The following is a 415533-nucleotide window of genomic DNA, read 5'->3' as shown; positions in this document are numbered from 1 at the left end:
GGAAGATGACCACGTTGATAGGCTACAGATGTAAAGGCAGTAATGTCATAGTCGAGTAGTACTAATAATCCGTAAGCTTATGCACAAACTTTTCCCCGCCTCGGCGGGGAGAGAACTTTCTAAAAAATCATATTTGTTTCTTTATCTCAGTATGTTAAGATATTGTTTAATCGATAATGGCCAATTTATAATGGCAATTAATGATTAAAAGCTGCTTGCAGCGAATAGCCTTAAGGTGGTTATTGCGGCGGGGCTCACCTCTTCCCATCCCGAACAGAGAAGTTAAGCCCGCCTGCGCAGATGGTACTGCAGTTATGTGGGAGAGTATGTCGTCGCCTTTCTTTTGAAAACCCTATCCAAATCGGATGGGGTTTTCTGTTTTTTAAATGTTTTGGTAAGGCTGCGAAAGGAGTCTCGCCTTAAGAATCCCTGCCGATCTATCGGGAGGGATTTTTTGCTTTTTGGAAGTTTTGATCTGACCGAACATGATGGAATAATGGCTTCAGATTAATCAGGTGCCGCGTTAGTGATGGGAGCGGCATCCTTTTGCGGGGCGCGGAGGGCTTCTTTTTCCCCTAAACATCCATCCGCAAAAGATACAGCGGACAGCACGGCCCGCAGGGAAACGCCATTGTCATTAGAAAGCTTGAGCTTATAAGTGTTAAATTATAGACAATTGTTGGCTGTTAAATATTGATACTTTAGACTTTTTGGATTTGAATGAGTATTTTTGCTGTTTAAATTACTTTTTAAACATGAAGAAAAATATTTTATTGTTAGCGCTTCTTGCTGTAACAGGCTTAAGTGCACAACAACGTCCAAAGTTAGTCGTCGGTATAGTTGTCGATCAAATGAAAATGGAATATTTATATCGTTTTTCAGATGATTTTTCTCCAAATGGCTTTAAAAGACTAATGAATGATGGATTTACTTTCCAGAATATGCATTACAATTATATGCCAACTTATACTGCTCCCGGACACGCTTCAATCTACACAGGTACAACTCCAGCAACTCACGGAATTGTAGGTAACGAATGGTTTAGCAGAACTCTTGGTAAAGAAACGTACTGTACTGATGATGCTGGTGTTAAAACGGTAGGTGATGGTACGGCAGAGGAAGGTGCTATGTCTCCAAAAAACCTTCAAAGTACTACAATTACTGACGAAGTTAGAATGGCTACCAATTTTACTGGAAAAGTTATCGGAATGAGTTTAAAGGATCGTGGAGCTATATTACCAGCAGGTCATTTTGCAAACTGGGCATTTTGGTACAGTAAGACTGGTTCTTTTATTTCTAGTACTTTTTATGGGGAGCAATTACCTAACTGGGTTAATGAATTCAATAATGAAAAAAACTACTTAAAATATATTAATAAAGGTTGGGATTTATATAAACCAGCCTCTGTTTATAATGAAAGTCTTCCAGATAATAATCCGTATGAAGGGAAATTATATGGAAGTGCTGCACCAGTTTTTCCATACGATTTAAAATCAATGTATGAGAAAAATGACGCTGGTGTTATTAGAGCTACGCCTTTCGGAAATGATTTATTAGCTGAATTTGCAAAAAGAGCTATTGAGAAAGAAGAATTGGGGAAAGACAATGTTACAGACTTTTTAACTGTAAGTTTTTCTTCTACAGACTATGTTGGGCACTTGTTAGGGCCAAGATCTATGGAACTTCAGGATACTTATTTGAGATTGGATCAAACAATTGCTGATTTTTTAGCTTATCTTGATAAAACGGTTGGTAAAGGGAATTATTTGCTTTTTCTAACAGCTGACCACGCTGGTGCAGAAAATGTAATCTATCTTAAAGATCGTAAGTATAATGTAGATAATTATCCATCGAAAGAGGTTAGAAAAAGTCTGCAAGATTTTTCAGTTAAGACTTTTGGAGTAGATTTAGTTCAAAATTATTCAAACTTTAATGTGTTCTTCAATAAGCAAATCATTAAGGACAAAAAATTAGAGCTTGATAAAGTAAAAGATGCTTTTAAAAAGTTTTTAATTACTCAGCCTCAAGTTAAAAAGGTTTATACGGAAGAGGAAATTTTAGCTAATGCTGGAAATGATTATGCTCTTAATTTTGTAGCAAAAGGGTATGATGTAACACAAAATGGTGATTTGGTTATTGTAGATAAACCTGGAATGATTGAATACACTCCAACAGGGACATCGCATGGGACAATTTATAGCTATGATACACATGTACCTGCTATTTTCTACGGTTGGCATATTAAAAAAGGAGAATCTTATGATAAGAAAGCTATTACAGAGATTGCTCCAACAATAGCGCAGAAAATTAAAGTTACGTTTCCAAATGGAACAGAAGCGAAAGTTATGACTGAAGTTCTGGATAGTAAAAAATAAAGAAAAGTATAATACTTTGAAAACCTGTCTTGATGACAGGTTTTTTTATGGCATAAAAAAAAGGCTTTTCAATTAAGAAAAGCCTTTTGTAATAGTGACTTAGTAAGCACTTGTTTAAGTATTAGCCTATGCGTTTGCTAATACTATTTCTTCGTTAAAAGGTAAATTCCAAGCTTCTGCAACTCCTTTGTAAAGGATTTTTCCATTTGCTACGTTTAATCCTTTATTTAATTCTTCATTTTCAGCACAAGCTTTTTCCCATCCTTTGTTTGCTAATTGTACAGCATATGGTAAAGTTGCATTTGTTAAAGCTAAAGTAGAAGTGTAAGGTACGGCTCCTGGCATATTAGCTACACAATAGTGAACGATATCGTCGATAATGAAAGTTGGGTTTTCGTGAGTTGTTGGAGTACAAGTTTCAATACATCCTCCTTGGTCTACCGCTACGTCAACAACAACAGTTCCTGGACGCATTAATTTAAGCATATCACGAGTAATTAAGTGAGGTGCTTTTGCTCCTGGAATTAAAACTGCTCCCACAATTAAGTCAGCATCTTTAATTGCTCTTGTGATATTGTAGTGATTAGACATTTCTGTGTTTACGTTTGCTGGCATGATGTCATCTAATTGACGTAAACGTGGTAAGCTTAAGTCCATAATAGTAACTTGAGCACCTAATCCGGCAGCCATTTTAGCAGCTTGAGTTCCTACGATTCCTCCACCTAAAACTAATACTTTTGCTGGCGGAACACCTGGAACACCTCCTAAAAGAATTCCTCTTCCTTTTAATGGTTTTTCAAGGTATTTTGCTCCTTGTTGGATTGCCATACGACCAGCAACTTCAGACATTGGAACTAATAATGGTAAGCTTCTGTCTGTTTTTTCTACAGTTTCATAAGCTAAACATACAGCTCCTTTTTCTAACATTGCATGCGTCAATTCTTCAGAAGAAGCAAAGTGGAAGTAAGTAAATAATAATTGATCTTTTTTGATCAATGGATATTCAGAAGCAATTGGCTCTTTTACTTTGATGATCATTTCAGCGATAGCGTAAACTTCTTCAATAGTTGGTAAAACAATTGCACCAGCTTCAGCATATTCTGCATCAGCGAAACCGCTTCCTAATCCAGCAGTAGATTGAACATAAACTGTATGTCCGTGTTTTTTCATTTCAGAAACACCTGCAGGAGTTAAGGCAACTCTGTTTTCATTATTTTTTATTTCTTTAGGAACACCTATTATCATTTTGTTATATTTTTTTGTTTTTATTGAAATTGTTTTACAAATCTACAGATAGAGAATAAATTATGGTTTAATGCATAATAAATAAGAAAATATTATTTTATTTTTTACTTTTACAGAAAAATATTCTGTTCAGGGGGAGATTTTATTCTTTAAAAAGAAAAAAAGACTAAATCGGACTAATTTTAATAAAACGTTTTCGTTATGGCTTTAGATGAAATTGACAAAAAAATCCTACGTCTGTTACAAGAAGATGCGCACTACACTTTAAAAGATATCGCAAACAAAATAAATTTGTCTTTAACGCCTGTTCATGATCGGGTGAAACGTCTTGAAAAAGATGGAATTATAGAAAAATATGTAACCCTTTTAGATAAGAAAAAACTAGGAAATAATTTAACGGTTTACTGTCAAGTTACACTGACAAAACAGACTTATGATACTTCGGAAGGATTTAATCAATCGATTTTGAACCTGCCTGAAGTTGTCGAATGCAATTACGTTTCAGGAAACTTTGATTATATGTTAAAAATCATAATTCCAGACATGGAAAGTTACCATCATTTTCACCAGAAAAAATTATCAATACTGCCTGAGGTTTCACTAATAAATACCGTTTTTGTAATTTCAGAAGTAAAGAGTACTACTGTTCTTCCTATTTAAACTAAAACAAAAAACCATCAAGAAAATCCTGATGGTTTTAAGAAAAAAAGTTAGTTTGGTTGAATTAATAATAAGTATAACGTCTTACTTTGGCAATATATTTTGCTAAACGAATTACTTGATGACTGTAACCATATTCGTTATCATACCAAATATACAGTACAATGTTTTTTCCATCTTTTGAAACAATTGTTGCATTACTGTCATAAATAGATGGGGCAGAAGTTCCTACTATGTCAGACGAAACCAATTCGTTATTTAGAGAATATTTAATTTGCTCTACCAATTCTCCTTCGAGAGCATATTTTTTCATTATTTTATTGATTGCCGTAATAGAGGTAGGTTTCTTAACTTCTAAATTTAAAACAACAAGCGATCCATTAGGAACAGGAACACGAATCGCATTTGAAGTTAATTTGCCTTCCAAAGACGGTAAAGCTTTTGCCACAGCGCTTCCTGCACCAGTTTCGGTAATTACCATGTTTAAAGCTGCAGCTCTTCCGCGACGGTATTTTCTATGCATATTATCAACCAGATTCTGGTCGTTGGTGTAGGCATGAATGGTTTCTAAATGTCCTTTTACAACTCCAAGAGTTTCTTCAACTACTTTTAAAATTGGAGTTATGGCATTTGTTGTGCAAGAAGCGGCAGAGAAAATATTTACTTCATCAGGATTAAAATCGTTATGATTCACACCATGTACAATATTAGGAACACCTTTTCCTGGAGCAGTTAACAAAACTTTATTTGCTCCGTTTGAGGTTAAATGTCTTTTTAATGCTTCTTCTGTTGTAAATGCACCAGTATTATCAATAACTAAAGCGTCATTAATTCCGTATGTAGTATAATCAATTTCTTCAGGTGAGTTGGCAGTAATGATATGAACGGTTGTTCCGTTTATAATTAAGGCATTATTTTTAGTGTCGGCTATTACTGATCCTTGAAAATCGCCGTGAATTGAGTCGTATCGTAATAGAGAAGCTCGTTTCTCTAAACTTGATGCGTCATTTTTATCACGGGTAACAATTGCTCTTAATCGCAACTGATTTCCTTTTCCTGTTTTCGACATTAGCTCTCTTGCCAATAAACGTCCAATTCTTCCAAAACCGTATAAAACAACATCTTTTGGTTTGATTTCTTTTGAAGATTTTGCTTTTTTCAGCTTATCAATAACAAAATATCTTGCATCGGGATATTTTTCATCTTCTAAACGATACTCGTAAGTTAGTTTTCCGAGATCTATTTTTGCTGGCGGAAGATCTAATGATAAAACCACTTTTGCGATCTCGACAGAATCGAATATTGTAATTGGTTTGCCTACAAATTCTCCAGCATATTGGTGAAGATTGATAATATCGCTAACGTTTTTATCCAATAATTGATTTTTGAATAAAACCATCTCGATTGATTTGTCATACCATAAATCGCTTATGACTTTAATTAATTCGACACCTGCTTTTCTTCGGTCGACTTGTAAGGATACCTCTTTTTGGTACAATGATTTGTTACTCATAATTGAAAAAATAAAATGCTCACTATTTTAAAATTTGGCGCAAAAATATCCATTTCAATCGATTTCGTAAACTATTTTAGCATTTATTTTTGAAAATAAAAAAGCCACCTTAATTTTCTTAAGATGGCTTTTTGAAGTTTTCAGTCGCAGTCACAGTTTGCAGTTTTTAGTAGCCGAAAACTGTGACCGAAAACAGAGACTTAAATTATAATTCTGAAAATCTCTCCGTTTCTGTTGATCATTTCAATTCGTACGCTTTGTCCTTCGTCTTTTTTACTTAAAAGTTTTGAAACAGTTTCAACATTGGTTGCTTTTACATTATCAATACTTAGAATAATATTTCCTAGTAGTTCGTTTTGATATTGCATTAGATTCTCGTTGCTGATGTTTTTAATTTTAACACCATAATCAATTCTGAATTTTTTCTTATCAGCAGCATCAATGTTTTCTAATTCAATTCCTTTGAATTCAGCACTGTAAAACTCATTTTTGCTTAAAGTTACAGGAACAGTTTTGGTTTTTCCTTCTTTAATATAAGTTACTTTTACAACATCGTTTGGACGTTTTGTATTGATATAGCCAGATAAATCTGCATAAGTTGCAATATTTTGATCATCCAGCTTTACAATGATATCGCCTTTGGTTAAACCAGCTTTTTCTGCACCAGAGTTTTTAGAAACTCTATTAATATAGAATCCTTGCGTTTCTGTTACACCCAATTCTTTAGAAGCCGTTGCATTTAATTCACCTCCTTCAACTCCAAGAATACCTCTTTGAACATTTCCATATTCCATGATGTCCTCAATAATTTTGCGAGCAATATTAGAAGGAACAGCAAAAGAATATCCAACATAAGAACCTGTCATAGAAGAAATCATAGTATTAATTCCGATTAATTCTCCTCTCGCATTTACTAACGCTCCACCACTATTACCTGGGTTTACAGCAGCGTCAGTTTGTATGAAAGATTGAATGCCGCTTTGGTCTAAATTTCTGGCTTTCGCCGAAACAATTCCAGCAGTTACTGTTGAAGTTAAATTATACGGGTTTCCAACTGCCAATACCCATTCTCCAACTTTCACATTATCAGAATTGGCAAAAGCAGTGTATGGAAGTTTCACATCGGCATTGATTTTTAAAAGAGCAATATCCATTTTAGAATCAGTACCAATTAACTTCGCTTTGTATGATTTTTTATTGTTTAAAGTAATTTCAATTTCTGTAGCGTCTTTAATTACGTGATTATTAGTCACAATGTACCCGTCTTCAGAAATAATTACACCAGAACCAGTTCCTACTTGTTCTTGTTGTTGCTGTCCGCCGTATCCGTAGAAAAACTCAAGCATCGGATTGCTTACGGTTCTTCTCGAAACATTTTTTACGTGAACAACAGTGTGGACAGTTTTGTCTGCGGCTTCGGTAAAATCTAGTATTTCAGCACCTAAACCGACATTTTTTCCATAAGAGTTAGGGGCAAGAGTTACAACAGAATTTCCTTTTCCAAAAAAAGAATTGTTGCTTTCAAATAATAACTTGTAAGCACCAAGAGTAATAGCACCACTTAATAATGATACTAAAAATAAGGCTGAAAATCTTTTCATATTAGAATTTGTAATTAAGTTATTAGAATTTAAGTTTCATGTTTTATTTAACGTAAAATTACTTCAAAAAATTATTTGGAAAAACGGTTTAACGCTCTTTAACAATGATTAACATTTCATTAATTAATAGTTCGTACTTTTGTATTTCTAACAACTAAAAAATGCAAGTAGAATTTTATAAATATCAAGGCACAGGAAATGATTTTGTAATGATTGATAACCGTTCTAATTTCTTTCCAAAAGATGATGTTAAACTTATTGAGCGTCTGTGTGACAGACGTTTCGGAATTGGAGCTGATGGATTAATTCTTTTAGAAAATGATACCGAAACCGATTTTAGAATGGTCTATTACAACTCGGATGGAAACCAAAGTTCGATGTGCGGAAATGGAGGTCGTTGTCTTGTTGCTTTCGCTAATCAATTGGGAGTAATTGATGATAAAACGACTTTTATCGCGACAGATGGTTTGCATCATGCTTCAGTAAATAATGATTCGATTGTTTCCTTACAAATGATCGATGTTAATGAAATCCAGAAAAAAGATTCTTATACGTTCCTAAATACAGGTTCTCCTCATCATGTTCAAATTGTAGATGATTTGGAACATTATAATGTAAAGGGGAACGGAGCCGCGATTCGTTATGGTGAATTGTACGGAGAAAAAGGCAGTAATGTCAATTTTGTAAAAAAGGTAGATAACGATACTTTTTCTTTAAGAACATACGAAAGAGGCGTTGAAGACGAAACTCTTGCTTGCGGAACTGGCGCTACAGCCGTTGCAATTGCTATGAATGCAATTGGCGAAACAGATAAAACTTCAATAAACTTAAATGTTGAAGGCGGAAAACTTGTCGTTTCTTTTGATAAAGATAATGATGGTTATACAAATGTTTTCTTAACAGGACCTGCAAAATTTGTATTCAAAGGCACAATTGAGATTTAATTTATAAATACCAACTTTATAAATACCAAAATCCAATTGAGATTTTAAAATCTAAAATATCGAAATGATAACATTAAAAGGCGATTCCATTTATCTACGTGCTCTTGAACCTCAAGATCTCGAGTTTATTTACTCTATAGAAAATGATGAGAATATCTGGGAAGTTAGCAATACGCAAAGTCCTTACAGCCGTTTTTTGATTAAACAATATTTAGAAAATGCCCATCAAGATATTTATGAGGCAAAACAGCTTCGTTTGGCAATCTGTCAAGACGAAGATTTTCCTGCTATCGGATTGATTGATTTGTTCGATTTTGATCCTAGAAATAATAGGGCAGGTATAGGTATTGTGATTCAGAAAGAAGAAAATCAAGGAAAAAACATTGGTTCTGAGGCTTTAGAGCTTTTAATTAAGTATTCTTTTTACAATTTAAATCTCCATCAATTGTATGCAAATATTGGCGTGCAAAATGTAGCCAGTCTTGCACTTTTTACTAAATTTGGTTTTAAGAAAATAGGAATTAAAAAAGACTGGATTTTGTATCATAATCACTATCATGATGAAGCAATTTATCAGTTAATTAATAAACAAATTTAAATTTTAAGCTTTGAGTCTAAAGAAAATAATCACAATAAGTGCCGTAGCCATTATTTCAGTTCTATTGATATATGGTTTTATTTTAGTAAATAAAATTTTTAGTTCTAATACTAAATTTGAAGAGAAAGAAGTATATGTTTATGTGCCTACAGACGCTAGTTATGCGGATGTAAAGAAAATTTTGGCACCTTATGTAAAGAATTTTGACAACTTTGAAATGGTTGCTGAAAAAAGAGATTATCCGCAAAATGTAAAATCGGGTCGTTTTCTTTTAAAGAAAGATATGAACAACATCGATCTAGTTCGTGCAATGCGTTCTAATATTCCGGTTAAGTTAGTTTTTAATAACCAAGAGCGTTTAGAAAATTTTGCTGGAAGAATCGGAAAAGAAATCGAAGCAGACAGTTTATCCTTAATGAAAGCTATAAAAGATTCTACATTTTTAGCCGCAAACGGATTTAATGAAGAAAACGTCTTTGCAATGTTTATTCCAAATACGTATGAAATTTATTGGAATACATCGGCAGAGAAGTTCCGTGATAAGATGATTAAAGAATATAATAATTTCTGGACAGCTGATAGAATCGCTAAAGCAAAAGCGCAAGGATTAACTCCGGTTCAAGCCACAATTTTAGCATCAATTGTACATAAAGAGTCCGTTAAAAAAGACGAAAGACCTCGTATTGCTGGTGTTTATTTAAACCGTTTGCGTTTAGAAATGCCATTACAAGCGGATCCAACAGTTATTTATGCTTTAAAATTGAGAGACAACGATTTTGATCAAGTTATAAAAAGAGTTTTTTATAATGATTTAGTTATGAGATCTCCATATAATACTTACGTAAACAAAGGACTTCCTCCAGGACCGATCGCAATGCCAGATATTACAGCTTTAGAAGCAGTTTTAAACCCAGAAAAGAACGATTATATTTATTTCTGTGCAAGTGTTGACCGTTTCGGATATCACGAATTTGCGGCGACATTGGCAGAACATAATGTGAACGCAAAAAAATATTCAGACTGGATCGCTAGTCAGGGCGTAACAAGATAATTTTGTTTGTCTAAATAATATTAAAAAACCGAAGTCAATTTTGCTTCGGTTTTTTTGTTTCTTTTTGAGGCGAAAATGTCCTTTAGAACTAAAATTTATCAAATTGCTATTTTGACGATTTTATAGCTTATCATAATAAAAAAATAAACATTTATTAATGATAATTTTTATAAAATTCGAAAATTGCTTTTCAAGATTTGCATAAAAAAGCATATTTAAGCGTAGGATAATTCTTTCTTTTTGATGAAAAAAGCTTAAAATTTATATAAAATGCGATTTTTTTTGATCTTATTTTTCAGTTTTTAAGGCAAAAAAAATAAGCTTCAAATCTTTCGGAAACCATTATCATAACTGGGATGATCGCGATTTACGTTTTTACGTAAAAAACGCTAAAGCATTGGTTTTTAGTATATTTTTGAAATAACTTATCTTTGCACCGTAGAAATTTCAAGAGGGTGACAGCGTCTTGAAGAAAAACAATTTATGATAAAGAAATGGTATTTTTATGCGAGTTTAGTCGTTATTATTACATTTTTAAGTTTGGGATTTATTCCCTCAGAAAAAGAAACCAAACCTTGGTTTTTAATTGAAAAAACAGATGGATCAGAATATATTTTTCCATCAAAAGAAAAGGATGATTATCCGAACACCAACGTCCCATACACAGGAAATCATCTAATAGGATTTAAAGAGGCAGTAGCTTTTAAAGAATCACAAGGGCAATACAGACTAGTAAATTCTCTTGGGTATATGGGTAAATATCAATTTGGTTCTAAAGCTTTAAGAGCAATCGGAATTAATGATAATAAAGCCTTTTTAAAAGATCCTGCTCTACAAGAAAAAGCTTTTATAGCTTTGTTAGCCAAAAACAAATGGATTTTACGTTACGAAATCGAAAAGTATCAAGGTAAAATCATCAGTGGTATTGAAATTACCGAATCTGGAATTTTAGCTGCAGCGCATTTAGGTGGTGCAGGTTCTGTAAAGAATTTTTTCAAGAACAAAGGAAGCAGACATTTTAGAGATGCTTTCGGGACTTCTTTGAAAAGCTACATGAGAGATTTTGCAGGTTACGATCTTTCTTTTATAGAGGCAGATAGTAACGCAACAGTAAACGACTAAATTAAAAGAGGTTGTTTCACAAATGTGAAACAACCTCTTTTTCTATTTTTTATGTTCTTTCATGAGCTAAAACGCTATCTCAAGAACTTTATTTATTTCCGTATCGCTAATAACTGAAAACTGCGACTGTAAACTTAATCTATTAGAGCTTCTAAGATTTTTATAGCTGCTTCGCTTATTTTAGTTCCAGGCCCAAAAACGGCCGATGCCCCAGCATCGAACAAGAATTGATAGTCCTGAGACGGAATTACACCGCCTACAATTACCATTATATCTTCGCGTCCATGTTTTTTTAGTTCTTCTATTACTTGTGGAACCAAAGTTTTGTGTCCAGCAGCAAGTGATGAAACGCCTAAGATGTGAACATCATTTTCCACAGCTTGTTTTGCGGCTTCTGCAGGAGTTTGAAATAATGGGCCAATATCTACATCAAAACCTACATCGGCATAACCTGTTGCAACTACTTTTGCACCTCGGTCGTGACCGTCTTGTCCCATTTTGGCAATCATAATTCTAGGACGTCTACCTTCTTGTTTAGCAAAAAGATCCGCTAGTTGTTTTGCTCGCTCAAAATTTTCGTCATTTTTTATTGCTGCACTATACACTCCGCTAAAAGATTTGATTTGTGCTTTAAAACGGCCAAAAATAGTTTCCAATGCATTACTAATTTCGCCTAATGTTGCTCTGTTTCTCGCAGCTTCAACGGCAATTTCCAGTAAGTTGCCTTGTCCATTTTGTGCACAAAGGATTAATTTTTCTAGTGATTGATTTACTTTTTCAGAATCTCTGGTTCTTTTTATTTCTTCCAGACGTTCAATTTGCTGTTTACGAACCAATTGATTGTCTACATCTAGGATATCTAATGGATCTTCTTTTTCTAAACGATATTTATTTACGCCGACAATAATATCTTGTCCGCTGTCAATTCTTGCTTGTTTTCTCGCTGCGGCTTCTTCAATTCGAAGTTTCGGAATTCCAGCTTCAATTGCTTTGGTCATTCCACCAAGTTCTTCAACTTCTTCAATTAACTTCCACGTTTTTTCAACAATATCGTTTGTCAGACTTTCAACATAATAACTTCCAGCCCAAGGATCTACTGTTTTGGTAATTTTGGTTTCTTCTTGAAGAAATATTTGAGTATTTCTAGCAATTCTCGCAGAAAAATCTGTTGGAAGCGCGATAGCTTCATCTAAAGCATTGGTATGCAAAGATTGTGTTCCTCCAAAAACGGCTGCAGAAGCTTCTATACAAGTTCTCGCCACATTATTAAACGGATCTTGTTCTGTTAAGCTCCATCCGCTAGTTTGGCAGTGTGTTCTTAAGGCTAAAGATTTATCGCTTTTAGGATTGAACTGTTTTAATAATTTAGCCCAGATCATGCGGCCGGCTCTCATTTTGGCAATTTCCATAAAATGATTCATCCCGATTGCCCAGAAGAAAGATAATCTTGGTGCAAAATCGTCAATGGTCATTCCTGTAGATAATCCGGTTCTGATATATTCTAAACCATCGGCCAAAGTATAAGCCAATTCAATATCTGCCGTTGCACCAGCTTCTTGCATGTGGTAGCCAGAAATAGAAATAGAATTGAATTTTGGCATTTTCTTGCTCGTAAATTCAAAAATATCTGCGATTATTTTCATTGAAGGAGTTGGAGGATAGATATAGGTATTTCGTACCATAAACTCTTTCAAAATATCATTTTGGATCGTTCCTGCTAATTTTTCTGGACTAACGCCTTGTTCTTCGGCAGCAACGATATAAAAAGCCATAATAGGTAAAACAGCCCCGTTCATGGTCATAGAAACCGACATTTCGTCTAACGGAATCTGATCGAAAAGCACTTTCATGTCTTCAACAGAATCAATTGCAACACCTGCTTTTCCAACATCACCAACCACTCTTTCGTGATCAGAATCGTAACCGCGATGCGTTGGCAAGTCAAAAGCGATTGAAAGTCCTTTCTGGCCCGCAGCTAAATTTTTTCTATAAAAAGCATTGCTTTCTTCTGCTGTAGAAAATCCGGCATATTGTCGAATGGTCCACGGACGTCTCACATACATGGTAGCGTATGGTCCGCGTAAATTGGGTGCAAAACCAGCTCCGAAATCAAGAAATTCTAAATCTTCGATATCTTTCTCCGAATAGTTTTTTTTGATTTCGATTCCTTCGGCAGTCGTAAAGTTGTCAGAACTAGAATTAACTTCTGGTTCCTGACTTTTAACTTCTAGCTTTATATTTTTAAGGTCTTTTCTAATCATTGAGACACTTGTTTTTTGAATTTGTAATTAATTACGGTTGAGATTATTATTCAAGCTCCAATCTTTCTTGCTCCATTTTCTCAGCCAATCTTTTTTCAATAATTGGCGTAATTAATGTTTTTCTTGGTTTGATTTTTACAAAAGGAAACAATTCTAAATCATGTTTCATTCTGTCTTCTTTGTTTGGATATTTATTCGTTCCTAAAAGAATTTCTTTTTTAGAATCGAATAATTCCTGCTCTTTATTGGCACTTTCTTGAATCTTCTTTTTGATGGTTCCATCATTTAAAAGTTTTAAGAAACCGCCATTGGCTTCAATCTCTTTAAATAACGCCAAACTTTTTTCTGCCAACTGCATGGTTAAACTTTCGATATAATAACTTCCATCGGCTGGATTGTCTACTTTGTCAAAATAACTTTCATGTTTTAAAATCAAAAGCTGATTTCTGGAAATTCGGTCTCCAAATTCATTGTCTTTATGGTACAATGCATCATAAGGTAAATTGGCAATTGCATCTGCACCGCCCAAAATTGCAGACATGCATTCGGTTGTGGTGCGCAACATATTCACATTATAATCGTAAATTGTTTTATTACGTTTTGTTGGTGTTACCAATAAATGACATTGGATTTTTGAATTGTATTCTTTAGCAATTAAATCGAAAAGCAGTCGAAGCGCACGAAGTTTGGCAATTTCAAAGAAATAATTTGTTCCAACAGAAACCTGAAAAACAATAGATTTTGCAGTATCAGAGAAACGATTTAAATATTCGTTTGCATGCGTTAAACTATATGCAATTTGCTGCGTAATATTAGCTCCAGAATTTTGATACAATCCTAAATCTACACTTAGCAGATTTAAATGGGTTGTGTTTTTAAAGAGTAGATCTACAGTATCGAAATTATTTTTCTCAGAAGTTGTAAACCAATTTCCTTCTCTTGCTAATTGTCCGATTGGGTCAAAATTGCAATAGAAATTGGCTTTTTTCTGGATCGAAATAGTATCTAATTTTTTAACGAAATCGATTGAGATAAAATTGAAATTAAAGTAAACGGTTTTGTTTTCTAAAGGAAGATTTTCCAATAGTTTTTGAACGTCAATTTTATCGTTTTCAATTGTAAAACGAAGACTTTCTGCACCTCTTTCTAAAGTGTTTAAAGCACGTTCGATAGATTTTTCTACGTCGAAAACAAAGATATTTTGGCAGATTTTAAAATCTGAGGCTTGCGTATTTACATTTGCTGCTTTTGTAAATTCGTCGCTGTGATAAAAAGGCTTTACCTGAATATCTTCTGGAGAATTCCAAATAACAGTCTGATTGTAATCGGCTCCATCTAATTCAAACTGAATTTTTTGTTTCCATTGTTTGGATGAAATCGGATTAAAATCGTCGAATAGGTTAATGGCCATTGTATTTTGTTTGATTATTCTTTTTCTTGAATCGTGTCTCCTTCAAATTGAATGATATAAATATCCTCGCTGTCTTTTTTCATGAAATACTTTTCGCGAGCGTATTTCTCAATTTGTTCAGGATTTTTGAGCTGTTTGATCTGCTCTTGATCTTTTTTGATCTCGTCCTGATAATATTTTTTATTATCCTCAAGTTCATGAATTTGCTCATCTAAAAAGCGATGATCAAAATAGGAGTAATTGTCTAGAAATAACATCCAAACAATAAAAAACAGCAAAACCCAAACGTATTTGTTTCCTAGGTATTTGAACCATTTTCTGTCTTTGTATGGAATTTTAAATTTCATTTTTAAACGAATATTTCTTTTGAGTTATTAGTGTTTTTTAGCCCCGATAGAGCCGGTATCTCCCGATTTAGAAAAACAAGGCTTTTTTGCTGTAGTTTTTCTTTATCGGGAATAAAGGCGAAAGCGGGAATCAGCTCCTAATTATTATGGTTTAAATTTACGATAAAAATTATGAAATCTTCTGATTAATTACAGCGCGAACTACATCTATTGCTACCGTATTGTATTTGTCATTCGGGATAATAATGTCTGCAAAAGCTTTAGAAGGTTCTATAAATTGCTCATGCATAGGTTTTAAAGTCGTTTGGTACCGATTTAAAACTTCATCAATATCACGTCCTCTTTCTGAAATATCTCTTTTTAAACGGCGAATTAATCTTTCATCAGAATCGGCGTGAACAAAAACTTTAATATCAAACATATCTCTCAATTCTGGATTTGTTAGAATTAAAATTCCTTCTACAATCATTACTTTTCTAGGATGTGTAGAAACGGTATCGTCTGTTCTGTTGTGCTGAATAAAAGAATAAACAGGTTGGTCAATTGTTTCACCTGCTTTTAGCGCTTTTAAATGCTTAACCAATAATTCGAAATCAATTGCTCTTGGGTGATCAAAGTTGATTAATGCTCTTTCGTCAAACGATAAATTATCAGTTTGTTTATAATAAGAATCTTGAGAAATTACCCCAACTTCTGTATGTGGCAATTCGTTCATGATTTGGTGTACTACTGTTGTTTTTCCACTTCCTGTTCCTCCTGCAATTCCTATAATGAGCATAAAATTTTTGTTTGATATTTGTTTCGCAAAAATAATAATTTAACTGAATCGCTAAACATTTAATGTAATTTAACCATATAAGTAATGTAAGTAAAATTAAGCTAGAAAATGTTTAAACAAAATGTTACTTAACTGAAATTATATTACTTATATGGCAAAAAATATAAAAAAAATCCCGAAAGTAAACCTTCGGGATTTCGTGCAATCAGTATAGTTTAAAAAAATATTCTGAATTTAGTAAGCACTTGTAATTATTTATTCTTTTTTGCTTTAATCATCATTTCAAGCTGATCCCAAAGTTCTTCTGGAATTGCTTCTAATAAATTGAATTGTCCAGCACCTTTTAACCATTCGCCACCATCAATTGTAATTACATCACCATTGATGTATGAAGAGAAATCAGAAACTAAATAAGCGGCTAAATTGGCCAATTCTTGATGATCTCCCACTCTTTTTAATGGCACTTTTTTCGCCATGTCAAATTTCTCTGAAAGATCTCCTGGTAATAATCTGTCCCAAGCTCCTTTTGTTGGAAATGGTCCTGGAGCAATGGCGTTAGAACGAATTCCGTATTTAGCCCATTCTACAGCAAGACTTCTTGTCATGGCCAAAACTCCCGCTTTTGCTGTAGCACTAGGAACAACATAAGCAGATCCTGTCCAAGCATAAGTGGTAACAATATTTAAAATCGTAGCAGAAGTTTGTTTCGTGTCGATCCAGTGTTTTCCAAAAGCCAACGTACAGTTTTTAGAACCTTTAAGTACGATATCTATCACAGTGTCAAATGCATTTGCAGATAATCTTTCTGTTGGAGAAATGAAATTCCCTGCTGCATTATTTAAAAGAACATCTACTTTTCCAAAAGCTTTTAAAGTTTCCTGAAGCATATTTTCTACTTCTTCGTAATGACGAACATCACATTGAAGAGGAAGACATTTACCTCCCGTTTGACTTTCCAGTTCGGCAGCCGTAGTTTTTAACTTTTCTAGGTCTCTAGAAGTTATGGCTACTTGAGCTCCTAATTCGAGAAAATATTTGGTCATAGCTTTACCTAAACCGCTTCCGCCGCCTGTAACGACAATGACTTTGCCTTGTAAAGCATCATCACGTAACATCTTATCTGTGTAGCTCATACTTTTTTCTTTTTTTGCAATATTAGTTAAATAAAATAGGATGCATGCATAATAATGTTATAAAATTTTGAAAAAAATTATATTTCAGATAATTTTTTTGCTGCAGACTCTAATGTGAAGTCATCCTTTGCGAAACAAAAACGAATCAATTTTTGATCTTTATGATCGGAATAGAAGGTTGAAATAGGTATTGCAGCAACTCCATGATCGATAATAAGATTTTTGCAAAAAGTAACATCGTCTTCATCTGAAATGTTGGCGTAAGAAGCAACTTGAAAATAAGTTCCTTCACAAGCTTTTAATTCAAAACGGCTATTTTTAAGCAGTTTTTGAAAGTAATCTCTTTTCTCTTGATAGAATTTTCCAAGAAGATTAACGTCAACAATATCAAGATATTCGCTTATAGCAAACTGCGAAATACTGTTTACGCTATAAACTAAAAATTGATGCACTTTTTTAATTTCTTTCATTAAATGTTCTGGAGCAATGGTGTAACCAATTTTCCATCCTGTTATATGAAATGACTTTCCGAAAGAAGAAACCATAACGCAACGGTCTAAAAGGAAATCTTTGGTGTGTGCTGAAATATGTTTTTCTTCGAAAGTAATATATTCGTAAACTTCATCAGATAAAATGATAATATCTGGATATTTTTCTAGAAGATTTTTTAATTGAATAAAATCATTTTCGGTTAAAATTTTCCCTGTCGGATTATGCGGATTATTGATAATCATCATTCTGGTTTTAGCAGAACAAGCTTTTTCAATTCTTTCCCAATTTGGTGTATAATCGTCATTCAGTGCAACTCTAACGGGTTTGGCTTTGCAAAGTAAAACGGGAGACTCATAAGAATCATAACTTGGATCGAGAATAATTACTTCGTCGTTTTCTTTTACTAAAGCCAAAATAGTAGTGAAAATTCCCTGTGTAGCTCCAGCGGTAACCAAAAGTTCTGTGTCAGGATTAATTGTTCTGTTGTAAGAGCTCTGGGTTAACGTGGCAATTTTGTTCATCAACGGAGGATGACCTGCCATTGGTGTATATTGGTGAACGTTTTCTTTCGCTAATCTGGAAACAATATCTGTTAATCTTTCATCTACAGGAAAATTTGGAAATCCTTGGGAAAGATTTATAGCATTGTATTCTGTTGCCATTTTTGACATTACCGTAAAAATGCTTGTGGTTACGTTTGGGAGTTTACTCATGTTGAAGTTTGATTAGGGAAGAGATAATTAAAACTTACTGTTGAACTGGTACGACAAGCGAGTATAAAGTTCTAACTTCTTTGTCATTTTGTTTTCCAGGAATCCATTTAGGAGATGCTTTTAAAACTCGAATAGCTTCAGTGCCAGTCCCAGAACCAATATCTTTTAATACTTTTATGTCACTTAAAGAACCATCTTTTTCTATTATAAAAGTCACATATACGTTTCCTTTAAGTGAGGTGTCTTTTGGGTTTTTATAATTTTCTTTAATAAATTTATCCAATGCTTGCTGTCCTCTAGGAAATTCAGGTTTTATTTCTATGTCTAATGGATTATAAATTCTATTCTCATCATTATTAATTGCTTCAATTTTTGTTTTTGGAGTTTTGCAGATTTTTATATTTTCTTTTTGAGAAAAGGTTTGTTGTGAAACGAAAATCAAAATCAAGATTAGAAATTTTTTCATAATGATGATGGTGTTTGAGTTTTTTACATTTTATGAATAATAAAAATCGCAGGACGTTTATCTAAGTCAACTTTTAATTTTTTCCAATCCGCAACTTTCAATGTTTTGATGAATTCTGTTGGAAGCGTTATATCAGCTGCAATGCAAAGATGAGTTGCAGGACTTAAAATCTGTAGAAGATCTTCAATCAGTTTGTTGTTTCTATACGGAGTTTCAATGAATAGTTGCGATTGATTTTTATCATAAGATAATTTTTCAAAATGACGAATTGCCGATTTTTTCTCGTCTTTGTCAATTGGTAAATATCCGTTGAAAGTAAAACTCTGACCATTCATTCCAGAAGCCATCATGGCCAATAGAATAGAGGAGGGACCTACCAAAGGCACAACCTGAATCCCTTTTTCATGAGCCAGTTTTACAATTGCAGCCCCAGGATCTGCAACTCCAGGACAACCGGCTTCACTCATTAATCCCATATTTTTTCCTTCCAACAAAGGTTTTATGAAATCATTATGTTCGCTACTTTCTGTTCTTTTGTTTAAAGTAAAAAGAACCAATTCAGATTGTTTTTTTTCTGGATAAACTGCTTTTATAGATTTTCTCGCCGTTTTGTCATTTTCAACAATATAATGGTCAATAACTTCTATTGTTCTTCTAACAGTTTGTGGTAAAACATCCATCGGATCGCTTTCGCCCATTGTAGTTGGAATTAAATATAATTTTCCGAGAAGTTTCATGTGTTTTTCTTTAAAATTAAAAAATTCAATTATTTCTTTTTTAGAAACAATTGAATCAAATTAGGAGTGTTTTTTAAGTAATTGATCTGCAATAAGATCGGTTACTTCGTCTAGCATTTGGTAAACATTGTCAAAGCCATTTGCTGAACCGTAATAAGGATCTGGAACATCGACATTTTCGTTTGGAAATAAATCGTTTAAAATCAAACGAACTTTGTTTCTGTGTTCTGGAGTTTTGGCTAAATGGAGTACATCGCGAAAATTAGAATTATCCATTACATAGATATAATCGAATTTGTCAAAATCAGAAACTTGAATTTGTCTCCCTTTTTGTTCGCCGATATGGATTCCGTTTTTTTTGGCAACTTCGATAGAACGTTTGTCAGGACAATGGCCAATATGCCAAGAACCTGTTCCAGCCGAATCGACTAAAAATTTATCTTCGGGAAGTTTAGAAGCCAAAATTCCTTCTGCTAAAGGAGATCTGCAGATATTCCCTAAACAAACCATTAGGATCTTTACAGGCATGGTGCGTCTTAAAGCGTTAGTTTTTTATTGATGTCTTCAACAAACTTTTTAAATTGTTTGTCTGTAGAAACTAAATTATCGACTGTTTTGCAAGCATGAAGAACAGTTGCGTGATCGCGGTCTCCAATTTGTGAACCAATATTTGCCAAAGAAGCTTTTGTGAATTTTTTAGCAAAGAACATCGCTAGTTGCCTTGCTTGTACAACGTGCCTCTTTCTAGTTTTAGACTGAAGTGTTTCAATATCTAATTGGAAATAATCTGAAACGATTTTTTGAATATAATCGATTGAGATTTCTCTCTTTACGTTTTTAACAAATTTCTCTACAACGCTTTTAGCCAGTTCAATCGTAACTTCTTTTTTATTGAATGAAGATTGAGCGATTAAGGAAATAATTGCCCCTTCCAATTCTCTAACATTTGATTTGATGTTTCGAGCAACATATTCTAAAATATCTTCTGGCATTTCTACACCATCACGATATAAAATGTTTTTTAAGATCGAGATACGGGTTTCGTAATCAGGCTGATGCAACTCTGCAGATAATCCCCATTTAAAACGAGATAATAATCTTTGTTCGATATCCTGCATATCAACAGGAGCTTTATCTGAAGTTAAGATTACTTGTTTTCCGTTTTGATGTAAATAGTTGAAAATATGGAAGAATACATCTTGTGTTCCTGATTTTCCAGATAAGAACTGAACGTCGTCAATAATTAAGACATCGATTAATTGGTAAAAGTGAATAAAATCATTACGATTATTCTTTTTTACAGAATCAATGTATTGCTGTGTAAAAATCTCAGCAGAAATATATAAAACGGTCTTTTCTGGATATTTATCTTTTACTTCTACACCTATAGCATGTGCTAAGTGTGTTTTTCCTAAACCAACTCCTCCAAAAATCAATAACGGATTAAATGAAGTTCCTCCAGGTTTGTTGGCAACAGCCATACCTGCAGAACGAGCCAAACGGTTGGAATCTCCTTCTAAGAAATTGTCAAAACTGTAGTTCGGATTTAACTGAGACTCAATTTTTAAATTTCTAATTCCAGGAATTACAAACGGATTTTTTAGTTCAGGATTTAAGTTTTTAAACGGAGCATCAACCTCTTGCGGTTTCATTGGCACTCTGTTGGCACTTGGCAGCTGCTCGGTAAACGGCTGTTTATTGCCATAAGTGTTCTCCATTTTAATTTTATAGAGTAACTTTGCGTTTTTTCCCAGTTCTTTGGTAAGCGCAACTTTCAATAATTTTACGTAATGCTCTTCGAGCCATTCGTAGAAAAATTTACTCGGAACCTGAATGTATAATGCGTTATCGGTTAGCTCAACTGATTTGATTGGTTCGAACCAAGTTTTATATGCTTGGTCTTGAATATTATCCTTTATAAAGGACAAACAGTTTTCCCATACCGATTGAGCAGTTTTAGTCATAGATTCAGATAAATTTTTATTATTGTTATAAAGATTCTCCTAATAAAAAAGGAGCAATTTTATTCCGTATTTCGGGATAACAAATATGTGAACAAATTTCTGTAAAAAAAAATATTTTGGTATCTAATTTTATAAAAAAAAGTTGTAATGAGGCTTTTTAAATTCGAAATTTTTTAATATTTTATAAATGAAAAATCATCAGACTCAAGTACGAGTTCGTTACTCAGAAACCGACCAAATGGGAGTCGTTTATCACGGCAATTATATTCCTTATTTTGAAATTGGACGCGTGGAATGGCTTAGAAATAAAGGGGTTTCGTATAAAAGCATGGAAGAAAGCGGAATTGGTCTTCCAATTGTCAACATGAATATCAATTACAAAAAATCGGCGAGATACGACGAACTTTTGACAATTCACACGACTTTCAAAAGTCACTCTTCTGTGAAGATCGAATTTGACTGTGCAATCTACAATGAGGCAAATGAGTTATTAACAACTGCGACGTTTATTTTAGTATTTGTTGCGTTAAAAACGGGTCGTCCAACAGCTCCTCCAGAGTACATTTTGGAAATATTTAAATCCCTAGAATAATTGTTAAAATGAATAGGATTTTGCTGTTAAATTATACTAATTTAATATCGATTTCGAACATTAAATCAAAAATGCTGAACACCGTTTCGGCATTTTTTTTTCGTGTTTTTGTCACAATTTTGCCAATTGGCAATCCCGAAATTTCATCCATTTCCATTTCTTGAGATACGATTTCTAATTTCTTTTCTTTGATAACACGCATTACTTTATTCATGTTTTTGTAATCAAAAGAAATTAAAAATTCAACATCAATTGTCTTTTCAACGATTTCACAAACTTCCAAAGTCTGTTGTGCCGTTGTTCGATAGGCAGAAATCAATCCGCCAACGCCTAATTTTACTCCGCCAAAAATACGAACGACTACAACTAGAACGTTGGTTAAGCCAAAAGATTGTATTTGGCCGTAGATTGGAGCTCCAGCTGTATTGCTTGGTTCTCCATCGTCGTTGGCACGATACGAGATTTTATTTCCAACACCAATTTGATAAGCGTAGCAATAATGCACGGCATGGGGATGTTGTTTTTTAAGATCTTCGATAATTGGTTTTACTTCGTCTTCATGATCTATCGGAAAAGCGTAGCCAAAGAATTTACTGCCTTTTTCTTTAAACAGTATTTCTTCAGATGCAACAGCAATAGTTTGATAAGTATCGTTAATTTCCAATTGTTATGCTTTAAAAATGTTTTTTTGCCACAGATTAAAAGGATTTAAAAAGATTTCTTTTTTGTTTTTTTAAGAAAATCTGTTGGAATCTTTTTAATCTGTGGCAAAATATTTTATGAAAAATAAATGTTTATAATAATCCTTTGTCGAATAAATCTACAACATCTTCTTTTCCAACTTGAAGATTCCAGACTTTAATTCCCAAAGCTGCAGCGCTGTCAGTGTTTTCTGTTTTATCATCAACAAACAAAGTGTTTTCTGCAACTAGATTATTTTGGTCCAATACAAATTGATAGATTTTCGGATCTGGTTTTCTCATTCCTATATCAAACGAAAAATAGACTTTTTCGAAACAAGCATAAAAATCTTTGTAAAAAGAAACACCGCTCTTTTCTTCAAATGTATTAATGTGAATAGAATCGGTATTGCTCAACAAAAACAAGCTGTATTTTTTTGATAACTCCTGGAGAAACTCTAAACGATAAAAAGGGAAATCTGCCAAAACTGCATTCCATGCTCTCAAAATGTCTTCTTTAGAAGCATTTGGCAGTTGTTTTTGAAAACCGCCAATAAAATCTTCTGGTGAAATAGCACCAACTTCAAAAGAAAGATTTAATTGATTCAATTCATTATTCCATTCTTTCATTCCTAGTTTTTGCAAACCAGAAATGGTGGCAGGTTTATCTAAATTGATAAAAATATCTCCAAAGTCAAAAATTATCGCATTAATCATGATTTCTAATTTGTATTAGTTCGTCACTTAATATGTTGGTCTTTGTGGTGTTTTTTCTTGTAATAATTGGAGCTTTTGTTCCGTTTAGAAAACTTGTTTTTCCAACAAAAAATCGAGCTTCATCCCAAAGGTTTTCATCAATAAATGATTGGAGTGTTCGTCTTCCGCCTTCAATTATTATAGATTGAATTTGATTTTGAAATAAAACATCCAAAATCTGAGGGAGAATATTTTTATCAAAATCAATTACTTCAAATTGAGTGTTTTCTTTTGATGGTTTTGAATCTTTAGAAAAAATAAAAGTTTTTACAGAATCATCAAAAATAAAACTGTTTTCATCAATTCTATTATTTTGATCAATAACCACTCGAACGGGATTGTTACCGTTCCAATCTCGAGCATTTAATTTCGGATTGTCATCAACAACAGTTTGTGTTCCAACCAAAATTGCCTGTTCTTCAGTTCGCCATTTGTGAACCAATTGTCTTGAATATTGGTTCGTAATCCAAATTGGCTTGCGTGCCTGGTCGATTTCTTTTTCTGGAGCTAAAAATCCGTCCTGACTTTCTGCCCATTTTAAAATAATATACGGTCTCTTTTTTTGATGGAAAGTAAAAAAGCGTTTATTCAGTTCGTTGCATTCCTCTTCTAAAACTCCAACAGTAACATTCGCTCCCGCTTCGATTAATTTTAAAATACCCCTTCCGGCCACTTTTTCGTTAGGATCAACTGTACCTACCACAACATTCGGAATTTCATTTGCAATAATCAAATCACAGCAAGGAGGTGTTTTTCCAAAATGACTGCAGGGTTCTAAGCTTACATAAATTGTAGCTTTTTTCAACAGCGATTTGTCTTTTACAGATTTAACTGCATTTACCTCTGCATGAGGTTCGCCTGCTTTTTTATGCCAACCTTCGCCAATAATCTTATCTTCATAAACAATCACACTACCAACCATAGGATTCGGATACGTTGTCCCAAGTCCATTTTGTGCCAGTTCGATGCAGCGTTTTATGTATTTTTCATGTATATTCACAGTGCAAAAGTAGTTAATTTTAAGATTATTGCTAACTCGAAAAGATTAAGTTGTGAAACAATCCAGATAGTTATAATGGTATCAAAAAAGTATATTTATCTTTGTGTTTATAATGATTTAGAATAAAAAAATGGTAAATTGGTTTATAAGGACAATTAAAAAAGAAGACAATCAAGCAGTTGCAAGTTTGATAAGATCTGTTTTTGATGAAATGGAAATTCCAAAAGTAGGAACAGCATATGAAGATCCTTATTTGGATTTGATGTTTGAGGAATACAGTAAAACGAAATCGGCCTATTTTGTTGTTGAAAATGATGGAGAAATTGTAGGCTGTGCTGGAATTGCGCCTTTAGAAAATGGTGATCCTGAAATTTGTGAATTGCAGAAAATGTATTTCCTTCCAAAAACAAGAGGATTGGGGATTGGAACCCAAATGATGGATAAATGTTTGGAACAAGCAAGAGCTTTTGGTTTCAAAAAATGTTATATTGAAACGATGCCATTTATGCATGCCGCGCAGAAGCTTTATAAAAAATCCGGTTTTGAGTATTTAGATGCTCCAATGGGATGTACTGGGCACAATTCTTGTCCGGTATGGATGCTGAAAGTATTGTGATTTTAATGTAACAAATTTGAAGTAGCAAGACTTATTGAAAGATAAAATATCAGTTTTGGACTGATGTAAATGCCCAAAAAATAAAAATGAAAATTAAACAATATCGTACTCAGTTTATTAAAGAATTATCTCCTTTTTACGATGCGTACGAAGCTGAGAGTTTTTTTTATTTGATTTTAGAAGATAAGCACCAACTTCGCCAGATTGATTTAGCTTTAAATCATGAGTTGGTATTTGATGAGAATGATTTTGTGATATGGGATGAAATCTTGCAACATTTAAAGAAAGAAGTACCTATTCAATATCTATTAGGAAAAACACATTTTTATGGTTTGGACTTTGAGGTTAATGAGAATGTTTTAATTCCGAGACCAGAAACTGAGGAATTGGTAGAATGGATTATTAATGAAAATGCAAGTCCAGAGAAATCTAAGAAAATAAAAATACTGGATATTGGAACAGGAAGTGGCTGTATTGCTATTTCTTTGGCTAAAAACCTTCCAAATGCCGAGGTTGTTGCTATAGATGTTTCAAAAAAAGCAATTGAAACTGCGAAAAGAAATGCAGTTAGAAATAATGTAGATGTAACTTTTGTTATGCAGGATATCTTAAAGGAAGAGGAGTTGAGATGTCAATTTGATATTATTGTTTCCAATCCGCCGTATGTCCGAAATTTAGAAAAAGCAGAAATCAAAAAAAATGTTTTGGACTACGAACCGCATTTAGCTCTTTTTGTTGAAGATCACGATGCTTTGATTTTTTATAGAAAAATTGCCTTACTGGCAAAAAAAGCCCTTCTAGAAAAAGGAAAGTTATATTTCGAAATCAATCAATATCTTGGAAAAGAAATGACCGATTTATTAGAAGGTATGGATTTTAAAAGTGTAGAGCTTCGAAAAGATATTTATGATAATGAGCGGATGATTAAAGGAAGTGTTTAAAGTGGTCAGTGTTCAGTTTTTTTAGTGTTCAGTATTAGCTGTGCTTACAGTTTGCTTCACTGATTACTAAAAATCTGAACACTGAATACTAAACTGTTTTTTTTAGTGTTCAGTATTAGCTATGCTTGCAGTTTGTGTCACTGATTACTAAAAATCTGAACACTGAACACTAACTGTTTTTTTAGTGTTCAATGTTAGTTACACTTACAGTTTGCTTCACTGATTACTAAAGAACTGAACACTGAATACTAAACTGTTTTTTTGTGTTCATTATTAGCTGTGCTTAAAGTTTGCTTCACTGATTACTAAAAATCTGAACACTGAATACTAAAAAACTATTCGTAACGCAACGCTTCAATAGGATCTAATTTTGATGCTTTAATAGCAGGATACAAACCAGAAACTATTGCCACGCAGAAACTGGTTGCAAAAGCGGCAAAAATAGCCATCCACGGAATCACAAAAGAAAAACTCATAGCTGTGGCTATCCCGAAACCAAGAAGAATTCCAAGAAAGATTCCAACTAAACCACCAATTTGTCCGATTAATAAAGTTTCAATAAAAAACTGAAAAGCAACTGTTGATCTTTTTGCCCCTAACGCTTTACGAACGCCAATTTCGCGTGTACGTTCTGTTACCGAAACAATCATAATATTCATTAAAGCAATAGACGATCCTAAAATGGTGATTACAGAAATAGTCCACGCTGCCAATCCTAGATATTGAGTAATGCTTAGAATGCGATTAATCAAATCATCACTTCGAACTATGCCAAAATTATTGTCGCGAACTGGACTTAATTTACGAACTCTTCGCATGGTACTTGTAGCATTGTCTATGGCTTCGTCTAAAACTTCTTTTTTAGAAACCATTACACTAATGGTATAATTGATATTTGGTGCAGTAAATAAAGATCTCGCAACTTGAATTGGAATTAGAACTCTTAAATCCTGGCTGTTGCCAAACGTAGAACCTTTCTCTTTTAAAACTCCAATTACTTTAAATCGTGCACCTCGAATAGAGATGGTTTTATCAATTGGATTAACATCTTTCAAGAGCCCTTTTTCAAAATCAGAACCAACAATACAGGAGTAAGTATTGTTTTCAATATCAAATTGGTTAAAACTTCTTCCTAAACTAGTTTCTAGTCCAGAATTGGTAATAAAATGTTCGTCTACGCCTACAATTGTAATTTCTGGATCTGTTTTTTCGCTCAAGTATTTTACTTCAGCAGTTGTAGTTGCGGTAAAAGATAAAGAGGTTTCTGTAAACGGATATTTGTATTTGCTTTTGAAAGCAACAGCTTCTGGATAGGAAATAATCGGATTGATGACTTCGCGTTCGTTTCCGCCACGGTTTCGAACTTTATTTTCGTATTGATTGATGTTAAAAGTATTGGCTCCCATAGAAGCAAAATCGTTGGAAATTGTGTTTTCTAAAGCAGAAACTACAGTCAAGATTCCAACCAAAGCGGTAATACCGATGGCAATAATTAAAACGGTAAGAATAGTTCGCAGTAATTGTGTTTTGATAGAACCAAATGCAATTCGGATATTTTCTTTAAATAATTTTAGCATCATGACCAATTTGTCACGAAAATACGGTTTTTGTTACAAGTTTGTTTTCGAAGTGTTATTATTTATTTTAAAAAGTAAGATATTTGCAGACTTAAATTAAGTCGAAAGTTGGAAAGTTATAATGTCGAAAGTCTAAATCGCCAGCAATCAAAAAAAAATAGAAATAAATTAATAGTATAAGATTTTTAGATAAAGATTGGAGCAATCTAAAATCTAAAATCAACAATCTAAAATAAAAAAGATGGCTTCAAAACCAAGTATTCCACAGGGAACAAGAGATTTTTCGCCTGCAGAGGTGTCAAAACGTCAATATATTATTCAGACGATAAAAAGTAATTTTGAAAAATTTGGTTTTCAGCCAATCGAAACGCCTTCGTTTGAAAACTCAGATACCTTAATGGGGAAATATGGAGAAGAAGGAGACCGTCTGATTTTTAAAATTTTAAATTCTGGAAACTTTTTTTATGATAAAAAGGAAAAAATTGAATTGCCAGAATCTATACAAGACTTGCAAAATAATTCTGCAGAAATAATTAATATTGATCAAAGGATTGAGTTAAATAAATTTACTAGAAAAATTTCTGGGAAAGCATTGCGCTATGACTTAACTGTGCCATTTGCAAGATATGTGGTACAGCACCAAAATGAAATTGAATTTCCTTTTAAAAGATACCAAATCCAACCAGTTTGGAGAGCAGATCGTCCACAAAAAGGGCGTTTTAGAGAATTCTTTCAATGTGATGCCGACGTTGTAGGTTCAAAATCACTTTGGCAGGAAGTTGAATTAGTTCAATTATACGATACTGTTTTTACTTCTTTAGGTTTAGAAGGTGTTACAATTAAAATCAATAACAGAAAAATTTTATCTGGAATTGCTGAGGTAATTGGCGCTTCAGATAAATTAATTGACTTTACAGTTGCTCTTGATAAATTGGATAAAATTGGAGAAGATGGCGTAAAGAAAGAAATGATTGAAAAAGGAATTTCTGAGAATGCTTTAGTAAAAGTACAGCCACTTTTTAGTTTTTCTGGAACTTTTGCAGACAAAATTGCACAACTTTCAGAATTATTGTCATCTTCTGAAGAAGGTATGAAAGGTGTTGAAGAGCTTAAATTTATATGTGACAATGTTGCTGAATTAGGACTTTCTACTGCAATTTTGGATTTAGACGTGACTTTAGCTCGTGGTTTAAATTATTATACTGGAGCTATTTTTGAAGTTGCAGCTCCAAAAACCGTTGCCATGGGTTCTATTGGAGGTGGAGGAAGATACGACGATTTGACGGGTATTTTTGGTTTAAAAAACATGAGCGGTGTCGGAATCTCTTTTGGTTTGGATAGAATTTATTTGGTTTTAGAAGAATTGCAATTATTCCCAGAAACTGTTGCGGCTACTTCAAAAGCACTGTTTTTGAATTTTGGAGATAAAGAAGCGCTTTACGCTTCGCAGGCAATTCAGAAATTGAGAAAAGAAAATATAAAAGTAGAATTGTATCCTGATAGTGTAAAAGTTGGAAAACAATTTCAATATGCAGACAAACGTTTAATTCCGTTTGCAGTATTGGTTGGGGATCAAGAAATTACTTCAAATTCTTATACGCTTAAAAATTTAGTGACAGGAGAGCAGGTTTCTGTAGATTATGACGGGTTAAAGAAAGCTTTACAGGCGTAATTAAGTTTTTGTTTCACGCAGATTCTGCAGATTAGAGCAGATTTAATTTGATTTAAAAAGTAAAATTATTTTAATCTGCATAAATCTTTTTAAATCTGCGTGAAATATTAAAAAATACTTTGCAAGGCTAACTGTCTGGAACAAAAGTTTTTGCTTTGTATTCCGCAGATTCAAAGGGTTTTCTTTTAAAATCTCTGCCTAAAATAGTTGCCAGAGAAGAAAAAAAACTTTTAATTTGCCAACCTTAAAGTTACGGGCGTAGTTCAAGGGTAGAATAGCGGTCTCCAAAACCGTTGATGGGGGTTCGAATCCCTCCGCCCGTGCAAAAAAAAGTTTTTTACCGCAAAGAACGCTAAGTTTTTTATCTAAGAATACTTTAAAAAATAAAGTTCGCAAAGCTAAATCAATACAAAGCTTTGCGAACTTTTGTCTTTTTTATAAGGTTTGAGAGTGAAAAAACTTAGCGTTCTTTGCGGTAATTTTTTTAGATCTCAGGTATTGTCATTAATACATTAAAGATGAAGAAAGCATAAAAAAAAAGCTTCGTCTCTATAGGCGAAGCTTTTTTTAATATAAGGTAAACTTGAATTAATAATTATTTAGAGGCCGAAGCCAACCCTTAAATTCAATTTTTGGTGGTAATAATTTATATTTATTGGTCTCAAAGATAACATAAACTAAAACGTAATAGTCTTAAAATTATAATAAATTTTTTCTGTGCAAATGCGTTTTTTAAATGTCTCATAATTAATAAAGTGACAATTTGACATTTTATAAGATTTGGCAGTACTTTTGCAATCCAACAGAAAGAAATAAAAATGAAGTTTAAGAATATTTTTAAAAATAAAAGTAATATGACTACGGAAAATACAGAATTCGATCAGGAATTAGATGATGTAACGTTAGAGAACAATGCCAACGGAGAACAGTTAATTGTTGAAGAATTAAGTGTTGAGGAGCAATTAGCTAAAGACTTGGCTCACGAAAAAGATAAGTTTTTGAGATTATTTGCTGAATTTGAAAATTACAAAAAAAGAACTTCAAAAGAGCGTCTTGATTTATTTAAAACAGCAAATCAAGAGGTTTTATTGGCAATGCTTCCGGTTTTAGATGATTTTGACAGAGCGGCAGTAGAGATCAACAAGTCTGAGGATGAGAATTTGAAAAAAGGTGTTGAGTTGATTCACGAAAAACTTAAAAGTACTTTAGTTTCTAAAGGTTTAGAGCAAGTTGAAATTCAAGCAGGAGATGCTTTCAATGCTGATATTGCTGAAGCAATTACCCAAATTCCAGCGCCATCTGATAAATTAAAAGGGAAAATTGTTGATGTTATTGAAAAAGGATACAAATTAGGAGACAAAATTATTCGTTACCCTAAAGTTGTAGTTGGAAACTAAAAAGCAAATAAAAATTCTGACTCCAATTTTGGATTTTGGAATTTTAGAATTTGGAATTTAAACCTAATTATGAAAAAAGATTTTTACGAAATACTAGGCATTTCAAAAAATGCTGATGCTGCCGAAATTAAAAAAGCGTATAGAAAAAGCGCGCTTAAATACCACCCTGATAAAAACCCAGGCGACAAAGAGGCAGAAGAAAACTTCAAATTGGCGGCAGAAGCTTATGAAGTTTTAAGTGATCCACAGAAAAAAGCGAAATACGATCAATATGGTCATCAAGCATTTGATGGCTCTGGCGGATTTGGCGGTGGCCACGGCGGTATGAATATGGATGACATTTTCAGCCAGTTTGGTGATATTTTTGGTGGCGGATTTGGCGGTTTCGGAGGCGGAGGCGGTGGCCCTCGTCGTGCAAAAGGAAGCAATCTTCGAATTAAAGTGAAATTAACTTTAGAAGAAATTGCAAATGGAGTGGAGAAAAAAGTAAAAGTAAAACGTAAAGTTCAGGCAAAAGGCGTAACATATAAAACTTGTACGACTTGTAATGGTCAAGGGCAAGTAATGCGTGTAACCAATACCATTTTAGGAAGAATGCAATCTGCATCTACTTGTCCTACTTGTGGTGGTTCTGGTCAGATTTTAGATAAAAAACCTTCTGAGGCAGATGCTCAAGGAATGGTTCAAGAAGATGAAACAGTATCAATTAAAATTCCTGCAGGAGTTGTTGATGGTATGCAGTTAAAAGTTGCTAACAAAGGTAACGATGCTCCAGGAAACAGTATTCCAGGAGATTTAATTGTAGCGATTGAAGAAGTTGAGCACGAATTCTTGAAACGTGAAGGAGAAAATATTCATTTCGATTTATACATCAGTTTTCCTGAAGCAGTTTTGGGAGCTTCTAAAGATATTGAAGCAATCAACGGAAAAGTTCGTATTAAATTGGAAGAAGGAATTCAGTCTGGAAAAATCTTAAGATTGAAAGGAAAAGGAATTCCAAGTTTAAATGGTTACGGAAGTGGAGATTTATTGGTTCACGTAAACGTTTGGACTCCAAAAACATTAAATAAAGAGCAAAAACAATTCTTTGAAAATGCTTTGGCAGACGAACATTTTGTTCCAAGTCCAGAGAAATCAGAGAAATCGTTTTTTGAAAAAGTAAAAGATATGTTCTCATAATCTGAACTTCTTTTAAAGTTATAAAAAATTAAAAACCCATTCTAGTATAAATTAGAATGGGTTTTTTGCGTAATATGCCACAATTTCGCTTCAAATTATTTACTTTTACAGTCGCTGAACCGTAACAGGCAAAGTGACGCAGTAAATCCTTAAAAATAGCATGAGTAACTTACTTGAAGTACATAAAGTCGTAAAAAAATACGGCGATTATGTAGCACTTAACGAAGTTTCATTAAATGTGCCAAAAGGCAGTATATATGGACTTTTAGGTCCCAATGGAGCCGGAAAAACTTCCCTTATCAGAATCATAAACCAAATTACATTGCCAGATAGTGGCGAAGTAATTTTGGATGGAGAAAGATTGCAACCCAAACATGTGCAAACTATTGGATACCTTCCAGAAGAAAGAGGTTTGTATAGTTCGATGAAAGTGGGAGAGCAATGTTTGTATCTGGCTCAAATGAAAGGACTTTCTAAGGCTGAAGCCAAAAAACAATTGGATTATTGGTTTGACCGATTAGGAATTCAAGGTTGGTGGAACAAGAAAATTCAGGAACTTTCTAAAGGAATGGCACAGAAAATTCAGTTTGTGGTTTGTGTTTTGCATAAACCAAAATTGCTAATTTTAGATGAGCCTTTCTCTGGATTTGATCCTGTAAATGCAAATGTTATTAAAGATGAAATTTTGGCATTGAAAGAACAAGGTTCTACTATTATTTTTTCGACGCACAGAATGGAAAGTGTAGAAGAGCTTTGTGAAAACATCGCATTAATTCACAAATCAAATAAATTGATCGAAGGGAAAGTGGCAGATGTTAAACGTCAGTTTAGAACCAATAGTTTTGAAGTAGGAATTTTGACGAATAATGTTGAAGGTTTGATGTACGATATCACTCAAAAGTTCACGGTTTCGCCTGCTAGTTTTAAATCTTTAAATGATGATTTGAAATTAAATATTCAGATTGGAAATGCAAGTCCAAACGAACTATTGAATATTTTAACACAACGTGGACAAGTAACACATTTCGTAGAAAAAATTCCGAGCATAAACGATATTTTTATCCAAACGGTAACGGAAAACAAAAAATTAAATTCCAATAATTAAATTCCAAAATCCAAGTTTGGAACTGCGAGAGTTGGAATTTGGGATTTTAGATTTGAAAATTAAAAATATTTATGAGTATCATCTCGTTGATTATAAAAAGAGAATTTATTGCCAAAGTCCGCAATAAATCTTTTGTTGTCATGACATTTTTGAGTCCGCTTTTATTTGTGGCGATTGCTGTTTTTATTGGCTATTTAAGTTCGATGAAAGCAGAAACAAAAAGAATTGCAATTCATGACGAAACCGGACTTTTTGCACCTGATTTTTTAAAAGAAAATAAAAAAGGAGCCGAATTTAAATATCTAAATTTATCTGAAATTGATGTAAAGGCTTTAAAAGATAGCATTACAAAAGAAAATTTCAACGGATTAATCGTTATTCCGAAAACAAAAAATATAAAAGATTTAGAAAGTAAAATTGAATTTATTTCTAATAATAGTCCGAGCATTTCTTTTATTGAAAATACTCAAGATATCATTGGAAATAAAATTACAAAACTAAATCTAGAAGAAGCAAAATTAGATACTTTGGCCATCCAGAAAGCGCAGTCAGATGTAAATATTCATTTGGTTAAAGCTTCTGGAGAAGAAAGTCTGAAAGGTTTAAATGAAATTAAAATCGGAATCGGAGGAGCATTTGGTTATTTGATTATGATGTTTATTATCATTTATGGAAACATGGTAATGCGAAGCGTAATCGAAGAAAAAACAAACAGAATTATCGAAATCATTATTTCTTCGGTAAAGCCATTTCAGTTGATGATTGGTAAAATTGTCGGAACGTCATTGGCTGGAATTTTGCAATTTATGATTTGGGCCATAATTGGATTAGGATTAATGTTTGCAGCTTCGGCATTTTTCGGCGTGAATGTTGGTCCGACAGCGAGAATTTCACCAGAATTAATGCAAACTGCGCAACATGAACTTGCTGGATCGGCGCAAATGTATATTGCTGAATTATGGAATTTGCCAATTGCAAGTATTCTAATCGGATTCGTGATTTATTTTATCGGAGGATATTTTTTATATAGCTCATTTTACGCAGCAATTGGAGCAGCAGTTGACAATCAAACCGATTCTCAGCAATTTTTGCTCCCAATTTTAATGCCTCTTATTTTGAGTGTTTATATCGGATTTTTTACAGTAGTAAACGATCCGCACGGAAGTGTTGCGGTTATCTTTTCAATGATTCCGTTAACTTCGCCAATTGTAATGCTAATGCGTATTCCGTTTGGCGTGCCGTGGTGGCAAATCGCAATTTCGGTATCATTATTGTTTGCTACATTTTTCCTTGTGGTATGGTTCGCTGCCAAAATTTACCGTGTAGGTATTTTAATGTACGGCAAAAAACCGACTTGGAAGGAATTGTATAAGTGGCTAAAATATTAACTTGAGATTCTAAGATTCTAAGTTTCTGAGATGCTAAGATTTTAGCTAAAAAACTCAGAATCTTAGCATCTTAGTATCTTAGTATCTTTAAAAAGAATGAGTAAAATACTAATTGTCGAAGACGAAGCAGCGATCAGAAGAGTTCTGGTAAAAATATTATCAGAAGAAAATGATGCGTATCAGGTTGATGAAGCTGAAGATGGTGTTGCGGGACTTGAAAAAATAAAAAACAACGACTATGATTTGGTGTTATGTGATATAAAAATGCCAAAAATGGACGGTGTTGAGGTTTTGGAAGAAGTAAAAAAGATAAAACCAGAAATCCCGATGGTGATGATCTCGGGGCACGGTGATATGGAAACTGCAATTCAGACCATGCGTTTAGGAGCTTTTGATTATATTTCGAAACCGCCAGATTTGAACCGTTTATTGAATACGGTTCGTAATGCTTTGGACAAAAAACAATTGGTAGTTGAAAATAAAATCCTGAAGAAAAAAGTTAGCAAAAACTACGAAATGATTGGTGACAGCGAATCGATTAATCATATTAAAGTGATGATTGATAAAGTGGCGCAAACAGAAGCTAGAGTTTTGATTACGGGGCCAAATGGAACAGGAAAAGAATTAGTGGCGCATCAGCTACATGAAAAAAGCGAGCGTTCTAGTTTTCCGTTAATTGAAGTCAACTGTGCTGCAATTCCAAGCGAATTGATCGAAAGCGAATTGTTCGGGCACGTAAAAGGTGCTTTTACATCGGCAGTAAAAGATCGTGCAGGAAAGTTTGAAGCAGCAGACAAAGGAACTATTTTCTTGGATGAAATTGGAGATATGAGTCTTTCGGCGCAAGCCAAAGTTTTGCGTGCTTTGCAAGAAAGTATGATTACGAGAGTGGGTGCTGATAAAGATATTAAAGTTGATGTTCGTGTTGTTGCGGCAACAAATAAAGATCTAAAAACAGAAATTGCAGAAGGCCGTTTCCGTGAAGATTTATATCATCGTTTGGCTGTGATTTTAATTAAAGTTCCGCCATTGAATGAAAGACGTGATGATATTCCGGCTTTGATTTCGCATTTTGCAGAAAAAATAGCTTTAGAGCAAGGAAATGCGATTAAGTCGTTTTCGGCGCAAGCCATAAAATTATTGCAAGAATACGATTGGACAGGAAATATTCGTGAACTTCGAAATGTGGTAGAAAGATTGATTATTTTGGGAGGAAACGAAATCTCAGAATCAGATGTGAAAATGTTCGCAAGCAAATAAAGTGCTTCGCGCTTTAGGCTATAAGCTTTAGGCTTTAAGCTTTTATAGAAACTAAATAATTTTTGCTTACAGCGCATAGCTTAAAGCTTAAAGCTCAAAAAAATGAAACTAAAAAAAATAAACGAGAAATTACAAGACGGATTAGTTGAAAATGGTTTAACGGAAGCGAATGCTTTGCAGTTGGAAACTTTTTCAACCATAAAAAGCGGTGCTGATTGTGTAATTATTTCTCCAAAAGGAACTGGGAAAACAACAACGATTGTTTTAAATGTGATTCAGCAATTGGCTGGTAAAACGGAAGAATCGCCACGTGCTTTAATCATTGTGGAAGACAAAGCAAAGGTTTTGGAAATGGTTGAGCTTTTTGAGAAGTATGGGAAATACACCAATTTGGAAGTTTATGGTGTAAACGAAAAAGGCGACATGGATTATGATAAAAACTATGTTTCTACAGGAATTGACGTTTTAATCGGTACGCCAACTAAATTAAATGACATGTTCAGCACAGCGGGTTACAATGTAAATCGTTTAAAAATGTTTATTTTGGATGATGCAGATCCGATTTTGAAATTGCGTCATGATCCAAAAATCACGCGTATTTCAAATAGTATTGCCAAAGTGCAGCGAATTATCTTTTCTGAAACTCTGACAGAGCGTATTGAAATTTTGGCAGATAAAATCATGGTTGAGCCTTATTTGTTTGATATGGACGAAGATGGAGAAGAGCTTGATGAAGACGAAGACGATATTGAAGAAGAAGAATAATTTATAATAAAGTTTTCAGTCCCGGTTTTCAGTCTCAGTAGCTGAAAAGCGGGATTTTTTGATTTAGAAATTAACAGAATAAAAATATAGAGTTATGGGATTAATGAAAGTATTTTCTGGAAGTGAAGTATTAGCAATTGCTTTGCAGGAAAGATTAGAAGAAGCTGGAGTAGAAACAGTAAAAAAAGATAATATTCAATCTGCACGTTTAGGAGGTTTTGGCCAGACAGATTTGGCGATTGAAGTATTTATACAAGAAACAGATTTTGCAAAAGCAAATCCGGTTATAGAAGAGTTTAGAATGAGCTTATAAAAAGTAATCAGTATTCAGTATTTAGTGTTCAATCATAGTTTGAAGATATAATTGCAAACTGTGACCGCATACTGACTGCATACTGACTGCATACTAAATACTGAACACTGAACAATAAAAATTATGCAATACAAAATGTTAGTGCTCGACATGGATGACACCTTGTTGACAGACGATCACAGAATATCAGATTTAAATAAAAAAGTAATACTAGAAGCACAAGCAAAAGGCGTTTATGTTGTTTTGGCTTCTGGAAGACCAACCACAGCAATGACGGCTTATGCAAAGGAGTTGGAATTAGATAAAAACGATTCGTATATGATTTCGTTTAACGGCGCAATAATAAGCCGTGTGAAAGACGATCTGGTTTTGTTTGAACAAAAGTTAACTGTAGAGCAAATTCATGCGTTATACGATTATAGTGTAAAAAAGAATGCGCACATCATTACTTATTTAGATGACCAAATTATTAGCGAAACAGATTCTGAATATATTGAGGTAGAAAAAGAAATCACTGGAATGGCGCATCTTAAAGTTTCGAGCTTTAAAGATTATGTAGACAGACCAGCGGTTAAATGTATTTTGCTACAAGATCCAGCCTATTTAAAAACCTTGGAAAAAGATTTAATGGAGGCTATGCCACATTTAAGTGTTTCGATGTCTAAACCATTTTTCTTAGAAGCGGCACAGCAAGGCATTGATAAAGCTGCGAGTTTGAAACTTTTGGCAGAAAAGCTAGGTATTCATCAAAGTGAGATTATTGCCGTTGGAAACGCAGGAAATGACTTGACCATGATAGAATATGCAGGTTTAGGGGTTTGGGTAGATAATGTGAATCCTGAATTGCGTGATAGAGCAGATTTAATCGTAGCTTCAAATAATGATGATGGTGTTGCTGAAGTGGTGCAAAAATATATTTTAAATTAAATAAAAGATGAAAAATCCAATTGAAACAGAGCGTTTGCTTTTACGAGAATTAGAACTTTCTGATGCGGAAGGAATGTTTGAATTGGATTCTAATCCAAACGTGCATTTATTTGTCGGCAATAGACCTGTAAAACATATTGACGAAAGCATTGAATATATCAAATTTGTTCATAAACAATACAAAGATCTTGGCACAGGAAGATGGGCTGTTGTTCTTAAGGAAACCAATGAATTTATTGGCTGGTCTGGAATCAAATTTATTACAGACGAGATAAACAATCATAAAAACTTTTATGAGTAGGATATCGTTTTATCGAAAAGCATTGGGGGAAAGGTTATGCAACCGAAGCAGGAAGAGCTTTTATTGATTATGCTTTTAATGAAATGAAAGTAGAAGTGCTTTATGCTTACGCAGATGCAGGAAATGAAAACTCAAGAAAAATTCTGGAGAAATTAGGATTTCATTTTGTAAATTCTTTTGAATACGATGAAGAATTAGAAGTTTGGTACGAACTTAAGAATCCAAACAGAATTTAAATAAAAAACGAATTCCAAATCTTTACATACTTAAAAGTCAGTAAAGATTTGGAATTAATTAAGAAGTAATATTTGAAAATATTATTTTTTAGCTACAGAAACAAAATATTTATTTCCGTCACCCATAGTTAATTTTACACGCTCGTCGCAAAGATCGATTGCAAAATTGGCACTTTCGTAACAGCTACAAGTCGTATTTTTGTCTTTAGACATTTCTGTTTTACAGTTGTTATTTTTAAAGCTTGCTAATTGTGGAGTGTATAAACTAACTAAATCAGTAGAAGCGGTTACTAAAGAAATGATACTTGCAGAATTGTTGTTTGTAATTCTGTATACAATTCTATCGGTATAATTTACTTCGTTAACTGTTACTTTACGAATGTAGGTATAAGCTGTAGATCCTTCACCTGGTTCTTTAACTTCAAACTTAAACCCAACTGCACGAATAGCAACATCAAATTGCTGTTGTGAGTTAAAGCTTGCCCAAGTCGTCAATGTGCTAATAGTAGGAAATGGATTTGCATTTGCGGCTGGAGCATTAGTTTGCGCTTGCGAACTAAATACGGTTAAGAACATCAAGCAGATTGTGGGTAAAAATGCTTTCATAAAGCGTGGTATTTGTATTTTAATTTTGCCTACTCTCTTTGGTTTTCGGCTTTCCCATTTCATTTTGTAACACAAAACAACAACATAACGAGTAAAATTCAAAATTGTTATGCCCGAATTATTATTAAATTAATTAAAGCTTATCAAAATTCTTTAATCTAAACTAATTTTGAATTACATTCATAACAATGGTAAATGTAAGAAATTTAGAATTTAAAACCGAAAAAAATGTATTTAATCGATAAAATTTGCATTTAATCGATTATTTTGTCATTTAATTCTTATCTGAGTGTTAAAATTTCAAGAATAGCGGGCTCACATTTTTTTTTAATAAAAATAGAAAAAATTAGCTTTCGAATGTTTCTAAATTAACATTAGTGTCAAATTATTGATTCGAAGTAGATTAATTGCTTTCTTTTGATGAATATTGTTCGTAAATTTGCAGCCTTAAATTTTTTGACAACGATTTCATTAATTTAAGCAGATTATGGAAAATAGAAAAAAAGTTGCCTTTTATACACTGGGTTGTAAACTGAATTTTTCAGAGACTTCTACAATTGCCAGAAATTTTAATGACGAAGGTTTTGACCGCGTCGATTTTGAAGAAATAGCAGATATTTATGTCATCAATACTTGCTCTGTAACCGAAAATGCAGATAAGCAGTTTAAGCAGGTAGTTAGAAAAGCAATGAAGCTTAATGAAAAAGCCTTTGTTGCTGCTGTTGGCTGTTATGCACAATTAAAACCAGAAGAATTAGCAGCGGTTGATGGTGTTGATTTGGTTTTGGGCGCAACAGAAAAATTCAAAATCACGGACTATATCCATGATTTGAGCAAAAACGATATGGGTGAAGTTCATTCATGCGAAATTGCTGAAGCCGATTTCTACGTTGGAAGTTATTCTATTGGAGATCGTACTAGAGCTTTCTTAAAAGTTCAGGACGGTTGTGATTATAAATGTACCTATTGTACAATTCCACTGGCAAGAGGAATTTCTAGAAGTGATGCTTTAGAAAATGTTTTAAAAAATGCCAAAGAAATTTCGGCTCAAAATATCCGTGAAATTGTTTTAACGGGTGTTAATATTGGTGATTACGGAAAAGGGGAGTTCGGAAACAAAAAACACGAACATACTTTTTTGGATTTAGTTCAGGCTTTGGATAAAGTAGAAGGAATTGAGCGTTTGAGAATTTCTTCAATCGAACCGAATTTATTGAAAAACGAAACGATCGAATTTGTTTCTAAAAGCAGAACTTTTGTACCTCATTTCCATATTCCGTTGCAATCAGGAAGCAATGATATTTTGAAATTAATGAAACGTCGCTATTTGCGTGAAGTTTACACAGATCGTGTAAGCAAAATTCGCGAAGTAATGCCACACGCTTGTATTGGTGTTGATGTTATCGTTGGTTTTCCCGGAGAAACAGATGAACACTTTTTAGAAACGTATCATTTCTTAAATGAATTGGATATTTCGTATTTGCATGTATTTACGTATTCAGAAAGAGATAATACAGAAGCTGTTGATATGGAAGGTGTAGTTCCTTCTAATGTTAGAGCAAAACGCAGTAAAATGCTTCGTGGTTTGTCAGTTAAAAAACGTCGTGCTTTTTACGAAAGCCAGTTAGGGACAAACAGAACGGTACTTTTTGAAAGTGAAAACAAGGAAGGATATATTCACGGGTTTACTGAAAACTACGTAAAAGTAAAAACACCTTGGAATCCAGAATTGGTAAATACTTTGCAAGAAATCAATCTAACAAAAATAGACGAAGACGGAAGTGTACGTTTGGAGTTTTTGAATAAATTGGCGGAAGTTTAAAAAATATACTCAAAGTATTTGTCATTCCGAGGAACGAGGAATCGCACTCGAAACTCTACAAAGATTGACAATTATAGTATACGGAATTACTAGTGTGATTCCTCGTTCCTCGGAATGACAAAAAAAGCCTCTAATAAGAGGCTTTTCTGTTTTTATAAATTATTCATTTTCCTGAACAACCAATTTCAAAGAATTAATATAATCGGTATCAAATTCTATAACTCGAATTTTTTCGGGATTAAAACTTAATTCTCCTCCAAACTGACCTTGCGTATCTAAAAAATCGATAGTCAATTCTTCTTCATTTAATTCGATTAATTTTCCTAGATAAGCAGATTTAGATGATTTTTTTGCAATCTGAAAAATGCCATATTTCTCAGAAATAAATGTAATGATCGAAGCCAAATCTTTAATTGGGATAATATCATCCGAATTAATTTTTAATCCTTTCAAACGGATTACTTTTTCTGTAAAAGCCAAATCGTGATCTCGGTTAACAGCTTCAATGTTTTTATTTCTCAAAATAACAAAACCATCCAAAATGAAATCTACAGGATTATTTCGAAGCAAAATCCATTCATCAGAATAATCAATAAGAAATCCGGAGAAAATCTGTTTTTTATCCTGAAATTCTATTTCGACCAATTGTCTTAAATATTGTTCCATCATGTTTTTTTTAAATTCCAATAATTAAATTCCAAATTCCAATAATTTAATTCCAAATTTCAATACTAAAATTCCAAATTCCAATCTCAAAGTAATTGGAATTTGGAACTTCAAAAAATTGGAATTTATTTTTTTTTAAGGATTAGTAGACCAGATGCTGCTATTTTTAATAAACACTCTTCGGTTTAATTTTAATTGAGCAATGATTAAATCTGCCATGTCTTCAGACTGCATTACTTTTTCTGGGTTTCCATCAGTTAAGTTTAAGTCTTTTGCCATATCAGTTGCAACGGTACTTGGTGTTAAAGCTGTAACACGAATATTGTGTTTTCTCATTTCCTGCATCAAAGAATCGGTTAAGCCTAAAACAGCAAATTTAGAAGCACTGTAAGCACTTGTCAAAGCGTTTCCGTTTAATCCAGCAGTTGACGAAATATTGATGATGTCTCCAGTTTGTCTTTCGATCATATTTGGGATAATTGCACGAGTTGTGTAATACGTCCCCATTAAATTTACCTGGATAATTCTTTCCCATGCTTCTGGCTCTAATTCTAAGAATTTTCCAAAAAAAGCAATTCCAGCGCTATTGATTAAAATGTCAATACTTTTAAATTCTGCAATAGCTTTTTCAACCGCAGAATTGATAGAACTGATGTCAGAAACATCGGCAGACAAAGCCAAAGTTTTGACGCCCAGTTTAGCCGTTTCTTCTGCCAATTGATCGATATCACTTTTTGTTCTCGAAACTAAAATTAGATTTACGCCTTCTTTAGCCAAAGCAATTGCCACAGCTTTTCCAATTCCTTTTCCTGCGCCTGTAATAAAGGCATTTTTATTTTTTAAGTCGGTCATGATTGTATTTTTAGAAATGCAAAAAGCATCATTTTAAGTCTTACAAAAATAAGGTTTTGAAAACTAAAATGATGCTTTAAAAGATATTCTTAATCTAAGTTTAACAACTTTTTGTTATTCTTTCAGAACCATGTCTATACACATTACTGCTCCTAAAATTAACTGTCTCAACGGACTATCGGCTGCCACTGTCTCTTCAATTTGAAGCGCATAATTATCGGCACTTGTAAAAAACTCTTTTCCTAATCCGGCCCATTTTTTATTTACTTGAGCCAATTGTCTTCCTTCATGAGAGAATTTAAAATCCCAACCAGTCCATTTTCCTTGAAGTGTTGCAACTGGTTTTTCGTTTTTATCCAGAATATCAAACTTTCCTCCAATAGAAAAGAATTTTTGTTTGAAAGTTCCAACCAAACGATCTTTTTCGTCCAAAACTTCAACAGTAGATCTAAAGATTGCAACACCTCTTCTTACTGAAATTAATTTTTCGCCAGAAGCAGTTGTAATTTCAACATTAAACGGAGTTGCTCTCTTATAATCTGTAAAACGAAATACTTTGGTGAAAAAACCAAGATTGTTTTCTCGGCAGTTCATTATAATTTGATTGGTTTCTGGATGATAGATATCGTAATTGTTTGCGGCTTTGAACATTCCAACATGTTCTTTTACTAAAAATAGATTTTGGCTTAAAATAGGATTCATACGTGTGTAAAATAAGTTTTAAAAATAAAGTTGCAAATGTAATATAATTTTTATTAATTGTACAGTTTCGAAGTTTCAACTAAACGAATAAATTCTGCTTTATAACCTTCGCCGTCGTTTGAATTTCCTTGTTTAGCTAGTTTTATAATTTCTTTAGAAGATTTGTCAGCGATTAATTTTGAATCTCTTAATTTTAATCCGAACCAAGCTACGGCAGAACTAAATTTCATATCATCACTTGCTTTCTCTAAAATCACCGATTTATTTTCGATTACTTGAACCATTTCGATGCTTTTATCGCCATCAGGTTTTTTGTAACGGAATTTTATTGTAGCCAATTCATTGCTGTAATTTGTAGAATTTGTTTCGGTTTTAGTATATTTTAAAGCATCTGGCTGTTCGGCTAAATAATCGCTTTTTACTCCCGCTGGAATAATTTCATACAAAGCCGTAACGGTATGATTGCTACCCAATTCTCCTGCATCAATGGCGTCATTTTTAAAATCTTCTGGACGCAATTTTCTGTTTTCATAACCAATTAATCTATATGCCTGAACTTGTTTTGGATTAAATTCAATCTGGATTTTTACATCTTTCGCGATAGCAAACATCGAACCTTTGAATTCTTTTCCTAAAAAACGATTGGCTTCTTGAATATTATCGATGTAGGCGTAATTTCCGTTTCCTTTGTCAGCCAAGATTTCCATTTTGCTGTCCTTGTAATTTCCCATTCCGTAACCTAAACAAGTCAAGAAAACGCCTGTTTTTCTTTTTTCTTCAATTAATTTTTCCATATCAGAATTAGAAGAACTTCCAACGTTAAAATCTCCGTCGGTAGCCAAGATTACTCTGTTGTTTCCGCTTTTAATGAAATTTTCAGTTGCAATCTTATAGGCCAATTCAATTCCTGCTCCTCCAGCTGTACTTCCTCCGGCTTGCAAATTATCCAATGCATTAATAATTGTTTTTTTCTCATCTCCAGAAGTTGGAGGCAAAACCATTCCTGCAGCACCCGCGTAAACTACAATTGCCACTTTGTCTTTTGCTCTTAATTCGTTAACCAAAATTTTTAATGATTGTTTTAGCAAAGGTAATTTGTTCATGTCTTCCATAGATCCAGAAACATCAATCAAGAAAACAAGGTTTGAAGCGGGCAAATCTTCAGTTGGAATGTTTTTTCCTTGTAAACCAATTTTCAATATTTTGTTATTGGAGTTCCAAGGCGAATCGCTCACTTCTGTATTGATCGAAAATGGATGTTCATTTTTGGGCTGCGGATAAGTATATTTAAAGAAATTAACCATTTCTTCTACACGAACGGCATCTTTTGGAACTTGCTGTCCGTTGTTTAAAAAACGTCTGATATTGGTGTACGAAGCATTATCGACATCTATAGAAAAAGTAGAAAGCGGTGCAGTTTTAGGGCTTTCAAAAGTATTTTCTACAAAAGCATCATAATCTTCCTGAGTTGGTTCAGTCGGAATTGGCATAATGTTTAATTTTTTGTCCAATTCTTTTTCTGAAAGGTTTTTGTAGATTTCATTTTTGCTTGAAATGACTACAACACCATTTGAAGCTTTGCTTCCGTAAATCGAAGTTGCCGCTTGGTCTTTTAAAACCGAAACATTATCAATATCATTCGGATTAATTTTTGCCATTTGATTGGCTTTTACGGGAACTCCATCAATAATGTACGTTGGTTCATTTTTTGGAGAAATTGATGCAGTACCGCGAATAGCAATTGGAGCTGGTTTAGCAGAATATTCTTTATAGTTTCGAGCCTGAGTTTCTGCAGTTGAGCTTCGAACCACTGCCATAGCAGCAGCACTTATAATTTGTTTTTTTGGAGCGGTATAACCTGTAACGACAACTTCACTAAGTTCATTAGAACTATTTTTTAATGTAACATTAATAATATCTGACTTTTTTACAATAATAGTTTGAGATTCCATTCCAATGTAGCTAAAAATAAGAACTTCTCCTTTATGTGCCTGAATAGAATAGTTTCCATAATAATCGGTTTGACTGTTTTTTTGAGTTCCTTTAATTGTTATTTGAACACCGGGCAAAGGTAAATTAGATTCATCTGTGACAGTTCCGGTAATAGTTCTTTCCTGCGCCATACTTACGAAACATATAAGCATAGAAATGGCTGATGAAATAAGTTTTAGACTTTTCATGATAATAAGTTTTAAGATTAATGTTTTGATTTTGCTTTGTCAAAGCTGCAGACTTTGACAAAGCATAAGATTATTTTTTCGGAGCTGGTTTTCCGTTTTTAGTAGTGATTATAAGAACTCCCTTTTTTCCTCGTTCGCCATATTTAGAAGTGGCTTCAAGATCTTGCAAAATAGTTATAGTTTTAATTTCCTGTTTGTCCAAAGGAGCATAAGGACTTGTTGGGTTTTTGCCAAATAAATCTTCTTCAGAGTAATAGATGCCATCGATAATGTATAAAGGATCGTCTAGAACTACTAGAGACTCCACATTTTCAGGCTGTAAATTAGACATTTCTGCCTGCATCATTTTGTCTCTTTTAGCATCGTCACTGTGTGCCATAGCATTTCCGTTAAGAATTACCAAAGGAGCATTTTTCTTAGCTTTTTGAGCTGGTGCGGCTGCGTAAGCAACTTTCGCAGATTGTTTGTCTAGATAACTTCTTTCTTCTAAAGCATCTTTTTTTGAAGAACTAGCATCTTCTTCATCAAAACTTTCACTTATTGCGACTTTTGCAGGAATAGTAGCTTCTGCTTCAATTTTTGGTGTTACAACAGCTTGAATTGGTTCTGATTTAGGAATCATTGTTTCTTGAATCGCAACTCGTTCTTTGTTTTTAGTTTGATTTTCTAAAATTTTAACGGCTTCTTCATTAGAAACTATTTCTGAATCTGAGGTCGGAGTTGCCGCTTTTTTATCTAAAATGGGTTTTCCCAATTGTTTGGTTTCTTTTGCATCAAAAACCACTTTTGGCGTTTCTATTACAGTTTCTTTGTCTGCATGTAAAAATTGATATCCTAAAGAAATAAGTAAAAGAAGAGAAGCCGCAATTGCAATTTTCTTCCATAAAGCGATTGTTTTTTTATCTTCTTTTTTGTCCAGTTTTTCTTCAACACGCGACCAGACTTTTTCCATTCCTGGAAAGTCTTGAAGCTCGGCTTTTTGCGAAGCTTCTTTTATTTTATCGAATAATTTATCTTGATTGTCCATGACTATTTTGCTTTTTGATAATACAGTTTATTAACCAGTTCTTTCAGTTTGGTCTTAGCGGCATTCAATTGTGATTTTGAGGTGCCTTCAGAAATCTTTAGCATTTCGGCTATTTCTTTATGAGAGTAACCTTCAATAACAAAAAGGTTAAAAACAGTTTTACAGCCGTCAGGAATATGGTTTAATAAATTAAGTAGATCTTCTTCTTCCAACGTATTCAGTTCGTCGACAGAAGGTTGAGAAATCAGCTTTACGTCGTCTAAATACATGTTGAAGTTGGTTGCTTTTCTAATAGTCGCCAAACAATGATTTACAGTTATTCGTCTAGCCCAAGCTTCAAAAGCATAAGCTTCTTTTAATTGATCCAGTTTGGTGAAAATAGTAAAGAAAGAATCGGCTAATGCTTCTTCAATTTCTTCTTCCTTTTTTAAATATCTTTTGCAAAGGCGGTACAACTTAGGTGCCATGTATTCGTACACCTGACGCTGGGCGTCGCGGTGCATTTTTTTACAGTTTGCTATTTGAGTCTCGTTTATCACAATTGTTGTCTTTCTTGTATAGAGAGATAAAAAGATAAAAAGGTTGGGATGGGGGTGAAAAAAATATTAAAATATTTTTTTAGTTTCAAAGTTTCAAAGTTACAAAGTTACAAAGGTTTTACTGTAGAGACGCACTGCAGTGCGTCTACGCAAAGAATATCAAATAATGAATTTTCTCATTTTAGACGCACTGCAGTGTGTCTCTACAATAATATTGTAATCAAAATATTTTGTGTTTCTCTGCGAAAATCTTTGTGAATCTCTGTGTAATAGCTCTTTTGCAAAGATTCGCAAAATATTATTTAATCGGTAATGTCAATTTATAAATCTTTGTTTCTAAAAGCTCTGTGTCATTGTCTTCGCAAAGCAAAAACTCGATTTTATTATTTTCTTTTTTGTATAAAGTTAGACCTTCAAATTTATTGGTTGCCGTAATTTTTTGAGTGAAATCTATTTTCATCGTTTTAACGTCTATTCTTCCAATGAAACTTCCTAAGATTGCACCATCATCGTAAGTTGATTTAGTATCTTCTGCGGTTGAAAGGAAATAGATTTTATCACCGACCAAAACAGCATCGGTAAAACTGGAACGAACGCCTTTTATTTTTGGCAACTTGTAATTGACCGAAATCAGAGCAAATTCTTCTCCGAGATTTTTAGCGTGAATGGTAAAAATGGTGTTTTTGTTGGTAGCGCCATTTCCTCGATTGAATAAATACCAATTTTCTCCATCAAAAATAGCGCCTTCCAGATTAAAATCTTCGGGTTTTATTTCTCCAAAGCTCTGCATTACTGCATACAAATCGACTAAATTATTCTTTTGTAAAACCGTTTTTGATTTAATATCGAATTCAATCATTTTATTTCGTTTGTCGGTTGAGCCAGAACCAAAAACATACAATGTGTCGTTATGATGCGTTAGGGATTCAAAATCAGGTTTTAGATTTTTCTGAATATTTTGCGTCGGATTGTCAATTAAAGCGTGTTGATTTAATTGCTGATTCTGCATATTGTATTCGTAAAGGAATCCGCTGTTGTCGCCAATTACATAAAGCGCATCGTTATTGTAAAATAATCCTGATGCAGAACCGATTCCGATGATTTGAAATAATATTTCTAATGTGAATTTTTCCATGAATTGTTATTTTGAAAATGAGTGTCTAGCCCTGATAGAAATGGAAATACTTTGAAAAGAAATTGCATTTTTTCCTGACATAAGAAAGCGACCAACGGAAGCTCTTGTTATGGCTTTGGAAAAAAGCAGTTTATTGAAAAGTATTGCAATGAATAGCAGGAATATGCTTCGTAAAATTACTATATTTATAAGACAAAAAATGAAAAAGATATGAAATCAATAGATCCGAAAGATTTTAAAGTTGTAGATAAAATAAAGCTTAAAGAAATTCCAACTGTTTTGGATGTTAAAGCAGATGACAAGGAAAAAGAAGAAAAATTAAATAAGGTACAAGCCAAATTAAGCGATTTGCAAGACGTAATGTACGCGCACAACAAATACAGTGTTTTAATTTGTCTGCAAGGAATGGATACTTCGGGGAAAGATAGTTTGATTCGTGAAGTTTTTAAGGAGTTTAATCCGCGTGGAGTAGTGGTGCATAGTTTTAAAACGCCCACTTCAACAGAACTGGAGCATGATTATTTATGGCGCCATTATATTGCATTGCCAGAAAAAGGAAAGTTTGCCATTTTTAATAGAACCCATTATGAAAATGTTCTAGTAACCCGTGTGCATCCTGAATATGTCTTGGCCGAAAACTTACCAGAAATTAATTCTGTAGACGATATTACGTCTGATTTTTGGGGAAATAGAATTAAACAGATTAATAATTTTGAAAAACATATTGCTCAAAACGGAACAATCGTAATGAAATTCTATCTGCATTTGAGCAAAGAAGAACAGCGCCAGCGTTTATTGCGTCGTTTGGAAGAAGAAAAACACAATTGGAAATTTTCGCCAGGCGATTTAAAAGAACGCGGCTATTGGGATGAATACATGAAATATTATGAAGAAGCGATCAATAAAACATCGACTTCGCATGCACCATGGTATATTGTTCCTGCAGATGACAAAGAAATGTCACGCTATATTGTAGCAAAAATTATTTGGGAAGAAATGAAAAAACATACCGATATTAAAGAACCTGAGTTAGACGAAAAAACGGCAGCCAATATTGAATTGTATAAGAAAGAATTAGGAGAAAAGTAAATTGGTTAATGAGATAATTAGTCAATTAGATAATTTTTTTAGGACGAGACACAATAATAAAAAACCCGACAGACCATTCAGGCTGTCGGGTTTTTACCAAAAACAAAATAATAAATTAAACCTATTTTTTATAGTTTAAAACCATAAGCAACACGCAATGCTACTTGATTGGTTCTAAAATCGTGATAATCTTCGTAACGAACACTTAAGTCGATGTACTTGTTGGCATAACCAATTCCTGGAGCCCATAAAAAAGTTGTTTTATCGTAACCATTTGTTACTGCAAAACCAGCACCCAGTTCTCCTAAAACATAAAATTGATCTTTTAAGACAAAAGCTTTAAAACCAGCTTTGGCCGGAATAAATCCAAGATCTTTTATGTTGTTTCCGAGGTCATCTTTTCCCATAAATAGGTTTGTAAATCCCGTTGTTAAAGTCAAAGATGTTTTCTTAGAAAGATCATATTGTAAACGAACGTCTCCCCCAAGAGCCCAGTCGTAATCACCGTCGGTCGGTAATCCTCCATTTAATCCGACTCCTAATCTAAAACCCTGATCGTAATTTTCTACTCCGCTCTCTTGAGCAAAAGTTGTGTTGGCAAATAAAAACGCGAACGCAGCTAGGCATAACATCTGTAATTTTTTCATGGCTTATATTTTTGAAATTTCTATGATGTAAAATTATATTGGAGGCGTTTGGAGTTTGTTATACAATTTTTAAAAATCGTTACATAATATTGAGTTCGTCTTATTTTTGTCTTAAAATTGGCATATATTTTTATTGATAGGATAGAATTCGAAGCTTCTGACTATCTTTGCGCACAAAATAGAATAAAAGTGAATTCAAAGCAGTACACCAAAGAGTTTTCGTATAATTTAAGACTAGCTTATCCCGTAATTTTGGGTATGGTCGGACATACTTTAATTGGTATTGTCGATAATATAATGGTTGGTAAAATTGGAAGCACAGAATTGGCGGCAGTTTCACTTGGTAACAGTATGATTTTTATTGCAATGTCTTTAGGAATCGGATTTTCTACAGCCATTACGCCAATCGTTGCCGAAGGTGATGCGGAGAAAAACGATACCAAAATTCGTTCTGCTTTTCATCATGGATTATTTCTATGTACGATTCTAGGACTGGTACTTTTTACGGTTATCATGTTTGCTAAACCAATTATGGAATTGTTAAAACAGCCAGAAGATGTTATTGTACTTGCAAAACCTTATTTAGGATGGGTAGCTTTTTCTTTGATTCCACTTGTAATGTATCAAGGGTATAAGCAATTTGCAGACGGAATGTCTTTGACAAAATATTCGATGTATGCCATGATAATGGCAAATGTGCTTCACGTAGGTATAAACTATGTTTTGATTTACGGAATCTGGATTTTTCCAAAAATGGGAATTATTGGCGCAGCATTAGGAACCGTAATTTCGAGAATATTTTTGGTAATGTTCATGCATATTATGCTTTCGCGAAGAGATGATTTAAAACGATTTTTTAAAGGTTTTAGTTTTAATGAAATCAAAAAAACTATGATCAAAAAAATTATAAGTATCGGATTTCCTTCTGCAATGCAGATGCTTTTTGAAGTGGTTTTGTTTACCGCTTCGATCTGGCTTTGCGGAAACATCGGAAAAACAAGTCAGGCAGCCAATCAGATTGCTTTGAGTTTGGCTTCGATGACTTTTATGTTTGCAATGGGATTAAGCGTAACCTCTATGGTGCGTGTAAGTAACCAAAGAGGATTGATGGATTATAAAAAGCTGATTGTTGTTGCTCGTTCTATCTTTTTGCTTGCTATAATCTTAGAGACTGTTTTTGCAATTTTCTTTATTATTTTCCACGATTATCTTCCATACATTTTCTTAAATATGGAAAATACAGGACAAATTTTAGATAACGAAGAAGTTATTGGCATTGCTTCAAAACTGCTTTTAATTGCAGCTGTTTTCCAGATTTCTGACGGAATTCAAGTTGTGGTTTTGGGCGCTTTACGCGGATTACAAGACGTAAAAGTTCCAATGTACATTACTTTTGTAGCCTATTGGGTTATTGGTTTTCCGATTTCCTATTATTTAGGAGAGCACACAGAACTGAAAGCGCAGGGAGTTTGGGTCGGACTTTTGGCAGGTTTGACTGCAGCGGCAATTTGCCTTTATATTCGTTTTCATTACTTGACAAAGAGATTAATTGCTAAATCAGATATAGAATAATTAAATTTGAAAAATATATTTCACTGATTTTGAAGATTAAAACAAGAGAAATCGGTAAAAAAAAAAATAATCAATTACTAAAAAAAATAGACAGACATGGAATTACCTAAATTTTTACTTGGAGATAACACAGATTTTCCAGACGATATTTTTATCATTCACTTAGATTATCCAAGATTTATAATCAATTTGAAAGATGATGAGGTAGAGTTTTTAGAAGAAGCTGAAGATCTTGACGAAGCAGAATTAAACGCCGAAATGGAAGATTTAATTGAAAAAGCAAATGAGTTTTATGACAGAGAAATAAACCGTTACGAAGAGTAATTTGTTTGTCTGATTTTACGTTCTTATAACTATCTTAATGAAAAACTTACGTTTCTTAAAACCGATTTTTAATTTCATCGCAATCGGATTATTGATTACAACTCTAAGTCGAGTTTTTTTATTTTTTCTTTTTAAAGAAAGAGTAGTTCAAACGCCAGATTTCTGGTATATTTTTCCGATCGGTCTTCGAATGGATTTGATATTACTTTGTTATTTGTCGTTTCTTCCTGCATTACTAATTACCTTTTTGCCGAATAAATGGCTAAAATTTACCAATAAGTTTCTGGTAGTATATAGTTTTCTGTTTCTGTTTTTAATTCTTTTTGTAGAATTAGCTTCGCCAGATTTTGTAAAACAATATGATACACGTCCTAATAAGATTTTCTTAGATTATCTTATTTATCCGAAGGAAGTAGTAGGAATGCTTTTAAAAAGTTATCTGACTTCTATAATCGTAACATTTCTAATTTTAGGAGTTGCGCTTTATTTTGCTTTCAAAAAAGGAAAACAATTATTCTATACTTCAAGTGCAGAATACAAATTCAAGTTAATGATATTTCCATTAGTAGCTTTTTTATTGTTTTTTGGAGCACGTTCTAGTTTAACTTCAAAGCGTCCTATTAATGCGAGTAATGCTGTTTTTTCTACCGATCAATTAACAAACGCTCTTGGATTAAATTCATTTTATACGGTTGCTTTTGCTGCCTATTCAATCAAAAATGAAGGAAATACAAAAATGTATGGAAAAATGGATGAAGCCGAAGCTATTGCTCGTGTAAAAAAATACATGATCGCAGGGCCGAAGGATTTTACCGATACTGAAATTCCGTTTTTGCATGTCCAGCAACCAGATTCTTTATTGAAGAAACCCTACAATTTAGTAATCTTTTTGCAGGAAAGTTTAGGCGCAGAGTACGTTGGAATTTTAGGCGGCAAACCATTAACGCCAGAATTTGATAAATTATCTAAAGAAGGAACATTATTTACTAATTTGTATTGCACAGGAACCAGAAGTGTTCGCGGAATTGAAGCAGTAGTTACTGGATTTTTGCCTTCACCATCTGAAAGTGTTGTAAGATTAGGAAATTCACAGCAAGGCTTTTTTACCTTAGCAGATGCTTTAAAACAAAAAGGGTACGACACCAGTTTCATTTACGGAGGAATGGCCAATTTTGATAATATGGCTTCATTTTTTAATGGAAATGGTTTCCAAGATATTGTCGACCAAACCGATTTTGAATCTGATGGAAATAAATATGCTTTTAAAGGAACTTGGGGATATTCTGATGAAGATTTGGTAACCAAAGCCAATCAGTATTTTAAATCAAAAGGAGACAAACCGTTCTTTTCCTTAATGTTCTCGACTTCCAATCACGAACCTTTTGAATATCCAGCAGGAAGAATTAAACCTTATGATAAAAAGCCTAACACGGTAAATAATGCCATGAAATATGCTGATTTCTCTATTGGAAAATTCTTTGAAATGGCAAAAAAAGAGGATTATTTTAAGAACACCATTTTCATCGTAATCGCAGATCATAATACGAGAACATATGGTAAAAATTTAGTTCCAATAAATAAATTCCATATTCCAGCATTTATTATGGGACCAGGAGTTCCAAAAGGTGCAGTTTATGACAGACTGGCAAGTCAAATTGATATTCCGCCAACATTGTTAGGGTATTTAGGAATGCCTTTCGAAACGCCAATGGTAGGACGTAACTTAACAAAATTAGATTCAAAAGTACAAGGAAGATCTATCATGCAGTTTAATGACATTAATGCATTTAGAGTTGAAAATCAAGTTGTGATCATGCAACCCAATTTGAAACCATTGCAATTTGAAATCAAAAATGATACAACTTTAATTCCAGTTAAATTAAACGAAGATTTAGCAAAAGATGCCTTAGCGCATGTTATTACAGCAGGGAATTTGTATAAGGAAAGTAAGTATAAGCTTAGAACTAAAAAATAACAATATTTATTTTTTGTAGTATTTTATTTACTTTTGTAAAAAAAATACTAATGATTGAAATTACTGTAAAAGGAATTAAAAAATTTATTGGACATAATGAGATAGCTTTAACATCGACACATCATAAATTAAGTCTTCCTGTGATTAAGAGGATGTATAAAAAGATGGTTAATGGAATTAAGTTCGATGATATTAAAATCTTTGAAAATTTAGTTATTGATGGGCATCATAGATACATAAGTTCATTATTGGCTGAAATTGAAATAGGTAAAATTAAAAGCTTAAAATCATCTGCTACAAAAGAGTATAAATGGAATGATATTGAGTTTGATGAAAACGATTGGGATACTGATTCAAAAATTCAATACTTGAATGAAAGGGATGCAGAGTATAACCAAATTGATATAGAAACTATAAATGATATTGTTTCTGAATAATTTTTGTAAATTTGCAATATGTTGATACTGTTAGATATAGATGGAGTTATGGTTCCTGCTAATTCTTGGAAAAAGCCAGAATTTTTAAATGATGGATTTCCAGTGTTTAGTTCGAGAGCAACACTTGCACTTCAGAAAATTATTTCTGAAACAAGTGCAGATATTTTATTGACTACATCACACAAATCAAAATATAGTATATCTGAATGGTTTAAAATCTTTGAAATACGAGGTATACACGTTAATAAGATTGAAAGATTATCTGAGAACAACTCTTATTTAAACCGTAAAGAAGAGATTTTATATTGGTTTAATTCTAGAGTTGATCATGATAGTTTTGTAATATTGGATGATGATAAATCTTTAAATGGTCTGCCACTTTCTTTAAAAGAAAATTTGGTTCTAACCAGCCCTTTAGTTGGCTTAACAGACGAATTAGCTTTAGAGGCTATCTTAATTTTGAGAAAAGAAGAGCTTTATGCCTCTTAAAATGAAGAACTATTTTCTAATTTTCTTCATGTACATATTTAACAAATTCTGAGCAGCTGCAAAAGATGAAATTTCATTGTTTTGCACTGCTTTTTTGTTTTTTTCCAATAATGAAATAATTTCAGGGCGGTTATAAAAATTCTGTTTCAATTGCTCATTAATGGTTTCCATCATCCAGAAATGGTTTTGTTCGTTTCTTTTGTCTTGGAAAAATCCTGATTCTTTTGTCAATTCTAAATAATTAGAAATCGTACTCCAAACTTCGGGAATTCCATCTTTTGTTAGCGAACTGCAAGTGGTGACTTTAGGTTGCCAATTTGATTTTTTTGGAGGAAATAAATGTAAAGCACGATTAAACTCTAATTTCGCCTGATTCGCTTTTTTTATATTGTCGCCGTCTGCTTTGTTGATTACAATTGCATCAGCCATTTCCATAATGCCTCGTTTGATGCCTTGAAGTTCATCGCCTGCACCAGAAATTTTTAAAAGTAAAAAGAAATCTACCATACCGTGAACGGCAGTTTCACTTTGGCCAACACCAACTGTTTCGATAATTATAGTATCAAAACCTGCGGCTTCACAAAGAATAATCGTTTCTCGGGTTTTTCGAGCCACTCCGCCTAAAGTTTCTCCAGAAGCACTTGGTCTGATAAAAGCATTTTCATCTTTAACCAATTCTTCCATTCTGGTTTTATCGCCCAAAATACTTCCGTGCGAAAGCGAACTGCTTGGATCAACAGCCAATACAGCTACTTTTTTTCCAAGTTGAGTCAGATGTTTTCCAAAAGCTTCAATAAAAGTACTTTTTCCAACACCAGGAACACCTGTAATTCCAATTCGAATTGATTTATTGGCATGAGCCAAACAGCCTTGAATGACTTCGCCAGCTTTTTCAAAATGATCTGGATTGGTGCTTTCAATTAAAGTAATAGCACGGCTTAAAGAAGTTCTATTTCCTTCTAAAACACCATTAATTAATTCTTGAGAAGAAGGTTGTTGTCTGCGTTTGTTTTTAATTTGATTGATAGCCGAAATATTGGTGATTTCGGGAGGTGAAATTCCAGCTTTTTCAGATATGCTACCAGTTTGTTTATTAGAATTTGACAAAACGCACTTTTTAGAAATGTAAAAGTACAGAAAACAAAAACAGTTTCAAAAAGTTAGTTTGCTACCAATTACACGAATTTCCGCTAATTTGTTATTCTCAAAAGGAGTAAAAAAAAGTTTGCCACGAATTCACGAATTTTCTTTTTAAAATCTTTATCTAATATTATTCAAATTAATTCGAAAAAATAATCTCAAAGATTTTAAAAAGAAAATTCGTGAATTCGTGGCAAAAAAACTTAGTATCTTTTTAATACCCAGCAGTAAACCTAACTTGATGATGTTTTGGAGTTTCTACTTCATCAGCAATTACAACCGCTAAATCTTCTACAGATAAGATACTTCTTTGTTCGTCATTGAAAACCGGATTTTCTAAACCTAAACGGTATTTTCCAGTTCTACCTGTTTTAGTTCCAGCATGCATTTCAAAAGCAGGACTAAAAAATGCCCAGTCTAAATCTTTTTCTTCTTTAATGATATTTAAATAATGTCTTGCAGCATTGGCACCTGGGAAAATCTCTTTTGGAAAATCTGGAGTATCAACCGCTTGTAAATCTGGAGCAACATATAAACTTCCTGCACCACCGATAGTGATAAAACGTTTAACACCCGATTTTTTAACTGCTTCCTGAATAGCTTTGGATCCAGCTAAAAAGTCATCGTAAATATTTGGGTTAGTCCATCCTGGATTATAAGCATTAACCACAACATCATGACCTTTTAAGATCTCTGCCAAAGAATCAACATTAAAGATATCTGCAGCAACCCAAGTAGCGTTTGCTGTGTCTTTTGGAGTTCTTGCAATAGCAGTGATTTCATGTTTTCTATCTGCTAATTCGTTTAAAATTGCTGAGCCAACAAATCCTGTAGCTCCGATAAGTGCGATTTTCATAATATATAAATTTATTTAGTAATAAAAAATGTTACAGTTTAGGTTAAAAAAATAGTTTTAAAATTGATTCGAAAAATCTTCCAATGAAATACCTTCCAGCTGTAAGCTAACTTTCTGATTCATTTCGCTGTATAAATTCTCCAAATGCTGATTGATGTTTTTTCCAACAGGACAATCAGGATTGGGTTGGTTTTTAGCAAAACCTAAACCAATAGTTTCAAAGGTCATTTCGAATATTTGTTTTAAAGTCAGTTCGGCAGCATTAACCGCCAATTTTGTACCGCCATTTTTTCCTTCTTTACTTTCTACAACATGATGCGCTTTTAGGTTGGCAATTTCTTTTCGAACCAAAACAGGATTTAAATTAATACTTCCCGCAATAAACTCCGATGATAAATAATCATTAGGGAATTTATGCAATAGAGTAAGAATGTGAATCGTTATGGCAAATTTACCTGAAATCATACTGTAATAAAATATGTTACAAATTTATATCTTTTTGTAACACAAAATACTAATTTAACTAAAAATTAATTCTTTACCTCAAATTTTAAATACTTATTTTTGTCTTGATCTTAATATATGAACAACTTCATTCTCATATTTCTGTTTCTTTCACTCGGATTGATTTTACAGCGAGTAAAACAATTCCCGACTCATATTTACAAAACGCTCAATAAAATTGTTATTTATTTCTGTCTTCCGGCGATTACTTTATACCATATTCCGAAGATAAAATGGAGTAGCGAATTACTGTTTCCGATAGGAGCAGGGTGGATCACTTATATTCTAGCTTTTATTTTTTTTCATTTTTTGGGAAGAAGAAATGGCTGGTCGAATAAACTGATTGGATGTTTGATTTTGACGGCAGGATTAAGCAACAGCTCATTCCTCGGATATCCAATTATTGAAGCTTTATTTGGTAAGAAAGGCCTAGAAACGGCAGTTTTGGTAGATCAGCCCGGAACTTTTGTTGTGGTTTCAACACTTGGTGTTTTTACAGCCGCTTTTTATTCTAAAGGAAGCCCAGATGCCTTAGGGATTTTCAAAAAGATTATTTTGTTTCCTCCTTTCATAATGTTTGTTGTCGCTTGTTTAATGAATATTTTTCAAGTTGATTTAAATGAAAATCTTCAATCAGCATTATTAAAAATTGGAAGTTTGGTAACGCCTTTAGCTTTGCTTTCGGTTGGTTTGCAATTAACTTTTGATAGAAAAAGCCAGCATTGGAAATTTTTACGATTGGGGCTTTTCTTTAAACTGCTTTTAATTCCTTTTGTGATTTTTGTGCTGTATGTATTTATTTTTAACCAGCATTCTGAAGTTATAAAAATCACCATAATGGAAACTGCAATGGCGCCAATGATAACAGGCGCAATCTTAGCCTCAACATACGGATTAAAACCAAAATTAAGCAGTATGATGATTGGTTTCGGAATCCCGATTTCTTTTGTAACGCTTGCTTTTTGGTACTTCATTCTAAGTTTTATTTAAGAGTAAAATACTAATTATATCGATAAAGTAGAATTTTAACTTTTTTTTACCTTTTGAATGTTTTCTAAATGCATTTTTTAGTTAATTTTAGATGAACTAAAAAAATATAAATTATGTCAACATTAAGATTAGGCGATATAGCTCCAGATTTTCAGGCAGAAACCACACAAGGACCAATTAATTTTCACGAATGGTTAGGAGATTCTTGGGGTGTTTTATTTTCTCATCCAGCAGATTTTACTCCTGTTTGTACTACTGAATTAGGAACTGTAGCGAACTATGTTCCAGAATTTCAAAAAAGAAATACTAAGGTTATTGCTTTGAGTGTAGACGGTTTAGACTCGCATAAAGAGTGGATTAAAGATATTAACGAAACTCAAAATACAGAAGTAAATTTCCCAATCATTGCAGATGAGGATAAAAAAGTAGCAAATCTATATGATATGCTTCATCCAAATGCAAGTGATAAATTTACGGTTCGTTCTGTTTTTGTTATCGGTCCAGATAAAAAAATCAAATTGACTTTAACATATCCAGCTTCTACAGGTAGAAATTTTGATGAATTACTTCGTGTAATTGACAGTTTGCAATTGACAGCAAATTACAGCGTTGCAACACCAGCAAACTGGAAAGATGGAGAAGATGTGGTAATTGCACCTGCAATTCCAGATAGCGACATTCCAGCAAAATTCCCGAAAGGACACACGCCTATCAAACCTTATTTGCGTTTGACACCGCAGCCGAATAAATAATATTCTGAGTTTCTAAGTTTCTGAGATGCTGAGATTCTAAGATTTTTCAAAATAATAAATAAATATTAAAGCGCTAAGATTTCATTATGAAATCTTAGCGCTTTATTTTTTACGAAAGTTTAAAAAGAGGCAAAATAAAAACTTAAAATCTCAGCATCTCAGAAACTTAGGGACTTACTTCGCTGCCAACAAAGCATTCATTCTTTTCTTGTCTCCTACAACCCATAGAATATCGTTTTTCTCTAGGAGCAAACTAGATTCAGGATTTAAGATACGATTTCCGTTTCGTTCAATTCCTACAACCATTCCATCTGTTTTGGCTCTGAATTGTCCGATGCTTTTTTGAATAAATTCGTCTTGAGAAACTTCAAGCTGACGTAAAACAATATCAGTTTCTTCTACTTTTGCAGGCGGTTCTGTTTCGTTTTGAGTTAAGAATTTTGTGAATTCTGTAATTTGAGCATCAGTTCCGATTACGCAAATTTCGTCGCCTGGAAACAAACGTTCGGTTTTGGTAGGAATCGGAATTGTGACTTCTCCTCGTTTAATGTAAGCGATATTAATTCCTAATTGCTCGCGAATTTTAAGTTCTTGTAAAGTTTGTCCAACCAGATTAGATTCCTTTTTAATTTCGAAGAAAGACATGTGTCCGTCCCATGGCATTAAATTAGCATATCTTCTGTCGATCTTTTTGTTTTCACGATCGTTAAGATTCTTTAAAAAGTGACTTTCAATTCTGTGGTATTGCTCGTTTAATTTTTTAGGAAAAAGTTGATAAGCTCCAATTGCAATAATCAGCGCGACGAAAGCAACCAAAGGAGAGAAGAAAATATTCAATAAAAACCCGACAAAGAATAAACCAAGGCTCATTCTAATCAAAATAAGCATTAAAAGTGCGCCACGATATTTACGTTCTTCCCAAAGAGCTTCAACTTCATCTACTTTTACACGACGAAGCGAAAGTGCCCATAAAAATGGTGCAATTACAACCAAAGTGAGTAAAGCGGCTAAAGTATTTCCGAATCGGGTATCGGCTACTAAAGGCGCTACAAATTTGGATGACAATAATATGATAGCAGTAATAATGATCGTATGAAGAACAATTTGTGTAATCGAAGAACGAAGTACAATCTGCCAGGTGCTGACAGATTTAATCGCTTGCGCATTTACACTATAGCGGTTAATATTTTTAACCCATCTTTTAGGCATTTTTGCTTCTAAAAAGAAAGCAAAACGCTCTGAATATTTAATTAAGAAAGGAGTAGTAAATGTTGTAATTGCAGATACTGCCACGATAATAGGATATAAGAAATCGCTGGTCACTTTTAAAGTCATTCCAAGCGTTGCAATAATAAAAGAGAACTCTCCAATTTGAGCCAAACTCATCCCAGTCTGAACAGATTGTTTTAAAGGCTGGCCAGAAATTAAAGCTCCGATAGAAGAACTGAATGCTTTTCCGAAGATGGTCAATAAAGTGATTATAGCCACAGGAAGCGCATAATTTACTAAAGTAATTGGGTTGATTAACATTCCTACCGATACAAAGAAAACAGCACCAAAGAAATCTTTTACGGGCTGAATTAAATGTTCGATTTTTTCTGCCATTGTAGTTTCAGCAATAATAGATCCCATAATGAAAGCGCCTAAGGCTGGAGAGAAACCAACATTTGAAGCAAAAATCACCATCATTAAACATAAGGCTAATGAGATTATCAAGAGCATTTCGTCTGTTAAGAGATGTTTTGCTTTTTTGAAAATAGTGGGAATAATAAAGATTCCTCCTAAAAACCAGATAATTAAAAAGAATACAAGTTTTAAAACAGATTGCAATAATGCAGTTCCAGAAACCTGATCGCTTACGGCAATAGTTGATAATAAAACAAGCATCAAGATGGCAACAATATCTTCTACAATTAAAGCTCCGAAAACAATCCCAACGAATTTTTTTCCTTTAACCCCCAATTCGTCAAAAGCTCTAATGATAATGGTTGTAGATGAAATAGAAAGTGTAGCTCCTAAGAAAATACTATCCATTTTTCCCCAGCCCATCCATTGTCCAACGCCATAACCAATTACGGTCATAAATAGAATCTGGGTTATGGCGGTGACAGACGAAGTCCCTCCAACCTTCATTAGTTTCTTAAAGCTGAATTCGAGTCCTAAACTGAAAAGTAAAAATATAACCCCGATTTCGGCCCAGACTTCAACACTCTTCATGTCGGTTATGGATGGGAAAAAATCAAAATGGTTTCCAGCCAAAAAACCTGCAATCAGGTAGCCTAAAACCAAAGGTTGTTTCAATCTTCTAAATAATAGAACGGCAATTGCGGCAGTCATTAGGATTAAACCTAAATCACTAATTAAAGGTTGTAAGTGGTGTGTAGTTTCAGCAGTGGCGCTTAGTGCAATCATAAGTGGCATTTTGGTTTTCAGTGAGCTTGATCCAGCTTTTTATTTAAAGTTTTTTGTTCAAATTCTGGCTTTCTGAACAAAAGACTTTTTTAATGCAATTCACTGAACTCCAACTAAAATAAAGTTAAGTGAAGTAATCTGGACTACCCCGGGTTAAATAAAAAAAGCTATCTCGATAAAGATAGCTTTTTTTGATAAAATATTTGGTATTTTTCTTAAATTCCTGTGTAGTTACTAGGTGTTATCGCTAATAATTCTGCTCTAACTGCATCTGAAACTTCCAAGGTTGCAATGAAATTATGAATCGCATTTTTGTCAATTGCTTCATTCGTTCTTGTTAAGCCTTTTAAAGCTTCATACGGGTTTGGATAAGCTTCACGACGTAAAATTGTCTGAATAGCTTCAGCCACAACTGCCCAGTTTCTTTCTAAATCTTCAGCAAATTTGTTTTCGTTTAAAAGTAATTTGTTTAAACCTTTCAAAGTTGCTTCAAAAGCAATAATTGTATGTCCGAAAGGAACACCAACATTACGCAAAACAGTGCTGTCAGTTAAGTCACGCTGTAATCTTGAAATAGGAAGTTTTGCAGCCAAGTGTTCAAAAATTGCATTTGCAATTCCTAAGTTTCCTTCAGAATTTTCAAAATCAATTGGGTTTACTTTATGAGGCATTGCAGATGAACCAATTTCTCCAGCTTTAATTTTTTGTTTAAAGTAATCCATTGAGACATAAGTCCAAATATCACGATCTAAATCGATGATGATCGTATTGATTCTTTTTAAAGCATCAAAGAAAGCAGCAAAATGATCGTAATGCTCAATTTGAGTGGTTGGGAAAGAATGCTTTAAACCAAGATCGGTTTCAACAAATTTATTTCCGAATTGTTTCCAGTCAATTTGCGGGTAAGCTACGTGATGCGCATTAAAGTTTCCTGTTGCTCCTCCAAATTTAGCTGCAAACGGAATGTTGAATAACAAACGCATTTGCTCTTCTAAACGCTCTACGAAAACCAAAATCTCTTTTCCTAAACGAGTAGGAGAGGCTGGTTGTCCGTGTGTACGCGCTAACATCGGAATGTCTTTCCATTCAACACTTAATTCTTTTAATTTTGCAATTACTGCAATTAAGGTTGGCATATAAACTTGCTCAAACGCTTCTTTTGTAGAAAGCGGAATAGCAGTATTGTTAATATCTTGAGATGTTAATCCGAAGTGAATGAACTCCTTGTATTGAGATAAACCTAATTTCTCAAAAGCATCTTTAATAAAGTATTCAACTGCTTTTACGTCGTGGTTGGTTACTTTTTCAGTTTCTTTAATCCAAAGCGCATCTTCTGTTGAGAAGTTTTTGTAGATATTTCTCAAGCTTTCAAATAAACTAGAATCAATACCTTGTAACTGAGGCAACGGAATTTGGCATAAAGCAATGAAGTATTCCACTTCAACCAAAACGCGGTATTTTATTAAAGCTTCTTCAGAGAAGAAAGGTGCTAAATTTTGAGTTTTATTTCTATATCTTCCATCAATTGGTGATATAGCATTCAATTCGTTTAGAGTAGTCATTGTTATGTTGTTTTTCGAAAGGTGCAAATATAAGCTATTGTTAAAACTTCTGAAAGCTATATTGATGCTTAAATTATGGTTTTGAAAATTTTATCCCAGATTGTAAAGTAAAAGCCGTAATTGTGAGATTCATTTTTATGATGATCATTATGAAATTTAGTAGTCGAAATCCACTTTGTGAAGTAATTGCTGTACCAAAAAGATGGAAATATGTCTTTTTTTAAATGCCCAAATATCCCATAAGAAAGATTTAGAATCAAATAAACAATGATACTCAGGTAATTAAACTGCAAAATAGTAATTAGAAACAGCCATATAAAACCGAAACCTAGAGTTTCTATTGGATGTAGAACATACAAACTATAAACATTGGTTTCTATGTGTGTATGATGCAGTTTATGAATAGGGTACATCCATTTTAAATGATGAACCAGAAAATGAAAAAGGAACATTAAAAGATCCATTAGCAGAATCAATAAAAGCGTATCAAAAATGATAAGTTTTAAGGATTCAGAAAAATCTACTTTCAGGATTCCGTAGCGATATAATTCAAAACCTATTAAAGTGATGAATGTGTTGCAAAGTAGAGTAGAAAACACCCATTTTCGATCTTTATTCTTTAAAAAGGTATTTTCGGGTTCGATTACTTTTCCAATTAAAACAGATAAACCTACTAACGCTGCATTTTCTATTAAAAAGAAAATAAAGAGCCAGAATATATTAAACTGAAATAACTGTTGTAACCAGCTTTCAAAAATCATGTTGTTTTTTCTAAGTTCAGTAATTTTTCTCTTAAATCGGCAACTCCTTCAGAAGCAAATTTGGCAATGGTTTCGACTTTGTTACGAAGATTCGGGATTGAAATTGGTTTCGGATCTATATAAAAAACGGGTGTTGTGCTTGGTGTATAAGCAATTAATCCAGCAGCTGGATAAACTTGCAATGAAGTTCCAATTACGGCAAAATAATCTGCGGTTTCTGTAATGTCAATAGCTTCTTCAAGTGCAGGAACTTCTTCGCCAAACCAAACAATATGTGGACGTAATTGATGCCCGTTTGTATCTAAATCTCCAGTTTGCAAATCTTCGGTCCAGTCTAAAATTAGATTTTTATTTTGTGTGCTACGTACTTTTAATAATTCGCCATGCAAGTGCAAAACATTTGAACTTCCTGCACGTTCATGAAGATCGTCAACATTTTGAGTAATAATTTGTACGTCAAAATCTTTTTCCAATTCAGCCAAAATGATATGTCCAAGATTCGGATTTACTTCTTTTAACTGCTGGCGTCTTTTGTTGTAAAAATCGAGAACCAATTCTTGGTTTTTATGCCAGCCTTCTGGAGTGGCAACTTCCATTACATCATGCCCTTCCCAAAGACCGTCGCTGTCGCGAAAAGTTTTAATTCCGCTTTCAGCACTTATTCCTGCTCCTGTTAAAACAACAAGTTTCTTTTTCATTTTTAGTTTAATTAAAAGATAAAAATAGTGATTTCTTTGTTCAAATGACTAGTAAGTACAAAGGATTAATAATGCTTTTTTATGGAAAATAAAGGGTATTTATACTCTTTGTCTCTCGTTCTGAATTATTTAGTTTTAATGTCACGTTTTATAAAAGTGATGCTAAAATGATTTTAATTCAATTTACGGGTTTATCTGGTTCGGGAAAAACGACATTGGCAGAAAATGTCAGACATCTTTTGCTTCAAAATAATTATGAAGCCGAAATTGTAGATGGTGATGTGTACCGACAAACGATTTGTAAAGATTTGGGATTTTCTAAAGAGGACCGTTGCGAAAATGTAAGACGTCTTTTTAATGTTGGGCGAAATCTAATTGAGGAAAAGAAAATAGTTCTCATGTCGGTTATTAATCCATATGAAAATCTTAGAAATGAATTAAGGTCTTTTGAATTTGTAAAAACAGTATTTCTGGATTGCGCCATTTCTAATTTGATCGAAAGAGATCCAAAAGGCTTGTACAAAAGAGCATTGTTGCCAGACAGTGATCAAAATAAAATTAAAAGTTTTACAGGAATAAGCGATGTTTTTGAAATTCCTAAAAAAGCCGATTTAGTATTAAAAACAGATTCTGAAGCCGTTTCAGTTTCTACCCATAAACTCTACCATTTTATACTTAGCAATTTAAATTTTTAAGGTTATGAATCCTTCTTCTTGTCAGCTTCCGATTTCTTTCTCGATAGAAAAACTGCAAAATGATTTATTGATTTGCGAAACCAATTTATGGACACCACATTTTAATACCAATCGGTATGAAGGAAATTGGACAAGTGTTTCTTTACGATCGCAATCGGGTTTAGAGAATGATATTTTTTCTTTTCCAGACAAAGAGTATAAAAATACGCCTTTGCTTGACAGTTGCTCTTATTTTAAAGAAATAATGGATTGGTTTGAATGCGAAAAAGAAGCTGTAAGATTATTAAGACTTGGGCCTAATAGCGAAATTAAAGAACATGTTGATAACGATACTTCCTATGAAGATGGATTTTTTAGAATTCATGTTCCAATTATTACAAACTCGGAAGTTTATTTTTATGTCAATCATCAGCAGGTTCCAATGAAAATGGGAGAATGCTGGTACGCCAATTTTCAGTTGCCACATAGCGTGCTGAACAAAAGCCCAGAACCTAGAATTCACTTAACTTTGGATTGCATTAGAAATGAATGGTCCGATGAATTATTTTCTAAAATGGGTTTTGATCTGAATTATGTGCCGAAATATGAATGTTCAGATGAAGTGAAAAGACAGGTTATTGCTGAGCTTTCTAGAAATCCATCGGAGACAAATGCCAAAATTATTGCCGAACTTCAATCACAAATGAAATAAAAAAATGGAAAATGTAAAAGATTTTATTTCAAATTGGATTCCGATTAAATTGATCGAAAAAGATAATGAGGTTTATTTCGAATGGATTTATTTTGCTGATATACCATTTGCAGAACCTTTTTTTGAAGAAACCATTGTAAAATGCCAAAGCCATGACTACAATTCAAAATCATTTAAATTAATAAGTACAGCAGAGAATATTATTGACTGGTCTAAAGAACTCGATTTTGTAGAATTAAAAGGATTGGTTTTTCATGTGTCAAGATGCGGATCTACTATGTTGAGTCAGTCTCTTGCCACTTCATCTGAAAACATAATGGTTTCTGAAGCTCCTATTATCGATCAGATTTTAAGAAGTAATGCTTTTGATTCCGCAATCAAAACCACTTTGCTGAAATCGGTTTTGAGATTTTTGGGACAAAAAAGATTTTCCGAACAAAAACACTTGATTATAAAACTAGATGCTTGGAGTATTTTTAAAGCTTCTTATTTAAGATCTGTTTTTCCTGAAATTCCGTTTGCATTATTGTACCGAAATCCAGCAGAAGTTTTAAGATCGCACCAAAAAATGGCAGGCATGCATATGGTTCCAAATTTAATTCCTTCAAGTGTTTTCGGAATCACTTCTAAAGAAATTGAAGAAGTAAGTTTTCAGCAATATCAAGTTTTGGTTTTAGAAAAATATTTTCAAAGTTTTCTAGATTTTTACGAAAGAGACCAAAATATAATAATGCTTAATTACAATGACGGGATGAAGAATGTAATAGAGCGATTCATAGCTTTTGTTAATATTGATTTTTCTGAAAGCGAATTAAATGTCATGCTGGAGCGTCTTAAAAAACATTCTAAAAATGAACAAGCAGTTTTTACTGGAGATTCATATAAAGACGATATTTTGTCTGTGAATTTAGCTCAGCTCCATGCTTTGCACGAAAAACTTAATGTCAATTTTATTGCAGATTTGACAGGCTGAAAAAATCTGTTTAAACCTTCTTTCTCATTTATTTATTATTTTTGCGCCAAACATAAATAAAATGATTGATTTAGATTACCTCGCATTCTTAGAAAATATATTGACAGAAAACAGAAAAGCTAATTTTTTAAAAGTACTAGAAAATAGAACAAAGCATTTTACAGTTGCAGTAGAAGATGTTTATCAAATGCATAATACAAGCGCAGTAATGCGAAGCTGTGAAGTTTTTGGAATTCAGGAATTAAATGTAATTGAACAGCGTTTTGGAAAAAGAATCGACAAAGAAATTGCTTTGGGTGCGCAAAAATGGGTTGACATCAATCGATTTGATTCGGTTTCAGGATGCCTTTCCGATTTAAAAAGTAAAGGATACCAAATTATTGCGACTACTCCACATGAGAAAGATTGTATGTTGGAAGATTTCGATATTACAAAACCAAGTGCTTTATTCTTCGGGACAGAAAAAGAAGGGTTGTCACAAGAAATTATGAATAACGCCGATGGTTTCTTAAAAATACCAATGGTTGGTTTTACAGAAAGTTTAAATATTTCTGTGTCGGCTGCCATTATCATTCAGAGTTTAACTAACAGACTTCGCAGATCTGATGTTAATTGGAAATTGAGTGAGGAAGAAATTTTAGTGAAACGTTTGCTTTGGGCTAAAAATTCTATAAAAGATATAAAACGAATTGAAGAACGTTATTATCAGGATAACCCTAGGGATTAGTGTTCAGTGTTCGGTATTTAGTGTTCAGTCTCAGTCTTGGTCTCAGTGTTCAGGGCTACGAGAGTGAGTTGGGGAATTAGTATTCAGTCTCAGTTTAGGACGAGGTCGTGAATTGGAAATAAAGATAATTTTCTAAAAAATAAAAGACCGATAGTTTAAACTATCGGTCTTTTTTATGGATTTAAAATTCAGCAGGTAAACTGTAACAGGATACTGCGACTGAATACTTAAAAATTTATTAGTTAATTAAAACCCAAGTTCCAGCAGCTATTAAAGCTTCTGCTTTTTTGTACTTCATTGTTTCTGTTTTACCAGTAGCAATTTCTTGAACAACAACAGTATCATTTCTGTTGATTTTTGGCATATCTCTAACAATAGTTTCAGTAACCTGACGCTGTTGAGTTTCTCCAGCTTCACGGTTTAAGCTTTCGCTATTTGGAATTTCGTCTTTACTTAATTGTAAATTTTCTTTTGGACGAGCTACTTCTCTTGCTTCGTGAATTTCAGGAGCGTTTTGAGCTGGTAAATCACCTTTGAATAAGAATGAAATAACTTCTTTATTAACGTTGTCCAACATTCCTCTAAACAAGTTGAAAGCTTCTAATTTGTAAATTAGCAATGGATCTTTTTGTTCGTGAACAGCCAATTGAACAGATTGTTTCAATTCGTCCATTTTACGCAAGTGTTTTTTCCAAGCTTCGTCAACAATAGAAAGTGTAATGTTCTTTTCGAAATCAGCAATTAATTGAGCGCCTTGGCTTTCATAAGCTTTTTTCAAGTCAGTCACTACATTCAAAGTTTTGATTCCGTCTGTAAATGGAACTACAATTCTTTCGAAATGGTTATTTGGCTCTTCGTAAACTCCTTTGATAATTGGGAAAGCTTCTCTTGCGCTTCTTTCTGTTTTTTCAGTATAGAAAGCTAAAGCTTCTTTATATACTTTTCCTGTAACTTCGATATCATTTAATTTCGTGAAATCTGCTTCAGAAATTGGAGAAGTGATTCCGAAATAACGAATTAAATCAAACTCAAATCCTTTAAAATCATTTGTTACTTTACTGTTGCTTACGATTAATTCGCAAGTATCATAAAGCATATTCGCGATATCCAGTTTCAAACGCTCTCCGAACAATGCGTGACGACGACGTTTGTAAACTACTTCACGTTGAGAGTTCATTACGTCATCATATTCTAATAAACGTTTACGAACACCAAAGTTGTTTTCTTCTACTTTTTTCTGCGCACGTTCGATAGATTTAGTCATCATAGAATGCTGAATAACTTCACCTTCTTTCAATCCCATTCTGTCCATTACTTTCGCAACTCTTTCAGAACCAAATAAACGCATTAAGTTATCTTCAAGAGAAACATAGAATTGAGAACTTCCTGGATCTCCTTGACGACCAGAACGACCACGTAACTGTCTGTCTACACGACGAGAATCATGACGCTCTGTACCAACGATTGCTAAACCTCCTGCAGCTTTTACTTCTGGAGATAATTTAATATCGGTACCACGACCAGCCATGTTTGTTGCAATAGTTACAACTCCAGCTTTACCCGCTTCTTCAACGATTTGTGCCTCTTGCTTGTGCATTTTAGCGTTCAATACGTTGTGTGTGATTCCTCTCATTTTAAGCATACGGCTTAATAATTCTGAAATCTCTACAGAAGTTGTTCCAATCAAAACTGGTCTTCCAGCTTGAGATAGTTCCGTAACATCTTCGATTACAGCGTTGAATTTCTCACGTGTTGTTTTGTAGATGTAATCTTCCTTGTCAATTCTTGCAATTCCGCGGTTTGTTGGAATTTCAACAACATCCAATTTATAAATCTGCCATAACTCACCTGCTTCTGTAACCGCTGTACCAGTCATACCTGCCAGTTTGTTGTACATTCTGAAATAATTCTGTAATGTAACAGTTGCAAAAGTTTGAGTTGCAGCTTCGATTTTTACGTTTTCTTTTGCTTCGATCGCTTGGTGAAGACCGTCTGAGTAACGACGCCCGTCCATGATACGACCTGTTTGCTCATCGACAATCATAATTTTGTTGTCCATGATAACGTACTCTACATCTTTTTCGAATAAAGCATAAGCTTTTAAAAGCTGAGTAAGAGTGTGAATACGCTCGCTTTTTACTCCAAAATCTTGGAATAATCTTTCTTTAGCTTCAGCTTCAGCGTCTTTATCTAATTTTTGTTTTTCAATTGCAGCGATTTCTGTTCCAATGTCTGGTAAAACGAAGAAATCTGCATCAGTATCTCCAGAAAGGTATTTAATACCATTGTCTGTTAATTCTACTTGATTGTTTTTCTCTTCAATCACAAAATACAAAGCTTCGTCTACTTTGTGCATTTCGCGATTGTTATCTTGCATGTATTGATTTTCAGTTTTTTGAAGCAATTGTTTAATTCCTTCTTCACTTAAAAATTTAATTAACGCTTTGTTTTTAGGTAAACTTCTGTAAGCTCTTAATAATTGGAAACCTCCATCTTTAGTATTACCTTCTTTAATTAATTTTTTAGCTTCAGCTAAGAAACCATTCGCTAACTGACGTTGTTGTGCAACTAAGTTTTCGATTTTTGGTTTCAATTCGTTGAATTCGTGACGATCTCCTTGCGGAACTGGTCCAGAAATAATAAGAGGTGTTCTGGCGTCATCAATTAATACAGAGTCAACCTCGTCGACAATTGCAAAATTGTGTTTTCTCTGCACTAAATCGCTTGGAGAGTGCGCCATGTTATCTCTTAAGTAATCAAAACCGAACTCATTGTTAGTTCCGTAAGTGATATCAGCATCGTAAGCTTTTTTTCTTTGCTCTGTACTTGGCTGGTGATTATCGATACAATCAACAGATAAACCGTGGAATTCGAATAAAGGAGCTTTCCAAGTGCTATCACGTTTTGCCAAGTAGTCATTCACTGTTACTAAGTGAACTCCATTTCCAGTCAAAGCATTTAAATAAAGTGGAAGAGTAGCAACCAAAGTTTTACCTTCTCCCGTTTGCATTTCAGCAACTTTACCTTCGTGTAATACCATACCACCAATTAACTGAACATCGTAGTGAATCATGTCCCAAGTGATGTCTTTTCCAGCAGCATTCCATTTGTTTGCCCAGATCGCTTTTTCGCCATCAATAGTAATGTATGATTTTGTTGCTGAGAATTCGCGGTCTTTTGGAGTTGCAGTAACTTCAATATGAGAGTTTTCTTTAAAACGACGAGCCGTTTCTTTTACTACAGAAAACGCTTCTGGAAGAATTTCCAATAAAGTTTTTTCAGAGATTTCATAAGCCTCTTTTTCAAGAGCATCTATTGCATCATAAATGTCTTCTCTTTTATCGATGTCTTCGATGTTTTCTACTTCTGCTTTAAGCGAAGCAATTTTAGCATCTTTATCGGCTCTAGCTTCTTTTATTCTGTCTTTAAAATAAACGGTTCTTCCTCTTAACTCGTCGTTTGATAGACTCATTAAAGGAGCTTCGAATGTTTTAATTTTGTTTAAGTAAGGTTGTAAAGCTTTGACATCTTTCTGCGACTTGTCGCCGACAAAGACTTTAATAATACTGTTTATGAAACTCATGATTTATTGTATTTCTTTATTATATATATGTATTTGAACCAAAAAAAAAGTCTCTATGATGAGAGACTTTTTCCTTTGGTTTATTTTTTAATATTCATCCTCATTCCAAAGATAATCTTCGTCTGTTGGATAATCAGGCCAAATTTCTTCCATTGATTCATATATCTCACCTTCGTCTTCGATTGATTGAAGGTTTTCTACTACTTCTAATGGAGCACCTGCTCTGATAGCGTAGTCTATAAGTTCATCTTTGTTAGCAGGCCATGGCGCATCACTTAAATAAGATGCTAATTCTAATGTCCAATACATCTGTTATCTGTTTAGTTTGTGCAAAAATAAATTTTTTACTGAAAAAGACAAGTAAATTTTGATTTATTTTAATAAAATTTAAGAACGTCGATTATTAAATTCCAATTTTTAAATTCCAAACTTCAAAAAAGAAGTTTAAAAACCAATATTTAAATTCCAAATCCCAATGTTGGAAGGCTTTTTTTGTTTTTTATAAATTCAAAAGAATTTAAATTTTTCTCTTGGAATTTGGGATTTCAAAAATTTGGAATTTTCAGAAAATTCATTTTCTGGGTATCCATTTCACTTCCTCCGCTTTTAAGTCAAACGACAACTTCCGTGCCAAGACAAAAAGGTAGTCAGAAAGTCGGTTTAAGTACATAATTGCTATTTCAGGAACGGGTTCATTATGACTTAAATGTACTGCTAAACGTTCTGCGCGACGACAAATACAGCGCGCTATATGACAATGTGACACGGTAGGATGGCCGCCTGGTAAAACAAAATGAGTCATTGGCGGAAGGCTTTCATCCATTTTATCTATTTCGTTTTCCAGTAATTCGATATCTGAGTCAATTATGCCAAGATTTTCTAAGCGAAGTTTTCCGTTTTTTAAAACTTCTTTTTCTTGTGGAGTTGCCAAAATGGCACCAACGGTAAAAAGACGGTCTTGAATCTCTATTAAAATAGTTTTATAATGCGAATCCATTTCTTGGTCACGAATCAATCCGATATAGGAATTCAATTCGTCAACAGTTCCATAACTGTCAATTCTAATATGGTCTTTGGGTACACGCGTTCCTCCAAAAAGAGCTGTTGTACCTTTATCGCCTGTTTTGGTATATACTTTCATTTTTTAAGATGCTAAGGTTCCAAGGTGCTGAGATGCTAAGTTTTTAGTTTTCTTTGAAACCGAGTTCATCATGCAGTTGAGTTAATTTTTTTTGAGCTTGATTGTTGAAGTTTCCACTTACTCCCTCAACAAAATTAGCAGTTGATTGAAGCTGGTAACAGCTTAGACAAACCTGAGTTTGACAAATTACTGTATTATTTTTGAAATATATAAATGCAAGTCTTGGCTCATAACAGCTTGCTATATTTGGATTTTTATATGTTTTTTTGTTTCCAATAATCGAATTTAATCTTAAAATCTGATTTTGATTAAGTTTTTTCGTTTGACTAATTGTATTTATATATTTTCCTTTTTCATTAATAGGATTAAAGAAATGTTCACCAGAAAAACCAATATAATTTATTCCGATCACAGAGTCACATTTTATATTTTTAGAATAGGATAGAGTAGGGTCTATTTTTAAATTGATCGTTTTATCGTTTAGCCAAAATATTTTTGTTCTTGGTGTTTTTGGAGGTAATTCAGAATATTGATTTTCTTTTTTTGACACTTTTTTACACGATGTCAAAACCAAAAACGCAAGTAAAAAATATTTTATAATTCGCATTTATTATCTAAATTTTATTTGTGTGCAATTTTTTGGAAGTATCGCTTTCAATTAACCCGTCTCGCAAACGAATAACTCTGTGTGCGTAAGCAGCGATGTCTTCTTCGTGAGTCACAAGAATTACGGTGTTTCCTTGTGCGTGAATATCTCCAAAAAGCTTCATAATTTCTACAGAGGTTTTACTGTCTAAATTCCCTGTTGGTTCATCGGCTAGAATAATAGAAGGTTTATTGACTAATGCTCTCGCAACTGCAACACGCTGGCGCTGTCCTCCAGAAAGCTGATTCGGCTGGTGATCCATTCTATCGGCAAGATTGACCTGTTTTAAAACTTCTGTGGCGCGGGCAATTCTTTCAGATTTTCCGTAACCGGCATAAATCATAGGTAAGGCAACATTATCTAAAGCCGTAGTTCTTGGCAAAAGATTGAAAGTCTGAAACACGAAACCAATTTCTTTATTCCTGATTTCTGCCAGTTCATCATCTTTCATTTTGCTGACATCTTTTCCATTTAAAATATAACGACCGGAAGTTGGAGTATCCAAGCAACCTAATAAATTCATTAATGTAGATTTTCCTGATCCGGAAGGTCCCATTAAAGCAACGTATTCTCCTTTTTGAATTTCTAAATCTATTCCTTTTAAAACATAAACGATTTCATTTCCTAAAGTAAAATTTCGTTTGATGTCGGTTATTTTGATTAATGGTTCAGCCATTTTGTTTTACAATTTTGGATTTAAAAGTACAAAACACTTTTCAATAAAAAGGATAAGTAGTTGAGAATTGGTTTTTGTTACAAATGCTCTTTCGTAAATACACTTTTATATTAAATGTTTTAAAAAAAAGAAAAATGTTATACCTTTTTAGGATTATATTGTAAAATTATCATTATTTTAAATGTTTTATAGTTTTAAAATGTTTTTAATTTTAAAAACATGATAATAATGTAATTTATTAGGAAAAGCATTTGGTAAATTTGATTAATCAATTAATTAAATAATCAAGATTATGAAAAATATCAAAATAGCTACAGGAATTGCTTTATTAGTATTAGGGTTAACATCGTGTAAAGATGAAAAACAAGAAAGAGCTCAAAAAACAGTAGACAACTATGTAATCTATGTTGACTCTGTGAAAAATGTTGCAGCTGCTGATTTAAAAGAGAATTGGAAAAGTGTAGAAGCAGAATATGATAGAAGATCTCAGGAAGCGCAAGCTGCGTTGGCTGATATTAAAGACAATGCTGCCGCAACAGAAAAAATAAATGCAAGCAAAATTAAGTACGAGGAATTTAAAAATGAAATGACCGCCCAATTTGCCCCTCCAACTCCTAGTGCGAAACAACAGTTAAGAGATGCTTTGTTTGGTGCAGGAAAGATTGGTGATGATATGAATTTTAACTGGGTTAATGCCCAAAACATTCATAGCGTTTATCAGCAGTTTGTTCATACTGTAGAAAATAATAAAGATAAATATTCTAGAGAAGACTGGGACGAAGTTAAGTTAATGTATGAAGCGCTTGACAGCCGTAAAAATACAGTTGAAAAAGAAGGTTTATCTGCTGAGGATAACAGAAAAATTGCTGGTTTGAAAGTGAAATTTGCACCAATGTATACTGTAAATAGAATGGGAGCTAAATCTGAAGAAAATAAAGACGCAAAAAAATAAGATTTTAAAATTTTGAATTAGAAAATGAAAAAGACGATCAGGAATGATCGTCTTTTTTTTATGCTCGAATAATAAAATGTTCTTTTGGTTGTTCTCGTCTAAAGAATACAAATCCCCATTGAAAAGTATCAATCGTAACTTTTACTTGAGGATGATTTTTGATGATTTCCCAAGCTTCTTCCATATCTTCTGACCAATGAACGTCATCGAAAATCCATACAGAATCATTGTCGATTGTTGGTAGTAAAAGGTCAAAATAAGCTAGGGTTGCTTTTTTAGAATGATTTCCGTCAAAATATATGAGGTTGTAATTTGTTGCTTGAATGTTCTCAGAAATTAAAAAAGATTCAAACTCAGAAATTACATTTTCAACATTATTACAATCAAATTCAGCCAATTGATTTTGGGCAACATTTGCTGTATTTGGACAGCCTTCAATAGTAACGACTTTCGCTTTCCGGTTTCCTAAAGCTAGTGCAGAAGTTGCCAAACCCAAAGAAGTTCCTATTTCTAAAATATTCTCTGGCTTAAAATAATTGGTGACACGAAACAATAATTCTGCTCGTTTTGGCGAAATTCCTGCTGTTTGTGCAATTTTAGAAATTTGTCTTCTATTTGATTTAAAAACTCTCGAACCTGCTCCAAAATCGGTTACTTCAATAAAGTTTTTGTTTTCTAAAAGCGATTTTCTATATTTTTTTAGAATTGCATATTCAGGTTTTGTTTTCTTATCATAAAAACATTTTGTCAGTAAATTAAAAACAAACGGCGAGTGAACGGCATGTTCGTTCTTAGAATGCCAAAGAAAGCTCAGATAAGATTTTATTTGAAAAAGCATCTAGAAATTTAGAATGAAATATTAATTTACTTTGATCAGTTTTACGTCGAAAATAAGCACAGAACCTCCTGGGATTGTCATATAATCATAACTTCCGTAACCTAAACGAGATGGTATTAATAGAACTCCCGATCCTCCTTCTTTAAAATAAGGGATACCTTCTGTCCATCCTTTGATTACTTGATTTAAACCAAATGAAATACCTGTATCTTTACTTTGATCAAAAACTTTTCCGTTTGTATAATAACCTTTATAAGCAACAGTTACATTAGAAGTAGAAGTTGGTTGAGCGCCATTACCTGGTTCTGTAATAATATAATAAAGACCTGAATCGGTTCTGGTTGCAGTTAAATTATTTTTGGTTAAATAATCTTTAATATCCTTTTCGTTTTGTTCTGTGAAATCTTTTGCTGGTTCAGATGGGTCTTTTTCTGTATCTTTTTCCGTGTTGTTGCAAGAAATAAATAAGGTTAAAGTAAATACTGCGGCTAATAGTTTTTTCATTGTGGATTTTTTTTTAAAATATTTAATATAGTAAAAGGTAATTTTTTGTTTCACAAAGATTCCCAAAGAAAACTCAAAGATTCACAAAAAAAACTTTGCGTAGCTCTGCGATTTCTTTGTGAATCTCTGTGTAATAACTATCCTTCAAGTTTAGCAGAAAGTTCAAACCAGCGTTCTTCTTTTGCTTCGATTTTATTAATTATGTTTTGAAGTTCGTTTGCTTTTTTCTCGATATCGGCATCTGCAATTTTTCCATCTGAGAATAATTGTTCGATTTTGGCTTTTTCAGCTTCTAAATCTTTAATTTCTCTTTCGATTTTCTGATATTCTTTTTGTTCGTTAAAGCTTAGATTTCCTGTTGGATTGTTTTGTTTCCAGTCTTTCTTTTCTGCTTTGTTTTCTTCTTTTTGGGCAACATCAGCACTGTCTTCGTAAGCTCTGAAGTCGGAATAGTTTCCTGGGAAATTCTCTATTTCGCCTTGTCCTCTAAAGACAAATAAATAATCGACAATTTTATCCATAAAGTAACGGTCGTGAGAAACTACCAATAAACATCCTGGATAATCCAAAAGGAAACTTTCTAAAACGTTAAGTGTTACAATGTCCAAATCGTTTGTAGGCTCATCTAGAATCAAGAAGTTCGGATTCTGAATTAAAACCGTACACAAGTATAAACGTTTTAATTCTCCACCGCTTAATTTCTCAACATAATCGTATTGTTTTTTGGCGTCAAAAAGAAAACGCTCCAATAATTGCGAAGCCGAAATGATTTTTCCTTTTGTCAACGGAATATATTCTCCATACTCTTTTATAATATCAATAACACGCTGACCCGGTTTTGGGTTAATTCCAGACTGTGTATAATATCCAATTTTTATAGTATCTCCTTTAACAACACGTCCGCTGTCTGGCGGAATTGTTCCTGTCAAAAGATTTAAGAAGGTCGATTTTCCAGTTCCGTTTTTACCGATAATTCCGATTCTTTCTCCACGTTGAAAGTCAAAGCTGAAATTGTCAAGAATAACGCGGTCTTTGAATTTTTTAGAAAGTTTATGAAGCTCAATGATTTTGCTTCCCATTCTTTCCATATTAATTTCAAGCTCAACTTTATTTTCTTTTCGTCGGCTTTGTGCTTTTTCTTTAATAATATAAAAATCATCCTGACGTGATTTAGATTTGGTTGTTCTCGCTTTTGGCTGGCGTCGCATCCATTCTAATTCTTTTACAAACAAGTTTTTAGCCTTGTCAACACTAGCATTTTCAGAAGTGATTCTTTCTTCTTTTTTCTGTAAGTAGTAAGAATAATTTCCTTTGTATTGGTATAGTTTTCCGTTGTCTAATTCTATAATTTCATTACAAACACGCTCCAAAAAGAAACGGTCGTGCGTTACCATAAACAACGTAATATTTTCTTTAGCGAAGTAACTTTCAAGCCATTCGATCATTTCTAGGTCTAAGTGGTTGGTTGGCTCATCTAGAATCAATAAATCGGGACGATTGATTAGAATTATGGCTAACGAAAGACGTTTTTTCTGTCCTCCAGAAAGATTCTTAACTTTAAGTTTGAAATCTTCCAGCTTTAATTTGAATAAAATTTGTTTGTATTGCGTTTCAAAATCCCAAGCATTATGCTGATCCATAGCGTCAAAAGCTTTTTGGTAAGCTTCTTCGTCAGCAGGATTTTCTAAAGCTTTTTCATAAGCTTCAATAACTTTAAGCGTTTCGTTATCTGAAGCGAAAATACTTTCTTCAATCGTAAGTTCATCTTGAAGATTATTGTCTTGTGACAGAAATGCCATTCTGATTCCTTTTCTCAAAACAACTTGTCCAGTATCTGGTTCTTCCAAACCATTAATAATGCTCATTATGGTTGTTTTTCCAGAACCATTTTTTGCAATAAAAGCGATTTTTTGATCTTTATTAATTCCAAAAGAAATGTTGTCAAAAAGGACTCTTTCTCCAAATGACTTTGATATATTTTCGACTGATAAGTAATTCACTTTGTAATTATAAGTTATAAATTATGAGTTATGAATGTTTTCTAAAACATAACTTTCTGCAAAAGTAAACTATTATCTTGCATTTGCGAATTATTTATGGAGATACAGCTTTAGAACGGAGCTTAAATCGAAATAATGAATTTGCTGAGGAACATTTATTACTGGTTTTCGAACAAGAGATTCATTCGTTAAAAAATAATGTAAACCATCTTTTGTTGCAATTCCTTCAATTTGATGAAAAGAAAGTTTTAAATCGATTCGTCTTTTATTTCCAGATAAAAAGTCTTGATCTTTAAAATCGTAGAGCAGATATAAAAAAGGTTTTCCCATTTTAGTATAGCCGCACAAAGTAATTAGTTTTTTGTCTTCTAAATAAGTGGCACCAGTAACCAGACCCTTGGTGTTAAGTGTTGTTTTGAGTATTGCAATTTGTGTCCCTTTTTGCTTTGACAAAGTGTAAATATTGGTCTTAGACGATTTCCATTGTTTAGTAAAGAGATAAATGCTGTCTTTAGAAACAATAAATGCTTCACAATCAAAATCGGTTTTGTTTGGTTTTGATGAAGAAAAATCAGTTTGATCTGAATAAGAAAATGCAATAGTTTCAATTTTCGGATTTTCCTCTAAAAAAGATTTTTTTTCAATTTTAAGAATTTTCAGATTAGTTCTATTTCCAGAATAATTATTGCCAAAATCACCGATATATAGATGTGTGCTGTCTTGCGAGATTTCTTCCCAATCGTGATTGATAGTTTCGGGAAGAATAATTTTCTTTTTGATTTTTCCTAAAGTATCCAAGCCGTAAATTGTTTTATCGTGATCGTCATTATGCATCCATAATAAATTACTAAAAGCAATTAAGCCAGAGGTTTCTTTTATTGAATCACTCAGTTGTCTAGAATATTCTGGTTTTAAATCTACTTTTTGATAGATACAGCTTCCATCATTTAGTTTTGCGTTTGGATTGTAATTTTTGGACAGTGAATCTGTGCAACCCGAAATTTGACTATAGGCTGAGGAGGTAAACAATGCAAAAAGTAATATCGCTCTTTTCATTTGAAGATTTCGTTGAATGTCTCTGTAAAAGTAGCTTTTAATAGCTAAAGATACGTTATATCCGCATTTCTAATATTTTTTATAACCTAATTTTTTTGTAAGAGGAAAACTAGACTTTTTTATATTAAAATAAGACATTTCTTTCTTTTTGTCTTTTGATTATACTTTTGCTACACTACTTTTGCAAAAATTAAAAAGCTCCCTCTTGTAAAATAAAGCATTTTCTGGAGTTTTTTACTGAAATAAGAATTTGGATCCGAGTTATGTGACTCGGAGAAGCGAAGCTATGCTCTTTGGACATTTTTTTCTAATTATTCAATAATATATGAAGATAGGAATAACATTTAGTGCTTTTGATTTACTACATGCAGGTCATGTAAAGATGTTGGAAGAGGCGAAAAGACAGTGTGATTATTTAATTGTTGGATTACAGATAGATCCGGCATTAGATCGTCCTGAAAAAAATAGTCCTACACAAACAGTGGTTGAAAGATACATCCAGCTTAAAGGGTGCAAGTTTGTAGATGAAATTGTTCCGTATTCGACAGAACAAGATTTAGAAGACATTCTAAGATCTTTTAAAATAGATGTCCGCATAATAGGCGATGAATATCAACATAAAAATTTTACAGGTAGATTATATTGTGAAGAAAAAGGTATTGACCTTTATTTTAACAAACGTGATCATCGTTTTTCAAGTAGTGGGTTGAGGAAAGAGGTAGCGGTTAGAGAGTTGTCGAAGGTAAAATAAAAGTGGAGATTATGAAAAAGGATAGCAGAATTTATATAGCTGGTCATAATGGAATGGTAGGTAGTGCCATTTGGAAAATTTTGATTGCTAGAGGATTTACAAATTTAGTTGGACTTCCTAGTGCAGAATTAGATCTAAGAGACCAAAAATCAGTTTGTGATTTTTTTGCCGACATGCAGCCTGAGATTGTGATTGATGCAGCTGCTCGTGTTGGGGGAATCTTAGCTAATAATGATTTTCCTTATCAGTTTATAATGGAGAATATGCAAATTCAAAATAATCTAATTGATACTGCCTTGCGAAGTGGAGTAGAAAAGTTTATTTTTTTGGGAAGTTCTTGTATTTATCCAAAATTAGCTCCACAACCACTAAAAGAGCATTATCTGTTAACGGATGTTCTAGAGCCAACTAATGAATGGTATGCTATTGCAAAAATTGCGGGTATAAAAGCTTGTCAAGCTATTAGAAAACAGTTTGGAAAAGACTTTGTAAGCCTGATGCCAACAAATTTGTATGGTCCGCATGACAATTTTGATTTACATACTTCACATGTTTTACCAGCTATGATTCGAAAATTTCATGAAGCTAGAATAAATAATAACGCCACAGTAACTCTTTGGGGGAGCGGAAAGCCAATGAGAGAGTTTTTGTATGTCGATGATATGGCTAAAGCGGTTGTTTTTGCTTTAGAGAACAGGCTACCTCACTATTTATACAATATAGGCACAGGTCAAGATTTAACAATAGAAAAACTTGCCGCAATTGTGCAGCAAGTTACTGGCCATACTGGTAAGATTATTTGGGACGCTGATAAGCCTGATGGTACACCAAAGAAACTTATGGATGTCTCAAAAATGCATAAACTTGGATGGAAGCACGAAGTAGAGCTTTACGAAGGGATTAAAATAACTTACGATTGGTTTTCAAAAAACATTGAAAATTTTAAACAGATAAAATTATAAAGGAACTACACTGTCCAAAGTTGAATAAAGTATGAAAGTAGCACTTATAACGGGAATCACAGGTCAAGATGGATCTTATTTGGCTGAATTATTATTAGAAAAAGGATATCAGGTGCATGGGGTTAAAAGGCGTGCGTCGTCTTTTAATACACAGCGAATAGATCATCTTTATCAGGATCAGCATGATCAGCATGTAAATTTCAAATTGCATTATGGAGATTTGACAGATTCAACTAATATTATTAGAATTATTCAAGAAGTACAGCCTGACGAAATTTATAATTTAGGTGCAATGTCTCATGTAAAAGTGTCTTTTGATTCTCCAGAATATGTAGCAAATGTTGATGGAATTGGTACTTTACGCATTTTAGAAGCAGTTAGGATATTAGGGTTTGAGAAAAAAACAAGAATTTATCAGGCTTCAACTTCTGAACTATATGGAGGTTTGCCAGAAAATAAGAACGAAAAAGGTTTTTATGATGAGAACTCTCCATTTTACCCGCGTTCTCCATATGGTGCTGCTAAAATTTATGGTTTTTGGATAACAAAAAATTACCGGGAAGCTTATAATATGTTTGCCTGTAATGGTATTTTGTTCAATCACGAATCTCCAAGACGTGGTGAAACTTTTGTAACCAGGAAAATTACAAGAGCAACCGTTAGAATTGCACTCGGATTGCAAAATAAATTGTATCTGGGAAATTTAGATGCTAAACGAGATTGGGGACACGCTAAAGATTATGTTAGGATGATGTGGATGATTTTGCAAGCAGATAAACCTGAAGACTGGGTAATTGCAACAGGTAAGACAGCTGCTGTTAGAGATTTTGTACGCATGAGCTTTGCCGAAGTCGGAATTGAGTTAGAATTTATTGGCAATGGAGTTGATGAAAAAGGGTATGTAAAAGCTAGTAATAATCCTAATTTTCAAATAGAGATTGGTAAAGAAGTATTGGCAGTTGATCCAAAGTATTTTAGGCCTACAGAAGTTGACATACTAATTGGTGATCCAGCTAAAGCAAAGAGCAAATTAGGCTGGGAATGTAATTATGATTTACAGGCTTTAGTCACAGATATGATGCAAAGCGATTTGGAACTTATGCAAAAAGAGCAATACTTAAATGAAGTTGGGTATAAAACTTTAAATTATTTTGAATAGTGTTGTCTGCAGTAGACAAAACAGTTAAAAATGAGAAGACAAAACAGAGAATATTAAAATTACGAAACAAGAATTTTAAATAGTATCTAACATGCAAACTAAAGAACAATTCAAAATTAGTTTTATAACTCTTTTGTGTAAAGTTTAAAGCATTTAAATCGTAGTGATAAAAAAAATTAAGCAAAAAATTTACTCTTTTTTTTCAGAGGGACATAGCAGAACCATTTTAGCAAAAAAGAATATAGCAATTTCTTTTTTTATTAAAGGGGCCAGCATCGTTATAGGATTATTATTGGTCCCTATGACTATAAATTACGTAAGTTCTATGCAATATGGTATTTGGTTGACTATTAGTTCGCTGATAGGATGGATGAGCTTTTTTGATATAGGAATGGGTAATGGTCTTCGAAATAAATTAGCAGAATCATTAGCTTTAAATGAGTTTCAGCTTGCTAAAATATATGTAAGTACAACCTATGCCTGTTTGCTAATAATTTCTCTTGGCTTATTTGTATTTTTCTGTTTTTTAAACCCTTATATCGATTGGCAAACTTTTTTAAATATTCCTGAATCTGTAAAAGATGATATTTCATTAGCAGTTCTAATAATTTTCGGCTCTTTTTGTGTGCAATTTGTAGTCCAATTAATCAACACAATACTTACTGCGGCCCATAAGCCTGCTATCGCTGGATTATTATTATTAATCGGACAAGTATGTGTTTTAATTACTATTTACATTATGACAAAGACGATTCAGGGAAATCTTATGGTTTTAGTATTAGCTTTAACAATGAGTCCTGTCATCATTCTAACATTGGCCAGTCTCTATTTTTATAAAACTAAATTAAAAAATATTGCTCCGGCATTTTCTCACGTAGATTTTAACTATTCAAAAAAGATATTTCAAGTTGGAGGACACTTTTTTATTATTCAGATAGGTTCAATAATACTGCTTCAGACAGATAATATTATTATTTCAAAATTTATAGGGCCAGAATCTGTCACAAAATTTAATGTAGCACTTAAACTATTTTCAACAGTAATTATGCTTTTTTCAATTATCATGAATCCTTACTGGAGTGCTTTTACAGATGCAAATGCAAAAAGAGATTATGAGTGGATAAAAAATAGCGTTAAAAAAATAAGGCAAATATGGTTTTTTATTTCGATTGTTATTGTTCCCCTGATCTTGGTGTTTTCAAATTTTATATATAAGTTTTGGTTAGGCGATTCAATACAAATACCATTTAAGTTATCACTTTTGTTAAGTTTATATGTAATCGCCTATATGTGCTTAAATTTAAATAGTTACTTTTTAAATGGAGTAGGTAAGATAAGATTACAACTATATATTTATTTAATTGTTTGTATTGTGAATATTCCATTATGTTGTTTTTTGGCAAAAAAAATCGGAATAAACGGAATAGTAATTTCTAATTTATTAATGTTTGTAGGAATGAGCATCATTCTTTGGATTCAAACTAATAAGGTTTTAGCACATACAGATAAAAATATATGGAGCAAATAAAATAGCATTGTGGAATTAGCATCTACTAGAAGAAATTTTAAAAGACAATTAAAGACGAAGAAACCTAGTTCACGTATCTTGCTATTTGTTTATTTACAACTTACTAATATTATTACTGGACCTGATCTTGTTTTGAAATTTTTAGGTTTTAAATATGGTAATGTTGCAGAAATTGGGCTCGGGTGGTTTACAACTTCTGTAAATTTTATTTTTGTTCTACTTTCTGCATTGGTTCTTTTGAATAATAAAAAAGCAAGTTTACAACTCGTTACAAAAGCAAAAAAAATCATCATTATTTTGGTTTTAACTTTCTTTTCGAGTGTTTTAGTTCTAGATAATATGTTTAGTCAATCAATTAATTTGATTTTTTTAACTATTGGCTATTTTATTAAAGTTTGTAGCCTAATCGTTTTGTTTGATAAATATAACATAGAATTTTCTGCAACATTGCTTAAAGTATTAAAAATACTAATGATATTAATGTTGTTATATCTTGTGATTTTTTTTGCAAATGGTTTTTCAACAACATTAATTGGTCGATATCAAAGCATTTTTAACCAACCTAATACCTTGGGACAGTTTTCTTCTTTGATAATTGTTGCTTTATTTTCTGATAGATTGTATTTTTCCAAGAGAAGTAAACGTGCTAATAATAATCTTTCTTTTTTCTTTTTTTTGTCAATTGGGATAGTATTTGTTTTCATGAGTCAAAGTTTTACAAACTTGTTATTGATTACATTGATTTTATTGATTTATTTTTTTTATAGCCTAAGTAATAGAATATTGCAGGTATTATTACTTATTTCAATAATTCTTTTTTCTTTTTTCATTTTTACAAATTCAAAAGATCTGTCGGTTTTGTCCTTTTCAAATGTTAATGTATCAGCATCAAATTTTAAAAGAGATTTAACTTTAACAGGGAGAACACAAATTTGGAGGGATGTTTTAGATAAGATTCAATTGGAGAATAAAACACTATGTGGTTATGGAATTGGAGGTTTCTGGGGTAAAACAGGCGCACCCTCATCTAAAATTGATAATGCGCTTTTTGCAGAAATAGGCCAATCGCATAATGGATTAATAGATTTATATGTTCAATATGGGCTAATAGGTGTTTCTTTATTTATATGTTTTTTGTCTAGTATTTTGAACAAATTATCCAAAATGAAATCTAATTCTTCGCACGTCATTTTTTTTAATTTCTTTTTTGTTTTGTTTCTCTTTAACAATTTAGTAGAATCAAGCTTTCTACAACCCAAAAATTTTTTAAATATCATATTTGTTTTAATTGCCACATATATTCTTACTACAGCTTTACCAAAGAATGGTAGACAACGGGGAATTAATAAAAGTATCAATCTTTCTTAAAAATGATCATCAAAAAGATTTCGGTTGCTATTTGTACTTATAACAGACCTTTGTTGTTGGAGAGATGTATTGAATCTGTTTTGACGCAAAATACTAATTATGAGTATGAAATTATTGTTATAGATAATGATGCAAAAAAAACTGCTCAAGAAATTGTCCAAAAGTATAAAGCAAGAGTTCACTATTATTTTCAGCCCTTAAAAGGATTGTCTTATGCAAGAAATATGGCTGTATCAAAAGCCACTGGAGAATTCCTTCTTTTTATTGATGATGATGAATATGCAGATCAAAATTGGCTTAAAAACATGATTAATTGTCAGAAGAAATACAAGGCTGATGTGGTTTTAGGCAAAGTTATTTATGAAATTCCAGAGCATTTTCCTTCCTATATTAAGAAGAGTCTGTTTTTTCGTCGTAAGAATAGAATTACTGGTGAAAATGCAGGAATAAATGAAGGATATACTGGAAACACTTTGGTTCGTAGGAAATTGTTTGAATTAAGAAATCCCTCTTTCCTAGAACAATTTAATCACACAGGTGGAGAGGACTCTGATTTTTTTAATTTTTTATTATCAAGACAAGCAAAAATTATATTTTCAAATGAAGCTATTATATACGAAACACAAGATTTTAAAAGATTAAAAGCATCTTGGTTTTATAAAAGAGGATATCGTTCAGGATATAATTATTCAAATCATCTTTTTAAAAACAATCATTTTTTTATTGGCTGTATAAAATGGCTATACAGTGTTTTTGGAGGTTTTATGGTGAGTTTCTTGTTAATTATCAGAATGATTTTTAGTCCAAATAAATATTTTATTAAAATGTTGGCAAAACTAGGCAATCAATTAGGGAAAATTGGATATGCCTTTCGTTTTCAAATTAAAGATTATTAAATAATTAATACTGATTGTAGGCTTGATTTTTTTAGACATGGTTTTGGATTTACCAATGAAAAAGAAATTTCTTACCTCAATAAAAGTTCAAAATTGATAGGTCTTCTATGAATTTATCCTCCTTATAAAGTAAATTTTTTACAATTCTATAATTAGTGGGCCAGTATTATGCTTTTGCAAAAAGAATGATTTAAAAAAAAACAAATGAATAATTTTTCTCCAGTAGTCCTTTTCGCATATAAGCGTCTAGGGACTTTACAAAAAACAGTACAATCACTTCAAAAAAATTACCTGGCTGAGAAATCGGACCTTTATATTTTTTCGGATGAAGCAAAAACATCTTTAGATAAGACAGCTGTAACTGCAGTTCGAAAATATTTGCATTCTATTAATGGTTTTAAAAGTATTACGATCTATGAAGCATCAATAAATAAAGGATTAGCAAATTCAATTCGAGATGGTGTAAGCCAAGTTTTGAAAACTCATGAAACAGTCATCGTATTAGAAGATGATCTTGTGAGCAGTGCAAATTTTTTAAATTTTATGAATGAAGCTCTTCTCTTTTATAAGGACGAATCAAAAGTGTTTTCAATTGCAGGATTTAGTATGCCAATTAAAGTTAATACAGAATTTGATAATTACTTTACTCAAAGATCAAGTTCAACAGGCTGGGCAACATGGCGAAATCGTTGGTTAAAAATTGACTGGAATGTTAGTGATTACAATGAATTTAAAGAAAACAGGAAAGCAAGAAATAATTTTAATAAGATGGGTTCTGATATGTCAAACATGTTGGATCGTCAGATGCAAGGAAAGATAAATTCTTGGGCTATTCGTTGGTGTTATCATCAATTTAAATATGATTTGTTTTCTGCGCACGCTTTTGTTTCAAAAATTGAAAATGTTGGTTTTACAAAAGATGCAAGCAATACAACAGAAACATATAATAGATTTCAAACAATTCTAGACAGTGGGTTAAAAACAAACTTCCTTTTTTCTTCAGACATTCGTTTAGATCCAAAAATAATAAAGCAATTCACTAAACCATTTTCTATTCTTTCTAGAATTAAGTACAAAGTGATTAATTTGTTTCAGTAAAATTGAAAATTCTCATAATTCATACGCGCTATCAAATGTTTGGTGGCGAAGATATTGTTGTAGATCAAGAATTGAATTTATTAAAACAACATCATACTGTTGAGGTTATATATTTTCAAAATCATCTAGGATGGAGGGGAGCAATGCAATTTTTGGGCTCAATTTGGAACGTCTCTTCTGCGAGAAAAGTTAGAAAAAAAATTAAGGAATTTAAACCTGATTTGGTTCATATACACAATTGGCACTTTGCTTTAGGCCCCTTGGTTTTTAGAAAAATAAGTCAATTAAAAATTCCAGTTGTTCATACAATTCATAATTATCGTTTATTATGCCCTTCTGGTATTTTACTCAACAAAGGGCAATTATTTAATCATAGCTTATATCAAAGATTTCCTTATACAGCAATATTTAAGAAAGTTTATAGGTCCTCGTTTTTCCAAACGTTTTGGCTTTCGTTTATTATCTGGTTTCATAAAAAAATAGGTACTTGGTCAAAAATTGAAAAATATTTGTGCCTTACTTCATTTGCAGTTGAACTTTTTCAAAAATCTAATTTTAATGTTCCTGTCGAAAAATTTGCAGTTAAGCCAAATTTTGTAATGACCGACAAAACTAAGTTGGAAGTTAAAAGGGGAAATCATTTTTTATTTGTAGGAAGATTGTCAGATGAGAAAGGGGTAAAAGTATTAATAGATGCTTTTAGGAATTCCTCATATGAACTCAAGATAGCAGGAGATGGTATATTAAAACAGCTTGTTGTAGATGCAAGTTTAGATAATAAGAATATCTGCTACTTAGGAAGCATACAAAATAAAGAAGTTAGATTAGAATTGAAAAAAGCTCAAGCCCTTATTTTTTCATCAATATGGTATGAAGGAATGCCAATGACAATAATAGAAGCTTTTTCATGCAGGACGCCAGTTATAGCATCAAATTTAGGAGCGATGTCTTCTATGGTTTCTAATAATTTAAATGGTTTTCATTTTGAGCAAGGTAATGCAGAGGACTTAATAAAAACACTACAATCATTTGATAAACTATCACAAGAAGTTAGAAAAGAAATTCAAAATAATGCCTATCAAACTTATAAAGAGAAATATTCGGTAAACTCCCAATTATCATATTTCAACGATATCTATATGTCAATTATTAATAAAAGAAATGAAGTGAAATGATTAATGAAATGTTATTTGAACCATGCCTTAGTTATAAAATATTTAAGGATGATTTGTCTAATTGTTTTTTAGACAAAAAAACATTGATTAATACTATTAATCAATATTCTTATTGTATCGCAGAAATAGATTTAACATTTAAAAAAGCCCTTCAGGAATCTGACATTCTTTTGCCGGATGGAATTGGAATTGTAGCTGCTGTAAAATTGTTGAATAATAAAAAAATTTCTAAGATAGCTGGAGCTGATCTTCATCACTATTTATTAAACGATTTAAATAAAAAAAAAGGAAAATGCTTTTATTTGGGTTCTTCTCAAAATACACTTGATAAAATTACTCAGAGAATTTCAAACGAATTTCCTGATGTGGAAGTAGAATCCTTTTCACCTCCTTTTAAAAATGAATTTTCAGATAATGATAATCAACAAATAATAAAGATAATAAATGATTTCAAACCTGATGTATTGTTCATTGGAATGACAGCGCCAAAACAGGAGAAATGGGCTTATAAGTTTAAAGAAATTTTAGATGTAAAAGTTATTTGCTCAATCGGAGCAGTTTTCGATTTCTATGCAGGAACAGTGGTAAGACCACATAAAGTATGGATAAATTTAGGTTTAGAATGGTTTGTGAGATTAATAAAAGAACCCAAAAGAATGTGGAAAAGATATTTATATTATGGGCCAGTTTTTGTTAAACTAATTTTAGAAAAAAAAATCAAAAGTCTTTTCAAGTAGAGTTCTTTTCAATTATGAAAATTTTAAAAAAACTATCTGAATATAGTTTCTCGAGATACTATCAAATTCTATTCATTGTTTGGGATATGATTTTGTTAAATGTCTCAGTCTTTGTTTCTGGTTTGATTAAGTCTGATGATCTTGATGTCATATCCATAAAAGAGACACAAACTATTTCTTTGTTGGGTAATTTAATATGGATTGGATTATTGCTTTATAAGAATTCATATAAAATTATTAGGATAGAAACCTTAGAGTCAATCTTAAGTAGAACAATTAAAAAAGTTATTATTCACGCTTCTATTGTTGCAGTTTTTGTGGTTTTTCTAGAATATTCAAATATTTCTAGGATGCAATTATTTTGTTTTTATGTGTTTTTCTTTGTGTTATTGATGCTATCAAGGTTTTTTTTGATGCGATTTTTAAAATATGTTAGATCTAAGGGATATAATTATAGAAACTTTGTTATTGTTGGAGCTAACGACAAGGGTAGGACCATACGCAAAATATTAGCCAAAAATTTAAATTATGGTTATAGATTTTTAGGTTTTTTTGATGAAAATGAAAATAGCCGTCATTTAGCAAACGATGTTATTTTGGGTGGGTTTAATGATATTCAGAACTACATGGCAAAAGTTCATGTTGATGAAATGTATATCGCATTGCATATCGATAATGTTAATATCATTAATTACTTAATAGATATTTGCGAGCAGCATATGGTTCGCGTGAAATTTATACCTGATTTTCAGTTGTATACTAAATCAAGTAGAGTTGAAATTTCTTTTTATGAGAATATGCCTGTATTAATGTCTCGCCGTGAGCCTTTAGAATATGCAGTAAATAGATTATTGAAAAAAGCTTTTGATATTTGCTTTTCAGGATTGGTTATTTTATTAATATTTCCGTGGTTGTTTCCAATTATAATGCTAATTATAAAAGTAGAATCTCCCGGTCCTGTTTTTTTTAAACAAGATAGATCTGGGCGGGATAACAAATCTTTTACATGTTTTAAATTTAGAAGTATGAGTGTTAATGCTTCTGCAGATGAGAAGCAGGCTCAGAAAGGGGATTCACGAGTTACAAAATTTGGTGCTTTTATTCGTAAAACAAGTATTGATGAATTGCCACAATTTTTTAATGTTTTTTTGGGCAATATGTCGGTAGTTGGACCACGCCCCCACATGTTGTATCATACGCAAGAATATAGTGAGTTAATCAATAATTATTTAGTTCGGCAATATGCCAAACCAGGGATAACTGGTTGGGCACAGGTTAATGGCTATCGCGGTGAAACCAAAGCACTGGTTGATATGGAAAATAGAGTAGAATGCGATATTTGGTACATTGAAAACTGGAGTTTACTTCTTGATGTGAAAATCATTATAAAAACAATTATTAATGTTTTTCGAGGAGAAAAAAATGCGTATTAGATTTCTTCCAAATTTAAAAAAATACCCCCTTTTTGTAAAAGTATGTTTGCAGGATAGGCTTTCTATTTTGTTGTAAATATTTTATGATTTAAAATCAAACCTAATGAAATTTCAATTTGTCTTTTTGATAAAAACTTTCGTTTTTTTGTCAGTTTTTTTCTTGTTTTTTTCTTGTGCTTCTAAGAAAGATCTCGTCTATTACCAAAACATTGATTCTCTTCAAACCAAGCAAAATGTAACTTCTTATGAAGTTAAAATTCAGCCTGATGATTTACTAATGATTATTGTTTCTGCTGATGACCCTGAGGTTGCTATTCCTTTTAATTTAAAAACATACAGTATTGCTGGTAACAATAAACTGGATGTTGCTCGTGGTCAAGAAACGTTGCAATTATATTTGGTAGATCATAACGGAAATATTGAGTTTCCTGTAGTTGGGAAAATAAAAGTTGGTGGATATAGCCGTACAGAAGTGTTGGAATTATTGCAGAATAAAATTGGGAACTACATTAAAAACCCAATAATCAATCTCCGTATAACAAATTTCAAAGTTTCATTGCAAGGAGAGGTGAATCAACCAGGAACTTATCCTGTTGCTTCAGAAAGAATTACGTTAATTGAGGCTTTGAGTATGGCCAAGGATTTGACTATATATGGAAAGAGAGATAATATTTTAGTCATTCGGGAAGTTAATGGAGTAAAATCATACAATAGAGTAGATTTAACAAAATCAGATTTTATTAATTCTCCTTTTTACTATTTGGCTCAAAATGATGTAGTATATGTTGAGCCTAATAAAACTAGAGTGAATTCCTCGGCAGTCGGTCCAAATACCTCTGTAATCATTTCTGCGATCTCTATTTTAGTTTCGCTTTCAGTCCTAATTTTTAAATAAAATCGAAATAATAAAGTATAATGAAAGAGTTTTACAATGATGTTGAAGATGATGCTGAAGATCTTGATCTTAAACAACAATTAGAAAAATATTTAGTTCATTGGCGTTGGTTTTTACTGAGTATTATAATAGGCCTACTGTTGGCTTTTTTATATTTAAGATTTTCAACAGCTTATTATGAGGCTTCAACTACAATACTTGTTAAGGATGAGAAAAAAGGTGGGATGCTTTCAGAACTTTCTGTTTTTTCAGATTTAGGTTTGGGATCAAGTATGAAAAGTAATCTTGATAATGAAATTGAAATTTTAAAATCAAGAACTTTAGTAGAAAGTACCATTTTGAAACTTAATTTAAATGTTGCTTTGTTACATGAGAAAAATTTTATCGAACGTGATATATATGACGAAGCTCCAATAGAAATTCATTTTGTAAACAAAATGCAATCGTTTAGAGAGGCAAATATTAATCTTAATTGCGAACTAAGAACTGCTGAAACTTTTTTATTGGTAGAGAAAACTGAAAACAAGGAAAGCTTTATAGAATCGCCTAAGAAAGAATTTAGATTTGGAGAAAAAATTTTTACGAAAATAGGAACTTTAGTAGTAAACAAAACATCTTTTTTTTCTGATTTTTATTCAAATGGGGAGAAATCTATCTCCATTTTGATAAAACCATTAGATGATTTAACAGAAGATTTTAGGAAAAAACTCAAAGTAGAACCTATTAGTAAAACCAGTAGTGTGGTTAGTATTTCAGTTTCAGATCCAGTCGCTAAAAAGGCTGAGGAGTTTTTAAACAATATGGTTGAGATTTATAATGAGAGTGCAAAACAAGATAAAAATTTCATTTCAGAAAACACCTCTAATTTTATTGCAAACAGACTTGCTCTGATTACACAAGAACTTGATGGAGTAGAACAAAATGTTGAGAGCTTCAAAAAATCAAATCGACTAACTGATATTGAATCTGATGCAAAGCTGTATGTTGAAAGTTCAAATGAATATGATAAAAAAGGAGTTGAAACTGAAATTCAGTTAAACATAGTTTCTTCGTTGCTTGATTTTATTAAAAAAAGTTCAAACTCAGATTTGTTACCTTCTAATCTAATTTTAGATAAAGGAGATGCATCTAATTTGATTAGTTCCTACAATCAACTGGTTTTAGATCGTAATCGAGTTTTAAAATCGGCAACAAATGAGAATCCAGCGGTTGTAAAATTAGATCAACAAATAAGTTCTTTAAAACTTAATGTCGCAGAAAGTTTGAATCGGATGCAGTCTAATTTGCAAATTCAAAATCGTGATCTAAAAACTAAAGAAGGGGTTTTGAATAGTAAAATTGGAAAAATTCCAGTTCAAGAGCGTCAATTTAGAGTGATAGCGAGGCAGCAAAAAGTAAAAGAAGAGCTTTATTTATACTTATTGCAAAAGAGAGAAGAAGCGGCAATTTCGTTAGCCGCAACTGAACCGAATGCTCGAATAATTGATACGGCAAAAGCAGAAAAGAATCCAGTTAGTCCAAAGAAAAAGATAATTTATCTAGCAGGAATTTTATTTGGGATATTGTTTCCGTTGGGTATTATTTATGCAGATGATTTATTAAATTCTAAAATTAAAAGCAGAGATGATTTAGAAGGGAAAACGCAAATTCCATTTATAGGCGATGTACCTAATTGCGAGCATGTGTCAGAATTAATCCAGCCTAATAGCAGGAGTAGCTCTGCAGAAGCGCTTCGTATTGTTAGAACCAATCTTGGATTTATGCTGAATAAAGATGAAGTAGGTAAAGCAAAAACGATATTTGTAACTTCAACTTTTGCTTCTGAAGGTAAAACATTTATTTCGACAAATTTAGCAGCCAGTTTTGCATTGTTAGAAGAAAAGGTTTTGCTTATAGGTATGGATATTAGAAGTCCAAAACTGAATGAATATATTAATCTTCCCTCTGAAGGGCTGACAAATTATTTGTCTTCAAGCAATAAAGAAATTGGGGATTATATCGTAAAGCATGATAAATATGAGAATTTTTATATTTTGCCTGGAGGAATAGTTCCACCAAATCCACCTGAATTGTTGACGAACAAAAAAGTAGATCAGCTATTTGAAAAACTAAAAGCAGAATATGATTATATAATAGTAGATACTGCTCCGGTTAGTCTCGTAACGGATACATTGCTTATAGCGAAAAATGCTGACACTTTTGTTTATGTAATGCGTGCCAGATTTTTAGAAAAACGAATGATATCTATTGCAAACAGATTTTTTAGAGATAAAAAACTTCCTAATATGTGCATTGTTCTAAATGATACAAATCCGAAAGGAATGTATAGTTACGGTTATGGAGAGAAATTGGAGAAAAGGGGGTGGCTTAAAAAAATTATCAGCTAAAATAAAAAAAACGGTTCAAAATATTTTGAGCCGTTTTTTTTTGCAAAACAATTGTATCTATGTTGTTAATTTAATGTTTCACAAGAATTGACGTAAAAATAGTATATAGCAATAATTAAAATACTATTTTCGTCATTTAGACTAAAAACAAATCTTATTCAGACAAAAAGCTTAAAAATGAACTTTTTACAAAACCTATCACAATATCGTTTTTCGCGTTACTCTAAACTATTATTTGTGTGCTGGGATCTTTTATTATTAAATTTTGCTGTATATCTATCTGCTATGACAAGATTTGGAGATACAGAGAAGCTTTTTTTAAAAGACGAAAAAACGATTTCACTATTAGCTAACTTGATCTGGATTGTTTTACTGATGCAAAAAGACTCTCATAGAATTATAAGGATAGAATATATTGAATCAATTTTAAAAAGAACAATTAAAAAGATTCTTATACATGTCGCCTTAATAGTCTTTTTTGTTGTTTTTTTAAAATATACAGACATTTCAAGGCTTAGGTTGTTATATTTTTACCTTCTTTTTTTTACTTTACTAATGATCTCCCGCTATATACTAATGAAACTCTTAAAGTATGTTAGAGCTAAAGGATATAATTTTAAAAAAATCATTATTGTAGGAGCTAATGAAACAGGAGAAAAGATGCGGAAAATACTAGCTAAAGATCTAACATATGGATACAAATTTTTAGGTTTTTTTGATCAAAAGAATGAATTAGAAAATCAATCTATTACAATTATTGGAGGGTTTGATGATGTACAGGACTTTATTATTAGAGAAAAAGTAGAAGAAGTGTATGTAGCTTTGCATATAGATAATATTAAAGTAATAAATGAGTTAACAAAAGTATGTGAGCAAAACTTGGTCAGAATTAAATTTATTCCTGATTTTCAGTTGTATACAAAATCTAGTAAGGTTGAAGTAGCTTTTTATGAAAATACACCTGTCTTAATGCTACGCCCTGAACCTTTAGAATTAGCAATAAACAGACTTATAAAAAAAATCTTTGATCTTTGTTTTTCTGCACTAGTTATAATTTTGATCTTTCCCTGGCTCTTTCCAATAGTGATGATAATTATAAAATTGGAATCAACAGGGCCTGTGTTTTTTAGGCAAGATCGTTCTGGTCGAGACAACAAATCATTTTCATGTATTAAATTTAGAAGCATGTACCTAAATGATTTGGCACATGATAAACAAGCTAAAAAAGGAGATTTGCGTATAACAAAATTTGGAGCCTTTATGCGTAAAACAAGTATTGATGAGTTACCACAATTTTTTAATGTCCTTTTCGGAAATATGTCTGTAGTAGGTCCACGGCCTCATATGATCAATTTAGCCAAAGAATATGGAGAACTAATAGATAATTATTCGGTTCGCCATTATGCTAAACCAGGAATTACAGGTTGGGCACAAGTAAATGGTTATCGAGGAGAAACAAAAAAGCTTTCTGATATGCAAAATAGAGTAGAATCCGATATTTGGTATATAGAAAATTGGAGTTTGCTATTAGATGTTAAGATTATAATTAGAACAATTATGAACATTATTAAAGGCGAAGAAAATGCTTATTAGCAAGTTCTATATCGCTGTATTTTTTTTTAAAATTTGAAAAAGGAATTGTTTGCAATTACTTCTTTCAAAATGGAAACATCCCTAATATTTACCTTTTGCTCAAAAGATTTAACATGCTTATTGTGATGGACATCAGTTCCTGCAAAATCATACATTCCTTTTTTGAGAATTTGTTCGGCTATTTTGTTAATTTCACTTCCGTAATAACCGACAACTGAAAGTAAGTTTAACTGAAATCGGCATCCCGCTTTTTTTAATTTATCATATTCATTAAAGTTTTTATGATAAAATAAATATCTTTCAGGATGAGCCAAAACAGGAATATATCCTGCTACTTGTAGGTCAAAAAGCGTTTTATAAAGCTGTATTGGAGCATTCATATAAGACATTTCTACCAATACATAATTATCTTTTAAAGTTAAAAGCTTTTCACTTTTAAAGTGATTCTCAAACCAGTCGTCCATAAAATATTCTGCAGCTGCTTTAAGAGGAATATTTATATTTTCATTTGTTATAATCTGTTTAGTTTCTATATAAGAATTGATAATAGTCAAAGGAGAGTTATCCCAAAGATAGTGGCTAATATGTGGAGTTGTAATAAATTGAGATACTCCCAATCCCTTTAAAGATTTAATAAGCATTTTAGTATTGTCAATAGTTTTTGCGCCATCGTCAATTCCTGGTAACAGGTGAGAGTGAATATCGACAAAGTTACCGCCTAGCAGATCTCTTAAAAAAGGTTTCGATTTGAAAAATGATAACATAGTACAAAAAAGGTTTAGCTCAATTCATTATGCTGCAAAAATAATCTAGAATTTGTAATAAGACATTTTAGATTTATGTTATATTTGATTTTTAGTAAAAAAGTAAAAAATTATGAAAATAAAAGAGAATTTGTTTAATCAGCGTATTATTTCTATTGATGCTTTGCGTGGAATTACCATTTTTGTAATGATTTTTGTAAATGATCTTGCAAGCATTCAAAATGTACCACAATGGTTGAAACATATGCCTGCAGATGCCGATGCAATGACTTTTGTTGATTTAGTTTTTCCTGCTTTTTTATTCATTGTCGGAATGTCTATTCCGTTTGCTTTTAATGCCAGATTGATAAAAGGTGACAGCCCGAAAATAATTTGGACACATACTCTTAAAAGAGCCATTGCTCTTATTGTAATTGGTGTTTTTATGGTCAATGCCGAATATGGCTACGACGCTTCTAAAATGATAATCGCACCTGCGTTTTGGGGACTTTTAGCTTATGCGATGCCAATTCCGATTTGGAATAAATATCCAAAAGATTTTCCTATTTGGTTAAAAAATATACTTCAATACGCAGGGATTTTAGTTCTAATAGCACTATATTTTTTATATGTTCAAGAAACTGGAGATCGAGGAATGACTCCAAAATGGTGGGGAATACTCGGATTAATCGGTTGGGCGTACCTTTTTACAGTAGTTTATTATTGGCTAGTTTCTGGAAATTTATGGGCAATGATTGCATTTTTGTTTTTTTCTGTTGCAATGAATTCGCTTAATCTAACCGAAAATTCTTTTGTACAAAATACTTCTTGGCTGAGTTTTATAGCAGGACACCTAACACATGCTTCTTTAGCTTCAGCTGGAATAATAGTTTCGTTATTGTTTTTTGATCGAAAAATCAGTTCCAAAATAAACTGGTCAGTAATTGGTTTTGTTGCGCTATTTACAATCACGGCTATTTTGTTTCGTCCTTACTTTGGAATTTCAAAAATTAAAGGAACACCATCTTGGACCATGTTTTCGGCAGCAATATGCACCGTTTTGTTCTATTTGTTGTATTGGCTGATGGAAGTTAAAAAACAAACTAAATGGAGTGAATTTTTTATGCCTGCAGCGGCAAATCCGTTATTAATTTATATTTTGCCAGGTGTAATTTATTATTTCTGTAAAGCTTTTAATCTCCATATTATTCCCGGATATTTTAGAGAAGGAGTTCCTGGAATTATTTGGTCTCTAGTATTTTCTATCATTATGCTTTATGTTATGAAAATCTTTAATCGATATAAAATTCAGCTGCATCTTTAATTTTTCAAGTTCAAGTTTTATGCAGAACTTGAAACTTGAAACCTGACCATGTAATTTTTATTGTCGAAAAACGTTTAGGAGAAGCAGGTATAGAAACTTTTGGATGCGAGCCTCCGTACACACAACCGGTACTTTATTGATATGTAATTTAGATTAGCATAAAAAATGATTGATATTCTTAATAAAATTCTAAATTTGTAAGAGAGTGTTTTTAAAATATTGTGTGTGAATGGTTTAAAGAATAAATACATTGTAGTTTTATTTTTAATCGGATCGTTTTGTCAAGCTCAAAATGATAGCACAAATGTGGGTACACGAGATATTTTGGATGTTATTCATCGAGTTTTTGATAAGCAAGACACCATTCGTCCAGAAAGAAATAAAAAACTAGCTTTTTCCTTATTGCCAGTTCCAGTCGGTGTTAATTCCAGTACAGGTTTGGTGGTTTCTTTTCTAACTACATTTTATTTAGGAAATCCCAAAACAACCAGAATGTCTCAGGTTACTTTTTCGCCTTATTTTAGTTTTAATAAGCAATTTGTATTTCCAATCCAGTCTTACATCTATTCAAAAGACAATAAATGGAGTCTTATTGGAGATTATCGCTACATGATTTATCCCCAAGATACTTACGGATTAGGTGAAGACAATTCAGATAAAGAAATGTCAACGCTCGACTACCAGCAATGGCGTTTTTATCAGTTTATTACCAGACAGGTTATTGGAAATTATCGGTTAGGAGTTGGATTTCTTTTAGATAATTATAAAAATATTTCGGAAGAATCATATATAGAGGGAGAAACCGATTATTATCAATATATGAATGGCGATTATTCTAACGAGACTTCGTTTGGTTTTGCCTTGCAGGGACTTTACGATTCGAGGGAAAATATTATCAATCCCGAAAAAGGTTTGTATATCGAAGCCGATTTTAGAATGAATACCAGCGGCGTAGAAGGAGACAAATGGCAATCTTTGTATTTTGATGCTCGAAAATATCATTCTTTCAGTAAAACTAAACATCGCGTTTGGGCTTCAAGAGCTTTTTACTGGTCAACGTTTGGGGGAAAGCCCCATTACTTAGATTTGCCAAGTATTGGTTGGGATCGTGAAGGCAAAACAGGACGAGGATTTACCAAAAATAGATACCGAAGCAATGCCCTTATTTATTTTGAAACCGAATACAGAACCGACATAAGTCGAAACGGATTTTTTGGTGCTGTTTTTTTTACTAATATTTCTTCGGTTTCTAAGTTAGATACCTATCAATTTAAAAAATGGAATCCTGCGGTTGGAACCGGAATTCGTATTAAATGGAATAAACGTAATGGCAGTAATTTGGCATTAGATTACGGAATTAGTAAAAACGATTGGTCACTGCGTTTGGGGTTATCAGAAAATTTCTAACTTCGGCCAAAATCTACAGATTCAATTTTTCATGCAGTTATCGGTTGTCATTTTAAATTATAATGTGTGTTACTTTCTAGAACAATGCGTTTTAAGTGTTCAGGAGGCAATTACGGCAATCGATGCAGAAATTATCGTGATTGACAATAACTCATCAGACGAAAGTGTTTTGATGATGAAAGAAAAATTTCCAGACGTAAAACTGATCGAAAACAAAGAAAATTTTGGATTCCCAAAAGGCAATAATATTGGTGTTCGTCAAGCGAAAGGAAAGTACATTTGCATTTTAAATCCGGACACCATTGTTGCAGAAGATACTTTTACGAAGATTTTGGCTTTCGCCGAAGGGCAAAAAAAACTCGGAATTGTTGGCTGTAAATTAATTGATGGAACAGGGGAGTTTCTTCCAGAAAGCAAACGCGGCATTCCTTCGCCTTGGGTTGCTTTTACCAAAATTTTCGGATTGTATAAAGTCTTTCCCAAATCCAAACTCTTCAATCAATATTACGCACAGCATTTAGATGAAAACGAAACGGGGGAAGTAGATATTCTCGTTGGCGCTTTTATGCTTTTGAAAAAAGAGCTTTATGAAGATTTAAAAGGTTTTGATGAAAATTGTTTTATGTATGCTGATGATATCGATTTATCGTATAGGGCATTGCAAAAACAAAAGGCAAATTTTTACTTTCACAAAACTACAGTTTTGCACTATAAAGGAGAAAGCACCATAAAAGACGAAAAATATATGAAACGTTTTCAGGAAGCTATGAATTTCTTTTATCAGAAGCATTTTAAGAAATCACTGTTTTTTAGTTTCTTCATTCAAATCGGAACTTGGTTTTTCTCTTTTGTAAAAATGTTTCAAGGCAAAACAAGAATAAAACCAAATCCAGAATTGCATGTTTTTTATTCTTTAAACGAAGATTTGTCTCACAAAATAGGCCTAATTTTAAAAAATAAAGTCAAGTTTTTAAAAATCCCGAAAGAAAAAATGGTAAATTCGTGCCTGATTTTTAAGGGAAAAAACGTCGAAATAATTTTGGATAATCAGTACATTTCATTCAAAAAATGTATCGAAATCATAGAAACTATTAAAGATAAGAGTATTACTTTTAAAGTTTTGCCTAAAAATACCCATTTTATTATTGGAAGTAATTCTAGAAATGACAGAGGGCAAATTGTAAAAATCGAGTAAAAAATTATATTAAATGAAATTTATGTTTAAAATATTCATTAATTTCGCAATCTGAAAATCAAAAACATCTTTTAGATTAACAATATGGCAAGATTTGAATTAAAGCTTCCTAAAATGGGAGAAAGTGTCGCTGAAGCAACTATTACAAATTGGTTGAAAGAAGTTGGAGACAAAATTGAGGCTGATGAAGCTGTACTCGAAATTGCAACAGATAAAGTTGACAGCGAAGTGCCGAGTGAAGTATCAGGAATTTTAGTTGAGCAATTGTTTGGTAAAGATGATTTAGTGCAGGTAGGGCAGACTATTGCTATTATTGAAACTGAAGGCGGAGAAACAGCAGTTCCAGAAACTGCAAATACAGTTCCAGAAACTACCGCTCCTGCAGAAGCTGCAGAAATCGAAAAAACAATCGAATCGGTTAAAGAAACGGTAACTTCTCAAGATTTTTCAGGATCAGATAAATTCTTTTCTCCATTAGTAAAAAATATTGCAAAAGAAGAAGGTCTTTCTTTAAACGAACTCGAAAATATTCCAGGTTCTGGAAAAGATGGACGTGTTACTAAAGAGGATATTCTAAAATATGTAGAAGCTCGTAAATCGGGTTCTATTCAAACTCCGCAAACAGTTGAAGTTGCTCCAAAAGTTGTTGCAGAAACTCCAAAAGCTGAAGCTCCAAAGGCAGTTGAGCCAGTTGTTCAAAAAAGCCAGCAAGCAGTACCAGTTTCTGTAAATGGTGGTGACGAAATTGTTGAGATGGACAGAATGCGTAAACTGATTTCGGGTTACATGGTAGCATCAGTGCAGACTTCCGCTCACGTGCAATCTTTCATTGAAGTAGATGTAACTAATATTGTAAAATGGAGAGATAAAGTAAAAGCAGCTTTTGAAAAAAGAGAAGGCGAGAAACTGACTTTTACTCCAATTATGATGGAAGCAGTCGCAAAAGCTTTAAAAGATTTCCCAGGAATGAACATTTCTGTTGACGGAGATTATATCATTAAAAAGAAAAATATCAATTTAGGAATGGCGGCAGCATTACCAAACGGAAATTTAATTGTTCCTGTAATTAAAAATGCAGATCAGTTAAATCTTGTTGGAATGGCAAAAGCGGTTAACGATTTAGGAAACCGTGCAAAAGCTGGAAAACTAAAGCCAGATGATACTCAAGGCGGAACTTACACAGTAACCAATGTTGGTACTTTTGGAAGCGTTTTTGGAACTCCGATTATCAATCAGCCTCAAGTTGGAATTCTAGCGCTTGGTGCAATTCGTAAAGTGCCTGCAGTTATTGAAACTCCAGAAGGTGACTTTATCGGGATTCGTCAGAAAATGTTCTTATCGCACTCTTACGATCATAGAGTTGTTGATGGTGCATTAGGAGGAAGTTTTGTGAAAAGAGTAGCAGAATATTTAGAAGCTTTTGATGTAGATAGAGATTTTTAAAAATAAAGTATAAATAAATTCAAAATCCGATAGGTTTAAAACTTGTCGGATTTTTTGTTTTGTAAGAAAAGAATTAAGCAGTAGTACGAAGACTTATTAAAAGCTTGTTTTTGAAAAGTTAAAATTGAGTAATTGAAAGCATTTTTCGACAAAAAAAATCAGAATAAAGAGAGATATTCCGCTTTAAAAATTACATTTGTAAACTTATAAAAATTAGAAATGGAATTAAAACTTAACAAACCAATTTGCTTTTTTGATCTCGAAACAACGGGAATTGATATCGGTAAAGATAGAATCGTAGAAATTTCAATATTCAAAGTTTTTCCAAACGGAAACAAAGAAAGTAAAACCTGGTTGGTTAATCCAACAATTCCAATTCCTCCACAAACCACTGCAGTTCATGGCATCACAGACGAAAAAGTAGCCAACGAACCAACTTTTGCAGAACTTGCGCCGCATATTCATAATATGATAAAAGATAGTGATCTTGGCGGATTTAATTCAGATCGTTTCGACATTCCGCTTTTAGCTGAAGAATTACTTCGTGCAGGAGTCGATTTTGATATGAAAAACAAAGTTTCTGTAGATGTGCAGACTATTTTTCATAAAATGGAAGAGCGTACTTTAAGTGCTGCTTTGAAATTTTATTGTGGAAAAAGTTTAGACAATGCGCATTCGGCAGAAGCCGATACAATGGCAACTTATGAAATCTTGAAAGCGCAATTAGATCGTTATCCAGAATTGGAGAATGACATGAAATCTTTGTCTGAATTTACGACACGTAAAAAAATCGCCGATTTTGCAGGTATGATTGCTTTTGATCAAGATGACGAAGAAATTTTTACTTTTGGAAAGCATAAAGGGGCAAAAGTAGAAAAGGTTCTAGAAACAGAACCGGGATATTTCAGTTGGATTCAAAACGCTGATTTTCCGTTGTACACCAAAAAAGTTTTGACAGCAATTAAATTAAGAAAATTAAATACTAAATAAGGTTCTGAGTTGCTAAGATTCTAAGGTTCTGAGTTTTTTAAACATGAAATCTTAGAATCTTAGAACCTTAGAACCTCAGTACCTTAAGAAGAATGAAAATCATTTGTGTCGGCAGGAATTATGCCAATCATATAGAAGAGTTGAAAAACGAGCGTCCTAGTGAGCCGGTTGTTTTTATGAAACCAGATTCGGCGGTTTTGCTGAAACAACATCCTTTTGTTATTCCGGAGTTTTCTGAAGATGTTCATCATGAAGTCGAAATAATCGTGAAGATTAATAAAGTCGGAAAATATATTGAGCCAAAATTTGCTCATAAATATTATGATGAAATAAGTGTGGGAATAGATTTTACTGCGCGAGACCTGCAAAGTAAATTGAAAGAAAAAGGACTTCCGTGGGAAAAAGCCAAGGCATTTGATGGTTCTGCAGTTATTGGAGATTTTTTGCCAAAAACTGATTTTGTTTCTATGGAAAATCTTAATTTTGAATTAAGAAGCAATTCGGAAACGGTTCAAAAAGGAAACTCAAGTATGATGCTTTGGAAGATCGATGAATTGATTTCTCACGTGTCTCAGTTTTTTACCTTAAAAATTGGAGATATTATTTTTACAGGAACGCCGGCAGGTGTTGCGGCTGTAAAACCAAATGATGTTTTAGAAGGCTTTTTAGAAGATAAAAAATTATTCAGAATACAAGTAAAATAATGGCTTTAAAGTACAACCTTTCGAAAGTTTATGCGCTTTCAGATAATGACCCTGAATTTGTAAATCAAATTTTAACCTTATTTGTTACAGAAGTTCCAGAAGATTTAAAACAAATTAAAGAAGGAATTAAAAAGAAGGATCATAAATACGCCTATTCCTATGCTCATAAAATAAAGCCTACATTGGATTTAATGGGGTTAAATGTGGCTTTTGAAGAAATCTTGCAAGTTGAAGCTTGGACAAAAGCAGAAGGCAAGAAAAAAGATATTATCGAAACTTTTAAGAGTATTAAAGTACAAGTAAAAGAAGCGATTAAAGAAATTAAAAAAGATTTTGATCTTTAATATAAAATTTGACTTATTCCTGTTTTTATAAAAGGAATAAGTCAAAGCATTTTTTAAATTTTGTAAACGGGCTTATAGTTTGTAAAAGTCGTTAATACCTTCCTCCTAGACAAAATTTAATTTTCTACTTATAAATTATTAGCTTATTTATTTAAGCGACACAAATATTTCACTGATTATGAAAGCAGCAATTATTACTATTGGAGATGAAATCTTAATTGGTCAAATCGTAGATACAAATTCGGCTTTTATTGCCAAATCACTCGATAGAATTGGAGTTGAGGTGGCAGAAATGCTGTCAATAAGCGATGACAAAAAACATATTTTAGGCACTTTTGCGCAACTACAAAACAAAGTAGATGTTGTGATTGTGACAGGCGGATTAGGACCAACCAAAGATGATGTAACAAAGAAAACTTTTTGTGAATACTTTGATGATGAATTAATTGTAGATCAAAAAGTTTTGGCGCATGTGACGGAATTAATTGAAGGGTTTTATAAAAGACCCATTTCTCAATTGAACAAAGATCAGGCTTTAGTTCCGTCAACTTGTACTGTTTTGCATAACAAAGTAGGAACAGCACCGGGGATGTGGATGAAGAAAGAAAATACCGTATTTATTTCGCTTCCGGGAGTTCCGTACGAAATGAAATATCTGGTAGAAGAAGAAATAATTCCTAAAATTGTTCGCGAATACAAACGTCCTTACATTATTCATAAAACCATTTTGACGTATGGGCAAGGAGAAAGTTTAGTTGCAGAACGTATTGAACAATGGGAAAACAATCTTCCAGAGTTTATAAAATTGGCTTATTTGCCCAATCCGGGGCGAGTTCGTCTGCGTTTAACCGCTCGCGGGACTAATAAAGAAGAATTAGAAGAAGCGATAGAAAGTAATGTGCAGTCCTTGGATGCTATCATTCACGATATAATTGTAGGTTACGAAGAGAATGAAACAATTGAAACAGTAATTGGTAAACTGCTTTTGAAGCAAAATAAAACCATCTCAACAGCAGAAAGTTGTACAGGTGGAAGAATTGCGTCGTTATTGTCGGCTGTTCCAGGTTCGTCAAGCTATTTTAAAGGAAGTATTGTTTCTTATGCGACAGAAGTTAAAATAAATGTTTTGGGAATACCGAAAAATTTAATTGATCAATTTTCGGTAGTTAGTGCTGAGGTTGCTTCGGCTATGGCTTTGAGTGCTAAAGATTTGCTGAAAACCGACTATGCGCTAGCGACGACGGGCAATGCAGGTCCGTCAAAAGGCGATTCCGATGCTGAAATCGGTACTGTTTTCATTGCTTTGGCAACACCAGATGGAGTAATTACCGAAGAATTTAACTTCGGACAACCGCGTGAAAAAGTGATAGATAGGGCATCAGTTAAGAGTTTAGAAATATTACAGAAAGAAATTTTAAAATTTGTGCAATAATTTTTTGCTACAATGGTTTATTTTTCTTTTCTTTGCACCCTGATTTTGAATAACGATAAAAGATAAGTATAATGTCAAGAGTTTGTGACCTTACAGGTAAAAGAGCGATGGTAGGAAATAACGTTTCTCACGCTATGAACAAAACTAAGAGAAAGTTTTCTGTAAACTTAGTTAAAAAGCGTTTTTATCTTCCAGAAGAAGATAGATGGATTACTCTTAGAGTAGCAGCATCTACGATAAAAACAATTAATAAAAATGGAATCACTGCTGTTTTGAAAAAAGCACAGTCAGAAGGATTTATCAAATAATCTTTTCCTAAATAAATATATAGCAAGATGGCAAAGAAAGGTAATAGAATCCAAGTAATTTTAGAATGTACTGAACACAAAGCTTCTGGTGTTGCAGGAACTTCTAGATATATTACAACTAAGAACAAAAAAAATACTCCAGACAGATTAGAGATTAAAAAATTTAATCCAGTTTTAAAAAGAGTAACTGTTCACAAAGAAATTAAGTAATAATTAGAGATTTTGATTAAATCTCAAATGGTTTTTCATTTGAAGATTTAATGAATTTCAAATAACATTTGAATCATGGCAAAGAAAACCGTAGCATCGTTACAAACATCTTCTAAGAGATTATCAAAAGCCATCAAAATGGTAAAATCTCCTAAAACTGGTGCATATACATTCGTAGAATCTATTATGGCTCCTGAAGAAGTTGATGAGTTCTTGAAAAAGAAATAATTACAATTACATTATATAGAAAAGCTACTTTCTTTCGGAAGTAGCTTTTTTATTACCTATATTTGTCTAAAATTTTAAAGAATCGTAACAATTGGTCTTTTTTGGGAAAACAATTGCGCTTTCTTTAAAGATTTTGATTTCTTGCGTGAAAATCAAGAAATCTAGTAAATCTAAATAATCTACAAAAAAATGAGTTTTTTTAAAAAATTATTCTCTACCGAAAAAAAAGAGACTTTAGACAAAGGTCTTGAAAAAACGAAAACTACTTTTTTCTCGAAGTTAAGTAAAGCCGTTGCAGGGAAATCTAAAGTTGATGATGATGTTTTAGATAATCTGGAGGAAGTTCTTGTAGCTTCTGATGTTGGGGTAGATACTACTTTGAAAATTATTACAAGAATTGAAAAGCGTGTTGCTGAAGATAAATATCTAGGAACAGAAGAATTGAATCAAATTCTTCGTGATGAAATTGGTGCTTTATTATCTGAAACCAATACAGGTGAGGCAACAGAATTTGAAATTCCGAAAGATAAAAAGCCTTATGTTTTAATGGTTGTTGGAGTAAATGGAGTTGGAAAAACTACAACAATTGGTAAATTGGCTTATCAATTTAAAAAAGCGGGTCATAATGTTGTTTTAGGTGCTGCAGATACATTTCGTGCTGCTGCGATCGATCAATTGCAGGTTTGGGCAGATCGTGTAAATGTGCCTATTGTAAGACAGCAAATGGGAAGCGATCCTGCTTCTGTAGCTTTTGATACTTTACAATCTGCAGTTGCTCAAAATGCTGATGTTGTAATTATTGACACAGCTGGACGTCTTCATAATAAAATCAACTTAATGAATGAGTTGACAAAAGTAAAACGTGTAATGCAGAAAGTGGTTGCTGATGCGCCTCATGATGTGCTTTTGGTCTTGGATGGCTCTACAGGTCAAAATGCTTTTGAACAAGCTAAACAATTTACGGCAGCTACAGAGGTTACTTCATTAGCTGTTACAAAATTGGATGGAACAGCAAAAGGCGGTGTGGTAATTGGAATTTCAGATCAATTTCAAATTCCTGTGAAATATATTGGTGTTGGCGAAGGAATTGAAGATTTGCAAGTTTTCAATAAATATGAATTTGTAGATAGCTTTTTTAAATAATTAATAATGAAAAATATATCAGCTTTAACTTTTTATTTTGCTAGTGTAATATCTTTTGTTCTGGCAAATGTTTTAAAGGATAAAAATCTTTCGGTATATTATGTTTTATTGGTTCTAGGGATAGTTTTATTCTTTTTAGGTGTTCTTAAAAGAATACGTTCTAATCGATAAATATAAATTGAAAATTTATTGAGTCTTTAAATAGGATTCGTTTAGGCGTTTCTATTTAAGGATTCTTTTTTATTGGTAATGCCTGTTTTGAAAAATAGTTGAATGTGTTTTCGATTTTTATTTCTTTTGATGATTATAAGAGTATCTTTGTAGTCTGAGAAATTTTCTTTTGAAACTGGAAGCCCTAGCCCTGATGGGAGCGGCATCCTTTTGTGCCGGGGTTCGGCGCAAAAGATACAGCGGACAGCAGGAAATAGCTCCTAATTCTTCCACTTCATTCAGATTAAAAAAGAATAAATTTTAATATTTTTATTTATGAAAAACACTTTTATAGTTTTGTTTTGCTCGCTTTTATTTGTGAGCTGTAAACAGGAAATAAAACCTGCAGATCTTGCCAAATTAAATGGTTATTGGGAAATTGAAAAAGTGATTTTTGAGAAAGGTGAGGAGAAGGAATATAAAATGAACGAGACTTTTGATTTTTTTCAAATTAAAAACAATAAAGGGGTTCGAACGAAAGTGATGCCGCAATTTGATGGTACATTTTTGACAACAGACACTTTTGAGAATGTTTCGGTTCGTTTTGTTGGAGAACAAGTTTTCTTAGATTATAAAACGGATTATGCCAAATGGAGTGAGGAAATTATTTCGCTTTCTGATGACAAATTAGTGGTTAAAAATCCACAAAAAATTGAATATCATTATAAAAAAGCTGGACCAGTAAACCTTTTGAACAATGGCGAAAAGACTAAATAACGAAAGCACTATTAGTGCTGTATTACAGCAGATTATTCAAGTGAATAAACTGCAGCCAGGTATGGATCAAATTGATGTTCGTGATGCTTGGAAAAATCTTATGGGAAGCGGGGTGAATACTTATACTCGAAATGTTGTTCTGAAAGGCAGTACACTTTATGTAGAATTAGGTTCGTCTGTTCTGCGCGAAGAATTAACTCATGGAAAATATAAAATTGTTAAAATGATTAATGAAGAATTGGGACGCGAGGTAGTAAAAGATGTAGTTTTACGCTGATTTCATTTGATTTTTTTTAATAAGATTAACTTTAAAAATAAGTAACACTTCTATTGTGAAGTGTTTTTTTTTGCGATACATTTGGGCGTTATTTTTTGTAAGTAGCATCTTTTAGTAACCCAAAAACAATAAAAAAAAAACAATGAAAAAAATTTTACTTATTTTAACCGTATTATTTGCTTTAACTAGCTCTGCACAAAAGAAAAAAGTTGCTGTTGTCTCTTTTTATACAGATAAAACAATAGATCTTTCTGAGCTTGGTTTAAATGGTCTGGCTGCAGTGACAGATTTAGGAAGTAATCCGAATTTTAACTTATTGCCAATTTTGGAGAAATATCATAATGCATTTTTTAATGATTATTCGAAAAAATTTCCTTTTGATTTAATTCCTGAAACGGAAGTAACTCAAAAACAAGAATATATTGATTACGTTCCTCATTTTGATAAAGAAGGAGATGCTGGGAAATATATTATCAACTATCCCGGATACAAATATATTTATGAAGGAATAAATGGTTCTGCAAACGAAGTGGCAACAGCAACTATGTTTAAAGATAATGCTGATGGTGTTTTGTTTACTGAAATTCATTTTGCTGTAGTAAAAGGATTCGCTGTTGGTGGAACAGGAACTATTAAAATGAAAGCTTATGCAAGAATTGCTTTGTATGACAAAAATGGAAAAAAATTATTTGCTTTCAATGAAGGAGCAACATCTAAGAAAACTGGAACAATTGTAGGAGGTATTCCTGTTTTATCTTTTGACAAAGTATTGCCAATGTGTGAGAGTGCATTAGATGAGCTTTTGAAAGATTTAGATGGAAGAATCGAGAAAATGGTAAAAAAGACTGCTAATACTCTATAATCAGTTCGTAATAAAAATAAAAAACCCGCTTCAATTGAAGCGGGTTTTTTTGTTTGATTTGTAATTCTTATTAGAATTGCTCTCTTCCTGCAAAGTGGAATGCGCTTTCGATAGCAGCGTTTTCGTCGCTGTCAGATCCGTGAACTGCATTTTCTCCGATTGAAGTAGCGTATGCTTTACGAATAGTTCCTTCAGCAGCTTCAGCTGGATTTGTAGCTCCAATTAAAGTTCTGAAATCTTCTACTGCGTTGTCTTTTTCTAAAATAGCAGCAACAATTGGTCCACGAGACATGAATTCAACTAATTCTCCGTAGAAAGGTCTTTCTGCGTGAACTGCGTAAAATGCTTTTGCATCTGCTACAGTTAATTGAGTTAATTTTAATGAAACGATTTTGAAACCACCATTAGTAATCATTGCTAAGATATTCCCGATGTGTCCGTTTGCAACAGCATCTGGTTTAATCATTGTAAAAGTTCTATTTGTTGCCATTTTATATTTTATTAAATTTTGTGCAAAAGTATACTTTTTTTATGAATTGATTTTAATTAATTCGTAATTAAAACATAGTAGAATAATGTTTTAACCAAGAATAGGCTTTTTTTTGAGTCATTATGCAGAGATGCACTGCAGTGTTTCTAACACAAAGTAAATATTTAATGAAAAAAGATGCACTGCTGTGCGTCTCTACAATTGTGTTTCTCTCTATATATCGTGTAAAAATTAGACTTTAAAGATTAATTTATTTCTGTAGAATATCCATAAGATAAATGTCCAGATTGCAACGTATGTTAATGCGCCTGCCAAAGAAGCAGTCATTGGATTGCTGAAAAATGGTGCAATTCCGAAACGGTATAGATAATCTAAAAGGTTAATTTGTTCGCCAGGAAGCGATGGATGCTGAAAACGAATGAGTACCAAAGCTTGAGGAATAATCTGTGAAGCAAAAAAAACAATCATTGGATTTACTCCCCAAATAACAAATAGCTTAAAGCCTTTTTTGTATTCTCTTATGTCAATTATATAGTATAAAGCGGTTAAGCAGACAGTTGCTAAACCAGTTGTATATAAAACATAACTACTTGTCCAGATTGATTTGTTTATTGGAAAAGCTAAATCCCAGATTAAACCGAAAAAAATTAACGCAGTGCCGATCATTCCCATTCTTTGGGCTTTTTGGATTTTAGTTAAATTAAGAAATAGAATTTGTCCTATGAATAAACCAATAATCCCGTTTACAATAGATGGCAAAGTGCTTAAGATTCCTTCTGGATCCCAAGTATTGGTTTCATGGTACATATGTCCTTTCAAGAAAATGCTGTCAACCCAAGCGGCTAAATTAGTGCCTCTTTCTAAATTTGCTTCTCCAAAACCAGGAACAGGAATTAAAGTCATAACCGCCCAATACCCTAGAAGTAAAATTGCTCCCGTAATAATTTGAGTTTTTCGAGATGTCTTTAAATATAAAAGCGAAATGACAAAATAGACTACTGCAATACGCTGTAAAACTCCAGGAAGTCGAACATCTTGATAATTTTCAAATCCGCCGTAGGCTAAAATGAGATAAATAGCCAATATGCCAAATGCAAAGATATTTTTTAGACGCGTGCTAAAACTTCCCATCAAAGCATAACCAACTGCAAAAGTAATGACCAATCTTCCAATTAGAAGCGGAATTCCGTCTAATCCAAAAAGCTGAATTTTTCCAAAGAAATTAAAGAAAATCCCCAAACAGAACATTCTTAAAGAACGAATCAGGATTTTGTTAAATGTTGTTTCGTCATACTTTTTCTCTGGCATTGCAAGCGGTACAGCAACTCCCATTATAAAAATAAAAAACGGGAATACAAGATCTGTTGGTGTACAGCCATTCCAGTGCGCGTGTAAAAGCGGAGGGTAAACATTTCCCCAATCACCTGGATTGTTTACAATAGTCATCAATAGAATTGTCAGTCCGCGAAAGACATCAAGCGAAATTAGGCGTTCTCTTACCATTTGGTTAGTTAATTAATAGGTTATAAAATATAATTCTATTTGGTTTGAGAGAGTAAAGATTTAGAAAATGTGCTGGTTATTTGTTTCTAAATCGGTACTTTTTAATTTCTAAAGATAATTATTTTAGATTATTATGATGTCAAAATTATGTTCTAAAGGTTTTAATTTCTGAATTAAAAGCGGAATCAATTGTTCTCCTTTTTCTAAATAAAATTCAGAAAAATTGACTTGCCGCTCTTGAAGGCTGTTGTTTGGAAATAATTCGCATTGCAAATCGGTAACACGCTCCAATTGATCGGCTAGTTTTCTTTTTTGTGCTTTTAATAAACGTTTTTCTAAATTTTCTAGACCTTTCTTTTGTTTTATTTCTTGAGCTTTAACGGCACCAGAAAAAGATTTGTCGGTCTTTTCGGCCAATTCAAAAAGATAAGCAAACTGTTTTTCAAGCGCTTCTTTTTGAGGAGTTAAATCTATTGGAAACGGAGAAAGTTTATGTGTAATCTGATTGACTAAATTCTCTGATTTACTGAATAAATCTTTCCAAGTTAAATTTAAATTATCGGCTTTTTTAACTTGTTTTTCGGTTGCTAAAAGAACAGAATTTCGAACTAATAATATTGGGAAGGTAATGTTTACTGCTTCAAAGAAATCTTTTAATTCTAACCAATAAGCAATTTCTCCGCCTCCGCCAATGTAGCAAAGATTGGGAAGAATGATTTCCTGATACAATGGACGCATAATTACATTTGGACTGAATTTTTCAGGATTGCTTTCTAATAGTTTTAGAATTTCTTCTTTAGAAAATGAAATTCTAGTGTTGTTAACTAGGTATTTATCATTTTCAAAAATGATTCTTTCGCGCAGTTTATCTTCAATGTAAAATAAATTTATTTCACGAGGATTTACTTGAACAGTATAGTCAGAAAGTGCTTCAATTGATTTTTGAACGGCTTTAAATGAAGTCTGATTTTCTAATTCTTCTTTTACAAACGGAATAAAAGCACGTTTTAAATTGGTGTCGTCTGCATCTATAATTACTAAGCCATAGCTTGAAAAAAGCGCATTAGCCAAAAAACGAGTTGCATCGGCTAGATTTTCGTGTTTTAAATACGCATTTTCAAAAAGCTTCTTAAGTGCGTTTGCATTGGTGCTTGAACCTAATTCTTGAGAGTAAATTTCAAACAAATTTTCTAAGCCTTCAGTTGAAAGTCTTCCAACGGGACCGGTACTTTCTGCATTCCAACGGATTTTTTTTCCTTTAAAATTAAAATAATTAATTTCTTCAAAATCGTGATCTTCGGTCGCCATCCAATAAACTGGAACAAAATTGTACGAAGGATATTTCGATTTTAATTCTTTAGTTAAATTAATCGTAGAAATAATTTTATATAAAAAATATAAAGGTCCGCTAAATAGATTTAGCTGATGTCCGGTTGTAATGGTAAAGGTATTTTCGAGTTTTAAAAGCGCAATATTATGTTGAGTTAACTCCGAAATTTCAATATTTTGATATTGTTTTTCCAGCGTTTCAACCAATGCAGTTCTATTGTTATGATCAAAATTAGCTGATTTTTCAGCTATTTGTTTTTCAAAATTTTCTAGGCTTGGAAAATGGTTGTACAGCGGTTTTAATTCTGGTTTCTGATCTAAGTAATCTTGCATTAATTTAGAGAAATATCCAGAAGATTGAAAGCTGATACAGTCGGTTGGCATAATTTTAAATTTATTTTTGACAGCTGTAAATTTAATGAAAATATACAGGTAAAAACGCTTTTAACGAATGCTTAAGATTTGATTTTTGATTTTTGTTTTAAAGTACCTTAAATCAAGTTTTTAAATTGAAATAAAATCCGTGTTTTTAAAATGGAAAAAACATCATATTTGTTAAAAAACGTATGATGTTTTAAAACTAATTCTTTGAAATATGAATTATTAATAATGAAACTATACTTTTGTAATCAAAAAAAAAGTTATATCTATTTTACATGAAAACTAACGAGAATAAAAAGAACTCTCTAAAACATGTTCTTTTTGGAAGCCTTATTGGTACCACAATCGAATTTTTTGATTTTTATATTTATGCCAATGCAGCAGTGTTGGTCTTTCCTCAATTATTTTTTCCTAGTTCAGATTCGACAATGGCGACTCTGGAATCTTTAGCCACTTTCTCTATTGCCTTTTTGTCGCGCCCTTTAGGTTCAGCATTTTTTGGCCATTATGGTGATAAGATCGGACGCAAGTTTACTCTTGTTGCAGCTTTATTGACAATGGGAATTTCTACAGTAACAATAGGATTTTTGCCAAGTTATGCGAGTATTGGTGTAGCCGCTCCGTTATTATTAATGCTTTGCCGATTCGGACAAGGTGTTGGTTTAGGAGGCGAATGGGGAGGCGCTGTTTTATTGGCGATAGAAAATGCACCACCAAATAAACGTGCTTGGTACGGAATGTTTCCGCAATTAGGTGCTCCAATAGGATTATTGCTTTCTGGTGGAACTTTCTTGTTGTTGACAGATTCTATGAGTAATGAAGATTTTATGAATTATGGTTGGAGAATTCCTTTTATTGCCAGTGCATTTTTAGTGATAGTTGGTTTTTATATTAGGACTAAAATTACAGAAACGCCTTCGTTTGAAAATGCCAAAAAAGAGGAAGAAGAGGTAAAAGTTCCTTTTCTAGAATTAGTAAAATCTTATAAAAATCAGTTGATTTTTGGAACATTCGCCGCAATAACAACATTCTTGGTTTTCTATTTAATGACCGTATTTACACTTAGCTGGGCTACTTCAGATTTAGGAATTGTAAAAAGAGACGGATTATTGATTCAATTATTCTCAGTATTGTTTTTTGCGCTTTTTATTCCGGTTTCTGCGGTTGTGGCCGACAAGATTGGTCGCCGCAAAATGCTTATCGTGGCAACTGCGGCTATTGCCGTTTTCGGATTTTTCTTTTCTTATTTTTTAAGTTCTGGAAATATCGTTTTGGTTACCATTTTTGCCTGCATTGGAATGTCATTAATGGGCTTTACTTACGGACCTTTGGGAACTTTTCTGTCTGAATTATTTCCAACCAGTGTTCGTTATTCTGGAGCCTCTTTGACTTTTAATATGGCGGGAATTTTAGGCGCCGCTTTTGCACCAATGATCGCAATTTGGTTGGCTAAGACCTATGATGTGAGTTATGTAGGTTTCTATTTGGTAACCGCTGCACTTATCTCTTTGGTTTCATTTTTGGTCATTAGTAAAGACGAACATAAATTTTAGATTATAAATTTAAAATATTTTAAAAGCAGTAATGTAAAAAATTACTGCTTTTTTTTTGTTTGTTAAAAAAGTATTTAGATATTTGTCTAAATATATAAATGTAATGAATGATATTTTTAAAGCATTAAATGATGCCACTAGAAGAGAGATTCTGGATCTTTTAAAGCAAAAGGATTTATCTGCAGGAGAGATTGCAGACGCTTTTAATATTTCTAAACCGAGTATTTCGCATCATTTGGATATTTTAAAAAGAGCTGATTTAATTACATCTGAAAAAAACGGGCAATTCATCATTTACTCCATCAATACCACCATAATGGAAGATGTTTTGCAATGGATACTAACCTTTAAACAATAAAAAATGAATTTAGAATTAAAAAAAGAGCTTCCCCTAATAGGAATTGTTTTGATTCCTTTTATTTATTTGGCAACAGTTTGGAACAAACTACCTGAAATAGTTCCTATTCATTGGAACATTAAAGGGGAAATTGACGGATGGGGAAGTAAATTTACTTTGATTGGAATGCTTTTTATTCTTCCTGTTTTGACTTATGTCATTATGTCGATGATTACTAAGATTGATCCTAAGAAAAGAATGTCTTTAATGGGAGGGAAATTGTACCAGCTCAAATTTGTTTTGGTTCTTTTTATGTCAATTTTAGCTTTGTTTATTATCTACACCACAAAAAGTCAAAGTACTTCTAGTCCTAGTTTTATTTTTGCTTTAATTGGTGCTTTGTTTGTGGTTTTGGGCAATTATTTTAAAGTAATACAGCCTAATTATTTTATCGGAATTAGAACACCGTGGACTTTGCAACATGAAGGAGTATGGAAAAAAACTCATGCATTTGCTGGTAAACTTTGGTTTATTGGAGGTTTGATTATAATTTTAGGAAGTTTGATTTTTGAAAGCGCTACTTTTTCTACATTCTTTTTAACTATTGTTTTTGTTATTGCATTTGTACCATTAATCTATTCTTTTTTAAAATTTAGAAGTCTCGATAAAAAAGAAGAGAATCTTTAACTAACTAACTAACTAACTAACTAACTAACTAACTAACTAACTAACTAACTAACTAACTAACTAACTAACTAACTAATTACTAAAATGAAAAAGAAAATACTTTTTGCACTTCTAATTTTTAGCTTTTTTAATTCATTTGCGCAGGATATTTCAGGACAATGGAATGGTATTTTAAAAATTCAAAATAATGAGCTAAGGGTTTTATTTAATATTACTAAAACAGAAAAAGGGTATAGTTCTACGGTGGATAGTCCGGATCAAAATGCAAAAGGAATTCCTGTTACATCTACTACTTTTGAAAATTCGGTATTGAAATTAGATATTGCAACTATAGGTGGTTTATACGAAGGAAGGTTAGGTGCTGATAATATTTTTGTTGGGAAATTGATTCAAAACGGACATACATTAGATCTTAATTTATCTAAAGGAAATGCTGAAATTCTAAGACCTCAGGAACCTAAACAGCCATTTTCTTATTATACAGAGGATGTGAAATTTGAGAATAAAACAGATAAAGTGACTCTGGCAGGAACGTTATCAATGCCTAAAAAAGAAGGTAATTTTCCTGTAGTTATTTTGATTTCTGGAAGTGGCGTGCAAAATCGAGATGAAGAAATGCTAGGGCACAAACCATTTTTAGTTTTAGCAGATTATCTCACAAAAAAAGGAATCGCTGTTTTACGTTTTGATGATCGTGGTTTTGGTCAATCTACAGGCGATTTTAAAAAAGCAACTACTATGGATTTTGCAAAAGATGTACAATCTGGAGTAGACTATTTGAAAACGAGAAAAGAAATCGATAAAAATAAGATTGGTTTAATCGGACATAGCGAAGGGGGTATAATTGCTCCACTGATAGCTGGAAATTCTAAAGATGTTAAATTTATAGTTCTACTTGCCGGACCAGGAATTCGTGGCGATAAATTGCTGCTTTTGCAAAGAGAATTACTAGAAAAACAAATGGGAGTTCCAGATGCAGTGGTAGAGCAGAGTAAAGAAAATTTTAAAGGTGCTTATGATCTTATTATTCAAAGCAATGTTAATGATGATGATTTGAAAGCCAAAGTCAATTCGTATTTTAAATCAAAATTAGGGAATGATGATATGGCTAAAACCACTACAGATCAAATTACAAGTCCGTGGTATTATGCTCTTTTAAAACTTGATCCAAAGCCTTTTTTAGAAAAAGTAAAATGTCCAGTTTTGGCACTTAACGGAAGTAAAGATTTGCAGGTTCCAGCCCAAGTTAATCTTGAAAATATTAAAAAAGCCTTGACAGAAGCAGGAAATAAGAAAGTAACCACTAAAGAATTACCAAATTTAAATCACTTATTTCAAGAATGTAAGACAGGTTCTCCAACTGAATATGCCACTATTGAACAAACCTTTTCGCCAATAGCTTTGGAAGAAATTTCGAGTTGGGTTTTAATGCAGGCCAAATAAAAGTTTAGTTTATATCAAAAAAGTTCTTTCCAAAATCTTTTCTCGATAATTCCTAGATATCCCGTATTTTTGCAAAAAAATAATTCTCTTTTGAAAACAAAGCTTTTTGTAATTACGCCGCCATTTACACAACTGAATACCCCGTATCCGGCAACGGCGTATATAAAAGGTTTTCTGAATACTAAAAATATAGAATCAGTTCAGGCTGATTTGGGTATTGATGTGATTTTAGAATTGTTTTCGAAAAAAGGATTAGAAAGATTGTTTCAAGTTTCAAGTTTCAAGTTTCAAGTTGCTGGAAATGAAATTTCAGATAACTCAAAGCGTATTTTTGCTCTACAAGACGAATACATCAAAACTATTGATTCTGTAATTCAGTTTTTGCAAGGAAAAAATCCAACTTTGGCTCTACAGATTTGTCAAGAAGATTTTCTACCAGAAGCTTCTCGTTTTGCACAATTAGAAGAACTCGATTGGGCTTTTGGAACAATGGGAACTCAAGACAAAGCAAAACACTTGGCAACTTTATATCTCGAAGATATTTCAGATTTTATTGTAGAATGTGTTGACGAGAATTTTGGTTTCAGCCGCTATGCAGAGCGTTTAGGGCGAAGCGCCAATTCTTTTGATGAATTGTACGAAGCCTTACAGCAAGAGCCGACTTATATCGATTCGATTTTAATTTCGCTTTTAAAAGCTAAAATCGAAGCGATAAGACCAACTTTATTTCTAATTTCTGTTCCTTTTCCAGGAAATTTATATAGCGCATTTCGTTGTGCACAATGGGTAAAACAAAATCATCCCGAAATTAAAATTTCGATGGGTGGAGGCTTTCCTAATACCGAATTGCGTTCGCTTTCAGACAAACGTGTTTTTGAGTTTTTCGATTTTATCACTTTAGATGATGGAGAAGTTCCAATTGAAGAATTAATTTTTCATTTAGAAAACCCAGATTCGAATTCTTTCAAAAGAACATTTTTATTAGAAAACGGACAAGTAGTCTATAAAAATAATTCTTTAAAACACGATTATAAACAAGCTTATGTAGGAACGCCTGATTATTCAGATCTGCCTTTGGATAAATATATTTCGGTAATAGAAATTGTTAATCCGATGCATAGAATGTGGAGCGATGGAAGATGGAATAAACTCACCATGGCGCATGGCTGTTATTGGGGAAAATGTACTTTCTGCGATATTTCTTTAGATTACATCAAAGTATATGAACCCGTTGCGGCAAGTCTGCTTTGTGATCGAATAGAAGAATTGATCGAAAAAACAGGTCAGAACGGATTTCATTTTGTTGATGAAGCCGCACCGCCAGCTTTAATGCGTGCTTTGGCGCTTGAAATTCTAAAAAGAAAACTAGCCGTAACTTGGTGGACTAATATTCGTTTTGAGAAAAGTTTTTCAAAAGATTTATGTCTGTTACTGAAGGCTTCGGGCTGTATTGCTGTTTCAGGAGGTTTAGAAGTTGCTTCAGATCGATTATTGAAACTGATAGATAAAGGAGTAACTGTTGAGCAAGTCGCAAAAGTAACTCGTAATTTTACCGAAGCAGGAATTATGGTTCATGCGTATTTGATGTACGGATATCCTACACAAACCATTCAAGAAACGGTAGATAGTCTAGAAATGGTTCGCCAATTGTTTGAAGCTGGAGTTTTACAATCGGGTTTTTGGCATCAATTTGCGTTGACGGCTCATAGTCCGGTTGGATTGTATCCAGAACAATTTGGTGTAACTAAGAAAACAGAAACAATAGGAACTTTTGCAAATAACGACATTGAGTATACTGATGCAACAGGAATTAATCACGACAAATTTAGTTTCGGATTAAAGAAATCGCTTTTTAATTTTATGCACGGAATCTGTTTTGATTATGAACTTCAGGATTGGTTCGATTTTAAAATTCCGAAAACCAAAATTCACCCTGATTTTATTTTTAATGCACTAGAAGAACAAAACGATTTCAATACTAAACCAAATGCAAAAGTAGTTTGGCTTGGAGGAAAACCTGCTGCAGAAATCTTTTCAAAATCAAAAAAGGGAAGAAGTTGGGAAATGATGTCGCTAACTTTTCATGATAAAAAAGAAAGTTTCAATATTCAAACCGGAAAAGAAGAAGGCGAGTGGCTGACTTCAATTTTATCCAAAATAGCGGTTTCAGGTTCTAAAAATTATACTTTTCAAGAAGTCAAGAATGATTTTGAGACTTCTTTGGAAGATTTCGAATTGTTCTGGTATTCTAAACCTATAAACACTTTGCGTGAATTTGGGTTATTGGTACTTTAATATTCAATACATTCTCCGTCATTTGGAATAGAAGTTTTGTTTAAAAGACCATGATCTGAAAGAGCAGTTCTTAATTGCAATCTTGTGGTTGGGCAATGATTTAAAGCTTCTAAATGATTGGCAAGGACTTTTCCAGGAGCAAGTGTTACGAACTTTAAAATGTCGTCCATTCGCATTAATAAAGGTTGGCCGATATCTAATCTTGCAGTACCACAGGCAACAATCGAAATGTCGGGTTTAAATTGCATTAAAACTTTATTTACATGTTCTGTAAAAATAGTATCAGAACTGATGTAAATCGATTTTTGATCTGCCAGTTCAATAAGAAAGCCCATTACATTTCCCATTAATTTGGCAATGAAACCATAACCGTGAATAGCTGGAATCCCGGTAATTTTTCCATCCAGAAATTTTTGCGGTTCCCAATATTCAAGAGTCTGAATTACACTAAGACCTCTTTGCACAAGAGCTTTTTCATCTTTAGAACTGCAAATTACAGGAATGCTTTTTCTTCTTAAAAAAACTTCACCAGCTTTGTCTATATGATCCGGATGCAAATGTGTGATCAAACAATGCGTCACTCGACTTAAAATGTCACGACTGTTTTTTGGCAAAGCCACCAAAGGATTTCGTTTCGGTTTGTATCTGAAAATAGTAAAAGGCGGAATTGTTTTTCTTTTACCTAACATTGGGTCAACTAAAATGACATGCTTTTCTGTTTCAATTACCAAAGAGGCATTTCGCAAATGATGTAATTTCATATCCAAGAAAATTAGATATTAAAAATACAAAGTTTTTTGAAAAATAATTTACAGATTTTTCTTTATTTTTAGCAGAATTGTTATTATTTAAGTTTATGCATTTACAAGAAGGATTTCATGCCTATTTCATTTATATTCTGACAAATAAAGCGAAATCTGTTTTTTATGTCGGGGTTACCAATAATTTAAAGAAAAGAATAATGAAGCATAAAGATAATATTTTGCTGGAAAGCAAAACTTTTGCTTCAAAGTATAATGTTGAATTTTTGCTTTATTATGAAAAATTTACTTGGATTCAAGAAGCAATTGCAAGAGAAAAAGAAATCAAGGGCTGGAGAAGGGAAAAGAAAATTGCTTTAATTAAAACTATGAATCCTGAATTGGAATTTTTGGAGTATTAATTGAAAACAGTCTTTTAAGTCTAGTTTGTCATTCCGAGGAACGAGGAATCTCCGTAAGTAGCTCGTCAAAGATTGGAATTACTTTATGGAATATTGCCGTGGAGATTCCTCCTTCGTCGGAATGACAAAACGTTGAGGTTATGGTATGTTTATTTAAAGTATTTCTAGTCTGTTATGTCATTCCGAGGGACGAGGAATCTCCGCAAGTAGCTCGCCAAAGATTGGAATAGCTTTGTAGAATATTGCCGCGGAGATTCCTCCTCAGTCGGAATGACAAACTATGCGGTTACGGTATGTTTATTTAAAGTATTTCTAGTCTGTTATTTCATTCCGAGGAACGAGGAATCTCCGCAAGTAGCTCGCCAAAGATTGGAATAGCTTTGTAGAATATTGCCGCGGAGATTCCTCCTCAGTCGGAATGACAAACTATGCGGTTACGGTATGTTTATTTAAAGTATTTCTAGTCTGTTATTTCATTCCGAGGAACGAGGAATCTCCGCAAGTAGCTCGCCAAAGATTGGAATTACTTTATGGGATATTGCAGCGGTGATTCCTCCTTCGTCGGAATGACAAAACGTTGAGGTTACACTATGTTTGTTTAAAGTATTTCTAGTCTGGTATGTCATTCCGAGGGACGAGGAATCTCCGTAAGTAGCTCGTCAAAGATTGGAATTACTTTATGGAATATTGCCGCGGAGATTCCTCCTTCGTCGGAATGACAAAACGTTGTGGTTACACTATGTTTAATGAATATTGTTACTTTACCCAATAGAAAACCTAAACCCAATCCCATGAAGGTTTTCAATCGAAATTCCTTCTTCATTGGCAAGGATTTTACGAAGACGCGAAATGAAAACATCCAAACTTCTTCCCATAAAATAGTCGTCGGTTCCCCATAGAGACGTTAAAATTTGTTCTCTTTTCAAAACAGAATTTTTATGATCTAGAAAAAGTTTTAATAATTCGGCTTCACGTTGAGTTAAACCAACTTTTTCTTCATCATTAAAAAGAATGAAATTTTTAGTATCAAAATGATATTTTCCTACTTCATAAATTGTTTTTGCAGGAGTAATATTTTTCTGTGAACGTTTCAAGAAAATTTCAATTTTCAGCAGTAATTCTTCAATGCTGAAAGGTTTTACCAAATAATCATCTGCACCGATACGAAGGCCTTTAATGCGGTCTTCTTTTAAAGTTTTAGCTGAAAGGAAAATAATCGGAACATCGACGTCAATTTTTCTAACTGCTTCAGCAAGCTCAAAACCATCCATTTTTGGCATCATAATATCAAAAATGCAAACATCAAACTCTTCTTCTTCAAAAATTTTCAGTGCCGATTTTCCATCAGAACAATGAATAACTTCATAATTATTTTGCTCCAAATTATCTTTGGTTAAAAACGCAAGGGTTTCGTCGTCTTCGGCATATAGTATTTTGAAGTTTCTCATTTTTTGTTAGGAATTGATAAAGTTATAGTAACACCTTTTTCTTTATTGTTTTCGGCTTTTATTTTCCAGTTTTGCAGACTGCAAATTTCTTTTACATAATATAGACCGAGTCCAAATCCGTTAACTTCATTGCTCTTTTCATTTTGAACTCTATAAAACTTATCAAAGATAAAGGATATTTTTTTAGGATTAATTCCAATTCCGTTATCTATAAATTCTAGTTTTAAACAATTGTTTTCTTCTGTGAATTTAATGGTTATTTCTGGTTTTTCATTACAATATTTCACTGCGTTATCCAGTAAATTATAAACTAAATTACCAAAATGAAAAATATCGGTTTCCAGCAAATATTCTTTTGAAGAAGTTTCGATTTTAATAGAAGCTTCAGGATATTTTAATTGGATGTTTTCAATTGCTTCTTCAATTATAGGCACAATTAAAATACTTTCTTTTTTAAGTTCCAAGGGAGCATAATCGGATTTTGCAATATTTAAAATCTTTTCGATGTGGCCGTTTAATTTATTTCCTTGATTGATAATAATATCGGTGTAGGTATACAGTTTTTTGTCTTCTTTAATTGGTTTTTGTTCAATTAAATATTTAGAAGCGATAAGAATTGAAGCCAGTGGCGTTTTAAATTCATGCGTCATATTATTAATGAAATCACGCTGCAGTTCCGAATATTTTTTATGTTGTAAAAGCTTAAAAATCGAATAAACGTAAATCAGTAAAATCAGAATCAATGCCGTTGAAAGTACAAACCAAAATCGCATCGAACTAAATAAATAAGTAGTTTCATTTGGAAAACGAACGGCAAAATAATAGACTAGATTTTTATGTTTAGGAAAATAAACGGTCTTTTTGCATTCTGCTTTTTTCTTATAAAGTGAAATGTAATCACCATAAATCATTTCGTCGCTTTGACAATTGTACATCGCGTATTCGAAATCGGTCGTGATGTTCATTTTTTTGAATTCTGTCTTTAGATAAAATTCTAAAATATCAGGTTCAAACTCGTTATCGACATTTACTATATAATAGTCGTTTGCAATTTTCTGAACCGGATTTTGAAAAGGCAGTTCGTGGTTGGTTCCTTCGTATAATTTTTTAGCGACTTCCAACAAAGCAATATGGGCTTTCTGGCTAAGCTTTTTTTGTTCAATTGTAAAAGCCTCTTTTGTCCATAACAATTGTGCAACCAAAATACTAATGATGGCTACCAATCCTAAGAGAATGATGCTGTTGAGTTTATTAATTTTCAAGAATAACAAATTTTGAGATTGTAATATTAATCAATTTTAGCCTGAAAATAAGCGATTAACAAGTCATTAACAAACGTTTGAAAGCGGTTAACAGCGATTTGATTTTGTATGAATTACCTTTGTAATATCAAAATGAACTATAAACCATTTTAAATATATCAGTTATGAAAATGATCAAAATTTCGATGTTAGCTTTGGCTTTAGGCCTTATGTCTTTTTCGGCAATTGCACCAGTACAATCTTTAGTTTCAGAGAATGAAATTTCAGAAACTACAGTTGCTTCTACAATTGTTTGGAAAGCAGAAACAATAGATGTTGGGCAAATTCCGCAGGGAACTCCAAAAGCAATTGTTTACGAATTTAAAAATACAGGAAAAACAGCTGTAGTTATTACAAACGTTCAAGGTTCTTGCGGATGTACAGCGACAGATTACACAAAAGAACCAATTCAGCCAGGTAAATCTGCAAAAGTTACTGCAACTTACAATGCTGCAAACAAAGGTGCTTTTACAAAAACAGTTACGGTAACAACTAGTGCAGAAACAACACCAAAAGTGCTTACTTTAAAAGGTACAGTTATCTAAGATTTTTAATAGGTTGGTTATATGGCGAAAGCTCCAGACATGCAAATTGTTTGGAGCTTTTATTTTTTTATTAACCGTTTAAACTTCAAAAAAATAAGGATTAAGAATTATTGCCGAGAACTTTGTTTTAATAGAATTTTTTCTACTTTTATTCAAAAATTTTAAGCTATGAAAATTTGGTATACGCCTATAGTTGCAGTTGTTTTTTTTGTTGTTTTTTCATGTAATTCGAAAGCGGATAAAAAAGAGGAAAAAGCGATAAAAACAGTTGAAAAAATTCCAGAATTAAAACTTACTATTGATACTGTCCGAATCGCAAAGTTTTATGAAAATTATCCAAAACTGGAGAAATTTAAAGGCGATGTAACTTCTTTGTATCAAAAAAACAAATCGACTCAATTATGGCAGGATAATAAAGGAGTAGTGGAGTTTGGAAATACACTATTCAATCAATACAAAAATTTAGATCAAGAAGGATTGAAAGCAAATTATCCTTATAAAGAGGAACTTAATTCTGTTTTCGAAAATAATCCAACCAAGAAATTATCCAAAGAAGATACAGATTTACTGCTGTCAAATTTGTATTACTATTATGCCGAAAAAGTATATGCGGGTTTTGATGAAAAAACTAGTATCTCTTTAGAGTGGCTTTTACCTCGCAAAAAGTTCAATTACCAAGTGCTTTCTGATTCTATCTTTAAAAAATCAACCATTTTGGATGATAAGAAAAAAAAGATGTTCAGCCAATATTACAAACTTCGTGATGCTTTAAAAGAATATAGAGAAATTGAAAAAAATGGAGGTTGGAAAACGATCGAAGCAGATGAAGATTATAAAGCTCTAAAAGTTGGCGATTCATCAAATGTTGTGGCTCAGATAAGAGAAAGGCTTTTTGTGACCAAAGATCTTAAAGAAGACAATAAAAGTGCGGTTTGCGATACGACTTTAATGAAAGCTATGAAAAACTATGAAGTTCGTCATGGCTATACTCCCAAAAACACCATTTTATTAGAACACATTAACGACTTGAATATTCCAGTTTCGGAACGCATTAAAACGATTATTGCTAATATGGAGCGTTGCCGTTGGATTGATCCTGAATTAGAAAAAGGTCAAAAATACATTGAAGTTAACATTCCTGAATTTAAATTATATATAGTTGAAGATGGAAAAATCGCTTTTGTGTCGCCAGTTGTGGTGGGACGAGCGATGACAAAAACGGTTATTTTTAGCGGAATGATGAGCAATATTGTTTTTAGTCCGTATTGGAATGTGCCGCCAAGCATTATCAAATCGGAGATTAAACCTGGAATGGCAAAAGATAAAAACTATTTGCAGAAGAAAAATCTAGAATGGAATAACGGCGCAGTTCGTCAACTTCCAGGAAAAAATAATTCTTTAGGATTGGTAAAGTTTTTATTTCCAAATTCAAGTAATATTTACTTGCACGATACGCCTTCAAAAAGTTTGTTCGAAAGAGAAAGCCGAGCGTTTAGTCACGGCTGTGTGCGTGTTGCAAAACCACGCGAATTGGCAATTGAATTATTAAAAGTAGATCCGCAATGGAATCCTGCAAGAATTGATAAAGCCATGCACGCCGGAAAAGAAAGTTGGTACACTTTAAAGAAAAAAGTTCCAGTTTACATTGGCTATTTTACCGCTTGGGTAGACCGCGAAGGGAATCTAAACTTCTATAAAGATATTTACGGAAGAGATGAAAGTTTGATTAAACTCTTAACAGAGGAATAAAAATAATTTTCACGCAGATTTAAAAAGATTTAAGCTGATGCTCGCAGATTTTAAACTAGAAAAATCCAATTAAATCTGCTCTAATTTGCAAAATCTGCGTGAAAAAATAATGATAAAAACTATTTAGACAAAACATCAACACATTTATAAAAGCGTTTGGTATAGTGTTCTGTATCAAGCGCTGTTATAGTCACTTGTTGTGCTTTTCCTGATGAAGCGTGAATAAATTTCGACTGCATTCCGTTGGCTTCACAAATTATTCCAAGATGTCCAATATTAGTTTTGTCTTTATATCCGTAGAAAACTAAAATATCTCCAACTTTAAATTCTTCTGGTTTTAAAGTTTTACCGATATTTTTATAGCCGCTTGAACTTCTAGGAAGCGTCATTCCAAAATTTTTAAACACATAACTCACAAAACCCGAACAGTCAAAACCTTTTTTCGGATTACTGCTTGCATATACATAGGGTGTTCCTAAATATTTTTTTGCATAAACAATTAGAGAATCACGATTAATTTCGGTTGGAGTTTGAGGCAGGTTTTCCTTTTCCTTCTTTTTAAAATTAAAAGAGGAAAATAGAATAAAGGCTGATAGAAAAATAAAAAAATGTGATCTCATTTTGTATACAAAAAGCGTTAAACGGTAAAGATAAGCCTTAAATCTAGAATTTCAATAGAATACCTTTGTTTCAATTGTAAGAATTAACGTTCTATAGACAAATGTTGATGTGTTTATGTGGTGTTTTTTTATTACTTTTTGACATTTTAGTATCTTTTTAGATAATCTCTTTCCAATATATTTGTGAATCGTATTTAGATTTTAACAAATAAATTATGTTTCCAAAAAAAATAGCACTTTTAATTTCGTTTTTGCTGATTTCGATCATTTCGAACTCACAAACACTAAATTCAAATAAAACTTTTCTATATCAAGGTCGCATAGAAAAATTGCAGCAGGATACTGTCATTTTAATTGGAACAGCTTCTTCTGTTTCTTTCAATTTTACTGGAAATGAATGCTCGATTTTACTTCAAAGTGTTGATTCTTATGAGCATCATAATTATGTTCAATTGGTTTTGGATGGGAAATATATTGGGAAAATTAGAATTGAAAAAGGTGCGGTTCAATCTTTTCCATTAAAGATTACTTCAAATCAGAAAGAACATCGTTTAGAAATTTATAAAAACACAGAAGCGCATACAGGCGGAGTTTTGTTCGCTGGAACAACGGCAAAGCTGACGTCAATTTCGTTTAAAAAGAAAAAGAAAATCGAGTTTATCGGAGATTCGATTACTTGCGGTGCAGCAAGCGACGGTTCTGACATTCCTTGCGATAAAGGAGAATATTACGATCACCACAATAGTTATTATGCTTACGGTCCAACACTTTCAAGAGAGATTGGTGTTGATTATTTAATGAGTTGTGTTTCTGGAATTGGAATGTACAGAAATTGGAATGACGAGAATAAAGACGAAGTTATAATGCCTGATGCTTATCCATATTTATATCTGACGAAAGACGCTTCAAAACCTAAATATGATTTCGCTTTTCAGCCCGATATTATCAGCATTGCTTTAGGAACAAATGATTTTTCTGGTGGAGATGGTAAAAAAGAGCGTCTTCCATTTAACGCTGAAAAGTATGTTTCGAATTATGTAAACTTCATTAAAATGCTTTATAGGCATAATCCGAAAGTGCAGATTGTAATTACGAATAGTCCAATGGTGGGAGGAGAAAGAGGAGCTGTTTTTGAAGATTGCCTAAATAAAGTTAAAAACGCTTTCGCGAATGATAAAGCGCATAAGCCCATTCAGATTTTTAAATTCAAACCGATGACTCCAAATGGATGTTCTGGACATCCAGATGTGGCAGATCATAAGGTTTTGGCCGATGAATATGCTCCATTTTTAAAGAAGTTACTAAATGAAAAATAATATCTATAAGTTTGTTTTCTTTTTATTGATTTCCAGTACTATGATGGCAAACGTTTCGCTTCCGAATATTTTTAGTGATAATATGGTTTTACAGCGTAACTCTGAAGTGAAAATTTGGGGTTGGGCAAATCCAAAAGAAGAAATTAAACTGGTTTCGAGTTGGAACAATCAGGAGTATAAAACTGTAGCCAGTAATCAGGCAAAGTGGGAAATTACGATTAAAACTCCAGAAGCTGGAGGCCCTTTTACGATTTCGATAAAAGGTTACAATGAAGTGGTTCTAAAAAATATTTTGATTGGCGAAGTTTGGCTTTGCTCTGGACAATCGAATATGGAAATGTCGGTAAGCTGGGGAATTGACGATGGCGAAGAGGAAATGAAAAATGCAACGAATCCAAACATTCGTTTTTTCACGGTTCCGAAATTAACTGCTACAAGTCCGCAGAATAATTTGTTGGGAAACTGGACAGAATCGACTCCGGAAACCATGAAATATTTTAGCGCTATTGGTTACTTTTTTGCCAAACGCCTTCGCGAAGATTTAAAAAATGTTCCAATCGGATTAATTTCTTCCAATTGGGGAGGAACTCCTGCAGAAATCTGGATGCCAGAAGATGTGGTAAATAATGATCCGCTTTTATTAGAAAATGCTAAAAAACTAAACGAACAGGAATACGGACCAAGACAGCCAGGACGTGCTTACAATGCTATGATTTACCCGATTGTGGGATTTAAGATTGCAGGAACGCTTTGGTATCAGGGAGAATCAAATGTGGGTTCTTTGGTTTATGATAAAACTCTGGGAGCTTTAATTACTTCTTGGAGAAAGGAATGGAATGATAATTTTCCGTTTTATTATGTTCAGATAGCGCCGTTTAAAACGGGTTCTAATAATTTCTCAAATGTAACGGTTAGAAATTCGCAGAGAAAATTATTGAAAGAAGTTCCAAAAACAGGAATGGTTGTGATTAGCGATATTTCGGATACGATTGATATTCATCCCAAAAACAAAAAATCGGTTGGAATTCGTTTAGCGAATCTGGCTTTGACCGATACTTATAAAATAAACTCAAGTTTGGTAAATAGTCCGCTTTTTAAAAGTTTTAAAATCGAGAAAAATATAGTTATAGTTTCTTTCGATTATGCTGAAGGATTGTATTTCAAAGATAAAAAATCGAATCAATTTGAAGTTGCAGGAACTGATGGAATTTTTTATCCTGCGGAGGCTTCAATTAAAAATAACGAAGTGATTTTGACAAGTAAAAAAGTTGTAAATCCTGCAAAAGTGAGGTTTGCATGGGGAAATACAACACAGTCTGATTTGTTTAATAAAGCGAATTTACCTGCTTCTTGTTTTACGAGTGAATTTTAGATTTTAGAATATAGAATATAGAATATAGATTTTTGATTATTGATCTGCTTTGTCAGGCTGAGCGAAGTCGAAGCCCCGCAAAGTGAGACATAAAGTTTGTCATCCTGAGGAACGAAGGATCACACACGTAGCTCGACAAAGTTTAGCGAAGTTCTGTGCGGAGTTTCTAATGTGATCCTTCGTTCCTCAGGATGATAAGGTAAACAAAAACGCTCTTTTGAAAACGATTTGCGTGAGGGATAGAAGTGGAAAGCCCACAGCCTGACGAAGGAAGTGCGAGGACTTGAAACGGATAGCCCGACCCGGAGGGACACGCCCAACAAAAACTTAGAATCTCAGCGTCTCAGAACCTTAGAATCTTAAAGAAAAACTAACTAAACCACATATGAAAAATAAACAAATACTAATTATTGGGGTGTTTTCCCTGTTTACTGTTGGAAATATGAGTGCACAAAAAAAGCCGTATCTGGATAAGAATAAAACTGTTGAGCAACGTATAGATTTGCTTTTGCCATTAATGACGCTGGAGGAAAAAGTTGGACAGATGAACCAATATAATGGTTTTTGGGATGTTACTGGACCTGCGCCAAAAGGTGGAACAGCCGAATTAAAATACGAACATTTAAGAAAAGGATTGGTCGGCTCGATGCTTACGGTTCGTGGCGTAAAAGAAGTTCGTGCTGTGCAGAAAATTGCGGTTGAAGAAACAAGATTAGGAATTCCGTTAATTATTGGTTTTGACGTAATACATGGCTATAAAACGTTAAGTCCGATTCCGTTGGCAGAAGCGGCAAGCTGGGATTTGGAAGCCATTAAAAAATCGGCGGCGATTGCGGCAGATGAAGCTTCGGCATCTGGAATTAACTGGACTTTTGGACCAAATGTTGACGTGGCAAACGATGCGCGTTGGGGTCGTGTGATGGAAGGTGCGGGTGAAGATCCGTATTTGGGAAGTAAAGTGGGTTATGCTCGTGTGAAAGGTTTTCAAGGAGAAACCATTGCAGATTTGGCCAAAGTAAATACGATTGCAGCTTGTGCGAAACACTTTGCTGCTTATGGTTATGTTGAAGCAGGATTAGAATATAATATTGTAGATATCAGTAATTCTAAATTGTACAATTCGGTTTTGCCTCCTTTTGAAGCAACGGTTGAAGCGGGAGTTCGTACATTTATGAATTCGTTTAATACTTTGAATGGTGTGCCTGCAACTGGAAATGCTTTTTTGCAAAGAGATATTTTGAAAGGAAAATGGAAGTTTGACGGATTTGTAATTTCTGATTACGCTTCGATTCGCGAAATGATTGCACACGGTTATGCAAAAGACGAAGCCGATGCAACGGCAAAAGCGGTTATTGCAGGTTCTGATATGGATATGGAATCGTATTTGTATGTGGCAAAATTGGTTGATTTAGTAAAGTCAGGAAAAGTAAAAGAAGCTTTGATTGACGATGCTGTCAGAAGAATTTTGCGTGTGAAATTTGAATTGGGATTATTTGATGATCCGTATAGATATTGCGATGAAAAACGCGAAAAAGAAGTGGTTGGAAGTAAAGCCAATAACGATGGTGTTTTGGATATGGCAAAGAAATCGATCGTTTTATTGAAAAATGAAAAGAATTTGCTTCCGCTAAAGAAATCTGGACAGAAAATTGCTTTAATTGGCGCTTTGGCTAACGATAAAAATAGTCCGCTAGGAAGTTGGAGAATTGCTGCTTCTGATGATACAGCGGTTTCTGTTTTAGAAGGAATGCAGCAATATAAAGACAATCAACTGACTTTTGAAAAAGGGGGTGATTTACTGAAACAAAAAGCAACTTTCTTAACCGAAACGGTTTTCAATACAACAGACAAAAGCGGATTTGAAGCAGCGAAAAAAGCAGCAAAAAATGCTGATGTCGTGGTAATGGTTTTAGGTGAATACGGTTTCCAAAGCGGTGAGGGAAGAAGTAGAACTGATTTGAACCTCCCTGGATTACAGCAAGAATTGCTAGAAGAAATTTATAAAGTGAATCCGAATGTGGTTTTGGTTCTGAATAATGGTCGTCCGTTGAGTATTCCTTGGGCAGCAGAGAATGTTCCAGCAATTGTAGAAGCTTGGCATTTGGGAACTCAGACTGGAAATGCTGTTGCACAGGTTTTATACGGAGATTATAATCCGAGTGGAAAATTGCCAATGTCGTTTCCTAGAAATGTAGGGCAGGTGCCAATTTATTACAACAAATACAGCACAGGAAGACCGATAGACAGCGATAAAAATGTTTTTTGGTCGCATTACATGGATGTAGAAAAAACGCCTCAATTTCCGTTTGGTTTTGGATTAAGCTATACCACTTTCGATTATAAAAACTTGAAATTGAATAAAACGGCTTTTGCAAAAGGAGAAAAAGTTGAGGTAAGCGTTGAGGTTACAAACTCTGGAAATTACGACGGAAAAGAAGTAGTTCAATTGTACATTCATGATGAATTTGCAAGTATCGTTCGTCCAATAAAAGAATTGAAAGGTTTTGAATTGGTTAATCTGAAAAAAGGAGAAACTAAAACGGTAAAGTTTACTTTGACAGATAAGGAACTTGGTTTTTATAATAACGAAGGAGCTTATTTAGTAGAACCGGGAACTTTTAAAATCATGGTTGGAGGAAGTTCTGATAAAGGTTTGCAGAGTGGTTTTGAAATTAAAGACTAAAAGTTTTAATCTCGCAAGGGCGCAGAGTCGCAAAGTTTAGTTTTTAAAAATAAGATTGAATAGCGTCCAGCTTTAGCTGGATGAAAATAGCAACACAATCGAAAGGGCTTTAGCCAAACCTACAAAGTTTGGCTAAAGCCCTTTCTTATTCAAATCTTATTCCCCTAGCTGAAGCTAGGGGCTATTCAAAAGAAACTTTGCGACTTTGCGAGATTTATTAATCATATAAAATTTTTCTCCCGCAGATTTAGCAGATTCGGCAAATTTTTTTAATCTCCTAAATCTGCAAAATCTGCGGGAGTTTTTTGTATTTTTAAAATCTATTAAAACTCCAACTTTTAAATTAAAACAATGAAATATAACAGATGCGGGAAAAGCGGATTACTGCTTCCTGAAATTTCTTTAGGATTATGGCATAACTTCGGTTCGGTTGATAATTTTGAAAATGCCGAAAGTATTGCCATTGAAGCTTTTGATAAAGGAATTACTCATTTTGATTTGGCGAATAATTATGGTCCGGTTCCAGGTTCTGCCGAGGAAAATTTTGGTAAAATTTTATGGCATAATTTTCAAGGGAATCTTCGTGATGAAATCGTAATTTCTACTAAAGCAGGTTATACAATGTGGAAAGGACCTTATGGAGATTGGGGTTCGCGTAAATATCTTTTATCTAGTTTAGATCAGAGTTTGAAACGAATGAGCATTGATTATGTTGATATCTTTTACTCACACCGCCCAGATCCAGAAACGCCGATTGAAGAAACCATGATGGCTTTGGATCACGCTGTCAGAAGCGGAAAAGCTTTGTATGTTGGAATCAGTAATTATTCTGCTGAGCAAACCAGAGTTGCGGTTGATGTTTTAAAACAATTGGGAACACCTTGTTTGATTCATCAAGCAAAATACTCTATGTTGGAACGTTGGGTTGAAAATGGCTTATTAGATGTTTTGGAAGAAAAAGGAGTAGGTTGTATTGCGTTTTCACCTTTGGCTCAAGGATTATTAACAGATAAATATTTAAATGGAATTCCTGAAAATTCAAGAGCACATAATCCAAACGGACATTTGAAAGAAGATGAGGTGACGCAGGAGCGTATTCAGAAATTGATTCAACTTAATGAAATTGCTCAGAATAGAAATCAATCTTTGGCACAAATGGCTTTGGCTTGGCTTCAAAAAGATAAACGAATTACTTCTGTTTTAATTGGAGCTAGTTCTGTAAAACAATTGTGTAATAATATTGATTGTCTTCAGAATACTGATTTTTCGCAAGATGAATTGAATGCGATTGAAAAGATATTAGCATAATAAAAATGGGACATGTTGTCCCATTTTTTGTTTTTTGAAATATTAAAACATGTGATTTTTAAAATAAAGTTGTTTTTTCAGATGGATATTAATTCTTTAATTTTGTCGTTTCCATAATAATCATGTAAAAAGATAGGAAATGAATTTAAAACTCCAATTGTAGAATCTACAGTTATATATTTATCTAATTGGTTTTCAAAAATATTTAATTGAGATATGAGCCCAGTTGGAAATGAATAAAAATTATTAGTTATGTAATTCATTTTGTTTAAATGTGCTTCAATAAGTTTTTGCCACGTTTCATATTTATAAATAGTCATATTTTTTAATGTTTCTAAACAATTTTCGCTGACAATTTTTTTATAATTAATGTTTTCCTTACATTTAACTTTAAGATCTTTGAATATTTCATAATCTGAAATATGTTTTAAAGACTCTACCATAGGGTAGTTTATATATAATTTTCCTTTTTCAGTTTCTTCATTGAAAAATTCTAAAAGGTCTTTTAATTTATTATCATCGGCAATTATGTCGTGTCCATCATAATCAAAAAACATGTAGATTTCTGCAAAATCATCTCGATTATAATCTTTCAAAATTTCTTGATTTTGCTTTCTGTTTTTTAGCAATGTAAACGTTTCTAAATCATCATCATTTAAAATCTCTTTGTATACTTGATAGATTGTCGAACAATATGCACATTCAATAATTGTGTTTTCATTGAGGAAAAAATTTGTTAAATTTTTTGTAATTTGATTTTCTGTTTTCTCACCTTCGAAAATAAATAGAATTTTATTTGACATTAAATGATCCTGCTTTATACATTTTTTCAATATTGTGTGCTTCTCTCAATTCTTTTGGAGTGCTTTTTGCTAAAGATAGTATAGACTCTTTGTTCATTAAAAAATAGCAGTCAGGCCTTAACAAATCGTTTGTAATAATTGACGTATTATGAGTTGTCAATACAAATTGAACTCCTGTTTTTTTAAGTTCTTCCACAATCAATGCAGATAACTCATGATGATAAAAAGCATCAAATTCATCAATAAAAAGAAATGAAACCTTTGATTTTTCTTGAATTCGTTTGAACCAAAAATAAAACATTACAAGAGCTTTTGTACCTTGCGAAGCTATACTGAAAAATGGAATTGTTTTCCCGTTGAAGTTAAAGGCTAATGTTTTTTTATCATTTACATCAATAACTTTTAACTTGCATTCAATACCCGCTTTATTTAAAAAAAACTCTAAATCTTCAGTGTATTTTTTTTCAATTATATCTTCAATCACTCCTTGCTTACCAACTTCTATTCCTAGATAAAAATTACTTTGTAATGATCTGAAATAGAGCATTCCTTCTACAAACTTAAAAAAAAGATTAAAAATTTCGTTAGCCTTGTTTTTATCTAATTCCGTATTATTTTTAATATATTTTAATAAAGATAAATTATCGTTAGTAAGTTTGTTTTTAAGATTTTCAGCTCCTTTAAACTTAATAATGGCGCTGTTTTTTTTCTTTCTATCAAGAAATGCAAATTCTTCATCATTAATTGTGAATTTTTCGTATATAATAGTTTTATGATCGGTTTTTTTATATTCATAAACAACTTTGCATGAATTTATTAAAAATTCGTAATAAAAGTGAGCTGTTTCCGAATTATTATATGCATTTAAATAGACTAAATATTCAGTACTACTTTTGTTTGTTCTATCAGTTAAATGCTCAATTATATCAAAAATAGCTAATGCTAAATTTGATTTACCAACACCATTATGTCCGTAAACTAATGCATTATTAACAATGCCATTTTTGATACATTCACTATTAAATGTATATCCATTTGTTTCGCTTAAATCAAAAATAAAGTCTTTATTAAAACTTTTAAAATTTGATACCTTGAATTTGGTTAGCATAATTAAATTTTTTACAAACATATAAAAAAAAAACATGCCGTAAAAAAATTACGGCATTGGTTTTGCTAAATTCTATGTTTTATAAATGAAAAGTTATCGTAATTTAATTTTTTGATTTTATAATCATCGTCAATCCGCCTCCGCTAGCCAAACGATATTTTAATTTGGTTGTTGAATCAACGGTAATTAATTCTTTTTTATAATCGGTTGCGGCTTTGTCGGCATTTAGACCATCTGAGAAAATTTCGGCTTGGAATTTTTTGCCTTTTTCAAGGAAAGAAAAAACAATTGTAATATCTCTGGAATCCCAATTTGTGATGGCACCTAAATACCAAGAATTTCCTTTTCTTCTTGCAATAGAAACATATTTTCTAACTTCACCATCAAGAGCAATAGTTTCATCAAAAACCGTTGGGACTTTAGCGATAAAATCGGTGCTTTCTTGTTCTTTCATAAAAGCCGTCGGACTATCAGCCATCATTTGTAAAGGCGCTTCAAAAATAGTGTACAATGCCAATTGATGACATCTTGTTCCCTGACTCATTGGAGTTGAATGACTTGGCTTGAATTCGCTTTTTGTAGCATTTCGCATCGCGCCTGGTGTATAGTCCATTGGTCCCGCCATCATCCTAATAAACGGAATTGTGGTATCGTATAGCGGAACATCATCATTTGGTGTCCATTTATTATTTTCTAAACCTTTTACGCCTTCAAAATTTAAAATGTTAGGGAAGGTTCTCTGGATTCCTGTTGGTTTGTACATTCCGTGAAAATCAATAATCAATTTATGATTGGCTGCTTTTTGGGCAATATCATAAACCGAATTGACCATTTTGGCATCGTCACGGTCAATAAAATCTACTTTAAAACCTTTCACACCCAATTTTGCATAATTGTCAAAAACGGCTTCTGTTTTATCATTTATTGCCATCCATGAAGCCCACAAAATAATGCCCACGTTTCGTTCTTTCGCGTAAGCGATTAAAGCTTCCAGATCCACATTCGGATTATGTTTCATGATATCGGTTTCAACGCTCCATCCTTCGTCCAAAACCACATATTCAACTTTGTTTTTAGAAGCAAAATCAATATAATATTTATACGTCTGCGTATTAATTCCGGCTTTAAAATCTACATTGTAAATATTCCAGTCGTTCCACCAATCCCAAGCTACTTTTCCAGGTTTTATCCACGAGACATCCTTTATTTTGGAAGACTGGGCTAATTTCTGAACCATATCGTTATTGGCTAAAGCAGCATCATTTTCAGAAATGACAATCGCTCGCCACGGAAAAGTTCTCGTTCCTTTTGTTTTTACCAAATAATCAGCTCTTTCGGTAATCAGTTTGTTGAGGTAATTAAATCCGCCGTTAGTTTCTTGGGTTGGATATTTAGAAAAACGAGATTCAAAACCTGTTTTGTTTTTATTATTGGTTACAAATAATCCCGCATAATCTTCGAGATCAGCTTCTAGAAAAACAGCTTTTTTATGGTTTTTATAATCAATTAGAAAAGGTAAAAACGCCAAAGTATCTTTAGCAAATTCACTTATTTTTTTGTTTTCATAATGCGATTCAAACGAAGAAATAAATTGATCTTTCGGATTTCTTAAATCACGTACATACGGCATCAAAGTATTATGATCCTGATCGAAATTCAGAACCACTTCTTCATCTTTAACCGTAATCTCTTTTTTCTTTTTTGTGACGAAACGATATGCTGCCCCATCATCAAAAACACGAAATTCAAGAGCAAAATCATTTTTAAAATTTAGAATCAGTTTGTTGTATTGATCTTTAACCGTTTTCTTTTTGTATAAAGGCGTTTCAAAAGAAGTATTTACGCTCTCTTTTTTCGAATTTAAAACTGCTGGATTTTTTCCCAAAACCTCATTTTGATCTAAAGTCAAAGACATTTCAGATGGAGCCAAGATCAAATCTTTTTCATGCGAGATTGACCAAGATATTTTATCATTTACAGCAATTTTAACTTCGATTTTTCCGTCGGGAGATTTCAGAATAAAGTCTTGTTTCTTTTGTGAAAAAGAGATATTCAGAAATAAAAAACAAAAAAGAATAAATATATTTTTCATGCTGTACTTTTTATCAAATTTCGATTTTGTTATTCTGTAGAGACGCACCGCAGTGCGTATACGCCCAGTTTACGACGCGCATATTCGTTGTGCATAAGACGCACTGCGGTGCGTCTCTACAGAAAATAGGGATGAATGATTCTTTTATTTTTTTAATTCTGAATTGTATTTTTTTACAATTTCTAATGTCGATTTATCTCCATTAAAAACAGAATTTAAGCCTTGCGGTTCTTGCGGAGGATCTGTAGTCAAAGGCTCTCCAGGATTCCATTTTCCGTCTTGATGAATTGCTTTTCCTTCACCGCCATAACCCCAGAAATTGGCCGCTCTTAAAGGACCATTATTTTTAACGCTTTCTGCAACTCTTTCAAAAATATAACTGTAAAACTGATTTCTATAAATAGAAGATGCTCCCGCATTCAGGTTTTCATTTTCTCTCGGAAGTCCAAATTCTTCAATAATAATAGGTCTTTTCAGATTGTTGGCAACCTTGATGTGATCGTCAATGTATTTACCAGCGTTTTCAATAGTTTTTGGCATTGTTGCTTCTGCATTATCAGCTTTAAACCAATTCCAGTTTTTGGGCCAGATGTGCATCGTCAAATAATCGATGTTCGGATTTTGATGCGTTCTTTCGAAGATTTCCATGCTGTCGTTCGAACTGTTTTTTCCTTCAGAACCTGTAGAAACCAAATGATTTTTGTCTAAACTGTCAATTAAATCAACAATGTTATTGAGCCATTTCGTGAATTTAACTTCATTTTCTACTGTAAAAAGTCTCGGTTCGTTTCCAACCTGCCAAGACATAATCGTGTTGTCTTCGTTGTATTTCTTTTTAGAATACGCATTTGTTCGGCCAATAATAAACTTCACATGATTGTTTAAAGCTTCCATACAAGGCTCGCAACTATGAAACTGTTCTGTATACGACATAAACTGAGGCCAAGTATTTGGCGGAATATTCGGAACTGGAATTGCTCCTTTGCCATTCCATTCCAAGTATTGCGACATTCCGCCCGACCATTCCCAGTTATTGGTTAAGTACAAAACGGCGTACATGTTTCGTTTGCTCATTTCGCTAATCAAGAAATCCAATCCGTCCAATAAATCTTCATCATATTTTCCCTGCTCGTATTGCAGTGCTGGACGAACGGTAAAATCATATTTTCCGCCATCGGCACCCACTAAAACACGTAAATTATCGATTCCGTTTTTCTTCATTAAGTCCAACTCGCGCAAAAGCCTTTTACGATCGCCTATTTTTTTAGATGCCAACATGCTTCCGTACCAATAATTGGTTCCAATATAAGCGTACGGTTTATCGCCTTTGTAAAATTCATTTCCTTTTACGGTGATTTTTTCCTGCGCCTGACAAGCAATTGCGGTAAAAATCAAGGCCAATGAAAGGGTTTTAAAAAATCTGTTTTTCATAATTTATATTTTAAGGAGCTAATCCCGCTATCCGCTTTATCTTTTATGGTGAACCCCACCATAAAAGGATGCCGCTTCTATCGGGGCTAGGGCTTTACGTTCTGTAAGACGTTTTGATTTTTATTTGAAACCTTAATTTTCAATTCGATGAATAAGCTCTAGGCATGCTCGACCATTATGATAAGGACATTTCCAGAATCCGGCTTTGTCTTTTTTAATTAAGCTATAATCGTCATAAACTCCCCAATGCCATTCTCCATTTTGCTGATCGATCATGTATTTTTTTATGAATTTCCAGTTTCTGTATACGATATCCAAATATTCTTCTTTCCCTGTTAATTGATAGGCGTTGTAAAAACCAATTAAAGCTTCAGCTTGTGGCCACCAATGTTTTTCTGCAATCAACTCATTTTTTTTAGGATCATATTCGTACCATAAACCGCCATCAGCATCTAAACCTTCTTTGGTTACTTCTGCAATTTGAATGGCATATTTTTTATAATTGGCAATCAAAGTTTCATTTCCCGAAATTTCGGCACATTGCTGCAAAAGCCAAGCTGCTTCAATATCATGTCCGTACGAGATAACATCTGGTTTTTCTTTCCAGTTTTCGTCAAAAAACAAACGTAAATGTCCCGTTTCAGTATTGATAAAATATTTCTCGATGGTTCCTAATAATTCGATAATAGTGGCAAGCAGTTTCTCATCTTTCCAGACTTTATATAAATTCGCATAACCTTCAATAATATGAAGATGCGTATTCATGGTTTTCTTTTCGTTGGCATCTTTTTCGCTTAAACGCAAATCATCAATGGGTTGCCAATCTCTGGTAAAAGCTTCAAAATAGCCTTTGTTTATCTTATCATAGCTATGTTCTTGAATTTTTGCATATAAGTTTTTAGCAATTTCTAAAGCTCTTTCTTCTTTTGAAATGGCATAATATTCAGACAATCCATAAATCGCAAAAGCCAATGCATAAATCTGGTTTTTGGTGTCTTTTGGAGTTTTATCCTCATTTATACTCCAAAAAAGACCTCCAAATTGTGTGTCATAAAAATAAGAAGCAAGAAATTCGAATGCTCTTTTTGCCAGTTTTTTGTGGTTTTCGTTTCTAGTGGTTTGATAACTGGCAGAGAACGTCCAAAGAATTCGGGCATTCAGAACCGAACCTTTTTCTGCATGAGCAATTTGATGATCGTTAAAATCGATTTGACCAACAAAACCTCCATTTTGATCGTCAATAGTACGTTCCGACCAATAATTTAGGATAGAATCCAGTTCTGCGGTTAGTTCCGATTTTAAAAGCTTTCTTTGTAATGACACGATATTTTAAATTGCGTTATTTTTTTCGATTTGATTGATGATGGTTTGCACTGAACCAGCCGAAATAAAAGTATCTGCTGGAGTATTTATTACATAATCAACAAGTTTATCCACAGATGAAACCGCCACATGCATTCTAGTATCTGAAGAAGCGTAATAAACGTAAACCGTTCCGTCTTCGTCTTCGATCCATCCGTTAGAAAATAAAACATTCGATACGTCTCCAACTCTTTCGATTCCTTCTGGCCCCATAAAATGCCCTGCGGGAATGTGTGTTACTTTCGTAATATCATTCAAATCGGTCATGAACATATACAAAGTATAGCGTAATCCTGCTGCAGTATTTCGAACTCCGTGCGCTAAATGCAACCAACCTTTTGATGTTTTAATTGGAGCTGGACCCAAACCGTTTTTCAGCTCGTAAATCGTATGATATTGTTTTCCAAAAATGATTTTTTCGTCTTTTACAACAGGATTGGTCATGTCGTCAACGTAACCTAAACCAATTCCTCCACCGCTTCCAACATCAATAAAACCATCTTGTGGACGAGTATATAAAGCATATTTTCCGTCTACAAATTCTGGGTGCAAAACAACATTTCGCTGTTGTCCTGTGTTCGAAATCAAATCTGGAAGTCTTTCCCAGTTTACCAAATCTTTAGAACGCACAATTCCCGCATTGGCTACAGCCGAACTGGTATCGCCTTTTGGAGCTTTCGGATCTTTTCTTTCGGTACAGAAAATTCCGTAAACAAATCCGTCTTCGTGATTAATAAGACGCATATCGTACACGTTTGTATCGGGTTCTTCAGTTTGTGGAATCACGCACGGTTTATTCCAAAATTTGAAGTTATCAATTCCGTTTGGACTTTCGGCAATAGCAAAAAAAGATTTTCTGTCGATTCCTTCTACTCGAACAGCCAATAAATATTTTCCATTCCATTTTATTGCTCCAGCGTTAAAAGCTGCATTCACGCCAATTCTTTCCTGTAAAAACGGATTTGTATTTTCGTTAAAATCAAAACGCCAGTTTAATGGGATATGTGCCGCAGTAACGACAGGGCTTTTGTAACGTTCATATATGCCGTTTCCAACTATTTCTTGAGGTTCGTTTTTTTGCTCAAGCAATGTTTTATGTTGTTTTTCTAATGCCGATTTTCTTTCTTGAAAAGTGGCTGAAGATGTTATCGTTGTCATATCAATTGATTTCTATGTCTTTTGTTTTTAATGATTTTGATCTCTTTTTTCGTTTAAATCTTGTTCTATAATCTGTAATTTCTCTTCTGATAAAGGGTAAAATGCTATAAAAGCTACTGAAATTGCGGCCGCAATTGCTGGCAATATGCTTAACATTAGCTGAATTCCGTTTTGAGCTGTTGCTGTCTGCTCAACATTGGCCTGAAAACCGTAATATCCTAAAAGCCATCCAGCTCCTGCGCCACCAATCGTCCATCCAAATTTTTGTGACATTGATGAAGCAGAGAAAACTAATCCTGTTGCTCTACGTCCTTGTTTCCATTCAGAATAATCGGCACTGTCGGCGTACATGGACCAGATTAAAGGAAAAATACAGCCCGCACAAATGCTGATTAAAACTTGAAAACTCATGATTAAGAAAACGTCTTCTTTTCCGAATAAATAGAAAATCAGACTTAAAATGGCTGCCAAAGCCATTGCACCAAAAAAGGTTTTCTTTTTACCAATTTTATTGGCAATCGGTGTTGCAATGATTACTCCGATAATGTTTGCTGCTTGTCCTAAAACCAAATAAATTGAAGTTGGTGTCATGTGAAAATCGGTTCCGAAAAGCGAAAAATCGAAATTCACAGAACTGCTAACATAATATTTAAAGTAATAAACGGCAGCACCATCACGAATTGAATTGAATACCAAAGCTCCAATCCCTGCACCCAATAAAATCCACCAAGGCTTATTTTTCCAAAGATCTTTTAGATCTTCTTTCAAGTTATTCTGTTCATCAGCAATAGGTTTGATTCTTTCTTTCGTGAAGGCAAAACAAGCCCAGAAAAAGACAGTTGTAATTAATCCGAAGACGGCAATTGTTGCCAACCAGCCCGTTTTAGAATTTAGATTTCCGCCAAAATAATTTACCAAAGGTTCAATTAGCCAAAGCGCTAAAAGACTTCCTCCAAAAGCAAAAACCATACGGTAAGACGAAAGTGTATTTCTTTCTTTTCTGTCAGATGACATTACGCCCAAAAGTGAAGCGTAAGGAACGTTGATTAAAGAATAAATCATCATCATTAAGGAATAGGTCACATAGGCGTAAATGATTTTTCCTTTTTCATCAAAATCTGGAGTGTAGAAAGTTAAAACTCCAATCACGGCAAAAGGTATCGCTACCCAAAGTAAATAAGGTCTAAATTTTCCCCATTTGCTTTTGGTTCTGTCAGCCAGAATTCCAACAATTGGGTCAAAACATGAGTCCCAGATTCTAGTAATTAAAAACATAGTTCCTACTACAGCAGGCGCCAATCCGAAAACGTCGGTGTAGAAAAATAGCAGATACATGCTAAAGATTTTCCAGAACATAGAAGAAGCAGCGTCTCCAAGTCCATAACCGATTTTTTCTTTTAAACTAATTTTGTCGTGCATTGGTTATTTTTTAAGGTTGTAATTTATTTGGGGCAATTATTTTAATTTTTTCTGAATGTCTTTTTCAAAGATAGTCTCGTCAAGATTGTAAAAATCGATAAAATCTTTTTCGCTTACTTGGCCTGAAAATGGTGCATAATAATGCATTTTTTGCTCTTTTTCCTGCCATCCGTGGTTTCTCCAAAGCAATACATAAGAAATTTTATAATCTCCAATTGCTTTTAATAGAGTTCCCGTCCACCATTTTGGGTCTGGAACGGCTTCATAACCAGCTTCAGCGAGCGCCATTAATTTGTGTTTTTTTGAGCTGATTTCGTTTAATATTTTAAATTGATTTTGAACTTCAGCAACGAATTTTTCGCCATTTGGATCATTACTGTTTTGGTAGGTGTCAAAACTCAACATGTCAGTATAATTATCTCCAGGATAATTGGCTAGAAAGTCGTTTTCGCTTCCAAAACTACCTGTGTTATAAACATAAATCAAGTTGTGAACCCCTTTCTTCTGAAGGTAATCAAAAGTGAATTTCCAAGCGGTTTTGAATTCCTCTGCAGTGCAGTTTCCTTTTCCCCACCAAAACCATCCGCCGGTAAGTTCGTGAAAAGGTCTGAAAAGTATCGGAATGTTTTTGCCATTTTTATCTTTTAAAGACAAAAAGAAAACAGCTGCTTTGTCTAGCCAAGAAGTAAATTTTTTATGATTTTCTGCTCCAGGCAAAATCGTTTTTAAAGAATTTGGAACATTATCCCAAGCATTTTTTCCTGTTGCAGGATTGTCAAAATGCCAGCTGATAGTCGAAATTCCGCCTCTAGAATCTGCTTCAATTATATATTGTTTCATTTTAGCAAAAGGAACTCCATCAATATTATTCGGACTGTCATTTTCTAATCCCGCAATATCCCAGCCATAAACCGCAGGATAATCTCCAACAACCTCTTTAATGTCGCTGCGCCCGTCTTCGTATTTCCATTTTACTCCATAAGCCAAATCGTCTTGATGTCCGAATAAGAAACCTTTTTGAGTTAAAGTATTAAGTTCTTTATATAAAGTTTTAGTTTCTATTGTTGCTTTTTTATCTGAAAGTGACAAATTAGTATTACTAGTGCTTTTTTGAGACCAACACGAACTGCTTAGTGCAGTTACAGTTAAAAGCGTTAAAAAATGTTTTTTCATCGAAAAATAAGAGTTGGCTGTTTAGCTAAATGCTAACTAAACAAGGGTTTACGGTTTTTAAATAATAGCATTTCTTCTGTCGAAAATTCTCTATGCTATTAGCGTTAAAATTATTAAAACTATAAAAAGTTATTTAATAAAAAATGATTAATGTTTATTATTAATGTTCTTTTTAAAGAAATGATAAATTAATTTTTTCAAAGATAAACGGATGATTATAGTGTAATTAATATTATTTTATCAATTATATATCATATTATTGCATCAAAAAAAGAACATTTGTTTTCCTGAAATAGTTTTTAAGATGAGTAATACGAAGAATTTTTATAGAGAAATAGCACCGCTTGCTGCGAGTGACAGCTTTTTGGTTTTTGATCGTGTAAAAGATAGTTTTGATTTTCCAGTTCATTATCATCCAGAATTTGAGATCAATTTTATTCAGAATGGAAAAGGGGTTAAAAGGGTTGTAGGAGATAATATTGAAGAAATTGATAATGTCGAGCTAGTTTTGATTGGCCCCAATTTATATCACGGATGGGAATTGAATAAATGTACAAATAAAAAGATACACGAAATTACGATTCAATTTCATAACGATTTATTTCATGAATCTTTGCTTGCGCGACGTATCATGAATCCGATTCGCGATATGTTTAATAGATCAATTCACGGAATTCTTTTTTCTAAAAAAACAGCCGAAGAATTGATGCCGAGACTCGTAAGGCTTTCTAAGCTGGATGGTATGGATTATTTTTTAGAGATTACTTCTTTATTGTATGATCTGGCCAATTCTAGAAATCAGCGTTTGCTTTCGACTTATACAGTAGACTATGATACTTTTGATGATTATGATAAAATGAAGTTGGTTTACGAATATGTGCAAAAGCATTTTTCTGAAAAAATCACTTTAGAAGACGTGGCAAATGTGGCGAGTATGTCGATAATTTCTTTTAACCGATTCATTAAAAAGAGGACTGGAAAAACTTTTGTGAATTATATAAATGACATTCGTATTGGTTATGCGGCGCGTTGGCTGGTAGAAAAAGATATGAGTGTTTCTGAAGTTGCTTTTAAATCTGGTTTTAATAATATAGCTAATTTCAATCGTAGTTTTAAAGCTACAAAAAATTGTACACCAAGCCAATATCGTGAAGAGTTTTCTGGTTTAAAACGAATTTTATAGTGATACTTTTTTATCACAAATAAATATTATTTTTAACGAAAACGTTTGATTTTTAAGATTTCATTGGTTTTTTTGCATCGTTTGTGTTCTAGAGAGAGGTATGATTGCGAATAATTTAAAATTTATACGCTTTTATTTTTATATGTGTTTTTTTAAGGGCTTATAGTAAAAATATTATCATTAAATGATATAATACTATCGATTTGATAATCCTCTCTGTTATAGATTTGTTAAATAATTTAAAAGTAAAAATTACCCAGGCATTTACTTTTGGATTATGCAATAAACAAATTTAACTAACCAAACACTTATTATGAAAAAACTAATGACTAGCTTTATTCATTGGAGGGCTGACCACAAAGCCATTCCTTTGATATTATTTTTGTTACTGACTAGTAATTTTATTACGGCTCAGGTAAAGGTTTCGGGAACTGTATCTGATGAAAAAGGGTTATCTATACCAGGTGCCAATATCATAGTTACAGCTACAAAGAAGACGGCTTCAACAGATTTTGATGGTAAATATTCTATCGAAGCACCTGCAAACTCTACTATTTCTGTTTCATTTATTGGATATGTTTCGCAAACTATCAATGTTAAAAATGGCGGAACAGTAAACGTTGTCTTGAAACTTAGCGCAGAAGATTTGCGTGAAGTTTTGGTAAACGTAGGGTATAGAAGCGTAAAGAAAAAGGATTTGACAGGAGCTATTTCTACTGTTACTACTAAGGATATTGCAGACTCTCCACAAGTATCTGTAGATCAATTGTTACAAGGACGTGCTGCTGGGGTAACAGTTACGAACAATTCTGGACAGCCAGGAAGTAGTGTGTCGGTTAAAATACGTGGAACTACTTCTATCTCTGGAACCAATGAGCCCTTGTATATTATAGATGGTATTCCGATTTCTGGAGATGCTGCCAATACTGCAACTGGAGGTTCAATTGTTACAGGTTATTTAGGATCGAATACAGGAAACGTAACTTCAAGCCCAATAGCTTTTTTAAACCCTAACGATATCGAAACAATGGATATTTTGAAAGATGCTTCTGCAACTGCTATCTATGGTTCTAGAGCGTCGAATGGAGTTGTAATTATTACTACAAAAAGAGGAAAAAAAGGAGCAGGAAAAATTACCTATGACACCTATTTTTCTATTCAAAATGTTACTCGTTTATTAGATACAATGACTTTGAGCCAATACGCTGAACAGCAAAATGCTTTGGCAGGTGTTTATGGTGTAGCGCCAAGAGATGAATTTGCTGTTCCATCTGTTTTAGGTAAAGGAACAAATTGGCAAGATGAGATTTATAAAACTGCGATAATGAACAATCACCAGATTTCATTTTCGGGAGCAAAAGACGGTACTAACTATTATATTTCAGGAGGTTATACTAATCAGGAGGGTATTGTTATCGGTTCTGGTTTCAAAAGATATAGTTTTAAAACAAATGTTGACAGCAAACTAAAAGATTGGCTTACTGTTGGAGTGTCTGTTGGAGCAGGTGTAACCAATGAAGATATTACCATTAATGGTGCTAGTAATGGTATTATCAGTACTTCTATTTTGTCTACGCCAGATGTTGCGGTAAAAGATACGAATGGTAACTATGCTGGTCCGCCAGCAGATGGGTCAATTGGGGTTTGGATTAATCCGGTAGCTTCTGCATTGATGAATACTAATAAGTTGATTAAGAAAAATTTTATAGGAAATTTTTATGCTAACTTTAGAATTGCCAAAGGATTGGAGTATCGTTTTGACTTTGGTGGATCTACTAATATAGATAATTTTGAAGGTTTTCAGCCTACTTATAAATGGGGTTCAGCGGTTAGAGAAACCAATATGCTGACAGAGAGAGCAAACAATTGGTATGGACTGAACGTTAAAAACGTTTTAACTTATAAAGTTGATGCTGGGAATCACCATTTTAATGTTTTGGCTGGTCAAGAGGCAAATGATAGTCATTGGTTTGGTAATTCGCAATCTGTTTCTGGGTTATTAAGTAATGATATTCATTCTATTAGTTTAGGAGATCCTGATTCAGTTGTTGCTTCAGAATATAAAGGAAGTTCTGCTTTATATTCTTTCTTCGGATCTTTTAATTATGACTATGATAATCGATATGGTTTACAGGCAACCATGAGAGCAGACGGAAGTTCTAATTTTGGTCCAGGTGAAAAGTGGGGTTACTTTCCTTCAGTTTCTGGGTATTGGAAACTTTCGAACGAAAAGTTTATGGAAGGAACTAAAGAATATATTGATAATATCAAATTTAGAGGTGGATATGGAGAGACTGGAAATCAAAATATTGGCGGTGGCGGTTATATGAGCACGGTTCGTGCAATCAAATCGGCAATGGGGAACTTCTTTACGGTTAATAATATTGCAAATCCTGATTTAACTTGGGAAACTTCCAAACAAACCAATTTAGGTTTAGATTTTACACTTTTCAAATCAAAACTTCAAGCAACATTTGATGTATACAAAAAAGAATCTGAAGGATTTTTATTTGTGTTGCCATTGCCTTACTACGTTACAGGTACAGATGCGTATCAGGGAGGTTTAGGAGCGCCAAGTGTAAATTTAGGAAGCTTAAGAAATCAAGGTTTTGAGATGACTTTAGATTATAATGAGAAGTTTGGAAAAGATTTTTCATGGAATTCAAAAGTAATTTTCTCTACAAACAAAAATAAATTGTTGAGCTTACAAGATAATTTCGATTTGACGAAAGATGTATTGCTTAATGATTATACGACAAAAGCGGTAACTAAAACTATAGTTGGTCAGCCAGTAGGTCAATTTTACGGATATCAAGCAGTTGGTATTATCAGAACGAACGAACAGTTGGCGAATGCACCAATTCCTTTTACAGGAAATAAAGCTGTTAAAAGCCAGTTGGGAGATGTTGAGTATGTAGATCAAAACAAAGACGGTTTGATTGATGATAAGGACTTAACCTATATTGGTAATCCAGCACCAAAATTCACTTACGGTTTCAATAATACTTTTAAGTATAAAAACATTGATTTAGGTGTTTTCTTACAAGGATCTTATGGTAACAAAGTAATGAACTTAACAAGACGTGCTGGTACTAAAAACCAGCGTCTGTATGAAAATCAATTGGCAGAAGCTGCGGATTTTTGGACACCAGAAAATACGGATGCAAAATATCCAAGACCTGATGGCGGAGACGGACATCCAAATATTGCAATCTCAGATCGTTATGTAGAAGATGGTTCGTATTTAAGAATTCAGCAAGTTACTTTAGGGTATAATATGCCTTCAGATGTGCTCTCAAAAGCAAGCATTAGTAAGTTAAGATTTTATTTTGGTATTCAAAATCTTTACACATTTACCAAATATACAGGCTATGATCCTGAAATTGGATCATATAACCAAGATCCATTATTATCAGGAATCGATTCAGGGCGTTACCCAACCAATCGTAGTTTCACTTTTGGAATGAATTTAGAATTTTAATTACTACTCTTATGAAAAAATATATCAATATAAAGACCTTAGTTTTATTCTTAACGCTAGGTTTGGCAACTACTTCTTGCAGCGAAGATTTCTTAGATCGCCCTTCTGAAGATAGTTACAGCAGTGATCAGTTTTATAATACCGATGAGCAGGTAGCAAGAACTACTTACGGAATGTATGGTGCAATGTGGGCGCCTTATTATACTAAAAACTTTTACGCATTGTCAGAACTGTCATCAGGGAATTGTTTGGCTTATGCCGATGGACCAGAGCTGATTCAGTTTAAATTGACTTCTGATAGTCCAATATTGTTAGATCCGTGGAGAGCTTGTTTTGCAATTATAGCACAAGCTAATAACTTGATTAATAATATTGAAAAAAATGCTACTGCAGAGGTGAATAAAGCGGTAATTAAAAATACGATTGCTGAAGCACATTTTTTTAGATCAATAGCTTATTTTTATTTGGTTCGTTTGTATGGGCCAGTGCCTATTATTGAAGATAATTTGGCTTTGGCCAAAGATCCGATGGTGAATACCAATAGAATTGAAGATGTTTACACATTCATCGAAAACGACTTAAAATTCGCTGCAGCCAATCTAAAATCAAAAATTAGATCTAGAACTCCTGGCAGCGAGAATATTTTTGTGACGCAAGGTTCTGCTGAAGCATTTTTAGCCAAAGTATATTTATATGAGAAGAAATATGCAGATTCTAAATTAATGGCAGAAAAAGTGATTAACTCAGGCGAATTTGGATTACTGCCAAATTTTGCAGATTTGTTTTTGACAAGTAAAAATAACAACGAAGAATCTATTTATTCTTGGCAATGGTCTGGCGCTATCAATACTTATGGAGGAGGAAATTTCTCTAATATTCAATATGGTCTAGATATCTTGAATGATAATGCTTCATACGGTGCTACTTATGTGCCAAGTAATGACGTTCAAGATGCTTTTGAAATTGGCGATTTAAGAAGAAAAGAATCTTTTATGATTTATGGAGATTCTTATCCTAACATTAAAGGAGATGGTGTTGTAGGTTTTGTTATGGATAAAACGAAATATCCAGATGTATTAGCCAATACAGGAGCAGCTGTTAAGAAATATGTTGTAGGGCAAGTTACTAGCGAGACAGGTCCAGCTGATGGATGGGGCGGAATGAATAACTGTAATTATATTATGCGTTATGCCGATCTTTTATTAATACATGCTGAGGCAACTATGGCTGGAGCTGATGAAACTACTAATGCAGCAGCAAAAGAATCATATAACAAAGTGAGACTTAGAGCGGGTCTTGCAACTTTAGGGAATAATGTGCCTTTAACAAAAGCGGCTTTGTTTCGTGAGCGTAGAGTTGAATTTGCTTTTGAAGGAGAATTTTGGTTCGATTTAGGAAGGTTGCCACGTCAGGAAGCAATCAATATAATTTCTCAGCAAGATAGAGGTTTCGATTCGCAAGGGGTAATACATTATACGCCAACGCCAACTGATTTTATTTATCCAAAACCAGATGTCGAAGTTAGAAAAAATCCAAAATTGAAAGAGGCACCGGTTCCTTACACTTTCAAATAATTTTTTAAAAGTAAATCACTATGAAAAATATAAAAAATAGAATGTTATTGAAGTTGTATTTTTTAGCTTCGATTTCAATTTTCCTATTCGCTTCTTGTTCCAATGATGATTCGGCAGGTGGTTCATCTGGAAAGCTTGAAGTAACTGGAATTAGCAGATCTGTTGTTGATGACCCTTTGGTTGAAGGAGATAGAAAAGTTGATGTTCCTACAGATGTTATTAATGCAGGAAATTACTATATCATTAGAGGATCTGGTTTTGCGACATTGCAATCAATTTCGTTTAACGGATTAGAGTCTTATTTTAATCCAACATTCGTAACAGACAATGCAATTGTGGTTATGGTAGATTCAAAAACGCCATACTATAATGAAATGGACGAAATGAAGATCGTGACCAACTTAGGTACTCTGAACTATAAAGTGGCGATCAGACCCCCAAGTCCTAATATTAAAGGGTTTCCTGTCAATGCAAATCCAGGAGATGTCATTACCATTACAGGAGAATATTTCTTGCGTCCTGTAGTTAATTTTGGAGATATCCAAGTTGAGCCAGTATCTTCTACTTTAACAGAAATTGTAGTTAAAGTTCCTGAAGGAAGTTATTTGAAAAATTTATCGGTAACAAATGTGTCTGGCACAACAGTAGCTCCACAAGTAATAGGTTCTGAAATATATGATGATGCTTTCACTAATATTTGGGGCTGGCAATCGCTGTGGGATGGAACAAATGAGTTTGATGCTTCTTATGCTAAAGATGTTTATCAAGGGACTAAATGTATTCAATGGAAAGCAGGTGAATGGGATGGATATGTTATTGGTATTAACAACTGGTCTTATCATGATACAGATAAATTCAAAGCGGTAAGATTTTGGGTTAAAGGTGAAAAAGCAGGAAAAGTAAAGTTTTTTGCTAATGGAGATGCTGAGAAAAACATTATGGTAGTAGATGTCAGAACTTCTTGGACTTATGTTGAGGTGCCATATAGTTCGCTAGGTAATCCAACTGAATTATCTCAAATTGGATATCAAGAATTTGGAGGTTTCGGAGGAAATGTGATCTATCTAGATGATATCGGATTGGTGTTAAAATAATTGTTAGGATTCAAATAAAGATTTCGACAAAAGTTCGGTCTATTAATCAGAATCCATAATTAAAAAACTAAAAGAGAATTTATGAAAAATATATATAGTAAAATAAAACATATTGCTCTAAGTGTCTTTTTGGTTGTTGCAGCTTCTTCCTGCGATAACGAAATTGAAGATATTGGTGGAGCAGAGCAAAATTATAATACAGCATATGGCCTAATTCAGGCAAATAGTAATTTAACTTCGTTTACAAAAGCAATAAAATTAGCGGGTTTAGAATCGACATTAAATACAGCTGATAATTACACGTATTTTGTTCCTAACGATGCCACTTTCGATGCTTATTTGGTAGCCAATGGATATGTAAATGATCTGGGATATCCAGATATAACACTTGTTCCTGTAGAAGATTTAAAACAACTTGTTTTAAGTCATGTTATTAAAGGTGTTAAAAAAAGAGTGGGCAAACTTGCAGGGGTTGAAGCCGATTATTTAGAAACGGGAGATTATGCTACAATGGCAAATGGTGTAAATTCAGATTTATACTTGTTAAGCATTAACGTAACCAACGGCGTTTTGAAGGTAAACGGATCTGATAAAGAAGCTCCAGGATTAGATTATTACGGAACAAATGGTTTTGTGAATGTTTTGAGTAATGTTATTGAGTTAACTCCGCCAGCTCCGGTAATTTCAGGATTATCGCAAGTGTTAGCTTCTGCGGGAGATGTTATTACAATTACGGGACAAAATTTTGTAAAAGTTAAAAGCGTAAAATTCGGATCTACTGAAGCGACATTTACTGCGGTTTCTAAAACAGAAATAAAAGCAACTGTTCCAGCTGATTTTGATTCATATGCGCTTATTGTTGTAGAAACGGAGTTTGGGGTTTCTGCTCCAAGCGGAATCGGACTTAAATATTTATTATACGAAGACTCATTGAAAGGATGGGGCTGGGGCTGGGGAGGAGACATTACCTGGGAAAGCACAGAAAAAGTAAGCAGAGGTACACATGCAATCAAAAAAGTTGCAGAAGCTTGGAGCGGACTTTTCATGCACTCTGATCTTCTTCTAAAAGCTACAGATTATCAATTTGTTAAAATGTCAATATTCCCAACAGAAAGCACTAAAATTATGGTGACCATAAACAGCGACACGGGCGATTCTGCTAAAGGTACGACAGTTGTTTTAGTGCCAGGACAATGGAACAATATTTCAATTCCTATTTCGGCTCTACATCCTGAGCTTTTAACAGATGGAAATTTTGATAGTGTGTTTATTCAAGAATTTTCTGGAGGAACAATTACTCCTTCTAGCGCATTTTATATAGACGATATCGGATTTTTATAAAAAAAAATAATATGTTATGAGTTAGTTTGAGGTGTTCCCTAATTGAAAAATTAGGGAATATCTTTTTATAGATCTTTTTTAAATGAATAAAGAATGAAAAAAATAATTTTAGGATTTCTTCTGAGTATTTCGAGTTTTGCTTTCAGTCAGGGCAACACACATAAACAGCAGGGCGGAAAATTTGAAGGATTGGCAATGACACCTCCAATGGGCTGGAATTCATGGAATACGTTTGCAACTAATATTGACGAAAAGTTAGTAAAAGAAACGGCAGATATCATGGTTTCTTCCGGTTTGGCAGCGGCAGGTTATAATTATATTGTTTTAGACGACGGATGGATGACGCACGAGCGTGATGCAAACGGTGATTTGGTGCCTGATCCAGAAAAATTTCCAAGCGGAATGAAAGCACTTATAGATTATGTGCATAATAAAGGTTTAAAGTTCGGATTGTATAATTGTGCAGGAACAAAAACTTGCGCAGGTTATCCTGGAACAAGAGGTTACGAATATCAAGATGCGAGGTTTTATGCAAAACTCGGAATCGATTTTTTAAAATACGACTGGTGTAATACGGAAGGGATCACAGCAAAAGAAGCTTACGCCACAATGAGTAATGCCTTAAAAACAGCTGGTAGACCAATTGTTTTTAGTCTTTGCGAATGGGGAGACAATCAGCCGTGGGAGTGGGGAAAACCAATAGGAAATCTTTGGAGAATTTCTGGAGATATCTATCCGTGTTTTGATTGCGAATTCAAACACCCAGAAAATTGGTCGTCTTGGGGATTCATGAAAATCGCCGATATGCGAAAAGATATTCGTAAATATTCAGGTCCAGATCATTGGAACGATTTTGATATGATGGAGGTTGGAAATGAAATGAACGATACCGAAGATAAAACGCATTTTGCAATGTGGTGTATGCTTTCCTCTCCTTTATTTACAGGAAACGATTATCGTAAAATGTCTAAAGAAACTTTGGCAATTTTAACCAACAAAGAATTGCTTTCTGTAAATCAAGATAAATTGGGAATTCAAGGTTTTAAATCTGCAATTTTAGATGGAGTAGAAGTATGGGTAAAACCGCTTTCAGATGGAGCTTGGGCAGTAAGCTTTGTCAATAGAACCGAAACTTCAAAAAAAGTAAATTTCGATTGGAAGAAAAACAATATAAAAGATGCTGATTTTGGTTATGAAGCCGATTTTAGCAAAACAATCTTCAAAATAAAAGATCTTTGGGAAAACAAAGAAATTGGAAATACGAAAAAGGCTTTTGTTGCTGAAATAGCTTCTCATGACGTAATTGCTTTAAAGTTAATTCCTTAAAATTATATAGTATGAAATCGAAGGTTTGGTATGCTGCTTTTTTTCTTTTATTATTTGTAAATCTTTCAAAAGCACAATTTGTGAAAAAACACGGGCAATTGAGCGTTCTAGGTACTCAGCTTGTGGATAAGGAAAATAATCCGATTGTGCTACGCGGCTTAAGTTTTGGATGGCATAGTATGTGGCCGAGATTTTATAATGAAAAAGCAGTAAGTTGGTTAAAAAAAGATTTTAATTGTAATGTAGTCCGCGCTGCAATGGGAATCGAATTAGGAGACTACTCCTATATAAAAGATCCGCAGTTTTCTAAAGAGAAGATAGAGGCTGTTATAAATGGAGCTATAAAGTCTGATATATATGTCATTATAGATTGGCACAGTCATAATGTAAATTTGAAAGAAGCAAAAGAATTTTTTGCAGAGATATCAAAAAAGTATGCCAAGTATCCCAATATAATATATGAAGTATTCAACGAACCGGATTATGAGACTTGGTGGGAAGTGAAAAACTATGCAGAAGAAGTTATTAAAGTTATTAGGGAGAACGATCCTAATAATATAATATTAGTAGGCTGTCCGCATTGGGATCAAGATATTGATCTTCCTGCAGAAGATCCGATAAGAGGTTATACTAATATAATGTATACAATGCACTTTTATGCGGCAACGCACGGTAAGGAATTAAGAGATAGAACCGATAGGGCGATAAAAAGTGGTTTACCAGTTTTTATTTCGGAATCGGCAGGAATGGAAGCTTCTGGCGATGGACCTCTAAACTATAGTGCTTGGCAAGATTATATTGATTGGATGGAAGCTCGGAAATTAAGCTGGATTACGTGGTCTGTTTCAGATAAAGATGAAACATGTTCTATTTTGAAAAAATCGGCAAAATCGGAAGGAAAGTGGAAAGATGAAGATTTGAAAGATTCAGGAATCAAAGTCCGAGAATATTTAAAGAAATACAATAAAGAAGAATAATCTTTTTTTTTATAGTTTAAATAAAGAAAGTCTGCTCGTGTTAGAGCAGACTTTTTTGTTTTTTAAACTTCTGTTTTTTGCTAAAAATACAGAGGTAATTAGTGTTTAAAAGGTAATATAATTTGATGTTGTTTTTGTAGGAATAATTTTCATGATTGTAATTGTGTTTTTTTAGCTTAGCTGTTTTTGTTTTTAAAGTTTTGTTTTTTTATTTTGAGGTACACCCCTAAAATTTTAGGGGTGTATGTCGCTTTGAATGTTTTTTATAATGGTTTTTTGTAGTTTTTATCTGTTTTATTTTTTAAATACCCTTTTTAAAATTAAAATATCGGCTAAAATGTGTTGTTGAATTTTCAAAAACAATTATCGATAAATATCAAATCACGATTATTGGAGATTTAATTTTTGTAATCCGTAATTCTTCGCCTAAAACGTCAAAAAAGCAGTTTCGAATTATTCTACTCATACAAAAGTTAATAAATTCGCTAATGAAAATGATGATGATTTGAAGGGCGCATGAAAGGTTTTAGAAATGACTTATACTATTAAAATAGATATATAAAAAGATTAACTAACCAGAATCAATTAATAACTAAAAACCAAATTAAAACATGAAAAAAGCATTTCACATTTTAGCCGCGATGTTAACAAGTTCTTTTGCCTTTGCCCAAGAAGAGGAAGCAGCCGCTACCGCTCCAGCAACCACATGGGGAGGTTCTGCAGATGCGTACTATAAATATGATTTTTCAAAACAAATGAATGGATTAACGAGCTTTACCAACTCACAGAATTCATTCGAATTAGGAATGGCGTCGATTGAAGCAGGTCATACTTTTGGAAAAGCTTCTGTTTTTGTAGACTTAGGTTTCGGAAAAAGAGCAGCAGAATTTTCATATAATGAAACGCCAGATAAAGATGCAAGCGCAAAATTTATGATTAAACAATTATTTTTTACATACAATTTAACTGAAGAGTTTAAGGTAGTGGCGGGTAGTTTCGGAACCCACATCGGATATGAAGTGTTAGATGCTGTAGATAATAAAAATTACAGTATGTCGTATGCGTTTTCTTATGGGCCATTTTTTAATACTGGGGTTAAGGCACAATATACTTCAGGTCACTTTACTGCGATGTTAGGATTAACCAACCCGACAGACTTTAAATCGGCTATGGACGCAGGTTCTTACCAAAAAACATTCATCGGACAAGTAGGGTATATAGGAGATACAGGAAGTGCTTATTTGAATTTTACAACAGGAAGTAGTAATCCAATTCCAGGAAGTCCAATTCCAGTTTCAGACGAAAATAAAACGCAGTTTGATTTAACAGCATCTAAAACAATTAGTGATAGTTTCGCTCTTGGATTAAATGCAACTTATGCAAAAACAACAAATGATTTTGATAGTAATTTAGATGGAGATTGGTTTTCTGTAGTCGGTTATGCTAATTATACTTTCAATCCAGCATTACTTTTGGCTTACAGAATAGAATATTTTGATGCTAAAGATGCCGCTCCAAGTTTAGGAACTTTAGCAGGATCAAGTGTATTTGCCAACACAGTTTCTTTAAATTACAAAGTTGGTAAACTTACCATAATTCCTGAGTTAAGATACGATGCCGCTTCTGAGGATATATTTTTAGACAAAAACGCATTGCCAACAGGTGGAAGCTTCTATGGTTTAATTGCAACAACATACTCTTTCTAGAGATAAAGATTGATATTTTTTTTTTTTTTGGAGCTGTCGAAACATTCTAATGTTTTGGCAGCTTTTTTACATTGTTATGAGTTTTAAGTTATGAGTTATGAGTTATTTTAGTTATGAGTTATTAGTTATGAGTTATTAGTTATGAATGCTGTTTAATCATTGTTTAAAATTGCTGTGTGTTTTATTTATATGATTGTAGAGACGCACCGCAGTGCGTCTTTTTGCGAATCGTAAATGGTGAATATTAATATGATTTATATTGTGGAAACGCATCGCAGAACGTCTTTTTGCAAATCGTAAATAGTGCATCGATTAATAGGATTGTAGAGACACGCCGCAGCACGTTTTTTTTTGCAATATGAATCGTCAACTGTATTATGAGTATATTGTTATGGAATAAAAAAACGCATTTCTAAAATCTAGAAATGCGTTGTATATTTTTAAAATTAATTTTTATTTATTGGATTTGTTTTTTGTAAATCGAATAAATAGTATCTATTGTTTTTCTGTCTAAAACTGAGGTTGCATCAGTTTGAATATAGTGCAGTTTAAAAGCTTGAATTGCGGCACTCAAATTTTTAGTATTGTAGCCTATTATTCTAAGCGCTGGTTCAATTTTAAAATCAAAAGGAGCAGGTTCTAAGACTTCGTCTGGCCAAATTCCGAATCCTTTTTCTGCTAAAATTTTCCACGGAAACAATGCGCTCGGATCTTGTTTTCTTCCTGGTGCAATATCGGCATGACCTAAAAAGTTTTGGGTAGGAATGTTGTAATCCTTTTTTAGTTTAGTTAATAAAGCCAGTAAGCTGTTAATTTGCGCCTCGGTAAAAGGTTTAAAGCCATTATTGTCTAATTCAATACCAATTGAACAAGAGTTTAAATCTGTTGTTTTTCCCCAAGTAGAATTTCCAGCATGCCAAGCTCTTAGATAATCATTAAGCATTTGGACTACTTTTCCGTTTTCAGAAATGATATAATGAGCACTTACCTGAGTTTTGGTCTTTGTAAAAGTATTAATAGTCTGTTGCAGCGAATCTTGCGCAGTATGATGAATAATAACAAAACTTGGTTTTCTTAAATTAAAATTTACAGTACCAACCCATTCCGTATTTATTCCGTTTACCAAATAAGTAGAGCCGGTTTTAGATAAAGTGTCTTTTACGATTCCCAGTTGTTGTGCATAAGAAGTGTCAATTGCCAAAGGTGGAACCGCGGGAATTGTTTTGGATTCTTTGCTTGTAATCTGGTTTTCTAAAGTTTTCAGTTGCTGATCATAAGCTTTTTCAGTAGTCTTGTACGGATTTGTAGAGCAAGAGCTAATTATAATAGCTAAAATGAGATAACAAAAATGCTTTTTTGTCATAATTCGTTGTTTTATAGTTAATAACGATTATTCTGAAATTTTCGTATCTGGTGCGTCTTTTACTTCTTTGGAGTCTTCTTTAGAATCTTTATCTTTTTTCTTTTTTGATTTGGTCTTTTTTACTTCTTTTAAAGAATCCATAAAAGTTTTATATTTTTCAACTTGGTCTGGATTTAAAAAAGCGCTAATTTTTTTATCGGTACTTTCGCGTAAAGCTTTTATCTGCTCAATTTTTTGATCTTGATTACTACTTTCGTTTTTTAATAAAATACCTTGTTCGCGTATACTGTCAGCCAAAACATTTGAAATTGCAATTGACTGCAACTCATCTAAGTTGATCTGCTGTTTCATCTGATCTACAATCAATGCTGCCGTTTGCTCAGGAGGAGTTTCCTTAGGTTTGCTTGGCGTGCTTTGCGGACCAGCCATCATACTTCTATCCATGCCCATTCCGCTACCTCGACCATAACCGTTGCCATAGCCATTATTGTAGTATCCGTTTCCGTATTGAGCAGAAACAGTACTGAAACAGAATAAAGTGAAAACAAAAATAATTAAGTTGAGAGTAGGTTTCATAAAAGTATTTTGTCTAATGTTAGCAATAGTTATGTGTAAATTTAAGCAGGTTCTCCGTATAAATCAAATTCTGTTGCTTCAATTATCTTGATATTAACAAATTCTCCAGTTTTTACATAATGTTTAGAAGCATCAATTAGAACTTCGTTATCAACATCTGGACTGTCAAACTCTGTACGTCCCACAAAATGAGCGCCTTCTTTTCTGTCAATAATACATCTGAAAACTTGACCAACTTTCTCCTGATTCAAATCCCAAGAAATTTGAGATTGAAGTTCCATAATTTCGTTTGCTCTAGCTTGTTTTACATCATCTGGAACATTGTCTTCGAGTAAATAAGCATGAGTATTTTCTTCGTGAGAATAAGCAAAACATCCCATTCTGTCAAATTTCATTTCCTGAACGAAATCTTTCAAAATTTCAAAATCTTCCTGAGTTTCGCCTGGATAACCAACAATAAGAGTAGTTCTAATTGCCATTCCAGGAACTGCTGCACGGAAATCTTTTAATAACTGAGTAGTTTTAGCTTGAGTTGTACCACGTCGCATCGATTTTAGAATAGAATCTGAAATGTGTTGCAATGGGATATCTATATAGTTACAGATTTTTGGCTCACGTTTCATTAATTCTAAAACGTCCATAGGGAAACCAGTAGGGTAAGCATAGTGTAAACGAATCCATTCGATTCCTTCAACAGCTGCTAGAGCTTCTAATAGTTCTGCTAAATTTCTTTTTTTATAAAGATCAAGTCCGTAATAAGTTAAATCTTGAGCAATTAATATTAATTCTTTAACCCCATTTTTAGCAAGACCTTGAGCTTCTTTTACTAATTTTTCAATTGGTTGGGAAACATGAGAACCTCTCATTAACGGAATTGCGCAAAAACTACAAGGTCTGTCGCATCCTTCAGCAATTTTTAAATAAGCGTAATTTTTAGGAGTTGTAGTTAAACGCTCTCCAAGTAATTCATGTTTATAATCTGCGCCTAAAGCTTTTAGCAATTGAGGCAATTCTGTTGTTCCAAAATACTGGTCAACGTTCGGAATTTCTTTTTCTAAATCTGGTCTATAACGCTCAGATAAACATCCTGTTACGAAAACTTTGTCTACAAGTCCTCTATCTTTTTTGTCTGCATATTCCAAAATCATATTTACCGATTCTGCTTTTGCATTATCAATAAATCCGCAAGTATTGATTACAATAATGTTTCCTTCTTTTTCTGCAGGAGCTTCATGTTCAACTTCTTTTCCATTTGCACGCAGCTGTCCCATTAGGACTTCACTGTCATAAACATTTTTTGAACACCCAAGAGTGATTACGTTAATTTTGTTCTTTTTTAAAGACTTGGTTCTCATACTTTTATAAATTGGAGTGCAAAATTACACTTTTTTTATTCAAACAACACTAGTTTTCAGTTTGTTTTAGCTGTTTTTTATGAAGTTAACTCTTCTGGTTGCTTGTGCTTTTTGAGTTAGATTTAAATTAAAGGGTTTTTAAAAGGATAAAAAAAATCCGCCAGATAAAAACCTGACGGAAATTTCAATCATCTATTTTGATTTTTAATTACAATTCAAATAATAAAGTCATAGTAACATTGTTAAGTTTAGATGTAATGTTAGCTCCATCTGTGAATCCTCTTGTAAAGAAACCTTGATTTGACTCTCTTTCTAAATAAGAGTAAGCTAAGTCAAGTTTTGTAGATCCGAAATTATAACCTAAACCGGCAGAATAGCTGTTTAATTCACCAACTGTAATTCCGTTTTTATAAGGGCTTCCTTCATAACGATATCCGCCTCTTAGGCTTAACTGTTTGATTTTATATTCTGCACCAATACGAAGTTCGCCAGTGCTAGTTAAAGTATTGCTGATGTCATTGTTGATTCCTCTAAAACCAGGATCATTTGTAGGTTTAAATTTGCTGTTGCCATAATTTCTTATGCCGTAATCAACGCTTAATAAACCAGATTTGCCAAAAACATAAGCAGCACTAAAAGTCCATTTGTCTGGAGTTTGTAAAGTGTACGATTCGTATACGTTTATGATGTTTGGGTTTACTGGGTTACTAAAAGTTTCACCAGAGCTAGTTTCGGTAGTGGAATATAAACTTTGTGAAAGTTCATCGTAAAGTTCGTACCATGTATTTGATTCGTAAGCTATCCCCAGTCTGAAATTGTCTGTTACTTTTCCAATTGCTCCAAGCTGGAAAGAAAAACCATTTCCGTATGTGTAAAGTTCATTGTTGAAACGCACATTAGATATTGTTTCGTATGTCTCTAAAGGGTTGTTATTGTATTCGTAAAAGCTTGAAGATCTTCTATAATCGGTTATATGAGCATTTAAATTGGCTCCAAAATAGAGTCTGTCTTTGTATGAAGTTGCAATGTTAAAGCTTATTTTGCTATTATATCCTCTAGTATAAACATCATTTTCTTGGTGATAATTTCCTCCGGCAGGCACATTTGTGTAGTATTGTGTATTGTTGTCATTGCCTGTAACTGGGTTGATCACGTATCCTTCAAGACCAAAAAAAGCTTGTTGTTCAGAATATGTAAGGTTTCTGAATGGGATTTTAGTGATATTGCCCAATTCAAGTCCGTTTGCATAGTCTAAAAAATAGCCATCTATTGAATTTGTTGGATTTGTTCCTGCAGAAAAAACTTCATTATTGAAATTATTGGTGTTTTCATAAGTTGCACCAATCGCAATCTTGTTCCATCCAACATTTGGATTATTGTTTTTAAATACAAAAACACCTCCTGCTTGATTTAAGATAAAAGAGTTCTCTTTATCTGATGTTTCAGTTCCGAAGTAATTAGAATTGTTTTTAATATTCTGATTGCTAAATGTTACTCCAACTTGATTGCTGTTAAAAATTGCAGATCCAGCTGGGTTAACACTTAAAGAAGAAATGTCTCCTCCAACTGCTCCAAAGGCACCGCTCATGGCTCTATAGCGTGCAGTTCCGGTAAGGTTCTCTTGAGAATAACGTAAAGCATCTGAAACTTCTTGTGAATATGACGCGCTGACAGTTAGTCCTGTTATAAATAGGAAAAATATTTTTTTCATTTTGATAAGTTTGAGTTAGAAATTGAGAGGGTTGAGGAAGAATTATCTTCTGCCTCCACCGCCACCGCCACCAGATCTCATTCCGCCACCGCCGCCACCGCCGCCGCTGTATGATCTAGAGCCTCCACCGCTATTGCTAGGGGCGTAGCTTCTTGATGAACCACTATTGCTAGGAGCATAGGTTCTTGATGAGCCACTGTTGTTGCTAGGTGCGTAAGTTCTATTTGTCGTGGTATTTCCGCTATTATTATAAGATCTTCTATTGCTATAATTGCTATTGTTGTAGTTTGAGCTATTGTCGTAAGATCTTCTGTTTGTAAACGTAGGGCTGCTTGTTCTTCCGTTCATATTAGAACGTCTAAAGTCAGTGTATCCGTTTGATCTGTTTGTGGTATAATTTCTATTTGTTGTGTAGTTTCCTCTATTTGTAGTGTAGTTTCTGCTAGTGTTATAGCCTCTATTAGTGCTGTAATTTCTGTTATAAGCATAGTTTCTATCGCCATAATAGCCTGCAGAGCCTCTTCTTCCATAGTTATAAGAGTAATTGTAGCCGTAGTATGGATATCCCCAACTTGGGTAGCCCCAACCTGGATATCCCCAGCCAGGGTAGCCCCATCCGTAATAAGGGTAACCCCATCCATATCCATAACCGTAGCCGTAATAAGGGTAGCCCCATCCAAATCCGAATGACCATGATGGACTAGAGTAAAAATTTACAGAAACATCAGAGCTGCTGCTTCCCCATGCAGGATAAGCTACAGAGGCAGTTTGGGTGCTGTCTGAGTAATTAGTGTAATTGTCAACATCTGTAAATATCTCAGTCGGCTGATTGTCATCTTGTAATGATCTGAAATATTCTTTGTATTGGTTGTTTGTACCTGTTTGTACATATTTAACTGATGAACCACCATATACTCCATCATTATCGTAATAAGATGAATTTTGGTAAGAACCACATGATGCAAGCAGTAAACTCAGTAATCCGATTAAGTAAAAATGATTAGAGTTTTGGCGGAGTGAAAGGTAAGTTTTCATATCTGTGGTGTTTTTTATTGTTGCACATTACAAAATTAGTTAGTTTTGTCAAACTATTTAGTTAAAATTGTATAAAACAAAATTTGTGCCAAAAAATATAATATGAGTAAGAACCTTACTACAAGATCAGAAGATTATTCGAAATGGTATAACGAACTGGTTGTAAAAGCAGATCTAGCTGAAAATTCAGGAGTTAGAGGATGTATGGTAATAAAACCATACGGATATGCTATTTGGGAAAAAATGCAAGCTGAGTTGGATCGTATGTTCAAAGAAACTGGACATCAAAACGCGTATTTTCCTTTGTTTGTACCGAAAAGCATGTTTGAGGCGGAGGAGAAGAATGCTGAGGGATTTGCTAAAGAATGCGCTGTTGTAACGCATTATAGGTTGAAAAATGATGAGGATAGACCTGGGAAACTAATGGTTGATCCAAATGCAAAATTAGAGGAAGAACTTATTGTTCGACCTACAAGTGAAGCTATTATTTGGTCTACATATAAAGGATGGGTGCAATCTTATAGAGATTTACCTTTGTTAATTAATCAATGGGCTAATGTGGTTCGATGGGAAATGCGTACACGTTTATTTCTAAGAACTGCTGAGTTTTTATGGCAGGAAGGGCATACAGCTCACGCTACAAAAGATGAAGCAATTGAGGAATCAGAGAAAATGATGAATGTTTATGCTGATTTTGCAGAAAGCTTCATGGCGATTCCGGTTGTAAAAGGTTTTAAAACTGAAACAGAACGTTTTGCCGGAGCAGATGAAACGTACTGTATTGAAGCATTAATGCAAGACGGAAAAGCATTGCAAGCAGGAACATCTCACTTCTTAGGGCAGAACTTTGCGAAAGCATTTGATGTTAAGTTTGCTAATGCGGAAGGAAAGCAAGAGCATGTTTGGGGAACTTCTTGGGGAGTATCTACTCGTTTAATGGGGGCGTTAATTATGACGCATTCTGACGATCAAGGATTGGTGTTGCCTCCTAATTTGGCTCCAATTCAAGTAGTAATTGTTCCTATATATAAGACAGATGAACAATTGGCTCAGATTACAGAGGCGGTTAAGGATTTGACTGCTAAATTGAGAAAATTGAAAATCACTGTCAAATTTGACGATAGAACAACGCAAAAGCCAGGATTTAAATTTGCAGAATGGGAACTTAAAGGAGTGCCTGTTAGAATTGCAGTTGGTCCAAAAGATCTTGAGAACGGAACTTTTGAGGTGGCAAGACGTGATAATTTGACAAAAGAAGTGGTTTCTAACGAAAAAATCGTTGAACACGTAAATGATCTTTTAGAACAGATTCAAACGGACTTATTTACAAGAGCATTAGATTATCGTAATACTCATATTACGGAAGTAAATAATTTTGAGGAATTTAAGGAAGTTTTAGAAGGAAAAGGAGGCTTTTTATCTGCTCATTGGGATGGAACTGCTGAGACAGAAGAGAAGATAAAAGAATTGACAAAAGCGACAATTCGATGCATTCCTTTGGATGCTGTAGAAGAGGCGGGAACCTGCGTATTTACTGGCAAACCTTCTTCTAAAAGAGTGCTTTTTGCTAAGGCGTATTAAAAAAATATAGATTTTTTTGCATTAGGTATTGCGCAAATAAAAAATAGATGTATCTTTGCATCCGCAATACAGAAGCGCGGTCCGTTCGTCTATCGGTTAGGACGCCAGGTTTTCATCCTGGTAAGGGGGGTTCGATTCCCCCACGGACTACAAGTTATATTACATATTGAAAAGTTTCCAACTTAGGAGAATATTGGTCCGTTCGTCTAGGGGTTAGGACGCCAGGTTTTCATCCTGGTAACAGGGGTTCGATTCCCCTACGGACTACAAATTAGTTGTAAATAAGTTTTGTAAAACAAAAATTGGTGTCTCGGTTTTTGTTTTATTAGTTAAAACCAAAGTGATTGTTTTACGATTGTGGGAGGTTTTTCTTTTTTAACTAGTATTTATAATAATTATTACATCTAAAATTAAAAGAAAATGGCAAATCATAAGTCAGCATTAAAAAGAATCAGAAGTAACGAAAAAAGAAGAGTTCTTAACAGATACCAGCATAAAACTACTCGTAATGCTATTAAAGCGTTAAGATTAGCTACTGATAAAGCTGATGCTACTGCAAAATTATCAACTGTAATCTCTATGATTGATAAATTAGCTAAAAAGAACATCATTCACGATAATAAAGCTTCTAACTTGAAGTCTAAATTAACGAAACATGTTGCTAAATTGTAATTAATACAATTTATAAGATATATAAAAGTCCTCTTCTCAGAGGACTTTTTTTTGTTTTAACTCCACATGTAAATGAAATTCCAATAAAAAATAAATTCCAAATTCCAATCTTTATGAATAGTTGGAATTTGGAATTTTGTTATTTGTGAGATTCGGAATTTTATAAACCTTAATCTAATTTTGTGCTGAAGGTTTTGGTATTTGGAATTTAATTTTTGGAATTTTTCACTCTAAATCAATTTTCTTTTTAAGATATTCCAGCATTGGCTGTGTAATAGGTTTGGAAAGGAAATCTATTATAATAGGATATTTTTTTGCTTTAGCAAGATCTTCGGGATCAATAGTGGAAGATAATACAATTACTGGAACGGTATTAAATTCTTTGTAATCTGAAGAAGTGAAATGATCTAGAAATTCCCATCCTCCCATGATTGGCATATTTAAATCTAAAAAAATTAATTCAGGCCTTTTTTTAGCTTGATCGTTGGTATATTTTAAGGTATTGAAGTGATGAAGAGCCTCTTCGCCGTTTTGAGCTGTAATAACTTCATGTGAAAATGAAGATTTTGAAATTACCTTTTTGCATAGCATCAGTGTGATAGGGTCATCATCGATGCATAAAATCTGCTCAAGCATAATAATTAATTTTTAAATGTTATTGTAAATGTGGTTCCTTTATTGACTTCGCTCTCGATAGAGATTGTTCCTCCCATGGTTTCTACCTGCGATTTTACAAGGTATAATCCTAAACCTTTGCTGTCGGGATAATTGTGGAATCTTTGATAAAGTCCAAATACTTTGTCGCGATTTCTTTCTAAGTCAATTCCGATTCCGTTGTCTTTAAAGGTTAAGATTGTTTTTTGTTCTATTTGTTCTGCTGTTATTGATATTTTTAATTTTCTATTTTCCGATTTGTATTTTATAGAATTTGTAAGTAGGTTTAATAGAATGCTTTCTATGTAGGCTTTATTGGTAATAAGTTCAGGGACTTTATCAAATTTAAGCTTAATTATAGGTTTGTGTAATTCAATCTGAAATGAAAGCTGGCTGAATACATTTTCAAAAACTTCTTTTAGAGAAACTTCCTCTTTTTGCATCGAAGGATTGTCTTTTATAATGATAACTTTTACTAGATCATTGATGGTTTCGTTTAGTAAATGAGTCGATTTCGTAAATCCGGCTAATATTTCTTCTAGTTCTTCATTTTCGATCGGAATATCTTCTATTAAATTTAATAGTCCGATTAAGTTAGAAAGTGGAGCTCTAAGGTTGTGCGATGTGATGTAAGAAAACTGTTTTAAATCTTTATTGTTTTGTGTTAATTCTCGAATAAGATGTTCTTTTTCTGTTTCTAGTTTTTTCTCATCAGTAATATCTCTTTGTATCGAAATCCAATGCGAAATAACGCCTTCATTATTAAAAATAGGAATCATAGAAAAGCGTACCCAATATTCTTCTTTGCTTTTAGTATATGTAATGGTTTCAATTAAACATTCCTCTTCATTTTTTATGGCTCTCAGAAGTTTTTTTAATTCATCAGAATCCGATTTTGGTCCTTTAAAAATGTTCGGCGATTTTCCGATGATTTCGTTTGACTGATAACCCGACATTTGAGAAAATGCTGGATTCACATAAACTATTTTCGGTATTTTTCTTTCAGAAGAATTGGCTTCGGTAATTAAAATAGAATCTTTAGATTGTGTAATTACGGTTTCTAAAAGTTTTAATCGCTGTTCTTCTTCCTTTTGTTTTGTAATATCTTGAATGGCTCCAATCATTCTGATGGCTCTTCCGTTTTCATCTTTTAATAAAAAACCTCTATCCAAAACATATTTGTACGATCCATCAGCGCATCTAAAACGGTATTGATCTTGCCATTTTTCAGTTTTTTGTTCTATAAAAGAATATAGTTTTATTGACATTCGGATACTGTCTTCTGGGTGAATTTTGTCAAACCACCATTTAGAAGTTTTTCCTACTTCTTTTGGGTCATAACCAAAAACACCTTCAATTCCTTTATTCCAATTAATACTGTCCTCTTGAATTTTCCAATCCCAAATAGTATCGCTTGTCGCTTTTGCTACAATGTCATATTTCTCATTAGATTCTTTTATTTCTTCGTTGGTTTTGTTTAACTTTTCAAAAATGGTTATGTTTCTTTTTTCGTTTTTTGAAAGGATAAAGCTAAAAACCAATACTGTAATTAGAATAAATATAACGTCTTTTACTAAGGATAGGTATAGGTATTCTGATGAAGAAAAGTAGGTTATGAGTAATTTATGACATAAGACCGCCATAATTATCGAGATGATGGTATAAATAAGAGTAATTTGGAGAGTTTTACTTTTCATCACTTCAAATATAGTTAATTTAACTATAACTAAACGTATGTTAATGTCATTTTGGAACCGATATTTTTAGGATTTATATTAACTAATTGATTGTATATACGCAAACTATGACAGAAACATTTTTTTTTAAAAAATAAAGTGTACCTTTGCGCCCATTAAAAATCACAGATGGAATCTATTAGAAACATTGCAATTATTGCCCACGTCGATCACGGTAAAACAACTTTGGTTGATAAAATTATGTATCACTGTCAGTTATTTCGTGAGAACGAGAACACAGGTGATTTAATCTTAGATAATAATGATTTAGAGCGTGAGAGAGGTATTACAATTACTTCTAAAAACGTATCGGTTCAATATAAAGGAACAAAAATCAATATTATCGACACTCCTGGCCACGCCGATTTTGGAGGTGAAGTAGAACGTGTATTGAACATGGCCGATGGTGTTTGTTTGCTAGTTGATGCTTTCGAAGGTCCAATGCCTCAAACTCGTTTCGTTTTGCAAAAAGCGATCGATTTAGGATTGAAACCTTGTGTAGTTATCAATAAAGTAGATAAAGAAAACTGTACTCCAGAAGAAGTTCACGAGAAAGTTTTTGATTTAATGTTTGAATTAGGTGCTACTGAAGAGCAGTTGGATTTCCCAGCGGTTTACGGTTCTGCTAAAAACAACTGGATGTCTGATGATTGGAAAAATCAAACAGAAAACATTGAGCCATTATTAGACATGGTTATTGCTAATGTTCCAGCTCCTAAAGTTTCTGAAGGAACTCCTCAAATGTTGATCACATCTTTAGACTTCTCTTCATTTACAGGTCGTATCGCTATTGGACGTCTTGAAAGAGGAACTTTAAAAGAAGGAATGCCAATTTCTTTGGTAAAAAGAGATGGTAAAATCATCAAATCTAGAATTAAAGAATTACACACTTTTGAAGGTTTAGGCCGTAGAAAAGTAGAAGAGGTTGTGGCTGGAGATATTTGTGCTGTTGTAGGTATTGAAGGTTTTGAAATTGGTGATACTATTGCTGATTTTGAAAATCCAGAAGCTTTGCAAACAATCGCTATCGACGAGCCAACTATGAGTATGTTGTTTACAATTAACGATTCTCCTTTCTTTGGTAAAGAAGGTAAATTTGTTACTTCTAGACATATTCGTGAAAGATTGACAAAAGAGCTTGAGAAAAACTTAGCGATGAAAGTTGGAGAAACGGATTCTGCTGATAAATTCATGGTTTTTGGTCGTGGTGTACTTCACTTATCTGTTCTTATTGAAACAATGAGAAGAGAAGGGTACGAGCTTCAAATTGGTCAGCCACAAGTTATCATCAAAGAAGTTGATGGTGTGAAATGTGAACCAATTGAGGAATTAACTATCGACTTACCAGAAAACCTTTCAGGTAGAGCGGTTGAGTTCGTAACTATCCGTAAAGGAGAAATGCTTTCTATGGAAGGTAAAGGAGAGCGTATGATTGTTAAATTTAATATTCCATCTCGTGGAATCATTGGTTTAAGAAATCAATTGCTTACAGCTACTGCTGGTGAGGCTATTATGGCACACCGTTTCATCGGGTACGAACCATACAAAGGAGAAATTCCTGGACGTAACAATGGTTCATTAATCTCTATGGAAAACGGAAAAGCTATTCCTTATTCTATCGATAAATTACAGGATCGTGGTAAATTCTTCGTTGACCCTAACGAGGATATCTATGAAGGTCAGGTAATTGGAGAAAACACTCGTAGCGACGATATGACGGTTAACGTTACTAAAACGAAAAAACTTTCTAACGTACGTTCTTCTGGAGCTGATGATAAAGCTAGAATTATTCCAGCTATCAAATTCTCATTAGAAGAAGCTTTAGAGTACATCCAAAAAGATGAGTATGTTGAGGTTACTCCAAAATCTTTACGTTTAAGAAAAATCTACTTAAGCGAAACAGATAGAAAAAGATATAAAATCTAATTCGATTTAATTTTCAATATAAAAAATCCCAAATTCCAATTCTGGAGTTTGGGATTCTTTTTTATGTATAATGTTCTTATTGGAATTTGGAATTTAAAAAAAAATGGGATTTATTAAAAGTTATCTTTTTAAACTAAAATGACCTTTGACATTTTTTCCATTAGCAAAAAAGAGCGTAAACCAATAATCGTCTGAAGGCATTTGTCTCCCGTTAAAAATTCCGTTCCAGCCAGCTCCATTTTGATTCATTTGTTTTAACAGATTTCCGTAACGATCAAAAATAGAAATGGTGTAATCTGGCATTTGATCAATATTTTTAATAACCCATAAATCATTGAATCCGTCTCCGTTTGGAGTAAAGAAACGCGGATAATCCAAAACATATACTAAAAACGAATTAGATAAACCACAACCATTTTTGTCTCGAGCTTTTACATTGTATATGCCCGGGTTTACTTGTGTGAAAGTAGGGCTATCTTGAAAAACAGTTCCGTCGAGAGAAAATTCATAATTTCCAACACCTGTATACTGAACTTGAATTGTATTATCAGTTCCAGAAAAATCTTTTACATCTGCTCCAGTAATTGAAGCTGGTTCGGATAAAATTATTTTAAAAGTTTTAGTTTTTTCGCAACCATTTGCATCTTTTACAGTTACGGAGTAGTCACCAGGACTATTAATTACAGAAGAATTTGTACTGCTTCCATTAGACCATGCATAGCTGCTAAAGCCAGCTGCAACGTTTAGCGTCATTTCATCTCCTTTACATAAATAATGTGCTTCGTCTGTAAAATTAGGAGGGTCAAATGTGTTTACAATTAATTCTATTGAAGTAATATCGTAACAACTTGGACCATTTACAACGCGAGCATAAATCGTCTGGCTGTTTGGAGTTGTATTTTTAAAAATATTAGGTAGCTGATTGGTTTCGGTAAGGGCATCAGTAGCGGTTAAAAAATAATTGATTGCTAAACCTGCAGGCAGACCTGTTAAAATTTGAGGAGTCACTTCTGCATTTAAATCAAATTGATACAAACCATCTTGCACAGCGTCTCCATCGCAAGTTGCTACGGGAGATTGATTTGGAATATTAGAATTAGAGATGTTTAGTGTAATTTCAGCTATTTTACTACAGCCAAAGGTGTTTTCAATTCGGGCAAAAATAATTTGATCTGCACCTTTATTGGTATATCGTTCCGGATTTAAAATTGGATTTGTTTTTGCTTGAGCATCTGCCAAAGTTTCATAATATCCCTGGTTAACAAATTGAGGATCATTGTTTTTGATGAAATTGCCAGCTTTAGTCAAATCAAAAATTGAAATACCATCAGTATCATCATCACATTGAAGCAAAGAAGTATTCGTAGATGGGATTTCGGGAGCAAATTCAACAGTGATTTCTCCAACAGAAACACAAGTTGTATTGCCCAAGGTTGCCTCCACTTTATACGTTCCCGATGATGTTACGTTGTAAGAAGGAGATGTCACGCCTGGAAGTTCAGAATAAGTGTTAGACGCATCTTTTTTAAACCATTTAAAAGTATAACCTGTAGCACTCAAGTTGGTGTTTAAAACATAAGTTTCGCCATAACAGACAGGATTGTTATCGGCTACAGTTCTGTTTTCTCCAAAATTTATTTTAGTTACAAAACTGCCCGCTTCTATAAAAACAGCAGAGTTGTATTGTCTGGTTGCATCATCGGCAACGACCAATTTTAGATGGTATGTTCTGTTCGGAATCACACTTGTAGAGGCATTCATTACAATAGTTTGCCCTGCATAATAGATCGGGCTTCCATTTGCATTATAACCATTAAAATAGTTTTCGTTTAAAGCTTCACATCCTTCTAAAGGCTGGCCATAATTGTCATTTACGGTTTCAATTTTAGGATGAACCGTTGTAGCTGAAACTGCCGTAGTTGAATTAGGTAGAACGGCAAGATTTTTATATTCTTCAGAACTTCCGACTTCTTTAATTAAGAAAGCAAATCCATCTGAATATGTGCAAGGAAAATTAGTTTGATATTCATTCGAAGCAAAAATATAATTGAAGCTTATTGAATTGGTCTGCGCTGTAAAATCAAATTCTATAAGTGTTGCTTGCGTGCTATTCGTAATTCCTAAAGCTTTATTAAGATCTGCGTCACCATTCCAACCTAAAATCCTTACTCCTTTGGAATCTTGTTTGTAAAACGGTCCTTCTGCATTTTTGCTAGGCGAAGTAGCTAAAACAATTCCTCCTGAAAAAGGAAAATTGGCACCAGCTGTAAAGGAACCGTAACTCTGTCCACTTAGATTCGGGTTTCCTGATGCCGTTACACTTTGTACATCAATACAAGAACTGTTTATTAAAACATTTTGAATTAAATCTGTTGGTGTTGCTGTGTCGGTAACAGAAATATTCTGCGCACTGATTTTATGGAAAAAACAGCACAAAATTAGAATTAGAAATGTTCTTATTTGACTCATAGTAGCAAATATACTACAAATCTCTATTTTTTAATAGTTTGTAAGAAAAATATATAAACACAAAAGTCCAAACTAAAACGATTAATACAGCAGTATAATCTACACTGAAATTGCCTTCTGTTTCGATTCCCATTTGAGTGCCAATATTTTTAATTACCGATAATCTTGGTCCAGGATTAGCAATTAGATTTGACATTGATTCTAAAGGTAAAAACTGTGTGATTTTTTCCTCAGTATCGCTGTTTGGGAAAATTTTAAAAGCCAAAGTACCTCTTATGATTGCTTCAATAATGCTCCAAACTAAAAGAAAACCAAGCGCAAAGGCAGAACGTTTTACTAAAATTCCTAAAAACAAACAGAACGAAAAGAATCCTGTTAACTTTACAAAAAAGGCTAAAAGATAATCTAAGTCAGAAAAAATAATTCCAAACTCGGTATAAGATGAAAAAGACAATCCTAGAAGCAAGCTCATGATAAAAACAAAAACAGTAGATCCAAAAGCAAATAAAACTACAGTTAAGAATTTAGATAGAATAAATTCTTTTTTGCTTAAACCATCAATTAAGTTCTGTTTTAAAGTTCCGTAGCTGTATTCATTCGCCATCATAGAAACAATTACAATAGCCAAAAAGAATTTAAGCCAAGCAGCAACATATGTATTGAAATGCCAGATAAAAGGAAAATTGAAGATTCCCATTTCTGCCAAATGAAATTTGAAAGGTCCTATATCAAATTTTATTGCAGCGATTAAAGCAATAAAAGAAAGTAATACAAAATAAGTTAAGGTTAATATGCGGCTGGCTTTGTTCATCCAGATTTTTTGTAATTCTATAGAGAGAAGTCTTTTCATGGTTTAGTTTTTTTGAGCGATGGCGTTTTTGGTTAATTCTAAAAATTGAGCTTCTAAACTGTTTTTACGTTTTACTAAATGGCTTAAAACAATATTTTTAGAAAATAAAAATTGGTTTATCTCTGAGGCAGATAAGTCGGAATTTAGGTAAACTAAAACTTTTCCATCTTCTTCAGCAATTCTATCAACAGCAGGATGTTCTGATAAAACTGTTTTTAAAACTAAATTATCCACGGCTTGCAACTCAAAGAAACCTTCGTTAGAAGACATTCCGTCAACAGGACCAGAATACAAAACTTCGCCTTTTCTTAAAACAATTACTTGCGAGCAAACTTTTTCTACTTCATCCAATAAATGGGAAGCCAATAAAATAGTAGTTCCTTGCGATGCAATTTTTTTAATGATATCTCGAATTTGATGAATTCCCTGTGGATCTAATCCGTTGGTTGGTTCATCTAAAATTAAAATTTCAGGATCGTTTAAAAGGGCCGATGCTATTGCCAGACGCTGTTTCATTCCTAAAGAAAAAGTGCTGAATTTGCTGTCTTTTCTTTCGATTAAACCCACCAATTCCAGTTTTTCGTTAACTTTAGAATAGTTTATATTTTTGATTTTGCAAACCAATTGGAGGTTTTGCTCGGCTGTCATGTACGGATAGAAATTGGGTCTTTCTATAATCGCACCCACTTTTTTTAAGGCATCATGCGTTTCTACATTGCCATCAAACCAGCGATAATTGCCAGACGATTTATTAACAACATTCAAAACAATTCCTAATGTAGTCGATTTTCCGCTGCCGTTTGGCCCTAGAATGCCATAAACGCGACCTTTTTGTATTTGAAAAGATACATTTTTCAAAGCCTGAATTCGGCCGTATCTTTTACTTAAATTCTCAATGGTTAATATGGTTTCCAAATTTTTCTGGTTTTAGTTTTTAGTATGACGAGCCAAGTTGATTTTTGTTACTTTAAATTCTAACTTTAAATCGTATTGATGTAAATTTGTAATAAAGATATTCAAAATGAGCGAGCCTTTAATGGTTTTAAAAAAACCGTCTTACCCTTTAACACAGCCACTTTTAAGCTATTTAGAAAGATACGAACGTATTTCTAAAGTTTCTGTGTTTTATGATGACTTGCTTCGTTTTTCGGGTTCTATAAATGTTTATGATAAACACGATAACGATACGCTCTGGATTCGGGTGTATTACGGTGAATTTGAGCGCAATGAAATTGATTTAAATCTAAAAAAAATATATTCGCTTCTGCATTCTGATGGAAATAGCGAAATCATTCAATTTCTGAATGTCGACGCTATTGATTATTGTACTTTCGGAAATTCGAAGCCTTTTAGAATCAAAGTTCGAAATATTCTCAATGACAACTATGTTCATTTTTACATTAAAAAAGCAGATGCTTCCCGTATTTACGGATTAGAATTGGAAGATATTCTTTCGCCAGATAAAATCAACTTTTTGGTTTATAAAGATACCTTGATCGAAGAGCATATTATCGGAATTCCAGGCGATGTTTTTATGGACACACTTCTTGATAAATGCAGCGAAATGGAGAAAGCGCAGATTGCAAAAGAATTTGTAAAATTTAACGAACGCTGTATGATTCGTCTTTTGGGAGATATGCGCGCTTACAATTATGTAATTGTTCCAATTCACGATTTTGATCAGGTTGTTTATAAAATTCGTCCAATCGATTTTGACCAGCAATGTTACGAAGGGAATTTTAAAGTATATCGCCCGCAGTTCTTCAAGGAAAATTTCCCAATGATTCAGCTAATTAAAGAGAAATTAGAAGAACGTTCCATTATTCAGTATAAAGATGAGGAAAGAGCGATTTTAGCAAAACGTATTCATTCTGCCGAAACCAGAATAAAAAAATTACTGAATATAATGTGTCACGATACCATTTCTACGCATGAACATCTGACGCAGTTAAAAATGGAATTGTATCGTTATACAAACGATATGAAATTTAAAAACGCAAAATCGATGGGGCATGTTATGCAAGCCGCATTTGAATTTATTACACGTAATTTTAAAAACACTAACTTAGTTTAGAATTATTGTCATCCTGAGGGACGAAGGATCACACAAGTAACTCTACAAAGATTGGAGAATTACTATGTGGAGTCTCTAGTGTGATCCTTCGTTCCTCAGGATGACAAAAAAATAAAAAATAATATTTATGAAAAAATCTTTTTTAGTAGCCGTTTCTATAGTTTTATTGGCGTGTCAACAGCAGTCAGATAGCAAATTAAAAGAACTTTATTCCCTTCCTAAAAAATTAAAAGAAGTTTCGGGAATTGCCTATTTTCCTGAAACGAATTTGCTTTACACTTTAGAAGATAGCGGAAATAAAAATGCTATTTACGCTATCAATTCTCAAGGAAAATTGGATAAAACAATCACGATTTCAAATGCTACAAATGTCGATTGGGAAGATATTACAAAAGACAAATCTGGAAATATTTATATCGGAGATTTCGGAAATAATGATAATGAAAGAAAAGATCTATGCATTTATAAAGTTGCAAAAAATCAATTGAATAATGATTTGGCCAAAGCCGAATATAAAATTTCATTTTCGTATCCAGAACAAAAAGAATTTCCGCCAAAGAAAAAAGAAATGTTCTACGACGTTGAAGGTTTCTTTGAACATGGAGGTTATTTTTATCTCTTTACCAAAAACAGAAGTAAAGGCTTTGATGGAACAGCTTTTATCTACAAAATCAAAAATGCCACAGGAACTCAAAAAGCAGTAAAAATTGGCGAATTTAAAACGTGCAGCAATTACAACCATTGCGTATTAACAAGTGCAACAATAAGTCCAGACGGGAAAAAAGTGGCTTTATTAAGTCATGATAAAGTACTTTTATTTAAAGATTTTAAAGGAGATTTATTCCATAAAGGAACGCATACAGAACTAAATCTAAATCACTTCTCACAAAAAGAAGCTATCGTTTTTAAAGACAACAATACTTTACTAATCGCCGACGAAAAAACAAATAAAATAGGAGGAAAGGTTTATGAGTTTAGATTCTAAGATTCTAAGTTGCTAAGGTTCTAAGTTTTTAAGAAAAAAAAACAGCCACGAATTCACGAATTCGTGGCTGTTTTTTTAAACTCAGAGCTAAAAAAAACTTAGAGCCTTAGTATCTCAGAATCTCAGCATCTTTTTTAAAAGCTATATGCCGCTCCAAAAATCACCCTTCCAATTTCGTCAGGAGATTTGAAATAAGAAATTCTGGCTGTGATAACATTTATGGCATTCAACCAAAGCCCGCCGCCGTAATCGTGGTGCCATTTTTTAGAATCTTCGCCATCAAGCCAAACTCTTCCGTAGTCGAAACCACCTAAAATTCCGTATGTAAAAGGAACAATCGTTTTGCGGATTTTTCCAATGCTTAAACGTAAATCTGAACTTTGAGAAAAGTACGAACTTCCTAAGAAACGCTCATTTCTAAAACCTCGTAAATCGGTATCGCCACCAAGAGAAGCACCTTGATAGAATTCGTAATTATTGTTGAAAATAGCCTTTCCTTTTACGTAAGTAGCCAATATCAATTTTCCGTTATGATCAATCTTGTGTGTAAAACCTAAGAAGCTCTCTAGAGTAGGGAAATTTTTCTTAGTATCATCCAAATTCGTTGTCCAAGTGGCAGCAACCATAAAAGCCATACCTAAAGTTGGTTTTGCAGCGAAATCTGAATTTTTAAAGAGATATTTTATCTTTAGACTTCCAAAATTCTGGCTATTAAATACATCAGGATTTACGATTCCAGGAATATTAATATATCGGTTTTCGGTTTCTTCAACTGTCATTCTCTGAAAAATAGGCTGTATGCTAAATTCACTTCCATATCTTCCAACGTGTCTCACAGCACCCGAGGCATTAAATTTTCTAATACGAACACGATTATAATCCAATCCTAAATCATCATCATACTGCGATTCATTTCCATAACCAAAATAGTTCATGGCAAAGTTTGGAGTCGTATATAAAGATTCCACATCAATAACCCATTTTCCTAATAAGCCTGGGAAATGTGCTGCATAATTAAATTCTAAACCACCGGTAGCGAAATAGTAAAAAGCATTAAAAATATGTCTTTGCGTGTAAGGATTTTGTTTAAAATTATTAACGGTATAATTTAAGTTAACGCCCATTTTTACACCATCATCAGGATTATATCCAATGTTCGGAAGTCCAGCAATTACGTTGTATTTAGGTTTTTCGTAGTTATACAAATTAACATCATAGTCATCTGTCAGTTGCGTTTGTGCCTTTGAATCTAAGTTATAAGTGTTTTCTTTTGATTTGAAGTCGTAAACAATCACTTTTCTTCCGTTTTCAATGTTATAAGTGTCATTGTTTTGACCTCCAATCAAACGAATTTTAATGCTTGATTTTTCTTCCCCTTTTACTTCAAAAACATCATTATCGTCTAGTCCGTAAATCCAAAGATTTTTGGTTTTATCATCCGTTACATTTTTAGTGTAAAGCAATTCATCTCCTTCTTTTTTAATTCTGAAAACCTGAATTTCAATTCCTTTTTTTACATTATGGTTTAAAACAAATTTGTCTTTTTTGTCTGTTCCAGCAATCATAACTGTTTTGCGTAGAACATCAGAATATCTGCGAGCATACTTTTGAAGATCTCTTTTTCTGCTTTTTAGTTTTGCTTTTATTTCATCGACCGTTTCATCCTGAACTTCTTTAGGCATATTTTTGAAAGCCGCATCAATATCAGCATCTGTCAAGCTTTCCTGAATATATTTAGCCTGTTCAACCCAATCTTTTTCTTGAGCAGTTTTTAAAAATGCCAAATCCATCGGGTAAGGTTCTCTTCCTAGCCATTTTACATTGATTCTGTCGCCTTTAAAAGAACGCATATGACGAAGCGGTGGCATATTCATTAAAAGGGAAAGCAAAGCGCCATCGTATTTTACAAAAGCCTGATCACGATCTCTCGGAATTGGTCTATAAATTACTTTTCCATCTTCTTTGTATTCAGCCCAACGCCATTGATCGCTGTGTCTGTCCCAATCTCCTAGAAGGATATCAAATAAACGTGCTTTTATATATTCTTTTTCATCAACCCCATATTTCTCATCTTTATGAAGATTTAGCATCATATCATCAGTTCCGATGATGTTGCTTGGCTTACCGAAATTTTTACCATCCAAATGATTATCAGCCGGTCTTTCTTCTACCATATATAGTTGATCTCCAAAACTGGCATTAAATTCGCCCAAACCATTTTGTTTCGGAATATAATATAAAATCGGATTGGTATGTCTCAAACCAATTTGATCAGACATGCTCCCAATTGCAAAAGAAGAATAGGGGTGAGAAGTCGTATAAAAATCAAATAAGAAATCTTCTGCATATGTTTTTTGAAAATCATTTACCACATATTGATCTTTAAAAGCTACTGATTGTAAAAATACAGTGGCACTTTTTTTCATTGCACGCATTACATATTCACGTCCTTGAGGATCAGACATTCTTAAGGAAACCGATTGATGTCCGCCGCCTTCGCGAATTGGTTTCAAGCCACCTTTTAAAGTATCAACCGTTGCTGTTGTAGCTTCAATTGGCATACTGTAATATTTTCTGTAATGTTGCCCAAATAAAAATCTGTGAAACGCACCTTTTTGAGTCATTTTTGGAGAATAAATAGAAGTGGTCACTGTAGCAGGAAATTTATTCGGAATATCTGAAGCCCAGTTAATTTCTTTAGCTTTTATAATTTCACGTTCAAAAAGAAGTTTCTCTTTGTTGTTTTCATTTCCATAGTACGAAACTTTAGCATCACCGCTTTTAAACATTGTTAAGACAGCATAACCATTTCCGCCATATGAAAAATCATAAGGATTAATGGCTCTTGCGGCTTCAGATTTTGATCCTGCACCACTAATAATCTGCTGAATGTTTTCTTTACTGATATATTGCAGATTGTGATCGTGTCCAGAAACTACAATGACATTTTTCTGCTTTTGCAAAAGTGTTTTTATTCTTTTAGCATAAATAGTATATTGCTTATTTTGAATATCCTGCGGACTAACGCCAGATGTTTTTCGAACTAAATTAATAAAAGAGCCAATTACCGGAAGCGGAATTTTTTGTTCTAGAGGGAATAATTGTTTTTCTAACGAAAATTGTCCGCCGTGGGTTCCGTTGCTTAATAATGGATGATGAATGGCTAAGACAACTGTCTTTTCTTGATTTTTATTTAAAAGGCTTTCTAATTCTTCAAAAAATGCTTCTCTAGTTTTTATTTCACAATTATCATTTATGGTTGGGTGATCGTTCCAATCCTCCAAAAACCATTCACTATCAACAGCTATCAAAGTAGTAACGCTATCAATTTTTACATCTTCAATCGGGCATGATTTTCTCGGAAGAAATCCTTTTTTGTCGTTCAAATATTTCGTTACAAAATCGGCTTGACGTTCTAAACCTTTAATTCCGCTGTACCAATCATGATTTCCAGGAATTACAATGGTTCTTCCTTTAAAACCTTCCGTTAATTTTAATTGATTCGTCAGTTTTGTTTCTGCTAAAGCCTTGTCTTCAGGTTTTTTGTTACCTGGAAAACCTTTAGGGTAAATGTTATCCCCCAAGAAAAGAAGTGTCGATTTTTTATTTGCTTTCTTCAGCTTTTGGTGCAAAAGTTCTAGCGTTTGTTGCGCTTGTTCTTCGTCAGCATTTCCAGCATCTCCAACAAGAAAAAATGTATGTGCAATTTTTATAGTGTCAGTTGCGTTTTCTGTTTCGTTGGCACTAACGTTTTTCCCGTACTGCGGTTTGCGCGTAGAACAAGAGTAAACGATAAATAGGGCCATAATTGCCAAAGAAAAGTTTTTAATCTTGGCAATAAAATGATTATCCAAAAACAATTTCATAATTTAGTGGTATAAAAATATTCTTTATGAATCTAATAGAACAATCCGAAGATTTTGTCGGTAATTTACTCAAAGATAAACTTTCTAATCTATATTCTTACCATAATTTTAATCATACTTTTACGGTGGTTACAGCGGTAAAAGAACTTTGTAAAAAAGAGGATGTAGAAGGCGAGGACAAAGAGGCACTTTTGGTTGCTGCATGGTTTCACGACACTGGATATATAGAAGGATATGAAAATCATGAGCAGAAAAGTACTGAAATTGCAGCAGATTTTTTGCGTAAAAAAGGAAAATCGGAAGAATTTATTGCGCTTGTTTCAAGTTTAATTTTGGCTACAGTTAAAGAATATGAACCTAAAACGCATCTTGAAAAAATTATAAGAGATGCCGATTATGCGCATTTAATGGGAGCGGAATATGCTACAACTTGTGAATTATTGCGTCTGGAATTGAAAAATGCAGGAATAGTTAGTTTTTCTAATGCCGAATGGACAAGAGAAAATTTGAATTTCTTGTTGAATAAACATAGATTTTATACCGATTACGCTTTAAGAAAATGGCAACCTTTGAAGGAAAAAAATCTCTTAATGATTCAGAAAAAAATCAATAAGCAGGAATTGAAAGCCGCTGCTGCACTTGAGGAAGAAAATAAAAAGAAAGAAAAAGCTGAAAAAGCTGAAAAACCAGACCGCGGAATTGATACTCTGTTTCGTGTCACTCTCGGAAATCATACTCGTCTAAGCGGTATTGCAGATAGTAAAGCCAATATATTATTGTCGGTAAATGCGATTATTATTTCGATTGCCTTATCTTCTATTATTCCAAAATTAGACAGTCCAAAAAATGCACATTTAGTTGTTCCTACTTTTATTATGCTGATGTCTAGTGTAATCACCATTATTTTTGCGATTCTTTCTACGCGTCCAAAAGTAACTTCTGGATTTTTTACAAGAGACGATGTGGAAGCTAAAAAAGTGAATTTAATGTTTTTTGGAAATTTCTATAAAATGCCTCTTGAAGATTACGATTGGGCAATGAATGAAATGATGAAAGACCGTGATTATTTGTACTCAACCATGATCAAAGATTTGTATTATCTAGGATTGGTTTTACAGCGAAAATATAATTTACTCCGAATTGCCTATAACTTTTTTATGTTCGGAATCATCATAACCGTAATCGCATTTGTGATTGCTTTTAAATCCATTTAAAATTAGACGCAGATTTTACGGATTCGCTATCGCGAAAACGCGGAAAAAAAACGGATTTTTAATCTAAAAACAAATAAAAAAATCTGTGTTCATCCGCGTTTTCGCGATAGCGAATCCGTTTTATCCGTGTTCAATACATCATCGCCAACAAAAAAAGCCCAACTATTTAGTTGAGCTCATCTAATAAATCCTGATAAGTTATTTTCTTAATTTCTGGGTTTGAATTATTGTTGATTACTTTGACACGAATCGCTCTCAAACCTGAAACTCCTTGAAGATCTTCAACTTCAAATTGTTCAATAGAAGGCTCAAGAATTTTCTTGTGCTGTAAATATTTAATGTATTTTAAATATTCTGCTTCTTCGCTATTTTGAGAGTATACAATTGTGATTTTCTCTTTCTCCGTAATTCTTTCGTTTGTTCCTTTAATATGCGATTTGTCAATTCGTTTTTTAACGACTTCATATCTTGCATTATAAGTTCCATCAACGTCAAAACGCTTTTCATCCATTCTAAAACGGATTGAAAGGGCAGAACTGAAAACCAAAATCAACGAAGTAACATCCAATTCGTAAGGCAGAGATTCTTTAAGATCATGATGCTCTAATTCCATTTCGCATAAAGTCTGCAATTGCCATAATCGAAGATTGTGCAGATACATGATATCGAATGGTTTTGTTGGCGAAATTGAAGCTCCAATATATAAATTATGTTCTACACCATCTGTTTTAAAACGTTCGTAATAATGCGGATAAATCTGTTGCGCTTCAACTTGTTTTCTGTCTAAAACAGTTGCCAATCTTTTATTGATAATTGACATTGCATTGTCGAACTTTTTTCTTTCGTGGTAAAACATTCCGGTTTTTTCATCCAGTTTTTCAAAGTACAATTTTTCCAGTTTTTCGCTTTTTGCATTGCTTTTGGTATTTTTTAAGATCGGATGAATTTCTTCTTCAATATAACGCTGAACATGTTGTTCTGTATCTGCTTTTAACGGAAAATCCAATTCGCTTCTAAGTGATTCCAGTTCAAATTTTCTCTGTTCCAAAAGAACAAGATTCGAATTAGATTCTTGATTATCAAAGATCTCCAAAAGAGCTGTAAGCTGACTTTTTAAATCAATTTTTACCGTTTCATTTCGGTGTTCAGACGAACCTTTAATATCTATTTGGCCATACAGCGGATATACATTTTTAAAGACAATTTCTTTAAAAATATAATCTTTAGTATGGTTCATATTCTGAAAGTAATTCTGCGATTCCCTTTTAAATTTCCAATAAACGCTAGGGTGAATTGTAGTATATTCTCGCTGAATTATCGCCTCGATCTGATGTTGCATATCAGTATTGTAGCGATCAATTGTGTCAGTTAAATAGGGAAGAACCAAGTCTAGTTTTGTAGCATTTACGCTGTTTAAATCTCTCGGATTTTCAGAAACCAATTCGACAACACCCAATAAATGTCCGCTTTTGATAACGGGAGCAAATATGCAACTCTGAATTCCTTGTTGTAGTAAATGTTCGCCAAGTCTTTTATTGGTTTGTTCTTCAGTGAATTTGCTGACATTAGAAATAACGAAAGGCTCTCTATTGTCCAGTAAATTTTCAAAAGAACATCCAAAAAAAGCATTTTTGCAATCTACTTCCTGATCAGAAGAAAGTAAGAAGCTTTTCATTTGATTTTCGTATTTTGCTGGTCTGATAAATTTCTCTTCCTCTGGGTTGTAAATAATAAATCCGACTTTTAAATTAGGAAGATTAAAAATGGACTGAAAAATATTAGAAACTTCCTGATCTGTAGCAACTGTTTTTGGTCCAGGCTTTAGCAAATTACTTTTCAAAATAGAAATAGCACTTTCTGTTGTGGCATCAAACAAAGAAACAATTCCGAAACCTCTTAAAATCCAACTTCCTTTCGGGAACTTAGATTTCCACAAATTAATATCATTATAATTATCAATCAATTGATCGATATCTTCTTGAGTTAATGGTATAGAATTTTCAGTTGGAATAATTTCCATGAAATCAGCATTGTACAAAATTCTATAATGCTTTTCAATACCATTTTCATCTGGAATGTCATAAAAAAAGGGCTGATTGAAATCGATATGCTGTTTGTAATAATTGCTTAAAATTAAACAGCAGTTATTGATGTAAAATTGATGTTCGCTAAAATCACGAATTTCCATATAAAATTCATCTCCCGCATTTTTCAAAATTTTCTTGAAACGCTCCGTATAATTGAAAGAGATATTTTGAAACGGAATCGTTACCGCTTTTATTTCGTTCTGCGTCAATGCAGTCGGAAATAAATCGGCTAATATATTTTTAATTAAAGCTTCATTGTTTTTGATAACCGAATAATCTTGGATTCCAGTCCTAAGTTCCGGAATTAATTCAATCTGTTCTAAAATCGCTTTGGCATAGTTTGATCTGTAATCAATGTCTGATTGTGCAATTTCTTCAAAAGATTCAATTAGCTTATGAAATGAAATTATAGTGGTAAAAGGACTTTCTTTAAAAAATTGAATATCCATCTGAGTAATTTTTTAATGCAAAATTAAGGATAAATTAAGAATACTCGACATTTTTCGATTTCTTTCCTCTATAGTTAAATAGTTGTTTCCCTTAGAATTAAAGGGTTTCAAGAAGCTCTTTTTTATTTTAACTAAAAATTAACATTATTAATAACGGAACGATCGTTCCGTTATTGTATCTTTGTACTGTAATAATTGAATAATCAATAACTTAAAAACAAATAAAAATGAAAAGTTTAGAAAACAAAGTAGCAATCGTGACAGGTGGTAATAGCGGAATTGGATATGCAGCTGCAGCCGATTTTGTATCAAAAGGAGCAAAAGTAATTGTAACGGGAAGAAACAAAGAAGCTTTAACAAAAGCAGAAACAGAATTGAATGTCACTGGAATTGTAGCCGATCAATCTGATTTAAAATCAATTGACAATTTGGTTGAAGAAGTAAAAGCAAAATTCGGAAAAGTGGATATTTTATTCTTGAATGCAGGAATAGCAGCTTTTGCGCCTCTAGATTCAGCTTCAGAAGATCATTACGATAGTATCATGAACGTTAATGTAAAAGGAGTTTATTTTACAGTTCAAAAAGTATTGCCAATTTTAAACGATGGAGGTTCAATTATCTTTAATACTTCCGTAAATGCTCACGTTGGAATGCCAAATTCTAGTGTTTATGCAGCAAGTAAGGCAGCGGTATTATCTTTAAATAAAGTTTTTGCTGTAGAATTGGCCTCAAGAAAAATTAGAGTAAATGCAGTTTCTCCTGGCCCGATTGAAACACCATTGTACGGAAAAGTTGGTTTAGAAAAAGAAGAAGTAGAAGGATTAGGAGCTGCTTTAGGTGAGAAAATTTTATTAAAACGTTTTGGACAAGCTGCAGAAGTTGCAAAAACAGTTAGTTTCCTAGCTTCAGAGGATGCTTCGTTTATAACTGGATCTGAAATTGTGGTTGATGGTGGACTGATCGTAAATAGCGTATTATAATTTTTTTTGACTAATTCGGGAACGATTGTTCCGTATTTTTATATCTTTGTAGATGAATTTAATTTGAATGTCATGGCTAGAACGAAAGAATTTAATGAAGATCAGGCTTTAGATAAAGCAATAGAAATTTTTTGGCACAAAGGTTACAACGGAACTTCGGCTCAGGATTTGGTAACTCACTTAGGTTTGAGCCGTTCTAGTTTGTATGATACTTTTGGCGATAAGCAGCAATTGTTTGCAAAGTCTTTACAGCGTTATCAGCAACAATCGCAAGATACTGTCAAAGAGCTTTTAGAAAAATCTGAAAATGTTAAAGAAACATTACAGGCTATTTTTAAGCAAGCTGTAATCGAAAGTTTGGAAGACCGAATTACAAAAGGCTGTTTTATGGTTAACTCGTCTGTAGAATTGGCTATGCACGATGAAGAAATTGCCAAAATTGTAAAAAGCAACAGCCAAACGATGGAAGAAGTTTTTACAAATGCCGTTAAAAAAGGGCAGGAGGCTGGACATATTTCCACACAGTTGGATGCAAAAGTTTTGGCTCGATTTATCTTTAATAATTATTCCGGAATTCGAGTTTTGGCTCGTGCTGGAGAAAGAAACAAACAAGTTTACGATGATATTGTAAAAGCTGTATTTTCGGTTTTATAACATTAAAATTTAAGACAAAAAAAAACGGCAGTTACATTTGTAACTGCCGTTTTCTGTATTAATAAGTAAGTAATAGAAAATGAAAACTTCTTAGCTTTTTTCTTCTTTGTTGAAGTAAACTAAGTAGTAATACATTTGTTTTTCTTCATCCCAGCCTTTTTCAACAAATTTTTCTGCACTTTCAGGATTAATAAAATCCATTTTAATCTGAATATGAGTATCCAAATTAATTACATTTTTAATCGATTTTCTAGCGTCAGAAACTGCTGCGTTGGCAATAGGGAATGAGGTAACATCTTCGATGCTGTATTTTTCTCCTTTATCAACTTTATAGTTTTTAAATTCAGGGATCAAATCAGGATTATCAATTACTTCATTCAAGAAATTCTGTTCTTCAAACTGATCATTTTTAGCGAAATAATTCACAGATCGGTTCATAAACATTACTTCCTCTTTCTTGTCTTCTGCTGGCAAAACCACGTCTTTTGCGAAGTTTTGACAGAATTTCAAATATTTTTTAGTGATGAAATTTTCATCTTCAAAAGCATCTACAGATAAAAAGTGCTCTAACCAGTAACGTGCATCATAACGGTTGCTGTCTACAGTCAGGATTTTGTATCCTTCTTCTTTTTTGTAGTTGAAGATCAAGCATCCTTTATCTAATTTATTCAGGTTGATTCCCTGTTGTAAAATCATCTCAAGGTTACTGTTATTTTCTTCAAACTGTAAAAAGTCTGCTTGTAACTCACTTTTAAAAATTCCGATTGCATCAACAACATTGTTATCAATACTTAAGTTTGTCAAATAGGTTACATAAACCTCTCCGTTTTTAATGTGCGGGTGATTTGACTGCTCGTATAAATGTTTTGTGATGTTTTTAGAAACCTCATGAACATTTGACGGATTTGCAAAAATCTCAGTTGCATACTTAAACATGTCGTTGTAGTCCAAGTCCACTTCGTGTGCAAACTGATAATAGTTTTCTTCTTTTTCTCTAAAAGGCTTAAAAAAGAATTCTTTAATCAAAGGAACAATTTCATCATTTAAGTTGAATGGTTGCTCTGATAAAAAAATAGCTTCGTTACGACTTTTGTTTCCAACGCGGTGTATGGAAAGGGTGTCGATGTGGGTATTGAATAAGTTGATCATATTTTTGAGTTGCTGAGATTCTAAGTTTCTAAGATACTAAGTTTTTAATTGCTGTCTTTTAATTTTCTAATTAATGACGCTAACATTCTTTCGATCTCTCGACTATCCTCATATAAAAGGTTAAATTCTTCTTCGTTTATATAAATTATATTTTTTGCAATTTCAAGTTGGGTCTGCATTTCAAATAAGGAGCCTAGAGAAATATATAAAAACCGTAAAAAATCTTTATTGCTTTCTCTTCCAGATCCTTCTGCAATATTACTTGGGATTGATACTGAACTTCGACGTATTTGTGAAGTTAATCCAAAAGTTTCTTCTTTTGGAAAAGTTCTTGTTACTTTATAAATTTTTGTAACTAAGGAAATTGATTTCTGCCAGACCAAAATTTTTCTAAAATGACTCATTTTCTTATTTTTTAATTAACATTAAAAATAAGAAAAATCTTTCAAATAAAAAACTCAGGATCTTAGAGTCTCAGCATCTTAGCAACTTAACGTTAGTTCCAATTTTCCTCAAATCCATAATCTTCGAAGCTGTCATCGCCTTCGAACATGTCAAGATCGTCTTCGTCTAGGTCGTCTTCAAATTCTCCGTAGATGTCATCATGCATGTCATCGGCTTCAAAGTTTTTTTCGATAGCATCTGCTGGCATTTCACCGTGAGAAAACAAAGTTTCTGGGTAAGTAACTCCAACTTGTTCATCTTCAACGGCAGCCAATTCAACTAAGAAAGTCCACATACTGATGAAGTCATAAACGTAGATAATTTTAGTATTTTCTTTGTCTAAAATACTAGATAACGGATAATCGTTCATGGTTCTTATTTCGCCAGGAACATCTCCTGTATCGAAAAGCGGAATTTCATCTTCTTGATTCCAAGTATCATCACAAGTATAAAATGAAGCCACTTCTGATCCGTCAAAGCCAAAAGAGTTGAAGATTGCATTGTGTAAATCCTCAAGAGTATCTTCCTCAAGAATAGCAATGTCTCTAAAAATATCTTCTTCGGCGTCTAGAATAACTCTAAATTTATAAACCATAATCTTTGTTTTTATTGAGAGGTCAAAGGTAAAATATAAAAAACGAAATACGAATTGTGAATTACGATTTGTTGAAAAGATTTTAGAAAATTGATTGTCAATAGTTTGTCAGGCTGAGCGAAGTCGAAGCTCTTTCCCAATTGGAACGCCCTTCGACTTCGCTCAGGGTGACATACAATAGCATAAAACTATTTTCTCGCCAGTCTTTTTCTAATTTTATGATAATGTTTGTGATAAGTGTTGTGGCTTGGATAACTTCTGCTTGAAGTCATATTATTAAAAATCAAAGCCGTGAAAAGCAATATCATAACTCCTGTAAAAACGGGAGAAAGCACATACATATAACCTAAAGCTTTTACTTTTTCTGTTCCGATAACTGCAATTAAAGCTGTTGCTCCTCCAGGTGGGTGAAGCGTTTTGGTAATCTGCATTAAAATAATGGCTATTGAAACCGCTAAAGGTGCTGCAATCCACATAATGTCTGGAACTAGTTTATGGACCGTAACGCCTACAAGAGCAGAAATTACGTGTCCGCCAACTAAATTTCGCGGTTGAGAGAACGGACTCTGAATAATTCCGTAAACTAAAACACTCGATGCTCCAAAAGAACCAATTAAATAAACTGCATCAGGCCCAGAAAAATGTATGGATTGTACATAAGCTAAAATTCCGATTCCGACGAAAGAACCTAAAAATGACCAAAAGTGTTCCTTATAATCTATTAAAGTTTCTTTGTAAAGAATGTAACGTGTTTTGCGATAGCTTCTTTTTATTTTTTCAGTTGGCATTATTGTGGTATTATATTTTACTCGTTATGCTTTTAAATATACTTTGCTGTACGTTTTTAATTCCAGATTATTAGTAATCTGAAATTATTTAACTAAACTTGGAGAATAACTATAAACGGTATACGGATAAATTGTTTTTGCAGTGTATTTTGAAATTAAACAAACTACAAGAATTGGGAAAAACAAAGTATAATCATTTGTTAATCCGCAAACCAAGAATATTGCTGTAAAAGGCGCATGAATACTTGCACTAAGAACCGCCGCCATTCCGATAATCATAAAGTTAACCGGAATTACATTTACATGGAAAAAGCTGTTTAAGATCGAAGCCAATAATAATCCTAAAAAAGCTCCTATGAATAAACTTGGAGCAAAAACACCGCCATCACCTCCTGAAGCCAATGTTATTGAGGTAACAATTGGTTTTAGAATTAAAATTCCGATAAATGTTAAAGCCAAAGTTATAGTCAATTGGGTTTGAGGTGCATTTCCAAAAATTCCTTTAATGGCGTGATAACCTTCCCCGTATAATTGAGGGAAAAAGAATAAGGAAATACTTAAAACCGCTGAACCTAAAATGATTTTGTAATAATGGGTGTCGATTTTACCAAATTGCGATTTGAAGAATAAGACACAACGTGTTAGGTAAACCGAATTCATTCCAGCTAAAATTCCTAAAAGAATGAAGTACGGAATTGCTTTTAAATTCCAAGTTGCAATTGAAACTGCAAATAAAGGTTCTTCTTTTAAAATCGTTAATAAACCAAATGCAATAGAAACCGCGATTAAATTTGAAATGATGAAAGCGCGACTTACTTTTCTAGAAATTACTTCGAAAGCAAATAAAACTCCCGCAATCGGACTGCTGAAAAGTGCTGTAACACCTGCTGCAACTCCAGCACAGATTAATTCTGTTTTGTATTGACGGAAAACATTTTCTTTTTCATGCGCAACAGACCCAATAGTTGCTGTAGCGACAACGGTAGAAACTTCGATTCCTGTAGAACCTCCAAAAATAACCGTTAGTAATCCGTTTATGAAATGCGACGGAATTTTATAAGACGGAAGATTTTTAGATTTTGATGCTGTGCTTTCAAAAACTTCTTTGATTCCTTTATTTTCTTTTTTCTTAAAAAGATATTGCCTTAAAAAATAAATTACCGATAATCCGAAAACTGGAAATACGATATAAAAAATAGGGTGAACCGATACTTCGTGAAAGAAGATTTCTTCGTAGTATTCTGTTATTTTTTTTAGTGAAATTCCGAGAAAGGCAGAAAGAAAGCCAATTAAGATAGAAACAATAACTAATTTTCGGAGTTTAATTAATTGATGATTTTTTTTGATTTGCGCCGTTTTGTTCATCATTATAAGTTTGAGAATTCCGCATTTTTTTTCTGCGGATTACAAAATTAAGCATCAAATTCGGTTTTTTCTAGAAAATATTCATTTTAGTGTGTTAAAATCGATATAAACAGGAAAATTCTTTCGGTTTATGGTTTTGCCACGAAGGCGCTAAGACGCAAAGTTTTTTATTTAAAGCAAGGATTAGAAACGCAGTTTGTCATTTCGACGAAGGAGAAATCACACTCGGGATTCGACAAAGATTGGCGACATGCTTTACGGAGTTTCTAGTGTGATTTCTCCTTCGTCGAAATGACAAAAATGAGAAAAAAACTTTGTGCCTTAGCGCCTTCGTGGCAAAAAAGCCTAACGCTCATAAAACTCAATCGGCAATAAATCAGGATCTGCAATAAAAGTAAAACGTTTTTCAGTCGTTTCATCAATTCTAATGGGTTCTGATTCTATGTTTTTTGAAGTTAAAAAAGCAATAGTTTCTTCTAGATTAATAACTTCAAAAGCCAGATGTCTTAAACCAACAGCCTCTGGTCTAGAAGGTCTTTTCGGTGGATCTGGAAATGAAAATAATTCAACAACATACGAACCATTTAAAGCTAAATCTAATTTATAAGACTGGCGTTCTTCGCGATAGATTTCTCTAATTATGGTTAAACCTAAAATCTGGGTATAGAAGTGTTTCGATTTTTCGTAATCGGAACATAAAATAGCAATATGATGAACTTTATTAAGGGTAAGCATTATGATTTTGATTCAGGTTCTTGATTTAATTTTCGAATTACTTTTGCTGGATTTCCAACCGCTAGTGAATTGTCTGGAATATCTTTTGTAACAACAGATCCAGCGCCAATAACACAACCTTTTCCTATTGTTACGCCTGGGCAGATAACAGAATTTCCGCCAATCCAGCAATCGTCTCCAATTGTAACAGGATAAGCATTTTCTAATGTTTTTCTTAATTCAGCGTCAAGCGGATGCGAAGCGGTATAAATTTGAACATTTGGCGCAATGAACACATTTGATCCGATATTTACTGGTGCGCAGTCCAAAACCACACAATTCACATTAAAATAAACATTTTCGCCAGCAAAAATATTATAGCCATAATCACAATGAAAAGGAGGTTCAATATAAAAACCAGCTCCAGTATTTGGAATTAATTCTTTTAAGATCTCTTTAGCTTTTTTGGTAACTCGGTATTCTTTTACGTTTAAAGTGTGTAAAAGATTTTTGGCATTTCGGCGTCCTTTTACTAATTCTGGATCAAAGGCATTATAATATTCGCCAGAGATCATTTTTTCTTTTTCTGTTTTCATATTTTACATTTTCGTCTTGGCAATTTTCTCGTGTATTTTTACAGTTTCCTGCAAAGCTGCGGTGCAGTACCAAGGCGTTAATTCGGCTTCGAGTAAATTGGCCTTTATGGCTGGATCGGTGGCGACAAGAGCTTTGGCTTCTTCTATGGTTTCTACATTAAAGATGTAAATACCACGATAATTTCTGTCATTTTTCATGAATGGTCCTGCAACAACCAGTTTTCCTTCTTTGGCTAATTTACCAATGTTTTCCATGTGACCTTCAAAAAGTTTTTTGGTTTCTTCTTTAGAAGCGATTTTGTTGCTTCCAGATTTTAAAAGACAAAAAACATATTTCTTCATTCCGTATTCGTCGGCATGAAGAGATTTTGCGAGGTTTTCATCATATTTCACTTCAGTTTCTTGCGAAAAACCGATTGCATTAAAAACCAAAAATGCGAGAACAATTAGTGAATTTTTCATATCAATGATTTTTTATTTCAACACATAGAAACATAGCTTTTAAAACGTGGTAAAGGCATTTCATTTTAAGATTTCCACATAGAACTATGTGTTAAATCTAGATTTTTCAAATTCTCTCTCTTTGAGGTATAGAACCTATGTTTCTATGTGTTAGAATTAAATTAAAGCAATTTCTTCAAAATAACGATCTGTCCCAAATGATAAACATCATGCTGAATAATCCCGTGAATGTGTTCGTAATATGTATGACCGTTATTAACATAAATCTTCGATAAATCTTCGTCATTAAAATTTTCAAAAAAAGCATTCCAAGAGTCTTGAGATTTTGCTAAGGTTTGAAGAGATTGTTCCCATGCAGCTTCAGAAGGATCTAAAACAGGAACAAAATAATTATGATCTGGAGTAATAATTACTTCGCCCTGCATGCGTTCTAAAATATTTCTTCTCCATTGAATCAAATGATTTACAATTTCCCAGATTGTATTCAGGTTTGGGTTTATTTTTCTGTAAGCTTGCTCAGCTGTAACATTTTTTAAAGTATTGTCTAAATTAACTTCAAGCCAAGGATTTCCATTATAAATAGACTGATATAGATTTGAAATTCGTTTACTTTCTGACATAAAATAATGATTTTGGTTTTCCTAGCTAAGATACAAATTAGTATTTTACAACTCATCCTCGAAAATCTACAATTGGGTTATTATATATTTTTTAACGTTTAATGTTAAAATACATTTGCTTCATCAAAAACCAAAGATGACATGAAAACCAAATTATTTTTTACCGTTAGTTTTTTATTTTTTACTGCAGTAATTTTTGCTCAAAATACAATTTCAGGAAAAGTAGTAGATCAAAAAGGAAAACCAGTTGCAGGTGCAAACATATATATTGACGGAACTTATGATGGAGCAACAAGTTCTGAAACTGGAGATTTCTCTTTTGAAACGACAGAAACAGGAAACAAATTTTTAGTAGTTAGCTTTTTGCTTTTTGAAACTTTCAAACAAGAAATTGATGTTGCCAATTATAAAGACCAAACGGTAAAATTAAGAGAAAATGTTAATGCTCTAGATGCGGTTGTGATTACAGCGGGAACTTTAGAATCTGGAGACAAGGCAAGAGTTTCTGTTTTAAAACCTCTGGACATTGTTACAACAGCCGGGTCTGCTGGAAATATTGTGGCGGCATTACAGACTTTGCCAGGAACGCAGTCAGTTGGGGAAGACGGACGTTTGTTTGTACGTGGAGGTGAGGCAAGCGAAACTCAGACTTTTGTTGACGGAATTCGTGTAGCACAGCCTTACGGTGCAACAACGAACAATTTACCAACAAGAAGCCGTTTTTCTCCTTTCTTGTTTAGCGGAATTGCATTTTCTACGGGTGGTTATTCTGCAGAATATGGAGAAGCTTTGTCAAGTGTTTTACTTTTAAATACTCAGGACGAGGAAGATCATGAAAAAACAGATATCGGATTAATGACGGTTGGTTTGAGTCTGGGTAATACACAGAAATTCAAAAAAAGTTCTTTAAGCGTAAATATGGCTTATATCAACTTGGCTCCTTATCAGGCCGTGATTCCGCAAAATGTAGATTGGAACAATCCTTATCAATCACTTGGAGGCGAAACGGTTTACAGATATAATTTCACAAATGGAATTTTTAAATTGTATGCTTCATTCGATTCTGAAAAATTCGATTTAAATCAGAAAAACGTCAATTTCGAAAACCCGATTCGAACCGATATGAACAATAACAACTTCTATTTGAATTCTTCATACAAAGGAAGTTTCGGAACAGGATGGCAGATTACTTCCGGAGTTAGTTACGGTTACAGCAAAAACAAACTTAAATATGATATCACGGGAGTTGATAGTCAGGAAAATGCAGCTCAGTTGAAATTGAAGTTAAGCAAGAAATTTTCAAACTATTTTAAATTGTCTTTCGGAACGGATTATTTCATTACAAAATACAATGAAAATGTAGCCGATAATATTGCGCTTGATGTTACAAATGGTTACGATTCGAACATTTTTGCAGCATATACAGAAGGTGATGTTATGTTTTCTAAAAAACTAGCCTTAAAAGTAGGTTTGAGATTTTCTAATAACAGTTTGTTAAACGAAAACAATATTGCCCCAAGAGCTTCACTAGGATATAAAGCTTCGAAAAGCAGCCAGTTTTCTTTTGCTTACGGAGATTTTACTCAGACACCAGTTGTAGATTATATTAAGTTTTCTAAATACCATCAGTTTGAAAGCGAGAAGGCAAGCCATTATATTTTGAATTATACGTTTACAAGACCTGGGCAAACCCTTAGAGCAGAGGCTTATTACAAAGATTATAGCAATTTGGTGCAGTATGATACAAGAGATATTCAATACAATTCGGTTTTCAATAACAACGGATCGGGTTATGCAAAAGGATTGGATATTTTTTGGAGAGATAGCAATTTGTACAAAAACTTAGAATATTGGATTTCCTACTCTTATATCGATTCAGAAAGACAATATAAAAACTTTCCTTACATGGCAACTCCAAGTTTTATTGCAAATCATAATTTATCTGTTGTAACGAAATATTTCATTACAGATTGGAAATCGCAAGTTGGTTTTACAAACAGTTTCAGTACAGGACGTCCGTACAATGATCCGAATCAGACTCAATTTATGAACGGAAAAACAAAATCATACAATAGTTTGAGTTTTAACTGGGCGTATTTATTAACGACACAAAAAATCCTTTATTTCTCGGTTTCAAATGTCTTAGGAACACAAAATGTTTTCGGTTACGATTATGCTAGAAATCCAGATCCAAGTGGAGTGTATCAAAGACAAGCCGTGGTTCCAACAGCAGATAGATTCTTCTTCGTAGGTTTCTTCTGGACGATTAGCCAGAATAAAAATGAGAATCAGTTGAAAAACTTATAAGCTGCAAAGTGACAAAGTGACAAAATGACAAAGTAACAAAGTGACAAAGTAACAAAGTAACAAAGTAACAAAGGGACAAAGCCTTAATAGTTTACGGGAAATACCTTTGTCACTTTGTGACTCAGAACCTTTGTCACTCAAAAAGAAACAATTCAGTAACCAAAATCAACAACTCAGTAGCATTTAATTTTAAAAGACTAAAAACCAGCATACTTTTGAATTATAAATTAAAAAAGTCGCTAAGAGGCTAAGACTCTAAGGTGCTAAGTAAAAAAGCTTAGAAACTGAGATTTCTTAAAAACTTATAGACTTGAAAAATAAAGAGTTTTTAATCATCAATAAAATTGGAGAGAGTAAGTTGTTAAGACACTAAGAAAAAAAACTTAGAACCTTAGCAACTCAGAACCTCAGAAAAAAAACTTAGAATCTCAGAATCTTAGAACCTTAGTAACTTAAAAAAAAAAACCATGACCAAAATTATCACAATAACCATCTTATTTATCTGCAGCTTAATGTCTGCACAAAATGTAAAATTAACTGTTGCTGTTTCAGGTTTAAAAAATGATACAGGAGTTGTTAAAGTAGGATTATATAATTCAGACGGAACATTTCTTAAAGCAACTTACAAAAGTTTGGCGTCCGAAATTAAAAACAATAAAGCAGTTGTAACTTTTGATAATCTTCCTGCGGGAGAATATGCAATCTCAACGTATCATGATGAAAATAGCAACGGAAAGCTTGACAGAAATGCCATGGGAGCTCCATCGGAAGAATATGCAGCTTCAAACAATGCAAAAGGATTTATGGGACCTCCTTCGTATCAAGATGCTAAATTTAATGTCAGTAAAGATTCAAAAATTGAAATTGTATTCTAAAAAACAAATAACTAATCTATATAAACAAAACCATTAATAATTTATAAAATGAAAAAAATCATCACTTTAATCGCACTATTTGTAGTAGTAATAAGTTCAGCCCAGACACAATTTGAACAAGGAATGAATAAAGCATTCGGACTTTGGAAAGAAGGAAAAAATACAGAAGCTTCTGCTTTATTCGAAAGAATTGCGGCGGCTGAAAAAAACAGTTATCTGCCCAATTACTATGTAGCTTTGATCAATGCGACAGCTGTATTTACAGAAAAAGACAAAACTAAAATCGATTTATTATTGACAAAAGCGCAAGATGCATTAGATATCGAATTGATAAAGGATCAAGCCAATTCAGAATTGTATGTAATGCAAGCGTTAATTTATACAGGATACGTTGTAGCCGATCCAATGACAAACGGGATGAAATATTCTGGTAAAGTGATGGAAGCTTATGCAAAAGCAAAAGCGTTAGATCCAAACAATCCGAGAGCGGTTTTTGGTGAAGCAGATTACCAATTAGGAGGTGCAAAATGGACAGGAGTAGATACAAAACCTTTATGCGCGCAAGTTGATAAATCTATTGAACTTTTTAATACTTTTAAACCAGCTACACCTTATGCTCCAAAATGGGGATTGGATAGAGCTTTAGAAATTCAAAAAACTTGTAAATAATTCAATAGTTTATAAAACATTATGATATTAAAACCTAATTTGTTAAAAGCATGCTTAGTTGGAGGAATAGTATTTTTATTTTCTTTTCTAATTCGGTTCGTCTCTTTAGGAACAGCAGTTTTTACCAAGAATCTTTACATTTATTTCTTGTACTGCATGCTTTACAGTGTGGTTTTGTATATCGTAAACGTTGTTCTTTTTGAGTTTTTAGATAGGGTTTTTCGAGAAAATCCATATTCGCTAAAGAGAATTTTAATTGGTTTTGCAAGTTCGTTTTTAATATCGATGATTGTAATTGGAGTATTGCGTTTGTTTACAAGTGTAATAATCGAGAATAAAACAATTATAGGTTTTCTTGCCAATGAAAAAGCAGAAAATTATATCGAATCTGCGGTAATGACTTTTATTGTGCTTTTGTTTTTTCATGGACTTAATTTTTATAAACTCTATCAGGAAAATAAAGTAACGCAGCAGAAAATTATTGCAGGAACGGCAAATGCCAAATTCGAAAGCTTAAAAAATCAGATCGATCCGCATTTTCTTTTTAACAGCTTAAATGTTCTGAGTTCTTTAATAGAAGAAAACCCAGATAATGCGCAGCGTTTTACAACTTCTCTTTCTAAAATTTATAGATATGTTTTGGAACAAAAGGACAAAGAGTTGGTTTCGGTTGAAGACGAATTGTCATTTGCAAAAACCTATATGAATTTACTGAAAATGCGTTTCGAGAATAGTTTGTTTTACGAATTGCCAACAGAAAACATCAATCCAGAAGCCAAGGTGGTGCCACTTTCTTTACAGCTCTTGCTGGAGAATACTGTAAAACACAATGTTGTAAGTGAACAGAAACCGCTTCATATTAGAATTTTTATTGATAAAGATTATCTGGCGATTCAGAATGATCTTCAGAAAAAAGAAGTTTTGCAGGACAGGCAAGGTGTCGGATTGCAAAATATTGTAAACAGATACGGAATTATAACAGATAGAAAAGTGAAAGTTGATCAGGATGAGAAGAATTTCACTGTTAGAATTCCAATTTTAACCAAACAAATTGCGGTTATGGAAATGAGTGCAGAATATACAGACGAAGCAAAAGCTTACTATAGAGCCAAAAAACGAGTAGAAGAATTGAAAGGATTTTACGGAAACATAATTTCATATTGCTGTGTGATTCCGTTCTTGGTTTTTATTAATCTAAAATTTTCACCAGGATTTCAGTGGTTTTGGTTTTCAGCTTTAGGCTGGGGATTTGGAGTTGCAATGCATGCTTTTAAAGTTTTTGGATACAGCTCAGATTGGGAAGAAAGAAAAATTCGCGAGATTTTAGAGAAAGATAACAAACAAAAAACGTGGAAGTAATGGAAAATAATTTCACAGAAACAGTTCGTTATTATGATGCTCAGAAAAAAGTAAAAGAGATAAGAGTATTTTACGAGCATTTGACTGTATACGCTTTATGTAATCCAATTGTGGTTGTTGTAAATTATATGACTTCTCCAGAATACCTTTGGTGGATTTGGTCTGTAATGGGCTGGGGAATAGCCATAATCTTGCACGGGCTGAAAGTTTTTAGTCTTCCGCCTTTCTTTAATAAGAAATGGGAACAGAAAAAGATTCAGGAAATTCTAGAAAAAGAAAATAAACAACGATTAGAAAATAGTCATGGAAACAAATTTGAGTAACGATCAAGAAGAAGTTATCTTGAAAGATTTGGCAACAAAAAAAGTGATTCAGTTAAAATATTTTTACAAACACTTATTTGTTTATGCCATTGCAATGATCCTTTTTCTTTTAAAAGAATATACCAATCTGCCATTGCAATTTTTTCCGATAAAATATCTCAATTGGGTAGTTGTAATTATTTGGTCGGCTGTTATAGTGGGTTCTGCAATTGATTTGTTTGCATCGTATAAAATTTTCGGGCACGAATGGGAAGAACGAAAATTGAGAAGCATTTTAGAAAAAAAATATAAAAAACAAAAATGGGAATAATCATGGAAACGAATTTAAGCGAGGAAGAAAGATATATTCAGGCAAGAAAAAAAGTTGAAAACTTAAAAGGATTTTACGGAAATCTAGTTGCTTATATCTTGGTAAATGCAATTTTGATTTTTATAAATCTTTATACATCACCTCAATATCTATGGTTTTTTTGGCCATTATTATGGTGGGGAGTTGGAGTAGTTTTTCACGGATTAAAAGTATTTGAGGTTTTTCCAGGAATGGGTAAAGAATGGGAAGAAAGAAAAATCAGAGAGTTTATGGAGAAGGAAAAACAGAATAAAAACAAGTGGAAATAATTAAAATATAGTTATGGGACGTTTAAGAAGACAATTCTATGATGAATTAGGAAGAGAATATGAAAAGCATTATGGGAAAGAGTATAGTCAGGATGAAAATTATAATGCCGCTTATAGAAGAGTAAAAAAACTGAAAGGATTTTACTCACACCTTAAAGTTTACATTATTGTAAATATTATCATCATTGTATCCAGTTTAACCCGAGATAATTCTAATGAAGGATTGGACTTTAGCGGTTTGACGGAATGGCACACGTACTCTACTGCACTTTTCTGGGGAATTGGTTTACTAGCTCACGGATTATCTGTATTTGGTACTGATTGGTTTTTTGGATCAGATTGGGAGAAAAGAAAAATCCAAAAATACATGGAAAAAGATACCGCAAATAAAAATAAATGGGAGTAACTTTGACTTCATAATTTTTTCAAATTTCACATTATAGTAAATGATCACATTAATTATAGAAGACGAAAAACCAGCTGCGAGATTGTTGCAAAGAAAACTTGAAAAGTTAGATGTAACCGTAGAAACAATGCTTCACTCTGTTGAAGAATCGGTTCATTGGTTTGAAAATAATCCGCATCCAGATTTGATTTTTTTGGATATCCAGCTGTCTGATGGTTTATCATTTGAGATTTTTGAAAAAATAGATATCAAAAGCGCTATCATTTTTACAACTGCGTATGATGAGTACGCTTTAAAAGCTTTTAAATTAAATAGCATAGATTATCTTCTCAAACCTATTGATGAAGACGATCTAGAAACAGCGGTTTCAAAATATAAATCTCGCCTTCCAAAAACAGCAGAAACTTCAAATTTGCAATTGGACTTTGAGCAGATTCGACAGATGTTATCTAATCCTTTTGAAAAGACATACAAAAAGAGGTTTACGGTTAAAATTGGCCAGCATTTAAAAGTCATTACTACAGAAGAAATCGAATGTTTTTTTAGTGAAAACAAAGGAACTTACATTCATACCTATGACAATCGCGATTATTTGATCGATTCGACTTTGGAGATTTTAGAACAAGAACTCGATAAGAAGGATTTCTTTCGCGTAAGCAGAAAATTTATTGTTCCGTTAAAAGCAATTAAAGAAATTCAGGTTTATACTAATTCTCGACTTAAAGTGATTCTTCCAACTTATAAGGAAGATGAGGTCATTGTAAGCCGAGAAAAAGTACAAGATTTTAAGACTTGGTTGGGATAGAAGCGTTTACTAAAATTAAAGATTCAACAGATTTTAATTCAATAAAACCCCAGAGGGGTGAAATATTTATAGAATTACAATAAACAATTAAAATAAGCTCCGGAGGAGCGGCATATATTAAAACTGAAAAAAAATAAATGTGTCGCTCCGCTGGAGCTTTATACTGTAAACTTTTATCTTTTGCTATAAATATTTCGCTTCTCCGAAGCTCATAAAAAAGCTGTCCTTTTGAGACAGCTTTTTTATGTTTTAATATATTCTATTTTATTTGCTCAATCTATGCAATGTATACGTCATTGCACTCAAAAGGAAAAATGCCATAATCTGGTGAATTAATCCTAAAGCCAATGGCACGCTATATAATAAAGTGAAAACGCCCAATAAAAACTGAATGAAAACAAAAACGACTAAAGTTTTGATTCCGTTTGCTTGTGTATGTGTAAGCGTATATTTTTTGCTTTTGAAGAAAAGGAAAAGAATAATCGCGACTACTACATAAGCAAAAGTTCTGTGTACAAACTGAACACCACTTTTTCCTTCAATTAAGTTTTTTACTAAAGAAGATTGCTCAATAAAAACCGATTCGTGAATAAACTCTCCATCGCTCATTAAAGGCCAGTGATTGTGAATTAATCCTGCATTTAAACCTGCTACAAATCCGCCGTAAATGATTTGAATTAGAAGAGCAACCAATGCATAACGAGCAATATTTCTAAGCGGTAGAATTTTGTTGATATTTCTTTCCGGATAAATCAAATCAAGCGCAACCCAAAGTGTGTATGCGAAAGTAATGAATGCAAAAGTTAAGTGTAATGAAAGTCTGAAGTGGCTTACATCTGGATTGTCAATTAATCCGCTTCTTACCATAAACCAGCCTAAAAATCCTTGGAAAGCCCCCATTGCCAAAAGAACGATACATTTTTTAATCGTGTCTGTATCTAATTTCTTTTTGGCTAAAAAATAAACAAACGGAACAAAGAACACCAAACCAATAATACGACCTATAAAACGGTGAAACCATTCCCAGAAATAAATAAATTTATAATCAGCTAATTGGAAATCGTTGTGAATATTGATTTTTTGATACTCTGGAAATTTTTTGTACTCGTCAAATGCTGCCTGCCATTTGGCGTCTGTTAAAGGCGGAAAGGTATCGGTTACCAAATGCCAGTCGGTCATGGATAAACCTGAATTGGTTAAACGTGTAATTCCTCCCACGACAACCATTAAAAATAATAAAACACAGCCTGATAGTAACCAAATGATTACTGATTTATTCTCTTTTTTCATTTTATTAAATAATACTTATTTCTCAACTTTTTTTAAGCCCAATTTCTCCGCTCTTTTAATTACAAAATCATAAGCCGCCTGATATTCATTTGGAATAATACCTTCTAAAATAGCCTCTTTCACCGCTTCTTTTAAAACTCCTATTTCTCGTGAAGGTTTTAAATCGAATATTTCCATAATTTCTTCTCCAGTAATTGGCGGCTGAAAATTACGTACATGATCTCGTTCTTCTACTTCAACGATCTTCTTGCGTACGAGTTCGAAATTTTTATGATATTTCTTAAATTTTGATGGATTTTTGGTTGTGATATCTGCCTCACATAAAGTCATTAAGTTTTCAACATCTTCGCCAGCATCAAAAACCAAACGGCGAACCGCACTGTCAGTCACAATATCCTGAGCCAAAACAATCGGACGTGAACTCATAATAACCATTTTCTGTACAAATTTCATTTTATGGTTCAATGGCATGTGCAAACGTTCGAAGATTTTTTTAGCCATTTTTCCACCCAAGAATTCGTGTCCGTGAAAAGTCCAACCTTGTTTTTTAGTGAAACGTTTAGTGGGCGCTTTTCCAATATCGTGTAATAATGCCGACCAGCGTAACCAAACATCATCTGTGTTTGGACAAATATTGTCGACAACTTCCAGCGTATGGTAAAAATTGTTTTTATGCGTATGACCTTCAATTTCTTCAACCTGATTTAAAGCAGTTAATTCAGGTAAAATTAAATCTAGAAGTCCTGTTTTGTATAACAGTAAAAACCCTGTTGAAGGTTTATCCGTCATAAGAATTTTGTTTAACTCATCAACGATTCTTTCGCCAGAAATAATTTTAATCCGATCTGCATTTTTTGTAATTGCATTCAAAGAATTTTCTTCGATTTCGAAATTCAATTGCGTTGCAAAACGAATCGCACGAAGCATTCGCAAAGGATCATCAGAATAAGTAATATCTGGATCCAAAGGCGTTTTTATGGTTTTATTTTCTAAATCGGTTAAACCATCAAAAGGGTCTAAAAGATCTCCAAAATTGTTTTTATTTAAAGATAAAGCAAAAGCATTGATTGTAAAATCTCGACGGTTTTGATCATCCTGCAAAGTTCCGTTTTCCACAATCGGATTTCGGCTATCACGATTATATGATTCTTTTCGGGCGCCAACAAATTCAATATCCGTATCTTCAAAACGAAGCATGGCAGTTCCGTAAGTTTTAAAAACCTGAACTTTTGGTTTATTCGGAAGTAAATCGGAAACTTTAAGCGCTAATTCGATGCCGCTTCCAACAGCAACTACATCAATATCTTTTTTAGAACCTCGATTTAAAAGCAAATCACGAACAAATCCTCCTATCACATAAGAGTCGATTTTTAATTCCTGAGAAGCTTTCGAAATAACATCGAAGATTTTGTTTTGTAAAGTAGTTTTATAATTTGTTTGTATCGCCACGAATTCACTGATTTTTTGAGTAAAAGCATTATTTAATTCCAGTAGAAATAAAATGCATGCAAATTTACAACATAGAAAATGCCTATTATAATCTAGAGCTCACTTTTTTGAACAATTTCACATTTTGTAGCGTCGATTTTTATGAATTGGGAAAGGTTTGCCACGAATTGCACTCATTTCCACGAATTGTTTTTTTCTGCCACAGATTACAGGATTAAAAGGATTAAAAAAATCTGTGTGAATCTTTTTAATCTGTGGCTAAAAAAAATACAACAATAGAACAAATCAATTGTAAACGATAATTTTTAGAAATGCAATTTGTATTTTTGAATCACAGAAAAATGCACACATGAAAATTGTTATATCTCCAGCGAAATCACTGAATTTCGAAAAAGAATTACCAACATCTCAATATACAGAACCTTCGTTTTTAAAAGAAGCGCGAGTGGTTCATAAAGTAGTAAAAGAAAAAAAGCCTTCGGAATTGTCAGAATTAATGTCGATCTCAGACAAACTAGCCGATTTAAACTGGAAGAGAAATCAGGACTGGAAAACGCCTTTCACACCAGAAAATGCTCGTCCTGCGGTTTATACATTTGATGGTGACGTTTATACAGGATTGGATGCATATACAATTCCGTTAGAAAAATTAGATGTTTTACAAGATAAACTTCGAATTCTATCAGGTCTTTACGGTCTTTTGAAACCGCTTGATTTAATGCAGGCGTACCGTTTAGAAATGGGAACCAAAATGCCGGTTGGTGAATCTAAAAACCTTCACGAATTCTGGAAACCAACAGTAACTAAAGCGCTGAACAAAGAATTGAAAAAAGATGAATTATTCGTCAATTTAGCGAGCAATGAATATTTTTCGGCTGTTGATGTAAAAGCTTTAAAAGTGCCAGTAATTACTCCAGATTTTAAAGATTATAAAGACGGAAAACTAAAGATGATCAGTTTCTTTGCGAAAAAGGCGAGAGGTATGATGGTTCGTTATATTATCGATACTAATGCTGAAACTATTGATGATTTAAAAGGTTTTAATTACGATGGATATCAGTTTGATGCGAATCTTTCTAAAGGGAATCATTTAGTTTTTACAAGATGATTTTTAAAGATACTAAGGTTCTGAGAGGCTGAGGTTCTAAGTTTTTTTAACCGCACAAAGTTCGCAAAGTTTTTTATAATAAAGCTTTGCGAACTTTGCGTTTTTTGGCCTCTTAAAAATATAATCTTTGCGTCCTTTGCGGTTAAAATAAAAATAAAAAACAACGCCGAATTCAATTAAGAATTCGGCGTTTATGCGTATTATAAAATTATTATTATCATTAATGCATTGCGTCGGCTGCACTAATTTTGTTCTTCCCTTTTTTAATAAAGAGAATAATCGGTATGCAACATAAAAACATGATTCCGAGATACATGAAAATATCCATGTATGCCATTACAGTACTTTGCTTCATGACAGAATATTCAATAGCCTGATACGCTTTTTTCAAAGCAACATCTGCGCTATATCCTTTTGCCATGAACGCGTGCTGCATTCCTGCAATTCGCTGCTGTACTTCAAACTTGGCAGGATCTAGGTTATTAATTAAATCTACTCGGTGCGACTGGCTGAAACGTGTGATGAAAGTAGTAATGATCGCGATACCAAAAGACCCGCCTAACTGACGCATCATTCCTGTAAATGCTGCTCCTTCACCAATTTGTTTTCCTTTCAAAGTAGAAAGAGAAAGTGTTGTAATAGGTACGAAAAGTAGTCCTAAACCAATTCCTCTTAAAATTAAAGGCCAATACATATGTTCAACTCCTGTATCTGGTGTCATTCGGCTATACATCATAAAAGTAAAGAAGAAGAAAACTAAAAATCCTACTCCAACCATATAACCTTGCGGTACACCTTTCTGAATCATGTTACCTACAAAAGGCATCATAATTGCCGTTGTGATAGAACCTGGAATCAGTAATAAACCTGCATCAGTTGCTGTCCATCCTAAAATAGACTGTGTATAAATCGGAATGATTAATGTTGAACCATAAAGACCAAAACCAAGAATAAAACACATTATAGTTCCAATTCTAAGGTTACCATCTTTTAAAACGCTTAAGTTTACGATCGGATGTTTGTAGGTAAGCTCTCTCCAAATAAAAAGAACCAATCCTAAAACTGTCACAACACTTAAGGTTACAATAAGTGAATCATTAAACCAGTCGTCTTGCTGTCCGTGCTCTAATACGAATTGTAAAGAACCAATAAAGGCACTCAACAGAATGATTCCCCACCAGTCAACCTGATTGGCTTTTAGTTTTTCCCCATATTTCGGACTTCTGACAAATGTTAAAGCCAAAATAGTTGCAATAATTCCCAACGGAATATTGATATAGAAAATATAAGGCCAAGAATAATTATCTACTAAATATCCTCCCAAAGGCGGACCTAGAGTTGGACCAACAATTACACCCATACCGTAAATAGCCTGTGCCATTCCACGTTTTGCTACTGGGTAACTTTCTGTAATAATGGTTTGGGCTGTTACTAGTAAAGCTCCTCCACCCATACCTTGTACGAAACGGAAAGCTACAAGCTCCCAAATATTTGTGGCATTACCACACAAAAAAGAACAGACTGTAAATATTATAATGGAAGCCACAAAATAGTTACGTCTTCCAAATTGCTGCGATAGCCAGCTCGTCATCGGAATTACAATAACATTCGCAATAGCGTATGCTGTAATTACCCATGCCACATCGGTCAAGGTAGCACCAAGACTTCCGCGCATGTCAGTTAGCGCTACGTTTACAATCGTAGTATCTACAATTTCCAACAGTGCACAAAGTACTGCTGTAATCGTAATGACAACACGTCTGAAACCGTATTCTACTAAATCGTCATCTTGTACTGCTGTTGCCATTTATTTTATTTCAAATGTACATCTACATCAACATTCATTCCTGGTCTTAAAAGTTTTACTTTCTCAGGATCGTTTGATTCATCTATACTAATTTTTACTGGTAATCTCTGAATTGTTTTTACGAAGTTTCCTGTTGCGTTGTCAGGAGGTAACAATGAAAAACGAGATCCTGTAGCAGGTGAGAAAGAAGTTACAGTACCTTTAAACTCATAGTTTGGATACGCATCTACTTTTAAACTTACTTTTTGTCCCACAACCATTTTATTTAATTGTGTTTCTTTAAAGTTTGCTACAACCCAAGCTTCGTTGTTGTTAATGATGTAGAATAAAGATTGTCCCGGCTGTACTAATTGTCCCGGCTGAATATCAACTTTAGAAACCTGACCGTCAATAGCAGCTGTAACTACTGTATAGCTTAAGTTTAAATGCGCAACATCTAACATTGTTTTTGCTTTTTTGATGTTTGCTGCAGCAACTTCTGTTTGTTTGTCTGAAACTTTAGATTTTGACTGAATAACAGATTTTTGGAAAGAAGTCGCTTTTTGTTGTTGCTCTAAAACACGTACTTGGTTTTCAGCTTCTTCTTTTGCTGTTAAAGCCTGCTCATATTGTTGTTTTGTAATCGTATGAGTTTTGTACAAGTTGTTGTAACGGTTATAATCGTTTGTAAGCTGTCTCAATCTAATTCTTGCACTTTCGATAGAACCGCTTGCAGATCTCATTTGAGCATCTGAAACAGAAATACTTGCATAAGCACTTCCAATATCAGCTTTTGCAGCTTCGTATTGACCTTCAGCACCTAATAAAGCAGCATTAGCTTCATCAATCTTTAATTGATAATCTCTCTTGTCAATAGTAAATAAAGTATCTCCTTTTTTTACATAATCATTATCTTTCACATAAACTTTGCTGATATATCCTGAAACTCTCGGGATAATCGGGTTCATTTTTTTCTCGATTTGAGCATCATCCGTTTCTTCGTGAGCTTGACCGTGTAGGTATTTAGATATTCCGTAAGTTCCGCCTCCTAAAATCAGAACTGCAAGTATGATGATGAATTTTTTATTTGTTTTTTTCTTTTCCATGAGAGCTATCGATTATATTTTAGAAAGATTGAATGATTGTGATAATTGTCCTGATACTGAAAGTAATTCGTAATATTTTTGAATAATGGTTGCTTTAGATAAAGCAGTTTGAATTTTGGCATTTAAATGCTCTACATCTGCTTCTACTAAATCATTAGTGTCAGATAAACCATTGTCAAATTTATCTTTTACTAATCTGTAGTTTTCTGCTGCTTGCTGTAATGCTTCTTCATACACCACACTTTGATTAATTGCTAGGTCATAATCTTCAATAGATTTTTGAACCTCTACTTTAATGCGGTCTGTCATAATTGCTTCAGTGTTTTTTACCTCCAAAGCTCTGCTTTCTGCTTCTTTTACGTGAACATTATTTTTTAGAATTCCTGATAAATCATAAGATAATCCGATTCCAAAGTTCATCGCATATTTTACAGTTATAATATCTTTAAGGTCAAGCGCTGTATAGCCACCTAAAAGTGAAATTGAAGGATAGTAACCAGCTTTTGCAATTTTAACATTAGCCTCTGAAGCTTTACCTTGTAATCGTATTGCTTGTAAATCTTTTCTGCTTTCAAGTGCTACAGCATCAGATGCTATAGAATTGCTTGTTTTTAGACTAAAGAAATCCTCCTCGTTTACCTCAATTTTTACTGAAGGATCTAATTTCAATAAAGTAGTTAGATAAAAGTTGATATTATTGATGTTATTGTTAGCTTCATCAATTGACAATTGCGTTTTTGAAACTAATAATTGCGCTTTCAATAAATCATTTCTAGGAATGATTCCGTTTTTTTCTAATTCTGTAAAATCAGTAACACGCTGTTTTGCACTTTTTTGGTTTTCGTTTAAAACATCTAAAGTTTTTTGCGCTTTGTATAATGCTGTGTAATAAGTGATTGCTTTTAAAGCGACATCTTCTTTTGTTTTAGCTGCATTTGCGCTTTCTGCTTCATATAAGTTGTCGTATGCATCAATGCTGTTTTGAATTTTAAATCCAGCAAAAATAGGAAGACTTAAATTTGCCATTCCAAGCATTGCTCTGTCTGGCGATCCTAATTCAGCACTTTCGCCTTGATTGGGAAGATCAATCGATGCTTTTGTAAGACGCTGATATTGACCAGAAATTTTAAGATCTGGGTATTGATTGTTTTTTACGGATTTTAACTCGTATTTTTTTGTGTTTACCTTAGTATTGGCAAGTGTAACTTCGTTACTCTTTTCCCAAGCCATTTGTACGGCCTCGCCCAAGGTTAAACTTGTTTTTTCTTGTGCTTCTATTGAAGAGATTCCAATAAAGAAAACTCCAAAGAGCATTAATTGACTAATTTTCATAAACAAGTAGCGCTTTTATAGTTTGTTGAATGTGCTTTGTAAGATCGTTTTTAATGTAATTGTTAAACATTTCTTCGGTTTTTAAATCAAATATTTCTTCGAAGAAAGAGCGATTCATGTGAAAGTGAAAAAAGGTTCCGATAATTGTTGGTGTAATGAGCTGGATATTTACATCTTTTCTAAAAACCCCAAGAGCCTGGCCTTGCTTAATAATGCTTTCAACCGATTTTAAATTTCCTTTTTTGAGTTCAGTAAAAGCTTGAAGGCTTTTTTCTCTCTTTTTGTTATAAAGTTCAAAATGTAAAACCCTGTAAATCCCTTTGTTAAGGCAAATTCTGTTGATGTAAATTTCGATTAATTTATTGACTTTTTCAAGAGGTTCTATGTCTTCTTGTAATAAATTTTCGAGTTGTAGTTTTAAATCAACGGTCTTGTGAAATATAAGAGCTTCCAGTAGCCTTTCTTTCGAACCAAAATAATAAGAGACCATTGCAATGTTAATTTTGGCCTCTTTGGAGATATCCCGTATCGATGTACCTTCAAATCCTTTCTCAGAAAATAGCTTTTCCGCAACATTGAGAATCTGAATTTTTTTATCGTTCAATTCGATGTGTGACATGGTATTGTTTCTAATCGGATGCAAAATTAAACACTTGTTTAATTTAAACGCTTGTTTAATTTTATTTTAACACAATATTAACATAAAGCGTTTTCGATAATTTATGTTAAATCGTGCCTTAATTAGTTTAAAATAAAAAAGCTGAAACACCTTAGTATTTCAGCTTTTATCTAGTTTTTATGCTCTCAAATTATCTTTTGTAATTTCGATATGAGAGATAAAGAATAAAAAATCCAGCAATTAATCCAATATATAAAAGACTGCCTTCTTTCTGTTCGTATTCATTTTTATTAATTATAATCTTTCCATCTTTCTCAAGTTGAATTAGATTAATATTTATATTTTCATCTTTATTAGAATTTGCTTGATAATAGACTTTAACCTTGTCTCCAATATTTACTTTTTGCAGTAAATCATTATAGTTCTGTGACATCCTGTAAACCCCTAAATCTTTATCTAGATTTTTTAAAGATATAAAAAAGACATCTGATTTTTGTCCTTTACTTCCATAATGAATATTAATCCCTTTGTCGATTATTATACTTTCAAACTTATCTTGCTTTGATAAGTCAATATTTCTTTTTTCGTAACCTATATAAGCTAAAAAGAAAAATAATATAGAAAATAATCCCGCAGTAATTGAGTTTATCAGCTGTTTAGTTTTCTTAGTCATGAAAGATGTATTTATCGAATCTCTCCAACAAATTCTTCAATTTTTCCGCTTCCTTTTTCACTCAAATGTTTGATAAAGGCACTTCCAATAATAGCGCCTTTTGCATATTTAGTCGCTTGGTTGAAAGTTTCTTTATTCGAAATTCCGAAACCAACAATTTGTGGGTTTTTCAAATTCAGATTAGAGATTCTTTCAAAATAACTTTCCTGAACATCTCCAAATCCAGATTGAGAACCTGTAACGCTTGCAGAACTTACCATGTAGATAAATCCGTTTGAAACGCTGTCAATAAAGCGAATGCGTTCGTCTGAAGTTTGAGGCGTAATTAAGAAAACATTAATCAATCCGTATTTTTCAAAAATCGCTTTGTATTCATCAGCATAAACATCAACTGGAAGATCCGGAATAATTAAACCGTCAATTCCGATTTCAGCACATTTCTGGCAAAAAGCTTCAACTCCATATTGTAACATCGGATTAAAATATCCCATGATAATCAACGGAATTTTTACGCTTTCGCGGATATTCTTCAGCTGATCAAAAAGAATTTGAGTTGTCATTCCGTTATGAAGCGCCTTTGTCGAACTCGCTTGAATAGTTGGTCCGTCTGCTAAAGGATCGCTAAAAGGAAGTCCAATTTCAATTAAATCAACTCCGTTTTTTTCTAAATCCTGAATAATCTGCACAGTATCATTTAAATTCGGATATCCGGCAGAAAAATAGATCGAAAGGATCTTTTTATCTTCTTGTAATTTTTGAGTTATTCTGTTCATTTTTATATTTTTTCTCCTGCAAGGTTTTCAAAACCTTGTAGGTATGTTTATGTTTTCTTTTTTGCCAAAGATTAAAAGTTTATTTCACGCAGATTTATATTGATTTAAGCTGATCTGCGCAGATTTTTTTAGATACTTTTAATAAAAATCTCTATTAATCTGCTAGATCTGCGAGAGAAAATCTTTGATAATCTGTTAAACCTGTGGCAATATATTTTAAAATTTTACGATTTGGCTTTCCCAATCATTACCTTTTTTTTCAACCAATAATAATCCAGAATCCGAATCATTCATTTGGCCGACTAATTCTCCTTTGTTGTTCCAAAAAGCACTTTGTCCCGCAGAAGGTGAACCCCAAGATTCTCCGCTGAAATTCGACATCAAAACATTCATTTTATGTTTTTCAGCATAATTTTGCAAATCTCTGTACGCATTCGGAATTCCGTTTGGCGAAAAGAAAATACTTGCGATATAAATATCGGTATCATTTTTAGCTGCGTTTTCAGGATGTAGCGGATTGTCAATGTCAGCGCAAATTGCAAAAGAAATATTTTGATCCTCAATAGTTAACATAGGGTTGTAATCAAATGAAGAATCGAAAAAATCATCTTCGCCTTCATGTAAAAACTGCTTTGTATAAATAGAAACAGAATCATCTGGAGCTATAATAAACTCGCCAATAAACAGCTTTGAATCTATTCTAATTGGCGCTCCAGCTATAATGACAATGTTATTCCTAACCGACAATTCTTTTAAATGATCAATTCTATAATCGTCTTCTGTAAAAACTAAAGCTTCTGCATTTTCTCTTTCATAACCTGTAATAGACAATTCAGGAAACGCAATTAAATTAGCGCCATTTTGAGCAGCCAATTCAATAAGATTATAATGATTCAATAAATTAGAAGATATGTCTCCACGTTTTGGTTTGGTCTGCGCAGCCGCTAAAATCATTTTATATTATTTATTTTCTGTATAAACCCAAGCTACTCTTCCTGATTGAAGTTTGACCTGAACTCTTTTGTATGAATTAGACTCGAATTGATCTACTTTTAACAATTCTTGATTAGAAACTTCAAAAGCAACACCGTGTATAATGTCGTCCAAGCTTTCACTTGGTACAGCCACAACATAATCTGCCATTCCAAATTCTTCTTCAATTTGTAAACTTTTAAGTTTGAAGCCCAGTATTTGATCTGGACTGCCGCTTAAAACTTTATTAAAAATCTGCATCTGAATTTGTTTCGATCTTAATGTTCCGTAGGAGAATAATAGTTCCATAATTATGATTTTCTCTTTATTTGTTAGCGTACAGACTCCCGATAACTTTCGGGATTTGAACGCCCAAATTACAATTTTTATTACAATTTAAAGTAATCTATATAATTATCTAAATCTTTATCGCCACGACCAGAAAGACTTATTACAACAACATCTGTAGGCTTGAATTTCTTCTGATCTAAAACTGCAAAAGCGTGTGCACTTTCAATTGCTGGAATAATACCTTCTAATTTTGTTAATTGAAGACCGGCATTCATCGCATCATCATCAGTAACTGAGAAAAATTCTCCTCTTCCTGTTTGTGCTAAATGGGCGTGCAAAGGCCCAACTCCAGGATAATCTAGACCTGCAGAAATAGAATAAGGTTCTGTAATTTGTCCGTCTGGAGTTTGCATTAAAAGCGTTTTACAACCATGAATAACCCCAACTTTTCCTAATTTACTAGTTGCAGCGCTGTGTCCACTGTCTACACCTTTTCCGGCAGCTTCTACAGCAATAATTCCAACTTCTGGTTCGTGTAAAAAGTGGTAATATGTTCCTGCAGCGTTACTTCCTCCACCAATACAAGCTACTACATAATCAGGGTTTTCACGACCTTCTTTTTCTTTTAACTGCCATTTGATTTCTTCAGAAATAATGCTTTGAAAACGTGTTACCATGTCTGGATAAGGATGAGGCCCAATTGCAGATCCGATAATATAATGTGTATCTACAGGATTGTTAATCCAGTCACGAATGGCTTCGTTTGTAGCATCTTTTAAAGTTCTTGAACCTGAAAGCGCCGGACGAACTTCTGCGCCTAACATTTTCATACGCGCCACGTTTGGTGCCTGACGCGCGATGTCAATTTCGCCCATGTAAACGATGCATTCAATTCCCATTAAAGCACAAACTGTTGCTGTTGCTACGCCATGTTGCCCAGCTCCAGTTTCGGCAATAATTCTTTTTTTACCTAAACGTTTTGCAAGTAAAATTTGTCCAATTGTGTTGTTAACCTTGTGTGCTCCAGTATGGTTTAGGTCTTCTCTTTTTAGATAAACTTTGGTGTTGTATTTCTCAGATAGACGTTTTGCAAAATACAACGGACTAGGGCGTCCAACGTAATCTTTCAGCAATTGGTTGAACTCCGCTTTAAAATCAGGTTCATCCATTATGCTTAAGTATTTCTGACGTAGTTCTTCTACATTTGGATACAGCATTTCCGGGATGTAAGCACCGCCAAATTCTCCGTAATATCCTTTTTCGTTAACGTTAAAACTCATTTTATTTAAATTTTAAAAGTTGGCAACATCAAATTTTCGCTTGAAATTGCTTAATAGATTTTTATTTTTTAGACCTGGTTCGATTTCAAATTTACTATTTACATCAACAGCATAGATAGGTAATTTTGTTTTTGAAATTTCTTCAATGGCTTTCAATTCATTCATTCCAATTCCGCCGCTTAAAAAGAAAGGCTTTTTCGAATTGTATTTTTTTAATATGCTCCAGTCGAAAGTTGTTCCATTTCCGCCTGGTAATTTTCCTTTGGTGTCAAATAAAAAATAATCGCAGACATTTTCAAAAAGTTTTATGATTTCAAAATCGAAATTCTCATCGGCCGAAAATACTTTTATGATTTCAATTTTTTTTGGAAGTTTTTCTTTTAAAACTGAACAAAATTCAACTGATTCTTCGCCATGTAATTGAACTGCTTGTAAATTGTATTTTTCGACTTTTTCCAGAATTTCTTCCTGACTTTGATTAACAAAAACGCCCACTTTTTTGATTGTTTTTATCAATTCGGGAACATTCCCATTGCAATATCTAGCGGATTTTTCCCAGAAAATAAATCCCATATAATCGGGTAGGAGTGCACCTACTTCGAGAATGTTTTCGGGATATTTCATGCCGCATATTTTGAGTTTCATTTTTTTGTTTTTTTTGCCACGAAGGCGCTAAGACACTAAGTTTTTTTACAAATGAGCACAAATTAAATTTGCGCCTTTGTGACTTTGTGGCAAACGTTTATAGGCCTAGCTTGTTAATAAATTCTGTTGCAGCCGCACCTGCGTTGTCGGTTTTCATGAAGTTTTCTCCAATTAAGAAACCTTTGTAACCGTAAGGTTTAAGTTCTTGAATGGCTTCAATTGATGAAATGCCGCTTTCGGATACTTTTACAAAATCATTCGGAATTTGCGATGCCAATTCTTTGCTGAAATCTAAACTTACTTCAAACGTTTTTAAGTTTCTGTTATTTACGCCAATCATATCTAAAGTCGGCATAATAGATTTTTCTAGTTCTTCTTGATTATGAACTTCTAAAAGAACTTCTAAACCTAAACTTTTTGCAAATTCAGACAAAGATTTAATTTCTTCGCGAGTTAAAACGGCCGCGATTAACAAAATCAAATCGGCTCCGTGTGCTTTTGCTTCTAAAATCTGATATTCGTCTACAATAAATTCTTTTCGCAAAAGCGGAATATTTACTGAAGCTCGCGCTAAAAGTAAATCGTCTAAAGATCCGCCAAAATATTTTCCGTCGGTTAAAACTGAAATTCCGCATGCACCAGCATTTTCGTAACCTTTAACTACTTCTTCAACAGTAAAATTATTATTGATGATTGATTTTGAAGGAGAACGACGTTTGTGTTCTGCGATAATTCCAGAATTGCTTTCTTTTAATTTCTGACTAAGAGAAATTATCTTTTTTCCAAAAAACACTGAAGCTTCCAATTGAGAAACCGGAATAATCGATTTCTTCAGAACAACTTCTCTTTGTTTGTCAAGTATTATTTTATCTAAAATATTCATTATTTTGTTTGTTTCAGGTTTCAAGTTTCAGGTTCGTTCCAATAACTTGAAACCTGAAACTTGAAACAATTTTTTACCTGCTTAATTCTTGTAATTTCTTTAATGCTTTTAACCCTTTTCCAGACAATAAACTTTCTTTAGCCAGTTCAAATCCTTCTTTTGGAGAGCATTTCGTAACGGTAGAAATTGCCATTGCAGCATTGGCACAAACTACATTATTCTGTGCTTCATTTCCTTTTCCAGAAATGATATTCGTAAAAATTTCTGCAGATTCTTCAATTGTTTTTCCTCCTTCAATTTCGGTTTGAGAGAGAAGACGAACACCAAAATCTTCTGGATTCAACATTCCCTCCATATGGTTGGAAATTGTTTTGGTTGGACCAGTTAATGAAATTTCGTCATATCCGTCAAGCGAATGTAAGATCGTAAAATTGGTATCGGTATTTTGATATAAATAAGCATACATTCTTGCCAATTCTAAGTTGAAAACCCCTACCAATTGATTTTGTGGAAATGCAGGATTTACCATTGGTCCCAACATATTAAAGAATGTTTTTACTGCCAATTCTTTTCTAATTGGTCCAACATTCTTCATTGCTGGGTGAAATAGAGGAGCGTGTAAAACGCAAATTCCAGCTTGATCGATACATTTTTCTAAAAAAGAAGGATCATTGCTAAATTTAATTCCCATTTTTTCCATTACGTTGCTTGAACCAGAAATAGAAGAAACTCCATAATTTCCGTGTTTTGCAACTTTTATTCCAGCTCCTGCTGATACAAAAGAAGCCAAAGTCGAAATATTGAAAGTGTCTTTTCCGTCACCACCCGTTCCGCATAAATCAATGGTATTGTAAGCTGATAAATCAACACGAATGCAAAGATCTAATAAAGCTTCGCGAAAGCCAGAAAGTTCATCAATTGTAATGCTTCGCATCATAAAAACAGTCAAAAAAGCCGAAATCTGACTTGGATTGTATTGACCGCTTGAAATATTAATCAATACGTTTTTTGCTTCTTCTTTAGTAAGAACTTCGTGGTTGATTAATTTGTTTAATATAGTTTTCATTTTTTTAAGATTCTAAGTTGCTAAGCTTCTGAGCTACTAAGTTTTTTACTGTTACTGAAATTGAATGCTTTTAATGTTCGTTTCCTTGATAAATCCACATGGGTTCTGTTTTTCCAGCTCTTTCGAAACCATTTTTTTTATAAAAATCAACCGATTTCCCATCTGCCGTTAGCATTTGCATATGAAAGTGACTGTATTTCTCTTGCATTTTATCCAAAATCAATTTTCCAATCCCTTTCCCTTGATATTCGGGAAGTACTAGCAAATGTGGGTAATAAACAGTCAAGAATCCATCAGAAATCGCATTCCCAAGTCCAACAAGCTTTTTGCCTTCCCAAGCCGTTACTAATGTTTCCGAATTTAATAATCCGTTGTACAATTCGTTTGGTTTGCTAGCAGAACTCCATTCATTTGCTTTATATAAAACCAAAACATCTTCAATATTGATATCTCGGGTTTCTAAAATTGTTATTTCCATTTTTTAAGGTTTCAAGTTGCTAAGGTTCTGAGATATTATGTTTTTTGTTTCAAGTTTAAGGTTTCAAGTTTTCTGCGACTGAACACTAAAACTCTGAACACTGATCACTAATTACTGAACACTGATCACTAACTCTTAATCCAATTCTCCAAAATCCTTTTTCCGTTTGGTGTAAGAACGCTTTCTGGGTGAAACTGAACGCCTCTCACGTCATAAGTTTTGTGTCTTAAAGACATAATTTGTCCGTTTTCGTCTACCGAAGTTGCTTCTAAATCTTCAGGCAAATTGCTGTCTACGACCCATGAGTGGTATCTTCCCACTTCAAATTCTTTTCCTAAACCTTCAAACAAAATTTCGTCGTCTACTAAAGTTTTTACATTTGTAGCAACTCCGTGGTACACTTTATCAAGGTTAGAAAGCGTTCCTCCAAAAACTTCTCCAATTGCCTGCTGTCCTAAACAAACGCCAAGAATACTTTTGGTTGGGCTGTATTTTTCGATTACTGCTTTTAACAAACCAGCTTCATCCGGAATTCCAGGTCCTGGAGAAAGTAATATTTTCTCGAAAGATGCAATTTCATCAATATCAAATTCGTCGTTTCTGTAAACGGTAACTTCGCAGTTTAAATCTTCTAAATAGTGCACTAAATTGTAAGTGAAACTATCGTAATTGTCTATAACTAAAATCTTTTTCATTGTGTTGTTTGTTTCACGTTTCAGGTTTCAAGTTTGAGGTTCCAACAACTTGAAACCTGAAACGAAGAAAACCTGAAACAAAATTTTCTTATTTTTCTCGAACGTATTTTTCTATTATAACACGATTTACTCCTAATTTTTCTATTTTTTCTACACCTTTTTGAATTAAAGTGTCGTTTTGAACTTTCACAACAAATTCAAATTTGTTGTTTTCCCAATCGCGGTTGTTAAAGAACTCTAAGTTTTCTGTATATATACTGTCTTTTAAAGTATATTTTCCGCCTCCTCCAAAGAACAATGCTGCTGTTGAATCTTTTCCATTTTTCAAATCATGATTAAAAAAAGCAAAATGTGTATCGTTAATAATCTTAATCATTTTTGTTTTAGTATTGAAAGTTGAAAAAGTCGAATCTTTCTCAGTTGTTTCAGCTGATATAAGACGCCAGGTTCCTTCAATCGGATTGTGCTTTTTTTCTGAATTACAAGATGTCATCGTAATGATTAAAACTAAAATTGATACTGCTTTTTTCATGGTTTTATATTTTGTGGTTTTATATTTTATGGTTAATTGTTTCAGGTTTCAAGTTTCAAGTTTTCTGCGACTGAACACTAAAACTCTGAAAACTGAACACTAATGACTAAATTTTCTCTGCCATTTCTAGTGCTGTATTTAGTGCTCTTAATTTATTATAAACTTCCTGCATTTCGCTTTCTTCGTCAGAACTTGCTACAATTCCGGCTCCAGCTTGACAATGCAATTGATGATTTTTAGAAAGGAAAGTTCGAATCATAATGGCGTGATTAAAGTTTCCTTCAAAATCCATAACTCCAATTGCGCCTCCATAAAAATTACGATTTGTTTTTTCGCAATCTTCAATTAACTGCATTGCTCTGTGTTTAGGCGCACCGCTCAAAGTTCCTGCTGGGAAAGTGTCTGCTACAACTTGCATTGTAGTTGCTTTGTCGTGCAAATGCCCCGTAACTTTTGAAACTAAGTGTATTACGTGAGAGAAAAACTGTACTTCTCTATATTTTTCTACATTGACATCGTGACCATTTCTGCTTAAATCGTTTCTTGCCAAATCAACAAGCATAACATGCTCGCTATTTTCTTTTTTATCTTCTGAAAGTTCTTTTGCTAAAAGAGCATCGCGTTCGTCATTTCCAGTTCTTTTAAAAGTTCCTGCAATTGGGTGAATTTCGGCTTTTCTATCTTTTACGATAATTTGTGCTTCTGGCGAAGAACCGAATATTTTGAAATCTCCATAATCAAAGAAAAATAAATACGGAGAAGGGTTGATGCTTCTTAAAGCTCTATAAACATTAAATTCATCTCCTTTGAAGCCTTGAGTAAATCGGCGAGAAAGAACTAATTGGAAAACATCTCCACGATAGCAATGTTTTTTGGCTAAAGCCACATTGGTTTTAAATTCCTCATCGGTTAAGTTAGAGAAACCTTCACCTTCTTTAGAAAATTTATAAGAAGCTATATTTCTAGATTGCAATAATTGCTCGATTTCTGAAATATTGTTTTTTCCGTCAAGACTATGGCAGAAAATATAAGCTTCATTTTTAAAGTGATTGATTGCAATAATGTTCTGATAAACGGCATAAAAAATATCTGGAATAGAAGTCGCATTGTCTTTTTTTGCAATAGATACTTTTTCGAAATAACGTACAGCATCATAAGAAATGTATCCGAATAAACCGTTATTGATGAATTTAAAATCGTTTTTTTCTGATTTAAACTGACTTGAAAATTCCTGAATTACCTGAGGGATATTTGTTGAAGCATCAATATTGATTTTTTCTGAAGTTCCGTCAGGAAAAGTTTTAGAAATAACTTCGTTTTCGATTTTTATTGTAGCAATTGGATTGCAGCAGATATAAGAAAAACTGTTGTCATTTCCATGATAATCACTACTTTCTAGTAGTAAACTATTTGGGAATTTATCTCTGATTTTGAAATAAATACTTACTGGCGTTACCGTATCGGCCAGAATTTGTTTGTAATGCGTATTAAGAATAAAAGGTTTCAAAATATATAGTTTTATGTTGTTCTGTTAATTTATTTTCAATTTGATCCAAAAAAAAGGGCTTGTCGTGATGACAAGCCCTTTATATTTTATAGTTTTAACAATACCATAGGAAGCTTCGTTCACGACGTCTGACGTAAATTGCTCCACCACCAAGTATTGTTTAAAATTGTTCTCATTTCTTTATTTTGATGTCACAAAGATATAAATGTAATTTTAATTATAGTACATAAAATTTGAAAAAAAACTTTTCGAATTTGTAAAATTTGTTAAATTTTAATTCAAAGTATCTCTATAACTCCTTAGTTACCACTTGCTACCGTGTTATTTACATTTAGTCTAAAATCTGGGTTTCCTTTAATATTTGGAATAGCAAATAGCTCGCTAAGTTTCATTTTTGTATACTCTATTCCGTAAGCTGGGTTACCATAATAATTTTTTATGCCAGGAATATTGCTTCCAGATTCACTTTCAATTTCTCCTTGACAATTGTTTGCAATAACATTTTTAAAAGTGATTTTTGATAGATTAGCTTCACCATTTCCGATATTTCCTTCCAATAAAATAAAAGGAGCAAATCCAGAAACTACACTATTTGTTAAATTAAAAAAAGTGTTTTCTTTAATATAGGCAGATTCTCTAACCAAGCCTTGATTGTTTTCTTCTAAATTAACCAATGTAATATTGTTGGCATTTATTTTAGTCATTTTTTTAGTAATGTCTGTAGCCGCAACTTTTTCGTATGAATCTACCTCAAAACATCTTGAACCTGAAATATCTGAAGAAAACGGATGGCGAACAGCAATACTATTACTAATATTAATTTGAGCACCTTGGGTAAAATCAAAATCATCATCTGTTGTTCTAAATGAAATCAAATTGCTCAGATTCAAATCTCCACCATAACATTCGAAAGAATCATCATTCGAAAAGCTAACTTGAACATGACTAACAATTGTTTTTCTTCCAACGCCAGCAAGAGAAAGACCATTTAATTCTTTAGAAGCGCTTAATTTTCTTCCAGCATATTCGATTCTCACGTATTTAATAATTCCCGAGTTATCTTCTGGATCTTGGCCTCCGTAGTGATTTAAGGTTGGATCTAAATCGAAAGGCAATGTATGTATACCTCCAAGAGAGTTTATTGGAGCTTTTCCTAAAACAATAATTCCGCCCCAGTCACCTGGTTTTCTATTGTTTATTTCATTTTCAGAAGTAAAAATAATCGGATCGGTTTCTAATCCTTCAGCTATAATTTTAGCTCCATTTGTAATTACAAGAGTTCCGCAGGTTTTATCGTCTCCTCGTATTACAGTACCAGGCTCGATTGTTAAAGTGGCATTATTTGTAACGTATACAACACCAACTAGATGGTAAATATTACGTTTTGCCAATCGGGTGTCTTTGTCGATTGTTCCCGCAATTATATTGGTTGCTTCGCCATAGTCATTACCAGCTGGTTTAAAGCTCGTCCAGTTAGTCATCCAGTTTGAAGTTCCAACGATTCCTTTTGGTTGTTGTTGAGCTTGTGCGAAAAAGCTGATAATGAAGATTATAGATGCAAAATGTAATTTTGTTTTCATAACTATGATTTTAATTTCTAGTTTTTGATTTTTTTAATTGTCCCAAAAATAGAAGCCGTATGTTAATCAAAGTCCTGATACTTATTACGAAAGAGTTATTATACTATTAAGAACGTTAAGATTATGAAAAGTTTAAAAAAATAAACCCCAACAGTAAAAAACTGTCGGGGTTTATTGTATTTCTGAATTAGTAAGCTTGAAATATTAGAATTTTAAAGCTACAGCCAATTCGAATTCGTCATTGATAGTTTTGTCTCCTAAACCGTCGAAGAAGCTACCTGAACCGTATTTAATATCGTATTTAGTTCTGTCAACTTTGAAAGCAGTTGTAGCAGTGTTTCCTTTTACAGTGATATCAAAAGTTACTGGTTTAGTAATTCCTTTGATAGTTAAGTCTGCAGTTACAGTATAAACGTCAGCAGATTTTGCACCGATAGTTTTGAAAACTAATTTTGAAGTTGGGAATTTGTCAGTTCCGAAGAAATCGTCAGCTTTTAAGTGACCGTTTAATTTTCCTTGGTATTCTCCAGTTAAATCTGTAGAAGTTAATGAAGTCATGTCAACTGTAAAGCTTCCTCCAGTTAATTTTTTTCCTTTGAAAACTACAGAACCTTCTTTGAAGTTTACTGTTCCAGAGTGCTCTCCAGTTACTTTTTTACCTACCCATTTAATAGTAGATGCTTTTACGTCGATTTTTTTAGTTTGAGCATTTACTGAGATACTAGCAGCTGCTACGAATAATGCTATTGCAATAGTTTTTAAATTTTTCATGTTTTTTAAAATTAAAATTTGAATTTGATTAATAAATAATTATAGAGTGATAAATAATTCTTCGTGTGATTTTCTAACTTTTTTCTGGTGTTGAGATTTGTCCTCATCATGTCTGTAACCTACAGTTGCAATTACAGAAGCATTTAGACCTAATTTGTCAAAACCTAAAATTTCGTTGAAAGAAGCTGCGCTGAAGCCTTCCATTGGAGTAGCATCAATTTTTAATTCGGCAGCTGCATTTAATAAGTTTCCTAAAGCTAAATAAGTTTGTTTTGCCGTCCAGATGTGTTTTGCGTCTTCAGATAAATTTGAAATTACGCCTTTCATCATGTCGCTAAATCCGCCTAAAGCTTCAGTAGGAACGCCTCTTACTTCGCTTATATTGTTGATGTATTTATCAACAGAACCTCCGTCAAGGCTTAAATCATTTGCAAAAATGAATAGGTGAGAAGCATCTGTAATTTGAGTTTGTCCCCAAGCTGCTCCTTTTAATTTTTCTCTTAATTCTGGATTTTCAACAATAACTACTTTATAAGGTTGTAATCCGTATGAAGAAGCACTTAATCTTACTGCTTCTTTTAATGTATTTAAATCAGCATCTGATATCTTTTTTGAAGCATCATATTGTTTGACTGCGTATCTCCAATTTTGATTTTCTAAGAAATTGCTCATAGTTTTTATTATTTTATTTGTTGGTTCTATATTTTTCTAATAATTGATTTAAGAAAACTAATTCTTCGGGTTGTAAATTGTTAGCAAACGTTTGTTCGTGCTCATCTACTTTCGGATCTAATTCTTTTAAAACATCTAATCCTTTTTCTGTAATCGAAACTTCAATTTTTCTTCGATTATCTGGACAGACATTTCGAGTTACAAAATCCTTTAATAATAATTTGTCTACCAAACGTGTTGTGTTGCTTGTTTTAGCAAGCATTCGTTCTTGTATCACGCACATATTAGCAGGTTTCCCTTTTTGTCCTCTTAATATACGCAACACATTATACTGTTCTCCAGATAAATCATACGGTTTGATCAACTCGTTGAAATGATCCTGAATCACATTTTGCGTGTACATGATATTCAGAATAACTTTTTTCGCATTATCCATCTTAACCGTACTCTTAATAACCTCTTCAATTGTCATAGTCGTAAGTGTATAATTTGTATATACAAATGTATAACTTTTAATAGTTGTATATACAAATGTTGTGTTAATTATTTGTTAATGTGTTTAAGTGCGCTTCTAGTAAGAACTAAAAGAATAGTTTTTCGATACTAAAATTAATGTAATTTTTTAATATAACGATCTGATATATTGTGAATTAATTATTTTTTAAAATCAAGAAGCATTTTTGATTTATATTATTTTTTAAATGCCTTTTTGTAAGAAGATTTTAAAACAAAAGTTATTGAAGATAGACTGAATTTACCATTTATTGGAATTCCGAGAGAAGAAAACCGTTTGCAATTTGTCTGAAATTGGCAATTTCTGTGTTGATCCAAGCTTCATCATGTTTTAATTCTTTAGCTATTAGTCTTGCTGTTTTCTCAGAAACTTCAATAGCAGCTCTTGCATCTAAGAACAATAAACGAACTCTTCTCGCTAAAATATCATCTATAGTTCTTGCCATTTCATAACGAATAGCCCAAACAACTTCTGCCATCGTAAATTCGTGATCAGGATGCAGTTTTTCTTTTAATGCTGGCTCGCTTTCTTGTAATTCAATTATTTTAGGAATATCAGAACCATATATATAAAGGTGATTTTCTCTATCTAAAGAATTTGTAGATTTATTTCCATGAATGGGAAGATGTTCTGTCTGACATTCCTTAGGAGATAATTTTCCAGTTTTGATTGCTTTATCCATAATATCTTCAGCAATTTTTCTGTATGTTGTCCATTTTCCTCCAGTAATAGTAATTAGCCCCGTTTCTGAAACTATAATTTTATGACTTCTAGAAACTTCTTTGGTGCTTTTACCTTCTTCTTTGGGAGCAGCCAATGGGCGCAATCCTGCAAAAACAGAAAGAACATCTGCTCTTGTGGGTTTCTTGGTTAGAAAACGTTGAGCGGTTTCGAGAACAAATTGAATTTCGCTTTCTAAAGCAATGGGCTCTAAGCTTTGTTTTTTAATCAAAGTATCGGTCGTACCAACTACAACACGATTATGCCATGGAACAGCAAATAAAACTCTTCCGTCTTTTGTTTTTGGAATCATTAAGGCATGATCTCCAGGCAAAAAAGATTTGTCAAATACTAAATGTATTCCCTGACTAGGAACAATATATTTTTTATAAACGTTATCATTCATTTTCATGATCGCATTTGTAAAAACACCTGTCGCGTTAATTACGGCAGTACCTTTTATATCCTGTTTAATTCCGCTTTCCTGATCTTGAATTTGAACACCAATAACTTGGTTTTTGTCGTCTTTTAGCAAATTGACTACTTTTACATAATTCAAAACACAAGCTCCGTTTTCTACAGCCGTTTGAGCTAGGTTAATCGCTAAGCGAGAATCATCAAATTGGCCATCATGATATATAACACCATTCACCAATCCATTTTCTTCTACGTTTGGAAGCATTTCAATAGTTCTCTTTTTCGAAAGATATTTAGAACTTCCTAGACTCAGGCAACCAGACAATAAATCGTAAATCTTCAATCCGATGGTATAAAAATAACCACTAAGCCAATGATAATTTGGAATAACAAAGGATTGATTTTTAACTAAATGATTTGCATTTTGCGCCAGTAATCCTCTTTCTTTTAATGCTTCTCTAACCAAATTAACATCGCCTTGCGCCAAATATCGTACCCCGCCATGAACCAATTTGGTGCTTCTGCTAGAAGTTCCTTTTGCAAAATCTACAGCTTCAAATAAAATGGTTTTGTAACCACGACTTGCTGCATCAATTGCGGTTCCGAGTCCGCTTGCTCCACCTCCTATAATTATTACGTCCCATTTTTCAGTATTTTTTAGTTTGGCTAATTGTTCGGAACGATTCATGTTTTGGCTTTAAAAGTTTATTTTTAGGGAAATGTTGTTGAAAGCAAACTTAACGAAATGAAATTAAAAATTGATGAAGAAAAAGTTTTTGGTTTGTTTGGTTTTGTTTCAGGTTTCAGGTTTCAAGTTGATTAACATTGAACATATCTAACCGCAAAGTGCGCAAGGTTTTTTTAGGAACAAGACTTTTATAAAGCGCAAAGTTCGCAAAGCTTTGTAAATAAAACTTTGCGAACTTTGCGTATATTTTAGTGTGCTTTGTGAATAATAAAAATTGATAAAGAAAAGGTTTCTGGTTTTTCTTTGTTTCAAGTTTCAGGTTTCAAGTTGATTAACATCGAACATATCTAACCGCAAAGTGCGCAAGGTTTTTTTAGGAACAAGAATTTTATAAAGCGCAAAGTTCGCAAAGCTTTGTAAATAAAACTTTGCGAACTTTGCGTATATCTTTGTGTACTTTGCGGTTAAATCAACCTGAAACTTGAAACAAATTAAACCTGAAACAAATTTTTAATGTGGCAGTTTATCCTTAATCAAACCATAAACCCAAGTTCCCGCAATTGCACTTACTAAAGTCACAACAATTACAGTTGCACCCGTGCCAATTTGAGCGAAAAGAGGACCAGGACAAGCTCCAGTAATTGCCCATCCGAAACCGAATAATAATCCGCCATAGATTTGTCCTTTGTTGAAAGTCTTTGGCTGGATTTCGATTTTTTCGCCATCAAGAGTTTTGATATTGAATTTTTTAATCAATTGTACTGAAATTAATCCAACAGCAACAGCGCATCCAATTACGCCATACATATGAAACGATTCCAGATTGAACATTTCCTGAATACGAAACCAACTGATGATTTCTGCTTTTACGAATACAATTCCGAAAAAGATTCCAACGATTAAATATTTTAGGTTTGCAAATGCAGTTTCTTTTTTCTGACTTGCGTTGATTCCTTCGCCGTCTATATTTTTATTTTCTAAACTCATTTTTGAAATTTTAAAGTGAAAGAATATAAGGTAAAATCAAAAGTGCCATTACAAAACCGCCAATCATAAAACAGATTGTTGCTACCAATGATGGCCATTGTAAGTTTGATAATCCCATAATCGCGTGTCCGCTTGTGCATCCGCCAGCGTAACGTGTTCCGAAACCTACTAAAAATCCGCCAACCACAATCATGATAAATCCGCGAAGCGTTAATAGACTTTCCCAAGAAAATAATTGCGACGGAACTAAACCACTGTGGTCTGTAATTCCGTAAGTCGCTAATTTATCCGATAATTCAGGAGCAATTTCTACAGGATTTGGATTTGATAAAAAGTGAGCCGCAATAAAACCACCGAAAAATATTCCCAGAACGAAGAATAAATTCCAGCTTTCTTTTTTCCAGTCGTATTTAAAAAACGAAATATTTGCAGGAATACAAGCAGCGCAAATATGACGCAATGAAGAACTAATCCCGAAAGATTTGTTTCCAATAATTAATAAAATTGGAACTGTTAATCCAATTAGCGGGCCAGCAATATACCAAGGCCATGGTTCTTTAATGATTTCAAGTATACTCATTTACTTTTAAAATTTAGATTTTTTTTATTTTAACCATTAAGATATTAAGTTAATTAAGTTGGAATGCTTAATTTTTCTTAGCCTTCTTTGAAAAGTTTCATTAAGCTCAAAAACTTAATTAACTTAATATCTTAATGGTGAAAAAATTACACTTTATAGTGTTTTGCTTTGACAAACAAAATCTGATTTTGGGATATTTGTTTTAGAAATCGCTCCAAAACCGCCTTCAACTTCAGAGAAATTTCTGAAACCTCTTGCTTGAAGGATAGAAGCTGCAATCATACTCCTGTAGCCTCCAGCGCAATGTAAATAAAAATGCTCATTTGGGTTAATATCTTTTACCCAATCATTGATGTAAGCTAAAGGTTTACTGTAAGCGTCATCAATATGTTCTGCTGCGTATTCTGTTTCTTTGCGGATATCTACGACTTTATCTTCGCCAAATTTAAACTCATTTGCAAATTGCTCAGCAGTAATTCTGTTAACAGTATCAATCTCGAAACCTGCATTTTGCCAAGCTTCAAAACCGCCTTCCAAATGCCCAATAATTGTATCAAAACCAACACGGCTTAAACGCGTTACAGTTTCTTCTTCCATGCCAGCCGCAGTAACCAGAATAATAGGCTGTTTTACATCGGCAATTAAAGTTCCAACCCACGGCGCAAAATCACCATTGATTCCGATATTGATAGATTGCGGAATAAATCCTTTACTGAAATCTGCTGCGCTTCTTGTGTCTAGAATTAAAGCGCCAGTTTCTTCAGCAACTGCTTCAAATTCTTTTACATTTATCGCTTTCATTCCGTTGTGTAAAACCGTTTCAAAGCTTTCGTAACCTTGTTTATTCATGGCAACATTCATGCTAAAATAGGCTGGAGGAGGCAATAATCCGTCCGTTACTTCTTTGATGAATTCTTCTTCGGTCATATTGGCCCGCAAAGCATAATTGGTTGCTTTTTGATTTCCGATTGTTGAAACCGTTTCTTTGCTCATGTTTTTTCCGCAAGCGCTTCCCGCACCGTGCGCAGGATACACAATTACATCATCAGCCAAAGTCATGATTTTATCTCTTAACGAATGATATAAAATTCCAGCCAATTGATCTTGTGTCATTCCAGCTGCTTTTTGAGCCAAATCAGGACGGCCAACATCTCCGATAAATAAAGTATCACCAGAAAAAATAGCGTGATCTTTTCCGTTTTCATCAATCAGTAAAAAAGTAGTACTTTCCATGGTATGACCTGGAGTATGTAGTGCCTTAATTGTAATTTTTCCGATTTTGAATTCCTGACCGTCTTTCGCAGAAATGCAATCAAATTCGCAAGCAGCATTTGGACCGTAAACGATTGGAGCTCCGGTTTCTTTGCTTAAATCAACGTGACCTGAAACGAAATCGGCGTGAAAATGCGTTTCAAAAATATATTTCAGTTTAACGCCATCACGCTCTAAACGATCCAGATAAGGCTGAATTTCTCTAAGCGGATCAATAATGGCCGCTTCGCCATTTGAAGTGATATAATATGCACCTTGAGCAAGGCATCCGGTGTAAATTTGTTCTATTTTCATGATAGGTATTATAAAATGATGGGTTACAAAGGTAACTTTGTTTTTTAAAAAAATAGGTGACTAATGTTACAGAAATTAGGTTTTTGTGTAAAAAAATGTGGCGTTTGTCATATTCGGTTGAGATAAATTAAATTTAAAGTTGAGCAATTACGCTTTAAGCTTTAATTTTGCATATGACGAATGTCATTTCAAAACAAAAAATAAAATGAACACACAACACTTATTGGATCAAATTGCTTTTATAAAAGAAATTGATAAAGTAAAATACATTCAGCGCAAGACAAAATTATTCAATAGCGACAGATGTGAAAATGATGCCGAACACAGCTGGCATTTGGCGTTAATGGCAATTGTTTTGGCAGAACATTCCAATGAACCTATTGATGTTTTGAAAGTCGTTAAAATGGTTTTGATACACGATATTGTCGAAATTGACGCTGGAGATGTTTTTATGTACGACACAGTCAAGAATCATGATAATACAGACGAAGAAAGATTAGCGGCCAATAGAATTTTTGGTTTATTGCCTAAAAATCAAGCGGAAGAATTTATTGCAATCTGGGAAGAATTTGAAGCGGGAGAAACCAACGAAGCCAAATTTGCAAGATCTATGGACAGACTAGAACCTCTTTTGCAAAACACGTCAAATAATGGTGGAACATGGAAAGAGTTTGGAGTGAAATACGATAAAGTTTATGAGAAGAAAAGCGTCATTAAAAATGGTTCAGCATCTTTATGGAATTACGCTGAAGGTTTGATTAATGAGAGCGTTGAAAAAGGGATTTTGGAGAAATAATAAAACATAACCCATGTAATCAAAATCAAACATAGCCTGCGGTTTCAACCGCAGGAAACGTATCGAATATCATTGTGTTCCCGTGGTTGAAACCACGGGTTATGTTTTATCACGTAAATCTAAACGCAATCTTGTCATTTCGACCGAAGGGAGAAATCACACACGGGGATTCCGCAAAGAATATCACCAATCTTTGGAGAGCTACGAGTGTGATTTCTCCCTTCGGTCGAAATGACAAATAGTACGTAACTGTAAAAAAGAACAAGTGTCATTTCTACCCTTTAAATTGTTGAAAAGTTTAACAAATATCGGGCGATAAACTTTTTTTAAAGGACGTTAATTCGGGTTCTAATGGTTAAATTTGTGGAACTTCATAAACAAATACCATTATGGAAGAAATGCTCTTTTATGATCGAATGCAATTTGCCTTCACGATTACTTTTCATTATCTTTTTCCGCAACTTACAATGGGTCTTTCTTTGATCATTGTGTACTTCAAGTGGAAATACTTAAAAACTAAAGACGAACAATACAATCACGCCACCCATTTCTGGATGAAAATCTTCGCTCTCAATTTTGCAATGGGCGTTGTAACGGGAATTCCGATGGAGTTTCAGTTTGGAACCAACTGGGCTAAATTCTCCGAATTAACAGGAGGAATTATCGGGCAGACATTGGCAATGGAAGGAATGTTTTCTTTCTTTCTTGAATCTTCTTTCCTCGGATTATTTTTATTTGGAGAAAAACTGCTCGGACATAAATGGCATTTTGTAACGGGATTATTAATCATGATTGGTTCGTGGGCGAGCGGTTACTTAATTATTGCGACACATTCTTGGATGCAGAATCCTGTGGGTTACGAAATCTTAGAAAACGGAAAATTTGTTCTGAATAATTTTCAAGCCTTATTCTTAAATCCTTGGCTTTGGCCTTCTTATTTACACAATCAAGCCGCTTCTTTGGTAACCAGTTCTTTTGTTGTAGCTGGAATTGGAGCTTTTTATATTTTAAGTAATAAAAATGTTTCTTTCGGGAAATTGTTCTTAAAAACAGGTGTTATTTTCGGATTGATTTCGAGTGTAATTGTGGCTGTTCCAACAGGAGATTTATTGGCTAAAAATGTAGTAAAATATCAACCGGTAACTTTTGCGGCTATGGAAGGAATTTTTCACACCGAGAAAAAAGGTTCCGAAATTGTTTTAATCGGTCAGCCCGATGTGAAAGACAAAAAATTGGACAACAAAATCGCCGTTCCTAATATTTTGAGTTTCTTAACTTATGGAAATTGGGATCAGGAAATAAAAGGATTAGATCAGTTTGAAGAAGATTTGCATCCAACTAATATTTCTGGTTTGTATTATGCATACCACATCATGGTTGGACTTGGAACTGTGTTTATCGGATTAATGGTGCTTTCGCTTTTCCAATTAGTGAGAGGGAAATTGTTTGAAACCAAATGGATTTTATGGTCTTTAATGTTCATGATGCCGTTTCCGTACATTGCCAATACAACAGGCTGGTACACGGCAGAATTAGGAAGGCAGCCTTGGTTGGTTTATAATTTATTGCGAACCGCCGCTGGAGCTTCACCAACAGTTTCTTCTGGAAATACCTTGTTTACATTGCTTGGTTTTATTGGTTTATACCTTTTATTGGGAATGCTTTTTTTACTTTTAGTTGGAAAAATTATTAATAAAGGCCCTCACAATGTGGACCTTTCATCAGAAAAAATATAAGTATGGAATTTTTTTGGTACGTAGTTTTAATGGGAATTTTGGCTGTTTATCTGGTTTTAGATGGCTATGATTTTGGTGCAGGAATTATTCACTTATTTTTTGCCGATACAGAAAAAGATAAAAAGGCAATTACCAACGCCATTGGTCCGTTTTGGGATGCCAATGAAGTTTGGCTAATTGCGGCAGGAGGGGTTTTGTTTTTTGCTTTTCCAACTTTATATGCTTCTTCTTTTAGCGGATTTTATCTTCCTCTGATTATGATTTTATGGCTTTTGATTTTTCGTGCCATCGGATTAGAAATGCGTGGACAGATTCATAATCACATGTGGGAAAGCATTTGGGATAAAGCTTTCGGAATTGCGAGTTTGCTTTTGGCTTTGTTTTTCGGAATTGCTTTAGGAAATATTGTTCGAGGCGTTAATCTCGGAATGGTTCAAAATGGAGTTTCTACGCAGGAAGCGCATTATTTCTTTTTGCCTTTGTGGAATCCAACTTTTAGTCCGCAAGCAAATGAATTGGGAATTATTGACTGGTTTACGCTTTTCTTAGGAATTGTGAGTGTTGTGGCCTTAACGATTCACGGTGCAAATTGGATTATTTACAAAACGAATTCGGCGCTAAATCCTAAATTGAAAAATGTAGTTTTTAAACTGAACTTTGTTTTGCTGATTTTGGTCTTTATTTCTTTAGGAATCTGGCATTTTATCGAACCAAAACCATTTCATAATTTTATTGAAAATCCGATTCTTTGGTTTTTTCCTTTAATGACTTTTGTTGGAATTGCGGGATTATTCAAAGTTCGTTCTTTCAAAAAAGACGGTCAAGGATTTATTTTTTCGACCTTATTTTTAGTTGGCGGATTTGCGTCTACAGCGGTTTCGATTTTTCCGAATGTTTTGCCTTCGACCAATAAAGTAAATCCATCTTTAACGATTTATAATACTGCAGCTCATGAATACGGATTAAACGCTGGTTTGAGCTGGTTTTTTATCGCTTTGTTTCTCGTAATTATTTATTTTATTATTCAATATCGCGTTTTCAGCGGGAAAATGGATGATATTGGGTATGGAGAACATTGATGATGAATATTTGTTATTTTTGAGATTGATTTTAACATAGTTGAGAATAAAAAAAAACTGGAAATAAGGAAATAAAAATTAGAGTTTAGAAAATGGATGTTTTTTTTGAGTGGTTACAGACTAAAATTGGTGATGAGCTTTCAGATATTACCTTGTTTGGTATATTTGGTATGCTAGTTTATCTGGCAAAATTATTTTATAAATACTTTGAAAAATGTAAAAATGAGAAAGATTTATTTCCTTTTTATGATAATTCCATTTTGAAAAATTCTAGAAAGTTTTTCATAAGAACTAAATGTCAGAATATTGATCCGGCAAATGAAATTAATTTTAGAAGTTCTTATGCTTTTGTTACAAAAGAAGATATGCTTAATTTCTTCATTAAAAAAGTTTTTAAATTAAAAGAAAATGAAACCAATTTTTATATTGTTTTAGGAGACTCCGGAATGGGGAAAACAACGTTTATGTTAAATTTGTTTTATTCTTATAATACTTATTTGAATTCTATTTTTAAAAAGACAAGGATTAAGCTTTTGCCTCTTGGTGAAAATCTGGATTCAATAGAGTTGCATCTAAACAATATTAGCCTTGAAGATAGAAAAAATACCATATTACTTTTAGATGGTCTTGATGAATCACCAATATTAAATTTTAGTGCAAATGAATTAGTTGAAAAATTAACAACTATTGCAAAAGATTTTAGAATTGTAATAATTTCTTGTAGAACGCATTTTTTCTCTTCTGAGAATGATGAACCATATGAACTAAAAATAAGAAAATTTAATACAAATGGTAATGGATATCAAGTAATAAAAAAATTGTACGTTTCTCCTTTTGATGAGAAGGATATAAAGAAATATTTGAATAAAAAATTTGGAATTTTAAGTTTTTCAAAGATTAGAGAAGCAAAAGAAATCATTAATTATACAGATGATTTGATGGTAAGGCCAATGTTGCTATCTTATATTGAAGATGTGATGAAGAGTTCGAAAAAAGTAAAATTAAGTTGTGAAATTTATGAACTTTTGATAATAAAGTGGATTGAACGTGAATCTAATAAATATCAAACATCTAATAAATTCGATTTTCAGAATGATTTATTTTATTTTTCTATTCATGTCGCTAATACTATTTATGAGAATTTTGAAAAGAATGGATTATTTATATCAAATGAAGAGATGAAAAGGTTGGCAATTGAGTTTAATATCAATTTAGATTTATTGGAAATGAAAAGTAGGTCTTTGCTTAACAGAGATTCTAAAGGGAATTATAAATTTTCGCATAAATCAATATTCGAATATTTATTAGCGTATAATTGCTATAGAAATAGATTTGTTGATAAGTCTCAAGTTTACCATATCGATTATGATTTATCTCTTTTTGACCAAGCTTTAAAGTTCTATGATGAAATGCAGATTAATTTCAAGAGTAGTTTTCATTTTAATGATGAAAGATTTATTTCTTTTCACAGTGGAAATAATGTTATGAGTAATTTGAAATTTGAAGAATTAATGCAACTTAAACATTCTAAAACTGAAGTAGAGTGGTTAGATGGAAAAACATATAGAATAATTGATGTTCAAGAAGAAATTCTTACTAAAAAGAGTAAATTTTTTCCTTTTACTGAGAAGGTTTAATAAATGGAGTAATATAGAAATCCTTTTATTTTTAGAAATGATTTTTTGGTTTTTATCTTTGTCAAAATTTCACACTTGTATTTGCAAAACAGAATTTTCTCAAGAAATTTAAATATCTTTGAATTATGAGCACAACAGCAAAACCAAAACATATAGGAAGAAACATAAGCCGAATTAGAGAGCTAAAAGGAATGAAGCAAGAAGCTTTGGCAATTGCGATTGGTGTAAGTCAGCAATGGGTTTCAAATATTGAATCGAGCGAAACATTAGATCAGGAAAGGCTTTTAAAAATAGCAAAAGCACTTGGTGTGACCGTAGAAGCTATTGAAAATTTTTCAGAAGAATCTGTCTTCAATTTCTTTAATAATTTTTATGATAATAGCGCAAGTAATGGTCAAGGTGCATCTGGACCTATTTTTACTTTTAATCCTCTAGATAAAATGGTTGAACTTTATGAGCGTTTAGTTGAAGCTGAAAAAGAATTAGTTAAGGCTGAAAAAGAAAAAGTAGAATATTTAGAAAAACTGCTGAAAAAGCAATAGATAAACATAAAGAAAGAAATGAATTGCCTCCAGTTTTAACTGGAGGTTTTTTGTTTGAATTTGAATTGGGCTTTAGCCAAACTTTCGGGGTTTGGCTAAAGCCTTTTTTGTATACATTTGTTTACCTCCAGCTAAAGCTGGAGGCAATTCAAAAATGAAAACAGATAAATCAATTAAGAATATTGTTTGTGCATCTATTTATAGAAAAGTAATGAATCCGGAAGAATGGATTTATTCTTCTGTGCATATTGGCAATAAATCAATTGAATTTAATCTTGAAGAAAATGAACTTCCTATTTTTCAAGTTAATAGTTTGAATGTAAAGACACTTATCACAACTCGTCGAATAATTGAAAAGAAAAATGATGAAGTGATATTGTCAATTCGTTTTGAAGAAATTGGAGATCTTGTTTATGGAAATTTTAAAGGAAAAATAGATGAGCCACAATTATCAATTTTTAACATAATTGATATTAATGGAAAAAAATATGACTTTCAAATGGAAACAGGTAAAGCTTCAATAGGACTTATCAATGTTGTGAATACTATTCTGCAATTAAAATCTGTAGTACCTAAAAAATCATTTGACCCTATACTGCGTTAGGGATAGGAGCGGTATCCTTTTTGTTTTTTCTTTAAAAACAAAAAGATATAGCGGATAGCCCGGCCGGAGGCAACGCCCAAAAGAATCTTCTTACTTGAGATTTTTTTTTGTAAATAAAGTATAAGATAACTTTTACGAAAGATTTAATTACAACCGATAGTTATATTCTATAATGTTAATTGTAAGAAAAAAAAAGTGTTAATGCTTAATATTGCGTATCTAAGAATTTTTTCCCCCTAAGAATTTTTAGAAATTGATTTTTCACTAGAAGCTTAAATCTATTTTTACCTACTAAATTATTATGCCTTTAACAGTTTTTTCCGACAAGGTTAGATTTCGTTACAAATCTAAGAATTGGCAGTATCACTTTGATGAAATTAAAGAAATTGGACTGCTTAAAAAAAAGAAAAAATATTTTCTTGAAAACGGTGCTTTTTTGGCCGTAACCGCTGCAACATATTATTGCATGCTATTTTCCAACTTAATGGACTTGTATTACATTATTCCTGCAATTTTGTGCTATTCGTTTATTTTAGCTATGAGATTCGGGAACAAGGCCGAATTTGCCTATTTTGTTTTTGTAAAAGATATTTACCAGAACAAAATAAGAACTAAAATTGCCACCAAAGACCGCATATTGGTTGGCAAGCAGATCGATTTTTACTTAGATCTTCAGTTTGAAAGAAGTATAAAAAGAACTGCTTAAAAAAAATCAGAGATGTTTATATTCAGTATTTCCCGTTATGATTGCATTTTTCATAATGGCAGCTTTGATGTACGGTTATTTTATCATTACACAAAGAAAAAATTAACAAAACGCTGCGACATAAGTCTTTAGTTATGAAGTAGTTTTATAATTTCCCAATAAAAATAATAGTATAGTCTTGCCGTTACATTCTAACGGCTGGCTGTTTTGACTATACATGACCACAAATCAGAAATAATATGGCCACAACAATTAAAAGTAAAATCAAAAATATTAGAGAGTTAAAAAATTATACTCAGGAATACATGGCAGAAAGATTAGGCGTAACCCAAGCTGGTTATAGTAAAATTGAAAAAGGAAAGACTTCTTTGAGTTACGAAAAATTGGTTGAAATAGGAAGAATTTTGGATGTAAGCGTAGAGGATATAATTAGTTTTGATTATGATAAATACTTTAATAATTACAACAAAATTACAGGAAACAATAACGGCAGTATTTTGATTAATGCCGATAATTCTTCGGTTTTGAAGGAGCTTTATGAAGATAAAATTCAATTGCTTGAAAAACTGCTTTCGAGAACTGAAATCGAGCTTGAAAGATATAAAGATAAATTTGGAGAAATCTGAAGGTTTTAGTTTCATCTTTGTCAAAGTTTAAAACTTTGACAAAGATTACTCTACAAGTGAAACTAAATAAAACGTTGAAATTCTTTTTAGAATAAAACTTCTTTGGCAATGATATAAAATCCCATCACGAGCACAAACCAACCAAAAAGAGGTTTTAATTTCGCGCCGTCCATTTTTTTAGAAAGCTGGCTTCCAATAAACATTCCGATTAAAGCCATTGCAGAAACGCTTAATAAGAAAGTGTAATTTATTGGCGTGCCAATGTATAGATCGCCAGCAAAACCTATTGACGAATTAATAGTGATGATTAATAATGAGGTTCCTACGGCTTGTTTCATGGGTAGATTGGCGAAGAAAAGCAAGGCAGGAATAATTAAGAATCCGCCGCCTGCACCTAGAAATCCGGTTACGATGCCGACCAAAAAGCCTATAAAACTCAGTTGCGAATAATTAGTATCTGTTGATTTAATTTCGGACTGATTTTTTTTAATCATAGAAATGGCGGCTGTAATCATTAGTATAGAAAAGATGATCATAATTAGAAAATCTTTTGAAACAGTATAGGAAGCAACAGAAAACAAAGTCGATGCAATTTGCGGAAATATGACTTCACGAATTATTAAAATGGAAATAACTGAGGGAACAGCAAAATACAAAGCCGATTTCAATTTTAGGTTTCCCATTTTATAATGGCTGTAACTTCCAAATAAAGCGGTTAATCCCACAATAAATAAAGAATAAGAAGTGGCTTGATCGGGATTTACTCTAAATAAATAAACTAAAATAGGAATAGTAAGAATAGAACCTCCACCGCCAATTAAGCCAAGCGAAATTCCGATTATGATTGAGGCAAAAAATCCTAAATATTCCATTGCATTTGTTTTAATGCAAAGTTGCCTCGGAATTTAGAATCTTACAGTAACATTTATCACAGACCTAAAATAATTTTACCATTAAGATATTAAGGAAATTAAGCTATGCTTTCTTAATGAAACTTTTAAAGGTTAAGTAATATTAAGCGATCCAACTTAATTAACTTAATATCTTAATGGTTAAAATTTAGCAATTCAATCTGGTTTCGGTTGAGTTTGACCAGACCGCGTTGCTCCATTTTTTTGAGTAATCTGGAAACAACTTCGCGTGAAGTATTTAATTCGGTTGCGATTTCCTGATGTGATAAATTTACCTCAGAACACCCACAGGCATCAGAATGTCTTTTTAAGTAGAATTCTAATCTTTCATCCATAGAACGGAAAGCGATATTGTCTACCACTTCGAGAACTTCTTCAAAACGGCTTCGGTAGGTTTCAATTACAAATTCGTACCAGCTTCTATGTTCCATCATCCATTTGTCCATTAATTGCAACGGAATCATCATAACAGTAACATCCTCAACCACTTTTGCCATAATCTGGCTTTTTTCGCTTTTTGCTGTACAAATCATTGATATCGCACAAGCTTGTCCAGGTTGCAAGTAGTACATTAAAAACTCTCCGCCGTCTTCACCTTCGCGATAGATTTTGATTTTACCTTTAGTTATCAAAACTGTATTTTTAATATACTGACCGGTACGCATTAAAATGGTTCCGGCTTCAAAATCTTGAAGGCTTCCGTTTTCTTCGATTGTGGCAACAAGTTCGTTGGAGAAATTAGGAAAGATGGTTTTTAGGGAATGCTGCATGTTGTATAATATTTTGTCACATCGAGCGAAGTCGAGATGCTCATTTTTTTCGACTTGACTCCAACTAAAAGATATAAATTATCTTAACTTGCTTTTTGTTAAAATCGAATTAAAAAATGTATTTGTTTGCAAAGATAATAGTTTGAGCTCGGATAAATTATCATAAAACTAGATTTAAGATTAATTTTATGTAAATGAAAAAATCCTATTTTCTATCGATTTTGTAGGCTGAATTTTTAAAAATAGTAACTAAATTTGTAATTCACTGATTATAATACTTTCTCTAAAACGTTTTCTGAGAATAATAATCGAAATCGCATTTGGTACGTTTTTTATATAGAGAAACGTCGTAATTTTACAAAAACACATTTTATTATGAATTTATCACAAGAAGATTGGGTTGCTCAGTTAGAGGCTGACGAAAATGCAGTTATACTTGATGTAAGAACTGAAGACGAATTTAATGACGGCTACATTGAGAATGCTCTAAATATTGATATCAATAAAGGGCAGGCATTTATCTATGAAATCGAAGAATTAGACAAAAATAAAAACTATTACGTATACTGTCGTTCTGGCGCTAGAAGCGCAAAAGCATGCCAGATTATGAACGAGTTGGGTATCGAAAACGCCTACAATCTGCTTGGAGGAATCCTAGATTGGGAAGGTGAAACAGTACAACCATAAAAGAAGAAGAGGCAATAAAAAAGCCTCTTTTTTCTTTTGAAAATAAAATTACCAGACCATTAAAAACCAAATTATGAGTTTTATACCAGAAGAATATCAGATTAATAGTCTGATAAATCAAGATACCTATCTTGTAAATGGAGAATTGAAACAATGGACAGGGCAAACCACACCTGTGTTTTCTACTATTTCTTCAACAGAAAAGTATTCGCCGACTTTATTAGGATCTATTCCTTTTATGGGAGAAAAAGAAGCAGCGGAAGTTGTCGAAGCTGCTACCAATGCATACGATATGGGACAAGGCTTATGGCCGACTATGAAAGTAGTTGATCGTATTAAATGCATGGAAAAATTTGTGAAACAAATGAAAGAAACCCGTGAAGAAGTAGTGAAATACTTAATGTGGGAAATTGGAAAGTCATTAGGAGATTCGCAAAAAGAATTTGACAGAACAGTAGAATATATTTACGATACTATTGCCAGCTATAAAGAATTAAATGGACGCAGTTCGCACTTTGAAAAAGTGCAAGGTGTTAACGCCATGATTCGCCGTGGACCTCTTGGAGTTGTACTATGTCTTGGACCTTACAATTATCCTTTAAACGAAACTTTCTCCTTGTTGATTCCTGCCTTGATTATGGGGAATACGGTAATCTTTAAACCAGCTAAACATGGTGTTTTATGTATTTCGCCATTATTAGAAGCATTCAGAAGCAGTTTTCCTAAAGGAGTAATCAATATTGTTTACGGAAGAGGACGCGAAGTGGCGTCTCCGATTATGAAATCTGGAAAAATTGATGTTTTAGCCTTAATTGGAAACAGTAAATCAGCGATTGCTTTACAAGATCAGCATCCGAACAAAAATAGACTGCGTTTAATTTTAGGTTTAGAAGCTAAAAATCCAGCGATTATTCTTCCAGATGCCGATTTAGATTTGGCTATTCAGGAATGTATTACGGGAAGTTTGTCTTTTAACGGACAACGTTGTACTGCTTTGAAAGTGTTGTATGTTCACGAATCGATTGCTGAAGAATTCAATAAACGTTTTTCTGAAAAAGTAGACAGTTTGCTTTTTGGAAATCCGTGGGAAAAGGGAGTTGCTTTAACACCGCTACCAGAAACCGACAAACCAAAATATATTCAAGGTTTAATTGATGATGCTCTTCATAAAGGAGCTAAAGTCATTAATGAAAAAGGAGGAAAACATACTGATAACTATATTTTTCCAGCAGTTTTATATCCAGTAAACAAAGAAATGCGTGTATATCACGAAGAACAGTTTGGGCCAGTTGTTCCTGTACTTTCTTTCAAAGATATTAAAGAACCATTGAAAGATATGGCAGAATCAAACTACGGGCAGCAGGTAAGTTTATTTGGTAAAGATATAAAAACTCTTGCGCCGCTAATTGATGCTTTAGTTAACTTAGTTTGTAGAGTAAACCTCAACAGTTCTTGCCAAAGAGGGCCAGATGCTTTCCCTTTTACAGGAAGAAAAGATTCTGCCGTAGGAACTTTGAGTATTCCAGATGCTTTGCGTTCTTTCTCAATTCGTACGTTTGTAGCTTCAAAAGATATCGATTATAATAATGAGATTCTGCAGGAATTGCTTAACAGCAAAGAATCGAATTTTATTAACACCGATTATATTTTGTAGTCATCAAGGTTATATATTAATTGTAGATGCCGTCTATTCCTTTTGGTGATAGACGGTTTTTCTTTTTAAAGATGCTAAGTTTCTGAGATGCTAAGATTCTAAGTTTTTTTGTAAAAGTTTGATGTAAAATATAAAATAAAGTTTTTCTACATCTCACATTTCACTATTTACCTTTTACTATTCACATTAACAATTAATAATTAAATTTGTAACATTGTTTTAAAACAGCAGTCTTATATATCAAACAATTTAAAGACCTAAGAATTATTTATGAAAAAGAGATTTTTGCAATTTGCATTAATAGCATTCGTTCTTTTTGCCCAAGATACTATTGCTCAAGAGCTTTACATGCCTCGAAATATAAAAAAAGCCTATGAAAACGGAACACGTTCTAAAGACGGAAAACCAGGCGCAAACTATTGGCAGAACCGTGGAAAATATAATATGGAAATTTCAGTTGATCCGAAAACGAGATTGGTCAGCGGAACTGAAACCATTATTTACGAAAACAATAGCAAGGATACTTTAAGAAACTTAGTTATTCGTTTTGTAAACAACCTTCACAAGCCTTCTTCTCCAAGAGGAAGTGAAGTAAGCAACGATTTTTTAAGCGACGGATTAACGATTACTTCATTGAAAGTAGAAAATGAAGTGTATAAAGAAGATGCTAAAAACTGGGGAACTGTTGGAAATGTAAAATTGCAAAAACCAATTTTACCCAATTCAAAGACCACTATAAATATTCAATGGAATTATCCTTTGTCCAAAGAAAGCGGTAGAGAAGGCCAGATTGACGAAACGACATTTTTTGTAGCGTACAGTTATCCTCGCGTTTCAGTTTTTGACGATTACAATGGATGGGATAGATTACCGCATACAGATCGCCAAGAATTTTACAATGATTTCAACGATTATGTTTTTTCTGTAAAAGCACCAAAAAACTACGTGGTGTATGCAACTGGAGATTTATTAAATCCAGATGAGGTTTTGCAACCTGAATTTGCTTCACGCTTAAAAAAATCATACACAACAGATGAAATTCTGCACATTGCAAACGAGCAGGAAATGAAAAGCGGAATCGTAACAAAACAATACGATTGGAATGTCTGGAAATTTGAAGCTAAAAACATTACAGATGTTTGTTTTGGTTTAAGTGATCATTATTTATGGGATGCTAGCAGTGTTGTAGTCGATAAGAAAACAAATCGTCGAGCAAGCGTTCAGGCGGCTTATAATGTTAAGGGAACCGATTTTGTAAATTCGGTAAAAAACAATCAATATGCTTTAGATTGGTTTTCTAACAATTGGCCAGGAGTTCCGTATCCGTTTTCTAAAATGACGGCTTTCCAAGGTTTTGCCGATATGGAATATCCAATGATGTGTAATGATTCTGAAATGGGAGATCCTATTTTTGCACAGTTAGTACAAGATCACGAAGTAGCGCACACTTATTTTCCTTTTTACATGGGAATCAATGAAACGCGTTATGCCTTTATGGACGAAGGTTGGGCAACTACTTTTGAATATTTAATCGGAATTGCTGAACATGGTAAAGAAGCTGCCGATAAGTTTTATAAAGAATTTAGAGTGAAACATTATATAAACGATCGATCTTCAGAAGAAGATCAGCCCATTATAACAATGTCTACACAGGTTTCTGGTGCAGGTTATGGAAATAATTCTTATGGTAAAGCTTCTCTTTCTTATTTGGCTCTAAAAGATATGTTAGGAGATGAAATGTTCAAAAAAGCGCTTCATTTTTATATGGATACTTGGAACGGAAAACATCCTATTCCGTGGGATTATTTTAATTCATTTAATACAGCAACAGGAAAGAATTTGAATTGGTTTTTTAATAATTGGTTCTTTACTAACAATTACATAGATATTGCCATAAAAGGTCTTTCTGCCGATAAGAAAACCATAACAATAGAAAATATTGGAGGTTTTGCAATTCCTTTTGATGTTATTATTACTTACGCAGATAAGTCAAAAACAAATTTGCATCAAACGCCAGCGATTTGGGAGAAAAATCAAAAAACAGCTAGAATAATTTTGAAAAGCGCAAAAAAAATCGAAAAAATTGAGATTGATGGTGGAATATTTATGGATGCAACACCAGAGAGCAATGTTTTAAATGTTAAATAATTGAATTAAATTTAACTAAATAAATTAAAGCGTCACTTTGTTTTAGCAAAGTGACGCTTTTTGTTTAAAATAATTAAAAATATTCAAGTTGCAGAAAAACAGCATAAATATTTCTGGGAAAAATATTACGTTTGCCAAATACTAAAAATACCACCAAATCTAATGAAGAATACTTTTGTTCTGATTGCTTTGCTAAGCAGTCTCCAGTTTTTTGCGCAGAACGATCAAAAGACTGCATTTCAAAAAAACAAATATGAATTGGCTAATTCTTACTACAAAAAAGCCGATTTTGTAAAAGCTATTGATTTATTTTCTTTAGTAGCAAAGATTAAACCTGAAAATGAAATAGGAAAAGAAGCTATTAAAAAGGTAGACACCTTACGCGAACTTTTAAGAAAAGAAATTCTAAGTCAAGCAATTGGGACTTGGAAAAGAACAGGAAGTCAGCCAGTTTGGTCTGCGGCAACAACAGTTACTGCCAGTCAATCTACTTTTGACGAAGTGGTCGAAATTAAAGAAAATGAGATCTTGTTTTACGAGGTTGACAAAAAAACAAAAGTAAAGAAACTTCTCAGAACTGAAAATTTAGTTTATAATGATGCAAAAAGCACGGTCTCATTATTTTCAGAAATTATTCTTTCTGATGGAACAGTTTGGAACTGTAGTCTTAACGAAAAGTCAGATGTATTGCATGTTGTTAATGTAGCTGTTAAAACAGAAGAGGGAATAAAAAAGATACAAAGTGATAATGAGGAAAATTATTACGTTAAAATGTAAATGATATATAAAAAAAGGGAATCAATCGATTCCCTTTTTTTATGAGTTTTATAGAAATTTAAATCCAATGGAGAGATTGGTAACTCCAGTTTTAATTTCACTGCTAGAGGCATCTATATCACTAAGTCCAGCAAGATATCTAACATCAAAAGTTAGTCTCCAGACATCGACTCCCACACCTCCAAGAATGCTATGATTATTTTTTTCTATAGCTATAGAATTGAGATTATTGCTGGTGCTTATGTCTGAATAATTTTTCCAGTTGTATCCCACAAAAAGCCTCACATTTCCGAGTTTTCCAAGCGGAATAATTTTAAGTCCTGCAATTAATGAAGCATCTGTTCCTGATAGTTTAAATTCGGTTTCTCCAACACCGTTTTGGTATACGCTAAAATTAGTTTGACCATATCCAAACTCGCCCTGAGCATAAAAAAGTGCAAGGTTTAATCGGCCAAATGCGGCAAATCCAATTCCTGTATTCGTATGATCGGAACTGAAATTTTTGGCATTGACAGAAGTAATGCTTGTAGAAAACTGCGGCCCGATTTGTATTAATTGTGCAAATCCATTGGCACAAATACATAAAAATGCTGTTAAAAGGAATTTTCTCATGACGGAATTTATTTGATTTTGGTACTATAAAAATAATCATAATACATTAGAATTGAATGATTTGTCTGATTTATTTTTCTGTAAAGTTTTGATAATTAATTAGATCGATATTTCTGGTTTGCTTTTTTCGATTAAATCAAAATGAATTAATTTTGAGACGCTTAAATAAATTCAAATGGAAGTTAAAAAAATAAACGCAAGTGATACTTGGCCAATAAGACACGAAGTAATGTGGCCAGACCAGCCTTTTGAGTTTGTACAGCTCGAAGAAGATAATTTAGGAGTTCATTTTGGAGTTTTTGAAGAAGATAAATTAGTTTCTATAGTTTCCTGTTTTATTGAAGGAAAAGAAATGCAGTTTAGAAAGCTGGCTACTTTAGAAGAATATCAAGGAAGAGGTATTGCTTCTTATCTCTTAAAATATATTTTAGAATTTGCAAAAACTAAGGATTTGCAAAAAGTTTGGTGTAATGCCCGAAGCAACAAAAAGTCTTTTTATGAAAAGATGGGACTTATAGATACTCATAAAACATTTGTCAAAGCTGGTCAGGAATTTACAATAATGGGAATTAAACTATAAAAAGTAATTTTTTTGTTTGTATAAATATTTGTTTTGTAGTTGTTTATATTGCGTTTTTTAAAACGGATGATACTTTTCTTCATCTAATCTTCATCTAAAAAGTTACCGAAAACGTTTTCATTTTATGGAACTGTTAAACCTTGTTAAAAATTCTTTTTTTGTTTTAATTCTTTTATTACTTTCGCACCGAAATGAGAAAGTTAATAGTATTTTTAGTATTCATGAATATGCTTCTGTTTGGCGGAGGCCAATATTTGAATGCAAATACTTTTGGCGCTCATACTCACCATCACCTACAAAAACATAGAGTTAAGTTTACTAATCAAGATCGCGGGACTTCAACAATTGAAGAAGCTACAGATATTGATTTGGAAGAAGATCTTGTTGGAGGTGAAGATGTTGATTTACTTACGAACAAATATTTTACTGCTTCGTATAGTTTGGTAGACGCTTTGTATCTGGCACTTTCAGATCAGTCTGCAGCGAATGATTCCAATCGTTTAAAAATTTCTACGCCTATATTCGGGCATTCAAATCCTATCTATATTACTCAACGAGTATTAAGAATTTGATTTTAAAGTATACATCGGTTACCTGAGTTTTGATCTCTGCGTATCTTGCTGTTGTATATTTTTTCTACTTCTGCTTATATAAAGTTAAGGTCTGGGCTAAGGCTGACTGATGCATTTTAACATCCAAAAGGAATTTTCATTCCAAAGCATTCAATCGCTTAATTTCCAAACTAAATCATGAAAAAAATCATTGTGTTCACAGGCTTAATGGCCTTGGTGTGCTTAACGAGCTGTACATCTAAAAAAGAAGAAAAAGAAGAAGTAGAAAAATTCACCGTTACTAATCCAGTAAGAATTGATACTTCATTTACAAAAGAATACGTTTCACAAATAAAATCGGTTCGTAATATCGAACTTCGTGCCCAAGAAAAAGGGTTTTTACAAAATATATATGTTGACGAAGGACAGTTTGTAAAAAAAGGACAGCTGTTGTTTAAAATTATGCCAAATATGTATCAGGCAGAATTATTAAAAGCACAGTCAGAACAAAAATCTGTAGAAATTGAATTGCAAAATTCAAAATTACTGGCAGATAAAAATATCGTTTCTAAAAACGAATTAAGTGTCGCTCAAGCAAAATTGCAATCTGCAAAAGCTGAGGTTGCGCTGGCAAAACTTCATTTATCATTCACAGAAATTAGAGCTCCGTTTGACGGAACGATCGACCGTATTCCTTTAAAACTAGGAAGTTTAATCGACGAGGGAGAATTGTTGACAAGTCTTTCAGATAACAGTCAGATGTTTGCTTATTTCAATGTTTCTGAGCCAGAATACATTAGTTACGAAACGAATATTAAAGACCGTGCAGATAACAAAGTGAATTTGGTTTTGGCTAACGGAGATATTTTTAAAGAAAAAGGAAATGTTGAGGTAATCGAAAGTGAATTCAACAACGAAACCGGAAACATTGCTTTTAGAGCAAGATTCCCTAATTCTGGAAAATTACTTAGAAATGGCGAAACAGGACAAGTTCAAATGAATGTTCCTCTTAAAAATGCTATTGTGATTCCGCAAAAAGCGACTTACGAAATTCAAGATAAAAAATATGTTTTTGTAGTTGGAAAAGACAATAAAGTAAGTTCTAGAGAAATCACTATTACTGGCGAAATCCCTGATTTGTATGTAATCAAAAGCGGTCTTACAGAAAATGATAAGATCTTGTTAGAAGGTGTTCAGAAAGTAAAAGAAAACGACAAAATTAAATTCGATTACGAATCTCCTAAAGAAGTAATCAATCATTTACGCTTAAAAGCAGAATAGTTTTTTGTTTTAATAGTTTCAAGTTTCAGGTTTCAAGTTGCATACTGAACCTGAAACTTGAAACCTGAAACTTGAAACATTTTAAACTTCAATAAGTTTAATCATTTAAAAAATATAAAAATGTTTAATAAATTTATTCAAAGACCTGTTCTGTCGATAGTAATATCGTTGATTATTGTCTTTTTGGGGGTATTGTCGGTTTTAAATTTACCAATTACACAATTCCCTACAATTTCACCTCCAATGGTGAATGTTACCGCAGATTATCCTGGATCTAACGGTGAATTGATGGTTAAGGCTGTTGTTATTCCTTTGGAAAGAGCCTTAAACGGAGTTCCAGGAATGAAATATATGGCTTCAGATGCCGGAAACGATGGTGAAGCTACAATCAAAGTGGTCTTTAACTTAGGAACAGATCCTAATCAGGCAGCAATTAACGTTCAAAACCGTGTGGCTTCGGTTACCAATAAACTTCCTCCTTTGGTAATTCGTGAGGGTATTAAAATCACTCGTGAGGTACCAAGTATGTTGATGTACGTGAATCTTTACAGTACAGACAAAAATACCGACATGAAGTTCTTATACAACTATGCCGATATCAACGTTCTTTCTGAATTGAAAAGGGTAAATGGTATTGGTTCTGGAGACATCTTAGGAACACGTGAATATGCAATGCGTATCTGGCTGAAACCAGACCGTATGTTGGCTTATAAAATTTCTGCAGATGAGGTAATGGAAGCATTATCTAGTCAGAGTTTGGAAGCTTCTCCAGGTAAAACGGGAGAAAGTTCTGGTAAACGTTCTCAAGCATTTGAATATGTATTGAAATATTCTGGACGTTTTACAACAAAAGAACAATACGAGAATATTGTAGTAAAAGCAAATCCAAACGGAGAGCTTTTAAGATTGAAAGATGTTGCTAAAGTTGAATTTGGTAGCTCGATGTATGATATCTATTCTAATTTGAATGGAAGACCATCTGCGGCGATTGTATTAAAACAATCTTTTGGAAGTAATGCGAATCAGGTTATTGAAGAAGTAAAAGCAAAACTGGAAAAAATCAAACAAAGATTCCCTAAAGGAATGGATTATGAAATTTCGTATGACGTTTCTAAATTCCTTGATGCTTCTATCGAAAAAGTAATTCATACTTTGGTTGAAGCCTTTATTCTGGTAGGTTTAGTAGTATTCCTTTTCTTAGGAGACTGGCGTTCTACGGTTATTCCTGCAATTGCAGTACCAGTATCTTTAGTAGGAACTTTTGTATTCATGACATTCTTTGATATATCATTGAACTTGATTACGTTATTCGCTTTAGTATTAGCAATTGGGGTCGTCGTCGATGATGCGATTGTGGTTATTGAAGCCGTTCACGCCAAGATGGAAGAGGAGCATCTCTCGCCATTTAAAGCGACTAAAAAAGCAATGCACGAAATTGCGGGGGCAATTATTGCAATTACTTTCTTGATGGCCGCGGTATTTATTCCTGTTGCATTTATGTCTGGTCCTGTGGGAGTATTCTACAGACAGTTCTCTGTAACTATGGCAACTGCGATTATCCTTTCGGGTATTGTGGCTTTAACATTGACACCGGCACTTTGTGCAATGATGTTAAAAAACAATCATGGCGTGCCTAAAAAGAAAACACCAGCCAATAGATTTATTGATGCTTTCAACGAAAAATTCAATTTAGCGCAAGGTAAATATCAGAACTTACTAGGCAAAATTGTTGACAGAAGAGTAGTTACCATTGTAGCGCTTCTTGGTTTCTGTGCTGGAACATGGATCATCAGTAGTAATGTTCCTTCAGGATTTATTCCGAATGAAGATCAGGGAATGTTTTACGCGGTAATCCAGACACCACCAGGATCTTCTTTAGAAAGAACAAATAATATTGCAGAACGAGTTCAGAAAATTGCTGAGGACATTGATGGAGTAAAATCGGTTTCTTCATTGGCAGGTTATGAAATTCTGTCTGAAGGTACTGGAGCTAACTCAGGGACGTGTTTGGTTAACTTGAAAGACTGGAGCGATAGAAAAGAATCTGTTTTGGAGATCATGCACGAAATGGAGGAAAAATGTAAAGATATTGCGGGGGCAAATATCGAGTTTTTCCAACCGCCTGCTGTACCTGGTTATGGTGCTGCCGGAGGATTTGAGCTTCGTTTGTTAGATAAAACTGGTTCTGTTGATTATAAGAGAATGGAACAGGTAAATAACGATTTTGTGGCTGAATTGAACAAACAGCCGGAACTATCAAACGTATTTAGTTTCTATAGCTCTAGTTTCCCTCAATACATGATGAAAGTCGACAATGACTTGGCACAGCAAAAAGGGGTTTCTATCGAAAACGCGATGAATACTTTGTCAACTCTTGTAGGAAGTAACTATGAGATCAGTTTTATCAAATTTGGTATCAACTATAAAGTAATCGTTCAGGCTTCGCCAGAATATCGTGCACAGCCAGATGATATCTTAAAATTATACGTAAAAAATGATCGTGATGAAATGGTGCCTTTTTCTGCTTTTATGAAATTAGAAAAAGTGTACGGACTTTCAGAAATCACACGTCATAATATGTATACCTCAACACAAATCAGTGGTTCGCCAGCTGCGGGTTATAGTTCTGGTACAGCGATTAAAGTAATTCAGCGAGTAGCTGCTGAAAAATTACCAAGAGGATATGACATTGACTGGGCTGGTATTTCTGCCGATGAGGTGGCTCAGGGTAATCAGGCAATTTGGGTATTCTTAATCTGTTTAGGATTCGTTTACTTGGTATTAGCGGCACAGTACGAAAGTTTTATTCTGCCATTGTCAGTAATTCTTTCTTTGCCAGCGGGTATTTTTGGAGCTTTCCTTTTATTGAAATTAACAGGATTAGAAAACAATATTTATGCACAGGTTGCTATGGTAATGCTTATCGGATTATTAGGTAAGAATGCCGTGTTGATTGTAGAGTTTGCGATCCAAAGACATGCAGTCGGTAAGTCAGTTTTAGATGCTGCAATGGAAGGGGCAAAAGCAAGGTTCCGTCCGATTTTGATGACTTCGTTTGCTTTTATCGCGGGTTTATTACCGCTTGCTTTTGCAACGGGTCCTGGTAAAATTGGAAACAGAACCATTGGTACTGCAGCCGCTGGAGGTATGCTTATCGGAACCATTTGTGGTGTATTTGTAATTCCAGGCTTGTATTTCATATTTGCTAAAATTGCTGAGAAACACAAATTGGTAAAACATGAAGAAGAAAATCCATTAACAGAAGAAATTGACAACAATCATGTATAAAGTTAAATCATATCAATATAGTATTGCTTTGGCTGTATGTCTAGCAGTTGCAGGGTGTAAAACCCCTGCACCTGAGGCAGCAGTGACTACCAGTACACCAGTTCCAGAATCGTTTGGCTCAACAGTTCAGACTCAGGATGCAAACAGCAATACGGCAGCATTAAACTGGAAAGATTATTTTAAAGATCAGAATCTAGTTGATTTAATAGATACGGCTCTTAAAAACAATCAGGAATTAAATATCACTTTGCAGGAAATTGAAATAGCAAAAAATGATATTCGCGTTAAAAAAGGACTTTTATTGCCAACTGCAGGCTTGCGTGCCGGAGCTGGAGTAGAAAAAGTGGGTAGATATACCAGTCAAGGTGCGGGTGATGCTACTACAGAGATTAAACCAGGGGTAGAAACTCCAGATCCGCTTGGAGATTTTACGATTTCGGCTTATGCAAACTGGGAAGTAGATATTTGGAAAAAACTGCGTAATTCTAAAAAAGCAGCTTTAAACAGATATTTGGCTACAGTAGAAGGTAAAAACTTTGTAATTACAAACCTCATCGCCGAAGTTGCTGATTCGTATTATGAATTACTAGCTTTAGACAATCAGTTGGATATTGTAAAACAAACCATCAAATTGCAGACTAACGCTTTAGAAATTGTAAAAGTTCAAAAACAGGCTGCAAGAGCAACAGAATTGGGAGTTAAGAAATTCGAAGCTGAGGTTTTAACTTCGCAAAGTATGGAGTTTGATATTTTGCAGCAGATAAAAGAAACTGAGAATAAAATCAACTTTTTGTTGGGGAGATATCCTCAGGAAGTAAAAAGAACAAACAGCACTAATTTCTTAAGTTTATTGCCAGCTTCTGTAAGTTCTGGAATTCCGTCTCAATTGTTACAAAATCGTCCAGATGTTAAACAAGCAGAATTAGAATTGGTAGCGGCAAAATTAGATGTAAAAGTGGCTCGCGCTGAGTTTTACCCGTCTTTGGATATTACGGCAGCGATAGGAGTACAGGCTTTCAAACCTTCTTATTTGTTTACTATGCCAGAATCTCTTCTATACTCATTAGCTGGAGATCTTGTAGCGCCTTTGATTAACAGAAATGCGATCAAAGCAGAGTTTGCAAGTGCCAATGCAAGACAGATTCAGGCATTGTACAATTACGATCGCACAGTTTTAAATGCGTATCTAGAAGTTTCAAACCAAATGTCTAAGATCGAGAATCTTCAAAAAGGATACGATCTTAAATCGAAACAAGTTGATGCTTTAAATACTTCGATTGATGTGTCAAACGATTTGTTTAAATCGGCTCGAGTAGATTATTTTGAGGTTTTGATGACGCAGAGAGACGCATTAGAAGCGAAATTAGAATTAATTGATACTAAAAAAGAACAGTTGAATGCTGCGGTTCATGTCTATAGAGACTTGGGCGGCGGATGGAAATAATATTGCCAATTAATTTGTAGAAAGAAAGCCTTTTGGGAATAAAATCCCGAAAGGCTTTTTTTGTAAGAAAATTATCTTATATTTGCATTTCACTGTTCTGAAAAAAAGTGACCATAAACCTCGGAAGCTATTATTTAGTTTTCGGGGTTTTTTTATGCTTTTTAAATTTTTACCCATTGTTAAATTTTAATATTTTTCTTACTTATATAAACGGTCTTATTATATTTACAATATAATTATGTAATATTTTATTTACTTAAATACCACTTCTCATTTATTGATTAAGGTTATAAAATCTACAAAAGCCTGTAAAATAATCAATAACCTTTTAGATATGAGTTTTTTAGCAAAATTAGAATTAGACAATGAAGTGTTTAATGTTTTAGAATTTGATGTTCATTTTACCCAGAATGTCGATAACAACGGAAAACCGGCCAACAAGACAAAGGGCGGACAGATAAAACTTGTAATAGAAACCACACAGACGGATCTGTTTTCAGACTGGATGGTATCTCAGACCAGTGTAAAAGACGGAAAAGTCATTTTTTATCGCAGAGACGCTATGAGCACCATGAAAAATGTAACCTTTAAAAAGGCCTTCTGCATATCGTTTCATAAGAGTTTTAGAAGTGAAGGATCAGTTCCTATGGTTACTGAGATTTTGATTTCATCAAACGAAGTAAAAATTGGGAATACAATTTTTGAAAACAATTGGAAAAACTCATAGCTCTTTTAAAAAACAACTAGTATGGCATTGCAAACAATTACGAATATTAAAATTGGCGAAATAAGAATTGCTAATTTCAACAAATTAGAAGTTTTTCAGACGATTCACGACCACCACACTTTTTCCTTCGAAGTAAGACAAGATTTATTAGTAGAAGAATTTAAAAGTGTGATGCCTTTTTCCCAAAAGTTATACGGAGAAAAAATAAGCATAGAAATAAAACCTATAGAGGGTCTGGAAGATCTTATTATTGGAGCAGATTCTAAAGATTACATCATGCAGTTTTACGGCATAGTAACCGAAGTTAAACTGCAAAAATCCCGTATTAAAGACGTAGAAGAAACCATCGTAATAAAAGGAAAGAGTACTACAATACTTTTAGAAAACGGACCCGAATGCAATTCGTTCACCAACATGTCTCTGAATGATATTGTAAAAAAAGTAAAATCAGACTGTGACATTGATATCGATGTAAGACCATTTTATTTAGACAACCTGCCTTACACTGTGCAGTATAACGAAAGCAATTTTGCTTTTCTAAATCGTTTGGCCAAAAGAAATGGGCATTGGTTCTATTATAACGGAAGAACAGCCATTTTTGGAAGTCCGGGCGGTGTGGGTGCAACGCCAAAATTAATGTATGGAATAAACATGCAGGATTTTTATTATACCCTAAAACTTATCCCTGCACTGTTTAAAGTAATAGAAAACGATAACAATGACGGCCAGTATAAAACTGATGAAACTTTAAAATACAGAAAAGAAGCCGATGGTTTCCATCAAAACTTTTTAAACAGGTCTAATGAAGTTTTTAATAGAGAAACCATTATACAGTTAAACCAGACTCCTGTGGGCGGATCTGGAAGGCGATCTTCAGAAGAATATGCCAAAAACAAAATGCGATCTGTTTTGAGCGGTTTAGTAGAAATAAAAGCTTCAAGCGAAGTTCCAGGAATTACTATAGGAAATGAAGTAAGAGTAACAGGTGTCGACATGCAGTTAGAAAGTTCTTACCGCGTTACTCAGATAACACATATCTGCGATGACGGAGGCGGTTACGAAAACCATTTTACAGCTGTAAATTTTAACGGTTCTGTGTTTTCTCCCGAAACAGATCCAGATTTAGTGCCATTCTGCAAAAGCCAGACCGCCATTGTAACCGCCAACGCAGATCCTGACGGACTCAGCGGTATACAGGTACAGATGCCGTGGCAGGCAGCCAAAGGCGAAACCACACCCTATATTCCTTTAATTCAAAAATACGGAGGCGATGCCAGAGGCTCTCATATCATACCTGAAATTGGCGATACCGTTTTTGTAGACTTTCAGGGCAATAATGCCGAACTGCCGATTGTATTGGGAACTATGACCAGCAGAAAGGAAAAAAGTAGTTATAGTACGCCTAATAATGATATAAAGGCAGTAATGCATAGCCGAAGCGGAAACAGAATTATAAATGACGATGCTACTGGAGATATTACAATTGAAAGCCAAAAAGGGCAAACCATTGCAGTCGTACATGGTGATGGCAATATTAGGTTTAAAGCTCCAAAAAATATAGAATTGGAAGCTGGTGAGGATATTATCTTAAATGCAGGTAAAAATATGAGTACCAATGTTGGGCTTAATAAAACCAATACAATTGGAGGAAGCTTTACAGAAAAAATTACAGGTTCAAAATCCCTTACAATAGGGATCGATTTCGTACTTACTGTTATGGGAAGCGTACGTGAATGGATAAAAGGAAACAAAGAAACTGAAAGTAAAGATATCAAAAAACGCGCTAAAGAAATATTTATAAATAGTACCGAAGAAAATATTACGATGCTTGGTGCTAAAAATGTAAATAACTATAGTGGTGAAACCTCTAAAAACGGATAATCATGAGTATCATAAGTATTATAGAAGGAACACTAACCGAAACGGCTACTGGCAATATAGAAATACATGCTACTGAAGGAGATCTTACAATAGCAGCAGCCAAACATAACAGACAGTACGGAGAAGAAGGTATGAATTATCATAATTATGAGCCACTTCATCCTAATGATTCAATGTCTGATGAAAAAATCGTGCGATTGAACCTATTTTTTGATGGAACACAAAACAATAAAACCAATACAGAAGCAGGAAAAGAACATGAAAACTCCAACCACCTGGATGACAGCTATACCAATGATTATTCTAATGTAGCGCGCGGTTATGATGCGGTAGACCCAAATAAAGAAAATCAGGTATCCATTTATATAGAAGGAATTGGTACAGAAGATTTAGAAAGTGAAACTACTTTTTTTGGAAATATGCCCGACAACTCAGGAATTCCTCTGGGTGAAGGTGATCGCGGGGTTAAAGCCAAAGTAACCAAAGCCTGTTTTTTAGCTAGTGAAAAATTACAGAAGTATGGCGGAAAGGAGATGGTGCTTGAGGTAAATGTATATGGTTTTAGCCGAGGAGCAACGGCTGCCAGACATTTTCTACATGTGGCCACCACACCTGCTAAAGCTCACACACCAATGTTCAGTAATGATGCAACTGTTATGCCTCCATATGGACTGAAAGGAGCGACTTATGCTAAAACAGAAAAAAAAGATGCGCTGGTAAAAAAGCATGGTTTTTTTGGAGCCTGTCTCGCAGCTCAGGGATTTACTCCTAATGAAATTATTTTCAGATTTGTTGGCTTATATGATACTGTTGCCGCTTATGGGGTAGACCATCGAGGCAAAGAAGTTTTTGGTGTCAGCATTATTGATAACGATACCAAACAGTTAGGATTAGATGCCGTAAAAAATGCTTCTTTTGTATTGCAGTTTGCGGCCGATGATGAGCATCGCGATAATTTTGATTTAACGAACATTGACAGTGCCGGAATAGACGGATTAGAAATTACATTACCGGGAGTTCATTCTGATATTGGAGGCTGTTATGTAGAAAATGATTCTGAAAGAGTAGATCTTTTTTATGAACCTTATTTTAATCGGGAATGCGAAAAATTTAAACAAATATTGATTGAGGAAGGCTGGTATAGTCCTGATCAATTGCATATTATTCATTCGTACACTAAAGATTTTACCCAAAAAGTACCAGAAGAGTACAATGATAATCCCGTAGGATATTATGGTTTGGTAGGTATAAAAAAAGCAGTTCACAGAACGTATGATAAAGTCGCACTCAATCGAATGTTTCATTACTCCAAACAATTTGATGTGTTTTATTTTGAAACTTTAGTTATTAGACATAAAATACAAGAACCATTTTTAATGGAAGTAGACAAACAGTTAGTGCATTATATCAATACCTGTACGCATGTAAGAAATCAATATGTTAAACGATTTAATGTGGGTGAAAATGTTGAAAAAGAATATTTAGCCGAAGTAAAAAAAATACATTATAAGGATTTTATTCATACAAATGATTTAAAGACACTTAGAAGAGATTACCTGCACTGGTCTGCCAGTGCAACTAAATTTGGATTGGGCCCCAGACTAGGAGGTATAAAAAAAGCAACCGAAAGAACCCGTAACATACAATATGGATAGACTAATTAAAATTGCAGTCAGTATAGTGTTCTTATTATTGTTTATTCAAATAATACAATGCCAGATGAAAAAAAACTTACCCGAGTTTGGTGTAGAAATATCTTCACCAGCAACAAAATATAGAATAGAGCCAATTTATGATACCATAAAGACACTTGAAGGCGTTTCTGCAGGTCTGCCTTATGGAGGTTCGTCCGGTCAATGGGGAGATTCAGGAAAAACATGGACAGCACAACGCGGCACTCCTATTGGGGCAGATATCACTTATTATTCAGGATACGAAGATGTTTTTTATCGTTTAAATGTTGATTTTCCAATAGATACTATTAAGGATTATATGGAAAGAGCTTATGCCAGAATAGATGATCAAAACGTAGAAACAGAGGAATATAAAAGACTAGGCAGGGGACACGAATCTTCTAGCGGAAAATCGTATGACAGTTTCAGCAATCTTGTTTTTGGTTTTGCTCCAAAGGGTATGGTCGTAGTATGGCTCAATTTTGGCATTACGCGTATCGAGCTAGGAAGATATCAGGCTAGATTAATTACGGACAATGCTATTCTTCAAAAAATTAGTAAAAAACATTTAGCAATGTATGGAATAACTCCAGAAAGGTTCGAAGAGGAAAAAATAGAACTTAAAATACCTGACGCCACTCCTGAAAAATGGGATAATTATCGCAGTCGCTACCATTGGCGTCCCGCAGTGATTACAGAAAATCCCAAAACTGAACTCATACAAATTAAAACTTCGTTTTACAATGGCGAAATAGAATGCATGCTTCGCCCTTGGTTAATTGATCCTCTTTACAAAGAAAGAGCAGTTCCGTCAGAAATTAATGTAGTCTGGATGACAGGCAAAAAAGACGAAGAAAAAAAGCAGGCTTATCTCTATTTTAATTGGGAAAAAGTAAATGAAGTTTTTAAAAAATCAGGAGGAAAAATTGATTTACAGATCAAAATCTCCAAAGAAAATAACATAGAATTGATGCTCAATGGCCAGCCCTTTGAAGCAGACAGTATTAGAGTATTCGACTGGTCATCCAGTATGCTGGATGGAATGATGTATAAAAATGTAAAATAAAAATGTAAAATAAAAATGAAGAAGGCATTGCAAAATAGATTGCTCAAAATTGTAACCAGTATAGTGTTCTTATTATTGTTTATTCAAATAATACAATGCCAGATGAAAAAAAACTTACCAGAATTTTATGTAGAGATATCTGCTCCAGATAATAAATACAGAATCACTCCTATTTACGATATTATAAAAACTTTAGAAGGAGTTTATGCAGGTCTGCCTTATGGGAGCTCTTCTGGAAGATGGGGTGATTCAGGTTCTACATGGACAGCACAACGCGGAACTCCCATTGGAGCGGATATAACTTATTATTCCCGCTATGAAGATGTTTTTTATCGTTTAAATGTCGATTTTCCTATAGATACTATTAAGGATTATATGGAAAGAGCCTATGCGAGAATAGATGATGAAAACGGAGAAACACAGGAATATAAAAAACTGGGTCGAGGTCACAAATCTTCGAGCGGAAACTCGTACGACAGTTTCAGCAATCTTGTTTTTGGTTTTGCTCCAAAAGGTATGGTGGTGGTATGGTTCAATTTTGGCATTACGCGTATCGAGCTAGGCAGATATCAGGCAGAGATACTATCAGATACAGTAATTATTGAAAAAATAAAGAAAAAATATTTAAAGAAATATAGTTTAACTTCTGAAAGATATGATGAAGCGGCTAAAGAATATTTTCTTACAGATGCAAGCCCTCAAAAATGGGACAATTATCGTAGCCGTCATCATTGGCGCCCGATAGTGATTTCAGAAAATCCTAAAACGGAACTTATACAAATTCAAACTTCGTTTTACAATGGCGAAATAGAATGCATGCTTCGACCGTGGGTAATTGATCCTGTTTATAAAGAAAGAGCAGTTCCGTCAGAAATTAATGTAGTCTGGATGACAGGCAAAAAAGACGAAGATAAAAAACAGGCTTACCTCTATTTTAATTGGGAAAAAGTAAACGAAGTTTTTAAAAAATCAGGTAGTAAAATTGATCTGCAGATCAAAATCTCGAAAGAAAACAATGTAGAATTGATGCTCAATGGCCAGCCTTTTGAAGCTGAAAGCATAAGAGTATTTGATTGGTCACCCAGCATGTTGAGGGGAATGATGTATAAAAATTTGAAATAAAAATGAAGAAGGCATTGCAAAATAGATTGCTCAAAATTGCAGTCAGTATAGTGTTCTTATTATTGTTTATTCAAATAATACAATGCCAGATGAAAAAAAACTTACCCGAGTTTGGTGTAGAAATATCTTCACCAGCAACAAAATATAGAATAGAGCCAATTTATGATACCATAAAGACACTTGAAGGCGTTTCTGCAGGTCTGCCTTATGGAGGTTCGTCCGGTCAATGGGGAGATTCAGGAAAAACATGGACAGCACAACGCGGCACTCCTATTGGGGCAGATATCACTTATTATTCAGGATACGAAGATGTTTTTTATCGTTTAAATGTTGATTTTCCAATAGATACTATTAAGGATTATATGGAAAGAGCTTATGCCAGAATAGATGATCAAAACGTAGAAACAGAGGAATATAAAAGACTAGGCAGGGGACACGAATCTTCTAGCGGAAAATCGTATGACAGTTTCAGCAATCTTGTTTTTGGTTTTGCTCCAAAGGGTATGGTCGTAGTATGGCTCAATTTTGGCATTACGCGTATCGAGCTAGGAAGATATCAGGCTAGATTAATTACGGACAATGCTATTCTTCAAAAAATTAGTAAAAAACATTTAGCAATGTATGGAATAACTCCAGAAAGGTTCGAAGAGGAAAAAATAGAACTTAAAATACCTGACGCCACTCCTGAAAAATGGGATAATTATCGCAGTCGCTACCATTGGCGTCCCGCAGTGATTACAGAAAATCCCAAAACTGAACTCATACAAATTAAAACTTCGTTTTACAATGGCGAAATAGAATGCATGCTTCGCCCTTGGTTAATTGATCCTCTTTACAAAGAAAGAGCAGTTCCGTCAGAAATTAATGTAGTCTGGATGACAGGCAAAAAAGACGAAGAAAAAAAGCAGGCTTATCTCTATTTTAATTGGGAAAAAGTAAACGAAGTTTTTAAAAAATCAGGTGGTAAAATCGATCTGCAGATCAAAATCTCGAAAGAAAACAATGTAGAATTGATGCTCAATGGCCAGCCCTTTGAAGCTGAAAGCATAAGAGTATTTGACTGGTCACCCAGCATGTTGAGCGGAATGATGTATAAAAATATAAAGTAGAGATATAAAAAAGTAATTTGGAATAAATGGGTAAAGATAATATGCACCTGAACTTAATTATGATTTATTTAAATTAAAAATTTTATAGAAGATATTATGAATAGACATATATTGATTGTGTTCATTATTTTCGGTTTTATAAGCTGTAATAATGCACAAAATAATAGATTGCCAGAAGAATATAAAGATTATAAGTCCTTAGATTCGATAAAAATCAAAGATACAATACAGTTTGGAAATCATTATTTGAAATTATTGTTTAAAAGCTTCGATCCGATTGAAGTAGTATTGTTGCCATCAAAGGAATTAATTGTAATCACAACGAATAAAAAAGAAGGTTCTGATATTATAAAAAACTTTTTTAAATTAGATAAAAAAGGTGAGATTATAGATAGCATATCATTTGTTGAGAACTACGAAAAGGGAAAAGAAGAACTGCTAAATAACTATATAGTTAACAAAAAGCAAAAAAATTTTACAACTTGGCCATTAGACGGAAAAAAAAATAAGGTAAAATTTATTTTACAAAATGAGAGTATGAACGCAGATCGCGTTACTGAAAAAAAAATGGTGGATGAGATATTCAATAAAGCACAATTTAGAATAATTGATTATGATTTTGATTACGTTGAATCTAAAGATGATTCAAAAGGTTTAAAAAAACAAAATGATAAAATAGAACCTGTAATTATAGAATTAAATAGAACAGTATACATAATTGTTTATTTAATGAATGGCCAATGGTTTAACTACTACACGTTTACAGATATTTCAAAACGAATTTCGCTGGACGAACTATTAAGTTCAAGAGAAGGCTCCAACACCTTATTCAAAAAATATAATAAAGCTGAAAAAGATTGGGAAATAGTGGTAAATAAAAATATAGCTTATAAATACTTTCATAAAATTAAGAATCAAAAAATAACAATCCCAGGCGGAGGTAATACTTCTTATCAATCTAATTGGTGGAAAGGTCAATTATTTTCAAATGTCGTGGTTAGTAATGATACTCTTAAAATATATGATTCATTATTTCTTGATGAAAACTGGCCATCAAAAACACCTATAATTATTAATAAAAAACAAATAGGTTCTTTACATAGAGGCGAAAGAGAATATTTTGAATCGTTAATGTATTATTTAAATAAATCTTTAAATTATAGTTTATTTACCAATGATGAAAAAAAACTATATGTAATTAGAGAGAAAGATTCAATAAAGTAATCCGATAGCACGGATTTGCAATCCGTGCCCGCAAAGATTGGTTTTCAATTTTAAGTAAAAACAAAACCCTGCAAAAATCAATTTGCAGGGTTTTTAATTTTATTGAAATAATTTATCTATTATTAGCGCAAGCCTTATAAATCTGCTTTTCTGAAAATGGCGATAAGGCTTCGGCTAGATTTCGGCTTGTTCTTAAACAGCTCAGTATTTTTTGCCTTAAGTTGATATCGTCGCCAAATTCTGTATGCATGAGGAGCTCGAAGATTTCCTGCAAATACATAGGCTGTTCTTTGTAATCACCCTCAAACAATTCGTCTGAAAGGAAATTAATTACGGATGGCATTACATCACGATGTGTTGGTTTTTGATTTTCTTTTAGCATAATCGAAAATATTAGACACACGAAACCCTCGCTTTAGATGTGCTAAAATACCCGAATAGGATAGATTTACCATTGTTTCCGCAGGTACATCATGGCGAGGGAATCGCTTATGTTAACTTATAAAGTTTTTAGGATGATATCCTAGGTATTTTAGCAAAGCAAAGATATGCTTTTATTTTTAAAAGAAAGAAAAAACTTACTTTTTTGCTTTTTTTTGATTTTGACGCTGAATTTAGGCTTAAAACAAAGATAGAAAATATTATTTGTGGTTGAGTTGCGTCCTAATTTTGATTAGAATTCATGTCTATAAAGACTTGGACGGCGGATGGAAATAATATTGCCAATTAATTTGTAGAGAAAAAGCCTTTTAAGATCACTCTTAAAAGGCTTTTTATTATTTATAAAATAGTCAAACTAGTATTTTTATACGGCTTTAAAATTTCCTCATCTGGAGAAACATTGGTTACCAAGACATCGATATCTTTTATTGGACAGACAAAATAAGGTTCGGCGGTTTCTACTTTTTCGATAGAACTTAAAGCAATAACAAAGTTGGAGTTCTTAATCATATTTTTTTTCAGCATAGAATCGTCGTATAAAATTCCTGTAATTCCTCTTTCATGATGAATACTGCAGATTCCTAAAATGAAGATATCTGCTCTAAAATTCCTAAAGAAATCAATTGTTTCAATACTCGAAGTGGCAAAAGAAGTTTTACACATTTTACCGCCTGCAAAAATTAAATCAATATTGGGTAAATCTTCAACCAACGAAGCTATGGGAAAACTATTGGTAATAACCGTCAATTTTAAATCGTAAGGAAAGCTTGCTACCAAAGCTAGAGAAGTGGTTCCGCCGTCAATAAAAACAACTTGCCCGTCTTTTAAATACGAAATAGCTTTTTGAGCGATAATTTTTTTGTTTTCGATATCGTGTTTTTCTCTTTTTCTATAATGAAGCGGAATCGGAGAAGGAGCTACCGCCCCACCGCGAACTGCTTTTAAAAGTCCTTGATCTGAAAGCTCTTTCAAATCACGTCTGATTGTATCTTCAGAAACACTCAAATATTCGCTTAATTCTACCGAAGTTACACGATGTTCTTTAGATAAATATTCTAAAATGGTTTGTTGGCGTTCTTCCTTTCTCATTTTGTTTTGCGGTTTTATATTGCAAAAATAAATAAAAAATTGCAATATTTTGCTGTTTATTGCAATTTTTGCATAATTTAGCAGCAAAATAAAATTACAAATGAAAAAGAAATCAATCGCAATCGACATGGATGGCGTGCTTGCTGATGTAGAGGCACACCTAATCACTTACTTCGAAAGAGATTTCGGAATAACAATTTTAAGAGAAGATATTCAAGGTTTGACAGAAGAAGAAGCTTTTCACGGTCGTGAGAAAGTGATGAGCGTTTTAAACTCTAAAGATTTTTTTAGGACATTGCCAGTAATAGAAGATGCTGTAGAAAGTTTAAAACTATTACAGGAGAATTTTGAGGTTTATATTGTTTCTGCGGCGACCGAATTTCCGCTTTCGTTGAACGAAAAAATAGAATGGCTTGCAGAACATTTTCCTTTTATCAATTGGCAGAACATTGTTTTATGTGGAAGCAAAAGCATTATCAATACCGATTATTTAATCGATGATCATCCAAAGAATTTAGATTTTTGCATGGGTAAGCCTATTATGTTTACAGCATTTCATAATGCCAAAAAAGAGAATTATTTGAGAGTAAATAATTGGAAAGAAGCTGTTGCTGTTTTGAAAGAAGCAGTTTAACGCAAGGTAATTTTAAAAATTACTTGTTTTTTGAAGAAAAAGCCTTTCAGGAATCTTCTGAAAGGCTTTTGTTTACTTAGGTATTGCTATTTTAGCTTTAAATCCGTTTTGGGGTTCTGTTTCAAATTCGATGGTTCCTTTGACGGTCTGAATTCGATGTTCCATGTTTTGAAGCCCATTTTTAGAAATCTTTGTTTTCTCACAGCCAATTCCGTTATCGGTATAATTTATCAGAATTGATTTCTGATCGCTGTCAAATTTTATCACGACCAGACTTGCTTTACTATGCTTTTTCATGTTCACCATTAATTCCTGCAGCACTCTTCCAATAGTGATTTTCTTTATCTCGTCGACCTCTTCCCAATTTACACTTTCTAAATTAGTGGCAATAATGTTTCTCTCAGCTGTGTTGTAGGCAGAAAGCATTTCTTTTATGCTTTTGGTAAAGTCTTTGCCTGTTTCAATCTTATTGTTTTCTTTTGAAATTCCTCTCACGCGGCCATAAATGTCATCCAATTTCTGTAGAAGATTCTCTTTGGTATTTTCTGCAGCCAAAGGCTGAGATTCGGCAAAAGCAATTACTTGGAACACATCATTGGCCAATTCGTCATGGATTTTTTTAGAAATTCTGGTTTCTGTATCGTACGAACTTTTAAACTCGATAGCCTTGTTTTTGTTTTTATAATAGCGGATTAAAATTGCAATTAGGATGACTAAAAACACAAATACAATTACGAATACAATTCGAAGATATTTGGCCTTTTGAAGTGATAATTGATTTTCTGCTTTTTCTAAGCGCAGTTTTTCATTTTCGTCTTTTTCCTTTTTCGCATCGTACTTAATTTTCGCAGATTTATTTTTAAAATTATTTCTGACTTTAATGATGCTGTCGTTTAGTGTAAAGTACTTTTGCGTGTATCTGGGAGTGTTAGAAGTGTTATCATTTGAAATTAAAATTTGCAAGGCTTCTAATCTTTCATCAACACTATTATGCTTAGTGGCAGCATTATAAGCTAAAAGAGCATTTTCATCTGATTTGTTCAGATCTTTTTTAGAATAATAATCCGCGAGGTGAAGATAACTTTCGATACTTCCATAAGTATCCTGATTATTAATTCTGATTTTTAGGCCTTCAGTCATTAATGAAAACCCTTTGTCTTTCATCCCATTCTTAAAATAAGCATAGCCTAAATTATCGAGTCGTATAGATTTGGTTATTAGTTGCTCTTTATCATTTAGTTTTTTACTTGAAAGAGATTTTAGAAGTAATTCTAAAATAGCGATTGCTTCATTATATTTTTTTTGCTGAATGTACACTGCAGCAATATTTTGTATTGGAATTTGTTTTGAAATAGGATCTGTATATTCATTGTATGCTTTTTTATAATAAAATATGGCATCATCATAAAGAGAAAGTTCTTTGTCTGCAATACCCAACATATTATTTATCCAGCCATAATAATTTTTATTTTCTTTAATATAGGGCAGTGCTTCAGTCATAACCTCCTTACTGCCATAATAATCTCCATTTGTTTGATGAATATCTGCAATTTTTATAAGAATATATCCAATATTGGCACTGTCTTTTAAGACTTCATAGAGTTTCTTTGATTCGTTAAACTGGTTAAAAGACGTATTAAAGTTTTGTTTGTCATAACTTTCGATTGCTTTATCTCGCAAAGCAAGCGCTTCTTTTCGTATATCTTCTGTCTGTGGATTAAGTGGCTTTTTTTCCTTGCATGAAAAAAGAAAAAGAAGTAGAATGAAATAAAAAAACGGGGATCGTAACATGCAAATTTACTTTCCCCGAAAATAGTAAATTAATTATATATTTTATTGTTTGCTTATTTAGGGATTGCTATTTTAGCTTTAAAACCGTTTTGAGGTTCTGTTTCAAATTCGATGGTTCCTTTGACAGTCTGAATGCGGTGCTCCATATTTTGAAGCCCATTTTTAGAAATCTTTGTTTTCTCACAGCCAATTCCGTTATCGGTATAGTTTATCAGAATTGATTTCTGATCGCTGTCAAATTTTATCACGACCAGACTTGCTTTGCTGTGCTTTTTCATGTTCACCATTAATTCCTGTAAAACTCTTCCAATCGTGATTTTCTTTATCTCGTCGACATCTTCCCAATTTACACTTTCTAAATTAGTGGCAATAATGTTTCTCTCAGCTGTATTGTAGGCAGAAAGCATTTCTTTTATGCTTTTGGTAAAGTCTTTGCCCGTTTCAATCTTATTGTTTTCTTTTGAAATTCCTCTTACGCGGCCATAAATGTCATCCAATTTCTGTAGAAGATTCTCTTTGGTGTTTTCTGCAGCCAATGGCTGAGATTCGGCAAAAGCAATTACTTGGAATACATCATTGGCCAATTCGTCATGGATTTTTTTAGAAATTCTGGTTTCTGTGTCGTACGAACTTTTAAACTCGATAGCCTTGTTTTTGTTTTTATAATAGCGGATTAAAATTGCAATTAGGATGACTAAAAAGACAAATACAATTACGAATACAATTCGAAGATATTTGGCCTTTTGAAGTGATAATTGATTTTCTGCTTTTTCTAAGCGCAGTTTTTCATTTTCGTCTTTTTCTTTCTTCGCATCGTATTTAATTTTAGCAGATTTATTTTTGAAATTATTTCTAACCTTAATAATACTGTCGTTTAAGGTAAAATATTGTTGTACGTATTTACTAGTATTTGGGCTGTGGTCATTTGAAACAAGTATTTGAAGCGCTTCTAATCTTTCATCCACACTATTCAATTTTGTAGAAATTTTGTAAGCTAAGAGAGCATTTTCATCTGATTTTTGAAGATTTTTTTTAGAGTAATAGTCTGCAAGGTGGAGATAACTTTCAATGCTGCCATAAGTATCTTTGATTTCATTTCTTAATTTTAGACCTTCAATCATTAAGTAAAGTCCCTTTTCGTGTAATCCAATTTTAAAATAGGCATATCCTAAATTGTCTTGTGTTCTGGCTTTAGAACGTGCTTTAGATTTCTTTTCTAAAAATTTCTGATTTAAAATGAATTCTAGAATGATAATTGCCTTATCATATTTTTTTTGATGGATATAAACCGCTGCAATATTGCTTAATGGGATGTGTTTATCTTCAAGATCTTTGGAATCTTTGACAGATTCCTTATAGTAAAAAATAGCATCGTCGTAAAGAGAAAGTTCTTTATCTGCAATGCCTAATGTATTATTTATACAGCTAATATAATCCTTACTTTTTTTAGCATAAGGTAATGCCTCTGTAACGGTTTCTTTACTACCATAATAGTCTCCGTTGATTTGTTGAATAGCAGCCATTTGAATTAATATATATGAAATATTGGCACTATCTTTTAAATTTTCAAAGAGAACTTTTGATTTATTAAACTCATAAAAAGCAGTATTGAAATTTTGTTTTATATAATTTTCATCTGCCTTTTCTCGTAAATCAAGGGCTTTTTGTCGTAAAGTTTCCGTATTAGAATAAACAGTCTTTTTTTCCTCGCAGGAAAAGAGAAAAAGAAATATAATAAAATAAAAAAACGGGGACCGTAACATACAAATTTACTTTCCCCGAAAATAACAATAATAAATTAGATACTAAAAAATATATAATTAGCAATTTTATGGTTTTCCTGGTCCTTTTGGACCGTCACCAGGTCCGTCTGGATCTTCTCCATCACCACCAATAGATAGATTAGCACTCTTTTCAACTTTCTTTTTAGGTTGAGTCTCATACTCATCAGGAGTACAAGAAAATATCGTGAACAATAGCGCAAAAGCGATAAATAGTATTAGTTTTTTCATTTTAATTTAATTTAGAAATTAGACATAGGTATGGCTGTCCGGATTTAACCAGATCTTGGAATTGCGATACCAAAATTGTTTTTGGGGAAGTAGATCGTGTAGACCTGTAAGACGTAATTTATACTTCCCGAATAAACTCGGTCTTACGGTTTTCCACAATGTTAATTAGAACTAGTTTTATATTTTTGTTTTAGTCTGCAGACAAAACTTGAACTAATTTCTGATGCAAAGTAAAGGCGCTTCTAGATCACTGTTGATAAGGGATTCCCAGAATTCCTGCGTTTTCCTGAGATTCCCGAGAATTCCCAATAAAACAAAATCGGAAGGCCTATTTTTTAAATTAATTGTTATTTAATTCTAAACAAATCTCTATTATTATAGATGCAATAAGTCCGTCAAAAGTTGGTTGCGAACAGTAAAAAAAAATATATAAATAATATAGAATTGGAACAAAAATTGAAAGTGCTAGAAAGGGGTTAATAGTAGAAGTCGAAAATAAAGGCATAGAAGAAAGTTTTGGTTAAAAATGAAATTAAAGAGTCTAAACAAGTTCCTAAAAAAGGCAAGATGAATAATACATTAGAAGCGTATAAAAAGGCTATTAAAATTAAATACGAGATCGAAAAAGAGGGAGAATACTTTGATTTTCTGTACAGCCCTTCGCGCGGGAAACTCCGCGATTTGTGTTGGCTTATTTTTGAAGATAATCCGACCCAAGACGATTTAAATGTTTTTAAAAATTTATTGTGCTTAGATTTTGACCATACTCAAAAGAATAAGTTTAAAGATCAGAAAGACAAGTTTAGGCCTATTGAAACTTTCTTTAAGGGAGAAACAGATCCATCAAATATTGATGCGATAAATCTTGCCGCAGTGATAGTCGATTTTCAGCCGCGCCCTTTTAAAAAGTTCAATGAAAAATGTAGAATTGAAGAAGCGAAACAAATGAAAAGTGTCGTTAAAGAGGTAACGGTTGAAATTGAAAATAATGGCATAGAGAAAAAGGTTTTGGTGGAAAATGAACATGAAGAGTCGAAAGAAGTTCCTAAAAAGAGAAATTCTTTATTCGATTTAGCAGATGAATTTTCTAAAAAAATAGTTCAGAAAATACAACCAGAAAAAATAATTATGGTTGCAGTTGGTGCAGTCGCACTGGTATAGTCTGCGTGTGTAAACTTGGTGAAGAAAAAAGAGTAGAAATAAATTCTAACCGATTTTTGACTGCATTTTGAAAAATAAAATGCGTGAAGCTATAAAAAGAATAATTTTTTGAGGTGTGATTTGGGTAGTTAAAAAGTACGTTTTTCGGCATATATTTACTGTTATTTACACTATAAAGATAAGAAAAAAATCCCGTTAAACCTAATAAAAATCAATGAAATAGCACTTTTTTTTGTCTAAAAAACGTATTTTTTTTCGATAATTTGAAACCCACTTATTTTCCATTTACAAGACAGAAAAAGTCGCTTTTTCGAGCAGCCGAATTGCAATAAAATTATCTATATTTATAAAATTAAAATAGATTTCGAATCTACCAGTATCAGTTACAAAAACATCATTTTATGAAAAAGCTTCTATTACTCCTAATCGTTTTATGCACCGTCAGCTGTAAAAAATATGTTGTCTCATTTGAACAGCCAACCAATATGAAATTGGACAATATAAAACTAGAAGTGTTTATAGATAAAGAAAAAGTTCAAGACATTAATTTAAAAGCTACAGAAGCATTACCAACTTACGAAACAGTCGGACTGTCAGTTTCTGGTGAAGGAAAACATTTGCTTCAAGTCAAAGTAAAAGATACAACCTTTAGTTTTGATGTAAAATATCCCGAGGAGAAATTTATTAGGATTATAACTAACTTAAAACCTAATGGTAAAATCCAAGTTGGAATTTTAAAACAGAATTATAAATATAAGTCTTAATACTATTGGGGTATAGTTTAAAAGCAAAGAGCATATATGTAAACACAAAGTTCGCAAAGCTCCATCTTTAAATAGCTTTGCGAACTTTGCGTTTATTCTTTGCGTGCTTTGCGGTTAAAAAAAATCAAGATAAAAAATCCTTAAACCACAATCCAGAGTTTTTTATCGTTCTTTTTTGCGTTTCAAAATCTACGTGAATTAATCCGAATCGGGCATTATATCCTTCGGCCCATTCAAAATTATCGGTTAGAGTCCAGACAAAATAGCCATCGACATTTAAGCCGTCTTGTTTTGCTTTTAAAATCTGTTCTAAATTGTCCTGAATAAAATGAGTTCGTTTTATATCGTGCACTTTTCCGTTTTGAACGGTGTCAGGAAAAGCAGCGCCGTTTTCAGTTACAATGATTTTTCTGATTCCGTCATATTCATTAAACTTTTTGAGAATATGATACATTGCTGGCGGATAAACTTCCCAGCCCATATCGGTAGAAATTACATTTCGCTTTTCGGCACTTACTAATTCTGCACCGATATACGGAATCAACATGGACGATTTTACCACTTCACGAGTATAACATTGCAAACCAATGAAATCGAAATCGAAATCGAGATTGTTTAAATCGTCTTCTAAAATGTAATTATTAAGTTTTTTAAGAACCGGAAGATCTTTCTGCGGATAACCTAATCCTAAAATGGGTTCTATAAAAGTTCGGTTTAATAAAGTATCGACACGTTTTGCGGCTTCGACATCTTTTGAGCTTTCTGTAGCAGGTTCAATATGCGTGCACGAAAAAGTGGTTCCGATATTCGCATTAGAAATTCGTTCTCGAATTATTTTGGCTCCAGCAGCAGTTGCTAAAGTAACATGATGCATGGCTTTTAGGTAATTCGAAATTCCTTTTTTGCCTGGCGCGTGAATGCCTAAAAAATAACCTGCGCCTGTAAAGACAGAAGGTTCATTAATTACCATCCAATTTTTTACACGATCGCCAAAATACTGTACGCAGACTTCAACATAATCTTTAAACCAAGAAACAGACTCTCGGTTTGTCCAACCTCCTTTTACTTCTAGATCGTGTGGTAAATCCCAGTGATAAAGTGTTATCCAAGGTTCGATTCCAGAAGCTAGAAGCGAATCTATTATTTTGTTGTAATAATCGATTCCTGCTTGATTAATAGGATGAACGCCTGTAGGCATAATTCTCGGCCAGCTGATAGAAAATCTAAAATTAGGAATATTCAATTCCTTAATGAGACCAATATCGTCCGGATAATTGTTGTAGAAATCGCAAGCAGTTATGGCATGATGACCGTTTTTAATTTTCCCTTTTTGAGAAGTAAAAACATCCCAGATAGAAGAACCTTTTCCGTCAGAATCATGCGCACCTTCAATTTGGAAAGCGGCAGTTGATACACCCCACAAGAAATCTTTACCAAATTGGTTTTTGTTCAGAAATGAGCTTTCAATTTTATTCATTCAATCGTACTTTCCTTTATTTATAAACTATTTATTAATGTAGGAAAGAAGATTGCATAGCTCTTAAGAAAAGCCATTCTTTGAAAGAAACTAGAAAATTTAGATTGAATAATTTCATGACGATTAGTTTTATACCAAATTAAAAAAACTAATATGAAATTATTGTAAAGGCATTATTATCAAATGATTAAATATTAAAATGGGAAGATCTTTAATCTTCCCATCCGCAAAGTGTCAAGCCTAAACCTTTAGCCTTTTTTAAAGAAGTTTTTACCTTACCGTGACTACAAGAGCTTAAGCCACGACAATTTTCATTGTAATGATACTTTTTAGCCCCAGTTGGCCCGCAGATAAAAACGTTGTCTTCTACAGGGCGGAACGAAGTGCAAAAAATAAAAAATAAGAGTAAAGTATATTTCATAAGTTTATTTTTATTTGACAACTAGATTATATTCGTTTCCTTTTTTATCAATAGCTTTTAGTTTTCCGTGAGAAACCCATTCTGTATTAATTTCCAATTCCGGAACACTGTCTGTTATTAAAATTCCCGCGCCGTATTTTCCTTCTGTATTAATGTTTCCAAAAACCGAATCGCCTAGTATGTTTATTCCTTTTACATGATAGTTGTACTTGTAATGTCCGGGATGCCCAGTTCTGTATTCGTATTTATATACAGGATTTACATGATATGTTTTGGCTTCTTCTGCTGTAATAGTTTTGCGGTCGTCAGTGCTAATAGCGCTTTTGTAAAATGAATTTACTTGCGGTAATGGAGGCGGAGCACTAGCTTTTTGGCAGGAATAAAAGGCAAATAATAAAAGTAAGATGAGGTAGTTTTTTTGCATAGGCGATGGGGTTGGTTGCGATAAATCTATTTAAAATTGTGCTTTTTTTCACACGTGTTTGTACTTGATTTTAAATTGCCCTTTCAAAATGTAAAATTTTTTAAAATCAGTGTTTTATGAAAATCAGTAATCAATAAAAAAGCTCCCGAAGGAGCTCATCACAGGACTTCGATATTAAAGGACTTGTTTTACTAGTCGCTTTTTTGGAATAATGGATTTTTTTTCCTTGGAGAATGTTATCTCAATTGTAAAAATTAAAAACCATTATTGTATTTTAAATTAAAGGAATGATCAGACATTAAGAGCAAACCGATAAATTGAAATAAAGCTAATATTGATGGAATAAAAGTCCAGCAAAATAAGAAATAAAAAATGCCTTGTACTGATTGTCCTAAATAGAATTTATGAATTCCTATGCCTCCAAGAAAAAAGGTCAAAATTAATGCTGTTACTCTACTTTTCATAATTTACATTTTAGATAAAATTTCTACTTTTTTTGTGTCAAATTCTGCTTGTGATATTATATCTCCGTCTAAAAGCTTTTTCAATTTTTGAAGCGTCTCAAGGGGATCCTCTTTTTGTTCAATGTTTTGAGAAGGAGAAAGAGCGGCATTTACAGTTATTCCTCCTCCCGCAATAGCTCTCTTAGTTTCCAAATCATGTTCACGACGATAAATTACCATTTCTTCCTCTTTTTGTTGAGCAAATTGATATAATTTTCTCGCTTGAGATTTTGGAAGGTAATCTAACATATTTAGTTGTCCTTTTATTGTTTTCATTGTGAAAGTAGCTCCCATAATTCCTTCTTTCATATGACAATCTAATATATCTTTCCAAGCATAGTCTTGAAAATCCATGGATAAACCTAAGTTCTTAGGTCTGCAAAAAATTATTCTTTTATTTGTTAAAGCAATACAATCTGGAGATAAATTAATTGCTGGTTTTTTTTGTACAGCCACATATTCTATCTGTTCTCCGGATGTAAGAAGACCTGTAACTTTACCTAAAAGCTTTTCTACTGCTTTTGGATCCTGTTCTTCATTTAAGAATTTTTTCAAATCGTTTATCATTTGTATATAGTATTTAAGGGTTTACTAATTCAATCATAATCCAAAAGTAAAACCAATCAAAACCAGTATTTTACGGAAATCCATAATTCATAAATTTTTAAAAGAAAGAATAAAAAAAAGCTCCCGAAGGAGCTTTGAAAATGGAGTAATAAGGAATTTAAATAATTCCCATATCTTTTGTGATTGAAACCAAATGAACGGTATTATTTGCCTTGAAAAAATCTTTTAGTTTTGATAACCTTTTTTCCATCGCACTTTTACTATTGGGTTTAATGTCGCTGGTTTTAAAAATTTCGATAATGTCATCCTGAGATGTTCCAGCAGATAAATACTTTAAAATTTTAATATCGACATCGTCTATTTCATAGTTGCCTTTTTCCTGTAATGCAGAAGCTATTTCGGGAGAAATAAATTTTTGATCAGAAGTTGAAATGATTGAAAGAGCTTTTCTGAGATCTTCAATACTGTTTCTGCCTTTTAGCACAAAGGCATTAATTTCAGAATCTTCAAAAAGTGATTTTATACGAACATTTTTATCTTCAACAGAATAAGCTATAATCTTAATATTGGGTTGTAGTTCACGAACTTTTTGAATTAATTCGTCGCCACTTCCAATTTTTACTTCACGATGGTCTTTTTTAAACGAAAGATCACTAATCAATAAATCAAAAGGTTCATTATCCTGAATAGCTTTTCTTATTTTTAGAAAGGCATCATCACAATATTTTGCATGCTGAAAATTGGCAATGTTGAGGTCGCTCAAAGTTTGTTTTACGGCTAAATTGAATTCTTCAAAATCTTCGGCAATAATTACTTTTTTAAACATAGGCTCTTATTTAGGCATTGTTATTTTTACTTTGAAACCTTTATTCGGTTCAGTGTCAAAAGTAATAGTTCCTTTTAAGGCCAAAATACGGTTTTCCATATTTTGCAGACCATTTTTTATAATTTTTGATTTTTCGCAACCTTTGCCAATATCGCTGTAGTCAATAAAGAGAGAATTGGAATTGGAATTAAATTTTATGGATACAACAGAAGCTTCGCTATGCTTTTTCATATTAACCATTAATTCATGCAAAACCCTCTGAATGGCAATCTTTTTTAAATCCTCAACCGAATCCCAATTTATTTTATCGACACCATTAATAATAACGTTTGTTTGACTGCTATTATAAGTCGAGAGCATTTCTTTTAAATTCTTCGCATAATTTGCACCTGTATCGATATCATTATTTTCCCTGGAAATTCCCCTAACTCGCGAATAAATAGTATCTAGTTTTTGAACCAAAGTTTCTTTTGTGCTTTCATTTTCTAGAGGCTGTGTCTGTGTAAAAGCAATGGCATTGAAAACGTCATTTGCCAGCTCATCATGAATATCTTTAGCAATTCGGGTTTCGGTATTATACGCCGTTTCTATTTTTTCAATTCGATTTCGGTTCTGGTAATATTTCCTTAAATAAAGCAATAAAAGAAAAAGCGAAGTAATACCAATTATAAACAATATCTTTTGGTATTGCGCTTTTTGTAAAGCAAGTAAATTTTCTGCTTTCTCTAATCGCAGTTTCTGATTTTCGTCTTTTTCTTTTTTAGAATCGTATTTAATTTTGGCAAACTTGTTTTTATAATTATTTCGAATGGTAATGATGCTATCATTTAAGAAAACGAATTTTTTTGCAAATCCTGTATTTTGAGTTTCAGAATCATTGGAGATCAAAAAAGATAATGCCTTTAAACGTTCATCAATACTGCGAAGTTTTGTAGCCGTTTTGTAAGCTTCAAGCGCGTGCTGATTCGATTTTTTTGGATTGGTCGATGCATAATATTCTGCCAAATGTAAATTACTGGCAATACTTCCGTAAAAATCATCTATTTGGTTTCGTAATGCTAATCCTTTTTCCATCAGTGGAAGTCCTTTTTCTGGCATTCCGTTTTTTGAATAAGCAAATCCCAAATTATCTAAAATTCTAGCTTTTTTTATAATGTATTCGTCTTTAGGAAAAATATCTTTCGCAAGTATAGGTTCTAAAATTTGAATGGCCTTATTGTATTTTTTCTGCTCAATGTAAATGACGGCAATGTTATTTAAAGGAGATTGTTTTAAAACGTCATTTTCAGAATCTTGTAAAGCCTTGTTGTAATAGTAAATGGCATCTTCGAATAAAGAAAGTTCTTTATCGGCGATTCCGAAGAAGTTGTTAATCGAAACGCTATAAATATCTTTCTTTTTAATATAGGGAAGAGCCTCGGTCAAAGTTTCTTTGCTTCCATAAAAATCGCCATTTATCTGCTGGATACCAGCCATCTGAATCAGATTGTAGACAATATTGGTACTGTCTTTAGAGTTTTCAAATGTTATTTTCGATTTATTGAAATTATAAAAAGCATTATTGTAGTTCTTGTTTTGAAGATTGAGAATGCCTTCGTCTCTAAGTTTATAAGCTTCTTCTCGAGTAGGATCAGGCTTAGGCGAAACGACTGTTTTCTCTTTGCAGGAAAGGAAAAATAGAACAATTAGCAAACAAAAAAAAGGGGATCGTAGCATAAAAGTTACTTTCCCCTAAAGTAGTAATTTATTACAAATTACAACTTTTTAAATTATGGTTTTTTTGGTGGTGGCGGAACCGTGATAGGATCATCATCTGGACCAATATTCGCTTGTGACGGAATAGACTCTTTTTGTACTTCAGTTTTATCTTTAGTTGTTTCTAGTTCATCAGCAGAGCAAGAAAATAATGTAATACTCAATAGTGCAAACGCACCCATAACAATTAATTTTTTCATGATTTTAATTTTTAAAAAATTGGACATGGGTATTGCTGCCCGAAATCTTTTTCAGGTTGGTTTTTAAATGGCAATACCAAATTTTGTTTGGGAAGTGAAGTGCGTAGAACAGTAAGATTTTCATCTATACTTCCCGGAATAAAATCCGTCTTACGGTTTTCCGCACTTGGTACATAAACTAGTTTTGTACATTTGCTTTTTGACCTGCAGATCAAAGCGATAACTAATTTTGTTGAGGCAAAGTAACAACCGTTTTGAGCCTGCATTGATACGGATTTCCGGGATTTCCGATTTAGTTTTATGAAATCCCTATTATTCCTTATATGTCCTTAAAACATCAAAAAAATAAAGCCTATGCATAGCAATACTTTGGAAGATTTATATAAAAAAGCTATTAAAGAAAAATATGAAGAAGCAAAAAATGGTGATGATTTTTTTTTCTTGAATGCTCCAACGAGAGGAAAACTTAATAAGTTATGTTGGGAAAAATTTACGAATAACGACATGCCTTCAAGTGATTTGAATGTCTTTAATTCTTTGCTTGGACTTTCTTTTGATATTAGTTCAAAAAATAAGTTTAAGCAAGAGACAGATCTATTTAGACCAGTAGAAAAATTTTTTAAGGGAGAAACAGATCCAGATAAAATCGATGTGGTTGATATGGCAGCGATTTTGGTAGATTTTCAACCTAGACCTTTTAATAAGTTCAGAAAAGAAATTGATCCAGAGAACTTGAAATTGATAGAAGAGCTAAGAGATACTAATCATGATAAGAATGGATTTTTTTCTGATATTTTGCCTGATAAGGTGGAAACCGAAAAATTTCCTGAGTTAAAAAATGATGAGGTAGAAAAAGATAAAAATGAAGAAATAAAGCAAGATGAAGCTGAAGAAGTAGAACAAGATGAAAATCAGGATTTGGAAAAAATTCCAACGGGTATATTTACTCCTATTAAGAAAGTAGGAGAAGGTGGGACAAATTCTGGATTAAAAAGATCTTTAATAATTGCAGCTTTTCTCTTGGGACTAATTTTAATCGTTTACTTAAACATGTCACAAAAAGATTGTATGCAATGGATGGGAGATCATTATGAAAAAATAGAAAGGTCTGACGACGGTTATTGCGATACTTATTATGATGCCAGATATTTTGATTTAAAGAAGATTGAAGTATGTGATACGACTGAGTTTTTTGACGATAGTGGTAGAGCAAAAGTTTGGTATATTAAGATTGGAAACTCTGTAGAATGTTATAATCAACATGCCCCTTATCCAGAAAACAGACAACGATTCTTAAAACCAATAACACAACATATTATTAATAAGTATTTGTCAAATAGGCCAAAATGTAATTAATTTTAAAAATTCATAAAATGCGATTTATGTAAAATATTCCTAAAATCATGGAATTTTTTGTAAGTATATCCTTTTAATTTAGCATTATTGAATTAAATAAATAAAAAACAAACAAATCATGAAAAAAAGAAGCATATTATTCGTATTAGCCTTAAGCGCGGGAATGTTCGTAACCTCTTGTAGTAGCGACGATAATGAAGGAGAAACAATTGTACCAATTCAAGGTAAATATAATCTAAGCCAAAGAGGAACAATTGTAGACGGAAAAGAAGTATTGGTTGACGCACCAGAAAATGCAGCAGGATGTAATAGAGATTATTTAGATTTAAGATTAAGTAATGCAGCAGTTATTGGTGATTATAGTGGATCTGATTGTGCTTTAACAGAAACTACTGGAACTTATGTAAGATCTCATAATGATTTGACTATTACTGTTGGAAATTTAAGTTCAACAAGCGATATCATGAACCTTACTAACAAAGAACTAAAAATTAAAGACAAAACAACTGGTATTATTACTGTTTATACTAGATAATAAAATTGTTTTGAGATAATTTCAATTTGTTTTGAAATGGAAAACGGAAACTCCAATTAAGAAGTTTCCGTTTTTTTATGGAGTAAAATTAATTGACGGGGATATAAATGTCAAAAGAAGCTCCTTCGTTGTGAATGCCAGAAGCGGTTATAATTCCGTTGTGGTTTTCTACAATTTTTTTTACAATAGCAAGTCCGATTCCTGTTCCGTTGTAACGATCTCTGCCATGAAGACGCTGAAAGACTTCGAATATTTTTTTGTTGTATTGCGCTTCAAAACCAATTCCGTTATCTGAAACTTTAATGTGGCAATATTTTTTGGCTGGAATCAGTTTTTCTTCTTCTAAATCTTGACCAAAAGCAATTGTGCTTGTAATTTTAATTAAAATGGGAATTTCAGGATTTGAGAATTTCAATGAATTACTGATTAAATTATATAGTAATTGCTTGAACTGAAACGGAATAACATCAACTTCAGAGGTTTCTCCGATTTCAATTACGGCACTTTTCTGTTCTAATTCTTCCGTTAAATCTTCTTTAACCTCCTTAATAATTTGGCTCAGATCTGTTTTTATAAAAATGCGTTCTTGACTATTTGTTCTAGAATAAGCCAATAAATCATTAATTAAAGTCTGCATTCGCTGTGCAGCATTCTGCATTCGTTTAAATTTATCTTTTCCGTTTTCAGATAAATTTTCCGATTCTTTTTCGATAATCTGCGAAGCAAAAGTCTGTATTTTTCGAAGTGGTTCCTGCAAATCATGACTGGAGATATAAGCAAAGGACTGAAGCTCTTTGTTCATTTCTTCCAATTCATTGTTTTTCTGCTCTAGCTCGAGTGCATTCATTTTTAATTTATCATCGGCTTTTTTTCTTTCATTTAAATCGTGCGTCACTTTAGAAAAGCCAATAACATCGCCTTTTTTATTATGAACAGCCGTTATCACTACGCTTGCCCAAAACAAGCTGCCATTTTTACGTACGCGCCATCCTTCATGAATCACTTTTCCTTTTTCTCTTGCAATTTGTAAAAGTTTTTGAGGCAGATTATTTTTTTGATCTTCTTCGGTATAAAAAATAGACAAATATTTGCCGACAATTTCCTCAGCTTTATAGCCTTTTATTTTTTCGGCACCAGCGTTCCAATTCTCAATAATACCTTCACGGTTGAGGTACAAAATAGCATATTCCTGAATTTCTTCGACCATTAAATGATAACGTTCTTCACTTTTTCGGAGTGATTCGTTGATCTGAATGAGTTCTTTTGTACGAGCAGTAACCTGTTGTTCGAGTTCGTGAGTAAAAGCTTTTTCGGTATGAATGTCGGTAAACGCACCAACCCATTTTAAAATTTTATTATCAGGACCTAAAACAGGTTCGCCAATAACGGTATGCCATCTGTACGAACCGTCTTTTCTATGCATGCGTACATCGCATCGATACATTTCTCCGGTTGCAAGAGCATGCTGCCAGATTTTTACATTCTCGTCAAAATCATCAGGGTGAATCATTTTCTGCCAAGAACCTTCGGCTCCAGGCTCTATTCCGGTATATTCAAACCATTTTCCTGAGGTAAAAAGTGCATTTCCTTCTGCGTCGGTTTCCCAGATTAGCTGCGGAATACTTTCGGTAAGCGAACGGAATCTCTTCTCGCTTTCTTCGATTTTTTTTCGGGCTTCGACTTTTTCAGAAACGTCAATTAATGTCATTCTAATTCCAGAAATAGAATTGTCACTTTCGCGCAGCGGGGCAAATTCAAAATCAACATAAAATTGACTGTCGCCATTTTCATTAGCAATAAAAAGTAACGATTCAGATTCTGAATACACTTCTCCAGATTCGTAAACTTTACTTAATAACTTGGCATATTTTTGTTTGTTGAGTTCGGGAAATAATTCGAGTATTTTTTTTCCTTCAACTTCAGATGCTTCTCTTTTCCAAATATTATGCAGTAATACAAAATTGGCCATTTCGATTACAAAATCATCTCCACGCAAAATAGCTTTTGGAACAGGCGATTGCATAATAAGATTGCGCAGTTTCTTTTCGCTTTCTTCTATTTTTTGCTGGTATTTTTTTTCTTCAGTAATGTCCCGAATAGTTCCAATTAATTTTTGAGGCTGATGGTTTTCATCATAAAAAACTTTTCCTTTTCCTTCAATCCAATGTATAGATTGATCCTTCCAGATAACACGAACCTCATAATTTAAAAATCCAGAACTTAGAGCTTCTTTAAAGCCTTTATTTCGAATATGTAAATCATCAGGATGAAGATGCTCCAACAACTCTTCGTGAGAAAGCATTACATCTTCGGTATAGCCACCAAGAATTTGCAGATATCTTTTGGAATAAGTAGGTATTCTGGTTTTAACATTCAATTCCCAAGTTCCCAATTCGCTGGCTTCTACAACAATTTTAAGACGATCTTCGTTAAGTTCGATTTTTTTTCTGGCTTCCACTTTTTCGCTTACTTCGGTAACCGTAACCAAAATTCCCGAGATTGTTCCGTTTTCTTCTTTTAGCGGATGATAAAGAAAATCAAAATAAGCAGTTTCGATTTTTCCGTATCGGTTTAAAGGAACAGGAACTTCAATTCCATGAAACGGAATTCCAGTTTTTAATACATTGTCTAATAAATCGCTAACGGTTTCTTTTACTTCTGGAAGAGAATCATACAATGGTCTTCCGACAAAAGATTCCTCTTCTCGAGCTACAAGTTTAAGATAAGCTTCATTGGCCATTTCCACAATATATTCTGGGCCTCGAAGAATTGTGATGCCAACAGGAGCTTGTTTTACGGTATTACGGAAACGTTTGTCGCTTTCTTCAATTTTTTGTTTTGCCAAATATAAATCTGTAATTTCTACAGCGGTATTCATTACACCGTAAATTTTACCAGTCAGATCATATAAAGGCGTAAAGCTGTAATTGAAATAAAAAGATTGCAATTTATTATCGATCATAAGATCAATACGAGAATTTCTCGAATGAAAAGATTGTCCAGTTTCAAAAACCGACTCAACTTGTTCAAATACCGACTGGTTTTGTAGTTCGGGGAGAATTTCTCTGTAGGTTTTTCCAATTACATCTGGGCCTTTTCCCCATATTTTTATAATAGATTCATTTGCAAGTTCAATACGCATTTCTTTTCCGACATAAACACCAATCGGGAAAGGGGCGTTTTCAACCAGTTGTCTTATTTTTTGTTCGCTTTCTTCCACTTTAGCACGAGCCAAAACTTGAGCGGTAACTTCTGTAGCAATTGCTGCAACGCCAGAAATACTTCCGTCTTTTTCGCGTAAAGCTTCGTAAACAAAATTGATATAAGTATTTTCGGTTTGGCCGTCTCGACTTAAAGGAATAAAAAGTTCTTCTGTAATGACTTTTTTACCAGAGATAAAAACGTTTTGCAGAATTTCATCAAGTCCTTGTTTTTTTAATTCGGGAAGAACTTCAAAAATAGGTTTATTAATAATGTTTTCTGCTTTTGCATCCCAAAGCCTCAGCATTTGGTCGTTAGCGATTTCAACGATATGATCTTCACCTCTAAAAATGGACATTGCCACCGGAGCTTGCATAATATTATTGATGAATCGCGCATTACTTTCATGCAAAGCGTCTGCAACGATTTTCTTTTCTGTGGTTTCAATAACAGTAACCAAAATACCTCCAACAGATCCATCTTCTATTTTTATGGGACTGTACGAAAAATCAAAAAAGCAATCTTCTGTATAGCCATTTCTATTAAGTGGCACTTTGAAATCAGGGAAACTTACCGCATGTCCTTTCATGACATCGGTAAATAGAGGTCCAATGGTATCCCAGATTTCTGCAAATGTATCTTTAGAACTTCCGCCTAGAGCTTCTGGATGTTTAGAAGCGCCCAAAATAGGACGAAAAGCATCATTATAGATTTGAGTATAATTTTTTCCCCATGCAATGTACATTCCAAACGGATTGCCCAGCATCATTGCAGTCATTGTTTTTAAACTTTGAGGCCACTTTTCAGTGTTACCCAAAGGGGTTTTACTCCAATCTGCGGAACGAATTAATTCTCCCATTTCTCCACCTTCGGAAAGAAAATAATGTTCCTTTTGTTTGCGGTTCATTTTCAGAGAAGATTAAGGTTGCAAAATGAAATTAGCTCTTTCGGGCTGTTTGAAACTATTTTCGGGTGCAATGGTTAGGGCTTTTTCTATTACATTTTTGAGTTTAGAAAATTCTCCAGGCTTTCGAATATAAAATGAAGCGCCTTTTAGATATAACTTATCAACGATTTCGCTGTCTAGCGAAGTAGAAAATATAATAATTGGCAGATTTTTTAAGTTTTCGTTGTCTTTTATTTCAGCCAGACATTCCAAACCATTTTTTAGAGGCATGTTTAAGTCTAAAAAAAGGACATCAGGAAGATTGGTACTATTAGTTTTTAAATAATTCATCAATTGCACGCCGTCGTGTACCACTGATAGAGTAGTGCTAATTGTTATTTCGTCGAGAGCTTCTTTAAAGAAAAGGCAGTCATCTTCGTCATCATCAGCCAATAAAAGATAATAATGCTCTTTGGTCATTTTTTAGTCTCCTTAAAATTTAGTGTTTTGAATTTTACTAGGATAAATTTAACTTTTTTCAGTAAAACTTCTTGTTTTTTTATGAAGAATGTTTTTTAAAAGACCTAAATAAACGGAAAATTAGATTGTTTTCTTTCTTTTATGCAATTTTAGTTTAGTAATTACGTTTTATTCATTCTTGCTATTTTATGTTTTTAAGACATGCTTTTTGAGATTCGTCTTTCTTTACCAAATAGGACAGAAAATACTGTAAACCCTTCTGGAATCTCACTTCTTTCATTTAAAAAATTATCTTTTTAGTGTATACCGTATCCAAAAAGTGTAAAATAATTACACACTCTTTTTTGATCTTATTTTTCTAAACGGCTCTATACCAGTTTAAAACCGTATTGGCATGCCGCTTGCAAATTGTGTTAATGTCAAAATCTCTAATGTATCCGTTTTTGAAAGGAAGAAGATTTTGCTAAAAGCCCAATTAAGGAAATTAAAAAAGGAGTATAAGCATGAAAAGCGAAACAATTATCTCAGAACAATTTTATGCGAACAGCAGTTCAGCTATCAGCGAAAAAACATTAAACGGTTCTTTTTTTAGAACCAACGAAAAATCACAAAAAGTACATGTAGAAAGACCAACAAGTCCTTTCGGATTAGCGGTTCTTATTGCAACATTCTTATTATTACTTGCAGGTGTCTTTATGGTAATTCAATTGCAAGATGATTTCGAACAATTTCATTTTGAAAGAATTGCTTCGACTTGGGGATTGCCATTTTTAATAATCACGACAATATTGTTTTTCTACCAAACAGGAGTTTTCTTGTATAGCTCTTATTTGTACTTAAGATACAAAGCAATTCCGTCGGTTTCAGACGATTTATTGCCAACGTGTACGATTATCGTTCCAGCATACAATGAAGGAAAACTAGTTTGGGACACTTTATTGAGCCTTGCAGAAAGCGATTATCCAGCAGAAAAATTACAGCTTTTGGCTATTGACGATGGAAGTAAAGATGATACTTGGTATTGGATGCAAGAAGCAAAAGCAAAATTGGGAGATCGTGTAACGATTTTTCAGCAGCCTAAAAACCAAGGAAAACGCCAAGCGTTATACAGAGGATTTAAATTAGGAACAGGAGAAATTTTTGTAACTGTAGATAGTGATTCTATTGTGAAAAAAGATACTCTAAGAAACCTAGTTAGCCCATTTGTAGTAAACAAAAAATGTGGTGCAGTTGCAGGAAACGTTCAGGTTTTGAACAACAAAAAAGCAATTTTACCAAAAATGCTTAATGTAAGTTTCGTAATGAGTTTCGAATTCCAACGTTCTGCAGAAAGTGAATTAGGTTCTGTATTATGTACGCCAGGTGCTTTGGCAGCGTACAAAAGAGATGCCGTTTTCAACTGTCTTCCAGAATGGATCAACCAAACTTTTATGGGGCAGCCATCAGATATTGGAGAAGATCGCGCTCTTACCAATATGATTTTGAAACAAGGTTTTGAAGTGAAATTTCAAAGAAATGCAGTAGTATTAACTAATGTTCCGGAAGAATACAAAGGATTATACAAAATGTTCATTAGATGGGCGAGAAGTAACGTTCGTGAAAATCTTATGATGGCAAAATTTGTTTTCAAAGATTTTAGAAAAGATTCAAAATTTGGACCAAGAATGCTGTTTTTAAATCAGTTTTTTAAAATTGCAATGACGTATCCATTTCTATTGTTTATGTTTTACTTTATCGCGGTTCACCCAGTGTTATTTTTAAGTTCAACATTAATGGCAATATTAATCTTTTCAAGTTTTTCAATGTTGTTTTACGCAAAAAGATACACGCTTTCAGAATCTTTCTGGGCTTATTCTTACAGTGTTTTTTACACTTTCAGTTTATTCTGGATTGCGCCTTATGCCATTGCAACAGCCAACAAAAAAGGCTGGTTGACAAGAGGACTATAAATTTAGTACACTATTCATTCTATTATATAAAACTCCGCCCAATGAAAACCCGCTGTAGTGTCAGCGGGTTTTCTATTATAGCATTTTCTAAAATTAAAATTCACACTTTCAATTATACGTTCCGTAGGAACGTTTCATCGGTAGAAAAAAAAATGGCGTCCAATTCAATTACGTTCCGTAGGAACGTTTCGTTGGTGAAATTTGAGGATTTTTATGCGTTAGAATCAAGTGCAGCAATAATCTGCCTTTTCATTGTGGTATTGGTATAATCTAGAGCTTCGGCATAAGAAACAGAATAACGTCTTTCGATATTCTGAAAATGCTCTGGAAAAGTGCTTAAGATTTTATCATAATAAATATCCAACTGTTTTTCTGAAGGCATTTCATATTTCAAGCGAAGTTGAAATCTTCGCAGTAAAGCGCTATCTATTATTTCGTAATGATTGGTTGCACAGATCAATAAACTATCTGAAGGGAAATAATCAAAAAGCTGAATAATTGTGTTGACCAAACGTCTCATTTCGCCCACATCTTTGTCGTCGCTGTCACGGCTTTTTCCAATTTGGTCAAATTCATCTAAAAATAAAACGGCTCTTTCGCGAATAGCTTTATCAAAAATAGCTTTTAAGTTTTTAGAAGTTTCGCCTATTCTAGAATCCACAACAGTGCTGAGGTTGACAATGATAATCTTTTTGTTTAAAGTATGGGCAATCGCTTTTGCGGTTGTCGTTTTACCGCAGCCAGAACTACCGTGCAGTAAAATCTTGTTATCAACTTTAAGATTATATTGTTTTAGTTCGTCGATATATTGATGTTCTTTGATAATCTGAAGCAAAGCTGCTTTATTTTCTTCGCTAAAAAACAAATCGTCTAAAGCAATTTTTTCAGTATCAATTACGGTAAGATCATTCAGGTTCATCTGCTTTTAATTTGCTGCAAAATTAAGTTTTATTCTGCAATGTTTTCGTTCCAGATTTCTTTTCCTAAAAAACGGTTTCCAAAGATTGACGTTCCAATTCTCACCATATTAGAACCTTCTGCAATGGCAAGTTCCAAATCTTGAGACATTCCCATAGAAAGTTTTAAATCTTGTAAGCCTTCGATCCCTTGTGAATAAATCTCATCTCGTATGGTTCTTAGAAGTCGTAACGACGGAATCATTTTTTCTTTTTCAACATCCAAAAGCCCAATGCTCATTAAACCTTTAATATTTAGGGTTTCGTACGTTTTTATTTTTTTGATGAAAGATAAAACGTCTTCTGGCGCCAATCCGAATTTGCTTTTTTCGTAGGAAGTATTGACTTGAACAAAAACATCCAATTTTCTGTTTTGGTTTTGAAGCTGTTTGTGCAATTCATCAGCCAAATTGATTCTGTCCAAAGATTGAATGCAGGTAACATATTTCAAAACATCTTTTACTTTGTTCGTTTGGAGATGTCCAATAAAATGCCTTTCAATAGGGAGATTTTTTAACACATCATTTTTATCTCGCAATTCCTGCATTTTGTTTTCGCCCATTAAAGTTTCGCCAGCTTCTATCGCGATTCGTATTTTTTCGGCAGGAACAGTTTTGGTTGCCAATAAAAGCTGAACATCTTCAGGATTTCTTCCAGCAATCTTGCAAGCATTTTCAATGCGTTGATGCACTTTAATTAAATTAAAAATAATATCGTTTTTCATATTGCAAAATTAAATGGAAACCATAAAATTCTACTGGACCAGTACATCTCAAAAAATGAAAAAACTGGATGATTCACGACTTTTATATCCACCGTAAATTTGTTTCATAAAATAATAAAACTTAGTCGCTTAGAGGCTTAGTAACTTAGAAACTAAAAAAACATGAAAATAGCAGTTTGGGATACCTATGTAACCCGCAAAGACGGAAAAATTATGCACTTTGATATTTTGGTAGACGAAAATGTTAACGATGCAGAGCAGGTATACGAATATGGAAAAAAGTACCTGAAAAGTGTCGCACAAGAAGGACAAACTTTGTCTTCTAAAGAATGTCGTTTTTGCCATATTGATAAAGCGCCGATTGAAGTAGAAAATCAGATTCGGGAAAATGGGTTTTCTATTATAGAGATGGAAAACTGTAATTAACTTAATTGAACGCAGATAAAACAGATTCGCTATCGCGAAAGCGTGGATTAACGCAGATTTTAAAATCAGTTTTTTTCCGCGTCTTTGCGAAGCAAATCCGTGTAATCTGTGTCTAATTTTAGTTCCTGTTTTTGATAGACATATACTATAATGTAATTTTTAGTCTTTTATGTATAGTTAATTGAACGCGGATAAAACAGATTCGCTATAGCGAAAACGCGGATTGACGCAGATTTTAAAATTAGGTTTTTTTCCGCGTCTTTGCGAAACAAATCCGTACAATCTGTGTCTAATGGGTTTTCTATAATAGAGATGGAAAACTGTAATTAGTTTTTAAAAGAAACTGATGACTAGAAAGGCTTCGACTCCGCTCAGCCAGACAGCGATTTATGTCACCCTGAGCGAAGTCGAAGGGCTTTTCACAACAATTTAGAAAGCACTATAATTCCTTCTTCCATTTGTTTTTCAGAAAGAGAAGCATAACCCAGACGAAAACCTTTAATGGTTTCATCAAAACTAAATCGGTTTGGGCTCATGATTTGAATGCCTTGCGATTTTAGCTTCTCAAAAATTTCTAAAACATTACAATCTTCTTTTGGAACAATCCAAAATGCAAGTCCGCCTTCGGGTTTTGTGAAAGTAATTTTATTTTGAAGATATCGATTTAATAAGCTTTCGAAGAAATCTCGTTTGCTTTTATAAACCAAATTGGCTTTTTTAAGGTGGCGCTTTATTTTGCCTTCATTAATAAGGCTTAAAATTGCCTCTTCCATAATATTGTCACCTTGGACATCGATGATTTTTCTATGATTTCCAATGTTTAAAACATTCTCATGCGAACTGACTAAATATCCAATACGTAATGCCGGAGCAACAATTTTGCTAAAAGTTCCAATATAAATATAGTTTTTCAGACCCGAATAACTCGAAATAGGAAGTATTGGTCTTAGTCCGAAATGAAATTCATTATCGTAATCGTCTTCAATAATCGTAAAATGATATTGATTGGAAAGTTCGATCAATTTTAATCTCTTTTTTAGAGACAAGGTAACAGTAGTTGGAAATTGATGATGAGGGGTAACATAAATTGCCTTTATATTTTTATGCTGCAAATATTTTTCGACTTGATCGATATCCAATCCATCCGATTCTATATTTACAGGAAGTAGAGTTGCACCTGCGTTTTCAAAAGCTTCCCAAGCGGGTTTGTACCCAGGATTTTCAACCAAAACAAAATCGCCTGATTTTAAAATACAATGAGAGGCAAGATACATCGCCATTTGGCTTCCGCGTGTAATACAGATTTGATCGTGAAAAATACTCATGCCGCGTTTAAAATTAAGCATTTGAGCAATTGATTTTCTGAATTCTAAATTTCCCAATTCGCTGCTGTAACCCATAATCTGCCAGCGTGATTTTCGGCTAAATAATTCGCGATACGCTCTAGCCAAATCATTCATTGGTGCCAATCGGCTATCAGGAAGTCCATCATCAAAAACTAAAAAACTTATAGGATCTTCAACTTCAACTTTTTGCTCTTTTTCATTTTCTGACGAATGACTGATTTTTGGGAGCGATTCTGTTACAAAAGTTCCTTTTCGGTCAATGGTTACCAGCCAGCCTTCAGCAGTTAAAACATCTAAAGCTTCTACAACAGTATTTCGATTTACTTTCAGTAATTCAGCCAATTGTCTGCTACCGGGCAATGCATTTCCGTTGACCAGTTTTCCTGTTTTGATAGCGTCAATTACAGCATCGGCAATCTGCAGGTAAATCGCTTTATCTGATTTTTTATCTAAATGAATTTGTAATGGCCAAGGTCGAAGCATCTGGACTGTTTGTTGTTGCTAAATTTAGTTTATTCAGTAGTCCAAAATTAACCTTTTTTGATGGAATAATAGTGATATTTATGCTAAAAGAAATACCTTATTCTGTTGTTTTTTAGACTTTTAGGAAACATTTTTTCGAAACTCTCATTTTAATTTTGCATCGTCAAATAATTGATTTTTAATGTTTTAAAAATGAAAGGTTTATGAAAATAGTAAGTATAATAATCCTAATAACAGCGTGTGTTTTTGGCAACCCAAAACCAAAAGAAGAAAATACGATAGAGGATTCTGATATAGAACGTTTTAATCAACAGATTGAAAATGTAAAAAAAATGAGCGCTTCTGGAGTTTATAATTCTAAAATCGCATTTTTTATTGATATGAGAATTAAATCGGGTAAAAATAGATTCTTTGTTTATGATCTTGAAAACGACAAAGTAATTGATGAAGGATTAGTAGCAAATGGCGCAGGTTCTGAAACGGGTGTAAAAGGAGAATTGAAATTTAGCAACGAACCGAATTCTAAATGCACTTCGCTTGGATGTTACGCAATAGGAAAATCGTATAGAGGAATTTTTGGAAAAGCTTATGTTTTAAAAGGGCTGGACCAAACGAATAATAATGCCGTTAAAAGAATGATTGTATTGCATTCATATTCTGCAGTTCCAGAAAGTGAACAGGATCATTATATTGCCCTTAGCCAAGGATGTCCTATGGTTAGTGAGGTGTTTTTTAAAAGACTTGAAAAAATTATCGATAATTCGAAGTCGAATATTATCCTGAATATTTATTATTAGATTGAAAGAATTGTTTTCCTATTTTTATATAGAAGAAAAAATGTAAATTTCATCTAATGCAAAAGAAGAAATCATGAACGATCTGCTTCGGAAATTTCTAGAACAATTGAACAGATTCAAACCTGCAGACATTGATTTAATTATAGAAAATACTACAATTGAAACTTTTAGAAAAGGTGATTTTTGACTTAAGATAAGAAAATGGGCAAGTAGAAAATTATTTGCAAAAAAAAGGAATAGTTTACGAGCTATTCCCTTTTTCGTCCTAAGAATTAAGAAAGTACCGTGTCTGGCAGAACACTGGCATTTACTGATGAAACATTCCTACGGAATGATTGTTTAATATATTTCCTTGTTCCGCTAGGAACATTTTATCGGTAGCGGTAAAATTTAAAGTTAATTGATCCAAATGACCATAAAAGAAAGTGTCTAATACTTCCTGAAAAACAGGATGTGCATTTTCTACTTGAACAAATAAACTCATAGAAGAATGCAGTTTTCTTGCACCCAGTTCTCCTAAAATTCCTTCGGCAGACTTCTTTTTTAAGGTCAGCAGCAATTTAGAGATCTCAATTAAATGTTTCGATAAAATCGGATGCTTTAAAAATTCAGTAGCTTCTTTAAGATCTGCAACGGCATAATATTCAGAAAGAGCACTTTTGCCAAGTCCTTTGATCTGCGGAAAAATGAACCACATCCAATGGGTTTCTTTTTTACCTTTTTTTATTTCAGATAATGCTGTCAGATAAAGTTTATTTTGCGCATCTAAAAATCGGGTCAAATCATTTTTTGCGTAAGTCATCTCTTGATTCTGTATTAAATGGTTAGTAAATCTAATTTGTTTAATCGGTAACACTTGTAATATATTTTTTTTAAAGAATTGTATTAAATTTTTCGAATACCAAAAGTAGAATGCCGATAGCGTTCTGAGTTATAGAATTGTAGTTTGTCCTTACATAATTCCGATAGGTCTGTAAGAATGCCTTGTTAATATAATTTTAAAGTTTTGAATGATTCTAAATTCTAATGTTATTTTAATGTTCTGCAAAAAAATTGGTTCTAAATTGCGCGCTCAGAAAAAATATAATAAACGCCTTAAATCACTGAGATTTTGATTCAAAACCATGTGATGCAATTAAACTTTTAGCCTTTTTTAGAGTATGTTGAACGAAATTAAAAATAGCTTTTTATGTAAATGCCTTCAGGCATTGCTTGTTGGCTATTTTCTAATTAGCAGTTTAAATATCTCTAATAGTGTTGGAAGAATCTTAAGCGATAACGCCGAAACCTACACGGTAAAAGGCATTACCTGCAACTTTCTGAAAAAAATCTTCAAGTGTGATGGAATCCCAGAAGAACTGGACGACTACAAAACAAAGGACACTAAAACGGCCAAATTAGCAAAAGGCATTCCTTTAATGGAATATTTGATTTCATCAGAATCTTTGATGCCTCATTTTTGTTTTCTAATAGAATCAGAAGGGAAAAAATATATTGATAATACTATCTTTTCGTTTGGTTTTCATGGTAAAATAGACATACCGCCTCCTAGGGTGAATTCATAAATACTTGTTTTTTAAGGATTGGGATAAAAATCTTAATCCAGAATTGCGGTTTTTGCCGTATATTTATTCTATGTAATAATCCTGTATTTATACTTAAATTCATGACACCATTTAAACGTTTTTATAACTTATTGCAGCTCGATAAGCGCGATGTGTATCAAATTATCTTCTATGCTGCATTTGCAGGGTTAGTCAATCTTTCTCTGCCTTTGGGAATCCAAGCTATTATTAATTTTATTCAAAGCGGACAGCTGAGCGTCTCGTGGATTATTCTCGTGATTCTAGTGACGGTTGGTGTTGGTTTTGGCGGAGTTCTTACGATTTTGCAGTTGCGAATTGTAGAGAATCTGCAGCAGCGAATTTTTGTACGCTCTTCTTTCGAGTTTGCGTACAGAATGCCTTTAATAAAATTTAAAGAAATGTATTCGGAATATGCTCCCGAAAAAGCCAATCGTTTTTTTGATACTTTAATGGTACAAAAAGGCACTGCAAAACTATTGCTTGATTTCTGCACCGCATTCCTTCAGGTTGGTCTGGGGATTATTCTATTGGTTCTTTATCATTCTTTCTTTATGGTAATTGGACTTTTATTTATTGTCATATTATATGTCATTTTTAAATTTTCGTATAAAGACGGTCTCGAAACCAGTTTGAACGAATCAAAATTTAAATATAAAGTGGCAGCATGGCTTCAGGAAATTGCTAGAAATAGAGAAAGTTTCCGCAGAAAAGGGGCTTTTGAATATGCTTTGGAAAGAAATGACCAATACGCAACCAGCTATGTAAATTACCGTGAAAAACACTTTCAGGTAATGAAGAAACAATATATTCAGCTGACTATTTTTAAAGTAATTGTTACTGCTGCCTTATTATCGATCGGTGGTTTTCTGGTAATTCACCACCAAATGAACATAGGGCAGTTCGTAGCAGCTGAAATCGTAATTGTATTATTGATCAACTCGGTAGAAAAAATCATCTTCGGATTAGAGTCTTTCTACGATGTATTGACTTCTGTTGAAAAAATTGGTCAGGTGACTGATATGGAAATTTCATGCATTCCTCAAACTTCAGATAAAACGGAAAAAGGAATCAATATTGAGACCGAAAGCATCAATTACCATTATCCAGAACACAACAAAAAATCACTGAAGAATATCAATTTAAAAATCTCTCAAGGAGAAAAAATCATTCTTACAGGAACAAATGGTGCAGGAAAAAGTACTTTGCTAAGATTGCTTTCGGGGGTTTTAGAACCAGAAAGTGGAGCGATGTACGTAACTGATAATTATATGAATCGTCTTAACGAAGATACATATAGAGCGCAGGCAGGTACATTCTTGCAAGGCGATACACTTTTTGCAGGAACAATTCGTGAAAATATTGTTTTTGGAAATGAAAAATTAAACAGCGATGATTTAAAATGGGCTTTAGATAATGTCGGCCTTACTCCATATATTAAAACTTTTGAAAACGGGTTGGAGAATCAAATTCATCCTGGAGGTCGTGAACTATCTGCTTCTGATGTTCAAAAAATTCTTTTGGCAAGAAGTATTGTGGGTAAACCGAATATCTTATTCTTAGAAGATCCAGTTGACAAAATGGACGATTTGACTTCGAGTAAAATTGTAGACTTTTTACTTTCGGAAGAAAATGACTGGACTGTTATTGTAACTTCTAAAAATGATATTTGGAAAAGCAAATGCAGTCGTATGATTACGATTGATGACGGAAAAATTATTAACGACATAAAGCTTTAATCATGCTCAACCTATCTAAAGATAACAACGTACTTATAACGCCAGGGCAATACAAATCGATTACAAGTGTTGCTCGTAGACCACATTACGCAATTTTAAATAAAGTCATAATCGGATTTTTGATTTTCGCTGTCTTATGTCTTTTCTTGCCTTGGACGCAGAATATTTCAGGAACAGGTTCTGTAACGACTTTAAAACCAGATCAAAGACCACAAACGGTTCATAATGCCATTGCAGGACGTATAGAGAAATGGTTTGTAAAAGAAGGAGATTATGTAAAAAAAGGAGATACAATTCTTTTTATTTCGGAGATCAAAGAAGATTATCTAGATCCTAATTTGGTTAATAATACCAAACAGCAAGTAGATGCCAAAAAAATGGCAGTAGAATCGTATGGCGATAAAGTAAACTCTCTTGATGTACAGGCGCAGTCGCTTAACACGGAAAGACAGTTGAAATTGCAGCAAGCGCAAAACAAAATTCGTCAGTCACAATTGAAAATAAAAAGTGACAGTATGGATCTTGTGGCGGTAAAAACTCAGCTTCGAATTGCAAAAACGCAATTTGACCGTTCGACTGCTTTAAACAAAGAAGGTCTTAAACCGCTGACTGATGTCGAGCAAAAAAGATTAAAATTGCAAGAGTCAGAAGCGTATGTGATTACGCAGGAAAATAAATTATTAAGCAGTAAAAATGAATTGATAAATGCAAAAGTAGAAATCAATAGAATTACTGCTGAATATGCTGAAAAAATATCAAAATCAAGAAGCGATAAATTTACGGCTTTAAGTACGCAATACGATACAGAAGCTCAGGTAAATAAATTAGAAAACCAATATACCAATTACAGACTTAGAAACGGTTTATATTATATTACAGCGCCACAGAGCGGTTATGTAAACCGTGCTTTATTGGCTGGTCTTGGAGAAACGATTAAAGAAGGAACTCCTGTTGTGAGCATTATGCCTTCTAAATATGATATTGCGGTAGAAACTTACGTAGATCCAATCGATTTACCGCTGGTGCATCGAGGTGCAAAAGTTCGTGTTTGGTTTGATGGATGGCCTAGAATCGTATTTTCTGGATGGCCTGGATTATCTTATGGAACTTACGGAGGTAAAGTTGTAGCGATAGAAAACTTTATAAGTCCGAACGGGAAATATAGAATTTTAGTGTCACCAGATGGAGAAGATCGTCACTGGCCAAAAGAATTGAGTATTGGTGCAGGTGCGCAAAGTATTGCATTGCTAGAAACCGTTTCGGTATGGTACGAGATTTGGCGAAACTTAAATGGTTTTCCGCCAAACTATTATAATTCAGGAGAAAAAGAAGATAAAGGAAAGGAGAAAAAGTAAAATGAGAAATCTTGTAAAATTGTTTTCTTTCTTAATACTATTTTGTTTTTCTACACTTCATAGCCAGAATTTTAATCAAGAGGAACTTACTTTTATCGAGTACTTGGGATATGTAAAAAAATATCACCCGTTGGTAAAACAAGCCAATCTTGAAGTGACAAATGCTCAGGCAAAATTGATGATGGCTCGAGGCGGATTTGATCCAAAATTGGAAGTAGATTACAATAAGAAAGAATTTAAAGGCACAGAATATTATTCGTTATTAAACAGCAGTTTCAAAATTCCGACTTGGTATGGAATTGAAGTAAAAGCAGGTTTTGACGATACAAGTGGAGAATATTACAATCCGCAGAACAAAACTCCAGAAGCAGGTTTAACTTCGCTCGGAATTAATGTTGCTCTGGGGCAGGGAATGTTCATTAACCAAAGAATGGCCGATGTTCGCGAAGGAAAACTTCAGGTAAAACTGAGTGATGCACAGCGAAAATTGAGAGCAATTGAAGTTTTATATCAAGCAAGTGAAGCTTATTTTGAATGGAGAAGAAGTTATAACGAAGCAGAATTGTATAAAAACTATTTAGGCTTTGCTAGTACTCGTTTTGAAGGTGTTAAAAAACTAATCGCAGCCGGAGATGCACCAGCAATTGACAGCGTTGAAGCTAAAATAACAGTAAGAAACAGAGAACTGAATGTTGAAAACGGAAATTTGAAATTAGCGAAAGCAAAACTGAAATTGGCCAATTTTTTATGGATTGAAAATGTTCCGGTTGAATTGGGAGATTTGGTAAAACCAGAACAAAACCTAATTCAGACCATTGAGGAAACTTTAAAAACGGATGCCATGATGGTCGATGTTGAATCATTAGATTCTCACCCAAAGATTCAATCTTTAGAAACTAAAATGGATATTTTGGAGGTCAATCGCCAGTTGAAAGCCAATTCATTGCTTCCCAAAATAAATGTGGGCTACAATTACATTTCAGAACCCAATTACTGGAATAATTTCAACGCCGATGATTATAAGTTTAACATCGATTTCAGCTTTCCAATTTTCTTAAGAAAAGAACGTGGAAGTTTAAAAATGGCTAAACTGAAAATTCAGGACATGCAATATGATATTGGACAGCAGCGATTGGAACTTAAAAATAAAATCAAAGCCCAGCAGACAGAAATTGCTTCATTAAGAAAACAGAAAGTGGTAATCGACAATCTTGTACAAGATTATATGACGATGTTGAATTCAGAAGAAAAATTATTTTCATTCGGCGAGAGTTCGATTTTCTTAATCAATTCGAGAGAAAACAATTTGGTTAGCGCAAAATTGTCGCAAATAAGTTTAGAGAATCAGTTTTATCTGTCGAATGCCGAATTGTACAAAATATTAGCAAATCCAGATTAATAATTTTTGATGTATAATCGAATAGTTGAAATGGCAGTGATTTAATATGTCGCTCCTCTGGAGCTTTTGAATTTAGGGGACGTAGATTTAGTTATAAATATTTCGCTCTTCCAGAGCTGTAAAACGTCCCAGCGAGACGAAATATTTATAGGAATGTATTTTTGATTTATAAAATAACCCTGTAAGGGCGAAAGATATTGTATGTACACAAAAATAACAGTCAGCTTTGTACCTGTCTGCATTATATTAATTTTTTCAGAATTTGAGTTAAAAAAGCTTTAGATATTTTCTAAAGCTTTTTTTTGAAGAAATGTTTCAAAAAGCGGTTTCATATTATAACATGAAACCGCTTTTTTTTAAAGTAAAAAACTTCTTTATTTAAATTTGATAGACTTTCTTATTTCGAAGCCTTGTAATTTAACATTGACCGATTATGAGTTTATTAAAAAAGAGTTTTCTTTTATTCTGCTGCATTATTTTGTCTCAAGTTTTAAAAGCGCAGGATGCTCCTTATACAATGGGATTTATTCCAGCATCTATAAGCGAAGTTGATGTTGCATTTCCTCTAATAGAAAAATGGCATTTAAGCGGTCAGGCCGATTTGCAGCTCGTTACGCAAGGTGCTTATACCAACGGAAATCCTTTTGAATATACACAGCGAAAAGTAATAAGACCTTGGATTATTTATTCGGGTTTTAAAAATATGAAGCTTTGGTTAGGATACGCGCACAACCAGAAGTATGCAATAGAAGAAGCGGGGAATTACAAAACTTTGGAAAACCGACTTATTGTTATGGGAACCTATACTCAGGAAATGCCAAAAGGATCTATTTTTGAACAAGTGCGATTTGAAACCAAATTTTTTGATGATAGAAACGGCAATCACCAGACGATACCAAGATTAAGAGCACGTTTTGGAGTCAATCATTATTTGAGACAAAGTAAGGAAAAACCAATTTTTTTAGCCCCAAATATTGGGTATTACACAGAACTCATGCTAAAGTTTGCTTCTAAAGATTATGCCGACGAACATTTTGATATTTTCAGACTATCGGTTTATTATACTGCTGGAATTACCCCGAATATTCATTTTTTGGCAGGCGTAATAGGACAAATGCAGTTGCGTGCAAACGGAACTCAGTTTGACGTTTACTACGGGCCAATGGTTTCATTAAAATACAGCGTAAAACCAAAAGAACGCGAAACATTTGATAGTGTTGATGGTGGTGCAGATTAACCAAATTATTTCTGCCGATTTTAAAAGAGTTTATTTTGCTTAAAACTTATAATATTTAACTTTGGAACGTTATAAGAATAAACAAAATGAAACAAGCGATCATAAATGCTGTCGTACACACGGGAGAAGAAATAATAGAAAACGGAGTTGTAGTTGTAGAAAACGGAACTATTATTTCAGTGCAAAAAGAAATTCCAAACGATATCAAGACAATTGATTTAAAAGGAAATCACCTTGCGGCAGGATTTATAGATATCCAGATCAATGGCGGAGAAAAGTATTATTTCAGTCAGACACCCAACGAAGAAACCATTCAGGATATTTACGATGCCAGTATGAAATATGGCACAACGCATGTTTTACCTTGTTTAATATCTTCATCAAAAGAAACCATTTTAGAAGGAATTGAAGCGGTTCGCAATTACATGAAAAAGCATCAAAATGGTGTAATCGGAATGCATTTGGAAGGACCATTTTTAAATCCGCAAAGACGCGGGGCACATAGTATTGATCAGGTTCGAAAACCAACTGACGAAGAACTTCAAGAAATTATCAGCAAAGGAAAAGATATTATAAAAGTCATTACCATAGCTCCAGAATGTTTTACAGAAAAGCAGCTTAATATGCTGATCGAAAGCGGTATTACAATTTCGATCGGACATTCTACTATTACGCACAAAGAAGCACAGCCTTATTTTGCAAAAGGAATTAATCTAGTTACACACTTGTTTAATGCCATGACACAATTCGGACATCGCGAACCAGGTTTGGTTGGAGCTGTTTTTGAAAACGAAGAAGTCTACGCTCCTCTTATTCTCGATGGAGTGCATTGTGATTATGCAGCAGCAAAAATAGCGTACAAACTAAAACAGGATAAATTCTTCTTAATTAGTGATGCTACCTTTTTGGGGCGTAAAGTGGCTAATTTTAAATGGGATAACTTTGACGCTCATTTGGTTGATGGTTTCTATAGAAATGAGGATGGCAATCTAGCAGGTGCTTCAATCTCAATGACAGAAGCAGTGCAAAATGCCTATAATCATTTAAATGTTTCGGCAGATGAAGCTATAAAAATGGCGACTACAAGAGTGGCTGCTGCAATTGGCATGCAAAATAAAATAGGAAAAATACGTGCAGATTTTCCTGCAAGCTTTGTTGAGTTCAATTCTGATTTAACTGTAATCAAGACTTTAGATTTTAGGGAATAGAAACTTTAGAACCTGCCCTTTAAGTATAGTAGTCGTTTATAAAAACTTACTTTTAGTATATTTTATATTCATATTTTTCTTGCATTTAACTTGCTTATACAAAGTATATTGATAGTTTTGCATCATATTTAACCCCAAACCTACTTACTTACTGATGAGAAAAAACACTCACTTTTTCGTATTTGCCCTATTGGCAAGTATTATTTTTGGATGTAGTGACGATGGCGAAAATTACAAGCCAAATTACCTGCCAAGTATAGATGCTTCGGCTTTACCAGCAGAAAATAAACCAATGACTATGTTTGAGGATAACGAAGATCCTTCGATTATGTACAATAAAGCAGATCGATGGTTTAGAGTAAACGAACCGTTTCAAGTTATTCAAAAAGGAAAAGATTCTGTACAAGTTTCGCTTTATTCTCCGGTTGGATTGACAGACGTAAAAGTGTATGCAAAATTGCCTAATTACGATAAAAAGTTTTTGCTTTATAGTTTTTCTAAAGTTCCTGCTTTTCACCGTTCTTTTCATAAAATTCCTTTGACAGAGCAAAAAAACGATTATTTGCTAGAAACAGGAAACACAGTAACGATCGATAAAATTGAAGGATTTTCATCTGGAGCGATCGAATTTTCTGTAGAATCAGATGATCCTTTGTTTAAAAAATTCAAAAAAATAAAATCAAATCATTTAGTTCAGTTTCATGACGGATACCACATTAATGAGTTGGGTAAATTTCTTCCTATGAATCCTGCATTGGCAAAAGAAGCAATTACCATGATTATTAATTATTCTTATGCTTTAAGCCATCCTCTGTATTATGACACTTTTACCAATTTTGACAAGTACAAACAAGAACAAGCAACGACAGCAGGAACAGCTATAAATGGCGCATTGAATTGGCACGGAAATGCTGATGATGTAGATGGTGTTTACGATTATTATTCTAAAGAAGAAATCGAAAAAATATACTGGAATTATCTAGATAAAAGAACCGTTTGGCTGGCAATGGTTGGAGGAGATTCTGCTTGGGGCGGAGGGAATCTGGCATCACAATGGGAATCGGGTTATGTAACCGGACATTGGGTTGGAGAAATGTCGGTTTGGTCTCACGAATATTCGCATCATATTGGTTTTAACCACAGCAGTAATTTGGCGAATAGCGGCGAAGGCGGCGGTCAGCAGGAAATGCTTACTCATTTTTATAAATACTTAATTTATTTAAATGATCTTCCGTTTACAGATCCAGACGTTTTAAAAACCTATTCAAAAACGGCTTACGTAAAAGGAACTTATAAGAAACCAGTATTTACTGTTAATCCTAAAAATCCATTTTTGCTAAAATATAAAGGCGAAGGAAAATGGAACTAAAATATAAATTATACATGAAACATATTCTGCCCCTAATTTTAGTAATTTGTTTGTTTACAAGTTGCAGTAAAGACGATCCAGCATCTAAAGATTATACCTATTATTATCCGACTGATGAAGCTTCTATTACAAACGAAAATATTCCAGGAAGCACAGAAGCATTTGATCCAAAAGGAATTACTATTGCAAATGAGAAATTGTATGTGATTAACGGAAATGTATTAGAGATTTTTAATGCTCTGACTTTAGAACATATTAAAACAATAAAAGAATATAAAAAAGGAAACACAACTATTGCGCTAACAAGTTTAACATCGGTTTCTGTTGATGCTGGCCGTATTTACGTTGGTAGTACAGAATCAAGATTATTTGTTTTTGATGAGATTACAAATGCTGGAATTAGCACTGTTGGAAATGGCCAGTGGTGGCAGACTTTTGTGCACGTTTTTGGTGTTGTAGCCAAAGACGGATTGGTGTTTGTAAAAGAAAAAGAAAAGAGCATAAAGGTTCTTGACGCTGCTCAAATTACAGAAACAAGCGATTGGAATTTAAAGCCTATTGCCAAATTGAATACCTTAAACGGATATACAGAAGTATATTCATTGGATGTTTTTGATGGAAATTTGGTTGTAGGAGGAAGAGATGCTAAAAGCTATTTATATTATAATATCGCCAATATTAAAGCCAATGCTGCAGCTTCGTTAACAACTCCTATCGAGCCAGAAAAAGTGCAATTTGTAGACATTAAACCAGTTGCAGTATCTTTTAGCAAAGATTGGGCAGTTACTTCAGAAAATGTTGGAAGTGCCTCTTATTTAAAACTATATCCAAAAGACGAGTTCATTAAAAAGAATTATAAAGCGGTTTTAAGCGTTTCTGATATTTTAGGACAAAATGCTTTCGGAACTATTGTTGGCACAGCACAACTTAACGATCGTATTTTCTTATCTGATAATACCAATAAAAAAATCAGAGTAATAAAATTGAATAAGTCGGTAATTGCAGAACAAAACAACTAGGTTTTTTTAAATTCCAAATTTTTTGAAATTCCAAATTCCAATTCCGAAGTCTCGGTCAAATTGGAATTTGGATTTTTTTTGGATTGAAATAAAATTTGGATTTAGATTTTGGAATTTCAAATATTTGAATTTAAAACTAAGATTGGAGTTTGGAATTTAAAATAATTTGGGATTTCAAAAAAAAAGCCTACTAGATTGATAGGCTAATAAAAGTTTTAACAATTTATAGCTTAAAATTGAAAATAACTATTTAAATTTGCACTCGCTATGAAGAAACAGAACCAGAAAATGAATAATTATTATCGTCACAGTATGATGTGCTGTGTTGCTGTTATGGTGTTTATTGATCTGGCTTAATATATAAAATGATAAAATTTATTTCGAAAAAGCCTTTCAACTTATTAATGGAAGGCTTTTTTGTTTTTTAAACTGTAAAGAATGATTGAATTAAAAAATGTAACCAAAACTTTTCATCAGAAAGACAGAATTGTAGCTGCTTTGTCTGATGTCTCACTAAGGGTTCCTCAGGGGAAAATTTTTGGTGTAATTGGAACTTCCGGAGCAGGAAAAAGTACTTTGATTCGATGCGTGAATTTGTTGGAAAGACCAACTTCTGGCGAAATTATCGTTGACGGAAAAGCTTTGATGCAGTTGTCAAATGCGGAATTGGCGATTGAAAGAAGACAAATCGGAATGATTTTTCAGCATTTCAATTTACTTTCTTCGAGAACGGTTTTCGAAAATGTGGCTTTTCCGCTAGAATTGGCTGGAACGCCAAAAACGGAAATCAAAACACGTGTTTTAGAATTATTGCAATTGGTTGGATTGGCAGAAAAAGCCAATGATTATCCAGCAAGTCTTTCGGGAGGACAAAAACAAAGAGTTGCCATTGCAAGAACTTTGGCTAATAATCCGAAAGTTTTACTGTGCGATGAAGCGACAAGCGCATTGGATCCTGCAACAACGAGATCGATTTTAAATTTACTGAAAGACATTAACAAACGCCTTAACATTACGGTTCTGCTGATCACACACCAAATGGAAGTGGTAAAATCGATTTGTGATGAAGTAGCGGTAATCAGTCACGGAAAATTAATCGAGCAGGGAAGTGTGGGCGAAATCTTTGCAGACCCAAAACATGAATTAACAAGAGAATTTATTTCTTCTTCGCTTCATATCGAAGTTCCATCTGTTTATCAGGAAAAATTGCAGAAAGAAGACAATGGAAATCTGAATCCGTTATTAAAACTGGAAATGACAGGAAAATCGGTTAACGAGCCTGTTATCTCAGAAGTTTCAAGACTTTTTGATACCGATTTCAAAATCGTTAGCGCGCAAATGGATCAGGCTGGCGAAGTGAATTTTGGTGTAATGCTGATTGAACTTTCAGGGAAACGCGAAAATTACGACGCAGCAATTCAATATTTTAATTCAAAACACATTAAAACAGAAATTATAGGTTATGTCTGATTCTCTTATAGATTTATTGTTAAAAGGAACATGGGAAACCATTGTTATGACTTTTGTATCGGGCTTTTTCGGGTTTTTGTTAGGACTTCCAACAGGAATTTTATTATTCTTAACTCGTAAAAACCAGATTCTGGAACAGCCGGTTTTAAACAGAACATTATCAGTTGTGGTAAACGTTTTTCGTTCTATTCCATTCATTATTTTAATCGTTTGGATGATTCCGTTTACACGCGCTATTGTCGGGACTTCTATTGGTGTGAGTGCCGCTTTGGTTCCGTTAAGTATTGGTGCAGCTCCGTTTATTGCCCGTTTGGTAGAAAATAGTTTATTAGGTCTTCCGTCGGGATTAATTGAAGCAGCGAGGGCATTGGGCGCAACTCCTTTACAAATTGTATACAAAGTATTATTGCCAGAAGCTCTGCCTTCTTTAATCAATGCAGCATCAATAACTTTAATTACTCTTGTTGGATATTCTGCAATGGGAGGAGCTGTTGGAGCAGGTGGTTTAGGACAAGTTGGGTATCAATACGGATATATTGGTTATGATGCCGTAACAATGAACTCGGTTTTGGCTTTATTGGTTATTCTGGTATTCGTAATTCAGTTTGCGGGAGACAGATTATCAAAACGATTCGATCATAGATAATCCTCAATTAACAATTTATAATTAACAATTTATAATTAACAATTTACAATTAGAAATATATGAAACTTAATATTTTAAAAACGGCTGGAATTTTGGCTTTGGCGCTTGTTTTATCCAATTGCGGAAACAAAAAAAATAACGATCCTCATTTTATAAAAGTAGGTGTAGCTTCTGGTCCAGAACTAAAAGTGGCGGAAGCGGCTAAAAAAGTAGCTAAAGAAAAATACGGATTGGAAGTAGAACTAGTTTCTTTCAACGATTACGTGATTCCAAATGAAGCTTTAAGCCAAGGTGATATCGATGCGAATGCATTTCAGCACAAACCGTATTTAGATGAGCAATCGAAACAAAGAGGTTACAAATTAGCCATTATCGGAAATACATTCGTGTATCCGATTGCTGGTTATTCTAAAAAAATAAAAAGCCTTTCTGAATTGAAAAACGAAAGCACGATTATTATTCCAAACGATCCAACAAACGGAGGACGTTCGTTATTGCTTTTGCAGAAAAACGGATTATTGAAATTGAAAGATGGTGTTGGTTTATTGCCAAAGGTAACTGACATTGTTGGTAATCCTAAAAACTTAAAAATTTTAGAACTAGAAGCGCCTCAATTGCCTCGTGCTTTAGACGACCAAAATGTGTCTATTGCGATCATTAACAATACTTTTGCTTCTGCAGCAGGATTGGTTCCATCTCGTGATGCTTTGTTTGTTGAAGACAAAGATTCTCCTTATGTAAATTTGGTGGTAAGCCGCGAAGACAATAAAAACGAAGAAAAAGTAAAACAGTTTTTACAGGCTTTTCAATCTCCAGAAGTAGAAAAAGCTGCTGAACAAGAATTTAAAGGAGGCGCGGTTAAAGGCTGGTAATTTTTTAAGTTAAAAGTTAAAAGTTATGAGTTATGAGTTATAAGTTAGGAGTGTTGCCTAACTTATAACTCATATTTTTTTGTACTATACGTACATTTATTCAAACATAGCCCGTGGTTTCAACCACGGGAATACGCGGTTAGTATTAACCCTTAACAATTATATAAAACAATCTGTTGATTTTGTAAGGTTTACGTTTTTTTATTGAATTAAATTAGAGTTCAATTTTTAAAACAAATGCCATGAGATCAATTTGGACAGGTTCGGTAAGTTTTGGATTAATTAATATTCCAATAAAAATGTTTTCGGCGGTGCAGGAAAGCACTCTGGATATGGATATGCTGGATGCGAAAGATCACGCTAATATTAAGTTTAAACGTGTTAACGAAAATACGGGCAAAGAAGTAGATTTTGCCAATATTGTAAAGGGATATAATCTGGAAGGTAAATATATTGTTTTGGAAGATTCTGATTTTGAAGCTGCAGACGCCATTAAAACTAAAACAATCGATATTGAAAGTTTTGCTTTCGAAAAAGAAATCCAAAGTATTTATTACGAACAGCCCTATTATCTTGAACCCGATAAAGGCGCCATGAATGCCTATGGCTTGCTTCGCGATGCGCTCGAAGCTTCAGGAAAAGTTGGTGTTACAAGATTTGTACTGAGAAATAAAGAAAGTCTGGCAATTCTAAAACCGTACAAAAATGTCATTGTTTTAAACCGAATTCGATTTGAACAGGAGATTAGAAGTACAGCAGAATTAAAATTGCCTCCAATGTCTAAAAAATCGACAAAAGAAATGGACATGGCAGAAAAACTAATCGATCAGCTAACGGAGAAATTTGATATTTCTGGCTTTAAAGACGAATATACCGCCAAGCTTTTGGATATCATTAAAAAGAAAGCCAAAGGAAAACCGCAAAAAGCAGCTCCAAAACTAAAAGTCGTGCACAAACAAAGCGACGATTTAATGGAAATGCTGAAAGCAAGTCTGGAAAACAAAAAGAAAAAATCGTCTTAAACGTTTTGACTATTTTCTAGTTTGTGAATAATCTTTTTAATATTGGCGCCTTTCGATAAAACGGGTTTCCATAAATCGCCTTTTTTTTCAAAACGACTTAATGCATTTTTGATGATAAATTGCGAAGGATGCAGTTTTTCAGTCACTTCACTCCATTCTAAAGGCGTAGAAACTGTTGCGCCAGGTTTTGGACGAACAGAATACGGCGCTGCCAAAGTTTGTCCGCGTCGGTTTTGTAAAAAATCGATGTACAGTTTATTTTTCCTTTTTTTGATGCTTCTGTCAATCGAAGTAATATCGGGCAGTCTGGAATGTACTTCTTTGGCAATTAATTCGGCTAGAATTTTAATCGAATCATAATCGTATTGTGCGCCAAGCGGAATGTAAATATGAAGCCCAGAAGCGCCCGAAGTTTTGCATAAACATTCGGTTTCCAATTCGTCTAAAACTTCTTTTACAACCAAAGCAGTTTGAACCACTAGTTTAAAGTCGTCTTTTGCAGGATCTAAATCAATTACAAGCCAATCTGGATTCTGAATATGTTTTATGGTCGAATTCCACGGATTCATTTCGATACAGCCTAAATTGGCCATATAAAGTAGTGTTTCTTTATTATTGCAAATAAGATAATCAATGTTGGCATTGTTGGATTCTGAGAAGATTTTTTTGGTTTTAAGCCATTTCGGAATTTTATCGACATCGACATCTTTCTGATAAAAACTAGGAGAATCAATTCCGTTTGGGAAACGGTTCATCGATTCTGGACGATCTTTTAAATACGGCAAAATCAATTCTGAAACTTCATTATAATATTGTATAATATCACCTTTTGTAATACCATCTTTTGGAAAATAAATTTTATTCTGATTGGTGAGATGTAAGGTCGTTTTACCAATTTTTAAATCGTAATCGTTCCCAGTTTTGTGTTTGTTTGATTTTTCCATTTCAATTAAATTAGAACTCCCATTAATATCGTCTTTCAAATTGATTTTGCCATTGATATTGCCATTGATATTGCCATTGTCATTGATATTGTGATTGCCATTGCCATTAAAATTAACTTCTTCACCTTTTTTATCAACCCTTAATCCTAGATAAACAGGATGTCGCAAATGCTGATCCTGCGTCCATTCGGAAAATTTTACCTGACAAACGACTTTTGGTTTTATCCATTGAATGGGATCGCGTAAAGAGATTTTTTCGTCAAGCGGAGATTTTTCTATAAAGTAAGGCTCGAGTTGAGTGTATAAATCTTTCAGCACAGCTTCTGTAAAACCCGTTCCGCATTTACCAATATATTGCAGTTTTTTACCATTATATTGACCTAAAAGAAGCGCGCCAAAATACTTTCTCGAATTTTTAGGTTCGGTGATTCCGATAATTATGGCTTCCTCTTCATTTGCTGTTTTTATTTTAAGCCAGTTTGTACTTCTTCTGTTTGCAGCATAAGTGCTATCGGCTCTTTTGGCAATTATGCCTTCCGTTTTATTTTTAAGTGCTTTTTCAAACTGTTTTATTCCGTCGCCAACGGTATGTTCAGAATAAAAAACATTCGAAAAAAGATATTTATTGAAGAGAATTTTCAGCAGTTCTTTTCGTTCCAAAAGCGATAATTCAGTAATCAGATTTCCATCCAAATTCAATAAATCAAAAACATAATATTTGAGATTTCCGATTCCGGTTTTCATATAGTTTTGAAGCAGTTGGAAATCGGCTTTTCCTGCATCATTCTCGACCACAACTTCGCCATCTAAAACTACGTTATGATCTATTTGTTGTAATTCTTCGGCGATGGACTTAAAATTATCAGTAAAAGAAAGTTCGTTTCTGCTATACAAATCGACTTGTTGTGCATTAATAACGGCAATCGTCCTGTACCCGTCGTATTTATTTTCGAAAACCCATTCATCATCATCAAAAGGTTTTTCGCGTACGCTGGCAAGCATGGGTTTTATAAACTCAGCTATTTCAACTTTCGGATTAGACTTTTTTTTTGCCGTTTTTTTCTCAACTGTTTTTGAAGACAGTTTTTCAGATTTTTTTATAAGCTGTTCCAAACTTCTTTTAGAAATAACCGATTTATTTTTTTCTAAAATATCTTCAGTAAAAGCATACTTGTCATTTTTCTTGATTAAAAGCCAGGCATTTTCTTGTTTGCCGTGAAGTTTGACCAAGGAAAATTCGCCTTTGAGTTTTTTTCCTTTTAAAACAAAACTCAAGCGCCCTTTTTCTAAATCACTTAATAATTGTTTTTCGTCCGAAGCTGTTTTTTCATCCGAAGTATACGTTCCATTATCCCAAACAATTACATTTCCAGCGCCGTAGTTTCCTTCTGGAATTGTACCTTCAAAATCCTTGTAACTGTAGGGATGATCTTCTACCATCATTGCGAGACGTTTTACTTCAGGATCCATTGACGGACCTTTTGGCACTGCCCAGCTTTTTAAAACGCCATCCATTTCTAGCCTAAAATCGTAATGAAGATGCGATGCGGCATGTTTCTGCACGACAAAAATCAGTTCGTTTGCCGATTTTTCCACTTTTCCTTTTGGTTCGCGGGTTTGTTTAAAATCTCTCTTTTGATTGTATTTAGACAGTGACATAAGCTTTCAGAAGTATTAAAGCGTAAGTAAAATATAGTAAAGCGCCGTTGCTGTGAAGGCAAAAATAATATGGGCAAAGAACAGCTGAATATAATAACCTTTAAAATCAATTGGGGGTTGATGATTGGTCATTTTAAATATAATAATCCAGCTGAGTATGCCAATTACACCACTGATAACTCCTAATATAAGAGCACTTAGTGGAGAAATTGGTAAAATATCCTTCACCCATACTATATGATATCCCATAACAAATAGAAAACCAATAATGTAATGTATCAGCCATCCTAAAATTTTTCTAGATTTTTCGGAGAGATTGATATTTGTTTTTTTTAAAGCAAAACTCAATAAAACAGGTTCTTTATACAATTCTCTAAAGTTTTTTGACATAACATAACTAAACCAAGTCATGGCTGATGTCGCCCCAATAGTAATTAATAGTAATTGTATAGTGATGTAGATCATAAAAACCTTTTTGAATTAAACTCTATTTCAAAGTTACTTTTAAAAAGGCTCTTTTATGTTATAGGATTAAAAAAAGCACTTATATAATTATCAGTAAAATATTGGTTTTCAAATATTTTAAGATTCGAATGTTATAACCGTTAAGTATAAATTTTAACTTGAAAACTAATCTAACTTTGGTTGTCTATTGTTTGAAAAACCGAAACAATTCTGATATAATTATAAATTTATTTTGACAAGTGAAAATAGCGAAGACAATGTAACCACTTCGTTTATAAAAGCATTAGGAAGATATCATTTCTGGGAAATAGAAAAAATGTTGTAATAGATTACATGATTGGCTGTCACAAAGACAGCCTTTTTTTGTTTTATACGCATTTATATTCAAACATAGCCCGTGGTTTCAACCACGGGGACATCCACATAAGAAATCTCATTGTGTTCCCTGTGGTTGAAACCACGGGTTATGTTTTATAAAGATGCATTTGAATCTATGAAGCTAAACGATTGGCTATGTTTTCATTAATTAAAATTACTTCAATTCTCCAAAATAATTGCTAAACAGGTACTCAAAATAGAAACTGCTTTTTCCATTTCTTCCTTTTCCAAATTCCCAAATCCTAAACGGGTCGCAGTAAGATTTTTGGTTTGATATAAAATGGTCTTTGGCAGAAATAAGCCCTGTTTGGAACATTCTTTTTGAAACTGAACCAGATTAAAATGATCCAGCCATTCGACCCAGATTGCCAGTCCTCTTGGTGGAATTTTAAACTTGATTCTATCTTTAAGTTTTTCATTAAGAATTGTAACAAAATAATCGCGTCGTTCTTTGTAGATTTTTTTATTTTTTTTAGAAAGGCGGTGCACTTCGCCTTCGGTAATCCATTCGGTAAGAACCTGTTCTTTTATAACATCAATTCGTGGTTCAAGAATGTTTTGATGCTTTTCGAGTTCTTTGATAAATTCCGCAGGCGCAGCCACAAAACCATAACTGAATCCTGATGGCAATGATTTTCCGAAAGAACCGATATAAACTACTTTCTGATTGGAATCAAACGCGGCTAATGGCAAAACAGGATTATTATCGTAATGAAACTCAAAATCGTAATCGTCTTCCAAAATCACAAATCCGTATTGATTGGCCAATTCCAAAACTTCGATTCTTTTTTTTGCACTAAGCGAAATAGTCGTGGGATAATGATAATTGGATGTTAAGTATAAAACCCTGATTTTTGTTGTTTCGCAGATTTCTTTTAAACGTTTGGTGTCAATTCCATCTTCATTTACCGGAATAGAAATTATTTGTGCTCCAGTATTAGTTAGCGTCATGTTTGACATATAATATCCCGGCGAAGCTACAACCACTTTATCGCCTGAAGCAATAAGAACTTTTGTAACCAAATACAAAGCAATTTCGTGACTGCTTGTCGTAAGAAGATTTGAAGTTGAAATGCGAATTCCTCGAGTAAGATTCAGATAATTAGAAAAATGAGTTTTAAAATTCGAATGCGAACGCAATTCTATCTGCTCGTAGGTTTTAGATGTTTTTCGTCTTTTTAGCTTTGAAACGTATAATCTCGCCAGAACATCGGTTTGAACTAATCTTAAATCAGGCATTCCGTCATTAAATTGATAAGGCAAATTGCTAATTTCAATCGGATTTTCAAGAATAGTAGAACGCTGAAAACTAAAGCCAATATTATCTTGAGATACATTTTGTTCTTTCGAAAGAATAAACTCAGCCTTGTTTTTTTGTTTTTGTTGGGATAAAATAAAAGTTCCTTTGTTCGGAAGTGTTTCAATCCAGCCTTGGGATTCTAAATCCTGAAAGGCTTTGATTAAAGTGTTTCGGTTAACAGAAAGTACTTTACATAAAATTCTGGTACCGGGAAGTTTGGTGCCTTCGGGAAGAAAACCCGTTTGTATGGCTTTGATAAACTCAAAAACAAGTTGCAGATAAATAGCAGTGCTTTCTTCTGGTTTAAGCTGAATAAAGCTTTTAAAAGGAATTTCAACCGGACTATCCATAATTTATAAACTGACACTTTTTATTAGTACGGCAAGATACTGCTTTTCTAAAAATTTTTAGAAAAAAAGAAAAGTGATCTTTCCTAAATAAGTGCTAGAACGATGACCAAATCAAACTATTAAGTCCGGCTGAAATATTTTTATTTTATTGAATAAAATGGAATTAACCCATTGGCTGAAATTAATCAAGCATTTAACTGCGTCATTTTCTTCTGCGAAGTTTATACTAATTACGGTGATTATATATTCTCAAAAACAATTCATTCCGTAGGAATGTTTCATCGGTAGAATTAAATTTGAATTGCGATTATACGTTCCGTAGGAACGTTTGGTTGGTAAAACAGAACGCGGTTATATAAAATCAGGTGTTCCTCTGGAACACAATGCAAAATGACATATTCTTTTTCTACCGACCAGATATTCCTACGGAATATTAAATTGTAACTCGTTGCGTAATTTATTATGATCTTAATTAGACTTTAAAAATCAATTTCTTTTTGTAGAAAATCCATAAAATGAATGACCAGAAAACAGCATAAGATAAAGCATAAGCGAGTGATGCATTTAATGGGTTTTCAAAACAAGGAACAATTCCATGATTATAAATATAAGCTTGAAGTCCAATTTCTTCGCCAGCTTTTTCAGGGTCGGCTACTTTTATGCCACTTAAAACTCTCGGAATTATTCCAGAAAAGAAAAATACAATCATCGGGTTAACACCCCAGATCAGGAATAATTTCGTCCATTTTTTATGTCCTTTAATGTCAATTATATAGTACAAAAGCGTTAAACATAATGTTGCAATTCCGGCTGTGTATAAAACATAAGAACTTGTCCAAAGCGATTTGTTAATAGGGAAGAAGATGTTCCAGATTAAACCTCCAATTACTAAAGCAGTTCCTGCAATGGAGGTCTTTTTTACGATTTCCATTTTATCAACCGATAAATTTAACAGCTGACCTATGTACATTCCTAAAATTCCAGTTCCAATGGCTGGCAAAGTGCTTAAGATTCCTTCTGGATCCCAAGTTTTAGATGAAGCCCATAAATGTCCGTTTAGAAGTGTATCGTCTATCCAAGCGGCAAGATTGGTTCCTTTATCAAAATTGGCTGGACCAAATCCAGGAACGGGAACAAAAGCCATTACAAGCCAATATCCAATTAAAAGCGTGGCTAAAACTAAAAGCTGTGTTTTTAAATTGGTCTTTAAATATAAAATCGAAGTAAAGAAATATACAATCGCAATACGCTGTAAAACGCCTGGAATTCTGGTATCATCAAAATGTTCCAAACCACTAAATGATAATGAGATAAGAATTAGAAATACTCCAATGGCAAGAATGGTTTTTACTTTCATTGAAAAGTTACCTAATAAAGCATAAGCAACGGCAAAAGCAATTACTAATCGTAACCCTAATAACGGAATTCCTTCTAAACCAAATAAATGGATTCTGCTGAAAACACTTAAAAATAATCCTAAACAGAAAATTCGAAGGGAGCGAACTAAAATTTTATTGAAAACGCTTCCGTCAAAATGTTTTACAGGCATTGCAAACGGAATAGCCGTTCCCATAATAAAAACAAAAAATGGGAAAACTAAGTCAGTAGGCGTACAGCCATGCCATTCAGCATGTTCTAAAGGCGGGTAAATAGAGGACCAGCTTCCCGGATTATTGACAATCGTCATTAAGAGAATGGTAAATCCTCTAAAGACATCGAGTGAAGTTAAACGTTCTTTTGTCATTGGGTTGATATTTTAGATAGGGTTAGAATTTTAGAATATAGATTTTAGAATATAGATTTTAGAATATAGATTTTAGAATATAGATTTTGAGATTTTTTGGTTTTGGAATTTGGAATTTAAAATTTGGAATTTTTATTTCATTATCGCGTTTTGAATGATCTGTTGGATTTCTTCTCTGATTTTTCCTTTAGCTAATTTGTTTTCGTCATTTACTATTTCTGGATAGGTTCTATTGGATAGAAATACATACACAATTTCGGTTTCTGGATCTGCCCAAGCCATGTTTCCTGTAAAACCGGTGTGGCCGAAACTTGCTTCAGAAACACAGTCGCAGGTTGGTCCGCCTTTGTGTACTCTTTTATCAAATCCTAGTCCGCGCAGAACGCCTTGATCTTTGTAATAGCAAGTATTAAAAGCATCAAAAGTCTGTGGAGAAAAATATTGAATTCCGCCGTAATTTCCTTTTTGGAGATAAAGCTGCATCATTTTGGCTACATCCATCGCATTAGAAAAAATTCCTGCATGACCTGCAACTCCGCCTTCCATTGCCGCAGCCATGTCGTGTACATAACCTTGAATGACTTGATGTCTGAAATAGTTATCAATTTCAGTTGGAGCAATATTGCTTTTATCAAATTTGTCTAATGGATTATAAAGCGTATTGGTCATTCCTAGTGTACTGTAGAAGTTTTCTTGGCTCAGTTCTTCTAATTTTTTATGTGTTTTTCTTTCTAAATATTCTTTTAAAATGATAAAAGTAAAATCGCTGTATTTGTATTCTTTTTTTAGAGCTACAGGACTTTCAGCAATGATTTTCATAATTGTATCATGATAATCATTTCGAATATAAAGATTGTCTGCAACTTTCGTTGTAAAACCGTTTTCTGCTGCTTTTCGGTAGTATTTTTCAGAAGGTTGGTTGTTGCTGTCTAATGTCGTTTTGTAAAACGGAATCCAAGCTTGAAGACCTGCATAATGATTTAGCAGATCTTTGAAAGTGATGTTTTCTTTGTTTGTTTTAGCAAAAAAAGGCAGCATGTCTTTCAGTTTAGTATCCAGTTCTACTTTGTTTTTATCATACAATTGCATCACATTTGGCAATGTTGAAATCATTTTTGAAATCGAAGCCACGTCGTATAAATCTGAATCGGTTACTTTTTTTCCGTTATCATAAGTTTGCGCTCCGTACGATTTCTGAAAAATAACATTCCCTTTTCTGGCAACCAAAACCTGCATTCCCGGAGCCATTTTTCCGTCAATTGCTTTTTGTGCCACAGCATCGATTTTGGATAGAATTGCCGGATTCATATTTACATTTTCTGGAGCTGTAAAAGCCAGACGATTTAGTTTTTCGGTAGTTAAACCATCATTTACATGGAAAGCATCATTTATAGAAACAGGCAATTTCCCTTTGGCTTCGATGGCACCAAAAAGCATTCCTGCCGAAACAACCTGACTAATATCTGAGTTTTGATACGAAACCACCAATCCTTCAATATCATCAAAATTGTTGATTGATAATAACGAATAGGGTTTTGCAAAAATGTCCAAAATCACATTGTTGTGTTTTGCAATTTCTTTCAGCCAAAGCATTTCTTGTAATGTGAATTCTTGTTTTTCCCAAGCTTTATTTACTTTATGATAGCTGATAATAACCTTGTCGAATTTTTTCAATTCTTTATTCAGACTGTCAAGATTGGTATCTTTTACTTCTGTGATTTCGGTATATTTTTTTAAGGTCGAAATAAAAGTGCTATTGGTGTCTTCACCTAATTTTATATAAGCGATTTTTTCACTTAAATCTTTTATCGGAAGAATTTCTTTTTCGTTTTTTAAAACCGTAATAGCATTTTCATACAATTTATAATGCAAAGCGTCATTTTGCGACGGATTTAAATCATTATATAAATTATTTAAATCAATCGGTTTGTATTTGTTTAATCCTGCTTTGTATTTAAAATGAAGAATTTTTTTAACCGAATGTGCCAATCTTTCTTCAGTAATTACTTGCGTATTGTAAGCCTCTTCCAATTTCTGAAAAGCAACGGGTACATTTTCTGGACAAAGCAAAATATCATTTCCTGCTAAAATAACAGCGATTTCTAGATCTCCAGGACCTTTAAAATTTGCCGCACCTTTCATCGCCAGACCGTCTGTAAAAATTAAGCCATTAAAACCTAATTCTTTTTGAAGTAGATTAGTCACCACATTATAAGAAGCAGAAGAAGGGCAGTTTGGTTGGGATTCTAAACTCGGAATATTAAGATGCGCCACCATAACAGAAGCCAAACCTTCGTCAAACAGTTTTTTGTACGGATAGAGTTCAACTAATTCCATTCGTTCTTTAGAAAAATTAACGGTAGGCAAAGCGTGGTGCGAATCGGTTGAAGTATCGCCATGTCCAGGAAAGTGTTTTCCCGTGGAGAAAACGCCGTTTCCTTGTATTCCTTTCATTAAAGCAAGAGCTTTTTCGGTTACATTAACTTTGTCTTCACCAAAAGAACGGTTTCCGATAATTGGATTTTTCGGATTGGTATTAATATCCAAAACGGGTGCAAAATTGAAATGAACGCCGATTCGTTTGTTTTCGGCAGCCATATTTCTTCCCACATTTTCAATTAAACTTAAATCCTGAATCGCTCCCAACGTCATATTCCAAGGATAACGATACGTTGAATCTAATCGCATGGCTAATCCCCATTCGGCATCAATTCCGATCATTAAAGGCACTTTTGCTTTTGACTGATATAAGTTGGTTAATTTCGCCTGACGAACTGGCCCGCCCTGAAAGAAAATAACGTTTCCTATTTTATAATCTTCAATCATTTTACTGATCTGGTTAACATGTACAGAATCTTTGTTGGAATAGGCAGAGACCATAAACAATTGCCCGATTTTTTCCTGTACTGTCATTTTGTTATAAATACTATCAACCCAAGTGGTTTCTTTATCAGAATCTTTAAAGAAAGTTTTTTTGGCTGAAGTGTTTTTTGGTACATAAACAACAGTGTCTTGTAAAGGAATATCCTTTTTATCATCTGCTGCACCATTAGTTTTTTTGGATGCGCAATTGGTAATTAAAAATATAAAAGCGGCGTATAGACTAATTTTTATGAAGGAGTTTTTCATATAATTTTTTTTAAAAATTAATTTGAGTTTAAGTGCATTAAACTCAAATTGATTCATCAATAGTACTAAGCTGAATTAGAAACTTATTTCTTTCTCACTGCGAGAACTGGTAATAAATAATCCTAAATAAGTAATTAATCCGTTTAGTATAATTAATTCATTATCAAAAACATATCCTGCAAATAAAACTTTAGAATATTCATTGATAAAATAAGTAAACAATGGAGAAAGCAAACATATAAACGGAACCAGTTTGTCGTTTACATGTCTTGATTTTTGGAATAACCCAAAAGCGTATAATCCTAATAATGGACCGTAAGTGTAAGAAGCAACTTTAAAGATCATTCCAACTACAGAACTATCATTAATTGAGTTGAAAACTAGGATGATAAAAAAGATTAAAATAGAAAAACTGATATGCACTAAATGTCTGATTCGTACAGTATTTTTCTTGTGGCTGTTTTCTGCTTTGTCCATACCTAAAAAGTCAACACAAAAAGAAGTGGTTAAGGCTGTTAGGGCAGAATCTGTAGTAGCAAAAGTGGCAGCAATAATTCCTAATAAAAACACAATTGCAGGAATAAGTGCTAAGTGATTTAAAGCAATTTCAGGGAAAAGCAAATCGGTTCTTGGTTTTCCGGTAACTAAATCGGTAGGAACAGCAATTCCGTTTTTGTTTGCATAGATGTATAAAAGTGCTCCAACGCTCAAAAAGAAAATATTGATTACAACAAAGATTCCTGTAAAAGTGAACATGTTTTTTTGTGCTTCGCCAATGTTTTTACAGCTCAAGTTTTTTTGCATTAAATCTTGATCTAAACCTGTCATGGCAATGGTTACAAACATTCCGCCCAGAATTTGTTTTACAAAATGAAATTTACTGCCAAGAAAATCATCAAAGAAAAAGATCTTAGAATAGTTACTGTTTTTTACTTCTTCAAATGCGGTAATGGCACTCAAATCCATTCTGTCGCAGATGAAATAAATGGTAAGGAAAACAGAAGTTACAAGGAAAAACGTTTGTAAAGTATCGGTAATAATAATCGTTTTTAGTCCGCCTTTATAGGTATAAGAAAAGATAAGCAGCAACGAAATTAAAACCGTAAACGCAAAAGGAACATGATAAAAATCGAATACAAAGCGCTGTAAAACGATTACCACCAAATACAATCTGAAAGCAGAACTTATTGTGCGGCTAATTAAGAAAATAGAAGCGGCTGTTTTATAGCTAAAAAAGCCCATTCTTTGCTCGATATAACCGTAAATTGAAGTCAGATTCATTCGATAATATAGAGGCAACAGTAATTTGGTAATAACAATAAATCCAAGAGCATTTCCTAAAACAAACTGAAAATATTTAAATTGTTCACCGCTTGGTGCGCCAACTTCTCCAGGAACAGAAATAAAGGTTACTCCAGAAAGAGCCGTTCCAATCATTCCGAAAGCAACTAAATACCATTTTGAATTTTTATTGGCAGTAAAAAAGGCTTCATTTCCGCTGTCTTTTCTGCTGACTCTGTGTGATATATAGAATAATGTTCCGAAATAAATAATAATAAGGAGAAGAATGGTACTTGGTGTCATTTTATAGTTTTGGTGTTTTTTTTGGTTTTTATAAATAATTCAAATCAGAAATTTTTTTAATTGACCTAACAGATTTTACTCTGTTAGGTCGGTGTTAAAAACTCCAAAAAATGAATTTATTCAGCTTTTGAATTTGTATAAATCTATAAAAAGATTTTGATAGTGTGGTTTTTAGTTTTCCTGATTTTTGTTGTGAGCTGAAAGTACAGCTCTAACGCTTTTATGTGTGTGCAGTAATTCTTCGGCAACATCGTATTCAATGCCAAGTTCTTCCATAATCATCTTTATGCCGCGTTTTACCAGTTTTTCGTTAGACAGCTGCATGTCAACCATTTTGTTGCCTTTTACTTTTCCTAATTTGATCATTACCGAAGTAGAAATCATATTCAAAGTTAATTTTTGAGCCGTTCCTGCTTTCATTCTTGTACTTCCTGTTAAGAATTCAGGCCCTACAATTAATTCAATCGGATAATCAGCTTCTTGAGCAATAAGTCCGTTGCTGATACAAGAAATACTTCCTGTTTTAATATTGTGTTCTTTAGCTTTTTTAAGCGCTCCTAAAACGTATGGCGTATTACCAGAAGCAGCAATTCCGATAATCATATCTAAACTTGAAATTTCAAACTTAGCCAAATCTTTCCATGCTTGTTCTGTGTCATCTTCGGCATTTTCTACCGCTTTTCTAATGGCAGTGTCTCCACCGGCAATGATTCCGATAATCATGTCATGCGGAACACCAAAAGTTGGCGGACATTCAGATGCATCCAAAATTCCGATTCTCCCAGAAGTTCCAGCTCCGATATAAAATAATCTTCCGCCCAATTGCATTTTTTTTACAATGGCCTTAACCAGTTTTTCTATTTTAGGAATTTGTTCTTCAATAATATGCGGAACTTTTTTGTCTTCTGTATTAATGTTTGTAAGAAGTTCTTTCACGCTCATTTGATCCAAGTCTTTGTACAAAGATTCTTGTTCAGTTTCAGGATTTTTATTTTTCATTTTTCTTTTTTTTGATTTTTGAAACCGAGATTTTTCCAATATCAGGCTTCTCTATTTTGCATTAATAGTTTGATATTTTTATCTAGAATTTAATTTTAAAAACATAGAAACACAGGTTTTGATTTTTGTTTAAAAAGGTAACCAATCTTTAAAAAGCAAACCAAAGAGAACTACATTTCTGCATAGCAATATATATGTGTGTGTTTATGCTAATGAAACGCTTTTGTGTAAGTCTATCAAAGTCTATGTTTCTATTGTTTAAAAAATTAGGTCTAAGGGAACTGAATTAGAAATATTATTTATAAATCAGGTATTTTGTTCGCATTTTTTTGAAAGCTTCAAGATCTTTCTGCCAAGTCTTTCTTATTTGAGCTTCAGAAACACCGCTTTCAATTTGCTGCTGCAATTTTTTTGTTCCTGCCAGTTTGGTAAAAAATGCGTTGAAGAATTTTGTTTTATCGCTGGTATTCTGATACGCTTTAATAAGCCATTTCAATTCTAATTGTTTCAATTTCGGATAAGCAGTCAAATCTTCTCCAAAACATTCTTTTCCGTTGTATAAAGGATCTTTTGCGCCAAAATTGGGTTTTGGAGTAAAACTGAAATTAGTTTTGGTTAAATACGGAGAACCGTAGATTTGAAATTGTTTCTCAGTTCCGCGTCCCATGCTTACGTTTGTTCCTTCAAAAAGACATAAACTTGCGTATAAATTTATAGACTGGTCATTTGGTAAATTCGGAGATGGTTTTACCAGTAAACTATATGGCATTGTTCTGCTGTAATCTACACAAGGAATAACGGTTAGTTTACATTGAACGCCATCTTTTAGCCATTTCTCTCCATTTACCATTTGAGCATATTCACCAATTGTCATTCCGTGAAGGAGCGGAATAGGGTGCATACCAACAAAACTCGTAAATTCTTTTTCTAAAAGCGGTCCGTCAACAATAGAACCATTTGGATTGGGACGATCTAAAACAATAAGCGGAACGTTATTTTCGGCACAAGCTTCCATTACATAATGCAAAGAAGAAATGTAGGTATAGAATCGTGCTCCTACATCTTGCAGGTCAAAAATCATGACATCAATTCCAGATAGCTGCGCTGGTTTTGGTTTTTTGTTGTCGCCGTAAAGTGAAATAATAGGAAGACCTGTTTTCGGATCTTTTCCATCCACGATATGTTCGCCCGCGTCGGCTGTTCCTCTAAATCCATGTTCAGGAGCAAAAATAGTTTGAACAGCAATTTTTTTCTCCAATAGAAAATCAACTACATGCGTTTTATCAGATAAAATTCCGGTCTGGTTGGTTACAATTCCAACTTTTTTATCTTTTAAAAGCGGTAAGTATTTTTCGTAATTGTCTGCACCTGTTTTTATGACAGCATTATTAATTTCTGCTGAAATAACATTTTTATTGGGCTGAATGGCTTCCGAATATGACGTAGCACAAAACAGAAATGCTGTAACAAAAGTACTTTTTGCTATAAATTTTATCATTATTAAATACAGTTTATTAGTTAAATAAAGAATGGACTAATAAAATTAAGATTTTATTGGAGTATATGAATGTTTTAGGCAGATTTGGGGAATCTAAAAACTAACAAGATATAACCTGCATGAATCAGGAGTAATTTTTCTATTTGGTCTTTTTATTGGCCACAATGGGTTTAAAAAGAGTGTTTTAAAATACTGCCTCCGAAAAGTCTCACGTCGGAGGCAGTTGTATTAGATGTGGTATTTTAGTTTTTACCGAATTACCAGCCTGGGTTTTGTTTTAAATCGACACCTTGCGCTTTGTACAAATCAATGTCATTCGTTGGAATGTTCATTAAATAATGCTTAGGTTCGAAAGTTCTTGTGCTTGCTGGGTATATTTTCACATATCCATTTCCGTCCACAACAGTTTGCGATCCAACTGGAGTTCCAATTCTAGCTCCTAGGTTCACATCAGGGTTTTTGCTAGTGTCTAAGTAATCTCCTTTTTTCCAACGGTAAATATCAGCTTGTCTTAAAGTAGTCCAGCTCATGAATTCGATTTGACGCTCACGACGCACTTCCCAGATTAACGGATTTACTACTCCAGTTAATTGCTCTAAAGAAGAAGTTCTTCTTGGGTCGTTAATCTGAACACCATTTGCGGAAGCATTTACTCCGTCAGTAGTTAATGGAGCGATTCCTGCACGTGTACGAACTTTATTGATCGATAAATCAAGATCGCTGTTGGTTGCAGTTCCTAATTCGGCGCAAGCCTCAGCATAATTTAAATATACTTCGCTTAAAGTAAATAACGGAGCATCTGTATAGTTTCGTCCTCCAGTTGTAACGTCTGGACCAGTTGTAGCAGGGTTGTTGTACAATTCAAATACATAACCAGACATAGAAACCAAAGCAGTTGTACCAAAAGGTTTTCCTTTGTAACCGTAGTTAGCAGGATTAACCGTTTTGCCAAAACGAGGATCTCTGTTAGCAAATGTTTTAGCAGCCGTATCGTCACCAGTATATTGGCTGTTTCCAGCTTGCTGAATAGGCAATCCGTTTGTTGTTACGTAGCTATCAGCTGCCCATTTTGTTAAACCATACTGAATTGTTGAAGTATTGGTATAGTTTTGAAGTGAGTGCATTAATACGTTTGTTAAATAACGTTTTGCCAATATCACCTCTGTATTTCCAAGCAATTCAACTGAATTGTAAAGTCCTTTCCAATCTGCATTCAATTTGTAGCTTGGATTGTTCATGATCATCAATGAAGCTGCTTTTGCTTTGTTTAAGTAAGCGCTTCCATCTTGACCTAGATGGTATTTTCTGTACGTTCCTTCATAAAGACAAGCATTGCTTAAAGCTGCGTAAGCAGTGTATTTATTTGCCGTAACGTTTTTATCATCGCTAACCAACATTAAGTCTGCTGCTTCTTGTAATTCTGCAATTACTTTGTCCATAATTTCGGCTCTTGGTTTTGCAGGTGCATAAACTTCTGCATCACCTTGAGCTAAATATTGATCAGTATAAGGTACATCACCAAATTTTTGCACTAAACGGAAATACGTATAAGCTCTGAAAAATTTAGCAACTCCAATATAGTGGTTCTTTTTCTCCGTAGACATACTTACTGTTGGTACTTTTTCCAGCATCAGATTACAACGGCGGATAAGCGTGTAATACTCATTCCAAGAATAAAGATTCGTAGTTGCAGCTGTAACCGGCATTTGGTAGAAAGTAAAAGCGGACAAGTTATCATCTACTCTGTAATCACTTCCATGATAGTAAAAGAAAGAAAGTCCGATTGTAGTTCCGTTTCCATAACCATAAAAAGTATCATAATTAAGCCATGAAAAGGTTTTTACGTTATCTTCTGACTGCCAAAAGTTATCGTTTGTAAATTTATCTGCTGGATCATCAGTAAGATAATCTGAACAGCTAACTGCGCTTCCTGCAAGTAAAGCAGTAGCAAACATTAGCAGAAACTTAGATTTTATATTATATTTTTTCATTGTAAGAGTTTTGAATAGTTAGAGATTAGAAAGAGATATCAACACCAACTGACCATGTTTTTGTGTAAGGATAAGCTCTTCCCCAGAAAACTTCTGTTTCGTCGATTTCAGGATCTACAGGAAGACGTTTGTCTGCCCAAGTCGCAATATTTTCACCAGAAGTATATAATCTTACTTTTTCTAATCCTGCTTTTTTTACAAGAGCTACTGGCAAATTATATCCGATAGTAAAGTTTTTTAGACGGAAATAAGACATGTCTAACAAATATCTTGTCGAAGTAACAAAGTTGTTCTGACCTTGAGTACCTGACCCAAAAGTATTTGCTTCGTTACCATAGTATGGATTTGGAAAATAAGCATCTGTGTTTTCTGGAGTCCAGTAATCTGCTTGGTTGGCATACATTTGCTGAGGCGCACGGAAGAAAGGCAATACAGCATCTGAAGCAGCCCAGTAATCACGTTTTCCAACTCCTTGGAAGAAAGTAGAAATATCAAATCCGCGGAATTTACCACCCAATGTAATACCGTATCTGTAACGAGGAGTAGAGTTACCAATTTTTTTCAAATCTCCATGATCATCAGCAGTTCCAGCTCCACGAGTAATAGCTCCGTCACCATCTAAATCCACATAGTGAACGTCTCCAGCTCCGTATTTAAAGTTTCCACCCATTGTTTTAGAGTAGTCAACGCCATTTACCGTTTTTCCGTTATTAGTAATTACGTCATCAGCCTGAAGAAGTCTGTCACTGGTTAATCCCCAGATTTGTCCAATTTCAAAACCGTCATAATAAGGAGTTGTACCAGGTGTTACTAAAGCTAATAATTTAGAAGTGTTATTCCATTTTGTGATAACCGATTTAGAATCAGATAAAGCAAGATCAACAAAAACAGATGCAGTTTCGCTCAAATTTTTATTAAAGTTCAATGAAAGTTCCCAACCTTTGGTTCTCATGTTTCCTGAGTTAGTCTGAGCAGAAGTCTGCCCAAATGAACCAGGAAGTGTTATGCCCGGAGCAAGCATTCCTTTTGTATCACGCTGGTACCAATCGAAAGAAGCACCAAGCATATCAAATATTTTAACATCGATACCCACATCTTTGGTCATTACTTTTTCCCAAGTTAAGGCAGGATCTACGTTAGTTGGTAAGTTTGTAGAAGGTGGAAGAGTAGCGCCGCTGTTAACCCAAGAAGGATTTTTAGCTGTCATAATCGATAAGAAAGCATTGTTTCCAACGTTTTGGTTACCGATTGATCCGATAGAACCACGCAATTTAAGATCGTTTAACCATCCGCGAGTTCCTTCCATAAATTTCTCGTTCACAATTTTGTATCCTACAGAAGCAGAAGGGAAGAATCCCCATTGTTCGTTAGTAGGGAATCTTGAAGAACCATCATAACGAGCATTAAGCTCAACTAAATAAATTCCGTTGTAATCGTAATTCACACGACCAAAGAAACCAGCAATTGAGTATTCTGTTTCCGTCGGATTTAAATCTGTGTTTGCAGCTCCAGAAACAAATTGTTCTCCTACTGCAAGGTTAAATTCTGGTTTAGATTTGTCCAAAAGTGTATTTCTTCTTGCATAGTTACGCGATAAATTTTGCCATTCTGAGTTGAAACCAGCTAAGAATTTGAAATTATGCTTGTCAAATTGTTTTTTATAGTTACCATAAATGTTTACCACATTTGTAGTTGACTCTTGTTTTGATTGTCCAACGAAATCATTTCCTATTTCAAGAGTTGCAGGAGTAGCAGTTTGAATCGTAGTTGCATCGTATGGCATTGCAGACCAGCTGTCCCATGCTAAGAATTTACCACCATTTTGTTTTCTGTTGTAGTAATCGTTTACACTGCTAATTTCAGTGATAAGGTTTAAATCTTTTGTAATATCTGCTGTAAATCTAGCGCTTAACCTTGTATTACGTTTATTGTTTTCGTTTCTAGAAGCATTAGATAAATATCCTCCAGCTGTACGGAAATTGTATCCTCTGTAAGTTCCAAAATTCGGGAAATATTGCCCCCAACGTAGCGCATAACCAAAGTAACCTCCGTAACCTGTGTCATCGGTTCCAGAACCTCCATAATAGTTAAACGGCTGATCGTAAGAACTGTTGATTGTCATTACTTTGAAATCTCCAGTAAGCCAATCTGCTAATTTTGTTGTAAAACCTAAGTTGATGTTGATTCTTTGTCTTTTTTCCTGATTTACTCTTAACATACCATCTTGGTTGGTAAGTCCGAACGAAGCAAAGAATGAACTCTTGTCTCCTAAGTTTCCTTGAGCAGAAACATTATGTGTTGTTTGTAACGCATTGCTGGCATACAATTCTTTATTAGCATCCCAAACTCTATAAAAATAAGGAACACCATTTTTTATTTCCCAATCTTCTCCATAAACCATTTCATTACTGGTACGATTGTTTGCATATTTTTGTTTCCAGTTTTTAATTCCGTCTAATAAAATGCTGTAGTTCTGACCAAAAATCTCTGGAGTAGAACCATCCGTTCTTGTTCCTGCAGCGATCAATCCTGGAATTTCTTCTGTTGGATCTAAGAATTTAAGTGTAGAAATCGGATTTACAAAAGCAGTATTTGCTGAATACGAAAATCTCACTTTTCCTTCGCCTGTTTTTCCGCTTTTTGTAGTAATAAGAACAACACCAAAAGCAGCACGAGCGCCATAAATAGATGCAGAAGCCGCATCTTTAAGTACAGACATCGTTGCGATATCATTTGGGTTGATTAAAGATAAATCGGTAGGAACACCGTCTACTAATATTAAAGGATCGTCTGAACCATTAATTGTACCCGCTCCACGAATGTTGATTTTTGCGGCACGGTTAATATTTCCTGAGTTAAAATTAATGTTTACACCCGGAGTAGTACCTTGTAAAGCTTTACTAACATCAGTTAAAGGTCTGCTTCCAATTGTTTTAGCAACATCAATATTGGCAACAGCTCCTGTTAAATTCGTTTTTTTCTGAGAAGCAAAACCTACAACAACAACTTCGTCTAATTTCGAAGTGCTTTCTATAAGACCAACATTTATTTTCTGCTGGCTTTCCACTTTAATTGATTGAGTTTCATAACCCATATAACTAAAGCTTAGAGTTCGTCCCGGCGCTACAGAAATGCTGTAGTTTCCATCAAAGTCAGTGGTTGTGCCATTATTTGTTCCTTGAATAATAACGCTGACTCCTGGAATTGGAATTCCGTCTGTTTTGCTTTTTACTGTTCCAGTAACTGTTTTTGCTTGTCCAAATGCTGCTTGAATGCACAAAAACAACACTGAAATAAAGAGTAACTTTTTCATGATTAATCTGGTTTTTTATGGTTGTTGTTGAGCAAATATATTTATTTATTGCATATAAATGCATTATTTTGAATTTTTTTTCGAAAAATAATTTAAAAAACGCAAAATAACGCAATTTTTAATAAAAAATAATTATTGATTTTGTTTTTAAAATCTTACTAATGCATGATTTTGCAGTTTTTAAGCTCTTTTCTGATATAGAATGAAATATTTGATATATTTGTGATGAATTTTAACTTTTATAAAAAAATGCTGAAAGCCGAGAGACATAAATATATAATGACTAAACTTATTGAAGACCAAAAAGTTGTTACAACAGATTTAGCTTTGGCTCTCGATTTGTCTGAAGATACCATAAGAAGAGATTTGAATGAACTGGATAGTAGAAAGCTGTTAGAGAAAGTATATGGCGGTGCTGTTCAAGTTAAAGAAAAACCTGCAAATGTATTTGATATTGCCATAACAGCAGAAGAACAGAAAAAGCAAATCGTGACAAAAGCACTATCTCTTCTTCATGATGATCAGGTTATTATAATGAGTGGAGGAAGCACTAATTTGGTTTTTGCAAAGTTAATTCCGGCCGATTTGAAAGCTACAATATATACGTATAGTTTACCAATAGCCATGCAGTTGTCTCAGCATCCTAATATTGATTTGATTTTTATTGGCGGGAAAATGCAGAAAAACGCAATGGTAACAATCGGTATGGATGTGATTCAGGTGGTTTCTAAAATCAAAGCCGATATTTGTTTCATTGGTGCCAGCAGTATTAATATTAAACAAGGACTTACAGAAGTAGGTTACGAAATCTCAATTGTAAAAAAAGCAATGATAGAAGCTTCTGATAGAGTGGTTTCGATGTTTGCTTCAAATAAATTAAATACCAAAATGCCACATGGTGTTTGCGATCTTACCCAGCTGGATACTATTGTAACAGAATTAGATCCAGAAGATGAAAAACTAGATGAATATAAAAAATCTGGAGTCTTTATCTTATAATTTTAAACTTATCCAATGTAGTTTTTGCGTTTTGTTGCGTTATTTTAATTTTATTATGTTAAAAAACGCAAAATAATGTATTTGTATGCTTTTTGTATCTATATTTGTTAAAACTAATTTTATTAGTCAAATATATTTATGAAAAACATTCCTCCGTTTGCTTACCATTTCTGTGCTGTATTTGAGGAAGTTAGAAGCTTCTAAATAGGAACTTTAATAAATATTGAATTCTAATAAAATTTAGAATGTATTGTTTTTGCGAAATGCAGAAATAAAACATGTATTAAAGAACCAAAAGCAACAGAACCAATTAAATGTCCGATTCTCTTCAACTACAAGAATTAGAAACTTCACTAGAAGGAACTCTTTTTTATGATGACCTTCATAAAAAAATATATGCCACAGATGCCTCTGCTTATCGAATTATGCCTCTTGCCGTGGCCATTCCAAAATCAGAAAATGATATTGTAAATATTATTCGGTTTGCTTCCAAAAATAAAATTTCCATAACGCCAAGAACGGCAGGAACATCTTTGGCGGGACAGACTATTGGAAGCGGAATCATTGTAGACGTCTCAAAACATTTTAATAAAATTGTTTCTTTTGATCCTAAAAAGAAAACTATAACCGTTCAGCCTGGAGTAATTCGCGATGAACTGAATTTATATTTAAAACCCCACGGATTGTTTTTTGCTCCAACAACATCCACAACCAATAGATGTATGATTGGCGGAATGGTTGGAAATAATTCATCGGGAACAACTTCAATTCGTTATGGCGTTACCCGAGATAAAATTGTAGAAATAAAAGCCGTTTTAAGTGACGGAACTACTGCAGTATTTAAAGATTTAACTTCGGATGAATTTATTGAGAAAACAAAAGGAGATTCTTTAGAAAATAAAATTTATAAAACGATTTACGAAGAACTTTCGAACAAAGAAAATCAGGAAGAAATCTTAAGAGAATTTCCAAAACCAGAAATTCACAGACGAAATACAGGTTATGCAATTGATGTTTTGCTGAAAGCGAAACTTTTTTCGGGAACAGAAGATACCATCAATTTAGGAAAACTCCTTTGCGGAAGTGAAGGAACTTTGGCCTTTACAACAGAAATTACTTTAAAAGTAGACGATCTGCCACCAGTAAACAATATTATGGTTGTGGCACATTTTCATACCATTCAAGAAAGTTTAGAAGCTGTTGTGACCGCAATGAAACATCATTTATACACTTGCGAAATGATGGATGATACAATTTTAGATTGTACCAAAACCAATAGAGAGCAGGCTAAAAACCGATTTTTTATTGTGGGAGAACCAAAGGCAGTTATCATGCTCGAGGTTGGATCTCACATTAGTATGGAAGATGCCGAATTGCAAGCCGATGCTTTAATTAAAGATCTTCAAATTAATGGTTTCGGATATGCTTTGCCAAAAATTTATGGAACCGATATTGACAAAGTAAACGAGGTAAGAAAAGCAGGTCTCGGACTTTTAGGAAGTATTGTTGGAGATGATAAAGCTGCCGATTCTATTGAAGATACAGCGGTAGAATTAAGCGATCTTCCCAATTATATTGCCGATTTTGCAGCGATGATGGAAAGACACGGACAAAGTGCGATTTATTATGCGCATGCTGGAGCGGGAGAGCTGCATTTGCGTCCAAAGATAAATTTGAAGACAAAAGAAGGATTACATCAGTTTAGAAATTTATCTACTGAAGTAGCACATTTAGTTAAAAAATACAGAGGTTCGTTAAGCGGTGAACATGGCGACGGAATTCTACGCGGAGAATTTCTGCCGTTTATGATTGGCGATAAAAACTACGAACTGCTAAAACGAGTAAAAAAAGCATTTGATCCTAATACGATTTTGAATGTTGGGAAAATTGTAAATGCTTCTAAAATGGATGAAAATCTTCGTTTTGAAGCGGGACGAGTAGAGCCTGAAATAAAAACGATTCAGGATTTCTCGGATAGTTTAGGGGTTTTGCGTGCCGCAGAAAAATGCAACGGTTCGGGCGATTGCCGTAAAATGCCATCGGCAGGTGGAACTTTATGTCCGAGTTATCGTGCCACGAGAAACGAAAAAGATACAACGCGTGCACGCGCCAATGCGTTAAGAGAATATCTGACGAATTCAGAAAAAGAAAATAAATTTGACCACGAAGAATTATACAAAGTTTTCGAATTGTGTGTGAGCTGTAAAGCCTGCGCAAGCGAATGTCCGAGCAATGTTGATGTGGCAACTTTAAAAGCAGAATTTTTATATCAATACCAAAAAGCAAACGGATTTTCTTTCCGAAATAAAATCTTTGCTTTCAATTCAAAATTGAATGAATTGGGAAGCATTGCGCCATCTGTTACCAATTGGGCTTCTAATCTTTCATTCGTTAAAAAACGTATGGGAATTGCGCCTGAAAGACAAGTGCCGTTATTGGCTCCAAAGACCTTTAAAAAATGGTACGAAAAGAACAAAAAGCTTTATGCAACGAACTCTTTTGAAAATGGAAGCATTTATCTTTTCTGTGATGAATTTACCAATTATTATGATGTTTCGGTCGGAATCGATGCTTTTGAATTATTAACCAAATTAGGTTACAACGTAATTATAATTGATCATGAAGAAAGCGGAAGAGCTTTTATCTCAAAAGGTTTTCTGGAAGAAGCGCAGGAAATCGCGAATAAAAACATCAATACTTTTAAAAATATAATTTCAGAAAATACGCCTTTAATCGGAATTGAACCTTCGGCAATATTGACTTTCAGAGACGAATATATCCGATTGGCTGCAGATAAGGAAAGCGCGGAGAAATTAGCCCAAAATACTTTTACAGTCGAAGAGTTTTTCAAAAGAGAAATTGGAAACGGAAAAATTCACGCTGATCAATTTTCTGAGAAAGAGAAAAATATCAAAATTCATGGCCATTGCCATCAAAAATCATTGAGCAGCGTAGAAGCTTCTTTTGCGATGCTGAATATTCCAAAAAATAATACGGTTACGATTTATAATTCGGGTTGTTGCGGAATGGCAGGTTCATTTGGATATGAAAAAGAACATTACGAAATCAGTATGAAGATGGGAGAAGATACGCTGTTTCCGAAAATTAGGGCAACAGAGCGATCTACAGAAATTGCAGCTGCAGGAACCAGCTGCCGCCATCAGATTTTTGACGGAACGAGCAGAAAGGCCATGCATCCCGTAACTATTTTAAAAGATTGTTTGAAATAATTTTTTGTATTTTCCCAGTGCTTTTCAAAAATATTATTTTATAAAAACATCAATTATGAAAAAAACAATTTACACTTTCTTTCTTCTTTTTATAGCCTTTGCAGTCCAAGCGGCGAAGGTTGATACTTTGCAAGTTTTTAGTCCTTCGATGCAGAAGAACATTAAAACTTGTGTAGTAGTTCCGGATAATTATAAAAAGAGCAAAAAAGCATTTCCTGTGGTTTACTTGCTTCATGGCTATAGCGGAAATTATGGTTCTTGGGCGAAAGATTTTAAAGAACTAGGAAAACAAGTAGATCAATACGGATTTATAGTGGTTGGAGTAGATGGAAATTATTCAAGCTGGTATTTTGACAGTCCGATAGATCCGAGTTTTAAGTATGAAACTTATGTGGTAAAAGAACTAGTCCCGTTTATTGATAAACAGTACAGAACAATTGCAGACCGTAAGGCAAGAGCTATTTCAGGTTTGAGCATGGGCGGGCATGGTGCTTTGTATCTGTCATTTAAACATCAAGATGTATTTGGCGCTGCAGGAAGTATGAGCGGAGGAGTAGATTTTCGTCCGTTTCCTGAAAATTGGGATATCAAAAAACGATTAGGACCAATTACCGAATTCCCAGAAAACTGGAATCAAAACACGGTTACCAATATGTTAGACTTGGTAAAAGACAACAAATTAAAACTGATTATTGATTGTGGAGTTGATGATTTCTTTATGAAAGTAAACAGAGAACTGCATGCAAAAATGTTGGATCTAAAAATAAATCACGATTACATCGAACGTCCAGGAGAACATAATCTTAAATACTGGGAGAATTCATTAAAATATCAGCTGCTGTTTTTTTATGATTTCTTCAACGAAAATATAAAAACAAAGTAACGTTAAGTGCATTGCGAACTACCGATAATTCGTAATGCATAAATTTTGGTTGGTTATCCTAACAGGTTTTCAAAACCTGTTAGGTATTTTTTTAGCCACAGATTAAAGGATTAAAAAAGATTTTTTTGTCAAAAATTAAATCCATTGAATCTGCTAAATCTGCGAGAGTAAAAATAGCCACAGATTAAAAGATTAAAAAGATTTTTTTGTCAAAAATTAAATCTATTAAATCTGCTAAATCTGCGAGAGAAAATAACCGACAAAGAATAAAAAAAGAAAAAACTTTGCGCCTCTGCGCCTTTGCGAGATTAAAAAAAAAAAAGAAAACTTTTGCGAACATGGCGTAAACCACTGCGCCCTTTGCGGTTAAAATTTTCTACCAACAATATTATACTAACTACCTAAAATAATAATTATGAAAAGCCTAAAAATTATGATTTTGGTATTGCTGATTCAGACCAAAATTTTCAGTCAGCAGTCTCCAAAAAGAGAAATGCGAGCCGCTTGGATTTCTACTGTAGAAAATATCGACTGGCCTTCTAAACCAGGATTATCAGATAAAGAAATGAAGAACGAAATGATTGCCATTTTGGATAATCTACGTTCTTACAATATGAATACTGTAATTTTTCAGATTCGCCCAACGGCCGATGCGTATTACAAATCGACCAAAGAACCAGCGTCGCATTGGATAACCGGAACTCAAGGCGTTGCTCCGGGTTTTGATCCGTTGCAGATGATGATTGACGAGGCAGGAAAACGCGGAATGAATGTGCATGTTTGGCTAAATCCGTATCGTGTTCAAAAAGATACGGTAAGAGATGTGCTTTCAAAAAATCATTTATATTTTAAAAGGCCTGACCTTTTTCTGACGTACGGAAAAACGAGATATTTTAATCCAGGTTTGCAGGAAACTAGAGATTTTGTGGCTTCTGTTGTAGGTGAGATTGTTCGTAAATACGATATTCAGGCCGTGCATATGGATGATTATTTTTATCCGTATAAAATTGAAGGGCAGGAGTTTCCAGATGAAAAAGCATTTGCCAAAGAACCGCGCCAGTTTAAAGATAAAGATGATTGGAGAAGAGACAATGTCGATTTAATTATCAAACAAATCAGAGATACTATTATCGCCAATAAACCAGAAGTCGAATTCGGAATTTCGCCATTTGGAGTTTGGAGAAATATAGCCAAAGATTCACAAGGTTCTAATACAAAAGCAGGAGCAACCAATTATGATGATTTGTATGCGAATATCTTAAAATGGCAAAAAGAAAACTGGATCGATTATGTAACGCCTCAAATCTATTGGCACATTGGTTTTGACAGAGCCAATTTTGAAGTTCTGGCAAAATGGTGGGCAGAACACAAATACGGAACAAATGTTTACGTGGGTCATGGTGATTACAAAATTTCGAATACCGCTAAAGAACCAGAGTGGAGAAGTCCTGATCAAATTGTGAAACAGATTGAAATGATTCGCAAAATGCCTCAAATTGACGGTTCTATGCATTTTACCGCTTCTACTTTCCTAAAAAAAGGAGATACACTTAGAAATCCTCTTCTTCAAAAAGAATATAAATACATCGCTTTAACGCCAGAAGCGAATAGAATTACGAGATTAAAACCAGAACCGCCAACAAATGCTGTAATTGCCAAAAAAGGCGACAAAGCAGTTTTAACTTGGAAGGCGGCTTTAAATGACAAAAAATATGTGATTTACAGATTTCCAAAAGGGAAAATTACTGATTTCTCAAATCCTCAGAATATTTATTATGTGACAACGGCTCTAAAACTAGAAGTGCCAAACCCAGATTTGGAAAACTACGTTTATGCGCTGACCGCTTTGAGTCAGACCCAGACAGAAAGCAGTCCGATTGAATTTTCAACAAAATAAAATATAAAAAGAAATGAGAAAAAGTATTCTTCTATTAGCCGTATTTCTAAGTTCGCTTAGTTTTGTACAAGCCCAAAAATTAGATCTAATCCCAAAACCTGTATCAGTTCAGCAAAGCGCGGGACAGTTTGTTTTGCCTTCACCATTAAAAATTGTTGTAGATAAAAAACTGAAAAATAGTGTCGATTATATTACTTCAGATTTTTCAAAAAATACTGGAATTACCCCAATTGTTTCCATTGGAAAAAAACACGGAAAAAATAATATTTCATTTCTAGTCGATAAGAAATTGAATCTTCCGGATGAAGGTTATCAATTAGAAATAAATGAAAAAGGAATTTTCGTAAAAGGAAAAACGGATAAAGGCGTTTTAAACGGATTCCAGACTTTACTGCAAATTTGTTCTGCAAAAGAAGTTAAAAAAGGAGCGCTTCCGTTTGTGAAAATTGAAGATTATCCTCGTTTTGACTGGCGCGGAATGATGCTCGATTGTTCAAGACAATTTTTCGACAAACAAACCGTAAAAAACTATATCGACTGGTTGGCTGCTCATAAAATGAATGTTTTTCACTGGCATTTAACGGATGATAACGGTTGGAGAATCGAAATAAAATCGATGCCAGATTTAACTTTAAAAGGCGCTTGGAGAGGTCCTGGCGAAGTTTTGTTGCCGTCTTATGGTTCTGGAGACAAACGCTACGGAGGTTTTTATACCCAAGAAGATATTAAAGAAGTCGTAGCTTACGCTGCAGATCGTGGCATTTCTGTAATGCCAGAGATTGAAATTCCGGGACATTCGCGTGCGGTAACGGCTTCATATCCAGAAGTAGGTTGTGCGATTACGCAGGAACTAAAAAGTGTTCAGGGCGAAGTAAAAAATGTTTGGTGTGTAGGGCGCGAAGAAAATTATGATCTTCTGGATTCGATAATCAAAGAAGTTTCGGGACTATTTCCTTTTGAATACATTCATATTGCGGGAGACGAAGTGAATCGTGCCAATTGGGAACATTGTCCAAAATGTCAAGCTTTAATGGCAAAAGAAGGATTTACAGATAGTTTTCAGCTTCAGAATTATTTCTTTAGAAGGGTTCAAACGATTGTCGATAAATACCATAAAAAAACAGATGGATGGAATGAAATTCTGAAAGGTGGAGAAATCAATCCAAATACGCTTATTTCTGCTTGGCAGGGAATTAGTTACGGAATTGAATCGGCAAAAAAAGGATACAAAACCATCATGATGCCAGGACAGTTTACGTATTATGATATGGCGCAATCAGAAACAGAACGCGGCCATCGTTGGGCAGCGATTACCGATACCAAAAGAGCGTATTCGTTTGAACCAATTCCTGATGCTGACTTAACTCCCGAAGAACAAAAAAATATCATTGGAGTTCAAGGCGCTTTATGGAGCGAATATTTGGATCGCCCGGCAAGAATTATGGAATACCAGAGTTATCCGAGAATCAGCGCGTTGTCTGAAATTGGATGGTCTAAAAAAGAAGATAAAAACTGGGATGATTTTTATGGAAGATTAACCAATAGCCATTTAAAAAGATTGGCTGATATGGGAATTGCTTTCAGGGATTTTCCTCCAACAGCTATTTATAAAAACGGAACAATTACCGTAACGCCGCCTTATGATGGTGCAGTGGTACGATTTGATAAAGATGGAAATGAACCAACAAGACAATCGCCTTTGTATACTGGACCAATTCAGACTAAAGATTACGAGCAGTATATGTTTAGAGTTTTTTTCAATGAAACGTCGGCAAGTCCAGCGGTAAAAGTAGAGAAATTGCCTGTTGCTACTTGGAATACTTCAAAAGCAGAAGTTTTAACGATTTCTGAAAATATATCAGATCATGTAGATAAAAAGGGCATTTGGTATCTTACTTTTAATCCAACAGATGACGGAGCAAACGGAATAATCAAAAATGTTTCGCTTTTTGAAAATGATAAATTAGTTCAGACTTACGCTGCTGATGAAAAAGCTTTAAAATCAAAACCTCGCTTGAGATTTCTAATTGAAAATTACAACGCAAAAAATACATATAGATTAGATTTTACAGTTGAAAATAAGGAAGAGAAAAAGTCTGCTGCAAATGTAAAATTCGATTGTTCGCCTTATCAGGAACCAGAAGTAAAAGTGACTTCGTCGATGGCAGAAAATCCGAAGTTTCCAATTTCGAATCTGCAGGATTATAATGAAGAAACGTACTTGCGTACCGATGTTGCGTGTAAAGACGGCGATTGGATTTTGTATACCTTTACTAATCCTGTAACTTCTTCTAAAATTGATGTTTTAACTGGAATTCCGCATCATCCAAGATTTATCATTAACAACGGTTTTGTAGAGTTTTCATATAATGGAACTGATTTTATAAAAGGCGATAACTTTGATTACGGAAATGCATCCATTTATCCGAAACAGCCTGTAAAAGCAGTTAGAATTCAAATTACAGGAACCAATAATGAGCCTTTGATGGCGGGGCAGGACTTAAAAATTAATCCGTAGTACTATGAAAAATATTGGTGTCAAAATTATAATGGTTTCGTTGATTTTTTTGGGAATAAATGGTTATTCACAGAAAAAGGCAAAGCAATCTTTTGATGTAAAAAGAAATGAAGTTTACATTGATTCGATGATGACAAATGCGCTTGAAAAAGGTTTTTTTCCGGGAGCACAAATTATCGTAGGAACAGGAGATTCTAATCTAATAGTTAAAAATTATGGATATCATGATTACACTAAAAAGCAATTGGTAAAATCAGATGACGTTTTTGATCTGGCTTCAATGTCTAAAGTTTTAGGAGCGACATTGGTAACGATGCGTTTGGTTGGAGATGGAAAAATTAAATTGACAGATCAAGTTGGCGAAATTGTTCCGTTTTATAAAAATACAGCAATTTCAGATTTAACACTTTTTGAGTTGTTAACACATACTTCTGGATTAACACCAAGTATCACTTTTTATCAAGCATTGCTTTCTACACCAGATAATTCGCCTTTTTTGAGCAATCAAAAATCAGAGCAATATGTTGAACCTTTTGATAATATGTATGTAAATAAAAACATTGTTTACAATTCAAAATATTTGGTTTTTGAGCCAAAAGAAAATTGGGTTCAGATTTATAAAAACATGTGGCTGAATCTAGAATTTTATTCATCGGTTTATGAAAGGATCGCGAAGGCAAATACAAATCCGAGAGGGAAATATTTATACAGCGATTTAAATTTGCTTTTGGTGAAGCAAATGATTGAAACCAAAACGGGCAAAAAACTCGATCAGTTTACCAATGAAATTTATACCGAATTAGGCGTTTCAAAAATTGGATATAATCCGTTAAAATGGACTTCGATCGAAAACGTAATGCCAACTGAAGTGGATAATTTCTTCAGAAAAGATACTATTACAGGTTATGTGCATGATGAAGCGGCGGCAATTTTTGGAGGCGTTTCTGGAAATGCAGGTTTGTTTGCCAACGCAGAATCGATTGCCGTAATCTGCAAAATGCTGATGAACTACGGAAATTACAAAGGCAAACAGATTCTAAAAGCAAATGTCGTAAAAGAGTTTACAGATTCTCCGCTTTCGAAAGAAGGAATTTATAGAGGTTTAGGTTTTGATAAAAGAAAACCAGATGAGTTTTTTACAAAAGACGATTTTGGACATACGGGTTTCACAGGCACTTTTTTCTTTATGAATAGAAATACTAACCGATTTTTAATCATTCTCACCAATCGAGTGAACCCAACGAGAACAAACAGATTGATGTACAAAGACGATTTTAGTGCTAAAATCTGGAGACAGATTAATAAATATTAAAAAGTTTTTTAGCCACAGATTAAAAGGATTAAAATGATTTCTTGTTTCACGCAGATTTTGCAGATTTAAGCAGATCAATACCGATTATAAAATTTAAATAAATCTGCTTAAATCTGCAAAATCTGCGTGAAAAAAAATTAAGCGCAACCAAATAAAAAAATCCTTTTTAATCCTTTTAATCTGTGGCAAAAAAAAAATAAACACGATGAAAAAACTAATCATAATCTGCATACTAATTTCAGCAGTTTCTTTTGCGCAGCAAATAAAAACCGGCGCTGAGAATTCTGAAAAATACTTGCCTTTATTGAAAGGCAAAACCGTAGGAATCGTTACCAATCAAACGGGAATTATCACTAAAGAAAAGCATTTGGTTGATTTTCTGGTCGACCAAAAAGTAAAAATAAAAACCATTTTTGCGCCAGAACATGGTTTCAGAGGGACTGCCGATGCGGGTGAACATGTATCGGACGAAATCGATACTAAAACAGGGTTATCCATTACTTCATTATACGGAAAAAACAATAAACCGACACCAGAGCAATTAAAAGGAATCGATATTATGATTTTTGATTTGCAGGATGTTGGAACGCGATTATACACGTATGTTTCTACCATGCACCGCATTATGGAAGCTTGCGCTGAGAACAATGTTCCACTGATTGTACTGGATCGTCCCAATCCAAATATCGCGATTGTCGACGGTCCGGTTTTGGACATTGCTTTTAAAAGCGGTATCGGAATGCATCCAACGCCTTTATTGCACGGAATGACTTTGGGCGAAGAAGCAAAAATGATCAACGGACAGAAATGGCTGAAAGATGGAATTCAATGTAAATTAACCGTAATTCCGTGTTTGAATTATACTAGAAAAAGCACCTATAGTCTGCCAGTACGACCTTCGCCAAATTTACCAAACGATCAATCGATTAATTTATATGTGAGTTTATGCCTTTTTGAAGGAACCAATGTGAGCATGGGACGCGGAACTGAAAAGCAATTTCAGATTTATGGTTCACCTTATCTTCCTAAAAGCAATTTTGCTTTTACTCCAAAACCTAATTTTGGCGATAAAGATCCTTTGTATAAAGGCGTGGAATGTAACGGAGAAGATTTATCTGCAATTCCAAAAATAAATAGATTAGAAATAAAATGGCTTATTAAAGCCTATCAGACCACTTCTGATAAATCGAAGTTTTTCGACAAAAGAAAATTTGCCATTCGTGCTGGAAATGAAAAACTGCAACAGCAAATTGAAGCCGGAATTTCGGAAGAAGAAATTAGAAACAGCTGGAAAGAAGGTGTGGCAACATTTAAAAAAATGCGTGCTAAATATTTGATTTATAAGTAATATCTCTCAGATTTGCTTCGGTTTTAGCAAAATAGATCATTTATTCATCCGGACTAGTTATAATTATAAAACTGGTATGCTTTATTGGTACGGTAAGAAACTACTTTTGCCAAAAAAAATAGTAAACCAAAATGAAAAAGATCTATTTTGCTGTCTTTACAGTAATTTGTACCAATTTTTACGCACAGACAAAGAACGATTCCATCAACCAAATGGATGAAGTTATTATTAATGAAGGCCGTTTTAATACACCAATTTCTAAACAAAACAGAAATGTATATGTTATCTCGAGCGAAACCATTAAAAAACTGCCAGGAAGAACATTGCAAGAAGTATTGCAATATGCCAACGGAGTAGACATTAGACAAAGAGGACCATTTGGAACTCAAGCCGACATTAGTGTTGACGGTGGAAGTTTTGAGCAAACTGTTGTTTTATTAAACGGAGCAAAAGTAATCGACTCGCAAACTGCCCATAATATGTTGAATCTTCCTCTTCCGGTTGAAGCAATTGAAAGAATTGAAGTAGTTCGCGGACCAGCTGCGAGAATTTACGGAATTAACAGTTTAACTGGAGCAGTCAATATTATTACTAAAAAGCCAACCGATTCTGGTTTTATGGTAAGCACTTATGCAGGTTCTAATTTCGAAAAAGATACGCAAGATACAGGAGATACTTTTTACGGAACAGGAATTCAGGCTGGAGCTGTTTTAGGTAAAGAAAAACAGCAGCATTTACTTTTTGCCTCGCATGATAAAAGCAACGGTTATCGTTACAATACCGCATTCGAAAACAACAAAATTTTCTATCAAGGAAATGTTCAGATCAATGATAAAAACGAAATTTTAGGTTCTGCAGGTTATATCAATAACGGATTTGGTGCAAACGGATTTTACGCAGCGCCTGGAGATAAAAACTCAACCGAAATTGTTCAGACTACATTTGCCAACATTCAGTCCAATCATCAAATTACTGACAGCTGGAAAATTATGCCGAGAGTAACTTACAGATACAATTATGATGATTACCGTTATTTAGGAAACTCGAATTTGGCTGTTGGAAGAAGTCAGCATTATACCAATTCTATTGCTGGAGAATTGAACTCTACCGTTAAATTATCTAAAGGAGAAATTGGTTTTGGAGCTGAATTTAGAAACGAAAACATTCACTCTTCAAACATTGGAGATCACGATCGCGAAAATGTTGGATTGTATGCTGAATACAGAACGAGTTTTACTGAAAAACTAGATGTAAATATCGGAACATATTTAAACTATAATTCCGATTACAAATGGCAGATTTATCCAGGAATTGATGCAAGTTATGCCATTACAGATGCATTTAAAATTATCGGAAATGTGGGAACAAGCCAAAGAATTCCTTCGTTTACAGATTTATACTTGAAACAGACAGGAAATATTGGAAATCCAGAATTAGATTCAGAAAACGCGTTTCAGAGCGAAATCGGATTTAAATACAACAAAAGAGCTTTGAGCTTTAATGCGAATTATTTCTACAGAAAAATAGACAACTATATCGACTGGATGCGTAATCTTACAACGCAGCCGTGGCAAAGTCAAAACACAGGAGATTTAAACACAAACGGAATCAATTTGCGTGGAACTTATAGATTCGATTTCTCTAAAGATTCTAGATTGAACATCCTTTTAGGATACACCTATTTAGATTCTGAATTTAAAACAGCGCGTACAGAAACGTATTCAAAATATTCCATTTCCTCATTAAAGCATCAAATTACCAACACCATAGATTATCAGTTTAAAAACTTATCTGTGATGTTTGCAACTCGTTTTAACGAAAGAATTACAGGACCTTCTTACTGGGTAAATGATTTTAGAGTAAGTCAGTCAATTAATAAATTCACGATCTTTTTAGATGGACAAAATATTTTCAATGCAACGTATTATGAAGTAGGAGCAGTGCCACTACCTTCTAGATGGTTTACATTGGGAGTGAAATTAGTTACTTTTTAATTGCAATTTTGAATAGAAAAAAAGGGAAGATATCGAAATTATCTTCCCTTTTTTGTGTAAATGCATCATAAATTACATTAAAAAGTTTTACCGGACCAAATGGTAACGATTTGAAAAATAGTAATCATTACGGGGAAAATTTTATTAAATAGCATTTCTTTAAAAGCTACTACTTTTTCTTCATTTGTTAATTCACTATTTTTTAAAACATTGGCAGATCTCGACAAGTATTTCATTATAAAAATGCTACAAGAAAAAATGATTAAAAAGTAAAACAGTTGGTTTGGTAGAACTTCAAAATAGAGATTAGAAGCAACAAGTATCAATCCAAATGGAATCAAACCTAAATAGTTTTTACTAATATTCTTATTGTTTAGTTTTAGGTAAAGCACAAAATTTAAAAGTAAAAAGAATAATGAATAACCAATTTTTAAAATCATTTTTAGAAAAGAAATATAATTTTTGATTTGTTTTTGAAGTGCAATATAAGTCTTTTTAGAAATAAAAAAAGCCTGTAAATATTACGTTTACAGGCTTTTTTTATTAAAGGTTATTCTTCTTTAACCAAAGATTGACATCATCAAACATCTGTTTATTTATGGTATGGCCTTCTTCATACGAATGAAAATTTGGGTTTAAGTTTTTTGTTTTTAGAAAATCAGAAGCATCTAAGGCATATTGATAATTTAAAACAGCATCTTGTTTTCCGTGAGAAATGAAGATTTTAAGATTTTCAAGACGTTTTTCATCTGCCATAAACGGTTTTATTTCGGGTAAAAGTCTTCCGCTCATTACAGCAATTCCCTTTACTTTTTCTGGAGCAGTAAGCGCAACACTGTAACTCATAATTCCGCCTTGGCTAAATCCCATTAAATAAACTTCATCTGGATTAAAGTTAATTTCAGATTTTAAATCACTAATAAAATCAATCAGCATTACTCTTGATTTTTCTGCTTGTTCAGCATTTATTTGAGGTTTTCCAGTAGAAAAATCTACTTGAAACCAAGCGAAACTATTTGGGCCGAAAGTTAGCGGGCCGCGCGCAGAAACTACAACAAAATTATCTGGCAATTCGGGAGCAAACGAAAAGAGATTTTGTTCATTTCCGCCAACGCCATGAAGCAAAATTACCAAAGACGGATTTGCTGTTTTTATTTTTGGTTCTCTAATTAAATAATGCAGTTTAGTTTTTTCTTTAGTTGAATTCATAATCGTAAAACTGAAAATTGATAGGGTAATAAGGGCGGCAAATGCTATCCAAAAAGGCCTTTTTATACTCATGCTTTGTCTATTTTTACAGACATCATATTGAGTGATCCTGCAACAAGTTCGTCATTGAAAACAGTTGCTTTTTCGTCTTTTTCTTGAAGCGATAAAATGTACAATAATGGAAGATAATGTTCTGGTGTTGGAACAGCCAATTCAAATTCCCTTCCTTGTTTATCAAACTGAATAAGCGATTTATGGTCATTGTCCAAAATCATGCTTTTCATTTTTTCATTTGCAATATGCGCCCATTCGAAGGCATAACCAGGAACCATCATTTTGTCCCATGCCGCTAGACGTAAGTTGTGAATCGTATTTCCGCTTCCCACAATAAGAACACCTTTTCGGCGTAAAGCAGCCAATTCTTTTCCTAATTCATAATGATAAGAAGCAGGTTGCGTATAATCAATGCTCATTTCGATAATAGGAATATCGGCGTTTGGATAAAGAAATTTTACCACTGTCCAGCATCCGTGGTCCAATCCCCAGCTATTGTCTAAACCGACTGAAGTTGAAGTAATCAGTTTTTGTGTTTCCAAAGCCAATTCTGGACTTCCAGGCGCAGGATATTGCACATCAAAAAGTGCCTGCGGAAAACCTCCAAAATCATGAATAGTGGGCGGTTTTTGCATTGCGGTTACAAAAGTTCCTTTGGTTTCCCAGTGTGCCGAAATACAAAGTATGGCTCTTGGCTTTGGCAATGTTTTGGCCACTTGCTGAAAACCTTGTGTGAAATTATTATCTGCCAATGCATTCATCGGATTTCCGTGTCCAAGAAAAAGAACTGGCATTCGTTCTGTTGGGCCAAAAGTATCAACGGCCGTTTTGAGTGAGCTGAGTTTCATTGCTGCAGCTCCGATAGGTAAAATTGCCATGGTTTTTAGAAAATCTTTACGATTCATTTTTTATAGTTAATTGCTTAAAAAGTATCTTTTATTTGTGATACAAAGTTGCATTTAATTATAACCAAAGAGGTAACGATTTTAGGAAGAAAGGTTGTGTTTTTAAGAAAGAAGCTTCTTCATTTCTTCTCTAAATTCGGTTGGAGTCATTCCTGCTTTTCGTTTGAAAGCATGTGTAAAATAGGTTTTTTCATTAAATCCGAGTTCGTAACCTATTTCGGCAATGTTTTTATCGGTGGTCATCAATAAGTTTTTGGCTTCAGTCAATTTACGGGTTTCAATAATTTCCGAAACGCTTTGCTGTAGAATATTCTGGCAGATATTATTTAAGTTGCGCGAAGTCATAAAGAGTTTTTCTGCATAGAAATTAACATCTTTAGATTCTTTATAATGCTCTTCTAACAATCTCAGAAAGTTTTTAAAAGTAGAACTTTGAATTTTTTTCGATTCATCATTATTCAAATTCAATTTTCGTCTTTCTGATTCGATAATGGTAAAAAGCGCGCTTAATAATTGTTTGATAACGGCAAGATCAGGAGCTTCTTGTTGGTATTCGTCAAAAATAATTTTGCAGATCGTATCCATTTTTTCAAAACACTGATTGCTCTGCAAACTAATATTTGCCTTGTCATGAAAGGAAGCATAAAGGCTAAAAGTGGTTTCGGCAATAAATTCACTTTTGAATCGTAAAACCCACATATCACAATTGCCATCTTTTACAAGAGGTTTTGCGCGATGAATTTTTCCTTGAGTGACAAAACTGATAAAAGGCGCTTCTATTAATTTGGATTGAAAATCTATAAAATGTTCCAACTGACCTTTATTTCCAATAATAAGTTCTTCAAAATCATGCGCATGCGGTTCGTTTACCGATTGCATAATTTTTTCAGATTCGACAGTTGTAATTTTAAACATTTTGAAAATCTCAGTCATAAATCAATTTTATAGAATTTTAAAGGTAATTATTATTCTTAGAACATTCTGCTGAAGATAAAAAGCAAAGAAGAAAAATATAATTAAAGCCTTGAAATAGAATAATATAAATTTTCTCCAAAATCATGTAACAAATTTTCGAGCTATTTTTTTCAATTTTACGAATCTATGAAAACAAAGTAATAATCATACTTTCAGTTTTTGATGGTATAAAAAGAATTAGAAATGGATACACGAGATAAAAAAAACGATTTATTCCAAGATGGAATTGATCGTACGCAAGAAACCAATTGGGATCCTATTTTAGGATATCAGATGTATTTTCCGAATGATGAAAATAAGCAGGAACACCTAAACGAAGCAGATAACCCTGTGCACCAGCAAAATACGGGAGATTGGGGAGATGATGCCGATTACGAAGAACTTAGGCATAAAAATAATTTAAATAGAGATATTGCTGAAAATGAAGCAACAAAGACAGACTAAAGAATAAAGAAAGAGCAGAAATTTTCTGCTCTTTTTTTTTATACTTATATCAAATTGTTTGAAAATGAAAAGTTTTTTATATAAAAAGTTAGTGAAATTGTGTAAAAAACGTAAAGTCGAAAAGGAGTATTTTTATAATATTAAAGAAGAAAATATTTATTTAAAAATATAGGATTATGAAAAGGCAAATAAAAATGAAACTTGCTTTGTTAATTCTTCTTATAGGACTAGCATTTTCTTGTAAAAAGAACGAAAGCACTACAATAGATTCATCCGAGAATGATTCTATTCAAAACACGATTGATACCGTTGGACCGGAAGTGGATACAATTAATATGGATACAACAGTAACAGTTAAAGCCGATACGATTAAGAAATAATTATTCGGCAAAAAAATAGTAGAAAGCTGAATCTTAATGATTCAGCTTTTTTGATTTTAGAATCAGATAAAAGAATTCAACAAATGTTAAAAGTAAAAACGTTTTTCTCTATATTTGAGAAAGAATATAATCTTTTAAATGCCTTTTTGACTATTGAGCAACTTTAGAAATGACCTTTATTTAGTACGATAATGGAGCTAATAAATAATTTAGACCTTTTTCAAACCGTCTTTAATTCTGCGCCAAATGGAATAGCAGTTTTAAAGTCTTTGTACGATAATAAAGGCAAAATAGAAGATTTTTCAATATTATTGTTTAATACTTATATCATCAACTGGATTGATGATAAAGAATATAAAGAAAAACCATTCAGTAAAGTTTTCTCTAAAATAAATAAAACCAATATTTTAGAACAGTTTATTGAGACGGCAGAAACTGGAGTTACAGCCAATTTTGAGGAATGGTATGGAGAGGAAACCAACAAACAATGTTTCAGATTTACTGCTGTAAAACAAGACGATGTTTTGGTGGTAACCATGGAAGATATCACAGAAAAGAAACATGCCGAAACAGCGCTTCATAATGCATTGCTTGATGCAGAAAAACAAAAAAGGCTATACAATTCTATATTAAACGGTACTCCTGATCTAGTTTACGTATTTAGTCTCGATTATAAATTTACTTACGCCAACAAAGCTTTATTGACGATGTGGGGCAAGTCTGCAGAAGACTCCATCGGACGCAGATTAATTGAAAATGGTTATGAGGACTGGCATGCCGAAATGCATGAAGAAGAAATAGATACTGTAGTAGCTACGAAAAAACCAGTTCGAGGAACAGTTTCTTTTCCGCATGCAGAATTGGGAAGAAGAATTTACGATTATATTTTTGTTCCCGTTTTTAATGAAAATGGAGAAGTAGAGTTTGTTGCTGGAACAACACGTGATATTACAGAAAGCAAGCAAGCACAAGAAAAATTGCAGCAAAGTGAGAATCGTTTTCGCAAAATGATTCATCAAACGCCAGCTCCGACTTTAGTGCTTAAAGGAGATGATCTTATTATTGAGCAGATCAATAGGCATATGCTGCAAATGATTGGTCGCGGCGCAGAAATTATCGGCATGCGACTGATTGATGTTTTGCCAGAACTGGAAGGGCAATATGTTTGGGAGCAAGTTTTAAAGGTTTATAATGAAGGAATTCCTTTTGATCAAAGTGAAGTTTTGGTGCCACACAATCGTACAGGAGAATTAAAAGACTATTATTATAATTTGGCTTATCGTCCGTTAATTGAAGATGGAGAGATAACAGGAATGATACAAGTAGCAGTTGAGGTTACGCAACAAGTTGTGGCGCGTCAAAAAATGGAAGAGAGTGAAAGCCGCTTCCGTGCTTTAGTCAACGCATCATCCGATTTGGTTTATCGAATGGATGCCGATTGGATGATTATGCAAGATCTGGAAGGAGACGGACGTTTGGCAAATCAAAGAGAACGTGGTGTCAATTGGTTGGATAAATTTATTCATGCTAGCGATTTGCAGATGGCTGTACATCTTATTTCTAAATCGATAGTAGAAAAATCCATTTTTGAAATGGAGCATAGGGTTATAAATAAAGACGATTCTGTTAGATGGGTTTTCTCTAGAGTAGTCCCGATATTAGACGATCAAGAAAAGATTATTGAATGGTTTGGAGCATCGAGCGATATTACTTCGCAGAAAGAACTTCAAAACGTTATTGCAGAAAGTGGAGAACGATTTAGACAGCTTGCAGATTTGGTTCCTCAAATTATTTGGACAGCCAATTCAGAAGGTTTTGTTGATTATTACAATAGCCGCTGGTACGAATACACAGGTTACATAGAAGATGAATTTGGAGATCCAAGCTGGATTTCAAAATTACATGCAGACGATGTTTATTTAGTGTCAAAAATGTGGTACGAAAGTGTTCATGCAGGAGTTCCTTATCAGACGGAATTTCGCTTAAAAAATGCCAGTACGGGAGAATACCGCTGGTTTTTAAGTAAAGCGCTTCCTATTAGAGATAAAGAAGGCATCATTACCAATTGGTTTGGTACCTGTACAGATATTCACGAACAAAAGTCGATTACTGAAAAACTTGAAATTTTGGTAAAAGATCGTACTAAAGAACTGCAAAGATCTAACGACGATTTACAGCAGTTTGCGCATGTTGCTTCGCATGATTTAAAAGAACCTGTTCGAAAGATAAAAACTTTTCTAAGCCGTCTAGAAGATCATATGTCAGGACAGTTTGATGAATCTTCAACAAAATATATTGAACGAATTCATGTTGCGGCAGATCGTATGTTTAATATGATTGATGGTGTATTAGCCTATTCGAAAATGAATGCCGATTCGCAAAAAACAACAATAGTCGATTTAAATGAAGTTATTAAAAATATAGAAACCGATCTTGAAATTGCGCTTCAAAATACAAATGGCACCATTTATTTTGAAAAACTTCCAGTTATAGAAGGCGCTTCTGTATTGTTGTATCAGCTGTTTTATAATCTTATTAATAATTCTATTAAATTTGCTAAAGAAGATACTCCGCCAGAAATACGTATTACAGCAACAGAACAAATTGAAGAAGGCAACAGAATTGCGATAATTACAGTAGAAGATAACGGAATTGGTTTTGATCTTGATCAGACAGGACGAATTTTTGAAACCTTTACACGCTTAAATTCTAAGGATCGTTATGAAGGAACGGGTTTAGGGTTATCGCTTTGTAAAAAAATAGCCGAACGTCACGGCGGAAGTATTACAGCCACAGGAATTGCTAATAAAGGAGCCATTTTTATTATAACATTGCCATTTGAGCAAAAAGTAAAACACATTTAAGTATGCAAGAAAAGATGATTTTATTGGCTGATGACGATCAGGATGATGCAGAAATGTTTTGCGAAGCATTGGCAGAAATAGATGAAAGTATTGTTTGCTATTGTTCAGAAAATGGTAGCGGTGTGATAAATACGCTTAAAAATCAGGAGAAGATTCCAGAAATTGTTTTTCTAGATTTAAATATGCCCGTTATGAACGGCTGGGAATGTCTGAAGCAATTAAAATCGGAAGAACGTTATAAAGATATTCCTGTAGTTATGATTTCTACTTCTTCGTACAGAAATGATATGGATACAGCTGCCAACCTTGGTGCAGTCTGCTATTTTGTAAAACCAAATAATTTTGACGACTTAAAACAGGTCTTAAGATTAATTACTTCAAACCTTGAAAATGGGTTAAAAGAAGCTTTTTCAAATCTTGAAAAGAATAAATATTTACATGTCTTTTGTGCAGAATAAAATGATGTTTTCTTTTTTTGAAAAGTAAAACGTATGAATTTATTTTATAAAAAAAGCATTTGCCAAAAAGTATATTTTATTTTAATGTATTGATTTTTAAAATCTTGAATTGTATTGAAAGGTTATTTTAATAAAAAAATGAAAAAAAAGTATTTTAAACTTGACTAATTCGGTAGAATTAATATATATTTGTATCACAGAAAATTTATATAATGATACTTATCCAGAAAGACTGAGGGAATAGGCCCATTGAAGTCTTAGCAACCTGTTGCCGAATAAGGTGCTAAATCCTTCCGCTGTGTGCGGGTAGATAAGAAAGATTTCTCCGTAAATCTGTTTAAGATCATCCAATTAAAATCTTTATTATGAAAGCAGAATCCATTTTGTACGCCAGTTATGAACTCTTGAATTCCATTTTTGAAGAAAACAGTTTTGCTTTTTTCTGAAGGCTTAAAGACTAGTTTCTCTCCAATTTCTTTTATAAACAATACTAACGCTAATGACTTTTTTCATTGGCCTAAAATTCTTTTGTCTAATCTTAAAACTAAAATAAAATGAAAAAAATACTATTCGGTTTTGCTTTGCTTTTTGGAGCTTTTCAAACTCAAGCGCAGGAAAATAATTTACAATTAAAAGGGACTGTTGTCGATACAGTGGCGCAATATGTTTACCTGCAAAAGTTTCACAATAAAATGTTTACTACAATTGATTCGGCAAAAGTAAAAGATGGAAATTTTAGTTTTAAAACAAAAGTAAAAACACCAGAATTATATGGATTGAGCGTCAATACAGAAAGTTCGCCCTTGTATGTTTTTCTTGAAAAAGACCCAATTACAGTAAAACTGAGTCCGAAGAAATATTATACCGCTTCTGTGGTTGAAGGTTCAGCTTCTCAAGATTTGTTCGAAATCTATAAAAAGAGCAAAGATGTAGAAATCAGTAAATTCCTAACCGAACATCCAAAATCTATTGTTTCGGCTTATGTGTTGTACAGAAACTGGTCATATAGATTAACGCCAGAGCAGATTACACAAAATATTGCTTTGTTGGATAAAAGTCTTCAAAATACCACTTACGTGAAAGAATTAAAAGAACTGGCTATTGTTTTAGACGGATTAGCAGTAGGTAAAAAAGCCCCTGATTTTACAGCCAATGATCCTGACGGAAAGCCAGTTCGACTTTATGATAATTTAAAAGGAGGTTATACTCTAGTTGATTTTTGGGCTTCATGGTGCGGACCATGCCGAAGAGAGAACCCAAATATTGTAGCAGCTTACAAAGAATTTCATGATAAAGGATTCAATATCGTAGGCATCTCTTTAGATAAAAAGAAAGAAAACTGGGTTAAAGGAATTCAAGATGATAATTTAACTTGGACGCATGTTTCTGATTTGCTTTTCTGGAACAGTGCTGTTGCTAAATTATACGGTGTAAGAGCTATTCCAGGAAATTATTTAGTGGATTCTAAAGGAATAATCGTTGCGAAAAACCTGCACGGAGAAGAATTACAAGCTACACTAAAAACACTTTTAGAAAATAAAATTTAATAAAGAACACGCAATCTTGTCATTCCTCGAAATGACAAAAATTGAGAAAGAATACATATTAGTTAATTTAAAATGATAAGGAAATGAATGCGATTGAGCCAACAACAAAACCAACAGAGCCTGAATGTTACTTTTCTAAATTTAGAGAAAATACAGTAGGAATTGATCATACTTTCGAATCGGTTTACGGAGAACAAAATTTAGTGTACGCAGACTGGGTTGCCAGCGGAAGATTATACCATCCGATCGAAGATATAATGCTCAATAAAATTGGTCCAATGATTGCCAATACGCATTCACTTTCAAGTCAGACAGGAAAAACCTCTACTTATGCCTATCAGCATGCAAGGGATATTATTAAAAAATCGGTTAATGCCAATGATTCGGATGTTTTGGTAACGACTGGAAGCGGTATGACAGCAGCTTTATCAAAACTGCAACGCATTATGGCACTTCGAACAATATCGGAAGAAGATAGACCAGTGGTTTTTATTACGCACATGGAACATCATTCTAATCAAGTTTCGTGGTATGAAACCAATGCTGAGGTAGTTATTCTTCCGCCTGATGAGAACAATTTAGTCGACCCAAATGTTCTTGCTGAAACGATTAAAAAATATGCAAACAGAAGCTTAAAAATAGGTTCGTTTACGGCTTGTTCGAATGTTACAGGAATTATTACGCCTTATCACGAATTAGCCAAAATCATGCACCAAAACGGCGGACTTTGTTTTGTAGATTTTGCAGCTTCGGCGCCGTATGTCAAAATCGATATGCACCCAAAAGATCCAGAAGAACAATTGGACGCTATTTTCTTTTCTCCTCATAAATTTTTAGGCGGACCTGGAACTTGCGGTATTTTGGTTTTCAATGAAAAATTATATCAATCTGATTTTCCAGATAATCCAGGCGGAGGAAATGTAAAATGGACTAATCCTTTGGGCAAATATTGTTACAGCGATGTAATAGAAGTTAGAGAAGATGGAGGAACGCCGGGATTTTTACAGGTTATTAGAACGGCATTGGCTTTAGAATTAAAAGAGCAAATGGGCGTGGAGAAAATCAAAGAAAGAGAAAAAGAACTGCTTGATCTCTGTTTTTCAAGACTTCAAAAAATAGAAGGTTTATCTATTTTAGGAGATCTAACTACAGAACGAATTGGCTGTGTTTCTTTTGTTATTGAAGACATTCATTATAATTTGATCGTAAGGCTTTTAAATGACCGTTTCGGAATTCAGGTTCGTGGCGGCTGGTCGTGTGCGAGTACTTATGCGCATTATCTGTTCAATATCAACGAAAAGAAATCGGCAGAAATTACCAATGAATTATTACAGCGAAATCAGACCAATAAACCAGGTTGGGTGCGTTTGTCACTGCATCCGATTATGAGCAATGAAGAGCTTTTTTATATCTGCGATGCAATTGAAAAAGTAGCTCTGAATTATAAAAAATGGAAAAAAGATTATGAATATAATCCGGTTTCAAATGAATTTGAAAATCCGGAAATTAAAGATACCATCGCAAGAGAAGTAAACGAATGGTTTAAGTTAGATTAGTTAGTAGTCAACCTAACAGGTTTTCAAAACCTGTTAGGTTTTTAAATTGCTAAATATTCCGTAGGAATATCTCGTCGGTAGAAAAAAATGATTGTGTTTTACGTTGTGTCCTGTAGGGACACCTGTACAATTGAATTATGTATCTGCGCTCTTAATTAGACGTTCCTACGGAACGTGCAAATGTGCGTTGAAATCTGATTCTACCAACCAGACATTCCTAACGGAATGTTTTTTTAGAATTATTTAAGCGACTCGATAATCTTCTCTCTATGCGCCAATCCCCAATTGACTAAAGTTTCAGTAACCGGAAGCACCGATTTTCCATATTCGGTAATAGCATAAACGACAGTTGCCGGTTTGGTATTTTGTTCGGCTCTGGTAATAAGTAAATTGGTTTCCAGTTCTTTGAGCTCTTTGCTGAGCATTTTAGCCGAAATACCATCAATTTCACGCTGCATTTTTTTAAAATGAATCACCTGATGCGTTCTATTGGTTAAAAACCTTAGAATCATCAATTTCCATTTACCGCCCAAAACATCAAGACTGTCACGCATTGCCATAAGTTCTTCAGAACAATTGGCCTCGCGAAGTACTCCGTTATCGTTAATTTTTGCCATACTAGTTTCTCTTTGGTAATCGGTTACCTTGGGTTAACCCATAACAAAAATAAGGCATTACGGCGATACTTTTGTAAACTAAAATGATAAAAATGAAAGCAATTGTATTACAGGAAAACCGCGAATTTAAACTGGAAACAGTAGCAATTCCGCAACCAGAATCGCATCAGATTCAGGTAAAGATTATGGCTTCAGGATTTAATCCGATAGATTATCAAATGACCGAAAATAGTTCTGAAAGAAAGCTGATACATTCACCAATTTTAGGAAGAGAATTTTCGGGAATTATAACAGCAATTGGTGATGAGGTAACGGAGTTTAAAATTGGAGACGCTGTTTTTTGCGGTTCTGGAAGTATGGGATCAAACGGAACTTATGCCGAATATATTTGTGTGCCAGCGGGAATTGCAGTAAAGAAACCTCAGAATATTTCTTTTGAAGAAGCGGCAGGAATTCCTTCAGCTGGACTTACGGCTTTGCAGTCTTTTAAGCGAATGAATGCTTCTTTAACCGATTCGATACTAATTACGGGCGGCGCTGGCGGAGTAGGGAATGTTTTTATGAAACTGCTTATTGGTAAAGGTTTTTCCAATTTTGTGGTTACTGCTGGCAACGAAGAAAGTATCGCTTCTTTAATTAATCTCGGAGTTAAACCAGAACAAATCATCAATTATAAAAAAGAGGAAATTTACGAAGCCGCTCTTTCTTTAAACGGAAATCAAAAATTTGATATTGCGGTTGATTTAGTTGGAAATCATGTTGCAGAAATTGCGGCAAAATTGTTGAAAATAAACGGAAGGTATATTGATGTCACAAATTTTTCTACTCCAGAATCGCGTGGTATTCTTTTTTCGAGAGGCGCTACAATTCATAATATTTCAAATTATGCGTATGGTGTTGAAAAACAATACGATTACTATAAAAACGGATTGACAGAATTAAGTGATTTATTAGAAAATGAAATAATTACACCGCCAAATATTAATGTAATTGGAGGGTTGAGCCAAGAAACAGTAGATAAAGCACTTACTATTTTGAGAGAAAACAAAACCAGTGGCAGAAAATTAATAATGCAGATCAATTAAATGAAAACAATACCACGAAGAATTGTAACAGGTTTACGAAACGGAAAATCGATTATAGAACAAGATGAAATCGTTTCGAATGTGTCGGAACATTTTCCAGGATTAATTATTTCAGATATCTGGTCGACAGATTCGACACCGGCAAAATTTGAAGAAAAAGTTATTGAGAATACCGCTTTTCCAAATACACCTAAGAACGGAAGTTATTTTCGTTATGTACAGATTCCGCCCGACAAAGATTTAGGAATTGTTGCTCCCGAAGGCCAGCCGCATCCGTTAATGCATCAGACTGATACTTTAGATTACATTATCATTATTTCGGGTGAAATTTATTTGATTGTAGACGAAGAAGAAACATTACTACAAGCTGGAGATATTGTAATTCAGCGCGGAACCAATCACGCTTGGAGCAATCGATCGGATTCGCCGTGTATTCAATTGGCGATCTTATTGGATGCCGTGAAAGCAGAATAATAAAAAATTATGCGCCGATAACTCTATTTTGATTTATTCATAAAATTGCGATAATCTATCTTGATTATTGCAATTTTTTTTGGACTTAAAATAGGGCTGGAAATCCTTAAAATTGTTTCATATTATAAAATGGAACAATTTTGAGGTATTATATTCTAAAGTGTTGAATAATAATTGTTTAAATTTATGCAAAAATCATAATGGTTGGATAAGCAGATCCAAATAAACCTATCGTAGTTTTCCGCCTAGCTAAAATTTAATTTTCATCGAAACTTCTGCTAAATATTACATAATGTTGATTACAAATTTCGAAAAAATGCAAAATTAAATCCATATCATCTCATGAGCTATTGGCGGTTTAAAGTTTTTCGTTTAAAGCATTTAGCTCTTTTTTTATTGAGCTGCAGCCTCAATGTAAGTTTTGCGCAGCAGGATACAATCATTCTGGCGTCTGCTAAAAAAATAAGACTCGATGAAGCCATTTTATTAGGCATTAAAAATAACCGTCAATTAAAATTAGCCAATGCAGATCTCGCTATTGCGAATGAAAATGTCAGTCAGGCTAAAATTGCAAAAGCGCCAAGAATAAGCTTAAATGGCGGATACAATTATATTGGCGATCCTAAAATCTATGAAGGATTTTATGCCAGAAATGTTACCGTAGATTATTATGATCATCAAGGTTTTGCTAATATTGTTTCTTCACTCCCAATTTACGCTGGAAATGCCATTAAAACTAGAATTAATCAGCAGGAATTAATTAGTGAAATGCAGGAATCTGCGGTGAAAATGACAGAAGCCGATGTCAAGAATGCGATTACCGAACAATATTTTACACTCGAAAAATTATACCGTCAGATCGAGGTGACGAAACAGAATATTATCAATACCGATATTCGAATAAATCAGTTAAAATCACGCGTAAAAAATGGTCAGAATCTTACAAGTGACCTTTTGAGAACCGAATTGCAGCAATCCAATTTTAAGGTTTCTGTTTTTAGAAGTACCAATACGATTGAGCTCATTAGCAATTATTTGGATATTTTAATCGGTTTTCCAACCCATACGATTCTGAAACCAGAAGTGACAGAAAGTATGATTCCGACAGAAAATATGAATCTGCAACAAAGTTTAGAAGAAGCTTTTCAGAATAGGGAAGAGATCAAACGAGCAGATATAAGAATCAAGCTTTCGGAATCGACATTAAGCCTGACCAAAAGCGGATTTAAGCCAAACGTAAATGCAAATGTTATTCTCAATACCGAATATCCAGCGCAGTGGCCCAATTATGTCAATATTCTCAATTATTGGGCGGCGGGACTTTCTTTGAATTGGGATATTTCGAGTTTCTATAATCTGAAACATCGCATTAGCGGAGATAAACTGGAAATCGATAAAAGTAATATTGCCTTAGAAGTGACCAAAGACCAGATTACGACCGAAGTTAAAAATGCTTATGTGAGATATGCAGAAAGCAAAGAAAATATCAAAACCTACAAAAAAGATGTGGAATTGTCGATGAGCAATTATAAAATTGTAAAAAGCCGTTATGACAACGATTTTGCTTTAATCAGTGAGATTGTTGATGCAGAATTGCAACTGAACAACTCTCGAATTTCACTTGTAAACGCCAATTTAGATTTAATCATTCAATATTACTCCCTTCAATATGCAATGGGCAAACTTTAATACATCTTGTTATGAGCGAAACAGATACACAAAACGGAGCAGTTCAGAAAAATGAAAAAAGAAGAAACACAATTCTTACTGTTTTGTCATTTGTTTTTTTAATTGCAGGAGGCTTGTGGATTTTAAGTCTGTTCTTTGATTTCAGTTCTTATGAAACCACCAATAATGCCCAAGTTGAAGCTTACATCAATAATGTTGCGGCTCGTGCTACGGGACATATTAAAGAAATACGATTTGAAGCCAATCAGAAGGTGCAGAAAGGAGATACATTGGTTGTTTTAGACGATTCTGAATATATCATTAAAGTCAAACAAGCCGAAGCGGATTTGGCTATAGCCGAAGGAAATCTACATTCGCTGCATCAAAACATTACAACTTCGATTTCCAATCAAGCTTCGGGAAAAGAAAAGTTGGCGGGAGATTTAGCAAGTTTAGACAAAGCGCAAAAAGATTATCAGCGATTTAAAAATATGTATGCCGATTCGGCCGTCACACGAAATCAGTACGATCAGGTTATTTCCAAATTAAAATCCGAAGAAGCTTATGTCAAGGCTAGCAAAAAAGGTCTCGATGCAAGCAGTTCAATTACCAAACAAAGTTCGATTAATCTGGAAGCTGCTACGGCAACTGTTGCCAGAAAGAAAGCAGATCTGGATGCGGCAAAACTTCAATTGTCATATACCGTTATTATGGCTCCAACCAGTGGTTTTGTTGGCGAACGCAATTTGTCTATTGGCGAATTAATCAATGCTAACCAAACCATTGCGACAATTGTGCTAACTGAAAAATTATGGATTTCTGCCAATTTTAAAGAAACTCAAATCGAAAAAATAAAACAAGGGCAAGAAGTAACCATTACGATTGATGCCTTAGACGGAAAAGAGTTTAAAGGAAAAGTGGCTGGATTTTCTCCCGCCACAGGAGCTAAATTCTCAATGGTAGAACCCGATAATTCGACTGGAAATTTTGTCAAAATCACCCAGCGAATCCCAGTTAAAATTGAATTTGAAACTCCCACAAAAGAGCTTCAGGAAGTAAGACCCGGAATGAATGTAACAGTTGATGTAAAAAAATAAGAGATGTTTGCAGGAAAAAAAGGAAGCGTTTTTACACTGACAGGATTGTATATCCTGACGATTCCTTTTTTTAACGGACTCAATGTTACGACTTATGATAACTCGCAGATATTAGGACATTTTGGACCTTCTACAACTGCTTTTAGTTATGCGGTTTACGTTCCCATTTTTGTTATGCTGGCTTTTCTGCCTTTAGGTTTAAAATTAGGAAAACAAATCAAGGTTAGAACCATGATTTTATCGGTTTCATTTTTATCCTTAATCTTCAATACTGCTTCATTGTTTGCGCCGACTATTGCTTGGTTTGTTTTATGCCGTTCGCTTTTGGCAATGGTTTCGGTTATCGGAATATTTGCTTCGATGGTGCCTATTTTATTAAAGTACAATCCTGCTCTCAATATGGCTTTGCTGTACGGAATTTTCCAGTTTATACAGAAAGGAAGCCAGCATTTGTATCAATATTTAGGAGCGCATTTTGTGAGTTTTCATAACTGGACGTTTGGAATTTATTTCTTGAATGTCAATTTTTTGATTTGCATTCTTTTGGCTTGGTATTTTTATAAAGCCGATGTGGCGCCGATGAAAACCAAATTCCAATTTGACTGGCGAGGCTGGATCATCCTGATTTTATTTTTTGCGATCATTCTTTTTTTATGTGCCGAAGGGCAGACCCGAAATTGGTTTAGCGATCCTAAAATAACTTTGGCTTTTGCAGTTTTATTTATTGTAGCAGGTATCTATCTCCTTCATGTTCGTTTTACGGCAGAGCCTTTAATTAATCCCGATGTTTACAAATATAAGAATGTAATTCCAGGTGCCTTTTTGATGTTTTATATCGGATTAATAAACGGAACCGGAAGTGTTGTAACAGGCTATATGACTAATATTTTAGGATTTGATCCTGTTTTGGGAGCGGTAACACATCTTTCGTTATTAATCGGATTATGCATTTCGATTCCGCTATCGACTTATCTTTTATACAAACGCATTTATCTGGCTACGATTTGGGTAATTGGTTTTGCCTGTTACGGAATCTATCATATTACGCTTTTTTTTAGGTTCTATCCTGGAATCGATGCGTCTGATTTTTATCTGCCCTTAATTTTTAAAGGATTTGGAATGGGGTTTCTTTTTCCTGTTTCGCTATTATACATTTCAGAAGGAATTCCTCCGTTTTTGAGCACATCGCGCATGATGACTGGAATTATTGCTCAGGCTGTTTTTGCTTCTTTACTTGGAGGCGCTGTTCTCGGCACTTTTATTTCGAATATGAATGTGCAGCATAAAACAGGTTTAAGTCAGCAATTGAGTCCGCTAAATAAACAAGCTGAACAACAGTTGGAAAACTCAAAAAGGCAATTTTTATTTATGGGATTATCAGATGCCGAAGCGCAAAAGAAAGCCGAGAAAAGTCTTTCGAGTCAGACCTCTCAAACTTCTATGTTATTGGCTTACAAAGATATTTATCTCGTAATGTCGGCAGTTTGTTTTCTGCCCATTTTTATTATTCTTCTTTTCAAACTTTGGCGAAGACCAATTGGAAGAGTAGAAGTAGAGCCGATACCGATTTGAGGGTGAGGAGGGAAGAAGCAAGAATATAGAATATAGAATATAGAATTTGCCCTTAGGCTTTGATATTGGAATTTAGAATTTAGTTTTTGGAATTTGCCCTTAGGGTTAGGCTTCAGGATTGGAATTTGGAATTTAGTTTTTGGAATTTGTCCTTAGGCTTTGGAATTTAATATTTGGAATTTATATTATGATAGCAAAAAAAGACCGTTTTTTATATCGCTTTTGGACTCAAGAGAAAGGCCTTAGCGGTATGCTGATACTTCTGTTTATCATGCATTTTATTGTCATTCCGTTTTTTGGCGGTTATACGCGTTTTATGGTGGCGGTTAATATATTTTGGATGCTGTTTCTCTTTGCGGGAATTATAGCTTTATCCAAACATAAAAAACAGGCTTTTCTCATTTCCATAATTCCCTTTTTATTTATTATAACGCAATGGATTAATTATTTCGAACATAATATTTTCATCCTTTTTGCGGATCTAATTCTTTCTGTTGCCATAATGTTGCTTCTCATTACTTTGGTTTTAATAAAAGTTTTAGAACCTGGGCCCGTAACTACTTATCGCATTGTAGGGTCAATAGTCGTTTATATGCTTTTGGTTCACTTTTGGTCTACACTTTATTTGTTCCTTTTCCAACATATAGAAGGGGCTTTTCAAATAACCGAATCTAAATTTTCGAGTAATAGCGATCTGGCTAGTTTTATGTATTTCAGTTATGTCTGTATCACTTCTACGGGGTTTGGCGAGATCGTACCTCTGCATCCTTTGGCTCGTTCGCTTGTTCAGATTGAGGTGCTTACAGGTGTTCTGTATCCCGTAATCTTAATTGGAAGACTGGTTTCAGATGCCAATTTTGCTGTTAATAAGACGGGGAAGAATAAAGAGTAAAGAATATAGAATATAGAATATAGAATATAGAATATAGAATATAGAATATAGAATATAGAATATAGAGTAAAGACACAAGAGTCAAGATTTATAGAGGAGAATTGATTTATCATTTACAATTCACAACTCACAATTTACCATTCACCATTCACCATTAAAAACAATAACCATGAAAACAACCAATTCGAATAAAAAGAAAGAACTCTTCGATACTATTTTGCAGTTATTTTTCATTTTTCTCCTTGTGGGATTTTGTCTTAAATTGTTGCTGCCTTTTTTTATGCCTATTCTTTGGGCGGTAATACTTTCGGTTGTGTTTTATCCTTTATTTAATTCGCTGCAGCGAATATTAAAAGGACGTAAAGCACTGGCATCGGTTGTTATTACTATTTTGCTTATTGCCATAATGGTGGTGCCTCTTATCTATTTCTTGAAAGCGGCAACGGGAAATTTTTTAGAACTGAAAAACAGTTTTGAAGCTGGAACATTAAAAATTACTCCGCCAGGAGCTTCTATAAAAGAGTGGCCGATAATTGGTAAACCGCTCTACGAATTTTTACTGTCTTTATCAACAGATTTGGAACAGAGTGTTGTGAAGTACCAAGATCAGATAAGAGAATTGTCGTCTAAAATTATGGCCAGTATTTTGAGCTCCGGTGCAGCATTTCTGCAATTTATCCTTTCGGTTATTATTGCGGGTGTTTTATTAGTATCGCCAGGTGGTAAAACTTTTTTTATGAAATTCCTTAGAAAAATTGCAGGAAGTGAGGCCGAAGAAATTATGACCATTTCGGTTTCAACTATTTATCAAGTGGTTAAAGGTATTTTGGGAGTTGCTGTTATTCAGACCATTATTCAGGCAATTGGATTGTTTTGGGCCGATATTCCGTATGCTGGAATTTTGACTTTGATCTGTTTGATATTTTCTATTCTACAGATCGGACCAATTATAATTAATATTGGCGTTATTATTTATCTTTTCTCAACAGGAGATTCTGGTTATGCTATCTTTTGGACGGTGTTTTTCATTATCAGCGGATTATCAGATAATGTTCTAAAACCATTATTGCTAGGAAAAGGCGCTCTTGTGCCTATGCTCGTGATTTTTCTAGGTGTAATTGGCGGATTTATCATGTCGGGTTTTATCGGATTGTTTGTTGGACCCATTGTGTTTTCAATAGGTTACAAACTCTTTGTTGCTTGGCTGGATGATAATTCAGAACCCATTGAAGAACCTGTAGAAGATATTGAAATTAGTTAATTGTTAATTGTGAGATGTGAGAAGTTAGAAGTTAGAAGTGTTACCTAAGTAGTTTTTTTACATTTCACAATTAACATTTCACACCTTAATTAACAATTCACAATTTATAATTCACAATTAAATAAAGTATTTTTGCAGGATTATAATTTTAGCAAATGAAACGTTCAGGCACTGCAGATCTTCCTTTACATTATGGACATGTTCCATTATGGCTTGCTGAGCGAATGTCTAAACTTGGTTTTGCGATTGTGGAAACCATTGCAATGGAATTTTCGACTGCCGAAGTTATAAGTAAATTGAGCAATCCATTTTGGTTTCAGAGTTTTGGAGCCGTAATGGGAATGGACTGGCATTCGTCTGGAATTACAACCTCGGTGCTTGGAGCATTAAAAAAATCGGTTAATCCGCACTCCAAAGAACTCGGAATTTACATCTGTGGAGGCAAAGGAAAACATTCTATGGCAACGCCGCAGGAACTTTTATTTGTAGGCGAAAAAACAGGTCTCGACGGAATTAATTTGGCCAACTGTAGCCGACTTACTGCCAAAGTAGACAATACCGCCATTCAAGACGGATTTCAATTGTATCAGCACAATTTTATTGTAGATAATAAAGGGCAATGGGCTGTTATTCAGCAGGGAATGAATCCTGATTCTAGAACGGCGAGAAGATACCATTGGCATTCGCAAGATTTAAAGTCTTTTATAAACGAACCGCATACTTTTATTTATGGAGAAAATCAAGGCGCGATTTTAAATCTTACAGCCAATGCAGCCACAAAATCTCGTGAAGGTATTTTAGAATTGGTAAAAGAATCGCCAGTTAAAATTATAAAAGAAATGCAGCATCTTTCTATGCCCGCGCATCACGACGTGAGAATGGAAGATGTGAATATGAAAAGACTGGGCGCTATGCTTTGGGCTACCCATGAAAACAAGCCAGAAGATTTTGAAGAATTACTGCTTTTAAAAGGAATGGGACCAAGAGCTTTGCAGTCGTTGGCTTTGGTAAGCGAAATAATCTACGGAACTCCAACACGATTTGATGATCCAGCCCGTTTTTCTTTTGCTCATGGCGGAAAAGACGGACATCCGTTTCCTGTTCCCGTTAAAATCTACGATGAAACGATCGATACGCTGCAAAGAGCTATTAATCGAGCTAAAATTGGGAATAGTGATAAATTGAGCGCTATTCAAAAATTATCTGAAATTTCAAGAAAAGCAGAAGAAAGTTTTACGCCAAATTCCAATTTTGATGCTCTTGTTCAAAGAGAAAGAGAAGAATCGCACAAATATGGTGGAAGAACCGTTTTTGGCGATGCGAAACCTCCAAAAAAGAAACCTATAAACCCAAACAATCAGCTGGAATTATTTTAAAGAATCATAATTGTCTACCTGCCTTTAGTTATATAAAAATCTAATAATGTCACAAAACGAAAAATCAATTTATACCTTACAATTCATTTTGCTTTGTTTGAGTTCTCTATTATTTTCATCAAGTTTTAATATGATGATACCCGAACTTCCTAATTATTTAAGCAGTTTGGGAGGAGCAGAGTATAAAGGACTTATTATTTCATTATTTACCTTGACGGCCGCAATTTCCCGTCCGTTTAGTGGTAAACTTACCGATAAATGGGGACGCGTTCCGGTTATGGCAATAGGCTCTTCGGTATGTGTGATCTGCGGATTTTTGTATCCAATTTTGAGTTCGGTTTCAGGATTTTTGCTTTTGCGTTTAGTTCATGGATTTTCGACAGGATTTAAACCTACGTCAACTTCGGCTTATGTGGCAGATATTATTCCGCAACATAGATGGGGAGAAGCACTCGGAATGCACGGATTATGTTTTAGTATTGGTGGGGCGCTAGGACCAGCGCTGGGCAGTATGATTGTGAATTTGTACGGAATCAATGTCATGTTTTATACTTCGTCGTTTTTGGCTTTCTTTTCCATTATTATTGTTTTGAACATGAAAGAAACTCTTGCGACAAAAGAAAAATTGAACCGATCAATGTTCATTATAGGCAAAAATGATATTGTAGATAGGAATGTATTTCCAGCAGGAATTATCACTTTTCTTTCGTACACAGCTTTCGGACTTATTTTAACTTTAATTCCAGATTGGAGCGAGCATTTGGGAGCAACAAATAAGGGGATATTTTTTACTGCTTTTACGGTAGCTTCAGTTATGGTTCGTTTTGGCGCGGGAAAAGTTTCCGATAGACATGGCCGTCCAAAAGTGATCATGGCTGGATTAATCATCACTTCGATTGCTCTTTTTGTAATAAGTGCAGGAAGAGATATCATTATGTTATTAATCGGAGCCGGAATTTACGGAGTCGGTACTGGTATTTTGTCGCCAGCCATTAGTGCATGGACTATTGATATGAGTAATCCTGAACATAGAGGAAAGGCGGTCGCAACGATGTATATTTCGATGGAACTCGGAATCGGTTTAGGAGCTCTTTTAGGAGGAACTTATTATAATGATCAAATCAACCGTATACCGCAAATCATTAGATTTGATATCTTGGTGCTAATTCTAGGAATTGTATATCTTACTTATTGGGCGAGAAATAAAAGGAAAATCAAAGCATAATTTTATAGCGCCTTATTCTTTTTGAATATTTAACTGCACTTTAAAATCACCATAATAGGGATTGTCGGCCATTAAAGAATGTCCGATGACTAAAATATGCGTTCCTTTTTGTTGAAGCGGCATTTTCATGTCCATTCCGAAAGGGCCGTCTGATGTTTTATCCGGAAAAATAATTTGATTAAAACGAATGTTTCCTTTTCCTGCATCTGGAATTATTTGAGCGTTTAATTCGCCCAAATCTTCATTTTTGAATTTGACATATATTTTTGAATTTAGAGAATCTAAACGCCCTTCGGCTGAAAACACATTTTCTTCATTCTTAAAAATCATGGCAATAGTGTCGCCTATTTGTTTATTCTCCTGTTTTTTTTCTTTTTGAACAACGGGTGCCGGTACTTCAGCAGCAGGTTTTTTGTTTTCCTTTTGCTGACATGAAAAGAATAAAATGGAAATTAGAAGTAGAAAACAATTTTTCATAGCAGTAATTTTTAGCCTAACATTTCAAAACTTCCAGGTTTTTCTTCATTCTTATCGTATTCTCCGTCAATATCACTTAACTCTTCTTCTTCCCAATCATTTTCATCATACTCTGAATCGAAATCATATTCAAGATTATCTTCCAATTCTCCAAGCTCTAGATTATAGTGATTAGAGGCTGTCAGTCTATTATTGTAGTCACCGTCTAAGAAGTCGTCATAATTTAGTAGTAGTTGTTCCTCATAAGAATTCATTTCAAATTCTTCAGATGCGTAATTTTCATATCTCATAATAATCGGTTTTAAAGGATGAATATTAATTATCTCTATTTTTTAGATTATTCTAAAATTACTGTCTTAAACTGCTAACTGTTTTATATAATTTTTTTATAGTATTGTCAAATTTTCATTTACCCTTAAATTTAGCCATAAAAAAGCAAAAGTTTGAAAATACGAGTACTTTTTTCAACTATAATACTGCTGTTCAATATTATTAAGATTAATCATATTGAATTTTATTCAAAAATGTTTACGAAATCCTTTGCGCTTTTTTTAACTTAATAATCTTTTGGCTTTTAACATTAAAATTGTTTAATATTGCGTTTTTGATCCTCACTTTTTATTAATTAATGTCTGTTTATAGCAAATATGCTGATCATATCTTATTAAATCTCCTTAAGGATGATGATCAATTGGCCTATACAGAAATTTTTGAAAGATATTCTAGACTTTTAGTAAATCATGCCTACAAAATGACTGGAAATCATGATGAAGCCAATGATGTTGTTCAGGAAGTTTTCCTGTTTATCTGGAACAAACGTAGGGAGTTGGAAATCGCAGGATCATTATCTTCTTATTTATACAAAGCAACCAAAAACAGAATCTTGAATCATATTGCTCACGAAAAAGTGGTTTCTCGTTACGCAGATTCTTTTTCGAACTTTATTGAAAATGATTATGTTTTTGCAGATTCTAAACTCCGAGAAAAAGAATTGCAAGCTATTATTGAAAGCGAAATTGCTTTGCTTCCTGAAAAAATGCGTGAAGTTTTTCTTTTAAGAAAAGTAGAAGAACTGTCATACGACGAAATTGCACTTCAATTGAAGATAACAGACAAAACGGCTAAACAGCAAGTTTATAATTCCCTAAAAATTCTTCGCGGAAAGCTAAAATCGGCGTTGACTGTTTTTGTGTGGTAAATTTTTCTTGTTCTTTTTGTTAAATTTTAAAATAAAATCTACTCATAAAAGCCTCATTAATAAAGAGAAACTAACGTTTCAATGAATTTATTAATGATAAATTAATATTTTTTTGATTTTCATCTATGACAAAACCCCTTTCTAACTGTCTTATTATAAAACAAGACAAAATTTCGTGTTGTAATTATGAATGAAACTGAATTTTTAGAACTGCTTAAAAAACATCAAAATGGTACTTTATCTGATGAAGATAAAGACAAACTTGATGCGTGGTATTTGCATAAAGCGACAAATAGTAATAAACAGCTTAGCGAATACGAATTAGCAGATAGTTACGAACATTTGAAATCTAGACTTCCTTTAGTGAAGCAACCAAAAGTGATTACTCTTTGGCCGCGTGTTGTTGCCGCCGCATCTATTGCGTTATTATTTGGCGCTGGAATATTCTATTTTACAAAATCGGAAGTAGGAGTAGAACAAGAAAATATTCAGGTTGTCGAAAAACCAAAAGAAATTGCCCCAGGCGGAAATAGAGGAATTTTAACCCTTTCGAACGGAAAGCAGATTGTACTTTCTGATATTTCTTCAAAAGATATTATTGCTAAAGAAGATCAAGATGAGGTAACCATTAAAATGGATGCGAATGGAGTGATTACTTATGTAATAAATCCAAACGCTAATGCTTCAGAAGAAGATGCAAATTCATTTAATACACTTTCGACCCCAACGGGCGGACAATATAATATTGTTTTGGCAGATGGAACAAAAGTATTCTTGAATGCTGTTTCGTCTATCAAATATCCAACTCAGTTTAATGGTGATCAAAGAATTGTTGAGCTAGAAGGAGAAGCTTATTTTGAAGTTGCTAAAAATAAAAGCAAGCCTTTCTTAGTAAAATCAGCGAACCAAACAATCGAAGTTTTAGGGACACATTTTAATGTCCATGCTTACAATAATGAATCTGTAGTAAAAACTACATTATTAGAAGGAAGTGTTGCCGTTTCTTCTAAAAATCAGAAAGCGATTTTAAAGCCAGGCCAACAATCCAATATATCTGAAAGTTCTAGTAAGATTGCCGTTAAAGAGGTCGATACCGAAGCTGCAATCGCTTGGAAAAACGGCCGATTCAAATTTGATAATGCCGATTTAAAATCAGTAATGAAACAATTGGAGCGCTGGTACGGAATTAAAGTCGAGTACCGCGGCGATGTCTCGGATGTGAGATTTAACGGAGGTACATTTAGAAATAAAAATTTGTCTGAGGTACTAAAAGTACTTGAGCTTAGTAATATAAAATTTAAGGTTGAAGGGAAAACGATTATTGTCTATCCGTAAGATCTTATTTAACCGATTATATTGAGTCGATAAACTAAAAAACCAGAGGCAGTTGCGATGCTTCTGGTTGTTTAAAAAGTTTATAGCCAATATAAGTTGTCCACTATTGTTTAACTATAACCAATGTAAATGTATGAAATTAAATTTACAACCAAAAAAACCTTACAAAAAACTTGAAAAAAAGATTCCTAAAGTTCATTTTTCTGCCCATTTATGGGCGTTATGCGCTGTTTTTATGGTGTTGTGCAGTTTTACTGGACAAGCCCAAAACATTACCATTAATTTTAAAGCTGCATCGCTTGAAACAGTTTTAAAAGAAGTAGCCAAACAGGCTAATCATGAAGTTTTATACACTCAAAAAATGCTGAAAGATTCTAAACCTGTAAGCATTAATGTTAAGAATGCGAGTTTGAATGAAACTTTAAATCAAATTTTTAAAACTCAAAATTTAAAATACAATATTACCAATCAAACCATTGTAGTAACTGCTGCAAAAGAAAAAGGGGAGAGCTTGGGAAACGAATTAATCAACATTCGCGGAAAAGTACTAAACAATAAAAACGAACCTTTTCCGGGAGTAACGGTTTCTCTTTCGGGAACCAACAGAGTTAGCATTACTGATTTTGATGGAGGTTTTTCTTTTGACGGTGTTCCTGCGGATGGCATTATTGAATGTACAGGATTAACGATCGAGAAAAAAACTTTTGGCATTGGCGGAAGAACACAATTAAATCTTATTGTGGAAGACAAAGTTGCCGCAATGAAAGAAGTGGTAATTACAGGGTATCAGACTTTAGAAAGAAGCCATTCAACCGGTTCTATTTCAACAGTAAGCGAGAAAACTTTAAATGAAAATATCAATACTGATTTAGCAAGTGCCCTAGAAGGTCGTGTGGCAGGTTTAGTATTTCAAAAAAATCCAACAGGAGGCGCTGCAGATACACCTATATTAAGAGGTATGGGAACTTTTTCGGTATCAGAAGTAGGATTCAGTCCGCTTTTGGTAGTGGATGGTCTACCGACTGAATTGACTCTGGAAGATATTAATCCGTACGATGTTGAAAGTATAAATGTTCTTAAAGATGCGGCGGCGGCTTCTATTTATGGCTCTAGAGCGGCAAATGGAATTATCGTTATCGTTACTAAAAAAGGAAACGGTAAATTAAAAGTAAACATCAACTCGGATTTCTTTGTTTCTACCAAGCCCAATTTAAGAGATATGAATTACGCTTCAACAAGCGATTTAATCGATTTTGAACAGGCAGTTTATAACAGAGAAAGAGGCAGATTTGCAGATACAGCTACCATGTTCAGCAATTATGGAGATATTGGAAACAGTAGTATGAAATATTACAGTCCGCTTTATCAGCTGAACAGAAATTTAGAAGAAGGAAAAATCAACAGTGCAGATTACGAAAGTACTATTGCCCAGTGGAGAAAGAATGATTATGCCAAAGATTACCGCGATAATGTGTGGCAGAATGAATTTAGACAGCGTTACAATGTGTCGTTTTCTGGAAGTACAAGCAGACAAAATACATACGTGTCATTGAATTATGACGAGGCAAAAAATCGTATAAAATTCAATGACAGCAGATCATTTAATTTGTATGCTAAAAGCAGTTTTCAGGTAAACAACTGGTTAAATGCTACATTTGGAATTAACGGAACGTACAGTAATGATAATGTTACAGATAATGATTTCAATAATTATGATATCCAAAAAAGATACGAACGCATTACAGACGATAATGGTAATTTAGTAGTATCACCTTTTGTTGGAATTAAAGACGGGTTTACTTCCAGTGGTGTTATTAATCCTGCTGCTGCAGAAAAATTGGCCGCTTTAAGCGGATTTAAACCTATGACTTTTAATGTTCTGGATGCACTTCAGGAAGGAATTTTAAAAGAAAAATCATTAAGCTTAAGAGCATTTGGAAATCTTAAAGCGAAATTATGGAGAGGTTTAAGCGTTAGTACGCAATTTCAATACGAAGTTAGAAGAAATGATAACGAACAGTTTTATGATGTTAACTCATATAAAATGCGTTACGCCATTAATGCTTTAACAGCTTATAATCCTACAACTAATGCATATACCTATTTAGAAGGTTTTTCTACTGGAGGCAGATACAAACAAATAAGCAACCAGTCAACTAATTATTCTTTTAGAAACCAATTAGACTATACTCAGGATTTCAGTGAAGGAAAACATTCTATTAATGCATTGGCTGGTTTTGAAATGCGAGAAACTTTTCTTCCAAGAACGATTGAACAGTTACGATACGGTTACGATCCTGTAACGCTTTCTTCGGCTGTAATCAATAATCTTGCATTAAGCCAGACTGGAACGCCAAGTTATATGTACGGAAACAACCGAACTTTATCTGCATTGTCACGAACACAAACTGAGATTCTTCACCGTTACTTTTCGGTTTTTAGCAGTTTGGGTTACACTTTCTTATCAAAATATAACATAACAGGAAGTTATCGAGTAGACCGAGCAGATTTATTTGGAGTTGATCCAAAATATAAAAACCGCCCTTTGTGGTCAACAGGTTTTGGATGGAATGCGAGTAATGAAGAATTCATGAAAGAAATAAAATGGGTTACGGCGCTTAAAGTGAGAGCAACTTATGGTGTTAACGGAAATATAGATCAAAGTACAACGCCTTACGTAACGGCTACGAGAAGAAATGATAATTTATATCAGTCATTACAATACACTAATATTAGCGGACAGCCCAACCCAATGTTAAGATGGGAAAAAACACAAAGTACCAATTTAGGGGTAGATTACAGTTTGTTTAGAGCAAAATTAAACGGTAGTATTGATGTCTATCGTAAATACAGCAGTGATTTATTGGCTACGACCGATTTAGATCCAACTGTTGGGGCATTAAACAGAAGAATTAATGCAGGAGCTTTATTAAACAAAGGAATTGAGTTCAGTGTTGGTTCAGATTGGTACAATAACGGAAGTTTCCGTATTGGTTCTAATGTGATTTTAGCTTTTAACAGAACAACAGTTGACAAAATTACAAGAGCCGAATCGTCAGCAGCTTCTTATATTGGTTCGCCTTTAAATTATTTCTTAATAGGAGAAACTTACAATAGTTTGTACGCTTACCAATATGGCGGAACGGTTAATGGATATCCTTATGTTTTAGATGAAAACGGAAATCCAGCAGTTACTTTTGATGCAAATGGTGTTCCTGTATCAAGTTCTATTAAAACGGTTAACTCCCCAAAAGCTTTGGTAAATATGGGAAGTTTGACGCCAACTTACTCCGGTTCGTTATCACAGCGATTTTCATATAAACAATTTGATTTGAATTTATTATTTGTTTTCTCAGGCGGAAATGTAATGCGAAAAGAAGTTCTGGATACAGGTTCTGATGCTGTAAACCTTTCGGGTATTGCAGATCGTTATACAGATGCAAATCCAAATGGAAATACACGATTGTATGTCGATTATGATGAAAGTGTTAGAAATTATGCCGTAACAATGAGCAGTTTATGGAGAAATTCAGATGTAAATGTTGTAGATGGCGATTACATCAAACTTAGAAACATTTCATTTGCTTATAATTTACCAAAAGCTTTTGCTGGTAAAATGAATATTTCATCGGCTAGGTTTACTTTTCAGATGAATAATATCTGGTATTGGAGTGCAGCAGGAAACCGTATTGATCCTGAGGTTTATTCTGCCAATTCAGCTACACGTAATTTACCATTGCCAAAAACATATTTGTTTGGCTTTAATCTTACTCTTTAAATTATGAAACATTTATATATTTCAATTCTGTCAGTAATGATGTTTTCAGTAACATCTTGCGAAGAATATACAGACATAACACCAAAAGGATCTTTAGTAGTTGAAACAGCCGATCAGTTTCACGAAATGGTTTCACTTCCGGGTCGCGGTTATCCAATCAATAACTTTCAATATTTATCTGACGATCAATGGATGAGAGAAGCCAACGTAATCGGAAGAACGCCAAACATTGATATTCTTAATTTTACTTTTGATGAAAGCGTAGACAGAGTTTCGTTATTAAGTGGGTCAAGCTTTTATAATCAGGCTTATAATTATATCAACAGATGGAATACCATTATTTCATTAGTAGACAATAGTAAAGGCGATGCAAATACAAAACAATTAGCAAAAGCGGAAGCTCAGATTTACAGAGCCTACGATCACTTTTTGTTAGTAAACACTTACGCAAAAGGCTACGATCCAAATACTGCAGCTACAGATGGCGGAATCTGTATTATGGATAAATTTGATTTAGAAGCACAGCCTTCAAAATCTACCGTGGCGCAGGTTTATGATTTTATTCAAAAGGATATTGAACAAGCGTTGCCCTATCTTCAGGAAAAACCGCTTGATGTTTATCATCCGTCTTTAGCATTTGCTTATGCCTTTAAAGCTAAAGTGCATTTGTTTAAAAGAGAAATTGCACAAGCTCAGGCAGCAGCAGAAAAATCGTTAAGCTACAACAACCAAATTTTTGATATGGTAGCTTACAGCAAACAAGGAGGACCAACTGCAGTTGCAGTACCGGCAGCCAATAATATAGAAGTATTGAGCTATATGTACATGACAGGTTATAATGAAATGAACTTTGGTCAGCTTTATGTCATCAGTCCGGAATTAAGAACTTTATTTGGTACCAACGATGCCCGCTTCAATTTGTTTTTTAATTCTACAAGCGCAACCAATTTAGATCAGGGTTCAAATACAGCATATTGGGCAACACAATACACCAGATTTTTCTATCCTACTGTGGGTATGAAAACGACAGAAGTATATCTAATTCTGGCAGAATGTTATGCTAGAGATAATAAATTTAATGAAGCCGTTACGGTTTTAAATACATTGAGAGCAAAACGCATTTTATCGGGTACAGTAAACTTAGAAGTTCCAGCTACGAGAAAAGAAACAATGGAACTTGTTATTAATGAAAGAAGAAAAGAATTGCTTTTAGGCTTTAACCGTTTCTTTGATTTAAAGAGATTAAATACAGAAACCGAATTTGCTAAAACCATTACAAGAGTATTTCCTTTGGTAAACAAAACCGTTCCTCAAAAAACATATACGTTACAGCCAAACTCAAGATTGTATATTATCCCGTTTCCCTTATCGGTTTTGCAGAAAAACCCGAAACTGACATTAAACACAGACGAAAAAGTCCCATTTTAATTTAGATGAAAAAGTTAATTATATCTCTAATCATGCTGTCGTGTTGGCAGCATGGTTTTGCTCAGACTCCTGAAAAGAAAGCCGATAGTACCAGTACACAGCCAAAAGGTATGCAGGCTTACAATAAAATAATTACCGATAAAGCTAAAAACAAATCAGGTCTTTTTACAGTTAGCCAAGTTGATACTAAATATTACTTTCAAATTCCAGATAGTTTATTTAATAGATACATGTTGGTTGTAACGAGATATCTTTCAACACCTGAAGGTTTTGGAAATTTTGGCGGAGAAAAAGCGAACGAGCAGACTATTTATTTTGAAAAAGGTTCCAATAATACGGTTTATTTAAGATCGCTGCAATACAGACAAGATGTTCGTTCTTCAGATTCTATGCTGGCAAAAGCATTAGAAGGAAGCAATGAAAATCCGATTGTGGCTGCGTTTCCAATAAAAACAACCAATCCAGATACCAAAGATGTGGTTATTGAAGTTACAGATGTTTTCAAGAAAGACAATGCCATGTTTTCTATCGGAAGTCAGGACAAAACAGAGAAAAAATTAACATCTCTTGCCGATGACAAATCTTTTGTTGAAAGCATTGACGCATATCCAATTAATATTGAGACTAAAACAACAAAAACCTATACCAGTTCTACATCAAGTAGTGGAAGCATAACATTACGATTGAATACTTCGATTGTATTACTTCCGAAAACGCCAATGCGCAAACGTTTCTTCGATGAAAGAGTGGGTTATTTTGCCAATAAATATGTTTTGTTTGATGATGATGAACAGCGTGCTCAAAAGAAATTTATTGTACAGCGCTATCGTTTAGAACCAAAAGACAAGGATATTAAAAAATACTTGAGAGGCGAATTGGTGGAACCAAAAAAACAGATTGTTTATTATATCGATCCGGCAACGCCAAAAAAATGGAGGCCTTATTTAATTGCGGGTATCAACGATTGGCAAAAAGCTTTTGAAGCAGCAGGTTTCAAGAATGCCATTGTAGGTAAAGAATGGCCAGAAGACGATAAAACCATGAGTTTGGAAGATGCAAGATATTCTGTAGTGCGATATTTAGCATCAGAAACCCCAAATGCTTACGGGCCAAGAATTAGTGATCCAAGAAGTGGTGAAATTATGGAAAGCCACGTTGGCTGGTATCATAATGTAATGAAATTGGTGCAGCGATGGTACATGATTCAGGCTGGACCTTTAGATCCAAGAGCAAGAAAAATGCATTTAGATGATGAATTAATGGGGCAATTAATCCGTTTTGTGTCTTCTCACGAAATCGGACATACCATTGGCTTACGTCATAATATGGGAGCGAGCAGTGCAACTCCGGTAGAAAAACTTCGTGATAAAAAATGGGTAGAAGCAAATGGACATACGGTTTCTATTATGGATTATGCCCGTTTTAATTACGTGGCACAGCCAGAAGATAATATTAGTCCAATAGGTCTTTATCCGCGTATTGGGAGTTATGATAAATGGGCTGTTGAATGGGGATATAAATATTACCCAAACACGAAAGATGAGTTTGAAGAAGAAAAATTATTGGCCAAATTAACCACTGATAGTTTAACGACGAACCCAAAATTATGGTTTGGTGGAGAAGGAAAAGACGAAGATCCGCGTAGTCAATCAGAAGATCTAGGAGACGATGCGGTACTTGCCAGCGATTACGGAATTAAAAACCTGAAGCGCGTTGTGCCTCATCTTATCGAATGGACGTATCAGCCAAACGATCCCTACGATAATTTAGCAGACATGCATAAAGCAGTAGTAAGACAATACGGATTGTATTTGTATCATGTTCTGAAGAATATTGGAAACAACTACGTTACAAAACGAACAGTTGATGAAAAAGGGGTAGTTTACAAACCAGTTCCTAAAGCAAAAGTGAAGGCAGCGATAGATTATTTGGGAAGACAATTGTTTGTTTCTCCACTTTGGATGTATCCGCAGGAAATTGATAATTTGATTGCTTTAAAGAGAGAAGATCAAATCTCTGATCAGCAGAATCAAGTTTTAAATATGCTGTTGAGTTCAGGAATGCTTTACAATATTAACCTCAAATCAATGCAGTCGGAAGGAGCTTATACGGTTCCAGAATTTTTGAACGATGTGCAACAAACCGTTTGGGTGAAATTTAGCGGAGATGAAAAACAAGATTTTTACAGAAGAGGTTTTCAGCGCGGTTATATCGAAAAATTAGGCATGCTTTTATTGCCGAAAGAATTAGAACCTGGAAAAGCAGCAAATGCAGCACAGCGAAGTGATGTGAAATTATACGCAAAACAGCATCTTTTAAAATTGAAAACGGATATTGAAAAATTAAAAACTTCAGTAACAGGAATCAATAAAGATCATTATGAAAGCATTTTGATTGACATCGATAAAATCATTACCAAATTAGATAAACCTACATCATGAAAAATTTATTAGTTATAGCATTTATTTTCTGTAGCTTTTTAGCTCAGGCACAGCTTACATCAAAAGAAGAAGTAACTCCTGAATTGGTTGCGAAGCGTGAAGCAGAGAAAAAAGAAATCACAAAAAGTTATTTGGCTTTAAAAAACAGTTTTTTAACATCAGACAGTTTAGCGGTTGTTAAAAATGCAGAAGCTTTAAAAAGTGCCTTAAAAAACTTCAAGTTTAAAAAGTTAAATTTAGAAAACATGAATGCGGCTACAACTTCGAGAAAAGAGATTATCGAATTGGCAACGGCATTAACGGCAACAAAAAACATCAACAAACAGCGTAAGATTTTTGAAACACTCTCGGTAAAATATTGGGATCAGGCTCCAAAATTCAAACCTGCTGATGAGACATTATATTTACAAATTTGCCCAATGACAGGTGCAGTTTGGACAAGTGATAGTAAGGAAATCAAAAATCCGTACTACCCAAAAAACATGCTAACTTGTGGTGAAGTAAAAGCAAGTTTATAATTTTTTTAATTTTGAATTAGTTTGATGAATGCGGTATTCTTTGTAGGGAAGCCGTATTTGTCGTTTATGAGAATAAGACTTAGACTAAGTTTGAAGTGAAATGAAAAAGCCTGTAAACAATAAGTTTACAGGCTTTTTTGTGGACTTGATGGGATTACAATCGAACACTTAATTCCTATTTTAATGTTTATAGATAAGCTTGGTAAAAAGCCTTGAACTCCTTTATATATAAGGTCTTGTCTTGTCGTGATTTTTTTTTTTGACGCCTATGTTTATTTTTTCTTCTTGAATGTTTTTTTCAAAAAAGGTTATTCTGTTATTAAAATTTGCAAAATGAACAACTCAAGGTGTTCGACAGTTGAACACCTTGAAAAAGTTTAGAGTTGAGGGTATGCAATAAATGAATTTCGTGTAAAATTTGTATAAATTATAGAATAAGTTTACTCTACTTGTTTTAGAGCATCTTTGTAAGATATAGCTTTGATAAAATCACTATGTTTTTTAATCCCTGAAGCAAACATCCCACCACATTGATGTAGTAAATCACATTTATTACATTCATCAAAATAAATATTTTTCCAGTCAGATATTGACTTGCGTGAATACTTCCATAGATTTTGAGGTAATGTGCAAAGCTGAGCATTATAAATAGAAACATTCATCCCGAAATCTGAGAGATATGTGACAGCGTCGCTTAATTCTTCTTGATAATCAATCGGATCAATCCATAGTTTATCTATGTTAAAAGAAGTGTAACCTTCATGCTCCAATCCCATAAAGGCTATATGTTCAACGAAAGGCATATTTTTATAAATGAACTTTGCAAGTTTCAATAATCTAGGAATTGTTTGCTTATGCAGAACGATCCTAATTTCTATTCTCTGCCCATATTTAGCAAGATTATAAATGCCCTGAACGGTTTGATTAAATGCATCTTTGGCTTGAACCACGTAATCATGTATATGATAAACATCAGCATATAATGGAATAGCTAACATTAATCTATTATTCTCTATTTCTCCAACTTTTCGAGCAATATTTTCCCAAGCAAATGATCTTCCATTAGTTAAACAATGAATTTCAGTTTCAGGAAGTTCCTTTTTCAATTGAGTTAACAACTTTAAGAATCTATTTCCAAGTAAGGTTGGTTCTCCACCAGTTATTCCAATTTCTAAGCAGTCTTTAGGAATTAGAGGAATTGCCTGACTGTACTGATTAAAAAAGTATTCGGTATCATCTCTGTCTTTTGGTGGCTGAGAACACATTAAGCAATTGCTGTTGCAGCGTTCAGTGAAAAGTAGAAAGTTGTGATTTGAATCGACGCGGTAAATTGTGTTGACAATGCCGTCTGTATTTATTATTACGATGTCACCTTCACTTAGATGATCTAAATTTTTAATTGAGTGTATTATTGGGATTTCTAAGGAAGAAATAATTTTAGTGGTGGACAGAACAGCTTTAAATTTGTACCATTCTTTACTAAAATTATTTTCTGAAATAAGAATTTCATAACCTATATTTTCAGGAAATCTTGTTACTCTACCAATTATTGGAGCGTCAATATCGTATATGTTTCCTTTAGTCTTAAGTATCATTCGCTATGTCCTGTTATCCAGCTTCTAAAAATTTTTTCAATCGATTTGTTTTCCATTAAATCAAAGAGATAACGAATAATCTCCATGTTTTTCTGACAAAATACATTTGTTGGACGATAACCGTACATATTTCCCTGAGTAGCATAATTTAGGACAGGGTCAGCTCCGCAGTAGGTCTGAAATGCACATTCAGAGCAACCTGCTAAAGATTCATTTGTCCAATTTTCTGCAATATCCATTGCTTTTTCACCATAAAAAATATCGTTGTAAGTGCTTTGACCCAATATCCCAAGCTGAAAAGTAAAATCATTCATTTCTGCCAACATTCTAGCTTCATCAGAGGCATAAATTTTGCCATCATAATTAAATACGATTACATTATTGATCATTCCGGCTGGGGACTGGAGATCTACATAGCCAACAGGAAAAGGTGTAAGGATTTTTTTTAAAATTACGGTAGCATAATCTTCTCGTATGTAATATCCTTTTTTGTTGTAATCTATTATTCTTTCAAATGCAGTTTTATAAAAGTTTAAGAATTTTTCTGTCTGATATTTATTTTTCTTTTCATTATATGTCGCAAAACCAAATGGACTTATTGGACGTAGAAAAATATTTCTAAAACCCTGTTGTACATATTCATCAACAATTTCATTAGGATAATCCAGTGATAAATTTGTGGTTGTAAGTAATGCTGAAATATTATCTTCACCTAACGCTTCCCTACATTTTTCTAATCCTTGAATAGTTACTTCATAGCTGTTACGTTGGGGGCGATGTCTGTTTTGATTATGAATAAAGGCTGGTCCATCTAGAGACGATGAAATCATGATATTGTGTTCTTTTATAAAAGGAAGCATATCATCACTAAGAGGGGCAAGATTTGTACATATAACAAACGTGATGTTTTTTTTATGTAGAATAGCCTCCTCTTTAGCCTTTATTACTGCATACTTGATATTGTTGAAAGCAAGTAGAGCCTCTCCACCTTGAAATTCCATGGTAATATATGGGTTAGGCGATTGCATCATTATTTTTATGCCTTGATCAATATTGTATAAAGACATGTCAAATTGATCTTTGTTTTCTGTTACTCTAGAAACCTGGCAATAATGACAAGTGTGTTCACATCTGAGGGATATAACAAAGATATGAAGTGCGGTAAAATGCTCTAGAAAAGATTTTTTGGTTCTATAACGGGCTTCTAGCACATTAAAAAGTGAAGGTATAGCATCTTCTGAAATAAAGAAATTACTTATTAGATCAAAGTAAAGCTCTTCATCATCAATTTTGGAGATTTTTTTTAATATTATTTTCCCTGCTGTTCCGATTGGCACAATTAGAAAATCTCCGACCTCATTCACTAAAATTTCTTTTTTGGAATTAATTTTTTGAAATCTAAAAGGCAAAAGAAAATAATTGCTTATTTCATCATTTTTATAATAATCAATCTCTTTAAATTTTCTGTTTTTCTTTTCTATCACTGAAACCATAACAATCAAAAATTAGTTGGATCAAAACCTACTGGGTCAGATATTTCAGTAGAAGGATTATCATCAGATTCAAAGTGTGCAAAGGCTTTTGCGATTAAAAGCTCTCTTATGTTTTTTGTTTCTTTTGTTACAATATCACGTAATTTAAAATCAATTAAATCCTGTTTAATTTTTATTACTAATTCGTTATGATTTATTGTGCCTAATTTAGAAGTAATAGTTATTAAAAATGTCGAATTAATTTTATTTATATCAATATTAAAATCAGCTCCATACCAGTAAAAACATTTATAGATTACATCTTGATTATAAAGTTCTTCGTTCAATGAAAAATGCAATTCGTTATCAAGTTTTAGAATGTCTTTCATTATTTTAATTTAATTTTCAAAAGAGTTATTCCAGAAACACGACCATCAGGTTTAAGTTCATTATCATTTTGAAATTTTATTACGGCTTTTTCCGTACGATCTCCAAAATATTCAGAAATAATGATATCATAGCCAAGTTTTGCCAAAAGTTTTTGAAGTTGCTCTACATCACTTCCCTGACAGCCTTTATATAAAACTCTATCACCTAGATTCACTACTGTTGATGGGGTAGTCTTTTCATAATTCGTATCATATAATGAATTTACTTCATTCGTAGTTGTGGTTGTTTTTTTTGTCGATGTTGATGCGGAAGAATTTGAAACTCTTGAGGTATTATTTTCACTACTTGATGGGGTATTGGGAGTGTATGATGGAGTAGGTGTTGTTGGGGTAGAATAACCTGAGCTGTAGGAAGAAGAGTAATGCGAAGAGTGGCTTCTGTGGGAACTGTGACTTCTGTGTGAACTGTGGCTTCTGTGAAGTAAAAGCATATGTCCAGCTGCTGGATTTGACATGTTTAATTTCAAAACTAATTTTGGTTTTAACTTATTTGCTGTTGAAGAATCATTATAGCCATTATCAATCGTTTCAGGAAGTAATATATTATTTGCTTGTATAGATTGTATTGAAGATAATGCAGCAACTGCAATTGACAATGATTTGTTCATTAAGTTTTTTAAACCTTTGAAATTACTCATTTTGTTTTTATTTAGTTATTAATAATCTACTAAGTTCGAATTTTCAGTATTAGCAAATATTAGAATTTATTTTATTAATGTTTTACGGAAAACCGTAATGGGTAAATTTATCTAATGGGCTCAAAAATATTAATTAAGAATTATAAAAGAATAAGTAGAAACACCTGATTATATGTCTAATTGGTTTGTAATTAATTTATGTAATAATTTTAATTTATATTTAATGAATCCCAACCGTGTTTGTGTAGATTTCGATTTTATTAGATCTGGTTTTTGTTACTATATTTATTATCAAAAATTTACGATAAACCAAGAGAGAAAATTATATCCTTAACTGGACTTCGAACTACCATTCAGCCTGATTAGATGTTTACGAGAGCTACTTTTAGTCTGTTTACTTCAAAGCGACTAAGAATTCCTAGTAGGAAAATCGAACCATATAACATTAGGTTTTAAGGTGCTAAGTTTATGTGTTTATAGATAAAAAAAGGAGACAACTATTAAATAGTTGTCTCCTTAAGTGGAGTCGCCGGGAATCGAACCCGGGTCCAAACGAGCAACTAAAGAGCTTTCTACACGTTTATTTCCTGATTGAATTTTCGATGTTGAGCTAGGCCAGAAACAACCACCCAACACTTATCTTCTTAATTTTCGAAATCCACCCGAAGCTCATGGAAATCTAGGTTTATTTTTACGGTTCCCCTGAACGGAACGCCACAAACCAAGGCTTTCCAGGAGAATCCAGCTTCTCTACCTTGTAGAGACGTGGCGCAATCTTACTATGATTCGGATTATGCAGCTAAAGCGTAATTATTTTCGCCGTGTAAAAGTTCGAGATCTTATATTTACGAGCAAGGTCTCAATGCTCGACGTGCTTACTGTTCAATTCGACTCGCTGTCAAAACCAGTCGACCCCAAAAATGAGTCTGCAAATTTAGAGTATTTGAAATTACTTTCTGCTAAAAAATTCAGAAAAATTTTGTTATTCTTCGTCTTTAAAATTAAAAGGGTAATCTCCAAAGACAGGAGCTAGTTTACGAACTGCATAAGTGTTTCTAGTCATCTTATTTGATAACGCAATAATCGTTACGCCTTCGTTCATCAAAGTAATGTAAGATGAGGTGTTTCCGTGCCACCATCCGTTATGGAAATAGAAATTCTGACCTGTTTCCCAGTTAATCATTCTAATTCCAAGACCATAATTTTTAGTTCCTTTACGTTCGTTGCTGTAACCTGTGTATACTTGTTTCAATAACTCAGGTTTTAAGAAATCTGGTGATTGTCTTGCTCTATCAAACTTTAAAAGATCTCTAGCAGTAGAGAAAATGTTTTTGTCGCCGTAAACATTGTCTAGATAATCAAAACCAATTTCTACGCCGTTACCTTTATACGAAGGAACAATTTTTTTTCTGTCTTTATCATCGTCAAAAACGTAGGTGTTTTTCATTCCTAGTGGCTTAAAAATCATTTCAGACATTGCTTCTTTATAGCTTAAACCAGTAATTTTTTCGATAATAAGCGCCAACATTGCATAATTAGTATTACAGTAGCTAAAACGAGTTCCTGTTCTAGATTCTAAACCAATATCTTTTGTTGCTAAAATATCAAGAATATCTTTATTGGTTAATTGATTATGTCGGTCCCAAATCGATTTATCACGATCTGTGAAATAAGCATAGTTGCGCATTCCGGTACGGTGATCCAGTAACATTCTTATGGTACATTCTTCGTATGGAAAAGTTTTTAAGATCGTATTTACCTTTTGATCCAATTCAATTTTACCAGCATTTACCAATTTTAAAACTGCTGTAGCCGTCAAAACTTTACTTACCGAAGCAATTTGTACAGGTGTTTCAGACGTTATTTTGGTTCCTTCATTTTTATTGGCAAAACCATTATATCTTTCAAATAAAATCTGTCCGTTTTTGGCAACCAAGAAGCTCCCGTTCATGTTATTATTGGGCCAATTTTTATTGTAAAAGTGATTTATTCTGCCTACAACCGAATTTTTATATGCTTGAGAAACTTTCGGTTCTGGACCTAACGGTTTCATTTTAGGTAAAGTATCTTCGACTGTTTGAGTAGTATCTGTTGTTGTTTTTTTGTTTTGACCACAAGAACTTAAAACAAGTATGGAAAAAAGTAATTGTGGTATCTTTGTCTTTTTAAGGAAAATCATTTGCATCGTTCTTTAAAAACAAATATATCGAATTCAATTTTGTTGTATTCTTAGTTCTGAGGCTTTAATTTGTGTTTTTTAACATAATTTTAAGAAAAGTAAATTTTAGTCGATTGTTTTTCAGCTTTTAACGGTTTTGAAACATTTTAAATTGAATTTTAGAAACAAAATTTTAACTAAATTTGTTATATTTGAAACAAATATATTGTAAAAAGTTATATTATTTAATATTAAAAAATCAGTTTAAATGAAATTTGGAATCATAAAAGAGAGAAAAAATCCGCCAGATAGAAGAGTCGTTTTTTCTCCAAATGAATTGACAAGGTTAAAACAGCTTTATCACGATGCTTCTGTAAAAGTGGAGAGTTCTGATATAAGAATATTTTCTGATGATGATTATAAAAATATGGGAATTACAGTTGCCGATGATGTATCTGACTGCGATGTATTATTTGGAGTAAAAGAAGTTCCCGTAGCCGATTTGATTCCTAATAAAGCCTATTTCTTTTTTTCTCATACAATTAAAAAACAGCCTCATAACAGAAAATTGCTTCAGGCAATTTTAGAAAAGAATATTGATCTATACGATCACGAAACAATTGTAGACGAACATGATCGCCGTTTAATTGGTTTTGGAAGATACGCAGGAATGGTTGGTGTATATAACGGAATTAGAGCTTTCGGAATTAAATTCGAATTGTTCAAACTTCCTAAAGCCGAAACACTTTCAGGAAAAGAAGATTTGATCAAGCATTTAAAACGCATCACAATGCCAGCTCTTAAATTTGTAGTTACCGGAACAGGAAAGGTGGGGAGCGGAGCAAAAGAAATTTTGGATGCGATAAAAGTGAAAGAAATTACGATTGATAATTATTTGACTAAAAAATACGCTCAAGCGGTTTATGTGCAGTTGGATGTTTTGGAATATAACAAAAGAAAAGACGGTCAGGTTTTAGATTTTACAGATTTTGTGAATCATCCAGAGGAATACGAATCTGATTTTGAAAGATTTACGAAGGTTTCTGATATTTATTTTGCCGGACATTTTTATGCAAGTAATGCGCCAATGATTTTAACAAAAGAAATGCTGAATGCAAGCGACTGCAAATTGAAAGTTGTAGCTGATATTTCTTGTGATGTTAATGGACCAATTGCTTGTACAATTCGCTCTTCGACAATTGAAGAACCCTTGTACGGATATTTTCCGTTGGAAGATAGAGAAGTAGATTTTTTTCATCCAGCAGCTGTTGCGGTAATGGCGGTAGATAATTTGCCATGCGAAATTCCGAAAGATGCGAGCGAAGGTTTTGGAGAACAATTTATGGAACATGTAATTCCAGCTTTCTTCAACGGAGATAAAGACGGAATCTTAAAACGCGCCAAAATAACAGAAAACGGAAAATTGACGGAGAGATTTAGTTATTTACAGGATTATGTAGACGGGAAATAAGTTTTTTTTGTTTCAAGTTTCAGGTTTCACGTTATTAAAAAAGGGAGAAAATTTAAAATTTTCTCCCTTTTTTAATTAAGTTAGGTTTTATTCGTCAAGTATTTCAAAACATGAAACATGAAACAAAAAAACTAAACCATCTCTTCAGGTTTCACCCAAGCATCAAAATCTTCTGGAGTTACATAACCTAAACGAACAGCTTCTTCTTTAAGTGTAGTTCCGTTTTTGTGTGCGGTTTGGGCTATTTCAGCGGCTTTGTAATATCCGATTTTAGTATTTAATGCGGTAACGAGCATTAATGAATTATCTACCAATTCTTTTATTCTCTTATGATTAGGTTCGATTCCTTGTGCGCAATGTTCATCAAAAGAAACACAAGCATCTCCTAATAATTGTGCCGATTGTAAAAAGTTGGCTGCCATTACAGGTTTGAAAACATTCAATTCATAATGACCTTGCATGCCTCCAACGGCAATTGCCATATCGTTTCCAATAACTTGAGCGCAAACCATTGTTAAAGCTTCGCATTGTGTTGGGTTTACTTTTCCTGGCATGATAGAAGAGCCTGGCTCATTTTCAGGAATATGAATTTCACCAATTCCAGAACGCGGACCAGAAACGAGCATTCTAACATCGTTAGCAATTTTATTTAAAGAGACGGCTAGTTGTTTTAAAGCTCCGTGTGTTTCTACAATAGCATCGTGTGCAGCAAGTGCTTCAAACTTGTTTTCAGCCGTTATAAAAGGATGATTAGTAAATTGGGCAATATACTCGGCTACTTTTACATCATAGCCTTTTGGTGTGTTTAATCCAGTTCCAACAGCTGTTCCTCCAAGCGCTATTTCAGATAAATGTGCTAAAGTGTTTTTTAATGCTTTTAATCCGAATGCTAATTGAGCGGCATAACCAGAAATTTCTTGACCTAAAGTTAATGGCGTTGCATCCATTAAGTGTGTACGCCCGATTTTCACTACGTCTTTGTATTCAGCTGCTTTTTTGGCTAATGTAGCGTGAAGTTTTTCTACACCAGGAATGGTAGTTTCGACCACCATTTTATAAGCCGCAATGTGCATTCCAGTTGGGAAAGTATCGTTTGACGATTGTGATTTGTTCACGTCGTCATTGGCTTTAATAAATTGTTCGCCTTCGCCAATTTCAAAACCTTTAAGAACTTGAGCGCGGTTGGCAATTACTTCATTCACATTCATGTTGCTTTGCGTTCCAGAACCCGTTTGCCAAATTACTAATGGAAACTGATCATCTAGTTTGCCTTCCAGAATTTCGTCGCAAACAGCAGCGATTGCATCTCTTTTTTCGATTGGTAAAACGCCTAAATCGTAATTGGCATAAGCTGCTGCTTTTTTTAAGTAAGCAAAACCTTCAATGATTTCTTTTGGCATAGATGCCGTAGGTCCGATTTTGAAATTATTTCTTGAACGTTCTGTTTGTGCACCCCAATATTTATCGGCTGGGACTTGAACTTCGCCCATGGTGTCTTTTTCTATTCTGTATTTCATTATGTTGTTTGTAAAAATGTTATTTGTAAAAATGTTATTTGTAAAATGTGAAATGTCTAAATTTGAAATGAAAAGTTTCTTTTGAAAATGAGTCTTTTAGCCCTGATGGGAGCGGCATCCTTTTGTGGCGGGGTTCGCCACAAAAGATATAGCGGACAGCAGGAATGGGCTCCTGAAAATTATTATAATTGTCTGAGCTCTTTGTTTAAAAGGATTTCAAGTTCAAAAAAAGCTTATTTAAAATGAGTATAAATATACGTATAAATGTTATTTAACGAAAATTGATTTAGATTTTATTGCTGAGAAAAAATATATACCCTACATTTGTCGTAACATTCAAAAATTCCGGAAAACATGTTTGAATTTTCACAGTACTTAGGCTTTTTACTTTTCTTAACCATACTAACTATAGGGTTTTGGTTAATGTTTTTCTTAGTTGGTTTCGTATCTTATTGGGTTACGGGAGCAAGCTGGGAAATGATTAAAGAAAAAAGAGCCAGAAAAAGACAAGAAGAACAATCTATTAAATATTAGATTGATGTCATAAGAAAAGAACCCACTAGGGTTCTTTTTTTTGTGCAAAAAAAAAGGAAATTCCAATCCCGAAGCCTTGGGAGAAATTCCAAATTCCAATACTTTGCGATTAGATTTTAGTCAAAGTTTTAAACTAAAGTTATTCTGCCCATTTTTGTCATTTCGACCGAAGGGAGAAATCTTCGCAAGTAGCTCGACAAAGATTGGACTTTCGTTGAGGAGTTTCTTATGGAGATTTATTTCTCTTTTACGCTATCTATTTGACTAAATTCCAAATTTCTATACTTTGCGTTTAGAACTTTGTCAAAGTTTTAAACTTTGACAAAGTTAGACAGCTAAGAAGTAGGCTTAAAATAAAAAATTCCAAATCCCAATTATAATTGGAATTTGGAATTTTTTGTATTGTTATTTTTTATCCAATTTGGAATTTAACAGATGTTAGCCCGGAAACTCTCCACCGCCTTCTCCGCCACCATCGTTTCTTGGCTGTGCGTTTTTATCTCTTTCACTTTTTGGTTTGTTAAAACGGTAAGTGAATGATAAATTAAACTGACGTTTACGGAATTGGAATTCGCTATATGAATTTACATTGTCTAAGTAGGTGTAAGATCTCATTTTTCTTGAATTGAAAACATCGCTAATATTGAATGCAATAGTTCCTTTGTCTTTCATGACATCTTTACTGAAAGCTGTATTCATTCCGAATTGGCCTAAGTTTTTACCTTGAGCTGTTTTTTGCTCTCCGTTGTACATTGCTGTTAACTGCCAGTCAATTTTGTATGGTAACGTTACTTTAGAGTTTACTCTTGCAAACCAAGAATTAGCCTGATTGTCTAAGTTTTGAACAATCTCGTTTCCTTGTGTGTCTGTATAACTGTGTTCTCCAGTTGTTTTTACATTAAAAAAGTTGAAGTTACTGTTTAATTTCCACCATTTGTATGGAGTGTAATTGAATGTAAATTCGAAACCAAATTTCTGTTCTTTTCCTAAGTTAATAGGTTGGCTTTTGATAACTGGAATTCCATTAACTTCATCACCTGTAGGAGATCGTACAAAGCTGAAAACGTCTTTCGTGTCTTCAAAATAAGCAGATGTGTTAAAAGTTACTTTACTCCATTTTTTAATATAGCCTATGTCATATTTATCAGTTAAAGAAGGATCTAAGTCTGGATTTCCTTGAAAGATATTAATGTTACTTGCATAGTTTACAGCAGGATTCATGAAACGACCTCTAGGTCTAGTTAAACGTTTACTGTAGCTAGCTGAGAAATTGCTCTGATCTGAGATTTCGTAACTAACAAAAGCACTTGGAAATAAGTTGTTGTATTTTTTAGTATTGAAATCGCTGTTGTCTAATAAGTTAACTTGGATATTCGTGTCTTCCCATCTTAAACCAAATAAATAAGAAAACTTATTTGCTTTGAAACCATATTGCGTATAAAGTGCATTGATGTTTTCTTTATACTCTAATGTATTTGATAAATTAGGATTTACTGCACCAGTATCGTCTTTTACATAGTACACGTTATTTAGATCTCCAAAACTTCCTTTATATCCCGCTTCAAATTGACCGCCTTTTCCTAAAGGCAATACATAGTCTGTTTGAAAAAGAACTTGTTTCTGGATTTGATCATTTAAAGTAGTGTCAAATCTAGGAGAATCTTCAATAGTACTTTGGCTATCATCTGTATTTCTAGAAATAGAAAGATCTGCTGTAAGTTTATGTCCTTTATCGTTGAAATTTTTAATTAAGTTTGAAGTATACTCAAAGTTTTCACTTCCAGTATCGGCATTATTTAAACGATAGGTTGTTCCTGTAAAATTATGAGCAGCATCATAGTTGTAATAGTTGATCAAATCTCTATCGTCACCAGAATTTTTTTGGTAATTGATAGCATTGGTCCAAAATGTTGATGGAGTAATGGTCCATTCTACACCAGCTCTTCCGTTAAAACCTTTTCTAATACGTTGTGTATCGCGGTCTTCGTCTAAGAAACTTTTTGTTGTGCCATCTGGATTTAAATATTCAGAATTTGTTTGTCCAGCACCTTCTGTAGTTCTGTAATTGTAACCAGCAGTGGTGAAATAGTTTAACTTTTCTGTTTTATAGTTCAAATTAGCACTTAAACCGTAAGTTTCTGGTAAACCTGTTGAAGCAATAAAAGTTCCGTTGAAGCCTTGATTTTTACCTTTTTTAAGAATAATGTTGATAATTCCAGAACCACCTTCTGCATCATAACGTGCCGATGGATTGGTAATAACTTCTACTTTATCAATTGCATCTGCAGGCAGTTGTCTTAAAGCTTCTGCCATGTTTATAGCCTGCGAAGGTCTTCCGTCAATTAAAATGCGAATATTGTCACTTCCTCTTAAACTTACATTTCCTTCTGTATCAACAGAAACAGATGGAACGTTGTCTAATACATCGCTCACGCTTCCGCCTTTTACAATCATATCTTGACCAACATTGTAAACTTTTTTGTCTAGTTTAATCTCAACTGTCGATTTTTCAGCACGCACAACAACCTCATTTAACTGCGCCGCATCTTCTGATAGGTTTACTACGCCTAAATTGGTGTCATCCTGAATACTTTTTCCCTTAATTTCAGTTGATTTAAACGAAATAAATTCAACCTTAATATCGTAAGTTCCAGGTGCAACAGCAACCTCAAACTCTCCTTTTGGATTTGTGATACCTCCTGCGACAACTTTTGTATCGTTTGGAGCAGTAATTGAAATAGTAGCGTATTCTAAGGGCTGTTTGCTTACTTTCTCGAAAACTTTCCCAGTGACTTTTACTTTATTCTTAGCGCCTGGGCCTCCTTGTTGAGAGTAATTGTAAAAACTTGTAAACAAGAATACAAGTAATACTGCAAATTTGATTTTTTTCATTTTCTGGTTTTCTTTATTCCTTTAGACGGCAAATGTAGTTTTTGGTTTAAAGAGAGAAATCACAAAAAAATGTTAATAGGATATTTTAGAATCAATCTAAAAAAGAAGCGACCAATTCTGGGTCACGGCCAATTATAGCTTTTCCGTCTTTTACAACAATCGGACGCTCGATTAAAATAGGATTTTCTACCATCGCATTAATGATCTCATCATTGTTCAAGGTCTTGCTTTTAAAATTTTCAATCCATATTTTTTCTTTGGTTCTAATAAGCTGAATTGGTTCAAGATTTAACTGTACTAATAGTGTTTTTAGCTGTTCGAAAGTGGGAGTTTCTATTAGATAAGGAATGATTTCAAAATCTTGGTTCGATTTTTCGATAAAAGCTAGGCAGTTTCTTGATTTTCCGCATCTCGGATTATGGTAAATTTGTATCATTTTGTTATATTTAAACGTTTCAAATATTCTTACAATAAAAAAGGGGTATTTTAGCAATATCAAAAGTAAGATTAACTTATCGAATTTGAATTCTCATTTTTTAAAATTTTAAATGTATGTTTTTAGAGCAAGGGATTAAACCTGAAAATAAATTTTGGAAATATCTTTTAGGATCTGTTTTTATTATTTCAGCGTCTTTTGTTGGTCAACTTCCAATTACAGCGGCTGTATTTTATAAAACATTTACCGAACACATCGCTTTTCCAACTACTAACGAGGGTGTTATGAACATGTTCGAATCAAATACGACACTTTTTCTGGTCATGATTTCGTTTGTTTTTGCGTTTGCAGGAATTTATTTTGTTGTAAGATTTATTCATCATCAAACCTTATTATCAGTTACCACTTCTAGATCTAAAGTAGATTGGAAACGAATTTGGTTTTCTTTTTTTGTGTGGACATTTTTTTCACTGCTTAGTTTTTTGTTTGTCTATTTAAGAGCGCCAGAACAATTTGTATTGCAATTTAAATTGGTTCCTTTTTTGGTATTGGTAATCTTAGGTTGCATTTTAATTCCGATTCAAACCACTACAGAAGAATATGTTTTTAGAGGATATTTAATGCAAGGATTTGCCAATTTAGCGCAGAACAGATGGTTTCCGCTTCTGATGACTTCTGTTATATTCGGTTCAATGCACTGGACTAATCCTGAAGTTGGGAAAATGGGAAATATTATAATGATTTACTACATAGGAACTGGATTGTTTTTAGGAGTGATAACTTTAATGGATGAAGGAATGGAGCTTGCACTGGGATTCCATGCTGCAAACAATCTTGTGGGAGCTTTATTAGTGACATCAGATTGGACTGTTTTTCAAACGAATTCTATATTTAAAGATCTTTCAGAACCGTCGGCGGGAATCGATGTTATTCTGCCAGTTGTAGTTATTTATCCTCTTCTACTTTTTATTTTTAGTAAAAAATACGGTTGGACAAATTGGAAAGAAAAGCTAACGGGAAATATTAATCATGTTGAATTAAAAGCTTAAGAATATGCAAAACTTAACTCACAATAAAGTTCACAATTATTTTAGATTAAATGGATATCATTTAAATGCAAAAGATCTGTGCCAAGTCGCTTATAGTTTTATCAAAGAAGGAGATGCTTACGAACAATCAATAGGGGAGTTCTTTTTGGATTGGTTTGATAAAAAAGATTATATCGAAATGACTACTTCTGGTACAACAGGCCTGCCAAAACTAGTTAGGCTGAAAAAACAAGCCATGATACAGTCAGCGCTTGCAACGGGAGATTTCTTCGATTTGAAACCAGGGGATAAAGCGTTGTTGTGTCTTCCGACGCAGTTTGTTGCGGGAAAGATGATGCTGGTAAGAAGTTTAATTTTAGGTTTAGAATTAGATGTTGTTTCTCCAAGTCTTCATCCGCTGGAATTAAATACAACAACTTATGATTTTGTAGCAATGGTACCGCTTCAAGTTCAAAACTCTATTGCTGGACTATCTAAAGTGCGTAAGTTGATTATTGGAGGCGCTAAATTAGATTCGGCTTTAGAAGAAAAATTGTTGCCACTTAAAACAGAAATCTATGAAACATACGGAATGACTGAAACCATTACGCATATTGCCGCGAAACGTCTGGGCGATTCTGTTTTTTCTATTCTTCCAAATGTGAAAATATCACAAGACGATCGCCAATGTTTGGTAATTAATGTTGCGACGATTTCTGATGAACCAATTGTGACTAATGATTTGGTTGAATTGTTGAATGAACAGCAGTTTAAATTTTTAGGCAGAATTGACAACGTAATCAATAGTGGAGGAGTGAAGCTGATTCCAGAACAAATTGAAGCCAAATTGATCGGAAAAATAAACAGCAGGTTTTTTGTGACTGGACTTCCGGACACCAATTTAGGAGAAAAACTAGTTTTGGTTATCGAAGGAGAAAAACAAGAGTTTGAACCTGAATTTTTTGATGTTTTAGGGAAATATGAAAAACCAAAAGAAATAGTTTTCGTTTCAAAATTCAAAGAAAACGAAAATGGTAAGTTGTTGCGAAAACCTACTTTACAAGATTAAATACTAATCTTTTAAATTCCAAGTTTTCGCAATATTGTCATTTCGACCGAAGGGAGAAATCTTCGCTAGAAACTCCATAAAGATTTGCCTATTGGAGTGGTGCTACTTGCGGAGATTTCTACCTTCGGTCGAAATGATAAAACTATACGGAATTGGGAAAAAAATAAAAAATTCCAAATTCCAAGTTGTAAGATTGGAATTTGGAATTTTTAATATTGAGTATTCCCTTAAGTAGTTGGAATTTGGAATTTAAAAAATTGGAATTTATTTTTTACGTTCAAGTAAAGCCATATAAAATCCGTCAAAACCAGATTCTGAGGCTAACATTTTACGATCTTCAATGAAGGTAAACTGTTGTCCGATTTCTGTTTTTAAGAACTTCTCTACTTGCTCTTGATTTTCTGATGGAAGAACAGAACAAGTTGCGTAAACTAATTTTCCGCCTGGTTTTACAATTTTAGAATAGCCTTCTAAAACTTCGCTCTGAACTTTACGGATATTATCAATAAACTCTGGCTGTAATTTCCATTTTGAATCTGGGTTTCTTTTCAAAACTCCTAATCCGCTACAAGGAGCGTCAATTAAAACACGATCTGCTTTTTCGTGTAATTTTTTGATCACTTTTGTGCTGTCAATAATGCGGTATTCGATATTAAAAGCGCCATTTCTTTTTGCTCTTAATTTTAATTGTTTCAATTTACTTTCGTACAAGTCCATTGCAATCAATTGCCCTTTATTTTCCATTAAAGAAGCCATGTGCAATGTTTTTCCTCCAGCCCCAGCGCAAGTATCAACTACACGCATTCCTGGTTTTACATCCAAAAATCCTGCAACTAATTGAGAGTTGGCATCCTGAACTTCAAAAAGACCTTGTTTAAAAGCGTCTGTTAAAAATACATTGGCTCTTTCTTTTAAAACAAGAGCTTCTGGCTGGTCTTTTAAATATTCTGTTTCAATATTTAAATCCATTAAAGTATTTCTAAGGTTTTCTTTAGTGCCTTTTAAAGTATTGGTTCTAAGAATGACTTTTGCAGGCTGATTTTGCGCTGCAATTTCTTTTGCCCAAGCTTTTTCTCCAAGTTCTTTCACGCCCAATTCATCCATCCAATCCGGAATAGATTCTTTGATAGCTCTAGTTTTAGATAATTCGTCAAAACGACCTTTTATTTTTCTTTCAGGAGTTCCTTCTAATTGTCTCCAATCTGGAATTGGATAGCCGCGTAAAACAGCCCAAACCGCAAACATTCTCCATAGATTGTCTCTGTCGTAAGGTTCTTTTACTTCGGCAATTTCAGCGTATAATCGTTTCCAGCGAACAATTTCGTATATGGTTTCAGCAACAAATTTCCTGTCAGAACTTCCCCAACGTTTGTCTTTTTTTAATGCTCTTGCTACCACTTTGTCAGCATATTCTCCTTCGTTGAAAATTGCATTTAAAGAGTCAATGGTAGTATAAACTAAATTTCTGTGTAATCTCATTTCTATAATTTGAGTTGCAAAGGTACTATTAATTGATTGAAAGTTAAATTTTTAATACTGAATCTTCCTTTAGACTTTCACTAAATGAAAAAACACTCTAGTTTAGAGTGTTTTTTGAAATTATTGTTAAGCTTTTTATTCTTTTGAAATAATACGCGTTAATCCAATATTTTCTGGAGCATGAAGCACCATTGGGAATTTCTCTATCTTAACAGAGCTGCTGTCCAAGCCGAAAGCTCTTTCTTCAGACAAACTCAGTTTTTTAATGAAGAAATAAGAATTCATGATAATGTTTTCATGCCATCTTAAATCGTTATCATTGGATAAGAATTTCTCAGACAATACAAATTTAAAGTCCCCAATAATATTGTTTTTGTTCAAAGATTCATAACGGCTCGTAATATCTACTTCACCACGTTTTACCATATCTTTGATAACTTCTCTGAACATTAAATTGATCTTAGTAGGTTCTCTAAAACCTAAGTTGAAATCAATTCTGTAAATATCGTCTTTAGCAATTTCGGTTACTTTATATTGTGTTTTATACGGTTCAGTCAAAATGTTTACGTGAACAAACCAATAAATATCGGCTCTTTTTGGTCGTTTTTGAAGAATAGAATAGATGATTTTTTCCTCCAATTCGTCAACACGATTGGCATTGGTCATGTAAACCAAATGCGTAGCATATTTCGGAATAGATAAATCTTGGCTTAACTCTACCAAAACTTGTTTGTAATCGTCAACCTTAACGACTTTTGTATAGTTTTTGTTAATTTTCTTAGCCAAATACCAGATTGTCATTACAGAAATCAGCATACTGGCAATAATTAAGGTTACATAACCACCTTCTGCAAATTTGGTAATATTAGCGAAAAGGAAACTAAACTCAATCAATAAGTAAATAGTAATCAACGGTACCATGAAGTACAGTTTTACACGTTTCATGATTAAGTAATAGTTTAAGAGAATCGTTGTCATGATCATACACAAAATAATCGCAAGACCATAGGCGTGTTCCATGTTTCCTGATTTCTCGAAATGTAAAACGATTCCAACACAGCCAAAAAACAATAACCAGTTAATTGACGGAATATATAATTGTCCTTTTACCTCTGTAGGATATTTGATTTTTACTTTTGGCCAGAAGTTCAGACGCATTGCTTCATTAATCAAAGTAAACGAGCCAGAGATAAGTGCCTGAGATGCAATTACAGCCGCAAGAGTTGCAACTACAATTCCAAATGGTAAAAACCAATGTGGCATAATTAAGTAAAACGGATTTCCATTTTCACCTCCTAATTGCTGTAATGTGCTTCCTTCATGGTGAATTAAATAAGCTGCTTGACCGAAATAGTTTAGAACTAAAGTCGTTTTTACAAACATCCAGCTAATTCTGATGTTTTTTCTTCCGCAGTGTCCCATGTCAGAATACAAAGCTTCAGCTCCGGTTGTACATAAGAATACGAAACCAAGAACGAAGAAACCATCAGGGTGTATCGATAATAAATGATAAGCGTAATATGGATTGATAGCTTTTATTACTTCTGGATAATTTGCTACTTGAATAGCTCCTAAGGTTCCTAACATAGCAAACCAGATTAACATCATTGGGGCAAAGAATTTACCGACCAATTTAGTTCCGAACTGCTGAATGGTGAATAAAACGAATAAAATTGTAATTACGATATACACAATGGTTTGTGTTTCCATCGTCGGGTAGAAAGCTCTAATTCCTTCTACAGCAGAAGAAATCGAAATAGGCGGAGTTATAATTCCATCAGCGAGCAGGGCGCTACCTCCAATAATGGCGGGTACTATGAGCCACTGAATTTTTGTTTTTTTGACTAATGCGTATAGGGCAAAAATTCCTCCTTCACCGTGGTTGTCTGCACTTAAAGTAATAAGTACATATTTAATTGTAGTTTGTAATGTTAAGGTCCAGAATACACAAGAGATGCCTCCTAGAACAATATCAGCATTTATCGTGTGATCGCCTAATATAGCCTTCATTACATACAATGGAGAGGTTCCGATATCTCCATAAATAATCCCTAAAGTAATTAATAAACCCCCAATAGACAACTTACTATGTAAGTTTTTATGCGATGCGCTCATGTTAATTTTATAAAAAGACGGTTGCAAATTTACTGTTTTAAAACAAATTAGAGGCATTTAAAATTAAAAAGATAAAAAAAAGCACAATCGTAAAATTGTGCTTCTGTTTTTGAATATTATTTATTTGGAAAATTAACCTCGTCTTCCGTTCCCTCTAGAATTTGAGCCACTTTCTCTTTGGCTTTGTCCGCCTCTAGATTCTTGGCTTACTCTAGAAGATTCTTGACTCATTCTTGGAGATTCAGAACGTTGGCTTTGCTGTGGTCTAGCAGAATAATCTCTATTTGAACTGCTAGATTGACTCTCTGAGTAACTTCTTGAACTTCTTTCAGCTCTTGGAGCAGATTCTTCACGGCTTGAGCTACCTCTTGATGCGCTAGAAGAATTGTTGCCGCCGTAATCTACTCTCTGAGTATTTTGTGCTCTCGGACTGCTTTCAGCTCTTGGAGTATTATTCGTACTATTAGAATAATCACGAGTTGGGCTTCTTTGAGTATTTACATTTTCAGTGCTTCTGCCTGTAGAATTGTAGCCTCTGTTACTGTTTCCACTGCCATTACCATAACCGTTATTGCTTCTATCTACAGAAGGTCTATTTGTAGTATTTCTGTTATCAGCATATGTTCTGCTAGAAACGCCATTGTTTGATGTTGATCTGCCACTGTAATTTCTGTTTGAATTGTACGTATTCCTGTTAGTTTCTCTGCTTACCACACGTCTTTGATCTAATTCGTATCGGTTTGTTGTGTTCGCATGTCTTTCGGCAAAACTGTAATTCGGGCGCATTCTTTCGTAACCATAAGTACGTCTTGTTTCATAAATAGCAGGAGCTCGGTAGCTTCTTCTCACATTTACATAATTGTATGTATTATGTACATTGATGCATACATTTACGTTGTTTCTGTATCTGTAAACAGGATAAGGTGTCCATGCAGTATAATACGTTGGATAATAACCCCAGTACCAAGTTGAATAATAAGGTCTGTAATTTGTTACCCAAAACGATGTGTAAATAACAGGAACCACACTATAAACGGGCTCATAAATATAATTTGCTCCGTATAAATAAGTGTTTCCTACAATCTGAACACTTACTTTGTTGTAATTGTCTCTCTCCACATCGATAGTTGCAATGTCTTGATAAACATCACGATCTAAAACGGCTTGGATAATAACAACGTGTGTTCTGTTTTCGACACTCTCAATAACGCGAAGATAATCTACTTCGTTATCGCCATTAAGGTCTAAGTTTGATATTTGATATTTAGGATCATTTAAACGTCTTTCAAAATCTTGAAGGTTAGCTGATTCTCCAAACATCGAAGCAACAGCTCTTAAATCTAAGTTATCGCTTATATCTGAGTTTTTTGCATAAACAGTAGTCTGGCCTTGTACAGCACAAGAACTAAAAACTAAGGCTGATATCGCTATTAAAAGTAAATTCGCTTTCATGGCTAATTTGTATTAAATTATTTGTGATAGGTGATATCCAATTACTGTGCCATAAAATAAATCTACTTTTTTTTAGGCGTATTGTATTGATAATTAGTTAATTGTTTTATCTCGGTAGATTCTTAACAATTGAATAAATATTTATAAAATCATATATCAACGGAACTACCTCCTTTGTTCTTTCAATAGGATCTTTTTTATAATAATTTCTTTCTCTGTTTATATCTTTGTCTATATATATTTCTCTGCTTCTTTCAATATTATAAGTACTTGCATTTGCATTTGATCGGTAATTATAAACAGAGGTATTTAAAGGTCTGTTTCTGTTTTTTAATATAACATTAATAGAAGCAACATCTTCATATATATTTGGACTTATTTCAGATTGAATTTTTATTATTTTAATGTTGTTTACGATTTTGTCTGAAACTTTTAAATAATCTACTCTTCCATCATTGTTTAAATCAAGATTTGAAATTTTTTGATCCGTATAGTTTATTTTTTTTTCAAAATCTAAAATATCTCTTGATCTTTCAAATAGTAATCCTACAGCATTTAAATCTAGGTTTTCTTGTACATAAGAATTATTAGGATATACATTAACTCTTTGTGCATAAGTGGAGTAGCTTATTAAAAATAAAAAAGCAATTGATAAAGGTAGATTTTTCATGTTTAGATATGTTTTAATTAATACTGAAAGTGGTAATTACGGGTTAGTTTATGGCTTCTTAATCGTTTTTATTGATTCTACAATTTTTGTTAATTCTTCTAAGTTTGTTTTGTCTTCTGTTGTTATTCCAATATGAAGTACAGTTTTTTCATTTGCATAAGAAATCAAAGCTTCTTTTAGCATTGATTGATCGTCTTCATATAAATACCATTCTATTTCTTGTTTCAAAAAAAGTCCTTTCATTGGTACTCCTGATGTTTTGTATCTTCTTGAAAAAGAGGATGGATGTGAACCAGAATAAAAGATGATTTGAGATCCTTCGGTATTATAATTTGTATATTTGTAAAGTTTTGTGACTTTAAAATCATAAGCTTTATCTGTATTAAAGCTATAATTTACAGGTAGATCAATTTTGTATTGATGGCCTAATTCTAATGAAATATTTTCAGTTCTTGGTTTTAAGTTTGTGATTCGATTTCCTTTTGATAATGTTTTGAAGACATTTTCAGTAAATTCCATGTATTTTTCCTTTTCGGAATATGCTTCAGGAGAGATATGGGCATTTATTCTAAATAACGTCCCGTCTTGTACTTTTACAATTAAACTATTAATAAGCATCCCATATTTTCCTTCGTTAGGTTTTATTGGAGTAGAAAGAATTGAGTAAATAGAATCTTTATCTGTAAGTATTTTTCTTCGATAGGATAAAATTTCTCCTTTCCCTTTTGAGACTTCTTCAAAAAGAGCATCATCTCCAATTTTGAAAAGTTCCTGCGCAAAAAATACAACCCTCTTTTCTTTATTATCATAAATAATTCGAGTCTCTTCATTTGGATTTTTTGGGGCAGCGATTATACTCTCGCTTCTTGCTTCTTCTATCGCTTCATCTGGAAAGTTAAAGAATGCTTTACCGTTTAAAACTTGCAGTTTATTGGTCAACGGGATTTTTGTAAGGTCCTGCGCTACACAAATATTAACTGCTAATAAACAAAGTACAATTAAATTATATGTAAGTATTTTATTCGTTGTATTCAAAATTAGTTTTTTACTTGTTAAATTTATTTTGTAAGAAAACAATTACCATGCCAGAAAAGAATAGAGAATGATTTTGAAATTTTATAAATAATCGTATTTTAGCGTTAACCAAATTTTAAATTTCCTATGAAAAAACTCGCTTTATTTTGTGTTATTTTTATTTTGTTGATGTCTTTTAAGACATTTAATTATAAAACTGATATTGTTTATAATAATGGATTTACATCAATGACAATAGATACATTGTTTAAAGACAGAATTAGTATTAGAGCAATTCTTATTGATAAAAATAAAGTTTGGTATGGGGCAGATAATTCACGTTTTGGTTATTATGATTTGGATAAAAAAGAAAAATTTGAAGAACATATTTACCGTGATACACTTAAATTGGAATTCAGAAGTATTGCACAAACTTCAAAAGATATTTTTTTGTTGAGCGTGGCAAATCCGGCACTTCTTTATTCAGTTTCAAAAAAGGACCGAAAAGTTAAATTGGTTTATAAAGAAATTAATCCGAAAGTTTTTTACGACAGTATGCAGTTTTGGAACGATAAGGAAGGAATTGCAATTGGTGATCCAACAGAGGATACTTTTTCTATTATAGTTACTCGAGATGGCGGAGAAACTTGGACAAAACTACTGTCTGATATATTGCCAACAAATAGCACTGGAGAAGCAGCTTTTGCAGCCAGTAATACCAATATTGTTATCAAAGGAAATGATACATGGTTAGTTTCAGGTGGAAAAAAGGCACGTGTTTTTTATTCTCCAGATAAAGCGAAAACGTGGAAAGTCGTAGAAACTCCTATTGTACAAGGAAAACAAATGACAGGAATTTTTACTGCCGATTTCTACGATTCTAAACAAGGTTTTATTGCAGGAGGAGATTATGATCTTCCTAATAATAAAGCCAATAATAAGGCTTTTACAAAAGATGGGGGGAAGACTTGGCAATTAATTGGCCAGAATATGGGATTTGGTTATGCGTCTTGTATACAATATGTTCCAGGAGGCAATGGAAGAGAAATTGTTTGTGTAGGCTCAGAAGGAATTCAATATTCTCAAAATGGAGGAGAAAACTGGATGCAGCTCTCTACAGATACCAAATTTTTCACCATTCGTTTTGTGAACAGAAATACTGCAATCGCAGCAGGACATAATAAGGTAGTTCGATTGAATTTTAAATAAAAAAATAAGAACCCTAAATAATAAAGTAAGTATTATTATATAGGGTTCTTATCGCTGTTGTTTCTTTAAGTCTAGTCTTTATTGCCTTTATCTCGATATTGCTGCAATAGTTTTCGATTAAAATCGTCTTCCGATTTTTTAAGTAAAAGTATCTTCTTTGCAGGAAGTACTTTTTTTAGACTGCTCATATATTTTTCACGAAGCTGATATATTTCTTTATCAGTACTTTCGATTTGAGATAATAATGTTGCCGCTTCTTTATCTGAAAGGTTTTTAAGATTATCATCTTTTAGTTGTTTCAGATAAGTCTTCATTTTTAAATACTTTAATTCATATTGCTTATCGTCGTAAGCATTATAAATAGGCCAGAATTTTTCTGCTTCAGTCGAAGTTAGTTCCAATTCTGTTGTTAAAAATGACACTTTAAAAGCTTTAATTTTTTCTCGCTTTTCATCAATTTTTCCGCTTTGGGCAAAAATTGAAAAACTTGTCAGAAATAGCAGGAGTGGTAAAATGTTTTTTATTTTCATTGTTAAGCTAAGTTGTTGAGTTAAGTTTGATTTAATTTTGTTCTGAAATTAAGTGTTCTAAGTTCGGACTTGTAACTAAAATGTCTTCTAGTGTTTCGTCTTCTAAAGTGACATTGTTGCCTAATTTTTCTATATCACTGTCGTCTAAGGTTTGAATTAAATCGTATTGGCTGATATTGGAATGATAAGATAAATAAGTTTCTAAAGTAGCTTCGTCAAGCTCGTTTGAACTGGCTTTATAATTATTTACGATCGGTATTAATAATGCAAAACCAATTACTGCCGCGGCCGCTAGCGAAATGGTTTTGTTACGTTTGTAAAAAGGAATTACTTTAACTTCTTTTTTGTCTAATTGCTGTAAAACCTTCTCTGAAAAATTATCAAAATAATTGTCTGGGGTTTTAAAACCAGATTTTATTTTGGGTTCGTTTTCTAATTTAAATGTTTTCATGATACTTATAAGATAGTTTTTGTTACAAAAGGTTTAATTTGATGTAACATATAATTCAATTTTTTTTACTGCGTGATGATAAGAAGCTTTTAAAGCTCCAACAGATGTTCCTAAGATTTCTGCGATTTCTTCATACTTCAATTCTTCAAAATATTTCATTTTGAAAACTAATTGCTGTTTTTCTGGAAGTGTTACAATTGCTTTTTGAAGTTTGATTTGAATTTCATCTCCATCAAAATAAAGATCTGCTTTTAAATTGTCGATCGTTTTATTCTGCAGATCTTCAGATGAAATTCCGCTTAATTTTGCTTTTTGCGATAAAAAAGTCAAAGCTTCGTTGGTAGCAATGCGATAGATCCAGGAAAAAAGTTTACTTTCTCCTTTAAAGTTTTTAAGATTTTGAAAGACTTTAACAAAAGTGTTCTGTAAAACATCGTCGGCATCATCATGATTCAAAACAATGTTTCGAATATGAGAATACAAAGGTCTCTGATAATCAGACAAGAGTTTTTGAAACGCAGTATTTTGCGTTTCGGGACTTAATAATTCTTTTATAAATTCTTTCTCGTCTATCAAACTTTTTGTTTTGTAAACTTTCTTTAATAGAAGTTAGACAGAATTTAACGTAAAAGGTTTAATGTGCCTTTAAAATTTATTTAAAATTCTGAGTCTTCTTCTTGTGCAGGTGTTTGCGCTGGAGCAGGAGTTGGCGCTGTTGGCTTGCGTTTTACAGGCTCTGTACGTGGTTGTTCTGTATGTGGCTCGCTTGTAGTTTCGCTAGTGCTTTCTGGAGTATAAGTCGGCTCAGCAGTAACAGGAACTACTTTTGGTTTTATTGGCAAATAAATTTCAGTCACCAATTTTGAAGAAGCTTTTACATCCAATTTACTCAACGTTAAGATTTCAAGATGAGACCAGCTCAAATCTGGAATAATTTTTTGATTGTTAATGTAAGCCGTTGTTTTTGCAATTGCTTCGTTTCTATGAGAGTAATCTCCGTTAAGAGTTGTTTTTACAGCATCAAAACCATTTAATTTTCCTGCTAAAATATCACTTCCTGAACTAGTTGAAATTTCTTTATTAATAGGTAAGCAGATTGAAATCTTTGCCAAACCAGTTTTAGTGTCGTAGGTATGATAAATAATGAATGGTTTTCCGCTTGCTGCTAAACCATTTGTTTCACTAAATTGAATAAGTTTTGGAATTACAATTCTAGCATTTTTACTTACTTTGGCAATTTCGCTAGTAAAAGTCTGTTTTATATAAGGCGTTTCTGTTTTCTTCACCACTCCGTCTACTGTAACGGCGTAAGTTTTGGTTTCGTAATCTAAATTTTTGTCAATATTAGCCAAACTTTTTTCGTAGATAGTTCCGATAACTCTGTCTGAACCTCCATGTAATGCAGTATAAATTTTAAACAGAAAGCTCATTGTTCCTTTTCCTTTCCAGGTAACTTTTGTTTTACCGTTCAAAGTATCTTTTAAAGTCCAGTTTACATCAGCTTCAGTACCGTCAAATTGCATTTTTTGGTCAATGCTTTCGCCATCTTTTGTTTTAAGAATAATAGAATTTCCTTTTCCATCAGCACCATCCCAATAAAATGTCGCACCATTTCCGCTAGTTTTATTAGCGTATGTCATTTTTATAGAAGGATCTTCAACCGACCATGATTCAAAATCTTCGTAATTTCTAAAGTCGTTTAGGTAGTTATAAACCGTTGTACGAGGAGAATTGATGACTTTACTTCTTTCTACAGAAAAATCTCCTTTTTGAGTAGCAACAAAAACAGTAAGAGCAACAAAGCTTAAAAGTGCAAAAAGAAATAAATACTTTAGAATTTTCATGGTAGGCTGTTTGGTTTCGGTAAAGTTATAAATTTATCATGAGTCTTACTAATAACCCATAATGATTAGGTTTTATTTTATGGCAACCAGAATAATTTATCGTTTCAAAAAGATTTTAATTACGAACAAAAGTACAATGAAAAGCAGAAAGGCAAGGAGTACTTTGTAATTTCCTTTATAAAAGACTTTGTGTAATTTTAAATCTTTTCGATAAGCAAATATCATAATGATTACAAAAACGATAAAAAAACATATTCCAAATTGTATTTGACCTTGACTAAACATAGTTATAAAAATTTTTGGCAAATTTAAAGATTTGTAAACGATTTGCTGCTAAATTGCCTTTTCATTTCATTCAATAAATTTTCAGATTTATAAGAAACTGACTTAAATTAGCAAAAAAAAGAAAACGACTATATGAAAAAACAACTTGACGCCGTAACCGAATTTCACACCGCTTTTAAAATTGGCCACAGCGCAACTCCAATTGCCGATGTAGGAGCAGAGAAAAAGCTACTTCGTTATAATTTAATGAAGGAAGAAAATGAAGAGTATTACGAGGCGGTTCAAAATAATGATTTGGTTGAAATTGCAGATGCACTCGGAGATATGATGTATATTTTGTGCGGAACAATTATCGAGCACGGACTTCAAGATAAAATTGAAGCCGTTTTTGATGAAATCCAACGCAGTAATATGAGTAAATTGGGTGAAGATGGAAAACCCATTTATCGCGAAGACGGAAAAGTGATGAAAGGTCCTAATTATTTTAAACCTGATTTTTCGAAATTGTTGTAAAGAGGATTAAACGCAAAGAACGCTAAGTTTTTTTTCTGTGGTTCTGATAAGAAAGCAAAGTTCGCAAAGTTTTACGTTATTTGAGTTTAGTCTTATCTCTAAGACAAAATTTAAAAATAAAGAAAAATGAAAAACCCGATAAACTTTAATTTATCGGGTTTCTTTTTATATTGGTTTTGGGATTATTGAACCTTAACTGTCCATCCAAAAGTATCTTCAGAAAGTTTGTTTTGAAGACTTGTTAATTTTTCTTTTAAGAAAGAAGCATAAGAATTCTCGATTGGAGCCATTTCAAAATATTCATCTTTATAAGAAAATCCTTTGATAACGCTAATAACTGCAGCAGTTCCTGCTCCGAAGATTTCTTTCAAAGATCCGTTTTTAGCCGCTTCAACCAATTCTGAAACAATTACTGGACGAACGTCAACTTTTAGACCTTCTTTTTCAGCCATTGCAATCAAACTTTTTCTGGTAACACCATCTAAAATTCTTTCGCTTGTTGGAGCTGTTAATAAAGTATCGTTGATTCTGAAGAAAACGTTCATTGTTCCCGCTTCTTCTAATTTTGTGTGTGTTGCATCATCAGTCCAAATAACTTGTTGGAAACCGTCTTTGTTTGCCAAGTTAGTTGGGTAAAATTGAGCAGCATAGTTTCCAGCAGCTTTTGCAGCACCAATACCACCATTTGCAGCTCTACTGAAATGCTCGGCAATGATTACTTTTACTTCACCTCCATAATATGCTTTTGCAGGAGAAAGTAAAATCATAAATTTATATTCGTCAGAAGGATTTGCGATAACTCCAGGACCTGTAGCAATCATAAACGGACGAATGTACATACTAGCTCCGTTCCCTCTTTGAATCCAGTCTTTGTCTAATTTCAATAATTCATTTAAACCATCCATAAAAATAGCTTCAGGAACTTCTGGCATTGCCATTCTTACAGCAGATTTATTAAAACGGTTAAAGTTTTCATCTGGTCTAAACAACCAAACATCATTATTGTCATCTTTATAAGCTTTCATTCCTTCGAAAATTGCTTGTCCATAATGGAAGACTTTTGAAGATGGATCCATTAAAATTGGAGCATAAGGCTTAATGACAGGATTTTGCCACTGTCCGTTTTTAAAATCGCATTCGAATAAATGGTCTGTAAATACAGCACCAAAACTTAAGTTGTCAAAATCTACTTCGTTTATTTTTGTAGAAGTAGCTTTAATGATTTCAATTTTGCTTGTTTGAGTTGTACTCATAGTTATGTAAGTTTTTTGTGAGATACTCTTCACTATCAGAAATCTAAAGTGACGATATCATTTAAAATGGAATTTATTGAATGCAAAATTACGTAAAAATATGTAAAATGCTTAGCGAAAATTCATTATTTGATGGTTTTGACTGAGATTTATTTATCCTATAATAAACTCAAATATTTAATTGATTTTTATAAAGATTTTATGAAAAAAGTATGGTTTTTTAAGGCTTTACGCATTAGTTTTGATTAAATTTGATTATTAAAATGGCTTGAAAACCAATAAAAAGCCATTGTAAAATTCTAAAAAAAGTGAAAAGAGAAATAATTAAAACGCTAGATGGCTCAACTACAATTCGTTTACCAGAGTGGGATGAGTGCTATCATTCTAAACATGGTGCCATTCAGGAAGCGAAGCACGTTTTTATTAAAAATGGCCTTTCGTTATTTGATAATCCGATAAGCATATTGGAAATAGGTTTTGGGACGGGTTTGAATGCTTTTATAACTTTTTTAGAATCTGTTAGAAAGAAGCAGGCTATTGACTATGTCGGAGTTGAAGCTTACCCAGTAGATGCAGACGAGATTTTGGAAATGAATTATGCGGAAGAATTAGAAGCGTCGGAATTTTATAACATTTTTGAAAAAATGCATAAAACGGAATGGAACGAAAAAATAGAAATTTGCGATCAGTTCTCGTTAACCAAAAGGAAACAATTTTTTCACGAAATAAACGATTTTGAAATTTTTGATTTGATTTATTTTGACGCCTTTGGTTACCGAGTGCAGCCAGAACTTTGGAGTACTGAAATTTTTCAGAAAATGTACAACAGTTTAAAGCCAAACGGAGTTCTTGTAACTTATGCAGCCCGAGGAGTTGTTAAAAGAAGCATGATTGAAGTTGGATTTACTGTAGAAAAATTAGCAGGACCTCCAGGGAAAAGAGAAATGTTTAGAGCCTTTAAAAACGTTTAAATGAGTTATTTAGAATAATTCTATATTGATTTATATGTTTTAAGAAAACGTATTCGTTGCTAAAGTTTTTAAAAAAATAAGTTAAAAGTAGAAATTATGTTAGTTATTTGTTTAAATTTGGCTCGAGTTTAAAAAAATAGATAACCCCCGAAAATCTTATTTTATTATGTCAAAAATGATGTTTGATTACACGAAATCAATACTTGAAAGAGTTAGTTTCGATCCGATACTTTTCTGTAAAGAGTTAGAAAAAGCTATCAAAACACTGTTACCTTACGAAATGGAACAATTGCAAGAGTGGTTACTTAATTTCGTTGTTGGAAAACCAGAATTAAAACAAAGTCTACAACTAATTAAAGTATAAAAGAAAGGAGCCAAATTGGCTCCTTTTTTATTACGCTTTCTTTTGTAATGGACTAATGATTTGAACATTCTGAAAAACTATTGCACCTTTTACAACGCCAGCAATTGTAGATCTTAATGCGTCAATGATTTGCATTTTTAATTCGCTCTTTGGGTAGATCAAACTTACCTCTCGAGCAGGTTTTGGCTCCTTAAAATTACGGAGCTTCAGTTTGTCGGATTCTTTTAAGTCTAAAGTGTGCAAGTACGGAAGTAACGTTGTACCAAGGCCTTCGTCTGCCAATTTAATTAAGGTTTCAAAACTACCGCTTTGGATCTGGAAATTGTTTTGGTCGGCGTCTGAGACATTTTTGCATAAATTTAAAATACCATCCCTAAAACAATGTCCGTCTTGCAATAAAAGAATTTCATTTAGGTTTAAGTCAGAAACTTCAATTTCTTCTTTCTGGAAACTTGCGTGGTGTTCTGGTATATAGGCTACGAATGGCTCAAAATACAAAACAATTTCTTTGATTTTTTCGTCTTCTAACGGAGTTGCGGCAATTGCAGCATCCAAATGTCCATTTTTTAGCTTTAGAATAATTTCCTCTGTATTCAACTCTTCAATTAGAAGTTTTACTTTCGGATATTTTTTAATGAAGTTATTCAAAAACATTGGCAAAAGCGTAGGCATAATCGTTGGAATAATACCTAAACGAAATTCTCCGCCAATAAAACCTTTCTGCTGTTCTACAATATCTTTTATACGATCCGCCTCGTTTACGATATTTTTAGCTTGATTTACAATTTTCTGTCCTATATCAGTCAGCTGAATTGGTTTTTTACTTCTATCGAAAATTAAAATATTAAGTTCTTCTTCGATTTTTTGTATTTGCATACTTAAAGTTGGCTGTGTTACGAAGCATTTTTCAGCAGCAAGAGTGAAATTTTTATGCTCAGCCACCGCTAACACATATTGCAATTGAGTTATAGTCATGTTGATAGTAATTTGTGATGCAAAAATAGGAAAATATAATTTTTATTTATGTTTATTTTAGTAAAGTTACTCTAAATTTGTAGTAAATTAGTGTAAAAAAATAGATTATGAAGACGAATATTTTAGGATTACCAGTAAAAGAATCAGAATTATTAGTAAAAGAATTGAATGTGCTATTGTCAAATTTTCAAGTGTACTATCAAAATTTGAGAGGAATTCACTGGAACATTCGCGGAAAGCGTTTCTTTGATTTGCATGTAAAATTCGAAGAATTGTATACCGATGCACAATTAAAAATAGATATGATTGCAGAAAGAGTTTTGACCATTGGGGGAACGCCTCTGCATACTTTTGAAGATTATATTAAAAACAATAAATTGACGGTTGGAAAGAATATTTCTAATGATGAAAAAGCAGTTCAGTTAATTGTTCATTCTTTATCAGATTTATTAAAAATCGAGAGAGAAATATTGAACAAATCTGATGAAATTAATGATGAAGGAACCAATTCTATGATGAGTGACTTCATTGCTGAGCAGGAAAAAACAATTTGGATGATGAACGCTTGGTTAGAAGAAACTTTATAAGTAATTGTTTTTTAAATAATTAAAAGCAGAATGGAATAAAAATTGCATTCTGCTTTTTTGTTTGTGTTAAATTTCTATGAATTTTCTTTGATTTTATTTGTTTAACGCTATTTTTGTTCTGATGAAATTTGTAGCCCGCATATTATTATTCATATTTATTGCCTTCTTATCGACCCCGACAATTGTTCAGGCGATTAAGAAAGGGAATAATACGGCTATATCTTTTAGTATCTCTGAGGAAGAAGTGCATAAGGAACTTAAAAACGTTATGCATCCCACTATTCTTGAGCATGAAGTTTTAATTCCGGTTTGCATCGAGAAAAAAACAATCATTTCTGAAAATATTGTCAAACTAGACAACATTTCTCCGAGCATCTTTGCTCCACCACCTAACGTAATACTTCCGATTATTTCGAACTTTAGCCACATTTCTATCGAGATGGGGTAAATCTTTAATGAATAATTTTTTTAGTATTATATTATGACAAAAAAAATCAATCTTTTTGCCAACCTTAAATCTGATTTTGCGTCAGGTTTAGTGGTTTTCTTGGTGGCTCTTCCATTGTGTTTAGGTATTGCAATGGCTTCTGGAGCACCATTATTTTCTGGAATTATCGCAGGTGTTGTGGGTGGTATCGTTGTAGGATATTTAAGTCAGTCACATATTAGCGTATCAGGTCCAGCTGCTGGTTTAACGGCTATCATTTTAACCGCAATTACCGATTTAGGAGCTTTCGATGTATTTTTAATGTCTGTTTTTATTGCTGGATTAATTCAATTAGCATTAGGATTTTTAAAGGCTGGAAGTATATCGAACTATTTTCCAACAAACGTAATTGAGGGAATGCTAGCGGGTATCGGAATTATTATCATTTTAAAACAAATACCTCACGCTTTTGGTTATGATGCGGATTTTGAAGGAGATCAGGCATTTATTCAAAATGATGGAAGTAATTCTTTTTCATTTCTATTTGATGTTTTAAATCATATTCATTTAGGAGCTGTGGTAGTTTCTGCAGTTTCATTGGTAATTTTGTTAGCTTGGGATAAGGTTCCTTTCTTAAAAAGAATCAAACTAGTTCCTGGAGCTTTGATTGCAGTTATTGCTGGAGTTGTTTTAAACGAAATATTTATATCTACAGGAAGCACTTTGGCAATTGCAAAAGAACATTTGGTTTCTTTGCCAGTTCCAAAATCTTTTGATGACTTTAAATCAATTATAATTACACCAGACTTCACCGCTGTTACAAATCCGCAAGTTTGGGTAGTTGCTATTACGATTGCCATAGTTGCTTCTATTGAAACGCTTTTATGTATTGAAGCTACAGACAGAATGGATGTGCAAAAACGTTACACCAATACCAATGTAGAGCTAAGAGCACAAGGCATAGGTAATGTTGTAAGTTCTCTTTTAGGAGGTTTGCCAATGACTTCTGTAGTAGTAAGATCTTCTGCTAACAATAATGCAGGAGCAAAATCTAAATTGTCTGCCATAATTCATGGCGTTCTTTTATTAATAAGCGTATTGTCTATACCCGCAATTTTAAACAAAATTCCTTTGGCAACATTGGCAACAGTTTTGATTTTGGTTGGATATAAACTAGCAAAACCAGCAGCCTTTATGCATTTCTGGAAAAAGGGGAAATACCAGTTTGTCCCTTTTATTGCAACTTTGGTCTTTGTCGTTGCGACAGATTTGCTAAAAGGTGTTGCGCTGGGAATTGTGATCAGTATCATTTTTGTGTTGAGAGGAAATCTGAAAAGAGCTTATGTTTTCAAGAAAGAAGAATATGAAGATGGCGATATTATTCATATAGACTTGGCTCAGGAAGTTTCATTCTTAAATAAAGCGGCAATCAAACAAACATTGGCAGAAATTCCAGAAAATTCTAAAGTAATTATTAATGCGCATGATACGGAGTATATTTCGCATGATGTTTTAGATTTAATTCGTGAATTTAAAGAAACCCGCGCAATAGATGAAAACATTAAAGTGAAGCTTAAAGGATTTAAAGAAGCTTACGAATTAGAAAATACGCCCGAAAACCATAATCATGTTACGATAGAACATTACTATGATGTGGCAAAAAGGGAAGTGGTTAAAAAAGAAGTTGTTAGAGAAGAATAATTAAAAAATGGTATTTTTAAAGCCGTAGAAATGTCAAATTTTAGGTAACTTTACATTCAAGTTCTTTTTTGAGACATTCGTAGAATTAGAAATTACCACACAAAAAATAAAAAAATGAGAAAATTTTATGAGCAGTTATTAGAAAACAATAAGAAGTGGGTTGAAACTTCATTGGCAAAAGATCCTAATTATTTTGCTGATTTGGCAAAAGGACAACAACCGCCATTATTATGGATTGGATGTTCTGATAGCCGTGTTCCTGCGAACGAAATTGTTGGTGCTAAACCAGGTGAAGTTTTTGTTCACCGTAATATTGCCAATATGGTAGTGCACTCTGATATGAATATGCTTAGTGTTCTGGATTATGCTGTAAACGTTTTGAAAGTAAAGCACGTTATTGTATGTGGACATTACGGATGCGGTGGTGTAAAAGCTGCAATGGGACATCAGTCTGTTGGAATTATTGATAACTGGCTTCGTCATATTAAAGATGAATATCGTTTACATGATAAATACTTAAACTCTATTGAAGATGAAACAGAGCGTTTTAATGCTTTTGTTGAAATCAATACTAAAGAACAAGTTTACAATTTAGCGAAAACATCTATTGTACAGAATGCTTGGAAAAATGGCCAAGACCTAATGCTTCATGGGTGGGTTTACGGATTAAATTCTGGTTTTGTAACTGATTTAGATGTAAATATCGCTTCAAATGACGAGCTAGACGAAGTTTACCAATTAGATCTTTAATAGATAAAAATAGAAATCGCCCTCAAAAGGGGCGATTTTTTTTATTCGTTTTCGTCTAAATTCTCATTAAATGCAGACGGAAGCATTGTTGGGATAAACTTAATTAGAATTGGAAGAAGTAAACTTCCACCAGGAAGTAAAAATATGGTTAACGAAGGAATGGTTTTACAAATGTCCAAAAGCTGTTTTTTTACCTTTTTCTTTTCCTTCGCGTCCAAATCTCTAGTTGTAGAATAGGCGAGTAGCACCATTAATTCCTTACTCTGTACAATTTCCTTAATCAATCTGTTTTTGTTCCGTATGATTAATTTGACTACGCTATGTGTCATTTGATCATAAAAATGTTTAACAGGATTCGAATAATTAAAGTACGGAATTTTCTTTTTGTGAGTTGTAATAAAAGTATTGGTTGTATCCATGCTTTGCGTTACAAAATCATCAGGAACTCCCATTGTTGAACCTAAAGAATATAGGAAATACGATTCTTCATTTTCTACAACTCCATCACTCCACAAAGCCATTCCGGCCATATCGATTAAATAGTATTGTTCAAGTCTATTTTTAAAGTATTCTAGATTTAAAGTCTCCAAAGTCTCAACTGTAACTTTCGAAAACTTTGAATAACGTATGGAAGCTTCAAAAAGTTTAATTAAAAGATCGTCGTGCTGAGATTTTACTGTTTTGGTTTTTAAAGCCAAACCAACAATTCCAAGAACCGTTTCTTCAATTCTTTTTAAATATTTTTCAGGAATTTCTCCATGCTCTAAATATTGTCTAAAGGCCAGAACATCAATAAACAATAAAGCGTTTGTCACCAAATGTGAGAAGTTTTTGCTAATGATGCTGTCATTCGTCTGAACCCTTTGGTCAATAATGTTTTCCAGAGATAGAGAAGGAGTATCTTTTGGCAATAAAATTTTAAACAAATTAAATCCTTCTGGATTCATTTGCTTGTAGAACTTTAAAACTTCAGCAATAAAATGTATAGGTTCCGAATTTCTTTTCTCTAAACAAAAGACATGATAGAGTGTGTTAAGTAAGGCAACTTTTGAAATTTCGGTTTTAAACCAACCCTTTATCGGAATTGGAACTTGAGAATCTATGGCGATAATATGTCCGTAAATAAACCCCGTTTCTCTCACTTTATAGTAAAACGAATCTACAGTTTCAAAAGGAATTGCTTCTGAAAACTTCTGTTCACTAAAAAACTTATCGATCCAGCCTGGTGCTGATGGGTTAATCATGGACTTAATTTTGCTGATGCAAAGCTATGCCTTTTTCTTGTCTTAGGATTCATTTTAAAATTAAATAACCGCTAGATTTTGTTAAAAATAGCGGTTATTCAAATTTTTCTTATTTAATGATTCCTGCACAAGCAACTCTTCCTCCTGCATTTCCAGTTGGTTGGGTTGTAAAATCATCTGTTCCTGCATGTACGATTAAGCCTTTTCCTAGAACATCTTTATTACTGTCTCCACATCCAATACACCATTCGTCAGTTGTTAAAGTAATAGATCCGTTCCCTTTTGCATCAGCAGTAAAGTTTCCGATATCACCTTTATGATATTCTGCAACTCCCCATTTTCCATGCTTTTTGAAAGTTGGATTCCAGTGTCCTCCAGCAGAACTTCCGTCGGCAGAACTACAATCTGCTTTTTCATGAATATGGATAGCGTGCACTCCAGGTTCTAATCCTGTTATTTTTGCTGTAAAAGTTACTTTACCGTTTTTCTCAACAAAAGTAGCAGTTCCGGCAACTTTACTGTTGCTTTTTGGCTCTAATGCAACAGTTAGAGTTTTAGCATCATTTGATTTGTTATTTGTTTTACAGCCAATGATTAAGGCAGTAATTATAGCGAAAGAAACAATTAGTTTTTTCATATCTACGGGCATTTTAATTAAACATTAAGTAAATTTAACATAAAATAACGGATTTGATTGACTCTAAAAGTTAAAAAAAAGTCAAACTATACGTTATAATTTGATGTTGATTGAGTTAAAACCCAAAAATATTGTTTAAATTCGTGTAGGTTTTTAACGAATAATTTCTGAAAACCATTTATCTAATTCGCTCACATTTAATCCTTAATGTTATGATGAAAAAGATTTTTACCCTCGTTTTTTTTAGTTCGTTTTTAATTTCTTGCAAATGCGCAAAAACGGATGCAGTTTCTAAGCTTGATGGAACTTGGGAATTGAATTACATTTCTGGACCACGAATTACTTTTGATGGATTATACCCAAATAAAAAACCAACCATAGAATTTGATACCAAAACAAATCAGGTTTCTGGTAACGCAAGCTGTAATTCATACACGGGGAAATTGCTTGTTGATGGCAACAAAATTGATTTTACTCAGCCAATGGCAGTAACGAAAATGATGTGTTTGGATGGATCCCAAGGTGAACAAACTTATTTGAGTACGCTGCAGAAAATTACCTCATACGATATTACAGATGATGGTAAAACTTTGAATTTCATTTCCGGAGATATTGCAATGATGCGTTTTACTAAAAAATAGGCTTATGGAAACTAGATTATGTATCTTCCTGTTCCTGATTGTTTTCAATTTTTCAGCTTCTGCACAAGAAAAGACAAAAAAAGAACTCAAGCAAGAAAGAGAATTAAAGAAACAAAACGAAATTAAAGCGCTTATAAATTCTCAAAATTTTGTTTTCGAAGCTCAAAAAGCAACACCCCAAGGTGGCCGATTACTTCAATTGGACTATAATACGTATTTTTTAAAGTTTAAAACCGATCATACAACTTGCGATCTTCCTTTCTTCGGACGCGGTTATAATATTGGGTATAATGGTGATGGCGGAATAAAATTTGAAGGTAAGCCTGAAAACATTAAAGTTGAAAATAAAAAAAACAATACTATTTTAAAAGCAACAGTAAGAGGTGCTAGTGATGTATATGATTTAACGTTTTCTATCTTTTATAATGGAAACACAACACTTTCTGTAAGCAGCAATAATAGAGGCCCAATTAGTTATGATGGAGTGATATACGCTCCAAAAACAGCAGAGAAACAATGATGTAATTCAATACTAAACTTGTCACAAATTCGTCTGAATATATGGTAAGAATCTTTTTATGGTTATTAAAGTGGCAGTTTTCGGTTTTGTTTTTCGGTGTATTCACTGCGTTGGGTCAGGATTTGGAGCCTAGAGTGTATGCAAATGTTCCTAAAAGCTTAAATGTAATTGCTGCAGGTTATGTTTTTATGAACGGAAATGTGCTGACAGATCCTTCTTTACCCATAAAAGATTTTACACTTCAAAGCCATAATATGGCTGTAAATTATATTAGAACTTTTGGGTTGGCAGATAAATTGGCTCGTATACAGGTAGCGTTACCTTTTACTTTTATGGATGGATCTGCTGTAATTAGTGATCAGCTGGTTACTGGCTCAAGAACTGGTTTTGCAGATATGAAAGTGCGTTTTGGAATTAATTTATTAGGTTCTCCTGCACTTGATAAATCTGAATTTAGAAGTTTTGAACAAAAAACAATTCTTGGAGTCAGTTTGGTTACTTCAATTCCAACAGGAAGGTATTATGGCGATAAACAAGTAAACATTGGAACAAACCGCTGGGCTTTTAAGCCTGAAATAGGGGTGTCGAAACGGTTTGCTCGCGTTTATGCTGAGGCCTATGGCGGGATGTGGTTTTATACGGATAATAATGATTATTTAGGGAAAAAATTAGAGCAAAAACCAACCTATAGCCTTCAGGCGCATGCAAGCTATTATTTTAAAAACCAAATGTGGGTTGGTTTTAATACGACTTGGTTTTTTGGAGGTCGAACTATTACTGATGGAGTTTCAGATGATAGCCAGATTGATAACTGGCGAGTAGGAGGTACTTTTTCTACTCCAATTGCAAAAGGACAGTCGGTTAGATTTCAATATCATATTGGAGCCTATACCAATAACGGACTAAATTATTATGCCTTATCAGCAGTTTATCAATATTCATTTTTTTGAAATTTACTTTGAAGTTAATGTGTTTAAAATCAGTATATTTGAGTATGTATATATTTTTAAAAACAAATTTAAAATTGAAACTATGAAAAAATTAAGTCTTATTCTTATCATGGCGATAGCCTCATTTTCATCTTATGCGCAATCTTCTTATAAAGAAGATTTGGAAGTAGTACAAAGTGTTTATGGAAAATCTAAAGCTGAATTGGTAAAACAGTACATGAATTTATCTGATGCGCAGGCAACAGCTTTTACGAAAGTTTACGATAATTATGAAACGTCGCGAAAAGCTTTAGGGCAGACTAAGTTTCAATTGATAAATGATTATGCTGCTAATTATGAAACTTTAACCGATGAAAAAGCAGATCAATTGGCTAAAGCAACTTTGAAAAACCATATTGATTATGAGAAATTGTATTCTAAAACTTATAATCAGGCAAAAAAAGCGATTGGTTCTATTAATGCAGCAAAGTTTATTCAGCTTGAAGTATATCTTCAAACCATAATTAGAAGCGAAATTCTAGAAGCAATTCCGTTTATAGGAGAATTGGATAAGAATAAGGTAATGTAAATTGTTACGATTTTTATAAAAGTAAAATGGGCTGTCTCAATTTTGAAACAGCCCATTTTACTTTTATTTTTCAGTTTTAACTTTGTAGATTTCATTTACCATTCCGTCGCGGAAACTATCCAAAGTAAGTTCCCAAAACATAATTCCTCCTAATTTTTTTGCTTTTGCGTATTCAGCTTTTGCTTTAATAGATTTTAAATCATCTGATGTTGCAAAAGTTTTCGTTGATGCATTGTACCAATATGGCGCTTGAGCTTTTTCATCATAAAAATATTTCCAGCCGTTAGCCTCTGTGTATGTTGTAGCATAGTTTTTAAAATCAACACCTTGAAAATGCTCTCCAGCTTGATACAATCCGTTATTGATGTTTTCTACGTTCTTCCATTGTCTAGTATAGAATGCACCTCCAATTACTAACTTTTCAGCAGGAACGCCCGCTTTTAGTAAAAACTCAACAGCTCTATCTGTAGATTCTTCTTTCGGATTTGTGCTGTATAATGGTGTATGATGCCCTGTAACTTTTGAGTATCCGTTTACTAAATCGTAACTCATAATATTAATGCGGTTTACAAATGGAGCTACAGCTTTCCAGTCGATAGACTCATCTAAACATTTTTGAAAACCTCCCGCAGCAAAACTTAGTTCATATTTTTTTCCTAATGTTGAACGTAAAATTTTAAGAAGTTCTGTAAAATTAGGTTTATCAGCAGCTTGGTATAAATGTCCAGGAAGTCCTTCAATTGATGGATATTCCCAATCTAAATCTAAACCATCAACTTTAAAATAATCGCTTACTTCTTTTACAGATTTTGCAAATTTTAAGCGTCCTTCAGCAGTTGAAAATGCTTCCGAGCATGGCTCACAGCCTCCCCAGCCACCAAGAGATAAGATAATTTTAAGTTGCGGATTTTTTGCTTTAAGCGAAACCAAGTGCTTGATAGTGATAGAGTCTTTAGCCGAATCAACGCTTAATTTCCCATCTTTTAAATGACAAAAACTAAAGATAATCTGGTTTAATTTGCTGACCTCATATTGGTCAATAAGTTTAGAGTCGCCAGTATAGTAGGCAATAATATCCATTTTTTTGTTTTTCTGTGCAAAGGTGGTTGTAATACCAAAACACAGCAAAAAGGATGCGATTAGAGTAATTTGTTTCATTATTTTGTTTTTTTATAGTTTTTAGAATGTTAAATATACTGTAATACATTTAATATTTAACATCATGAATGCTCTAGAAAGTTAATTTTAACGAATATTTTGCAAATTTCTGCAAAAATATTGCGTCTTGTAAGTGATGTCTTTCATGGAAAATTACAAAAAAATAAGCCCGCGCAGTTTCGGACTTGCGCGGGCTTAAACAAATTAAAAGCTAAAAACTATTTTGATATTAGAAGCAGTAAGTATCTTCTGCTACTAATTTTGCTGCAATTTTTTCTCTCAATGCCACAACGTTTGGCAGATTAGTATATTTAGTGAAACGTTTAAGTCCCATTAACATCATACGTTGTTCATCACCTTCAGCGAAAGAAGCAATTCCTTCTTTTCCTCTTAAGTTTACGATGTCAACTGCTTTGTATAAGTATAATTTTGCCATAGCAATTTGCTCTTGAACTTTATCTTCGCCTTGAGCTTTTGCTAATTTTTCAGTTCTCAAAATTGTACTTTCAGCCATGTAGATCTCGATTAAGATATCAGAAGCTGCCATTAACAATTGTTGGTGAGCATCTAATTCAGGACCATATTTTTGAACAGCGCTACCAGCAACCATTAAGAAAACTTTTTTCAAGTTAGCTACGATTACTTTTTCTTCTGCAAATAATTCAGAGAAATCAGGCGTATCAAAAGATGGAATTCCCATTAATTCTTCCTGAACTTTCATTGCTGGTCCAAGTAAGTCAACGTGACCTTTCATTGCTTTTTTGATCAACATACCTACAGAAAGCATTCTGTTGATTTCGTTTGTTCCTTCGTAGATACGAGCGATACGAGCATCTCTCCAAGCACTCTCCATTGGAGTATCTTCAGAGAATCCCATTCCACCAAAAATTTGGATACCTTCATCAGAACAAGATTGAACGTCTTCAGAAACGGCTACTTTCAAGATAGAACACTCGATAGCATATTCTTCAACACCTTTCAATTCAGCTTCTTGATGAGAAGTTCCTTCTGCTTCACGAGCAGCGATTCTGTCTTCGATATCTTTTGCAGCACGGTAAGAAGCACTTTCTCCAGCATAAGCATTCGTTGCCATTTCAGCTAATTTAGAACGGATAGCTCCAAAAGATGAAATAGATGTATTGAACTGAATTCTTTCGTTAGCATATTTTACAGCTCCAGAAGTAACTCTTCTTTGAGCATCTAAACAAGCTGCAGCCAATTTAATACGACCAACATTTAAAGCGTTCATTGCAATTTTGAAACCGTTTCCTCTTTCAGATAACATGTTTTCAACCGGAACTTTTGTTTCGTTGAAGAAAACCTGACGAGTAGAAGAAGCACGGATTCCTAATTTATGCTCTTCTTCATTCATAGAAATTCCGTTTGAAGGATCGTTTTCTACGATGAAACCTGTAATATTTTTATCATCTCCAATACGAGCAAAAACGATGAAAACGCTGCAGAAACCTGCATTCGAAATCCACATTTTTTGACCTGTGATAGAGTAGTATTTTCCGTCTTCAGATAAAACTGCTTTAGTTTTTCCTGAGTTAGCATCAGATCCTGCGCCTGGTTCAGTTAAGCAATAAGCTCCAAACCATTCTCCAGTAGCTAATTTTGGAACGTATTTTTTCTTTTGTTCTTCAGTACCGTAAAGTGTAATTGGCATAGTTCCAATTCCGGTGTGCGCACCAAAAGCAGTTGAGAAAGAACCTGTAGCACCAGAAATGTAGTCACAAACCAACATTGTAGAAACAAATCCCATTCCTAATCCGCCGTATTCTTCTGGAACTGCAACTCCAAGAAGCCCTAGTTCACCAGCTTTACGCATAGAAGATTCTGTATAAGCGTAATCTTTTTTCTCAAAACGATCTTTATGCGCCCATAATTCTTTGTCTACGAACTCCTTTACAGAGTCACGCATCATTAACTGCTCTTCCGAGAAATCTTCTGGTGTGAAGATATCCTCGCATTTTGTTTCTTTAACTAAAAACTGACCACCACGAGTCACGTTTTTTTCGATTGTATCTGCCATTGCTAATGTTTTTTTGTATGTTTTTTATTTTAAAACCTTTTATAATTTAGTATTTCCGGCTTTTTTGTCATTCCGAGGAACGAGGAATCTCCGCAAGTAACTCGACAACGATTGACAAACTATGCGGATAATCGTCGCGGAGATTCCTCGTTCCTCGGAATGACAAACTAGATGGTTACTTTGTCGAATTACTAGTGTGATTTCTCCTTCGTCGAAATGACAAATAGGAGAGAATACTTTCTTATAATACTTCGTATATACCCGCAGAACCTTGCCCAGTTCCCACACACATACTCACGATTCCGTATTTGTTACCTCTGCGTTTCATTTCGTCGAATAACTGAACAGAAAGTTTAGCTCCTGTACATCCCAGCGGGTGACCTAAAGCGATCGCTCCACCATTTACGTTTACGATTTCTGGGTTGATGTTTAACTCGCGAGTAACTGCTAAAGCTTGTGAAGCAAAAGCCTCGTTTAACTCAATTAACTCGATATCGTTTAATGTTAATCCCGCTTGTTTCAATGCTTTCGGAATTGCTTTTACAGGACCGATACCCATAATTCTTGGTTCAACACCAGAAGAAGCAAAGTTTACCAGACGAGCAATTGGTTCAAGGTTTAATTCTTTTACCATTTCTTCGCTCATGATTAAAACGAAAGCAGCACCGTCGCTCATTTGAGAAGAGTTACCAGCAGTTACGCTTCCGTCAGCAGCAAAAACTGGTTTTAAACCTGCTAAAGCTTCTTTAGAAGTTCCAGCTCTTGGTCCTTCGTCTTTATTTACAACGTATGATTTTGTTTCTTTTTTACCATTTTCATTGATGAAAGTCTGCTCAACAGTAATTGGAACGATTTGTTTGTCAAATTTTCCTTCTGCTTGCGCTTTTAATGCTTTCATGTGAGAGTTGTAAGCGAACTCATCCTGATCTTCTCTTGAGATTTTGTATTGATTAGCCACCGCTTCCGCAGTTAAACCCATTCCCCAATAGTAATCTTCGTGACCTGCTGCGGCAACTTTATAATCTGGAGTTGGTTTGTAACCTCCCATCGGAATATAACTCATACTTTCTGCACCACCGGCAATGATACAATCTGCCATTCCTGATTGAATTTTAGCAGTTGCCATTCCTATAGTTTCTAATCCAGATGCGCAGTAACGATTTACTGTAACTCCAGGAACGTCTTCCACTTTTAATCCCATTAAAGAAATCAAACGTCCAACGTTAAGACCTTGTTCTGCTTCCGGCATGGCATTTCCTACCATAACGTCGTCGATACGTTTTTTATCGAAATTAGGCAGTTCGTCCATCATAAACTGAATGGTTTCAGCTGCTAATTCATCAGGTCTTTTAAATCTAAAAACACCTTTTGGAGCTTTTCCAACTGCTGTTCTATATGCTTTTACTATATATGCTGTTTTCATAAATGATTGTATTAAGATTGGAGAATTAAGTATTAAGATTTTCCAATTGTTTTGTTGATTTTATCCTTTAATGATCTTTGAAATGAAAAATTCATATTCGAAACTTCTACTAATTGATTAATAGTTGGTTGAATTAAATCTTCATTAACAAGCTTAAGTCTTTTTGCAAGTATTAATTGGGTTATTAATTCAAAAGTTGAGCCATTTGCAATTCCTAAAAAATGCATAAATTCTTTATCTGAATTTCTACCTGAACCTTCAGCAATATTTGAAGGAATAGAAACAGCACATTTTTTTATTTGATGAATTAAATTGAATTTTTCATCATTTGGCAGCAATGCTGAGATTTCATAAACATAAACCGTTATATCCATTGCTTTTTGCCAAATCTTTAATTTTTCAAACTGGTGCATTTCTTAATACTTAATTCTTATTACTTGATACTAGTTTCTCAAAGGTTTTCCTTTAGTCAACATGTACTGGATTCTTTCTAACGTTTTACGTTCTGTACATAAACTCAAGAAAGCTTCACGTTCGATATCTAATAAATATTGTTCAGATACTAAAGTTGCTTCAGATAAATCACCACCCGCCATTACATAAGCCAGTTTGTTAGCGATTTTCTTGTCGTGTTCAGAAATGTATTTTCCAGCTTGCATTTGATCTGTTCCTACTAAGAACATACCCAAAGCTTGTTTTCCTAAAACTTTAATATCATTTCTTCTGATTGGCTGTGTATAACCAGCTTCAGCCATTAACAAAGCATGTTTTTTAGCTTCAGCAATCTGACGATCTTTGTTTACGACAATAACGTCTTTTCCATGTTGAAGAAGTCCAGTATCAAAAGCTTCGTAACCAGAAGTCGAAACTTTAGCCATTGCGATTGTCAAGAAATACTCTTGAAGAACGTTCAATTCCACGTCGTTTTTGCGGAATAAATCTGAAGCTCTTAAAGTCATTTCTTTAGAACCACCACCACCAGGGATAACTCCAACACCAAATTCAACTAATCCCATATAAGTTTCTGCAGCAGCAACCACTTTATCAGCATGTAAACTCATTTCGCATCCACCTCCAAAAGTCATTCCGTGAGGCGCTACTACAACTGGAATAGAAGAGTAACGAACACGCATCATAGTATCTTGGAATAATTTGATCGCCATGTTCAATTCGTCATATTCCTGCTCAACCGCCATCATGAAAATCATTCCGATATTAGCTCCAACAGAGAAATTCGCCGCTTGGTTACCAATAACTAAACCTTGATATTCTTTTTCAGATAAGTCGATTGCTTTATTGATAGCTTGTAGAACGTCGCCACCAATAGTATTCATTTTAGATTGGAATTCTAAGTTTAAAATTCCGTCTCCTAAATCCTGAATGATTGCACCGCTATTGCTCCAAACTTTTTTGCTTTCGCGAATGTTGTTTAGGATAATGAATGAATCTTGTCCAGGAACTTTTACTTGAGATTTTGTTGGAATGTTATAGAAATAAGTCGCTCCTTCTTTCACAGTATAGAAACTGTCGCTTCCAGAAGCCAACATTTCAGTAACCCATGCAGCAGGCTCTAAACCTTCAGCTTTCATGATTTCAATTCCTTTCGCAACACCAATAGCATCCCAGATTTCGAATGGACCATTTTCCCATCCAAAACCAGCTTTCATGGCATCGTCAATTTTATATAATTCGTCTGAGATTTCAGGAACTCTGTTTGATACATACGCAAACATTCCAGCGAAACTCTTACGGTAGAATTCTCCCGCTTTGTCTGTTCCTTTTACTAAAACTTTAAAACGATTGATAGGTTTATCGATAGTTTTAGTTAATTCAAGAGTAGCAAAATTTGCTTTTTTCGCAGCGCGGTATTCTAATGTATCTAAGTCTAAAGAAAGAATATCTTTATCTACTTTTTTATAAAAACCTTGTCCAGTTTTGCTTCCTAACCAATTATTTTCCATCATTTTGTTGATGAAATCAGGAAGTTTGAACAATTCGTGTTGTTCGTCATTCGGGCAGTTTTCGTAAATACCATTGGCAACGTGTACCAAAGTATCCAAACCAACAACGTCAACGGTACGGAAAGTAGCTGATTTTGGGCGACCAATTACTGGCCCTGTCAATTTATCAACTTCTTCAATTGTTAATCCCATTTCTTTTACTAAGTGGAATAAACTTTGGATTCCGTAAATACCAATTCTATTTCCAATAAACGCCGGAGTATCTTTAGCAACAACAGAAGTTTTTCCTAAGAATTTAGATCCGTATTCGTTTAAGAAATCCAATACTTCAGTAGAAGTTTTTGGACCAGGAATAATTTCAAATAATTTTAAGTAACGCGCAGGGTTAAAAAAGTGAGTTCCGCAGAAGTGCTGTTGGAAATCTTCGCTTCTTCCTTCACTCATAAAATGAATTGGAATACCAGAAGTATTAGAAGTAACTAAAGTTCCCGGTTTACGGAATTTCTCAATTTGTTCAAAAACTAATTTCTTAATGTCTAAACGCTCCACAACAACCTCGATAATCCAGTCAACATTAGCAATTTTTGCCATATCATCTGTCGTATTTCCAGTCGTAATTCGGTTTGCGAATTTTTGGCTGTAAATAGGAGATGGTTTTGATTTTAATGAATTCGCCAAATGTTCGTTTACCACACGGTTGCGAACGGCTTTACTTTCAAGTGTTAATCCTTTTTTAGCTTCAGCTTCGGTCAGTTCACGCGGTACAATGTCCAGAAGTAAAACTTCGACACCAATGTTAGCAAAATGACAAGCTATACCTGAACCCATAATTCCGGATCCAATTACAGCAACTTTTTTAATTGTGCGTTTCATATTGTTATTATTTGTTTGTAGGAGGAAAAGAATATTATTCTTTTTCTGTGTTTTCTGTTTGATTAAATATGTTTTTATCGTGTATCAGTTCATTTATAATTTCAGAAACCTCGATAAAATGATTCAGTTTTTCTTCCGAAACATGTTTTCTTACCATTTCATTAAACTTCAGAACTGTATTTTTAGATAAATCTCTTTTTTCTTTCCCAAAATCGGTCAGATAGATTAAAACACCTCTACCGTCGCTTGGGTTCTTTTTGCGAACAATCAAACCTTTTTCTTCCATAGATTTTAAAGTTCTTGTCAAGCTGGTGGCTTCCATGCCCATTCTAGGGCCCAGAGCCGTTGATGGAGTTCCTTCTTCCTTGTCCATACTTAAAAGAGCAAATCCTGTCGCCATTGTTGCATCATATTTAGCCGCTTCTTCATTATACATTCTTGAAACAGCTTGCCATGTCGCTCTTAAAATATAATCTATCGTTTTGTCTTTCATAGGTAACTATATCGATTTCAAATATAATTAAAAAATACTATGCATGCATATAATTTTTTAATAAATTTTTGGTTAGTTATAAAATATCCCTGATTTAGAGGGTTTTGGTAGTTTATTTTAAGTGAAATATACTATTCTTTTTTTAGATTTTAACATTTTTAATGCGGTAAAAATCTTTTTTTAATTTTTAAAAAGCATTTATTTCTGTATTCTGTAAAAAATCATGCATTTATTTCAGTTGGTTTTTCAGAATCGTAACGTGAAATTGCCTCCTGAAGGGTCTTTTTCATACGATTTCTCAGACTTTCAGGTCTTAAAATTTCCAGACAGCTTCCAAAACCTAGAAGGAGTCTTTCCATTTCATAATTTGGTATTACATATATATGTATAATAACACTCCCGTCTTCATTTTCCTTAATTAATCGCTGAGACGTATGCAAAGGTTTTGTGAGTACATAAGGCGCATTCGAAGCATCGACCCATAATTCAATTCGTCTTGCGTTCAATCCTGAATTTACGGTAACACCAATGACATCTTTGTAATAAATGTCAGCGTCAAAATCTTCTTCTAAGTAAGGATGATTAAAATCGTAATCAATAGAAATGATTCTATCCAAAGCCAAATTGGTAATGGGCTGCGAGGCTTTTTTCTTTCCGATTAAAAACCAGCGGTTATTGAATTCCTTCAATATGAAAGGATGAAAATGGAATTTGCTTTCTTCAGCAGATTTAAAAGATTTATACGTAATAATGAGAACCATTTTTTTGATAATTGCCTGATAGATTTCGTCTAGATAATGGAGTCCTTTTAGTTTCTCATTTTTATCCAGATATATAACGGGTTTAGTATGCGATTTCTCGGCGTAGATTTTATCCTCTAATCGCTGTAGAATATCCGATACATCATTAAATAAAGAGAAATCTTTAAACTGTTTTAGCATCGAGACCGTTTCGGTCAAAACATTCATGTCGGTTTCCGTAAGCGGAATATCGGTTATCGAAAAATCTTCTTCTTCATATTTATAATACTTTTTATCGTAAACCACGATCGGAGCATTATAACCCAGTTTTTCACTTCGCATCAGCTGAATATCCATCTGAATGGTTCGTTTGCTGATTGGGTTTTGGCGCCCTTCATATTCAAATAAAGCTTCAGAACATTCTTCGATTAAATCTTCGAGTGTCCATTGTCTGTATTTATTTTGAAGGCATTTATCGATGGTTTTGTATCGTATTAAGGCGTTTTTGTTTTGTGACATTTTTGTATTGTTTTGCCACAAAGTCGCGAAGGCGCAAAGTTTTTTAATTCAATGATTATTAAGATTTATTTCACGCAGATTAAAATGATTTAGGCAGATTCAGCAGATTATTTAAAAAATAAAAATCTTTTTAGATCTGCTCAAATCCGTAAAATCTGCGTGAAACAAAAAAACTTTGCATCTTAGCGTCTTTGCGAGATTCAATTTTTAGTTTAATAACTTTATTTCCTTTTCAATATTAGCTCTCGCTTTCTCTTCATACAAACTCCTAAACGCATCAGTCTGAAAAATAAATTCGTTTTCCAGAAAATGCTTCAACGCTTTTGCGCGTCCGGGTTTGTATAGAAAATCAGGATAAATGCGATATTCTTTTCTAATTTGTTCAAAGTAGATTTTATAATCGTCCCAATCTTTAGCCAGAATTTTTAAATCAAAATCGATTAACCAATTGATATCTTCGATGGCATTGTATTGATGTTGCTGTGTTGCGCAGATTGCATCAAAAACTAATTGTTTATTTAGATCTACTTTTTCAGATAAAACTGCCAAAGCAAACTCAGCACTTTTGAGTTCGTTATCTTTTTTAGATGCGGAATAAACAAAATCATGATAAAAAATAGAAAATAATACTTCATCTGGATTTTGAAGTTTATCGCGATAAATTTCAAAACTGGCAATCATTTCTTTTAAATGGGTGAGATTATGATAATGCCTTGATTTTTTGGAATATTCCTTTTCTAAATCTTTCCAGTTTTTCTGAATTTCATATGCTGAAAAGCCAATATTGGAGAGTAAATCAGAATAAATTTTTTCTAAATTCATAATCGTAAGTGGATTTTTTAAGCTCCAGATGAGCTAAATATTTATAGCTAATTTATAAGACCCAATCATAAAGCTCCAGCGGAGCGACACTTAAGTTGGGCTTTATTAAAAAATATGTCGCCCCGCTGGGGCTCTTTTTAGGCATCATCAAAGAGCTATAAATATGTCGTCCTCTCTGGGACTTACGCGCTTTTTTCAAATTAATATTTACTCAAATTTAAAATTCTTTTTTTACTGCGCAAAATAATTGCGTAGTAGTTTTGAAATCTTTGCTCAGGAAATAAAACAAATAGTATTTCTAAAAAATGAAACAAAATTTTTACTACGCAAAATTACTGCGCACTAGTTTAGAAATCTTTGTTCAGAAATAAAAACAAACGTTCATAGAAATAGAAAAAAGAATAAAACAGGTCAAGTTTGAGTTACTTCGAAAACACTTTCCAATGTACACACTTAAACCATTACCTTTTTATTTTATAATCATAATTGGGGCAGTAGCTCAGTGGTAGAGCAGGTAGTTTTGAAATTATCAATTAAAGGTCAATCAAAATTTACTTCTTACACTTTTAATGTCCGTGTCGTGGGTTCGAATCCCACCTGCTCCACAATTAATGGTCAATTGAAACTTACTTCAGAAAATTGGTACTCCGGTTCGAGTCCGGCAAGTTTTAAAATCATCATTAATAAAAAAAGAGGGTCAAAATTAGCTTACTTCTTGGGGAAACCCGCAAACTTCCAATTTGAATCAGCTAATTCATTACACTCCAATTTCAGGTCAAGTGTTTCTTACTTCAAAAATCTTTTAGGTAGAACTCAGAAACACCATTATCTAAATTTTAAAAATTAAAAAAATGAAAACAAAAGAATTATTAAAAATCAGTTTACGCCAAAATGCTATTTTCATTCCATCAGAAATGATTACGAATGATGTTAAAAATTTATCAGGAACAACTTCAGTTTTGTTAGCCAATGTTTCAAAACTTGGATTTACATTTTCTGAGTCATTATTGCATGCTTTAAACAATGTAAACCCAAATTATAAAATTGAGGTTTTAGAAGTTTTAAGAGAAGTTTTAGGAACAGATAAAAACTGGACGCCATTGGTAAAAGAATGGAACGTTCCAACAGGCGAATCTGTTTTAGATCATATTATCACATATTTTGGAAACGTTTTTAAAACTAAAAACGGAACAGCTTTACAATGCGGACATATTATCCCGGATAATACTTTTCCATTAGAAAGATACAACGGCTGTCCGTTCTGCGGAACTCCGTTTGAATTTGGAAAACTGGAAAATATCGGTCAAGGAAGCAAATTGAAAATGCTTGAATTATGGACAGAAAAAGATCTAAATGATTTCTATATCTCGTTATTGCAATCTAAAACCGCTTTAGACGCTACGCAAGTAGATAGTTTAAAATTGGCAATGCACTATTTGCCTTTACCAAAAACAGAAGTGGCAATGAAGGAAACTTTAATGCTGGTGATTGATCTTTTGATCGAAAATGGTAAAGAAGAAGAAGCGTCTCAGTTTTTGAAAACGCCGACAGATATCTTACGATACTTATGGTATAAAAACACAGGAATGCTTCAGATTATTGAGCCAAAAACGATTATCAAAAGAACATCAAAAAATGCACAGCATTTCCATAATGCTTTAGATACAAGCGTTCAGGCAAGAATTGCTTCTCAAAAAGATCTGAAACTAAAATATTCTCGAAAAGAATGTTTAATGGTGGCAAATTGGTTGAATAATATGGACATGGAAGTGGAGGCAATGTGTGAAACCATGCATCCAAAAAGAGGAATGTGGGTTCGTTTTATCCGCGCGCTTCGTTTGGCAGAATACAGCAAAAGAAAAGGGTTTGAGAAATTAAACTTTTTAATGGATATATTCTACAACCAAGTGTATGACGTTTGGCAAAGTAAAGTAGATTCGTCAAGATTAAAGTTTGATGCCGATAAAACATTTACGTTGTTAAAACAACGTCCAGGATTATTTGCACGTTCGTTATTTTCGAACATGCTTTGGTTTGGAGCAGAGGAAACTGTTGCCCATTTTGAAGAAATCATCGATAAAGTTCCTGCTCGATTGGTGTTTACTTTAAACATGTATGCTCAAAATTATTTTGATAAAAACATGCAAAGAAGTGTGAAACCTTTGGGTGGAACCAACAAACGAATTGAAGCCAACGCTTTATTGAAGTTGTATGATAATGTGCAGTTGGAAGCAATGAAAAATCAAATTGAAGAATTGTGTCTTTTGGCCATGAAAAAACGATTTGCGAAAATTGCTAATACCAATAAAACAATCTATATCGATCCGCAATTGTTTAACATTCCAGTTTCTATAGGAGATCGAAGCGAAACGGTTCAGGATTTGCCAGTTGCTTTAATGGGAACACGTTTCCCAATTGAAGGTAACGATGTGCGATTATTTATGCAATGGGGTAAAGATTTGCCGGCACAGCATTTAGATATGGATTTGAGCTGTCATATCGCTTATGAAGATAAAGCCGATATTTGTTCTTTCAGCCGATTAACCACAACAGGTTGTCAGCATAGTGGTGATATCCGAAGCATTCCGAATAAAATTGGAACAGCCGAATATATCAACATTAACATTGACGAATTAGCGAAAGCCAAAGCAAAATTTGTAACTTTTACTTGCAACGCGTACAGCAACGGAAGTATTACGCCAAATTTGGTCGTAGGTTGGATGAACAGCAAACACCCGATGAAAATTTCGGAGAAAACTGGTGTAGCATACGATCCGTCGTGTGTAGATCATCAGGTTCGTGTGACGCAGAATGTTGCTAAAGGTTTGGTTTTTGGAGTGTTGGATGTAGCCAAAAGAGAAATCGTTTGGTTAGAGATGACTTTCGGAGGTCAGGTTGTAGGCGGTTTGGATTTCAAAGGAGTTCAGGCGTTGTTAGCAAAACTAAACAGCAAATTGAATATTGGTAGTTTGTTACAACTTAAAGCGGAAGCTCAAGGTTTAACGATTACTGAAAATGAAGTTGCCGATGAGGTTTATACAGCACAATGGGCGATGAATCCAGCGGCTGTTACGCAATTGTTGGTGGATTAGTTGCAAAGGTTCATAGTAACAAAGTGACAAAGGTTTTTGTAGGGGCGCACTGCTGTGCGTCTCCGCAAAGATTGGTAAATTTAATCTCGCAAAGGCGCGAAGGCGCAAAGTTTTTTAAGTTTTTTATTAAACGTACTGTTTGTCATCTTGAGGAACGAAGGATCACACAAGAAACTCGACAAAGATTGGCGATTCTCTTTGAGGAATATTGGATGTGATCCTTCGTTCCTCCTTTAGATTTGTTTTTTAAAATTTAAGTAGATTTATGATTGAGAAAGGAAGCAAAAGTAAACTGTTCGTTCCTCTGAGCTTGAGACTCATATCCTGATTAAGACTTTAGCTTCCCTTTCATCAAAGACTCAGATAGAA

Annotated in this window: 364 protein-coding genes, 4 tRNA genes, 2 rRNA genes, 1 other RNA gene and 1 riboswitch; of the genes, 196 read left to right on the top strand and 175 right to left on the bottom strand. The window is 33.5% G+C overall.

The window, feature by feature from the left end:
* From ACFO3N_RS09215 to pafA, 3 genes are all read left to right on the top strand, one after another.
* Positions 1-85: ribosomal RNA gene (locus ACFO3N_RS09215) — 23S ribosomal RNA — on the top strand; the annotation flags it as partial.
* 146 nt (positions 86-231) lie between these two features.
* Positions 232-341, top strand: a 5S ribosomal RNA gene (rrf, locus tag ACFO3N_RS09210).
* 414 nt (positions 342-755) lie between these two features.
* Positions 756-2375 carry an alkaline phosphatase PafA gene (gene pafA, locus ACFO3N_RS09205; protein ID WP_379797086.1) on the top strand — a complete coding sequence of 540 codons (1620 nt, stop codon included), beginning with the start codon at positions 756-758 and terminating at the stop codon, positions 2373-2375.
* A 126-nt stretch (positions 2376-2501) separates the two neighbouring features.
* On the opposite strand, the gene ald is transcribed toward pafA, so the two are convergent.
* Positions 2502-3620 carry an alanine dehydrogenase gene (gene ald / locus ACFO3N_RS09200; protein ID WP_379797084.1) on the bottom strand — a complete coding sequence of 373 codons (1119 nt, stop codon included), beginning with the start codon at positions 3618-3620 and terminating at the stop codon, positions 2502-2504.
* 201 nt (positions 3621-3821) lie between these two features.
* Between ald and ACFO3N_RS09195 the strand changes: the two genes are divergently transcribed.
* The gene (locus tag ACFO3N_RS09195) at positions 3822-4280 is read left to right on the top strand and encodes an Lrp/AsnC family transcriptional regulator (RefSeq protein WP_073416996.1); all 459 of its coding nucleotides are present in this window, start codon (positions 3822-3824) and stop codon (positions 4278-4280) included.
* A gap of 64 nt (positions 4281-4344) precedes the next feature.
* Here ACFO3N_RS09195 and ACFO3N_RS09190 read toward each other — a convergent pair whose 3' ends face one another.
* Together ACFO3N_RS09190 and ACFO3N_RS09185 are read right to left on the bottom strand one after the other, a co-directional pair.
* The gene (locus ACFO3N_RS09190) at positions 4345-5793 is read right to left on the bottom strand and encodes a glyceraldehyde-3-phosphate dehydrogenase (RefSeq protein WP_379797081.1); all 1449 of its coding nucleotides are present in this window, start codon (positions 5791-5793) and stop codon (positions 4345-4347) included.
* A gap of 200 nt (positions 5794-5993) precedes the next feature.
* Positions 5994-7394: a trypsin-like peptidase domain-containing protein gene (locus tag ACFO3N_RS09185; protein ID WP_379797079.1), complete on the bottom strand. Its 1401-nt coding sequence runs from the start codon at positions 7392-7394 to the stop codon at positions 5994-5996.
* 161 nt (positions 7395-7555) lie between these two features.
* Between ACFO3N_RS09185 and dapF the strand changes: the two genes are divergently transcribed.
* The 4 genes from dapF to ACFO3N_RS09165 all read left to right on the top strand — a co-directional run bounded on the left by dapF (position 7556) and on the right by ACFO3N_RS09165 (position 11109).
* A complete protein-coding gene (gene dapF / locus ACFO3N_RS09180; protein WP_379797077.1) occupies positions 7556-8338 on the top strand; it encodes a diaminopimelate epimerase in 783 nt (260 codons plus the stop codon).
* Between the two features lie 64 nt (positions 8339-8402).
* The gene (locus tag ACFO3N_RS09175; protein WP_379797074.1) at positions 8403-8936 is read left to right on the top strand and encodes a GNAT family N-acetyltransferase; all 534 of its coding nucleotides are present in this window, start codon (positions 8403-8405) and stop codon (positions 8934-8936) included.
* 10 nt (positions 8937-8946) lie between these two features.
* On the top strand, positions 8947-9987 hold the full coding sequence (mltG, locus tag ACFO3N_RS09170; RefSeq protein ID WP_379797072.1) for an endolytic transglycosylase MltG: 1041 nt from the start codon (positions 8947-8949) through the stop codon (positions 9985-9987).
* Between the two features lie 483 nt (positions 9988-10470).
* Positions 10471-11109 (top strand): peptidoglycan-binding protein LysM, encoded by a 639-nt coding sequence (locus tag ACFO3N_RS09165; RefSeq protein WP_095931871.1) that lies wholly within the window; start codon positions 10471-10473, stop codon positions 11107-11109.
* A 134-nt stretch (positions 11110-11243) separates the two neighbouring features.
* Here ACFO3N_RS09165 and scpA read toward each other — a convergent pair whose 3' ends face one another.
* The 10 genes from scpA to dnaA form a co-directional block, all read right to left on the bottom strand.
* Positions 11244-13370, bottom strand: coding sequence for a methylmalonyl-CoA mutase (scpA, locus tag ACFO3N_RS09160; RefSeq protein ID WP_379797069.1), 2127 nt, complete (start codon positions 13368-13370; stop codon positions 11244-11246).
* A gap of 46 nt (positions 13371-13416) precedes the next feature.
* The gene (locus tag ACFO3N_RS09155; protein WP_379797067.1) at positions 13417-14781 is read right to left on the bottom strand and encodes a methylmalonyl-CoA mutase subunit beta; all 1365 of its coding nucleotides are present in this window, start codon (positions 14779-14781) and stop codon (positions 13417-13419) included.
* 14 nt (positions 14782-14795) lie between these two features.
* On the bottom strand, positions 14796-15128 hold the full coding sequence (locus ACFO3N_RS09150) for an FtsB family cell division protein (protein WP_095931869.1): 333 nt from the start codon (positions 15126-15128) through the stop codon (positions 14796-14798).
* Between the two features lie 169 nt (positions 15129-15297).
* On the bottom strand, positions 15298-15906 hold the full coding sequence (udk, locus tag ACFO3N_RS09145) for a uridine kinase (protein ID WP_379797065.1): 609 nt from the start codon (positions 15904-15906) through the stop codon (positions 15298-15300).
* A gap of 251 nt (positions 15907-16157) precedes the next feature.
* Positions 16158-17039 carry an SDR family oxidoreductase gene (locus tag ACFO3N_RS09140; protein ID WP_172426967.1) on the bottom strand — a complete coding sequence of 294 codons (882 nt, stop codon included), beginning with the start codon at positions 17037-17039 and terminating at the stop codon, positions 16158-16160.
* Positions 17040-17116: 77 nt separating this feature from the next.
* Positions 17117-18244 carry a methionine aminotransferase gene (locus ACFO3N_RS09135; protein ID WP_379797062.1) on the bottom strand — a complete coding sequence of 376 codons (1128 nt, stop codon included), beginning with the start codon at positions 18242-18244 and terminating at the stop codon, positions 17117-17119.
* Between the two features lie 34 nt (positions 18245-18278).
* A complete protein-coding gene (locus ACFO3N_RS09130) occupies positions 18279-18710 on the bottom strand; it encodes an energy transducer TonB (protein WP_320492390.1) in 432 nt (143 codons plus the stop codon).
* Positions 18711-18733: 23 nt separating this feature from the next.
* A complete protein-coding gene (locus ACFO3N_RS09125) occupies positions 18734-19447 on the bottom strand; it encodes an SAM-dependent methyltransferase (protein ID WP_379797060.1) in 714 nt (237 codons plus the stop codon).
* A 60-nt stretch (positions 19448-19507) separates the two neighbouring features.
* Positions 19508-19975: a low molecular weight protein-tyrosine-phosphatase gene (locus ACFO3N_RS09120; protein WP_250837158.1), complete on the bottom strand. Its 468-nt coding sequence runs from the start codon at positions 19973-19975 to the stop codon at positions 19508-19510.
* A gap of 8 nt (positions 19976-19983) precedes the next feature.
* Positions 19984-21411 (bottom strand): chromosomal replication initiator protein DnaA, encoded by a 1428-nt coding sequence (dnaA, locus tag ACFO3N_RS09115; RefSeq protein ID WP_095931847.1) that lies wholly within the window; start codon positions 21409-21411, stop codon positions 19984-19986.
* Positions 21412-21598: 187 nt separating this feature from the next.
* Between dnaA and ACFO3N_RS09110 the strand changes: the two genes are divergently transcribed.
* Positions 21599-22003: an acyl-CoA thioesterase gene (locus ACFO3N_RS09110; protein WP_379797057.1), complete on the top strand. Its 405-nt coding sequence runs from the start codon at positions 21599-21601 to the stop codon at positions 22001-22003.
* Between the two features lie 31 nt (positions 22004-22034).
* On the opposite strand, the gene ACFO3N_RS09105 is transcribed toward ACFO3N_RS09110, so the two are convergent.
* The 3 genes from ACFO3N_RS09105 to ribD form a co-directional block, all read right to left on the bottom strand.
* Positions 22035-22667, bottom strand: coding sequence for an IMPACT family protein (locus ACFO3N_RS09105; protein ID WP_379797054.1), 633 nt, complete (start codon positions 22665-22667; stop codon positions 22035-22037).
* Between the two features lie 130 nt (positions 22668-22797).
* Entirely contained in the window at positions 22798-23400 is a 603-nt protein-coding gene (locus ACFO3N_RS09100) for an HAD family hydrolase (RefSeq protein ID WP_379797052.1), read from the bottom strand.
* A complete protein-coding gene (gene ribD, locus ACFO3N_RS09095) occupies positions 23393-24439 on the bottom strand; it encodes a bifunctional diaminohydroxyphosphoribosylaminopyrimidine deaminase/5-amino-6-(5-phosphoribosylamino)uracil reductase RibD (RefSeq protein ID WP_379797050.1) in 1047 nt (348 codons plus the stop codon). The genes ACFO3N_RS09100 and ribD overlap by 8 nt, the downstream gene beginning before the upstream one ends.
* Before the next feature lie 130 nt (positions 24440-24569).
* Here ribD and ACFO3N_RS09090 point away from each other — a divergent pair, with 130 nt between their 5' ends.
* Entirely contained in the window at positions 24570-25055 is a 486-nt protein-coding gene (locus ACFO3N_RS09090) for a GNAT family N-acetyltransferase (protein WP_320492387.1), read from the top strand.
* A gap of 86 nt (positions 25056-25141) precedes the next feature.
* Positions 25142-25996, top strand: a complete 855-nt coding sequence (prmC, locus tag ACFO3N_RS09085; RefSeq protein ID WP_379797048.1) for a peptide chain release factor N(5)-glutamine methyltransferase — start codon at positions 25142-25144, stop codon at positions 25994-25996.
* Positions 25997-26331: 335 nt separating this feature from the next.
* Here prmC and ACFO3N_RS09080 read toward each other — a convergent pair whose 3' ends face one another.
* Positions 26332-27576, bottom strand: a complete 1245-nt coding sequence (locus tag ACFO3N_RS09080; RefSeq protein ID WP_379797046.1) for an ABC transporter permease — start codon at positions 27574-27576, stop codon at positions 26332-26334.
* 238 nt (positions 27577-27814) lie between these two features.
* Here ACFO3N_RS09080 and hisS point away from each other — a divergent pair, with 238 nt between their 5' ends.
* The 12 genes from hisS to ACFO3N_RS09020 all read left to right on the top strand — a co-directional run bounded on the left by hisS (position 27815) and on the right by ACFO3N_RS09020 (position 38116).
* Positions 27815-29245: a histidine--tRNA ligase gene (hisS, locus tag ACFO3N_RS09075; protein ID WP_379797044.1), complete on the top strand. Its 1431-nt coding sequence runs from the start codon at positions 27815-27817 to the stop codon at positions 29243-29245.
* A 252-nt stretch (positions 29246-29497) separates the two neighbouring features.
* Positions 29498-29568, top strand: a tRNA-Trp gene (locus ACFO3N_RS09070).
* A 495-nt stretch (positions 29569-30063) separates the two neighbouring features.
* The gene (locus ACFO3N_RS09065; RefSeq protein ID WP_379797042.1) at positions 30064-30642 is read left to right on the top strand and encodes a nucleotide exchange factor GrpE; all 579 of its coding nucleotides are present in this window, start codon (positions 30064-30066) and stop codon (positions 30640-30642) included.
* A 69-nt stretch (positions 30643-30711) separates the two neighbouring features.
* Positions 30712-31821: a molecular chaperone DnaJ gene (gene dnaJ / locus ACFO3N_RS09060; RefSeq protein WP_095931836.1), complete on the top strand. Its 1110-nt coding sequence runs from the start codon at positions 30712-30714 to the stop codon at positions 31819-31821.
* A gap of 160 nt (positions 31822-31981) precedes the next feature.
* Positions 31982-32926, top strand: a complete 945-nt coding sequence (locus tag ACFO3N_RS09055; RefSeq protein ID WP_250837147.1) for an ABC transporter ATP-binding protein — start codon at positions 31982-31984, stop codon at positions 32924-32926.
* Positions 32927-32997: 71 nt separating this feature from the next.
* On the top strand, positions 32998-34314 hold the full coding sequence (locus ACFO3N_RS09050; protein WP_379797039.1) for an ABC transporter permease: 1317 nt from the start codon (positions 32998-33000) through the stop codon (positions 34312-34314).
* Between the two features lie 96 nt (positions 34315-34410).
* Complete coding sequence (locus ACFO3N_RS09045; protein ID WP_379797037.1) at positions 34411-35574, top strand: sigma-54-dependent transcriptional regulator; 1164 nt, start codon at positions 34411-34413, stop codon at positions 35572-35574.
* A 102-nt stretch (positions 35575-35676) separates the two neighbouring features.
* Positions 35677-36339: a DEAD/DEAH box helicase gene (locus tag ACFO3N_RS09040; RefSeq protein WP_379797035.1), complete on the top strand. Its 663-nt coding sequence runs from the start codon at positions 35677-35679 to the stop codon at positions 36337-36339.
* Positions 36340-36433: 94 nt separating this feature from the next.
* Positions 36434-36652 (top strand): putative signal transducing protein, encoded by a 219-nt coding sequence (locus ACFO3N_RS09035; RefSeq protein WP_095931831.1) that lies wholly within the window; start codon positions 36434-36436, stop codon positions 36650-36652.
* Between the two features lie 123 nt (positions 36653-36775).
* Positions 36776-37579 carry a Cof-type HAD-IIB family hydrolase gene (locus ACFO3N_RS09030; protein WP_379797033.1) on the top strand — a complete coding sequence of 268 codons (804 nt, stop codon included), beginning with the start codon at positions 36776-36778 and terminating at the stop codon, positions 37577-37579.
* Between the two features lie 7 nt (positions 37580-37586).
* The gene (locus ACFO3N_RS09025) at positions 37587-37880 is read left to right on the top strand and encodes a GNAT family N-acetyltransferase (protein ID WP_379797031.1); all 294 of its coding nucleotides are present in this window, start codon (positions 37587-37589) and stop codon (positions 37878-37880) included.
* A gap of 11 nt (positions 37881-37891) precedes the next feature.
* Entirely contained in the window at positions 37892-38116 is a 225-nt protein-coding gene (locus tag ACFO3N_RS09020) for a GNAT family N-acetyltransferase (RefSeq protein WP_379797090.1), read from the top strand.
* Between the two features lie 81 nt (positions 38117-38197).
* Here ACFO3N_RS09020 and ACFO3N_RS09015 read toward each other — a convergent pair whose 3' ends face one another.
* Positions 38198-38722: a hypothetical protein gene (locus ACFO3N_RS09015; RefSeq protein WP_095931853.1), complete on the bottom strand. Its 525-nt coding sequence runs from the start codon at positions 38720-38722 to the stop codon at positions 38198-38200.
* A gap of 487 nt (positions 38723-39209) precedes the next feature.
* Between ACFO3N_RS09015 and mtaB the strand changes: the two genes are divergently transcribed.
* Positions 39210-40544, top strand: coding sequence for a tRNA (N(6)-L-threonylcarbamoyladenosine(37)-C(2))-methylthiotransferase MtaB (mtaB, locus tag ACFO3N_RS09010; RefSeq protein ID WP_379797029.1), 1335 nt, complete (start codon positions 39210-39212; stop codon positions 40542-40544).
* A gap of 159 nt (positions 40545-40703) precedes the next feature.
* Here mtaB and ACFO3N_RS09005 read toward each other — a convergent pair whose 3' ends face one another.
* From ACFO3N_RS09005 to ACFO3N_RS08975, 7 genes are all read right to left on the bottom strand, one after another.
* Positions 40704-41210, bottom strand: coding sequence for a hypothetical protein (locus ACFO3N_RS09005; protein ID WP_379797027.1), 507 nt, complete (start codon positions 41208-41210; stop codon positions 40704-40706).
* A 135-nt stretch (positions 41211-41345) separates the two neighbouring features.
* Positions 41346-42062, bottom strand: coding sequence for a 3-ketoacyl-ACP reductase (locus ACFO3N_RS09000; protein WP_379797025.1), 717 nt, complete (start codon positions 42060-42062; stop codon positions 41346-41348).
* A 114-nt stretch (positions 42063-42176) separates the two neighbouring features.
* On the bottom strand, positions 42177-42764 hold the full coding sequence (locus ACFO3N_RS08995; RefSeq protein ID WP_379797023.1) for an LURP-one-related family protein: 588 nt from the start codon (positions 42762-42764) through the stop codon (positions 42177-42179).
* Positions 42765-42817: 53 nt separating this feature from the next.
* Complete coding sequence (locus ACFO3N_RS08990; protein ID WP_379797021.1) at positions 42818-44944, bottom strand: vWA domain-containing protein; 2127 nt, start codon at positions 44942-44944, stop codon at positions 42818-42820.
* A gap of 70 nt (positions 44945-45014) precedes the next feature.
* Positions 45015-45971 (bottom strand): hypothetical protein, encoded by a 957-nt coding sequence (locus ACFO3N_RS08985; RefSeq protein WP_379797019.1) that lies wholly within the window; start codon positions 45969-45971, stop codon positions 45015-45017.
* Between the two features lie 2 nt (positions 45972-45973).
* Positions 45974-46474: an RNA polymerase sigma factor gene (locus ACFO3N_RS08980; protein WP_379797017.1), complete on the bottom strand. Its 501-nt coding sequence runs from the start codon at positions 46472-46474 to the stop codon at positions 45974-45976.
* A gap of 334 nt (positions 46475-46808) precedes the next feature.
* A complete protein-coding gene (locus ACFO3N_RS08975) occupies positions 46809-47645 on the bottom strand; it encodes a DUF6929 family protein (RefSeq protein ID WP_379797015.1) in 837 nt (278 codons plus the stop codon).
* A gap of 210 nt (positions 47646-47855) precedes the next feature.
* Here ACFO3N_RS08975 and ACFO3N_RS08970 point away from each other — a divergent pair, with 210 nt between their 5' ends.
* A complete protein-coding gene (locus ACFO3N_RS08970; protein WP_379797013.1) occupies positions 47856-48734 on the top strand; it encodes a PPK2 family polyphosphate kinase in 879 nt (292 codons plus the stop codon).
* A gap of 128 nt (positions 48735-48862) precedes the next feature.
* Here the strand turns inward: ACFO3N_RS08970 and ACFO3N_RS08965 are convergent, their stop codons facing one another.
* On the bottom strand, positions 48863-49381 hold the full coding sequence (locus tag ACFO3N_RS08965) for a hypothetical protein (RefSeq protein WP_379797011.1): 519 nt from the start codon (positions 49379-49381) through the stop codon (positions 48863-48865).
* Positions 49382-49570: 189 nt separating this feature from the next.
* Between ACFO3N_RS08965 and ACFO3N_RS08960 the strand changes: the two genes are divergently transcribed.
* From ACFO3N_RS08960 to ACFO3N_RS08940, 5 genes are all read left to right on the top strand, one after another.
* Positions 49571-50953 carry an MATE family efflux transporter gene (locus tag ACFO3N_RS08960; RefSeq protein WP_379797009.1) on the top strand — a complete coding sequence of 461 codons (1383 nt, stop codon included), beginning with the start codon at positions 49571-49573 and terminating at the stop codon, positions 50951-50953.
* Between the two features lie 96 nt (positions 50954-51049).
* Positions 51050-51277, top strand: coding sequence for a hypothetical protein (locus tag ACFO3N_RS08955; protein WP_095931090.1), 228 nt, complete (start codon positions 51050-51052; stop codon positions 51275-51277).
* A gap of 37 nt (positions 51278-51314) precedes the next feature.
* A complete protein-coding gene (locus ACFO3N_RS08950) occupies positions 51315-53252 on the top strand; it encodes an LTA synthase family protein (protein ID WP_379797007.1) in 1938 nt (645 codons plus the stop codon).
* A gap of 50 nt (positions 53253-53302) precedes the next feature.
* On the top strand, positions 53303-53689 hold the full coding sequence (locus tag ACFO3N_RS08945) for a hypothetical protein (RefSeq protein ID WP_379797005.1): 387 nt from the start codon (positions 53303-53305) through the stop codon (positions 53687-53689).
* Between the two features lie 18 nt (positions 53690-53707).
* A complete protein-coding gene (locus ACFO3N_RS08940; RefSeq protein WP_379797003.1) occupies positions 53708-54178 on the top strand; it encodes an HAD domain-containing protein in 471 nt (156 codons plus the stop codon).
* Between the two features lie 9 nt (positions 54179-54187).
* Here the strand turns inward: ACFO3N_RS08940 and meaB are convergent, their stop codons facing one another.
* From meaB to ACFO3N_RS08925, 3 genes are all read right to left on the bottom strand, one after another.
* Complete coding sequence (gene meaB, locus ACFO3N_RS08935) at positions 54188-55285, bottom strand: methylmalonyl Co-A mutase-associated GTPase MeaB (protein ID WP_379797001.1); 1098 nt, start codon at positions 55283-55285, stop codon at positions 54188-54190.
* 247 nt (positions 55286-55532) lie between these two features.
* The gene (locus ACFO3N_RS08930) at positions 55533-56174 is read right to left on the bottom strand and encodes an NAD(P)-dependent oxidoreductase (protein WP_379796999.1); all 642 of its coding nucleotides are present in this window, start codon (positions 56172-56174) and stop codon (positions 55533-55535) included.
* A gap of 57 nt (positions 56175-56231) precedes the next feature.
* Positions 56232-56639, bottom strand: a complete 408-nt coding sequence (locus tag ACFO3N_RS08925) for an RrF2 family transcriptional regulator (protein ID WP_095931086.1) — start codon at positions 56637-56639, stop codon at positions 56232-56234.
* Between the two features lie 117 nt (positions 56640-56756).
* On the opposite strand from ACFO3N_RS08925, the gene ACFO3N_RS08920 reads away from it, so the two are divergent.
* Complete coding sequence (locus ACFO3N_RS08920) at positions 56757-57668, top strand: AEC family transporter (RefSeq protein WP_379796996.1); 912 nt, start codon at positions 56757-56759, stop codon at positions 57666-57668.
* Between the two features lie 113 nt (positions 57669-57781).
* Positions 57782-58420 carry a peroxiredoxin gene (locus ACFO3N_RS08915; RefSeq protein ID WP_248727929.1) on the top strand — a complete coding sequence of 213 codons (639 nt, stop codon included), beginning with the start codon at positions 57782-57784 and terminating at the stop codon, positions 58418-58420.
* A 174-nt stretch (positions 58421-58594) separates the two neighbouring features.
* Here the strand turns inward: ACFO3N_RS08915 and ACFO3N_RS08910 are convergent, their stop codons facing one another.
* From ACFO3N_RS08910 to ACFO3N_RS08895, 4 genes are all read right to left on the bottom strand, one after another.
* The gene (locus ACFO3N_RS08910; protein ID WP_379796994.1) at positions 58595-60832 is read right to left on the bottom strand and encodes a cation:proton antiporter domain-containing protein; all 2238 of its coding nucleotides are present in this window, start codon (positions 60830-60832) and stop codon (positions 58595-58597) included.
* A gap of 215 nt (positions 60833-61047) precedes the next feature.
* Positions 61048-62394, bottom strand: a complete 1347-nt coding sequence (purB, locus tag ACFO3N_RS08905; RefSeq protein WP_379796990.1) for an adenylosuccinate lyase — start codon at positions 62392-62394, stop codon at positions 61048-61050.
* Positions 62395-62462: 68 nt separating this feature from the next.
* Entirely contained in the window at positions 62463-63155 is a 693-nt protein-coding gene (locus ACFO3N_RS08900) for a sterol desaturase family protein (protein WP_379796987.1), read from the bottom strand.
* Positions 63152-63853 (bottom strand): SIR2 family NAD-dependent protein deacylase, encoded by a 702-nt coding sequence (locus ACFO3N_RS08895; protein ID WP_379796985.1) that lies wholly within the window; start codon positions 63851-63853, stop codon positions 63152-63154. Before ACFO3N_RS08895 ends, ACFO3N_RS08900 begins: the two co-directional genes overlap by 4 nt.
* A 167-nt stretch (positions 63854-64020) precedes the next feature.
* Here ACFO3N_RS08895 and cysC point away from each other — a divergent pair, with 167 nt between their 5' ends.
* The 4 genes from cysC to ACFO3N_RS08875 all read left to right on the top strand — a co-directional run bounded on the left by cysC (position 64021) and on the right by ACFO3N_RS08875 (position 66939).
* Entirely contained in the window at positions 64021-64548 is a 528-nt protein-coding gene (gene cysC / locus ACFO3N_RS08890; protein WP_379796983.1) for an adenylyl-sulfate kinase, read from the top strand.
* A 4-nt stretch (positions 64549-64552) separates the two neighbouring features.
* Positions 64553-65239 (top strand): aspartyl/asparaginyl beta-hydroxylase domain-containing protein, encoded by a 687-nt coding sequence (locus ACFO3N_RS08885; protein WP_379796981.1) that lies wholly within the window; start codon positions 64553-64555, stop codon positions 65237-65239.
* A gap of 4 nt (positions 65240-65243) precedes the next feature.
* The gene (locus tag ACFO3N_RS08880; RefSeq protein ID WP_379796978.1) at positions 65244-66212 is read left to right on the top strand and encodes a sulfotransferase family protein; all 969 of its coding nucleotides are present in this window, start codon (positions 65244-65246) and stop codon (positions 66210-66212) included.
* Between the two features lie 61 nt (positions 66213-66273).
* Positions 66274-66939 carry a TrmH family RNA methyltransferase gene (locus ACFO3N_RS08875; RefSeq protein ID WP_379796976.1) on the top strand — a complete coding sequence of 222 codons (666 nt, stop codon included), beginning with the start codon at positions 66274-66276 and terminating at the stop codon, positions 66937-66939.
* 238 nt (positions 66940-67177) lie between these two features.
* Here the strand turns inward: ACFO3N_RS08875 and secA are convergent, their stop codons facing one another.
* The 5 genes from secA to ACFO3N_RS08850 form a co-directional block, all read right to left on the bottom strand.
* Positions 67178-70522: a preprotein translocase subunit SecA gene (secA, locus tag ACFO3N_RS08870; RefSeq protein WP_379796974.1), complete on the bottom strand. Its 3345-nt coding sequence runs from the start codon at positions 70520-70522 to the stop codon at positions 67178-67180.
* Positions 70523-70609: 87 nt separating this feature from the next.
* Positions 70610-70831, bottom strand: a complete 222-nt coding sequence (locus tag ACFO3N_RS08865) for a DUF2795 domain-containing protein (protein ID WP_007138072.1) — start codon at positions 70829-70831, stop codon at positions 70610-70612.
* A gap of 262 nt (positions 70832-71093) precedes the next feature.
* Positions 71094-71663: a cob(I)yrinic acid a,c-diamide adenosyltransferase gene (locus ACFO3N_RS08860; RefSeq protein ID WP_379796972.1), complete on the bottom strand. Its 570-nt coding sequence runs from the start codon at positions 71661-71663 to the stop codon at positions 71094-71096.
* A gap of 43 nt (positions 71664-71706) precedes the next feature.
* Complete coding sequence (locus ACFO3N_RS08855; RefSeq protein WP_379796970.1) at positions 71707-72213, bottom strand: hypothetical protein; 507 nt, start codon at positions 72211-72213, stop codon at positions 71707-71709.
* A gap of 64 nt (positions 72214-72277) precedes the next feature.
* On the bottom strand, positions 72278-72985 hold the full coding sequence (locus ACFO3N_RS08850) for an ABC transporter ATP-binding protein (protein ID WP_379796968.1): 708 nt from the start codon (positions 72983-72985) through the stop codon (positions 72278-72280).
* A 292-nt stretch (positions 72986-73277) separates the two neighbouring features.
* Here ACFO3N_RS08850 and ACFO3N_RS08845 point away from each other — a divergent pair, with 292 nt between their 5' ends.
* Complete coding sequence (locus ACFO3N_RS08845; protein WP_379796966.1) at positions 73278-73937, top strand: hypothetical protein; 660 nt, start codon at positions 73278-73280, stop codon at positions 73935-73937.
* Between the two features lie 58 nt (positions 73938-73995).
* Here the strand turns inward: ACFO3N_RS08845 and ACFO3N_RS08840 are convergent, their stop codons facing one another.
* From ACFO3N_RS08840 to ACFO3N_RS08825, 4 genes are all read right to left on the bottom strand, one after another.
* Positions 73996-74775 carry an O-methyltransferase gene (locus ACFO3N_RS08840; RefSeq protein ID WP_379796964.1) on the bottom strand — a complete coding sequence of 260 codons (780 nt, stop codon included), beginning with the start codon at positions 74773-74775 and terminating at the stop codon, positions 73996-73998.
* Between the two features lie 21 nt (positions 74776-74796).
* Positions 74797-75279, bottom strand: a complete 483-nt coding sequence (locus tag ACFO3N_RS08835) for an FKBP-type peptidyl-prolyl cis-trans isomerase (protein WP_379796962.1) — start codon at positions 75277-75279, stop codon at positions 74797-74799.
* A 137-nt stretch (positions 75280-75416) separates the two neighbouring features.
* On the bottom strand, positions 75417-77279 hold the full coding sequence (locus ACFO3N_RS08830; RefSeq protein ID WP_379796960.1) for an ABC-F family ATP-binding cassette domain-containing protein: 1863 nt from the start codon (positions 77277-77279) through the stop codon (positions 75417-75419).
* A gap of 90 nt (positions 77280-77369) precedes the next feature.
* A complete protein-coding gene (locus ACFO3N_RS08825) occupies positions 77370-78335 on the bottom strand; it encodes a T9SS C-terminal target domain-containing protein (protein ID WP_379796958.1) in 966 nt (321 codons plus the stop codon).
* Positions 78336-78660: 325 nt separating this feature from the next.
* Between ACFO3N_RS08825 and ACFO3N_RS08820 the strand changes: the two genes are divergently transcribed.
* The 13 genes from ACFO3N_RS08820 (at position 78661) to ACFO3N_RS08760 (ending at position 94317) form a co-directional block, all read left to right on the top strand.
* A complete protein-coding gene (locus tag ACFO3N_RS08820) occupies positions 78661-79086 on the top strand; it encodes an adenylyltransferase/cytidyltransferase family protein (protein WP_320492348.1) in 426 nt (141 codons plus the stop codon).
* Between the two features lie 11 nt (positions 79087-79097).
* Entirely contained in the window at positions 79098-80048 is a 951-nt protein-coding gene (locus tag ACFO3N_RS08815; RefSeq protein ID WP_320492347.1) for a GDP-L-fucose synthase family protein, read from the top strand.
* A gap of 31 nt (positions 80049-80079) precedes the next feature.
* Positions 80080-81207, top strand: a complete 1128-nt coding sequence (gene gmd, locus ACFO3N_RS08810) for a GDP-mannose 4,6-dehydratase (protein WP_320492346.1) — start codon at positions 80080-80082, stop codon at positions 81205-81207.
* A gap of 163 nt (positions 81208-81370) precedes the next feature.
* Entirely contained in the window at positions 81371-82735 is a 1365-nt protein-coding gene (locus ACFO3N_RS08805) for a lipopolysaccharide biosynthesis protein (RefSeq protein ID WP_379796955.1), read from the top strand.
* A gap of 9 nt (positions 82736-82744) precedes the next feature.
* Entirely contained in the window at positions 82745-84103 is a 1359-nt protein-coding gene (locus tag ACFO3N_RS08800; protein WP_379796953.1) for an O-antigen ligase family protein, read from the top strand.
* 2 nt (positions 84104-84105) lie between these two features.
* Positions 84106-84999 (top strand): glycosyltransferase family 2 protein, encoded by an 894-nt coding sequence (locus tag ACFO3N_RS08795; RefSeq protein WP_379796950.1) that lies wholly within the window; start codon positions 84106-84108, stop codon positions 84997-84999.
* Between the two features lie 204 nt (positions 85000-85203).
* Positions 85204-86097, top strand: coding sequence for a sugar transferase (locus ACFO3N_RS08790; RefSeq protein WP_320492342.1), 894 nt, complete (start codon positions 85204-85206; stop codon positions 86095-86097).
* A 2-nt stretch (positions 86098-86099) separates the two neighbouring features.
* Positions 86100-87272, top strand: coding sequence for a glycosyltransferase (locus tag ACFO3N_RS08785; RefSeq protein ID WP_379796948.1), 1173 nt, complete (start codon positions 86100-86102; stop codon positions 87270-87272).
* Positions 87269-88009: a WecB/TagA/CpsF family glycosyltransferase gene (locus ACFO3N_RS08780; RefSeq protein ID WP_379796946.1), complete on the top strand. Its 741-nt coding sequence runs from the start codon at positions 87269-87271 to the stop codon at positions 88007-88009. Before ACFO3N_RS08785 ends, ACFO3N_RS08780 begins: the two co-directional genes overlap by 4 nt.
* Before the next feature lie 14 nt (positions 88010-88023).
* Positions 88024-89442, top strand: a complete 1419-nt coding sequence (locus tag ACFO3N_RS08775) for an undecaprenyl-phosphate glucose phosphotransferase (RefSeq protein ID WP_379796944.1) — start codon at positions 88024-88026, stop codon at positions 89440-89442.
* Positions 89443-89545: 103 nt separating this feature from the next.
* Entirely contained in the window at positions 89546-90337 is a 792-nt protein-coding gene (locus tag ACFO3N_RS08770) for a polysaccharide biosynthesis/export family protein (protein WP_379796942.1), read from the top strand.
* Positions 90338-90357: 20 nt separating this feature from the next.
* Positions 90358-92724, top strand: coding sequence for a GumC family protein (locus ACFO3N_RS08765; protein WP_379796940.1), 2367 nt, complete (start codon positions 90358-90360; stop codon positions 92722-92724).
* Between the two features lie 177 nt (positions 92725-92901).
* Positions 92902-94317, top strand: coding sequence for an undecaprenyl-phosphate glucose phosphotransferase (locus ACFO3N_RS08760; RefSeq protein ID WP_379796938.1), 1416 nt, complete (start codon positions 92902-92904; stop codon positions 94315-94317).
* 26 nt (positions 94318-94343) lie between these two features.
* Here ACFO3N_RS08760 and ACFO3N_RS08755 read toward each other — a convergent pair whose 3' ends face one another.
* Positions 94344-95081: a tyrosine-protein phosphatase gene (locus ACFO3N_RS08755; protein WP_320492335.1), complete on the bottom strand. Its 738-nt coding sequence runs from the start codon at positions 95079-95081 to the stop codon at positions 94344-94346.
* A 112-nt stretch (positions 95082-95193) separates the two neighbouring features.
* On the opposite strand from ACFO3N_RS08755, the gene ACFO3N_RS08750 reads away from it, so the two are divergent.
* From ACFO3N_RS08750 to ACFO3N_RS08680, 15 genes are all read left to right on the top strand, one after another.
* Positions 95194-96384 carry a DUF5009 domain-containing protein gene (locus ACFO3N_RS08750; protein ID WP_379796936.1) on the top strand — a complete coding sequence of 397 codons (1191 nt, stop codon included), beginning with the start codon at positions 95194-95196 and terminating at the stop codon, positions 96382-96384.
* Between the two features lie 225 nt (positions 96385-96609).
* Positions 96610-97791, top strand: a complete 1182-nt coding sequence (locus tag ACFO3N_RS08745; RefSeq protein WP_379796934.1) for a BamA/TamA family outer membrane protein — start codon at positions 96610-96612, stop codon at positions 97789-97791.
* A 31-nt stretch (positions 97792-97822) separates the two neighbouring features.
* Positions 97823-98986, top strand: a complete 1164-nt coding sequence (locus ACFO3N_RS08740) for a glycosyltransferase family 2 protein (RefSeq protein ID WP_379796932.1) — start codon at positions 97823-97825, stop codon at positions 98984-98986.
* Between the two features lie 84 nt (positions 98987-99070).
* The gene (locus ACFO3N_RS08735; RefSeq protein ID WP_379796930.1) at positions 99071-100429 is read left to right on the top strand and encodes a dihydrolipoamide acetyltransferase family protein; all 1359 of its coding nucleotides are present in this window, start codon (positions 99071-99073) and stop codon (positions 100427-100429) included.
* A gap of 219 nt (positions 100430-100648) precedes the next feature.
* Positions 100649-101419: a 3'-5' exonuclease gene (locus tag ACFO3N_RS08730; RefSeq protein ID WP_248727902.1), complete on the top strand. Its 771-nt coding sequence runs from the start codon at positions 100649-100651 to the stop codon at positions 101417-101419.
* A gap of 92 nt (positions 101420-101511) precedes the next feature.
* Positions 101512-102123, top strand: a complete 612-nt coding sequence (locus tag ACFO3N_RS08725) for a fumarylacetoacetate hydrolase family protein (protein WP_111289096.1) — start codon at positions 101512-101514, stop codon at positions 102121-102123.
* Positions 102123-102467, top strand: a complete 345-nt coding sequence (locus tag ACFO3N_RS08720; RefSeq protein WP_008468078.1) for an Hpt domain-containing protein — start codon at positions 102123-102125, stop codon at positions 102465-102467. The genes ACFO3N_RS08725 and ACFO3N_RS08720 overlap by 1 nt, the downstream gene beginning before the upstream one ends.
* A gap of 178 nt (positions 102468-102645) precedes the next feature.
* Positions 102646-103899, top strand: coding sequence for a CinA family nicotinamide mononucleotide deamidase-related protein (locus tag ACFO3N_RS08715; protein ID WP_379796927.1), 1254 nt, complete (start codon positions 102646-102648; stop codon positions 103897-103899).
* A 71-nt stretch (positions 103900-103970) separates the two neighbouring features.
* Complete coding sequence (gene rpmB, locus ACFO3N_RS08710; RefSeq protein WP_008468080.1) at positions 103971-104207, top strand: 50S ribosomal protein L28; 237 nt, start codon at positions 103971-103973, stop codon at positions 104205-104207.
* 27 nt (positions 104208-104234) lie between these two features.
* Positions 104235-104417: a 50S ribosomal protein L33 gene (gene rpmG, locus ACFO3N_RS08705; RefSeq protein WP_011963553.1), complete on the top strand. Its 183-nt coding sequence runs from the start codon at positions 104235-104237 to the stop codon at positions 104415-104417.
* Between the two features lie 75 nt (positions 104418-104492).
* The gene (locus tag ACFO3N_RS08700; protein ID WP_008468081.1) at positions 104493-104645 is read left to right on the top strand and encodes a DUF4295 domain-containing protein; all 153 of its coding nucleotides are present in this window, start codon (positions 104493-104495) and stop codon (positions 104643-104645) included.
* 189 nt (positions 104646-104834) lie between these two features.
* The gene (gene ftsY / locus ACFO3N_RS08695) at positions 104835-105788 is read left to right on the top strand and encodes a signal recognition particle-docking protein FtsY (RefSeq protein ID WP_095931059.1); all 954 of its coding nucleotides are present in this window, start codon (positions 104835-104837) and stop codon (positions 105786-105788) included.
* 486 nt (positions 105789-106274) lie between these two features.
* A complete protein-coding gene (locus tag ACFO3N_RS08690) occupies positions 106275-106715 on the top strand; it encodes a lipocalin-like domain-containing protein (RefSeq protein ID WP_379796925.1) in 441 nt (146 codons plus the stop codon).
* Positions 106696-106992 carry a DciA family protein gene (locus ACFO3N_RS08685; protein WP_095931056.1) on the top strand — a complete coding sequence of 99 codons (297 nt, stop codon included), beginning with the start codon at positions 106696-106698 and terminating at the stop codon, positions 106990-106992. The genes ACFO3N_RS08690 and ACFO3N_RS08685 overlap by 20 nt, the downstream gene beginning before the upstream one ends.
* A gap of 142 nt (positions 106993-107134) precedes the next feature.
* Positions 107135-107854, top strand: a complete 720-nt coding sequence (locus ACFO3N_RS08680; RefSeq protein WP_095931055.1) for a hypothetical protein — start codon at positions 107135-107137, stop codon at positions 107852-107854.
* Between the two features lie 70 nt (positions 107855-107924).
* Here ACFO3N_RS08680 and ACFO3N_RS08675 read toward each other — a convergent pair whose 3' ends face one another.
* The 3 genes from ACFO3N_RS08675 to bshC form a co-directional block, all read right to left on the bottom strand.
* Positions 107925-108344: a nucleoside-diphosphate kinase gene (locus tag ACFO3N_RS08675; protein ID WP_012026941.1), complete on the bottom strand. Its 420-nt coding sequence runs from the start codon at positions 108342-108344 to the stop codon at positions 107925-107927.
* A gap of 231 nt (positions 108345-108575) precedes the next feature.
* The gene (locus ACFO3N_RS08670; protein WP_379796923.1) at positions 108576-109847 is read right to left on the bottom strand and encodes an acyltransferase family protein; all 1272 of its coding nucleotides are present in this window, start codon (positions 109845-109847) and stop codon (positions 108576-108578) included.
* A gap of 123 nt (positions 109848-109970) precedes the next feature.
* Complete coding sequence (gene bshC / locus ACFO3N_RS08665; protein WP_379796921.1) at positions 109971-111560, bottom strand: bacillithiol biosynthesis cysteine-adding enzyme BshC; 1590 nt, start codon at positions 111558-111560, stop codon at positions 109971-109973.
* Between the two features lie 272 nt (positions 111561-111832).
* On the opposite strand from bshC, the gene ACFO3N_RS08660 reads away from it, so the two are divergent.
* The 5 genes from ACFO3N_RS08660 to ACFO3N_RS08640 all read left to right on the top strand — a co-directional run bounded on the left by ACFO3N_RS08660 (position 111833) and on the right by ACFO3N_RS08640 (position 117872).
* Complete coding sequence (locus ACFO3N_RS08660) at positions 111833-113110, top strand: MFS transporter (RefSeq protein ID WP_379796919.1); 1278 nt, start codon at positions 111833-111835, stop codon at positions 113108-113110.
* Between the two features lie 103 nt (positions 113111-113213).
* On the top strand, positions 113214-113468 hold the full coding sequence (locus ACFO3N_RS08655; protein ID WP_111289072.1) for an autorepressor SdpR family transcription factor: 255 nt from the start codon (positions 113214-113216) through the stop codon (positions 113466-113468).
* 3 nt (positions 113469-113471) lie between these two features.
* Positions 113472-114134, top strand: a complete 663-nt coding sequence (locus ACFO3N_RS08650; protein ID WP_379796917.1) for an SdpI family protein — start codon at positions 113472-113474, stop codon at positions 114132-114134.
* An 84-nt stretch (positions 114135-114218) separates the two neighbouring features.
* Complete coding sequence (locus ACFO3N_RS08645; protein ID WP_379796915.1) at positions 114219-115577, top strand: alpha/beta hydrolase family protein; 1359 nt, start codon at positions 114219-114221, stop codon at positions 115575-115577.
* Positions 115578-115667: 90 nt separating this feature from the next.
* Positions 115668-117872: a B12-binding domain-containing radical SAM protein gene (locus ACFO3N_RS08640; protein WP_379796913.1), complete on the top strand. Its 2205-nt coding sequence runs from the start codon at positions 115668-115670 to the stop codon at positions 117870-117872.
* On the opposite strand, the gene ACFO3N_RS08635 is transcribed toward ACFO3N_RS08640, so the two are convergent.
* The gene (locus tag ACFO3N_RS08635) at positions 117869-118633 is read right to left on the bottom strand and encodes an MBL fold metallo-hydrolase (protein WP_379796911.1); all 765 of its coding nucleotides are present in this window, start codon (positions 118631-118633) and stop codon (positions 117869-117871) included. The two genes, ACFO3N_RS08640 and ACFO3N_RS08635, sit on opposite strands and share 4 nt — an antisense overlap.
* 95 nt (positions 118634-118728) lie before the next feature.
* On the opposite strand from ACFO3N_RS08635, the gene ACFO3N_RS08630 reads away from it, so the two are divergent.
* Complete coding sequence (locus ACFO3N_RS08630; protein ID WP_379796909.1) at positions 118729-119034, top strand: GIY-YIG nuclease family protein; 306 nt, start codon at positions 118729-118731, stop codon at positions 119032-119034.
* Positions 119035-119795: 761 nt separating this feature from the next.
* Here ACFO3N_RS08630 and ACFO3N_RS08625 read toward each other — a convergent pair.
* Both ACFO3N_RS08625 and ACFO3N_RS08620 read right to left on the bottom strand, forming a co-directional pair.
* A complete protein-coding gene (locus tag ACFO3N_RS08625; RefSeq protein ID WP_379796907.1) occupies positions 119796-120482 on the bottom strand; it encodes a response regulator transcription factor in 687 nt (228 codons plus the stop codon).
* Positions 120479-121744, bottom strand: a complete 1266-nt coding sequence (locus ACFO3N_RS08620) for a sensor histidine kinase (RefSeq protein ID WP_379796905.1) — start codon at positions 121742-121744, stop codon at positions 120479-120481. The genes ACFO3N_RS08625 and ACFO3N_RS08620 overlap by 4 nt, the downstream gene beginning before the upstream one ends.
* A 164-nt stretch (positions 121745-121908) precedes the next feature.
* On the opposite strand from ACFO3N_RS08620, the gene ACFO3N_RS08615 reads away from it, so the two are divergent.
* Both ACFO3N_RS08615 and ACFO3N_RS08610 read left to right on the top strand, forming a co-directional pair.
* Positions 121909-122328, top strand: a complete 420-nt coding sequence (locus ACFO3N_RS08615) for a DUF1573 domain-containing protein (RefSeq protein WP_379796903.1) — start codon at positions 121909-121911, stop codon at positions 122326-122328.
* Between the two features lie 168 nt (positions 122329-122496).
* On the top strand, positions 122497-124077 hold the full coding sequence (locus ACFO3N_RS08610) for a L,D-transpeptidase family protein (RefSeq protein WP_379796901.1): 1581 nt from the start codon (positions 122497-122499) through the stop codon (positions 124075-124077).
* A 119-nt stretch (positions 124078-124196) separates the two neighbouring features.
* Here the strand turns inward: ACFO3N_RS08610 and ACFO3N_RS08605 are convergent, their stop codons facing one another.
* Complete coding sequence (locus tag ACFO3N_RS08605) at positions 124197-124697, bottom strand: C40 family peptidase (protein ID WP_379796899.1); 501 nt, start codon at positions 124695-124697, stop codon at positions 124197-124199.
* Between the two features lie 215 nt (positions 124698-124912).
* Between ACFO3N_RS08605 and ACFO3N_RS08600 the strand changes: the two genes are divergently transcribed.
* The 4 genes from ACFO3N_RS08600 to mgrA all read left to right on the top strand — a co-directional run bounded on the left by ACFO3N_RS08600 (position 124913) and on the right by mgrA (position 131376).
* A complete protein-coding gene (locus ACFO3N_RS08600) occupies positions 124913-126013 on the top strand; it encodes an SGNH/GDSL hydrolase family protein (RefSeq protein WP_379796897.1) in 1101 nt (366 codons plus the stop codon).
* Positions 126003-127385: a sialate O-acetylesterase gene (locus tag ACFO3N_RS08595; RefSeq protein WP_379796895.1), complete on the top strand. Its 1383-nt coding sequence runs from the start codon at positions 126003-126005 to the stop codon at positions 127383-127385. The genes ACFO3N_RS08600 and ACFO3N_RS08595 overlap by 11 nt, the downstream gene beginning before the upstream one ends.
* Positions 127386-127770: 385 nt before the next feature.
* Complete coding sequence (bglX, locus tag ACFO3N_RS08590; protein ID WP_379796893.1) at positions 127771-130068, top strand: beta-glucosidase BglX; 2298 nt, start codon at positions 127771-127773, stop codon at positions 130066-130068.
* A 351-nt stretch (positions 130069-130419) separates the two neighbouring features.
* Entirely contained in the window at positions 130420-131376 is a 957-nt protein-coding gene (mgrA, locus tag ACFO3N_RS08585) for an L-glyceraldehyde 3-phosphate reductase (RefSeq protein WP_379796891.1), read from the top strand.
* Positions 131377-131453: 77 nt separating this feature from the next.
* Here the strand turns inward: mgrA and ACFO3N_RS08580 are convergent, their stop codons facing one another.
* The 8 genes from ACFO3N_RS08580 to ACFO3N_RS08545 form a co-directional block, all read right to left on the bottom strand.
* Positions 131454-132179 carry a hypothetical protein gene (locus ACFO3N_RS08580; RefSeq protein WP_379796889.1) on the bottom strand — a complete coding sequence of 242 codons (726 nt, stop codon included), beginning with the start codon at positions 132177-132179 and terminating at the stop codon, positions 131454-131456.
* Positions 132169-133287, bottom strand: a complete 1119-nt coding sequence (locus tag ACFO3N_RS08575; RefSeq protein ID WP_379796886.1) for an AAA family ATPase — start codon at positions 133285-133287, stop codon at positions 132169-132171. The genes ACFO3N_RS08580 and ACFO3N_RS08575 overlap by 11 nt, the downstream gene beginning before the upstream one ends.
* Before the next feature lie 103 nt (positions 133288-133390).
* Complete coding sequence (locus ACFO3N_RS08570) at positions 133391-135379, bottom strand: glycoside hydrolase family 97 protein (protein ID WP_379796884.1); 1989 nt, start codon at positions 135377-135379, stop codon at positions 133391-133393.
* A gap of 144 nt (positions 135380-135523) precedes the next feature.
* Positions 135524-136810, bottom strand: a complete 1287-nt coding sequence (locus ACFO3N_RS08565) for a glycoside hydrolase 5 family protein (protein WP_379796882.1) — start codon at positions 136808-136810, stop codon at positions 135524-135526.
* Positions 136811-136942: 132 nt separating this feature from the next.
* Positions 136943-138133 (bottom strand): AGE family epimerase/isomerase, encoded by a 1191-nt coding sequence (locus tag ACFO3N_RS08560; RefSeq protein ID WP_379796880.1) that lies wholly within the window; start codon positions 138131-138133, stop codon positions 136943-136945.
* Between the two features lie 6 nt (positions 138134-138139).
* Entirely contained in the window at positions 138140-139330 is a 1191-nt protein-coding gene (locus tag ACFO3N_RS08555; RefSeq protein WP_379796877.1) for a glycoside hydrolase family 130 protein, read from the bottom strand.
* Between the two features lie 27 nt (positions 139331-139357).
* The gene (locus ACFO3N_RS08550; protein WP_095931033.1) at positions 139358-140749 is read right to left on the bottom strand and encodes an MFS transporter; all 1392 of its coding nucleotides are present in this window, start codon (positions 140747-140749) and stop codon (positions 139358-139360) included.
* A gap of 36 nt (positions 140750-140785) precedes the next feature.
* A complete protein-coding gene (locus ACFO3N_RS08545) occupies positions 140786-141922 on the bottom strand; it encodes a glycoside hydrolase family 26 protein (protein ID WP_379796875.1) in 1137 nt (378 codons plus the stop codon).
* A gap of 304 nt (positions 141923-142226) precedes the next feature.
* Between ACFO3N_RS08545 and ACFO3N_RS08540 the strand changes: the two genes are divergently transcribed.
* From ACFO3N_RS08540 to ACFO3N_RS08505, 8 genes are all read left to right on the top strand, one after another.
* Positions 142227-143105, top strand: a complete 879-nt coding sequence (locus ACFO3N_RS08540) for an AraC family transcriptional regulator (RefSeq protein WP_250837084.1) — start codon at positions 142227-142229, stop codon at positions 143103-143105.
* 313 nt (positions 143106-143418) lie between these two features.
* A complete protein-coding gene (locus ACFO3N_RS08535) occupies positions 143419-146586 on the top strand; it encodes a SusC/RagA family TonB-linked outer membrane protein (protein WP_379796873.1) in 3168 nt (1055 codons plus the stop codon).
* 11 nt (positions 146587-146597) lie between these two features.
* Positions 146598-148160, top strand: a complete 1563-nt coding sequence (locus ACFO3N_RS08530) for a RagB/SusD family nutrient uptake outer membrane protein (RefSeq protein WP_379796871.1) — start codon at positions 146598-146600, stop codon at positions 148158-148160.
* 20 nt (positions 148161-148180) lie between these two features.
* Positions 148181-149254: an IPT/TIG domain-containing protein gene (locus ACFO3N_RS08525; RefSeq protein WP_379796869.1), complete on the top strand. Its 1074-nt coding sequence runs from the start codon at positions 148181-148183 to the stop codon at positions 149252-149254.
* Between the two features lie 81 nt (positions 149255-149335).
* Complete coding sequence (locus ACFO3N_RS08520) at positions 149336-150595, top strand: fasciclin domain-containing protein (RefSeq protein ID WP_379796867.1); 1260 nt, start codon at positions 149336-149338, stop codon at positions 150593-150595.
* A 93-nt stretch (positions 150596-150688) separates the two neighbouring features.
* Positions 150689-151921: a glycoside hydrolase family 27 protein gene (locus ACFO3N_RS08515; protein ID WP_379796864.1), complete on the top strand. Its 1233-nt coding sequence runs from the start codon at positions 150689-150691 to the stop codon at positions 151919-151921.
* 11 nt (positions 151922-151932) lie between these two features.
* Positions 151933-152898 carry a glycoside hydrolase family 5 protein gene (locus ACFO3N_RS08510; RefSeq protein WP_379796862.1) on the top strand — a complete coding sequence of 322 codons (966 nt, stop codon included), beginning with the start codon at positions 151933-151935 and terminating at the stop codon, positions 152896-152898.
* 611 nt (positions 152899-153509) lie between these two features.
* Positions 153510-154604, top strand: a complete 1095-nt coding sequence (locus ACFO3N_RS08505) for an outer membrane beta-barrel protein (protein WP_379796860.1) — start codon at positions 153510-153512, stop codon at positions 154602-154604.
* A gap of 457 nt (positions 154605-155061) precedes the next feature.
* Here ACFO3N_RS08505 and ACFO3N_RS08500 read toward each other — a convergent pair whose 3' ends face one another.
* From ACFO3N_RS08500 to ACFO3N_RS08480, 5 genes are all read right to left on the bottom strand, one after another.
* Positions 155062-155967: an N-acetylmuramoyl-L-alanine amidase gene (locus ACFO3N_RS08500; RefSeq protein WP_379796858.1), complete on the bottom strand. Its 906-nt coding sequence runs from the start codon at positions 155965-155967 to the stop codon at positions 155062-155064.
* Positions 155968-155994: 27 nt separating this feature from the next.
* Positions 155995-156543, bottom strand: coding sequence for a hypothetical protein (locus tag ACFO3N_RS08495; RefSeq protein WP_379796856.1), 549 nt, complete (start codon positions 156541-156543; stop codon positions 155995-155997).
* Between the two features lie 41 nt (positions 156544-156584).
* Positions 156585-157898: a 30S ribosomal protein S12 methylthiotransferase RimO gene (rimO, locus tag ACFO3N_RS08490; protein ID WP_095931021.1), complete on the bottom strand. Its 1314-nt coding sequence runs from the start codon at positions 157896-157898 to the stop codon at positions 156585-156587.
* 208 nt (positions 157899-158106) lie between these two features.
* Entirely contained in the window at positions 158107-159609 is a 1503-nt protein-coding gene (locus ACFO3N_RS08485; RefSeq protein WP_379796854.1) for an OmpP1/FadL family transporter, read from the bottom strand.
* Between the two features lie 42 nt (positions 159610-159651).
* On the bottom strand, positions 159652-160644 hold the full coding sequence (locus tag ACFO3N_RS08480) for a hypothetical protein (protein ID WP_379796852.1): 993 nt from the start codon (positions 160642-160644) through the stop codon (positions 159652-159654).
* 102 nt (positions 160645-160746) lie between these two features.
* Between ACFO3N_RS08480 and proS the strand changes: the two genes are divergently transcribed.
* The 4 genes from proS (at position 160747) to rpsT (ending at position 162897) form a co-directional block, all read left to right on the top strand.
* Entirely contained in the window at positions 160747-162225 is a 1479-nt protein-coding gene (gene proS, locus ACFO3N_RS08475; protein ID WP_379796850.1) for a proline--tRNA ligase, read from the top strand.
* A gap of 78 nt (positions 162226-162303) precedes the next feature.
* Positions 162304-162375: transfer RNA gene (locus ACFO3N_RS08470), tRNA-Glu, on the top strand.
* Positions 162376-162420: 45 nt separating this feature from the next.
* Positions 162421-162492 (top strand) — tRNA-Glu (locus ACFO3N_RS08465).
* 153 nt (positions 162493-162645) lie between these two features.
* Positions 162646-162897 (top strand): 30S ribosomal protein S20, encoded by a 252-nt coding sequence (gene rpsT, locus ACFO3N_RS08460; protein ID WP_073417115.1) that lies wholly within the window; start codon positions 162646-162648, stop codon positions 162895-162897.
* Between the two features lie 225 nt (positions 162898-163122).
* On the opposite strand, the gene ACFO3N_RS08455 is transcribed toward rpsT, so the two are convergent.
* A complete protein-coding gene (locus tag ACFO3N_RS08455; RefSeq protein WP_379796848.1) occupies positions 163123-163533 on the bottom strand; it encodes a response regulator in 411 nt (136 codons plus the stop codon).
* A gap of 5 nt (positions 163534-163538) precedes the next feature.
* Positions 163539-165248 (bottom strand): PAS domain-containing sensor histidine kinase, encoded by a 1710-nt coding sequence (locus ACFO3N_RS08450; protein ID WP_095931016.1) that lies wholly within the window; start codon positions 165246-165248, stop codon positions 163539-163541.
* Between the two features lie 168 nt (positions 165249-165416).
* Between ACFO3N_RS08450 and typA the strand changes: the two genes are divergently transcribed.
* Positions 165417-167213 carry a translational GTPase TypA gene (typA, locus tag ACFO3N_RS08445; RefSeq protein WP_250837069.1) on the top strand — a complete coding sequence of 599 codons (1797 nt, stop codon included), beginning with the start codon at positions 165417-165419 and terminating at the stop codon, positions 167211-167213.
* A 120-nt stretch (positions 167214-167333) separates the two neighbouring features.
* Here the strand turns inward: typA and ACFO3N_RS08440 are convergent, their stop codons facing one another.
* Genes ACFO3N_RS08440 through ACFO3N_RS08430 form a run of 3 tightly spaced genes read right to left on the bottom strand, consistent with a single transcriptional unit; the run spans position 167334 to position 171447 of the window.
* On the bottom strand, positions 167334-169682 hold the full coding sequence (locus ACFO3N_RS08440; RefSeq protein ID WP_379796845.1) for a T9SS type B sorting domain-containing protein: 2349 nt from the start codon (positions 169680-169682) through the stop codon (positions 167334-167336).
* A 13-nt stretch (positions 169683-169695) separates the two neighbouring features.
* Positions 169696-170532 carry an ABC transporter permease gene (locus ACFO3N_RS08435; protein WP_379796843.1) on the bottom strand — a complete coding sequence of 279 codons (837 nt, stop codon included), beginning with the start codon at positions 170530-170532 and terminating at the stop codon, positions 169696-169698.
* 3 nt (positions 170533-170535) lie between these two features.
* Entirely contained in the window at positions 170536-171447 is a 912-nt protein-coding gene (locus tag ACFO3N_RS08430; RefSeq protein WP_379796841.1) for an ABC transporter ATP-binding protein, read from the bottom strand.
* A 106-nt stretch (positions 171448-171553) separates the two neighbouring features.
* On the opposite strand from ACFO3N_RS08430, the gene ACFO3N_RS08425 reads away from it, so the two are divergent.
* Positions 171554-172606 carry a hypothetical protein gene (locus ACFO3N_RS08425; protein WP_379796839.1) on the top strand — a complete coding sequence of 351 codons (1053 nt, stop codon included), beginning with the start codon at positions 171554-171556 and terminating at the stop codon, positions 172604-172606.
* Positions 172607-172733: 127 nt separating this feature from the next.
* Complete coding sequence (locus tag ACFO3N_RS08420; protein WP_379796837.1) at positions 172734-173591, top strand: hypothetical protein; 858 nt, start codon at positions 172734-172736, stop codon at positions 173589-173591.
* Between the two features lie 134 nt (positions 173592-173725).
* On the opposite strand, the gene ACFO3N_RS08415 is transcribed toward ACFO3N_RS08420, so the two are convergent.
* Positions 173726-177457 (bottom strand): metallophosphoesterase, encoded by a 3732-nt coding sequence (locus ACFO3N_RS08415; protein ID WP_379796835.1) that lies wholly within the window; start codon positions 177455-177457, stop codon positions 173726-173728.
* Between the two features lie 26 nt (positions 177458-177483).
* Between ACFO3N_RS08415 and ACFO3N_RS08410 the strand changes: the two genes are divergently transcribed.
* Positions 177484-178671: a Pycsar system effector family protein gene (locus tag ACFO3N_RS08410; RefSeq protein ID WP_095931009.1), complete on the top strand. Its 1188-nt coding sequence runs from the start codon at positions 177484-177486 to the stop codon at positions 178669-178671.
* A gap of 166 nt (positions 178672-178837) precedes the next feature.
* Here ACFO3N_RS08410 and ACFO3N_RS08405 read toward each other — a convergent pair whose 3' ends face one another.
* Positions 178838-181207, bottom strand: a complete 2370-nt coding sequence (locus ACFO3N_RS08405; protein ID WP_379796833.1) for a GAF domain-containing protein — start codon at positions 181205-181207, stop codon at positions 178838-178840.
* 227 nt (positions 181208-181434) lie between these two features.
* On the opposite strand from ACFO3N_RS08405, the gene ACFO3N_RS08400 reads away from it, so the two are divergent.
* Both ACFO3N_RS08400 and ACFO3N_RS08395 read left to right on the top strand, forming a co-directional pair.
* Entirely contained in the window at positions 181435-182187 is a 753-nt protein-coding gene (locus ACFO3N_RS08400; RefSeq protein ID WP_379796831.1) for an SDR family oxidoreductase, read from the top strand.
* Between the two features lie 72 nt (positions 182188-182259).
* The gene (locus ACFO3N_RS08395; RefSeq protein ID WP_379796829.1) at positions 182260-182841 is read left to right on the top strand and encodes a TetR/AcrR family transcriptional regulator; all 582 of its coding nucleotides are present in this window, start codon (positions 182260-182262) and stop codon (positions 182839-182841) included.
* 90 nt (positions 182842-182931) lie between these two features.
* Here the strand turns inward: ACFO3N_RS08395 and ACFO3N_RS08390 are convergent, their stop codons facing one another.
* The 9 genes from ACFO3N_RS08390 to ACFO3N_RS08350 all read right to left on the bottom strand — a co-directional run bounded on the left by ACFO3N_RS08390 (position 182932) and on the right by ACFO3N_RS08350 (position 189574).
* Entirely contained in the window at positions 182932-183990 is a 1059-nt protein-coding gene (locus ACFO3N_RS08390; RefSeq protein WP_095931005.1) for a nucleoid-associated protein, read from the bottom strand.
* Between the two features lie 44 nt (positions 183991-184034).
* Positions 184035-184394: a four helix bundle protein gene (locus tag ACFO3N_RS08385; protein WP_320492283.1), complete on the bottom strand. Its 360-nt coding sequence runs from the start codon at positions 184392-184394 to the stop codon at positions 184035-184037.
* A gap of 92 nt (positions 184395-184486) precedes the next feature.
* A complete protein-coding gene (locus ACFO3N_RS08380; protein WP_125719847.1) occupies positions 184487-185029 on the bottom strand; it encodes an IS1096 element passenger TnpR family protein in 543 nt (180 codons plus the stop codon).
* A gap of 188 nt (positions 185030-185217) precedes the next feature.
* Entirely contained in the window at positions 185218-185817 is a 600-nt protein-coding gene (locus ACFO3N_RS08375) for an HPP family protein (protein WP_379796826.1), read from the bottom strand.
* A gap of 84 nt (positions 185818-185901) precedes the next feature.
* Positions 185902-187185 (bottom strand): chloride channel protein, encoded by a 1284-nt coding sequence (locus ACFO3N_RS08370; protein ID WP_379796824.1) that lies wholly within the window; start codon positions 187183-187185, stop codon positions 185902-185904.
* Between the two features lie 342 nt (positions 187186-187527).
* Positions 187528-187917: an SMU1112c/YaeR family gloxylase I-like metalloprotein gene (gloA2, locus tag ACFO3N_RS08365; RefSeq protein ID WP_379796822.1), complete on the bottom strand. Its 390-nt coding sequence runs from the start codon at positions 187915-187917 to the stop codon at positions 187528-187530.
* Complete coding sequence (locus ACFO3N_RS08360) at positions 187917-188492, bottom strand: sugar O-acetyltransferase (RefSeq protein WP_379796820.1); 576 nt, start codon at positions 188490-188492, stop codon at positions 187917-187919. The genes gloA2 and ACFO3N_RS08360 overlap by 1 nt, the downstream gene beginning before the upstream one ends.
* Positions 188493-188495: 3 nt before the next feature.
* A complete protein-coding gene (locus ACFO3N_RS08355) occupies positions 188496-188954 on the bottom strand; it encodes a YciI family protein (protein ID WP_379796818.1) in 459 nt (152 codons plus the stop codon).
* Between the two features lie 161 nt (positions 188955-189115).
* Positions 189116-189574, bottom strand: a complete 459-nt coding sequence (locus tag ACFO3N_RS08350; RefSeq protein ID WP_379796816.1) for a DinB family protein — start codon at positions 189572-189574, stop codon at positions 189116-189118.
* 141 nt (positions 189575-189715) lie between these two features.
* Between ACFO3N_RS08350 and ACFO3N_RS08345 the strand changes: the two genes are divergently transcribed.
* The 9 genes from ACFO3N_RS08345 (at position 189716) to ACFO3N_RS08305 (ending at position 196936) form a co-directional block, all read left to right on the top strand.
* Entirely contained in the window at positions 189716-191881 is a 2166-nt protein-coding gene (locus ACFO3N_RS08345; RefSeq protein WP_379796814.1) for a TonB-dependent receptor, read from the top strand.
* A gap of 467 nt (positions 191882-192348) precedes the next feature.
* Positions 192349-192756 (top strand): DUF2141 domain-containing protein, encoded by a 408-nt coding sequence (locus ACFO3N_RS08340; RefSeq protein ID WP_379796812.1) that lies wholly within the window; start codon positions 192349-192351, stop codon positions 192754-192756.
* Between the two features lie 48 nt (positions 192757-192804).
* Entirely contained in the window at positions 192805-193425 is a 621-nt protein-coding gene (locus ACFO3N_RS08335) for a hypothetical protein (RefSeq protein WP_095930994.1), read from the top strand.
* Positions 193426-193446: 21 nt separating this feature from the next.
* A complete protein-coding gene (locus tag ACFO3N_RS08330; RefSeq protein ID WP_379796810.1) occupies positions 193447-194784 on the top strand; it encodes a 2TM domain-containing protein in 1338 nt (445 codons plus the stop codon).
* Complete coding sequence (locus ACFO3N_RS08325; RefSeq protein WP_379796808.1) at positions 194784-195107, top strand: 2TM domain-containing protein; 324 nt, start codon at positions 194784-194786, stop codon at positions 195105-195107. The genes ACFO3N_RS08330 and ACFO3N_RS08325 overlap by 1 nt, the downstream gene beginning before the upstream one ends.
* Positions 195088-195417: a 2TM domain-containing protein gene (locus ACFO3N_RS08320; protein WP_379796806.1), complete on the top strand. Its 330-nt coding sequence runs from the start codon at positions 195088-195090 to the stop codon at positions 195415-195417. Before ACFO3N_RS08325 ends, ACFO3N_RS08320 begins: the two co-directional genes overlap by 20 nt.
* 2 nt (positions 195418-195419) lie before the next feature.
* Entirely contained in the window at positions 195420-195725 is a 306-nt protein-coding gene (locus ACFO3N_RS08315) for a 2TM domain-containing protein (protein ID WP_379796804.1), read from the top strand.
* A gap of 13 nt (positions 195726-195738) precedes the next feature.
* The gene (locus tag ACFO3N_RS08310; RefSeq protein WP_379796802.1) at positions 195739-196131 is read left to right on the top strand and encodes a 2TM domain-containing protein; all 393 of its coding nucleotides are present in this window, start codon (positions 195739-195741) and stop codon (positions 196129-196131) included.
* 40 nt (positions 196132-196171) lie between these two features.
* Entirely contained in the window at positions 196172-196936 is a 765-nt protein-coding gene (locus ACFO3N_RS08305) for a LytR/AlgR family response regulator transcription factor (RefSeq protein ID WP_379796800.1), read from the top strand.
* Between the two features lie 264 nt (positions 196937-197200).
* Here the strand turns inward: ACFO3N_RS08305 and ACFO3N_RS08300 are convergent, their stop codons facing one another.
* Together ACFO3N_RS08300 and ACFO3N_RS08295 are read right to left on the bottom strand one after the other, a co-directional pair.
* On the bottom strand, positions 197201-198226 hold the full coding sequence (locus ACFO3N_RS08300) for a COX15/CtaA family protein (RefSeq protein ID WP_095930986.1): 1026 nt from the start codon (positions 198224-198226) through the stop codon (positions 197201-197203).
* Positions 198227-198241: 15 nt separating this feature from the next.
* Positions 198242-199675 (bottom strand): CCA tRNA nucleotidyltransferase, encoded by a 1434-nt coding sequence (locus ACFO3N_RS08295; protein WP_379796798.1) that lies wholly within the window; start codon positions 199673-199675, stop codon positions 198242-198244.
* A 349-nt stretch (positions 199676-200024) separates the two neighbouring features.
* Between ACFO3N_RS08295 and yaaA the strand changes: the two genes are divergently transcribed.
* Positions 200025-200783 carry a peroxide stress protein YaaA gene (gene yaaA / locus ACFO3N_RS08290; protein ID WP_379796796.1) on the top strand — a complete coding sequence of 253 codons (759 nt, stop codon included), beginning with the start codon at positions 200025-200027 and terminating at the stop codon, positions 200781-200783.
* Between the two features lie 220 nt (positions 200784-201003).
* Here yaaA and ACFO3N_RS08285 read toward each other — a convergent pair whose 3' ends face one another.
* The 24 genes from ACFO3N_RS08285 to ACFO3N_RS08170 form a co-directional block, all read right to left on the bottom strand.
* Positions 201004-202590 (bottom strand): MDR family MFS transporter, encoded by a 1587-nt coding sequence (locus ACFO3N_RS08285; protein WP_379796794.1) that lies wholly within the window; start codon positions 202588-202590, stop codon positions 201004-201006.
* A 5-nt stretch (positions 202591-202595) separates the two neighbouring features.
* Complete coding sequence (locus tag ACFO3N_RS08280) at positions 202596-203675, bottom strand: HlyD family secretion protein (protein ID WP_379796792.1); 1080 nt, start codon at positions 203673-203675, stop codon at positions 202596-202598.
* A 12-nt stretch (positions 203676-203687) separates the two neighbouring features.
* The gene (locus ACFO3N_RS08275; protein ID WP_379796790.1) at positions 203688-205007 is read right to left on the bottom strand and encodes a TolC family protein; all 1320 of its coding nucleotides are present in this window, start codon (positions 205005-205007) and stop codon (positions 203688-203690) included.
* Positions 204997-205626 (bottom strand): TetR/AcrR family transcriptional regulator, encoded by a 630-nt coding sequence (locus ACFO3N_RS08270; RefSeq protein WP_379796788.1) that lies wholly within the window; start codon positions 205624-205626, stop codon positions 204997-204999. The genes ACFO3N_RS08275 and ACFO3N_RS08270 overlap by 11 nt, the downstream gene beginning before the upstream one ends.
* A 190-nt stretch (positions 205627-205816) precedes the next feature.
* Positions 205817-206299 carry a hypothetical protein gene (locus ACFO3N_RS08265; protein WP_379796786.1) on the bottom strand — a complete coding sequence of 161 codons (483 nt, stop codon included), beginning with the start codon at positions 206297-206299 and terminating at the stop codon, positions 205817-205819.
* A gap of 11 nt (positions 206300-206310) precedes the next feature.
* Positions 206311-207072 carry a tryptophan synthase subunit alpha gene (trpA, locus tag ACFO3N_RS08260; RefSeq protein ID WP_379796784.1) on the bottom strand — a complete coding sequence of 254 codons (762 nt, stop codon included), beginning with the start codon at positions 207070-207072 and terminating at the stop codon, positions 206311-206313.
* Between the two features lie 216 nt (positions 207073-207288).
* Positions 207289-208026 (bottom strand): carbon-nitrogen hydrolase family protein, encoded by a 738-nt coding sequence (locus ACFO3N_RS08255; protein ID WP_379796782.1) that lies wholly within the window; start codon positions 208024-208026, stop codon positions 207289-207291.
* Positions 208027-208032: 6 nt separating this feature from the next.
* The gene (locus tag ACFO3N_RS08250; protein WP_379796780.1) at positions 208033-208353 is read right to left on the bottom strand and encodes a gamma-glutamylcyclotransferase family protein; all 321 of its coding nucleotides are present in this window, start codon (positions 208351-208353) and stop codon (positions 208033-208035) included.
* An 80-nt stretch (positions 208354-208433) separates the two neighbouring features.
* A complete protein-coding gene (gene trpB, locus ACFO3N_RS08245; protein ID WP_132989783.1) occupies positions 208434-209615 on the bottom strand; it encodes a tryptophan synthase subunit beta in 1182 nt (393 codons plus the stop codon).
* Between the two features lie 12 nt (positions 209616-209627).
* Positions 209628-210260 carry a phosphoribosylanthranilate isomerase gene (locus ACFO3N_RS08240; RefSeq protein WP_379796778.1) on the bottom strand — a complete coding sequence of 211 codons (633 nt, stop codon included), beginning with the start codon at positions 210258-210260 and terminating at the stop codon, positions 209628-209630.
* A 97-nt stretch (positions 210261-210357) separates the two neighbouring features.
* Positions 210358-211143, bottom strand: coding sequence for an indole-3-glycerol phosphate synthase TrpC (trpC, locus tag ACFO3N_RS08235; protein ID WP_379796776.1), 786 nt, complete (start codon positions 211141-211143; stop codon positions 210358-210360).
* A gap of 73 nt (positions 211144-211216) precedes the next feature.
* Entirely contained in the window at positions 211217-212209 is a 993-nt protein-coding gene (trpD, locus tag ACFO3N_RS08230) for an anthranilate phosphoribosyltransferase (protein WP_379796774.1), read from the bottom strand.
* A 70-nt stretch (positions 212210-212279) separates the two neighbouring features.
* A complete protein-coding gene (locus ACFO3N_RS08225; protein ID WP_379796772.1) occupies positions 212280-212687 on the bottom strand; it encodes a GNAT family N-acetyltransferase in 408 nt (135 codons plus the stop codon).
* 128 nt (positions 212688-212815) lie between these two features.
* Positions 212816-213382: an anthranilate synthase component II gene (locus tag ACFO3N_RS08220; protein ID WP_379796769.1), complete on the bottom strand. Its 567-nt coding sequence runs from the start codon at positions 213380-213382 to the stop codon at positions 212816-212818.
* Between the two features lie 88 nt (positions 213383-213470).
* The gene (locus ACFO3N_RS08215; protein WP_379796767.1) at positions 213471-213914 is read right to left on the bottom strand and encodes a hypothetical protein; all 444 of its coding nucleotides are present in this window, start codon (positions 213912-213914) and stop codon (positions 213471-213473) included.
* Between the two features lie 106 nt (positions 213915-214020).
* Positions 214021-215421, bottom strand: a complete 1401-nt coding sequence (locus tag ACFO3N_RS08210) for an anthranilate synthase component I family protein (protein ID WP_095929077.1) — start codon at positions 215419-215421, stop codon at positions 214021-214023.
* A 299-nt stretch (positions 215422-215720) separates the two neighbouring features.
* Positions 215721-217001: a hypothetical protein gene (locus tag ACFO3N_RS08205; RefSeq protein WP_379796765.1), complete on the bottom strand. Its 1281-nt coding sequence runs from the start codon at positions 216999-217001 to the stop codon at positions 215721-215723.
* 204 nt (positions 217002-217205) lie between these two features.
* On the bottom strand, positions 217206-217772 hold the full coding sequence (locus tag ACFO3N_RS08200; protein ID WP_095929075.1) for a YceI family protein: 567 nt from the start codon (positions 217770-217772) through the stop codon (positions 217206-217208).
* 39 nt (positions 217773-217811) lie between these two features.
* The gene (locus tag ACFO3N_RS08195) at positions 217812-218444 is read right to left on the bottom strand and encodes an NAD(P)H-dependent oxidoreductase (protein WP_379796762.1); all 633 of its coding nucleotides are present in this window, start codon (positions 218442-218444) and stop codon (positions 217812-217814) included.
* Positions 218445-218457: 13 nt separating this feature from the next.
* Positions 218458-218916 (bottom strand): MarR family winged helix-turn-helix transcriptional regulator, encoded by a 459-nt coding sequence (locus tag ACFO3N_RS08190; RefSeq protein ID WP_095929073.1) that lies wholly within the window; start codon positions 218914-218916, stop codon positions 218458-218460.
* Positions 218917-219205: 289 nt separating this feature from the next.
* Positions 219206-220783 (bottom strand): glycerol-3-phosphate dehydrogenase/oxidase, encoded by a 1578-nt coding sequence (locus tag ACFO3N_RS08185; protein WP_379796760.1) that lies wholly within the window; start codon positions 220781-220783, stop codon positions 219206-219208.
* A 510-nt stretch (positions 220784-221293) separates the two neighbouring features.
* Complete coding sequence (locus ACFO3N_RS08180) at positions 221294-221770, bottom strand: DUF6691 family protein (RefSeq protein WP_095929070.1); 477 nt, start codon at positions 221768-221770, stop codon at positions 221294-221296.
* 10 nt (positions 221771-221780) lie between these two features.
* Positions 221781-222344, bottom strand: a complete 564-nt coding sequence (locus tag ACFO3N_RS08175; protein ID WP_379797088.1) for a YeeE/YedE family protein — start codon at positions 222342-222344, stop codon at positions 221781-221783.
* Between the two features lie 159 nt (positions 222345-222503).
* Positions 222504-223916 carry an MBL fold metallo-hydrolase gene (locus tag ACFO3N_RS08170; RefSeq protein ID WP_379796758.1) on the bottom strand — a complete coding sequence of 471 codons (1413 nt, stop codon included), beginning with the start codon at positions 223914-223916 and terminating at the stop codon, positions 222504-222506.
* 205 nt (positions 223917-224121) lie between these two features.
* On the opposite strand from ACFO3N_RS08170, the gene ACFO3N_RS08165 reads away from it, so the two are divergent.
* From ACFO3N_RS08165 to ACFO3N_RS08130, 8 genes are all read left to right on the top strand, one after another.
* Positions 224122-224712 (top strand): HD domain-containing protein, encoded by a 591-nt coding sequence (locus tag ACFO3N_RS08165; RefSeq protein ID WP_379796756.1) that lies wholly within the window; start codon positions 224122-224124, stop codon positions 224710-224712.
* 389 nt (positions 224713-225101) lie between these two features.
* Positions 225102-226448 carry a cytochrome ubiquinol oxidase subunit I gene (locus ACFO3N_RS08160; protein ID WP_379796754.1) on the top strand — a complete coding sequence of 449 codons (1347 nt, stop codon included), beginning with the start codon at positions 225102-225104 and terminating at the stop codon, positions 226446-226448.
* A gap of 2 nt (positions 226449-226450) precedes the next feature.
* Entirely contained in the window at positions 226451-227527 is a 1077-nt protein-coding gene (gene cydB / locus ACFO3N_RS08155) for a cytochrome d ubiquinol oxidase subunit II (protein ID WP_379796752.1), read from the top strand.
* A 92-nt stretch (positions 227528-227619) separates the two neighbouring features.
* A complete protein-coding gene (locus ACFO3N_RS08150; RefSeq protein ID WP_379796750.1) occupies positions 227620-229164 on the top strand; it encodes an NACHT domain-containing protein in 1545 nt (514 codons plus the stop codon).
* A gap of 125 nt (positions 229165-229289) precedes the next feature.
* Positions 229290-229706: a helix-turn-helix domain-containing protein gene (locus ACFO3N_RS08145; RefSeq protein ID WP_379796748.1), complete on the top strand. Its 417-nt coding sequence runs from the start codon at positions 229290-229292 to the stop codon at positions 229704-229706.
* 91 nt (positions 229707-229797) lie between these two features.
* Positions 229798-230310, top strand: coding sequence for a hypothetical protein (locus ACFO3N_RS08140; protein ID WP_379796746.1), 513 nt, complete (start codon positions 229798-229800; stop codon positions 230308-230310).
* A gap of 301 nt (positions 230311-230611) precedes the next feature.
* A complete protein-coding gene (locus tag ACFO3N_RS08135) occupies positions 230612-231016 on the top strand; it encodes a hypothetical protein (RefSeq protein ID WP_379796744.1) in 405 nt (134 codons plus the stop codon).
* Positions 231017-231255: 239 nt separating this feature from the next.
* Positions 231256-231642: a helix-turn-helix transcriptional regulator gene (locus ACFO3N_RS08130; protein ID WP_095929062.1), complete on the top strand. Its 387-nt coding sequence runs from the start codon at positions 231256-231258 to the stop codon at positions 231640-231642.
* 86 nt (positions 231643-231728) lie between these two features.
* Here the strand turns inward: ACFO3N_RS08130 and ACFO3N_RS08125 are convergent, their stop codons facing one another.
* Positions 231729-232514, bottom strand: a complete 786-nt coding sequence (locus ACFO3N_RS08125; RefSeq protein ID WP_379796742.1) for a sulfite exporter TauE/SafE family protein — start codon at positions 232512-232514, stop codon at positions 231729-231731.
* A 173-nt stretch (positions 232515-232687) separates the two neighbouring features.
* On the bottom strand, positions 232688-233323 hold the full coding sequence (locus ACFO3N_RS08120) for a Crp/Fnr family transcriptional regulator (RefSeq protein ID WP_379796740.1): 636 nt from the start codon (positions 233321-233323) through the stop codon (positions 232688-232690).
* A gap of 375 nt (positions 233324-233698) precedes the next feature.
* Between ACFO3N_RS08120 and ACFO3N_RS08115 the strand changes: the two genes are divergently transcribed.
* The 4 genes from ACFO3N_RS08115 to ACFO3N_RS08100 all read left to right on the top strand — a co-directional run bounded on the left by ACFO3N_RS08115 (position 233699) and on the right by ACFO3N_RS08100 (position 238589).
* A complete protein-coding gene (locus ACFO3N_RS08115; RefSeq protein WP_095929060.1) occupies positions 233699-234010 on the top strand; it encodes a rhodanese-like domain-containing protein in 312 nt (103 codons plus the stop codon).
* 73 nt (positions 234011-234083) lie between these two features.
* Complete coding sequence (locus ACFO3N_RS08110) at positions 234084-235664, top strand: NADP-dependent glyceraldehyde-3-phosphate dehydrogenase (protein ID WP_379796738.1); 1581 nt, start codon at positions 234084-234086, stop codon at positions 235662-235664.
* 270 nt (positions 235665-235934) lie between these two features.
* Positions 235935-237812: a M1 family metallopeptidase gene (locus ACFO3N_RS08105; RefSeq protein WP_379796736.1), complete on the top strand. Its 1878-nt coding sequence runs from the start codon at positions 235935-235937 to the stop codon at positions 237810-237812.
* 162 nt (positions 237813-237974) lie between these two features.
* Complete coding sequence (locus tag ACFO3N_RS08100) at positions 237975-238589, top strand: hypothetical protein (protein WP_379796734.1); 615 nt, start codon at positions 237975-237977, stop codon at positions 238587-238589.
* A 48-nt stretch (positions 238590-238637) separates the two neighbouring features.
* Here ACFO3N_RS08100 and ACFO3N_RS08095 read toward each other — a convergent pair whose 3' ends face one another.
* Positions 238638-239201 (bottom strand): porin family protein, encoded by a 564-nt coding sequence (locus tag ACFO3N_RS08095; RefSeq protein WP_379796732.1) that lies wholly within the window; start codon positions 239199-239201, stop codon positions 238638-238640.
* A gap of 175 nt (positions 239202-239376) precedes the next feature.
* On the opposite strand from ACFO3N_RS08095, the gene ACFO3N_RS08090 reads away from it, so the two are divergent.
* The 12 genes from ACFO3N_RS08090 (at position 239377) to ACFO3N_RS08035 (ending at position 255147) form a co-directional block, all read left to right on the top strand.
* Positions 239377-239781, top strand: coding sequence for a GNAT family N-acetyltransferase (locus tag ACFO3N_RS08090; RefSeq protein ID WP_379796730.1), 405 nt, complete (start codon positions 239377-239379; stop codon positions 239779-239781).
* 191 nt (positions 239782-239972) lie between these two features.
* Positions 239973-240353, top strand: a complete 381-nt coding sequence (locus ACFO3N_RS08085; protein ID WP_379796728.1) for a hypothetical protein — start codon at positions 239973-239975, stop codon at positions 240351-240353.
* Positions 240354-240530: 177 nt separating this feature from the next.
* Entirely contained in the window at positions 240531-241613 is a 1083-nt protein-coding gene (locus tag ACFO3N_RS08080; RefSeq protein WP_095929053.1) for an efflux RND transporter periplasmic adaptor subunit, read from the top strand.
* Between the two features lie 120 nt (positions 241614-241733).
* Positions 241734-244901 (top strand): efflux RND transporter permease subunit, encoded by a 3168-nt coding sequence (locus ACFO3N_RS08075; protein WP_379796725.1) that lies wholly within the window; start codon positions 241734-241736, stop codon positions 244899-244901.
* The gene (locus ACFO3N_RS08070) at positions 244894-246345 is read left to right on the top strand and encodes a TolC family protein (RefSeq protein WP_379796723.1); all 1452 of its coding nucleotides are present in this window, start codon (positions 244894-244896) and stop codon (positions 246343-246345) included. The genes ACFO3N_RS08075 and ACFO3N_RS08070 overlap by 8 nt, the downstream gene beginning before the upstream one ends.
* Positions 246346-246679: 334 nt before the next feature.
* Complete coding sequence (tssD, locus tag ACFO3N_RS08065) at positions 246680-247072, top strand: type VI secretion system tube protein TssD (protein WP_095929050.1); 393 nt, start codon at positions 246680-246682, stop codon at positions 247070-247072.
* Between the two features lie 21 nt (positions 247073-247093).
* Entirely contained in the window at positions 247094-248953 is a 1860-nt protein-coding gene (locus ACFO3N_RS08060) for a contractile injection system protein, VgrG/Pvc8 family (protein WP_379796720.1), read from the top strand.
* A gap of 2 nt (positions 248954-248955) precedes the next feature.
* Positions 248956-250608 carry a T6SS phospholipase effector Tle1-like catalytic domain-containing protein gene (locus tag ACFO3N_RS08055; RefSeq protein ID WP_379796718.1) on the top strand — a complete coding sequence of 551 codons (1653 nt, stop codon included), beginning with the start codon at positions 248956-248958 and terminating at the stop codon, positions 250606-250608.
* A gap of 64 nt (positions 250609-250672) precedes the next feature.
* Positions 250673-251692 carry a DUF2931 family protein gene (locus ACFO3N_RS08050; RefSeq protein WP_379796716.1) on the top strand — a complete coding sequence of 340 codons (1020 nt, stop codon included), beginning with the start codon at positions 250673-250675 and terminating at the stop codon, positions 251690-251692.
* Positions 251693-251794: 102 nt separating this feature from the next.
* The gene (locus tag ACFO3N_RS08045; RefSeq protein ID WP_379796714.1) at positions 251795-252814 is read left to right on the top strand and encodes a DUF2931 family protein; all 1020 of its coding nucleotides are present in this window, start codon (positions 251795-251797) and stop codon (positions 252812-252814) included.
* 89 nt (positions 252815-252903) lie between these two features.
* Complete coding sequence (locus ACFO3N_RS08040) at positions 252904-253923, top strand: DUF2931 family protein (protein ID WP_379796712.1); 1020 nt, start codon at positions 252904-252906, stop codon at positions 253921-253923.
* Positions 253924-254019: 96 nt separating this feature from the next.
* Positions 254020-255147 (top strand): hypothetical protein, encoded by a 1128-nt coding sequence (locus tag ACFO3N_RS08035; protein WP_379796710.1) that lies wholly within the window; start codon positions 254020-254022, stop codon positions 255145-255147.
* A 112-nt stretch (positions 255148-255259) separates the two neighbouring features.
* Here the strand turns inward: ACFO3N_RS08035 and ACFO3N_RS08030 are convergent, their stop codons facing one another.
* Together ACFO3N_RS08030 and ACFO3N_RS08025 are read right to left on the bottom strand one after the other, a co-directional pair.
* Positions 255260-255529 carry a hypothetical protein gene (locus ACFO3N_RS08030; protein WP_379796708.1) on the bottom strand — a complete coding sequence of 90 codons (270 nt, stop codon included), beginning with the start codon at positions 255527-255529 and terminating at the stop codon, positions 255260-255262.
* 398 nt (positions 255530-255927) lie between these two features.
* Positions 255928-256677 (bottom strand): DeoR/GlpR family DNA-binding transcription regulator, encoded by a 750-nt coding sequence (locus ACFO3N_RS08025; RefSeq protein ID WP_095929037.1) that lies wholly within the window; start codon positions 256675-256677, stop codon positions 255928-255930.
* Between the two features lie 100 nt (positions 256678-256777).
* On the opposite strand from ACFO3N_RS08025, the gene ACFO3N_RS08020 reads away from it, so the two are divergent.
* A complete protein-coding gene (locus tag ACFO3N_RS08020) occupies positions 256778-257311 on the top strand; it encodes a 5' nucleotidase, NT5C type (protein ID WP_379796706.1) in 534 nt (177 codons plus the stop codon).
* A 72-nt stretch (positions 257312-257383) separates the two neighbouring features.
* Here ACFO3N_RS08020 and ACFO3N_RS08015 read toward each other — a convergent pair whose 3' ends face one another.
* The 3 genes from ACFO3N_RS08015 to ACFO3N_RS08005 all read right to left on the bottom strand — a co-directional run bounded on the left by ACFO3N_RS08015 (position 257384) and on the right by ACFO3N_RS08005 (position 261114).
* Positions 257384-258991 carry a tetratricopeptide repeat-containing sensor histidine kinase gene (locus tag ACFO3N_RS08015; protein WP_379796704.1) on the bottom strand — a complete coding sequence of 536 codons (1608 nt, stop codon included), beginning with the start codon at positions 258989-258991 and terminating at the stop codon, positions 257384-257386.
* 164 nt (positions 258992-259155) lie between these two features.
* Positions 259156-260625 (bottom strand): tetratricopeptide repeat-containing sensor histidine kinase, encoded by a 1470-nt coding sequence (locus ACFO3N_RS08010; RefSeq protein WP_379796702.1) that lies wholly within the window; start codon positions 260623-260625, stop codon positions 259156-259158.
* 306 nt (positions 260626-260931) lie between these two features.
* Positions 260932-261114 carry a hypothetical protein gene (locus tag ACFO3N_RS08005; RefSeq protein ID WP_379796700.1) on the bottom strand — a complete coding sequence of 61 codons (183 nt, stop codon included), beginning with the start codon at positions 261112-261114 and terminating at the stop codon, positions 260932-260934.
* A 567-nt stretch (positions 261115-261681) separates the two neighbouring features.
* Between ACFO3N_RS08005 and ACFO3N_RS08000 the strand changes: the two genes are divergently transcribed.
* On the top strand, positions 261682-262275 hold the full coding sequence (locus tag ACFO3N_RS08000; protein ID WP_379796698.1) for a hypothetical protein: 594 nt from the start codon (positions 261682-261684) through the stop codon (positions 262273-262275).
* A 401-nt stretch (positions 262276-262676) separates the two neighbouring features.
* A complete protein-coding gene (locus ACFO3N_RS07995) occupies positions 262677-263039 on the top strand; it encodes a hypothetical protein (protein ID WP_379796696.1) in 363 nt (120 codons plus the stop codon).
* Between the two features lie 124 nt (positions 263040-263163).
* Here ACFO3N_RS07995 and ACFO3N_RS07990 read toward each other — a convergent pair whose 3' ends face one another.
* The 9 genes from ACFO3N_RS07990 to ACFO3N_RS07950 all read right to left on the bottom strand — a co-directional run bounded on the left by ACFO3N_RS07990 (position 263164) and on the right by ACFO3N_RS07950 (position 269478).
* Entirely contained in the window at positions 263164-264516 is a 1353-nt protein-coding gene (locus ACFO3N_RS07990; protein WP_379796694.1) for a GH1 family beta-glucosidase, read from the bottom strand.
* A gap of 211 nt (positions 264517-264727) precedes the next feature.
* Complete coding sequence (locus ACFO3N_RS07985) at positions 264728-264937, bottom strand: hypothetical protein (RefSeq protein ID WP_379796691.1); 210 nt, start codon at positions 264935-264937, stop codon at positions 264728-264730.
* Between the two features lie 10 nt (positions 264938-264947).
* Complete coding sequence (locus ACFO3N_RS07980) at positions 264948-265361, bottom strand: single stranded DNA-binding domain-containing protein (protein WP_379796689.1); 414 nt, start codon at positions 265359-265361, stop codon at positions 264948-264950.
* 254 nt (positions 265362-265615) lie between these two features.
* On the bottom strand, positions 265616-265825 hold the full coding sequence (locus tag ACFO3N_RS07975) for a TM2 domain-containing protein (protein WP_379796686.1): 210 nt from the start codon (positions 265823-265825) through the stop codon (positions 265616-265618).
* 3 nt (positions 265826-265828) lie between these two features.
* Entirely contained in the window at positions 265829-266431 is a 603-nt protein-coding gene (locus tag ACFO3N_RS07970) for a PH domain-containing protein (protein WP_379796683.1), read from the bottom strand.
* Between the two features lie 157 nt (positions 266432-266588).
* Positions 266589-267257: a response regulator gene (locus ACFO3N_RS07965; protein WP_379796681.1), complete on the bottom strand. Its 669-nt coding sequence runs from the start codon at positions 267255-267257 to the stop codon at positions 266589-266591.
* Positions 267258-267263: 6 nt separating this feature from the next.
* Positions 267264-268973: a tetratricopeptide repeat-containing sensor histidine kinase gene (locus tag ACFO3N_RS07960; protein ID WP_379796679.1), complete on the bottom strand. Its 1710-nt coding sequence runs from the start codon at positions 268971-268973 to the stop codon at positions 267264-267266.
* Between the two features lie 53 nt (positions 268974-269026).
* Complete coding sequence (locus ACFO3N_RS07955; protein WP_379796677.1) at positions 269027-269212, bottom strand: hypothetical protein; 186 nt, start codon at positions 269210-269212, stop codon at positions 269027-269029.
* Positions 269213-269223: 11 nt separating this feature from the next.
* On the bottom strand, positions 269224-269478 hold the full coding sequence (locus ACFO3N_RS07950; RefSeq protein WP_379796675.1) for a hypothetical protein: 255 nt from the start codon (positions 269476-269478) through the stop codon (positions 269224-269226).
* A gap of 88 nt (positions 269479-269566) precedes the next feature.
* Between ACFO3N_RS07950 and ACFO3N_RS07945 the strand changes: the two genes are divergently transcribed.
* Together ACFO3N_RS07945 and ACFO3N_RS07940 are read left to right on the top strand one after the other, a co-directional pair.
* A complete protein-coding gene (locus ACFO3N_RS07945) occupies positions 269567-270568 on the top strand; it encodes a hypothetical protein (protein ID WP_379796673.1) in 1002 nt (333 codons plus the stop codon).
* A gap of 118 nt (positions 270569-270686) precedes the next feature.
* Positions 270687-271103, top strand: a complete 417-nt coding sequence (locus tag ACFO3N_RS07940; protein ID WP_250836993.1) for a lipocalin family protein — start codon at positions 270687-270689, stop codon at positions 271101-271103.
* Between the two features lie 88 nt (positions 271104-271191).
* On the opposite strand, the gene ACFO3N_RS07935 is transcribed toward ACFO3N_RS07940, so the two are convergent.
* The gene (locus ACFO3N_RS07935; protein ID WP_379796670.1) at positions 271192-275211 is read right to left on the bottom strand and encodes a PAS domain S-box protein; all 4020 of its coding nucleotides are present in this window, start codon (positions 275209-275211) and stop codon (positions 271192-271194) included.
* 12 nt (positions 275212-275223) lie between these two features.
* Positions 275224-275670, bottom strand: a complete 447-nt coding sequence (locus ACFO3N_RS07930; protein WP_379796668.1) for a response regulator — start codon at positions 275668-275670, stop codon at positions 275224-275226.
* 503 nt (positions 275671-276173) lie between these two features.
* Here ACFO3N_RS07930 and ACFO3N_RS07925 point away from each other — a divergent pair.
* Positions 276174-277619 carry a glycosyltransferase gene (locus tag ACFO3N_RS07925; RefSeq protein ID WP_095929020.1) on the top strand — a complete coding sequence of 482 codons (1446 nt, stop codon included), beginning with the start codon at positions 276174-276176 and terminating at the stop codon, positions 277617-277619.
* A gap of 211 nt (positions 277620-277830) precedes the next feature.
* On the opposite strand, the gene ACFO3N_RS07920 is transcribed toward ACFO3N_RS07925, so the two are convergent.
* Both ACFO3N_RS07920 and ACFO3N_RS07915 read right to left on the bottom strand, forming a co-directional pair.
* Positions 277831-278538: an AAA family ATPase gene (locus ACFO3N_RS07920; protein ID WP_379796666.1), complete on the bottom strand. Its 708-nt coding sequence runs from the start codon at positions 278536-278538 to the stop codon at positions 277831-277833.
* 29 nt (positions 278539-278567) lie between these two features.
* Positions 278568-279299 carry a YggS family pyridoxal phosphate-dependent enzyme gene (locus tag ACFO3N_RS07915; RefSeq protein WP_379796664.1) on the bottom strand — a complete coding sequence of 244 codons (732 nt, stop codon included), beginning with the start codon at positions 279297-279299 and terminating at the stop codon, positions 278568-278570.
* A 162-nt stretch (positions 279300-279461) separates the two neighbouring features.
* On the opposite strand from ACFO3N_RS07915, the gene ACFO3N_RS07910 reads away from it, so the two are divergent.
* Positions 279462-279725 (top strand): DUF2024 family protein, encoded by a 264-nt coding sequence (locus ACFO3N_RS07910; protein ID WP_095929017.1) that lies wholly within the window; start codon positions 279462-279464, stop codon positions 279723-279725.
* Between the two features lie 419 nt (positions 279726-280144).
* Here ACFO3N_RS07910 and pdxR read toward each other — a convergent pair whose 3' ends face one another.
* Positions 280145-281554: a MocR-like pyridoxine biosynthesis transcription factor PdxR gene (gene pdxR / locus ACFO3N_RS07905; protein ID WP_379796661.1), complete on the bottom strand. Its 1410-nt coding sequence runs from the start codon at positions 281552-281554 to the stop codon at positions 280145-280147.
* Positions 281555-281757: 203 nt separating this feature from the next.
* Here pdxR and ACFO3N_RS07900 point away from each other — a divergent pair, with 203 nt between their 5' ends.
* Positions 281758-282351, top strand: a complete 594-nt coding sequence (locus ACFO3N_RS07900; protein ID WP_379796659.1) for a murein L,D-transpeptidase catalytic domain-containing protein — start codon at positions 281758-281760, stop codon at positions 282349-282351.
* A gap of 307 nt (positions 282352-282658) precedes the next feature.
* On the opposite strand, the gene ACFO3N_RS07895 is transcribed toward ACFO3N_RS07900, so the two are convergent.
* Positions 282659-283153 (bottom strand): DUF1810 domain-containing protein, encoded by a 495-nt coding sequence (locus tag ACFO3N_RS07895; RefSeq protein ID WP_379796657.1) that lies wholly within the window; start codon positions 283151-283153, stop codon positions 282659-282661.
* Between the two features lie 358 nt (positions 283154-283511).
* Between ACFO3N_RS07895 and ACFO3N_RS07890 the strand changes: the two genes are divergently transcribed.
* The 12 genes from ACFO3N_RS07890 (at position 283512) to ku (ending at position 297270) form a co-directional block, all read left to right on the top strand.
* Positions 283512-283916 carry a hypothetical protein gene (locus ACFO3N_RS07890; protein WP_379796655.1) on the top strand — a complete coding sequence of 135 codons (405 nt, stop codon included), beginning with the start codon at positions 283512-283514 and terminating at the stop codon, positions 283914-283916.
* Between the two features lie 101 nt (positions 283917-284017).
* Positions 284018-285673, top strand: coding sequence for a peptidase domain-containing ABC transporter (locus ACFO3N_RS07885; RefSeq protein WP_379796653.1), 1656 nt, complete (start codon positions 284018-284020; stop codon positions 285671-285673).
* A 2-nt stretch (positions 285674-285675) separates the two neighbouring features.
* Positions 285676-287028 (top strand): HlyD family secretion protein, encoded by a 1353-nt coding sequence (locus tag ACFO3N_RS07880; protein ID WP_095929012.1) that lies wholly within the window; start codon positions 285676-285678, stop codon positions 287026-287028.
* Between the two features lies 1 nt (position 287029).
* Positions 287030-288427 carry a TolC family protein gene (locus tag ACFO3N_RS07875; RefSeq protein WP_379796651.1) on the top strand — a complete coding sequence of 466 codons (1398 nt, stop codon included), beginning with the start codon at positions 287030-287032 and terminating at the stop codon, positions 288425-288427.
* Positions 288428-288860: 433 nt separating this feature from the next.
* Positions 288861-289664 carry a DUF2490 domain-containing protein gene (locus ACFO3N_RS07870; protein ID WP_379796649.1) on the top strand — a complete coding sequence of 268 codons (804 nt, stop codon included), beginning with the start codon at positions 288861-288863 and terminating at the stop codon, positions 289662-289664.
* Positions 289665-289750: 86 nt separating this feature from the next.
* Positions 289751-290872, top strand: a complete 1122-nt coding sequence (nagA, locus tag ACFO3N_RS07865; RefSeq protein ID WP_379796647.1) for an N-acetylglucosamine-6-phosphate deacetylase — start codon at positions 289751-289753, stop codon at positions 290870-290872.
* Between the two features lie 154 nt (positions 290873-291026).
* On the top strand, positions 291027-292241 hold the full coding sequence (locus ACFO3N_RS07860; RefSeq protein WP_379796645.1) for a hypothetical protein: 1215 nt from the start codon (positions 291027-291029) through the stop codon (positions 292239-292241).
* Positions 292232-293260, top strand: a complete 1029-nt coding sequence (locus ACFO3N_RS07855; protein WP_379796643.1) for an NHL repeat-containing protein — start codon at positions 292232-292234, stop codon at positions 293258-293260. The genes ACFO3N_RS07860 and ACFO3N_RS07855 overlap by 10 nt, the downstream gene beginning before the upstream one ends.
* A gap of 438 nt (positions 293261-293698) precedes the next feature.
* On the top strand, positions 293699-294730 hold the full coding sequence (gene metN / locus ACFO3N_RS07850; protein WP_320492218.1) for a methionine ABC transporter ATP-binding protein MetN: 1032 nt from the start codon (positions 293699-293701) through the stop codon (positions 294728-294730).
* Complete coding sequence (locus ACFO3N_RS07845) at positions 294723-295376, top strand: methionine ABC transporter permease MetI (RefSeq protein ID WP_095929005.1); 654 nt, start codon at positions 294723-294725, stop codon at positions 295374-295376. Before metN ends, ACFO3N_RS07845 begins: the two co-directional genes overlap by 8 nt.
* A gap of 59 nt (positions 295377-295435) precedes the next feature.
* Positions 295436-296248 (top strand): methionine ABC transporter substrate-binding lipoprotein MetQ, encoded by an 813-nt coding sequence (gene metQ, locus ACFO3N_RS07840; RefSeq protein WP_379796640.1) that lies wholly within the window; start codon positions 295436-295438, stop codon positions 296246-296248.
* A 242-nt stretch (positions 296249-296490) separates the two neighbouring features.
* Positions 296491-297270 carry a non-homologous end joining protein Ku gene (ku, locus tag ACFO3N_RS07835; protein WP_379796638.1) on the top strand — a complete coding sequence of 260 codons (780 nt, stop codon included), beginning with the start codon at positions 296491-296493 and terminating at the stop codon, positions 297268-297270.
* Here ku and ligD read toward each other — a convergent pair.
* The 10 genes from ligD to ACFO3N_RS07785 form a co-directional block, all read right to left on the bottom strand.
* Positions 297267-299873, bottom strand: coding sequence for a DNA ligase D (ligD, locus tag ACFO3N_RS07830; RefSeq protein ID WP_379796636.1), 2607 nt, complete (start codon positions 299871-299873; stop codon positions 297267-297269). The genes ku and ligD overlap by 4 nt on opposite strands.
* Positions 299874-299888: 15 nt before the next feature.
* Entirely contained in the window at positions 299889-300338 is a 450-nt protein-coding gene (locus tag ACFO3N_RS07825; protein ID WP_379796634.1) for a hypothetical protein, read from the bottom strand.
* 537 nt (positions 300339-300875) lie between these two features.
* The gene (locus ACFO3N_RS07820) at positions 300876-302366 is read right to left on the bottom strand and encodes an aminotransferase-like domain-containing protein (RefSeq protein WP_379796632.1); all 1491 of its coding nucleotides are present in this window, start codon (positions 302364-302366) and stop codon (positions 300876-300878) included.
* Positions 302367-302838: 472 nt separating this feature from the next.
* The gene (locus ACFO3N_RS07815) at positions 302839-304110 is read right to left on the bottom strand and encodes an acyltransferase family protein (protein WP_379796630.1); all 1272 of its coding nucleotides are present in this window, start codon (positions 304108-304110) and stop codon (positions 302839-302841) included.
* Positions 304111-304242: 132 nt separating this feature from the next.
* Positions 304243-307239 carry a glycoside hydrolase family 3 N-terminal domain-containing protein gene (locus tag ACFO3N_RS07810; RefSeq protein WP_379796628.1) on the bottom strand — a complete coding sequence of 999 codons (2997 nt, stop codon included), beginning with the start codon at positions 307237-307239 and terminating at the stop codon, positions 304243-304245.
* 75 nt (positions 307240-307314) lie between these two features.
* Positions 307315-308823, bottom strand: coding sequence for a sodium:solute symporter (locus ACFO3N_RS07805; protein ID WP_379796626.1), 1509 nt, complete (start codon positions 308821-308823; stop codon positions 307315-307317).
* A 171-nt stretch (positions 308824-308994) separates the two neighbouring features.
* Positions 308995-309822 (bottom strand): N-acetylmuramic acid 6-phosphate etherase, encoded by an 828-nt coding sequence (gene murQ / locus ACFO3N_RS07800; protein WP_250836957.1) that lies wholly within the window; start codon positions 309820-309822, stop codon positions 308995-308997.
* Positions 309823-310117: 295 nt separating this feature from the next.
* Positions 310118-311320: an exo-beta-N-acetylmuramidase NamZ family protein gene (locus tag ACFO3N_RS07795; RefSeq protein ID WP_379796624.1), complete on the bottom strand. Its 1203-nt coding sequence runs from the start codon at positions 311318-311320 to the stop codon at positions 310118-310120.
* Positions 311321-311577: 257 nt separating this feature from the next.
* Positions 311578-313311, bottom strand: a complete 1734-nt coding sequence (locus ACFO3N_RS07790; RefSeq protein WP_379796622.1) for a RagB/SusD family nutrient uptake outer membrane protein — start codon at positions 313309-313311, stop codon at positions 311578-311580.
* A 25-nt stretch (positions 313312-313336) separates the two neighbouring features.
* On the bottom strand, positions 313337-316624 hold the full coding sequence (locus ACFO3N_RS07785) for a SusC/RagA family TonB-linked outer membrane protein (protein WP_379796620.1): 3288 nt from the start codon (positions 316622-316624) through the stop codon (positions 313337-313339).
* Positions 316625-316873: 249 nt separating this feature from the next.
* Here ACFO3N_RS07785 and ACFO3N_RS07780 point away from each other — a divergent pair, with 249 nt between their 5' ends.
* The 8 genes from ACFO3N_RS07780 to ACFO3N_RS07745 all read left to right on the top strand — a co-directional run bounded on the left by ACFO3N_RS07780 (position 316874) and on the right by ACFO3N_RS07745 (position 330805).
* Complete coding sequence (locus ACFO3N_RS07780; protein WP_379796618.1) at positions 316874-317623, top strand: DeoR/GlpR family DNA-binding transcription regulator; 750 nt, start codon at positions 316874-316876, stop codon at positions 317621-317623.
* A 314-nt stretch (positions 317624-317937) separates the two neighbouring features.
* On the top strand, positions 317938-320853 hold the full coding sequence (locus ACFO3N_RS07775) for an FAD-binding and (Fe-S)-binding domain-containing protein (RefSeq protein WP_379796616.1): 2916 nt from the start codon (positions 317938-317940) through the stop codon (positions 320851-320853).
* Positions 320854-320908: 55 nt separating this feature from the next.
* Positions 320909-321736: an alpha/beta hydrolase gene (locus ACFO3N_RS07770; protein WP_379796614.1), complete on the top strand. Its 828-nt coding sequence runs from the start codon at positions 320909-320911 to the stop codon at positions 321734-321736.
* A 415-nt stretch (positions 321737-322151) separates the two neighbouring features.
* Entirely contained in the window at positions 322152-323633 is a 1482-nt protein-coding gene (locus ACFO3N_RS07765; protein ID WP_379796612.1) for a glycoside hydrolase family 10-like protein, read from the top strand.
* A gap of 13 nt (positions 323634-323646) precedes the next feature.
* Positions 323647-326151 carry a beta-N-acetylhexosaminidase gene (locus tag ACFO3N_RS07760; RefSeq protein WP_379796610.1) on the top strand — a complete coding sequence of 835 codons (2505 nt, stop codon included), beginning with the start codon at positions 323647-323649 and terminating at the stop codon, positions 326149-326151.
* A gap of 4 nt (positions 326152-326155) precedes the next feature.
* Positions 326156-327463, top strand: a complete 1308-nt coding sequence (locus ACFO3N_RS07755; protein WP_379796608.1) for a serine hydrolase domain-containing protein — start codon at positions 326156-326158, stop codon at positions 327461-327463.
* A gap of 205 nt (positions 327464-327668) precedes the next feature.
* The gene (locus tag ACFO3N_RS07750) at positions 327669-328811 is read left to right on the top strand and encodes an exo-beta-N-acetylmuramidase NamZ family protein (protein ID WP_379796606.1); all 1143 of its coding nucleotides are present in this window, start codon (positions 327669-327671) and stop codon (positions 328809-328811) included.
* Positions 328812-328942: 131 nt separating this feature from the next.
* Complete coding sequence (locus ACFO3N_RS07745; protein ID WP_379796604.1) at positions 328943-330805, top strand: TonB-dependent receptor plug domain-containing protein; 1863 nt, start codon at positions 328943-328945, stop codon at positions 330803-330805.
* A 77-nt stretch (positions 330806-330882) separates the two neighbouring features.
* Here the strand turns inward: ACFO3N_RS07745 and ACFO3N_RS07740 are convergent, their stop codons facing one another.
* From ACFO3N_RS07740 to ACFO3N_RS07725, 4 genes are all read right to left on the bottom strand, one after another.
* Positions 330883-331245 (bottom strand): hypothetical protein, encoded by a 363-nt coding sequence (locus tag ACFO3N_RS07740; RefSeq protein WP_379796602.1) that lies wholly within the window; start codon positions 331243-331245, stop codon positions 330883-330885.
* A 103-nt stretch (positions 331246-331348) separates the two neighbouring features.
* Complete coding sequence (locus tag ACFO3N_RS07735) at positions 331349-332086, bottom strand: alpha/beta hydrolase (protein ID WP_379796600.1); 738 nt, start codon at positions 332084-332086, stop codon at positions 331349-331351.
* A complete protein-coding gene (gene ygiD / locus ACFO3N_RS07730; RefSeq protein WP_465254287.1) occupies positions 332083-332916 on the bottom strand; it encodes a 4,5-DOPA-extradiol-dioxygenase in 834 nt (277 codons plus the stop codon). The genes ACFO3N_RS07735 and ygiD overlap by 4 nt, the downstream gene beginning before the upstream one ends.
* Before the next feature lie 159 nt (positions 332917-333075).
* Positions 333076-333906 (bottom strand): helix-turn-helix domain-containing protein, encoded by an 831-nt coding sequence (locus ACFO3N_RS07725; protein ID WP_379796595.1) that lies wholly within the window; start codon positions 333904-333906, stop codon positions 333076-333078.
* 225 nt (positions 333907-334131) lie between these two features.
* On the opposite strand from ACFO3N_RS07725, the gene ACFO3N_RS07720 reads away from it, so the two are divergent.
* From ACFO3N_RS07720 to ACFO3N_RS07695, 6 genes are all read left to right on the top strand, one after another.
* The gene (locus ACFO3N_RS07720) at positions 334132-334392 is read left to right on the top strand and encodes a hypothetical protein (protein WP_379796593.1); all 261 of its coding nucleotides are present in this window, start codon (positions 334132-334134) and stop codon (positions 334390-334392) included.
* A 176-nt stretch (positions 334393-334568) separates the two neighbouring features.
* Positions 334569-334772, top strand: a complete 204-nt coding sequence (locus ACFO3N_RS07715; protein ID WP_379796591.1) for a hypothetical protein — start codon at positions 334569-334571, stop codon at positions 334770-334772.
* A gap of 191 nt (positions 334773-334963) precedes the next feature.
* Complete coding sequence (locus tag ACFO3N_RS07710; RefSeq protein WP_379796589.1) at positions 334964-337636, top strand: PAS domain-containing sensor histidine kinase; 2673 nt, start codon at positions 334964-334966, stop codon at positions 337634-337636.
* Positions 337637-337638: 2 nt separating this feature from the next.
* On the top strand, positions 337639-338094 hold the full coding sequence (locus ACFO3N_RS07705; RefSeq protein WP_379796587.1) for a response regulator: 456 nt from the start codon (positions 337639-337641) through the stop codon (positions 338092-338094).
* A 216-nt stretch (positions 338095-338310) separates the two neighbouring features.
* Positions 338311-338411: riboswitch (SAM riboswitch) on the top strand.
* Positions 338412-338648: 237 nt separating this feature from the next.
* Positions 338649-339641, top strand: a complete 993-nt coding sequence (locus tag ACFO3N_RS07700; protein ID WP_379796585.1) for a redoxin domain-containing protein — start codon at positions 338649-338651, stop codon at positions 339639-339641.
* Positions 339642-339724: 83 nt separating this feature from the next.
* Positions 339725-341197: an aminotransferase class V-fold PLP-dependent enzyme gene (locus tag ACFO3N_RS07695; protein ID WP_379796583.1), complete on the top strand. Its 1473-nt coding sequence runs from the start codon at positions 339725-339727 to the stop codon at positions 341195-341197.
* 239 nt (positions 341198-341436) lie between these two features.
* Here ACFO3N_RS07695 and ACFO3N_RS07690 read toward each other — a convergent pair whose 3' ends face one another.
* Positions 341437-341814 carry a winged helix-turn-helix transcriptional regulator gene (locus ACFO3N_RS07690; protein WP_379796581.1) on the bottom strand — a complete coding sequence of 126 codons (378 nt, stop codon included), beginning with the start codon at positions 341812-341814 and terminating at the stop codon, positions 341437-341439.
* 92 nt (positions 341815-341906) lie between these two features.
* Here ACFO3N_RS07690 and ACFO3N_RS07685 point away from each other — a divergent pair, with 92 nt between their 5' ends.
* From ACFO3N_RS07685 to ACFO3N_RS07645, 9 genes are all read left to right on the top strand, one after another.
* Entirely contained in the window at positions 341907-342899 is a 993-nt protein-coding gene (locus tag ACFO3N_RS07685; protein WP_379796579.1) for an NADP-dependent oxidoreductase, read from the top strand.
* Positions 342900-343373 carry a cupin domain-containing protein gene (locus tag ACFO3N_RS07680; RefSeq protein WP_379796577.1) on the top strand — a complete coding sequence of 158 codons (474 nt, stop codon included), beginning with the start codon at positions 342900-342902 and terminating at the stop codon, positions 343371-343373.
* Between the two features lie 342 nt (positions 343374-343715).
* The gene (locus ACFO3N_RS07675) at positions 343716-345062 is read left to right on the top strand and encodes a TolC family protein (protein ID WP_379796575.1); all 1347 of its coding nucleotides are present in this window, start codon (positions 343716-343718) and stop codon (positions 345060-345062) included.
* 11 nt (positions 345063-345073) lie between these two features.
* Complete coding sequence (locus ACFO3N_RS07670; RefSeq protein ID WP_379796573.1) at positions 345074-346138, top strand: HlyD family secretion protein; 1065 nt, start codon at positions 345074-345076, stop codon at positions 346136-346138.
* Positions 346139-346141: 3 nt separating this feature from the next.
* Complete coding sequence (locus tag ACFO3N_RS07665) at positions 346142-347710, top strand: efflux MFS transporter permease (protein WP_379796571.1); 1569 nt, start codon at positions 346142-346144, stop codon at positions 347708-347710.
* A 187-nt stretch (positions 347711-347897) separates the two neighbouring features.
* Entirely contained in the window at positions 347898-348602 is a 705-nt protein-coding gene (locus ACFO3N_RS07660; protein WP_379796569.1) for an ion channel, read from the top strand.
* Positions 348603-348771: 169 nt separating this feature from the next.
* On the top strand, positions 348772-349863 hold the full coding sequence (locus ACFO3N_RS07655; protein ID WP_095928970.1) for an AI-2E family transporter: 1092 nt from the start codon (positions 348772-348774) through the stop codon (positions 349861-349863).
* 155 nt (positions 349864-350018) lie between these two features.
* On the top strand, positions 350019-351239 hold the full coding sequence (locus ACFO3N_RS07650; protein WP_379796567.1) for a DUF763 domain-containing protein: 1221 nt from the start codon (positions 350019-350021) through the stop codon (positions 351237-351239).
* A 46-nt stretch (positions 351240-351285) separates the two neighbouring features.
* Positions 351286-352464 (top strand): MFS transporter, encoded by a 1179-nt coding sequence (locus tag ACFO3N_RS07645; protein WP_379796565.1) that lies wholly within the window; start codon positions 351286-351288, stop codon positions 352462-352464.
* Positions 352465-352476: 12 nt separating this feature from the next.
* On the opposite strand, the gene ACFO3N_RS07640 is transcribed toward ACFO3N_RS07645, so the two are convergent.
* Together ACFO3N_RS07640 and ACFO3N_RS07635 are read right to left on the bottom strand one after the other, a co-directional pair.
* Positions 352477-352941 carry a hypothetical protein gene (locus ACFO3N_RS07640; protein ID WP_379796563.1) on the bottom strand — a complete coding sequence of 155 codons (465 nt, stop codon included), beginning with the start codon at positions 352939-352941 and terminating at the stop codon, positions 352477-352479.
* An 11-nt stretch (positions 352942-352952) separates the two neighbouring features.
* The gene (locus tag ACFO3N_RS07635) at positions 352953-353231 is read right to left on the bottom strand and encodes a hypothetical protein (protein WP_379796561.1); all 279 of its coding nucleotides are present in this window, start codon (positions 353229-353231) and stop codon (positions 352953-352955) included.
* 338 nt (positions 353232-353569) lie between these two features.
* Between ACFO3N_RS07635 and ACFO3N_RS07630 the strand changes: the two genes are divergently transcribed.
* From ACFO3N_RS07630 to ACFO3N_RS07605, 6 genes are all read left to right on the top strand, one after another.
* Entirely contained in the window at positions 353570-354139 is a 570-nt protein-coding gene (locus ACFO3N_RS07630; RefSeq protein ID WP_379796559.1) for an RNA polymerase sigma factor, read from the top strand.
* Between the two features lie 186 nt (positions 354140-354325).
* Positions 354326-355474: a FecR family protein gene (locus ACFO3N_RS07625; protein WP_379796557.1), complete on the top strand. Its 1149-nt coding sequence runs from the start codon at positions 354326-354328 to the stop codon at positions 355472-355474.
* Positions 355475-355607: 133 nt separating this feature from the next.
* Positions 355608-359252: a SusC/RagA family TonB-linked outer membrane protein gene (locus ACFO3N_RS07620; protein ID WP_379796555.1), complete on the top strand. Its 3645-nt coding sequence runs from the start codon at positions 355608-355610 to the stop codon at positions 359250-359252.
* 3 nt (positions 359253-359255) lie between these two features.
* Complete coding sequence (locus tag ACFO3N_RS07615; protein WP_379796553.1) at positions 359256-360680, top strand: RagB/SusD family nutrient uptake outer membrane protein; 1425 nt, start codon at positions 359256-359258, stop codon at positions 360678-360680.
* 5 nt (positions 360681-360685) lie between these two features.
* Positions 360686-363121, top strand: coding sequence for a zinc-dependent metalloprotease (locus tag ACFO3N_RS07610; protein WP_379796550.1), 2436 nt, complete (start codon positions 360686-360688; stop codon positions 363119-363121).
* On the top strand, positions 363118-363639 hold the full coding sequence (locus ACFO3N_RS07605) for a DUF3347 domain-containing protein (protein WP_379796548.1): 522 nt from the start codon (positions 363118-363120) through the stop codon (positions 363637-363639). The genes ACFO3N_RS07610 and ACFO3N_RS07605 overlap by 4 nt, the downstream gene beginning before the upstream one ends.
* Positions 363640-364079: 440 nt before the next feature.
* On the opposite strand, the gene hxsC is transcribed toward ACFO3N_RS07605, so the two are convergent.
* The 6 genes from hxsC to ACFO3N_RS07575 all read right to left on the bottom strand — a co-directional run bounded on the left by hxsC (position 364080) and on the right by ACFO3N_RS07575 (position 369978).
* Positions 364080-365234, bottom strand: coding sequence for a His-Xaa-Ser system radical SAM maturase HxsC (gene hxsC, locus ACFO3N_RS07600; RefSeq protein WP_379796546.1), 1155 nt, complete (start codon positions 365232-365234; stop codon positions 364080-364082).
* Positions 365231-366727, bottom strand: a complete 1497-nt coding sequence (gene hxsB / locus ACFO3N_RS07595) for a His-Xaa-Ser system radical SAM maturase HxsB (protein ID WP_379796544.1) — start codon at positions 366725-366727, stop codon at positions 365231-365233. The genes hxsC and hxsB overlap by 4 nt, the downstream gene beginning before the upstream one ends.
* A 5-nt stretch (positions 366728-366732) precedes the next feature.
* Positions 366733-367095, bottom strand: coding sequence for a His-Xaa-Ser system protein HxsD (gene hxsD / locus ACFO3N_RS07590; RefSeq protein ID WP_379796542.1), 363 nt, complete (start codon positions 367093-367095; stop codon positions 366733-366735).
* Positions 367095-367763, bottom strand: coding sequence for a peptidoglycan-binding domain-containing protein (locus ACFO3N_RS07585; RefSeq protein WP_379796540.1), 669 nt, complete (start codon positions 367761-367763; stop codon positions 367095-367097). The genes hxsD and ACFO3N_RS07585 overlap by 1 nt, the downstream gene beginning before the upstream one ends.
* A 548-nt stretch (positions 367764-368311) precedes the next feature.
* Positions 368312-368709: a transfer-messenger RNA gene (ssrA, locus tag ACFO3N_RS07580) on the bottom strand.
* A gap of 66 nt (positions 368710-368775) precedes the next feature.
* On the bottom strand, positions 368776-369978 hold the full coding sequence (locus ACFO3N_RS07575; protein WP_095928946.1) for a serine hydrolase domain-containing protein: 1203 nt from the start codon (positions 369976-369978) through the stop codon (positions 368776-368778).
* A gap of 241 nt (positions 369979-370219) precedes the next feature.
* Here ACFO3N_RS07575 and ACFO3N_RS07570 point away from each other — a divergent pair, with 241 nt between their 5' ends.
* The gene (locus tag ACFO3N_RS07570; protein WP_320492181.1) at positions 370220-371422 is read left to right on the top strand and encodes an NAD(P)-dependent oxidoreductase; all 1203 of its coding nucleotides are present in this window, start codon (positions 370220-370222) and stop codon (positions 371420-371422) included.
* A 131-nt stretch (positions 371423-371553) separates the two neighbouring features.
* On the opposite strand, the gene fumC is transcribed toward ACFO3N_RS07570, so the two are convergent.
* The gene (fumC, locus tag ACFO3N_RS07565) at positions 371554-372939 is read right to left on the bottom strand and encodes a class II fumarate hydratase (RefSeq protein ID WP_379796538.1); all 1386 of its coding nucleotides are present in this window, start codon (positions 372937-372939) and stop codon (positions 371554-371556) included.
* Between the two features lie 354 nt (positions 372940-373293).
* Between fumC and ACFO3N_RS07560 the strand changes: the two genes are divergently transcribed.
* Positions 373294-373473: a hypothetical protein gene (locus ACFO3N_RS07560; protein WP_095928943.1), complete on the top strand. Its 180-nt coding sequence runs from the start codon at positions 373294-373296 to the stop codon at positions 373471-373473.
* A 438-nt stretch (positions 373474-373911) separates the two neighbouring features.
* On the opposite strand, the gene ACFO3N_RS07555 is transcribed toward ACFO3N_RS07560, so the two are convergent.
* Together ACFO3N_RS07555 and arsC are read right to left on the bottom strand one after the other, a co-directional pair.
* Complete coding sequence (locus ACFO3N_RS07555; protein WP_379796535.1) at positions 373912-376365, bottom strand: TonB-dependent receptor; 2454 nt, start codon at positions 376363-376365, stop codon at positions 373912-373914.
* A 91-nt stretch (positions 376366-376456) separates the two neighbouring features.
* The gene (gene arsC, locus ACFO3N_RS07550; RefSeq protein WP_379796533.1) at positions 376457-376801 is read right to left on the bottom strand and encodes an arsenate reductase (glutaredoxin); all 345 of its coding nucleotides are present in this window, start codon (positions 376799-376801) and stop codon (positions 376457-376459) included.
* 116 nt (positions 376802-376917) lie between these two features.
* Between arsC and ACFO3N_RS07545 the strand changes: the two genes are divergently transcribed.
* Complete coding sequence (locus ACFO3N_RS07545) at positions 376918-377850, top strand: CPBP family intramembrane glutamic endopeptidase (RefSeq protein ID WP_379796531.1); 933 nt, start codon at positions 376918-376920, stop codon at positions 377848-377850.
* A gap of 4 nt (positions 377851-377854) precedes the next feature.
* Positions 377855-378898, top strand: a complete 1044-nt coding sequence (locus ACFO3N_RS07540) for an AMP-binding protein (protein WP_379796529.1) — start codon at positions 377855-377857, stop codon at positions 378896-378898.
* A gap of 264 nt (positions 378899-379162) precedes the next feature.
* Here the strand turns inward: ACFO3N_RS07540 and ACFO3N_RS07535 are convergent, their stop codons facing one another.
* The 5 genes from ACFO3N_RS07535 to ACFO3N_RS07515 form a co-directional block, all read right to left on the bottom strand.
* Positions 379163-380377 (bottom strand): RsmB/NOP family class I SAM-dependent RNA methyltransferase, encoded by a 1215-nt coding sequence (locus ACFO3N_RS07535; RefSeq protein WP_379796527.1) that lies wholly within the window; start codon positions 380375-380377, stop codon positions 379163-379165.
* A gap of 135 nt (positions 380378-380512) precedes the next feature.
* Positions 380513-382492, bottom strand: coding sequence for a KUP/HAK/KT family potassium transporter (locus tag ACFO3N_RS07530; RefSeq protein ID WP_379796525.1), 1980 nt, complete (start codon positions 382490-382492; stop codon positions 380513-380515).
* A 132-nt stretch (positions 382493-382624) separates the two neighbouring features.
* A complete protein-coding gene (locus ACFO3N_RS07525) occupies positions 382625-383944 on the bottom strand; it encodes a hypothetical protein (RefSeq protein ID WP_379796523.1) in 1320 nt (439 codons plus the stop codon).
* 106 nt (positions 383945-384050) lie between these two features.
* Positions 384051-384614 carry a hypothetical protein gene (locus ACFO3N_RS07520; protein WP_379796521.1) on the bottom strand — a complete coding sequence of 188 codons (564 nt, stop codon included), beginning with the start codon at positions 384612-384614 and terminating at the stop codon, positions 384051-384053.
* 48 nt (positions 384615-384662) lie between these two features.
* Positions 384663-385649, bottom strand: coding sequence for a hypothetical protein (locus tag ACFO3N_RS07515; protein WP_379796519.1), 987 nt, complete (start codon positions 385647-385649; stop codon positions 384663-384665).
* A 126-nt stretch (positions 385650-385775) separates the two neighbouring features.
* Here ACFO3N_RS07515 and ACFO3N_RS07510 point away from each other — a divergent pair, with 126 nt between their 5' ends.
* Positions 385776-386837, top strand: a complete 1062-nt coding sequence (locus tag ACFO3N_RS07510; RefSeq protein WP_379796517.1) for a beta propeller repeat protein — start codon at positions 385776-385778, stop codon at positions 386835-386837.
* Between the two features lie 71 nt (positions 386838-386908).
* On the opposite strand, the gene ACFO3N_RS07505 is transcribed toward ACFO3N_RS07510, so the two are convergent.
* From ACFO3N_RS07505 to ACFO3N_RS07490, 4 genes are all read right to left on the bottom strand, one after another.
* Complete coding sequence (locus tag ACFO3N_RS07505) at positions 386909-387367, bottom strand: sensor of ECF-type sigma factor (protein WP_248727686.1); 459 nt, start codon at positions 387365-387367, stop codon at positions 386909-386911.
* A gap of 31 nt (positions 387368-387398) precedes the next feature.
* Positions 387399-387818 carry a hypothetical protein gene (locus ACFO3N_RS07500; protein WP_379796515.1) on the bottom strand — a complete coding sequence of 140 codons (420 nt, stop codon included), beginning with the start codon at positions 387816-387818 and terminating at the stop codon, positions 387399-387401.
* Positions 387819-387851: 33 nt separating this feature from the next.
* Entirely contained in the window at positions 387852-388394 is a 543-nt protein-coding gene (locus ACFO3N_RS07495; protein ID WP_379796513.1) for an RNA polymerase sigma factor, read from the bottom strand.
* A gap of 80 nt (positions 388395-388474) precedes the next feature.
* Positions 388475-389662: an SRPBCC family protein gene (locus ACFO3N_RS07490; RefSeq protein WP_379796511.1), complete on the bottom strand. Its 1188-nt coding sequence runs from the start codon at positions 389660-389662 to the stop codon at positions 388475-388477.
* 417 nt (positions 389663-390079) lie between these two features.
* Between ACFO3N_RS07490 and ACFO3N_RS07485 the strand changes: the two genes are divergently transcribed.
* The gene (locus ACFO3N_RS07485; protein WP_057116704.1) at positions 390080-390460 is read left to right on the top strand and encodes a pyrophosphohydrolase domain-containing protein; all 381 of its coding nucleotides are present in this window, start codon (positions 390080-390082) and stop codon (positions 390458-390460) included.
* Positions 390461-390642: 182 nt separating this feature from the next.
* On the opposite strand, the gene ACFO3N_RS07480 is transcribed toward ACFO3N_RS07485, so the two are convergent.
* On the bottom strand, positions 390643-391713 hold the full coding sequence (locus tag ACFO3N_RS07480) for a branched-chain amino acid aminotransferase (protein ID WP_250836901.1): 1071 nt from the start codon (positions 391711-391713) through the stop codon (positions 390643-390645).
* Between the two features lie 308 nt (positions 391714-392021).
* On the opposite strand from ACFO3N_RS07480, the gene mnmC2 reads away from it, so the two are divergent.
* Both mnmC2 and ACFO3N_RS07470 read left to right on the top strand, forming a co-directional pair.
* Positions 392022-392684: a tRNA (5-methylaminomethyl-2-thiouridine)(34)-methyltransferase MnmC2 gene (mnmC2, locus tag ACFO3N_RS07475; protein ID WP_379796509.1), complete on the top strand. Its 663-nt coding sequence runs from the start codon at positions 392022-392024 to the stop codon at positions 392682-392684.
* 166 nt (positions 392685-392850) lie between these two features.
* Complete coding sequence (locus ACFO3N_RS07470; RefSeq protein WP_095928926.1) at positions 392851-393048, top strand: hypothetical protein; 198 nt, start codon at positions 392851-392853, stop codon at positions 393046-393048.
* 30 nt (positions 393049-393078) lie between these two features.
* On the opposite strand, the gene ACFO3N_RS07465 is transcribed toward ACFO3N_RS07470, so the two are convergent.
* On the bottom strand, positions 393079-394023 hold the full coding sequence (locus tag ACFO3N_RS07465; protein ID WP_379796506.1) for a LysR substrate-binding domain-containing protein: 945 nt from the start codon (positions 394021-394023) through the stop codon (positions 393079-393081).
* Positions 394024-394130: 107 nt separating this feature from the next.
* Between ACFO3N_RS07465 and ACFO3N_RS07460 the strand changes: the two genes are divergently transcribed.
* The 4 genes from ACFO3N_RS07460 (at position 394131) to can (ending at position 397488) form a co-directional block, all read left to right on the top strand.
* The gene (locus ACFO3N_RS07460; RefSeq protein WP_095928924.1) at positions 394131-394610 is read left to right on the top strand and encodes a Dps family protein; all 480 of its coding nucleotides are present in this window, start codon (positions 394131-394133) and stop codon (positions 394608-394610) included.
* A 268-nt stretch (positions 394611-394878) separates the two neighbouring features.
* Complete coding sequence (locus ACFO3N_RS07455; protein ID WP_379796503.1) at positions 394879-395058, top strand: hypothetical protein; 180 nt, start codon at positions 394879-394881, stop codon at positions 395056-395058.
* 33 nt (positions 395059-395091) lie between these two features.
* Positions 395092-396738: a SulP family inorganic anion transporter gene (locus tag ACFO3N_RS07450; RefSeq protein WP_379796501.1), complete on the top strand. Its 1647-nt coding sequence runs from the start codon at positions 395092-395094 to the stop codon at positions 396736-396738.
* Positions 396739-396852: 114 nt separating this feature from the next.
* Positions 396853-397488, top strand: coding sequence for a carbonate dehydratase (can, locus tag ACFO3N_RS07445; RefSeq protein WP_250836898.1), 636 nt, complete (start codon positions 396853-396855; stop codon positions 397486-397488).
* Between the two features lie 41 nt (positions 397489-397529).
* On the opposite strand, the gene ACFO3N_RS07440 is transcribed toward can, so the two are convergent.
* Positions 397530-398732 carry an LETM1-related biofilm-associated protein gene (locus tag ACFO3N_RS07440; RefSeq protein WP_320492174.1) on the bottom strand — a complete coding sequence of 401 codons (1203 nt, stop codon included), beginning with the start codon at positions 398730-398732 and terminating at the stop codon, positions 397530-397532.
* 109 nt (positions 398733-398841) lie between these two features.
* The gene (locus ACFO3N_RS07435) at positions 398842-399369 is read right to left on the bottom strand and encodes a superoxide dismutase family protein (protein WP_379796498.1); all 528 of its coding nucleotides are present in this window, start codon (positions 399367-399369) and stop codon (positions 398842-398844) included.
* A 212-nt stretch (positions 399370-399581) separates the two neighbouring features.
* Here ACFO3N_RS07435 and ACFO3N_RS07430 point away from each other — a divergent pair, with 212 nt between their 5' ends.
* The 4 genes from ACFO3N_RS07430 (at position 399582) to ACFO3N_RS07415 (ending at position 402048) form a co-directional block, all read left to right on the top strand.
* On the top strand, positions 399582-400010 hold the full coding sequence (locus ACFO3N_RS07430; protein ID WP_379796496.1) for an META domain-containing protein: 429 nt from the start codon (positions 399582-399584) through the stop codon (positions 400008-400010).
* Positions 400011-400014: 4 nt separating this feature from the next.
* Complete coding sequence (locus ACFO3N_RS07425) at positions 400015-400530, top strand: DUF4251 domain-containing protein (protein WP_379796494.1); 516 nt, start codon at positions 400015-400017, stop codon at positions 400528-400530.
* A gap of 41 nt (positions 400531-400571) precedes the next feature.
* Complete coding sequence (locus tag ACFO3N_RS07420) at positions 400572-401480, top strand: transporter (RefSeq protein WP_379796492.1); 909 nt, start codon at positions 400572-400574, stop codon at positions 401478-401480.
* 82 nt (positions 401481-401562) lie between these two features.
* A complete protein-coding gene (locus ACFO3N_RS07415) occupies positions 401563-402048 on the top strand; it encodes a hypothetical protein (protein ID WP_379796490.1) in 486 nt (161 codons plus the stop codon).
* Between the two features lie 63 nt (positions 402049-402111).
* Here the strand turns inward: ACFO3N_RS07415 and ACFO3N_RS07410 are convergent, their stop codons facing one another.
* The 8 genes from ACFO3N_RS07410 to ACFO3N_RS07375 form a co-directional block, all read right to left on the bottom strand.
* On the bottom strand, positions 402112-403206 hold the full coding sequence (locus tag ACFO3N_RS07410) for a glycoside hydrolase family 18 protein (protein ID WP_379796488.1): 1095 nt from the start codon (positions 403204-403206) through the stop codon (positions 402112-402114).
* Positions 403207-403435: 229 nt separating this feature from the next.
* Positions 403436-405241: an acyl-CoA dehydrogenase family protein gene (locus ACFO3N_RS07405; RefSeq protein WP_379796486.1), complete on the bottom strand. Its 1806-nt coding sequence runs from the start codon at positions 405239-405241 to the stop codon at positions 403436-403438.
* Positions 405242-405482: 241 nt separating this feature from the next.
* Positions 405483-406664 carry a thiolase family protein gene (locus ACFO3N_RS07400; protein ID WP_012026720.1) on the bottom strand — a complete coding sequence of 394 codons (1182 nt, stop codon included), beginning with the start codon at positions 406662-406664 and terminating at the stop codon, positions 405483-405485.
* A gap of 32 nt (positions 406665-406696) precedes the next feature.
* Entirely contained in the window at positions 406697-407077 is a 381-nt protein-coding gene (locus ACFO3N_RS07395) for a four helix bundle protein (protein WP_379796484.1), read from the bottom strand.
* Positions 407078-407107: 30 nt separating this feature from the next.
* Positions 407108-409498, bottom strand: coding sequence for a 3-hydroxyacyl-CoA dehydrogenase/enoyl-CoA hydratase family protein (locus ACFO3N_RS07390; RefSeq protein WP_379796482.1), 2391 nt, complete (start codon positions 409496-409498; stop codon positions 407108-407110).
* A gap of 34 nt (positions 409499-409532) precedes the next feature.
* The gene (locus tag ACFO3N_RS07385; protein WP_095928910.1) at positions 409533-409991 is read right to left on the bottom strand and encodes a MarR family winged helix-turn-helix transcriptional regulator; all 459 of its coding nucleotides are present in this window, start codon (positions 409989-409991) and stop codon (positions 409533-409535) included.
* 221 nt (positions 409992-410212) lie between these two features.
* Positions 410213-411250, bottom strand: a complete 1038-nt coding sequence (locus ACFO3N_RS07380) for a helix-turn-helix transcriptional regulator (RefSeq protein WP_379796480.1) — start codon at positions 411248-411250, stop codon at positions 410213-410215.
* 207 nt (positions 411251-411457) lie between these two features.
* Complete coding sequence (locus tag ACFO3N_RS07375; RefSeq protein ID WP_379796478.1) at positions 411458-412072, bottom strand: HD domain-containing protein; 615 nt, start codon at positions 412070-412072, stop codon at positions 411458-411460.
* 488 nt (positions 412073-412560) lie between these two features.
* On the opposite strand from ACFO3N_RS07375, the gene ACFO3N_RS07370 reads away from it, so the two are divergent.
* Together ACFO3N_RS07370 and ACFO3N_RS07365 are read left to right on the top strand one after the other, a co-directional pair.
* Positions 412561-412677, top strand: a tRNA-OTHER gene (locus ACFO3N_RS07370).
* 246 nt (positions 412678-412923) lie between these two features.
* Complete coding sequence (locus ACFO3N_RS07365) at positions 412924-415164, top strand: hypothetical protein (RefSeq protein ID WP_379796476.1); 2241 nt, start codon at positions 412924-412926, stop codon at positions 415162-415164.
* Positions 415165-415533: the final 369 nt, after the last annotated feature.

The organism is Flavobacterium chungangensis (assembly GCF_042654045.1).
Classification (GTDB): Bacteria; Bacteroidota; Bacteroidia; order Flavobacteriales; family Flavobacteriaceae; genus Flavobacterium; species Flavobacterium chungangensis.
The sequence above is the reverse complement of the archived record's forward strand: the minus strand, read 5'-3'. Positions and strand labels throughout refer to the sequence as shown.

What these genes read in the sequence shown, in the direction of transcription:
- pafA (WP_379797086.1), top strand. Translation starts at nt 756, where the DNA reads ATGAAGAAAAATATTTTATTGTTAGCGCTTCTTGCTGTAACAGGCTTA.
- ald (WP_379797084.1), bottom strand. Translation starts at nt 3,620, where the DNA reads ATGATAATAGGTGTTCCTAAAGAAATAAAAAATAATGAAAACAGAGTT.
- ACFO3N_RS09195 (WP_073416996.1), top strand. Translation starts at nt 3,822, where the DNA reads ATGGCTTTAGATGAAATTGACAAAAAAATCCTACGTCTGTTACAAGAA.
- ACFO3N_RS09190 (WP_379797081.1), bottom strand. Translation starts at nt 5,793, where the DNA reads ATGAGTAACAAATCATTGTACCAAAAAGAGGTATCCTTACAAGTCGAC.
- ACFO3N_RS09185 (WP_379797079.1), bottom strand. Translation starts at nt 7,394, where the DNA reads ATGAAAAGATTTTCAGCCTTATTTTTAGTATCATTATTAAGTGGTGCT.
- dapF (WP_379797077.1), top strand. Translation starts at nt 7,556, where the DNA reads ATGCAAGTAGAATTTTATAAATATCAAGGCACAGGAAATGATTTTGTA.
- ACFO3N_RS09175 (WP_379797074.1), top strand. Translation starts at nt 8,403, where the DNA reads ATGATAACATTAAAAGGCGATTCCATTTATCTACGTGCTCTTGAACCT.
- ACFO3N_RS09165 (WP_095931871.1), top strand. Translation starts at nt 10,471, where the DNA reads ATGATAAAGAAATGGTATTTTTATGCGAGTTTAGTCGTTATTATTACA.
- scpA (WP_379797069.1), bottom strand. Translation starts at nt 13,370, where the DNA reads ATGATTAGAAAAGACCTTAAAAATATAAAGCTAGAAGTTAAAAGTCAG.
- ACFO3N_RS09155 (WP_379797067.1), bottom strand. Translation starts at nt 14,781, where the DNA reads ATGGCCATTAACCTATTCGACGATTTTAATCCGATTTCATCCAAACAA.
- ACFO3N_RS09150 (WP_095931869.1), bottom strand. Translation starts at nt 15,128, where the DNA reads ATGAAATTTAAAATTCCATACAAAGACAGAAAATGGTTCAAATACCTA.
- udk (WP_379797065.1), bottom strand. Translation starts at nt 15,906, where the DNA reads ATGCTCATTATAGGAATTGCAGGAGGAACAGGAAGTGGAAAAACAACA.
- ACFO3N_RS09140 (WP_172426967.1), bottom strand. Translation starts at nt 17,039, where the DNA reads ATGAGCTACACAGATAAGATGTTACGTGATGATGCTTTACAAGGCAAA.
- ACFO3N_RS09135 (WP_379797062.1), bottom strand. Translation starts at nt 18,244, where the DNA reads ATGAGTAAACTCCCAAACGTAACCACAAGCATTTTTACGGTAATGTCA.
- ACFO3N_RS09130 (WP_320492390.1), bottom strand. Translation starts at nt 18,710, where the DNA reads ATGAAAAAATTTCTAATCTTGATTTTGATTTTCGTTTCACAACAAACC.
- ACFO3N_RS09125 (WP_379797060.1), bottom strand. Translation starts at nt 19,447, where the DNA reads ATGAAACTTCTCGGAAAATTATATTTAATTCCAACTACAATGGGCGAA.
- ACFO3N_RS09120 (WP_250837158.1), bottom strand. Translation starts at nt 19,975, where the DNA reads ATGCCTGTAAAGATCCTAATGGTTTGTTTAGGGAATATCTGCAGATCT.
- dnaA (WP_095931847.1), bottom strand. Translation starts at nt 21,411, where the DNA reads ATGACTAAAACTGCTCAATCGGTATGGGAAAACTGTTTGTCCTTTATA.
- ACFO3N_RS09110 (WP_379797057.1), top strand. Translation starts at nt 21,599, where the DNA reads ATGAAAAATCATCAGACTCAAGTACGAGTTCGTTACTCAGAAACCGAC.
- ACFO3N_RS09100 (WP_379797052.1), bottom strand. Translation starts at nt 23,400, where the DNA reads ATGATTAATGCGATAATTTTTGACTTTGGAGATATTTTTATCAATTTA.
- ACFO3N_RS09090 (WP_320492387.1), top strand. Translation starts at nt 24,570, where the DNA reads ATGGTAAATTGGTTTATAAGGACAATTAAAAAAGAAGACAATCAAGCA.
- prmC (WP_379797048.1), top strand. Translation starts at nt 25,142, where the DNA reads ATGAAAATTAAACAATATCGTACTCAGTTTATTAAAGAATTATCTCCT.
- ACFO3N_RS09080 (WP_379797046.1), bottom strand. Translation starts at nt 27,576, where the DNA reads ATGATGCTAAAATTATTTAAAGAAAATATCCGAATTGCATTTGGTTCT.
- hisS (WP_379797044.1), top strand. Translation starts at nt 27,815, where the DNA reads ATGGCTTCAAAACCAAGTATTCCACAGGGAACAAGAGATTTTTCGCCT.
- ACFO3N_RS09065 (WP_379797042.1), top strand. Translation starts at nt 30,064, where the DNA reads ATGAAGTTTAAGAATATTTTTAAAAATAAAAGTAATATGACTACGGAA.
- dnaJ (WP_095931836.1), top strand. Translation starts at nt 30,712, where the DNA reads ATGAAAAAAGATTTTTACGAAATACTAGGCATTTCAAAAAATGCTGAT.
- ACFO3N_RS09055 (WP_250837147.1), top strand. Translation starts at nt 31,982, where the DNA reads ATGAGTAACTTACTTGAAGTACATAAAGTCGTAAAAAAATACGGCGAT.
- ACFO3N_RS09050 (WP_379797039.1), top strand. Translation starts at nt 32,998, where the DNA reads ATGAGTATCATCTCGTTGATTATAAAAAGAGAATTTATTGCCAAAGTC.
- ACFO3N_RS09045 (WP_379797037.1), top strand. Translation starts at nt 34,411, where the DNA reads ATGAGTAAAATACTAATTGTCGAAGACGAAGCAGCGATCAGAAGAGTT.
- ACFO3N_RS09040 (WP_379797035.1), top strand. Translation starts at nt 35,677, where the DNA reads ATGAAACTAAAAAAAATAAACGAGAAATTACAAGACGGATTAGTTGAA.
- ACFO3N_RS09035 (WP_095931831.1), top strand. Translation starts at nt 36,434, where the DNA reads ATGGGATTAATGAAAGTATTTTCTGGAAGTGAAGTATTAGCAATTGCT.
- ACFO3N_RS09030 (WP_379797033.1), top strand. Translation starts at nt 36,776, where the DNA reads ATGCAATACAAAATGTTAGTGCTCGACATGGATGACACCTTGTTGACA.
- ACFO3N_RS09025 (WP_379797031.1), top strand. Translation starts at nt 37,587, where the DNA reads ATGAAAAATCCAATTGAAACAGAGCGTTTGCTTTTACGAGAATTAGAA.
- ACFO3N_RS09015 (WP_095931853.1), bottom strand. Translation starts at nt 38,722, where the DNA reads ATGAAAGCATTTTTACCCACAATCTGCTTGATGTTCTTAACCGTATTT.
- mtaB (WP_379797029.1), top strand. Translation starts at nt 39,210, where the DNA reads ATGGAAAATAGAAAAAAAGTTGCCTTTTATACACTGGGTTGTAAACTG.
- ACFO3N_RS09005 (WP_379797027.1), bottom strand. Translation starts at nt 41,210, where the DNA reads ATGGAACAATATTTAAGACAATTGGTCGAAATAGAATTTCAGGATAAA.
- ACFO3N_RS09000 (WP_379797025.1), bottom strand. Translation starts at nt 42,062, where the DNA reads ATGACCGACTTAAAAAATAAAAATGCCTTTATTACAGGCGCAGGAAAA.
- ACFO3N_RS08995 (WP_379797023.1), bottom strand. Translation starts at nt 42,764, where the DNA reads ATGAATCCTATTTTAAGCCAAAATCTATTTTTAGTAAAAGAACATGTT.
- ACFO3N_RS08990 (WP_379797021.1), bottom strand. Translation starts at nt 44,944, where the DNA reads ATGAAAAGTCTAAAACTTATTTCATCAGCCATTTCTATGCTTATATGT.
- ACFO3N_RS08985 (WP_379797019.1), bottom strand. Translation starts at nt 45,971, where the DNA reads ATGGACAATCAAGATAAATTATTCGATAAAATAAAAGAAGCTTCGCAA.
- ACFO3N_RS08980 (WP_379797017.1), bottom strand. Translation starts at nt 46,474, where the DNA reads ATGCACCGCGACGCCCAGCGTCAGGTGTACGAATACATGGCACCTAAG.
- ACFO3N_RS08975 (WP_379797015.1), bottom strand. Translation starts at nt 47,645, where the DNA reads ATGGAAAAATTCACATTAGAAATATTATTTCAAATCATCGGAATCGGT.
- ACFO3N_RS08970 (WP_379797013.1), top strand. Translation starts at nt 47,856, where the DNA reads ATGAAATCAATAGATCCGAAAGATTTTAAAGTTGTAGATAAAATAAAG.
- ACFO3N_RS08965 (WP_379797011.1), bottom strand. Translation starts at nt 49,381, where the DNA reads ATGAAAAAATTACAGATGTTATGCCTAGCTGCGTTCGCGTTTTTATTT.
- ACFO3N_RS08955 (WP_095931090.1), top strand. Translation starts at nt 51,050, where the DNA reads ATGGAATTACCTAAATTTTTACTTGGAGATAACACAGATTTTCCAGAC.
- ACFO3N_RS08950 (WP_379797007.1), top strand. Translation starts at nt 51,315, where the DNA reads ATGAAAAACTTACGTTTCTTAAAACCGATTTTTAATTTCATCGCAATC.
- ACFO3N_RS08945 (WP_379797005.1), top strand. Translation starts at nt 53,303, where the DNA reads ATGATTGAAATTACTGTAAAAGGAATTAAAAAATTTATTGGACATAAT.
- ACFO3N_RS08940 (WP_379797003.1), top strand. Translation starts at nt 53,708, where the DNA reads ATGTTGATACTGTTAGATATAGATGGAGTTATGGTTCCTGCTAATTCT.
- ACFO3N_RS08930 (WP_379796999.1), bottom strand. Translation starts at nt 56,174, where the DNA reads ATGAAAATCGCACTTATCGGAGCTACAGGATTTGTTGGCTCAGCAATT.
- ACFO3N_RS08925 (WP_095931086.1), bottom strand. Translation starts at nt 56,639, where the DNA reads ATGATTTCAGGTAAATTTGCCATAACGATTCACATTCTTACTCTATTG.
- ACFO3N_RS08920 (WP_379796996.1), top strand. Translation starts at nt 56,757, where the DNA reads ATGAACAACTTCATTCTCATATTTCTGTTTCTTTCACTCGGATTGATT.
- ACFO3N_RS08915 (WP_248727929.1), top strand. Translation starts at nt 57,782, where the DNA reads ATGTCAACATTAAGATTAGGCGATATAGCTCCAGATTTTCAGGCAGAA.
- ACFO3N_RS08910 (WP_379796994.1), bottom strand. Translation starts at nt 60,832, where the DNA reads ATGATTGCACTAAGCGCCACTGCTGAAACTACACACCACTTACAACCT.
- purB (WP_379796990.1), bottom strand. Translation starts at nt 62,394, where the DNA reads ATGACTACTCTAAACGAATTGAATGCTATATCACCAATTGATGGAAGA.
- ACFO3N_RS08900 (WP_379796987.1), bottom strand. Translation starts at nt 63,155, where the DNA reads ATGATTTTTGAAAGCTGGTTACAACAGTTATTTCAGTTTAATATATTC.
- ACFO3N_RS08895 (WP_379796985.1), bottom strand. Translation starts at nt 63,853, where the DNA reads ATGAAAAAGAAACTTGTTGTTTTAACAGGAGCAGGAATAAGTGCTGAA.
- cysC (WP_379796983.1), top strand. Translation starts at nt 64,021, where the DNA reads ATGATTTTAATTCAATTTACGGGTTTATCTGGTTCGGGAAAAACGACA.
- ACFO3N_RS08885 (WP_379796981.1), top strand. Translation starts at nt 64,553, where the DNA reads ATGAATCCTTCTTCTTGTCAGCTTCCGATTTCTTTCTCGATAGAAAAA.
- ACFO3N_RS08880 (WP_379796978.1), top strand. Translation starts at nt 65,244, where the DNA reads ATGGAAAATGTAAAAGATTTTATTTCAAATTGGATTCCGATTAAATTG.
- ACFO3N_RS08875 (WP_379796976.1), top strand. Translation starts at nt 66,274, where the DNA reads ATGATTGATTTAGATTACCTCGCATTCTTAGAAAATATATTGACAGAA.
- secA (WP_379796974.1), bottom strand. Translation starts at nt 70,522, where the DNA reads ATGAGTTTCATAAACAGTATTATTAAAGTCTTTGTCGGCGACAAGTCG.
- ACFO3N_RS08865 (WP_007138072.1), bottom strand. Translation starts at nt 70,831, where the DNA reads ATGTATTGGACATTAGAATTAGCATCTTATTTAAGTGATGCGCCATGG.
- ACFO3N_RS08860 (WP_379796972.1), bottom strand. Translation starts at nt 71,663, where the DNA reads ATGAAAGTATATACCAAAACAGGCGATAAAGGTACAACAGCTCTTTTT.
- ACFO3N_RS08850 (WP_379796968.1), bottom strand. Translation starts at nt 72,985, where the DNA reads ATGGCTGAACCATTAATCAAAATAACCGACATCAAACGAAATTTTACT.
- ACFO3N_RS08845 (WP_379796966.1), top strand. Translation starts at nt 73,278, where the DNA reads ATGAAAAATATCAAAATAGCTACAGGAATTGCTTTATTAGTATTAGGG.
- ACFO3N_RS08840 (WP_379796964.1), bottom strand. Translation starts at nt 74,775, where the DNA reads ATGCTTTTTCAAATAAAATCTTATCTGAGCTTTCTTTGGCATTCTAAG.
- ACFO3N_RS08835 (WP_379796962.1), bottom strand. Translation starts at nt 75,279, where the DNA reads ATGAAAAAACTATTAGCCGCAGTATTTACTTTAACCTTATTTATTTCT.
- ACFO3N_RS08825 (WP_379796958.1), bottom strand. Translation starts at nt 78,335, where the DNA reads ATGAAAAGAGCGATATTACTTTTTGCATTGTTTACCTCCTCAGCCTAT.
- ACFO3N_RS08820 (WP_320492348.1), top strand. Translation starts at nt 78,661, where the DNA reads ATGAAGATAGGAATAACATTTAGTGCTTTTGATTTACTACATGCAGGT.
- ACFO3N_RS08815 (WP_320492347.1), top strand. Translation starts at nt 79,098, where the DNA reads ATGAAAAAGGATAGCAGAATTTATATAGCTGGTCATAATGGAATGGTA.
- gmd (WP_320492346.1), top strand. Translation starts at nt 80,080, where the DNA reads ATGAAAGTAGCACTTATAACGGGAATCACAGGTCAAGATGGATCTTAT.
- ACFO3N_RS08795 (WP_379796950.1), top strand. Translation starts at nt 84,106, where the DNA reads ATGATCATCAAAAAGATTTCGGTTGCTATTTGTACTTATAACAGACCT.
- ACFO3N_RS08790 (WP_320492342.1), top strand. Translation starts at nt 85,204, where the DNA reads ATGAATAATTTTTCTCCAGTAGTCCTTTTCGCATATAAGCGTCTAGGG.
- ACFO3N_RS08780 (WP_379796946.1), top strand. Translation starts at nt 87,269, where the DNA reads ATGATTAATGAAATGTTATTTGAACCATGCCTTAGTTATAAAATATTT.
- ACFO3N_RS08775 (WP_379796944.1), top strand. Translation starts at nt 88,024, where the DNA reads ATGAAAATTTTAAAAAAACTATCTGAATATAGTTTCTCGAGATACTAT.
- ACFO3N_RS08770 (WP_379796942.1), top strand. Translation starts at nt 89,546, where the DNA reads ATGAAATTTCAATTTGTCTTTTTGATAAAAACTTTCGTTTTTTTGTCA.
- ACFO3N_RS08765 (WP_379796940.1), top strand. Translation starts at nt 90,358, where the DNA reads ATGAAAGAGTTTTACAATGATGTTGAAGATGATGCTGAAGATCTTGAT.
- ACFO3N_RS08760 (WP_379796938.1), top strand. Translation starts at nt 92,902, where the DNA reads ATGAACTTTTTACAAAACCTATCACAATATCGTTTTTCGCGTTACTCT.
- ACFO3N_RS08755 (WP_320492335.1), bottom strand. Translation starts at nt 95,081, where the DNA reads ATGTTATCATTTTTCAAATCGAAACCTTTTTTAAGAGATCTGCTAGGC.
- ACFO3N_RS08750 (WP_379796936.1), top strand. Translation starts at nt 95,194, where the DNA reads ATGAAAATAAAAGAGAATTTGTTTAATCAGCGTATTATTTCTATTGAT.
- ACFO3N_RS08740 (WP_379796932.1), top strand. Translation starts at nt 97,823, where the DNA reads ATGCAGTTATCGGTTGTCATTTTAAATTATAATGTGTGTTACTTTCTA.
- ACFO3N_RS08735 (WP_379796930.1), top strand. Translation starts at nt 99,071, where the DNA reads ATGGCAAGATTTGAATTAAAGCTTCCTAAAATGGGAGAAAGTGTCGCT.
- ACFO3N_RS08730 (WP_248727902.1), top strand. Translation starts at nt 100,649, where the DNA reads ATGGAATTAAAACTTAACAAACCAATTTGCTTTTTTGATCTCGAAACA.
- ACFO3N_RS08725 (WP_111289096.1), top strand. Translation starts at nt 101,512, where the DNA reads ATGAAAATCATTTGTGTCGGCAGGAATTATGCCAATCATATAGAAGAG.
- ACFO3N_RS08720 (WP_008468078.1), top strand. Translation starts at nt 102,123, where the DNA reads ATGGCTTTAAAGTACAACCTTTCGAAAGTTTATGCGCTTTCAGATAAT.
- ACFO3N_RS08715 (WP_379796927.1), top strand. Translation starts at nt 102,646, where the DNA reads ATGAAAGCAGCAATTATTACTATTGGAGATGAAATCTTAATTGGTCAA.
- rpmB (WP_008468080.1), top strand. Translation starts at nt 103,971, where the DNA reads ATGTCAAGAGTTTGTGACCTTACAGGTAAAAGAGCGATGGTAGGAAAT.
- rpmG (WP_011963553.1), top strand. Translation starts at nt 104,235, where the DNA reads ATGGCAAAGAAAGGTAATAGAATCCAAGTAATTTTAGAATGTACTGAA.
- ACFO3N_RS08700 (WP_008468081.1), top strand. Translation starts at nt 104,493, where the DNA reads ATGGCAAAGAAAACCGTAGCATCGTTACAAACATCTTCTAAGAGATTA.
- ftsY (WP_095931059.1), top strand. Translation starts at nt 104,835, where the DNA reads ATGAGTTTTTTTAAAAAATTATTCTCTACCGAAAAAAAAGAGACTTTA.
- ACFO3N_RS08690 (WP_379796925.1), top strand. Translation starts at nt 106,275, where the DNA reads ATGAAAAACACTTTTATAGTTTTGTTTTGCTCGCTTTTATTTGTGAGC.
- ACFO3N_RS08685 (WP_095931056.1), top strand. Translation starts at nt 106,696, where the DNA reads ATGGCGAAAAGACTAAATAACGAAAGCACTATTAGTGCTGTATTACAG.
- ACFO3N_RS08680 (WP_095931055.1), top strand. Translation starts at nt 107,135, where the DNA reads ATGAAAAAAATTTTACTTATTTTAACCGTATTATTTGCTTTAACTAGC.
- ACFO3N_RS08675 (WP_012026941.1), bottom strand. Translation starts at nt 108,344, where the DNA reads ATGGCAACAAATAGAACTTTTACAATGATTAAACCAGATGCTGTTGCA.
- ACFO3N_RS08670 (WP_379796923.1), bottom strand. Translation starts at nt 109,847, where the DNA reads ATGGTAAGAGAACGCCTAATTTCGCTTGATGTCTTTCGCGGACTGACA.
- bshC (WP_379796921.1), bottom strand. Translation starts at nt 111,560, where the DNA reads ATGCCAACCGACTGTATCAGCTTTCAATCTTCTGGATATTTCTCTAAA.
- ACFO3N_RS08660 (WP_379796919.1), top strand. Translation starts at nt 111,833, where the DNA reads ATGAAAACTAACGAGAATAAAAAGAACTCTCTAAAACATGTTCTTTTT.
- ACFO3N_RS08655 (WP_111289072.1), top strand. Translation starts at nt 113,214, where the DNA reads ATGAATGATATTTTTAAAGCATTAAATGATGCCACTAGAAGAGAGATT.
- ACFO3N_RS08650 (WP_379796917.1), top strand. Translation starts at nt 113,472, where the DNA reads ATGAATTTAGAATTAAAAAAAGAGCTTCCCCTAATAGGAATTGTTTTG.
- ACFO3N_RS08645 (WP_379796915.1), top strand. Translation starts at nt 114,219, where the DNA reads ATGAAAAAGAAAATACTTTTTGCACTTCTAATTTTTAGCTTTTTTAAT.
- ACFO3N_RS08635 (WP_379796911.1), bottom strand. Translation starts at nt 118,633, where the DNA reads ATGAAATTACATCATTTGCGAAATGCCTCTTTGGTAATTGAAACAGAA.
- ACFO3N_RS08630 (WP_379796909.1), top strand. Translation starts at nt 118,729, where the DNA reads ATGCATTTACAAGAAGGATTTCATGCCTATTTCATTTATATTCTGACA.
- ACFO3N_RS08625 (WP_379796907.1), bottom strand. Translation starts at nt 120,482, where the DNA reads ATGAGAAACTTCAAAATACTATATGCCGAAGACGACGAAACCCTTGCG.
- ACFO3N_RS08615 (WP_379796903.1), top strand. Translation starts at nt 121,909, where the DNA reads ATGAAAATGATCAAAATTTCGATGTTAGCTTTGGCTTTAGGCCTTATG.
- ACFO3N_RS08610 (WP_379796901.1), top strand. Translation starts at nt 122,497, where the DNA reads ATGAAAATTTGGTATACGCCTATAGTTGCAGTTGTTTTTTTTGTTGTT.
- ACFO3N_RS08605 (WP_379796899.1), bottom strand. Translation starts at nt 124,697, where the DNA reads ATGAGATCACATTTTTTTATTTTTCTATCAGCCTTTATTCTATTTTCC.
- ACFO3N_RS08600 (WP_379796897.1), top strand. Translation starts at nt 124,913, where the DNA reads ATGTTTCCAAAAAAAATAGCACTTTTAATTTCGTTTTTGCTGATTTCG.
- ACFO3N_RS08595 (WP_379796895.1), top strand. Translation starts at nt 126,003, where the DNA reads ATGAAAAATAATATCTATAAGTTTGTTTTCTTTTTATTGATTTCCAGT.
- bglX (WP_379796893.1), top strand. Translation starts at nt 127,771, where the DNA reads ATGAAAAATAAACAAATACTAATTATTGGGGTGTTTTCCCTGTTTACT.
- mgrA (WP_379796891.1), top strand. Translation starts at nt 130,420, where the DNA reads ATGAAATATAACAGATGCGGGAAAAGCGGATTACTGCTTCCTGAAATT.
- ACFO3N_RS08580 (WP_379796889.1), bottom strand. Translation starts at nt 132,179, where the DNA reads ATGTCAAATAAAATTCTATTTATTTTCGAAGGTGAGAAAACAGAAAAT.
- ACFO3N_RS08575 (WP_379796886.1), bottom strand. Translation starts at nt 133,287, where the DNA reads ATGCTAACCAAATTCAAGGTATCAAATTTTAAAAGTTTTAATAAAGAC.
- ACFO3N_RS08570 (WP_379796884.1), bottom strand. Translation starts at nt 135,379, where the DNA reads ATGAAAAATATATTTATTCTTTTTTGTTTTTTATTTCTGAATATCTCT.
- ACFO3N_RS08565 (WP_379796882.1), bottom strand. Translation starts at nt 136,810, where the DNA reads ATGAAAAACAGATTTTTTAAAACCCTTTCATTGGCCTTGATTTTTACC.
- ACFO3N_RS08555 (WP_379796877.1), bottom strand. Translation starts at nt 139,330, where the DNA reads ATGACAACGATAACATCTTCAGCCACTTTTCAAGAAAGAAAATCGGCA.
- ACFO3N_RS08550 (WP_095931033.1), bottom strand. Translation starts at nt 140,749, where the DNA reads ATGCACGACAAAATTAGTTTAAAAGAAAAAATCGGTTATGGACTTGGA.
- ACFO3N_RS08545 (WP_379796875.1), bottom strand. Translation starts at nt 141,922, where the DNA reads ATGAAAAAACATTTTTTAACGCTTTTAACTGTAACTGCACTAAGCAGT.
- ACFO3N_RS08540 (WP_250837084.1), top strand. Translation starts at nt 142,227, where the DNA reads ATGAGTAATACGAAGAATTTTTATAGAGAAATAGCACCGCTTGCTGCG.
- ACFO3N_RS08535 (WP_379796873.1), top strand. Translation starts at nt 143,419, where the DNA reads ATGAAAAAACTAATGACTAGCTTTATTCATTGGAGGGCTGACCACAAA.
- ACFO3N_RS08530 (WP_379796871.1), top strand. Translation starts at nt 146,598, where the DNA reads ATGAAAAAATATATCAATATAAAGACCTTAGTTTTATTCTTAACGCTA.
- ACFO3N_RS08525 (WP_379796869.1), top strand. Translation starts at nt 148,181, where the DNA reads ATGAAAAATATAAAAAATAGAATGTTATTGAAGTTGTATTTTTTAGCT.
- ACFO3N_RS08520 (WP_379796867.1), top strand. Translation starts at nt 149,336, where the DNA reads ATGAAAAATATATATAGTAAAATAAAACATATTGCTCTAAGTGTCTTT.
- ACFO3N_RS08515 (WP_379796864.1), top strand. Translation starts at nt 150,689, where the DNA reads ATGAAAAAAATAATTTTAGGATTTCTTCTGAGTATTTCGAGTTTTGCT.
- ACFO3N_RS08510 (WP_379796862.1), top strand. Translation starts at nt 151,933, where the DNA reads ATGAAATCGAAGGTTTGGTATGCTGCTTTTTTTCTTTTATTATTTGTA.
- ACFO3N_RS08505 (WP_379796860.1), top strand. Translation starts at nt 153,510, where the DNA reads ATGAAAAAAGCATTTCACATTTTAGCCGCGATGTTAACAAGTTCTTTT.
- ACFO3N_RS08500 (WP_379796858.1), bottom strand. Translation starts at nt 155,967, where the DNA reads ATGACAAAAAAGCATTTTTGTTATCTCATTTTAGCTATTATAATTAGC.
- ACFO3N_RS08495 (WP_379796856.1), bottom strand. Translation starts at nt 156,543, where the DNA reads ATGAAACCTACTCTCAACTTAATTATTTTTGTTTTCACTTTATTCTGT.
- rimO (WP_095931021.1), bottom strand. Translation starts at nt 157,898, where the DNA reads ATGAGAACCAAGTCTTTAAAAAAGAACAAAATTAACGTAATCACTCTT.
- ACFO3N_RS08485 (WP_379796854.1), bottom strand. Translation starts at nt 159,609, where the DNA reads ATGAAAAAAATATTTTTCCTATTTATAACAGGACTAACTGTCAGCGCG.
- ACFO3N_RS08480 (WP_379796852.1), bottom strand. Translation starts at nt 160,644, where the DNA reads ATGAAAACTTACCTTTCACTCCGCCAAAACTCTAATCATTTTTACTTA.
- proS (WP_379796850.1), top strand. Translation starts at nt 160,747, where the DNA reads ATGAGTAAGAACCTTACTACAAGATCAGAAGATTATTCGAAATGGTAT.
- rpsT (WP_073417115.1), top strand. Translation starts at nt 162,646, where the DNA reads ATGGCAAATCATAAGTCAGCATTAAAAAGAATCAGAAGTAACGAAAAA.
- ACFO3N_RS08455 (WP_379796848.1), bottom strand. Translation starts at nt 163,533, where the DNA reads ATGCTTGAGCAGATTTTATGCATCGATGATGACCCTATCACACTGATG.
- ACFO3N_RS08450 (WP_095931016.1), bottom strand. Translation starts at nt 165,248, where the DNA reads ATGAAAAGTAAAACTCTCCAAATTACTCTTATTTATACCATCATCTCG.
- typA (WP_250837069.1), top strand. Translation starts at nt 165,417, where the DNA reads ATGGAATCTATTAGAAACATTGCAATTATTGCCCACGTCGATCACGGT.
- ACFO3N_RS08440 (WP_379796845.1), bottom strand. Translation starts at nt 169,682, where the DNA reads ATGAGTCAAATAAGAACATTTCTAATTCTAATTTTGTGCTGTTTTTTC.
- ACFO3N_RS08435 (WP_379796843.1), bottom strand. Translation starts at nt 170,532, where the DNA reads ATGAAAAGACTTCTCTCTATAGAATTACAAAAAATCTGGATGAACAAA.
- ACFO3N_RS08425 (WP_379796839.1), top strand. Translation starts at nt 171,554, where the DNA reads ATGAGCGAGCCTTTAATGGTTTTAAAAAAACCGTCTTACCCTTTAACA.
- ACFO3N_RS08420 (WP_379796837.1), top strand. Translation starts at nt 172,734, where the DNA reads ATGAAAAAATCTTTTTTAGTAGCCGTTTCTATAGTTTTATTGGCGTGT.
- ACFO3N_RS08415 (WP_379796835.1), bottom strand. Translation starts at nt 177,457, where the DNA reads ATGAAATTGTTTTTGGATAATCATTTTATTGCCAAGATTAAAAACTTT.
- ACFO3N_RS08410 (WP_095931009.1), top strand. Translation starts at nt 177,484, where the DNA reads ATGAATCTAATAGAACAATCCGAAGATTTTGTCGGTAATTTACTCAAA.
- ACFO3N_RS08405 (WP_379796833.1), bottom strand. Translation starts at nt 181,207, where the DNA reads ATGGATATTCAATTTTTTAAAGAAAGTCCTTTTACCACTATAATTTCA.
- ACFO3N_RS08400 (WP_379796831.1), top strand. Translation starts at nt 181,435, where the DNA reads ATGAAAAGTTTAGAAAACAAAGTAGCAATCGTGACAGGTGGTAATAGC.
- ACFO3N_RS08395 (WP_379796829.1), top strand. Translation starts at nt 182,260, where the DNA reads ATGGCTAGAACGAAAGAATTTAATGAAGATCAGGCTTTAGATAAAGCA.
- ACFO3N_RS08390 (WP_095931005.1), bottom strand. Translation starts at nt 183,990, where the DNA reads ATGATCAACTTATTCAATACCCACATCGACACCCTTTCCATACACCGC.
- ACFO3N_RS08385 (WP_320492283.1), bottom strand. Translation starts at nt 184,394, where the DNA reads ATGAGTCATTTTAGAAAAATTTTGGTCTGGCAGAAATCAATTTCCTTA.
- ACFO3N_RS08380 (WP_125719847.1), bottom strand. Translation starts at nt 185,029, where the DNA reads ATGGTTTATAAATTTAGAGTTATTCTAGACGCCGAAGAAGATATTTTT.
- ACFO3N_RS08375 (WP_379796826.1), bottom strand. Translation starts at nt 185,817, where the DNA reads ATGCCAACTGAAAAAATAAAAAGAAGCTATCGCAAAACACGTTACATT.
- ACFO3N_RS08370 (WP_379796824.1), bottom strand. Translation starts at nt 187,185, where the DNA reads ATGATGAACAAAACGGCGCAAATCAAAAAAAATCATCAATTAATTAAA.
- gloA2 (WP_379796822.1), bottom strand. Translation starts at nt 187,917, where the DNA reads ATGCTTACCCTTAATAAAGTTCATCATATTGCTATTTTATGTTCCGAT.
- ACFO3N_RS08360 (WP_379796820.1), bottom strand. Translation starts at nt 188,492, where the DNA reads ATGAAAACAGAAAAAGAAAAAATGATCTCTGGCGAATATTATAATGCC.
- ACFO3N_RS08355 (WP_379796818.1), bottom strand. Translation starts at nt 188,954, where the DNA reads ATGAAAAATTCACTAATTGTTCTCGCATTTTTGGTTTTTAATGCAATC.
- ACFO3N_RS08350 (WP_379796816.1), bottom strand. Translation starts at nt 189,574, where the DNA reads ATGTCAGAAAGTAAACGAATTTCAAATCTATATCAGTCTATTTATAAT.
- ACFO3N_RS08345 (WP_379796814.1), top strand. Translation starts at nt 189,716, where the DNA reads ATGAAAACCAAATTATTTTTTACCGTTAGTTTTTTATTTTTTACTGCA.
- ACFO3N_RS08340 (WP_379796812.1), top strand. Translation starts at nt 192,349, where the DNA reads ATGACCAAAATTATCACAATAACCATCTTATTTATCTGCAGCTTAATG.
- ACFO3N_RS08335 (WP_095930994.1), top strand. Translation starts at nt 192,805, where the DNA reads ATGAAAAAAATCATCACTTTAATCGCACTATTTGTAGTAGTAATAAGT.
- ACFO3N_RS08330 (WP_379796810.1), top strand. Translation starts at nt 193,447, where the DNA reads ATGATATTAAAACCTAATTTGTTAAAAGCATGCTTAGTTGGAGGAATA.
- ACFO3N_RS08325 (WP_379796808.1), top strand. Translation starts at nt 194,784, where the DNA reads ATGGAAAATAATTTCACAGAAACAGTTCGTTATTATGATGCTCAGAAA.
- ACFO3N_RS08320 (WP_379796806.1), top strand. Translation starts at nt 195,088, where the DNA reads ATGGAAACAAATTTGAGTAACGATCAAGAAGAAGTTATCTTGAAAGAT.
- ACFO3N_RS08315 (WP_379796804.1), top strand. Translation starts at nt 195,420, where the DNA reads ATGGAAACGAATTTAAGCGAGGAAGAAAGATATATTCAGGCAAGAAAA.
- ACFO3N_RS08310 (WP_379796802.1), top strand. Translation starts at nt 195,739, where the DNA reads ATGGGACGTTTAAGAAGACAATTCTATGATGAATTAGGAAGAGAATAT.
- ACFO3N_RS08305 (WP_379796800.1), top strand. Translation starts at nt 196,172, where the DNA reads ATGATCACATTAATTATAGAAGACGAAAAACCAGCTGCGAGATTGTTG.
- ACFO3N_RS08300 (WP_095930986.1), bottom strand. Translation starts at nt 198,226, where the DNA reads ATGAAAAAAGAGAATAAATCAGTAATCATTTGGTTACTATCAGGCTGT.
- yaaA (WP_379796796.1), top strand. Translation starts at nt 200,025, where the DNA reads ATGAAAATTGTTATATCTCCAGCGAAATCACTGAATTTCGAAAAAGAA.
- ACFO3N_RS08285 (WP_379796794.1), bottom strand. Translation starts at nt 202,590, where the DNA reads ATGGCAACAGCAGTACAAGATGACGATTTAGTAGAATACGGTTTCAGA.
- ACFO3N_RS08280 (WP_379796792.1), bottom strand. Translation starts at nt 203,675, where the DNA reads ATGGAAAAGAAAAAAACAAATAAAAAATTCATCATCATACTTGCAGTT.
- ACFO3N_RS08275 (WP_379796790.1), bottom strand. Translation starts at nt 205,007, where the DNA reads ATGAAAATTAGTCAATTAATGCTCTTTGGAGTTTTCTTTATTGGAATC.
- ACFO3N_RS08270 (WP_379796788.1), bottom strand. Translation starts at nt 205,626, where the DNA reads ATGTCACACATCGAATTGAACGATAAAAAAATTCAGATTCTCAATGTT.
- ACFO3N_RS08265 (WP_379796786.1), bottom strand. Translation starts at nt 206,299, where the DNA reads ATGACTAAGAAAACTAAACAGCTGATAAACTCAATTACTGCGGGATTA.
- trpA (WP_379796784.1), bottom strand. Translation starts at nt 207,072, where the DNA reads ATGAACAGAATAACTCAAAAATTACAAGAAGATAAAAAGATCCTTTCG.
- ACFO3N_RS08255 (WP_379796782.1), bottom strand. Translation starts at nt 208,026, where the DNA reads ATGATTTTAGCGGCTGCGCAGACCAAACCAAAACGTGGAGACATATCT.
- ACFO3N_RS08250 (WP_379796780.1), bottom strand. Translation starts at nt 208,353, where the DNA reads ATGGAACTATTATTCTCCTACGGAACATTAAGATCGAAACAAATTCAG.
- trpB (WP_132989783.1), bottom strand. Translation starts at nt 209,615, where the DNA reads ATGAGTTTTAACGTTAACGAAAAAGGATATTACGGAGAATTTGGCGGT.
- ACFO3N_RS08240 (WP_379796778.1), bottom strand. Translation starts at nt 210,260, where the DNA reads ATGAAACTCAAAATATGCGGCATGAAATATCCCGAAAACATTCTCGAA.
- trpC (WP_379796776.1), bottom strand. Translation starts at nt 211,143, where the DNA reads ATGAATATTTTAGATAAAATAATACTTGACAAACAAAGAGAAGTTGTT.
- trpD (WP_379796774.1), bottom strand. Translation starts at nt 212,209, where the DNA reads ATGAAAACTATATTAAACAAATTAATCAACCACGAAGTTCTTACTAAA.
- ACFO3N_RS08225 (WP_379796772.1), bottom strand. Translation starts at nt 212,687, where the DNA reads ATGGAAATAACAATTTTAGAAACCCGAGATATCAATATTGAAGATGTT.
- ACFO3N_RS08220 (WP_379796769.1), bottom strand. Translation starts at nt 213,382, where the DNA reads ATGAAAAAGATTTTAGTTATAGACAATTACGATAGTTTCACTTACAAT.
- ACFO3N_RS08215 (WP_379796767.1), bottom strand. Translation starts at nt 213,914, where the DNA reads ATGAAAAAAGCAGTATCAATTTTAGTTTTAATCATTACGATGACATCT.
- ACFO3N_RS08205 (WP_379796765.1), bottom strand. Translation starts at nt 217,001, where the DNA reads ATGAAAACAAAATTACATTTTGCATCTATAATCTTCATTATCAGCTTT.
- ACFO3N_RS08200 (WP_095929075.1), bottom strand. Translation starts at nt 217,772, where the DNA reads ATGAAAAATTTAAAAACTATTGCAATAGCATTATTCGTAGCAGCTGCT.
- ACFO3N_RS08195 (WP_379796762.1), bottom strand. Translation starts at nt 218,444, where the DNA reads ATGAGCAATTTCTTAGAAAATCAAAATTGGAGATACGCAGTCAAACAA.
- ACFO3N_RS08190 (WP_095929073.1), bottom strand. Translation starts at nt 218,916, where the DNA reads ATGACAATTGAAGAGGTTATTAAGAGTACGGTTAAGATGGATAATGCG.
- ACFO3N_RS08185 (WP_379796760.1), bottom strand. Translation starts at nt 220,783, where the DNA reads ATGAATCGTTCCGAACAATTAGCCAAACTAAAAAATACTGAAAAATGG.
- ACFO3N_RS08180 (WP_095929070.1), bottom strand. Translation starts at nt 221,770, where the DNA reads ATGAGTTTAGAAAATAAAAATATAGACGGCGAAGGAATCAACGCAAGT.
- ACFO3N_RS08170 (WP_379796758.1), bottom strand. Translation starts at nt 223,916, where the DNA reads ATGAAAATAGAACAAATTTACACCGGATGCCTTGCTCAAGGTGCATAT.
- ACFO3N_RS08165 (WP_379796756.1), top strand. Translation starts at nt 224,122, where the DNA reads ATGAACACACAACACTTATTGGATCAAATTGCTTTTATAAAAGAAATT.
- ACFO3N_RS08160 (WP_379796754.1), top strand. Translation starts at nt 225,102, where the DNA reads ATGGAAGAAATGCTCTTTTATGATCGAATGCAATTTGCCTTCACGATT.
- cydB (WP_379796752.1), top strand. Translation starts at nt 226,451, where the DNA reads ATGGAATTTTTTTGGTACGTAGTTTTAATGGGAATTTTGGCTGTTTAT.
- ACFO3N_RS08150 (WP_379796750.1), top strand. Translation starts at nt 227,620, where the DNA reads ATGGATGTTTTTTTTGAGTGGTTACAGACTAAAATTGGTGATGAGCTT.
- ACFO3N_RS08145 (WP_379796748.1), top strand. Translation starts at nt 229,290, where the DNA reads ATGAGCACAACAGCAAAACCAAAACATATAGGAAGAAACATAAGCCGA.
- ACFO3N_RS08135 (WP_379796744.1), top strand. Translation starts at nt 230,612, where the DNA reads ATGCCTTTAACAGTTTTTTCCGACAAGGTTAGATTTCGTTACAAATCT.
- ACFO3N_RS08130 (WP_095929062.1), top strand. Translation starts at nt 231,256, where the DNA reads ATGGCCACAACAATTAAAAGTAAAATCAAAAATATTAGAGAGTTAAAA.
- ACFO3N_RS08125 (WP_379796742.1), bottom strand. Translation starts at nt 232,514, where the DNA reads ATGGAATATTTAGGATTTTTTGCCTCAATCATAATCGGAATTTCGCTT.
- ACFO3N_RS08120 (WP_379796740.1), bottom strand. Translation starts at nt 233,323, where the DNA reads ATGCAGCATTCCCTAAAAACCATCTTTCCTAATTTCTCCAACGAACTT.
- ACFO3N_RS08115 (WP_095929060.1), top strand. Translation starts at nt 233,699, where the DNA reads ATGAATTTATCACAAGAAGATTGGGTTGCTCAGTTAGAGGCTGACGAA.
- ACFO3N_RS08110 (WP_379796738.1), top strand. Translation starts at nt 234,084, where the DNA reads ATGAGTTTTATACCAGAAGAATATCAGATTAATAGTCTGATAAATCAA.
- ACFO3N_RS08105 (WP_379796736.1), top strand. Translation starts at nt 235,935, where the DNA reads ATGAAAAAGAGATTTTTGCAATTTGCATTAATAGCATTCGTTCTTTTT.
- ACFO3N_RS08100 (WP_379796734.1), top strand. Translation starts at nt 237,975, where the DNA reads ATGAAGAATACTTTTGTTCTGATTGCTTTGCTAAGCAGTCTCCAGTTT.
- ACFO3N_RS08095 (WP_379796732.1), bottom strand. Translation starts at nt 239,201, where the DNA reads ATGAGAAAATTCCTTTTAACAGCATTTTTATGTATTTGTGCCAATGGA.
- ACFO3N_RS08090 (WP_379796730.1), top strand. Translation starts at nt 239,377, where the DNA reads ATGGAAGTTAAAAAAATAAACGCAAGTGATACTTGGCCAATAAGACAC.
- ACFO3N_RS08085 (WP_379796728.1), top strand. Translation starts at nt 239,973, where the DNA reads ATGAGAAAGTTAATAGTATTTTTAGTATTCATGAATATGCTTCTGTTT.
- ACFO3N_RS08080 (WP_095929053.1), top strand. Translation starts at nt 240,531, where the DNA reads ATGAAAAAAATCATTGTGTTCACAGGCTTAATGGCCTTGGTGTGCTTA.
- ACFO3N_RS08075 (WP_379796725.1), top strand. Translation starts at nt 241,734, where the DNA reads ATGTTTAATAAATTTATTCAAAGACCTGTTCTGTCGATAGTAATATCG.
- ACFO3N_RS08070 (WP_379796723.1), top strand. Translation starts at nt 244,894, where the DNA reads ATGTATAAAGTTAAATCATATCAATATAGTATTGCTTTGGCTGTATGT.
- tssD (WP_095929050.1), top strand. Translation starts at nt 246,680, where the DNA reads ATGAGTTTTTTAGCAAAATTAGAATTAGACAATGAAGTGTTTAATGTT.
- ACFO3N_RS08060 (WP_379796720.1), top strand. Translation starts at nt 247,094, where the DNA reads ATGGCATTGCAAACAATTACGAATATTAAAATTGGCGAAATAAGAATT.
- ACFO3N_RS08055 (WP_379796718.1), top strand. Translation starts at nt 248,956, where the DNA reads ATGAGTATCATAAGTATTATAGAAGGAACACTAACCGAAACGGCTACT.
- ACFO3N_RS08050 (WP_379796716.1), top strand. Translation starts at nt 250,673, where the DNA reads ATGAAAAAAAACTTACCCGAGTTTGGTGTAGAAATATCTTCACCAGCA.
- ACFO3N_RS08045 (WP_379796714.1), top strand. Translation starts at nt 251,795, where the DNA reads ATGAAAAAAAACTTACCAGAATTTTATGTAGAGATATCTGCTCCAGAT.
- ACFO3N_RS08040 (WP_379796712.1), top strand. Translation starts at nt 252,904, where the DNA reads ATGAAAAAAAACTTACCCGAGTTTGGTGTAGAAATATCTTCACCAGCA.
- ACFO3N_RS08035 (WP_379796710.1), top strand. Translation starts at nt 254,020, where the DNA reads ATGAATAGACATATATTGATTGTGTTCATTATTTTCGGTTTTATAAGC.
- ACFO3N_RS08030 (WP_379796708.1), bottom strand. Translation starts at nt 255,529, where the DNA reads ATGCTAAAAGAAAATCAAAAACCAACACATCGTGATGTAATGCCATCC.
- ACFO3N_RS08025 (WP_095929037.1), bottom strand. Translation starts at nt 256,677, where the DNA reads ATGAGAAAGGAAGAACGCCAACAAACCATTTTAGAATATTTATCTAAA.
- ACFO3N_RS08020 (WP_379796706.1), top strand. Translation starts at nt 256,778, where the DNA reads ATGAAAAAGAAATCAATCGCAATCGACATGGATGGCGTGCTTGCTGAT.
- ACFO3N_RS08010 (WP_379796702.1), bottom strand. Translation starts at nt 260,625, where the DNA reads ATGGCTGCTATTCAACAAATCAACGGAGACTATTATGGTAGTAAAGAA.
- ACFO3N_RS08005 (WP_379796700.1), bottom strand. Translation starts at nt 261,114, where the DNA reads ATGAAAAAACTAATACTATTTATCGCTTTTGCGCTATTGTTCACGATA.
- ACFO3N_RS08000 (WP_379796698.1), top strand. Translation starts at nt 261,682, where the DNA reads ATGAATAATACATTAGAAGCGTATAAAAAGGCTATTAAAATTAAATAC.
- ACFO3N_RS07995 (WP_379796696.1), top strand. Translation starts at nt 262,677, where the DNA reads ATGAAAAAGCTTCTATTACTCCTAATCGTTTTATGCACCGTCAGCTGT.
- ACFO3N_RS07990 (WP_379796694.1), bottom strand. Translation starts at nt 264,516, where the DNA reads ATGAATAAAATTGAAAGCTCATTTCTGAACAAAAACCAATTTGGTAAA.
- ACFO3N_RS07985 (WP_379796691.1), bottom strand. Translation starts at nt 264,937, where the DNA reads ATGAAATATACTTTACTCTTATTTTTTATTTTTTGCACTTCGTTCCGC.
- ACFO3N_RS07980 (WP_379796689.1), bottom strand. Translation starts at nt 265,361, where the DNA reads ATGCAAAAAAACTACCTCATCTTACTTTTATTATTTGCCTTTTATTCC.
- ACFO3N_RS07975 (WP_379796686.1), bottom strand. Translation starts at nt 265,825, where the DNA reads ATGAAAAGTAGAGTAACAGCATTAATTTTGACCTTTTTTCTTGGAGGC.
- ACFO3N_RS07970 (WP_379796683.1), bottom strand. Translation starts at nt 266,431, where the DNA reads ATGATAAACGATTTGAAAAAATTCTTAAATGAAGAACAGGATCCAAAA.
- ACFO3N_RS07965 (WP_379796681.1), bottom strand. Translation starts at nt 267,257, where the DNA reads ATGTTTAAAAAAGTAATTATTGCCGAAGATTTTGAAGAATTCAATTTA.
- ACFO3N_RS07960 (WP_379796679.1), bottom strand. Translation starts at nt 268,973, where the DNA reads ATGCTACGATCCCCTTTTTTTTGTTTGCTAATTGTTCTATTTTTCCTT.
- ACFO3N_RS07955 (WP_379796677.1), bottom strand. Translation starts at nt 269,212, where the DNA reads ATGAAAAAATTAATTGTTATGGGTGCGTTTGCACTATTGAGTATTACA.
- ACFO3N_RS07950 (WP_379796675.1), bottom strand. Translation starts at nt 269,478, where the DNA reads ATGCAGGCTCAAAACGGTTGTTACTTTGCCTCAACAAAATTAGTTATC.
- ACFO3N_RS07945 (WP_379796673.1), top strand. Translation starts at nt 269,567, where the DNA reads ATGCATAGCAATACTTTGGAAGATTTATATAAAAAAGCTATTAAAGAA.
- ACFO3N_RS07940 (WP_250836993.1), top strand. Translation starts at nt 270,687, where the DNA reads ATGAAAAAAAGAAGCATATTATTCGTATTAGCCTTAAGCGCGGGAATG.
- ACFO3N_RS07935 (WP_379796670.1), bottom strand. Translation starts at nt 275,211, where the DNA reads ATGAACCGCAAACAAAAGGAACATTATTTTCTTTCCGAAGGTGGAGAA.
- ACFO3N_RS07930 (WP_379796668.1), bottom strand. Translation starts at nt 275,670, where the DNA reads ATGACCAAAGAGCATTATTATCTTTTATTGGCTGATGATGACGAAGAT.
- ACFO3N_RS07925 (WP_095929020.1), top strand. Translation starts at nt 276,174, where the DNA reads ATGAAAAGCGAAACAATTATCTCAGAACAATTTTATGCGAACAGCAGT.
- ACFO3N_RS07920 (WP_379796666.1), bottom strand. Translation starts at nt 278,538, where the DNA reads ATGAACCTGAATGATCTTACCGTAATTGATACTGAAAAAATTGCTTTA.
- ACFO3N_RS07915 (WP_379796664.1), bottom strand. Translation starts at nt 279,299, where the DNA reads ATGAAAAACGATATTATTTTTAATTTAATTAAAGTGCATCAACGCATT.
- ACFO3N_RS07910 (WP_095929017.1), top strand. Translation starts at nt 279,462, where the DNA reads ATGAAAATAGCAGTTTGGGATACCTATGTAACCCGCAAAGACGGAAAA.
- pdxR (WP_379796661.1), bottom strand. Translation starts at nt 281,554, where the DNA reads ATGCTTCGACCTTGGCCATTACAAATTCATTTAGATAAAAAATCAGAT.
- ACFO3N_RS07900 (WP_379796659.1), top strand. Translation starts at nt 281,758, where the DNA reads ATGAAAATAGTAAGTATAATAATCCTAATAACAGCGTGTGTTTTTGGC.
- ACFO3N_RS07895 (WP_379796657.1), bottom strand. Translation starts at nt 283,153, where the DNA reads ATGACTTACGCAAAAAATGATTTGACCCGATTTTTAGATGCGCAAAAT.
- ACFO3N_RS07890 (WP_379796655.1), top strand. Translation starts at nt 283,512, where the DNA reads ATGTTGAACGAAATTAAAAATAGCTTTTTATGTAAATGCCTTCAGGCA.
- ACFO3N_RS07885 (WP_379796653.1), top strand. Translation starts at nt 284,018, where the DNA reads ATGACACCATTTAAACGTTTTTATAACTTATTGCAGCTCGATAAGCGC.
- ACFO3N_RS07880 (WP_095929012.1), top strand. Translation starts at nt 285,676, where the DNA reads ATGCTCAACCTATCTAAAGATAACAACGTACTTATAACGCCAGGGCAA.
- ACFO3N_RS07875 (WP_379796651.1), top strand. Translation starts at nt 287,030, where the DNA reads ATGAGAAATCTTGTAAAATTGTTTTCTTTCTTAATACTATTTTGTTTT.
- ACFO3N_RS07870 (WP_379796649.1), top strand. Translation starts at nt 288,861, where the DNA reads ATGAGTTTATTAAAAAAGAGTTTTCTTTTATTCTGCTGCATTATTTTG.
- nagA (WP_379796647.1), top strand. Translation starts at nt 289,751, where the DNA reads ATGAAACAAGCGATCATAAATGCTGTCGTACACACGGGAGAAGAAATA.
- ACFO3N_RS07860 (WP_379796645.1), top strand. Translation starts at nt 291,027, where the DNA reads ATGAGAAAAAACACTCACTTTTTCGTATTTGCCCTATTGGCAAGTATT.
- ACFO3N_RS07855 (WP_379796643.1), top strand. Translation starts at nt 292,232, where the DNA reads ATGGAACTAAAATATAAATTATACATGAAACATATTCTGCCCCTAATT.
- metN (WP_320492218.1), top strand. Translation starts at nt 293,699, where the DNA reads ATGATTGAATTAAAAAATGTAACCAAAACTTTTCATCAGAAAGACAGA.
- ACFO3N_RS07845 (WP_095929005.1), top strand. Translation starts at nt 294,723, where the DNA reads ATGTCTGATTCTCTTATAGATTTATTGTTAAAAGGAACATGGGAAACC.
- metQ (WP_379796640.1), top strand. Translation starts at nt 295,436, where the DNA reads ATGAAACTTAATATTTTAAAAACGGCTGGAATTTTGGCTTTGGCGCTT.
- ku (WP_379796638.1), top strand. Translation starts at nt 296,491, where the DNA reads ATGAGATCAATTTGGACAGGTTCGGTAAGTTTTGGATTAATTAATATT.
- ligD (WP_379796636.1), bottom strand. Translation starts at nt 299,873, where the DNA reads ATGTCACTGTCTAAATACAATCAAAAGAGAGATTTTAAACAAACCCGC.
- ACFO3N_RS07825 (WP_379796634.1), bottom strand. Translation starts at nt 300,338, where the DNA reads ATGATCTACATCACTATACAATTACTATTAATTACTATTGGGGCGACA.
- ACFO3N_RS07820 (WP_379796632.1), bottom strand. Translation starts at nt 302,366, where the DNA reads ATGGATAGTCCGGTTGAAATTCCTTTTAAAAGCTTTATTCAGCTTAAA.
- ACFO3N_RS07815 (WP_379796630.1), bottom strand. Translation starts at nt 304,110, where the DNA reads ATGACAAAAGAACGTTTAACTTCACTCGATGTCTTTAGAGGATTTACC.
- ACFO3N_RS07810 (WP_379796628.1), bottom strand. Translation starts at nt 307,239, where the DNA reads ATGAAAAACTCCTTCATAAAAATTAGTCTATACGCCGCTTTTATATTT.
- ACFO3N_RS07805 (WP_379796626.1), bottom strand. Translation starts at nt 308,823, where the DNA reads ATGACACCAAGTACCATTCTTCTCCTTATTATTATTTATTTCGGAACA.
- murQ (WP_250836957.1), bottom strand. Translation starts at nt 309,822, where the DNA reads ATGAAAAATAAAAATCCTGAAACTGAACAAGAATCTTTGTACAAAGAC.
- ACFO3N_RS07795 (WP_379796624.1), bottom strand. Translation starts at nt 311,320, where the DNA reads ATGATAAAATTTATAGCAAAAAGTACTTTTGTTACAGCATTTCTGTTT.
- ACFO3N_RS07790 (WP_379796622.1), bottom strand. Translation starts at nt 313,311, where the DNA reads ATGAAAAAATATAATATAAAATCTAAGTTTCTGCTAATGTTTGCTACT.
- ACFO3N_RS07785 (WP_379796620.1), bottom strand. Translation starts at nt 316,624, where the DNA reads ATGAAAAAGTTACTCTTTATTTCAGTGTTGTTTTTGTGCATTCAAGCA.
- ACFO3N_RS07780 (WP_379796618.1), top strand. Translation starts at nt 316,874, where the DNA reads ATGCTGAAAGCCGAGAGACATAAATATATAATGACTAAACTTATTGAA.
- ACFO3N_RS07775 (WP_379796616.1), top strand. Translation starts at nt 317,938, where the DNA reads ATGTCCGATTCTCTTCAACTACAAGAATTAGAAACTTCACTAGAAGGA.
- ACFO3N_RS07770 (WP_379796614.1), top strand. Translation starts at nt 320,909, where the DNA reads ATGAAAAAAACAATTTACACTTTCTTTCTTCTTTTTATAGCCTTTGCA.
- ACFO3N_RS07765 (WP_379796612.1), top strand. Translation starts at nt 322,152, where the DNA reads ATGAAAAGCCTAAAAATTATGATTTTGGTATTGCTGATTCAGACCAAA.
- ACFO3N_RS07760 (WP_379796610.1), top strand. Translation starts at nt 323,647, where the DNA reads ATGAGAAAAAGTATTCTTCTATTAGCCGTATTTCTAAGTTCGCTTAGT.
- ACFO3N_RS07755 (WP_379796608.1), top strand. Translation starts at nt 326,156, where the DNA reads ATGAAAAATATTGGTGTCAAAATTATAATGGTTTCGTTGATTTTTTTG.
- ACFO3N_RS07750 (WP_379796606.1), top strand. Translation starts at nt 327,669, where the DNA reads ATGAAAAAACTAATCATAATCTGCATACTAATTTCAGCAGTTTCTTTT.
- ACFO3N_RS07745 (WP_379796604.1), top strand. Translation starts at nt 328,943, where the DNA reads ATGAAAAAGATCTATTTTGCTGTCTTTACAGTAATTTGTACCAATTTT.
- ACFO3N_RS07740 (WP_379796602.1), bottom strand. Translation starts at nt 331,245, where the DNA reads ATGATTTTAAAAATTGGTTATTCATTATTCTTTTTACTTTTAAATTTT.
- ACFO3N_RS07735 (WP_379796600.1), bottom strand. Translation starts at nt 332,086, where the DNA reads ATGAGTATAAAAAGGCCTTTTTGGATAGCATTTGCCGCCCTTATTACC.
- ygiD (WP_465254287.1), bottom strand. Translation starts at nt 332,916, where the DNA reads ATGAAACTCAGCTCACTCAAAACGGCCGTTGATACTTTTGGCCCAACA.
- ACFO3N_RS07725 (WP_379796595.1), bottom strand. Translation starts at nt 333,906, where the DNA reads ATGACTGAGATTTTCAAAATGTTTAAAATTACAACTGTCGAATCTGAA.
- ACFO3N_RS07720 (WP_379796593.1), top strand. Translation starts at nt 334,132, where the DNA reads ATGGATACACGAGATAAAAAAAACGATTTATTCCAAGATGGAATTGAT.
- ACFO3N_RS07715 (WP_379796591.1), top strand. Translation starts at nt 334,569, where the DNA reads ATGAAAAGGCAAATAAAAATGAAACTTGCTTTGTTAATTCTTCTTATA.
- ACFO3N_RS07710 (WP_379796589.1), top strand. Translation starts at nt 334,964, where the DNA reads ATGGAGCTAATAAATAATTTAGACCTTTTTCAAACCGTCTTTAATTCT.
- ACFO3N_RS07705 (WP_379796587.1), top strand. Translation starts at nt 337,639, where the DNA reads ATGCAAGAAAAGATGATTTTATTGGCTGATGACGATCAGGATGATGCA.
- ACFO3N_RS07700 (WP_379796585.1), top strand. Translation starts at nt 338,649, where the DNA reads ATGAAAAAAATACTATTCGGTTTTGCTTTGCTTTTTGGAGCTTTTCAA.
- ACFO3N_RS07695 (WP_379796583.1), top strand. Translation starts at nt 339,725, where the DNA reads ATGAATGCGATTGAGCCAACAACAAAACCAACAGAGCCTGAATGTTAC.
- ACFO3N_RS07690 (WP_379796581.1), bottom strand. Translation starts at nt 341,814, where the DNA reads ATGGCAAAAATTAACGATAACGGAGTACTTCGCGAGGCCAATTGTTCT.
- ACFO3N_RS07685 (WP_379796579.1), top strand. Translation starts at nt 341,907, where the DNA reads ATGAAAGCAATTGTATTACAGGAAAACCGCGAATTTAAACTGGAAACA.
- ACFO3N_RS07680 (WP_379796577.1), top strand. Translation starts at nt 342,900, where the DNA reads ATGAAAACAATACCACGAAGAATTGTAACAGGTTTACGAAACGGAAAA.
- ACFO3N_RS07675 (WP_379796575.1), top strand. Translation starts at nt 343,716, where the DNA reads ATGAGCTATTGGCGGTTTAAAGTTTTTCGTTTAAAGCATTTAGCTCTT.
- ACFO3N_RS07670 (WP_379796573.1), top strand. Translation starts at nt 345,074, where the DNA reads ATGAGCGAAACAGATACACAAAACGGAGCAGTTCAGAAAAATGAAAAA.
- ACFO3N_RS07665 (WP_379796571.1), top strand. Translation starts at nt 346,142, where the DNA reads ATGTTTGCAGGAAAAAAAGGAAGCGTTTTTACACTGACAGGATTGTAT.
- ACFO3N_RS07660 (WP_379796569.1), top strand. Translation starts at nt 347,898, where the DNA reads ATGATAGCAAAAAAAGACCGTTTTTTATATCGCTTTTGGACTCAAGAG.
- ACFO3N_RS07655 (WP_095928970.1), top strand. Translation starts at nt 348,772, where the DNA reads ATGAAAACAACCAATTCGAATAAAAAGAAAGAACTCTTCGATACTATT.
- ACFO3N_RS07650 (WP_379796567.1), top strand. Translation starts at nt 350,019, where the DNA reads ATGAAACGTTCAGGCACTGCAGATCTTCCTTTACATTATGGACATGTT.
- ACFO3N_RS07645 (WP_379796565.1), top strand. Translation starts at nt 351,286, where the DNA reads ATGTCACAAAACGAAAAATCAATTTATACCTTACAATTCATTTTGCTT.
- ACFO3N_RS07640 (WP_379796563.1), bottom strand. Translation starts at nt 352,941, where the DNA reads ATGAAAAATTGTTTTCTACTTCTAATTTCCATTTTATTCTTTTCATGT.
- ACFO3N_RS07635 (WP_379796561.1), bottom strand. Translation starts at nt 353,231, where the DNA reads ATGAGATATGAAAATTACGCATCTGAAGAATTTGAAATGAATTCTTAT.
- ACFO3N_RS07630 (WP_379796559.1), top strand. Translation starts at nt 353,570, where the DNA reads ATGTCTGTTTATAGCAAATATGCTGATCATATCTTATTAAATCTCCTT.
- ACFO3N_RS07625 (WP_379796557.1), top strand. Translation starts at nt 354,326, where the DNA reads ATGAATGAAACTGAATTTTTAGAACTGCTTAAAAAACATCAAAATGGT.
- ACFO3N_RS07620 (WP_379796555.1), top strand. Translation starts at nt 355,608, where the DNA reads ATGAAATTAAATTTACAACCAAAAAAACCTTACAAAAAACTTGAAAAA.
- ACFO3N_RS07615 (WP_379796553.1), top strand. Translation starts at nt 359,256, where the DNA reads ATGAAACATTTATATATTTCAATTCTGTCAGTAATGATGTTTTCAGTA.
- ACFO3N_RS07610 (WP_379796550.1), top strand. Translation starts at nt 360,686, where the DNA reads ATGAAAAAGTTAATTATATCTCTAATCATGCTGTCGTGTTGGCAGCAT.
- ACFO3N_RS07605 (WP_379796548.1), top strand. Translation starts at nt 363,118, where the DNA reads ATGAAAAATTTATTAGTTATAGCATTTATTTTCTGTAGCTTTTTAGCT.
- hxsC (WP_379796546.1), bottom strand. Translation starts at nt 365,234, where the DNA reads ATGATACTTAAGACTAAAGGAAACATATACGATATTGACGCTCCAATA.
- hxsB (WP_379796544.1), bottom strand. Translation starts at nt 366,727, where the DNA reads ATGGTTTCAGTGATAGAAAAGAAAAACAGAAAATTTAAAGAGATTGAT.
- hxsD (WP_379796542.1), bottom strand. Translation starts at nt 367,095, where the DNA reads ATGAAAGACATTCTAAAACTTGATAACGAATTGCATTTTTCATTGAAC.
- ACFO3N_RS07585 (WP_379796540.1), bottom strand. Translation starts at nt 367,763, where the DNA reads ATGAACAAATCATTGTCAATTGCAGTTGCTGCATTATCTTCAATACAA.
- ACFO3N_RS07575 (WP_095928946.1), bottom strand. Translation starts at nt 369,978, where the DNA reads ATGCAAATGATTTTCCTTAAAAAGACAAAGATACCACAATTACTTTTT.
- ACFO3N_RS07570 (WP_320492181.1), top strand. Translation starts at nt 370,220, where the DNA reads ATGAAATTTGGAATCATAAAAGAGAGAAAAAATCCGCCAGATAGAAGA.
- fumC (WP_379796538.1), bottom strand. Translation starts at nt 372,939, where the DNA reads ATGAAATACAGAATAGAAAAAGACACCATGGGCGAAGTTCAAGTCCCA.
- ACFO3N_RS07560 (WP_095928943.1), top strand. Translation starts at nt 373,294, where the DNA reads ATGTTTGAATTTTCACAGTACTTAGGCTTTTTACTTTTCTTAACCATA.
- ACFO3N_RS07555 (WP_379796535.1), bottom strand. Translation starts at nt 376,365, where the DNA reads ATGAAAAAAATCAAATTTGCAGTATTACTTGTATTCTTGTTTACAAGT.
- arsC (WP_379796533.1), bottom strand. Translation starts at nt 376,801, where the DNA reads ATGATACAAATTTACCATAATCCGAGATGCGGAAAATCAAGAAACTGC.
- ACFO3N_RS07545 (WP_379796531.1), top strand. Translation starts at nt 376,918, where the DNA reads ATGTTTTTAGAGCAAGGGATTAAACCTGAAAATAAATTTTGGAAATAT.
- ACFO3N_RS07540 (WP_379796529.1), top strand. Translation starts at nt 377,855, where the DNA reads ATGCAAAACTTAACTCACAATAAAGTTCACAATTATTTTAGATTAAAT.
- ACFO3N_RS07535 (WP_379796527.1), bottom strand. Translation starts at nt 380,377, where the DNA reads ATGAGATTACACAGAAATTTAGTTTATACTACCATTGACTCTTTAAAT.
- ACFO3N_RS07530 (WP_379796525.1), bottom strand. Translation starts at nt 382,492, where the DNA reads ATGAGCGCATCGCATAAAAACTTACATAGTAAGTTGTCTATTGGGGGT.
- ACFO3N_RS07525 (WP_379796523.1), bottom strand. Translation starts at nt 383,944, where the DNA reads ATGAAAGCGAATTTACTTTTAATAGCGATATCAGCCTTAGTTTTTAGT.
- ACFO3N_RS07520 (WP_379796521.1), bottom strand. Translation starts at nt 384,614, where the DNA reads ATGAAAAATCTACCTTTATCAATTGCTTTTTTATTTTTAATAAGCTAC.
- ACFO3N_RS07510 (WP_379796517.1), top strand. Translation starts at nt 385,776, where the DNA reads ATGAAAAAACTCGCTTTATTTTGTGTTATTTTTATTTTGTTGATGTCT.
- ACFO3N_RS07505 (WP_248727686.1), bottom strand. Translation starts at nt 387,367, where the DNA reads ATGAAAATAAAAAACATTTTACCACTCCTGCTATTTCTGACAAGTTTT.
- ACFO3N_RS07500 (WP_379796515.1), bottom strand. Translation starts at nt 387,818, where the DNA reads ATGAAAACATTTAAATTAGAAAACGAACCCAAAATAAAATCTGGTTTT.
- ACFO3N_RS07490 (WP_379796511.1), bottom strand. Translation starts at nt 389,662, where the DNA reads ATGAAAATTCTAAAGTATTTATTTCTTTTTGCACTTTTAAGCTTTGTT.
- ACFO3N_RS07485 (WP_057116704.1), top strand. Translation starts at nt 390,080, where the DNA reads ATGAAAAAACAACTTGACGCCGTAACCGAATTTCACACCGCTTTTAAA.
- ACFO3N_RS07480 (WP_250836901.1), bottom strand. Translation starts at nt 391,713, where the DNA reads ATGAGTACAACTCAAACAAGCAAAATTGAAATCATTAAAGCTACTTCT.
- ACFO3N_RS07470 (WP_095928926.1), top strand. Translation starts at nt 392,851, where the DNA reads ATGTCAAAAATGATGTTTGATTACACGAAATCAATACTTGAAAGAGTT.
- ACFO3N_RS07465 (WP_379796506.1), bottom strand. Translation starts at nt 394,023, where the DNA reads ATGACTATAACTCAATTGCAATATGTGTTAGCGGTGGCTGAGCATAAA.
- ACFO3N_RS07460 (WP_095928924.1), top strand. Translation starts at nt 394,131, where the DNA reads ATGAAGACGAATATTTTAGGATTACCAGTAAAAGAATCAGAATTATTA.
- ACFO3N_RS07455 (WP_379796503.1), top strand. Translation starts at nt 394,879, where the DNA reads ATGCATCCCACTATTCTTGAGCATGAAGTTTTAATTCCGGTTTGCATC.
- ACFO3N_RS07450 (WP_379796501.1), top strand. Translation starts at nt 395,092, where the DNA reads ATGACAAAAAAAATCAATCTTTTTGCCAACCTTAAATCTGATTTTGCG.
- can (WP_250836898.1), top strand. Translation starts at nt 396,853, where the DNA reads ATGAGAAAATTTTATGAGCAGTTATTAGAAAACAATAAGAAGTGGGTT.
- ACFO3N_RS07440 (WP_320492174.1), bottom strand. Translation starts at nt 398,732, where the DNA reads ATGATTAACCCATCAGCACCAGGCTGGATCGATAAGTTTTTTAGTGAA.
- ACFO3N_RS07435 (WP_379796498.1), bottom strand. Translation starts at nt 399,369, where the DNA reads ATGAAAAAACTAATTGTTTCTTTCGCTATAATTACTGCCTTAATCATT.
- ACFO3N_RS07430 (WP_379796496.1), top strand. Translation starts at nt 399,582, where the DNA reads ATGATGAAAAAGATTTTTACCCTCGTTTTTTTTAGTTCGTTTTTAATT.
- ACFO3N_RS07425 (WP_379796494.1), top strand. Translation starts at nt 400,015, where the DNA reads ATGGAAACTAGATTATGTATCTTCCTGTTCCTGATTGTTTTCAATTTT.
- ACFO3N_RS07420 (WP_379796492.1), top strand. Translation starts at nt 400,572, where the DNA reads ATGGTAAGAATCTTTTTATGGTTATTAAAGTGGCAGTTTTCGGTTTTG.
- ACFO3N_RS07415 (WP_379796490.1), top strand. Translation starts at nt 401,563, where the DNA reads ATGAAAAAATTAAGTCTTATTCTTATCATGGCGATAGCCTCATTTTCA.
- ACFO3N_RS07410 (WP_379796488.1), bottom strand. Translation starts at nt 403,206, where the DNA reads ATGAAACAAATTACTCTAATCGCATCCTTTTTGCTGTGTTTTGGTATT.
- ACFO3N_RS07405 (WP_379796486.1), bottom strand. Translation starts at nt 405,241, where the DNA reads ATGGCAGATACAATCGAAAAAAACGTGACTCGTGGTGGTCAGTTTTTA.
- ACFO3N_RS07400 (WP_012026720.1), bottom strand. Translation starts at nt 406,664, where the DNA reads ATGAAAACAGCATATATAGTAAAAGCATATAGAACAGCAGTTGGAAAA.
- ACFO3N_RS07395 (WP_379796484.1), bottom strand. Translation starts at nt 407,077, where the DNA reads ATGCACCAGTTTGAAAAATTAAAGATTTGGCAAAAAGCAATGGATATA.
- ACFO3N_RS07390 (WP_379796482.1), bottom strand. Translation starts at nt 409,498, where the DNA reads ATGAAACGCACAATTAAAAAAGTTGCTGTAATTGGATCCGGAATTATG.
- ACFO3N_RS07385 (WP_095928910.1), bottom strand. Translation starts at nt 409,991, where the DNA reads ATGAAAGACAAAACGATAGATTATATTTTAAGAGCGACATGGCAAGCT.
- ACFO3N_RS07380 (WP_379796480.1), bottom strand. Translation starts at nt 411,250, where the DNA reads ATGTCACAAAACAAAAACGCCTTAATACGATACAAAACCATCGATAAA.
- ACFO3N_RS07375 (WP_379796478.1), bottom strand. Translation starts at nt 412,072, where the DNA reads ATGAATTTAGAAAAAATTTATTCTGATTTACTCTCCAATATTGGCTTT.
- ACFO3N_RS07365 (WP_379796476.1), top strand. Translation starts at nt 412,924, where the DNA reads ATGAAAACAAAAGAATTATTAAAAATCAGTTTACGCCAAAATGCTATT.